Origin of the sequence: Shinella sp. 838 (assembly GCF_029623935.1) — a bacterium.
GTDB lineage: Bacteria > Pseudomonadota > Alphaproteobacteria > Rhizobiales > Rhizobiaceae > Shinella.
Genome location: NZ_JARSBQ010000001.1, coordinates 511,928 through 960,026, shown reverse-complemented (window position 1 = coordinate 960,026; position 448,099 = coordinate 511,928). Strand labels below are relative to the sequence as shown.

The following is a 448,099-nucleotide window of genomic DNA, read 5'->3' as shown; positions in this document are numbered from 1 at the left end:
TTCCGTCACGTGGTGGGCTGGAAAATGCCGCCTTTGGCGTCGATACGTCCTTCTGGCAAGCGAACGGGCAACCATCCTTCCGCACGCCCTTGCTGCAAGTCGCATTCGAAAATCCGGTCTCCCATGCTTGAAAAACTCCGCCCCGCCCTTCTCTGCCTCACGCTTGCCGGCCTCTTGCCGCCCGCCGCCGGCGCTGCCGACCTCATCGGCTTCTGGGACAGCCCGCAGAAGGGCGGCAACAGTTTCAACGCCGCGGCACCGGACCGGGCCTATTTCGACGCACTCGCAGCAACCGGCGCCAGCTGGGTAAGGCTCACCTTCAGCAAATGGCAAGGCGAAGGCAGGGACTTCCTGATCGGCGACGCAGACCGCTACAAGGGCCTGCCGCCCGGCGACCTCGCCAGGCTGCGCGAGACGCTCGACGCCGCCGGGGCCGCCGGGGCCGCCGGTCTCAAGGTCGTGATCACCCCGCTCAGCCTGCCCGGCGCACGCTGGAAGCAGCAGAACGGCGGAAAGTTCGACGACCGGCTATGGTCCGACCCGGCCTATGCCGGCCAGGCGGCCACGTTCTGGCGCGACCTCGCAGCGGCGCTCAAGGACCATCCGGCCGTCGCCGCCTACAACCTGCTCAACGAACCGGCCCCGGAAAAGACGACCGGGCTTGCGGAAAACGCCGCAATGGCGGAGATCTCCGCCTGGCAGGAGAAGAACACCGGCAGCACCCGCGACCTGCCAAACCTCTACACGCGCATGATCGCGGCAATCCGCACCGTCGATCCGGTAACGCCCGTGATGGTCGATGGCGGCTACTACGCCAATCCGCGTGCCCTCGCCGCCTGGCCGGAGCGCCTTGCCGATGAGCGGGTGCTCTATGCCTTCCACATGTACGAGCCCTATGACGCCACGAGCGCGCCGAACATGAAGCGCAAAACGCCGCTTTCCTATCCCGGTACCACGACGGACTATGCCGGCGGCAAGACGACCTGGGATCGGAAAGCCATCGGCGATCATATCGGCACGGCCTTCGACTGGGCAAAGGCCGCCGGCGTGCCACCGAGCCGTGTGGTTGCCGCCGAATTCGGCTGCATGCGCCTGTGGACCGACTGCGGCACCTATCTGACCGACGTCATGGACGCCGTGGACGCGCGAGGCGGCCACTGGGCCTTCTATTCCTTCCGCGAGGACGAGTGGGAGGGCATGGACTATGAACTGTCCGCCAAGGTGAAGCCCGGCCGGTTCTACTGGCTGAAGGAACAGGGCAAGGCCGGCACATTGCCGCGCGACGGCAAGCTTATGGAGCTTCTGAAGGCGCGCATGCAGAAATAGAGCATTTCCAGCCGAAGCGGGATCGCTTCGGCGTCGGACAATGCCGGAAAAACAAGGAGACAAGGCATTTCCGATGAACGCGCGTTCAGCGGAAATACCCTGGAAATAGGGCGGAGCAGCCTTCCGTGCCGCTCCGACCCGATGAACCGAAAGACTGCCTCAGGCCGCGCGGCTGTAGCCGGAGCCCTGCGCCGGGCGGGCCTCGCCGCTGGTGCGGAAGGCGCTGAGCTGGGCGGCGATGGAGGCGGCTTCCTGCGTCAAGGCCTGGCTGGCGGCATTCGCCTCCTCGACCATGGCGGCGTTCTGCTGGGTGATCTGGTCCATGGCGTTGATCGCCTGATTGACCGCCAGCAGGCCCGTCGCCTGTTCCGCCGTGCTGGCACGGATCGCATTGAACACGGCACTGACCTCGACGACCTGGGTGACGATCTGGCGCAGCGACTGGGCGACTTCGCCGACCGAACGCACGCCGTCCTCGACCTGGCTATGCGACTTGGCGATGAGGTTCTGGATGTCCTTCGCCGCATCGGCACAGCGCTGGGCAAGCGCCCGCACCTCGGAGGCAACGACGGCAAAGCCGCGCCCCGCCTCGCCCGCCCGCGCCGCCTCGATACCGGCATTGAGCGCAAGCAGGTTGGTCTGGAAGGCGATCTCGTCGATCACCTCGATGATGTTGGCGATGGCCGAGGAGGACGCCTGTATCTCTCCCATGGCGACGATCGCATGCTCCACGATCTCGCCGCCGTGCTGCGCATTGTCACGCGCCGCAATCACGAGGGCGTTCGCCTCGTTGGCGCTCTGGGCCGTCTGGCGCACGGTGGTGGTCACCTGTTCGACGGCGGCGGCCGTTTCCTCCAGATTCGCGGCCTGCCGTTCGGTGCGCTTGGCAAGGTCGTCGGACGCAACCGCGATCTCACGAGCGCTGAGATGAATGGAGCCGGCGCCTGCGCCAATACTGCCGATCGCCTGCGAGAGCGTGGAAATGGCGTGGTTGAAGTCATCGCGCAGCGCCTCGTAGGCTTGCGGCAGCGGGCCGGTGATGCGCGCGGTGAGATCGCCATCGGAGATGCGCTTCAACGCAGCACCGAAACTGTCGCTGACGATCTTGCGCTCCTCGGCGACGACCTGGGCCTGCACCGCCTGCTGCTTGGCGAGATCCGTCATGTCGTTGTAGACGGAGATGGAGAGGTCCATATCGAGGAACATCGCCTTGAGCAGGCTGGAGAAACGCGCCGCGAACTCTTCCGGCCCGATCTCCTGGCGCGCAAACAGGCCCTGCTTCGGCCAGAGTGATTTGACAGCTTCCGTCAGAAGATGCTCGACGATCAGCGCATAGCCACCGATATACCAGCGCGGCTCCAGGCCGATGCGCGCATGCACATGGCCGATCGTCTGGACCTTGGTGGCATAGTCGCCCGTGAAATCGCCGGTTGCGATGTTCGCCCAATGACCGAGCTGGGCATTCTTCGCCCGGTTGATATGCGCTTCGTTGGAGAAGAGGTGGTTCACCTCCGGGCTCTTGCGCACGATCGCGTAGAACTTGTCCAGCGCCGGGCCGAGCTCCTTCTCGATGAAGGGCTTCAGCGTACGCAGACGCTTCAGGGCTGCCTCGTCGAGGCCGAGGTAGTCCAGACGGCGCGCGATATCATGGTTCTGGCTGGCGGTCTGCGGGGCTGGCTTCATTCCGAGGGGTATCCTGGCAACTCGAGAAAACGGGGAAAGCGACAAACAATCGGGGCAGCGGTGCCGGGCGACACCGCATCTTGCCCGTAACCCTTCATGGGTCCCCGTGGCGGCGCAAGGCCGATGGGGTGGCTTTCTAACGCGATATCATTAGGTTAAGCGTAGTAAATTGTTCATTACCAGCTTTGCGTTGCGGCACGAAAAACGGCTGCGCCGTTCGTCGCAACCGTTCTTGGCATTCGTCAATTTGAAGCGGTCAGGCCGCCCGCTGAAGGGTGCGGAAGAAGCCGCGTTCGGTGGCGACACGCTTGCGCACCGGCAGGAGCCGCAGAACCTCGTCGGCAAAGAGGCGCGCATTCTCGCAGGCCTTGTCGAGGTTGCTCACCTTGGCCGCATCCATCGTATAGAGCGTGCCACCACAGTCGAAGATGTCGCGGAAGGCGGTACGTTCACCGATCGGCGTATCGAGCACGGCAACGCCGCGAGCGGCGAGCAGCGCCTTGATGGTGGTCATCGCCCGCGTCGTCACCAGCGCATTCATGCGGGTGAGCACGACGGAGTGGTTGATGCGGATGCCCGCCTTCTCGTCGAGCTGTTTCAGGAGCTCGAGGATATGCGCCGCGCCGCGCGCATCCATCGCACAGCCCTGCACGGGGATCATCACATGGTCGGAGAGACCGATGGCGGTGGCGACCAGCGCATCCCGTGCACCGGCAAGGTCGATGATGAAATAGTCGGTCGTATCCCGGTTCTCGCGGATATGGCCCTGGAGGGAGCCCATCGAAACCTCCGAGATGACGGCGATGTTGCGCTGGCGGCCGGAAACCTCGTGCCAGTGGCTGATCCAGCGCTGCGGGTCGGCATCGAGGATGGTGATGCGGTGCCCCCGGCTTGCAAGCTCGGTGGCAAGGATCAGGGCCGCTGTGGTCTTGCCCGCGCCACCCTTGGCATTGGCAAATGTGATGACTGGCATGTCTTTCCTCATGAATGCTGCGAGCTTCGCATCGCTCTCGTCAGGCGGCCCGATGAAAATGGCGCCCGCTTAATCAAACCTTTCAAAACATGGTTAACGAATTGGAAACAACCGGATGGCGAAGATTAACGAGAACGCCACCAAATTTGCGTTTCCTCAAGAAAAAGGCCCGGAAAACGGCGGTTTTCCGGGCCTCTATCATTTGTTAACGGCAAGAATTCAGATGCACTCGACGAAGAGGCGCTTGGCCGCGTCCAGCGTCAGCTCCACCGGATTGCCGCCAGCCGTCGGATCGACGATCGCCATGGCGGCCATTTCGTCGATCCTGTCGGTGCCAACACCAAGCGCGGAGAGCTTGTCCGGCACGCCGAGTTCCTCGCGCAGGCGCAACACGTAGTCGAAGAAGCCGTCGAAACCGCCGGCAATACCAAGGTAAGCGGCGGCGCTGGCGATCTTCGCCTCGATCGCCGGGCGGTTGAAGGTCAGCACCGGCGGCATCACGACGGCATTGGTCATGCCGTGGTGCGTGTTGTAGATGGCGCCGACCGGATGCGACAGCGAGTGGATCGCGCCGAGCCCCTTCTGGAAGGCGACGGCGCCCATGGCGGCCGCCGACATCATGTTGGCGCGCGCCTCGATATCGGTCCCGTCCTTGTAGGCGCGCGGCAGGAATTCCTTGACGAGGCGCATGCCCTCGAGCGCGATGCCCTGGCTCATCGGGTGGTAGAACGGCGAGCAATAGGCTTCGAGGCAATGGGCGAAGGCATCCATGCCGGTGCCCGACGTGATGACCTTCGGCATGCCGACCGTCAGCTCCGGATCGCAGATCGTCACCGAAGGCAGGAACTTCGGATGGAAGATCACCTTCTTGGTGTGCGTTTCGGAATTGGTGATGACCGAGGCGCGGCCAACCTCCGAACCGGTGCCGGCCGTCGTCGGCACGGCGACGATGGGCGCGATGCCGTCGGAATTGGCGCGGGTCCACCAGTCGCCGATATCCTCGAAATCCCAGACCGGGCGCGTCTGGCCCGACATGAAGGCGACAGCCTTGCCAAGGTCGAGGCCGGAGCCACCGCCAAAGGCGACGACGCCGTCATGCCCGCCGTCGCGGAACGCCTTGACACCGGCTTCGAGGTTCTTGTCGGTCGGGTTCGGATCGACCTCGGCGAACATCGCCCGGCCAAGACCAGCGGCCTCAAGAATGTCGAGGGCCTCTTTCGTGATCGCCATGGTCGAAAGACCACGATCGGTGACGAGCAGCGGCTTCTTCATGCCGACCGCCTTGCAGTGGTCGGCGAGTTCCTTGATGCGGCCGGCCCCGAACTTGATCGCGGTCGGGTAGCTCCAGTTGGCGGTGATGGTCATTATGCTTTCCTGAAATGGTAGGATTTCGGGCGGGTGAGATTATGGAAGCCGATGACGGAGAGCGAACCGCCGCGGCCCGTTTCCTTGACGCCCGTCCAGCACAAGGCCGGGTCGAGATAGTCGGCGCGGTTCTGGAACACGGTGCCGGTCTCAAGGTCGCGGGCGATCTTGGCAGCGCGATCGGAATCCTTCGTCCAGAGCGAGACGGTGAGACCGTATTTGCAGTCGTTCATCAGCGCGAGCGCTTCCGCGTCGCTCTTCACCTTCATGATGCCGACGGCCGGCCCAAAAGTCTCTTCCGTCATGAACTCCATCGAGTGGTCGACATCGACGAGGACCTGCGGGGCGACATAGGCACCGCCGTCATCCGCCGGGAAAAGTTTGGGATCGACCAGCGCCCTGGCGCCCTTCGAGACGGCGTCGGCGATCTGTGAACGCACCGTTGCGGCAAAACGCTTGTGCGCCATCGGGCCGAGCGTCGTTTCCGGGTCGAGCGGGTTGCCAAGCTTGTAGTTGGAGACCCAGGCAACCGACTTTTCGACGAAGGCGTCGTAGAGCTTCTCGTTCACATAGACACGCTCGATGCCGCAGCAGCACTGGCCGGAATTGTAGGTCGCGCCGTCCATCAGCGTATCGACGGCGGCATCAAGGTCGGCGTCTTCCATGACGTAGCCCGGGTCCTTGCCGCCGAGTTCGAGGCCGACCGGCGTGAAGGTGCCGGCCGCCGCGCGCTCGATGGAGCGGCCGCCTTCGACCGAACCGGTGAAGTTGACGAAATCAAAACTGTTGCCGGCGATGAGCGCCGAGGTCGTGTCATGGTCGAGGAAGACGTTCTGGAAGACATCCTCCGGCACGCCCGCCTCGTTGAAGGCGCGCACCAGCCGTTCGCCGACGAGCAGCGTCTGCGCGGCATGCTTGATGATGACGACGTTGCCGGCCATCAGCGCCGGGGCGATCGTGTTGATCGCGGTCATGTAGGGATAGTTCCACGGCGCGATGACGAAGACGACGCCATGCGGCTCGCGCTCGATGCGGCGCTCGAAACGCTCACTGTTCTCGATGACGATCGGCGCCAGCGACGAACCGGCGATCTCGGCGACATAGTTGGAACGCTCGTTGAAACCCTTGAACTCGCCGCCGTAGCGGACCGGGCGGCCCATCTGCCAGGCGATTTCCGGCACGATCTCGTCGGCCATCTCGTTGACGCGCGCGACGCCCTTGAGGACGAGCTGGATACGGTCTTCCAGCGGGCGCTTCGCCCAGGCCTTCTGGGCCTTCTTCGCACGGGCGACGGCCTCCTGCGCGGCGGCCAGCGGCATCGCCTCGCGCTCGGCATAGACCGAGCCGTCCACGGGGGATATGCATTTGATCACAGTCATGATCGACTTCCTGTTTCAGTTTAAATTCTGGCGTGGGACAATATCCGATCCTGCCGGCCGGAAAATATCCCCGAAGGGCTACTTTCCGCCGCAGCCGCCGCCGGTGTGCTGAGCCTTACGCTCTCTCGAAGCCGCGCGCCACCTCCCAGTCGGTGATGCGACGGTCGTATTCTTCCTGCTCCCATTCGGCCGCACGGACATAGTGGTCGACGACGTCGTCGCCGAAGGCCTCGCGCAGCATGTCGGAGTCCTTCAGTGCGGCGGTCGCCCCGCGCAGCGTCTTCGGGATCTCGCGGATGTCCTTGCCACCATAGGCGTCGCCTTCGAAGGGCGCTTCCAGTTCCAGCTTCTGCTCGATGCCGGCAATGCCGGCGGCAAGCAGCGCCGCCATGGCGAGATAGGGGTTGAGATCGGAACCACCGACGCGGCACTCGATGCGGATGCCCTTGGTGCCCTCGCCGCACAGGCGGTAGCCGGCCGTGCGGTTGTCCTTGCTCCAGATCGCCTTGGTCGGTGCGAAGGTGCCGGCAACGAAGCGCTTGTAGGAATTGATGTAGGGCGCGAGGAAATAGGTGATCTCGCTGGCATGGGCGAGCAGACCCGCCACATACATGCGCATCATCTCCGACATGCCGTATTTGCCGTCCCTGTCGAAGAACTTCGCTTCCTTGCCGTCAAGGCTCCACAGCGACTGGTGGATATGCGAGGAGGAGCCGGCCATGTTGTAGTTCCACTTGGCGAGGAACGTGACGGCCTTGCCGCGCTGCCAGGCGATTTCCTTGGTGGCGTTCTTGATGATCGAATGCCGGTCGGCCATGGTCACGGCTTCGGCGTATCGCACATTGATCTCCTCCTGGCCGGGCGAAGCCTCGCCCTTGGAGTTTTCCACCGGAATGCCGGCGCCCTGCAAGCCGTTGCGCAGCGCCCGCATGACGTCCTCTTCCTTGGTGGTCTGGAAGATGTGGTAATCCTCGTTGTAGCCGGAGGCCGTGCGCAGGTCGCGGTAGCCGCTTTCGCGCGCATCGTCGAAGGTCTGGTCGAACAGGTAGAATTCAAGCTCGCTCGCCATGAAGGGCTTCAACCCCAGCGCCTCGAGCCGCTTGACCTGCTTTTTCAGGACGGCGCGCGGCGAATGCGGAACCTCGGCATGGGTGTGGTGGTCCAGCACGTCGCAGAGAACCAGCGCCGTACCTTCCAGCCAAGGCAATTTGCGCAGCGTCGCAAGGTCCGGCTTCATCGTGTAGTCGCCGTAGCCGGCGGCCCAGCTCGTCGAGCGGTAACCGGGCACGGTCTCCATTTCCATGTCGGTCGCCAGCAGGTAGTTGCAGCTATGCGTCTCCTCATAGGCGCCATCGACGAAATACTGTGCGTGGAAACGTTTGCCCATCAGGCGCCCCTGCATGTCGACGAGACACGCCAGAACGGTATCGATGCGGCCCTCGGCCACATCCTTCTTCAGGTCATCAAAACTATAGGTCATGGTCATCGGGGGTGGTCCTGCGGGTTGGGGCGTCGTGCCGGACCGGGCCTTGCCGGCCCGGTCCGAAGGGTTTGGTCAATCAGCCGTTGACGTAGGGCGGTCCGGCCTTGTTGATGACGGCGTTGTAGTCCTCGAAGATCTTGACGACCTTGGCAGCCGTTTCGCTCTGGCCGGCGATCTCCTTCCAGAACACCTTTGCCGCATCTTCCACGGCCTTCCACTCGGCTGTGGGAATGCTGGTGAGCTTGAGCTTCGTGCCCTCGGCGCGCAGCTTCGCCTCACCGCCCCAGTACCACTGGTCGCGGTAGTTGTTGCCGGCCTCGATCGCCGTCATGACCAGCTTTTTCAGGTGATCGGGCAGTTCCGCCCACTTCTTCTCGTTGACGAAGAACGAGCCGATCCAGGCACCGGAGATGTTGTTGGTCAGGAAGTGATCCGTCACGTCGGCCCAGCCGACCGTGTAGTCCTCGGTGATACCCGACCAGGCCATGCCGTCGAGCTCACCGGTCTGCACGGCGACCTGCGCGTCTTCGTAGGGAATCGTCACCGGCACGACGCCGAACTGGCTGAGGAAACGGCCGGCCGTCGGGAAGGTGTAGAGGCGCAGGCCCTGAAGATCGGCCAGCGTGTTGATCGCCTTCTTGGTGTTGAAGTGGCACGGATCCTGCCCCGAGGAGGAGAGCCAGACGACGCCGCCAACCTTCTCGTAGGACGAGCGCCAGATGTCGGCGAGGCCGTACTGCTTGAAGAGCACGGGCACGTCGAGGATCTGCTTGGTGGCAAGCGGGAAATAGCCGCCGAAGGTGGCGACATCAGCCGGGGACGCCATGGAATCGTCGTCCGAATGCACGGCGTCGATCGTGCCGGCCTGGAGCGCACGGAACAGTTCGCCCGTCGGCACGATCTGGTCGGCAAAGTAAAGCTCGATCTCCAGCTCACCCTTGGCGGTGGCGTTGATGGCGTCGATGATCGGCTTGGTGACGTGCTCGCCGAGCGCGGCGCCGGCATAGGTCTGGAAGCGCCACTTGATGGCGGTCTGCGCCCGCACGATAGCGGGTGCCGAAAGCGTCGCTGCGCCGGCCGCACCGATCGTGACTGCCCCAGCCCGTGTCAGAAATTGCCGTCTGTTGGTCATATCTCTATCCCTCTGGTTAAACGTCTCGCTTTTGCCGGGAACGGCCGTTCATCCCGGACGATCAATCGTCTTTTCTTCTATCGGCCTCATTGCGCGTTGGTGCCGGCGGCCTTGCCGCCGGCAAAGTCCTCACTTGGCGTAGTAGTTGTTCGGCAGCCACGTCGCGATTTCCGGGAAGCAGCCGATGATGATCAGGCTCGCGATCATGATGCCGACGAAGGGCCAAATCGACTTGTAGATGTCGGTCATGCCGATGCCGGGCGGCGCCATGGCGCGCATCATGAACAGGTTGTAGCCGAAAGGCGGGGTGATGTAGGCGATCTGGCAGGTGATCGTGTAGAGCACGCCGTACCAGACGAGGTCGAAGCCGAGCTTCTGCACCAGCGGGATGTAGAGCGGCGCCACGATGACAAGCATCGCCGTGTCGTCGAGGAACATGCCCATGACGAGGAAGGACAGCTGCATCAGCACCAGCACCTGCCAGGGCTCGAGGCCGAGGTCACCCAGGAAGAAGCGCTCGATCGACTTGACCGCGCCGAGACCGTCGAAAACGGCGCCGAAGCAGAGCGAGGCGATAAGGATCCACATGAACATGCAGGTGATGCCGAGCGTCTTCTGCAGAACGTCGTTCCACAACTTGACGCTGAGGCGGCCGCGCTGCCAGGCAACGAGCGCCGAGGAGATCGCGCCGACCGCCGAGGCTTCCACGAGGCTGGCGATGCCGCTCAGGAACAGCCACATCATCAGCGTGAAGATGCCGAGCGGCAGGATGCCCGCGGTCAGGAGCTTCAGTTTCTCGGCCATCGGCACGTCGCGCTCTTCCGCCGGTAAGGCCGGGCCGAGCGACGGGTTGATGCGGCATCGCACATAGACGTAGATCGCCATCAGCAACGCCATCAGGAGACCCGGCAACACGCCGGCGAGCCAGAGCTGACCGACCGGAACGCGGGCGATCATGCCGTAAAGCACGAGCACGATGCTCGGCGGGATCAGGATGCCGAGCGTCGAGCCGCCCTGCACCACACCCGTCGTCATCACCTTGTCGTAGCCGCGACGCAGCAGCTCCGGCAGCGCGATCGTCGCGCCGATCGCCATGCCGGCGACCGAAAGGCCGTTCATGGCGGAAATAATGACCATGAGGCCGATCGTACCGAGCGCCAGGCCGCCGTTGATCGATCCCATCCAGACGTGGAACGCCTTGTAGAGGTCTTCGGCGATACCCGATTCCGAGAGCATGTAGCCCATGAAGACGAACATCGGCACCGTCAGCATCGGATACCATTTGACGAGCTTCATGGCCGAGGCGAAGCCCATTTCCGAGCCGCCCGTGCCCCACAGCAGGAAGGCTGCGACGACGCCGACGAAGCCGATGACGGCGAAGACCCGCTGCCCGGTGAGCAGCAGCACCATCATGCCGGCGAACATCGTGATTGCGATGAATTCATAGCTCATGCGATCGGCCTTCCCCGCAATTCAGCGATATCCTTGAAGAGCGAAGAACTGGCCTGTGCGAGCATCATCACGATGCCGAAGGTCATGATGATCTTGATCGGCGCCATATAGGGTGCCCAGGCCGAAAAACTCTTTTCCTTGAACTGGATGGCATAGGTCGTGCTGGTGATGCCACCGTAGAGCATGAAGCCGAGGAAGATGATCAGGGCGACCGCCGTGACCGTATCGAAGACCGCACGCTTGCGGACGGACCAATTGCTGTAGAAAAGGTCCATGCGCACATGGTCGCCGGTCTGCATGGCGAAGGCGCCGCCGAGCATATAGTAGGCGGCCATGGTGAATTGCGCCGATTCCAGCGTCCAGCTCGCGGGCAGGTGGAATGCCTTCGAGACAGAGGAATACAACAGGATCGCGAACATCGCGAAAATCAGATACATCGCAAAAAGGCCGACACGCCGGTTGAACGTGTCGACGAAGCGAACATAGCGCTTGATGAAATCAGGCATGGCCCCTGCCTCCGCCGACGGAGGCGGTTTTCTCAACCGGGCCATACCCCTTTTGTAGCAACACAAGCATCCGCTTGGCCTCTCCTGTTCGTGTTCTTCTCCGTCTCCACGGATGTCGTTCCCCGGGTCTTTTTATTGGATCACGGGAAGGCTCTTTTCGAGCAGTCCCGCCAGATAGTCGGCCACGACCCGTTGGCCGGCTTCGTCTTTTATGAGGTCGTTGCGGACCTCGATCATCACGTTGGCAAGGCCGTTGGAAAGGCCGTGCTCCTTGAGCGTATGCGTCACGCCGTCTTCCGGCCCATAGGGCTCGTTGCGGCGGATGTCGTAGGGGCCAGCGCTGCCGGCCGTGTTGAGCATGGCATCGGCAAGGCGCGTGTCAGCGTCGTGCAGGATGCCGATCTCGACCGCGCGCGGCTTGCCGAAATAGACCGGCGTGAAACTGTGCATGGTCACGATGACGGGCGCCCTGCCCTCCCCGATCCGGCTCTTCACCAGACCGGCGAGCTTTTCCCGGAATGGCAGGTAGAGCGCTTGCGTTCGGGCATCGCGCGCCGCCTGATCGAGGCCGGCATTGCCGGGAACGGCGAAAACCTCGCTCTTTTCGGGCATGGCGGCCGGCGATTCCGGCGGGCGGTTGCAATCGTAGACGAGGCGGGAGAACCGCTGGAAAACCAGGGCCGCATCGAGACGTTCGGCAATGAGGCGCGACACAGCAAGCGCACCGGGATCCCAGGCGATATGGCTTTCAAGCGCCTCCTCGGGCAGGCCGAGCGTGCCGAGCGCCTTCGGAAGCAGGCGGGAAGCATGCTCGCAGACCAGGATGACCGGGCCGCGGGCAATACTATTCTCCAGGGCGACGGGGTCGCCCTCTTCTCCAGTCAGAATTCCCATTAGCCTGATCCCCTCGACCGGCTCTTATCGTTAATGAAGAGAATTCTTCACAGTCTGGCCGCTGTCAACGGGGTATTGAAAAAATCTCTTCAAAAAAACATTTGACTCGAATTGTGACAGCGCGCTTTATTTCCGAAACTTCGGCAAAGACCGAAGCGCAGGGGAACAATTTGACGCTCAACCAAGCATCCATGACGGTGTCGGATGTGATCAGTGCCCATTTCGATGCGTTGACCCGCGCCGAAAAGCAGCTGGCCACGTCGCTGCTCGACAACTATCCCGTCTCCGGCCTCGGCAGCATCACCACGGTGGCGGAAAACGCCGGCGTGTCGACGCCGACCGTCGCCCGCATGGTGCAGAAGCTCGGTTTTCGCGGCTTCCCGGATTTCCAGGCACGCCTCCACCACGAGCTGGAAGCCACCCTGTCGAACCCGATCAGCAAACACGACCGCTGGGCGACCAAGGCACCGGGCACGCACATCCTCAACCGCTTCGCCGACGCGATCATGACCAACCTGCGCCAGACGCTCTCGCAGGTGGAAACCGCCGAATTCGACAGTGCCGCCGCCCTTCTCGCCGATCGCCAGCGCAGCATCTACATCATCGGCGGGCGCATCACGAAGGCGCTCGCCGACTACCTCTTCACCCATCTCCAGGTCATCCGCCCGAACGTCACGCAGATCGCCGCCAATCCCAGTTCCTGGCCGCATTATGTGCTGAACATGAAGGCCGGCGACGTGCTCGTCATCTTCGATATCCGCCGCTACGAGCAGGAGATGGAGACGCTCGGCCGCGCCGCCCGCGAGCGCGGCGTGGAAATCGTTCTCTTCACCGACCAGTGGGCTTCGCCCGTCGCCAAGGTCGCGGCGAAGGTCTTTCGCGTGCATATCGAGGTGCCTTCCGCCTGGGACTCGTCCGTCGTGACGCTGTTCATCGTGGAGGCGCTGATCGAAGCCGTCCAGAGTTCGGGCTGGGAGGAAACCAGCGGCCGAATGAAAACGCTGGAGGGCCTCTTCGAGGCTAGCCGGCTTTTTCGCAAACCCCGGTCGGAGGTTCCCGGCAAGACCTGATAGACATCAGAAAAAAACGAAATAAAACTGTCACATAAGCTTCATCTGCCGCCAGTATCAGCTTCGCCGAAGTTGACTGACTCACAAAAGGAGAACACCCGTGATGTCACATACGAAACGTCTGCTTTCGCTCTCCACCGCGCTGGCAATTGCCATTCCCTCGCTCGCCTTCGCCGAGCCGAGCGCCGAGCTCATCGAAGCGGCGAAGAAGGAAGGCATGCTGACGACGATCGCGCTGCCGCACGACTGGTGCGGTTATGGTGACGTCATCGCCTCCTTCAAGGCAAAGTATCCGGAAATCCAGGTCAACGAACTGAACCCGGATGCCGGTTCGGCTGACGAAATCGAAGCCATCAAGGCCAACAAGGACAACAAGGGCCCGCAGTCGCCCGACGTGATCGACGTCGGTCTCGCCTTCGGTCCGTCCGCCAAGGCCGAAGGCCTGCTGCAGCCCTACAAGGTCTCCACCTGGGACGAAATCCCGGACACCATCAAGGACGCCGAAGGCTACTGGTACGGCGACTACTACGGCGTGATGTCCCTTCTCGTGAACAAGGACCTCGTCGCCAACACGCCGAAGGACTGGGCCGACCTCCTGAAGCCGGAATATGCCGGTCAGGTCGCGCTCGCCGGCGACCCGCGTGCGTCCAACCAGGCCATTCTCGGCGTTCTCGCCGCCGGTCTCGGCAAGGGTGCAAAGTCCGGCAAGGAAGCCGGTGAGGCAGGCCTTGCCTACTTCGCCGAAATGAATAAAGCCGGCAACTTCGTCCCTGTTATCGGCAAGTCCGGCACGCTGGCACAGGGTTCCACCCCGATCGTGATTGCCTGGGACTACAACGCGCTCGGCTGGGCAAAGACCCTCAACGGCAACCCGCCGACCGAAGTCGTCGTTCCCGCGACGGGCGTTCTCGCCGGCGTCTACGTTCAGGGCATCTCGGCCTATGCGCCGCACCCGAACGCCGCCAAGCTGTGGATGGAGCACCTGTACTCCGACGAAGGTCAGCTCGGCTGGCTGAAGGGCTATTGCCATCCGGCACGCTTCAACGCCATGGTCAAGGCCGGCAAGGTTCCGCAGGACCTGATCGACGCCCTGCCGCCGGCAGAATCCTATGAAAAGGCCTACTTCCCGACGCTCGAGGAAGTCGATGCCAACAAGGCTGCCGTGACCGGCGCCTGGGACAGCGTCGTCGGCGCGAACGTGCAGTAAACGACATCCCCCGTCGCCCCGGCTGCAAGGCCGGGGCGACGATTGCGGTATGCCAATGACGGCAACCCCTTGAGGCCACCTTAATGTCATCAGACAGCTCAGCCGCACCGCCGCCCGCGCGGGCGCCCTTCCGCCTCCCGCTGCACTGGCTCGGCGCCGTGCCGTTCGCGATCTTCGTCCTGTTGTTCCTGATCATGCCGACGATGCGCATCGTCATCGGCGCCTTTCAGACGCCGGACGGCAGCTTCACCCTGGACAACATCCGGGGCCTGTTCACCACATCCATCCTCTCGGCCTACTGGATCTCGATCAAGATCTCCATCGCCTCCGCCCTGCTCGGCTGCCTGATCGGCTTTTCCGTCGCGGCCGCCGCGGTGCTCGGCGGCCTGCCGAAATGGATCCGCGGCCCGCTGCTGACCTTTTCCGGCGTCGCCTCCAACTTCGCCGGCGTGCCGCTCGCCTTCGCCTTCCTTGCGACGCTCGGCCCCGTCGGTCTCCTGACGGTGTTCCTGAAGACCCAGCTCGGCATCGACCTGCGTGCCCTCGGCTTCAACATCCTGTCCTTCTGGGGTCTCACGGTCACCTATCTCTTCTTCCAGATCCCGCTGATGATCCTCATCATCACGCCTGCGCTCGACGGTCTGAAGCGTGAATGGCGGGAAGCGGCGCAGATCCTCGGCGCGACGAACGCGCAGTACTGGCGCATGGTCGCCTTCCCGATCCTGCTGCCCTCCTTCCTCGGCACGCTGGCGCTGCTCTTCGCCAACGCCTTCGGGGCCGTGGCCACCGCCATCGCGCTCACGGGCTCCTCGCTCTCCATCGTGCCGATCCTGCTCTTCGCGCAGATCCGCGGCGACGTGCTCGGCAACCCGCATCTCGGTTACGCCCTCGCCTTCGGCATGATCGTCGTGACGGGCATCGCCAACACAATCTACATCTGGCTGCGCGCCCGCAGTGAAAGGTGGCTGAAATGAAGAAGTTCTGGGCCTGGGGCGCCCTCATCTTCGGGCTGCTCTATTTCATCCTGCCGCTCCTCGGCATGACCAACTTCTCGCTGAAGATGCGCCGCGGCGTCTATTCGCTGGATGCCTATGCCGTCGTGCTCGGCGATCCGCGCTTCCAGGAGACCTTCACCTATTCGATCCTAATGGCGCTCGCGACCATCGTCTTCGGCGTGCTGCTGGTGGTACCGACCGCCTACTGGGTGCGCCTGAAGCTGCCGGGCCTTCGTCCCTATATCGAGTTCATCACGCTCTTGCCGCTGGTCATCCCGGCCATCGTCATCGTCTTCGGCTATATCAGGCTCTACAACACCTCGAGCTGGCTGCCGCTGACGGGTTCAATCACCGGCACGAACATCCTCCTGATGTTCGGCTATGCGACGCTGGCGCTGCCCTACATGTATCGCTCCGTCGATACGGGCCTTCGCTCCATCGACATCGCCACGCTGACGGAGGCCGCGCAGAGCCTCGGCGCCGGCTGGACGACGATCCTCGCCAAGATCATCCTGCCGAACGTTCTGGTCGCCGTGCTGTCGGGCGCGTTCCTGACCTTCGCCATCGTCATCGGCGAGTTCACCATGGCCGCCCTGCTCAACCGCCCGGCTTTCGGCCCGTACATGCAGCTTCTCGGCGCCAATCGCGCCTACGAGCCGGCGGCGCTTGCGGTGATGTCCTTCGCGCTGACCTGGGGCTGCCTCGGCCTGATCCAGCTTGTTTCCCGTTTCCAGAAGGGCGCGCAGAGCGCGACTTAAGGATTTTCCATGAGCTTTCTCACTCTTACCAGCCTCCAGAAGTCCTTCGGCCCCGTTCAGGTCGTCAAGGATTTCAACATGTCGATCGAAAAGGGCGAGTTCGTCTCGTTCCTCGGCCCGTCGGGCTGCGGCAAGACCACCGTGCTGCGCATGATCGCCGGCTTCGAGACGCCGTCGGGCGGGGCGATCACCATCGATGGCAAGAGCCAGGTGAACCTGCGTCCCAACCAGCGCAACATCGGCATGGTGTTCCAGGCCTACGCCCTCTTCCCGAACATGAACGTCGCGGAAAACGTCGCCTTCGGCCTCAAGGTCGCCGGCCGGCCCAAGGCGGAGATCGACGCCCGCGTCAAGGAAATGCTCGGGCTGATCAAGCTCGACCATCTCGCCGACCGCTACCCCTACCAGATGTCCGGCGGCCAGCAGCAGCGTGTGGCGCTCGCCCGCGCGCTGGCGCCCAAGCCCCAGGTTCTCCTGCTCGACGAACCGCTCTCCGCCCTCGACGCCAAAATCCGCGTGTCGCTGCGCGAGGAAATCCGGCAGATCCAGCAGCAGCTCGGCATCACCACGGTCTTCGTCACCCATGACCAGGAAGAAGCCCTGTCGATCTCCGACCGCATCGTCGTGATGAATGCCGGCAAGGCGGACCAGATCGGCAAACCGGCCGATATCTACAACCGGCCGGCAACCCGCTTCGTCGCCAGTTTTGTCGGCACGCTGAACCTCATCGAGGCGAAAGTCGTCGACCCCACCGCCAACCGCGTCTCGATCGGCGATCAGGGCGTGACGCTGCGCGAGCCGCTCGGCAATGCGAAGGCCGGCGACACCGTCTCGCTGGCACTGCGCCCGGAAGCCGGCTCCATCGCGCCCGATGCGAAGGGCGACACGGCGCTGACGGGCGAGGTCGTCTCCTCGAACTTCCTCGGCTCGGTCATCCGCACCCGCATGAAGGTCGGCGGCAGCGTCATCTCCTTCGACATGTTCAACAGCCCGGGCCTTGTGCCGCCGACCGTCGGCGACACGGTCACGCTGCGCTTCACGGCCGGCGATCTCCTGGTCATCCGCGACTGAGCAGTCCGGCGCGGCCGTGAAGCACTTTTCCAAGCTTCGGCCACGCTTTGGAAAAATCTGTCGTGATTTGCGCCTTTTGCGTCGCCCGCGGATTTGATCTGCGGGCGCTCGCCGGTTAGTCTTCACCCGTTCTCAGGGCGGGGCGAAACTCCCCACCGGCGGTATCGGGCGTCAAAACCCGGAGCCCGCAAGCGCCTTCCGCAAAACGGAAGGGTCAGCAGATCCGGTGCGATGCCGGAGCCGACGGTCACAGTCCGGATGGAAGAGAGCAAGCAGGAGAAACCCGCCGTCACTGGTGGGCCGCGTCCTGCGTGTTCGCCCAAGGGGACCGTTGCAAAATGGCTCAACCCTTGAAAGGCCTAGACATGAATGTGAATGCCACCCCCTCCGCCCGCATCGCCGTCATCCGTGCCCGCTGGCACGCCGGCATCGTCGATCAGGCGGTCGATTCCTTCGTCGCCGAATGGACCGCGCTCGGCGGCCGCGCCGAAGAGGTCGATATCATCGACGTGCCCGGCGCCCTCGAAATCCCGCTGCATGCCCAGCTTCTCGCCCGCACGGGCCGTTACTCCGCCATTCTCGGCGTCGCCCTCGTCGTCGATGGCGGCATCTACCGCCACGATTTCGTCGCCGGCACCGTGGTGGACGCGATCGTGCGCGTCGGGCTCGACACCAACGTGCCGGTGCTCTCGGCCGTGCTGACGCCGCACAATTTCCAGGAATCGGACGCCCACATCGCCTTCTTCCGCGACCATTTCGTCATCAAGGGCAAGGAAGCCGCCAACGCGGCCCGGCAGATCATCGATGCCCGGGCGCAGGTGGCGCTGGCGACGGTCGCCTGAATCAAAGTTTGAAGGCGCGGAATCGATCTGTCAGGACGGGCCCGCAAACCGTTGAAAAGACTAGACGGGGCCCGGCAGCCATGCCGGGCCTTTTGCGTGGGCTACCCCCATCACGCCCTGCATGCCCGTCGCCCCCCTGAAAGCGCCACGGTCACGCCAGTCGCTATGTTTTCCTTCGCACGCCTGCGCCCTTCTCCCTAACCTCTTCGTCATGGTCGGGTTCGAACTGCAATCCACGCCCCACCCGCGGCATGGATCCCCAGGTCAAGCCCGAGGACGACGGAGGGAGGAGAACCGCCTCTGCTCTTTCCAGTCGACATGCCTGCCGCCCCGTCTACCCCTGAAGGTTCTTCAGATAGATCGACAGCAGCTGGATCTGCGAGGAGATGCCGAGTTTGCGGTAGACGTTGCGGCGATGGACTTTCACCGTGCCGGTGGAGATATCGAGCTTCAGGCCGATCGATTCCGACGAGTGCCCCTGCAGGACGAGTTCGATGATCGAGGCCTCGCGATCCGTCAGGTTCAGCTTGCGCCACACCCGGTCGGCCGCGCTCACGGGTTCGCTCCGGCGGCCCCGTCCCTGCCCCGTTTCCGCAAAGCGCTCGCCAAGGCCGCTCCAGGCGCGCCGCACGAGGGCGGCGACGAAGGGTTCGGTATCGCTGAGCAGCGCAAATTCCTGCGCCGGAAAGACACCGGTCTTCTCCCGCCGCATCAGCGAGACCACAACGGTCACGCCGCTTTCCACCGGAACGAAGAAGCCGAGCTCTTCGGCAAGCCGCGTCTGCGAATAATAGGTGCGGAAATACTCGCTCGAGAAGAACCGGTCCGGCGCCAGCTCCCGCATGCGGAAGATGCCGGCGCGACCGGCCCGCGTCGTGCGGTAGAACGGATCGAGCAGGTAGGGTCCGGCCTGGTAGAGCGTTACGAAGACGTGGTGGTCATCCGCATCGAAGGTGCTGAAGAGATCGATCGGCCGCGCCTTCTCGTGATAGGCGAAGATGACGATGTCGTCGAAACGCACCAGGGCCCGCATCATCGCAAGCAGGGTCTCGCCGGTCTGCCGGTCGCTGGTCTGCCGGTCGGCGTTTTCCGGCGCACCGGTCCAGTCCGCAAGCGTGTGAAAAAGTGCCGTGAAATCCACCCGCATGACGCCGCCGCTCCCCCGATCCTCCCGCGGCAACCGAAATGGGCTGTCGCTGGATATACTCCTTCCACAGCCGATTTACGGATAAAATACCTCTCTCGGGGTATATACCACCCATCGGCCGCTGACTAGCATTCCTCCCGACGGTGGCCAAGGCGACAGAGATCGCCAAGAGACCAACAACCGCAGGGAACAGACGTGACATCCGCCCCAACGAACGACATCGAGTTCCGTTCGGTGACCAAGCGCTATGGCGCAGTGACCGCGGTCTCCGACATCAATCTCTCCGTGCCGAAGGGCGCCTTCGTCGCGCTTCTCGGCCCGTCCGGCTGCGGCAAGACCACGTGCCTCAGGATGATCGGCGGCTTCGAACAGCCGAGCGAGGGCGAGGTGCTGATCGCCGGCAGCATTGCCAACGGCGTTCCGGCCTATCGCCGCCCGGTCAACATGGTTTTCCAGCAATATGCCCTCTTCCCGCATTTCGACGTGGAGAAGAACGTCGCCTACGGGCTGAAACAGCTGCGCCCGAGGCTACCGGCGGCAGAGATCGCCCGCCGTGTCGGCGAGGCGCTGGAGATGGTACGCCTTACCGGCTTTGCCAGGCGCCGCATCCATGAAATGTCCGGCGGCCAGCAGCAGCGCGTGGCGCTCGCCCGCGCGCTCGTCAACAAGCCCTCCGTCCTCCTTCTCGACGAGCCGCTCGCCGCACTCGACAAGAAGCTGCGCACCGCCATGCAGATCGAGTTGCAGACGTTGCAGCGCGATCTCGGCATCACCTTCGTGCTCGTCACGCACGACCAGGAGGAAGCGCTGTCGATGAGCGACCTCGTCTGTGTGATGAGCGCCGGCCGCATCCGTCAGCTCGCGACGCCCCAGGAGGTCTACGACCGGCCTGCCGATCTTTTCGTCGCCGACTTCGTCGGCAAGACGAACCGCTTTTCCGGCACGCTGGAGGCCGGCGGGACCGTGCGTCTCGGCAACGGCTCGGCGCTGCCCGCCGCACGCGACGACCTCGTGCCGGGTGCGGTTACGGTCGCGCTCCGCCCGGAGGCGATCCGCCTGTCGCGCGGAGCGGCCGGCACGACCACGCTGGAAGGCACGGTCACGCACCGCATCTTCCTTGGTTCGGCAGCCGAGTACTCCGTCGCCGTCGACGGGCTCGGCGACCTGCTCGTCACCGCCGAACGCCACAGCCAATCACAAAACGACCTCGTCGCGCCGGGCGAACGGGTCGCCATAAGCTTCGACCCCGGCCAGACGCATATCTTTCCGGCCTGAGGGAAACAGGCCCAACAGGGGAACAGTATCATGTCGAAATGGTTCAGAGAGAATGCCCCGATCAGTGCTCGGGATTTAACGGACGAGTTCATGCGGCTGAAGCGCGGATCCGTGTCGCGCCGCCACTTCCTTGCCGTCACCGGCCTTGGCCTTGCCGCCGCCGTACTGGCCCGCCAGCCCGAGCTCTTCACCTCCGAGGCCCATGCGCAGGAGGACCTCGGCTCCACCATGTCGCTGGCCACCTGGCCGAACTACCATGACCCGGCGACCTTCGAGGCCTTCACCGCCGCAACGGGCGTCGCCGTCGAGGTGAATGTCTTCGGCTCCAACGAGGAGATGCTGGCAAAACTCCAGGCCGGCGGGACCGGCTGGGATCTTTTCGTGCCCACCAACTACACGATCTCCACCTATGCCGGCCTCGGCCTGATCGACCCGCTCGACCTTGCCAAGGTGCCGAATTTCGACGCCAAGACCCAGAACACCCGCTTCACCAACGAAGGCACGGTCGACGGCAAGGTCTATGCGCTGCCGAAGAACTGGGGCACGACGGGCATCGCCGTCAATTCCGACAAGGTGAAATCGAAGGTGACGAGCTGGAAGGAGTTCTTCGAGGTCGCCATGACCGAGGCGGACGGCCGCGCCATGGTGCACGACTACCAGCTCACCACGATCGGCAACGCCCTCGTCTCGCTCGGCTTCTCGTTCAATTCGATCAAGCCCGAGGAACTCGCCAAGGCGGAGGAGCTGCTGATCAAGGTCAAGCCGCACCTCTACGCCATCAACAGCGACTATCAGCCCTCCATGCGCGCCTCCGATGCCTGGATGACCATGTGCTGGACGAATGACGGTGCCCAGCTCAACCGCGACATTCCGGAAATCCGGTTCGTCCTCGGCTCCGACGGCGGCGAGATCTGGTCGGATTTCTACGCGGTGCCGAAGAGCGCCACCAACAAGCCGGCCGGCTATGCCCTGCTCAACTTCCTGATGGACCCGCAGAACGCGGTGAAGGAGCACATCGCCAACGGTGCGCCGACGACGGACAGCCGCGTGCTTTCGCTGCTGCCGGCCGAAATCACCGGCAACAAGATCGTCTATCCCGACGAGGCCGCCCTGACCCCGCTCGAATTCGGCGCCGCCGTGACGCTGACGGACCCGGCTCGGGCGGAGCTGATGGCACGGTTCAAGTCGGCGTAGCCGTCTCGTCCCTCATCCGGCCTGCCGGCCACCTTCTCCCCGCAAGCGGGGAGAAGGAAATGTGTGGCTGCGTGCTGTTTCCTCTCGAACGGAACGACACGGCGCCGCATACCCCTTCGCCCCGCTTGCGGGGAGAAGGTGGCGGCAGCCGGATGAGGGGCAATCCACCGATACGCAACAGGACAACCGCAATGCCCCTGACGTTGACGACGAAAAGACGGCTGGTGACCGCGGCGCTGCTGGCGCCGGCTTCCGCCTGGCTGTTCGTCTTCCTCGTGCTGCCCTTCATCGCCATGATGGTCTTCTCCGTCGGCGAGCGGGGACCGGCGGGCGGCTACCAGGCGGCGTTCACCTTCGCGCAGTATGCCAACCTGCCGGCCCGTTCCGCCGCCTACTGGAACACTCTCCTGCTGGCGCCCGTCGGCGCCTTCCTCTGCCTCATCGTCGCCTATCCGACGGCCTACTACCTCGCCGTCAAGGCGAGCCCGCGCCACCGGTTGCTGCTCGTCTCGCTGGTCGTGGTGCCGTTCTGGACGAGCCTTCTCGTGCGCACCTATGCCTGGATGTACATCCTCGGCTCGCGCGGCATTCCCAATCTGCTCGACATGATCGGCATCGAAGACGTGCGCCTGCTCAACACCTCGGGCGCCGTCCTGCTCGGCATCGTCTATGGCTACCTGCCGCTGATGATCATGCCGATCTATGTCAGCCTGGAAAAACTCGACCGGCGCCTGCTCGAAGCCTCCGCCGACCTCGGCGCGAAACCCGTCTCGACCTTCTTCTCCGTGACCCTGCCGCTGTCGCTGCCGGGTGTCATGACGGGCGTCGCGCTCGTCACCATCCTCTTGCTCGGCGAATATCTCATCCCGCAGCTCCTCGGCGGCGGCAAGGTCTTCTTCATCGGCAATGCACTGGTCGATCTCTTCCTGCAATCGCGCAACTGGCCCTTCGGCTCGGCTATTGCCGTCACCCTCGTCGCCGTCGTCGTCGTGGTGCTGATGGTCGCCATGCGCATCGCCTGGCGGATATCAGGCACAAGACAGGTGGATCTCGTCTGATGCGCGCGCTGATCACCTGCGTCTATCTCTTCCTCTATGCGCCGATCGCGCTCGTCGTGCTGTTCTCCTTCAATGCGGGCCGCAATGCGAGCGAGTTCACCGGTTTCTCCGTCGCATGGTACGGCAAGGCGCTCGCCAATCCATTCCTCATCACGGCGCTGCAGAACAGCCTGGTCATCGCCCTCGTCAGCGCCACGCTCGCCGCCGTCTTCGGCACCATGGCCGCCCTCGGCCTCGAACGGCTCGGCGCGCGGACGCGCGCGGTCTTCGACGGCCTGCTCGCCGCCGCCATTGTCGTGCCGGGCGTCGTCATCGGCATCGCGACCCTCGTCGCCCTCGTCGCCGTCTTCGGCGCGATCAATCCGGCGATCGCCGCCATCTGGCCCGGCGAAAAGCCGCCGCAGCTCGGCCTCGGCTACGGCTCGATCATCGCCGCGCACGGCCTCTTCACCATGGCGCTCGTCACCATGATCGTGAAGGCCCGTATCGCGACGCTCGGGCGCGACATCGTCGAGGCTTCGGCCGATCTCTATGCGACACCGCTGACCACCTTCCGCGATATCGTGCTGCCGCAGATCCTGCCCTCGGTGCTCGCCGGGTTCCTGCTCGCCTTCACCTTCTCTTTCGACGATTTTATCGTGGCTTTCTTCGTCGCGGGCTCGAAAACGACGCTGCCGATCTACGTCTTCGCCTCGATCCGCCGCGGCGTGACGCCCGAAGTGAACGCCATCGCGACGATGGTGCTCGTCGCCTCGCTCATGCTGATCCTCATCGCCCGCCTTCTGATGCGGGAAAAAACCAGAAAATCGCCTGCCGGGGAGTGAGACCGATGATCCTGAAGAACCGTGTCGCCATCGTCACCGGAGCGGGCTCCGGCATCGGCCGGGCCGGCGCGCGCATCATGGCGCGCGAAGGCGCCACCGTCTGCGTCGCCGATCTCAACGAGACCCGCGCCGCCGAGACGGTGGACTTCATCCGCGCCGACGGCGGCAAGGCTGAAGCCGTCATCGTCGATGTCACCGACGACGTGGAACTGAAGATGGCCGTCGCCGCGGTGCTGTCGCGCCACGGCCGCATCGACATCCTGCACAACCATGCCGGCGCGCAGGTCGCCGGCGACCTCGAAAGCGTGCCGCTCGACGGGCTCGATCTCTCCTGGAACCTCAATGTGCGCGCCCACCTGATGGCCGCCCGGCTCGTCATGCCCGCCATGAAGGCGCAGGGAAAGGGCGTCATCCTCAACACCGCGTCCTCTTCGGGCGTGCTCTACGATCGCGAGATGATCGCCTATACGACGACGAAACACGCCGTCATCGCCATGACCAAGCAGATGGCCGGCGACTATGCCCGCCACGGCATCCGCGTCAACGCGCTCTGCCCCGGCTGGGTGGATACGCCCTTCAACGCCCCCTTCATCAGCCAGATGGGCGGGCGCGAAGCGATCGAAGGCTATATCAAGGAGAAAGTGCCGATGGGCCGGTGGGCCGATGTGGAGGAGATCGCCGAACCGATCCTCTTCCTCGTCTCCGACCGGTCAAGCTACATGACCGGCCAGATTCTCGTGGTCGACGGCGGCGAGACCGTGACCTAGGGCATTCCAGCGAAAACGGTGGAGCCCCTTATACCCCGACGGCTGCGCTCATCGGACCCTGATACACGACGATGCGCGCGTGATAGGGCACGCGCTTGTAGAGGTCGAGCACATCCTGGTTGATCAGCCTGACGCAGCCCGACGACGTCGCCTTGCCGATCGACTTCCAGTCCGGCGAGCCGTGCAGGCGGTAGAGCGTGTCCTTGCCGTTCTGGAAGATGTAGAGCGCCCGTGCGCCGAGCGGGTTCTTGATGCCCGGCTCCATGCCGCCGTTCTCGACGGAATATTTGGCAAGGCTCGGCGTGCGGGCGATCATGTCCGCCGGCACCTTCCAGCGCGGCCAGGGCTGGCGCCAGTGGATGATGCCCTCGCCCTGCCACGCGAAGCCCTCGCGGCCGATGCCGACGCCGTAGCGCATCGCCGTGCCGCCCTGCTCCACCACATAGAGGAAGCGGCCGGGCGTATCGACGACCACGGTGCCCGGCGCCTCGCCGGTCGGGTCCTTCACGCGCTGGCGGTAGTACTTCGGATCGATTTCCGTATAGGGAATGGCGGGAATGAGATGGCCGCCATCCTCGACGGCGGCATAGCGGGCCGCCAGTTCGTCGTTGGTCGCCGGCACGATCGGATAGCTGACCTTCTGCGGAATCGGGGCGTTCTTGACCGACGTTTCCGTGGTTGCGCATCCCGCAAGCGTCGCGGCGGCGCCCAGGAAAAAGGCTCTGCGCGACAATGTGCACACCGTAGGCATTCTCTTTACGATCTCCTTGGGAAGAAGGGGGAGGTTTATCAGATGGCTAGCCAAACCGCAGGTGGGCTGGCAAGAAACATCAGGATCACTTCTTCGGCATTAGTCCCTGCCCGGCTGCACGGCCAGTGCATGAAGGACACGCTCGCCGGAAAACGGGGGAAACACGATGGCGCCTGTGGAAATCAATCCCGCCCATGTCCGCGAGTTTCCCGGACAGGAGGATTTCTACCGCTGGCTGGCGGAAAACCACGCCACAGCGCCGGAAATCTGGATCAGGATCCACAAGCGCGCCTCCGGTCTTGCCTCCATCAACCCCGAACAGGCGATCGAGGTGGTGCTCTGCTGGGGTTGGATCGACGGCATCCGCAAAAGCCAAGACGAGAAGAGCTTCTTCCAGCGCTACTGCCCGCGCGGCAGGAAGAGCGTGTGGAGCAAGAAGAATGTGGAGACCGTCAGCCGGCTGATCGAGGACGGGCGCATGACGGAACACGGCCTGAAACAGGTCGAGGCCGCAAAGGCGGATGGCCGTTGGGACAAGGCCTATGGCAGCGGCAAGGACATGAAGATCCCGCCGGACCTGCAGGCGGCGATCGACGCCGAACCGGCGGCAAAGGCGATGCTCGGCAGACTGACGGAGCAGAACCGCTTCGCGCTCGCCTTCCGCGTCCACACCATGAAGACCGAGGCCGGCCGCAAGCGGAAGATCGAGACCTTCGTGGAGATGCTGGCGCGCGGCGAGACGATCTATCCGCAGAAGCAGAGATAGAGCATCTCCAGCCGAAGCGAGATCGCTTCGGCATCGGACAATGCGGAAAAACAAAGAGATAGAGCATTTCCGGCGGACACAGGTTCACAGGAAACGCTCTAGATCGCCGCCCCCCTCGCCATCGAGAAGGATCAGTCGCGGCTTGCCGACCGCTGGCCGGAAAGCCAGTTGTGCCAGTCGTTCACGCTGCCGTAGAAGACGTTGAGGTCGATCTTGCCGGTGACGCCATGCGACAAGCCCGAACCGGAATACTGCCAGAACACCCAGCGGCGGTTCGGATAGCGCTTCGACGGGTGGGCGGCGACCGAACGCAGCCAGAACGGATGGTTCGTCAGCTCGCCGGAGAGGTTGTCCTCATAGAAATCCGGCGCCGTGTAAATGATCGGCCGCTTGCCGTAATGGCGCTCCAGCATTTCCGAGAAGACCCGGATCTTCTCGACATATTGCGCCCGCGTGAGACGCTTCTTGCAGCTCGATTCGCCGTTGTATTCGGCGTCGATGACCGGCGGCAGCGCGTCCGGATCCTTCGGCACGTTGCGGATGAACCATTCGGCCTGCGAGCTTGCGACGCGGCACCAGTAGAAGAAGTGATAGGCGCCGCGCTTGATGCCGGCCTCCTTGGCCTTGCGCCAGTTCTTCTGGAACATCGGGTCGAGGTGATCGCCGCCGTCCGTCGCCTTGATGAAGGCGAAGTTGGCGCCCTGCGTGCGCAGCTTCACCCAGTCGATATCGCCCTGCCAGCGCGACACGTCGACGCCGTGCACCTGGTAATTTCTTGGCGCGCGCTTGCCGAAATTGATCGGATGGGCATCGCGGAACTGCTGGCCGTAGACGCGCGAGCGTTTTTTCGAAACGCCCTCCGACGGCTCTTCCGCGGTCACGGCCTCCGCCGGCCGCTCGGCGGGAATGGCCGACTGGTTGGTCACGCTTTCGAAGACGCGGGTTCCCGGAACCGGACCGGCCCAGGCGAGCATATCCGCCCCGTCAGCCGTCACCTTGCTTTCGCCGACAGCGACTTCGGGCACGGGGCCGCTCGCCTTCGAAACAGAGGCTGTCGTCTCCGCGGATGGCTTGATGGCAAGCGCCGACACGGGGTTGGAACTCGACGCACACCCCGTCATGGCGGCACAGGCAAGGAGGACCGTTGTAAGGACCGAAAGACGCATAGGCACTCGCACGCTAAACAAACCGAAGCCCCGCCCTTTCGACACACGGACGGAATTACTAACGGAAGATTACCGCGAAATGTTAAATGCAAGGTTTACGGCGACCGTGACATTTCAGGCAATTAGCCCGCCCGTCTTACGCTTGACGCCGGTTTGCGTTCACAAAAGCGTGTCCGCGCGGCGAAAGCCGGTACCCGACGGCAAGGCTTTCCGTCAGCCCGAGTTCCTTGAGCTGCCGGATCTTTCGCTTGAGCGCCAGCTTCTCCATGCCGAGCCGTTCCGCCATGGCAGCGGCGGTGCGCCCGTCCTCTTCCGCGATCATGGCAAGCACGGTGCGCGTCCACGGCGCGGCACGGTCGAACGCATCGAGCCGGGCGTTCAGCGTCGCGAAGTCGGCCGCATCGAGCGTCTCATTTTCACGCAGGCCCTTTCGCGGGTCCGCACCCGCGACACGGAAGGCGATCCGGTAGAGCACACCCTCCGGCCGGAGGTCCCGGAGCAGTTCGGCACGTGAAGCGTAGCCCGCCGCCTGCACATCCGCGTCCGAGACGGTGTCGATATCGACGGCCTCGACGCCCTCGATGGCAAGCACACCCGCGGCAGTGCGCAGCGAACCGCCAGCCTTTACGGTCGGTTTCGACCAGCGGCGAAAGGCGAGCGTCACCTCACCCCTGCCGATCTTCTTCAGCACGCCCGCCTTGAACAGCATCGCCCCTCGCCGACATTACCCCACCGTCACATAGCCGATGCCCTTCTTTTCGATCTCGTCAAGCGACTCGTCATAGCCGGCATCGGCATAGCGGATGACACCCAGCGATGTGTCGTTCGTCAAGGCATGCTCCAGCCGCTCCGCGCCGTCAGCCGTGCCATCGGCGACCAGCGTCACGCCGCAGCTCGTCATGTAGCCCGCATACCCGCCGCCGCCCGAGTGGATGACGACGAGGTCAGCCATGGAGGAGGAGAGCAGCATGGCATCGAGCAGCGGCCAGTCGGCGATGGCGTCCGAGCCGTCCTTCATGCGTTCGGTCATGATGTTCGGATGCGCCATGGCCCCGGCATCGAGGTGGTCGCGCGAAAAGGCGACCGGTCCCTTCAATTCGCCCGCCGCCACCAGCCGGTTGACCGCCAGCGCCAGTTCCGTGCGCTCGCCATGGCCGAGCCAGGCGATGCGCGCCGGCAGGCCCTCGAACGGCACGTTCTCGCGCGCCAGCCGGATCCAGTTGGTGACGATCCGGTTGTCCGGGAACATTTTCAGCACGAGATCGTCGATCCGCGCGATATCGCTCTCCTCGCCTGATAGCGCCATCCAGCGGAACGGGCCGATGGCCCGCGCGAAGAGCGGCCGAAGATAGGCTTCCGTGAAAATCGGAATGTCGAAGGCATTGGCGACGCCCCCCTCCCGCGCCTGCGTGCGGATGAGGTTGCCGTTATCGAACACTTCAGAGCCGCTTTTCTGGAACTCCAGCATGGCCGAGACATGCTCGACGATCGAGGCGCGGCTTGCCGCCATCAACTGCCCCTGCCCGTCGTCGCGCAGCCCCTTGACCTGGTGGAGGCTCATGCCCTTCGGCACATAGCCGTAGACGAGATCGTGCGCCGAGGTCTGGTCTGTGACGATGTCGGGCACGATGCCGCGCCGCGCGATGTCAGGATAAATCTCCGCCGCATTGCCGACGAGGCCGATCGAGGTCGCCCGCTTCTCGCGGACCGCCTCATCGATCATCGCAAGCGCCGTATCGAGATCCGGCGCGACATGTTCGAGATAACCGACGGCCTTGCGCGCCGCCGCGCGCGCCGGATCGATATCGACGCAGAGGATGGCCGCGCCCGCCATGCGGCCGGCAAGCGGCTGCGCGCCGCCCATGCCGCCGAGGCCGGCGGTGAGGATGAAGCGGCCGGCGAGGCTGCCGCCAAAGCGCTTTTCCGCGATGCGCATGAAGATTTCATAGGTGCCCTGGATGACGCCCTGGCTGCCGATATACTGCCAGGCCCCGGCCGTCAGGCCACCCCAGCAGATCAGCCCCTTGCGCTGAAGCTCATAGAACACCTCAGCCTTCGCCCATTGCCCGACGATGTTGCAGTTCGCCATGATGACAAGCGGCGCCTTCGCATGGGTCTTCAAGAGCCCGACCGGCTTGCCGGACTGGATGACCAGCGTCTGGTCCTCATTCATCTCCGTCAGCGCCTTGACGATCGCCCGGTGCGCCGCCCAGTTGCGCGCCGCCTTGCCGAGCGCGGCATAGACGATGAGATTGTCCGGATCCTCGCCGACCGACAGCACGTTTTCGAGGAGCCGCAGCAACCCCTCCTGCCGCCAGCCCTTGGCGCGCAACACGTCGCCGCCGGGGATCGGGTAGTTCGGATGGCGCGGATTGGGTTTGGGCATGGGTGTCTCCTACTCGTTCATGGGGCACTGCCCCTCATCCGCCTGCCGGCACCTTCTCCCCGCAAGCGGGGCGAAGGGATATGCTGCACCGTTTTCCCCTGAACCCGACACCTCGTATGGCACGTCCCCTCTCCACGCCTGCGGGGAGAGGGTTAGGGTGAGGGGCAGTTCGAGTCAGCCGCCAAGCGCATAGCTCACAAGATCGATCCCCATCGCCTTCTCGACGGAGGGATAGACGGTCGGATCGAGCACGCTGGAGGCGAGCGGGATGATGGTTTTCGGCACATGCAGCACAAAAACCCTCATGCCGACATCGAGCTGTCCGACGCTGAGCGGTTCGCCCTCCGGCGAAAGCGTGGTGATGACGTCAGGGAAGGTGGCGAGGCGTTTTCCCCCGGCCGATTCCACCGCCATATACTCGTTCATCACATGCAGCACCGAGGCGCTGTCGCCCTTGCCGATCGTCACCGTGCCGATGTCGAAGGCTTCCTTGGTGTAGACCACCGATTTGTCCGTGATCACCCCTTCGGAAAGGATCGAACCGCCCGTCGTCCTGACGATGGCATCGATGATCGCCGAACCGCCCTTGCCTTCCGCCGCGATGATCGCCTCGCCGAGTTCCAGCGCCAGCGAGATGCCGCGGAGTGCCGCATTCTTGCGCACGTAGGACGCGCGCAGCGGATTGCGGCAGGAGGCGATGAAGCCGCCGGACATGTCGGAAGCCGTGCGCAGGATCGGCGAGACTTTTGCCGTCGCGCCGCGCACGACGAGTTCGATATAGCGGTTCTCGTCGCGGTTGCCGCCGACAGCCGTCTGGATCATTTGCTCCGGCGAGCCGGCCATGCCGATCGAACCCATGTCGCCGGTCGGATGCGCGCGCATGTCGCCGACGGCATCCAGCACCTTGGTGCCGAGGATGGCGGAGGGCAGCCAGCCGTTCAGCGTCGAGGACTTGCCGTTCTGCCCGACCATCAGCGCGGAAACCTTTTCGCCGAGCGCCCCCTGCAAAAGCTCCACGGCCTTGACATAGTCGACGCCGCGCATTTCCCAGGGCGTGGTGGAGGCCGGCGCGCCGATGGCGGCGGCGGTCGCCACCCAGTCGTCATCGGAGAGTTCGTCGATGGAGACCAGCTCCGGCTTGCCGATCGATACCGCGGCATAACCGAGCATACGGCCATGATCCGCCCAGCCACCGCCGCCGGCGGCATAGACCGAGCCGCCCTTGACCGCCGCCTCGACGTCTTTTTCCTTTAAAATCCGGCCCATCAGACGTCCTCCTGACTCAATGTCTTATCCAGGTGAATCACCGCGTTAAAAAGCACCGCCGCGCCGAGCGCGATATCGTCGGTCTCGGCAAACTCCTCCGGCGCATGGCTGCGCCCGCCAAGGCACGGCACGAAGATCATCGCCGCGCGCGTCACCTTCGCCATGAAGGCCGTGTCGTGCCCCGCGCCCGACGCCATGCGGCGATGGCTGGCGCCGGCCGTTTCGCAGGCCGCGTCCAGCACGTCGAGCAGCAAGGGGTCGCCGGGCGTCGGCATGTTGTCGGAGATGCGGCGCGGCGGGGCGATGACGGTGCCCGTCTCCCGCGCGACCTGCTCGGCCAATTGATCGACGGAGGCGGCAAAGAGGTCCATCGCCGTCCGGTGCTCCGCCCGCGCATCGATCAGCAGGCGCGCCCGGGAGGGAATGACATTGGCGGCGTTCGGCTCGATGGAGAATTCGCCCACCGTCGCCGTGAAATGGCCCGGCCCCGCGGAAAGCGATTTCGCCAGCGCCTCGATATCCGTCACCAGCCGCGCGGCCGCGGCCAGCGCATCGGCGCGGCTGCCCATCGGCGTGGTGCCGGCGTGATCCGCCCGGCCCTCGACGACGATCTCGATGCGCGTGATGCCGGCGATTGCCGTCACCACGCCGATATCGAGTTTTTCGCTCTCCAGCACCGGCCCCTGCTCGATATGCAGTTCGAGGAAGGCCGCGATATCCTTGCGCGCTTCCGCCTGCAGGCGCGCCGGATCGCCGCCGGCATCGCGAATGCCCTCTTCCAGCGTCAGCCCGCCGCTCTCGCGCGAAAACCAGTCCTGCGGCAGCACGCCGGCCATGCCGCGGCTGCCGATGCAGGAGACGCCGAAGATCGAGACCTCCTCCGCAAGGAAATCGACGACCTCAAGATCATGGTCCAGTTCGATGCCCTGATCGGCGAGCGCGCGCGCCACTTCCAGCGCCACCGCCACGCCGGCAATGCCGTCATAGCGCCCGCCGTCCGGCACCGTGTCCGAATGCGAGCCGAGCATGATCGTGCCGAGGCCGGGTTTTCTGCCCGGCCGCCGGGCGATCAGGTTGCCCGCGGCATCGATGCGCGTTTCGAGCCCGGCCGCCCGAAACCTTTCGTCAAGAAAATCCCGCCCCGCCGGGAACAGAGCGGTAAAGGCACGCCGCGTATAGGGCCGGCCGGGCTCGGTGAGCCGGGCGAGCCCGTCGATCACATCCCCGATACGGGCGGGATCGACCGGCAGATTGGTGGCGCGGGCCATGGTCAGGCCCTCGCGGAGACGAGCGTCGGCAGCGGCCGCACGAAGGCGCCGGTGCCGGGCTCGGAAAGCACGGCCTTGCCGTCGAAGGCGAGCTTGCCGCGCAGCCAGGTGGCTGAGACGCGCCATGGCAGGCGGATGCCGTTATAGGGCGACCAGCCGACGACGTTGTGGCCGCTTGCCGCCGCGTCATAGCTGTAGGGTTCCGGGGTCAGCACGGTGATGTCGGCATCCTTACCGGCCTCCAGCGCACCCTTCACATGATCCAGCCGGAAATGCCGGGCCGGGTTCAGAGTCATCAGTTCGGCCGCGCGCGTCAGCGGAATGCCGCGCTCCAGCGCGCCCTTGACGAACAGCGGCACCATGACCTCCAGCCCCGGCACGCCCGACGCATTCGCCAGCATATCCGGATTGGTCTTGCGGTCCTCCGACCAGCTCACATGGTCGGTGGAGACCAGCGTGACATTGCCCTCGGCGACATGCCGCCAGAGCTTTTCCACCTCGGCGCGCGGGCGGATCGGCGGGTTGATCTTCGCCTTGCCGCCGAGACGGGCGACGTCGTTCTCCTCGTCGAGCGTCAGGTAGTGGATGCAGCACTCGATGGTCGCGCGAAAACCCTGCGCGCGGTAGGCGCTAGCGATCTCGTAGCCGCGGCCGAGCGAGCAATGCACCACATGGGCCGGGCAGCCGGTCTCGGCGCCGGTCTCGTAAATCTGGTTGGAGGCGAGCAGTTCCGTCAGCGGCGGGCGCGACAGGCCGTGGGCGCGGTAATCGGTGATGCCCATGGCCTTCACCTTGGCGATGGCCGCCCGCACCGCCTCGTCGTCCTCGTTGTGCACGCCGGCCGTCAGGCCGGTCGGGGCGATGGCGCGGAAACAATCTTCGAGAAGCGCGGCGGGAATGCGCGGAAAGCGTTTGGGATCCGTGCCGAAGGTCGAGAACTTGAAGGCAGCGACGCCTGCCTCGACCATTTCGGCGATGCGCGCCGGCCCCTCTTCCGGATCGACGGTGCCGTAAAGCGCGAAATCGACGCGCGCCTGTGGCGAGGCATGGTCGATCTTGATCTTCACCGCATCCGCCGAGCAGACGAGGTTGCCCTCGTCATAGGGCATGTCGACGATGGTGGTGACACCGCCGGCCGCCGCCGAGCGCGTCGACCAGACAAAATCCTCCTGGTTCTTCTGCGAGAGCGAATGCACCTGCGCGTCGATCGCCCCGGGCAGGATCAGCGCGCCGGAGAGGTCGTGCCGCTCTTTCGCCGCCGGCGTTGCGCCCTGGCCGACATGCATCACCTTGCCGCCCGCCACCGCGACATGGCCGCCCTCGACAATGCGGTCGGCGAGAACGACGGTGCCTTTGAGAACGAGATCGAAATCGGCCATAGCAAAAATCTCCGTCAGGGTTTGAGGGCGAAGAAGCCGTCGAACTGCGCCATGGGCGCCGCCTCGACGAAGGCGGCGAGCGCCTCGGGGCTGGCGAGATCGCGGTCGAGCGCTTCGATCTCGGCCGAAAGCGGCCGGTCCTTGCGATAGATCGGGCTGATCGCCCGCGTGCGCTGGTAGGCGATGGCGACGACGCCCTCGACATTGTCGCCGGCAAGGTCGATCGCCTGGGCGGACAGCATGGCTTCGAGCGCCGCGAGCTGGCGCAGATCCCGCACCTGGCTTTCCATGCGCTCGACGATCAGCGGCAGGAAGGTCGCCTCCTCCTCCAGCCCGCCGGCAACGACGATGGACTGCGCCGAGATCGGCACCGCCAGCGACTGAATGCGCATGTAGAGTTCGACGGCGAGTTTCAGGAGCGGGCCGAAGCCGGTCGCGGTCTCCCCGGGCGCCACGAGATTGACCGGCAGGTTGCGCCGCACGCCGTTGGCGAGCAGCACGCAGCGGTTCAGCACGTTGCGGGCGAGATGGGCGAACCCCGTCTGCGCCGCCTCGACATAGAGCGTCGTCGACAGCGGCAGCGAGCCGCCGGAGGCCATCACGACATTGTCGAGCACGACAGGATTGTCGTCGGACTGCGCCGTCGCCTCGACGATGCGCTCGGCGGCGTTCATCAGCGTATCGAGGCAGGCGCCGAACACCTGCGCGGTCATGCGCAGGCTGAGCGGATCATGGATCGCCGAGGGTTTTGGCCAATGGCCGGAGGAGGCCTGCGCCTCGAACCAGGTGCCGGCGAGCGCCTCGCCATGGGCGGACAACCGTGCGGCGACCCGCCACGGATCGGCCGAGGCGCCGAGCGCCAGCGACGACAGCAGGCCCGTCACCATGAGGTTGCGGATCGCCTTGGCCGCCTCGCGCACCACATTGGCGGCGGCGGCATGCGAGATCGCGTTGACGCTGAGGGCGGCCAGCGCATCGCGCGGCTGCATGCGATAGGGCGTCAGGCCGGCGCGCTTCAAGGCTTCGGCGGCTGGCAGGCGCACGCCGCCATACCAGGCCTCGCCCTCGCCCGTCAGCACCGCCGCGATCTGGCCCATCAGGCCGATATCGGCGCAACCCATCGAGCCATGCCGGCGCACGACGGGCACGACATCGCGTTCGAGCAGCGAAAGGAAGGCGTCGATCAGTTCCGGGCTGCAACCGGAATAGCCGCCGAGCGCCGTGTTGACGCGGATGCCCATCGCCTTGCGCACGATCGGCAGCGAGAAGGGTTCGCCCGTGCCGAAATGATGCGCCTTCACCAGATTGTTGTTGAACTCGACGAGGTCGTCGGCCGTCCACAGCTTGTCCTTCATCGAGCCGACGCCGGTATTGGCGCCGTAGATCGGCAGGCCGGTGGCAAGACGGTCGGTGACGATGCGGCGGGCGGTGCCGACGCGGCCCATACCGATCTCGCAGGCGACCGGCCGTCGCGCGCCGGTGCCGATCGCCTCGAGCGTTGCGAAGTCGAGCGGTTGGCCGGTGAGATAGAGCGTGTCGGCGGAAGCGAGCATTTTCAAAAAGCCTGTTTCAAAAGCAATCCCGGAAAACGTGCCTGTCCGGGACGCATAAAAACTGAATACGGATGTTATGCGGAACGCGGGCCGAACCCATATCCCAAAATCCGTACGGTTCATGCTATAGGTCGAACAGACGGAACAGACTGAAGGACCCGCCCGTGGATCTACCCACGCTTCGCCTTGTGCACAGCATTCTCGAAGAACGCGGCATCCGCAGGGCGGCCGCGGCAGAAGGGCGCCCCGCCTCCAGCGCCAGCGCGGCGCTGCGCCGGGTGGAGGCGGTGCTGTCCGTGCCGCTGGTGCGGCGCGACGGGCAGGCGCTGGTGCCGACGCTCGACGCCGAAGCCCGCCTGCCGCGCTTTGCCGAGATTGCCGCCGCCGCCGTAGCGCTCGCCGCCCTCGGCGGCGTAAAAACCATGCCGGCCGTCTCGCTTTCCGCCCTCGCCCGCTTCACGGCCACGGCTCGGGCCGGCAGCATCAACGCCGCCGCCAAAAACCTCGGCCTCGGCCAGCCGCAGCTCACCCGCCAGCTCAGCCATCTCGAAGCCGCGATCGGCTGCAAGCTCATCGACCGTTCGGCGACGGGCATAAGCTGCACGCCCGCCGGCCTTGAGGCGCTGGCGCTCGCCGAACGCATCGGCGCGGCCTGGGAACTGCTTTTTACCGCCTCGGCCGAACGGTTCCGCCGCAGCGCCGCCACCTGGCGGCTCGGCGCGGTCATTCCCTTTGGCCATGAAAGCGAGATCGCCGCCATGCTCGCCCGGCTCACCGTGGAATGGCGCGCGGCGCGGCCGCGCCAACCGCTCTTCCTCTCCTCGACGACGGCGGACGAACTGGTCTCGGGCCTGAAAAACCGCCGATTCGACCTGATCCTGCTCGACACCGACCGCTACCCCGCCGAATTCGAGGGCAGCCTGATCGGCCGCTCGCAACTGGCGCTCGCCGGCCCGCGCGGGCTTGATGGTTCCGTGGATTTTTCCACGCTGCTCGGCCGCTACCCCATCGCCGTGCCGAGCCCGCGCAGCGGCCTGCGCCAGATGACGGACCGCTTCCTCGAAGCGACGCTTTCCCCGGCCGAACGCGGCCGCCTGACGCTGGTCGAGGTGGATTCGATCCCCGTCATCATCAACCTCGTGCTCGACCACGGCCATCTCTCCGTGCTGCCGGAACACTCGGTCGCCAACATCAACCCGCCGCCGGTGCTGCTGCCGCTCGATGCCGCCTACCAGCAATCGCTGAGCCTCGTCTGGCCGCGCGACGCCCTCTCCCGCAAGGCCGCGGAGACGATGCTGGGACTTCTGACGAAACCCTAACCTTTCGCCCCGGCCCGCAGCCGCCGCCGCGTCTCCGTCGGGCTTTCATGGTAGTGCGCGCGGTAGCTGCGCGAGAAGGCGGAGGAGGAGTTGAAGCCGGTGAGCGCCGCGATGTCGGCGAACTCCGTCTTGGTCTCGATGACCTTGCGCCGGGCGGCATTGAGGCGCAGCGCCAGATAGTGCTGGTGCGGCGCGACGCCCATGGTTTCCTGAAAAAGATCCTGCAGATGGCGGGCGCTGATGCCGACGCGTTTTGCCAGCCGTGCCAGCGTCAGCGGCGCCTCCACCGTCTCCTCCATCAGCCGCACCGCCTGGCTGACGCGCTGGTCGGCGACGCGCATGTTGCCGAGCGCCGGCACCTGCAAAAGACCGCCGGTGCGCTCGTGCTCGTAGATGAACTGCCGGGACACTTCCAGCGCCAGCGAATAGCCCTGCCGGCGGCGGATGATCTCCAGCATCAGGTCGAGCGTCGGCAGCGAGCCGCCGGTTGTGATGCGCTTTCCGTCGATGACGTAGCGTTCGCGCACCACGCCGATCTGCGGATAGGCGGAGGCGAAATCCTCCATGTCCTCCCAGTGGGCCGTCGCGGAATGGCCGTCGAGCAGGCTCGCCTCGGCGAGCAGCCAGCTCCCCGATTCGATACCGGCCATCATGCTGCGGTGGCGCGCCGTCTGCGAAAGCTGGCGGCGCAACAGAGGCGTCGCACTCATCTGCCATTGATAGCTCGACAGCACGAAGAGCGGATGCGTCTCCTTCTCCGGCCGGAACAGGCCGTCGACCGGCACGGGAATGCGGCTGCGCGTCTCGACCGGCGCCCCATCCGGCGAAAAAATCCGCCAGCGGTAGAGCGCCTGGCCGGAAATGCGGTTGGCGGCGCGCAGCGGCTCGATGACCGAGGCGACGAGGATGAGGTTCGTCTCGGGCAGAACGAGGATGTCTATGTCGAGTGTGTCGGCGGAGGGATCGAGCATGGCGGAAGCTTGTCCGTTGATCTCTCAAATTGTCAAGGATGGATCCGAAAAGTGAAAGCGTTGCGTCTGCTTTTGGCTCGTAATGGCCCCAACGAGAATACTGGGAGAACGACAATGCCCCTTGCGATGAACCGCGACGTCTTCATCACCTGCGCCGTCACCGGCTCCGGCGACACCGCCGGCAAATCCCCCCATGTGCCGCGCTCGCCGAAACAGATCGCCGAATCGGCGATCGAGGCCGCCAAGGCCGGCGCCGCCGTGGTGCACTGCCATGTGCGCGATCCGGAAACCGGCGCGCCGAGCCGCCGCAACGACCTCTACCGCGAAGTGACCGAGCGCATCCGCGACGCGGAAGTCGACGTGGTCCTCAACCTCACCGCCGGCATGGGCGGCGACATGATTTTTGGCGGCACCGAGCAGCCGCTGCCGCTGAACCCCAACGGCACCGACATGGTCGGCGCCACCGAGCGCGTGTCCCACGTCGCCGAATGCCTGCCGGAAATCTGTACACTCGATTGCGGCACGATGAACTTTTCGCTCGGCGATTACGTGATGACCAACACGCCGTCCATGCTGCGCGCTATGGGCCGGATGATGACCGATCTCGGCGTGCGCCCGGAAATCGAGGCCTTCGACACCGGCCACCTCTGGTTCGCCAAGCAACTCGTCGAGGAAGGCGTCATCGAGGACCCGGTGCTCATCCAGCTCTGCATGGGCATTCCGTGGGGCGCGCCCGACGACCTCAACACCTTCATGGCGATGGTCAACAACGTGCCGCCGTCCTGGACCTTCTCCGCCTTCTCGATCGGCCGCAACGCCATGGCCTATCCGGCCGCGGCCGTGCTTGCCGGCGGCAATGTCCGCGTCGGCCTTGAGGACAATCTCTATGTCGGCAAGGGCCAGCTCGCCAACAATGCGCAGCTCGTCGACAAGGCGGTTAACATCATCGAAAGCATGGGCGCGCGGGTCATCGGCCCGGCCGAAGTGCGCGAGAAGCTGAAACTAACGAAGCGTGCGCCTCGGGGCTGACGGACCGGGCTGCCCCTCACCCTAGCCCTCTCCCCGCAAGCGGGGAGAGGGACCTGCCAAACCGAACGGTCGGGATGGAGGAAAACGGCGCGGCATTTCCCTTCTCCCCGCCTGCGGGGAGAAGGTGGCGGCAGCCGGATGAGGGGCAAGCAAACCGTGCACACGGAAAAGAACATGAGGGAACGGACAGCATGACCACCATCAACAAGGCAGCCTGCGTCGGCGGCGGTGTCATCGGCGGCGCCTGGGTCGCGCGCTTCGCGCTCGCCGGCATCGATGTGAAGATTTTCGATCCGCATCCGGAGGCCGAGCGCATCATCGGCGAAGTCATGGCCAATGCCGAGCGCGCCTACGGCATGCTCACCATGGCGCCGCTGCCGCCGAAGGGCAAAATCACCTTCTGCAAGAGCTTGGAAGAAGCCGTGGAAGACGCTGACTGGATTCAGGAAAGCGTGCCCGAGCGGCTGGAGCTGAAGCGCGGCGTGCTGACGAAGATCGACGCGGCGGCAAAACCCGACGCGCTGATCGGCTCCTCCACATCCGGCCTGATGCCGACCGATCTCCAGCGCGACATGAAGCACCCCGAACGCCTGTTCGTGGCGCATCCCTACAATCCCGTCTACCTGCTGCCCCTCGCCGAGCTGGTCGGCGGCGAGAAGACCTCGCGCGCAGTGCTCGAAGACGCCAAGGCCAAGCTTGCGCCGATCGGTATGAAGGGCGTCATCATCAACAAGGAGATCGAGGCTTTCGTCGGCGACCGTCTGCTGGAAGCCGTCTGGCGCGAGGGCCTCTGGCTGATCAAGGACGACATCTGCGACACCGAAACGCTCGATGACGTGATCCGCTATTCGTTCGGCATGCGCTGGGCGCAGATGGGCATGTTCGAGACCTATCGCATCGCCGGCGGCGAGGCGGGCATGCGCCACTTCCTCGCCCAGTTCGGCCCCTGCCTCTCCTGGCCCTGGACGAAGCTGACCGACGTCGTCGACCTCAACGACGAACTGGTGGAGAAGATCGCCGGCCAGTCCGACGCCCAATCCGGCGCCCGCGGCATCCGCGAGCTGGAGCGCATCCGCGACCAGAACCTCGTCGGCATCATGCACGCGCTGAAGGCCGGCGACGAAGGCCGCGGCTGGGGCTCGGGCAAACTGCTCGCCGAGTTCGAGGCACATCTGTGGGCCAAGGCCGGCAAGGCCGAGGTCGAGGTTTCCGCCAGCGCGCCGCTGCGCCTCGTCGACACCAAGGTCAACGCCGCCTGGGTCGATTACAACGGCCACATGACCGAGCACCGCTATCTCCAGCTCTTCGGCGACACGACCGACGCGCTGCTGCGGCTGGTCGGCGTCGATTTCGACTATGTCGAGGCCGGCCACAGCTACTACACCGTGGAGACCCACATCCGCCATCTCGGCGAAGCCAAGCTCGGCCAGGCGCTCTACACGACGCTGCAACTGCTCTCCTTCGACAACAAGCGCATGCACTACTTCACCCGCATCCGCGACGCGGCGACCGGCGACGTCATCGCGACCGCCGAGCAGATGGTGCTGCATGTCGATAGCAAGGCCGGCAAGAGCATCGACGCGCCGGCCGAAGTGCTGGCGAAGATCGCGCCGATCATGGAAGCGCATGCCGGGCTGCCGGCGCCGGAAGGGGTTGGACGGCACGTCGGGCAGAAGAAAGCGCAGTAAAGCTGCCCCTCACCCTAGCCCTCTCCCCGCAAGCGGGGAGAGGGGACCTGCCACAAGCGGGCTTGGGAACGGAGGAGAACGGCACGGCATATCCTTCTCCCGCTTGCGGGGAGAAGGTGGCGGCAGCCGGATGAGGGGCACACCAAGAAGAACGAGGGAACACCATGAATTTCGCACTCACCGACGAACAGCAGATGATCGTGGACACGGTCCGCGCCTTCGTCGAAACGGAAATCTATCCGCACGAAAACGAGGTAGAGCGCACCGGCCATGTGCCGCCGGAACTCGGCCAGGAGATCGCACGCAAGTGCAAGGAAATCGGCTTCTTCGGCTGTAACATGCCCGAAGAGGTCGGCGGCGCGGGCCTCGACCACACCTCCTTCACCCTCGTCGAGCGCGAGCTCGGCCGCGGCTCCATGGCGCTGACCGTCTTCTTCGGCCGCCCCTCCGGCATCCTGATGGCCTGCAACGACGAGCAGCGCGAAAAATACCTGCTGCCCGCCGTCAGCGGCGAAAAATTCGACGCGCTGGCCATGACCGAACCGGACGCCGGCTCGGACGTGCGCGGCATGAAATGTTTCGCCCGCAAGGACGGCGACGACTGGATCGTCAACGGCACGAAACACTTCATCAGCCACGCCAACATCGCCGATTTCGTCATCGTCTTCATCGCGACGGGCGAGGAAGACACGCCGCGCGGCAAGAAGAAGCTGATCACCTGCTTCCTTGTCGACCGCGGCACGCCCGGCTTCGAGATCCGCGACGGCTACACGTCCGTCTCGCACCGCGGCTACAAGAACTGCATCCTCAATTTCGACGAATGCCGCCTGCCCTCCGCCCAGATCCTCGGCGAAGTGCACAAGGGTTTCGACATCGCCAACGACTGGCTCTACGCGACACGCCTGACGGTCGCCGCCACCTCCGTCGGCCGTGCCCGCCGCGCCTTCGACTACGCGCTCAACTACGCCGCCGAGCGCAAGCAGTTCGGCAAGCCGATCGGCGCCAACCAGGGCGTCTCCTTCAAGCTCGCCGACATGATCACCGAGATCGACGCCGCCGACCTCCTGACGCTCTCGGCCGCCTGGCGGCTCGACCAGGGCCTGCCGTCCAACCGCGAGATCGCCTCGGCAAAGGTCTACGCCACGGAAATGCTCGCCCGCGTCACCGATGAGGCGATCCAGATCTTTGGCGGCATGGGCCTGATGGACGACCTGCCCCTCGCCCGCTTCTGGCGCGATGCCCGCGTGGAACGCATCTGGGACGGCACCTCGGAAATCCAGCGGCACATCATCAGCCGCGACCTGCTGCGGCCGCTGGGGGCGTGAGCATGGCTGGCATTGCCCGCAACACCCCTCTCGACCGCCTCATCCGCCCGAAATCCATCGCCGTCTTCGGCGGCAAAGAGGCGCGGCGGGTCATCTTCCAGTGCGACAAGATGGGCTTCTCAGGTGAAATCTGGCCCGTGCACCCGCGCGAGGACGAAATCCTCGGCCGCAAATGCTACCGCTCGGTCGCCGACCTGCCGGGCGCGCCGGACGCCTCCTTCGTCGGCGTCAACCGGGAACTCACCATCGGCATCATCCGCGACCTCTCGGCGCGCGGCGCGGGCGGCGCGGTCTGCTACGCCTCCGGTTTCCGCGAGGCCGTCAGCGAGCTTTCCGATGGCGACGACCTCCAGAAGGCGCTGGTGGCGGCGGCCGGCAACATGCCGGTCCTCGGGCCGAACTGCTACGGCTTCATCAACATGCTGGATGGCGCCCTGCTCTGGCCCGACCAGCACGGCATGCTGCGGACCGAAAAGGGCGTCGCGGTCCTCACGCAATCCTCCAACATCGCCTGCAACATCTCCATGCAGCAGCGTGGCCTGCCGCTCGCCTACATCCTGACCGCCGGCAACCAGGCGCAGACCGGCCTCGCCGACCTCGCCTGCGCGGTCCTCGAAGACCCGCGCGTCACCGCCGTCGGCCTGCATATCGAAGGTTTCGACAGCCTCGAAGCGCTGGAACGCCTCGGTCAGCGCGCACGCGACTTGAAAAAGCCCGTCGTCACGCTGAAGGTCGGCAAATCGGAACAGGCGCAGCTCGCCACCGTCTCGCACACCGCCTCGCTCGCCGGTAACGATGCGGTCTCCTCGGCCCTGCTCGCCCGCCTCGGCATCGGCCGCGTCGAGACCCTGCCGGAACTCCTGGAAACGCTGAAGCTGCTGCATGTCGCCGGTCCGCTGCCGAACTTCGACATCTCCTCGATGTCCTGCTCGGGCGGCGAAGCCTCGCTGATGGCTGACGCCGGCGTGAAGCGGAAGGTCAATTACCGTGCGCTGAAGGATGTCCAGCGCCAGCCGCTGCGCGAAACGCTCGGCCAGATGGTGACAATCTCCAACCCGCTCGACTACCACACCTTCGTCTGGGGCAACCGCGAAAAACAGACTGCTGCCTTCACCACCATGATGGAGGGGGGTTACGGCCTCAACCTCGTCGTTCTCGATTTCCCGCGTCTCGACCGCTGCGACGCGAGCGACTGGATCACCACCTGCCACGCCGTCATCGACGCCGCCAAGGCCACGGGCGCCCATGCCGGCATCGTCGCCAGCATGGGCGAAAACATGCCGGAGGAAACCGCCGAAATGCTGATGCAGAACGGCGTCGTGCCCTTCTACGGCATCGAGGAGGCGCTTGCCGCCGCCGACGCCGCCGCCGGCATCGGCGAAGCCTGGGCGCGGCCGCAATCCGCGCCGCTGCTCAAGACCGTAGGCGGCGAAGGAGAACCCGTCACGCTCACCGAACACGAGGCCAAGCAGGCGCTCGCCGCCCATGGCCTTGCCGTTCCAAAGGGCCTTACCGCAGAAACGGCAGAGGCCGCCGCCAATGCCGCGGAAAAACTCGGCTTCCCGGTCGTGCTGAAGGGCCTTGGCGTCGCGCACAAGACAGAGGCCGGCGCCGTCAAGCTGAACCTTGCGGACCGCGCAGCCGTTTTGGCCGCGGCAAAAACCATGGCGGACGTCGCCTCCGGTTTCCTCGTGGAAAAGATGGTGGGAAAACCCGTCGCCGAACTCATCGTCGGAGCGATGCGCGATCCGGTCGCCGGGCCAGTCCTCACCATCGGCGCCGGCGGTATCCTCGTCGAATTGCTCGAGGATTCCGCGATCCTGACCCTGCCGACCGACGAAAAGGCGATCCGGGAGGCGATCGCCAGCCTCAAGATCGCAAAACTGCTCGCCGGCTACCGCGGCGCGCCGAAGGGCGATATCGACGCCCTCGTCGCCGCCGTCGCATCAGCGGCATCCTATGTCGTTTCAAACGCTTCAATAATCGAAGAACTGGACGTTAATCCCATCATGGTGCTGCCGGAAGGCGACGGTGTCGTCGCAGCCGATGCCCTGATCCGTCTGAGGAAAAATCCATGACCGGACCGATAAGACAGCGCCGCGAGGGCGGCATCCTCGAAGTCACCATCGATCGCCCCAAGGCGAACGCCATCGATCTCGCGACCAGCCGCATCATGGGCAAGATCTTTGCGGATTTCCGCGACGACGAAAGCCTGCGTGTCGCCATCATCACCGGCGCGGGGGAGAAATTCTTCTGTCCGGGATGGGACCTGAAGGCTGCTGCCGGCGGCGATGCCGTCGATGGCGACTACGGCGTCGGCGGTTTCGGCGGCATGCAGGAACTGCGTGACCTCAACAAACCGATCATCGCGGCCGTCAACGGCATCTGCTGCGGCGGGGGCCTCGAAATCGCGCTCTCCACCGACCTCATCCTCGCCGCCGAACACGCGACCTTCGCGCTGCCGGAAATCCGCTCCGGCACCGTGGCGGATGCCGCCTCGATCAAGCTGCCGAAGCGCATCCCTTACCACATCGCCATGGACATGCTTTTGACCGGCCGATGGCTGGACGTGCAGGAGGCGCATCGCTGGGGGTTCGTCAACGAGATCCTGCCCGCAGACAGGTTGCTCGACCGCGCCTGGGAACTGGCGCGCCTGCTCGAAAGCGGCCCGCCGCTCGTCTATGCCGCCATCAAGGAAGTGGTGCGCGCCGCCGAGGGCGAGACCTTCCAGGCGACCATGAACAAGATCACCAAGCGGCAGTTCCGCACGGTCGATATTCTCTATTCCAGCGAAGATCAGCTCGAGGGCGCCCGCGCCTTCGCGGAAAAACGTGATCCCATCTGGAAGGGACGATGAGGAGTGCGCCCCTGCATCGGGCGCAATCCGCATCTTTCCATAAATCAGACTTATGGAAGGAATAGATAATTTAGGGCGTTACACGCGACGAATGCGTGGTTAAATTTATGGAACGACGAGCCGCATTGCGGCGCAGGGAGGAGGCTTTCGGAGGACGGAAATGCGCTTCTGTCGGCATAAAATGCCGGCCGTAAGGTTGCCTTAGAGGCGAAAAACAGAAATTCTGCCAATCATAACGACAAATGCCCACCTAATGGGCCAGCAAAAGGGAACAGGGGAATGACTGATTACACCAAATATCTCACCAGCCAGGTTTCGCTCGGCAAGATGAACCGCCGCGAGTTCATGGGCCGCGCCGCCGCTTTCGGCGTCACGCTCGCCGTCGCCGGCACGATGTTCGACACCGCGGCACGCGCGCAGGAGCCCAAGCGCGGCGGCAACCTGAAGCTCGGCCTTGAAGGCGCGGCCGCAACCGACTCGAAGGATCCCGCCAAGGCGCTCTCGCAGTTCATGTTCGTCGTCGGTCGCAACTGGGGCGACATGCTCGTCGAATCCGAACCGCTGACCGGCAAGCCCGTGCCGGCGCTCGCCGAATCCTGGGAGCCGTCCGCCGATGCCTCGACCTGGACGTTCACCATCCGCAAGGGCGTCAAATTCCACGACGGCAAGGAACTGACCGTCGACGACGTCATCAAGACCCTGCAGCGCCACACGGACGAGAAGTCGGAATCGGGCGCGCTCGGCGTCATGAAGTCGATCAAGGAAATCAAGGCCGACGGCGACAAGCTGGTGCTGGTGCTGACCGAAGGCAATGCCGACCTGCCGCTGCTGCTCACCGACTACCACCTCGTCATCCAGCCGAATGGCGGCCTTGACGATCCGAACGCCATGATCGGCACCGGCCCCTACAAGGTGACGAGCTTCGAAGCGGGCGTGCGCGCCACCTTCGAGCGCAACAAGGACGACTGGCGTCAGGACCGCGGCTTCGTCGACACGATCGAAATGATCGCGATGAACGACAAGACGGCCCGCATCGCCGCACTCTCCTCCGGCCAGGTGCACTATATCAACCGCGTCGATCCGAAGACCGTCGACCTCCTGAAGCGCGCACCGACCGTGGAAGTGCTCTCCACCTCCGGCCGCGGCCACTATGTCTTCATCATGCATTGCAACACGGCGCCGTTCGACAACAACGACCTGCGCCTTGCGCTGAAATACGCGATGGACCGCGAGACCATGCTGGAAAAGGTGCTCGGCGGCTATGGCAAGGTCGGCAACGACTTCCCGATCAACGAGACCTATGCCCTCTTCCCCGAGGGCATCGAACAGCGCGCCTACGATCCGGACAAGGCGGCCTTCCACTACAAGAAATCGGGCCACAGCGGCTCCGTCCTGCTGCGCACGTCGGATGTCGCCTTCCCGGGCGCCGTCGACGCAGCCGTGCTCTACCAGGAGAGCGCCAAGAAGGCCGGCATCGAGATCGAGGTGAAGCGCGAGCCCGGCGACGGCTACTGGTCGAACGTCTGGAACGTACAGCCCTTCTCGACCTCCTACTGGGGTGGCCGTCCGACGCAGGACCAGATGTATTCGACAGCCTACCTTTCGAAGGCCGACTGGAACGACACACGCTTCCTGCGCGAAGACTTCGACAAGATGGTGCTCCAGGCCCGCTCGGAACTCGACGAAGCCAAGCGCAAGGAAATGTACCGCGCCATGGCCATGATGGTGCGTGACGAAGGCGGCCTGATCCTGCCGATGTTCAACGACTTCGTGAACGCCTCCTCCAAGCAGGTGAAAGGCTACGTGCACGACATCGGCAACGACATGTCGAACGGCTATGTCGCAACCCGCGTGTGGCTCGACGCCTGATGACCGGCAACGGACCGGCGCACGGTCCGGAGCTGACAGCAACGGCGACTGCGGGCGAAGCCCCGCAGTCTGCCGGCGTTGCCGGGTCGGTTGCGTCCACGGGAGCCCCCATAGACGAAGGCACGCCTTCGTTCTGGGCGAAACTCAGCAAGAGCAGCCCCCTGGTGGCGCTCATCGCGCAACGCTTCGCGCTCAGCGTGGCCTTGCTCTTCGCCGTGTCCCTGATGATCTTCGGGGGCGTGGAAGCCTTGCCGGGCGATTTTGCGACGACCTATCTCGGCCAGTCCGCAACGCCGCAGGCCATCGAGAACATCCGCAAGGATCTCGGTCTCGACCAGCCCGCCACCACACGCTATTTCAACTGGCTCGGTGGCGCCATCCAGGGTGACTTCGGCAATTCCTGGGCCTCGAAAAACTCGGTCGGCGAGCAGATCGGCAAACGCCTTGGCAATTCGCTGTTCCTCGCCTTCTTCGCGGCGATCATCTCGGTGCCGCTCGCGGTCGGCCTCGGCATGCTCGCGGTGCAATACCGAAACCGCATGCCCGACAAGATCATCAACGTCATCTCGCTGGCGGCGATTTCCCTGCCGGAATTCTTCGTCGGCTACCTCCTGATCCTGTTCTTCGCCGTGCAGATGGGTGTCGCGACCTTCCCCGCAACCGTCTATGAATCGATGACGATCGGCGAGCGCCTCTCCGCCATCGCCCTACCCACGGCGACGCTCGTCCTCGTCGTGCTCGCCCACATGATGCGCATGACCCGGGCGGCGATCCTCAACGTCATGTCGTCTGCCTATGTCGAAACGGCGGAACTCAAGGGCCTTTCCGGCCTGCGCATCATCGCCAAGCACGCGGCGCCGAACGCCGTCGCGCCCGTCATCAACGTCATCGCGCTGAACCTTGCCTATCTCGTGGTCGGCGTCGTCGTCGTGGAGGTCGTCTTCGTCTATCCCGGCATGGGCCAGTACATGGTCGACGCCGTGACGGTGCGCGACATGCCCGTCGTGCAGGCCTGCGGCCTGATCTTCGCCGCCTTCTACATCTTCCTCAACATGTTCGCCGATATCCTTGCGATCGTCGCGAACCCCAGATTGAGGCATCCGCGATGAGACTTTCCACCATCCCCATCAGCGCCTGGGTCGGCATCATCGGCATCCTGCTCGCCGTCTTCTGCGCTCTCTTCGCCCCCCTCATCGCCCCCTATGGCGAAAGCGAGATCGTCGGCTCCGTCTGGCAGCCGATGGGCGGCGATTTCCTGCTCGGCACCGACAATCTCGGCCGCGATCTCTTTTCGCGGCTGATCTTCGGCGCGCGCACCACGATCTTCGTGGCGCTGGCGGCAACGATCCTCGCCTTCTCGCTCGGCATGCTGCTCTCCTTCACGGCGGCGGTGACGGGTGGGCTCGTCGACCAGGCGTTTTCCCGCTTCAACGACCTGATGATGGCGATCCCGACGCTGATCTTCGCGCTCGTCGTGCTCGCGGTTCTGCCGCAGCAGCTCTGGATCCTGATCCTCGTCATGGCGATCCTCGACTCAACCCGCGTCTACCGCATCGGCCGCGCCGTCGCGCTCGATGTGGCGGTCATGGAATTCGTGGAGGCGGCAAGGCTGCGCGGCGAAGGCACCGGCTGGATCATTTTTCGGGAAATCCTGCCCAACACGCTCTCGCCGCTGCTTGCCGAGTTCGGCCTGCGCTTCGCCTTCTCGATCCTGTTCCTCTCCACCCTCTCCTTCCTCGGCCTCGGCATCCAGCCGCCGGCGGCCGACTGGGGCGGCATGGTCAAGGACAACAAGGACGGCATCATCTTCGGCATTTCCGCCGCCCTCATTCCGGGCGGGGCGATCGCCGGGCTCGCCATCTGCGTCAACCTCGTGGTCGACTGGCTGATGAAACGTACCTCCAGCCTCAAGGGGGGCCGCGGCGATGCCTGACCTGCTTTCCGTCAGAAACCTCAAGATCGAGGCGACCAGCTATCCGCCGGGCGAACCGCCGAAAACCGTGACACTCGTCGAAGGCGTGAATTTCGACGTTGAGAAGGGCAAGGTGCTCGGCCTCATCGGCGAATCGGGCGCCGGCAAGTCGACCATCGGCCTCACTGCGCTGGCCTACGGGCGCGGCGGGGTGCGCATCACCGGCGGCGAGGTGAAGCTCAACGGCGAGGACCTCCTGAAACTCTCGCCGTCGGGCATCCGCAAGGTGCGCGGCTGCAAGGTCTGCTACGTCGCGCAATCGGCGGCCGCCGCCTTCAACCCTGCCCACCGGCTCGGCGAACAGGTGATCGAGGCTTCGCTGAAACACGGCATCATGAGCCGGGCGGAGGCGGAAAAGCGCGCGCTCTACCTGTTCAGGGTGCTTGGCCTGCCCAGCCCCGAAACCTTCGGCCAGCGCTATCCGCACCAGGTCTCCGGCGGCCAGCTCCAGCGCGCCATGACCGCCATGGCGCTCTGCCCCAACCCGGAACTCATCGTCTTCGACGAACCGACCACCGCGCTCGACGTGACGACGCAGATCGACGTGCTCGCCGCCATCAAGCACGCCATCGAGGAGACGCATACGGCCGCGCTCTACATCACCCACGACCTTGCGGTCGTGGCGCAGATCACGGACGACATCCTCGTTCTCCGTCACGGCAAGATGATCGAATACGGCTCGGTCAAGCAGATCATCGAGGCCCCGACGCAGGATTACACCCGCGCGCTGGTCAACGTGCGCGGCACCAAGCGGGACGAAGCGCCCGACCAGTCGAACACGCTTCTGAAAGTCGAAAACGTCACCGCCGGCTATTCCAACGGCTTCAAGGTGCTGCAAAACGTCTCGCTGCACCTGCCGAAGGGCCAGACCTTGGCGGTGGTGGGCGAATCCGGCTCGGGCAAATCCACCCTCGCCCGCGTCATCACCGGCCTCTTGCCGCCGCAGGACGGCACGATCAGTTTCGACGGCAAGGCTTTGCCGAAGGCGCTGAAGGGCCGGTCGAACGACGAGCTTCGCCGCATCCAGATGATCTACCAGATGGCCGACACCGCGATGAACCCGCGCCAGACGGTGCGCGACATCATCGGCCGCCCGCTCACCTTCTACTACGGCATGCGCGGCCAGCAGAAGACCGAGCGGGTGAAGGAACTGCTGGAACAGATCGAGATGGGCGGCCGCTTCGCCGACCGCTATCCGGCCGAACTCTCCGGCGGCCAGAAGCAGCGCGTCGCCATCGCAAGGGCGCTGGCGGCCCAGCCGGAACTCATCCTCTGCGACGAGCCGACATCCGCCCTCGACCCGCTGGTGGCCGAAGGCATCCTGAAACTGCTGCTGAAACTCCAGGACGAGACCCACGTCTCCTACATGTTCATCACCCACGACATCGCCATCGTGCGCGCCATCGCCGATTCGGTGGCCGTGATGCACCGGGGCAAACTCGTGCGCTTCGGCCCGAAATCGAAGGTGCTTTCTCCGCCCTTCGACGACTATACGGACCTACTGCTGAAATCCGTTCCCGAGATGGAGATCGGCTGGCTGGAGCGGGTGCTGACCACGCGGCGCATGGAAAGCGCCGGCAATTGACAAAAGCGGGCGGCGGAGGTCGCCCGTTTCCTTTTACGGCAACTCCAAGAGCCGCCCCTCATCCGGCCTGCCGGCCACCTTCTCCCCGCAAGCGGGGCGAAGGGATATGCCGCACCGTTCTCCTCAAGGAACAGCGTCGCGTCGGGCAAGTCCCGCTCTCCCTGCTTGCGGGGAGAGGGTTAGGGTGAGGGGCAAATCCTCCGAACATTCAATTCTGCGTGCAGGTCACATCCCCGAGACGGCTCGCCGATTCGCCCTCCACCGACACGGTCTCATCGCCCCGCGCGGTGCAATTGCCCTTCTCGCCGACGCCCGAGCGGAATTTCACCATCGGCTGGCCCTCGATCATGATGCTCGGCACGATCTCGTAAAGTTCCGGCGGGCAGTTCACCACGTCGGAAAGCCGAAGCGCCGGCGCGCCGCCGATGAAGACGCTCTTCGAGCCGGAGAGGGCGCAGGACGGAAGGGGCGCCGGCGCATCCTCCGCAAAGGAGACGGACGGCCCCCCCGCCAAAAGACTGAAGGCCAGAACCGCGCTAGCCAGCCGCAAAAATCGCATCACTTGTCTCCCTTTTCACGCGCCGTGCGGGACAGCGCCAGCAGCGTTTCGAGTGCCCGTTCGGCATCCCGCTCCGGCACGAATATATGGTCGTGATGGTAACCGGCAACCACGTTGGCGCTGATCCCTTCCGTCGTCAGCGCCGTCGCGAAGGCCGCCGTCAGTCCCACTGCCTCCAGCGAGGAATGCACCGTGAGCGTGATCATGCGCATCGGAGGGCTGACAGCCAGTCCGTCCGCCGCCTCGAAAGGCAGGATCAGCGTCACGCCCTCCGCCTCCCGGAAGACGCCGATCGGCGCACGCAGGAGGCACCGGGCGAACTCGTCGCCCGGCACAGAGGCATAGACGAAGCGGCCTTCGACCAGTGCCGGCTCCATCGTCGCGAGCAGTTCGTCGAGATCGGTAACACCGCTCATGGACGGGCCATCCGGCGCACGGCATCACACAGCGCCGCAAAACCGGCCCTCGCCCCCGCGCTCATGAAACGGGCACGCAGCCACGCATGGATCATCTGCTTTTCCTCGCGAAACTCCACCGGCACGCCGGCGAGCGCCAGCCGCGCGGCATAGGCTCGCGCATCGTCGCGCAGCGGATCGAAAAAAGCACCGGTAATGAAGGTGGACGGCAGGGCGGCAAGGTTTTCCGCCCGCAGCGGGAAGGCGTGCGCGGCCTCCTCCGGCGCCTTGTAGACCTCCCGGTAATAGGCGACATCGGCAGTCGAAAGGCCCGGCGCCTCGGCCATTTCCAGATAGGAACCGGAAGCAAGGTCACCGCCGAGACCCGGATAGACCAGCGCCTGCCCGGCAATGCCCTTCAGCTCCTCGTCGCGTGCCTTCAGCACGATGCCGGCCGCAAGGTTTCCCCCCGCGCTGTCGCCGATCACCACGACCGGGTGATTTTCCAACAGAAGCTCGATCAGCACGGCCCAGCAATCGTCGAAGGCGGCGGGCCAGACATGCTCCGGCGACAGGCGGTAATCCACGGACACAAGCTCGGCGCCCGCGGCCTCGCAAAGCTCGGCGCAGATCGCGTCATGGCTGTCGAGCGAGCCGACGACGAAGCCGCCGCCGTGAATGTAGAAAAGCCGCGTCGCGCTCGTCATCGCCGCCGGGCGGTAGCGGCGCACAGGAATGCGCCCGGCAATGACGCTGTCCTGCTTGGTCATGCCCGCAGGCGGCGGTGCGTCGAAGGCGGCGCAGAGCGCATCGTACCAGCCGCGCTGCTGCCCGATATCCGCATCGACGGCATCGGCGGGATAAAAACCCTCGCAGCGCTTGTGGAAGGCGAGAATGCCCTCCTCGGTCGGCATGGGGCGTTCGGTCATGGCGGCTCCTCGTTGCCGGCACCGTTTCGGCTCGGCGGAACGGCTGCAGGGGCTTGTCCGGTTGCAGCATCGGCCGGCACGACGATGCCGTGCCGGCTGAAAATGCTTGCGGCGGGGATCATAGCAGCACGCCTCCCGCACGCCTGTCCCATCCGCGGCTTTCCCAAGGAATTTTCGCGGCTTGCTTCGCCCGCGCCAGGCATATTAACTGCCGCCATGGCATTCACCTTCCGGCAACTGCAATATTTCGTCGCCGTCGCGGAACAAGGGTCCGTAACGCGCGCCGCGCAAATCCTCTCGATCTCGCAATCCTCGATCACCGAGGCCATCAAGGAGCTTGAATCCGACCTCGGCGTCGAACTCTTCGAGCGCCATCCGCGCGGGTTGACGACCACGCACAACGGCCACCAGTTCCTGCGTCACGCCACAAAAATCCTGTCGAACGTCTCGGACGCCCGCCGCTCCTTTTCCGACAACCGCACGGCGGAAAAGGGCCAGCTCAATCTCGGCGTCACGTCCCTCGTCGCCGGCTACGTGCTGTCGGACCTGCTCTCGCGCTATCGCCGCGCCTTTCCCGGCATCGAGGTGAGCGCCATCGAGGACAACGGCTCCTATCTCGAGCATCTCCTGGTCGGCGGCGAGCTCGACGTTGCCGTCATGGTCATCTCGAACCTGCGCGACCGCATGGCGTTGCAGGCGGAAATCCTGGAAACCTCGCCCTATCGCCTCTGGCTGCCGATCGGCCACCCGCTCGTCGCGGCCGACATCATCTCGGTCAGCGACATCGCGAAGGAACCGCTGATCATGCTGACGGTCGATGAAATCGAAGAGAACACCGGCAAGCTTCTGACCGCACTCGGCGCCCGCCCGCATGTCGCCTTCCGCACCCGCTCGGTGGAGGCGGTGCGCAGCCTTGTGGCCACCGGGGCAGGCATCGCGCTCCTGCCCGACCTTGTCTACCGTCCCTGGTCGCTGGAAGGCGACCGCATCGAAAGCCGCGACGTCTCCGGCGCGCTACCGGTCGTGCAGGTCGGCATGGTCTGGCGCAAGGGATCCAGCCTGCCGCAGGCGGCGCGGGATTTTGTGGGGCTGGCGGAGGCGCTGAGGAGCGGGCGGGGAAGATAACACCTACGATTTCGGAATTTCCGATAGCGACATTCTGATTAATGAATTTGCGAAAGCGGCGAAATCGCGGCACCTTTTCATCCGGGAACAATACCGCAGCAAAGCGGATCAAACCGGGAGACTGTCATGACGCGACTTCTGCATTCCTGCACCGCGCTTACCCTTTCGCTCGCCTTCACCACCGCAGCCATCGCCCAGGAACCGCTGAAGGCACTTGGCGCCGGCGAAGGCGAAGTCTCCATCGTCGCCTGGGCCGGCTATATCGAGCGCGGCGAGACGGACAAGAACTATGACTGGGTCACCGAGTTCGAGAAGAAGACGAGCTGCAAGGTCACCGTGAAGACTGCCGCCACCTCGGACGAAATGGTGGCGCTGATGAACGAGGGCGGCTTCGACCTCGTCACCGCCTCGGGCGACGCGTCGCTCCGCCTCGTCGCAGGCAAGCGCGTCCAGCCGATCAACACCGATCTCATCCCGAGCTGGAAGACCATCGACGAGCGCTTGCAGAACGCGCCCTGGCATACCGTGAACGGCGTGCACTACGGCACACCCTATCTCTGGGGGCCGAACGTCCTGATGTACAACACCGAGGCCTTCAAGGGCGAAGCCCCGAAAAGCTGGAACGTCGTCTTCGAGGAGATGACGCTGCCGGACGGCAAGTCGAACAAGGGGCGCGTACAGGCCTATGACGGCCCGATCCACATCGCCGACGCCGCGCAATACCTGATGAAGCACAAGCCGGAACTCGGCATCAAGGATCCCTACGAACTCAACGAAGACCAGTACAAGGCCGCGCTCGACCTGCTGCGCGTGCAGCGCACGTTGGTCGGCCGCTACTGGCATGACGCGATGATCCAGATCGACGACTTCAAGAACGAAGGCGTCGTCGCCTCCGGCTCCTGGCCGTTCCAGGTCAACCTGATGCAGGCCGAAAAGCAGCCGATCGCCTCGACCTTCCCGGAAGAGGGTGTGACGGGCTGGTCGGACACGACCATGCTGCATGCCGAAAGCCAGCATCCGAACTGCGCCTATATGTGGATGGAGCACTCGCTGTCCGCCAAGGTGCAGGGCGATGCCGCCGCCTGGTTCGGCGCAGTTCCCTCCGTTCCGGCCGCCTGCAAGGGCAATGCGCTGCTGACCGATGAAGGCTGCAAGACCAACGGGTTCGAGAACTTCGAGAAGATCGCCTTCTGGCGCACGCCGGTGACCAAGTGCGAAAGCCAGGGCGAGTGCGTGCCCTACCATCGCTGGGTCTCCGACTATATCGGCGTGATCGGCGGCCGATGAGGCCGCAATAGCCCCTCACCCTAACCCTCTCCCCGCAGGCGGGGAGAGGGAACGTGCCCCAAGATACTTCGTTCGCCCCGACGGTTGATCGGCAGCGGGAACGTGTCCTCATGCCTCCTTCGCCCCGCTTGCGGGGAGAAGGTGCCGGCAGGCGGATGAGGGGCAGAACACAAGACACCCGGAGCCCCCATGACCGCCGTCCTGTTCCAGCAAGTCTCCCGCCACTTCGGCGCCGTGCGTGCCGTCGACAGCGTGGACCTCGCAATAACCGAGGGTGAGTTCTTCGCCATGCTGGGCCCGTCCGGTTCCGGCAAGACGACGTGCCTGCGCCTGATGGCCGGTTTCGAGCAGCCGACCTCGGGCCATATCGAGATCTTTGGCGAGACGGCGGAGGGCGTGCCGCCCTACCGGCGCAACGTCAATACGGTCTTTCAGGACTACGCCCTCTTCCCGCATCTCTCGATCCTCGAGAACGTCGCCTACGGGCTGATGGTCAAGGGCGTCGGCAAGGCGGAGCGACTGAAGGCAGCCGAGGAAGCGCTCGCCATGGTAAAACTGCCGGGCTACGGCACACGCCGGCCCGGCCAGCTCTCCGGTGGCCAGCGCCAGCGCGTGGCACTGGCCCGCGCGCTCGTCAATCGCCCCCGCGTGCTCCTTCTCGACGAACCGCTCGGCGCGCTTGATCTCAAGCTGCGCGAGCAGATGCAGGAGGAACTGAAGAGCCTGCAAAAGTCGCTGGGCATCACCTTCGTCTTCGTCACCCACGACCAGGGCGAGGCCCTGTCGATGGCCGACCGCATCGCCGTCTTCAGCGAGGGCAAGATCCAGCAGCTCGGCACGCCGGAAGAGGTTTACAAGCGGCCGAAGACGCGTTTCGTCGCCGATTTCGTCGGTTCCTCTAATGTGCTGCCGCCCGATTTCGTGGCGACGCTCGGCTTCGGCCGGAACTATGCAAGCCTCAGGCCGGAGGCGATCGCGCTGGGGGACACCGGCCCGGGCCGCAAGCAGTTTTCCGGCCGCGTGACGGCGACGAGCTTCCTCGGCGCGGCAAACCGCGTGACGGTGGAGACCGCCGGCGCCCGCATCGCAGCGATGATCCCGGCATCCCTCACGGTCCCTGCACAGGGCGAGACGGTCACCCTCTCCTTCCTGCCGGAAGACCTGCACGCGATGGACGGTGCCCAATGAGCGTCGCCGCCGACACCTCCATCCTCGCGCGCCGCGAAGGCGCCTCCGGGCGGCTTTCGGATTTCTTCTGGCGCAACCCGAGGATCCTGCTGCTCCTGATGCTGACGCCACCGCTCCTCTGGCTCGGCGTTATCTATCTCGGCGCGCTCTTCGCGCTCCTCTTGCAGAGCTTCTTTTCGATCGACGACTTTTCCGGGCTGATCAACTACGAGTTCACGCTCGCCACCTACAAGCAGCTGCTCATCCCGTCGAATTTCGACATCATCCTGCGCACCGTGCTGATGGCCGTTCTGGTGACGCTCGCCTCCGCCGCCATCGCCTTTCCGATCGCCTATTACGCGGCGCGCTATGCCCGCGGAAAATGGAAGGTCGTCTTCTACCTCGGCGTCATGCTGCCGCTGTGGTCGAGCTATCTCGTGAAAGTCTATGCCTGGAAGCTCATCCTCGCCAAGGAAGGCATCGTCACCTGGGCCTTCGCCAAGCTGCATCTTTCCTGGCTGCTCGATGCCTGGCTGGCGCTGCCCGTCGTCGGCGGTTCGTCGCTGTCGATCAGCTATACCGGCACCTTCATCGTTTTCATCTATGTCTGGATGCCCTTCATGATCCTGCCGATCCAGGCGGCGCTGGAGCGCGTGCCGGGCAACCTGATCGAGGCTTCCGCCGATCTCGGCGGCAACCCGGCGCAGACCTTCCGCCATGTCCTCTTCCCCCTGGCGCTGCCCGGCATCATCGCCGGCTCGATCTTCACCTTCTCACTGACATTGGGCGACTACATCATCCCGCAGATCATCGGCTCGTCGCGGCTCTTCATCGGCCAGGCGGTCTATGCCCAGCAGGGCACGGCCGGCAACATCCCGCTCGCCGCCGCCTTCTCCGTCGTGCCGATCGTCATCATGGGCCTCTATCTCTGGATGGCCAAGCGACAGGGAGCCTTCGATGCGCTCTGACAAAAACACCTCGGCCCCGCTCGGCCTGAAGATCGCCGCTGGGCTCGGCCTTCTCTTCCTGCACCTGCCGATCCTGCTCATCTTCCTCTATGCCTTCACGACGGAGGAGAAGAGCTACCAGTTCCCGCCGCCGGGCTATACGCTGCAATGGTTCGCCGTTACCTGGAACCGGCCGGATGTCTGGGAGGCGATGGGGCTTTCCGTTCGCGTCGCGTCCATCTCGACCGCCGTCGCCCTGGTGCTCGGCACGCTGTGCGCCGCCGCCGTTTCCCGCACGAAATTCTTCGGCCGGGAGACGATCTCGCTGCTCGTCATCCTGCCGATCGCCCTGCCCGGCATCATCACCGGCATCGCACTGCGCTCGGCCTTCTCGTTTGCGGAAATCCCCTTCTCCTTCTGGACGATCGTGCTCGGCCACGCGACCTTCTGCGTCGTGGTCGTCTACAACAATGCCGTCGCCCGCTTCCGCCGCGTCTCGGGCTCGCTGATCGAGGCCTCGATGGACCTCGGCGCCGACAGTTTCCAGACCTTCCGCTACATCATCCTGCCGAACATCGGCACCGCCCTGCTCGCCGGCGGCATGCTCGCCTTCGCCCTCTCCTTCGACGAGGTGATCGTCACCACCTTCACCGCCGGCCAGCAATCGACCCTGCCGATCTGGATGCTGGAGGAACTGGTGCGCCCGCGCCAGCGGCCGGTGACCAACGTCGTCGCCATGGTCGTGGTGCTCGTCACCTTCCTGCCGATCCTCGGCGCCTACTACCTCACCCGCGACGGCGACCAGGTCGCCGGCGCCGGCAAATGAACCAACGATAAGGGAGAACCACGATGGACACCCAGATGCTGATCGGCTCGCGTTTCGAAGCCGGCACCGAGGCCGAGGAGCACATCCTGAACCCGAAGACGGGCGCGAAGATCGTCGACCTGCCGGAAGCCTCCTACGCCCAGATCGACGCTGCCGTCGACGCCGCCGAAAGGGCCTTCGTCTCCTGGGCGACCACCACGCCCGCCGAACGCTCCGGCTACCTCCTGAAGATCGCCGACGCGATCGAGAAGGACGCCGATGCCTTCGCGGCGCTGGAATCGCTCAATTGCGGCAAGCCGATCAATGCCGCGCGCAATGACGAACTGCCCGCCATCGTCGATTGCTGGCGCTTCTTTGCCGGCGCCATCCGCTCGCTGAGCGCCCCGGTCGCCGCCGAATACCTGCCCGGCTTCACCTCCATGGTGCGGCGCGACCCGATCGGCATCGTCGGCTCGATCGCGCCATGGAACTATCCGCTGATGATGATGGCCTGGAAGCTGGCCCCGGCCATTGCCGGCGGCAACACCGTCGTCTTCAAGCCCTCCGAGCAGACGCCGCTGACGGCGCTGAAGATGGCGAAGCTGCTTGCCGACATCCTGCCGGAAGGCGTGGTCAACATCGTGCTCGGCCGCGGCGAGACGGTTGGCAATGCGCTGATCAACCATCCGAAGATCAACATGGTATCGATCACCGGCGACGTGGCGACCGGCAAGAAGGTGCTCGCCGCCGCCGCCAAGACGGTCAAGCGCACCCATCTGGAACTCGGCGGCAAGGCCCCCGTCGTCGTCTTCGACGATGCGGACCTCGACGCCGTCGTCTCGGGCATCCGCGCCTTCGGCTACTACAATGCCGGCCAGGACTGCACGGCAGCCTGCCGCATCTACGCGCAGGACGGCATCTACGAAAAACTGGTCGCCGACCTCTCGGCCGCCGTCTCGACCATCAAATACAACGACCCCGACGACACGCAGAACGAGATCGGCCCGCTGATCTCCAAGCGCCAGCGCGACCGCGTCGCCAGCTTCGTCGAGCGCGCCGCCGAGGTGAAGCATATCGAGATCACCACGGGAGGCCGGGCCGGCAGCGACGACGGCTACTTCTTCCAGCCGACCGTGGTGGCCGGCGCGACCCAGGACGACGAGATCGTGCGCCGCGAGGTCTTCGGCCCCGTCGTCTCCGTCACCCGCTTCTCCGAGGCGGACCAGGCCGTCGCCTGGGCGAATGACAGCGACTACGGCCTCGCCTCCTCCGTCTGGACCAAGGACATCGGCAAGGCGATGAAAGCCGCCGCCCGCCTGCAATACGGCTGCACCTGGATCAACACCCACTTCATGCTGACCACCGAAATGCCCCATGGCGGCGTCAAGCAGTCGGGCTACGGCAAGGACATGTCGATCTATGCACTGGAGGACTACACCGCCGTGCGCCACGTGATGATCAGTCACGACTAATCCTCCCAGCCGCCCAAGAGCGCGGCCACCTTCCGGGGCGCTCCCGCTGCCCCGGAACTTTTTTGTCCGTCACGCGTCTTTACTCCGACACAATCGGAGGCTTCGCCGTGCTGAAATGGGCCCTTATCTTCCTCGTCGTCTCGCTGATCGCAGGCTTTCTGGGCTTCTCCGGCGTGTCGGCCGCCACGGCGACGATTGCCAAGGTGCTCTTCGCCATCGCCCTCATCATCTTCCTGATTTTCCTTGTGCTTGCAGTGATGGCCGGCAGCCTCGCCTTCTGAGTGCAGATCATCCACAACCTGCGTTGCATATCGGCAACATCGGCTAAATCATGAGCGCTTAAGTCATATAATTTCTTGCCGCGGAACAAATCCTGATAAAAACGGTCACATTATCGATCCGCTTCGTCAGAAAGTTTCCGCATGCACAAGCCCTCCCGCACGATGTCCCGCCTGGCGCTCGCCGGCACGTCTCTCCTCACGCTCGCCACGGTCGCCCTTGCACAGGACCAGGCGGCCACGGCAGCGGGCGGTGCGACCGTTCTCGAAGACATCGTCGTCAACGGCGGCAGCGGCGGCGTCATCACGGCGGACGGCTATGTGGGCAAAAGCAGCGCGACGGGCGCAAAGGTCGATACGCCCTTCATCCAGACACCGCAGTCGATCTCCTCGGTCACGCAGCAGCAGCTGGAAGACCGCAACCCGCAGACCCTGCTCGAAACGCTCGCCTACACGCCGGGCACACGCGTCGGCGGCTACGGTTTCGATCCGCGCTTCGACTCGTTCACCGTGCGCGGCTTCGACGTGACCTATACGGGCGTTTTCCGCGACAACCTGCGCCAGCCGGGCGCCGGCTCCTCGTTGTTCAAGACCGAGCCCTACGGCCTCGAAGGCGTCTCGATCCTGCGTGGCCCCTCTTCCGCACTCTACGGCGCATCCGGCGCCGGCGGCCTCTACAACCTCATCAGCAAGCGCCCGACGGAAGACGCGCTGCGCGAGATCCAGGTGCAGTATGGCAGCCACGACCGCTACCAGGGCCAGTTCGACCTCTCCGGCCCGATCAATGAGGAAGACCCGGTCTACTATCGCCTGACCGGCCTCCTGCGCAGCGCCGACACCGAACAGGTCGGCGTTCCCGACGACCGCGCCTATATCGCGCCGGCCTTCACCTGGAAGCCGGACGAGGATACCAAGCTGACGATCCTCGGCGAATATTCCCGCACCAAGACGGGCGGCACCGCGGCCTACTATTATGACGCCGCCACCGGCAAGGTCAGCGACATCTTCGCCGGCAACCCGGCCTACAACGACTCGATCCAGAACCAGGGCCGCATCGGCTACGAGTTCGAGCATCGCCTGAACGAGGTCTTCACCTTCCGCCAGAACACCCGCGCTTCCTGGCTGAACGTCGACGCCGACTGGGCCTTCGCCTACCAGCCGAACGCGGCCGACCCGACGCTGCTCGACAGCAGCGCCGGCACGTACGAAGAGTGGATGAACACCTACACGATCGACAACCAGCTGGAAGCCAAGTTCGACACCGGCGCACTGGAGCACACGCTGCTCACCGGCATCGACTTCACCAAGATCTACTGGAAATCGCTGAACGGCTACGGCGCAACGCCGCCGCTCGACACCAAGAACCCGACACGCGGTCGCCCAACGGACCCGATCGGCTTCCAGACGAAGAGCGTGCAGGACCAGTTCATCACTGGCCTCTACCTGCAGGACCAGATCCGCTACGACGCGCTGACCTTCACGCTCGGCGGCCGCTACGACTGGGTCTCCACCGACACCGACAACACGGACCTCGCCTCCGGCGCCCTCAGCACGATCAACCAGAGCGACCGTGCCTTCACCTGGCGCGCCGGCGTGACCTATGAGACCGAATGGGGCATTACCCCCTATGCCAGCTATTCGACCGCCTTCTCGCCGAATGCCGGCGTGAACCTTGCCACCGGCAACCCGTTCAAGCCGACCGAGAGCGAGCAGCAGGAAGTCGGCGTGAAGTACCTGCTTCCGGACAGCAACACCCTGCTGACGGCCGCACTCTTCAACATCGACCAGACGAACGGACTTTATTATGAAGTCGTCGACCTGCCAAGCGGTCCGGCCAACATCCAGGTACAGCGCGGCAAGCTGCGCTCGCGCGGCCTGGAACTGGAAGCCTCGACCAGCCTCGACAACGGCCTCTCGCTGATCGCCTCCTATACCTATACCCAGGCGAAGATCATCGATGGCCCGGCCGGCACCGTGAACAACGACGTCTCCTCCGTACCGCGCCACATGGCATCGCTCTGGGCGCATTACACCATGCCGGAAGACGGCGCGCTGGCCGGCCTCGGCTTCGGCGCAGGCGTTCGCTTCACCGGGGAAAGCTACGGCAACGACGCCAACAGCCTGAAGAACAAGGCGCGCGCCTTCGTCGATGCGTCGATCGACTACGATTTCGCCGCCATCGACAAGGACTTCGCCGGCCTGAAGCTGCAGGTCAACGCGACGAACCTCTTCGACCGCCAGGATGCCGTCTGCTCGGCCGGCTTCTGCTACCGCGACCAGGGCCGCACGATCATCGGCAGCCTGAAATACTCCTGGTAAGCGCTTGACGGCGCTTCCCTCCCAGGACGGCGAGACCGCTTTCCGGCCCGAAGGCCTGAAGGCGGTCTTCAGCGGTGAACATGCCTGGTGCGGCGAGAAGATGATGCTCTCGTCGGATCTCGATGGCGCCATGCCGCTCTGCGCGTTCCTGGAGGGAGACGGGTTTTCCCGGACGATCGACCGTTATGCGGAGAGCCATGACAAGGCGGACCGGCGTGCCGCCGCCTCCTTCTGGTCGCTCTACTATTTCTCCGCCCTCACCATCCCCTATGTCGTGGCGCGCCGCGCGGAGCGGACCCTGCCCGTCGCCCTCGATGCAATGACCATCGCCATCGGCGAGGACGGCCTGCCCCGGGCCTTCGGCCTGCCGCATGAAGGCGACTGGAGCGAGGGAGACGACCTCGTCGACTTCGTCACACCGCTGGTAGACTGCCACCTCTCCCGCGCGGTCGCCCTGTTCAAGGAAAAGACCGGCATTGCCCCGAAGCTCGCCTGGAACAATGCCGCCGTCTACATCGACTATGCCTTCAACGCGACGGACCATGCGCCGCCCGAAGACGGCGACCATTGGCCCTCGCGTCCCCTCTTCGATTGCCCGCTGCTGGCGAACGGCAGCCGCAACCCCTTCCACGGATGCCTGCGCCACGAGATGGAAGCAGGTGTCATCCACTGCCGTCGCAAGGTCTGCTGCCTGCGCTACATGCTGCCCGGCATTCCAGGCTGCGGCGAGCTGTGCGCCCTGCCGGAACTGAGAAAACAATGACCCAACGCCTTTCCGCCCTCATCGCTGTCGTCCTCCTGTTCCTCGCCATCCTGCCGGCCCGTGCAGAGGTGACGTATCCGCTGACGGTCAAGGACGCCTTCGACCGCGAGATCACCATTCCGGCCCAGCCCAAGGCGGTGCTGCTCGGCAGCGGCTTCGATCTCGTCGCACTCTCGCTGATCCATCCGAACCCGGTCAGCATCCTCGCCGGCTGGTCGAGCGACATGCAGGGCGACAATCCGGAGATCTATGCACGGTTCAAGGAAAAGTTCCCTGAAATCGTCGATGTCCCGGTCATCGGCGCAAACGGCGCGCTCTCCTTCGAGACCATGCTGTCGCTGAAGGCGGACCTTGCCATCCTCGCCAACTGGCAGGCCGATACCGAACTCGGCAAACAGGCGATCGACTACCTGGAAAAGATGGGCGTGCCCGTCGTCGTCGTCGACTTCAACAGCAACGCGCTGAAGAACACCGCCGGGACCATGCGCCTGCTCGGCAAGGTGCTGAACCGCGAGGAACAGGCCAACGCCTTCGCCGACTTCTATGACGCCCGCGTCAAGCGTATCCGCGACCGGGTCGCCCAGCACCCCGAGCCGGGTCCGACCGTGCTGATGGACGCCTTCCCCAACCCGGAAAAATGCTGCTACGCCTATGGCACGGGCGGTCTCGGCGCCTTCATCGCCATCACCGGCAGCCGCAACATCGCCGAAAGCCTGCCGGCGCAGGGCGGCATCGTCAGTTCGGAATTCATCATCGCGGCCAATCCCGACGTCTACATCGCGACCGCGTCGCCGGGCGGCACCTACAGCTCGTTCTCGGTCGGTCCCGGCGTCGCCGCTGAAGAGGCGCGCGAAACGCTCGCCCGCGCCGTCAAGGCGCCGATCCTCTCCGACCTGAAGGCGGTGAAGGACGGCCGCGTGCACGGCCTGTGGAACTTCTTCAACACCGTCCCGCTCAACGTGCTCGCCGCCGAGGCCTTCGCGCACTGGCTGCGCCCGGACATCTTTGCCGACATCGACCCGGATGCGACATTGAAGGAAATCAACGAACGCTTCGCCGCCGTGCCTTTCGACGGCGCCTATTGGATCAGCCTCAAGGCAAAGTGAGGGGACCGGCCTTTCGGTCCCTTCTCCCGCAGGCTATATCATGCCCAGGAGGACCTGAATGATCTGGGCATTCGCAGTCGCGGCAGCGGCCATACTCTATCTCGCACTGCGCTTCCGGCGCTTCCAAAGCTGGGTCGAACCCGTCCTCACCATCGTGGTGGCCATCGGCCTAGCAAGCGCGCTCCTCATCTGGTTCGTCGACGAACGCGCGCCCTCCGGCACCCCCGTCATCCCCAACGCAACGACGCCGGTGCTTTCGGAAGAGACGGTCGTGCTTGCCGAAATGCAGGCCAGCGCCGGCCAGACGAAGACGAGCTTTCGCGTGACCGGCAGCATCGCCAACAAGGGCCCCGTGCCGATGCAGTCTTTCCGCCTCGACGTGGTCCTCTCCGACTGCCCCGGCGGCACCTGCCGCGAGGTCGGCCGCGACAGCGCGCTGATCGTGCTGCGCGTCCAGCCGGGCGAAAGCGCCGCGTTCTCGACCTTCGCCGTCTTCCCCGGCATCGATCTCAACCCCGTCACCGCCCCCGAATGGGATTTTGGCGTGCGCGACGTCAGGGCCGTGACCCGCTGACACGTTTCCAGCCGAAGCGGTATCGCTTCGGCGTGGGAGAATGCGCCAAAGTCGAGAAATCAGAGCGCGGCGACGACATCGGCCGTACTGAGCACCGTCGCAAATTCATGGCGCAGCGTCGCGACATGGGCCCGGTGCACGTCGCGCGCGGCGATCGTCCCGCCCGCGCCGTCCGGCAGGTCGAAGCAGTCGCAGGCATCCTCGACGAGGATCACCCGGTAGCCCATGTTCGCCCCGACGCGCACGCTGGTCGATACGCACATATCCGTGGAAACGCCGAACAGCACGACCGTCTCCGCGCCGAGCCGGCGCAGGCGCAAGTCGAGATCCGTGCCGATGAAGGCGGCGTTGACGCTTTTCGTCACCAGCGGCTCGCCCGCCTGCGGCGCAAAGCCGGGGCGGTGCGCGTTGCCCGGCGCCTCCGGGCCCAGCGTGGAGCCCGGCTCCACGCTGTCGTGGCGCACATGGATGATCGGCCGCCCGGCGGCGCGCCAGGCAGCGAGCAGCGCCAGACCGTTGTCGTCCAGCTTCTCGTTCCAGCGCCGCGGCCAGGGCGCGGCGTCGAAGGCTTGCTGCATGTCGATCGGGATCAGGACGGCGTTGTCAGGTAGGGTCGGCATCAGTTTCTCCATGAGGCGATGACCGACGAATAGTTGCTTTTCCGTCCGGTTTCGCGCAGCAAGGAGCCGGAGCGCCGGACGATCGTCCGGCCGGATGGAGGTTTTTCCGGATGAACGAACTGGACGAGAAGGACAGGCTGCTGCTCGCGGCGCTGCGCGCCGACGCGCGCCAAAGCCTCGTGGAGCTTGCGCGCCACACGGGACTGTCGCGCAGCGCGGTGCACGAGCGCATCCGGCGGCTGGAGGCGAAGGGCGTCATCGCCGGCTATACCGTGAAGCTCGGCGTCGACCGGGAGCGGCCGGGCGTCGAGGCGCTGATCGCCGTCGGCTTCCAGCAGGGCCGCAACTGCGACCACATCGTACCGCATCTCACCGGCATTCCGAACGTCGTGACCTGCTGGTCGCTCGCCGGACCGACGGACCTGATGCTGCTTGTCGAATGCACTTCGAACGGCGAACTCGACACCGTGCGCCGCCAGATCGCGACGACGCCCGGCATCGCGACCGTGCAGACGCACGTCTCGCTGCGCACCCATTTCGATCGCAGAGTCTAGGCGTTTAATCCCAGCATTTAATGGACTTGCTTCAGAAGTAGATCTTGAACTTCTCCCGCACCGCCTGGTCCGTCGCAAAATCGAAGAGCGGGCCGCCGGCCTCCGAGAGAATGCGGTTCTTGCGCTCGATCGCCTTCTGCACAAGGTCCGGCCGGCCGATCTCGGCCCATTCCTTGGGGCTCGTGCGGTCGGCGACGGCGGGATAGATATATTCCGTCTGCATCAGCGACAGCGTCTGCGGATCGCCGAGATAGTGCCCGGGGCCTTCAAGGCAGACCGACCGCATCGTCTCCAGCGAGACGGAATCCTCCGTCACGTCGATGCCGCGCACGCAGCGCTGCACCTGGCCCAAAAGGTCGTCGCCGAGCACGAGGCTTTCAAGGCAGAAGCCGAGCAGCGAGGCATGCATGCCGACGGCCTCATAGACCATGTTGAGGCCGGAGAGGCCCGCCATGACGTTCGAGATCGCCTGTTCCCAACCCGCCTGCATATCCGGCAGCTTGGAATCGGCAATGCCCGCCGCCGCGCCGCCGGGAAGCCGGTAGAACTGGTGCATCTGCGCGCAGCCGGCCGTCAGCAATGCCTGCTCGCCGGAGCCGCCGGACATCGCGCCGGTGCGCAGGTCCGAAACGAAGGGCCATGTGCCGAAGATCGCCGGGTGGCCGGGGGCCATGGCATTGACGTAGACGACGCCGGCAAGGCACTCGGCGACCGCCTGCACGATGGCGGTGGCGAGCGGCGCGGGGGCCGTCGCGCCGGCCTGCCCGGCGGAGAGGAGAAGGATCGGCATGCCGGCCCGGATGCAGGCCTCCATGGTGATGCAACTCTCTTCCGCGAATTTCATCGGCGGCACGACGAAGCAGTTGGAATTCGACACGAAGGGCCGCGCCCGCCACTTGTCCTCGCCGCCCGCCATCATGTGGATGAGATCGAAGCAGCCGGCGACATGCGAGGGATCGGAAAAGCTGGTGCCGACATGTTTCGACGTGCCGGCGCAGCAGCCGTAGAGCGTGTTGATGTCCATCAGGAAATTGTCCGCGACATCGCGGCAGACCATCGCCCGCTGGAAGAAATGCACGTTGTCGAGGTGATGGACGAGCTGGGCGGCGTTGAAGAGGTCTTTCGCGGTCGATTCGCGGTATTCGCGCTTCTCCACATCGACGATATGCACCGCCGCGCCCGCCGTGCCGTAATAGACGCGGGTGCCCGACAGTTCGAGATCGTATTTCGGATCGCGGCCGTAGAGCGTGATGTCGCGCGCGGCGAGGGCCAGCATGTCCTCCACCAGCGCGCGCGGGAAGCGCAAACGCCCGTCCTCGCCGAGGATGGCGCCCGCGCCCGTCATGATCTCGATGCCGGATTTCGGCGCATTGGCGAGGCCGATATTTTCGAGCGCATCCAGCGCCGCCTCATGGATGCGGCGCACGCCGGCCTCCGTCAGCGGCTTGTACTGGCCGCCCGGAAAGCCCGGCCGCACCGGCCGGACATTTTCCGCAAGGGGTGCCGCGCGCATCGCGACGCGCGCTGCACGCCCACCGGACCGCCGGGACAAAACTGCCTGTTCACTCATGATCCGTCTCCCCCGCACCGGCGGCCAGCATTCTGTTGATAAGGTCCCCCGACGCGGCGGTGGACAATTTTGCAAAACTGCCATCCTTGACGATGGCGTCCATCTGCTCGGCGATGGCGGCATGGGTGACGCGGGCGATCATCGAGCCGAGCGAGATGCGGCGCACGCCGATAGCGGCGAGCTGCGGCACGGTGAGCTGGCGCAGCAGCCCGGCGGCAAGCGCATTGACCGGCTTTGAGACGGACTGCACGACACGGCGCAGTTCCGCCTCGCCCGGCGGTACGGGCACGTAGACGAGATCCGCGCCGGCCTTCTCGTAAGCCTGAATGCGGCGGATCGCCTCGTCGAGATCGTAGACACCGTTCATCACGCCGTCCGCCCGGGCGCAGAGGATGAAGGGCCGGCCGAGCGACCGGGCGGCATCCGCCGCGGCGCGGATACGGTCCACGGCGAGATCGAAGGCATAGGCAGGATTGCCGTCCACCATCTGCGTGTCTTCGATCGAGCAGCCGGAAAGCCCGACCTCGGCGGCAAGCCGGATCGTCTCGGCAACACCCTCTGGCGCATCGGCAAAGCCGTTCTCGAAATCACCGGAGACCGGCAGCGGCGTTGCCCGCACCAGGTCCTCCGCGTGCTTCAGCGCTTCCTCGCGCGTCACGCGGCCCATGTCGGGACGCCCGAGCGTGAAGGCGAAGCCGGCCGACGTGGTCGCGAGCGCCACGGCGCCGGAGGCGGCCATCATGCGGGCGGAGCCCATGTCCCAGGGATTGGGGATGACGAAGCAGCCCGACTGGTGCAGATCGAAAAATCGCTGGTGACGGTCGGCAAGGTTTTTCATGCGCGCACCCTTTCGGCTTTCGGATCGTACAGGGGTTGAAGCGAGGCTTCCGCCTTCACGCGGACGCCGGCGATTTCGATCTCGTAGTTCGATGCGAGCACATCCGCCTCGCTCTCGCCGGCTGAAGGCACATAGCCCATGCCGATCGCGCCCCCGAGATAGTGGCCGTAATTGCCCGAGGTGATGGTCGAAACGATCTTGCCGTCACGCACCAGCGCTTCGTTGTGGAAGAGCAGCGGCTCGGGATCGGTCAGCCTGAACTGCACCATGCGGCGCTTAAGGCCGGACTCCTGCCTGCGCAGCACCGCGTCGCGGCCGATGAACTCGCCCTTCCTCGTGCGCACGGCAAAACCCAGGCCGGCTTCCAGCACATGGTCCTCGTCCGTGATGTCATGGCCGAAATGGCGGAACGCCTTTTCGATGCGGCAACTGTCGAGCGTATGCAGCCCGCAGAGTTTCAGGCCGACATCGGCGCCGGCCGCCTCCAGCGCCTCGAAGACATGGGCGGTCTGGTCGGTGGAGACGTAAAGCTCCCAGCCGAGTTCGCCGACATAGGTAACACGATGCGCGCGGGCGAGGCCCATGCCGATCTCGATCTCCCGCGCCGTGGCGAAGGGATGCGCCGCATTGGAAAAGTCGTTCGGGCTGACCTTCTGCATGAGATCGCGCGCATTAGGCCCCATGACGCAGAGCACGCTTTCCGCCGCCGTCACATCGGTGATGACGACGAACTCGTCCTTCAGGTGCTTTCGCAGCCATGCGAGATCGCGCTGCAATGTCGCGCCGGGCACGACGAGGAAGAACGCCGTCTCCGAAAGGCGCGTCACCGTCAGGTCGCTCTCGATGCCGCCGCGTTCGTTGAGCATCTGCGTATAGACGATCCTGCCGGGGGCGACGTCCATCTGGTTGGCGCAGAGCTTTTGCAGGAAGGCCAGCGCATCGCGGCCCTCGACGCGGATTTTTCCGAAGGACGTCATGTCGAAAAGACCGACGCCGTTGCGCACGGCAAGGTGCTCGTCCTTCTGGTTCTCGAACCAGTTCTGCCGCTTCCAGCTATAGCGGTATTCCCGCTCCTGCCCCTCTTTGGCGAACCAGTTGGCGCGCTCCCAGCCCGCCACTTCGCCAAACACCGCGCCCCGCGCCTTCAGGTGCTCATGCAGCGGCGAGCGGCGCACGCCGCGGGCCGTCGCCATCTGGCGGTAGGGGAAATGGTCGGCATAAAGCAGGCCGAGCGTCTCGGAGACGCGGTCCTTCAGGTAGGCTCGATTGCGCTGGAAGGGCTGCGCACGGCGGATATCCACTTCCCAGAGATCGAAAGGCGCTTCGCCGTCGTTCATCCACTGGGCGAGCGCCATGCCCGCCCCGCCGGAGGAGACGATGCCGATGGAATTGTAGCCGGCGGCGACCCAGTAGCCCTTCAGTTGCGGGGCTTCGCCGAGATAGTAGCGGTCGTCGGGCGTAAAGCTTTCGGGGCCGTTGAAGAAGGTGTGGATGCCGGCGGTCTCCAGCATCGGCATGCGGTTGATGGCGTTTTCGAGGATCGGCTGGAAGTGGTCGAAATCCTCCGGAAGCTGGTCGAAGCAAAAATCTTCCGAGATGCCGTCCATGCCCCACGGCTTGGCCTTCAGCTCGAAGGCCCCGATCAGCATCTTGCCGGCATCTTCCTTGTAGTAGGTGCATTCATCCGGCACGCGCAGCACCGGCAGGCGCTGAAGGTTCGGGATCGGCTCCGTGACGATGTAGAAATGCTCGCAGGCGTGCAGCGGCAGGGTGACGCCCGACATATCGGCAAGCGTGCGCCCCCACATGCCGGCGGCGTTGACGACGTTTTCCGTTTCGATGGTGAAGGTTTCGCCGTTCTGCTCGCAGGTAACGCCCGTCACGCGGCCGTCCTTCGTGAGCACCGACGTCACCTTGACGCCCTCGATGACCGTCGCGCCGTTCTGCCGCGCGCCCTTCGCCAAGGCCATCGCAATGTTCGCCGGGTCGCACTGGCCGTCGAGCGGCAGGTGCACGGCGGCCTTCACATCCGCCGTGTTGAGGTGCGGATACATCGCCTTCACCTCGTCGACGGTGATTTCGCGCACGTCGATATCGAAGGCGCGGGCGAGCGACGCCTGACGGTAAATCTCTTCCTTGCGCTCCTCCGTCAGCGCCACCGTCATCGAGCCGCACTGGCGCATGCCGGTGCCGATGCCCGTCTCAGCTTCAAGCTTGACGTAAAGGTCGGCGGAATACTTTGCGAGGCGCGTCATGTTCTGCGAGGCGCGGAGCTGGCCGATCAGGCCCGCGGCATGCCATGTGGTGCCTGACGTGAGCTGCTTGCGCTCCAGCAGCACCACATCTGTCCAGCCGAGTTTTGCGAGGTGATAGGCGACCGAGCAGCCGGAAACGCCGCCGCCGATGATGACGGCTCTCGCCTTCTGAGGAATGGGTTTGCTCATGCGCGCAGTCTTTCATTGTTGGGGTCGAAGAGCGGCCCGTCCGGCTGAACAACCGCCTTGAAACGCTCGCCGTAGATTTCCACCTCGATTTCCGTGCCGGGTGTCGCGAGATCGGCCTTCAGCATGCCGAGCGCGATCGATTTGCCGGTGCGATAGCCCCAGTTGCCGGAGGTCGTCTCGCCGACGACCTTGCCGTCGTGCCAGAGCGTCGACATGTAGGGCGCATCGCAGTCGCCGGCGTCCACGGTCAGCGTCACGAAACGTTTCGTCACGCCCTCAAGCTTCTCGCGCTCCAGCGCGGCCTTGCCCTTGAAGGCCGGCTTCGTCCAGTCGACGAAGCGCTCGAGGCCGCCTTGCAGGATGGTGTAGTCGGTCGAAAGATCGCCCTTCCACGCGCGATAGCCCTTTTCGATGCGCAGGCTGTCGAGCGCCTCCATGCCGAAGGGTTTTAGCCCATGCTTCTGCCCCGCCGCCCAGACGGCGTCGAAGATGACGGCGGTGTCCTCGACCTTGGTGTGGATTTCCCAGCCGAGTTCGCCGGCGAAGGAGACGCGCACGAGCTGGCACCAGCGGCCGGCGATCTCCACCGGCTGGTGGGTGAGCCAGGGCATGGTGAGGTCCGCCTTGCAGACATCGGCGAGGATGGCGCGGGAGTTCGGGCCGGAGAGAATCTGGCACGAAAAGGTTTCCGTGACATCCTCCAGCGTGAAGACCGGATTTTTCGGCAGGTGCTTTTGCAGCCACTCGAAATCGTGCCACTGCGCGGTCGCGGCGGTGATGAGGAAGAAAAAGTCCTCCGCCAGCATCATGACGGACATTTCCGTGACGATGCGGCCCTTGTCGTCGGAGAAATAGGCAAGGCCGATACGGCCGGGTTTCGGCACGCGGCCGGTGATGAGCGATGAGAGCCACGCCGTCGCGCCCTCGCCCTTCACGCGGAAGCGCGAGAAGCCGGGAAGGTCGAGAATGCCGGCGGCCTCGGTGACGGCGCGGCATTCCGCCTCAATGCGCGCCCGCCAGGGGCCTTCGCGGTTCCAGGTCTGAGTCGAGGCTTCGGACGTATCGTCGCCGGGCTCCGCATACCAGTTGGCGCGCTCCCAGCCGTTGTAGGGCTTGAACTGAGCGCCGAGCGCCGCGATACGGTCGTGGATCGGCGAGAGCTTTTGGTTCCGCCCGGCCGGCCAGGCGTGTTTGGGGAAATGCATGGCATATTCGTGGCCGTAGATTTCCATGCCCTTGGCAACGCAATAGTCCTTGTCGGCGGCAAAGGCGGTGTAGCGGCGCGGATCGCAGGACCACATGTCCCACTCCGTCTCGCCTTCCGTCACCCATTCGGCAAGAACCTTGCCGGCGCCGCCGGCCTGGCAGATGCCGAAGGTGAAGACGCAGGCCTCAAAGGCATTCGGCACGCCGGGCATCGGGCCGAGCAGCGGGTTTCCGTCAGGCGCATAGGGGATCGGGCCGTTGATCATGCGCGACAGGCCGGCGGTGCCGAGGATCGGCACGCGCTCGACGGCGTCGTTGAGATACCATTCGAGGCGGTCGAGATCGTCCGGAAAGAGCTGGAAGGAAAAATCGTCCGGCATCGGATCGTCAGGCATCACCCAATGCGCCTTGCAATTGCGCTCGTAGGGGCCGAGGTTCATGCCCGTCTTTTCCTGGCGCAGATAGTAGGAACTGTCGACGTCACGCAGCAGCGGCAGCTTGTGGCCGGCTTCACGCGACCAGGCGGCCAGTTCCGGGATTTCCTCGAACAGCATGTATTGATGGCTCATCACCATCATCGGCACGTCGCGGCCGAACCATTTTCCGACTTCGCGGGCATAGTAACCGGCGGCGTTGACCACCTTCTCGCAGCGGATCTCGCCCTGCGGCGTCGAGATCACCCATTCGTCGCCCTCGCGGCGCGCGCCGGTCGCCGGACAGAAACGGAAGATTTTTGCGCCCATGTCGCGCGCGCCTTTCGCCAAGGCCTGCGTCAACTGCGCGGGGTCGATGTCGCCGTCATAGGGGTCGTAGAGCGCGCCGGAAAGCTCGTGCGTTTCGAGGAAGGGGTATTTGGAACGCATCTCGTCGGGCGAGAGGATATCGAGGTCCATGCCCTGGTAGCGCCCCATGCCGACGACGCGCTTGAACTCCTGCAAACGCTCCTTCGAATGGCCGAGACGGATCGAGCCCGTCACATGGTAGTTCATGGGATAATCGACCAGCGCGCCCAGCTCGCGGTAGAGCGAGGCGGAATAGCGCTGCATGTTCATGATCGACCAGGAGGAGGAAAAGGTCGGCACGTTGCCGGCGGCGTGCCAGGTGGAGCCGGCGGTCAGCTCGTTCTTTTCGAGCAGCACGCAATCCGTCCACCCGGCCTTCGCCAGGTGGTAAAGCGCCGACGCCCCGACGGCGCCTCCGCCGATGATGACGACCCGGGCATGGCTTGGCAGTGCGGACATTCTCGTTCCCCTTCTTTGCCCCGGATTTGTGGCAACCAAAGCGCCGGGCGGCAAGCGGATGAAGCGGGTTTATTAATCGATGATTTCGATTAGACTGCCGCAAAACATTTGGGAAATGCGGCGCATTCATGCAAATCATCCTGATCGAGACATTTCTGGACCTGATGGAAACCCGCAATTTCAACCGCACGGCGGAGCGGCTGAACATCACGCAATCGACGGTGACGCACCGCATCAACGCGCTCGAGGCGATGTTCGCTCGAAAACTCTTCGCGCGGAACAAGGGCGGCACGCAGCCGACGGCCGCCGGCCTGCGCTTCCTCGATCATGCAAAAGCTTTGCAACATCAATGGCATGAGGCGACGCGCGCGGTGGAGACGGCCGGCGCCTACGAGCGCTCCATGCGCATCGGCCTGCAACACGATCTTGCCGCCCACTATGCCGGCGACTGGCTGGCGGCGGTGCGCAGGGAATTGCCGGCCACCTCGATCTATCTGGAGGTCGATTATTCCGGCCAGATGAACCGCGACCTCGGCGCCGGCGACCTCGACCTCGCCATCCTCTTCACGCCGCATTACCTGCCGGACCTGCATTACGAGCGCATCGGCGAGGTGCATTACGAGATGGTGAGCAACAAGGTCAGCCGCATCGAGGACGTGAAGGCTGAAGACTATATCCAGGCCGTCTATTCCCCCGCCTTCGACCGGCTGCACCGGCAGGCCCATCCCGAGCTTTCGACCGCGCCGATCGCCAGCGGCGAGACGACCGCTATCCTCGCGCTGATGCAGAAACTCGGCGGCTCGGCCTTCGTGACGGAAGCCGATGCCAAGCGGCTGCTGCGCACCGGCGCGGTCAGCCGCGTGGCGGGGGCAGAACCGATCGCGCAGGCCGTCTATGCCGCCGTCAACGTGCGCACGCGCCACGCCCACCAGCACCGGCGCATCATCGCCACCCTTCAGGCGCTGCTTGAAACCGGGCGGTCACATGCCTATGAACGGCCGGACCGCATCTGACGAAGGGAATCGTTCATGGCCGCCCGCGACCGCTATTCGCGCAAACTCGAATGCGCCATGTGCGGCCATTCCGGCTATGCCGAGGTTTCCGAAGACGACATGCCGAGCCGGGCGCATCCGGATTTCACGGTCGATTCGCTGCCGCACGGCTTTGCCACGGAGCGCGCCTCGAAACATCCCGACAAACACATGATCCGCTGCCGTTGCGGCCATGTCTTCAAGTTCCGGCAGAAGACCGCCTATGCCGAAGGCGGCGAGCCGCGGCGGTAGGGGCCTACCCTCGCGCCGCCGCCTCTCGGACCGAATTATCCCCGCCCGACGAACGGCATCGCCGTCGCCATGACCGTCATGTTCAAGACATTGGCGTCGAGCGGCAGGCTGGCCATGTAGACCACGGCATCGGCGACGTGTTTGACCGACATGGTCGGCTCGCTGACGATGTCGCCGTTCGGCTGGAGGATGCCGGCGCTCATGCGGGCGGTCATGTCGGTCGCGGCATTGCCGATATCGATCTGGCCGCAGGCGATGTCGTATTTGCGCCCGTCGAGCGCCGTCGACTTGGTGAGGCCGGTGATGGCGTGTTTCGTCGCCGTATAGGGCGCGGAATTCGGACGCGGCGTGGTGGCGGAAATCGAGCCGTTGTTGATGATGCGCCCGCCGCGCGGGGTCTGGTCCTTCATCAGTTTGAAGGCCTGCTGGGTACAGAGGAAGGCACCCGTCAGGTTCGCTGCGAGAATGCTGCTCCACTCCTCGAAGGGAATGTCCTCCAGCAGCGCCGGGGAGACGTTGGAGCCGGCATTGTTGACGAGCACGTCGAGCCGGCCGAAATCACGCCTGACCGCCGCAAAAGCTGCAGCGACCTCGGCGGGATCGCCGACATTGCAGAGGATGGCGCGCACCGGGCTGCCCGTTTCGCCGGTAATGAGGGCGGCAGCCTCCTCCAGCACCGCGGCCCGGCGCCCGGTGATGACGACCGCATAGCCCTCGGCGCTGAGGCTCCTGGCGATGGCAAGGCCGATGCCCGTGCCGCCGCCCGTCACCAGTGCGATCTTGCCTGTGCCGGTCCGTCCCCATTCGGTCATGTCGTCCTCCTCTTTTGACGCGTCCCTTCGGTTTGCGCGAAAAGGACACCCGCTGCAAGGGATCATGAAAAAGTCCCCGGCATCAGCCGGGGACTTCGCCGCGTCCGTCTGCGGAGGATCTCAGAACAGCGCGGCGGTGCTCTTCAGCGTCACCCAGATGCCCCAGAGGAGCGGAAGGCCGACGATGGCCCAGGCGAGCACCGCCCTGGCATCGAGCCCACCCTTGCCGATGCCGAAGGACCCGGTCGGGCCGGCATTGGCCGCTGCCGTCTTCGCCTGCAGGGAGGCGACTTCCTCGTCCGACATGAACCACTTGTCTGCGAGCGGCCGGACGAACAGGTTGGCGATGAGGCCGAGAGCCAGCATGCCGGCAAGGATGTACATCGTGCCGGTATAGAGCGCCGGCCCCGGCTCGACACCCGCTGCGATCTGCGCCTCCCGGATATAGTTGACCACGACAGGACCGACGATGCCGGCGGTCGCCCAGGCCGTCAGCAGGCGGCCATGGATCGCGCCCACGAACTGCGTGCCGAAAATATCCGCAAGATAGGCAGGGACGGTGGCAAAGCCCCCGCCATACATCGACAGGATGATGCCGAAGGCGAGCACGAAGAGCGCCTTGCTGCCCATATCCGCCAGGGTCGGGGCGAGCGCGTAGAGCACGATGCCGAGGATGAAGAAGGTGTAGTAGGTGTTCTTGCGTCCGATCTTGTCGGAGAGCGAGGCCCAGACAAAGCGCCCGCCGATGTTGAACAGCGAGAGCAGGCCGGTAAAGCCGGCGGCAATCGCCGCGATGGCCGCCTTCTGCTCGGTGTCGAGCTGACCGAAGCTCAGCTCCGGCTGACCGATGAGGCGCCCGCCGAAGATCTCCTGCAGCATCGGCGAGGCCATGCCGATGACGCCGATGCCGGCCGAGACGTTGAGGCAGAGCACCAGCCAGATCAGCCAGAACTGCGTCGTCTTGTGCGCATCACGCAGGTGCACGTGTTTCGTGGTGATCATCGTCGACTTGGAGGCCGGTGGCGTCCAGCCTTCCGGGCGCCAGCCGGCCGGCGGAATGCGGTAGCCGAAAGCCCCACCCATCATGAAGCAGAAGTAGATAGCGGCCATCACGAGAAAGGTCTGCCAGACCCCGGCCGTCACATCGGTCTTGAAGGTGTTCATCAGGAGGTTCGCCAGAGGAGCGCCGATCATCGCGCCGCCGCCGAAGCCCATGATCGCCATGCCGGTCGCCATGCCGCGCCGGTCCGGGAACCATTTGATCAGGGTAGAGACCGGGGAGATGTAGCCAAGGCCGAGGCCGATGCCGCCGATGACGCCCGCCCCGAGCCACATCAGCCACAATTGATGGCTCATCACGCCAAGCGCCGCAACGACGATGCCGCCGCACCAGCAGCAGGCCGAAACGAAGCCCGCCTTGCGCGGGCCGACGCGCTCCAGCCAGCCGCCCCAGATGGCCGCCGAACAGCCGAGCAGCACGAAGAACAGCGTATAGATCCAGCCGAGATCGGCGACGCGCCAGTTGCAGCTCGTGGTAAAGAGCGCAGAGACGAGGTTGAGATCGGCGCAAGCCGGATCCGTTACCGGAATGGCCTTGGACAAAGGCAGCCAGAACACGCTGAAACCGTAGGCCATGCCGATGCAAAGGTGAATGGCAAGCGCAGCCGGCGGAACAAGCCAGCGGTTGAAGCCGGGTTTGGCGATGATACGCTCCCGGTCGAGGATGCTGCCGGAATAGTCGCCGGCATAGGTCTCGGTCGATGCAGTCATTGGGTCTCCTCCGCGACGCACCTCTCGGTGCGAAGATTTTCGTGATGGGGAGTCGGCGAACGCCGCCCTTCGACACCCGGATGCCTGCATCCCTCTTGCAGACGGCCGGAAGCCGAACCTCCCGCGCGGAGCTTTGCAAGGCGCATGCCAAAGCGGATTTCATTTGAAATCAAAAACTTGAAGAAGAGAGCGGATTCAAAATGGACAGTTTGTCCGTAAACGCCGGACAAACTGTCCGGTCAGGCTGCCTCGGGCAGCCAGATGGTGAAGGCGGCACCCTCGCCCGGGCGGCTCGTGACCGCGATGGCGCCCCCCTGCCGCGTCACCAGCGTCTGGCTGATGGAAAGGCCAAGGCCCGTACCCTCCTGCCGCTTGGTGGTGAAGAACGGGTCGAAGACCTTTGCGACGAGATCGGGCGCCATGCCGACGCCGGTATCGCTGACGACGATCTCCACGCCCGGGCGCCCGCCACGGTCGCTGTCCCGGGTGACGATGCTCAGCCTGCCGCCATCGGGCATGGCGTGAATGGCATTGACGACGAGATTGACGACGACCTGCTGGAGCTCGGTGCGGTTCATCAGCACCAGCCGTTCGGCCGTGTCCTCCAGCCGAACCTCGATCGCCGCCTTGGCAAGCAGGTGCTGGACGAGCGGCAGGCAATCGGCCACCGCCATGCCCGGCGCGTGGCGATCGACGAAACCGGCGAATTCCTCGGGCTTGGCGAACTGCAGGAGCTTCGTGACGATCTGGCTGACGCGCTGGATCTGCTCGTCGAGAAGCTGGAACTCCACCTTCGCCAGCTCCGCCCGGTCGCCGACCACGGAGCGGATGACCTCCAGGTTGCCCTGCATGACGGCGATGGGATTGTTGATCTCATGGGCGACACCGGCGGTGATTTCGCCGATCGCGGCAAGCTTTTCCGACAGGATGAGCTGTTTCGTCGTCGCCTCCAGTCGGCGATTGGCGAGCTGCAGCTCCCGGGTGCGCTCGTCGACGCGCGCGTTCAGCTCCTCGTTCCAGCGGCGCAGCTCCAGGTCGTTCTGTTCTAGCTTGTTCAGGAGATCATCGAGATGTACGGCGACGCGGCCGATCTCGTCCTGGCTGTCGACCGGGCCGGTGCGCGCGCCAAGATCGCCGCTTTCCACCCGCGCGATGGTGGCGTCCACCCGCTCCAGAGGCTCGAAGATGCCGCGCGCCCAGCGCAGGAAGATCGGCACGCTGGCCGCCGTGATGGCGAAGAAGGCGGCGACGATGGTGAGAACCGTCTGGTACTTTGCCGCCGTGAACGGCGCCTCGAGGAAACCGACATAGAGCATGCCGACGCGCTGGCCGTGACTGTCGGTGATCGGTTCATAGGCGGAAATGTACCAGTCATTGACGACGAAGGCGCTGTCGAGCCAGGTGCGCCCCTCGCCGAGCACGGCCGAGCGCACAGCGGCCGAAACGCGCGTGCCGAGCGCGCGGCGCCCTTCGAACAGGCGCACATTGGTGCTGATGCGCACATCGTCCAGGAACAGCGTCGCCGTTCCCTGGCTGCCCTCCGGCAGGCTCGCCTCGCGGTAGACGAGATCGTTGATCGTATCGATGAAGACGAGGTTCTGGTTGAGCAGGATGCCGCCGACGAGTACCGCATTGCGCCCGTCGCCGAGCGTGACGGGGCTCGCGCTCTGCACGACCATGCCGCGCGTCTCCTCCGTGCGTTCGGTCGGCACCGCATTCGTCGTCGAGACGAGCGGCAGGCGCGCGCGGGCGGCAAGATCGGGCGAGAGCCGCTCAAGGTCGGCGTTCTCGAAAATGTCCACGCCCGTCGCCGGTTTGCCGGCCAGCGCGTCGCGGATGACCGGCCAGTCGGTGCGCAGCGTCTCGGCGGTGGTCGCGGTCACGGAGACGACGAGCCTGCCGTCCGGCGTGACGACATAGAGGAAATCGAGCTCCAGCCGCGCCCGCGCCTCGTCAAGCAAGGTCTTCAGCGCGCCGTTGTCGCCGGCGCTGTCGCGGAACCGCACGGAGCCGCCGAGCGCGGTGACATGCTCGCCGGTATTGTCGAGGATATGGGCGAGATACTGGTGCGCGATGGTGAGGTCGCCGTTGACCTTGGAGATCAGCGTCGCGTCGAACTTCTCGTTCCAGCGGTAGACGGTGATGCCGAGCAGCAGCGGCAGGATCACCAGCATCGGCAGAAGCGCGATGGCCAGCAGCCGGTAGCGCACCGAGCGCGCCGGCCGGATGACGCCCTGCCTGCCGTCAGCCATCCCAGGCCGCCAGCTTGCGGTCGATCGTCTTGCGGGAAATGCCGAGCTGGCGCGCCGCCTCGTCGCGCCCGCCATGGCAGGCGGCAAGCACCGAGAGGATATGGCGCCGCTCGACATCGGCAAGCGACCCGCCCTCTCCGCCGGCCGGCGCCAGCACCGGCCCCTGCCCGAACCCATCCGGGAAACGGCCGAGGATCAGCGTGCGCTCGATGAGGTTGCGCAGCTCGCGGACATTGCCCGGCCAGCCGTAGGCCGACAATGCCCGCCGGGTCGCTTCGTCGATCGGCACGGCGGGCATGGCCAGCTGCGCCGAAAGCTTCTTCATGAAGAGAGCGGCCAGTTCCACCGCATCGCCGTCGCGGTCCTTCAGCGGCGGAAGATGGATCTGCATGACATTGATACGGAAGAACAGATCAGCCCGGAAGCGCCCCGTCTGCACCTCCTTTTCCAGTTCCGCATTGGTGGCGAAGACGAAGCGCAGGTCGACCGGCACCTCACGCTCGGAGCCGACGGGCCGCACCTTGCGGTCCTCCAGCACGCGCAACAGCTTGCTTTGCGTGGCCGGCGGCATCTCGCTGATCTCGTCGAGAAACAGCGTGCCACCCTGCGCATGCAGGAACAGGCCTTCGCGCGCCCGCTCGGCACCGGTGAAAGCGCCCTTCAGGTGGCCGAACAGCTCGCTTTCGATCATGTCGGGCGGGATCGCCCCGCAATTGACCGGCACGAAGGGTTTGGCCGCGCGGTCGGACAGCGTGTGCAGCGAGCGCGCCGCCACCTCCTTGCCGGTGCCGGACTGGCCGGTGAGCAGAACGGAGGTCGGCAGCGGCGCGACGCGGGCGATGGTGTCGCGCACGCGGGCGATGGCCGAGGATTCGCCGATCAGCCGGTCGCGCAGGAGGATATGGTCGGAGGTCGCCTTCAACTCGTAACGCAGCACGTAGTTTTCGCGCTGCAGGCGGATGCGGTCGAGGCAGCGTGCGACGGCGTTGAGCAACTGGTTGGAGCGGAAGGGTTTCAGGATGAAATCGACCGCGCCGGCCCGCAGCGCCTGGATGGCGGTTTCGAGATCGGCATAGGCGGTCATCAGAATGGCATCGGCGAAGAAGCCGATGGCGCGCTGTTCGGCAAGCCATTCCACGCCGTTCTTCTTCGGCATGATGTTGTCGAGAATGACCACGTCGAAATGATTCTGGTCGAGCTTGCGCGTGGCCTCGTCCGTATCGGCCGCCAGTTCCAGCTGACGGCAGCGCGGCCCGAGCGTGCGCATCAGGAAGTTGCGCATGCCCGGCTCGTCGTCGACGACGAGGATCGAGGCCTGCGCCAGCCACGGCCCGAATTCCGGGTCGGCGGACGTGTCGCGCAGCACGCGCACGGCTTCAGTCGGCACCGCATCTCCTCCCGATGGTCAGGCGCTTCAGCTTTGCCCGCCCGAATGCAGCAGCACTGCACGCTTTTGCCCGGACGGCTTGAACACCTACCATAGAAAGCCGCCGCCGCGAGCACAAGGCGAGCGCGGCGGCGGGCCGGGAGGAATTGTCAGGAATGGAGATGAATGCGCTCACGGCGCTCACGCATCGCCGCAAGTTCCTGTTCGATATGAATTTTCCGGGCATCCTCCATCGCCGCGGCGATGGTTTCGCTGATCACACGCACACTGTCTTCAGAGATGAGCGGCGATGCCCCCTGGCACTCCGCTGCATGCAGTTTGCAAAGCGCGCTGGCGAGCAGCCGCGCATAGTCTTCCGGTTTGCGACCCATGTTCCCCACCTTTTCTGATTAGAGCCACAGAAAACCACACAATGAGGCAAAAAGCCACAGTTTTCTCACATGCTAATGGAAAAAATTGTGGGCATATCCGCACGGCTCTCCACGCAGAAACGCCGGAAAACGAGACTGTTCAGAAATGAGGCAGGGAAAGTGCCGGGCGGGCGTCAGCGTGCGGGCGGAAACACGATGTCTGCCTGGAAACCGTCAACACGCCCGGCAATGGGCGATGTCAGAACGAGGCTGGCACGCATCTGCGCCAGCAACCGGTCCGCAATGGAAAGCCCGAGACCGGAGCCCGCGGCAAGCGTTCTGCCACGGGAAAAGCGCTTGCGCACTGCGACGAGCTCCGCCTCGCTCATGGCCGGAGCGCCGTTGCGGATGCTGACCGCGCCCGTTTCGGTGAGGAGGATCTCGATCGGCTCGTCCGCCCGCCCATGCAGCAACGCGTTTTCGACGAGGTTGCGCAGCACGATGGCGAAGGCGTCGGCCGTGCCTTCGCGCTGGGCCGGTCCTGCAAGATCGTTCCGGAAGCGGATGCGGCTGGCCTCATCCGATGCGCGCTGGAAATCCGTGACGACGACACCGAGCACATCAACGAGGTCGAAGGTGGTCTCGCTGACGCCGATCCCCGCTTCGGCGCGGGCAAGCTGGAGCAGCTTTTCGGTGAGCTTCGTCAGCTTCTGCAGGGAAGCTTCGATCTGCTGGGCGCGCGCGCGGGTCGGGGCATCCTTCAACTCGGCCATGAGCAGCTGCGTCTGCGCCAGCGCACCGGCGATCGGCGTGCGCAGTTCGTGGGCGCTGTTGGAGGTGAATTCCCGTTCCGCCGCCAGCACGGCGCGCAGCCGCGCAAGCAGGAGGTTGACGGAGCGCAGGATCGGCTGCAGCTCCTGCGGCAAATCCACCGCCGCGATTGCCGCAAGATTGCCGCCATCCTTCTCACCGATCGCCGCCCGGAGCGTCTCGACCGGGAGAAGCACGCGGCGCACGACGATCCAGACGGCCAGCACCGTGACCGGCACGATGAGCAGGACCGGCAGCAGCAGCGCCAGCGAGCCCTCGACCATGGCCTCCCGTCGCTCCTCGGCCGAATCCTGCACCTGTACGAAGATGGAGCCGTCCGCCGTCGCGGCGGTGTAGATCCGGCCCCGCTCGCCATCCCTAAAACCCACCTTCAACGGCCCGTCGAACGGCTCCGCCGAAGCTGTGTGCGAATGCAGCAGCACCCGGCCTTCGCGGTCGCGCACCTGATAGGTCAGGTACTCCTCGCCGGGCTGCGAGGGCGAGCGCTCGATCCGCCGGGGGACATTCAGGTCGTCGCTGCGGTTGAGGTCGTCAATGACGAGCGGCACGAGGCGCTCGGCGGTCTCCTGCAGGGAACTGTCGAAGATCTCGCCGAACTCATCCTGCATGACGAGCGCGCCGAACCCCACCGCGACGAGCCAGAGGCAGGTGGTGATCACGGTGATCCACAGCATGAGCTGGCCGGCAAGGCTCTTCGGCCGGAAGGCGCTTGCACGCGGTTCCCTGCTCTCCGGCGCGGTCTCCGTCATCGGCCAAGCCTGTAGCCGATACCGCGCAGGGTCTCAACGCAATCCTTACCGAGCTTCTTGCGCAACCGGCTGACATAGACCTCGACCGTGTTGCTCTCGATCTCCGCCCCGAAGGCATAGAGCGCCTCCTCGATCTCACCCTTGGAGACGACGGCGTTGGGCCGCGTGGCAAGGCGCGCCAGCACCGCCCATTCGCGGCCGGACAGGTCGATCGGCGCGCCATCGCGCAGGACCCGGCGGTCGGCCAGCTCGATCGCCAACGAGCCGGATTCCAGCACCGGCAGGGGCGACGCCGAATAGCGCCGCGCGACGGCGAGCATGCGAGCGCCGAGTTCACCGAGATTGAACGGTTTGACGAGATAGTCATCCGCCCCGCTATTCAGGCCCTCGATGCGGTCGGAAATCTGGTCATGCGCGGTGAGGATGATGACGGGCACAGTGGCACCGGAACGGCGAAGGTTCTTCAGCAGCGAGAGGCCGCTGCCGTCGGGCAGGCGCAGGTCCAGGAGAACCAGCTCGTAGCCGACCGCCTCGGCCGCCATGCGGCCGTCCTCGAGCGTCTGCATCCAATCGACCGCATGGCCGAGCCCGGCCACATAGTCGCGCACCGCCTCGCCCAGAACGGCATCATCCTCGATCAGCAGAACCCGCAAGTGCCCGTCTCTCCGCATACCGGCAGCAGCACGCCGACAGGCCTGCACGCCACCTTCCGAATCCGGAGAATACACGGGAGAAGCCGGGCTTGCCATCGCCCATCCCGGTCAGGAAACGGCGCCGAGCCGGCAGGATGACATGAGGTCGAGCGCGGGGTCGCGCACCTTCGTTTCCACGCGCATCATGCCCAGAACGGTATGGAAGAGCTTGTCATGCGATTGCGGCTTCAGCGTTTCCGCATCGAGACAGGCTTCGGAATAGGCGGCCTTGGCATCCTTGCCGAGCCAGAGCACGAAGGGCACATGGGTCTGCTCGCCCGGCGCGATCATGTAGGGCGCACCATGCAGATAGAGGCCGAGCTCGCCGAGCGATTCGCCGTGATCGGACATGTAGAGCATGGAGACGTCGAGGCTGCCCTCCGCCTTCTGCAGCCGGTCGATCACGCCGGCAAGGACATGGTCGGTATAGGCGATGGTGTTGTCATAGGCGTTGACGATCTCCTCGCGTGTGCAATCGGAAAACTCGGCGCTGCGGCAATCCGGCTTGAAGCGGCGGAATTCCCCGGGGTACCGCAGCCAATAGGACGGGCCGTGACTGCCGATCTGATGCAGCACGAGCACCGTGTCCTTCTTCACCGAGCCGATCCAGGCGTCGAGATTGTCGAGCAGCACCTGGTCCTGGCACTCGCCGCCCGAACAATAACGCGGGTTGCCGCCCGCGATCAGCGAACGCTCCTTCACGCGCGCGGCGATCTTCTTGCTGCCGGTATTGTTGTCCCACCATTCGACATCGACACCGGCACGGGAGAGCACGTCGAGCAGGTTCTCGGTCTCCAGCCCCTTGCGGTGCGAATAGTCGGCGCGGGTGTAGACGGAGAACATGCAGGGCAGCGAGACCGCGGTCGCCGTGCCGCAGCTCGCCGTATCGCCGAAGTAGCGGATGTCCTTCGTCTTCAGCTCGGGATTGGTCTCACGTTCATAGCCGCCGAGCGAGAAATTGGCGGCACGCGCCGTCTCGCCGGCAACGACGACCATCAGCCGCGGCTTGCGCTCGGTGAAGGGACCATCGACGACGCGGGCATCCGTCCCCAGCGGAGCGGCCACCACGTTGCGATCCGCCGATTGGCCGGCGGCGAACTGCACGGCAGTGACGAGCGGCACGATGGGGTTCAGCGTCTCGAACCAGTCGTGATGCGACCGGACGGTGGCGGCATAGACGCGGGCATGGGAAAGGCCGGCGACCAGCGCGATGACCAGCGCAGGCAGGATGATCGCGAGATTGGCCCGCAGCTTCCAGAAGAAGGTGTTGTGGCGGACCTTGACCCACACGAGGAGCGCCGAGGGCAGCACGCCATAGACCAGCATGTGCAGAACGAAACCTGGGGTGATGAGGTGCCCGGCCTCCGCGCTGTTCGTCTCGGCCGCATTGCGGATCATCTCCATGTCGATGATCACGCCATACCGGTCCATGAACCAGGCGCCCGCGGCGCTTGCCAGGATGAGCAGGATGAAGATCGGCTTCATCACATATTTCACGGAGACCGCGACACAGAGCGCAATGTAGAGGCAGGCGATGCCGACGGCGATGGAGAAGAACGTGGTCGGCCGGCCGTCGAGGTAGAGCCAGCCTTTCGACCAGAAGCTGCGGTTGGTCAAAGCGAGCAAGTAGAGCGCCGTCAGGATGCTGACGGCGATGCTGCCGAGTTGCGGCCGCCAGAAGGCGGGGAAGCCGGCCTTGCCGGTTGTTTCGCGCATCGGATGTCCTTTCGAAAGCGTCTCCGGCAGCCCGCGGGCCGCCATCCCGCGCCCTCCCTGCCCCGCGAAACTGACAGCCGCCTGAACGACGCCGGCGACCGCGTTCAGCGCAGCGTCAGCTTGGCAGCGGATAAGACGCACAGTCGTGTATGAGGTGATGCGTGAAATCGAGACTGCTGCACCCGGGCATGCTGTTCGTGACAGCCCTGGTTTTCATGGTTCTGGCGATCCCCCTCGCCCAGATGCAATTTTCAAGGCCGCACGGCCAGGACGTGCGTCAGGTGCTGCTGCTGCGCGCAGGCTGAAGGAGAAACCGATTGTGCTTTGCAATCGGATTTGCGACAACATCCGCAGCTGCGGAGGTTGCCATGAAACCCGTTCTCTATGCCCATCCCTTTTCCAGCTACTGCCAGAAGGCGCTGACGGCGCTTTATGAAAACGGCACCGACTTCGACTACCGCCTGCTCGACCACACCGATCCCGATAGGCTGGCCGATTTCGAGAGGCGCTGGCCGATAAAACGGTTCCCGATCCTCGTTGACGGCGACCGCACGATCCTCGAAGCGAGCATCATCATCGAATATCTCGGGCTCCATCACCCTGGCCCGGTCAAGCTCATCCCGGACGATCCGAAAGCGGCGATCGACGTGCGCATGCTCGACCGCTTCTTCGACAACTACGTCTCGACACCGCAGCAGACGATCGTCTTCAACGCCATCCGGTCGGAGGACGAGCGCGATCCCTACGGCGTAGCGCAGGCACGCGACATGCTGGAACGCGCCTATGCCTGGCTCGACACACATATGGACGGCCGGATCTGGGCTTCGGGCGACCGCTTCACACTGGCCGACTGCGCCGCCGCCCCCTTCCTGTTCTATGCGGACTGGACACACGCCATCGACCCGGCCTTCGCCCGTGTGCACGCCTATCGCCGGCGCCTGCTCGCCCGCCCCTCCTTCGCCCGCGCCGTGGACGAAGCCCGCCCCTTCCGGAAATTCTTTCCGCTCGGGGCACCCGATCGCGACTAGGGAAAATTCATGGGCTTCCGCCCAGCGACTAGCCGGCCCGGCAATGCCGTCGCTCATCGGCCGTGGCCTCGCCCTCGATGTCGGTGATGACGAGGATCGGCAGGGCCTGGCGCCTGCCGGCAATCTCGTGGTCACGGCCCTCGACATGGCCGCGCAGCACAAGCCGGCCGTAGTAAAGCGCGTCCGTCTCGCGGATGCGCTGCTGGTCCACCTCGGCAAGCCCGCCGATATCGGGAGAGACACCGCGGAACTCCTCGCCGCTGTCGACATTGCGGGCGGTCGAGGACGGGCAAGGCGCCTTCACGCAGCGAAGGCCGTTGTCGCAGACGACATAACGCCCCTCGGCGGCAGCGAGCGGAGAGGCGAACAGCGGAAAGGCAACAACCACAAGGGCACGAAGGCGCATGCATCATCCTCCCTCGGAATTACGGCCAAAGCGCGTTACTTGCGGCCATCCCGCTCGCGGCGCATTTCGGCGAGCGCACGAATGGCATCCTGCCGCCCGGTCTCGCCCAGCGCTTCAAACAGCCGCATGGCATCCACGCGCATGCCGAGGTTCTTGTAGGCATAGGCACGCAGCACCATCAGGTCCGCCGGCTCCGCATGGTACTGGCGGCGCTGGTCCAGGAACACCAGCGTTTCGCGATAGCGCTGCGCACGAAAGCTGCTGACGGCTCGATCGCCGAGGATCGCCGTCTGCAATTCGGCGACGCGGCCCTGTTCGAGCCTGGCCTTGGTGGCGGAGACCGCGGCATCGCTCGTCAATCCGGCCCGCAGATAGGCAAGGCTCTGGCCATAGGCGGCGTCGCTGCGCGTGCGCCCCTCGCCCGCCAGCGCCGCTTCGAAGGCCTGCGCGGCCTCCAGCGGCCGGTTGACTTCCATCAGGCACCAGCCGAGCGAAAGCGCGCCTGCTGCCGAAAGACCGCTGGGATCGCGCGTGCTGCGGCAATCCACGGCGCCCTCCATCCGGCGCACCGTGCGGGCGCCGCGCTGCGGCTTCAGCGCAACCTCCTCGACCACTTCGCGCAGCGGCACCCGGCGCTCGGTGCGGGCGATCCGTGCCTGCCGGTCGCGCAGCACCGGAGCAGCCTCTTCGCTCGTGTCGCGCTCGCCAAGCAGCGCGATGCGCTCGGACCGCTCCGCCCAGGCCTGCTTGACGGCGGCAAGACCGGCGCGGTCCTCCAATCTCAGCCGTGCGACGCCAAGGCCGTAGGCGGCAGGCTCATAGTCGGCCTTCCATTTCAGCACCTGCGAAAACCATTCCTCCGCCGTTTCCGGCTGATCCATGGCGAGCGCATACCAGCCGAACTGTTCGCCGGTCTCGGGATGTTTTTCCTCCAGCGTCACCTGCGCGATGCGACCGAGCACCTTGGCATCGAGCTTCGGCGGCGGATCGAGCGCCAGCAGGTTGGCGGTGGCCGCGAGATAGGTCTGCATCGCCTGGTCGGAGGTCGTGCGCCAGGCATACATCACATCCTCCGCCTCGACGGGCATCTTGCGCGCCAGGAGGATGAGGGCGAGGCCCTGGGAAGCCGAGGCGGAATCCTCGACGGCGCGTGCCTTGCGGAAGAAGGGTTCGGCCTGCGCATTCTGATCGCGCCGCAGATGATACCAGCCGAGGAGCAGCGCGTCGGAGGCGAGCCCCTCGTCCGTCACCAGCTTTTCGACGAGCTTCAGATAGGCCGGCGCCACGGTGATCGTCGCATCCTCGTCGCCCTCGCCGACGAAGCGACGGGCAAGATCGTTGCGGATCACGTCGAATTCCTTGACGCCATCGGCGCCGGTCCGCTCACGGGCGACGAGGTCCTGCATGTCCGCATAGCCGAGCAGGGTCGAGGCCTTCTGCACGGTCGCGATACGGATCGGCCCGTCAGAGCAATTGTCGAGCATGTAGCCGTAGGCATCCTTGGCGCGCTGCACGCGCTCGGTCTTCACGAAGGCTTCGGCAACGCGCCAGAGCACATCGGCATCCGAGCAGGTGAGCAGGCTGGGTGTTTCCGCCCCAAGACGCACGACATCCTCGCTGCGCCCGGCATTGGAAGCCGCCACCAGTTCGGCACGCTTTTCCGCCACGTCGAGACGATCGACAAGATCGGCGGGCGGCGTCCATTGCGGGTCGTCCTGCTGGCGCTTGGCGATCGCCGCGCGCACGTCGGCATACCGCGACTGGGCGTAGAGCGCCCACATCGCCTCGAGCTGGCGGTCTTCGTTGACCGGCACGGCAAGCGGATTTTCCGGCGGTATCCAGGTCGGATAGAGCGTGCGCAGACGGGCGATTTCCGCATTCAGCCGGGCCGTATCGCCGCGCGCCGCGAAATAGCGCAGCGCGCTTTCGTCGACCACCGGCTTGTTCTCGACGGGCTCCACGACGGCCGTCGGCTCCGTACCGGTCCCGGCCGTCTGCCCGGCCTGCTGCGCCTGCGCGATTTCCACGCGCGACTGCTTGGTCAGGGCGGAGGACGCTTCATCCAGGCTGTTCGTGGTAACCTCGTCGGTGCCCGCGCCGAGGTGCGGCAGGCCCTTCACCAGACCGGCGGGCACGCCAAAGGATACGCCTGCGACGCTGGCTGCGCCGGCGGAGACGAGGACGAACGCCACGAGGATCGACTTCATCCCGAATTTCCTTCGGTCCATCACTGCCACCACAGCGCCAAGCATCAGTCATGACGCACGAGGGACGCTGCAACACTTCAGTCGGCCCGGACGGTCCACAGCGACACCATGCGCCATGAACGATGGGACGTGTCGTTCTGTCCCCCGGATGAGCCAACCAATCGTGATAAAACCCCGATAGGGTTAACCGACGGTAAACACGCGCCCTCAGACTTCCCTACCGAAGCGGCGCAGAAGGCCGGATGTGGCAATGCCGAGCAGGATAGACAGCACGCAGAACACCACCGCATAGGCGAGGATATTGGAGGACAGCCAGTTCGCCGCGACCAGCCGCATGTTGGAGAAGGTCCAGGGCTGCGTCGCCACGAAGCGCGTTCGGCTGACCGGGCGTGTGTCGAGCGCGTCCACATCCTTGCTGTCCAGGCTGACATAGCCGTCAAGCTGCTGCCAGCGATCGTTCTGCGCGACCGCCACCATCCCTGCCTTGAGATCGGCCCCCGTCGGTGCGGAAAGCACGGTCCAGGTCGCGCTTTCATCGGGGCTGTTGCCTTGCGCCACCAGGAAGCGCGCCGTATCGCCGGGCGCCACGAGCGACTCCGCTCCCGGCAGCAGGCGAAGCGAGGAGAGCGGGATGTCGAAGGTCTCCTGCAGCCAGGCCTCGAACGCGGAAATCTGGCCGCGCCACGAACTGCCGCGCACGCGTGATTGCCATTCGTCGAAGGCCTCCTGCGTCGCGCCGTGCTGTCCGCCGCCATCGACCGGCCCGCCCCAGGCGGAGGCGCTTTCGGCTGCGATATGCGTCTGTCCGAGCACGAGCGGGGGAAGCTGCGAGATCGTGCCGACGAGGATGGCATTGCGCTCACCGATGGCGAGCGCCGAGGATTCCGGTCGCACCTGCAGCGCCCGCCCGCTCGAGACTGCCATCTTGCCGAGGAAGGTGGCACTCGTCGACAACGTGTCCGCATCCAGGCGATCAAGGTAGAGCGCCATCGGGTCGACCTGACCGTTATAGGGGAACCCCGTGCCCGAGAGCGCGGCAAGATTGGGCAGCTGCGCGACGCGGGCAAAACGCGGCATGCGGAACTCCGAGGAATCGAACAACGCAAAGCGCGGCTCGTCACTGGCGCTCGCGCCCGGGGCGCAGATCTTGTCCGCCTCCGTCAGGAGCGCGGTCTCGATGTCGATGCGGTTCGGCCCCGGCCGGAAATGCCGCATGGTGACGCGGATCGGCAGGTGGCGGAAGATACCGCCGTTGCGGTTGGTGATCGGCACGGTCGTTGCGATGTTGCCGTTCACATAGATGTCGATATGGCTGCCGGGCAGCACTTCCGGCGAATAGGCGGCATCGAGCAGCAACGTCGCCTCGCCGTAGGCATCCGCGTAGAAATCCGGGGGGATGCCGATGTCGAAGCCGGTACGATAGCGCCGGCCGCTGAACTCGCCGGTGCGCACGCCGAGCGCGGAAAAGCTGAGAGACGTCTCGCCGGACAGGAGCGGCATGTCGGTGCCGTTGCGCTGGCGCACGCTGAGCGCCTCGCGCGTCACGCCGAGCGGCCGGTCGATGGGCGAGACCATGCCTTCCACGGCCCCCTCGATCGACGGCCAGTCCGGACCGCTGACGACGAAGACCTTGCGATCGCCGGCCGGCGCATCGACGAAGGTGGCGACAGCCGAGGAGCGCGCCGTCGCCGGCAGGCCCGGCAACAGCGGCGCGAGATCGCCGGCCGTGCCGACCAGCACCGTCAGCTCACCGGCACCTGCCGTCGCCGGCAGCGTGTCCGTCAGATCGAATGTCTGGTTGGGCATCTTCGCCATCAGCGCAAGGCCCTGGCTGAGCCGCATCAGCGCATTGGTGGCAACGGGCTGGCCCATTTCCGGCACGACCATGACGAACTTCGTCTGCCCCGTCGGCCCGAGGCCGATGGCGGCGATGTCGTCGGTCGTCAGCAGGCGGCCACTCGTGTCGCGCGGCACCGTCAGATAGGTGCGGGACGGGTCGAGCGACGTCCAAAGGTCATAGGTCGAGCGGATCGTGCAATCCGTCCGGTGCCGGTGCACCGCGTTGAAGGTCACCCGGTTGATGCCGGGGCGAAGCAGGCCGGCCGGCAGGTCGAAGCGCACGTCCTTGACGCCCTCCGCCGACTGGACCGGAACCTCGCCGACGACCGCATCGTTGACGATGACGCTGAGCCGCGAGATTTCCGGGGCCACCACGACGGCATTGGAGTAGCCGAGATTGATCGTCGTCGCGCTGCCCGCTTGCTGCGGGGTCAGGAAAAGCGGGAAGGAATGGCTTGCGACCTCCCCTTCCAGAAGCAGCGATTTCGCGGAAATGATGTAGCGCCGGAGACCGAGATCCGGCGTCGCGGCCTTCTTCTCCGGCTGCTTCGTTTCCTGCGCGGTGGGCGTGCTGCCCTCCACCTTGGGCGTCTTTTCGATGGTCGGACCGCGTTCGCCGGACATGTCGAAAGGAACGGACGTATCCTGCGCCAGGGCGACGGATGCGGACAGGGCGAAGGCGAGGCCGGCAAAGACGGCCTTGACGGTGAGGACGTTCACGATGTCGTCTCCCCCTTGCGAGCGCCGCCGAGGCTGCGCGCGAAATAGAGAAGCCCGCGGCTCGTTTGGTAAAGGGCGATGCCGAGGAACCAGAGGGTCCCGCGGAAGAGGCCGGGATTGTAGCGGCGCGAGACCTGGAAGTCGCTCCACTGGTTGGAATTGGCGAAGATCAGGTCGGCGACGAGCGAATGGTGCCGCGCCACTTCCGGCATGAAGCGGCAGCCGACGGCGCTCACGCTGCCGAGGTTTTCGACATTGCGCACGTCGACCGGCAGGGCCTCCTCGTAGTGCGCGCCGTAAGGCGTGAAACGCAGTTGGCAGCGCGCCCCCGTCGCCAGATCCGGCTCCAGCCCGAAGACCTGCACCCGCGCGCCGTTGGCCGAGACATTTTCCAGCGTCGAGGGATATTCGCGGCCGTCGATGATGAACGTGCAGCGCCGCTTGACCGTCACACGCCGGCTCGCCGCCCGCTCGCTGCGTTCCGACACGACGCCGAGCGCGCAGCCCGCGATGATGAGGTTAAGCAGGTTCCAACCGCCGACGACGAAGGTGACGTCCGCCTTGTAGGGCTCCGAATAGAAGCGGTAGATGCTCATGAGGAAGGCGACGAACAGCACGGCGAAGATGACGAAGAACGGCCGGCTGATCTCCGAAAGCCGCGATTCGCGGATCGACTCGTCCTTTGCCGTCACCTTGAAGGTCGGCTTGGTCGGGTTGAGCATGACCGATACGACGGCGGGCAGGAGATGCACGCTCTGCACATATTCGTAGAGCTCGGAAATCCAGGGCCAGCGGAACGAACCGTAGAGATAGTTCTGCATCATCAGGTTCACGAGCATGTAGGCGAGCGTGTAGCCGAGGAATTCGCCGCCGGAGGCCGTGAAGATTTCCAGATCGAAGAACAGGTAGAAGAGCGGTGCGAAGAGGAAGATGGTTCGCGGGAACGGGAACAGCCAGAACAGCATGGACGACATGTAGCAGAGCCGCTGCGCCAGCGAGAGCCCGCGCTTGAACAGCGGGAAACGGAATCGCAGGATCTGCATCATGCCCTGCGCCCAGCGGCTGCGCTGGCCGATGAAGCTGGCGAAGGTGGCGGGCTGCAGCCCGGCGATCAGCGGCTTGTCGACATAGACGCTGTTCCAGCCGCGCGAATGCAGCGCCAGCGCCGTCTCGCAGTCCTCGGTGATGGAAAGGCCGGAGAAGCCGCCCGCCTCGTTGAGCGCTGTGCGCCGCAGCACGGCGGCCGAGCCGCAGAAGAAGGCGGCGTTCCACTTGTCGAGGCCGCGCTGGATGATGCCGTAGAACATCTCGTTCTCGCTCGGCATCGTCTCGAAGGTGCGCAGGTTCCGCTCCAGCGGATCCGGATTGAGGAAGAAGTGCGGGGTCTGGACGAGGAAGAGTTTCGGGTCGTCCGCAAAATAGCCGACGGTCTCGCGCAGAAAATCGCGGGCGGGTGCGTGGTCCGCATCGAAAACGGCGATCAGCTCGCCGGTCGAGTGCTGCATGCCGTTGTTCATGTTGCCGGCCTTGGCATGCTCGTTGCGGGCGCGGGTCAGATAGTTGACGCCGAGATCGCGGCAGAGCGTCTGAAGCTCGCGGTGGCGGGCCTCGGCCGTCTGCGCCTCGATCACCGCCGCGGCATTGCGCTTCTGCTCCGTGCCGCCATCGTCGAGCAGCCACACGGTGAGCTTGTCCGCCGGATAGTCCATCGCCTTGGCGGCGGCGAGCGTGTTGGCGAGAAGGCCGATATCCTCGTTATAACTCGGCACGAAGACGTCGACGGAGGGCAGCCTGCCCTCCTCCGCCAGCCGGCTCTTGCGCGGCGGCAGGGGCATCGCCACGACGAAGAGGCTGAGCGCCAGCATCATCACGCTGTACATTTCCGCCAGATAGAGCAGGAAGCCCGGAATGAAGTTTTCCAGCTGGTTCAGGGGCGGCAGCGTGCTTGTGGTGCGCCAGTAGACGTAGCGCAGCACCACAGCCGTGCCGAAGGCGAGCGCGATCAGCCGCCAGATGCCCTCGGCGCGCAGCACCTTGATAACCGCCATGAAGGTGACAACAGCGATGCTGGCGATAAGTTGCGTCTGCAGATTGATGGGCAGGGTGATAACGAGCATCACCAGGGCAGAGACCAGCGCCCACAGGAGAATCGTGCCGATATGTCTCATACGCCGTCCTTCGCCATCATAGCGCGCTCATTCGAGAAAACCTTACGCACCATTTTGTTAAGGAGAAATTAGGCAGCACAACCCTTCCATCAATTACAAGTTGCAGATCCTGAAGCCGACGTAACACAAACGGGCGACGGCACCACCACGGCCTCTCCCTCGGTTTCCGAGACGGCACCACCCGTTGGCGACGGCACGATGACGGTATCGCCCCTGTCGAGCGTATCCGTACGCCGCAGCACGGGCTTCCTTTCCGTCGTCTGGCGGCGGACCGCCGGCACGCGCGCATCGCTCTCCACGACAACCTTTGCCGGCGCCTTGCGCTCCTCGATCGCAACCCGCAGCGGCTCCCCGCCGCCGATCCCGCTGTCGACAGAAGGCGGTGTGCCGTAAGGGTTCCAGGTCGCCCCGGAAAAGCCGCCGACGACGGTATAGCCGTACATCATCTCGACCAGCTCCTTCTCGCCGGCGCCGGACTGGCAGACGCGCAGGCGGATCTGGATCGAACCGTTGCTGTTGAGCTTGCTGCGATCCGTCTCGTCCGCGCGGATCTGCTGCCAGCCATAGAGGCAGCCATCGTCGCCGGCACCCCGCCCGTAGGCGTAGCCGAACGGGCCATAGCCGTTGCGCACGAAATTCGACGAGATCGCGAGAGCACGGCCGGGCAGTGCCGCGCGCATCTCGCCGCGGATCGCCGAATGCTGCACCGGCTTGAAGGCGAGCGTGCCACCAGGCATCGCCACCGTCTCGGCCGGACCGAAGGCCTGGATGCTGATGAAATTCTGGCCGGATGTCGCCGCAGAGGTGGAAAGCGCGATCTGCTGTTCGATCGCATTGGTATATTGCCGCTGGATCACGCTGACGATCGAAAGCGTGCCGGGAGCCGGCAGCACCAGAGCGCTCGACGCCGGAACGGTCGTGGAAAGGGTCGCAACACCGGGACCCGGCCGCGCTGCGCAGCCGGCGGCCAGCACTGCTGCCGCGCAGGTCGCAAGCAGGACGCTCCCCTGGAACACCCCGCCGCCACGACCGGAAAAACGAATCGCCGCCGAATCATCCATGCAGCACTCATATTTCGCCCGGACGCGAATAGGAATCCCCATTTCCCGCCACATGCCCCCGGGATCCGCTTCAAGCAGGCGGAACCTGGAGGCATCCAGACGGCAAAAAGCCCCGGCATCCGCACGATGCCGGGGCTTTCCTGTCACTTAATATCTTACTTCAGCTTGGCGCTGACAGCCTCGATGCCGGCGCGGGCGCATTCGTCGTCGATGTCGCCGCTCGGAGCGCCGCCGACGCCGATGCCGCCGATCGTCTCTTCACCAGCCTTGACCGGCACGCCGCCGGCCAGCACCAGCAGGCCCTCGATCGAAACGAGCTGGGCAGCAGCCGGGTTCTTGCCGACATTTTCGGCGATCTTCTGGGTCGGCGTGCGCATCGAGGCGGCGGTGAAAGCCTTGCGGACGGCGCTGTCGAGGGTGTGCGGGCCGGCACGGTCGGCACGCAGGACGGCGCGGGTGACGCCGGCGCGATCGACGACGGCAACCGATACGTTGAATTTCTTGGCAGCGCAGGCCTTCACAGCGGCATCGGCGGCCTCAACGGCGATGTCGAGCGGCATGTTGCGCTCGGTGAGGATTTCCGCCTGGGCAGCGCCGGCAAGCGTGAGAGCGGCAAAAGCGGCAGCAACGAAGGTCTTCATGTCTATCTCCATCTGGGCCGCTCGGTCTTGCTGGCGGCGACGACCCTCTTTTCGGAGATTTCCGGCCCGGACGGTATCGGTGGACGGACGGAGCGGGGTCCGTAGGACTACGGAGTCTGCCCGATCAGGGAAAGGCGCGCGAACTCCGCGACCGAGGTCGTGCCGAGCTTCTGGGCGATGTTGGCCCGATGCGTATCGACCGTGCGGGGCGACAGCTGCAGGGCTTCGGCGATCTCCTTTGTCGACCAGCCGCGCCCGACCATGTCCAGCACCTCGCGCTCGCGGTCGGTGAGCTGCGCCACCAGTTTTACCGCCTCGGCCCGTTCGGCATGCACATCCAGTGCACCAGAGGCCTGTTGCAGCGCCTCGACCAGCACCTGCTCGTCGATCGGCTTGGTGAGAAAATCGACGACGCCGGCCTTGAAGGCGCGCCGGCAGGCATGCACGTCGCCATGGCCGGTGCAGATGATCGTCGGCCAGTCGCAGCCGATGGCCGCAAGCTTCTCGTGCAATTGCAGGCCCGTGATCGCTGGCATGCGCAGGTCGAGCAGCAGAACGCCGGGCCTGAGTTTCGGCGCGCGGGCGAGAAAGGCGGTAGGATCTCCGAAGGTCTCGATGCGGATGCCGTAGGTGCCGAGCAAAAGCGAGAGTGCGCTGCGCACGCCCTCGTCGTCATCGACCAGATAGACAGGCGCCATCGTCATTCCGCTGCCTCTTCCCGTTTCTGCACGTCCTCTGCCGCCGGGAGCCTTACGGTGAAGACAGCGCCGCCAGCCGCCCCGTTTTCCGCCGAAATGCTGCCGTCGAAACGCTCGACGATGCTTTCGCACAGGCTGAGCCCCAGCCCCATGCCGTCAGGCTTGCTCGAGAAGAACGGTTCGAACAGCCGGGGCTGGATATCCGGCGCGATGCCGGTGCCGTTGTCGAAGACGCGGATCGCGTAACCCGCCGCCTCCGGCATAAGCGCCACACGCACCCGTCCGTCCGACCGCCCTGCCTCGCCCACCGCATCGGCCGCGTTGCGGATGAGGTTGTGGATGACCTGCTCGATCTCCACCGGATCGACCCGCGCCAGCGCCGGGGCTTCCGGCAGATCGACATCGAGCGCGATGCCGCGCCGGTCGAGGTCGATGCGCGACAGGGCGACGATATCGGCGACGTGGCGGGAAAGATCGTGCAGGCCGGCCTCCAATGCACTCTTGCCGACATAGGCGCGCAGACGCACCAGAATATCGGCCGCACGCTTGGCCTGCAGCACATTGGCGGCAAGCACGCTGTCGATTGGCGTATCCGCGAGACCGGCGGCGGCGGCAATGCGCCGGCCTGCCTGGCTCTGGCTGAGCAGCGCCGTCAGCGGCTGGGTCAATTCATGGGCAATGCCCGAGGCCATTTCGCCCATGCTGTTGATGCGCAGGGCATGGGCGAGCTTCGTCTCGTGCTGGCGCAGCGCTTCGCGCCGCGCAGCCGCCTCCGCCGCCTCCCGTGCCAGCGCCGCCTCCTGCCGGTGGCGTAAAAGCGAGCGCACGAGCACGAGCCCGGCAAGCGAGAGGACAGCGAAGAGCGCGAGCGGCAGCGGCGGAAGCAGCGCCGCCAGCGTGACATGCCGCTGCAGCGAAAGCCTGAGAGGCTGCGTGGCACTGGCGATCGGCGCCTCGAAACGGATGGTGCGAGCCAGGAAACTCGAATCCGCGGGCTGCGCCACCCCCGTCTCCAGCACCGTGCCCTCGCCCATCGCCAGCCGGAGCGTGGCCCAGCGCGGCAGCTCCTCGCCCTCGACGAGCTTTGCCCCATCGATATCGAGGCTGACGGCCATGGTGTCGTTCATGCGCTTCATCAGGCGATAGTGGCCGGGCCGCGCATCCGCGCCGAAGGCAGCCTTCCCGGGGGTAAGCGCCTCCACGGCCTGCGAAACCGCTTCCGGACTTGCCGTCGCACCATCGGCGGATGTCGCCGAACTCACGATGCCCGCCCCCTCACCCGCCCTCAGATCGACGAGGTCGATCGCGACGATGCGCGGATAAAAGCGCAGGATGGATTTTGCGACGAGATCGAAATCCTCCGACGGCTGCGCCTGCGCAAGCCCGAGGGCACTGAGGCTCGTCAGGTGTGCGTCGTGCTGCGCGACGCGCTGCGAGATCACCCTTTGCAGCGCGCGGCCGCTCTCGGAAACTTCAAGTTCCAGCGCCTGCCGGTGGCTCCAAGCCGAATAGAGGCCGAAGGCGGCAAGCAACAGCAACCAGCCGCCGGCAAGGGCGGCCGAGGAACGAAGAAAGGTCAGGCGTGCACGCATCCGGAATGAAGCCGCGTCAGGGATCGGGAAGACCATCATAGGGCCTCCCCGGCGCCTTGGCGATCCGCAGCACCACGGATATCGGCCTGGAACCTGCCGGCGATCCAGGCCCGGCTTGCGTCAGGACAGGACCGGCAGCGACAGCGGCGCAAGCACCGCGGCGGGCCGGCCACGCGGATCGTTCGCCTGGAGGCGACGCACCGCAAAATCCTGCACCGCCTGTAGTTCCGCCAGCGCACCGTCGTAATCCACCAGTGTCGGGCGGTCGTCCCGCATGACGCAGGTGCCATCGACATAGACGCCGACGACGGCGCGCTCGGCGGCGCAGTGCAGGAGGTTGCGCAGGGGGTCGTAGAGCGGCTGCATGCCGGGATGCTTGAGGTCCACAAGCGAAAAATCCGCCTTCGCGCCACGGGCGATGCGGCCGATATCGCTGCGTCCCAGGGCCTTGGCGCCCGACAGCGTGGCCGCCTCGACGACCGCGGCCGTATCGACGTCGAACACCGAGCCGCCGGCGATGCGGGCGCAGATCATCGCCATGCGCATCTCTTCCAGCATGTTGAACGGATAGCTGTCCGTGCCGATCGCCACGTTGACACCCGCCTGCCGGTAGCGGCCGAGCGACTGCAGCACCATGCCGCTGCGCGAGAAGGTGACCGGGCAATGGGCGACGCTCGTCCTGCTGGCAGCGAGCCGCTCAAGATCCGCCGCCGTGCGCTGGCGCGTCCAGTCATGGCTGTCGACGAAGATGCAATGCCCGAGGATGAGGTCCGGCCCGAGAAGGTCGAGGCTTTCGAGATAGGCGACGGCGGTGAGGCCGTGGCGGCGCATCAGTTCCTCGTGCTCGGCCATGGTCTGCGCGGCATGGATGGTAATCGGCACGCCACGGCTGCGCGCTGCCTCCGCAGCCTCCTGCAGCAATGCCGCAGAGCAGGTCTCGACCTGTGCCGGGGCGACGATGCCGCCGAGCCGGCCCGAGGGATGCGCGCGGGCGGCATCGACCGTCTCCAGCGCCCGGGCGAAGGCCTCCCTGCCCCGCGCGCCGTCCCAGCGGAAATCCAGCCTGTGGCTGTCCTCGACATGCCAGGCCGCCTCGCGGAAGCCCGGGGCGACATAGGCGCGCGCACCGCTCTTGACCAATGTCGGCAGCCAGCAGGCATGCGGGCCGGCAATGTCGACGAAGGTGGTGACGCCGCTGCGCAGGAGATCGCCGAGCATGACGGTGAGCGCCGCCTCGACCGCGTCGTCGCCAATCTCGATCAGCGTCGAATATTCGTACATCGCCTGCCCCCAGAGGGCCGCCGTGCCGGCGTCCTCGAACAGGCTTTTCGAGACCGGTTCCTCGCCGGAATGGCAGTGCACATTGACGAGGCCCGGCATGACCATGCGGTCGCGGCCGGAAATCTCCTCCGCAAACGAGCCTTCGTAGCGCCCGCCGACATGAACGAAGCCGGCCGCGTCGAAGGCGACGTCCGCATCGTGCAGATAGGCATGGCCGCCGCACGCCGCATCGTAGGCGATAACGGTATGGGCGTTGCGGATGACGGTGACGGTATCAGGCATGGGTCGTCCGGAAATGCTTTTCGAGGAAACGGCTATAGGCGCCCATCAGGGCACTGAAGGTGAAGTAGACGGCGGCAGCGACGAGATAGCCTTCGAGAACGGCAATGCCCTGCCATTCCGGATCGCGGATGGCCGAACGCACCGTATCGAGAAAATCGACGAGGCCGACGATGGTGACGAGCGTCGTATCCTGGAAGAAGCCGATGAACAGGCTCACCATCGGCGGAATGACCTTCTTGAGCGCCTGCGGCAGCACGATCTTGCGCATGACCTGCCAGTAGTGCAGCCCGAGCGAGGATCCGGCCTCGTATTGCCCCGCGGGCACGTCCTGCAGGCCGCCGCGCACGATCTCGGCGATATAGGCGGAGGCGAAGAGGATGATCGCCACCTGCGCGCGCAGCAGTTTGTCGATGGTGACGCCCTCGGGCATGAACAGCGGCAGCATGACCGTCGCCATGAAGAGGATGCTGATCAGCGGCACGCCGCGCACGATCTCGATGAAGCCCACGGCGAGAATGCGGATCGCCGGCAGGTCGGAGGCACGCGCCAGCGCCAGCACGATGCCGAGCGGCATGGCGAGCGTCAGCCCGACGAAGGAGAGCATGAAGGAGAGCGGCAGGCCGCCCCAGCTCGTCGTCGCAACGGGCGTCAGACCGAAAATGCCGCCTGCCATCAGGATGTAGAGCACCGGCAGGACGACGAGGATCCAGGCAAGAAGCAGACCCCGGCTCCAGAAGCGTGGCATCATGGAAAAGAGGAAGGCGCCGAAGAGCAGCGCTAGCGCCAGCATCGGCCGCCACTGTTCGTCATAGGGATAGAAGCCGAACAGCATGTAGCGCAGTTTCTGCGCGACGAACGGCCAGCAGGCGCCGCTTGCCGCCTTGCAGGTCTCGCCACCGCCGGAAAACACCGCATCGGCCACCAGCCAGCCGAAGGCGAGCTTGGCGACGAAGAAGATGGCGGCAATAGACAAGATACTGACGAGCGTGTTGCCGGGCGTGCCGAAATAGGCGGAGAACCTGCCGAGGCGCGGGGCGCTCGGCGCCGGCTGCGGCGGCGCGAGGACAAGGGTCTGGACGTCGGCCATATCAACGCTCCTTCAGCGCGACATGCGCATTGTACCAGTTCATCACGAGCGAAATGGTGATCGAGAGGGCAAGGTAGACGCCCATGAAGATCGCAATCGTCTCGATCGCCTGACCCGTCTGGTTCATCACCGTGTTGGAGACCATGACAAGGTCCGGATAGCCGATGGCGATGGCGAGCGAGCTGTTCTTGAAGACGGTAAGGTAGGTGTTGGTGAGCGGCGGGATGATGATGCGTAGCGCCTGCGGCAGCACGACGAGCCGCATGGTCTTGCCACGCGCAAGGCCGAGCGCGGCGGCCGCCTCCCACTGCCCCTTGTCGACCGCCTGGATGCCGGCACGCACGATCTCCGCGACAGTCGCCGAGACGCTGAGCGCAAGGCCGAAGAGCAGCGCCACGAATTCCGGCCGGACATGCAACCCGCCCGTCAGGCGGAACTTTCCGGCCGTCGGGAAATCCCAGTCGATGCTGAAGCCGCCGGAAAGCCAGAGCAGCAGGGCCGGCAGCACGAAGGCAGCCGTGGCGATGAGCCCACCGTGGTTCGAGCGGCCGGTCGCAACGCGCTTCTGCGTGGAGACCCGGCGAATGACGAATGCAGCCGCTGCGCCGCCGAGGAGACAGGCGAAAAGCGCCGCACCGCCGCTTTCGATGAGGGCCGCCGGCACGACGAGGCCGCTGTTGGAGAGATAGACGCCCGGCAGGAGGTTCAGCGCCTGCTTGACCGGCGGCAGGATGAGGATGATCAGCGAATACCAGAGGAAGAGATAGAGCAGCAGCGGCACATTGCGCAGAAGCTCGACATAGACGAGCGCAAGGCGCGCCAGCAGCGGATTGCGCGACATGCGCGCAATGCCCACGGCAAGGCCGATGAGCGTGCCGAAGATGGCGGCCAGCAGCGACACCTTCACGGTGTTGGCGATGCCGACGAGGATGGCCCGTCCGACCGTATCGGTCGCCTCGAAGGCAATGGCGGATTCGGTGATGACGAAGCCGGCGGGCCGGTTCAGGAAATCGAAGCCGGTCGCGATGTTCTGTTTGGCGAGATTGCCGCTCGCGGTGGAAAACATCGTCCAGCCGACGAGGATCACGGCGCAGATCGCGACGACCTGGTAAAAGTAGGCGCGAAAGCGCATGTCATGCAGGAAAGCCATGTATCCCCACCGCAAAAGACCAAAAGGGGATGGGCGCGCGCACCGCCATGCGCGCGCCCGGACGATCGCTCGGAAGCGATCAGCGGATCGGCGGCGAGTAGATCATGCCGCCGGCGTTCCACAGCGCGTTGGGGCCACGCGTCAGGCCGAGCTTGGTGCCCTCACCGAGATTGCGCTCGAACACTTCGCCATAGTTGCCGACGCTCTTGATGATGTTGTAGCCCCACTTGTTGTCAAGGCCGAGCATCTTGCCGAGCTCTTCCGTGGCGCCGAGCATGCGCTGCACGTCCGGATCCTCGCTCTTCAGCTTCTCGTCGACATTCGCCTGGGTGATGCCCTTCTCCTCGGCGGCCATCAGCAGCCAGACCGACCAGGAAACGATGTCACCCCAGTTGGAATCGTTCTGGCGGAAGGCCGGCGCCAGCGGCTCCTTGGAGATGGTCTCCGGCAGAACGATATAGTCGTCCGGATTGTTGGCGACGGCGCGGATCGAGGCAAGGTCGGACCGGTCGGAGGTGATCGCCTCGCAACGGCCGGAATAGAAGGCCGCGCGATTCTCGTCCGGGCTTTCGAAGACGACGAGCTCGAACTTGCCGTTGATCGCGCGGAAGAAGTCGGAGATGTTCTGCGCCGTCGTGGTGCCCGGCAGGGTGCAGATCGCAGCTTCCGTCAGCTCCTTGGCGCTGGAAACGCCGAGCGACTTGGCCACCATCAGGCCCTGGCCGTCGTAAAAGACCGTCGGGCCGAAATCGAGGCCGAGCGAGGCATCGCGCGAGAAGGTGTGGGTCGTCTGGCGCGACAGGACGTCGATCTCGCCGGACTGCAGCGCCTGGAAGCGCGTGTTGATGTTGGTCGGAACGAAATCGACCTTGTCGCCGTCGCCGAAGACCGCGGCGGCGATCGACCGGCAGATATCGGCATCGAAGCCCTGCATGCGGCCCTTGTCGTCGGGCGCCGCAAAACCCGGCGTTGCCAGCGAGACGCCGCAGACCAGCTTGCCGCGCGCCTTGACGGTTTCGAGCGTGCCGGCTGCCGAGGCCTGACCGGCCATCGTGAGCCCGAGCGCGGCCGCGCAGATCGAAAGAAGTGCCTGCTTCATGCTTCCCCTCCCATTGGGTGTTGTTGGATAGAGCCGACGCACCGCCCTCCAGCGACACCGCTCCATCGCGATCTCTTAGATCGCAATTATTGTGTACAATGCAAAAAGCGCATCATCAACAGTTCCAGATATGGAATGTCGACAATCCCACAAAATCAGCCATGTACAATGGGCATGAAGCCATGTATATTAGACATTAACTGTTATTCTGCACACCTTCGAAGGCGCAACTGATGCGCTGGAAGGTTTATGCATATTGATAAATTTATCAGGCCATACAGTTTCCCGGATATTTGATTATACAATTGTCGTCGGACAGCCGAGGTGAGGTTTCCGGCCAGAATTTCTCCCAGGCGACGAGGCTGGAACGCGAATGCTCCGGCCTCGTCGCTGTCCCGCCCTTGGCATCGCAAATGCGCGGCCTTCCGTCGCGCAGGCGTGGCGGGACATCTGCCACGACTATCGGCAACCGCACGCGGCGGGTTTTCACCGGCATGGCACAGGCCCGTCCGCTGGCTGCAAAGCACCCGAATTTTTCCCGTATGCCTGCGGGAACAATCGGCACGGTTACCGGTTGAGGTCATGCCCTTGACAATGAGGCGTGATGCTCGATGCCGGACCAGTCCAAGCTCTTTCCCGACCACCGAAGGCTGTCGGGAGAACGCTACACGATAGAAACCTTTCGCACGGCCTACGATCTGCCGGCGCAAGAGGCCAAGCGCCTCTACGACAAGTTCGGCCCGTCCAAGCGGGAGCTGGACCTGTTGATGCGCGCCCGCCAGAACCCGGCGCAATTCCTGAATTTCTAAGGAGACGGACATGACGAGCCCGAAAGCACAAGGCGACCCGAAGCGCCCCTCCCCCGACGAACACAAGCCCCGGAACGATGTCGAGCCCGGCGATACCACCGCCGAGCCCGAGACCGAAGCCGAGAAGACCAGGCGCGAACAGGCGACGAAACCGGCGCTGATGCCGATCGGCGATCCCGCAGGCGCGGCCTGAAGACCGCTGCCTTCTCTCCAGAAACCCCGCCGCCCGAATGGACGGCGGGTCGATTGTTCGCGGTTATGCCGCCGCCAGCGCCTCGCGCGCCTTCGGCACCGGTCGGAAGGTCATGGCGATCAGGAAAGCGCCGAGGCCGATGCCCCACGAGCCGACATAGAGCCAGGTATAGCTGGCGAAGGTGTCGTAGATCAGCCCGCCCGCCACCGGCCCCAGCGCCATGCCGAGGCTGCCGGCCATGGCCGTTCCGCCGATGACGGTGCCCATCATGCGCAGCGGGAAGTTTTCCCGGGCGATCACCGCATAGAGCGGCATGACGCCGGCATAGATGAAGCCGAACAGGCCCGCCACGACATAGAAGGAGGCCAGCCCGCCGGTAAAGACATAGGCGAGCGCCCCGAAGGCCTGCGCGAAGAGGCCGAGCACCAGGATATGCTTGGCGCCGAACCGGTCGCCGAGCAGGCCGAAGGCGACCCGGCCGCCCATGCCGGCAAGGCCTTCGATGCTGTAGATCGAGACGGCGGCGATCATCGGAATGCCGCAGGTGATGGCATAGCTCACCGTGTGGAAGATCGGCCCGGAATGGGTGGCGCAGCAGAAGAAGTTCGTCAGGCACAGGATGATGAACTGCGGTGTCTTCAGGACATCGCGCGTTGTCATGCCGGCCTGCGGCTCGTCGGCCGCCGCAAGCTCATCGCCGCCCGCCTCCAGCCCCGGCGCACGCCGCACCAGAAGGGCGGCCGGGATCATCACGACGGCGACGAGAAGCGCGATGATCTGCATCGAGGCGCGCCAGTCGTTGAAGGTGACCAGCCAGGCGGCAAAGGGCGACATGGTCATCGGCGCCATGCCCATGCCGGCCGAGACGAGCGAGACGGCAAGGCTCCTGTGCGTGTCGAACCAGCCGGTGACGCAGGCCATCATCGGCGCGAAGACGGCAGCGACCGCCACACCGACGACCAGCCCGAAGACGAACTGGAAGGCGAGAAGCGAGGTGGCGACGCTCGCAGCCATCAGGCTTGCCGCCAGAAGCACCGAGCCCGCCAGCACGACGGGCCGCGGCCCCCAGCGATCCGAAAGGCTGCCCCAAAACATGCTCGCGAAGGCCATGGCGAGAAAGCCGATGGTCATGGCGGTGGAAATGCCGGTCACCGACCAGCCGGTGTCCTTGGCGATCGGCAGCAGGAAGACCGGCAGCGAGAACATCGCGCCGATGGCGATACAGCCGAGAAGGCCGCCTGCGGCGACGATCACCCAGCGATAATGCGTATGGATCATTGTCATCTCCTCTGCGGCCGCCAGCTTCTGGCCGGGGCCGCGCCCAAATCAGTATTGATCGTGCCGCCTTACCCATTCCATCGGATAGCGAAGGCCGTCCTCGTCGCGGCCTTTCGGCACGAGGTCGAGGAAGTGATAGGCACCGTTCACCATCTCGACGCCGCGCGCGTAGCAGGAGTAGGTGTGGTACACCTCGCCCGGCCCGCTCCTGTAAAAGACGCTGACGCCGACCATTTCCGACATGGTGTTCGAACAAATCTCGAAATTGTAATAGGCGCGCCCCGCCGCCTGTTCCTGCGGTGTCGCGGACGCCTGGTAGTCGAAGTTGAAGTCGCTGCCGCCCGAGGAGACCCACGGAAAGCTCCAGCCCATGCGCCGCCGGTAGGCATCGATCTTTTCCAGCGGCGCGCGCGAGATCGCCGTGAAAGTCACGTCGCGCTGGGCGAGATGAACCGGAATGCCGTTGAAATTGTCGGCCCAGAAGGAACAGGACTTGCAGCCCTCCTGCCAGTCCGGCCCCAGCATGAAGTGATAGACGAGGAGCTGCGAGCGCCCGGCGAAAAGGTCCTCCAGCGTCAGGACGCCCTCCGGCCCGTCGAAGCGGTAGGCCTTCCCCACCCGCTCCCAGGGCATCGCCATCCGTTGGCGGGTCAGCGCCTCGCGCTGGCGGGTGAATTCCTTTTCCGCGGCGAGCAGCGCCAGCCGGGCCTTCAGCCAGTCCTCATGTGAAACGACTTGATTGCGCATCGTGAAACGCCTTTCTTCTCTAGCGATGCACCAAACGTAAGGGGTGGTCGCCGCGAAGCGGGAGTTACAAGTGTGACGGGAATTGCATGGACTCGATGATCATCGCCGCCGCCCGGGCGCTCGCAACCGGCGATCCGCTCGGCGCGTTGAGCCGCGTCGCGCTGCGTGACGACGCACCGGCCATGGCCCTGCGCGGCATCGCCATGGCGCAGCTCGGCGATCTCGAGCGCGCGAAGGCGCTGCTGAAGAACGCCGCTCGCGCCTTCGGTCCGCGCGAGCCGGTGGCGCGGGCGCGCTGCGTCGTCGCGCAAGCCGAGATCGCCCTCGTCTCGCGCGATCTTGCCTGGCCGGTGAAGGCGCTCGCCGCTGCCGAGGCGACGCTTGCGGCCCATGGCGACCGGCCCAACGCCGCCCATGCCCGGACACTCGCCATCCGCCGCCTGCTCCTGATCGGCCGGCTCGACGACGCCGCAGCGCAGCTCGCCACGCTCGATCCCGCAGCATTGACCCCGCCGCTTCGGGCCGCGCATGCCCTCGCCGCTGCCGGCATCGCGACCCGCCGCCTGCGCACGGCAGCGGCCCGCGAGGCCTTTGCACGCGCCGCGGAGGCCGCCCGGCACGCCGGCATTCCCGCCCTTGTTCAGGAGGTGGAGGACGCGGCCGCGATCCTGCAAAGACCGACCGCCCGCGTGATCGCGGATGGCGAGGAACGCCTTCTGCTGCCCGCCGAGGTCGAAGCGCTGCTGGCAACCGACAGACTGGTGGTCGATGCCTGCCGCCATGTCGTGCGCTGCGGCGAGACCCGCATCTCGCTGGCCACGCGGCCGATCCTGTTTGCGCTGCTGCGCACGCTCGCCGAGGCCTTTCCCGCCGATGCCAGCCGGGAACACCTGTTGCTCCGCGCCTTCCGGGCCCGGCATGCCGACGAATCCCACCGGGTACGCCTGCGCGTCGAAATGGGCCGGCTGCGGGCCGAGCTCGAGCCGCTTGCCGGGGCCACCGCCACGAAGGACGGTTTCCGGCTGCTGCCCCGTGGCGGGCGGGCCGTTGCCGTGCTGGCGCCGCCGCATGACGAACCGCATGCCGATGTGCTGGCCCTCTTTGCCGATGGCGAGGCCTGGTCGAGTTCCGCACTCGCCATCGCGCTCGGCACGAGCGCCCGCACCGTGCAGCGCGCACTCGAAGAGCTTTTCGCCGCCGGCAAGGTGCAGGCTGTCGGCCGCGGCCGAAGCCGGCGCTGGCTGACGCCGGTGCCCGGCGCTTTCTCGACACTCTTGTTACTCCCGGGTCCGCTGCCCGGCAGCTAAAAACGGAACGCGCACCAGTTCGCGGCAGTCTTGCGGCGGCGACATGCGCAAGACCAGGGGCTGAAGCACACGGCGCCAATCCCGGCAATCGCCCCGACACGACGGGACCACCGCATCAACGGTTCAAAGGAGACAAGCATGACCACGTCCAAAGCAGACATTCTGCGCGAATACGGCCCCTTCCCCGGCGTGGACCAGGTCCACGGCGTCACCTTCGACGGCAAGGCCGTCTGGTTCGCCTCGGGCGACAAGGTCAACGCGCTCGATCCGGACGACGGCCGCGTGCTGCGCGCGATCGACCTTTCCGCCCATGCCGGCACCGCCTATGACGGCCGCCATCTCTTCCAGATCGCCGAGGACCGCATCCACAAGATCGACCCCGCCTCCGGCGCCATCGTCTCCACCATCCCCGCCCCCGGCAACGGCGGCGATTCCGGCCTCACCTGGGCGGAAGGCTCGCTCTGGGTCGGCGAGTACCGCAGCCGGCAGATCCACGAAATCGACCCGGAAACCGGCGCCGTGCGACGCACCATCGAGAGCAACCGCATGGTGACGGGCGTCACCTGGGTGGACGGCGAGCTCTGGCACGGCACCTGGGAGGGCGAGGAAAGCGGCCTGCGCCGCCTCGACCCAAAAACCGGCGCCGTGCTCGACACCATCACCATGCCCGCCGGCATCGGCGTCTCCGGCCTCGAATCCGACGGCGCCGACCGCTTCTTCTGCGGCGGCGGCAACAGCGGAAAGATCCGCGCCATCCGCCGCCCGCGCTGACGGATGCCGGACGCGGGTGGCAATGCAACGAACACGGGTGCCGCCATCCTTCTGAAGGCGTGGCGGCACCGATAGCCCGGCGCGGCGTGAAGCACAGGATACGCCCGTTGATCGAGCGGACAGCCGCCTCACGAGGCCAAAAAACACGGCCGGCATTTCCCGCCCCCGTGAAACCGGATAATTCTTTTCGCTACAACCCATCCGACACTTGCCATCGCGAGCTCAACCTCATACTCCTCTACTTTTAAGGGAATTCGACCAAAAATGGCCATCGTCCAAGATGCGCCACAAACAGGGAAGAACCGCCATGACTATCCTGGTAGGCACCGAAACCATGGTCAACACACACTTGCCGGGCCAGCAGCTGGAGCCATCCGTTGCAATGCTCAAGGACGGCGGCTGGGTGGTGACATGGCAATCCTGGGGACAGGACGGCTCGAACGACGGCGTCTACCAACAACGCTACAAACCGGATGGAACGCCAGACGGCGTCGAAGTGCTGGTAAACACGACGACCGCCGAATCGCAGTATCAACCTGCGATAACCGCCCTCAAGGACGGCGGCTGGCTTGTGACGTGGGTCGGCGATGAAGCAGGCGGCCCGGAAATCTACCAGCGGCGCTACGATGCAGACGGCACTGCGACGACCGCCGTGGGAGAGGTCGTCGTTACGGACGTGGGCAGCGTACAGGAAATGCCCACCGTGACCGCGTTGCCCAATGGTGGCTGGGTCGTCGTGTGGGCATCTCGGAACGATGGCGCCGGCAATGGCCACGGCATCTTCCAGCAACAGTATGATGCAAATGGCGATCCGACCACGCTCGCACAAGTTCGTGTCCACACCACACTTGCCGGAAACCAAACCAAGCCTTCCGTCGCCGTGCTGGAGGACGGCGGGTGGATCGTTACCTGGCAGTCACCCGACGCCGACGGAACCGGCATCTACCAGCAGCGTTTTAAGGCCGACGGCACCCAGGAAGGCGTGGAAACGCCTGTCAACAGCCTTACGGCGGGTGCACAGGCCAATGCCATCGTCACGGGGTTGAAGGACGGCGGCTGGGTCGTCGCCTGGCAATCACCCGATACAAATGGAACCGGCATCTACCAGCAAAGATACGACAAGGACGGCAACGCCCTGGGGTCTGGGGAAACGCAGGTCAACACGACCTCGACAGGCGATCAGAAAAATGCGTCCATCACCGCCCTGACCGATGGCGGATGGGTGGTCGCCTGGCAAAGCGCCAACGACATTTACCTACGCCACTATAATTCGAGCGGCACGGCAGTCGGAAGCGAGGTCCTCGTAAACGACATAACGGCGAGCGATCAGGAATTCCCGTCCGTAACGGCGCTACCGGGTGGCGGCTGGGTGGTCACCTGGCAGAGTTTCAAAATGGGTGTGCCTGGAGAATTCCAGAACATCGCCCAGAAGATCTACTTCGGCGTCAACGACGCCCCCACCGGGACCAATGCAACCCTCACGGCGAAGGAAAACACGGCCTATAGTTTCAAGGTCGCCGATTTCGGCTTTTCCGATACCAACGGCAACAGTCTGTCCGGTGTAAAAATAACGACGCTCCCGACGAAGGGCACTGTCCTTCTGAACGGCATTGCCATCACGGCGGGGCAGACGATCGCGGTTGCGGATATCACCGCCGGGAAATTGACCTGGGAGCCCCCGGCGGGCGAGGACGGCACCGCCCTGACGACGATCGGCTTCAAGGTCGTCGACGACGGGGGCACCGATCACAACGGCAAGGATATCGACCAGACCGAGCGCGTTATCACCTTCGACGTGACACCGACGCCGACGACACCCGACACGGATAAGGGCAAGATCCTCATCGGAGGCGATGGCGACGACCGGTTCACCGGAACGAACTGGGCGGACCTGCTCTCCGGCAAGGGCGGAGACGACCATCTCGACGGTGGCGCTGGCAACGATACATTGTGGGGCGGGGAAGACGACGACCTGCTGAAGGGCGGCAGCGGCAACGACATTCTCGGCGGCGGCCCGGGCGCCGACACGCTTTTCGGCGGTGGTGGCGACGACAAGCTCTATGGCGGAAAGGATAGCGGCGCCGACAGGCTCTACGGCGGCGACGGCAAGGACAAGCTCTGGGGCGGCGGCGGCAACGACAAGCTGTATGGCGGCGATGACGACGACACCCTGGGCGGCGGCGCCGGCGACGACCTTCTCGGTGGCGGCAGCGGCAACGACATCCTCTATGGCGGCGCGGGGAGCGACCAGATTTATGGCGGCACCGGCGATGACCGGATTCATGGCGGTCCCGGCAACGACGAGCTCTGGGGTGGAGCCGGCAACGACATCTTCATCTTCCGGGAGAACACCGGCAAGGACCGCATCATGGACTTCACCCGCGGTCAGGACAAGATCGACCTCTCGGCCTTCTCGACCCGCACGAATCCGCTGGATTTCAACGACATCAATATCCAGACAACCACGGCAGGCGTGGTCGTCTCGATCAATGGAATCCAGGTCACGCTGGAAGGCCAGAAAAGCCTCAACAGAGACGACTTCATTCTCTAGGGTCGAGCGGGCAGCCGGCGCAGCTGTTGTTCCACGATAGCGCCCGAGCCGAAGCGTCACCGCTTCGGCTCGGAAATCCCCTAGAGACCATGGCTACCATCGTAGCCGTTGACCGGCGGCGGCGCCCAGCCGGCCGGCAGGGTTTTCGGCTTGTAGATTTCGACGACCATGGGGTAACACGCCGCCGTGTCGGACGAGTGCTGCGCAGAGCAATCCCCACCCGGGCAGGCCGACATGCAGCCGAGAAGATCGATCTCGGCGAAAAACTCCAGATAGTCGTCCGGCCGCACCGGGCTCGCCTTCATGAAATACTGGCCGGTATCGCGCGTGAAGCCGGTGCACATGAAGACGTTCAGCACGTCGTGCACATAGGTTTCCGCCTCGCGCAGCGCCATGCCGGTCTTCGCCGCAAAGGCGCGGGTGAGGTTCGAGTGGCAGCAATGGTGATACTGCCCGCCGTGGCTGAGCAGGTTGTGCGTATAGGGGTCGCAGCGCGTGCCGATCACGTCATGCACTGCGCCGCCGAACGCGTCGAAGCCGTACCAGTCGAGCGTGTCGTGCGTGATCGTCGCGATGGGGCGCAGATAGGGAAAATTGGAAAAGAGCTGGTCGCCGAGGCCGACATGGGTGCCGGCGAGCGCGCGTGTCTTGCCCGTGTAGAGCCGTTCCTTCAGGTTCTGCGCATTGAAGAGGTTGAGGTCGCCCACCTGCGGCCCCTCGCTGCAGACAAGACGGCAGAAATGTCCGGCCGGCACCGACCAGGTGGCGGCCTCGCGCGGCGGTATGACAACCGTTTCGACAAGCGTCAGGTCGTCCCGGAGCGCGCGATAGGCCGCAAGGTCGGGACGCGGCAGGGTCTCGACCGGATAGCAGATCACCGGCTTGATCGCCTTGCGGGCGGCGGCGTCGCCGGGCGCCGCCGTGATGGGGGTGGGCTTCATCTTTCAGTCTCCATGTCGTGTCGCGCCGCCACCACAGGCATTGCGAGCCGCCGGCGACTATAGCCGGTTCCCGCCATCTGTCAGCCGTCCTTCGCCGACCCCGCGCGTCGCGATACAGGCGGATTTTTCCGGGAACCTTGCGGCACCGCCGGCATCCAATATGGTCCCGGAAGGAGAACAAGCATGCCCGTCTTGTCCAATGCCAATGCCACCCCCGCCGCCGCCATCGAGGACGAAGCTCGCCTCGTCGCGCGCGCGGCCGCTGGCGACGCCGATGCGGTCCGCCGCATCATCAAGCACCACAACCAGCGCCTCTACCGTCTCGTGCGGGCCGTCATCCGCAACAATGCAGATGCGGAGGATGTGCTGCAGGAGGCCTATCTGAGGGCCTTCGCCCATCTTCAGGGCTTCAACGGCGAGGCCTCGCTGTCGACCTGGCTGTCGCGCATCGCCCTCAACACCGCCCTGATGCGCCTTCGCGCCGAGAAACGGCTGAAGCGCGCCGCGCCCCCGGCCGGCCCGACACAGGCCGAGATCATCCCCTTCCCGCTTGCCTCCTCCATCGAGGACCCGGAGCGCCTCATGGCCCAGCGACAACTCCTGCACCTCGTCGAGGAGGCGACCGACGCGCTTCCCGAAGCTTTCCGCCTCGTCTTCGTCGCCCGTGTCATCGAGGGCCTCAGCGTCGAAGAGGCCGCCGCGCTGCTCGACCTGCCGCCGGCCACCGTCAAGACACGGCTTCACCGCGCCCGCAAGCAGATCCGGGCACGGCTCGAGGCGCAGATCGGCCCGGTGCTGATCGACGCCTTCCCCTTTGCCGGCGCGCGCTGCGACCGGTTGACGGAGGCCGTCATTGCAAAACTCGGCCTTGCGGGCTGACGGGAACCCCGGCGGCGATGCGGCATCCAATGCTGCGTTACCGAAACAGGGCCGGCACCGCCGGCCAAGGAGAAACCCGATGAAGACCCTCATGACCACGCTCGGCGCCGCCTGCCTTGCCCTTGCCGCCTCCTTCGCCGGCGCCGCCGACAAGCCGACCGATCCCGAGATCGCCCATATCGCCTATAGCGCCGGGCTCATCGACGTGGAGGCCGCCAAGCTCGCTTTGTCGAAGACGAAGAATGCCGATGTGCTCGCCTTCGCCCAGTCGATGCAGAAGGACCACGAGGCCGTCAACGACATGGCCCTTGCCCTCGTCAAGAAGCTGAACGTGACGCCGCAGGACAACGCCACCAGCCAGGCCCTTGCCAGGGCCGCCGAGGACAAGCGCGCCGAACTCGCCAAGCTCGACGGCGCGGCCTTCGACAAGGCCTATATCAACAACGAGGTCACCTATCACGGCGAGGTCAACAAGGCGCTGGAAGCCCTGCTCATCCCCTCCGCGGAAAATGCCGAGCTGAAGAGCCTGCTCGAAACCGGCCTGAAACTCTTCCAGGGCCACCAGCAGCACGCCGAACATGTCGCGGCCGCCCTGAAATGACCATGCCCTCCCTCAGCCGGCGGCAGCTCCTTGCGACAGGCACAGCCGTCCTCGCCAGCCATGCGCTTGCCCGCGCCCATAACGGCACCGTGCACGTCGCCATCGAAAAACTCGCCTTCCTGCCCGCCGACATAAAGGTCAAGGCCGGCGAGACCATCGAATGGACCAACCGGGATCCCTTTTCCCACACCGCCACCGTCAAGGGCGGCTGGGACATCCTGATCCCGCCCGGCAAGACGATCACGCACGTTGCCACCGCTGACGACAGCGTCGCCTACTACTGCCGCTTCCACCCCAACATGAAGGGAACGATCACCATCATTGCCTGACACCCTGCGCGCCGGGTGCGAACAAAAGGCGCACCCGGCCGACATTTGCAGCAGGGCAACGCTTTCCCCGGAAGGCGTTGCTTCCCCCCATCATCCGGCCTGCCTCCTGCAAACCTCAGCCGTCCGCGCGATGCAGTGTTCAGACGGCAATAATATTTACGCCTCCTAATGAAGCTGCTACTGTGACGCCTTCATTTCAGGCACTGCAGCACATTCACCGTTGGTCTTTCCCTCGAGGAACTGGTCATGCTCGTGAAAACTTTGCTCGCGTACGCAACGCTGGCGCTCGGCCTGTGCCTTTCATGCGCCTCCGCCAGCGCATCCACCACGACGCAGGCGATCCCCGCCGATACCTGTCAGGAGATGGCGGCCGGCGGCTCCCAACCTCTCGACAGCGCACCGGAAGGCAAGGCCGGCAGGCTGGCGCTGGTGATCGGCAACGCGGCCTATGGCGGCGGCATCGCACCGCTGCGCAATCCGGCCCGGGATGCCGCCGCGGTGACGGATGTGCTGCAAAAACTGAACTTCACCGTCTTCGTGGCGCTGGACGCCCGCGGTGCGACCATCCGCGACTGTGTGTTGCGCATGCAATCCGCCCTGTCGCCCGACGATATCGCCCTGGTCTACTATTCCGGACACGGCATACAGATCGATGACCGCAACTACATCGTCGCGACGGATGCCGAGGCCGGCGGCGCCCTTTCCGATGCCTTCGTCTATATCGACGAGATCATCGATGGCGTGAAGGCGAAGTCCGCCTCCATCCTCGTTTTCCTTGACGCCTGTCGCAACAATCCGTTCGCGCGCGAGGACGCCCAGGGCCTGTCGGCATCAACCGGCCGCAGCCTCGCGCGGGGGCTGGCAAAGGTGGATGCCAACACGCCGGGCGCGAGACAGGAGGCGCGCGGGATTTTCGTCGCCTACTCCACGTCGCCCAACGCAACGGCCTCGGATGGCGAGGGAGACCTGAGCCCGTTCACAACAGCCTTTGTCACGGCCGTCAAGACGCCCGGTTTTTCCGTCCAACGCGCCCTCAGCGAGGTCTCCCGAAGCGTCGGCGAAGCGACGGACTGGTCCCAGACACCATGGATAAAATCGTCGCTCACCGCCGAAATCCTGCTGAACGGCACGATGACATTCGAGGACGCGCAGTCGGCCTCCGAAAACCACGCGGGAGCATCGAAAAGGCTTCTCGGGAGGGGCGATGTCGAGGGCGCGATCGTGGAGGCTTTCCGGGGCCTTCCGCAGAGCATCGACGACAGGACCGCGGAACAGTTTCCCTTTGCCTATCAGGCGCTGACGGCGGCCACGCGCTCGAGCAGCATCGTCCTTCCCGTTCCCGCGAACAACATCCACGTCGTGGTCGCCAATGTGGGTGGCGACCGGGCCGTCGTCGCCTCCGTCGACCGCGAATATCGTGGCGTCGGAAAAGGCACGCTGGAGATCTGGGACACCGGCACGAAGACGGTGATCGGCATTCTGGGCGAGGTGGGAACCGCGGTCCCCAGCGTAAAATTCTCGGCGGACGGATCCCGCGTTGCCGCCTATCTCGGCAAGGGGATCACCAAGGTCGCCGATGCGGCGACGGGCAAGACCATCTCCACCATCAAGCTTTCCGCAGACCATCTGGGCCCGGCCTATGGTGGCCTCAATCCCCCCGTCCTGGTGTTCAGCCCGGATGGCGCCGTTCTTGTCGGAACGCTCCACAAACAGGGTCTCGCCCTGGTGCAGGGCTGGGACGTGAACAGCGGCGCCAAGCGGTTTGAGTTCGACCTTGGAACGAAATGCAACGGACTGGCCAATACGGCGGGTTGGGCATTGACCCGGGGCTTTGCGGTCCTGAGTGCCGACGGCGCCTCCCTTTCGTTCGTCTGCACGAACACCTCTACCAATGTGCCCAAGCTGCTCGTCTTCGGGCACTGGTCGCTCGTGCAGGACAGCCTGGTCGGTTCTGGGGTCGTTCCGGTTTCGAAGGAGCTCTATCCGATAGCCTTCGGCTTCAGTGCGGATGGAACGCGGATGGTCGCCACGCAACTCGACAACGGCGGATCCTATGAAATCCTCCTGTTCGATACACAGACCGGACAACAGATCGGAAAGGTGGAGAAGGGTCTCTACGCCTCCTTCTCCCCGGCGGGCGATCTTTATTCCGTCGTCGGCCAGACAGGCGCCGCCATCTTTTCGGCAAAGGACGGCAGGCGCATCCGGGAGATGGCCGACTATGCCTACACCGTACCGGCGGCGTTTCGCGAACATGGGGAGAAGTTTGCCGACTACATCCTCCTCGACAACGACATGTCGACGCTGACGCATGACGTGTGGTGGCAGCCGCCGAATGGCCTTACCGTCGCGGACGCCGCACGCGCGCGGCTGACGGCCGAACAAAAGAACGAGGCCAAAGCCGGCGCCCTCGCCTACACCGAAATTCCATGAGGCCACGCACGCATACATTCCGAGGCAAAAACGCCTCTTCGAAAACAGGCGATCGGGACCGCGGCTGAACCGTTTTCGGATCGCTTGTTCCTGCCGGCGGGCAACATCCCCATCGGCCGACGGGGGGGATACCACGACCGTCAGCACGCCCCGCCCGAGCAGCCACTGGACGACCACATGGCATGGCAACCATCTCTTCCACGCCGTGGTCGCTTCCCGGCCGATACCGTCAAAGCTGATACCGCAACGTCTAGAGGATGAAATCGCTGGCTTTGAGGTCGATCACCCTGTCGAGAACGATGGTGAAATCGGCCTTGCCGTCTCCGTTGACGTCACCATGGATATACGTGTTGCCCGCCTTCGTCTCGTAGCGCAGTTCCCCGGCCTTCTTGTGGAATTTTTCATCGCCGATGAAATCGAAGGGCTGGTTCGCAGAACTCTTCGTGCTGGCATCGATAGCCTTCAGGTCGATCTTGTCGCCCTGGCTGCGGCTGAAATCGAGGATCGTGTCGCGGCCCGAGGAGGCAACCGTTGTTTCCTTGATGGACTTGAAGACGAACGTATCCGCACCGGAGCCCCCCGATAGTCTGTCCGCGCCCTGCCCGCCACAGAGCCTGTCGTTTCCAGCGCCGCCGTTCAGCTTGTCGTTGCCCGCCCCGCCATCGAGCGTGTTCCGGCCGGCATTGCCGGTCAGCGTGTTGGCAAGGCTGTTGCCGGTTCCGTTGATGTTGTCCCTGCCCTCCAGCGTCAGGTTCTCGATATGGCTGGACAGCGCGTGGCTGACGACGGACTTGACGAGGTCGATACCCTCATCCGCCTTCTCGACGACGACATCGCCCTTTCCGACGATATAGGTGTCGTTGCCCTCGCCGCCGACCAGGCGGTCCACGCCGCCCTTGCCGTCAAGCACGTCCTTGCCGGCATAGCCATAGAGAACATCGGCGCCCTTGCTGCCGTCCAGCCTGTCGTTGCCGTCCGTGCCCTTGACCACATCGGGCGAGACGCCACGGACGGTGACCTTGAGGTCGGCCTTGGCCGTGCCGCCGTGGCCGTCAGACACGGTGTAGCGGATGACGACCGTACGGCTCTCCCCTTCGGCAAGGTTCTGGTTCGGCGCGCTCGTCGGGTCGTAGACCAGGCGGCCGTTCTCGATCGAGACGGAACCGAAGCCCGAGCGCACGGAGGCGGAAACAAGGCTCAGCGCGTCGCCCTCCTCGTCCCGTGCGGCGGCCAGCACATCGACGGTCAGTTTCTTGTCTTCGGCCGTCGCGGCCGTGCCGTTGGAGGGCAGCTCCGGATCGTCGTTGACAGCGGTGACGGTAAGCGTGAAATCGACGAAGGCGGTTCTGGCGCTCCCGTCCGTCGCAGTCACGCGCACGGTGATGCCGCTCGCATCGCCCGTCGGCGGCGTTCCGGAAAAGGTCCGCGTCGCCGGATTGAACACCAGCCAGCTCGGCAGGGCGTTGCCGTTGGAGAGCTTTGCCGAATAGCTGAGCGTGTCGCCGGCATCGGCATCCGCGAACGTGTTGGCCGGCACGGTGTAGCTGAAGGCCCGGTCCTCCGTCGCCTGCTGCGCCGCGATCGTGCCCACCACCGTCGGCGCATCGTTGACGTTCTGCACCGTCAGGGTGAAATCGATGAAACCGACCGTCCGGTCTTCGTCGATCGCAAACAGGCGAATGGTGACCTCCCCGACATCGTCATTGTCGGGCGTGCCGGAAAAGGTCCGTGTCGCGGGATCGAAGGTGAGCCAGGCCGGAAGCGGGTCATGGTTCGTCAGAGACGCGGCATAGGTCATCGTGTCGCCGGCATCGACATCGATGAACGTATTGGCGGGAAGGGTAAGACTGAACGCCGTATCCTCGCTCGCCACCTGAGCAGCGATCGTCCCGTTCGGCTCCGGCGGATCGTTGACATTGTCGACCGTCAGCGTGAAATCGACGGAAACGCTTTCGCCGCCCCCATCGGTCGCGATGACGCGGATGCTGATCTCCCCGACATCGCCGTTCTCGGGCGTGCCGGAGAAGGTTCGGGTCTCGGGATCGAATTCCAGCCAGGCCGGCAGGTCGTCGCCATTGGCGAGCGTTGCCGTAAAGGTCAGCCGATCGAGCGCGTCGGCATCGGAGAAGGTGTTTGCGGCGAAGGTGAAGCTGAAGGCGCTGTCCTCCGTCGCCTGCTGCGCCGCGATCGTGTTGCCGACGGTCGGCGCATCGTTGCCGACCCAGAAGGTGCGCTGGTAGAGGCCGAGCCCGTCGCCGTCCTGCCCGGCGGATTGCCAGGTCACGACCCAGCCGCCGTCCGGCAGGGCGGTGACCTTGATGACCTTCTGGTCGCCCTCCGTTTCGCCGTTGACCCGCGTCTCGCCGCCAACCGGCTGCCCGTTGGCACCATAGACCTGCTGGTAGACACCCAAGCCGCTGCCATCCTGATTGGTCGACTCCCAGGTCACGACCCAGCCGCCGCCCGTCAGCGCGACGACGGAGTGAACATATTGCCAGCCCTCGACGGTCGTATTGACCATCGTTTCCGGGCCAAGCGCATCGCCGTTGGCGTCGTAGACCCTCTGGAAAAGGCCGTTGCTCGTCCCCGCGCTGGTGTCGTCGTCGCCGACCCACGACACGACCCAACCACCGCCTTCCAGAAGCGCCATCTGCACGAAGTTCTGCGGACCGTCACTGCCACGATTGATCTGCGTGACGGTGCCAGCGTTGCCATTTTCGTCATAGACCCGCTGATAGACCTCGCTGTTGAGCCCGCTTCCCGCGCTCCAGGCGACAATCCAGCCTCCGCCGGGGCGGACGATGACTTCATAGTACGGACCGTTGAGTGTCGACCCGCCCGTGTTCACGCCCTCGTTGGAACCGACCAGCGCACCATGCTCGTCAAAGACCTGCTGGTAGAGATTGTAGTCGCTTGCCACCCATGTCGCGACGAAGCCGCCGTTTGCGAGTGGTGTGACCTTGGCGTTCTCCCAGAAAAGGCTCGACGTCTGGGTATCGACGCGCATTGCCGGCATGACCGGGTTGCCGTCGGCGTCGAATGTCGCGACGTGAACGCCTTCCGAGATAAAATAATCGGTCGACCAGATAGCCGCCCAGCCGCCATCCGGCAGGGCGACGATCTGCGCATCCTGCGGCCTGCCGAATTGAACGGCAATCACCAGGCTGGGGCCTGCCGTTCCATCAGCCTGAAAGATTTGCGCCTGGAGGCTTTGATAGGAGATACCCCACATCGTCACCCAGCCGCCGTCGGTGAGCGCAACGACCTGCGGCGCCTCGAAATTTACGGCCGACCCGAGATCCGGACTGACCCGCGTCTCGGACCCGGCCGGCTCACCACGGGCGTCATAGGCCTGCTGGTAGATGTCATGGCCCTGCTGCCAGGTCACCACCCAGCCGCCATTGGAGAGTGCCGTGACGCTCTGCGCGGTCTGGTTCCCGCCGGTCGTGGTGTTGATCCGGCTTTCCGTCGTACTTCCAAACATAACGTTCCCCAAAATGTCATTCCCCTGCACAACGGGCGGCGCCAGTCCCGATGCCGGAAATCGTGTCCCCGCTGCCGTGGCGTCGTGTTGGCAACCAAAGCGTCCCGCGGGCGGGCGCTCGAAACCACGCTGTCGCTATCGACATTCGTCGGCCGCCGCCCTCGGCCAAGGCACGAATGCCGTTCCCCATTCCCGTGCGCGACATAGATAATCCCGCCGCCAGCGAAGGTCCTGATACGGCCGCCCCAGCTTTCTGAAATTTTCTGATTTTTTCTGAAACGACAGGCGAAGCGCTGAACTGGTCCCGCAAGTGCCCTCCTCCGGAGCCACGCTTCGGTGGTTTGCGGCCACGGCGGGTTCTCTTTGTTTGCGCTACAGCGCGGCGGACCGCTGCCTCCGTCAAGCAAACGGGCCGGCAGGATTTCGCCACGGCCCGCGCCATTCCTGACAAACACCGCGCCGGTAAGCCCGGCGATGGCGATGCGTCGGTTGCGCGCGCAAGGCTACCCCCGTGCGCAATCCAAATGCCATGGTGCGTCTTGATGAGGCCCTGGGAGCACTCGCTTGCGGAGTGTTATAATCGGACTGGGTGTGCTCGCAGGCCTCTTCACACACGAAGCCAGCATAGATGGAAAGAAAATATCGCTTAATTTTTCTAAAAGGAAAAAATGTGTTGCTATTTTTTTCTTAATTCCTATTCTCCCCTCATCGAGCCAGCCATACAAGAAGGACAGAATGCGCGCTGTATTGGACCGGATAGACAGGCACCTCACGAAACTGCTGTCGGACGACGGTCGTGACGGGGTCAATGATTTGGCGGAGCGTCTGGGCCTCAGTCCCCCGACCGTGCGGGCGCGCCTGAAATCCTTGATCGAGCGGAACCTGCTGAAGATCGTCGGCGTGCTGAACATATCGGAGCGGCCCGAACTCGTGTGCGCGATGGTTGGCATCCGCGCAAATGGCCATGGCCGGCTGAACGAGATTGCCAAAAAGATTTCCGAATTGCCCTATGTGGCCTCCGTCAGCCTCGTGACCGGCCGCTACGACATCATTGCCGAAGTGCTGTTCGAAGGGGACATGGACGAACTCTACCGGGTTACCAGCGAGCTGCTGCCCGGCCTGGAGGAACCAGGCGTGATCCGCAGCAGCGAAACCTTCGTGGTGATGAAATCACACAACAAATGGCTCAGCTTGCCGAAAGGCGTCTGGGACGACGAAATCGGCAGAGACGACCTCGCTGCAGATCCGGGCCGGGAGTGATGGGCGGCCTGTAGGAAGCAAAGGCCGGGAGGTCCGGTATTTCAATAAATGGGAGAGGATGAATGAGCAAACTCAATGCGTTTGTTCTGACGGCGACGCTTGCCGTCATGACACAGGCCGCAGGTGCAACTTCGGTCAATGCCGGCACGCTGGACGACATCATTGCACGCGGCGAATTGCGCGTCGCAGTGCAAACCCAGGGGCCTCCCTTCTCGTTCATGGACAAGAGCGGCAACAGGACCGGCAGCGCCATCGATCTGACAACGCTGATGGCAAAGGAGATGGGCGTCAAGGTCGTTTATCTCGACTTCGACTGGGACGGCCTGCTGCCGGCGCTGATGTCCGGCAAGGCAGACATGCTCGCTGCAGACATGACGCCGACGCTGGCGCGCGCAACCAAAGTCGGTTTTACCAAGCCTTTCATGTATGTTGGCGCTGTCGCCTTCAGCAAGGGCGACGGTGCGTTCAAGACCGTCGAGGATTGCAGGGCGCCCGGCACGACGATCGCGGTGCTCCTCGGTTCGACCGGCGAGAAACTCGCTCCGGTGGCATTCCCGCAAGGCCGGGTCAAATCGTTCAAGGGCTCGGGTACCCTGCTCCTGGACGCGGTCGCTTCAGGCCAGGCTGATTGCGGACTGAACGACAGCTCGGCCGTCGCGGCGCAAACGGCCACATACGGTGCCGGCACGTTCACGGTTTTTCCGGACCTCCTTTCCAAGGAACCGCTGGCCTATGCCGTGCGATATGACTCGATGGATCTCCTTACCTGGGCAAACCTGTTCATCGACAACACCACGCTCGACGGGCGGCTTCAGGAGAACCTCAACTATTGGGTAAACTCGGACAAGTGGAAAGCCGAGCACTAGAGTCCGTCAGCGTCGTACTGAATCTGACAGCTTCAGCGTTCTTTGTTTTCGTTTGTCTTCTCGGGCAAGCCGGATTCCACTTTTCCCTGACAAACTCTCGTTCCGAGCGCCGACATCACGGGCGGATGACTGCCCGTGATCGCGCGCCGCATCCTGCCTTGAAAATCGGTGCCATGTTTGGAAACCTGAATACGCGTGTGATGCTGGAATATCTGCCGGACATCTGGCAGGGTTTTCTCGCGACGCTCCTGTTGTCGGCTGCCGGTTTTGCCGGGGCCATTGTTCTCGGCATCATTGCCTGCACTCTCAGCATCCAGCCGCTGCGCTGGCTCAAATGGCCTGCCGTGGCCTATGTCGATGCAATTCGCGCGACACCGTTGTTGGCGCAGCTCTACTTTCTGTACTTCGGATTGCCCCGCCTCGGCATTCTGGTGCCGGAAATCGTGATCGGGGTCATCGCACTGTCCTTGAACTCCGGTGCCTACGTCGCCGAAATTGTCCGCTCGGGGATTCTCTCGATCCAGCGCGGGCAGATCGAGGCGGCGATGAGCACCGGGCTGACCTATCTGCAGCGCATGCGGTTGATTGTGCTTCCGCAAGCCGTGCGGCCCACGGTGTCGCCACTGATCGGCCAGGCCATCGTGCTGGTCAAGGACTCGTCCCTGCTGTCGCTCATCTCGGTGGTGGAGTTGACGCGCGCCGGGCAGATGATCGCCATCGATCGCTTCATGCCGGTCGAAGGCCTCGTTGCAACGGCACTTGCCTATCTCGTTTTGTACTACACCCTGAAAGCACTGGCGGGCCTTTGGGCACACCAGAGCCAGCATCCCGGCAAGGCCTGAGGGAGGAGCGGAGATGGTATGGTTCCAGATTGACCAGGCAATCGGCTACTGGCCCGTTTTGCTGAAGGGCATCGGCATGACGGTGTCGCTATCCGCGCTGAGCCTTGTCATAGGCGTTGCCGTCGGCTTCGCATTCGGCATCGTTCGCGCGGGATCGCAACGCTGGCTTTCGCAGCTGGTGGGTCTCTATGTGGATTTCTTTAGAGGCACGCCGTTCCTCGTCCAGGTGTTCCTCGTCTTTTTCATTCTGCCCGAAACGGGAATAGAATTGAGCGCCTTCTGGGCGGGCGTGGTCGCCCTGTCGAATGCCGCCGCCTGCTTCATCGGAGAGATCGTCGCATCAGGCATCAAAGCCGTACCGCCGGGGCAATCGGAAGCGGCGGCGGCCTCGGGTCTGACCCGCACCCAGCAGATGCGCCACGTCATCCTGCCGCAGGCCACCCGGATCGTGACCCCGTCCCTCGTCGGGCAGTTCGTGCTGTTGATCAAGGATTCGTCCGTCGTCTCCGCCATCGGCCTGCTGGATCTGACGCGGGCGGGCTGGGTGATGGTGCAGTCGATCCCCAACGGCCTTCTCGTCTTCGCGATCGTGGGCCTGTCGTACTTCGTGATCTGCTACCCGCTGATCTATCTGGCGCGCCGTATGGAAGGCCAGGACCAGCCCACGGCCCTGTGACGGGAATGCCATGACTGTCACGACCTTGTTCCCACTGGATATCACCCCATGATCGAGTTTCAATCTCTCAACAAATGGTATGGCCCCCTGCACGTCCTGAACGATGTCAATCTCAGCATTGGCAAGGGGGAGGTCGTCGTGGTCTGTGGCCCGTCCGGTTCGGGTAAAAGCACGCTGATCAGATGCGTCAATGGCCTGGAGACGTTTCAAAAAGGCGGCCTGACCGTCGATGGCGCAAGGCTCGGCACCCCTGAAACGCGGTTGCGCAATCTGCGGATGGAGGTCGGTTTCGTGTTCCAGCAGTTCAACCTGTATCCGCACAAAACTGCCCTGGAGAATGTGGTCCTCGCGCCGATCCACGTGCGCAAGCTTCCCAGAGCCGAGGCTGAGGCGCGCGGCCGGGCCCTGCTGGAAAAGGTCGGCCTCGGCGACAAGATGGGCAACTATCCCCATCAGCTCTCCGGCGGCCAGCAGCAACGGGTCGCTATCGTCAGGTCGCTGGCGATGCAGCCCAAAATCATGCTGTTCGATGAGCCGACCTCTGCGCTGGACCCCGAGATGATCAATGAAGTGCTGGATGTGATGGTGTCGCTCGCGCGGGAAGGCATGACGATGATGGTCGTGACTCACGAAATGGGTTTCGCCCGGCGGGTGGCCGATCGGGTCATCTTCATGGATCGCGGCGCCATCGTCGAAGCTGCGAAACCAGAGATATTCTTCACCGCGCCGCAAAACGACCGGACGCGGGATTTCCTCGGCAAGATCCTGCAGCACTAGGGTCGAAACCCTGTCAATTCGGGTGGGATGTTCCATGCAAACGCGTGTGAATGAAACTGCGCCTTTGGCGATTGCCATCGTTGGCGCGGGCATCGTTGGATGCGCGACCGCTTTCGCCCTGGCCCTCGACGGCCACAGGGTGACAGTGTTCGATCCTGACCTGCCGGGAGCCGGCACCTCCTCCGGCAATGCAGGCGGCATTGTTACCGGCTCCGTGACGCCGACTGCGACGCCGGATGTCCTGCGTGCCCTTCCGTCCTATCTGCTGGATCGGTCTTCCCCCGCGGTCCTTCGCATGCGCCATTCGATTCGCGTGCTGCCTTGGCTTGTGCGCTTCATCCGCGCCGCCAGGCCGGCCGAGGTCGATCGGATCTCGGCGGCACTCCATCCGCTCGTCTCGCAGTCCCTTGCCGCGCATCAAACCCTCGCATCGCGATGCGGTGCCCAGTCGTTGATTGGCCAGGAGGGTTGGTTGAAGGTCTATGGCTCGCAACAGGAGTTCGAGACCACCGCGCTGGATCGCCGTCTGATGGATCGTTTTGGGGTTCGCTACACGATTCTCGACCGCAAGGCCCTGACCGATCTGGAGCCAAACCTCGACCCCTCCCTTTGCCTGGTCGGGCTTCATCAATTCGAGAGCGGCTTCGTGCGCAACCCCGGGGCCCTGGCCAACGCCTATCTTGAAGGCGCGTCGCGATTGGGTGCCGTGCATTTGCGCCGGCATGTCAAAGGCGTTGCACGCGGACCTCAAGCGGGCACCACAGTCCATGCCGAGGACGGGGTGCGCAGTTTCGATCGTTTGGTCATTGCGGCAGGGGCCTGGTCGGCCAATTTGGTGCGGCAGGTCGGCGACCGCGTAAGCCTGGATACCGAGCGCGGATACCACATCGCATTCGGAGAAGAGACGGGCCGGCTGTTGCGCGGTCCGGTGGTAATCCCACGCTTGTCGCTGGTGCTTTCGCCGATGCACGACGGGGTTCGCCTGGTAAGCGGCGATGAACTCGCCGGGCTGAAGGCGCCGCCGAACTATTCCCGGATACGGGCACTCATCCCGTCGGCCAGGAGCGCTCTTCCCGCCTTGAAAGACAGAATGCCCGTGACCGAGTGGATGGGTTTCCGGCCATCCACACCAGACTCGCTGCCCGTAATCGGCCCGTCACCTCGCAACCCCGATGTTTTCTATGCATTCGGCCATGGCCATCTCGGATTGACGATGGCCGCACGCACGGCGGAACTGGTGCGCGACGGCATGACGGACCGTCGTTCGAAGCCGCAACTGGCGCCCTATCTGATCGACCGCTTTGGCTGAGTGCCGATTTGTGCCCGAAGCCGGTTCGCAGGCCAGTTCCCTCCATGGGTTTGCGCCCGCGGCCGGCAGCAGGAAACGGATCTCGCAGGGTGCCGCCGGTGGAGGCCGACTGCCTTCGTCTACATTTCGGAAAAAATGTGCTTCAGGTTCCGCCCCAGCGTCACGGTCCGCGCGACCATCAGCACGATCATCCCCATCCAAAGACCGTGGTTGCCCCAGATCTGCTGGAGGCCATAGGCCGACACGAGGAAGATGGCTGTCGAAATGAACATGCTGTTGCGCAGGTCCCGCGTGCGGATCGCACCGATGAACACGCCGTCGAGCATGTAGCCGAAAACCGAGATGAGAGGCAGGGCGATGACGTAGGGCAGGAACTGGATAGCTGTGGCGCGCACGTCCTCCTGATTGGTCAGAAGTGCGATGATCTGCGAACCCGCCACGGCATAACAAAGCGAAAACAGGAGGGCGACCAGCCCCGACCAAAGGAATGCGGCCCTGATCACCCGGCGCAGCGCTTCCCGGCGACGTGCGCCGATCGCCGAGCCGACGAGCGTTTCCGTGGCATGCGCAAAGCCGTCGAGACCGTAGGACGTGATGCCGTGGAGGTTCAGGAGAACCGCGTTGGCGGCCAGGATGGCATCGCCTTCCGCAGCGCCGCTGCGGGCGAACCAGCCGAAGCAGATCAGGAGAAGCAGACTGCGCAGGAATATGTCGCGATTGACCGCGACCAGCCGGCGAAAGGCGGCTCCATCCAGCAGGTCCCGCCACGCCAGCGCAGGATTTGCCCTGAATGGCCGAACGATGGCCAGACCGATGATGAAGGCTGCCCACTCGGCAAGAGCGGTGCCGGCGCCGATACCGGCAACGCCCCAGTCGAAGACGAGGACGAGCGCCAGCGTCGCGGCCAGGTTGATCACGTTGAGGGCGATCTGAAGGGCAAGCGAAATCATCACGCGCTGGCGACCGAGGAGATAACCGAGCAGGACGAAGTTCCCAAGAGATGCAGGCGCCGACCAGATTCGGGCAAAGGCATATGCGGCGGCACTCTCGTAGACCGCCTCGCTTCCACCGAGAAGGGCAAGCCCGGTCTCGATGATCGGCTTCTGCAACAGGACGATGGCCCCGCCACCGGCCGCGGCGACGAGAAGGGCCCGCAGCAGGTGCTTGCGCACGAGGGCGCTGTCATCCGCGCCCCAGGCCTGGGCGACCAGACCGGTCGTCGCCATCCGCAGGAAGCTGAAGCTCCAGAAGAGGAAATTGAACAGCACGCCGCCCAGCGCCACGCCGCCCAGGAACCACGGCCCGGGAAGATGCCCCGCCACCATCGTATCGACCAGCGACAATACCGGCTGCGCCAGATTGGCCAGAATGATGGGAAGCGCCAGGGTGAGCATCCGGCGGTTCCAGTTTTCGTGTTGGTCGACAGGTAACGGAATGTTCATTGTTCGAAGGCCCCGGCGGAAACCAAACAGCGGCCGCGTCCGCCTGACCTGATGTCATCGCAATTTCGTGTGCCGGCGTTTCCGATCCGGCCCGCCGGCACGGTTTTCCGCGCTTACCAATCCATGACGACCTTGCCCGAACTGCCCGTGCGCATCGCCTCGAACCCTGCCTGATAGTCGTCGATGGCAATCCGGTGGGTGATCAGGCCGGAAACATCCAGGGGACCCTGAACCAGGGCGATCATCTTGTACCAGGTCTCGTACATCTCGCGGCCGTAGATGCCTTTGAGGTGCAGCATCTTGAAGATGACCTTGTTCCAGTCGATCTCGAATCCGGTCGGGGCGATGCCGAGAATGGCGATCTTGCCGCCATTGTTCATCGTGTCGATCATGTCGCGGAAGGCCGGTGCCGCGCCCGACATCTCGAGGCCGACGTCGAAACCTTCCGTCATGCCGATGGTCGGCATCACGTCCTTGAGCTTTTCCCGCGACGCATCGACGACGTAGCGCACGCCCATCTTGCGGGCGAGTTCCAGGCGGACCGGATTGATATCGGTGATGACGACCTTCCGCGCACCGGCACATTGGGCGACCAACGCCCCCATGATGCCGATCGGCCCTGCACCGGTGACGAGCACGTCCTCGCCGACGAGATCGAAGGACAGCGCGGTGTGCACGGCATTGCCGAGCGGATCGAAGATCGCGGCGATCTCATCCGGAACGTCATCCGGGATCGGCACGACATTCTCCTGCGGTATCGCAAGATATTCGGCAAAGGCGCCCGGCCGGTTGACGCCGACGCCCAGCGTGTTGCGGCACAGGTGCCCGCGGCCCGCACGGCAGTTGCGGCAATGGCCGCAGACGATGTGCCCCTCGCCCGAAACCCGTTGCCCGACCTTGTACTGGGTGACAGCCGACCCGAAATCCGCGATCGTGCCGACGAATTCGTGGCCCGTCACCATCTGGACCGGAACGGTCTTCTGCGCCCACTGGTCCCAGTTGTAGATGTGGACATCGGTCCCGCAGATCGCGGTCTTCCGGATCTTGATCAGGACGTCGTTCGGGCCGATGTCCGGAACGGGAACCTCCTCCATCCAGATTCCCGGCTCGGACTTCGCCTTCACCAGCGCTCGCATTGTGTTCGACATGTGTTCGTCTCAGCCCTTCGTGGCTCACGCCGCCCCGCAAACGGGGCCGTATCTGTTTCAGAATGGGCCGGCAGCACCGCCGCTTCCGGAAGGCGGCTGCCGGCAACCTGCCGTTTATCCGATCACGCCGAGCTCACGCCCGACCTCCGCGAAGACGTCGATGGCCTTGCGGACATCCGCCTCGCCGTGCGCCGCCGACATCTGGGTGCGGATGCGTGCCTGGCCGCGCGGCACGACCGGGAAGGAAAAGCCGATCACATAGACGCCCCGCGCCAGCATGCGCGAGGCCATCTCCTGCGCCAGCGCCGCATCCCCCAGCATGACCGGGATGATCGGATGCCCCTCGCCCGCAAGCGTGAAACCGAGCCTGGTCATCTCCGTGCGGAACAGATCCGCATTGGCATAGAGCCGCCGCCGCAGCGCATCGCCATTGTCGATCAGGTCGAACACCTTCAGCGAGGCCGCCGCGATGACAGGGGCCAGCGTGTTGGAAAAGAGATAGGGCCGCGAGCGCTGGCGCAGCCACTCCACCACTTCCCTGCGGCCCGACGTATAGCCGCCGGACGCCCCGCCCAGCGCCTTGCCCAGCGTGCCGGTGATGATGTCGATGCGCCCTTCCACGCCGCAATGTTCGGCCGAGCCGCGGCCGTGCCTGCCGACGAAACCCACCGCATGGCTGTCGTCCACCATGACCATGGCGCCGTATCTTTCCGCAAGGTCGCAGACGCCGCCGAGATTGGCGATGATGCCGTCCATGGAAAAGACGCCGTCGGTGGCGATCATCTTGAAGCGGCTGCCTTCCGCCTTCTTCAGTTCCTCCTCCAGCGCCGCCATGTCGTTGTTGGCATAGCGGAAGCGCTTCGCCTTGGAGAGGCGCACGCCGTCGATGATCGAGGCATGGTTCAAGGCATCGGAGATGATGGCGTCCTCTTCGCCGAGCAGGGTCTCGAAGAGACCGCCATTGGCATCGAAGCAGGAGGAATAGAGGATGGTGTCCTCCAGCCCGAGGAAGGACGAGATGCGGGCCTCGAGTTCCTTGTGCTCCTCCTGCGTGCCGCAGATGAAGCGCACCGAGGCCATGCCGTAGCCGTAGCGGTCGAGCGCCTTCTTGCCGGCCTCGGCCAGTTCCGCGTTGTCGGCAAGGCCGAGATAGTTGTTGGCGCAGAAGTTCAGCACGCGCTCACCCGAGGCAACGGCGATCTCGGCGGCCTGCCTGGAGGTGATCACCCGCTCGGCCTTGTAAAGGCCCGCGGTTTTGAGAGCATCAATTTCCTGGGAGAGATGGGACAAAAAGGCGGTGTTCATGGGGAGTAAAGACCTCGTTCCAGCATCGGCCCCTTGCGGCACGGCATCGGATATCATGGTGGCAAGCGGAAGGGAGCACGGTGCCGTTCGCCGGCATCATGCTCCCTTTGTCCGCCACGGACGCATGGCCGTGGCGGGCAGATGAAGGCGGCCGTCAGGCGGCTGCCGGGAACCCGTCGCGGCACAGACCCTTGAGCTCGTCCAGCGACATCGCATCGAGATCGAGGGCGTTGAGAAGGTCGTTCTCTGCGGTGAAATCTCGGCCGTACATCGACGAGAAAATACGAACGCCGGCTTCATGCAGGTCCGCGGGATGGCCCGCGAGACGCCCGATCTTCGCCGTCATGACGAGACCGAAGGGAACGTCCTCCGTCACATAGCGGCTGTCGGCGGTGGTGGGACCGCTGCCGCCATTGCCGGCCGCGTGCATCTCCTGGTTCATCTGGGAGATGGAGTTGACCGGCACATGGAACGACAGGTGGAAATGCTGGAAGATATCGCGCACTTCCAGGCCGAGCTTCGTGGCGATGGCGATGCGCTCCTTGTCGAGGTCTTCGAGGAGACGACCGACATTCGGCGTGACATTCTGCCCCTGGCTCCACGTCTCGCCGCGCTCCATGCGGGTCATGTTGCCGAGCGCAATGCCCATATGGTTCTGCGGATTGAGGTTGGAGAGCGCAATCGCCAGCAGACTGCCCCGGTCGCGGAAACGATCGCCGAACAGGGACCGGCAGACGGAGAGCCCCACGTCGCTGGCAGAGGCCGGCACCGTCGCGAGATCGACCTGCTTGCGGATCGTGTTCACATTGACGGAGGTCTGGCTCAACTGCCGGCCCGAGACGGCGGTGGTGCCCCATGCGACAATCGGGATGACGATGCCGCGCGCGGCCAGCAGGCGGGAGAGATACAGCGCGCCGAACGACGCATGCGAGCTGAAGATGACGATCTGCGAGGAGGTGATGTGCGGGGCAATGGCGTCCAGCACGGTCTTGTGGCCATAGGCAGGCAGGGCGATGACGAGCGCTTCTGCCCCCGCGACCAGCTCCGCTGCGCTGGTTGCGACAGCAGGGTGGAAGGTGCCCTGGATCGCACCTTCCGCGACAAGCGCTTCACCGCTGGCAAGCGCGCGCGTGCGTTCGCCGGAAGGCGACCACAGCGTCACCTCGTGTCCCTGCTGCTCGACGAGTGCCGCCGTGCCAAAAGCGATCGAACCCGCTCCGACAATTCCTGTCCGCATCGATAATTCCTTTCTGCTTAATCATGGTTTCGGCCGTGGGGCCGATCGTTACTTCGGGCGTGTCGATGCCCTCGGCGTGTGCGGCCCGACATCACCGGACGCCACGACGAGAAACGCACCGGCTCCCACAGCGCCGACGCTTGTCAGTGAATGCGGCACGTCGGCGGCATAGCGCGCCGTCTCGCCGGCGCGCACGATCATGGTGTTTCCAGCGCTGCGCACGATAATCTCGCCCTTGGTGCAGTGCAGATGCTCGACGGTTCCGGTTTCGTGCGGGTCGCTCACCAGCTCCCCCTCGGCCTCGAAACTCAGGAGATACCACTCGATCAGCGACACCATGCTGGCCGGCGACAGGATCTGCAGCGTGCACGTTCCGTCCGCGCTGCGGATGGTCGGCGTCAGATTGCCCGGCTGCAGGTCGATGACGGAGCCGCTGCGCTCCTCGCTTGCGCCGCTGACCAGACTGTTGAGGTCGATCTTGAGCGCGCGTGTCAGGTGCCACAGGGTGCCGTAGGTCGGGTTGGCATTGCCGCGTTCTATTTCCGACAGCATCGAGCGCGAAACGCCCGACAGGGCCGCCAGTTCGGCAAGGGTCAGATTCAGCTCCTTGCGATAGGCCTGCAGGCGCGGTCCGATTTCGGGCGGATTGATCGAAAGCATGCACTGTCCCCCTCTGGCTGCCTCATGGGCATCTCGAACAATCATTCCCCGACCGGCTCGCCGAGCGTGTGCATCAGCCGGTTGGCCCAGCCGAACAAGGCGGTCGACAGGATGAGGTCGAGGATTTCGTCCTTGTTCAAACCGGCTGCGACCAAAGCCGCCATGTCGTCGGCGGTCGCATCGGATGGGCATTTCGAAAGCTTGACCGCAAAATTCAGGATCGCCTTGAGCCTGGGCTCGATCTGCGCATCGACGCCATCGGCGAAGATCGCCGCGATGACATCGGCCTCCTTGGTCAGCTGGTTGTAGCGGCTGGCATGCACCGCCGCGCAATAGATGCAGCGGTTGACGATCGATGCGCCGACAGCGCCAAGCTCGCGTTCGGCGCGCGAAAGCCCGCCGCGATTGTACATGACGGCGTTGAACAGCGGCGAGCGGTGCTTCAACGTCTCGACGTCATGCGCCAGCACCAGCACATAGTCGGAAACCTTGGTGTTGGACGGCGTGATCTTCAGCGCGTCGAGCTGCTCGTTCGTCGCTTCGGCTAGATCCAGCGGAACCACATAGGGGTTCCACTGCGGAACATCGGTCGTAAATTCGTGTATCGTCTTGCTCATGCCAGCCCCCGCATCAATTGCAGGCCAACCGCGACCCGGATCTGATAGCTGACGAAGGCGACGAGCTCCGAGAGCCTGACGATGTCGGCATCGCCGATCCCGGCTTCCCGGAGCAGTTCGATATCGCGGCGCGTCGCATCCTTTGGCGAATGTGCCACCAGATCGACATGGCGGATCAACGCCCGGGCCCGCGCATCGCTGCCGCCGTCGAACCAGATGTCGGCCATGCGTGCGGCGTCTTCCGGCATTCCGGCTTTCTCCAGCATGGCCTCGAAGTGATCCTCGAACGTCTTCTGGTCGTTGATCTTCGCAATCCGCAAGGCGAGCGCGGCCCGCTCTGCGTGCGACAGTCCGCCAGGGTCCGCCGGTGTGAGCGCGCCATCATGCGTCTGCTGGGTCAGTGCCATGATGTCGGCGCGGCCGGCCACCGTTTCGGCCAGGGCGCTGCCCGGCTCGATCCCGACGATTGCGGCAATCACGTCCTCGTTCTCAGCCATTCCGTCCTCCTATGCCTGCTTGCGGTCGTCAAGGGTTTCGCCGTCCGGCAAGGGCGACGCGGTCCATTCGTCGCCGCGCAGTTCGGGCGTGTCGTAGTCGAGCAACCGCTGCCAGTACTGGCCGAAGTTTTCCTCATAGAGCTTGGCGGCAATCTCGCGCGCCAGCCAGGACGCGCCTTCGCTGATGCCCGGAATGTCCCCGCTCACCTTGCCGAGGCTGGCCGCTGCACCCGAATTGAAGCTGTGGATGTTGGCAAGCCAGGGCGCCTCACCGGGCACACGCTCGAGGAAAGTGAAATCCTCGGCGAGATAAGGGAACTTGCCGAGCTGCTCGTTCTCCTGCCCCGGCGGCGGCGTGAAGCGATCCTGCCACAACAGGATCTTGTCGGCATAGCCGTCGAGTTCCTTGCGGGCCAGCGGATCAACCCCGAAACCCGTCCCCAGAATAAGGAAGTCGGCGCGCACGGGCTTGCCCTGCGACGTGCCGACAACGATCTCGTCGCCGTCGAGCTCCACCGTCTCGACCGCGGCGTCGAAATGGAAATAGGCGTTCGGATGGCGGCTGACCCGCATCGTCGAGCCGCGCGGCGCCGGTGTCTGGGTCCGCAAGGAGTAATTCATGATCTGCCAGCGCCGGGCGTCGCCGAGCTGCGGGAATGCGGCGGTGAAACCGAACGAGCCGATGCCCATCAGTTTGTTGATGCATGGCATTTCCTTGCGCCGGATGAGATGGCGAACCTCGGCTGCGCCGGCCTCCAGGGCTTCGGCGGCATTGTCGACCGCCGAAGCCCCGACACCGACAACGACGACGCGTTTGCCGCGCAGGGCAGCAAAATCGATGTCATGCGAGGAATGCGCCCAGTATGTCTCCGGCAAGCCGTTGACGAAATCCGGAATGCTGGGGTGCCCCATGCCGTCACGGCCGGTCGCCATGACGACCTTGCGGGCGAGCACGGAGGTCTCCCGGGCGCCCTTGCCCGAGGTCATCAGCCGCATCAGCGCCCCCTCGGGCCGGATCGCGGTCACCTCGACATTGTTCTCGACCGGCAGCTCGAGCACCTTGCGATACCAGCGCAGATACTCCATCCACATTGGACGCGGGATCTTGTCGAGCGCAGACCAGGCGTCGTTGCCGAACTGGGCGACGTACCAGGCACGGAATGTGAGCGATGCCATGCCGTAGGCCGGACCGGTCAGCTGCTTGGGCGAGCGCAACGTTTCCATGCGCGCATAGGTCAGCCACGGCCCTTCGAGACCCGGCTCGCTGCGGTCGAAGATGCGGATGTTGCGAATGCCGGCGCCGATCAGCGCAAAGCCGGTAACGAGGCCGCACATGCCGCCACCGATGACGACGACATCGTGAACCGGTTCTGCGAGAGGCGTCGGCACGACCCAGTTTGCCGGGGGATAACAAAGGCAGGCGAGATCGTCGCGGACACGCCGTTCCAGCTCCGGCAGGCTCGTAGCTGCAGATTGAATCGGCATATCAACGTCATAGGCCATGGTGTACCTCCCTCGCCCGGTGGAGCTTTTCGCTCGCATCGGCCGCCTTGCTTCCGGACGCCCCGCACCGTTCGGGTGCGGGGCGCTGTTCGTCTAGGTGTTCGCACGCCGGTCGGGGATGACCGTCGCAGTCTCGGGCTTCCAGCCGAGCCAGACGTCCTCGCCGTCGAGCTGCTCGACCTCGCTCGGGTGAACCAGGGTGTTCAGCAGGGCGCCATCGCCGACCTGGACCAACATCGAGGTGTGATTGCCCTTGAACACCCGCTGGCGGATCTTGCCCTTGATGCGGTTGGCAGTTGCCGGCTCGCTCGCAGAGCAATGAATGGCCTCGGGACGCAGGACGACGTAGAGATTGTCGCCGACCTTCGGCGCCAGCCCGCCGGGATTCGCCTTGATGGTGACGCCGTTCCAGTTCAGCGCGGCCACGCCGTCCTCAAAGCCGAGAACGGCACTGCGCAACAGATTGGTCTCGCCGATGAAGTTGGCGACGAAGACCGAGCCGGGACGCCCGTACAGCGTGTTGGGATCGCCCATCTGTTCGATGCGGCCCTTGTTCATGACCACGATCGTGTCCGACATCGTCAGCGCCTCCTCCTGATCGTGGGTCACGAACATGAAGGTCTTGCCGGTCTTCTCCTGAATGGCCTTGAGCTCGATCTGCATCTGCTGGCGCAGCTTGGCGTCGAGCGCCGACAGCGGCTCGTCGAGCAGCAGCACGTCCGGATCCGGCGCCAGTGCCCGCATGAGCGCCACGCGCTGGCGCTGGCCGCCGGACAATTCCGCCGGCAGGCGCTTGGCATAGTCCTGAAGCTGAACCAGCTCCAGCAGTTCGCAGACCCGGCGATGGATCCTCGCGTTGTCAAGCCCTTTCAGCTCGAGGCCGAAGGCGATGTTCTTGGCAACGGTCATGTGCGGGAAGAGGGCATAGTCCTGGAAGACGATGTTGACGTTGCGCTTGTTCGGCGGCACCCGCGTGACGTCCTTGCCGCTGAGCAGGATGCGTCCGGATGTCGGCGTCTCGAAACCGCCGAGCATGCGCAGCGACGTGGATTTGCCGCATCCGGAGGGGCCAAGAAGCGTGACGAACTTGCCCGGCTCGATGCTCAGGTTCAGGTTCTCGACGGCGACATAGCCGCCATAGCTCTTGGTGACATTGTCGAATTGAACAACGGGTTCCATCAGCGGGTCCTCGCGCGGCGGGTGAAGTATTCGGCGTACAGTCCGACGGCAGCCGTAACCACGAGAACGAGCGTCGCCATTGCGTTGATCTCGGGAGACATGCCGCCCTGCACCTTGGCGAAGATCAGCATGGGCAAGGTCGGGCGATAACCGCCGAGGAAGAAGGTGCGGACGAAGTCGTCGATCGACAGCAGCACGCAGAAGATCATGCCGCCGACAAGCGCCGGCTTGAGGTACGGCAGCGTCACGCGGAAGAAGGCGACGATGCTGTCGGCGCCAAGGTCGCGGGCCGCATCGACGAGATTGCCCGGCATCGAGCGCAGGCGGGTCAGCGCCATGACGACCACGAAGGGCACGGCATGAACGGTATGGCCGAGGATGATGGCAGCCGTTCCCGTCGGCAGGTCGATGGTCGAGATGAAGATGCGAAGCGAGATCGCCGAGATCATGCCCGGCACGACCGCCGGCAGGCAGGCGAGCGCGAAGAGCACGACCTGACCGCGAATGCCGTCGGCAACGATGAGCATGGCGATCCAGACGCCGAGGGTGGTCGCCGCAAGCGTCGCCGCCGCCGCGATCATGATCGAATAGAGGCAGGCTTCCAGGAACTGCTTGTCCTGCATCACCTTGATGTACCAGTCGAACGTCCATTCGCCGATCGGGAAGGCGACGAAGTTCGCATCCTTGAAGCTCATTGCCATCATCAGCGTGAGCGGCAGAAGCAGGTAGAGAATGAAGGCCCAGTAGAACGCCGTGAGCGTTGTACGCGGGACATCGGAAAACAGGGTGCGCATCAGATTGCCCTCCGTTTGCGCCCGCCGACCAGCCGCATGAAGATGGCGGCGGCGATAAGTGCGGTCACCAGCATGATCAGCGCGAAGGCGGCGCCGACCGGCCACTTGTCGCTGGCACCATGGAAGAAGCCGCTGATCGTTTCAGGAAAGAGTACGGTGTTGGGGCCGCCGAGCAGCATGGGCGTCGCAAAGACCCCGATGCAGGTCAGGAAGACCAGGCAGCAGCCGGACACGATGCCGTCGCGCGACAGCGGCAGAATGATCCGGCGGAAGCGCGTGAAGGGGCCCGCGCCGAGATCCGCAGCCGCGTCGAGCAGCGGCGACGGGATCTTTTCGATCGCCGAGTAGAGCGGCAGCAGCATGTAGAGGCAGATCAGGTAGACGAGGCCGAAGCCCAGCGAGAACGACGTATAGAGCATCGGGATCGGCCGGTCGATCAGGCCGATGTCACGCAGCAGCACGTTGAGCGCACCACGATTGGCGAGCAGCATGATCACGGAGAATGTCCGGATGAGCTCGCCGGCCCAAAACGGCACCAGAAGCAGCAGAAGCGCCTTGGAACGGCCCTCCGGCCTGACGATCTTGGCAACGTAGTAGGCCACGGGATAGACCACGACGAGGGTCAGCGCCGTTGCACCCGTCGCAAAGACGAAGCTTCGGATCAGGGGCGTGAAGTAGATCGCCTCACGGAAGAAAATGGCGTAGTTTTCGAGCGTGAAGTGCGACTCCCTGCCCGGCTGGACGGGGTATTGCGACAGAAGGCTGATCTTCAGCATCTGATAGATCGGCCCGACATGCAGCATGACCAGCCAGATCAGCGGCACGCCGGCCAGAAGCAGGACGCGGCCGATCCGTGATTCCACCGCCGCCCCGAGCGTGTGTCGATAGAGCGCGGAATTGACCACCTTCGCTATGCCGGTGGAGTATTTCGGTACGGCCGTGTCGTGCGCCGTGCCGTATCCGGCTGTCGTGTTGCTACTCACCATTGGACAATCTCGGTTGGCGCAGAGCGACCGTGACCGCGCGGCAAGGCCGGCGGACAGTCATCGCGCACTGTTTGGTGAAATGGACGAGCCGCCTGCCCGGCTCCTGGAGCGTCGAAGCACTCCGGAGACCGGGCAGGCAGGGCCGAAACCCAGCGCGTCAGGCCGCCTTGACCTCTGCGGTCGCGCGGTCGATCATCTCGTTCTTCATGTCGCGGTTGACCGAGGAGAAGAAGATGATGCGTTCGATTTCTTCCTGCGGCAGCGTCGAAGCGAGTTTCTCGCGTTCGTTCAGCAGATCGCCAACGCCGTTTATGGTCGAGCTGTAGCCCGACTGACGGGTCATCGCCGCGCCCACTTCCGGGGTTGCGAGGATCGCGTCGAGCAGCTTGTAGGCGTTCTCGGCGTTCGGAGCGTTGTTGACCACGTTCAACGTGTAGCAGAAGCCGAACGTACCTTCCTTCGGCACGGAAAGCTTGATCGGGTGGCCGTCGATGATGAGCTTTGCCGCCGGGCCGGACCAGGAATGCGCGAGGTAGATGTCCTCGTTGATGAACATCTGCTGCACTTCCGAGCCTGCGTCATAGTACTTGCGCACCATGTCCTTGTGCTTGATCAGGAAGTCGCGCGCTTCATTGGTCGCCTTCTGGGCGATATCGGGCTTGTCGACATAGGTGGTGAAGTCACCGTCGTGGCCGAGATACTGCATGACGATCGTCATGAAGTCGCTGACGATGTAGGAGGTCTGCCCCTTGTACTGCGGATCGAACATGATCTCCCAGCTCGGCGCGTCCTTCACATAGTCGACATTGCGGGCAAGCCCTTCGTAGCCGGCGAGGATCGGCAGCCCCCACAGATTGCCGTTGACGCGCGCCCAGGTGGCGTCCTGATAGGCGGTGTTGAGGTTCTTCCAGTTCGCGATCTTGCCGGTGTCGAGCGGCTGGAGCAGCTTGGAATCAATGAACTGCGAATAGCGATGGCCAGCGACGGTGACGATGTCCGTCGACGGATTGGCACCCTCGGCGGTGAGCAGGTTGTACTGCTTGCCCTGGTCGTCCGTCAGGCGGATGCGAACCTCGATACCCGTGTCGCGCTGAAACTTGTCGATGAATTCCTGCGGCAGGAACTTGTCATAGGTCGTAACGTTGAGCACGCCGTTTGCCGCCCAGGCAGGACGCGGACGGATGATGTACGGCATCGTCAAAACAGCGGCACCCGCACCGAACAGCTTCAATGCAGTTCTACGGTTGGTCATCAGCTTCTCGCTCATTCTAGTTCCCCTCTTGTTGAGCCCATGCCGAACAGTCGTTGCGGAACGACGAGCGTCTCCTTCGCACGGTGATTATCCGTACGGTGCGCAGGCCCCGAGCAACTGAAATCTATTGAAACAAGGCCTCCTCGCCCCGTCCGACATACCGAACGATATTTCCGGTAAACAGGAATTGACCTCTATATTGGACGAATGTCAAGCAGGACTGTTCAAAGAAATGACACATTTCATTGTGCACCGCACCAACACCGGGAGCGTCGCCTCATCCCGAAGACGGCGTTGAAATCGCGCTCGCTGGCAGCGGACCGGGCTCCAAAGGCGGGACCGGAAGAACCGTCATGGCCTCTCTCCGGGGCGATCCGGCACCACGATCCACAACCGAAGGCCCGCAGGATCACGGCAGGAAGCCCGCCGGACCTCGAATGTCGTTCGCCGCCGCAGTGTTCGCCGCGAACCCGGCGTGCGGCAGCGAACCAGACCGCCCCTTTTCGAAGGCGCCGCTAGATCGTCTCCAGCGCCAAAAGCTCGTCCAGCGTCTGGCGGCGGCGGATCAGATGGGCGCCCGTCTCGTCGACGAGCACTTCCGGCACATAGAGCCGGCTGTTGTAGTTCGACGACATCGTCGCGCCATAGGCCCCCGCGCCATGGAAGACCAGGTGCTCGCCGACCGCGACGTCGGGCAGGTCGCGGGGCAGCACCGTTCCGGTCTCCGTCTGGGTGAAGACGTCGCCGGATTCGCACAAGGGGCCGGCGACGATGGTCGGCCGGGTCGTCGTCCGTTCCGGGATGGCGGTGATATGGTGGTAGCTGCCGTACATGGCGGGCCGGGCCAGTTCGCTGAAGCCGGCGTCGACCAGCACGAAGCGGTTCCGCCCCATGGTCTTGACCGCGCGGACCTCCGAGACGAGCACGCCGGAATCGGCGGCGAGGTAACGGCCGGGCTCGATTTCGAGCCTGACGGCATGGCCGACATGAGCCTCGATCTCGCGGCGCGCCGCATCCCAGAGGGAGAAATAATGCGCGGGCTCGATCTCCTCCTCCCCCTCCCTGTAGGGCACGGAGAGGCCGCCGCCGGCCGAGATGGCTTCAAGATCGGCCCCGAGATTGCGGCAAAGCGCCACCATGGCCCCGCAGACCCTCTCCAGATGACCGTAATCGACGCCGGAGCCGATATGCATGTGCAGGCCGACAAGTGTCAGGGAATATTGGCGCACCAGCGCCATGGCGTCCTGCAACTGCTCGAACCAGATGCCGTGCTTGCTGTTTTCGCCGCCGGTGTTGGTCTTGTTGCTGTGGCCGTGCCCGAAGCCGGGATTGAGGCGCAACCAGACGCGATGGCCCGGCGAACGCTCGCCGAGTTGCCGCAGCATATCGATGGAACCGGCATTGACCTCGATCCCGTCGGCGACGACGCGCTCCAGCGTCGGGCGGTCGAAGAGATCGGCGGTGAAGACGACATCGGCCGCGCCCGAGGCGTTGCCGGTGGCATAACCCGCCCGCTTCGCCCGCTCGATCTCCCCGAGCGAGACGGCGTCGACCCGCACGCCGGCCTTGCGCATCTCGCCGAGGATATGGATGTTCGAACAGGCTTTTTGCGCATAGCGCACGACGTCGAAGGCGGAGAGCTGTTCGATGCGGCGGCGGATGGCGGCGGCGTCGTAGATCCAGAGCGGCGTTCCGTGTTCGCCGGCAAGCGCGATCAGGGTTTCGTTGGAGAGGGGCATGGTGTCTCTATGTGTCCGGGGAATGTCAAAGAGCGGAGCGGCAAGGCCGCTCCGCTCCGGGCATGATGCGGGGATCATGATACCATTCTAGCGCTTCGCCGCCAGCAAGGCTTGCGCCAGATCGGCAATGACGCTCTCCGCCTCATGCAGCCCGACATTCAGCCGGATCGTGCGGTCGCTGACGCCGAAGCGCGCAAAGACGTTGGTTTCCGGCGAGATGCTGAGCGCGGCCTTGGCCGGCACGACGAGGCTTTCCGGCCCGCCCCAGCTCACCCCGATGCGCACCAGGCGCAGCGCGTCGACGAAGGCGGCGACGTCGATGCGGTCCGAGACCGCGAAGGAGAACAGGCCGCCGAAGCCGCGGAAGGTGGCCTTGCCGGGATGGTCGTAGAAGGCGGGGTGCATGATATCGGTGACGTCCTCATGCGCCTGAAGCCAGGAGGCGACGGCAAGGCCGGCCTCGTGGTGGTGGCGCAGGCGCAACGGCAGGGTTTCGAGGTTGCGCAGCACCAGCCATGCCTCGAAGGGCGCGAGTTTTGCGCCGGTATAGGGGTAGATCTCGCTGTTGATCCTGTCGATATGCACCTTGGAACCCGCGACGAGGCCGGCGACCGTATCGCTCTGCCCGCCGAGATATTTCGAGGCCGCATGGATGACGAGATCGATGCCGAGTTCCAGCGGGTTCTGGTAGAGCGGCGTCGCCCAGGAATTGTCGACGATGGTCACCACGCCGTGGCGGCGGGCGGCCTCGCCGATCGCCTTCAGGTCCTGCAACTCGAAGACCATGGAGGTCGGGTTTTCCAGATAGGCGAGCCGCGCGCCGGACAGCGCGGCCAGCATCGCCTCGGTGTCCGTGCCGTCGACATAATCGACGAGGATGCCGAAGCGTTTCAGCACCTTTTCGAAGAAACGGAAGGCGTCGCTGTAGACGTGCCGCACGGTGACGATGCGGTCGCCCGGGCCGACGAAGGCGAGCACCGCTGCGGCGATGGCAGCCATGCCGCTGGAAAAGGCGCGGGCTTCTTCCGCGCCTTCCATATCGGCGATGCGGCACTCCAACAGGCGCACGGTGGGATTGTCGCCGCGCGAATAGATCGGCTTTTTCGAACGGCCGGCGAAGACGTCCTCAAGCTCCTTGTAGCTTTCGGAGAGGAAGAGCGACGTCTGGTAGATCGGCGGCACGGCGGCGTCGAACGGGTCGTCGCGCAGCGGCGGCAGCGCTTCGGCATGGCGGTAGGCGTCGAATCTCGGGGTCTCGTTCATGGTGTTCCTCATAAATCAGGAAGGACGGATCGATGGATTGGCAAGCTGCGGCGCGATCCGGGGGATGGTGGACCATTCGTGCCGCGCGACGAAGAGGCCGAGCACGGCCGCCAGCAGGGCCGCGAGCGCAGGCGCGGCGGAAACGCCGGCAAACCCCGCCCATAGCGGCAGGAGAAGCAGCAGCGGGATGAGCAGGTAGCCCTGCGGCGCGAGCCCGACCAGGGCCGAAAGCCCCGCCCGGCCCCGCGATTGCAGCAGCACGAGCAGCACGGACTGGAAGGCGGCCAGCGGAAAGACCGGAAAGAGCGCGCGCAGCCAGGCTCCGGCCTCGCGAACGACGGCGGGGTCGTCGGTGAAGAGGCGCGCGACCGGCTCGGCGGCGACGAACAGCAGCGCGGCATAGAAAAGCGCCGCCGGCACCGTTACGGCCAGCATGAAGCGGATGACGCGCTTCAGCCGCGCCGCATCGCCCGCGCCGAAGGCATGGCTGACGACGCTTTGCGCGCCGAGGCAGAAGCCGAGCACGGGAAGCTGGCCGAGCGTCATCAGCCGCACGGCGATGGCGGTCGCGGCGACGCCGGCATCGCCGCCGTGGACGGCGGCCTCCCGCATCAGCAGGAGAAGGCCGATGCCGGTCACCAGCGTCGTGGCGGCGGCGGGCACGCCGATTTTCCCGATCGGCCCCAGCAGGGACCAGCGGATGTTTCCGTTAAGAACGTCCACCGCGCCCCATCGGCGGAGGAAATAGACCGCATAGCAGCAGAGCGCCGCCGCAGCCGAAAGCACAGTGGCGAGGGCCGCGCCGGCGGCCCCGAGGCCGAAGGCGAAGATGAAGATCGGGTCGAGCACGATGTTGAGCGCAAAGCTCGCGATCAGCACGATCATCGAGAAGCGCGAATTGCCCTCGGCGATGGCGATGAAATCGCAGACCACCTGCAACAGCCCGAGCGTCAGGCCGACGGCGAGCAGCCGGCCGTAATCGAGACCGGGCGCAAGCAGCGCTTCGCCCGCCCCGAGCGCGCCGGCAAAGGCCGGCAGGCCGAGATAGATCGGCACGGAGAGCGCGACGCCGAGCGGCACCGTGGCCGCGAGCGCCGTCATCGCGACGGAAGCGGCCCCGGCGCGGTCCCCCTCACCGAGACGGCGCGCCAGAAGCGTCGCAAGGCCGATGCCAAGCCCCTGGCCCGTGGCCCCCACCAGCAAGAAAAGCGGCATGACGAGCCCGACGCCGCCGAGCACCTCCGGCCCGAGCGCGCCGAGAAAGAGCGCATTGACCGCATGGTGCCCGGCATTGGCGGCAAGGCCCGCCACCGCCGGCAGCGCGACGGTCAGAACGAGCCGCACGATGCGCGGATCGTTCATGTCCACGGCGGTCTTCATCACGCGGCGTCTCGCGCCAGCGAGCCCGCAACGGGCAGGCCATCCGGGCCGGACAGGTCGGAGAGATCGGGAGACAGCAGCCGGTCCATGAAGAAGCGCTCGCGCAGGAGCATGACGAGCAGCGCCTTCTTGTGCGGGAACTGGATGTGCTTGACCTTGGCGAAGCCGGAGCGGTCGAGGTTGCGGATCTGCTGGCGATGATGGTGGATCGGCTCGCCGACGATGCGGCGGGTGCGCGCATCGGCGAGGAACATGTAGTGCATCAGCGAGGGCAGCCAGGCGCTGACGAACGCCTTGCCACGGAAGTCGTCCTCGCCGATGGCCACATGCCAGCCGCGGTCGTAACCGTCCGCCTCGTAATGCGGGCCGATGCGGTCTTCCTTGGCCCAGTAGAGCTCGAAATAGCCGAAGGGCACGCCGCCGAAGGTGCCGATCAGCGGCAGGGTGCGCGGATCGGCAAGACGGCCGGCGATGAAATCGCGATGGTAGGAAAGGTCGCCGGCGTCCTCCCAGATCGCCGCCACACGCGGATCGTTCATCCAGCGATGGAAATGCGGCAGATCCGCCTCGACATCGGCGACGTGGAAGCCAAGCTCCGTGTTCAGCCAGGGAATGAAGCGGCTGTAGACGCGGCCGACCGGCTTCGGCGGGCGCTGCGGATGCAGCGCGCCGTTCGTCAGCGTCGAAACTTCCGGATAGGCGGCGGGAACGCCGCCGAGCCAGGGTTTCTGCAACTGAAAGAAGGATTCCGGCCGCGCGACCAGCCGCTCGCCGTGCCGTTCGAGCGCACCGGTACCCAGAAGGCGCTGCGCGAGCCCCTCGTCGGCAAGCGCGACATCCACCGCGCCGAGCGCCGGATTGCCGGCAAGCACCGCCTCCAGCACGGCGTTGACGATATCGTCGGTCGCAACGGGCGAGGCCGGCAGAGCCTCGAAGGTCAGCAGGCGGGAGGACGGGCCGGCGAGATGGCCGGAGGCCACCTCCTCCCCCTCGTGCTCGACCCGAAAGCCACCGGCGGCCTTGCCCGGCAGCACGCGCAGCGGCTGGCCGCAGGCCAGCGTGTGGCTGAGCGCCCCCGTCGCCGGCAAGCGCAGGCCATCGGGCGTTTCCCGCATCGTTTCGCTGACGGCGACATAGGCGTTCATGGTGCTTCTCCACTCTCGAAACCGGGGCGCGACCGGCGATTCATGCGCGGTCACTGGTTTGGCAATGACGAATGAGGCCATGTCGAATTCAGAATATTTTTTGATTTTTCTCTGAATTCACGCAGCGCTCATTCGTCATTGGGTCGCATCGATGTAACGGCGGAGAGAATCCCAATCGATCTATGCATGCATGGCGCGAATATCGCTCATATAAGCTCTATGATTACAGAAATCCCCGGGAGAATTGTATGATTATATTCGTCATGTCCATAATATATTACGATTCCATCGAGAGAACGGCGAAGAAATGACAATTCATGATCGGAACGCCAAGGCGGCAAACGACTTCGCTCCGGTGGCGAGATGTTCGCTATCGCCGGCACAGTCGCGAATCTGGCTCTTGTCGGAGACGGGCAACGAGGCCGTCTACGGACGGCAAATTCTTGCCGTTACCTTCCCGCCTGTCGCCCTTGCGACGGCGCACGCAGCCCTCGCCCTCCTGTCGCGCCGGCACCCCCTCGTCACCACGCATTTCGAGGCGCGGGCCGGCGGCGCGGTGCAGCAGGTCCTGACGAACAGCCAGACCGTCGCCGTCGTGGAAGCGGCCAGCGCCGGCAATGCCGAGGACGCGCTGTCCGCGGCCGTCGCGGCGGAACGGAACCGCCCGGTCGATCTGGCGAGCGACAATCCGGCCCGCTTCATCCTCGTCACGGAAAACGGCGAGGCCCACGGCGTGGTGTTTTCGCTGCATGCCGTGCTGGCCGATGCCGCAACGCTCGACCTTCTCGCAAGGGATTTTTTGCGCATCCTCGGCGGGGATGCCCCCGCAGCGGTCAGTGGCAGCGCCGTCGCGGCCTGGATGGCCGGCAACGGCGCGCCGCGCGTTCCCGCGCAGCCGCTGGTCGATTTCTGGTTCCGGCGGCTGACGGCGCAGGACAGCGTCGCCGCGCTCGTCCCGCAGGCCGTCGGGCGCGACCTCGTCGACGAGGTCTGGGCGGAGCACCGGCTGGATGTGCCCGTCTCACCGACACAATCGACCGAGGAGACGGCGCGCGACATGCTCGCGGCGCTCGGCATCGCGCTTCGCCGGCATTCCGGCCACGGCGCGCAGCGCATCGGCCTCGTCACCCGGCCGTCCACGCCGGAAATCGCCGCCCGCAGCGAGGATGTGCTGGTGCTGACGACGGCGCTCATCGGGGCCATGACGCTCGCCGACGCCCGCGCCGCCTTCGAGGTGGAGATCGCCATGGCGGCCGGGCAGTCCGTGCCGTTCGAAGCGCTTGCCGACGCGCTGCTGCGCCGCGACGAAAGTTTCGACACGACCAGCCTCGCCAGGACGATCCTCGACGTGCGCCCGCCCTTCCGCTTTGCCGAATTGGCCGGCGTGCGCACCCTCGCCGAACCGCCGGCCCGCCGCGATGCGGAGCTGGTGGTGACCGTCTCACGCCTTTCCGCCGAGCGGCTGGCCATCGGCTTCGGCTTCGATCCGCAAAAGCTCGACCGCAAACAGGTCGCCCGCTTCGCCGACGATCTGGCGATTGCGCTGGCGCGCCTCGCCAGCCATCCGGACGAGCCGATTAAACATATCCCCTTCGTCTCGCGTGAAGAACTGGACCGGCTCTCCGCACCCTACCCGGATACGCCCGCGGCCGACGACGGTACGCCCATCCACGAGGTCATCGCCGCGCAGGCCCGCCGCCGGCCGCATGCCTTCGCCGTTGCGCAGGGTGAGCGTTCCGTCAACCACGGCGACCTCGAAACCGCCGCCAACCGGCTGGCGCACCGCCTGATCGCGCTCGGCGTCGGCCCGGAAAAGCGCGTCGCCATCGCGCTCGAAAAATCGGTCGACGCCATCGTCGCCATTCTCGCCGTGCTGAAATCGGGCGGCGCGTTCACGCCGGTCGAGCCCGACCATCCCGAGGCGCGCAACCGGCATATCCTCACCGCGCCCGGCCTGTCGCTGGTCATCTCCCGCACGAAGCACATCGCCAACCTGCCGGGCGATATCGCCACGCCGATGCTCAACCTCGACACGGCGGACCTTTCGGGCGAGGCCGAGACCGCGCCCGCCACCGTCATCGCGCCGGACCAGCTCGCCTATGTGATCTACACCTCGGGCTCGACCGGCGTGCCGAAGGGCGTCGCGGTCGAACACGGGCCGCTGGCGCACCATTGCAAGGCGACGCTGCGCATCTACGAGATGAGCGAGGACTCCTGCGAATACCCGGTGCTGCCCTTCACCTCCGACGGCGGCCACGAGCGCTGGATGGTGCCGCTGATGGCCGGCGGCGGCGTGGTTCTCGCGCCCGACAAGCTGGCGACGCCCGAGGACGCCTTCGCCATGATGGTGCGGCACGGCGTCAACAACGCCAGCCTGCCGACCAGCTATGTGCGCGGCCTTGCCGAATATGCCGGCGAGAACGCCGACATTCCCCGGCTGCGGCTCTATTCCTTCGGCGGCGAGGCACTGTCGCAGGCCGTCTTCGACATGATTACGGAAAACCTCAAGGCCAGGCTGCTGATCAACGGCTACGGCCCGACCGAGACGATCATGACGCCGATGATCTGGAAAATCCCGGCCGGCACGCGCTTCGAGGGCGCGGTCGCGCCCATCGGCCGCGGCGTCGGCGACCGGCGCATCTATGTGCTGGATGCCGATCTTGCGCCCGTCCCCGTCGGCGTCATCGGCGAGATCTATATCGGCGGCAGCGGCGTTGCGCGCGGCTATCTCGGCCAGCCCGAGCTGACGGCCGACCGCTTCATCCCCGATCCGTTCTCCGGCGGCGGCCGGCTCTACAAATCCGGCGATCTCGGCCGCTGGCGCGAGGACGGCATCGTCGAATTCGCCGGGCGCGTCGACCACCAGATCAAGCTGCGCGGCTTCCGCATCGAGCCGGGCGAGATCGAGGCCGTGCTGCGCGCCGATCCGCGCGTCGCCGAGGCCGTGGTGCTGCTGCACAACGAGGGCGGGCGCAGCTTCCTCGTCGCCTATGTGGTGCCGCGCGAGGGCGAGGCGCTGAGCGTGACGGACCTGCGCCGCGCCGCTGTCGCCGCCCTGCCCGATTACATGGTGCCGCAGACCATCATGCTGATCGACGCCCTGCCCATGGGCCCGAACAGCAAGCTGGACCGCGCCGCCCTGCCCGCCCCGCGCATCGAGCGGGCGCTGGTTCCGCCGGTGGGCGAGAAGGAGACGGCGATCCTCTCGGTCTGGCAGGATATTCTCGATATCGGCGAGATCGGCGTCACCGAAAACTTCTTCGAGATCGGCGGGCAATCGCTGGCGGCGGTGCGCATCGTCTCGCGCCTGAAGATGCGCCATCCCGAATGGCCGCTGTCGATCGCCGACATGTTCAACCACCCGACCATCCGCGACCTTGCGCTCGCCATCGAGGGCGGCCGCGACGAGGCGGGCGTCGATGTGGTCTATCTCCGGCGCAACGGCGAGAAGCCGGTGCTCTACTGCTTTCCGGGCCTGCTCGTCAGCACCCGCGAATATATGCGGCTGGTGGATTATCTCGGCCCCGACCAGCCGGCGACCGGCTTCATTTGCTACTCGCTGACCGAGACCAAGACGCTGAGCACCCGCGTCGAGGACATCACGGCGCGCTATGCGGAGGCCGTGCGGCGTCAGGCCAAGGGCCGGCCCTGCGCCTTCCTCGGCTGGTCCTGGGGCGGCCTGCTCGCCTACGAGGCCGCGCGCCAGCTCGGCAACGACATCGATCTTAGGATGATCGGCATGGTCGACGTCTGCGACATGGACGAGGAGTTCACCGTCGGCATCCTGCCGCGCTTCGCCGAGGGCGTTCGCGCGCGGACCCATGCGGCCGTGCAGCAATGGCTTGCGACAACGCCGATGCGCGAGGACTGGAAACGCCTCTTCGCCGCCATGGATGCGGAGGTCTACGAGCAGTTCCTGTCGCATATCGTCAAGAACAACGTGACCCTGCCAACGGACGGGCCGGATATCGGCTCGGAGGAGCACACGTTCTGGATCCTCGTCGACAACGCGATGATCTTCCGCAACTACCGCCTCACCCCCACGGATTTCCGCATCCACGCCTTCGCCGCGGAAGATTCCCTCACCCGCGCACTCAACGTCATCGATTGGCGTCGCTATTCACCGAACGCCACCGCATCGGAGATCGTCACCGGCACCAACCACCTGACGATCATCGGCAAGACGCCGTTCCACCAGCGTTTCGCCCGGCGGCTGGACCAGGTTTTTACCTCTTCCCTCCTCTAACTGCCCTCATTCTGGAGTTCCATCATGACATCCCATGTGCTCGACCTCGTCGGGGCCGGTATCGGACCGTTCAACCTCAGCCTCGCCGCCCAGCTCGATTCGATCCCGGAGCTTTCGGTGCGCTTCTTCGAGCGCCGCGCCGCCTTCGCCTGGCATCCCGGCATGATGCTGCCCGGCGCGGAAATGCAGACCTCCATCCTGAAGGACCTGGTGACCGCCACCAACCCGACCAGCCCCTGGAGTTTCCTGGCCTATCTCGTGGCGCACAAGCGCTTCTACCAGTTCATCAACGCCGAGTATGAAGCCGTGCCGCGCAAGGAATTCGCCGATTATCTCGGCTGGGTGGCGCGCGGCCTCCCCTCGCTGCGCTTCGGCACCAGCCTGCGCGACGTGCACCTTGCCGGCGACCGCTTCGCCATCGCCACCGACAACGAGGCCGTGCATGCGAAAAACCTCGCTGTCGGCGTCGGCAAGCTGCCGTCGCGGCCGGTCTGGGCCGAGGCACTGTCGAAATCCACGACCTTTCACAGCAGCGAGGCCGTCGCGCGGCTCGGCGAGGTGAAGGCCGGGCGGGTCGCCGTCATCGGCGGCGGGCAGAGCGGGGCGGAGATCGTCGATGCGCTGCTGGAGCGCGACGGCATTTCGGCCGTGCACTGGATCAGCCGCCGGCCGAATTTCGAGCCGCTCGACGCCACGCCCTTCACCAACGAACTGTTCACGCCGAGCTACATGGAGCGCTTCCATGGCCTTCCGGAAGAGTTGCGGCTGATCCACACGCGCCGGCAGGTGCTCGCCAGCGACGGCGTTTCCGCCTCGACCCTAAAAAAACTCTATCGCCGGCTCTATGAGCGGCAGTTCGAGGCGGGCGAAGGCGTCGATCACGGCGTTTCGCTGCGTCCCTTCCGCGACGTCATCGCCGCCGAGCAGGAAGGCTCCGAAATCACGCTGACCATGCGCAACGGTTTTGACGAGAGCATCGAGACGGTCACCGTCGACAAGGTGGTGTTCGCCACCGGCTACCGCTTCGTGCTGCCCGAATTCCTGCAATCGCTGGAAAGCCGCATCGCCTTCAACTCGCTCGGCGAGCCGGTGCTGGAAAGCGATTTTTCGCTCGCTTGGGACGGCCCGCGCGAAAACCGCATCTTCGTGCTCAATGCCGGACGCCACAGCCACGGCATCGCCGAACCGCAGCTCAGCCTCGCCGCCTGGCGCAGCGCCGTCATCGCCAATGCCCTGGTCGGGCGGGACCATTTCGATCTGGTACAGGTCGATCCCGTCGTGCAGTGGGAGAGCGAAGGCGGCTCGGCGCGGCTCCCCGCGCATCTGGGCCAGGCTGCGGAATAGGTGCTCGCACCATCATTGGAAGACGCACGCGCGCAGATCGAGCTTTACAGCCTGCATCTGCGCGCGGGGCATTCCGTTCCCGACACGACGCTGAGCCCGGCCGAACGGCAGCGCGCAGCCACTTTCCGTTCGCGTGAAGCTGCCCGCTCGTTCGTCGCGGGCCGCCTGCTTTGCCGTAGCGTTCTCTCCCGGGCCACCGGCTGCGCACCGCGGTCCGTCGCCATCGCGCTCTCGCCCGAGGGGCGGCCCTATCTGCCCGATCACCCCGATATCGATTTCAATCTCTCCCGCACGGCGGACATCGTTGCACTTGCGGTAAGCCGCAACGGTCGCGTGGGCCTCGATATCGAGCAGCCGGGAAGGCTGGACGAAGCGGAGATCCGCCATCTTGCGCCACTGGTACTTTCGCATGAAGAGGCCGATTGGCTCCGGCAGTTTTCCACGTCGCAACGCCCCGCGGTATTTTTGGCTCTCTGGGCCGGCAAGGAGGCGGTCCTCAAATGTCACGGGCGCGGTCTTCTGGTTGATCCGCGGCCTATCGCGACCGGCATGCCGCGCACAATTCAAGGTATACAGTCCCATACCCACAACCTTCGCGACGGCAGCCAGATCCATCGCGGTCTGGAGCCCCGGTTCATATGGGCCGTCACCATCGAAAATCCGGTGGCGGTCCCAGCCTGGCAACATCAAGATGATATCGCCTGTCTCATAAGAACACATGAATAAAAATTCAAAATCAATTAATTAACTCCCCAAAAAGAGAGTTTCCACAATTCAGCCGATATCTTGACTACAAGAATCATGTTTTATAACCTCCAGAAAAAATGAGGGGACGTTGAAATACAGCCTTGAGTTTCAAAGAGAGCCCGACATGATCGCGATCAGCAGCCCCCAGTCGACTTGCAATGAACAACTCCAATCAGCTCTTCAGGCCTATCCCAAGCTCCTCTCCGTCGCCCGCCGAATCACCGGCTGCGTCACGCTCGCGGAGGACGTCGTGCAGGACGTCCTGCTGCAACTCGTCTCCAAGCCGCTCAGCCAGGACATAGCGGTGCCAACCTCCTATGTGATGCGCATGGTGCGCAATCTCGCGACCGACCATATGCGGCGGCTGCGTTATGAAAGAGGCCTGTTTCTCGAGGAAGAGATCGGCGACAACACGTCCGCCTATGGCAGCCCCGAAGAACGGCTGCGCGAAACCGAGGCCTACCAGGCCTTCCGCTGCGCGGTCGAGGCCATGCCGACGCGCACGCGCAAGTTCTATGAAGACTACTATTTCGAGGATGTCCCGCAGAAGACGATCGCCCGGGAGGCCGGCGTTTCCTGCGCGCTGGTCTGCGGCCTGCTGCGGGAGGCGCATACAAGATGCCTCGCCGCCCTGTCGCTCGAAACGGACCAGCGCCCCGCCGCCAGGCGTTCCTATCGGCAGGCCCGCACGCCGCATGGCCCGGAGATGCGCGCCTGACAGGCAAAATCCGCCGTCCCGGCAATCCCGAGGCGGCGGACACTCTCACGGAGACGGCTGACCGCGATGGCGGCATCATGCGATTCGCCGCCCGGCAAGCGCCGCAGCCCATCGCTTCGGCTTGATCACAGGGCGGAAAGCAAGCCTCGCCCCGTCGAAATCGGCTCCTGCACACGTCTTCGCAACAACGGGATAAAAAAGATGACTAAACAAGTCATGTATTCTTGACGCCAGCGACGCCTGCTATATAGGGTACGCCATCTTTGTCGAAGCTGACCGGATGGGACGTCACATGAAGCATAATTCAAATAGTAATATCAATTACTTGAAGAGACACAAGCTTCATGCTTGGCGCGCTGCCACAGCGTTGGCGACCGTGCTGGCCCTGACTGGAAACGCCACCGCGCAAGAGGCAACCGTCAGCCAGGACGCTGGCGGCGCGACGGAGCTCAGCGCGATTGTCATCGACGGCGCCACCAAGATTCCGACCGCGCTGATCGAGACGCCGCGAACCGTTTCGCTCATCAGCCGCGACGAGCTCGACAAACGCGGCGTGCAGGACATCATCGAAGCCGTGCGCTACTCTGCCGGTGTCTCGACGGGCGGCTACGGTTTCGATCCGCGTTTCGACCAGATCGTTCTTCGCGGCAATGACATCACGACCACGGGCGATTACCGCGACGGCCTCCGGCAGCCCTATCTCAGCTACGGCATGCTCCGCAACGAGCCCTATGCCCTCGAGCAGGTCGAAGTCATCAAGGGTCCCATCTCCGTACTCTACGGTGCAGGCTCTCCGGGCGGCATCGTAAACAAGACCTCGAAAATGCCGACGGAAGAGACGATCCGCGAGGTCGGCATCCTCTACGGCACCGAGGATCGCGTTCAGGCGATGTTTGATTTCGGAGGCCCGCTGAGCGAGGAAGACAACAGCGTGCTCTACCGCATCATCGGCCTGGCAAGACGGGGCGACACCAATTTCGACATCGCCGACGACCGTTACCTCTTCCAGCCGGCCGTCACCTGGAAGCCGGACGAGGCGACCTCCCTTACCGTCTACGGCGCGGTACAGGCGGACGAGACCGACGTGGATGTCGGTGCGCTCATCGGTCCCGACGGCAAGATCCACGAGCTGCGCGGCAGCGATCCGGACTACGATTATCAGAAAGTCCGCCAGCAGCAGGTCGGCTACCAGTTCGAGCATCATTTCGACAACGGCCTCACCTTCCGCCAGAAGCTGCGCTACTCCCATCTGAAGCTCTGGGGACGTTATCTCGGCGTCACCGACTGGACGGGCACGGTCGCCCATCGCACGCCCTATTCGCTGGGCGACGATCTCGACGTCTTCCAGGTCGACAACCAGCTGGAATACAAGTTCGACACCGGTCCGGCGACGCACACCGCCATGCTCGGCCTCGACTACAGCAATGTGAAATCGTCCTTCGGTTTCGGCTCCGGCCCAAGCGACCCGGACTACGATTTCGACCTCGCAAACCCGACCCGCGGCGTCTCCGGGCCGACGCCGGCCTATACCAGCCTCAGCGACAGCTCGATGCGGCAGCTGGGGGTCTATGTCCTCGACCAGATCGAGCTCGACAGATGGCGCTTCACGCTGGGTGGCCGGCAGACCTGGGTCCAGCAGGACAAGGATTCGACGGATGTCGCTTCAGGGACGAAGACGTCCCAGAGCCTCAACAAGAACGGCTTTTCCGTTCAGCTCGGCGCCGTCTATCTCTTCGACAACGGCCTAGCGCCCTTCGCCAACTACGCGACCTCCTTCGACCCCGTGACCGAGAAGTCGAGAAGCGGCAGCATCCTGCAACCGACCGAGGGCGAGCAGTACGAGCTGGGCCTGAAGTATCAGCCGCCGGGCACGGATATCCTTCTTTCGGCAGCGCTCTACCACCTCGTCGAGAAGAACAAGCCCGTTGCCGTCGACCCGCTGAACGGTATCTACGAATCGCTGGGTGAGGTCACCAACAAGGGCCTCGAGCTGGAAGCACGGGCCAATGTCGCCGAAGGCTTCGACGTGATCGCCGCCTACACCTACAACCATGCCGAGGTCACCGCCGGCGAGAATGTCGGCAATACACCGGCCGTGATGCCGCGCCACAGCGCCAGCCTGTGGGCGAACTACACCTTCCAGGAGGACACGTTCGCAAACGGCCTGACCGTCGGCGCCGGTCTTCGCTTCACGGGCGAGAACTATGCCGAAATCGAAAACACCAGCAAGAACAAGCCTGCGGTCTATGTCGATGCGTCCCTCACCTACGATTTCAGCGCCATCGACAAGGAATTCAATGGCCTGACGGGCAATGTCGCCGTCCGCAACATCGCCGACCGGCGCGAGACGGTCTGCAACAGCGGCTATTGCTATCTCGGCCAAGGCCGCAACATCACCGCGTCCTTGAAGTATCGCTGGTAAGTCAGAACGAGCCGCCGGCCCCCGCTCTGCCGGGTTCAGCGGGTTTCGACCGAATGATCGTGACGGGTATGGCGGTTGCGCCATACCCGAACGTGCGGCCGCCGTGCCACGTATTTTCGCTTCGCTGCCACCCTTTCCCACTGAATAGCCTGAAGAGACCAGCAGCCGCCATCTGGCGGCGACAACAAGCGCGCTCAGCTGTCTCGTCCCTGCCCCAAGCGCATCCAAGGCCATCCAGCCTGTTCCAATTTCCAAAATCCGGAAGAGGTTTTTGGAGCCCAACACAGGCATCCCATGCCGGCACGGCACATCCGGAAAGGAGGGTATCGGACGGTCCGAAATGGCCCTTCCTCCACGCCAGGGTTGCAACCGGATTGCGGAACACCCCAAACAAGGCTAGAGCCGGCGGAAGACATCCAGACATCTGAGCGCTTCCGGAGACCACGCCTTTGTCAAAGCCGAAAATCCTTCTCGCCTGCGACTTCACCGACCGTTTCAAACATCTCCTGTCCGAACGCTATACCCTTGTCGGGCCGTTGAGCAGCTCCTCGCCGGAGGCCTTGCCGCCCGAGGCCGGAGAGGTGCGCGCCCTCGTCACCAAGGGCGGCCTTGCCACCAGCCGGGGCATGATCGACGCCTTGCCAGCGCTCGGCGTGGTCGCGTTCTTCGGGACGGGCTACGAAGGTATCGACCTTGCGGCCGCCGGCGAGCGCAAGCTGGTCGTCACCAACAGTCCGGGCGCGAACGCCTCCAGCGTCGCCGATTTCGCCATGGGCCTCGTTCTGGCCTCGACACGCAACATTCTTGGCGCCGACCGGTTCGTGCGTGCCGGACAATGGCGCGGCAACAGCCTGGTGAGCCTGCCGGCAGTGCCGGGCCTCACGGGCACGAAACTCGGCATCTTCGGCTTCGGCGCCATCGGCAGGAAAGTCGCCTTGCGGGCAGCCGGTTTCGAAATGGAGATCGGCTATCACAACCGGTCACGCAAGCCCGATATCGGCCATGCCTATTTCGAGAGCCTGACGGCGCTCGCGGAATGGTCGGATATCCTCGTCGTCGCTGCCCGCGCCGACGCATCGACCTACCACATCGTCGACGGCGCGATCCTCAACGCCCTCGGCCGCAACGGGCATGTCGTCAATGTCGCCCGCGGCTCCCTCGTCGACAGGGAGGCGCTCGCCGCCGCGCTGGAAGAAGGCAGGATCGCCGGGGCGGCGCTCGATGTCGTCGAGAACGAGCCTGACATTCCCGCCCGCTTGCTCGCCGCCCCCAACCTCATCCTCTCGCCGCACATCGCCTTTGCGAGCCACTCGGCGCGCGATGCGCAGGAAGATATGGTTCTGGCCAATCTGGACGGCTTTTTCCGGGGCGACCTGGCGGCGCTCAACACGATCCCACAGGCACGGCAGGACTGAAACGACCGCCCGGCAGGCGGAAATACTTACCGGACAGACTGAAACAGCGCCGTTCACGAGACGGCGCTGTTTGTTTTTGGCATCGCAATCCGCTTCAGAGCAGCCTTGCAGCCGTCTCAAAATTTCCCGACCGCTTGACAAAAAACGATACAGATGTACCGTATAAAAGTACAGGCGCTCTGGGAGGAGCAAGCCCAATCTGGATCGAATGCTACGCCGCGCAACCGCGCCGGCGAGGAGGATTTCTGCATGTCCATCACTGTCCGCGGAATCGAATTTCAGGATAACCTCGACAACCCGATGGGGATCGAGTTCTACAATCTCTCTCACCGCTTCGGTTACCAGTGCCCGAACTGGCCCTATTTCCGGGACGTCCGTATCGAGCGCATGCACTACATGGCCAAGTCCGGCGTGCTGTCGCAGACAATCACCACCACCATGCACGTAACGACCCATATCGATGCGCCGGCACATGTGGTGCAGGGCACACCCTTCATCGATGAAGTGCCACTGCCGCACTTCTTCGGCTCGGGCATCGTTGTCTCTATCCCGAAGAAAAAGTGGGAGCCGATCACCTATGACGATCTCGAACAGGCCTGTGGTCACGCTATCCGCAAGGGCGATGTGCTGATCATCAACACGGGCTGGCACAAGCAATACGAGGACGGCGACTACTTCGCCTATTGCCCCGGCTTCGTGCCGTCGGCAGCCGACTGGATGATCGAGAAGGGCGTCAAGGTCGTCGGTCACGATACCCAGGCGAACGACCATCCGCTGGCCACCGCCATCGGCCCGCAGCGCAACGGCCCGCTGCTGCCGCATCTCGCCGAGGAATACAAGGCGTGGTCCGGCGGCCGCGACTGGAAGGACGACTTCCCCGAATGGGAACCGGTGCACCAGAAGATCTTCAAGGCAGGCATTCTTGGCATCGAGAATGTCGGCGGCGATCTCGACGCCGTCACCGGCAAGCGCTGCACCTTCGCGTTCTTCCCGATCAACTGGGACCGCGGCGACGGCTGCATCATCCGCCTCGTCGCGATGATCGACAAGGACCAGGGCTACCGCATCGAAAAGGGCGCAGCTTTCTGACCCTTTCCGGCATCCACGCGACATATCAAGCCCGACATGCCGGGGCGCCGAGCCTCGGCATGGCCGGACCGTAAGCCAGGGGCCGCAATGGCATTTGGAGTAGACAGCATGCTCACGAAGCGTTTCAGCGCAGCGAAATCCTACGAGGCGCCCAACCATCGCGGCGTGGTGGGTTTGCGCCTGCAGGGATTCGAGGAAGGCGGGCCGGCCAACCAGTGGGTCGGGCTATCGCAGTTCCTTCCCGGCGGCGGCGCGGGCCCGGATTCCACCCCGTTCGAAAAGGTCTATGTCGTGCTCGAAGGCGAGATGACGGTAACAGTCGACGGCAGCGAGACGGTGCTCGGCCGATACGACAGTTGCACGATCCCTCCGGGGGAAGTGCGGGAGCTCGAAAACCGCTCCAACCACGTCTGCAAGATGCTGGTCGTCATCCCCTACGCATCGGGAATTCAGCCATGAGCCATGAAAGCTTCCTGAAAAATCCGGCTTCCCTGTTCGATATCCGGGGAAAGGTGGCGATCGTCACGGGTGCATCCGGCGCTTTTGGCGCACTCGCGGCGAAAATACTGGCAGGGGCCGGCGCCAGGCTGGCGCTGGTTGCCGGCAATGCCGCGGCACTCGCCGATACCGCCTCCGCCTGCCAGGAACTGGGGGCCGACGTCCTTGCCCTGAACCGCCGCCCGAGCGACGAGACCGCCTGCGATGCGATCGTTGCCGACACCGTCGCCCGCTTAGGGCGCATCGACATCCTGGTCATCGCCTCCGGCAAGAACGACGTCGCCAAGATCGGCGACATGACGCCGGAACGTTTCGCCGATGTCATGGACGCCAATGTCATGCAGAGCTGGCTGATGGCGCGAGCTGCCGGCAGGCAGATGCTGCAACAAGGCGAAGGCGGCAAGATCGTGCTGATGTCATCGGCCCGGGGCCTGCTCGGCCATCCCGCCGGCTACACGGCCTACTGTGCCTCCAAATCGGCCGTCGACGGCATCACCAAGGCGCTCGGCTGCGAATGGGGGCCGACCGGAATCACCGTCAACGCCATCGCCCCCACCGTCTTCCGCTCGCCCCTCACCGCCTGGATGTTCGAGGATACGGAAAAGGCGCAGGAGGTACGAAGGGGCTTCCTCGCCCGTGTTCCAAAGGGCCGGCTCGGGGAGCCGGAGGATCTTGCAGGTCCCCTCCTCTTCCTCGCCTCGCGGGCTTCCGATTTCTACACCGGGCATATCCTCTATGCCGACGGCGGCTATACGGCAGGATGACCATGGCAAGAGAACGTATCGCGGTTATTGGTGCCGGCCTGATGGGTCACGGCATTGCCCAGGTCTTTGCGGTGGCCGGCCACGACGTCGCCGTTCATGATGCACAGGCAGGCGCCCTCGACGGCCTGAGAAGCCGGATCGCCGCCAATCTCGACAATCTCGACCTGCCGCGCGGACCGGAGGAGCGCGTCACCGGCTTTGCCGATGTCGCCGAATGCGTCGCCGATGCCGCGATCGTGATCGAAGCCGCGCCCGAAAAGCTGGCGCTCAAGCAGGCGATCTTTGCCGACCTCGTCAGATATGCGCCGCGTCACGCGATCCTCGCCTCGAACACCTCGGTCATCCCGATAACCGATATCGCCGGAGACCTCGACACGGCGGACCGTATCCTCGGAACCCATTGGTGGAACCCGCCCTTCCTCGTGCCGCTGGTCGAGGTGGTGGGCACGGCGAGAACGGCCCCGCAGAACATCGAGGCGATGATCGCCCTGCTGACGAGCGTCGGCAAAACGCCCGTGCATGTGCGCAAGGATGTCGCCGGGTTTGTCGGCAACCGCCTGCAGCATGCGCTCTGGCGCGAGGCGATCGCAATCGTCGCCGAGGGCATCGCCGATGCCCGCACGGTCGATACGGTGGTCAAGGCAAGTTTCGGCCGTCGGCTCGCCGTGCTGGGACCGATCGAGAACGCCGACCTCGTCGGCACGGACCTTACACTCGATATCCACACTGTCGTGCTTCAGCACCTGAACCCCGCCGCCGAACCGTCTCCCTATCTTCGCGCGCTCGTCGAGGACGGTCGTCTGGGTATGAAATCCGGGGAGGGATTTCGAACCTGGACGGATGAGGAGGCCGACACCCTCAGGAAGGACGTCTACCGCTACCTGAAGAATTTCCGGCTGCCGTGACGCCCCGAGGCGATGCGACGCCAGCGCATTCGAATTGAGCCAATCTGGGAGGAGAACCATGCGCTCGATGAATGGAATTAGCCGCAGAACATTGATGAAATCCGGCGTGATGCTGCTCGCGACACCGGCCGTGCTGCGCTTTACCCGCGCCTATGCCGACGAACCGGTCCTGAAAATCGGCCATGTCAGTCCGCGTACCGGGTCACTTGCGGGCTTCGCCGAGGCTGACGACTACATTCTCGACGGCATCGCCAAAAGCCTGGCCAATGGCATTGAGAACAACGGCAGGGCCTGGAAGATCGAGATCGTTTCCAAGGACAGCCAGTCCAACCCGAACCGCGCTGCAGAAGTGGCGGCCGATCTGATCCTCAAGGACGAGGTCGACATCATCGTGGCTGCATCCACGCCGGATACGGTCAATCCGGTCTCCGATCAGGCGGAAGCCAACGGCACGCCCTGCATTACGACCGATTGCCCCTGGCAGCCCTACTTCTTCGGCCGCAACGGCAATCCCGAAGACGGCTTCGAGAGCACCTACCACTTCTTCTGGGGTCTGGAGGACGTCGTCGGCGCGTTTCTGGCGCTCTGGGACAATCCGAACGTCGCGAGGAACGTCGGCGGCCTGTTTCCGAACGATGCCGACGGCAATGCCTGGGGCGACCCGGAGCGCGGCTTTCCCAAGCCCCTGGCCGCGGCTGGCTACGAACTCGCCGATCCCGGCCGCTACCAGCCCACGAACGACGACTTCAGCGCTCAGATCTCCGCCTTCAAGGCCGCAGGCGCCGAGATCATCGCCGGAAACATGATCCCCCCGGATTTCGCCACGTTCTGGAGCCAGGCAGGCCAGCAGGGTCTGAAGCCGAAGATCGTCACCATCGGCAAGGCGCTTCTGTTTCCCTCGGTCATCCGGTCGCTGGGCGAGCGCGGCTTCGGGCTATCCTCGGAAATCTGGTGGTCACCCAATCATCCCTTCTCCTCGAGCCTGACCGGCGAAAGCGCCAGAGCGCTCGCCGAAGGCTATGTGACGGCGACCTCGCGGCCCTGGACCCAGCCGATCGGCTTCAAGCACGCGCTGTTCGAAGTCGTGGCCGACGTGGCCAAGCGCGCAGCCGATCTCGAGGACAGCGCCGCGATCATCGAGGCGATCAAGGCCACCAAGATGCGGACGATCGTCGGGCCTGTCGATTGGTCGAAGGGCCCGGTGAAGAACGTCACCAAGACGCCGCTGGTCGCTGGCCAATGGCAGAAATCCTCCACCGGCGAACCTGAACTCGTTGTTACCACCAACAAGACGGCGCCGGAAATCCCGGTCGGCGGCGAGCTCCAGTTGCTTGCATGATCGATCCGTCCCGTCCGCAAGGGCGGGACGCCCCTCCTCGGACCGGAGCGAACCATGGCAATTCTGGTACTGGATACCGTCAGCAAGCGTTTTGGACATCTGCAGGTCACCGACAGGGTGTCACTGTCGCTCGCCCCCGGCGAAGCGCTCGGCATCATCGGCCCCAACGGTGCCGGCAAGACGACGATCTTCAATCTGATCGCCGGGACGATCCTGCCGAATTCCGGAAAGATCATTTTCGACGGAAGGGATGTCTCGCGATTGCCGGCGCGGATGCGCTGCCATATGGGCGTCGGCCGCTCTTTCCAGATCCCCCATCCCTTCATCGGCATAACGACCTATGAGAATGTGCTGATCGGCGCAGCCTTCGGCCGCCAGCGCTCCGAGCGCGACAGCGAGCAAAAGGCGATCGAGATTCTCGAACTGACAGCGCTCAAGCACAAAGCCAACGTGCTTGCAGGTCAGCTCACGCTTCTTGAACGCAAGCGGCTGGAGATGGCACGCGCGCTCGCCAGCGACCCCAAGCTTCTCCTGCTCGATGAGATCGCGGGCGGGCTGACGGAACCCGAATGCCGAGAACTGGTCGCTGCCATCAGAGAGGTGCGGAGCGCGGGCGTCTCGATCATCTGGATCGAGCATGTTGTGCATGCCCTCATGGCTGTGGTCGATCGCATCGCGGTCATCGATTTCGGCAAGAAGATCGCCGAGGGCGAGCCGCAGGCGGTGATGTCGAGCAAGGCGGTGCAGGAAATCTATATGGGCGTGGAGGAGGAACATGGCTGAACCGCTCCTCAAGATCCGCGGATTGAAGGCGGGTTATGGCGATTTCCAGGCGTTGTTCGGCCTCGACGTGGATGTTTTCGAGGGAGAAGTCCTGGCGCTGATCGGCGCGAACGGAGCGGGAAAATCGACGCTGATCCGCACGATAACGGGTCTGACGCCCACCGCCCGCAACATGATCACCTTCAAGGGCGAACCGATCGGCGGCATGCGGCCGGACCGCATTGCCGCGCGAGGAATCGCGCTGGTGCCCGAGGGTCGCCGGTTGTTCCGCTCGCTTTCGGTCGAGGAGAACCTGGTGATCGGCGGCGAACGCGGCAAGGCAGGCCCCTGGAATCTTGAGGCCGTCTACAGCCTGTTTCCCGCCCTCAAGGAAAAGCGCAGGAATGCGGGCACGGCCCTGTCGGGCGGCCAGCAACAGATGGTGGCGATCGGCCGCGCACTGATGGCAAATCCGGAATTGATCCTGTTCGACGAGATTTCCCTCGGGCTGGCGCCCATCGTCATCAAGGACATCTACGCCGCCTTTCCCGCCATAACCGACACCGGCGTTTCCGTCCTGCTGGTCGAGCAGGACGTGAGCCGGGCGCTCTCCTTCGCCAGCCGCTTCATCTGCATGCAAAAAGGCAAGGTCTCGCTGACGGGCGAGCCGACATCATTCACCCGTGCGCAAATCACTGCTGCCTACTTCGGAACCTGACGATGGACTGGATCAACGCCCTTCTCCAAGGTGTCATGCTCGGCGGGCTTTATGCGCTGTTTGCAGCCGGGCTGTCGCTCATCTTCGGCGTCATGCGCCTCGTCAACATCGCCCATGGCGACCTGATCGTGCTTGCGGCCTATCTCGCGATGGTCGTGGTCGACCTCACCGGGTTTCATCCCCTGCTCTCCGCCATTCTCGTCGTGCCGCTCATGGCGGCGATTGGGTACGGCCTGCAACGCTTCCTGTTGAACCCGACCATCGGCAAGGATCTTCTGTCGCCCCTCCTGGTCACCTTCGGCATTTCGGTCATCCTCCAGAACGGCCTGCTTTCGGGTTTTACCGCCGATAGCCGCCGTCTTGCGGCCGGGTCCATCGAGACCGCGAGCCTCGAACTCCTGCCGGGCCTCAGCATCGGCGTGCTGCCGCTCCTGATGTTCTGCGTGTCGGTGGCGATCATCTTCGGGCTGGAATGGGTCTTCTTTCGCACCTCGCTCGGCCGTGCCTTCCGCGCCACCTCCGACGACGCCGAGATGGCCCAGGTCATGGTGCTCGATCGGGGCCACCTCTTTGGAATGGCCATGGCGCTGTCTGCAGCCGTTGTGGCAATTGCCGGCATCTTTCTCGCAATCCGCACGAATTTCGATCCGGCTTCCGGTCCGGCACGGCTGATCTTCGGGTTCGAAGCGGTCATCATCGGCGGGCTCGGCAATCTCTGGGGCACGCTGGCTGGCGGCATCGTGCTCGGCGTCGCGCAGGCGATCGGCGCGCAAATCTCGCCCGGCTGGCAGATCCTCGCCGGGCATCTGGTCTTTTTCGCGGTTCTTGCGATCCGCCCGCGTGGTCTCTTTCCGAGGATGGATTGATGGAACAGCAGTTTGAAATCCGGCGATCCACGCCCGCAAGCCGCTTTGGCATGGTGCTGTTCGTCATTACCATCGCGGTGCTCGCCCTGGCACCCTGGTGGGCCGGCCGCGCCAATATGCGCCTGCTTGGCGAAATCTATTCCTTCATGGCGCTGGCTTGCCTGTGGAACCTTCTGGCCGGCTATACGGGACTTGTCTCCGTGGGCCAGCAGGCCTGGGTCGGTTTTGGTGGCTATGCGCTGTTTGCGCTGGCGATGTTCCTCGGCGTGCATCCGCTTCTCGCCATCGTGACCGCAGGCGTTGCCGCCGCAATCCTCGCGCTGCCGATCGCGCCGCTGCTGTTCCGGCTCAACGGCGCCTATTTCGCAATCGGCACCTGGGTTCTGGCAGAGGTCTTCCGCCTCTCCTTCGCGCAGGTCTCCACGCTCGGCGGGGGCTCGGGCTCGAGCCTGCCGACATCGGTGATCACCCAGATGACGAAGAACCGCGACCTGCGTGAAATGATGATCTACTGGACCGGGCTTGCGCTTGCCGTCGGCACGCTGCTTTTCGTCGTCCTGCTGCTCCGCTCGAAGATCGGCCTTGCGCTGACGGCGCTGCGGGACAGCGAGGTCGCCTCCGACAGCCTTGGCATCAGCGGCCAGCGCACCAAGCTCGGGGTCTACGTCACCGTCTCCGGCATCACCGCCATGATCGGCGCCTTCATCTTCCTCCAGAAGCTGCGCATCTCTCCGGATGCAGCCTTCAGCGTCAACGACTGGACGGCCTATGTCATCTTCATCGCCGTCATTGGCGGAATCGGCACGATCGAAGGGCCCATCATCGGCACGATCCTGTTCTTCCTGCTGCGGGAGACGCTCGCCGATCTCGGCACCGCCTACCTCATGATCCTCGGCGCCGTAGCCATCGTCATCATGCTCAAGGCGCCGAAGGGGATCTGGGGAATCTTCGCCGAAAAAACGGGCTTGAGCCTTGCACCGATCCGCCGTCACGTCGTCTTCCACGGCAAGTGACGGCCAGACTTTGAAAGGAACCACACATGAGCGACCTGTCGAAGAAAGTCATCATCACCTGCGCGGTAACCGGCGGCATCCATACGCCGACCATGTCGGACGCACTCCCCTTCACCCCCGACGACATTGCCCGGCAATCGATCGAGGCGGCAGAGGCAGGCGCATCGATCCTGCACCTGCACGCGCGCGATCCGCAGGACGGGCGGCCGACGCCCGACCCCGACGTCTTCCTGCAATTCCTGCCGCGCATCAAGCAGGCAACCGACGCCGTCATCAACATCACAACAGGTGGCGGCCTCAACATGACAGTCGAGCAACGGCTTGCAGCGCCCCTCATCGCCAAGCCCGAAATGTGCTCATTGAACATGGGGTCGATGAATTTTGGGATCTACCCGCTCGCGGACCGCTACTCGAGCTGGAAATATGCATGGGAGGAGCCGTACCTGCGCGGTACGGACGATTTCATTTTCCGCAACACGTTTCGGGATATCGAGCGCATCCTGAAAATTCTCGGTGAGGAGCACGGCACGAAGTTCGAACACGAATGCTACGATGTCGGTCATCTCTACAATCTGGCCCATTTCGTCGACCGGGGGCTCGTGAAAGGGCCGTTCTTCGTTCAGATGATTTTCGGCATCCTGGGCGGTATCGGTCCCGACCTGGAGAACCTCATGTTCATGAAGCGGACCGCCGACAAGCTTTTCGGCGATCAATATCGCTGGTCGGTTCTGGCGGCCGGGCGATTCCAGATGCCGTTTGCAACGCAGTCGGCAATGCTTGGCGGCTCGGTTCGCGTGGGCCTGGAAGACTCCCTCTACATCGGGCGCGGCAAGCTCGCGAAATCCAATGCGGAGCAGGTTGGCAAGATCAAGACAATCCTGCAAGAACTTGGTCACGAGGTCGCGACCCCGGCCGAGGCACGCCAGATCCTGGGCCTCAAAGGCGGCGATCAGGTAGGGTTCTGACCAGGGCGCAGGCCAAGACAGACGAGGTTTGATACATGACGGATGCAGTGAAGGGCAATGACGACAGCCGGTCAGGGATCCAGGTCATCGCACGGGCGGCGGCGATCCTCAGGAGCCTGAAGAATGAGAATGACGGCCTCAGTCTCGGTCAGATCGCCGAGCGCGTGGATTTGCCGCGATCCACCGTCCAGCGCATCGTCGGCGCGCTTCAGGCGGAACGCTTCGTTATCGCGGCAAGTCCGGACCGGGGCATTCGCCTCGGTCCGGAAATAGGCGCATTGGCAGAGTCGGCACGCATCGATGTCCTCGAAATGTTGAGGCCGTATCTGGTCGACCTGGCGCGGCGGACAAAGGAAACGGTCGATCTGGCCATATTCAGATCGAAGCGGCTTGTGTTCGTGGACCAGATTTCCGGCACGCACCGGCTGCGCACGGTCTCGTTCGTCGGGGAGAGCTTCCCGCTCTGCAACACCGCCAACGGCAAGGCATGCCTTGCCAAGCTCAGCGACAAGCAGGTTCTCGCCCGCCTGGCAGACGAGAAACCTTCCATCGCGGAAGATCCCGCATCGCTCCAGGCCTATCTCGCCGAGATCGAAACGGTCCGGTCTACCGGGGTCGCATTTGACCGGGATCAGCACACGGTCGGCATTTCCGCAGTCGGCGCAGCCTTCTACGACCTGCAGGGGGATCTTTACGCGATGTCCGTGCCGACGCCGAGTTCAAGATTCCAAACCCATGAAAAGCTGCTTGTCGACGAACTCGCCCGCACGCTGGCCCAGATCGTCGCGCTGGAGATTTTCCAGGCAAAATAACCGCCGGACGGAAGTGGGAAAGCAACGACCTGCCTTGGCAGGCGCGGGAAGAGTTTCCGCACGCACCGGCTCCATCACACCGGTATCGGCCCATATGTCTTCACGTTCTCCATGGACACGCAGGTGCGAAAGCTCCGTACATTTCCGCCCTCGAAAAAGAGTGCCCGCGTGAGCTCGTTGTATTCGGCCATGTCCCGAACGTTGACGATCAGGACGAAGTCGATTTCTCCGGTCACATAGTAGCATTGCTGGACTTGCGGGCACCTGTTGAACCGATCCTTCATCCCGTCCAGGAGGTCCAGCCTCTCGTTGTCGGCTGCCACGTGGACGATGATCGTGAGCGGTCGCCCGATGGCGGCCTCGTCCAGCACCGATATGTCGCTGCGTATAACCCTGGCATCCCGGAGATGCTGCAGCCGCCTGGCGACGGCGGGAGGTGAAAGACCGATCCTTTCCGCAATCACACGCTGCGGTGTCTGGTTGTTCTGCTGGACCAGCTGCAGGATTTTGAGGTCGAACGCATCAAGGCCGGTTGCGAGAGTTCGAGCCACGAAAGCCTCCATTGATGAAATTTTCATGCAACGATAGTGGAAAAATAGAGCGCAAACAAAGCGTGTGTCGCACTATTCTCTCGGCACCACCGAACCGAGGCCGCCATGATCCACCTTCACGCTCCGCAATATGCGTCCCTGAGTGCCGCCGACAAGGCGCTTCTCGGCGGCGGGGCTCCCGATCTCGTGCGCCCGTATCTCGCCCTTTGGCGGGACGAAAGCGCGACACCTCTGGTATCGCTGCCCGAGATCGCCGCTGCCACCGGGATTGGGCACGTCTTCCTGAAGGACGAAGGCCAGCGTCTCGGCCTCGGCAGTTTCAAGGCGCTTGGCGGCGCCTACGCCGTCATGACGCTGTTCAAGCGGATGCTAGAAGCGCATCTCGACGGCGAGGTCTCCATAGCCCGGCTCGTTTCCCCGGCAGCGCGCGCGCTTGCCGCCGGCGTGACGTTCTGCTGCGCCACCGACGGAAACCACGGCAAGTCGGTGGCGGCCGGCGCACGCATCCTCGGGTGCAAGTCCGTCGTTTTCGTCCATGAAGGCGTGACAGCCGCCAGGGCCGAGGCGATCGGAGCCGACGAGGTGGTGCGCGTCGACGGCAACTACGACATGTCCGTCGATGAAGCGGAGCGGATCGCCAGGGAGCGCGGCTGGCAGCTGGTATCCGATACGTCCTGGGAAGGCTACGAGGAGATACCGTCCCTGGTGGCGCAAGGCTATACGGTCCTTGCGAACGAAGCTCTTGCTCAGATCGCCGCGCTGAAGCGCAATCCTCCCACGCATGTCTTCCTGCAGGCCGGCGTCGGCGGCTTCGCCAGCAGCATCTCGGTTCACCTGAACGAGGCGCTCGGGCAGGATGCGGTTCGATCGATCATCGTCGAGCCCGACCGGGCGGCGTGCCTCTACGCCTCAGCAGAAGCGGGCCGCCTCACCTCGTTCACGCCAACCGAGCCGACCATCATGGCGATGCTCGAATGCTACACGCCGTCCCTTGTGGCCTGGCGGATCCTGGCCGCGACCGCGAGTGCCTTCGTCACCGTGACCGAGGACGAAGCCGAAAACGCGATGCACCGGCTGGCATTCCGCGAACACCCGGTGATCGCAGGCGAAAGCGGCGCCGCCGGATTGGCCGGCCTTCTCGCCGTGGCAAACGATCCGCAGGCCCGGCAGGCGCTGGGTTTGAACGAAGACAGCAGGGTCCTGCTCATCAACACCGAAGGCGCAACCGATCCGGCTTCCTACGAAAACATCGTCGGATCGAGGCCCGAGGACGTGCTGCGCAATGCGGCGAAGGCCACAAGCTGACGGCGGCAAAGCGACGGCGCTGCACCGAGCTGGCCCGTCATAGATTTTGCGGCGAAACGGGTACCCGTTCACCCGGTTCATCCTGCATCCCCTCGCCCAATCTGGACTTCGCTGGACGAAGGGGAATGGTGGCCCGGAGGGACTCGAACCCCCAACCAAGCGGTTATGAGCCGTTAATCATGGCATAACATCGCGTCGCATACCACTTGCTTTAATCACATAAAAGACAGTTATATCAATATATCACCAAAATACCTCCTCTCATTGCATCTCATTGGGCAGCATGGTATCACGCGCCAAATGCTGCCCACACGCTGCCCAAGGGGATGCACTATGGAAAAACGGACCTACTCGACGGACCGCGAAATTAAGGCACTCAAGCCCGCCGCCGAAAAAGGTAAGAGCTATGATGTTAAGGATGCCAAGGCCCAAAACCTGTTCGTCCGCGTCCGTCCAGCCGACAGCGCCGGCCAGTTTCGCCGTACCTTTGTACTGATGACGCGCCTGCCCGGCGCGAAGAACACCACCCGCTTTTCATTGGGTGACTACGGCGACATAACGCTTGAGGAAGCCCGCGACCGTGCCGCCGAATGGCGCAAGAAAATCCGCGACGGCATCAATCCTCGCGAGGAAGCAGAAGAGGAAGCCCGCCGAAAGGAGGAAATGAGGAGCCACGCCGCCGCCGAAGCAGCGACCAAGGACAAGCTGCGCTTTGGCGTCGTCATTGAGGAATACCTGTCCCGCCATGTGAAAGGCCAGCGCCGAGGCGGTCCCGCCGAACGTGAAATCCGCAATGAACTTATTCCTGTATGGAAAGACAAGCTCATTACTGAAATCGCCCGCCGTGACGTGGTGACGTTAATCGACACCATCACGGACCGGGGCGCGAAGTACCAAGCTCACAATGTTTTGGGTCATGCTCGAACCTTCTTCAATTGGGCAATCGACCGGAGCAAGTACGGACTTGAGACCTCTCCCTGTGATCGTTTACGCCCTGCCCGCGTCATCGGCGCGAAGAAGCCTCGGCAGCGCGTTCTCAACGACGCCGAGCTTGTGGCCCTATGGGAAGCAGCCGACGATATGGAGCGCCCCAAGCTGACCGCCGAAGGGAAGGACGCAACAGTGCCTGCCGGCTATCCCTACGGCTCCATCTTTAAGTTGTTGGTCGCCACCGGGCAGCGCAAGAGCGAAGTGGCCGAAGCCAGGTGGCGCGAATTCCACCCCGAACTTGTCCGCCTGCTGCGGAATCGTAAGACCGGCAGCCCGCCGATTGATTGGGACAAGGTCGAAAATACGTGGAAAATGTGGATCATCCCCTCGGAGCGATTCAAGTCCGACGCAACACATACAGTGCCACTATCAAATGAGGCCTTGGCGATCCTCGCGGCGTTGCCGCACTTTGTGGGTGGCGATCATCTGTTTTCAACTACGGGCGGTAAGCTACCTGTGGGGAATTTCGGCAACGCGAAGACCCGCCTTGACGGACACATGCTCGCTATCCTGCGAAAGAAAGCGGAAGAAAGTGGCGACGATCCAGCTACGGCCGACCTCCCCCCGTTCGTCCTGCACGACATACGGCGCACGGTGCGGACGCGGCTTTCGGCTCTACGTGTGCCGGAAGAGACAGCGGAAATGGTCATCGGCCACGCGAAGCAAGGACTTGCCCGCACCTACAACCAAAACACCTTTGACGACGAGAAGCGCGAGGCGCTGAATCTATGGGCCGCACGTCTGCGGAGCATTGTTTCGCCACCGCCGACCAACGTCGTCGATATAAGGACGGTTCAGAATGCTTAAATCGGCGCTCGACGTAAAAACGGTTCTCGACGTTGAACTTGAACAAAATAGCGGTCTCAATAGCGAAGCAGAGAAGAAGCTGCTAGAGCTTGCCGGCGTCGGGCCCACAGATGTGAGTGCTGCCAGGAAATTACGGGATCGCTATCGAGAAGCACGAACGATAGCCCATCCTAAAGCAATTCTTCGGCCAAGCCAGAACGACCACAACCATCCACTTGACCGTGTAAACAAGGCCGCGAAGGAATTACTTTCTGCGCTGGAAGCTCTTGAAGAAGCTCACCCACATGCAAACGCCGCTCTTTGGCTCAATGAGTTGTGGGCATCGCCGCTATTTCGGCCTTGCTTTGAATTGCCGGACACGATTGACACAAAAGAAATGCTATCTATGACGGAAACTCGCGACGATGCGCGGTACGGCGCTAGGGTACTCTTGCACCGTCTAATGACTTCGGCAGAAGCAGGGAAAATCCAAAAGAACAACCGTAGTCGCGAGGTTCCGGCAAAGATTATCGAGTGCGCGTTTGACTTCTACGTCCGCGCAGCAAAGCGCAAGCCTGCAAAAAGCGCGGCCGGACCTTTCGTTGAGTTCGCCCGAGAGTTCTATTTCAGTGTTACGGGTGAACGCGACGGGCCCGACATAGGCAAGGCCGCCGAGCGCATCGTCAAGAAGCGTCATAGCACGGTTGAGTACTATTGGCCGAATGACAACGCAAACGACTGAAAACGGTTCCTAACCTGAGGTTAGAGAGGGGAATTCTAGCGATAGCTTATAATAGCAGCTCTATCTATTTCGCTGGCTAAAACCAGCTTATAGTGACGCTCTTCGACGATTTTTACCATATCGCCTTCGACAGTTAGTTCGAACATCGCTACACGCTCATTGCTCATGAATTGAGCGGAGATTGCCCGTGCGCGCATACCAGGAAATTTCTGGGCACACCATGCAAGGTCTTGCTTCGTCTGGACGACAGAAATCTGGTCGGTGCCACCCTTGGCTTGGACCGGGATGGAGTAATGGCAGCCGTGTCGATCAATCCCCATGTAAAGCTCATCGATCTCGATTTGCCCTATTCCCTGGACCGTTGTGCGCAGGTGATTTTGAAGCGAATAGGTCGTAAGGCCAAGGAAGATATCGATCAAACGATTGTATCGGACGATGGCCAGAAGCGCTTGCTCATCGTCAAGAGCGTATTTCCTTATGACTTCAGGGGTGCCATCGGGAATATTGATTGTGACCAAATCTTCCCTAGGCAAAATGCGATTAAGCCGAACCAACACAAATCGATACAGTGCCCTCCCAGCACCTTCGATGATCCATTCCATGCCTTGAGGCTGAGTTGAAAGTATCGCTTGCGGAAGGGAAGTCCGGTAGCGAAGAGAGTAGATGAGGTCGCCAAGGTTTTTCGGCGCAGGAAGCCCCATTGCGATTGCGGCCGCGTCAATATCCGCTCTTTCAAAATCGATGACGGTCAAGCCGAGGCTATATCTATCGAGAAAAATTTTCTCGATAATGTCCTGATAGACCGTGCCTCGTACCGATTTAGCCATCTGACGATGCGCTAAGCGCTGCCAATCGCGCGGCCTCAGTCTCGTGCTGCTTCCGCTTCTTTGCCCCGGAACGTTGATCACGCCGCGAATTGGGGGCCTCTACGCCCAACTTAGCTGCCGCTTCAGATAGCGTCATGTAGAGCAATGCAGGATCGCCGAGATCGATGGAGTGAGTCGGACGCGATGGCGTAAAGCCAATAGCGCTCATGATCCTACCCGCAATTGCTCGCGCAAACGGTGGTGGTACAGCGTTGCCGATTTGCCGTGCTCCATGCCATTTAGTCGAATGCAGGCGGAACCAATCGGGAAAGCCATGCAATCGAGCCATCTCGCGCACGGTGACGCAGCGATTGTATTCGTAGTGTATTGGGCGGGGACTAGTGAATGCACCCCGCGTACCGTCAGTTCCAGCGCGTAAGGTATTGGAAAGCCCATCTGCCGACAGTTTGTAGAAGCGGCTAATCGGCTCATTCTGGCCGGGTTTGGTCTCGGCAAATCTCATGCGAGAAATTTCCGTGTGATCCGTTTGCCATGAGGAGGTCAGGCTGCCCGTTGGCCAGTTGCGAGGATAACCAAAATGCCAAGCATCGTTATCCAGGCAACGCATTTCAGAAGCATAAGCACTCGGCTTGCCATAGGTTGCGTTCGCCACAATATCGGTGTCGGCTAGCTTCCCGAATCTGTCTGCATCAGGCAGATCAGCCAGAGCATCCCGCGCTGTCGGTCCCTTCGGCAAATCTGTATGAATTTTCGCATCAGCGGGTGCGGTCAACGGCACAGGGTATTCCGGCACGGGAAGTCCACGCTTTGCGCCAATCAGGATCAATCGCTGCCTATGCTGCGGCACGCCGAATTGTGCGGCGTCGAAAACCTGCCACGGGGTACGTACTTGGTAGCCCGCCTTTTCAAATGCCACCACCAATTCCTCTAAGAATGCGCGATGACGCCCTACGGTGAGCCCCTTTACGTTCTCAAACACGAAATAGTTGGCATCTAATTCTGCGACTATTCGGACAAATTCGTGAACCAGACGATTACGGGGGTCTTCCATCGAGCGATGGCCGATCATCGAAAAGCCCTGACAAGGAGGCCCGCCGAAAACCACCTCAACCTTCTCATCTGGTGAAAGACTAGCGGCGTCCCGTATCTCCTGGGCGGACAACCCGACGACGCTTCTGGCGAGGACGGCACAGTCCGGGAAATTGAATTTATGGATAGCAGCGTGGATCGGATCAATCTCTACGGCAGCACGAACATCAAAGCCTGCTTGTTCAAAGCCAAGGCTTAGCCCACCTGCGCCGGAAAAAAGATCGATCCCAATCGGTCGGACCATCAGTCGCCCTCGTTCTGTTCGTTTTCGGAAAGGGTATCGCAAACAGCGACGCCCGGCTTCCCCAGAAAATCCACCATATTCTCAACCGCAACCGTCAACGACAGGGTCTGGCACTGCCAAACCACTTTCGTATCCCAGCCAGCCTTCTTTAACTCATCAATCACTCTCTCGTCTCTAGCTTTGTTCGCCTCGATCTTAGGTATCCAATATTCCGGTCGTGATTTTGGGAGTTTGCCCTTGGGACAATCGTGTCCGTGCCAAAAGCAGCCGTGGACGAATATGACCTTCTTTTTCCCAGGGAACACCATATCGGGCCGTCCCGGCAGGTCCTTTGCGTGAAGACGGTATCGATACCCAAGTTTATGAAGCGCGCGGCGGACCAGCATTTCCGGCCCGGTGTCTTTTTGGCCTACTGACTGCATAATTCGGCGGCGTTGAATCGCTGTGCGGGTATCCATGGGCGTTCCATGCGCTGTGTCGAGGGAATCAGATACCAGACACTTGCGGCGACAGTGAGTACCCAACGGATTTTGAAATCACGAGCGGCAATTCGTGGCTACTTTTGCCGTCATGCGCCGCGATACCATCGGCAACGGACATAGGCTCCATCTCGAAGATCGACACTACCGTTTTGCCATCGCGCTTCAATGTATTCGCCGCTACAGGGACAATAAACTCCACGTCTTTCAGTCCGGCACGCTTTCGAGTTTGCTTCGCCATGAAGGCGACCTGTCCCCTAATCTGATCGGGAAGAATGGGGTCACCTCTTTTCGCTTCCAGCGTGACAAGCGCCTTTTTTTCGGTGCCAGCAACGTCGAATACAAGCAGAAATACGGCATCGATTTCCGGCGTGCCCTTCAAGCTATTCTGCAAGTGGAAAAGGTCGATAACTTCGATATCAGAAAACAAGGCAAAATGCGTCTGAAGAAGTCGCTGATGAACACAAACCTGGATAAGCCATGCTTCGTCGCCTCGTCCTAGTGCACGCGCTGCGGAAGGTAATGACACGGCCTCGATTGGATGGATCGAAGCGTTTTCGGGCAAAGCAAAATCGTCTGGAAACGGGACTTCTTGCTCGTCGGCATATGGTACGAACTCAAAAACGCGACCGTCGCCATAAGCTTGCCTCGCCGTATACCGCGCATCTGCAATCTCTTCGGGCCAATGTGCATTACGCGAATGACTACGTAGGAAATCCTTTAGGAAGTTCGCCGGATTGCCGGGCTTGAGGGAAATCCCTTCCTCCTGCTGAAGCAAAATGATCGCCTCTTGAATGTCGTGCTGAGTAACCGTGCCCTCGCTCACGGTACCGCTAGCAGGGTCGAACACCCGCTGAAACAAATGGCTGAAAACAACCGGCTTCTCACTGTCGCGCGACATTCACTTTCCCTGACGAACGAATCGTTTTGTTGTTCGCTCATCGTGAGGTCAGAAGAAAACCTTTGGAAGCTGCCAGCTGACTAAACCACAGTGAAACGCTCCCACAGGTTGGCAAGCCGGCACCGGCGACATTGGGTGTTTCTACATTTCATTATCGATTGTCGATCAAGCCAAGGTCAGCAAGGCAGCGCCGTAGGGTATTGGTCGCAGCGGTGAATGAATTGATATCGACGCTGATCCCTGAAGCCATTTCGGTTTCGGCAGTTTCGCACCACAGCGAAAGGAGGGCTGCACGGCGGGCAACCAATTCTTCCTGCGGAGTGGGCTGGCGAGAAAGGCGCGTCACCTCTGCGAGTAGCGCAGTATAGACCTCTCGATACCGGCGCGCACCTGCCGTGCGCTGGTCGATGCCGGCAAGAAGCGTATTACCGTTGCCCGTGCGTGTCCCTGCCTGGGGCAGAGGCGGGGCGAGGCGCATTCTATTGCGGGGCATGGGGGCAGACATGGGCCAGCTTCCTTATCGCTATTTGGCGGTAATATAATACCTCAATGCCCACGCACTCAAGGCTTTGGACAAATTTGGCGGGCGGATATTTTTTCCGGCTCCTGCAAGTCGCCATGGCGAGGGAGGTCGCGTGATCCCCACAGGATAACCGCCTCTACCGCCACTGGACCTCATTAGCCGATTAGCCGGTTTAGCAAGGGTGTCTATGCCCAAATCCGAATAAAAGAAGAGAAGAAGAAGAACTTCAAAAATCCATTTTTTCAGATGGCTACCCTGGCTAGAGTGGCTAATCAGCTAATCGTCCCTGACCGCTATGGGTGGCTAATTCGGCTAATCCGCCGTCAGTTTCCACGCTTCTTTCCTTTGCTTGCCGTCGAGAACTGTACCTGCCGGCAGTCGTTCAACATGGCCGTGATCTTCCAGCACCTCAACAATACGTTTCGCCGTTTTAGCGTCACGTATTGAGCGCGGCCCGAATTGATAGACCGTCGATAGATGCAACTCAGGTGAAGGAAGAGCACGCCACCACTGAAGGAGTGTTTCAGCAAGCCGTAGATCAGGCGAAATAGAAGCATGGCCGCGAAGGCGTAACGCTTCGGCACCGTAATAGTAGGCTAGCCGAATGCCACATTGCATCGCCCATAGCGGCACCTCCGTCGCGTCGGGATTGTCGTAGACTGTAAGGACGGCCGCAATTCGTCCTGCATGCTCGGCCAACTTCGCACCAAACCCCTTCACCGTAACAAGGGCTCCTTTCGGACCGATTTCCCGTTCGCATTCATTGTAGAAAACAACCCACGTAGCCCTTGCATCAGCCGACAATGGTAGTGGCATCGGGTCCAATGCACCCGTGTCGCCGTCCATACGAAACGGCCGTAAGAGCAAGTCCCGAATATGATTGGTATATTTCAACAAGGACAGATTGACGCCCGGGGATGGTTCGCGGTGCTCGCGGGTGCCAGCCGTAGAGGTAGGCGCGACAATAAGCATTCGAGCCGTAAGGCCCATTCCGTCATGTAAGGTTGAACCAAGCAGCTTCTCGGCGACAACAGGCTGCATCATGATATGGGACGTGCAACGGCGGCCGGGTAGAAATGTTGAACCCGTGGTGACGCGGGCGCGACGGATGGGGTCAGCGTCCCATAGCTTGTTTAGGATACCGCCCGTTTTCATGCTGTTTTCGTCGTTAAACGAAACACCACCGATCAATGAACCGCCTTCGTCGGTAAAAATGCCGGCAACAGGCGTGCCCTCAAGATGCATGATCAAACCTTCGGGCGTCGGATCGCCCACAAGCATCATAGGATGCTCAGGCTTCTTCGGTTCAGGGCCGATTGCATTTAACTCCGCTTCGAGCTTCTTCCGGTCATCACCGTAATTCCTCTCCGCATGGCGACGGGCCACATCCCAAGCCTTTTTGCTGTTTTGGTAAGCCGCCATGGCCGCGACATATTCGCGTTTCCGGTAATCTTCGACATCGGCCACGCCTTGAAGGGCGAGGCGATCCACCGTCGATTTCCGTTCGCCGCTCTCAGCAATCGTGATGAAGATCGCCGCCAGAGGACGGCGGCCAGGACCAGGCAGCGTCACGTCCCTATGCCCTTGGGTCGCGAGCGTTGCAGCCGCAAGCACGGATTGTGCGACGATGGTGATTGGTGCCTGGGTCGTCTCCTGTATCGCCCGCACGGGCTCTTGTAGCGGGCCGAGCGCTTCAACGGGAAAGGCGTGCGCTGACGGCGGCTCGCGGTAGAGCGGACGCTTATCCTGCGGCGTTCTGGCAGATTGAGCAACGGCGGCACCGAAATGTGCAGCGTCGGCGGGGGTCCAATTGGCGGGATTATCCATAGCGCAAGCCGCTCTGAATTGTTGCGCTCGCTTCACGTCGGGGCAGGCCAATGATTTGCGCTATTTCCATAAGAAGCACAAATGCTTGCTGTTGTCCCAAGCAACCGCCGCGCACCATTTCACCGCACCGGCAAGCCCCCCAATGCAGCATTTTGTTTCGTTCACCCGGAGTGGCCGTAGCAACCGCTTGCGCTATTCCCTCTAACCGCCGCATAGTTTCCCCCGGCGAAGGGCGAGGCGCGAAGAAAATTGGCCCATGCTTGTGCGCGGGCTTAATAAGCAGCTCGACTATAGCCGCTGGTAGCTCCGGCAACGTTCTGGCTTGAATAGCTTCCGCCAACAATTTTGGCGTGCCACTTCGGAGCCGATATTGGCGTTTGTCCATGAAAACCGCTCCGGCCGCGATCACGTAACCGTTGTCGCGAACGTCGATACCGGGAGCGAGCTTCGCCGCAACCGGGCCAAGCCCTTCCGGCCGGCGGAAATAATAGTGCTCCCCGTTATTGGGCGTTGCGACAATCGGAACAGAAAAGCGGTTGAAGCCGATTTCCTCGAAAAATCCACGCAATGCCGCTACGCCGTTAACACCGTCGCCGTGTCGGTCGGCATCAAGGATGATTAGTCCGTTTAGCTGGCAAGGAAGGCCGGGAACGGCACCCTGCCGCCAAAGCGCCCCCCATGCTGTGATGTTCTTCCTATCGGCCGACGCTTTGCGAAAACCACCGGCAATCATAGGAGCCTTGAGGCTTGGACCTACTCCGAAACATGGGTGTACCTTTATGCCGGAACGCGCATACATGAGAGCGAGGCCGATCATGGGGCAATCTCCCCGTTGCCGAGGAAATAGACAATTCGACCACTTTTACCGTCGGCATCTACCGTCGTTTCGGCAACGAAATACGCCGCATATTTTGCCGCCTTCCGATGATGGCGGCATACTGAAATGAAGGCTTCAAGATCGGTGTTGTTTTCGGGCAAATCCACCGTGCCGCGAAAGAAGGGAAGGACGACACCCTCCGTCGGCGACGTATGAACGACCAAAACCCATAGCGTCGGCTGGTTTGGCTCTCGTCCCTCAGCCCAAAGAGCTTCGCGAACTTGAAATCGACGCCGGCCACCCTGCTTGCGGAACCACTTTTCATCGCGAGGTGGCAGGGTTATGGGCCTTATCCCAAGTGGGGGCACCTCTTGCACCACGTAACCGATGCCGTCATATCTCATCTTGGATTTCCCGCCCGGATATCCATTGCTTCGGGAGCCTGCACCACCACGCGCAGGCTTTCGTTTTCTAGGGCTTCTCATTGGCTTAACTCGCCTTCTGATCGCGTTCGGCGACCTTACGGGCAAGGTAGTCGTCAATCTCGCTCTGAACGAAGAGGTTACGACCACCGCCGCCGATCTTTACCGGCTTCGGAAAATCCCCGGCCTTAATGAGCCGCCAGATATGCTGGCTGCTAAAATTGATGCCCCTCGCTTTCAGACCTGCGCGATCTATAAGTTGCATAGCATGTTACCTCATGTCTTTAGTTGCGATGACATGAAGCTAAGGCAGGCGTTGGCTGGCGGATACGACATAACCCCTATGATTCTGCCGGGGGTTTTGTCGAGCGGGAGAGCAAGCCTATACCGAGCAAAACGCTGCCCAAATGCTGCCCAACACCAAGCATCATCGGCGCAAGCAACACAGGCCGCCCAATAAATAAATGATTTTGCTGTGATTTTTGGTGGGCCCGGAGGGACTCGAACCCCCAACCAAGCGGTTATGAGCCGCCGGCTCTAACCATTGAGCTACAGGCCCGGCCCGGCGCGGGGCCGGGGGCGTCGGTCAATGGCGGCCGACGTGTAGAGATCGTCTAGACGAATTCGGCGGGCCTCACAAGCGCCGCCGTATTCTCTACACAATCACGGGCGAAGAACGGCGCAAGGGACGCAACCATCAGGAGATTTTCTTTATGTTCTACGGAACTCTGGGCCGCCGCACGGGCGCCAGCATCGTCGCGCTTTCGCTGGCTCTCGCCGCTGCCCTTCCCCTGGCCGCGCAGGCGCAGGACAGTGCAAAGCCGCGCGAGGCGACCATCGTCGTGACCGGCGAAGGCAGCGCGGAAATGGCGCCCGACATGGCCCTGATCGACCTCGGCGTCGTCAAGGACGCCAAGACCGCCCGCGAGGCGCTCGACGCCAACAACAAGGCCATGGCCGACGTCCTGGCCGCCCTGAAGGAAGCCGGTATTGCCGAGCGCGACCTGCAGACCTCCGGCTTCATGATCAACCCGCAGTACCAGTACCCGCAGAGCTCGACCGGCGAGAACCCGCCGCCGGTGCTGATCGGCTTCCAGGTCACCAACACGGTAACGCTGCGCGTGCGCGACCTTTCCAAGCTCGGCGAGATCCTCGACAAGGCCGTGACGCTCGGCGCCAACCAGGGCAACGGCATCCGCTTCGTCAACGACAAGCCGGACACCGCCGTCAGCGCGGCACGCAAGAAGGCCGTCGAGAACGCCATGGCCAAGGCCAAGGAACTGACGGATGCCGCCGGCGTCGGCCTCGGCCGCGTGCTTGAAATCTCCGAAACCACCTATCGCGCAGAACCCATGCCGATGATGCGCGCCATGGCCAAGGACTATGCCGAAGGCGGCGCCGTGCCGCTCGCCACCGGCGAGAACAGCTACTCCGTCACCGTCAACGTGACCTTCGCACTCGGCAACTGAGCCGAACGACGGGAATGAAAGAAAGGGCTGGCGTCGTGCCGGCCCTTTTTGCGTTGCGCAACAGCGCGAATGGCAAGGCCGCCTCTCCCTGCGCCACCGGGCATGGAAAACCGGCGCCGCGACCGGCACTTGGGGAAAATCCTTCAGTTCGATGCGTTTCCCGGCGCAGGATGTGTCGCAGCACTATGTGCGGCATGCGTCATGCATCGCCGCAAAACACGAAAACCCTCCCGGCAGGACCGGGAGGGTGGCCGTTCGCCGGCCGGGGGTGACGTGACGAACGGCGTTCCGGAGAACGGGCCGGCGTGCCGGCCCCCGTCATCAGCGCCAGAGGATCGGGCAATGGCGGTCGTTGGCAAAGACGATGCGGCTGTAGCCATCGCGGCGGAAACCGTCGACGACGACCTTGCGCGGCGTCACGTCCGCGATGCGGGCGCGGCGCAGGCCATGGTCACGGGCCTTGGCGACGGCAAAGCCGAGGTCGCAGCGGCCGCGGCGGCCCCATTCGCCCTGACGGCGGTCATGACGGCGATCCCAGCGGTCGCGGCGCCAGTCCTGGTCGTGCACCTCGTAGAAGCCGTTGCGGTATCCCGCCGGCTCGATCGACAGCTCGATATTGGCAGCGGACGCCGCCGGCATGGCAGCCGTCAGCGAACCGAGGCCGAGAACGACGGCAAGAAGGGATTTTTTCAGAAAGCTGGTCATCGAGGGATCTCCTGTTCACACCGGCCGGGTCGTTTCGTCCGGCGATTGAGGAGACCTTAGAGGGGCGAGGCTGAATGCAGGCCGAAGCCGTCGTTCAGCCTCCGTTCAACTTCATGAACCGGTGAAGAAGGCGATGCGGGTGATGGTCCCCTCCTCGAGTTCGAGCAGCAGGATCTTCTCCTTCGAATAGGCATCGCCCGCCGCAGACTTGCCGCGCGCCGTCAGGCGGATCGCGACATTGCTGCCGAGCGCGTCGCTCATCACCAGAGCGTCGCCATACCTTTCGTCAAAGGCCTCGAAATGCCGGGCGAGACGATCGCGCAGCGCGTCGCGGCCGTTGTCCATGCCCTCGCCGATGCCGGAAATCGCGACATCCTCGTGAACCTTGCCGGCAAGCGCGGCAAAGTCGCGGGCGTTCAGGGCCTCGATGACGGCGTGGTTGATGCTTTCGGTATTGACCATGAACTTCTCCTTCGGAGCCGGCGATGCGCAAGCCCATTGGCCCCGTTGGTGTCGGGCGGGAACCAGGGCCCAAGAACGCGGTCCATGGACGGGACTGGCCATGCCACGCTTCAGAGGGACCGGTACAGGAACGTTCCATCCTGCGGGCCGGTTCCGTCAAGGCCCGAGATGCAGCACGATTTCGCGCCGATGCGGCCTGTCGCGGTGTTCGAAGAGATAGAGGCCCTGCCAGGTGCCGAGCACAAGCCGGCCGCCGGAAACCGGTATGCCGATCGAAACGGATGTCAGCGCTGCCTTGATATGGGCCGGCATGTCGTCGGGCCCCTCCAGCGTATGCACGATCCAGCGCATCGCCGGATCGTCCGAGGGCGGCACGAGGCGGCGGAAGAACTGGTCAAGATCGCGCCGGACATCCGGATCGGCATTTTCCTGAATGAGCAGCGAACAGGAGGTGTGGCGGACGAAGACCGTCAGCAACCCCTCCTCCACGCCGGCGCCCCGCACGAAGGCCGTCGCCTCGTCGGTGAATTCGTAGAGCCCCTGTCCGCGGGTCGGAACCGTCACGCTCTTTTGCGGCATGGCGTCAGCCGCCGATGGCCCAGAACAGGGTGCCGACGACCACGATGAAGGCAAGGATGCCCCCCATGAAGCGCGCCAGCCCCATGTTCGTGTCGGTCGTGGATCCGACGATCGCATAGTAGAGGTTCGTCATGGCGCTTCCTTTCTTCCGGTTCCGACCGGTTTAGCGCAGCCCCCTCCACCTCACAACTCGACGACCGCCTCGAAGCCGCCATAGATCATGCGCTTGCCGTCGAAGACGTCCTTCCAGTCGTCGCCCTTCAGGCGCTCGTCCGCCATCACCTTGGCAAGGATCTCGTCACGTGACGCCCGCGACGCGTAGGTGACCCAGGAGAAGATCACCACCTCGTCGTCCTTCGCCAGCACGGCGCGGGGAAACGAGGTGAGCTCGCCATAGGGCACATCATCGCCGATGCATTCGACATAGTCGATTGCGCCGTGTTCCTTCCAGACATCGCCCGCCGTGCGCGCCATGTCCTTGTACCGTTCCAGATTGGCCTTCGGCACGGCCAGCAGGAATCCATCGACATAGGTCATGATCGTCTCCTCCTTTGGTTTGGACATGACAAGGACGTGTGTCGCGCAACCGATCCGACAAGGGGGAGAAAATTTTATGCTACCGACTGAGGGACTGAGACCGGAGCCTATCGGCCTGACGGCGTCGAGATACCGATCGCCGCCTCGATGAAACTCCGCTTTGCTGCGGTGTAGGCATCTCCGTCCAGGGGCAACTGTGCGGAAAGCCGCAGCTTCAATGCACCATAGGCGGCGCGAAGCGCACCGTCCTGACGAAGCCGATCCCGAAAGACCACGCGCCTTCGGTGCGTTTCGTTTTCCGGCGGGCACAGATAGACGCGGCAGGCGGGTTCCCCGCTCGACAGGAAGGCCCACATGTCGTCCTCGTAGCGGTTTCCCCGGGCATCGTACCCCGCATCCGCCATGCACCGGCAGGCGGCCTCGATGCGTTTCCGGCTGCAAAGCGTCACATCGACATCGATGACCGGCTTTGCCGCAAGACCCGGCACCGCAGTGCTTCCGACATGATCCACCGCATAAACGGCATCGCCAAGCAGCGCCCGAAGAGATTGTGAAACCTCCACGAACCAATCCGGCCATGCCGTATCATAACCGACAACGATCACGGGCGTGGGCAGAGACGGCCTCCTGTCCCAGCGAGAATTTGCGCGCGGAGACACCAGTGTACACGGCCGAGGGGCGGACCGTCATCCAGACCGATCGCACGGATCGGCCGGTTGACGGCTACGCCCTCGGCCGTCCCTTACCACGCACCGCAATTCTTCAGCTGGCGCGAATAGCTGGCCGCCATGTTGGCTGCGCGCTTTGCGCCGGCCTTGGAGGTGCCGCTCCAGTTGCCGCGCGAATAGCCGGCATGGCCGTGATAGTAGGCGATGTAGAGGCGGTAGGTATCGGTAAGGGCGATGCCGTTCTTGCGGTTGCTCTCGGCGTGATACCAGGCGATGAAACGAACCGCGTCGGAGAAGTCCGTACGGTTGGCGGTCCAGCGGCCGGTCACGCGCTTGTACTGCGCCCAGGTGCCGTCCAGCGCCTGCGAGAAGCCGAGCGCGGTTGACTGGCGTTTCCATGGAATGAAACCCAGGAGCTTCGTGCGCGGCGGGCGCGCATTGTGCCGGAAGCCGGACTCCGTGTAGATCGTCGCCATGAGCACGGGAACGGGCACGCCATATTCGCGCTCGGCGCGGTAGGCGGCTCGCCGCCAGTTGTCGAACAGGCCGTCACGTTGCTCGAAGATGGCACAGGCGTTCTGCGTCTGCCTTGGAACAGACGCACATCCGGCGAGCAACAAGAGGACGACGATCAAGACGCAACGCATCGCAGATCCTCAAAATTTCCGGATATTTATAAATCGTAAATCTTAACAATCCGTTTTGATTCAAATGCCCAATACCGCCTTCCATTCACGCAAGTGATCCGCCCATCAAATATGCAAATGCATTATTTTGTTGCGCTTTTTCCCCTTCCGGCCTAATCAATCTGCAGCACACCGGCCCTTCGCGAACGATTGTTCCGGACCGTGAAAGAACCCGCTCCGCATCGGAATCCGGCCTGCGCCGTCCGGGCGCGTGAGCATCTGCGACCGGGCCACTCCATGGCCCCAGTTGAGGAGAATTCCATGAAGAAGCAGATTTTTGCCGGCGCCCTGCTCGCCGCATCCGTCGCCTTTGCCCCGCTCGCCCATGCGGACATCGTCATCGGCCTTGTTGCCCCGCTGACCGGCCCGGTCGCCGCCTATGGCGACCAGGTGAAGAACGGCGCGCAGGCGGCTGTCGACCAGATCAACAAGAACGGCGGCATTCTGGGCGAACAAGTCGTACTGAAGCTGGCCGACGATGCGGGCGAGCCCAAGCAGGGCGTTTCGGCCGCCAACCAGATCGTCGGTGAAGGCATCCGCTTCGTCGTCGGCCCGGTGACCTCGGGCGTCGCCATCCCGGCCTCCGACGTCTTTGCCGAAAACGGCGTGCTGATGGTCACCCCGACGGCGACGGCGCCGGACCTGACGGCCCGCAGCCTCACCAACGTGCTGCGCACCTGCGGCCGCGACGACCAGCAGGCGGAAGTTGCCGCCGCCTATGTGCTGGCAAACCTGAAGGACAAGAAGGTCGCCGTGGTTCACGACAAGGGCGCCTATGGCAAAGGCCTGGCCGATTCCTTCAAGGCCGCGCTGAACAAGGGCGGCGTCACCGAGGCTCTTTACGATTCTGTCACCCCGGGCGACAAGGATTTCAGCGCACTGATCACCCGCCTCAAGGCCGACGGCGTCGAAGTCATCTATTTCGGCGGCTACCATCCGGAAGGCGGCCTGCTTGCCCGCCAGCTGAAGGACCTGTCGGTCAACGCCACGATCATCGGCGGTGAAGGCCTCTCGAACAGCGAATACTGGGCAATCGGCAACGAAGCAGCCGCCGGCACGCTCTTCACCAACGCCTCCGACGCGCTGAAGAGCCCCGACTCGCAGGCTGCCGTCGCCGTGCTGAAGGAAAAGGGCATCCCGCCGGAAGCCTTCACGCTCAACGCCTACGCCGCCGTCGAAGTTCTGAAGGCCGGCATCGAGAAGGCCGGCAGTGCAGAAGACTCCGCCGCCGTTGCAACCGCCCTGAAGTCCGGTGAAGCCATCCCAACCGCCATCGGCAAGCTGACCTATGGCGAGAACGGCGACCTCACCTCGCAGAGCTTCTCGCTCTTCAAGTGGGAAGACGGCAAGATCGTCGCCGCCGAATAAGGCGAAGCATATCCGAAACGGAAAACGCCGGGGTCCTGCCCCGGCGTTTCTGTTTGGCCATCTATCGCAGTCACGCGTCGCCGTTGGAATGCGCCCAGTCGAAATAGAGGTCGCGCGCCTTGGCGGTGATCGGGCCGCGCTGGAGATCGCGGTCGTCGAGCCGCGTCACCGGAACCACCTTGGAGTAGTTGCCCGAGGTGAAGATCTCGTCGGCGGCCGCAAAATCGGCGACCGTCAGCGTCGTTTCGACTACCTCGAAACCGGCTTCGTTCAGGAGGCCGATGACGCGGGTGCGCGTGATGCCGGCAAGGAAGGTGCGGTTGGCAGCGGGCGTGAAGACGACGCCGTCCTTCACCATGAAGATGTTGGACGAGGCGGTTTCGGCGACGTTGCCCAGCATGTCGCGCACCAGCGCGTTGTCGAAGCCGCGCTTGCGGGCCTCCACCAGCATGCGGGCATTGTTCGGATAGAGGCAGCCTGCCTTGGCATCCGTCGGCATGCATTCCACCGTCGGACGGCGGAAAGGCGAGACGGTCAGCGAGGACGCGGCGTTCGGGTCGCCCATCGGCGCCTCAAAGAGGCAAAGCGCGAAGCGCGTCGATTCCGCATCCGGCGCAACCACGCTGAACGAGCCATGCTCGGCCCAGTACATGGGCTTGATGTAGATCGCCGTCTTGCCGTCGAACTTCTTGACGCCTTCCCAGGACAGCGCCTCGATCTCCTCGGCCGTCACCACCGCCTTGAGGCCGAGGGCCTCGGCGGAACGGTTGACGCGCTGGCAATGCAGGTCGAGGTCCGGCGCGATACCGTCGAACCAGCGCGCGCCGTCGAAGACGGTCGAGCCGAGCCACATGGCGTGCGAGGTGGGGCCGATGAGCGGCGGATTGCCTGAAACCCATTCGCCATCCACGAAGGTCCAGGTCGTCGAGCGTGGTGCGGTATCGACTGGCATTTTGTAAAACTCCTTTTCGCCCATCAACGCCCGGTGGGCCGGGCCGGTCAAGTCACAAATGCCTTCCGACAGCCAGCCCCGCTTGTCCATTCAAGATGTTGAATGGGTGCATCAGGCCTTATCATGGGTGATGTTCTGGCGGGGCGCCGCAGGCCATGCGATAGAAAGGCATGACCGCAGAAGACATTGCCCCGCCGCCGATCCGCCGCCTCACCGCCGAGGATGCCGAGGCCTTTCGCGCGCTCCGGCGCGAGGCCCTGCTGCAGGCCCCCGCCGCCTTCGCCAGCACCGCGGAGGATCTGGAGAAGCTGTCCGACGAGGCGATCCGCAAGCTTCTCGCCGATCTTGCCCTCTTTGCCGCCTTTCGTGGCAAAGAGCCTGTCGGGATGATGGGCCTGATGCGGTTCAATACGAGCAAGATGGCCCATCGCGCCAATCTCGTCATGGTCTACCTGCGCACCCCCGAACGCGGCCGAGGCGTTGCCGGCGCCCTCCTCGCTGCCGTCACGGCCCATGCCCGGGACGGTGGCTTCAGGCAGATCGAGCTTGCCGTCACCGCCGAGAATGCGCCTGCCCTCGCCTTCTACCGCCGCGAAGGCTTTGCGGAGATCGGGTACATCCCCGCGGGCTTCCTGCATGAAGGCCGCGAGATCGATGAAATCCTCATGATGCGCCGGGTCGTCTGACCGGAAGGGAGCCAATATGCGCGCGATGTATTACGAAGCCTTCGAGGCGACACCTGAAGTCCGCACCCTGCCGGACCCGACGCCGACGCCCGGCGGCGTGGTGATCAAGGTGGAGGCGACGGGGCTCTGCCGCTCCGACTGGCACGGCTGGATGGGCCACGACCCGGATATAAGCCTGCCGCATGTGCCGGGCCACGAGCTCGCCGGCAAGGTGGTGGCCGTCGGCAAGAATGTGCGCCGGTTCCGCGAGGGCGAGCGGGTGACCGTGCCCTTCGTCTCGGGCTGCGGCCACTGCGGCGAATGCCGCTCGGGCAACCAACAGGTTTGCGAAGAACAGTTCCAGCCCGGCTTCACCCATTGGGGCTCCTTCGCCGAACTCGTCGCCATCGATTTTGCCGACCACAATCTCGTGCACCTGCCGGATGCCATCGACTACGCGACGGCCGCCAGCCTCGGCTGCCGCTTCGCCACCTCCTTCCGTGCCGTCGTCGACCAGGCGCGGGTGACGGGCGGCGAATGGGTGGCCGTGCACGGCTGCGGCGGGGTGGGCCTCTCCGCGATCATGATCGCCGCCGCGCTCGGCGCCAATCCCATCGCCATCGACATATCCGTGGAGAAACTGGACTTTGCCCGGAAGATGGGTGCCGTCGCCGCCATCAACGCCCGCGAGGTCGCCGATGTCGCGGAGGCCGTGCGCGAGATCACCGGCGGCGGGGCGCATGCCTCGATCGATGCGCTCGGCTCTCCCGCGACTTGCTTCAACTCGATACAGAACCTGCGTCGACGCGGGCGGCATGTGCAGGTCGGCCTGATGCTCGCCGACCATGCGACGCCGAAGATTCCCATGGCGCAGGTCATTGGCCACGAGCTGGAAATCTACGGCAGCCACGGCATGCAGGCCTGGCGCTACGACGCCATGCTGGCGATGATCGAAAGCGGCAGGCTCGCCCCGCAACGGTTGATCGGCCGCCATATCAGCCTTGATGAGGCCGTGCCGGCGCTGATGGCGATGGACAAGGCGACGGACCTCGGCATCAGTGTCATCACGCGGTTCTGAGACAGCGGCTCCGCGCGTCTGACCGATTGACATTCCCACGTCGATGGCGACCAATCGCCATCGACAATGCCAGAAGGAATCGCCGCCCATGTCCCATGCCGCCTATGTCTTTGACGCCTACGGCACGCTGTTCGACGTGCACGCGGCTGTGCGCCGCCATGCGGGGGATGTCGGGCCGAACTACCAGATCTTTTCCGAGATCTGGCGCGCCAAGCAGCTCGAATATTCCTGGACGCGCGCGCTGATGGGCGCCTATGCGGATTTCTGGCAACTCACCGAGCAGGCGCTCGACTATACGTTCAAGCGCATCGGCGGCGTCGATCCGGCACTGCGCCAGAAGCTGCTCGACGCCTACTGGAAGCTTGACTGCTATCCGGAAGTGCCAGCCGTCTTGAAAGCGCTAAAGCAGCGCGGCGCGCATATCGCCATCCTCTCCAACGGCTCGCCCGCCATGCTGGCCTCGGCGGTGAAGAATGCCGCACTCGACACCGTCATCGACGACATCTTCTCGGTCGACGCACTGAAGACCTACAAGACCGCCCCCGCCGTCTACGATCTCGTGACGACGAACTACAGGCTCTATCCCAACGCCGTCTCCTTCCAGTCCTCCAACCGCTGGGACATTGCCGGCGCGACGAAATTCGGCTTCCGCACCGTCTGGATCAACCGCAGCGACATGCCGGACGAATATTTCGACCTCGGCCCCGCTCTCATCCTGCCCACGCTCGAAAGCCTCTGAACGGAGCCCGCATGGCCTGGTCCGCCGCGCAATACCTGAAATTCGAGGACGAACGCACCCGCCCTGCCCGCGACCTGCTCGCGCAGGTGCCGGCCGACCTTGTCGCCGGCACAGTCTACGACCTCGGCTGCGGGCCGGGAAACTCGACGGAGCTGCTGGTGGAGCGTTTTCCCGGCCGGGGCGTGCGCGGCGTTGACAATGCCGGCGACATGCTGAAGGCCGCACGCCAGCGCCTGCCGGGCGTCGATTTCGTCGAATGCGATCTTGCCAGATGGCGCCCGCACGAGCCGGCTGCCCTGCTCTTCGCCAATGCCGTCTTTCAGTGGCTGCCCGATCCGGTGGCGCTGATGGCCCGACTGATGGACCGCCTGCGTCCCGGCGGCGTGCTGGCGGTGCAGATGCCGGACAACCGCAATGAGCCCTCCCATCTCCTGATGGAAGAAAGCGCTCTTGCCGGCCCTTGGCAGGGCGCCTTCGCCGAGGGTACGCCGCGCCGCGGCCCGATGCCCGCTCCAGCGGCCTGTTTCGACGCACTCGGCCCGAAGGCGGCCCGCGTCGATGTCTGGCACACCGTCTACAACCATCCCATGGCGAATGCGGCCGCCATCGTCGACTGGGTGAAGGCGACGGGCCTGCGTCCCTATCTCGACCGCCTGCCGCCCGGTGAACGCGACGGCTTCCTTGCAGATTACGAGCACCGTATCGCGAACGCTTATCCGCCGATGGCCGACGGTCGCCGGCTGCTGCGCTTCCCTCGGCTCTTCATCATTGCCGTCAAAAGCTGATCACCGCCCCGCGCGAAACTTTTCCTTCAGTCTTGCGATATCCGCCGCGCTCCAGTCCGTCACATCGGTCACCGCGATCCATGGATCGATATAGTGCTCGCCGGCATAGACATGGCCAAGCCCCATCGGCGTCGTGGTCGCCATGGCCATGTCGAGCGTTAGCTGCAGGAAAGTGACGACAGGATACCATTCGAAATCCGGCGAGACATCCGGCCCGCGCGGCACAACCATCCAGGCCGGTTGGCGGTAGAAGGCATAGGGATCGTAGAAGGTGATCGGGTCGCTGGCATATTGCAGGTAGACGATGCGCATCGGCCCCCAATGGTCGCCCGCCTCGGGCAGCGCATTCTTCTGGCTGGTAAAGCGCACATAGGAGCCGTCGCGGAAGCGCGGCAGCCAGGCGGGCGTTCCGGGATTGCGGTCCGCCGTCATCTTGCGCCAGATGCGGCTCGGAAACGGCGGACCGGCCCAGAGCGCACCCTGATAGGGATCGCCGATCACCTCGAAGAGTTCAGCGGATTGCTCCGACGACAAGGCGCCGAGGCTGAGACCATAGAGATAGAGTTTTGGCCGCTTGTCCTTCGGCAGGCTCGTCCAGTGACCGTAGATCGCGCGGAAGAGCGCCCGGGCGGCCTCTGCACCGTAGTCCGGCTCGGCAAGCAGAGAGAGCCAGCTGGCGAGGTAGGAATACTGGATGGCAACGCTGGCGATGTCGCCATGGTGCAGGTACTCGACCGTATCGATGCCCTCCGGATCGATCCAGCCGGTGCCCGTCGGCATGGTGATGACGAGCGTCGAGCGTTCGAAGCCGCCGACTCGGATCAGCTCGTCGAGCGCAACCTTCGCCCGCGCCTCGGGCGTCTCGGCAGCGTTGAGGCCGGCATAGACGCGCAGGGGCTCCATCGCCGGCTTGCCCGTAAAGGCGGCGATATCCCCTGCCGTCGGTCCGCTCGCCACGAAGGAGCGCCCCATGCGGCCAAGCGCGTCCCAGCGCACCAGCGAGGCGGCGCTGCCGGATTTTCTGGCATCCGTGGGCTCGGCCGTATCCGGTTCGATCACCTGGTCGAGCCGGCGGAAGGAGGAATCGGCCGTGTGCAGCACGAACCGCGCCAGGACACCGTCCGCCAGCGTCCAGAACAGCGTCGCGGCCAGCGCCGTGCCGATGACATAGGAGAGCCTTCGCGGCGCCGCCCGGCGCGAGGTCCGGGCAAACAGCCGGGCAAGGAAGGCAAAGAGCCGCCCAAGGCCGAAAAGCACGAGGAAGACGGCAAGCCCGATAAGGCCGACATAGAAGGGATGCGCGGTGTCGATCGGCGGCAGGCGCATCAACGTTCGGATGGAGTTCTGCCACTCCGCCGTGCGCCAGAGAAAGACCAGCACCACGATGCCGCAAATGCCACCCGCCCCCGCAGCGAGCCAGAGACGCGCCCGGTCCTTCGGTTCCGGCAGTTCGAGCCAGAACCACAGCGCTGCAAGAGCCACACCAAGCCCATAGCCGCAGGCCATGGCGACGCCCGAAAGCACACCCTGCGTGACATAGGTGCGCGGCAGGAGGCTCGGCGTCAGCGAGGCGGCAAAACACAGCGTGCCCAGGATCAGCCCCGTCGCGGAAAAGGACAGGACAAAGCGCCAGAACCAATCCCGCATGACAACCCTTCCGCCGTTCCATTCCCTTGCCCGGCGAGCCTTGCACGGCAGGAGGAAGGAGGCAAGCCATCGTATCCCCTTCCCCGAACAGAGGGCCGCAGGACACGGTTACGCGTCCTCCCGCAGACGCCTCATGACAGAAACGCGCCGCTGGCGGCAGCTCACCCGCTGGGTAAATTCCTGGTTAGGCACGCTCCAAACCTGTCCGGTTCCGGGATTTCTGTCCTGTTTCCTGTCAAGTTTTGTACACTTATAAAGTGTATATGGAGAATCAAGAAAGCAAAAATAAATGAACTTCCCGCAATGGTTGAATTTAAAATTCAAAAGCACATCCTTTTATTCACGGGCCAACGCCTTGGCTCGGTGAACGCAATGATTGCGAGGAGTAAATCATATGAGCGACACCTATTTTCTTACGGCCGGTGACGACACCTTCGTCTTCGAAAACCGGCAAGGAAGTGTCTTTGCACAGGGTGGCAACGACAGTGTTCTCGGCAACGACGGCGCCAACAGGATCGGCCTCGGAACCGGAAACGACGTCGCCCAGGCAGGAGGGGGAAACGACGTCATATGGGGCAACGCCGGCAATGACGAGATCGACGGCGGGGCTGGCAACGATACACTCTTCCATGGTGCTGGCGACGACATCGTGCGTGGCGGAAGCGGCAACGACATCGTCTATGGCGGACCTGGCATTTCACCGAACTCGGGGCGCGACGATATCGACGGCGGGGCCGGTAACGACACGATCTATGCTGGAGACATGAACGACACGCTGCGGGGCGGCGAAGGCGACGATTTGATCGGCGGCGGGGACGGCGATGACGTCATCTACATGGATGGCAACGACACCGTCTATGGCGGGAACGGAGAGGATACGGCCTATCTCGACGGGAATGCCGGCGACTATCTTCTGACGCTGAATGGCAGTGGCTTGTTCGAAATTTCAGGCAATGGCGACAAACAGGCGGTCTTCGGCGTCGAAAAGATCGTCACGGCCAATGGCGTGATCAATCTCGATCTGGACCTCAGCAATCTTGTGGGAGCCGGACTGGGCGATGTGCTCAACGAGGTCGGCCTGAACGGTCTCCTCGACACGCTTCTTGGCGAGAACATCGGCGACGGAGGCCTCCACCTCGACGACCTCGTCGATGGTGTCGTCGATCTTGCCGATCTCGGTCTCACGCAGTCGTTGCTGGACGACCTGCTTGGCCCGGGCGGAGTGCTGGACGATCTGCTCGGCATCCTTTGATACCGGGAGCCCCAACACAGTACTGCCGAACACACAAAAGCCCCCGTGACCAACCGGCCGCGGGGGCTTTGCTTTGAACAGTCTCCAAGGCTGCCGGAAAGACCCGGCAGCGCAGGGCTTCCCCAGCCGTCGAGGAACGAGCGGAGCTTGCGCGTTTTAGCTATCCAGGAAGCTTCTCAGCTTCCTGGAGCGGCTCGGGTGCTTCAGCTTGCGCAGCGCCTTCGCCTCGATCTGGCGGATACGTTCGCGCGTCACCGAGAACTGCTGGCCGACTTCTTCCAGCGTGTGGTCGGTGTTCATGCCGATGCCGAAGCGCATGCGCAGCACGCGCTCTTCGCGCGGCGTCAGCGAGGCGAGTACGCGGGTGGTCGTCTCGCGCAGGTTCGCCTGGATGGCGGCGTCGATCGGCAGCAGCGCGTTCTTGTCCTCGATGAAATCGCCGAGGTGGCTGTCTTCTTCGTCACCCACCGGGGTTTCGAGCGAAATCGGCTCCTTGGCGATCTTCAGCACCTTGCGCACCTTTTCGAGCGGCATGGCGAGCTTTTCGGCCAGTTCTTCCGGGGTCGGCTCGCGGCCGATCTCGTGCAGCATCTGGCGCGAGGTGCGGACGATCTTGTTGATCGTCTCGATCATGTGCACCGGAATGCGGATCGTGCGGGCCTGGTCGGCGATCGAACGGGTGATCGCCTGCCGGATCCACCAGGTCGCGTAGGTGGAGAACTTGTAGCCGCGGCGATACTCGAACTTGTCGACCGCCTTCATCAGGCCGATATTGCCTTCCTGGATGAGGTCGAGGAACTGCAGGCCGCGGTTCGTGTACTTCTTGGCGATCGAGATCACGAGACGGAGGTTGGCTTCCACCATCTCCTTCTTGGCGATGCGCGCCTCGCGCTCGCCCTTCTGCACCATGTGCACGATGCGGCGGAATTCCGAGATGGAAATGCCGGTCTCGGTGGCGAGATTCTGGATCTCCTGGCGGATGTCGCGGATCGTCGTGTTTTCGCTTTTGGCGAATTCCTTCCAGCCGCGGGCGGCCAGATTGGCGATCGACTTCATCCAGTTCGGATCGAGTTCCGCACCGGAATACTGTTCGAGGAACGAATCGCGCTTGACGCCGTAGCTTTCGGCCAGACGCAGCAGGCGGCCCTCGTTCTGCACGAGGCGCTTGTTGATGTCGTAGAGCTGCTCGACGAGGCTGTCGACGCGGTTCTGGTTCAGCGACAGCGACTTGACGGCCGTGATCAGCTCGTCCTTGAGCTCCTTGTAGCGGCGCTCCTGGGCGGGCGAGAGCGTGCCGGTCGCCTGCAGGCGGGCTTCCACCTGCTGGTCCTGCAGCTTGCGCAGCTTCTTGTAGGTCTCGGCGATCGTGTCGAGCGTTTCCATGACCTGCGGGCGCAGTTCCGCTTCCATGGCGGCGAGCGAAAGGTTCGACTCGTCGTCGTCCTCTTCCTCCTCCTCCGGCGGCATGGCGTCGCCGCCGACATTGGTGATGTCGTCGTCGTTGGCCGCACGCGGCTTGCGGGTCTTTTCCTTCTCCTCGGCCGCCTTGCGGTCGGCCTCGATCTTTTCCGGCGACTGGAACTGGGGGGCAGCCTTCGCCTCGGGACCGGAATAGGTCGTCTCGAGGTCGATGATCTCGCGCAGCAGCGTCTGGCCTTCGTTGAGTTCATCCCGCCAGATGATGATGGCCTGGAACGTCAGCGGGCTCTCACAGAGGCCGGCGATCATCGTCTCGCGGCCGGCTTCGATGCGCTTGGCGATGGCGATTTCGCCCTCGCGCGACAAAAGCTCGACGGAGCCCATCTCGCGCAGGTACATGCGCACCGGGTCGTCCGTGCGGTCGGTCGGCTCTTTCTTCTTGGCGGTGGCAAGCGCGGTGCCGCTGGAGGTGGCAAGTTCGCCGCCCTCGCTGTCGCCGTCGTCGTCGCCGCCCTCTTCCTCGCCGCCCTGGGTCGCCTCTTCGGCGTCCTCGTCCTCGATGACGTTGATGCCCATGTCGGACAGCATGGCCATCGTGTCCTCGATCTGCTCCGAGGTGACTTCCTCGGACGGCAGAACAGAATTCAGCTCGTCCATGGTGACATAGCCGCGCTTCTTGGCGGCCTTGATCATCTTCTTGACGGCATCATCGGAAAGATCGAGAAGTGGGCCGTCGGATGCGCCTTCGCGTTCGTTTTCGACTTCCTCGTTCTCTTTGACCTTTGTCGCCATTTATTTCGTCGCTTTCCTGAGCATCAGTTTCCAAGCGGTTAGGGGTTCCGCGACCGATCGCCTTTCGGCATCGTCACCGCGAATCAGCATCCCTGACCTAACGGATTGACAATTAAATCCCGATTAACCACAGCCCGGCCCCCGGACCTGTGGCGATGTTGCCGAAGCAACACGATTGACATGACTTCCCGATCCGCCGTACCCATTCCTTCACAGCCAACAATGGTGATTCCCAGAATTTTCGGTTACGTCAAGCTTTTCCGGCAAAAAAGCTGGAAAAGGTTCCGATTCGGGTTCGCGGACAGGAAAGTCGGCGGATCCGGGCGATAGAGCCCACATGTAGGAGCCTTTCCTAAAAAGACAAGGCCCCCGTTCCCCCGAAAACCCGCGCCTCGGCCGAACCGATTCGCAGCCGACACGATCAGAACGAACGACCATCGACCTTGGTGATGGTCAGGGCCTCCAGATCGATGGCCGGAATGCAGCGCAGGTTGACCGCCGCCATCCTGTTCCCTTTCGGATCGCTTCCCTCACCATAGGGCGCAATGCCGCATTTGGCGCAGAAATGGTGTTCGATGACGTGGCGGTTGAACATGTAGGTCGAAACGTTCTCCTCCTTACTCGTCAGCACGAATTTCTCGCGTGGCACGAAGGCGAGCAGTGCGCCGCGGCGCCGGCACATGGAGCAGTTGCAGTCGAGCCCCGTGTCGAACTCGCCCTCCACCTCGAAGGCGACCGCGCCGCAATGACAGCTTCCCTCATACTTCATTTCCAGACCTCCTCTCACGTTCTCGCGCCTGTCGTTGTCACAAACCGCTGGACAGGTTTGCGCGGCAGGCGTCAATGCCAGTCCATGACGACCTTGCCGGAATTGCCCGAGCGCATCGCCTCGAAGCCATCCCGAAAATCGTTGATCCCGATGCGATGGGTAATGATCGGCGAAAGATCGAGCCCGCCCTGCACGAAGGCGATCATCTTGTACCAGGTCTCGAACATCTCACGGCCGTAGATGCCCTTCAGCGTCAGCATCTTGAAGATCACCTTGTTCCAGTCGATGCCGAAACCATCGGGCGCGATGCCGAGAATGGCAATCTTGCCGCCATTGTTCATCGCATCGATCATCGAGCGGAAGGCCGGCGGGGCGCCGGACATTTCAAGGCCGACGTCAAAACCCTCGGTCATGCCGATCTCGGCCATCACCTCGGCAAGGTCCTGGCTGGAGGCATCGACGACATAGTCGATACCGACCTTGCGTGCGAGATCGAGGCGCACGGGGTTGATGTCGGTGATGACGACCTTGCGGGCACCGGAACGTTTTGCCACCATCGCGCCCATGATGCCGATCGGCCCCGCGCCGGTGACGAGCACGTCCTCGCCGACGAGGTCGAAGGACAGCGCCGTATGCACGGCATTGCCGAACGGATCGAAAATCGCCGCGACCTCATCGGGCACATCGTCGGGGATCGGCACGACATTGTATTCGGGGATCGAGACGAATTCGCCGAAGGAACCCGGCCGGTTGACGCCGACGCCTTTCGTGTAGTGGCAGAGATGGCCGCGGCCGGCCCGGCAGTTGCGGCACTTGCCGCAGACGATATGCCCCTCGCCCGAGACCCGCTCGCCGACATGGTACTTGGTGACGGCCGAGCCGACCTCGGCGATCTCGCCGACGAATTCGTGGCCGACGACCATCGGTACGGGGATGGTCTTCTGCGCCCAGTGGTCCCAGTTCCAGATATGCACGTCCGTGCCGCAGATCGCCGACTTCTTCACCCGGATCAGCACGTCGTTGGGGCCGACCTCGGGGACCGGCACGCTCTCCATCCAGAGGCCGACTTCAGGTTTTGCTTTAACCAGCGCGCGCATCATGTTCGACATGACGAAATCTCCGCAAGGGATTCAGACGATTCTCTAAATGACGCCGAGCTCACGCCCGACCTCCGCGAAGACGTCGATGGCCTTGCGGACATCCGCCTCGCCGTGCGCCGCCGACATCTGGGTGCGGATGCGTGCCTGGCCGCGCGGCACGACCGGGAAGGAAAAGCCGATCACATAGACGCCCCGCGCCAGCATGCGCGAGGCCATCTCCTGCGCCAGCGCCGCATCCCCCAGCATGACCGGGATGATCGGATGCCCCTCGCCCGCAAGCGTGAAACCGAGCCTGGTCATCTCCGTGCGGAACAGATCCGCATTGGCATAGAGCCGCCGCCGCAGCGCATCGCCATTGTCGATCAGGTCGAACACCTTCAGCGAGGCCGCCGCGATGACAGGGGCCAGCGTGTTGGAAAAGAGATAGGGCCGCGAGCGCTGGCGCAGCCACTCCACCACTTCCCTGCGGCCCGACGTATAGCCGCCGGACGCCCCGCCCAGCGCCTTGCCCAGCGTGCCGGTGATGATGTCGATGCGCCCTTCCACGCCGCAATGTTCGGCCGAGCCGCGGCCGTGCCTGCCGACGAAACCCACCGCATGGCTGTCGTCCACCATGACCATGGCGCCGTATCTTTCCGCAAGGTCGCAGACGCCGCCGAGATTGGCGATGATGCCGTCCATGGAAAAGACGCCGTCGGTGGCGATCATCTTGAAGCGGCTGCCTTCCGCCTTCTTCAGTTCCTCCTCCAGCGCCGCCATGTCGTTGTTGGCATAGCGGAAGCGCTTCGCCTTGGAGAGGCGCACGCCGTCGATGATCGAGGCATGGTTCAAGGCATCGGAGATGATGGCGTCCTCTTCGCCGAGCAGGGTCTCGAAGAGACCGCCATTGGCATCGAAGCAGGAGGAATAGAGGATGGTGTCCTCCAGCCCGAGGAAGGACGAGATGCGGGCCTCGAGTTCCTTGTGCTCCTCCTGCGTGCCGCAGATGAAGCGCACCGAGGCCATGCCGTAGCCGTAGCGGTCGAGCGCCTTCTTGCCGGCCTCGGCCAGTTCCGCGTTGTCGGCAAGGCCGAGATAGTTGTTGGCGCAGAAGTTCAGCACGCGCTCACCCGAGGCAACGGCGATCTCGGCGGCCTGCCTGGAGGTGATCACCCGCTCGGCCTTGTAAAGGCCCGCGGTTTTGAGAGCGCCGAGCTCGGACTGCAGATGGGCGATGAAGGCGGAGGTCATGGATAGGCACCCACGGAAATGACGGAAAGGCTTTAACGGCAACGGCTCAGGCCGCGCTTGCCGCATAGGCGCCGATCAGTTTTTCGTAATCCTCCATCGGCGGATATTTTTCATAGCTGTGCTCGGCGGGCGTCTGCGCCCAGGCAAGCTTTTCGCTCGTATAGGTCTCGATGAACGGGCTGTACCAGCCGGTCTCGTCCAGCAGGGTCGGACGCACATTGACGAAGAAGTCGAAGCCGGCGGGCCGGGTGAACATCCAGGTCATGCAATCCGGGCAGAAATGATGGCCGGCCTCGGCATTCGCCCCCGCGACGACGGGCGCGCCCGCAATGACGGCAAACCCCTCCGTCGGGATCGCCGCACTCAGCGAATAGGCGCTGCCCGACATGCGCTGGCAGCCGGTGCAATGGCAGGCCATGGTCAGCATCGGCGGCGCGCTGATGCGGATTTTCACGCGCCCGCAACGGCAGGCGCCGTCGAGCGGCAGGTTCAGTCTTTTCATGGGCACGGCTCCCGTTCCGGTAAACGCCGGCTTGTCGTTTTGATCGTAGTGCCGGCGAATTGCTCCACTGCGATAGTTCTAGCGCAGCGGGAGGCGACGTAAAGGGTTCCGGTCATTCTTTTCGCTGTTTCAGCGCCGGTCGCAGGCGATCAGCAGGAACATCGGCCGGTTGAGTTCCACCTGCCATTCCGGATGCGCCGCAAGCTGCGCTTCGCTCGGCCGCCACTCCTCGACATGGCGAATGGCAAAACCGGTCGCGATCAACACGTTGAGGGTCGTACCGAGCGTGCGGTGGTGCTTGACGACACCCTTGGCGAGCCAGTCCGTCGTGCGCGGGCCTTCGACGAGATAGCCATCGACCGGCCACACCGTCCGGCCGTCGATCTGCGCCCAATCCGGCCGGGACGGCGCCATATAGAGCGGGTGCTCGATGGTAAAGACGAAGGGCGAGCCCGGCCGCAGCGCGGCGTGGAGCGTGCGCAGCATCCGGTCGAAATCCGCGATATAGTGGAAGGCAAGCGAACTGTAGGCGAAATCGAAAGTGCCGGCGGGCAGTTCCAGCCGGTCGAGGTCGGCGATCTCGTAGCAGACGGCCGGAGATACGGTTTCCGCCCGGGCGCGGGCGATCATGTTCTGCGAAAGATCGAGGCCAAGCACGCTTTCCGCACCCGCTTCTGCCGCATGGCGCGCGAACCAGCCGAAGCCACAACCGAGATCGACGATGCGCCGGCCCGCAAGATCCGGCAACAGGGCGCGGACCGAATCCCATTCCGCTGCGCCCGCAAGGCCGTGCACCGAGCGGGGGAGACCGGAATACCCCTCGAAGAAGGCGGGCTGGTCGTAGATGTTCTGGGCCATGGCTGAAATCCTTTCGCGCCGGAGATAGCGCCTTTTTTGCAAAAGGACAAAGTCGTGCATTCCCGCGACCCGGACGGCAGCGGGGTTGACAGGACAGCGCCTGCCCTGTCCGGTGACGGCGCGAAAGGATTTGCGCCATGACGATACTGGAAAGATTCTCCCAGCAGGGCCGCGTGGCGCTGGTCACCGGCGGCGGCCGCGGGCTGGGCTTCGAGATCGCCAGGGCGCTGGCCGAGGCCGGCGCCCATGTGATCGTGACGGGCCGCACGGCCGCGACGCTCGACGCGGCCGTCGAAAGGATCACCGCTGCCGGCGGAAGCGCCACAGCGGCCGCCTTCGACATCGCCGACCGGGCCGCCCAGCGCGCCACGCTCGCCGGGATCGAAGAGAGCCATGGCCGCCTCGACGTGCTCGTCAACAATGTCGGCGCCCGTGATCGCCGGCCGCTCGCCGAGATGGACGATGCGGCGATCGACGAGCTGATCCGCACCGACCTGTCCGCCGCCGCGAGCCTCTCGCGCGATGCCGCCGCGCTGATGAAGCGCAACGGCCACGGACGGCTGATCGCCATCACCTCGATCGGCGGCCACGTGGCCATGCCGAACGACGGCATCTACCCTGCGGCCAAACACGGCCTCACCGGCCTCATGCGCAGCATGGCCGTCGAATACGCCCCGCACGGCATCACCAGCAATGCCATCGCGCCCGGCTGGTTCGCGACGGAAACCAACGCGGCGCTCGCCGCCGACGAGGGCTTGATGCCCTTCGTTCGCCAGCGCATCCCCGCGCAGCGCTGGGCCCGCGCCGACGAAATCGCCGGCGCCGCCCTGTTCCTCGCCAGCGACGCGGCCTCCTTCGTCAACGGCCATGTGCTGGTGGTCGACGGCGGCATGACCGTCCGGATGTGACGGCGGGCCTCCGCCGCACCCCGCCTACCCCGCCGCCGCGGCCTCCAGCGGCGCGATGTCGAGCTTGACCATCTGGAGCATCGCCTCGGTGACACGCTTGACCTTCGCCTGGTCCGGGTCGCTCATCAATTCGCCGAGCCGCGTCGGCGCGATCTGCCAGGAAAGGCCCCAGCGATCCCGCAACCAGCCGCACTGTTCGACCGAACCACCCTCGCGCAGCGCATCCCACAGCCGGTCGAGATCGCCCTGCGTCTCGCATTCGACCATGATGGAAAAGCTGTGGTTGAACGGATCGAGCGGGCCGGCCTCGATCGCCATGTAGCGCTGGTCGCCGAGCGTGAAGCTCGCGATCTTCACGCTGCCCGGCGGGCCGCTCGGCGTTTCGGCCGGAAGCGACGACACCCAATGGACCGAGGAACCGGGAACAAGCGACGTGTAGAAGCCGATGGCGGCCTCCATGTCCGCCGCGAACCAGAGATGCTGCGTAACCTTCATCGGACAGTCCTCCTTGTTTGAACACGCTCAAGGACGAAGGAGACCGGAACGTTCCGACATCGACTTCAAAAAAAGTCAGCCGCTGAAATCGTCGATCACGGCGAGGAAGGCATCGCCGAAGCGGTCGCGCTTGGAAACGCCGATGCCGGGGATGTCGAGCAGCTCCTCCCGGTCACGCGGTCGTTCCTTGGCAAGCGCGATCAGCGTCGTGTCCGGGAAGACGACATAGGGCGGCACGTCGAGGTCCTTGGCGATGGACAACCGCTCGGCGCGCAGCAGCTCGAAGAGCTCGCGATCGGAACCGGCAAGGTTGGAGCGCTCGCGAGCGGCGGGCGAGCCGCCGGCCTTGCCCTTGCGTCCTCCCGCCTGCGGACGATCCTTGCGCAACAGCACCTGCCGCTCGTGGCGGAAGACCGCACGCGCCTCGGGCTCCAGCTTCAGCGCGCCGAAGGCGGCATGATCGACGCTGATGAGGCCTGCGGCCAGAAGCTGCCGGAAGATCGACTGCCAGACACGCCCGGCAATGTCCTTGCCCGCACCGAAGACCGGCATCTCCGTATGCCCGAAGCGCTCGGTCTTCTCGTTGACAGAGCCCAGCAGGACGTCGATGACATGGGCGGCGCCGAAACGTTCGCCGGTGCGGTAGACCGCAGCGAGCGCCTTGATCGCCGCTTCCGTGCCGTCCCAGGTCTCGACCGGGTTGCGGCAGGTATCGCAATTGCCGCAATGGCCGGAATATGCCTCGCCGAAATGCGCCAGGATGGCCTTGCGCCGGCAACCGGCCGTCTCGCAGATGGCAAGCAGCGCCATCAGCTTGGCGCGCTCGATGCGCTTGATCTCGTCGGCCGCCCCGCCCTCGTCGATCATCTTGCGGCGCTGCACGACGTCGGCCATGCCGTAGGCCATCCAGACCTCGGAGGGCAGGCCGTCGCGGCCCGCGCGACCCGTCTCCTGGTAATAGGCCTCCACCGAGCCCGGCAGGTCGAGATGGGCGACATAGCGCACATCCGGCTTGTCGATGCCCATCCCGAAGGCGACCGTCGCGACCAGGCAGAGGTTTTCTTCCTTCAGGAAGGCATCCTGGTTGGCGTCGCGCACCGCACGCTCGAAGCCGGCATGGTAGGGCAGCGCGCGAACGCCTTGCGCGTTCAGCCAGTCGGCCGTGTCCTCCACCTTGGCGCGCGACAGGCAGTAGACGATGCCGCTCTCGCCCTGATGGCGCGACAGGAAGCGCAGCAATTGCTGGCGCGCCTGGTCGCGTTCGGCAATTTCGTAGGAAATGTTCGGCCGGTCGAAGCTGGTGGTGAAGACCGCCGCATCCTGAAGGCCGAGGCGCTCGATGATATCACCACGGGTGTGCGGGTCCGCTGTCGCCGTCAGCGCAATGCGCGGCACGCCGGGATACCGCTCGCCGAGAACGCCGAGCGCCCGGTATTCCGGCCGGAAATCATGGCCCCATTGCGAAACGCAATGCGCCTCGTCGATGGCGAAGAGCGCGATGCGCGCATCGGCGACGAGCTCGGCAAAGCCTTCCGTGACGATCCGCTCGGGCGTCACGTAGAGAAGATCGAGCGCGCCCGCGCGCATGGCATCGCGCACGGCGAAGAATTCGTCGCGCGTCAGCGAAGAATTGAGCGCGGCGGCCCGGACGCCAAGCTGCTTCAGCGCCTCCACCTGGTCGCGCATCAGCGCGATCAGCGGCGAGATGACGATGCCGACGCCCTCGCGGCAGAGCGCCGGGATCTGGAAGCAGAGCGACTTGCCGGCGCCGGTCGGGAACAGGACGACGGCATCGCCGCCGCCCACCACATGCTCGACGACGGCCTGCTGCTTGCCGCGGAAGGCATCGTAGCCGTAGACGCGCTTGAGCACGTCCAGCGGATCGTCCGGCGGCGCATCGAACAGGGCGGCAAGGGAGGTGGAGGGGCGGGCGTCAATCATCATGTGCACTTTCGTTCCCCTCCATTCTGACCAAGCCGGCACGGTTGGGCAACCGCCCGCGGCCAACGTCCACCGCTCAATAATGTTCTTGATTTGTTCTCATTTCAAGATAAGGTTGCAAACAAATCGACACGGGAGACGCAGAATGGATGCCTACACAACCCTCGGCACGCCGAATGCCGCAGCAACCACGCCGTTTTACGACGCCGTCCTCGCGACGATCGGCTGGGCCGTCCGGGCGGACTATCCGGGATTGCGCGGCTACACAAAAGGTGGCGGCCCTGATGGCTTCACGCTCTGGCTGTGCACGCCCTTCGACGGCGCGGCGGCAAGTGTCGGCAACGGCACCATGGTCGGCTTTCCCGCCGCCTCCCACGAGGAGGTCGAGGCGTTCCATGCGGCCGCCCTCGCCCATGGCGGATCAGACGAAGGCGCCCCCGGCCCGCGCCCGCACTACGGCCCGCACTGGTACTCCGCCTATGTGCGCGACCCCGTCGGCAACAAGCTCTCCATCGTCTTCGACGAATAGGAAGGATCGGCGGTCTATTTGCCCGCCGGCCCCTTCACACGGCCGGAAAGCACGCCGAAACCCTCGATGATGGCTTCCTGGTTCTCCAGGCGCATGGTTTCCATCTGCACCTCCTGCAGCGCGCGCAGGATCTGGGGGACGCGTTCTCCGTCGCCCTCCTCGGTCGCCACGGCAAGCTCACGTTCCAGTTCGCGGCGCTGCCAGAGCAGGGCGCGGGTGCGCTTGTGCAGGGCGAGCGCCTGAAGGTAGCCTTCGCGGGCATCTTCGGGCGCGGCCTCCGCCGTCGCGGTCCACAGGCGCGAATTGCGGATCTGCTGGTCGAGCCCGCGCAGCAAAGCGTCGAAGCCGGCCGCTTCCAGCTCCTCGATCAGCCGGTCGCGCTCCAGCCTGGTGCCGACGGAACCGGCAATGCCGAGCAGCGCCGACCAGAGCCGCTGCAGGTCGCGGTTCTCATATTCGATGATGGCGATTTCGTCGTAGTCGCTGAAGAGCAGGCCGGGATGGTTGGCGACGGTGAGCGCCAGCACGCTTTCGCGCAGCGCCGGCAGCTCCTGTGCACCGCGCACCAGCGCCGAGCGCGCCAGCCGGTCGGAAATGCCGGAGGAAACAGGTGTGCCCTGCACAGCGCCGCGCCCGCCGCCCCTCGTCTGCCGGTTGCCGGAAAAGCCGCCGCCTCCCTGCCGCGGCGCCGGGCGGAAGAAAGCGTTCAGCCGGTCGCGCATGTTCTGCTGGTAGTGGCGGCGCACGTCCTCGTCGGCGATCGCGCCGGTGATCTGGCGCAGGCGCGCCTCCAGCGCCGCCCGGCTTTCCGGCGTCTCGAAATTCGCGCCCTGCACCTCGCGGCTCCAGATCATCTCGGCAAGCGGCCGGGCGCCGGCCATCACCTTGTCGAAGGGCGCACGACCCTCGTGGCGTACGAGGTCGTCAGGGTCCTTGCCATCGGGCAGCAGCGCAAAGCGCACCGTGCGTTCCGGTTTGATATAGGGCAGCGCGAGATCGGCCGCCCGGTTCGCCGCGCGAATGCCCGCGCCGTCGCCGTCGAAGCAGAGCACCGGCTCCGGCGTCATCTTCCAGAGGAGTTCAAGCTGGTTCTCGGTGAGCGCGGTGCCGAGCGGCGCGACGGCATTCTCGATGCCGGCCTGGTGGAGGGCGATCACATCCATATAGCCTTCGACGGCGATGATCGTGCCCGCACCATCCGCACCCTGGGCGGCCTTTCGGGCCCGCGCGTGGTTGTAGAGCACATTGCCCTTGTGGAAGAGCTCGGTCTCGTTGGAGTTCAGATATTTCGCCGGCGCATCCGGCGACATGGCGCGTCCACCGAAAGCGATGACCTTGTCGCGCACCGAAAGGATCGGGAACATGATGCGGTCCCGGAAACGGTCGTAGGAAACCGGGATATCGGGCCCGTACACGACGAGGCCGCAGGCCTCGATCGCCTCCTTCGGAACGCCTTTGCCGGCAAGGAAGCCCTTCAATGCGTTGCGGCTTTCCGGCGCGTAGCCGAGCCGGAAGGTCTCGATGGTGCGGCCCGTCAGTCCGCGGTCGCGCAGGTAGGCGCGCGCCTTCGCACCGGCCGGCGTCTGGAGCTGGTCCTCGAAGAAGCGCGCAGCCATGTCCATGACCTCGACAAGGCCCATGCGTTCCTTCTCGCGCTGCTCGGCCTCGCGGTCCGGCTGCGGCATGGCGACGCCCGCCATGTCGGCGACCTGCTGCACGGCTTCCGGGAAGGACAGGCCGTCGAGATCGGTGAGAAAGCGGAAGTGGTCGCCGGAGACGCCGCAGCCGAAACAATGGTATCGGCCCTTGCGGTCCTCGCAGTGAAAGCTTGGCGACTTTTCGCCGTGGAACGGGCAGCAGGCCCAATAGTCGCCGCGCGACACATTGGTCTTGCGGCGATCCCAGGTCACGCGTTTGCCGATCACCTCCGAAATGGAGACGCGGTCGCGGATCTCGTCTAGGAAGGCATTGGAAAAGCGCATGGGTCCCCCGGTCGGGGTCCATATAACCATGCGCGGCGCTCACCGCCAGCGATAGTCGCCTGCCCACAGCAATTCACAGGCACCGTCAGAACCCCATGTCCGGCGCGTAGAAGCAGCGCGGCGTGTCCTCGGTCGGGTAGAGACAGAGATGGTACTCGCCGTCCTGCGAGCGGCGCGTCGTATCCTGCGGCAGAAGGAAGATGTGAGCACGGGTGGCAAGGCGATGGTCGCCCGGCGCCAGCATCACACGGTAGCCGCCCGCGATGACGCGCACGGACCGCGCGGGGATCATCTGGCAGTCGCCGGTCTCGCTGTTGCCGTTGCAGCAGAAGGCCTCGTATTGCCAGCCGCTCGCCGCATCATGGGCGGAAACCGGTCCCGCAAGAAGGAGCGGCGCAAGGGAAAGAAGGAACATCACGCGCATCGGCTTGGCCTCCTTGAGACGGCCACCGGGCATCAACGCAAGAACACATCCGGCGGCATCGCATGCACTTCGCCGGGGCGAGCCGATGGACGCTCATCGCCGCATCGTCGGGCTCCTGGCGGCCATCATAACAGGATTCGGCACCTTTGGCTTCCGGAGATTGCACGGAATACGTGCGGTCCGGGATAGTTCCCCAACAAAAAGGGCGGCCGAAGCCGCCCCGCATCCGAAAAATTCGTCACCGGCCTATTTCAGAAGGTCCTTCACCACGCCGGAGGCCTTGGCGAAATCCATCTGGCCGGGATAACGCTCCTTGAGCACGGCCATCACCTTGCCCATGTCGCGCAGGCCCTGCGCGCCGATTTCGGCGATGGCGGCGGCGATGATGTCCTTCATCTTGTCCTCGGAGATCTGCTCGGGCAGGAAGCTCTCGATGACCTTGATTTCCTCGCGTTCCTGCGCGGCAAGCTCCGGGCGGCCGTTCTCGGAAAAGATCTTGGCCGATTCCTCGCGCTGCTTGATCATCTTGGCGAGGATCTGCAGCAGTTCGTCGTTCTCGACCGGCCCCTTGCCGACACCGCGGTTGGCGATGTCGCAGTCCTTCAGCTTGGCCTGGATCAGGCGCAGCGTGGAGACACGGCAGGCATCCTTGGCCTTGAGTGCATCCTTGAGGGCGTTTGCGATCGTATCGCGCATCATTTTCTCCATTGGAAGCCGCCGGCGCCGGATGCGCGGCTTGGGCTTCAATCATCGTTCGATTGTGCATGCTCATAGACCGGCAGAGGGCCTGCCGGCAAACGGATTGCGCAAGCAATTGAATTTCAACGCTTTATAATTCTACGCAATCCACAGGCAACGGTTGACCCCGCCATCCGCTTTGTCTATTTTCCGGCACCTGCACGAAAATCGGCAATCAGGGCGAACCAACGCGGGCTTCCGCGCGCCTTTGCCTGCGATCTTAAATGGTGCCCGGTCCATCGGCTTTCAAGCCCGGGGCCAGGCGCCGGAAACGGGATACTCATGACCTCGACCCCCGCATGGACCACTGAAAAGCCGACCGCCCTGCTCGTTCTTGCCGACGGCACCGTCATCGAAGGCAAGGGCATCGGCGCCACCGGCAAGGTAACCGCCGAAGTCTGCTTCAACACGGCGCTGACCGGCTACCAGGAAATCCTCACCGACCCGTCCTATCTCGGCCAGATCGTCACCTTCACCTTCCCGCATATCGGCAATATCGGCGCCAACGACGAGGACATCGAGGACCTGACCCCCGCCGCGCGCCACGGCGCCGTCGGCACGATCTTCAAGGCCGACATCACGGACCCGTCCAACTACCGCGCCGCAAAGCACCTCGACGGCTGGCTGAAGGCCCGTGGCATCATCGGCCTTTCCGGCATCGACACGCGCGCGCTGACCGCCTGGATCCGCGAGAACGGTGCACCGAACGCCGTCATCGCCCACGACCCGAACGGTGTCTTCGACATCGAGACGCTGAAGGCCGAAGCGAAGGCCTGGAGCGGTCTTGTCGGTCTCGACCTCGCCAAGGTCGCCTCCTCCGGCCAGTCCTCGCGCTGGAGCGAGAAGCCCTGGGTATGGAACGAAGGCTACGAGGATCTCGCCGAGAGCGACGTGAAGTACCACATCGTCGCGCTCGACTACGGCGTCAAGCGCAACATCCTGCGTCTCTTCACCGGCCTCGGCTGCAAGGTCACCGTCATGCCGGCGACCTCGAGCGCCGACGACGTGCTGGCGCTGAAGCCGGACGGCATCTTCCTCTCCAACGGCCCGGGCGACCCGGCGGCAACCGGCGAATATGCCGTGCCGGTCATCAAGACGCTGATCGACAGCGGCATTCCGATCTTCGGCATCTGCCTCGGCCACCAGATGCTGGGCCTTGCCGTCGGCGCCACGACCGAGAAGATGCACCAGGGTCATCATGGCGCAAACCATCCGGTCAAGGACCACACGACGGGCAAGGTCGAAATCGTCTCGATGAACCACGGCTTCGCAGTCGCCTCCTCCTCCCTGCCGGACGGCGTGGAAGAAACCCACATCTCGCTGTTCGACGGCACGAACTGCGGCCTGCGCCTCGTCGGCAAGCCGGTCTTCTCCGTGCAGCACCATCCGGAAGCCTCCCCCGGCCCGCAGGACAGCCACTACCTCTTCCGTCGCTTCATCAATCTGGTGCGCGAGAAGAAGGGCGAGGCGGCCATCCCGGAACGGGCCTGAGCCATTCCGACAGATCAAAGCCCCGGACGATGTCCGGGGCTTTTTTTCGTTTTGGCGCTCAGGACAGCGAGACCGGCACCACGGTTCCCTGGTGGAAGGCCATCTGCCAGCGCTCCCCCACCCGCTTCCAGATCGAGGCGCGCAGGACATGGCGCTCCGATCCGTCCGCCGCCCGGCGGCAGGTGCGATAGGTGAGCAGCACGGCGCCTTCGGCAATCGCCGTCAGGGCATAGTCGCTGGCCTCCAGCGTTCCGTCGCTGGGCTCGTCCGCCTCCTCCGACAGGAGGTCGAGCATCTCCGCCCGATGGTAGATGGTACCGGAACTGCCGAATTCGACGAAGCCTTCCGCCAAAAGCGCCTCGACGGCCGGACGTGAACCGCGGACCTCCGGGCGATGCAGCGCCTCCTCCAGCATGCGGATCTCCTCGATGCTGGCGGCGGGGCCGGTCATTGCCGGCCTCTCAAATCGGCCGGGCCGCCGGCACGCCCCGCGTCACCAGGCGGTAGAAACGCCAGTTGAGCAGGATGGAGGCCGCCGAGAGACCGCAAAGGAACCCGAACCAGACCCCGATGCCGCCGAAGCCGGCCGGAAAGGCGAAGAACCATGCGGCGAGGAAGCCTATCGGCCAGTAGGAGATCAGCGCGAGGATCATCGGGATGCGCGTGTCCTTCAACCCGCGCAGCAGGCCAGCGGCGATCGCCTGCAGGCCGTCGACGAGCTGGAAGACGCCGGCGATCACCACGAAGGGGCCGGCAATCGCCAGCACAGCCACCGAATCCTTGCCCGCCTTGTTGAGGAAGATCGAGGCGAGCGTGGTGGGGATGAGCGCGAAGAGCACGCCGCCGCCAACGGCGATGACCGCCGCGACCGCCAGCACCGCCCAGGAGGCACGCACCACGCCGAGGTGATCGCCCTGGCCATGCGCCACGCCGACGCGCACCGTGCCGGCCTGGGCAAGGCCGAGCGGCACCATGAAGGCAATGGAAGCGAGCTGCAGGGCGATACCGTGCGCCGCCAGTTCCAGCGTGCCGATATTGCCCATCAGCAGCGAGGCGCCGCTGAAGAGGCTGACCTCTGCCAGCATGGTAAGGCCGATCGGCAGGCCGAGATGGACGACCTCGCGGAAGGCCAGCCAGTCCGGCCGCCAGAACCGCACGAAGAGCTCGTAGCGGCGCATGTCGGCACGCGACTGGATATAGGCCGTCAGCAGCACGAAGCTCAAGAGGTTGACGCCGAACGAGACGATGGCCGCCCCCTCGATGCCCATGGCCGGAAAACCGAAATGGCCAAGCACCAGCGCATAGGCGAAGAACGCGTTGACCGACAGGATGATGATCGTGACATAGAGCACGATGCCGGCCCGACCATGCGCACTGACGAGACCGCGCAGCGTCATGAAGAGCAGCCCCGGCGCCATGCCCCACTGGGCGATCTTCAGATAGCTGCCGGCCAGCGCCGCCACGTCCGGCTTCTGGCCGGCGAGCAGCAGGAGGTTCTCCGCATTGTAGAAGAGCGGGATCATCAGCACGGAATAGAGCAGCACCACCCACATGCCCATGCGCACCGCGCGCCGCACGGAGACCGGGTCGCCACGGCCATAGGCCTGCGCCACCATCGGCATGACGGCATTGGCAAAACCGGAGCCGAGGATGAAGATGGTGAAGAAAAAGGAGCTCGCCAGCACGATGGCTGCGAGATGCGCAGCGCCGAGGCGGCCGAGAATGACCACGTCCGTCGTGTGAATGCCGAGCTGGGCGAGCTGCGCGCCGATCAACGGTACGCCGAGGGCGAAAGTCGCGCGAAAATGCGCGCCCCAGCCGTTGTTCTCGCGATGCGGTGCCATGTGCATGATAGTTCTCACTTTCGCATCGCTTCGGATCACAACTTCCAGCCGCGATCAATCGAATTGATTTGATGCTTTCATCAAAAATGCCGGAATGCGGTGCCGCGCGATGCCTGCACGCGGAAATTTCGTCAAAATGTCACGTTTGAAAGCGCTTCAGGCGCCTTCCGTTGCCAGATTTCCGCTCGGGCCGGTCCCCGCGCCGCGCAACTTCACCACGAAGATCACAAGGCCAACGAAGAGCATCAGCGCCGCAAGCGCAAATGGTGCCCCGGCGAAGGCCACCGGCGCCGTCGGTCCGGTGAAGTGGCTGAACACCTGGGTGAAGATCAACGGGCCGATGATCGTGGTGATGCTGGAAACGCTGGTCAGCGCGCCCTGCAATTCGCCCTGGGCGGAGGGCGGCACGCGGGCGGAAGCTATCGAGCGCAGCGGCGGATCGGCGAGGCTTTCAAGCGCCGTCAGAAGGATGACCGCATAGACCATCCAGCCCTGGTACGAGGCGGCATAGCCGGACAGGCCGAGCACGGCGAAGGAAAGGCCGATGACCGCCGTGCGGAACTCGCCGATCCTCGGCACCACGCGCGGCAGCACGAACGCCATGACGATGGCGCCGCCGACCCCGAAAATGCCGAGCGACAGGCCGATCTGCCCCTCGCTCCAGCCGTAGCGCAGCGCCGAAACGAAGGACCAGACGGAGGGATAGACGGCGTGCGCCAGCCAGTAACAGAAGAAGACCAGACCGATCCACAGCACGCCCGGATAGTTGCGCATCTGCAGGAGCGCACCGAGCGGGTTGGCGCGGGCAAGCTCGAACCGGCGGCGATGGGCCGTCCCCAGGCTTTCCGGCAGGAGGAAATAGGCCGCGGCGAAGTTGAGGAAGGCGAGCACCGCCGCCCCGTAGAACGGAATGCGCGGGCCGAACTCGCCGAGAAGCCCGCCGATGACCGGCCCAAGCGCGAAGCCGGTGCCGAAAGCGATGCCCATCAGCCCGAAGTTCTTCGCCCGCGTCTCGTCCGTCGAGACATCAGCGATATAGGCGGCAGCCGTGCCGAAGCTCGCGCCGCTGATGCCCGCCAGCACGCGGCCGACGAACAGCATCCAATAGCTGGTCGCCAGCGCACAGATGAGGTTGTCGATGGCGAAAGTGAGGATGCAGGCGAGCAGCACCGGCCGCCGGCCGAAGCGATCGGAGAGATTGCCGATGAACGGCGCGAAGAGGAACTGCATGCCGGCATAGACCAGCAGCAGCCAGCCGCCGTCAATCGCCGCCTGGCTGATATCGTCGCCCGTCAACTCGCGCAGGTATGTCGGCAGTACCGGCATGATGATGGCGATGCCGATCACGTCGAGAAACATGATCATGAAGACGAGAAAGAGCCCGCGCCGGGTGGACCTGGCATCGATCATGGTTTCACCCCAGGAAGGATAGCGGCCTGCCGATGCAGGCAAAAATGTCAGGCAACGACTTCTATTTCACTTTTTGCCGCGAAACAATCCGTGAACATCGCAAACTTTTTGATGAATTGGTCGCGATCCGCTGATGAAAGGCCTTATTGCGGCGGGGGATGCGCCTTCACGAAATCAACGAAGGCGCGCAGCGGCGCGGGCATCAGGGTACGGCTCGGATAGTAGAGGAAGGGGCCGGAGAAGGTCTGGATCCAGTCGGGCATGACGACCTGCAAAGCGCCGGAGGAAAGGGCCGGCGCCAGGAACTCCTCGAAGGTGCAGACGATGCCGAGGCCGGCGAGGGCGGCGTGCTGCTCCACCTCGTTCGATTCGGAGATCAGGCAGGCCGGCGGCATCAGCGAGATCTTCTCCTCGCCCCGCTCGAAGGCCCAGTGCAGCACGCGACCGCTGGCGAAGCGGTGCAGGATGCAGCGATGCTGCATCAGGTCGCGCGGATGTTCCGGCACCCCGTGCACCTCGATGTAGGACGGCGCGGCGGCCACGACGAAACGCTGGCGGCGCGGGCCGATCGGCACCGCGATCATGTCCTGGTGCAGCGCCTCTTCATAGCGAATGCCGGCATCGAAACCTTCCGCCAGCACATCCACCAGCGCGTCGTTGGAGGCAACCTCCAATGTGATGCCGGGATAGGCCTTGAGAAAGGGCGTGGCGATCGGCGGCAGGACGAAGCGGGCGACGATGCCGGGCACGTTCAACCGGAGGCGGCCGACCGGCCGGTCGCGCAGGCTGTTCACCCCGTCAATCGCCGCCTCGACCTCGGCCAGCGCCGGCGCGAGCCGCTCCAGGAGGCGCGCACCCGCATCCGTCAGCGTCACGCTGCGTGTCGTGCGGTTGAAGAGGCGAAGATCAAGCCGCCCCTCCAGCCGCCGCATCGCCTCCGAGAGCGCCGAGGCGGAAACACCGCGCAGCTTGGCGGCCGCGCGAAAGCTCTTCACCCGGGCGATGGCGACGAAGGCATCGAGATCGGCAAGCGGGATCTGGCTCATTGTTCGGAAAACCGCACGACCTGTTCAGAGTGGATCGAATTATCGCACAAAGCCCATCGCGGTAAAAGAGCGTCGATCGAAAAGCACGCACAGGAGAGGCACCATGAAGACCATCAATCTCGGCAAGGCCGGCCCCGTCGTTTCCACCATCGGCCTCGGCTGCATGGGCATGTCGGGCATGTATGGCCCGGCCAACCGGGCGGAAAGCATCGCCACCATCCATGCCGCGCTCGACGCCGGCATCACCCTTCTCGACACCGGCGACTTCTACGGCATGGGCCACAACGAGATGCTGATATCAGAGGCGCTGAAAGACCGCCGCCGCGAGGATGTGGTGCTCAGCGTGAAGTTCGGCGCGCTGCGCGGGCCGGATGGCGTCTGGAGCGGCTATGATTCCCGCCCCGCGGCGATCCGCAACTTCCTCGCCTATTCCCTGCAACGGCTCGGCACCGACCATATCGACATCTACCGCCCGTCCCGCCTCGATCCGGCGGTGCCGATCGAGGAGACGATGGGGGCGCTCGCCGACCTCGTGAAGGCCGGCTACATCCGCCATATCGGGCTGTCCGAGGTGGGATCCGAAACGATCTGCCGCGCCGCGGCGGTGCATCCGATCGTGGATCTGCAGATCGAGTATTCGCTGATCTCGCGCGGCATCGAGGACGACATCCTGCCGACCTGCCGGGCGCTGGGCATTCCCGTGACCGCCTATGGCGTGCTGTCGCGCGGCCTGATCAGCGGCCATTGGCGAAAAGGTGCGGCGAATGGCGGTGATTTCCGCGCCTTCAGCCCACGCTTCCAGGACGGCAATGTCGACACGAACCTGACGCTCGTCGAAGCCCTGCGCCGCGTCGCGGACGAAAAGGGGGCAACCGTCGCCCAGCTCGCCATTGCCTGGGTCGCCGCACAGGGCGTCGATATCGTCCCCCTCATCGGTGCCCGCCGGCGCGATCGCCTCGCCGAGGCGCTTGGCGCGCAGAAGATCGTGCTCAGTGCAGCCGACCTTGCCGCAATCGAAGCCGCGCTGCCGAAGGACGCCGCCGCAGGCGAGCGCTATCCGGTCGCCATGCTAGCGCATATGGACAGCGAGAAGCGGACCTGAGGCCGCAGGGCGGACCGCACCGCACGGCGCGGCCCGTCTCCCGCCGCGGCGGCCGGAGCCGTCAGCGACCTGTCAGCTTGGCCGTGGGAGAAGTGATCGCAAAGAGGCACGATTGTCATTCGCCGGTAACGAAGGGCGGCAAGATGGGCCCTTGCGTATCCGTTTCCGAGGACCGGCAATGTCACGTCGCCCAACCGCAGGCTTTCGCTTCCCCAGACCCGCTTTCGGCAGCCTGACGGTCAGCCTGGTGACCAGCCTCTACCTCTTCCTCGTCACCAGCCGCGACTTCTGGACGGAGAGCTGGGCGCTGCTCGGCGCCCGCCCCGGCACGCTCGCGCTGGTGACGGGCGGGGTCTTCTGCCTTTTCATCGCGACCTGTGTCGCCGCGTCCTGGAAACAGGTGATGAAGCCGCTCTTCGTGGCGCTGCTTCTCGTTGCGGCAGCCGCTGCCTGGCTCATGGACGAGGACGGCGTCTTCCGCGCAGAAGCGTCCTTCCAGCCACTGCAGCTTGCCGTTCACATGCTTGTCTTCGGTATGCTTCCGGCTGCCCTTCTCGTCTGGGTGAGGGTGGTACACCGGCCGTTCTTCTGGCAGCTGCGCGGCAATCTGGCGATCGCCGTGCCGATGTTTGCGGTCGCGCTCGCCGTCGCCCTGACGCACACGACCAAATATGCCCTGATCGTCGAAGAAGACCTGAAGGTCGCCGACAGCGGCAATGCGGCCGGCGCTTCCGTCATACATCGCCCTTGAACGTGTCGCAGGCATCAACCCGGCCGGTGTCGAAGCCGCGCTTGAACCAGCGGCGGCGCTGCTCGGACGTGCCATGGTTGAAGCTTTCCGGCACGACATAGCCCTGCATGCGCTTCTGCAGCGTGTCGTCTCCGATCTGCGTGGCGGCGTTCAGCGCCTCTTCCAGGTCGCCCCGCTCCAGCAGGCCCTTCTGCTCGGTATACTTGCCCCAGATGCCGGCATAGCAATCCGCCTGAAGCTCGACACGGATCGACATCTGGTTGGCCTCCACCTCGCTCATGCGCTGGCGCTGCTGGTTGAAGCGCGGCAGCACGCCGGTGAGATTCTGCACGTGGTGACCGACTTCATGGGCGACGACATAGGCCTGCGCGAAGTCGCCGGACGCATCGAACTTGCCGGCGAGCTCGTCGAAGAAGCTCATGTCGAGATAGACCTTGCGGTCGCCCGGGCAGTAGAACGGGCCGGAAGCCGCCGAGGCGAAGCCGCAGGCCGACTGCACGGAGCCCGAGAAGAGCACCATCTTCGGCTCCTCATACCGCTCGCCGGCCGCCTGGAAGATGCCGTTCCAGGTGTCTTCCGTCTCGGCGAGAACCGTCGCCATGAAGGCCTTGGTCTCTTCTTCCTGCGGCGAGGCGCGACGGCTGGCGCTTTCCGTCTGCTCGAAGCCCGGCATGCTGACCTGCCCGCCGCCCTGGCCCATCACCTGCAACAGGTCGATGCCCATCGCCTTGAAGACGAAATAGATGACGACGAGGAAGATGATGGTGCCGATGCTCATGCCACCGCCGGCACGGCGCCCGCCACCCATCGGAATGCGAAAACCGCCATTGCCGCGGCCGAACGGATTGCTCCCTCCCGCCGAAGGACCGGCTCCGCGCTGGTCCTCGATATTGCCCGACTGGCGACGACCTTTCCATTCCATGGCGCATTTCCCCGAATTGATTGCCGACGAACGCTCATCGCATGAATTCGTTCCTCAGCAACGACTTATAGGGCCTGCCGCGCCACCATGCAAAACGAAAAGCAGGCCTCAGCGCCGACGGAAAACCGCCTCGAAACGCTCCACCCAGCCGGCCTGGCGCGCCGCAAGAGCCCCCGCAGCAACGAGGAGCGCGCTGACGACCGCAGCCGCGAGCACGCTCGTGAAGCCGGAGGCGCCGTCGAAGATCATCGCACCCATCACCCGGTCGGGTGCGAGGGTGAACAGCCCGGCGACGACGATGCCGCCGAAATACATGCCGGCGACATGACCGCGATGCGCGCGGATATCCCGACGGCGGGCGGCGCGGATCGCAGGGACGCTGCCGACGATGACATAGACCGAGAGCAGATGGATCGGGCTGAAATCGCCGACCGTCTTCAGATCGTGGATGAAGAAGGTCGAAAAACTCGTCAGCACCATCAGGAGCAGCCAGACCTTGCCGAGACGGCGATGCAAGGCTGTGCCCTTCGGGCGGGCGAGCAGGACGGCGCCCAGCACCGCAGCAGGCAGGACGGTGGCGACATGAAACTGCACGGCAGGCGGGGCTGCAAGAAGCGGCTCGAGAGTCATAGCGGGCTCCGGAATGGTTGAATTCGCCGCCGTCTTCCGCCATTGATCGGGCCGCCTCAAACGCTTTGGCCCGAACGGACGGTAAACTTCGTGGAACGCCCTCTCCTGCAATCCGCGCTTCGTGAACTGCAGGTCTTCCTCAGCGCCCCGCGCTTCTGGGCGACCTTTGGCGCCGTCGTGCTGATCTTCTGGGTGACCGGCCCCTATGGCACGGGCGAGCGGCTGGCGACCGTGCCGAGGCTCGGCTTCTGGCTCGTGCTGCACGCTGTCGCCTGGGGCATTGCGGTGGTCGCCATCGTCGCCGTCAACACGCTTTTCCGGCGGAAGGTGCCAGGCCTCCTGCCCCGCATGGCGCTCGGCACGGTGGTGGCCAGCGTGCCTGTCGGATTGGCCACGGAGGCGATCAGCCTGATGACCTTCGGCGGCACGCTGACCCCGGAAAGGATCGCCGAAAGCATCGCAACGGGGCTTCTCCTCTCGGCGCTGTTCTGCGCGCTCTCCTTCATGACGATGAGCAGCAAGCAGACCGAGGCGTTGGCCGCCGCGTCCCCACCGGCGACAGCTCCGGAGGACCGGACCGAAATTCCCCTCATGCGCCGGCTGAAGCCGGAGAGCCGCGGGCCTATCCTGCACATGACCGTCGCCGACCACTATACGCAGGTCACGACAAGTCGCGGCCGCGAGCTGATCCTGCTGCGCTTTTCTGACGCGCTGGCGGAATGCGGCGACACGCCGGGCCTCAAGGTACATCGCTCGCATTTCGTGGCCGATGCCCATGTCGACAGGCTGCTGCGGACGGAGGGCCGGCTGGCGATCCTTCTGAGGGATGGGCAGGAAATCCCGGTCAGCCGCAGCTGCGCCGAAGCGGTGCGTGCCCGCTGGGGCTGAATTTTTGCACGCCTGTCGGATCGACGCTCTTTCCTGCGTCTCTAGATATCGGACCATCAAACCATCGGGAGAAGATCCATGAGAAAGATTGTTGTCAGCGCCTTCGTCAGCCTCGACGGCGTCATGCAGGCGCCGGGCGGGCCGGAGGAGGACCCGATCGGCGGCTTCCGGTTCGGCGGCTGGGTCGCCCCGTTCTTCGACGAAACGGCGGGCGCGACGATCGGCGAACTCTTCGCAAAACCCTTCGACCTGCTGCTCGGCCGCAAGACCTACGATATCTTTGCCGCACACTGGCCCTATGCCGGCGCCGATGATCCGATCGGCCCGCTGTTCGACCGCATCAACAAGTATGTCGCCACCCGAAATCCGGCCTTCAAGGCCACCTGGCAGAACAGCCATGTGCTTGGCCCGGACGCGCTTGCCGCCGTCAAGGCGTTGAAGAGCGAGGACGGGCCGGACCTCCTGACGCAGGGATCGACCGGCTTTCTCAAGGCCTTGTTCGAGAACGATCTCGTCGACGAGATCAACGTCTTCACCTTCCCGGTCATTCTCGGCAAGGGCAAGCGGCTGTTTGGCGACGCCTCCTTCCCCCGGACCCTGACGCTCGTGAGTTCGCGCAGTAGCGAGAACGGCATCGTCATCAGCAAATATGCCCGCGCCGGCGAGGTGACGACAGGCTCCTTCGAGTTCGACACGCCGACGGATGCCGAGCTGGAGCGCCGCCGCAACCTGACGTGAAGACGGAGCGGCCTTGACCGGCCGCGCCGTTGCAGGTCCTATCTCCTTGAGGAAAGCGGGAGGACGGGATGAAAGCGGCGCGGCTGGAAGCGATCGGCGGGTTCTTCGTGCGCATGGTGGAAAAGCCGGTGCCCGGCCCGGACGATCTTCTCGTCCGCATCGAGGCCGCCGGCATCTGCGGCACGGATCGCCACCTCTTCCACGGCGAGTTCCCCTGCCGGCCGCCGGTGACGCTCGGCCATGAATTCTCCGGCATCGTCGAAGTCACCGGCAAGGACGTCATCGGTTTCCGCCCCGGCATGCGCATCACCGGCGACCCGAACATCCATTGCGGCCGCTGTTCACAATGCCGGCGCGGCCGCGTCAATCTGTGCGAGTCCCTGCAGGCGATCGGCATCCACCGCGACGGCGGCTTTGCCGACTATGTGCTGGTGCCGCAAAAGCAGGCCTATCAACTGCCGCTCTCGCTGCCGCCGGAACACGGCGCGTTCTGCGAGCCACTCGCCTGCTGCCTGCATGGCACCGACATGGCCGACATCAAGCCCGGCAGCACCGTCGTGGTTCTGGGCGGCGGGGTGATCGGCATGCTGGCCGTACAGCTCGCCCGCCTCGCCGGAGCAACCACGGTCGTCCTCGTCACCCGCCAGGCCGTGCGCCGGAAACTCGCCGGGGAGATCGGCGCCGCCCAAACCTTCGACCCGGCTGCGGGAAACACCATCGAGGGCATAGCCGGCAAGGACGGCCTGCTGCCCGGCGGCGCAGACGTCGTCATCGAATGCGCGGGCGTGGCCGAGACCATCGCCGAAGCGCCGAAGCTTGCCCGCAACGGCGGCACGGTCGTCATCCTCGGCGTGCTGCCGCAGGGCGAAAAGGTGGAATTCGAGCCCTTCGACCTGCTGTTCCGCGAGGTCAGGATCCTCACCTCCTTCCTCAATCCCTTCACCCATGGCCGCGCCGCGGCCCTGATCGCCTCCGGCACGATAAAGGTCGACTGCCTCGTCTCCCGCCGCATCGGCCTCGATGAGCTGCCGGACGCCATCGCCAACCCGCCGCGGCCGGGCGAGGTGAAGGTGCTGGTCATGCCGGGCCTGCAAGCCTAGCTCAGCCCCTCCTCGGCCACCGTCGCGGCCAGCCAGGCGGAAAAGGCGGCCATGGCGGGGCTGAGGCTGCGCGATTGCAGTCGGGTGAGCCAGTAGCTGCCGAGCGCAAGGCTGGTCTCGAACGGCTGGACGACGGCGCCGGCCGCCAGAAGGCGTGAGAACATCAGCGGCGGGGCAAGACCGACGCCGGCCCCCTGCAGTACGGCCTCCATCATGGCAAGCGACGTGTCGAAGACGATCGCATTCTGCGGCGGCGGCGTACGCGGCAGGCCGGCAGCCTCGAACCAGCGGGTCCACTCGTCGCGGCGGTAGGAGCGCAGCAGCGTCAGACCGAGAAGATCGGCAGGCTCCCTGAGAGCGCGGGCGACGGCCGGAATGGCAAGCACAGAGAGCGGCGCATCGAAGAGGCGCACCGCATCCGTGCCGTGCCAGGCGCCGGTACCGAAGCGGATGGCGAAGTCGAGCCCTTCGGCGGCAAGGTCGACCCGGTTGTTGTTGGTGGACAGCCGCACCTCCACGAAGGGATGGCGCTCGCGGAACGCCGCAAGGCGCGGCAGGAGCCAGCCGACAGCGAAGGTGCCGACGGCCCCGACCGTCAGGATTTCGCGCACATGGCCGCCGCGAAACCGCTCCACCGCATCGGCCATTCGGTCGAAACTGTCACGCAGCACCGGCAGCAGGCTCTCCCCCTCCGCCGTGATCATCAGCCCGCGCGGAAGGCGCTTGAAGAGCACGACGTTCAGCTGCTCCTCCAGGCTCTTGACCTGGTGGCTGACGGCGGCCTGCGTGACATTCAGCTCGATCGCGGCCCGTGTGAACGAGAGATGGCGGGCAGAAGCCTCGAAGGCGCGGAAGGCGTTCAACGGCAGATATGGCCGAACCATGGCGAAGCCCCAGTTTTCCTAATGGCTGAGACCAGTATTGATCTTTTGCAAGCCCATCAAGACATTGCTATCCAGAATGCACAAGCCCTTCAAAATTCGAGGAAAACGTGATGGACATGCGTCTTTTCGCGGCCGGCATCCTGCTGGCCGCAGGCTTCGGCGCGCCGGCCGAGGCCCGCATTATTTGTACAATCGTCGCCGATGCGGTGAATGATGAGGTCATCCTGGAAAAAGGGGACTGCGAGAGCCGCGTGACACCCGCCTCCACCTTCAAGATACCGCTCGCCGTGATGGGCTACGATTCCGGCTTCCTGGAGGATGCGAACGAGCCGGTCCTGCCCTTCATGAAGGGTTATCCGGACTGGGGCGGCGATGCCTGGCGCCAGCCGGCGACGCCCAAGCGCTGGATGGAATTTTCCATCGTCTGGTTTTCGCAGCGCATCACCGAGTTCCTCGGCCACGAGCAACTGCGCGACTATGCCGATGCCTTCGGCTACGGCAATGCCGACATGACGGGCGACCCGGGCAAGGACAACGGGCTGGAACGCGCCTGGATCGCCTCCTCGCTGAAGATCTCGCCGCGCGAGCAGGTGGCGTTCCTGAAGAAGCTGGTGAACCATGAACTGCCGGTCTCCGCCGATGCCATGGACCGGGCGATGGAAGTCCTGGAGCGGCGCGACCTTGCGGACGGCTGGGGCGCGCAGGGCAAGACGGGCATGGCCTATCCCCGCAAGGCCGACGGCAATCTCGACTATGCCCGGCCGTGGGGCTGGTATGTCGGCTGGGCTCGCCGCGACGACCGCACCGTCGTCTTCGCCCGGCTGATACAGGACGAAAAGAAGCTGGAACCACGCACGAGCCTGCGTGCGCGGGACAGCGTCCTCAAGGAGTTGCCGGGACTTCTTGTAGCGGAGTGAATGGGCAGGTGGGGACGGCACGCCACTCAGCGTGGGGGAACCATCCCGAGCCCCTTGCGGGCGAGGCCGGAGAGGTTGAGCACCAGCTTGCGGCGGAACACCGGCGAGGCCCCCACGACGCGCAGTACAAGATTGCGCAGAATACGGCCGGCGAGGCTGCGCACGGTCGCGATCCGCGTCAATCGGCCGGCAAGCTCCAGGACCTCCACCGCGGCCGGGCGGCGCTTTTCTTCATAAAGGTCGAGCGTCGCTTCCGGCGCCTTGCCGAGAAGGACGTCGGCAAGCAGGCGGCCGAGCACGACGGCATCGACAAGCCCCGTGTTCATGCCCTGCCCGCCGGCCGGGCTGTGCACATGGGCGGCATCGCCCATGACGAAGAACGGGCCGGACCGGTACCGCGCGGCGACGCGGTGGTGCACGCGGAAGCGCGAACTCCACAGAACATCCCGCACAAGGCCCGGAACCTTGCGCGGGCCGCGGGCATCGAGCAGCGCCTGCACGAAAGCCGCATCCGGCGCTTCGGGCGCGTCCCCGACAGGCGCCACGATGCGATAACGGTGTCCCGGCAGCGGCACGACCACGCCCATGCCCTCCGGCGAGAAGAACAGCGTCACCTCCGCACTGAGAGGCCAGTCCATATGGACATCGGCAAGCACGAAGGAACCGGCGTAGCTCTCGCCGTCGAAGGCGATGCCCGCAGCTTCGCGCACGACGCTGTGCATACCGTCGCCGCCGACGACATAGCGGGCGCGGATGGTCCGCGGCCCCTCTGGCGTATCGACGTGAGCCACCGCCCCGGTCGCATCGCGCTCGATACGCGTCGCCGCAATGCCACGCAGAACGGTGCCGCCGAGGCTCGCCAGCCGGTCGGCAAGGATCGCCTCGGTCTCGTCCTGCGGGATCATCAGGATCTGGGCGTAGCGCGACGGCAACGTGGAGAAGTCGAGCTCCAGCAGCGCCTTGTCGTGGTCGCGCAGGGCGAAGCGGGTGAGCTGCAGGCCACGGCGCTCCAGCGCGTCCGTGACACCGAGCTGCTCCAGAACCTCCAGCGTGTGGGCATGGATGACAGCGGCACGCGAGGTATTCTGACCGGCGGCAAGACGGTCGATGATGACAGGCCGCAGGCCTGCCTGTTGCAGGGTAGCGGCCAGCACAAGACCGGTCGGCCCTGCCCCGACAATCAGCACATCAGTTTCCTGCGGCACCATGGTTTGCGCTCCATAAAAATCAACATACGTTGACTTTTATGTCGGGCGCTTGAATTTGTCAACATGCGTTGGCATTTTCACACCATGACCGATTCTCCCGTGAAGAAAACGAAGTCCGACCGTACGCGCGAGGCCATTCTGGAGGCCGCGCGCCTGCTCTTCGCGCAAAAGGGCTACGACGGCACGACCGTACGCGACATCGCCGCCGCCGCCGCGATCGACCCGGCCATGGTGATCCGCTACTTCGGCGGAAAAGACGCCCTGTTTGCGCGCGCGGCCGATCTCGATCTCCGGTTGCCCGATCTCTCCGCCCTTCCCCGCAACGCGGTAGGCGAGGCGCTGGTCCGACACTTCCTCACCGTATGGGAAGGCGACGGAGGCACCACCGCCCTGCCGATCGCTCTGCGCTCGGCCGCATCGAACGAGCTGGCCGCCGCGCGGCTGCACGAGATTTTCGCAACCCAGGTCGCCCCCGCCATCGCACGGCTGGCCGGACCGGACACGCCCGCCGTCGCCGGTCTGGTGGCAACCCAGATCCTCGGCCTCGCCTTCACCCGCTACGTGCTGAAGCTCCCCCCCGTCGTGGCGCTGCCGCACACGCGGCTGGTCGCGGAGGTTGGCCGCTCGATCCAGGCCTATATCGACGGCGCGCGCGCCTGAGGCTGCCCGTGCGGCGGGCCAGCATATTTCCTGTCGATTGCTCCATTTTCGGGGTTCCGCTCGCCCGCGCATTTGCCTATAAGCCGCTTCTAGCCTTGAAAGACCATTTTTGCGCGCCCGGCCCGGTGAACCCATCGCCATGCCGGTTTTTCGCGCACGCGGCCGAAGCGAAGAGAACGGATAAAGAGATGCCCAAGCGCCAAGATTTGAAATCGATCCTCATCATCGGCGCGGGGCCGATCGTCATCGGTCAGGCCTGCGAATTCGACTATTCCGGCACCCAGGCCTGCAAGGCGCTGAAGGAGGAAGGCTACCGCGTCATCCTCGTCAACTCCAATCCGGCGACGATCATGACCGACCCGGGTCTTGCCGACGCCACCTATGTCGAGCCGATCACCCCCGAGGTCGTCGCCAAGATCATCGCCAAGGAGCGTCCGGACGCGCTTCTGCCGACGATGGGCGGCCAGACGGCGCTCAACACCGCCCTCTCGCTCAAGCGCATGGGCGTGCTCGACCGCTATAATGTGGAGATGATCGGCGCCAAGCCCGCCGCCATCGACATGGCCGAGGACCGCGCCCTCTTCCGCGAAGCCATGGCCCGCATCGGCCTCGAAACCCCGCGCTCGCTGCTCGCCAACGCCACCGAGATCAAGGATCAGGACCGCAAGGTTCACGAGGCCGAGCGCGCCAAGCTGAAAGCCGAGCTTTCCGGCGACGCCCTCGACAAGGCGCTGGACGAGCTGGAAAACCAGTGGAACCTCGGCGAAACCGACCGCAAGCAGCGCTACATGAGCCACGCCATGGCGATCGGCGCGCAAGCGCTCGACGTCATCGGCCTGCCCGCCATCATCCGCCCGTCCTTCACGCTCGGCGGCACCGGCGGCGGCATCGCCTACAACCGCTCGGAATTCTTCGAGATCGTCAATTCCGGCCTCGACGCCTCGCCGACGACGGAAGTGCTGATCGAAGAGTCCGTTCTCGGCTGGAAGGAATATGAGATGGAGGTCGTCCGCGACAAGGCGGACAACTGCATCATCATCTGCTCCATCGAGAACATCGACCCGATGGGCGTGCATACGGGTGATTCGATTACGGTCGCCCCTGCCCTGACCCTGACGGACAAGGAATACCAGATCATGCGCAACGCCTCGATCGCGGTGCTGCGCGAGATCGGGGTGGAGACCGGCGGCTCGAATGTGCAGTTCGCCGTCAACCCGGCCAATGGCCGCCTCGTCGTCATCGAGATGAACCCGCGCGTCTCGCGCTCTTCCGCCCTGGCATCGAAGGCGACCGGCTTCCCGATCGCGAAAATCGCCGCAAAGCTCGCCATCGGCTACACGCTGGACGAACTGGAGAACGACATTACCGGCGGCGCGACCCCGGCCTCGTTCGAGCCGTCGATCGATTACGTGGTGACGAAGATCCCGCGTTTCGCCTTCGAGAAATTCCCCGGCGCCGAGCCGACGCTGACGACCGCGATGAAGTCGGTCGGTGAAGTCATGGCGATCGGCCGCACCTTCGCCGAATCGCTGCAGAAGGCGCTGCGCGGCCTCGAAACCGGCCTCACCGGCCTCGACGAGATCGAGATCCCCGGCCTTGGCGACGGCAACGACAAGAACGCCATCCGCGCAGCCATCTCCACGCCGACGCCGGACCGCCTGCGCATGGTGGCCCAGGCGCTGCGTCTCGGTCTGACGCTGGAAGAGGTGCACGAAGGCTCGAAGATCGACCCGTGGTTCCTCGAGCAGTTCAAGGCCATCGTCGACATGGAGACCCGCATCCGCGAGCACGGCCTGCCTGAGGACGCCGAAAACCTGCGCATGCTCAAAGCCATGGGCTTCTCCGACGCGCGCCTCGCCACGCTCTCCGGCAAGCGCCCGAAGGAAGTCGCGGAACTGCGCAACGGCCTCAATGTGCGCCCGGTCTTCAAGCGCATCGACACCTGCGCCGCCGAATTCGCCTCGCCCACCGCCTACATGTACTCGACCTACGAGACGCCGTTCGCAGGCGCGACGCGCTCGGAAGCCGGCATTTCGGATCGCAAAAAGGTGGTCATCCTCGGCGGCGGCCCGAACCGCATCGGCCAGGGCATCGAGTTCGACTATTGCTGCTGCCACGCCGCCTTCGCGCTGAAGGATGCCGGCTATGAAGCGATCATGGTCAACTGCAACCCGGAAACCGTCTCGACCGACTACGACACGTCCGATCGCCTCTATTTCGAGCCGCTGACGGCCGAAGACGTCATCGAGATCCTGAAGGCCGAGCAGACCAACGGCGAAGTCGTCGGCGTCATCGTGCAGTTCGGCGGCCAGACGCCGCTGAAACTTGCCGAAGCCCTGGAAAAGAACGGCATCCCGATCCTCGGCACCGCGCCTGACATGATCGACCTTGCCGAGGACCGCGACCGCTTCCAGAAGCTGCTGCAGAAGCTGGACCTCACCCAGCCGAACAACGGCATTGCCTATTCCGTCGAACAGGCGCGCCTGATCGCCGGCGAGATCGGCTTCCCGCTGGTCGTGCGCCCGTCCTACGTGCTCGGCGGCCGCGCCATGCAGATCATCCATTCGGAGTCGATGCTGCAGACCTACCTGCTCGACACGGTTCCGGAACTGGTGCCTGAGGACATCAAGCAGCGCTATCCGAACGACAAGACCGGCCAGATCAACACGCTGCTCGGCAAGAACCCGCTGCTCTTCGACAGCTACCTGTCGAACGCGGTGGAAGTGGATGTGGACGCGCTCTGCGACGGCAAGGACGTCTTCGTCTCCGGCATCATGGAGCATATCGAGGAAGCCGGCATCCATTCGGGCGACTCGGCCTGCTCGCTGCCGGTGCACACGCTCTCCAACGAGATCGTCGACGAGCTGGAGCGCCAGACGAAGGCGCTGGCCAAGGCGCTGAATGTCGGCGGTCTGATGAACGTGCAATACGCCATCAAGGACGGCACGATCTACGTTCTCGAAGTGAACCCGCGTGCCTCGCGCACCGTGCCCTTCGTCGCCAAGACCATCGGCGCACCGATCGCCAAGATCGCTGCCCGCGTCATGGCCGGCGAAACGCTCGACGCCGCCATCGCCGCCTATGGCGAGAAGCCGGATCCGCGCAACCTGAAGCACATCGCCGTCAAGGAAGCCGTCTTCCCCTTCGCCCGCTTCCCGGGCGTCGATACGCTGCTCGGCCCGGAAATGCGCTCGACCGGCGAGGTCATCGGCCTCGACACGGATTTCGCGCTGGCCTTCGCCAAGTCACAGCTCGGCGCCGGCGTCGACCTGCCGCGTGAAGGCACGGTCTTCGTATCGGTGCGGGACGGCGACAAGGAGCGCGTGCTCGGCACCGTGCGCCTTCTGACGGAGATCGGCTTCAAGGTGATGGCGACCTCGGGCACCGCCCGCTTCCTCCGCGAAAACGGCATCGAGGCGGTCAAGGTCAACAAGGTGCAGGAAGGCCGTCCGCATGTCGAAGACGCCATCCGCAACCGCCAGGTCCAGCTCGTCATCAACACGACGGACAGCAACAAGGCGATCTCGGATTCGAAGTCGCTGCGCCGCGCTGCGCTGATGCAGAAGGTGCCCTACTACACCACCATGGCCGGCGCCGACGCCGCCGCCAAGGCGATCAAGGCCCTGAAGCAGGGCCAGCTGGAAGTGCGGCCGCTTCAGGCCTATTTCTGAGAAAGACCCCTTCTCCACAGGATCGCAGAAGCCGGGCGCCCGTCGCCCGGCTTTTGTTTTCCGCCTGTCCTCCCTATCTCGGGCCCACACGTCATCCGAGAGATCGACGACACACCTGCAACGGATGTTTGCTCGACCAATTGTGGGCGGAGGCCGGCCTGCGGCGAAAAAACTGGCTTTCGGACGACTCAATCTGTTATAAGGGTCGTTCAATTGCTTTCGACGGTTCCGGAGAATCTTCTCTGGAGACCGTTTTCTTTTTGCGTTCGCGCAGGCGATAGCTTGGGCGGCGCGGGCTGAAGGACAAGATAAAATGGTTGAAAAGGTACCGATGACTCAGGGCGGTTTCGTCAAGCTGCAGGAAGAACTGCGCTGGCGTCAGCAGGAAGAGCGTCCGCGAATCATCGAGGCGATTGCCGAAGCACGCGCCCATGGCGACCTGTCGGAAAATGCCGAGTACCACGCTGCCAAGGAAGCCCAGAGCCACAATGAAGGCCGCATCACGGAGCTCGAAGACTTCGTCGCGCGCGCCGAGGTGATCGACCTCTCCAAGATGTCCGGCTCCAAGATCAAGTTCGGCGCCAAGGTGAAGCTTGTCGACGAGGACACCGAGGAAGAGAAGGTCTACCAGATCGTCGGCGACCAGGAAGCCGACGTGAAGCAGGGCCGCATCTCCATCTCCTCGCCGATCGCCCGTGCGCTGATCGGCAAGGAAGTCGGCGATTCGATCGAGGTGAACGCGCCGGGCGGCTCCAAGGCCTACGAGATCCTCGCCGTCACCTGGGGGTGATGGACAAGGGAGCCCCATGCTTTCCACAGGCAAGAACGGCACCGGCCCGACGGTGGTCAAGGTCATGGATCGGGTCAACCGGACCCATGGCATAAGTCCCCTCGCCCGGCAGGTGCCGTCCGGTTTCTCCGCATCGCGCGGCCTCGTCTTCACCTTCGATCCCGAGGCGCGCGACTACGACTGGCTGGCGGTCTACGAGAACCTGCCGTCGGCCGGCAACGAGCGTCGCTCGATGCGGGTGGAAGATCTCGCCTGCGCACCCGAAAACACCATCCTCTTCACCACCGAGCCGTCGGGCATCAAGATCTACGGCCGCGCTTTCACGCGGCAGTTCGGCCATGTGGTAACGAGCCAGGAACCCTTTGCGCTCCGCCATCCCGGCCGCATCTGGAGCCAGGCGGGCCTGCGCTGGTTCTATGGCGAAGGCAGCCGTCATCTGGTGACCGCCGACGAGATTGCCGGCCATTTTCCGGAAAAGACCAAGGTCATCGGCACGGTCTGTTCGACCAAGCGGCAGGGTCATACGCTGCACCGGCTGCGTTATGATTTCACGCAGGCCATGGCCGCCCGCATGCCCGATCTCGACGTCTTCGGCCGCGGCCATAGGCCGGTCGACGACAAGGCGGAATCGATCGATCCCTACAAGTACCACATCGCCATCGAGAACCACCTCGCCCCGCACCATTTCACGGAAAAGCTGGCCGACCCCTTTCTGGGCCTGTCGCTGCCTTTCTATTTCGGTGCACCGAACGCCGCCGACTATTTTCCGGCCGAGAGCTTCATCGCCATCGACATCCGCAAGCCGGACGAGGCCTGGCGCATCATGCGCGAGGCGATCGACAACAACGAATATGAAAAGCGGCTGCCCGCCATCCGCGAAGCGCGGCGGCGTGTGCTGGAAGACCACAACCTCGTCGCATTGATCGCCGATGTGGTGGAGAAGAACGGCACCCGTCCGAAAGGCGAAGGCAAGGCCGTACTGAAAAGCCAGCGGGCCGCGCGGCAGGGTCATCCGTTGCTGACGGCCGGCGATTTCGTCTTCCGCGAGGCGCTGCACCTGAAAAATCGCATTGCCGGGCTGCTGGCGCGCTAGAGTAGCTTCCAGCATTTCCGGACGCATAACCGCTAGACACTTTTGCCGGAATTGCTTCAAAACCCGCATTCATCGTGGAGAACAGACGTGTCCAAGAAACCGGTGGCTTTGATAACGGGTGTGACGGGCCAGGACGGCGCCTATCTGGCGCAGCTACTGCTCGACAAGGGCTACACCGTGCATGGCATCAAGCGGCGGTCCTCCTCGTTCAACACGGGCCGCATCGAGCACATCTACGAGGATCCGCACGAGCCGGACCCGCAGCTTTTCCTGCACTACGGCGACATGACGGACGCGACGAATCTCGTGCGGATCGTCCAGCAGACCCAGCCGGACGAGATCTACAACCTTGCCGCCCAGAGCCATGTGCAGGTGAGCTTCGAGACGCCGGAATATACCGCCAATGCCGACGCCATCGGCACGCTGCGCATGCTGGAAGCGATCCGCATCCTCGGCCTCGAGAAGAAGACGCGCTTCTACCAGGCGTCCACGTCGGAACTCTACGGCAAGGTGCAGGAGGTTCCCCAGAGCGAGACGACACCCTTCTATCCCCGCTCACCCTATGCCGCGGCAAAGCTCTACGCCTACTGGATCGTCGTCAACTATCGCGAAGCCTACGGCATGCATGCCTCGAACGGTATCCTTTTCAACCATGAAAGCCCACTGCGCGGCGAGACCTTCGTGACACGCAAGATCACCCGCGCCGTCGCCGCCATCACGCTCGGCCAGCAGGACCAGCTCTTCCTCGGCAATCTCGACGCCAAGCGCGACTGGGGGCATGCGAAGGAATATGTGCGCGGCATGTGGTTGATGCTGCAGCAGGCGAAGGCCGACGATTATGTGCTGGCGACGGGCGAGACGACCACCGTGCGCCAGTTTGCCGAATGGTCCTTCGCCGAAGCCGGCATCGCCGTCCGCTGGGAGGGCGTAGGCGTCGACGAGAAGGGTTATGATGCGGCGACGGGCAAGCAGCTCGTCTCCATCGACCCGCGCTACTTCCGCCCGACGGAAGTCGATCTCCTGCTCGGCGATCCCTCGAAGGCCGAGCGGGTGCTCGGCTGGCGTCATGAAACGGGCGCGCACGAGCTTGCCCGGGAAATGGTGCGGGAAGACCTGAAGCTCATGCAGAGAAACTATGCGGAAAAGGGCCGTCTCTGAATGTACGACCTTGCAGGAAAACGCGTCTTCGTCGCCGGTCATCGCGGCATGGTCGGCAGCGCCATCGCCAAGCGGCTGGCAGCGGAGAACTGCACGGTGCTGACCGCGCCGCGCGACACGGTGGACCTCGAGCGGCAGGCGGATGTCGAGCGCTTCTTCGCGACGGAGCGGCCGCAGGCGGTGGTGATGGCGGCGGCGAAGGTCGGCGGCATCCTTGCCAATGACCGCGAGCCCGTGGAGTTCCTCCAGCGCAATCTCGCGATGGAGATGAACGTCATCAAGTCGGCGCATGAGGCCGGGGTCGAGAAGCTGCTCTTCCTCGGCTCAAGCTGCATCTATCCGAAATTCGCCGACCAGCCGATCACCGAGAGCGCACTTTTGACCGGCGCGCTGGAGCCGACCAACGAATGGTATGCCATCGCCAAGATCGCCGGCATCAAGCTCTGCCAGGCCTATATGAAGCAGCACGGCGCCCGCTTCATCTCGGCCATGCCCACCAACCTCTACGGCCCGAACGACAATTTCGACCTCAAGACCAGCCATGTGCTGCCGGCGCTGATCCGCAAGGCGCATGAGGCGAAACTGGCCGGCCTGGACCATGTGACGATCTGGGGCACCGGATCGCCGCGCCGCGAGTTCCTGTTCAGCGAGGACTGCGCCGATGCGCTGGTCTTCCTGCTCAAGAATTACGAGGACTACGAACACGTTAATGTCGGTTCTGGCGAGGACATCGCCATTCTCGACCTCATGCGGCTCGTCGCCGAGGTCGTCGGTTTCGAGGGGCGGATCGAGGCCGATCCCTCCAAACCGGATGGGACGCCGCGCAAGCTGATGTCGAACGCCAAGCTGGCGGCGATGGGTTGGAAGCCCGCCACGGAACTTCGCGACGGAATTGCCCGCGCCTACCGCTGGTACCTCGATACCCTCAAGCAATAGAAAGGCACGGCATCAGAAATCGGGAACGTCGTGCGTCTCAGCGCCAGTTCTCGTCGATCCAGCGCGTCGGCCGGACATGCTTGTAGGCCTTCTTCCACCAGGCCGAGACCGGCCATTGCCCGATTACGGCCTCGTCGGGATCGGGCTTGCCGGTGAAGGCAACGATGCGCGTGCCTGAGGGAAGCGGCACGTCCTTGAAGAAGTTCAGCGGCCAGCGCGGCAAGAGCGTGTGTTTGAAACTGACGCACCACCCGGCCGGCCAGTAGGTCATGTTTTCGGCGGCGGCGGAAACGTAGCGCTGCGAAATCGTGTGCTTGTTGACCTTGGCGTCGGGGTCGCGGATGAAGTCGTCATACACATGCGTGTTGGTGCCGACCGTCCAGCGGTAGACCGAAGTGTTGCCGATGCCCTGGCCGAGCTGCGTCCAGTTTTCCGCAATGCAGAATTTGCCGGGCGCATAATCGAAGAAATCGTCGAGCGGCCCGGTGATGACCACGTCGAGATCGACGAACAGCACGTCGCCCTCAAGGTCGGCCAGCGGCGCCTGCCACAGCGAAATCTTGCGCCACGGCTTCCAGGCGACGCGCTCGGGAATGGTGATCGGCGGCAGCGGGAAGACGGAGACCGCGGGATCGATGCCTTCGGCATCTTCCGTGAAGCAGACGAGCCGCGTCGGACGAACCGTATTGCGCTTGATCATGGACCACAGGCGGTTGACGTAATCCGCCGGATAGCGCGTGCCCCATTTCATGCATACGATCGTCTGCATCCGCATCATCTCCACTGGAACGCGCCGATTGCGCGCCGGCGCCTCCATAGACCATATCGGTCGGCGGTGATAGGAGTTCCGCGACCGCGCCGCATTTTCGAGCCCCAGCACCCCATGAACATTCTCATCCTCACGCAATGCTTTCCCCCTGTCGTCGGCGGGATCGAGAACATGATGGGCTCGATGGCGCTTGCCTTGCAGGAGGGCGGCCATGCCGTCACCGTGCTGGCCGACGGCAAGCCCGATGTTTCCGACAAGGAACGTCCCTACGGAATTGCCCGATTCTCCGGATGGAAACCGCTGCGGCGCTGGCGCAAGGCGCGGGAGGCTGCGCGCCTCGTGCGCGCCGGCGCCTATGACCGGATTATCGCCGATACCTGGAAAAGCGTGGAAAACCTGGGTGTGGACACCGTTCCGGTCACCGTGCTCGCCCATGGCATGGAATTTCCTGCCGCCCCCACCCCGCGCAAGGCGCAGCGCATCCAGGCGGCGATGGCCAAGGCGAAGGACGTCATCGCCAATTCCAGCTTCACCGCCGGCCTTGCCGCGCCCTATGTGGCGGCTGGCCGGCTGCGCACCGTCACCCCCACCGTGCCGGCACAGGCTCCGGCCGATCCCGACCGGCTGGCGGCACTACGGACAGCCCATGGCGATGGACTGCAGGTCGTGACGCTCTGCCGGCTGGAGCCGCGCAAGGGCGTGGACCGGCTCATCGAGGCCGTCGCGGCGCTGCACCCGGCCTATCCCGGCCTGACCCTGCACGTCGCCGGTGACGGCGCGGACCGCGCCCGGCTCGAAGCCCTCGCCAGGGACGCCGGCATCGCCGGCGCCGTCATCTTCCACGGCCGCGTATCGGATACGGAAAAGGCGGCTCTTCTGGAACTCGCCGACGTCTTCGCCATGCCGGCGCGCCGCGAGGGCAATTCCGTCGAGGGATTCGGCCTCGTCTATCTGGAAGCCGCCTGGTACGGCGCCCCCGGCCTTGCCGGCCGCGAGGGTGGCGCGGCGGATGCCGTGCTCGACGGCAAGACAGGCCTTCTGTGCGACGGCGCCGATACGGCATCCGTGACGGCAACGCTGGACAGGCTCCTCGGTGACCGCGACCTCCGGCTCCGGCTCGGCGAAAGCGCCCGTCGGCACGCCCGTGAGCAGACCTGGCAGCACAAGATCGGGGACTTCCTGACGCCCCCGCAGCAGGGCACGGCGGCCGCCGGACCGCGCATCCTCCAGCTCCTTCCCGCGCTTGGCGACGGTGGCGTGGAGCGCAGCGCCGTGGAGATGGCCGGCCATCTCGGCGAACTCGGCCTGCCGAACTGGATCGCCAGCGCGGGTGGCCCGCTCGTCGCCGCGGCAGAAGCCGCAGGCGCCCGGCACGTCACGCTGCCGGTCGGAAAGAAATCACTCTTTTCCGCCGTTTCCGCCGCACGGGCCGTCGCGCGGCTGGTCGATGCCGAGGGCATCGACATCATCCATGCCCGCAGCCGCGTACCGGCCTGGGTCGGTCTTCTCGCCTGCCGCCTGGCACGGCGGCCGGTGCGTTTCCTGACGACCTTCCACGGTGTCTACAGCCACGGCAACGCCCTCAAGCGTTTCTACAACAGCGCCATGTTGCGCGCGCCGCTGGTCATCGCGAATTCGCAGTTCATCCGCGACCACATCGTCGCCGTCTACGGCTTCCCGCTGGAGCGCGTGATCGTCGCCCCGCGCGGCGTCGAGCCCGATCTCTTCGATCCCGCACGCATTCCGGCCGAAACACGCAGCGCCCTGCGCCGTGAACTCGGCGCCACGGAGCATGGCCCGCTGGTGGTGATGGTCGGCCGCGTGACGCGGTGGAAGGGCCATGCCGTGCTGCTGGAGGCCGCCGCACGCCTCGACCGTCCCGACCTTCGCCTCGCCTTCGTCGGCGGCGGCTCGGAGGCGCTCGTTGCCGAGCTTCAGCGCGACATGGCACGCCTCGGCCTTGACGGCCGCGTCACCTTCACCGGCAGCCGACGGGATATTCCCGCCATCCTCGCCGCCGCCGATCTCGCGGTTTCGGCTTCGACCGACCCGGAAGCCTTCGGCCGTGCCGCGATCGAGGCGCAGGCGATGGGCACGCCCGTCATCGCGACCGATCACGGCGGCAGCCGGGAGACGGTTCTGCCCGGCAGGACCGGCTGGCTGGTGCCGCCCGGCGACGTCGCCGCACTTGCCGCCGCGCTGGACGAGGCGCTTGCCGATCCGGATCGCCTGAAAACCATGGGCGCGAACGGCCGGGCACATGTGCTCGCCAACTTCACCACCCGGCAGATGCTCGAAAAGGAATATTCTGCCTATGAGCGGCTGATGGCGGTGGAGCCACGGCGCTGACATGGCGAAGAGCGCCCCTCCCGTCGTCTGGGTCCTGACGGACGGCAAGGCCGGCGACGAACAGCCGCTGATCGGCCTCGCTGAGGCCATGGAGACGGAACCTCTCCTGCGGCGGGTGGCACCGCGGCGTGCCTATACCTGGCTGATGCCCTGGGGACCGATCGACCCGAAGGATGCACCGGCCAAGGCCGGCTCGCCGCTCGCTCCGCCCTTTCCGGATATCTGCCTTGCCACGGGCCGGCGGGCGGTGCCCTATCTGCGCCGGCTGAAGGCGCTTTCGCCTTCGACCTTCTGTGTGCTCTTCAAGGATCCCCGGACCCGGCGGCATGGCGCGGACCTGCTCATCGTGCAGCAGCACGACGCGCCACGCGGCAGCAATGTCCTCGTGGTCACCACCGCCCCCAACAGGCTTCTGCCGGAGCGGCTGGCAGAGGCGCATGCCGCCTTTGCGGACATCCTCGCCCCCCTGCCCGTGCCACGGATCGCGGTGCTCGTCGGCGGCAACGGCCGGCATCATCGTTTCACCGACGCCGATATCAACCGCTTCCTTCGTGGCCTTCATGCAAAACTGGAAGACGGCTGTGGACTGATGATAACCACTTCGCGTCGCACGCCAGCCCCGCTCGCCAAGGCCTTGGCGGGACTCGGCAATCGCCCCGGCGTGCATCTCTGGGACGGAACGGGGAAAAACCCGCTGCTCGCCTATCTCGCCTGGGCCGACGAGATCGTCGTCACGGCCGATTCGACCAACATGATCGGGGAAGCAGCCGCGCTCGGCGTGCCCGTACAACTCTTCTACCCGTCCGGCGGCCATCCGAAGATCGACAGCCTGATCGCCGCGTTGTCGCAGGAAACCGTCATCGGCCGGTTTCCGGAGGCGCCCGCCCACGGCCGTGGCAACCCGGTCAATTCGACATCGGGGCTGGCGGAAGAGATCCTGAAACGGTGGAGACTGTCTAAAGCTCGACCAACCCGACCTTCTTGACCTGGCGGATCGTCAGCATGGTGCGCACGGTATCGACCTGCGCATTGGCGGTCAGTTCCTCGATGACGAAGTCCTGGAAGCGCGTGAGGTTTTCGGCAACGCAGTGCAGAAGGAAATCGCTGTCGCCGGAGACCATCCAGGCCTGGCGTACCATCGGCCATTCGCCGGTGGCGGCCGCAAAGGCCTTGAGATTCGCCTCCGACTGGTGCTTGAGCCCGACCATGCAGAAGGCGACAAGATCATAACCGAGCGCGGGAGCATTCAGCATCGCGGTGTAACCCTCGATGATGCCCGCCTCCTCCAGCTTGCGCACGCGGCGTAGACAGGGCGGCGCGGAGATGCCGGCACGGGCGGCAAGCTCCACATTGGTCATCCGGCCATCGGCCTGAAGCTCCTTCAGGATACGGATGTCGATGGCGTCGAGTTCTGCACGAAACATGGGAATTATTGAAACCTTTCAGGGAGGCGACCGGAAGTGATCCGAATCGCCGTATCAGCGCAACATTGTTACCGCAAACGGCACAAATATGTCACGCGCCTTCGCTTGTCTGTTGGCAAAGCCCTGCATGCTCTTGAAACTCATGGCGCTCCCTTCATAAATGAAGGTCGAACAACGACACGCCGGCCGGACCCGAGCGCGCCATTCGCGCGGGAAATGGCCCATTGGGGTTAAAACCCCGGAAGGAACGACCATGTCCACCCGCCACGTCAAGGTACTGATCATCGGCTCCGGCCCCGCCGGCTACACCGCCGCCATCTATACCGCCCGCGCCATGCTGGAGCCGGTGCTGATCGCCGGCATGGAACAGGGTGGCCAGCTGATGATCACCACGGATGTGGAAAACTATCCGGGTTATGCCGATCCGGTACAGGGCCCGTGGATGATGGAGCAGATGCTCAAGCAGGCCCAGCATGTCGGCGCCGAGATCGTCAACGACCTCGTCACGAACGTCGATCTCGACGTGCGCCCCTTCCGCATCTCCACCGACAGCGGCACCGAATGGACCGCCGACGCGCTGATCATCGCGACGGGCGCCAAGGCCAAGTGGCTCGGCATCGATACCGAACACAAGTTCATGGGTTTCGGCGTCTCGGCCTGCGCCACCTGCGACGGGTTCTTCTATCGCAACAAGGACGTCATCGTGGTCGGCGGCGGCAATTCGGCGGTGGAGGAAGCGCTCTATCTCTCCAACCTCGCCAAGACCGTGACGGTCGTGCACCGCCGCGACAGTTTCCGCGCGGAAAAGATTCTCCAGGAGCGGCTGTTCGCCAAGGAGAATGTCAAGATCGTCTGGGACCACGAGGTCGTCGAATATCTCGGTGCCGATCCGAAGCCGCCGATGCCCGCTTCCGTCAACGGCGTGAAGCTGCGCAACGTCAAGACCGGCGAAACGCGCGACATGGTGACGGACGGCGTGTTCGTGGCGATCGGCCACGCGCCGGCGGTCGAGCTCTTCAAGGGCAAGCTGCGCCAGAAGCCGAACGGCTATCTGTGGACGGCGTCCGATTCCACGGCGACGGACGTGCCGGGCGTTTTTGCCGCAGGCGACGTCACCGACGACATCTATCGCCAGGCGGTTACGGCTGCCGGCATGGGTTGCATGGCAGCCCTCGAAACCGAAAAATACCTTGCAGGTCATATGCCTGTCGCAATTGCGGCCGAGTAGAAGCCGCCAACAAAGGGCGGCGGGATAGCCCGACCGCCCGCGTGGGAACAGTTGAATCAGCGACCGGGCGGGAAGCACGCGCTCCCCGCCACAAAGACATATGGGGGATAGAATGCCACTCGATTGGGACAAGCTGCGGATTTTCCACGCCGCAGCCGAGGCCGGCTCGTTTACGCACGCCGCAGACAAGCTGCACCTTTCTCAATCGGCCATCAGCCGTCAGGTGAGCGCGCTGGAGCAGGATGTCGGCATCAAGCTCTTCCACCGCCACGCCCGCGGCCTTATCCTCACCGAGCAGGGCGAGATCCTCTATCGCACCGCGCACGACGTGCTGATGAAGCTCGAAAGCGTGCGCGTACAGCTGACGGAAAACACGGAAAAGCCAAGCGGCAAGCTGCGCATCACCACCACGGTCGGCCTCGGCCAGGGATGGCTGACCGACAAGGTGCAGGAATTCCTCGCGCTCTATCCCGACATGCAGGTGCAGCTCATCCTCGACAATGAGGAGCTGGACGTGAACATGCGCCATGCCGACTGCGCCATCCGCCTTCGCGAACCGCAGCAGTCCGACCTCATCCGGCGCCGGCTCTTCACCGTGCACATGCACATTTACGCCGCCCCCTCCTACATCAACCGCTATGGCGAACCGCAGTCGATCGACGATCTCGACAACCACAAGATCATCACCTTCGGCGAGCCCGCGCCCAGCTACCTGCTCGACGTCAACTGGCTGGAGATCGCCGGCCGCGATTCCGACAATCCCCGCCCCTCCATCCTGCAGATCAACAGCCAGACCTCGATCAAGCGCGCCTGCCTGCTCGGCATCGGGGTCGCGATGCTGCCGGACTATATTGTCGGGCGCGATCCGGGCCTCATCCAGTTGCCGGTCAGCGCCGACATCCCGTCCTTCGACACTTACTTCTGCTATCCGAGCGAGATGAAGAACTCCGCAAAGCTCAAGGTTTTCAGGGATTTCATCGTCGCGAAGGCACGCAACTGGAACTTCTGAGCGAACGGATTTGCAAGGCCTGCGCCACCTGCATGGCTGGCATGCACATTAAATGATTGATGTATGCCCACAAAACCATCATATCGCACGCAGCTGATGCACTTTGGTGGCTTTTTCCTCCCAGTGCCACCGCACCAGCTGTTCCCCTCTGGAGGTTTTATTACCTTCAAAACTATAAAGGGCCCAAGTTGATCTTGCGGCCCTCTTTTTTTGCCTTCCGATAAGAGACAGCCCGCTGTTCCGGGCAGGACCGCACGCGTCTCCATGCACAGACGCCAGTGACCCGACGGCTCGAAGCAATCGTATCGAGCAGAGCAGGCCCGCCCAAGCCGTCAAAGGGCCCCTAAGCCCTCCCGACATTCCGACGATTGCAAAATCTCGCTGCCCCTACCGGCGCCGGTAATTGCGCTGGCTGCGCGCTTAAAAATAGCATGCAATCTGGATTCTGATTGTGTGCGATTATTGCAATCATGTTTTCCCTTTTCGTTGGAAAACTTTCCATCACCCGCAATGAAAGCAATGCTAGACATGGAAGCGGCGCCAAAGGAGCTGGCGCCGCCAATGGTGTTTTTCCGTATATCCCTGGAAATCCTCATGTATTTCCAGATTAAATGGCAGACTTTGGCGAATATACGACAAATCCCAACCGGATTAATCAGAATTCCGGAGGGTAAAATGAGTCCGGAGGAGACAATCGTGGATTCTACACCATCATCTTCAACACAGCGCTTGGGGTCTTCGCCCCTGCCGGTCAGCGATAACCTATTCAATGAAGACATTGCCCCGATAAAGGAGCAGACATGGGGCGTATACAATCTATCCGCAATGTGGATGTCGAACGTCCATAGTGTGGCAGGGTATGTATTTGCAGCAAGCCTCTTTACCCTCGGCCTTGGTGGCTTTCAGGTTTTCGCGGCGCTCATCACCGGCATCTTGCTGATCTACGTCTTTACCAACCTCGCCGGCCGCGCCGGCCAGAAATACGGCATCGCCTTTGCAGCATTCTGCCGCCCCGCATTCGGCGTCTTCGGCGCCAACATACCGAGCATGATCAAGGCATCGACAGCGACATGCTGGTACGGCATCCAGACCTGGGTTGCCTCGACCGCACTGGTCGTGGTCACGCTGCGGCTGGCCCCCGGTGCCGCCGTGCTCAACAACGATTCCATTCTCGGAATGACCACGCTGGGATGGATCTGCTTCCTCGTCATGTGGTTCTCGCAGCTCGCCGTCTTCTACTACGGCTGGGAAGCCATCCGTAAGTTCACGGACTGGGCCGGCCCCGCGATCTACCTCGTGATGTTCGCCATGGCCGGCTGGGTCGTCTGGAAGGCAGGCGGACTGGAACATATCGACTTAAATCTCGGCTCGGAGAGCCTGAGCGGTGGGGATGCTCTCTCGGCCTGGCTGACCGCCGTCGCCCTGACGGTTGCCTGGTTTGCCGGCACCACGCTGAACTTTGCCGATTTCTCGCGCTTCATGAAATCGCGCGAGGCGATGAACCGCGCCAACTTCCTCGGCCTGCCGATCAATTTTGCCCTCTTCGCCCTCGTCACCGTCGTCACGACATCAGGCGCACTGAAGGTTTTCGGCGAGCTCATCACCGACCCCGTTCACCTGGTCGCCCGGCTCGACAGCGTGACCGCGATCGTGCTCGGCGCCCTCACCTTCATGACTGCAACCATCGCGACAAACATCGTGGCGAACTTCGTCTCGGCCGCCATGGACCTGACGAATCTTGCACCGAAATACCTGACCTTCCGGCGTGCAGGCGTTCTCGCCTCGCTCATCTCCGTCATGGTCATGCCGTGGAAGCTCTACGCCAACGCGGTCATGGTGCAGTACACGCTCGGTACGCTCGGTGCGTTTATCGGCCCGATCTTCGGCATCATCATCTGCGACTATTTCATCATCCGCAAACAATCGATCGACCTGGACAGCCTCTATACGGAAGATCCGCGCGGCAAGTACTGGTACCGGAACGGCTTCAATCCGAATGCCATCCTTGCCCTGGTGCTCGCCGGCATCTTCGCCCTCTCGATCTCCCAGCTCGCCCTCTTCGCGAGCGTGGCCGCCTACTCCTGGTTCTTCGGTGCCTTTGCCGGCGGCATTCTCCACTATGCCTTCTCCGGCCGGAAGGAGCGGACGGCGTGAGCGACGATCCCCATTCCACCCATCGACTGTGGATGGAGGCGGCCCTTGCGGAGGCGCGCGACGGTGTCGCTTCCGGCGGTATGCCCTTCGGTTCGGTCCTGGTCGTCGGCGGACAGATCGTTGCGAGGGGCCACAACCGACAGATCCAGGACCGCAGGTTCCTGGCCCACGCGGAAATGGTCTGCCTGGAGAGCTTTCTCGCCGGCCATGACGGCCCGCTGGACAATGCGACGCTCGTTGCCACCGAAGCGCCCTGCCCGATGTGCGCCGGAGCGGCGATCGTGGCCGGCGTCTCCCGGATCGTGGTTGGTGAAGCCCACCACTATCCGGGCGCCTGCGACTGGCTTGCGACACAGGACGTCGAACTCACCGTGCTGAACGAGCCCGGCTGCATCGATCTCGTCTCGGACTTCAAGGCCCGGCATCCGGATCGCTGGAACCGGTTCAGCGCAGGCTGAGGCTTCCCATCACCCGGCGCCGGATATCCCGGCGCCGGGTGACAGTTTTCTCCAGGCGCGCTTCGGCACCAGGGATGGGAAATCACCCGCGCCTTTGGCTGGCGCCCCGCAAGCACAGCGCGGCACCTTGCGGTATTTCGGCACGCCTGCCGTCCTGTCCCGCCTAGCGATCACCACATATTCAAGCAAGGCGTGCTGCGCCGTCGGCATTCCGTGCGTCGGCACCCGGGAAACATCTGTTTCGTTTTGGGCTTTTATTGCTCGCAAAGCGCTGCGCTTTCCACCTGACCTTGCAGCCTTCTCTTTTGCCTTCGGGCAGACGAAACAGATTTTCAACCCTTGTGAAAAACTTGGGATGTGCTTCTCTTGAAGAACCCCGGTCCCTCCCCCATATTCAGGTTAGCCAACGCACTTGCGGTCTTTCTCCTCCCAGTGCCGCGCGTTGGCTGTTCCCCTCTGGAGGTTTTATACCTTCACACCTGCAGGGCCCAAGCTTCGCTTGCGGCCCTCTTTTTTTGCCGTGGCCTCTTGTATCGAACATTCGCGAATCCAATATCGAACATACCCGATATAAACATCGCTGGACCACGATAGATATGACCCCGCCCGACACCGACGAAATCCTCAAGGCTCTCGCGCATCCCAAGCGGCTGGAGATCCTTGCCTGGCTGAAGGAGCCGCAGACCCATTTTTCCGGCCAGGAGCATCCGCTGGAGTTTGGCGTCTGCGCCGGCCAGATCGAAAGGCGCTGCGACCTGTCGCAGTCCACCGTCTCCGCCCATCTTGCCACCCTGCAGCGCGCCGGCCTCGTGACGACGCGCAAGATCGGCCAATGGGTGTTCTTCAAACGCGACGAAGACAAGATCGCGGCCTTTCTCCACCACATCAACGGCTCGCTTTGAGCATCTACCCTCCCCCAAGCCAGAAGAAGGACTACCCATGACTTCGCTCTTCGACCCTCTCAAGATCGGTGACATCCAGCTTGCCAACCGCATCGTCATGGCGCCGCTGACGCGCAACCGTTCGCCGGGCGCCGTGCCGAACACGCTGAACGCCGCCTACTACGAGCAGCGCGCCAGCGCCGGCCTGCTGATCACCGAAGCGACCGCCATCAGCCACCAGGGCCAGGGCTACGCCGACGTGCCGGGCCTCTACAAGGCCGAGGCGCTGGACGGCTGGAAGCAGGTCACCGACGGCGTGCACAAGGCAGGCGGCAAGATCGTCGTGCAGATGTGGCATGTCGGCCGCATCTCCCATGACACGCTCCAGCCGAACGGCGGCAAGCCGATTGCCCCTTCGGCGATCCGTGCCAAGTCGAAGACCTACCTCATCAATGCCGACGGCAGCGGGAGTTTCGCCGAAACCTCAGAGCCCCGAGCGCTGGAGAAGGCCGAGCTTCCCGGCATCGTCGAGGACTACCGCCGCGCCGCCCGTGCCGCGATCGATGCGGGCTTTGACGGCGTCGAGATCCACGCCGCCAACGGGTACCTGATCGACCAGTTCCTGCGCTCGGGCAGCAACGCACGCACGGACGAGTATGGCGGCTCGATCGAAAACCGCGCGCGCCTGCTATTCGAGGTCGTCGATACGATCACCAAGGAGATCGGCGCCGGTCGCACCGCGATCCGCATCTCGCCGGTGACCCCCGCCAACGACGCCTTCGACCCGGACCCGCAGCCGCTCTTCACCTATGTGGTCGAAGGTCTCGCCAAGTATGATCTGGCCTACATCCATATCATCGAAGGCGCGACGGGCGGCTCGCGTGACCACCAGCAGGGCGACACGCCCTTCGATTACGCGGCACTGCGCGCCGCCTACAAGGCCGCCGGCGGCAAGGCGGCCTGGATGGTCAACAACGGCTACAACCGCGAACTCGCCATCGATGCCGTCGAAAGCGGCAAGGCCGACCTTGTCGCCTTCGGCAAGCTGTTCATCGCCAACCCGGACCTCGTCGAGCGGCTGAAAGACAAGACCGCGCTGAATGCCCCGGACCAGGGCACCTTCTACGGCGGCGGCGCCAAGGGCTACACGGACTATCCGTCCCTCGACAACGTCGCGTGACACCCTTGCATCGGAGCGTTGCGCAATCCAGCGCTCCGATGCCTCCTCCCCGAGGGAGGACAGAAACGCCCGCGGTCTCCTCCCCGCGGGCGTTTTCTTTTAGATGGCGATAGGCGCAAGGACATTCCCGGAACAATCCGGTTCACGGCACAGGCTGTTGGCTCGCTCCTCCGGCTGCAGCCCCCCGAACCGGGAAAGGCCCGTTACGGCCGGTCGTATTCGCGGGTCAGGCCCTTGTAGTACTCGCCGGGATCATAGCGCAGGGTGCGGGACTTGCCCGGATTGTTGAAGAAATAATCGTAGAACGACATGTATTGCGCCCGCTCGCTGACGACGATGCTGCCGCGCGGCGCCCGCTCGTCGCCATTCTTGTAACCGTCCGCGGCCATGGCGGGCGCGGCAAGGGCTGCCAGGGCGGCAACGGCGAATGACTTCATGTTCATGGTACTGCTCCGGGATTCGCTTTTCCCCAATATCGGCACCGAGAGTGGAAATTTCATGGGGGCGGCAACAAAAAACCCGCCGTTGCCGGCGGGTTTTGCATCACATTGCAAAGAGCCGTGTTACTTGCAGGCTGCGCAGAAGCGCTGGATGCGCTTGCAGGCTTCCTCGAGCTGGGCCTCGGACGTCGCATAGGAGATGCGGAAGTTCGGGCCGAGGCCGAAGGCCGAGCCATGCACGACGGCGACGCCTTCTGATTCCAACAGTTCCGAAACGAAGTCCTCGTCCGTCTCGATGACCTTGCCCGACGGCGCGGTCTTGCCGATCAGCCCCTTGCAGGACGGATAGACATAGAAAGCGCCTTCCGGCGACGGGCACTCGATGCCCTTGGCCTGATTGAGCATGGAAACGACGAGGTCGCGGCGACCTTCGAAGATCTTCTTGTTTTCCGGAATGAAGTCCTGCGTGCCGTTCAGCGCCTCGACGGCGGCCCACTGGGCGACCGAGCAGGCGCCCGAGGTCTGCTGGCCCTGGATCATGTCCATCGCCTTGATGAGGGCGAGCGGGCCGGCCGCATAGCCGATACGCCAGCCGGTCATCGCATAGGCCTTGGAAACGCCGTTCATCGTCAGCGTACGATCGTAGAGACCGGGCTCGACCTCGACCGGGGTCGCGAACTTGAAGTCGCCATAGGTCAGGTGCTCGTACATGTCGTCCGTCAGCACCCAGACATGCGGGTGGCGCATCAGGACGTCCGTCAGCGCCTTCAGCTCGTCATGGCTGTAGGCGGCGCCCGACGGGTTGGACGGGGAGTTGAAGATGAACCACTTGGTCTTCGGCGTGATCGCCTTCTCCAGGTCTTCCGCCTTCAGCTTGAACTTGTTTTCCTGCGTCGTCGCGACGAAGACCGGCGTGCCGCCGCACAGCGACACCATTTCCGGATAGGACACCCAGTAAGGTGTCGGGATAACGACTTCATCGCCCGGATTCATCGTCGCCATGAAGGCGTTGAAAAGAATCTGCTTTCCGCCCGTGCCGACGATCGTCTGCGCGGCGGTGTAGTCGAGGCCGTTCTCACGCTTGAATTTCTTGACGATCGCTTCGCGCAGTTCCGGGATACCGGCAACGGGCGTGTACTTCGTCTCGCCGCGGTTGATCGCGTCGATGGCGGCTTTCTTGATATTGTCGGGCGTGTCGAAATCCGGTTCGCCAGCACCAAGCCCGATGACGTCACGGCCTTTCGCTTTCAGTTCACGCGCTTTCTGGGAAACGGCGATGGTGGCGGAAGGCTTCACACGGGAAAGGGCGTCGGCAAGAAAGGCCATGATGGAGATGTCCTCATCGGGTTCAAAGACGGCTTGACGCCATGGACCCGGAGCGCCGGGCTCCATAGCGGTTAGGTCTATGTCGAATGTGGGCGGGTCTTGCAAGCGCGAAGGACGAAAAAAGCGGGAAATGCAGGCTATACCGAAAAAATTCATGAGCCCCATCAGCGAACGGAATGGATCGCCGCCCTTGCAAAAACGAGCCACACCAATTGGTTGAGGCAAGCTGCAACATCGAAGATTTTTACGCGAAGGATTAAACCGGCATTAACGGGTGCCCTCTATAATCGCGCCGTCGGGACGTTCCAGCGGATGGTGCGCTGCATGAGCGAAAGAAGCATCTTCTCCAATCTCGTCCGGCAGCCGGGCGGCGCCTTCGGCGCAGCCTACGGCCCCTTCTTCCTGCAATCCGCCCTTCAACCGATCTTTTCCGAGCGCGCGGACGGCCGACCGCAGATCGCCGCATTCAAGGGATTGATCCGCGCCAGCGCGGGCGACATGCCCTGCTCCCCGGCAGAATTCTTCGAACGCGTTCCGGAAGACGAACGCATGGCGGTGGACGGCCTTTGCCGCAGCCTGCACATCCTCAATACCGGTGCGCTCGGCCGGCGCGAGGCCGCGCTCATCATCAATTTCCAGGCCGGGCTCTACACCACGCCTCAGGCCATCCGCCAGGAAGTGGAATGGCTGCGCCTTGCCGCGCACGAGGCAGGCCTGCCGCCGGCGCGCATCGCCTGCGAGATCCGCGAGCACCCGCGGGACGATCTCGACACGCTGGTTTCCTTCGCCGCACGCCTGCATGACAGCGGCTTTGCCATCGCCATCGACAACTACACCGGCGAGGACCACGACCTTGAGCGCCTGGAACGACTGAAGCCGCAATTCGTGACCTTCGATACCGCCTGGCTGCGCAGCTTCGTGGAAAACTCCGCCGGGCTCGCTTTGTTGCGCGTCGTCGTCGGCCAGTTCGCAGCGAAAGGTATTCGCGCCATTGTCGGCGGCATCGAGGAACCGGAAATGATCGCGCTGTGCCGCGACATGGGCGGGCCGCTGATGCAGGGCTACCTGCTTGCCCGGCCGGAGACGGCTCCCACGAGCTTCAACATCACCTTCCCGGAAGGCGACGACGAGCCGGCACAGTCACCTGCCGCAACGCTTGCGGCAACAGGTTTCGCGCCCTTGGAAAACCGAGCCGCGCGACCGGTCCGCCAGTTCGGCCGCAGAGGCATGTAAGACGGCGCAGGCGCGCCGTCTATTCGGTCGAACGCACTGGAAATCCAGCTTTTTTACCCCGCCTTCTTTTCGCCACAATAAATGTCGGGCCTTGCCGCAATTCGGTCGTTCTCGCGCCGATTTCGGCGAGCTTTTTCGGTGCCAAGGCAAGCGAAGGACAGGAGGGGAATACGATGTTTCTGGATGAAGACAAGGTCGGCAGGAAGCCGAAGGCACGCGAATCCCGCGCCATGTTCATGATCGCCATGACGGCGCTCGCTGCCTGCGTCGCCATGGTCGTCAGCCTGATGTCGCCACCCGCCGTCGCGCTCGACACGATCAAGACCTCCGGCATCGAAAAGACGACGTCTCACATCGAGCCCACGCAAAAGTGAGCCGCCCGCCCCGGCGCCGCTCTTGAAAGCCGCTCGCCTCTGGGCCAGTTAACGGCAGAAGACAGGAGACGGCGATGCGACAGGATATTCGGCCCTTGAAAGGCATATTGGCGGGCGCCGCCGCGATGCTCCTCCTGACCGCGACGCTTCTGGTCTCTCCCGCATCCGCCGAAACCCGCGAAATCCCCAGCAAGAAAGCCGCCCTGCTCGTCGAGACGCTGGCGACGGGGCTGAACCAGCCGTGGTCCGTCGAGGTCCTGCCCGATGGCGCCTATCTCGTTTCCGAAAAAGGCGGCACGCTCCGCCTGATCCGCGGCGGCAAGGTCTCCGCGCCCCTTCGCGGCGTGCCCGAAGTCTCCACCACCGGCCAGGGCGGCTTGCTTGACATTGCGCTCGCCCCCGATTTTGCGACCAGCCGCATACTGTACCTGACCTACAGTGCCCGCGGAGACGGCGGTTCCGGCACGGCCGTGGCCAAGGCAAGGCTTGCCGCGGACGACACGGCGCTGGAGGACACGACCCGCATCTTCCTGATGAACCGCCTTACCTCGCGCGGCCAGCATTTCGGCTCGCGCATCGCCATCGCCAAGGACGGCAGCCTGTTCTTCGGCATCGGCGACCGGGGCGAAGGCCCGCGCGCGCAGGATCCGCGCGACCATGCCGGCGCCATCCTGCACATCAACCCGGACGGCAGCCCGCATGCCGACAATCCCTTCCTCGGCAGCGCCGAGGGGCTGGCGGAGATCTGGTCGAAGGGGCACCGCAATCCGCAGGGCCTCGTCATCGACCCGAAGGACGGCACGCTGCTGACCGTCGAGCACGGCGCACGCGGCGGCGACGAGATCAATGTGCCGCAGCCCGGCCACAACTACGGCTGGCCCCTCGTCTCCTTCGGCCGCCATTATTCCGGCGCGGAATTCGACCTCGGCTCGGCGGCGAAAGGCTATGAACAGCCACTCTATTATTGGGACCCGTCCATCGCACCCGGCGCCATCGCCGTCTATCACGGCGCCATGTTCCCGGAATGGGAGGGCAACCTGATCGTCGCCGCTCTCAAATATCAGCTCGTCAGCCGACTGGAGCGCGACGAAAGCGGCGCCGTCGTTTCGGAGGAGCGGATGTTCGACGGCGAATTCGGCCGTATCCGCGATGTCATCGTTGCACCAGACGGTGCGTTGCTGCTCTTGACGGACGATCCGAACGGCGCGCTGCTGCGCGTTTCCCGCTCGACCACGACGGATTGATACCACCCGGCCGACATGCCGCCGCACAACAAAGTATGATTGTCTTCCGTCTACAGCCCCTTCCTTCGGCAGCGCAATATAGATCGCACGAAGACTGCAAAGCCCCGTAAAACCTGCGGGTTTTTTCGGCAATCGCCCGGAATTTGACCAAAGTGAGGCGCGTCAAACACGCGCTAAAACTTTTGCTTGCCAATTTAACGCAAACGCATCACTCTTGCGCCGTTCGGGCAATTTGCGAACACGGGAAGACCTTGAATAAAAGCGCGCCGGAGACGCGAAATAATTCCGGGCAGCCAAGATCTGGACAGTCCACGAGACTAGCTGGCTGGCTGGCTGCGGTGAAAACAGGACCCTTTCCTCAACCTCGAGAACTGCCTGCCTAACGCCCCTCGGGGCAAAACTGATGTGCTGCCCGCCGCCAATATACGGGCAGAGAGAAAAGGACCTGACGTATGGCCGAGACTGGCATCGTAAAATTCTTCAACACCGAGAAGGGCTTTGGCTTTATCAAGCCCGACAACGGTGGTGCGGATATCTTCGTACACATTTCCGCTGTGCAGGCTTCCGGCCTGAACGGCCTTTCCGAAAACCAGAAGGTAAGCTTCGACACGGAACCCGATCGCCGCGGCAAAGGCCCGAAGGCGGTCAACCTGCAGATCGCCGGCTGAACCGGCGCCTTTCAGGATTTTCAGTTGAAGCCCGGCAGAGATGCCGGGTTTTTTTGTTCAGCCACGGTTCAGCCTCTTTCCTCTAGTTTCCTCGCCATCAGCCGGCGTTGGGCCGGAGCCTAGGGAAAGACGTCATGAACAAGTTCCTCAAGACCCTTGTGTTGTCCGCAGCCGTCGCCGCGACGACCCTCACCGCAACGGCCGGCGTCGTTGAAGCGCGTGACCGCAACCGCGATGGCTACTGGCGCGAAGGCGATACCTACGAGTACCGCAAGCCGCGACGCCACAACCGCGACCGCGACAATGGCCGCGATGCCGTCGTTGGCGGCGCGCTGGGCCTTGCCACCGGCCTCATCATCGGCGGCGCCATCGCCAACCAGCCGCGCTACGAAGAGCGCCGCGTCTATGTGGAGCCGGACTACTATCCGGAACCCGAGCCGCGCGTGATCTACCGCCAGCCGGTCGTCGTGCCGAGCTACGAGCCCTGGACCCAGTCCTGGTACGACTACTGCGCACGGCGCTATCGCTCGTTCAACCCGAACAGCGGTACCTTCGTCGGCTATGATGGCCGTGAACACTTCTGCACCGCCGGCTGAAACCGGACCGGGCCGACATCGAGAGGCGGGCGCCAGGCGGCGCTCGCCTCTTTTGCGTTTACAGGCCGCGCAGGAACGGGTTCGTGCGCCGCTCCTCGCCGATCTTGCCGCCCGGCCCATGCCCGCAAAGGAATCCGACCTCGTCGCCAAGCGGGAATACCTTGTCGCGGATGGAATCCAAGAGCTGCTGATGGTTGCCGCCCGGCAGGTCCGTTCGGCCGATCGATCCCTGGAAGAGCACGTCGCCGAGATGGGCGAAGCCCTGACCGCGGTGGAAATAGATGACGTGCCCCGGCGCATGGCCGGGCGTGTGGTAGACTTCGAAGGTGTGGTCGCCGAAGGATACCGTATCGCCATCCTCTAGCCAGCGGTCGGGCAGCACATTGCTCACCTTCATCGGCACGCCGAACATCGAGGCCTGCGCTTCCAGCCGCTGCAACAGCGACAGGTCGTCCTTGTGCGGGCCGATGATGTCGATGCCGAGCGCCTCCTTCAGCTCCTTGGCGCCGCCGGCATGATCGATATGGCCATGCGTCAGCCAGATCGCCTTCACCGTGATGCCGTTCTCCTCCAGAGTCTTGAGGATCACCTCGACATCGCCGCCGGGATCGACGACGACGCCCTCCTTCGTCTCGCTGTCGAAGAGAATGGTGCAGTTCTGCTGGAAGGGGGTGACGGGAATGATGCCCGCCTGAAGCATGCCCATGGGGTCCTCGCTCAAAGTGCCGCGTTGCGCCTGATATAGCCATTACCGCGCCGCAGGCAAAGGACGCTGCAAGACATCAGGTTTTTCGCGTAAGCCCTTCAAGAGACTCCCGGATCGGGCAACAGGCGCCAAGAACCCTATGCCGGCTCAGCGCAGGCTGGCGATCTCCTGTGCCGGGCCGGTGGCCAGCGTCGGCGAGACGGTGGAGAAGAGCAGCGCCACGACGGCGATGTTGACGGCGGCATAGAGATAAACGACCGGGCGAAGGCGGCTCGCAACCGGGTTTTCCTGCTTCTGGGTGTTCGTCCGCATGGTCCTGTTTCCTGGCTGTCGGCCGCGTTCGGCTCTGTCTCATCCGTTGTGATCGGTTTCTACAACGGCGGCAGAGTCGAACCTGTTCCTGCGGGAACAGGGCAAGGCGGACGGCTGTTGCCCGTCCGCAACATCGCTCAGAGCGGCAAGGCCATCGTCTCCTTCAGCGTATCGAGAACGATGGCCGTCTTCACATGCGAAACGGATTCGTGCGGCAGAAGCACATCGTTGACGAAGGCCGACAGCGCCTTGAGGTTCGGCACGACGACCTTGATGATGTAGTCCATCTCCCCCGTCAGCGAGAAAGCCTCCAACACCTCCGGCAGATTGGAAATCAGCCGTGCGAACCGTACGGCATTGTCGCGATTGTGCGTCGAAAGCGTCACCGTAACGACGATGACGATGCCAAGATCGAGCTTTTCCCGGTCGAGTTCCGCCCGATAGGCGCGGATGATGCCCTCCTCCTCCAGCCGGATACGCCGGCGGGAACATTGCGAGGGGGAAAGATGGATGCGCTCGGACAGTTCGTTGTTGGTCAGACGCGCGTCCTGCTGCAGATGCGCGAGCAGTTTACGGTCGAATTCGTCCAGTTGCACGGATTGCCCTCCAAACCTGCATTTCACGCACGAATATCGCGGAGAATTATCAAAACGCAAGCACTATGCACACACATTGCATGGAGTACGCGTCATACTTCCCGTCATAACCATCGAGGAGGACGACGGATGGGCCCTTTCCCGCATGACGCGCCGCCGGCGCTGATCACCGCCGATAACCCGGCCGGGACCGACGGGTTCGAGTTCGTCGAATTCGCCCATCCCGAACCGGAAAAGCTGGAAGAGCTGTTTGCCCGCATGGGATACAGCAAGGTCGCGACTCACCGCACGAAGGCGATCTCCGTCTGGCGCCAGGGCGACATCAACTATGTGATCAACGCCGAGCCCGGCTCGCATGCCATGACATTCGCCGGCTTGCACGGGCCCTGCGCCGCCTCCATGGCCTGGCGCGTGGTCGATGCGAAACACGCCTTCGCCCATGCCGTCTCCAAGGGCGCGACGCCCTACGAAGGGAACGACAAGGCACTCGACGTGCCCGCCATCGTCGGAATCGGCGGCTCACTGCTCTATTTCGTCGAAAAATACGGCGCCAAGGGCTCGGCCTATGACGCGGAATTCGACTGGACCGGCGAACGCGACCCCAAACCGCAGGGCGTCGGCTTCTACTATCTCGATCACCTCACCCACAATGTCTATCGCGGCAACATGGACAAGTGGTGGGACTTCTATCGCGAGTTGTTCGGCTTCAAGCAGATCCATTTCTTCGACATTGACGGCCGCATTACCGGCCTCGTGTCGCGCGCCATCACCTCGCCCTGCGGCAAGATCCGCATTCCCCTGAACGAATCGAAGGACGAGACGAGCCAGATCGTCGAGTACCTGAAGAAGTACAAGGGCGAAGGCATCCAGCACATCGCCGTCGGTACGGACGGAATCTACGACGCCACCGACAGGCTCGCCGACAATGGCGTGAAGTTCATGCCCGGTCCGCCGGACAATTATTACGACCGCTCCTATGTGCGCGTCGTGGGCCATGAAGAGCCGGTCGAGCGTATGAAGACGCACGGCATCCTGATCGACGGCGAAGGCGTCGTCGATGGCGGCATGACGAAGATCCTGCTCCAGATCTTCTCGAAGACCGTGATCGGCCCGATCTTCTTCGAATTCATCCAGCGCAAAGGCGACGAAGGCTTTGGCGAGGGCAATTTCCGGGCGCTCTTCGAATCGATCGAGGAAGATCAAATCCGCCGGGGCGTCATCGCAGCAGAATAACAACCGCGGCAACCAAGCCACTGCGGGGAAGGAAGAGGCGGCCGCCCAGCGGCCGCCTCTTTACGTTTCAAAACTCCGGTGCAGGACGCACATGGACAAATTGACTTATCCCAATTTTATCCGCACGTTGCAGGTGTCGAGTCTTTCGGCAACGGGCGCGCGGGCTCCAGGCCGCGCCCCGGTAGCGAGGCAAGTGTCCGGCTCGGATCACTCTCTATTCCGGGCGGACCTTTCGGAGGGGAAGTCATGGAAGCATTGATGCCCATCATCACGCAGCTCATCGCCGGGGCCGTTGGCGGCAACGTGGCCGGCGCCGCCCTGAAACAGGCGGCCGTGAGCGCGATCGTCCGCACCATCGTCGGCGCCATCGGCGGTGTCGGTGGCGGCTTTCTCCTGCAGATGCTGGGCGGTGAAGCCGGCCTCTCGGGCCTCGTTGCCAACGGCATCGGCGGCCTTGTCGGCGGCGGCGTGCTGACGGCGATCGTCGGCGCGGTGCTCGGCAAGAAGCCAGCCTGAAACGAAGAAAGGCGGCCCGAAAGGGCCGCCCGGTTCTTCATCCCGATTTACCCGAAGCCACCATCGTCATCCTCGCGTTTAACCCGGGGACGGCTCATGGCGGAGCGATACGAGCGTGCCGCTTACTCCGCCGCAGCGGCGACGGGATACACTTCCTTCATGTAGTCGTTCATCAGCGTTTCGCAGATCGTGCCCGGCGTGAAGCGGTAGGGGCCGATTTCCGAGACCGGCGTCACTTCCGCCGCAGAGCCCGTCAGGAAGCATTCGGAAAAGTCCGACAGCTCTTCCGGCAGGATCGCCCGCTCGATGACCTGGTAGCCGCGGCGCTTGGCAAGCTCGATAACCGTGCGACGCGTGATGCCGTCGAGGAAGCAATCCGGCACCGGAGTGTGGATGACGCCGTCCTTGACGAAGAAGATATTTGCACCCGTGGCTTCCGCCACCTGGCCGCGATAGTCGAGCATCATCGCATCCGCATAGCCCTTGGCTTCGGCGGCGTGCTTGGAGATCGTGCAGATCATGTAGAGGCCGGCGGCCTTCGATTTCGAGGGCGCGGTCTTCGGGTCGGGGCGGCGGTACTCGGCGATGTCGAGGCGGATGCCCTTCAGCTTTTCGGCCGGATTGAAGTAGCTGCCCCACTGCCAGATGGCGATGGCAACGTTGATGCGGTTGTTCTGCGCCGAAACGCCCATCATCTCCGAACCGCGCCAGGCGATCGGCCGCGCATAGGCTTCGGAAAAGCCCTGGCGCCTCAGGAGCTCGATCGTCGCCGCATCCAGCTCTTCCACGGAATAGGGAATCTTGAAGCCGAGGATTTCGGCGGACGTGTGCAGGCGCTGGTTGTGCTCGGTGAGCTTGAAGATGCGCCCGCCATAGGCGCGCTCGCCTTCGAACACGGCGCTGGCATAGTGCAGGCCGTGGGTCAGCACGTGGATTTTCGCGTCCTTCCAGTCGACGAACTCGCCGTTGAACCAGATTTGCCCATCCAGCTGATCGAAAGGAACTGCCATCGTCTCATCCTCCGGCGCATCCGCGCCATTCTTTCAAGTTGATTGTTTTGCCTGTAACGGTCTAACCAGAAACAGGCCCGGATTACCTGATCATGAGCGTAATCCGGATTGGGGATCGGAAAAACACCGGATTTCTTCGGCGTCCGGGAACCGCAATATAGGCGGGACCCTAACAAGGGCGGCAAAATATGTCAACAAAGCTGACATATTTTGCTATAAATTACGCGGGGACGGCAAGGCATGAAAGGAAATGACAACGTGGCGCGACAGATGCCGGACAAGAACGGCGTGAGCGAGCTGCACCACGACGCCATGACAGGCGACGATCGCATCGATTTCGAGATCATCGAAGGCTTCTTCTTCGCCTATCGCGACTTCATTTCCGATCCCGACGCGATCCTGGAAAAGAGCGGCTTCGGCCGTGCCCATCACCGGGTCGTGCACTTCGTCAACCGCGAGCCGGGCATGACGGTCGCCGACCTGCTCGATACGCTGAAGATCACCAAGCAGAGCCTGGCGCGCGTCTTGAAGCAGCTCATCGATTCCGGCTATATCCAGCAGGTTGCCGGCCCCGAAGACCGCCGCCAGCGGAAGCTTTATCCGACGCGGACAGGACGGGAACTGGCGCTGGCGCTCGCCGAGCCGCAATCCCGCCGCATCGCCCGTGCATTTGAGGCGATGAGCGCGGACGAGCGCCGGGTGGTGATCCAGTTCCTCACCGGCATGCAGAACGCCAAGAGCGAATGAACGGCTGACAAGCAGAAAAGGGAGGACAGACGATGACCGCTGCCGGCACGCCCTCCGACGACGCGTCCCATCTCCTCGTCGTCGACGACGACACGCGCATCCGCGATCTCCTCAATCGCTACCTGATGGGCGAGGGCTTTCGTGTCACCGTCGCTGCAGATGCCGACGAGGCGCGGCGCAAGCTGCGCGGCCTCGATTTCGACCTCATCATCATGGACGTGATGATGCCCGGTGAAAGCGGCCTGTCGCTGACGAAGAGCCTGCGGGAAATCCGCCCGGTGCCGATCCTCATGCTGACGGCGCTTGCCGAATCGAAGGCCCGCATCGAGGGCCTGGAGGCCGGCGCCGACGACTATCTTTCGAAACCCTTCGAGCCGCGCGAGCTGGTGCTGCGCATCAACAACATCCTGAAACGCAACGCCGCGCCGGCGACGCCGAAGATCGAGCAGGTCATGTTCGGTCCCTACACCTTCTCCATCGTGCGCAAGGAACTCAAACGCGGCAGCGACGCCATCCGGCTTACGGATCGCGAACAGGAGATCATGCTGCTCTTCTCGCTGCGCGCGGGCGAAACCATTCCACGCCACGAACTGATCGGCGAAGAAACAGAAGTGGGTGAACGCACAATCGACGTGCAGATCAATCGCTTGAGGCGTAAGATCGAGGACGATCCGTCCAACCCGGTGTGGCTGCAGACCGTGCGCGGCATCGGTTACCGACTGAGCGTGGAGCAAGGCTGATCGTGCGCCGCACAGTGCAATTCAAGCAAAGGTTTAACGCGGTTTTCCGTACGCATCCGCATGAACATCTTGCGGCAAGCTCTTGGCGCGACTCACACAATCGCAGCCGCCCCATCTTGGAAAATCCGGTCCGATGACCACCTTCGAGACCTTCAAACGGGATATCGAGCGCGCACCGGCCGCCGGCTGGAAGCGCCTTGCCCGCTGGCTGCGCCGCCAGATGCCGACGGGCCTTTATGCCCGCTCGCTGCTGATCATCATCATCCCCATGGTGCTGCTCCAGTCGGTCGTCGCCTTCGTCTTCATGGAGCGCCACTGGCAGCTCGTCACGCAGCGCCTCTCCACTGCCGTCACCCGTGACATCGCCGCCATCATCGATCTCATCGACACCTACCCGCAGGATTCCAACTACTCCGAGATCACGCGTATCGCGCGCGAGCGGCTGGAGCTCAACATCGCCATCGAGCCGGGCACGGAACTGCCCGCCCCGCGCACCAAGCCGTTCTTCAATATTCTCGACGAGATCCTGAGCGAGGAGATCGTGCGGCAGATCCGCCGCCCGTTCTGGATCGACACGGTCGGCGAAAGCAATCTCGTCGAAATCCGCATCCTGCTCGACAACAAGATCCTGCGCGTCTATGCGCGGCGCAATCAGGCCTATGCCTCGAACACGCACATCTTCCTGCTCTGGATGGTCGGCACCTCGCTGGTGCTGATCACCATCTCCATCCTCTTCCTGCGCGGTCAGATCCGGCCGATCCTGGCGCTGGCGCAGGCGGCGGAGAGTTTCGGCAAGGGCCAGAAGATGCCAGAGGACTTCGCCCCACGCGGGGCGGACGAGGTACGCCGTGCCGGCCTTGCCTTCATCCTCATGCGCGAGCGCATCGAACGGCAGATGGAACAGCGAACGGCCATGCTGACCGGCGTCAGCCACGACCTGCGCACGATCCTCACGCGCTTCAAGCTGCAACTGGCGCTCGCCGGCGACAATCCCGACCTGCAGGGCCTCAACAAGGACGTCGCGGACATGCAGACCATGCTCGAAGGATACCTTTCCTTCGCGCGTGGCGATGTCGAGGAAGACGTCGGCGAGCTGCGGCTTTCCACCCTCTTCGACAAGTTCGCCATGGAGGCGGAGCTGCACGAGCGCACTTTCTCCAGCGAGATCGACGGCGAGGACGAGGTCATGGTGCGTCCGAACGCCTTCAGCCGCCTCGTGGGCAACCTCGTCTCCAACTCCATGCGCTACGCCAAGACGGTGCATGTCGAGGCGCGGCACCGCTCCAAATGGCTGACCATCACCGTCGACGACGACGGCCCGGGCATTCCCGAACGCTCGCGTGACGACGTCTTCAAGCCTTTCTTCCGGCTCGATGAAGCACGCAATCTCGACGCGTCGGGCACCGGTCTCGGCCTTGCCATCGCCCGCGACATCGCCCGCAGCCACGGCGGCAACGTCACCCTGTCGGATAGCCCGATGGGCGGCCTGCGCGCAACGATCCGTATTCCCGCATAGTGGTCAGGCGGAACCGATGAGCACATCTTCCTTCGACGGCCTGACCTGGCTCAACCCACCGGCGGAAAGCGCGATCCGCGACGGCCGCCTCCATGTCCGCACCGGCCTTAGAAGCGATTTCTGGCAGCGCACCTATTACGGCTTCCAGCCGGACAGCGGCCATTTCCTGCACCGCCCCCGGGCTGGCGACTTCACGCTGGAGACGACCTTTTCCGGCCGCTATGAAACGCTCTACGACCAGGCCGGCCTGATGGTCCGTCACGACGAAACGACCTGGATGAAATGCGGCATCGAATTCACCGACGGTGCGAAACACTTCAGCGTGGTGGTGACGCGCGGCTATTCCGACTGGTCCGCCTTCCGCATCGACCGCGATTTCGAGGCGATATCCGTGCGTGTGACACGCAACGGCGATGCGCTCTTCGTCCAGTACCGGACGGATGCCATGTCCGAATGGCGCATGGCACGCCTCGCCTATTTTCCGCCGGAGCTTCCGGACCTTTTGGTCGGCCTGATGGCCTGCTCGCCCCAGCGTGGGGGTTTCGAGGCGGAGTTCTCGGAGTTCCGGCTGGGGCCGCCCCTGTCGCGGGATATCCACTAGGCCGGAGGCTTTCTGTTCAGCGTCACCGGCTGTCCTACGCCCGGTCTCCGAAGGCCGTGAATCAGCACATCTTCTTGCCGTTCGGCACCGGCCGCTCGACGCCGGCAAGCACGATGGCGCCCGCCTCGTCCTCGAAGCCGAGTGTCAGCACTTCCGAGCGCACCGGGCCGATCTGGCGCGGCGGGAAGTTGACGACGGCGAGCACCTGACGGCCGACGAGATCTTCCAGCGTGTAGTGCACGGTGATCTGCGCCGACGACTTCTTGATGCCGATCTCGGGGCCGAAATCGATCGTCAGCTTGTAGGCGGGCTTGCGTGCTTCCGGGAACGGCAGCGCTTCGATGATGGTGCCGGCGCGAATGTCGACCCGTTCGAAATCGGCATAGGTAATGGTGTCGGTCATGGAAAATCCTTGGTCTGTTCCGGCCCCTCACCCGGTCTGCCGGTTACCTTTTCCCCGCAAGCAGGGGGCGAAGGGGAGATGCCGCCCCGTTTTCCTCAAACAATGACCGGTTCGTGGGCCACGTCCCCTCTCCCCGCTTGCAGGGAAAAGGGTCGGCTGAGGGGAAAACTCGAAAACGGGCGCCCGAAAAATCAGCCCGCCAATTCCTCGGCCCGCGTGCGCGCGGCGGCGATCGCCTTGTCGAAGAGCGGCTGCATGCCATCTTCGGCCATGAGAACGGCGAGCGCCGCAGCGGTGGTGCCGCCGGGCGAGGTAACGTTCTGGCGCAGGCGGGCGGCGTCGTCGGGGGACTGATGAAGCAGTTCACCAGCCCCCGCGACAGTTTCCCGTGCGAGCCGCATGGCGAGGTCCGCCGGCAGACCCGCTTTGCGTCCTGCCTCCGCCATGCACTCGACGAGATAAAAGACATAGGCCGGTCCGCTGCCGGAGACGGCCGTGACGGCGTCGATATCCCCCTCGGATGCGACCCATTCGACCGGGCCGCTCACCTTGAGAAGGGCGTGAACGAAATCGCGCTGGCCCGCAGAGACTCGGGCATTGGCATAGGCACCCGTCACGCCGCGACCGATCATGGCCGGCGTGTTCGGCATGGCGCGCACGGTGGCGGCAGCGCCGAGATGGTTTTCAAGATTGGCGATGGTCTTGCCGGCGGCGACCGAAACGATCACCGTTTCCGGACCGACGAGACCCTTCAGGGGCGGCAGCACCTGGTCCATCACCTGCGGCTTGACCGCAACGAAAAGCACGCCGGCCTTGACACCCTCGGGTGCCGAGGTTTCGTGGCGCACGCCATCGTCGGCAATCAGCTTCGCCATGGCCGGTTGCGGGCCGGGATCGATGACGATGACCGAAGAACCGGAAATGCCGCTCTTCAGCCAACCCGCCAGCATCGCGCCGCCCATATTACCGGCACCGATGAGAACGATAGGCCCCGAACCTGCAACTGCCATCCTCAAGCTTCCCCGACCGTCTCGAACAGGACGGCATCGACGGCGGACTGGGCGTCCATGCCGGACCAGACGACAAACTGGAAGGCCTGGAAATAAGCCTCGCAGGCTTCGAGCGCGCTCGACAGCAGCACCTCGACCTGCTTGTTGGTGGGCTCCGCCCCGCCGGCAAGCAACAGCGACTGGCGGAAGATCACCACGTCCTCGCGGCGCCACAGGTCGAAATGGCCCATCAGCACCTGGCCGTTCACGTGCGAGAGCAGGCAATGCACCTCGTTGACGCGACTTTCGGGAACCTTGATGTCGAAGGCGCAGGCAAGGTGCAGCGCCTCGAACTCTTCCATCCAGGAGAAGGAGACGTGGTAATCCGTCCACTTGCCTTCGACCGTCATCGCGATCTCGTCTTCGCCGGACCGCTCGAACGTCCAGTCATTGTTGGCTGCGACGAACTCGATCATGTCGACCGGGTTGGACTGACGCCCGATATCCAATTCCATAAGGCTCATGCATCACCTTCAAGGCCGGAAGGCATGCGACATCGTGCTCACACACACGACGCGGCAAACCGTACTCCGGATACAACACTGAATGATTGCTCGGCACCCTGCGCAATCTGGACGACTTACCCTGCCCGAAGCTTGCGCTGCCTGTTTCGAATCATCATTTAAAATCAGTGTATAACGGCGGAGTCACGACGCCAGCCCCTGGCCCGCCATTTTCTCCGCCCGGTTGTGGACAGAGGCTGTGAAAAAGATTCAGGTCGGAGGCTTAAGAGACTCTTCGAAAAGGGCTTTTCGCAAGTGTCCACAGGGGTAAAAATTTTATTAAAAAAAACGGTTGGCGCGGGGTGAATCACGCCAACCGAGTCCTGTCGGTGAAAACCTGTGCCGGAACGGCTCAGCTGCCTGCGTTGAGGCGGGCTTCCAGCGCCTCGATGCGCTTCAAAAGCGCGTCGTTTTCATCCCGCGCCTTGATCGCCATTTCACGCACCACCTCGAATTCCTCGCGCTTGACGAGGTCCATGCCGTTGATGAAGCGCTCGGCCTGGGCGCGGAACACCGTCTCGGCCTCCTTGCGCACGCCCTGGGCGGCACCGGCGGCGTCGGTCATCAACTTGGCGAAGTCGTCGAGAATACGGTTTGCGCCTGATGTCGTCATGGTCTGACCTCCCTGAGGTGTCGATGGTCGCTCCGGGCGCCAGCGCCCGCGTGTTGCCCTGAGGTAGGGTCTGATGTCGCTGCTTGCAAGCGGATTCCGGTGGATCGCCGCCGCTTCACGCCGCCGCACCGCCCCCGATCACGATTTATCGCCTTGACCCTGCCCCAAGGCGCCTCCATCTTCCGCCCGAAAACGCAAAAGAGCCTCATCTTGACGAACCTTGCCCAATTCCTCGCCATCATGCCCTATCCCGAGATCGATCCGATCGCCTTCTCCATCGGCCCGGTCGCCGTGCACTGGTACGGCATCGCCTATGTCGTGGGCATCCTCCTGGGCTGGGTCTATGCGCGCCGGCTGATCGAGACACCACGCCTGTGGGCGGGCGAGGCGCCGATAAGCCGTCCCCAGCTCGACGACTTCCTCGTCTGGGCAGCCGTCGGCATCATTCTCGGCGGTCGCGTCGGCTATATCCTTTTCTACGATTTCCCGAACGTCGCGGCCGATCCGCTGCGCGCCCTGCAGGTGTGGAACGGCGGCATGTCCTTCCACGGCGGCCTTGCCGGCACCACGCTCGCCATGATCCTCTTCGCCCGGCGCAACGCCATCCCGGTCTGGAGCCTCTTCGACATCGTCGCCGCCGTCGTGCCGATCGGCCTGTTCTTCGGCCGCATCGCCAACTTCGTCAACGGCGAACTCTGGGGCCGCCTCTCCGACGCGCCCTGGGCCGTGATCTTCCCCGAGGCAGGCCCCTTCGCCCGCCACCCGAGCCAGCTCTACGAAGCGGGGCTCGAAGGCATCGTGCTGGTCATCGTGCTCGCCCTTGCCATCTATCGTTTCGCCGCGCTGAAGCGCCCCGGCCTCGTGACCGGCCTCTTCGTGGCGGGCTATGCCCTGTCGCGCATCACGGTCGAGTTCTTCCGCGAGCCGGACCCGCAGCTCGGCTACCTTCTCGGCGGCTGGCTCACCATGGGCATGCTGCTCTCGCTGCCGATGCTCGCACTCGGCCTCTGGGCGATCGTCCGCGCCCGGCCGGCCACTGCGGCCAGTGCCTGAGCGAACGCGCCAATGCCGACGCCCCTCGCCCGCAAGATCAAGGCGCTGATCCGAACCAACGGCCCGATCAGCGTCACCGACTATTTCGCCTTGTGCCTTGCCGATCCGGAGCACGGCTACTACCGCACCCGCGACCCCTTCGGCGTCGCCGGCGACTTCGTCACCGCACCGGAGGTCAGCCAGCTCTTCGGCGAGATGCTCGGCATCTTCCTCGTGCATGCCTGGCAGAAACACGGCGGACCGGCAGACGTGCGCATTGCCGAGATCGGCCCCGGCCGGGGCACGATGATGGCAGACATGCTGCGCGTGATCGCAAGGATCGCCCCGCAGCTCTATGAGAGCGCGACGATCCACCTGATCGAGACAAGCCCGAAGCTGCGCACCGTCCAGCACGAAACGCTCGGCACCCATGCCGCGCGCGTCACCTGGCACGACAGTTTCGAGGAACTGCCCGACGGTTTCGTGCTGCTTGCCGCCAACGAGCTCTTCGATGCCATCCCGATCCGCCAGTTCATCAAGACACCGTCCGGTTTTCGCGAGCGGCTTGTCGGCCTCGATGCGGACGACGCCCTGACCTTTGCCGCCGGCGTCGCCGGCCTCGATCCCGCACTTCTGCCGGAAAACCACAAGGCGGTGCCAAACGGCACGATCTTCGAGATCGCCCCGGCCCGCGAGGCCGTCTTGGCGACGATCGGCGAGCGCATAGCCCGTTTCGGCGGAACCGCGCTCATCATCGACTACGGCCATTTCGTCACCGGCTTCGGCGATACGCTGCAGGCGGTGCTGAAACACGACTTCGACCCGCCGCTCGCCCATCCCGGCGAGGCGGATCTGACGAGCCATGTGGATTTCGAGCGTCTCGCCGGCACGGCGGCAAGCGTGGGCCTTCATGTGCACGGCATGCTGCACCAGGGCGACTTTCTCGTCGGCCTTGGCATCGGTGAGCGGGCCTCTGCCCTCGGCCGAAACCGCGACGCAGCGACGCAGCAATCGATTCTTGCCGATGTCGACCGGCTCGCCGGCGCAGGTGCTGGGAAAATGGGCGATCTTTTCAAGGTGTTGGCCGTCGGCAGCACGCCACTTGCCCTCTTTCCCTTCCGCCAGCCGGATTGACACAGGCCGTCAGGCCGGACAACATCCGGCCCGATTTGCACCCCGCATGCCCCGGCCGAAACCTTGGCCCGACGGGCCGCCCCAAGCCCAGCCGAGAGACCATGAAGGACGACGCGCTCCCCTCCCCGATCGAAAGCCCGCTCCTGACGGAGCGCGCCGGAAAGGCCGCGCAGCACGGCTTCTTCACCCGCGCCGGCGGGGTTTCCGACGGCATCTACCGCGGCCTCAATGTCGGCCTCGGCTCGAAGGACCAGCGTGAAAAGGTCGACGAGAATCGCGCCCGTGTCGCCCGCTGGTTCTCCGCCACGCCAGACCGGCTCGCCACCGTGCATCAGGTCCATTCACCCGATGTCGTCGTGGTCGATGGCGATTATGACGGCGCGCGGCCGCAGGCCGATGCGCTGGTCAGCGCGACACCCGGCATGGTGCTGGGCGTGCTTGCCGCCGATTGCGGGCCGATCCTCTTTTGCGACCCCGAGGCGCGCGTCGTCGGAGCGGCCCATGCCGGCTGGAAGGGCGCCCTCTACGGCGTGCTCGAAAGCACCATCGCGGCGATGGAAAGGCTCGGCGCCCGCAGGCAGGCCATCGTCGCCAGTCTCGGCCCCTCGATCAGCCGGAAGAGCTACGAGGTCGGGCCGGAATTCGTGGAACGCTTCCTCGGCGTCGACACGGCATATGCGCGCTATTTCACGCCCTCGGAAAAACCCGGCCACGCCATGTTCGACCTGCCGGGTCTGACCACGCAGCGATTGACCGACGCCGGGGTGACGGCGGAAAATCTCGACATCTGCACCTATCCGGACGAAGAGCGCTTCTTCTCCTACCGGCGCACCACGCACCGCCAGGAACCCGACTACGGCCGCCAGATATCGGCGATCATGCTAAGGGGCTGAGGCCCCCAACGACACAGGACGAGGGAGACACCGCCATGGCACTTCACTTCGACAGCGAGGAATACGCCAACCGGCTCCAGCGCCTCACCGCCCGCATGCGGGAGGAGAAGATCGACGCCATGCTGCTCTTCGCGCAGGAGAGCATGTACTGGCTGACCGGCTACGACACCTTCGGCTACTGCTTCTTCCAGACGCTCGTCGTGAAGGCGACCGGCGAGATGGTGCTGCTGACCCGTTCGGCAGACCTGCGCCAGGCCCGCCACACCTCCAACATCGAGAAGATCGAGATCTGGATCGACCGCATCACGGCCGATCCGACGATGGACCTGAAGAACCTGCTCTCCGACCTCGACCTGCTCGGTTGCCGCATCGGCGTCGAATATGACACGCATGGCCTTACCGGCCGCAACGCCCGCCTTCTCGACAACCAGCTCCAGAGTTTCGGCCAGATCATCGACGCCTCTAGCCTCGTCAGCCGGCTGCGCCTCATCAAGAGCCCGGCCGAGATCGCCTATGTCGAGCGTGCCGCCGCGCTGTCCGACGATGCGCTGGCCGCTGCCCTTCCGCTCATCGTGCCCGGCGGCGACGAGGCGGCGATCCTCGCGGCGCTGCAGAATGCGGTGCTGGCCGCCGGCGGCGACTATGCCGCCAACGAATTCGTCATCGGCTCGGGCGCCGACGCCCTGCTCTGCCGCTCCAAGTCCGGCCGGCGCAAGCTCGATGCGGAGGACCAGCTCACGCTGGAATGGTCAGGCGTCAGCGCGCGCTACCATGCGCCGATGATGCGCACGGCCATCATCGGCGAGCCGTCCAACCGCCACCGCGAGCTCTACAGCGCCTGCCGCGAGGCCATGCAGGCGATGGAAATGGTGCTGCGCCCCGGCAATACCTTCGGCACCGTCTTCGAGACCTTCGCCCGCATCATCGACGAGCGCGGCCTTGCCCGCCACAGGCTCAACACCTGCGGCTATTCCGTCGGCGCGCGCTTTGCGCCATCCTGGATGGAGCAGCAGATGTTCCTGGTCGGAAACCCCCAGGAGATCCAGCCGAACATGACGCTTTTCGTGCACACGATCGTGCTCGATTCCGACAGCGGCACGGCCATGACGCTCGGCCAGACCTACCTGACGACGACAGACACGCCGAAGGCGCTTTCGCGCTACGGGCTCGACTTCATCGAGGTCTGAGGGATCCACCCGCAGACCCCGCACGATCCCGCGATTGACAGGCCTTGAGGCCGCACCCATAAATCGTTGCGGGGAACGGAGGAGGCGAAAAGCCTTCCGCAGGACACGGACGACAATGATGCAAGAGCTGATGAAGCGGCTGGCACTGATCGGCCTCATTGCCACCCTTGCCGGCTGCAACAGCACGGACGCGCTGACGCCGCAGGTCGATGTCGGCGGCGGCACCTTCAATTCGCCGCCCGTCACTCAGAACGACCTCGACCAGATGAGCGCACAGACGACACCCGTCACGCGCACGACCCAGGAGACGGCCTTCACCCCGTCATCCGGCACCACGACGGGCGCGGACACCGCCGGCACGCTGCAGGGCCAGGCCGACGCGCTTGCCCGCAATGCGGGGGGCCAGCAGGACGCGGAGCTTGCCCGCACCACCGCCCAGCGCTCGCTCGCGGCCGAAACGTCGACCGGCGCGGAAGAGGTCGCCACCGTCCCGCCGGCCGCGGAAGCAGGCGAGACCGTGCGCTTCCTGCCGATCATCGGCGCCCCGGTCGAAGCCGTGACACCGCTCTCCAAGCGGCTCGGCGCGGAAGCCCGTTCCAACGGGCTGACGATCCGTAGCGCCTCCGACAGTTCGAGCAAATACATCCTGAAGGGCTACTTCTCCGCCATGAACGACAACGGCAAGACCACCGTCGTCTATGTCTGGGACGTGCTCGACGGCAGTGGCGCACGGCTGCATCGCATCCAGGGCCAGGAAAGCGTCTCGGGCACAGCCTCCGATCCCTGGGCCGCCGTACCGGCGCGCACGATGGAGGGCATCGCCCAGAAGACGATCCGCCAGTATCTCGACTGGCGCGGCGCCACACGCGGTTAAGCACGTCGCAGGGTTAATCACAGCGAAATGCGAAGAAACGCTTTTCGGATATCGCAAAGCCCTTGCATTCACGGATTTTGCCGCTTAAAGCCCCCCCATCAGCATAATCCACAGGCGGACCATAGATGAAGGTTTTCGCGGGCAATTCGAACCGGCTCCTGGCCGAAGCGATCTGCAATTATCTGAATGTTCCGCTCGGCCGGGCCACGGTCAGACGCTTCGCAGACCAGGAAATCTTCGTTGAAATCCAGGAGAACGTGCGCGGCGAGGACGTTTTCGTCGTGCAGTCGACCTCGTTCCCGACCAACGATCACCTGATGGAAATGCTCATCATGATCGATGCGATGCGCCGTTCCTCGGCACGCCGCATCACGGCCGTGATCCCCTATTTCGGCTACGCCCGCCAGGACCGCAAACCCGGCCCGCGTACGCCGATCTCGGCAAAGCTTGTCGCCAACCTCATCACCGAGGCCGGTGCCGACCGCGTACTGACGCTGGACCTGCATGCCGGCCAGATCCAGGGCTTCTTCGACATTCCCACGGACAACCTCTACGCCGTGCCGATCCTGGCGCGCGACGTGAAGGAAAACTACAACCTCGAAAACGTCATGGTCGTCTCGCCCGACGTCGGCGGCGTGGTGCGCGCCCGGGCGCTCGCCAAGCGCCTCGACTGTCTGCTCGCCATCGTCGACAAGCGCCGTGACCGTCCGGGTGAATCCGAGGTGATGAACGTCATCGGCGACGTTTCGGGCAAGGACTGCCTGCTGATCGACGATATCGTCGACTCGGGCGGCACGCTCTGCAACGCGGCCGAGGCGCTGCTGAAGAACGGCGCGACCAGTGTCACCGCCTATATCACGCATGGCGTTCTGTCGGGCGGCGCCGTCGCGCGCGTCACCTCGTCCAAGCTCAAGGAGCTTGTCATCACCGACTCGATCCAGCCCACAACGGCCGTCCAGTCGGCGCACAACATCCGCGTCATCTCGACGGCCAACCTGCTCGGCGAAGCGATCAACCGCACCAGCGCCGAGGAATCGGTATCGAGCCTCTTCGACTGACGGATTTTTGCCAGGGCCGATATCGGCCCTGGCATTTCTGCGCTAAGTTCCCCTCAGATTCGTCAGGGGAAAACCATGATCTCACTACCATTTCTATCCCGGCTCGCGGGGCCTGCCGTCCTCCTTCTCGCCGCCGGCACTCTGGCGGCCTGCTCGGTCGAGGTCGATGAAGGCCCCGGCGGCTACAATCCCCGCCCGCCGCAATTCTGCACCCGCGAATATGCGCCGGTCTGCGGCGAGCGCGGCCGCGACCGCCAGACCTTCGCCAATGCCTGCGAAGCGCGCTCCAGCGGCTACGGCATCATCGGCCGCGGTGAATGCCAGTTCCGCCGCCCGGATCGCGACCAGACCGGCTGGCAGGACGAGGATCGCGACGGCTGGAACAATGACGGCCGCGACCGTGACAGGGACCGCAATCGCAACGATCGGGACCGCCGGGAGCGGGAGCGTGACCGCAACGACCGGGGCGACCGTGAACGCCCGCGTGACCAGCGCGCCTGCACGATGGACTACAATCCGGTCTGCGGGCGCCGCGGCCCGGATTTCAAGGAGTTCGGCAATGCCTGCTCGGCGGAGGCGGCCGGCTTCACGGTCTATCGGCGCGGCCAGTGCCCGATTGGCTGAGCCCATCCCGATCGGTAGGCTGCACGCTCAACGCCTCCGTCATCATGGCCGGGTTTGACCCGGCCACCTAAGCCCATTGAAAAATATGGATCCTCGGGTCCAGCCCGAGGATGAAGTCGAGCGCGGGCGGATTTTCATAAAAGTCGGGCGATTGCCTCGAACCTGGTCAGCGCCCCGGCAGTGGACAGGCCTCGCCGCCGCCAAAGAGGCGCGAGCGGGTGAGAAACCGTTTTTCCCGGCCATTGTCGAGCGAGAACATACCGCCCCGACCCGGCACCACGTCGATGATCAGCTGCGTGTGCTTCCACACATCGAACTGGCTCTCGCTGATATAGACCGGCACACCGCCGATCTCGCCGAGCTTCACATCCCGGTCGCCGACAATGTAGTCGTCCGCCGGATAGCACATCGGTGAGGAGCCGTCGCAGCAGCCGCCGGACTGGTGGAACAGGATCTCGGGATGATCGGCCTGGATCTCCCGGATGAGCGACAGCGCGGCGTCTGTCGCCACCACACGCGGCTCGGTCGTGACTTCGGTCATGGCAGCTCTCCTCCAAACGGTTTTCCCTCTCCCCGGCTACGGGGAGAGGGATGGAGCGAGGAGCGACGGCGGACAGCGCTCCCACGCCCGTTGCACGCCTTCTCCGGGGGGTGGAGAAGGAGAGCGGTCGCTCAGAAGAAACCGAGCGCCTTGGGAGAGTAGCTGACCAGCATGTTCTTGGTCTGCTGGTAGTGGTCGAGCATCATCTTGTGGTTCTCGCGGCCGATGCCCGACTGCTTGTAACCGCCGAAGGCCGCATGGGCCGGATAGGCGTGGTAGCAGTTGGTCCAGACACGGCCGGCCTGGATGTCGCGGCCGAAATGGTAGCAACGGTTCGCTTCGCGGCTCCACACGCCGGCACCGAGGCCGTAGAGCGTGTCGTTGGCGATGGCGAGCGCTTCCGCATCGTCCTTGAAGGTCGTGACCGAGACCACCGGCCCGAAGATCTCCTCCTGGAAGATGCGCATCTTGTTGTGACCGCGGAAGACGGTCGGCTTGACATAGTAACCGCCCGAGAGATCACCGCCGAGATCGTTGCGCGCACCGCCCGTCAACAGTTCCGCACCCTCCTGCCGGCCGATGTCGATATAGGAGAGAATCTTTTCAAGCTGCTCGGACGACGCCTGCGCGCCGATCATCGTCGCGGTATCGAGCGGGTTGCCCTGCACGATCTTCTCGACACGCTTGACGGCCTTCTCCATGAAGCGGTCGTAGATCTTCTCATGTACCAGCGCGCGGCTCGGGCAGGTGCAGACCTCGCCCTGGTTCAGCGCGAACATCGCAAAGCCCTCGAGCGCCTTGTCGAGATAGTCGTCATCCTCGCGCATGACGTCTTCGAAGAAGATGTTCGGCGACTTGCCGCCAAGCTCCAGCGTGACCGGAATGAGGTTCTGGCTGGCATATTGCATGATCAGGCGACCGGTCGTCGTCTCGCCGGTGAAGGCGATCTTGGCGATGCGCGGATTGGAGGCGAGCGGCTTGCCGGCTTCCAGGCCGAAGCCGTTGACGATGTTGAGCACGCCGGCAGGCAAGAGATCGCCGATCAGCTCGGCCCAGACGAGGATCGAGGACGGCGTCTGTTCGGCCGGCTTCAGCACCACGCAGTTGCCGGCGGCGAGAGCAGGCGCCAGCTTCCAGGCAGCCATCAGGATCGGGAAGTTCCAGGGGATGATCTGGCCGACGACACCGAGCGGCTCGTGGAAGTGATAGGCGATCGTATTGTGGTCGACCTCGCTGATGCCGCCCTCCTGCGCACGAACGCAGGATGCAAAATAGCGGAAGTGGTCGATGGCGAGCGGGATGTCGGCGGCCAGCGTCTCGCGCAGCGGCTTGCCGTTGTCCCAGGTTTCCGCACGGGCGAGAAGGTCGAGATTGTCCTCCATGCGCTGGGCGATCTTCATCAGGATGTTGGAGCGCTCGGTGGTCGAGGTGCGGCCCCATTTGTCCTTGGCGGCATGGGCTGCGTCGAGGGCGAGCTCGATATCGGCAGCGTCAGAACGGGCGATCTCGCACAGCTTGCCGCCGGTGACCGGCGTGATGTTGTCGAAGTAGCGGCCGGCGACCGGCTCCTTCCACTCACCGCCGATGAAGTTGCCGTACTTTGCCTTGTACGGGTTTTCGACGATCTTCTGGTGCAGCATGTCATTCCTCCCATGTAGGGCCCGGACGGGCCGTCGGAGAGGATGGTGCTGCGCTTCGGCCGATCGCGGTAGAGGGGGCAGGACGATGGCGGCGGCGACTGTTTCAGAATTGAGACAGGCCGGCGCGACAGCCTGTGCTGCATTGCAACATCAATTGATCGAGAGCTTCTTCATCTTGCGGTACAGCGTCGCCCGGCTGATGCCGAGCAGATCGGCCGCCTGGCTGACATTGCCCCCGGCGCGCGTCAGCACGCGGCGCAGCGCCGCACGTTCCGCATCGTCGAGGTCGCGCCCGTCCTCCGCCCTATCCTCCTGCAGGAGGTCGGAGGCGGCGACGCCCGTGGCGATGCGCCGGTCGTCGAGACCGAGCACCTGGCGCGCGGCACGGGTTGCGCCCAGAACCAGGTCGTCGCGATCGACGGCGAGCAGCGCCGGCGCGCTACGCCCATCGACGGGCACAAGCAGGATGCGCGCGGCGGAGAAGGCGCGGCGGAAAAGCCCCGCCTCGATGCGCGCGGCGGCATCGCGGATCGCCTGCGAGAGGATCGACATGGTCATCTCGCCCGCATCGTCACGGCAGGTGGAAATGTCGATGGCGGCGGCAATGCGCCCCGTATGATCGCGGATCGGCGCAGTGGTGCAGGAAAGGCCGGTGTTCTGCGAGAGGAAATGCTGGTCGCGCAGGATGAGCACGGGCCGCTCGTCGGCCAACGCGGTGCCGATACCGTTGGTGCCGACGCTCGCCTCGCTCCACACCGTGCCGGACCAGAGCCCGACACCGCGAAAATCGCGGTCATCGCCCGCCGCCCCGCGCCGTTCGAGCGCAATGCCGTTCTCATCCGTCAGGAGCAGGCAGCAGCCGGCCTTGCCGACCGTGGCGAAGAGCCGGTCGATCTCGCCGCGCGCCTCCTCGATCAGCACGCTGGAGCGCGCCCGCGCCTGCCGGAATTCCGGCTCGGTCAGGCGCCAGGGGTGACGTGCCTCTTCGGGGGAAAGCCCGTGCAGCGTGAGGCAGCGGCGCCAGGAAGCAGCCACCGGCGAACTGGCCGCGGCCGAGGTGTGGGCCGCAACACTCTGCACATGATCTGCGTGATCGAAACGCATGGGCATCCACTCTCCTCCCCGAAAGCTTCGACCGATCGTCGCGCCAGAATACAACGCTTAACGACTATAGCCATGTTTGCGCCTGCCGGTCCAGCAGGACAAAGGTACAAGACTGGGGCGAACAGGGCTCCGTCGAGGCAATGGCCTCCTGTCCGTCCCGCCGGGTCCTGCCCTTGCCGAAACCCTGTTTCCAAGCCGCCCGGCGCCTGTTACCAGTGCACATTCCTGTCCAGCATCGATCCTTGCCATGTTTCGTGATTTTTCCGCCCAAGCCCTGTTCATGGGCCTGCTCACCGCCTTCGTCGGTTTTGCGAGTTCCTTCGCCGTCGTGCTGCACGGGCTGACCGGCGTCGGCGCCACGGAGGCGCAGGCGGCTTCCGGCCTGATGGCGCTGTCCGTGTCGATGGGCGTCTGCGCGATCGTGCTCAGCGCCACAACGCGGCTCCCCGTCTCTATTGCCTGGTCGACACCGGGCGCCGCGCTGCTGGCAAGTTCCGGCGCCGTGGAGGGCGGCTTTGCGACGGCCGTCGGCGGGTTCCTCGTCTGCGCGGTGCTGATCGTCATCGCCGGCCTGTGGAAGCCGCTTGGCCGCATGGTCGCTGCAATCCCGGCGACCCTCGCCAATGCCATGCTGTCGGGCGTCCTTATCGGCCTCTGCTTCGCTCCGGTGAAGGCCATCGCCTTCGATCCGCTGCTCGGCCTGCCGATCGTCCTTGCCTGGGTGGTCGTCGGCAGCATCAACAGGCTTTACGCCGTACCGGCGGCGCTTGCCGCCTTCGTCGCCGTGCTTGCCTTCGGCATCGACATTCCCGAAGGTGCCCTTTCAGGCCTCGCCGACTCGCTGCTGCCGCGGCCGGAGATCGTCGCGCCCGTCTTCACCGTCGCCGGGCTCGTCGGCATCGCGCTGCCACTCTTCATTGTCACCATGGCCTCACAGAACATTCCGGGCATCGCCGTTCTGAAGGTCAACCACTACGAGCCCAATCCGGGCCCGCTTTTTGCCGTCACCGGTCTCTTCTCGCTGCTGTCGGCGCCCTTCGGCGGCCATGCGGTCAACCTTGCCGCCATCACCGCCGCCATGTGCGCTGGAAGCGACGCGCATCCCGACTCGGCCAAGCGTTACTGGGCGGCGATCAATGCCGGCGTCTTCTACGTGATCTTCGGGCTTGCCGCAGGCGCCGTCACGGCCTTTGTCAGCCTCGCCCCGCCGATCCTCATACAGGCCGTCGCCGGCCTCGCGCTGATCAGCGCCTTTGCCGGCTCGGCGCTCAACGCCTTCAAGGAGCCGGAGGGCCGCGAGGCTGCGGCGGTGACCTTCCTCGTCACCGCCTCGGGTGTTTCCTTCGCCGGCATTTCCGGCGCCTTCTGGGGGCTGATCGCCGGAGGGCTGATGCTGGCGCTTGCCCGCCTCACGGCAAGGCGTCGCGCCAGGTCCTGACCCTTACTGCTGGAAGGGCAGCGGCTGGCCGTTGACCAGCACCTTGCCGTCCTTGTCGACCGTCAGGTCCCAGGCCTGCGCGCCGCCGCCGGCATCGCGGGCGAGGCCCTTCATCATCAGGAGGCCGAAGGCGGCCTGGCCGAATTCCGGCACCGTGGCGGCGTTCTTCTGGAGATAGGCGATCGTCTTGTCGAAGTTGCGCATAGTCACCGTCACTTCCGCACTATGGCGATCCTGCTGCTCGGGATAGACCAGCATCTTGCCGGCGAGATGCACGTCGTAGATCGGCGAGACGGCGGAAATGTCCTCGAATTCCATGGTCATCGCGCCATCCGGCAGGATGATGCGGCCGATCTCCTGGTTCTGCGCCTCCGTCAACGGCTCGGGCTTTGTGAAATCGGCATGGTCGATGAGATAGTTGACCGCGCCGGCAAGATCGAGATTGGTCACCGCCGCCTTGAAGGTCGCGCGCTCCGGCAGCGCCTCCGCGAAAGCCGCCGGCAGGATGCCGGCCGGCGGCTTGGGCTTCTCCACGCCGAAACCGAAGCCGACACGGGTGGAATGGGCAATGCCGTTCATGTCGATGACATAGCTGACGCTCTCGGCACCGAACGTACCCTGCTCCGTACCGACGCTCACGTTGGAGGCCTTGATCGTTTCGGTGAGGTTGTCGAAGACCGGCAGGGCGGAGCGCAGCATCTCCTTCAGCCGCGCCGCATCCGCCGCCTCCAGCTTGTCCTTGTGCATGTTGTCGAGCACGAAGAAGACGAGGTCCTGCACCACCTTGTTGCGCGCACCATCCATGCTGACATCGATGTCGACCGTGTCGGCGCTGATATCCACCCGGCCGTTCGCACCGCCGGTGATCGTCTCGGCAAAGGCCTTCATCACGCCCGTGCTGGAAATGTCGAGAATGCCCTCGCCCTTCTTCTCCGCGGCAAGACGCATCACCGTCTCGCCGAAGCTTGCCGTGATGCTCTCCTGCGGCGAGGTGCTGGTGAAGGCGATCTTCTCGGCCTTCCAGTCGGCGGAGGTAAAGTAGAGGATATCAGGATCGTAGATGCCTTCGAGTTTCATCGAGGCAATGATGTAGGAGAAGGAGTTCTTGCCGGGCGCGACGTCGACAGACCCCTTGATGTCGAGATTGTCGTTCGCCTCGATACGATAGGTGCCTTCCGGCATGGGCCTCAGATAGGCCGTCATCGGCTTCAACCCTTCGACCGTCACTGCGCCGGACTTGTGCTTCTCAAGCAGCACGGCCGGATTGAAGCGCAGCTCGTAGAACGAGGTCGCTGCCTTGACGCTGACGAGGCCCGCCTCGATCATGTCCTGCGGCAGGTAGCGCGTGAGCTTCTGCTGAATACTTTCGGCCTCGGCTGGCGAAACCTCCTGGGCAAGGACCGGGCTTGCGGATACAAGCGCGAATGCGGCCGAGGCCATCAGGATCTGTCTTCTCATCGTGGTTTCCTTCGCCGAACTGATTTGCAAGCGAACATCCAATCATGACCGCATCGTGTCAATCCGGCTGCGGGCCTTGCATTTCCGGGCGTTCTCGTTTATCGAGCCCCCGTCCGCGTAGACACCCTTGGAGGCAACGTGGATGAGGCTTTCACGAAATCCTCAAGCTTTTTGCGGCGGCAGGGCGATCCCTGCCTGCGAAGGGCTCTCCAGTAACACACGAAAGGTAAAGCCATGAGCCACGACACTTACGAGCTCAAGGCCGAGACGCGCGAACGGGTTGGTAAGGGGTCCTCCCGTGAACTTCGCCGCAACGGCCTTATTCCCGCAGTCATTTACGGCGACAAGCAGGCCCCGCTCTCCATCGCCCTGTCGACCAAGGACGTCACGCAGCGTATCCACGCCGGCGGTTTCAAGACGACCGTTGCGACGATCGATGTCAACGGCGAGAAGATCAAGGTCCTGCCGAAGGACTACCAGCTTGATCCGGTCCGCGACTTCACGATGCATGTCGACTTCCTGCGCGTTTCGGGCAACACCCACGTCGTCGTCGAAGTTCCGGTTCACTTCGTCAACGAAGAGAAGTCCCCGGGCATCAAGGCCGGCGGCGTCCTGAACATCGTTCGCCACGCTGTCGAACTGCATGCTCTGGCCGGCGATATTCCGGAATTCATCACGGCTGACCTGGCCGGCCTGAAGGTCGGCGACGGCATCCACATCTCGCATGTCAAGCTGCCGAAGGGCACGAGCCCGGTCATCGCCGACCGCGACTTCACGATCGCCACGATCGCTGTCCCGGCTGCCGGCGTGAAGGAAGAAGAAGCAACGGAAGCATCCGAGTAATCGGTTCCGTTCTGACGGCTTCGAAAGCCCCGCATCCCGACGGATGCGGGGCTTTTCTTTGCCCGCTTTCCGCCACTACCGTGGCGTGAGGCCTGAATTTTCAGCACTTTTCCGGACGGCGATTTCAGCAACATTTAAGACTTTGATGAAAATCTAAGCCTCACAGATGGCGAAAGCCAAAGAGGGGCGTTATGGGCGGGCTTGGCATCATGGCATGGGGGCAACCGGCATGAAAATGCATTCGGTGGAAAGCCGCTTCATTGCCATCGTCATCGGCGCCCTGTTCATCTTCGTCGCCCCGCTCTTCGCACTTTTCCTGATCCTTTCCTCCGACCGCGTCGCGCGGGAGCGCCTGGAGAACACAGAAGTGCTGCTTGAGGCCAACGTCCAGGCACTCGGCAAGCCATTGTGGGATTTCGACAAGGACAGCATCGACCAGATCGTCAGCGCGTTGCAGGCAGATGCCGACATCTCCTTCGTCCATGTGCGCGACACCTCGGATGTCATCGACATCAGCAAGCCCGCGACGCGTCCCGACCCGGACGACGCCCGCTCGATCGTCAAGACCGACATCCTCTACAAGGCGAACGACGGCATCAAGAAGGTCGGTACGGCGGAAATCTGGATCCGTAAGGAGGGCCTGCTCTCGCGATTCTCGACGGACGAGATGAGCATCTTCGCCATCTTCTTCTTTGCCGTGGCGACACTCTTTACCGCCGCCATCATCGGCAACCGCATCACCGTCATCCGCCCGCTGATGCGGCTGACGGCCGCCATCGAGGCGACACGCCGGCTCGGCTCGCGCCATCATGTCGACTGGACATCGAGCGACGAGATGGGCGCCCTCGCCCACAATTTCAACGAGATGCAGAGCCAGCTGGAGCGCGAGGAGAAGGAGCTGAAGCTCGCTCATGCCCGCGCCACCGACATCTACAATCTCACGCCGGCCATGCTCTTCTCCATCGACGCGGAGAACCGCATCACCGCGGTCAGCGACTACTGGCTGACCGCGACCGGCTATCGCCGCGCCGCGGTGATCGGCCAGAAGTTCACCGACTTCGTTGCCGAGGACTGGCGCGAGACCTATCGCAGGCGCCATGACGAGAACAACGCCAATGGCGGCATCTGCGAGGCGACCGTCCGCTTCCGCTGCGCCGATGGCAGCATGATCGACGTGTTGATCCTGGAAACCGGCGCCGCTGCCAGCAGCCACCGCCAGGCGCTGTCGCTCTCCGTGATGACCGACGTCACCGACCTCAAGGAGGCGGAGAACCGCAACCATCACCAGGCGATCACCGACCACCTGACGGGCCTGCTCAACCGGCAGGGCTTCGAATCGGTGCTCGACGAGCTGATCGGCACCGCCGACAGGCTCGGCCAACAGCTCGCCTGCCTCTTCGTCGATCTCGACCGCTTCAAGTGGATCAACGACAATCTCGGCCATGCCGCCGGCGACGACGTGCTTTGCCAGGTGGCGACACGCCTGCGCCGGCAGCTGCGTGCGGGCGACCGCATCGCCCGGCTCGGCGGCGACGAATTCGCCATCCTGCTCGCCGCCCCGAACGCGCGGCAGCTCGCCATGGATGTCAGCGAACGGTTGGTCGCGAGCCTACGCACGCCCCTCACCATCAACGGCGCTGACTTGCAAGTCAGCGCCAGCATCGGCGTCGCCGTCTATCCTGATCACGCCTCGACGGCGGCCTGCCTGCTGCAGAAGTCGGACATGGCGATGTATGCGCGCAAGCGCAGCGGCAAGAACGGCGTGCAGCTCTTCGACAACAATATGGTGGACATCGCCCGCAAGCGGCTGGAAACCGAGCAGTTCATCGACCAGGGCCTGCGCGACGACTGGTTCGTCGCCCATCTCCAGCCGATCGTTTCGCTCGCTGACGGACGCGTCGCCGGCTTCGAGGCCCTGATGCGTCTCAGCCACCCCGAGCGCGGCCTGCTGCCGCCGGCCGAGATCATCGGCATTGCGGAGGAGAACGGTTCGATCAGCCGCATCGGGGACACCATCCTCTCGAAGTCGATCGCCAGCCTCGCCGTCATTTCAAAGCTCGATGGGCTTGCCGACAGCTATCTTGCCGTGAACTTCTCGCCCCTGCAGTTCGAGCCCGCTTTGCCCGCCCGCCTTGCCGCCCTGCTCCTGGAACACGGCGTCACACCGTCGCGCATCGTGGTGGAAATCACCGAGGCCGTACTGATGCTCGACAATCCCATCGTGCGCGAGGTGCTCGACGCACTCTCCGATCTCGGTTGCCGCATCGCGCTCGACGATTTCGGCACCGGCTATTCCTCGCTGTCCTATCTCAACCGTTTTCCCGTCGATATCGTCAAGGTCGACCAGTCCTTCACCCGCTCGCTCTCTTCCGACCAGCCGGACGTGCGCCGCAAGAGCCGCATGCTGATCGAGGGTATCCGCACGATCTCGCACCAGATGGGCTGTGCGGTCGTGGCGGAGGGCATCGAGACGACGGAACAGTGGGATATCCTCCAGTCCATGCAGATCGAGTTCGGCCAAGGCTATCTCCTGAGTCGTCCTCTTCCGCTTGACGCGCTCCTGGAGAAACTGGACGAATTCACGATGACGGAAAGGCCGGAGCGCCGCGCCGCTGCCTCCTGATGAAAGACTGAGGACGAGACGATGAAGACGCTGCTTTTGACGCTTTGCCTGTCGCTCGCCCCCTTTTCAGCGCCGCTCGCCGAAACGCTGCATTTCGTGACGGAGGAATACGCACCCTTCAACTATTCAAAGGACGGCAAGATCACCGGCATCGCGGTCGAGCAGGTCGAGGCAATGGCAAAGGCCGCCGGCGTCGACTACACGATCGAGATCATGCCCTGGGCTCGTGCCTTCGCGATGGCCGAAAGCCAGCCGATGAACTGCGTCTTCACGACTGGCTACAACCGGGAGCGCGCCGATCGCTTCGCCTGGGTCAATCCGCTGCTGAAAGACGAAATGGTGCTGCTGAAGCGCAAGGATGGCAGCAAGGGGCCGGCAAACCTGCAGGACGCGCTTACCATGAAGGTCGGCTCGCAGCGTGGCGATTTTGCCGTCGAAGCGCTGGAGGGCCTCGGTTTTAAAGAGATCGACCTTGCAGCGGACATCGACATTTCGGTGCGCAAGCTGCTCTCCGGCCGCATCGACCTGATGCCGACCTCGATCAAGACCTATGAGAACCTCATCAGCCAGGGCCAGCCGGTTGAAAAGGCCATGCTGATGGCCGGCCAGATTTATGGCCTCGCCTGCCACAAGCAGACCCCACCGGCGCTTATCAAGCGGCTGCAGGCGGCGCTCGACCAGCTCATCGTCAGCGGTGAGCAGGACCGCATCTACACAGCCTACGGCCTGCCGCCGAACCCGCGCACGGCCGATGGCGGCGCGAAGAATTGAATGCGGACGGTTGACTTCCGGTCGCTTTCGCGGTGGTGAAGGCCGGACAGATCCATTTTGCGGACCATTCCATGCAGATCATCGCGGGGCTCGGCAATCCGGGCACAAAATATGCGGGCAACCGCCACAATATCGGTTTCATGGCGCTGGATGCGATCCACCGCAAGAACCCCTTCTCGCCCTGGTCGAAGAAGTTCAAGGCAGAAATCTCCGAAGGCGAGCTTGCCGGCGAGAAGGTGCTGCTCGTCAAGCCGCAGACCTTCATGAACCTGTCGGGCGAATCCGTCGGTGAGGCCATGCGCTTCTACAAGCTGGCGCCGAAGGACATCGTCGCGATCTACGACGAGCTGGATCTTGCGCCGGGCAAGGCGCGCATCAAGGTCGCCGGCGGCCATGGCGGGCACAACGGCATCAAGTCGATCGACGCCCATTGCGGCAAGGACTATCGGCGCCTGCGCCTCGGCATCGGTCATCCGGGCGCCAAGGAACTCGTCACCAACCATGTGCTCGGCGATTTCGCCAAGGTCGACCATAGCTGGCTCGACCCGCTGCTCGACGAGCTCGCCCTCAATGCCGACATGCTGGTGCGGGGAGAGGATTCGCAGCTGATGAACAAGCTGGCGCTCGCCACCGGCAGCAAGCCGGAAGCGGAAAAGACCCCCGCACAGAAACCGGCCGGCCAGTCCCATATCCGCCAGGCGCGCAACCACGCCCAGCCGAAGATCCTGCCGACGACCGGGCCGATGGCGGAGATGCTGAAGAAACTGCTCGGCAACAAGGGCGACTAGGATGGCTGCGGACGTGGACCTGCGCCCCGCAGAACCGGGCGATCTTCCGGGGCTGCTCGCGCTCTATGCCGAACTCAATCCTGCCGATCCGCCGCTGGATGCGGCAACGGCGCATGATCGCTTCGCCGCAATCCTCGCCCAGCCCGGCATGACGATCTTCGTCGCCGCGGACAAGCAAAAGCCGCTCGCCTCCTGCACGCTCGTCATCGTGCCGAACCTCACCCGGGGCGGCGCCCCCTATGCGCTGATCGAGAACGTCGTCACCCACCACACCGCCCGCCGGCGGGGCCTCGGCCGTGCCGTCATCCGGCATGCGATCGATACGGCCTGGGCGGCCGGCTGCTACAAGGTCATGCTGCTGACGGGCCGGGGCGACAGCGAAGCCCATGCCTTCTACACGAGCTGCGGCTTCCGGCAGGACAAGACCGGCTTCCAGATCCGCCGTCCCACACCGAATTGACTACTCCTCCGGCTCGGTCTGGAAGAGCAGCGGGAAGCCTGCCTCCTTGGCAAGGTCCGTCGCTTCCTTCGCCTTGGTCTCGGCAATGTCGCGGGCGCAGACGACCACCACCGCCGTGCCCATCTTGTGTGCGGTCATCATGACGCGATAGCTCGTCTCCTCCGCCATGCGGAAGACGGCCTTCAGCACCAGCGTCACGAATTCGCGCGGCGTGTAGTCGTCGTTGACGAGAATGACCTTGTAGAGCTTCGGGCGCTCCAGCTTCGGCTCCGTCACGGTTTTCGGGGTGAGGGTCGTGTCACCATTGCTCATGGGAAGCTCCTCGTATTCCGGCTCCGAGCGGTGTGAGCCCCATTGTGCACCGCAGGAGAGGCGACTTCAAGGCCCTGCATGGCCGAAGGCCTTGACCCTGCCCCCGCCATCCCCCATAGCGAGGGCAACGATTTTCTTAAGACGAATGGACCACTTCCATGGGTTTCAAATGCGGTATCGTCGGTCTGCCGAATGTCGGCAAGTCGACCCTCTTCAACGCGCTGACCAAGACGGCCGCCGCCCAGGCGGCAAACTACCCCTTCTGCACCATCGAGCCGAACACCGGCGAAGTGGCTGTTCCCGATCCGCGCATGAAGGCGCTCGCCACCATCGCCGGTTCCAAGGAAATCATCCCCACCCGCATCTCCTTCGTCGACATCGCCGGCCTCGTGCGCGGCGCCTCGAAGGGTGAAGGCCTCGGCAACAAGTTTCTCGCCAACATCCGTGAAGTCGATGCCGTCGTGCATGTGCTGCGCTGCTTCGAGGATGACGACATCACCCACGTCGAGGGCCGCATCAACCCGGTCGGCGATGCCGACACGATCGAGACCGAGCTGATGCTCGCCGACCTCGAAAGCCTGGAGCGCCGCGTCGAACAGACCCGCAAGCGCGCCACCGGCAAGGACAAGGAGTCCCTTGCGCAGCTGCCGATCATGGAAGCCGTGGTGAAGCTGCTCAACGAAGGCAAACCGGCCCGCCTGCTCCTCAAGACGCTGGCACCCGAGGAAATCGAGGTTCTGAAAGGTCTCAACCTCCTCACCTCCCACCCGGTTCTCTATGTCTGCAACGTCGCGGAGGCCGATGCCTCGACCGGCAACACGCACACCGAAGCCGTCGCCGCCATGGCGAAGGAACAGGGCGCCGAATGCGTCATCATCTCGGCAGCGATCGAATCCGAGGTCGCCCAGCTTCCGGAAGAGGAGGCCGCCGAATTCCTCTCGGCGCTCGGCCTTGAGGAAGCGGGTCTCGACCGGCTGATCCGCGCCGGCTACCACCTGCTCGACCTTATCACCTATTTCACCGTCGGCCCCAAGGAAACCCGCGCCTGGACCATCGTGCGCGGCACCAAGGCCCCGCAGGCGGCCGGCGTCATCCATACGGATTTCGAACGCGGCTTCATCCGTGCCTTCACCATCTCCTATGACGACTACATCGCCTACAAGGGCGAAGTCGGCGCAAAGGAGGCCGGCAAGGGCCGCGACGAAGGCAAGGAATACGTGGTGCAGGACGGCGACGTCATCCACTTCCGCTTCAACACGTAAGACGACCCGACAGCCTCCATTCGAGACCGCCGTCCCCGGCTGGGGCGGCGGTTTTTCTTTGCGCTTGAAGGACATGGCGTCCCGCCAATTCCGCCGGCGCTTGCAAAAGCCGGACACCCTCGCCATTGTCCCCCCGCAACAGAACGGATCGCGACGTGGCCAACTACACCTTTGAAGACTTCACGCCGGGCCGGCGCTTCGACTTCACGAAGCGCACGCTCACGGCAACCGAGATCGTCGCCTTCGCGACGGAATTCGATCCCCAGCCGATGCACATGGACGAGGCCGCCGGTCGCGCAAGCATTCTCGGCGGCCTTGCCGCCTCCGGCTGGCACACCAGCGCCGTGATGATGCGCATGCTCTTCGAAGCCTATATCGACGGCTCCACCTCGGAAGGCTCGCCCGGCGTCGACCTGATGGAATGGAAGCGCCCGGTGCTGGCAGGCGATACGCTCGGCGGCCACTGCGAAGTGCTCGATGCCCGCACCTCACGCTCGCGTCCCGAAATCGGCATCGTGCGCATGCGCGCCACGGTGACGAACCAGCGCGGCGAAACGGTCGCCCTTTGCGAATACATCAACATGATGCGCCTTGCCGAAAAGGAAGCCGACCATGCGCATGGCTGAGCTCTATGCCTTCGGCGAGGCCGTCGAAATCGGCAACCTCACCTTCACGGCGGAAGACATCATCCGCTTCGCAGGGGATTTCGACCCGCAACCCTTCCATCTCGACGCGGAGTTGGCCAAGCAGGCTCTTTTCGGTGGCCTCTGCGCTTCCGGCTGGCATTCCTCCGCCGGCTGGATGAAATGCTTCGTGCCGTTCTGGGCGGGCGAATGCAAACGCCTCGCCCGCGAGGGCATCACGCCCCCGAACCTCGGCCCCTCCCCCGGCTTCACGAACCTGCGCTGGCTGAAGCCGGTCTTCGCCGGTGACACGATCACCTATTCTGTGACCCTGACCGCCTCGCGCGAACTCGCCTCACGGCCGGGCCGGCTGATCAATACGATCCTGTGCGCGGGAAGGAACCAGAACGGCGAACCGGTCATTCGCTTCGAGAGCACGGTTCTGGAATTCGTCTGAACCGCCCGTTCGCTTTGCCCTCACCCTGACCCTCTCCCCGCAGCGGGGAGAGGGGATGTGCTCCACAAACAGCGTCAGTTGGGAAACCGGCACGGCCTATCCCTTCGCCCGGCGTGCGGGGAGAAGGTGGCCGGCAGGCCGGATAAGGAGCGACACGCCACCTCAGACAGCCGGCAGCTGCCTTCAATGCCCGTCGAACGCCACCAGCGTGCGCACTTCCACGCCGAGCGCTTCGAGCTTCTTGCGCCCGCCGAGTTCCGGCAGGTCGATGACGAAACAGGCCGCGACGATATCCGCGCCGATCTGGCGCAGCAGCTTCACCGCAGCCTCCGCCGTGCCGCCGGTCGCGATCAGGTCGTCGATGAGGATGACCTTCTCCCCCGGCTTGATGGCGTCCTTGTGCATCTCCATCTCGTCCACGCCATATTCCAGGCTGTAGGCAATGCGCACGGTCTCGTGCGGCAGCTTGCCCTTCTTGCGGATCGGCACGAAGCCTGTCGACAGCTGGTGCGCCATCGCGCCACCGAGGATGAAACCGCGCGCCTCGATGCCGGCGACCTTGGCGACGCCGATGCCCGCATAGGGGTGCACCAGCTCATCCACCGCACGGCGGAAGGCGCGCGGATTGCCGAGGAGCGTGGTGATGTCGCGGAACATCACGCCGGGCTTGGGATAGTCCGGGATGTTGCGGATCGCGGCGACGAGTTCGTTTTCGAGTGTAGACATGGGAATTCCGACTGCGGAGGGCTTTCTCCGGTTATTGCAGGTGCCGCAGTCCCTCACAACAAAAAAGGCGGCCCGAAGGCCGCCTTTCGACAGAGCGACGGAGCCGCTCAGCTTTCCTTGTTCGCGTAGACCGACTTCTTCGTCAGGTAGATCAGGCCGGTGAAGATCACCAGGAAGACCATGACCATGAAGCCGGTACGCTTGCGCTCTTCCAGGTGCGGCTCTGCGGCCCACATCAGGAAGGCGGAGACGTCATGCGCATACTGGTCGACCGTCTGCGGCGAACCGTCGTCATAGGTGACCTGGTCGTCGGAGATCGGCTTTGCCATGGCGAGCGCTGCAGCGTTTGCGAAGTACGGGTTGTAGTGCGTGCCTTCGCCGACTTCGATATGCGCCGGCTTCTCTTCATCGTACCCCGTCAGCAGCGAGTAGATGTAGTCCGGGCCGCCTTCCTGATACTGGGTGAAGATGTCGAAGACGAACTGCGGGAAGCCGCGGGTGATGCCGCGTGCCTTGGCGATCAGCGAGAAGTCCGGCGGAGCGGCGCCGTTGTTCGAAGCGGCAGCCGCCTCGTGGTTGGCGTAGGGCGACGGGAAGTAGTCGGCCGGCACAGCCTTGCGGGTGAACATCTCACCGTCGCTGTTCGGGCCGTCCTGCACTTCGTAGTTCGCTGCAAAAGCCTTCACCTGGGCTTCCGAGTAGCCGAGGCCTTCCAGCGTGCGGAAGGAGACGAGGCTCATCGAATGGCAGGCAGAACAGACTTCGGTATAGACCTTCAGGCCGCGCTGGAGCTGGCCCTTGTCATACTTGCCGAATGGGCCGGCGAAGGACCATTCCTGCTGCTTGGGCTTGTGGATCGGGTAGTGGGGTGTGGCACTGGCGGCGTGTTCCGCTTCGGCACCACCGGCGGACGCCGCCTCTTCCGCCGTGGCGAAGGAGACGCCGAGACCGGCGACGAGTGCGAGCGACAGAATGCCTGCAACAAGCTTTTTCATTGTCATGGTTCCTTTCGTCGCTCGCTATCAGGCCTTGGCCGCCTTGGCGTTCTTCTTTTCCAGAACCGCTTCCGTGATCGAATTCGGAATGCGCTTCGGGGTCTCGATCAGGCCGAGGATCGGCATGAGGACGAGGAAGAAGCCAAAGTAGTAGAGCGTACCGAGCTGCGAGAGGATGACGTAGATGCCTTCCGCCGGCATGGCGCCAAGCCAACCGAGCAGGATGGCATTCGCCACGAAGATCCAGAAGAACAGCTTGTACCACGGGCGGTAGACAGCCGAACGGACCTTGGACGTATCGAGCCAGGGCAGGAAGAACAGCACGATGATCGCGCCGAACATCACGAGGACGCCGCCAAGCTTGGAGTCGATCGGGCCGATGTTGAAGGTGATGGCGCGCAGCATCGCGTAGAACGGCAGGTAATACCATTCCGGAACGATGTGGGGCGGGGTCTTCAGCGGGTCGGCCGGGATATAGTTGTCCGGGTGGCCGAGATAGTTCGGCATGTAGAAGATGAACCAGGCGAAGACGATCAGGAAGACCGAAACGCCAAGGGCGTCCTTCAGCGTCGCATAGGGCGTGAAGGCGACCGTGTCGGTCTTGGACTTCACTTCGACGCCGGTCGGGTTCGTCTGGCCGGTGACGTGCAGCGCCCAGACGTGCAGGACGACGACGCCGGCGATCATGAACGGCAGCAGGTAGTGCAGCGCGAAGAAGCGGTTCAGCGTCGGGTTGTCGACCGCGAAGCCGCCGAGCAGGAACTGCTGGATCCACTCGCCGACCCACGGGAAGGCCGAGAAGAAGCCGGTGATAACGGTCGCGCCCCAGAAGGACATCTGACCCCAGGGCAGAACGTAGCCCATGAAGCCGGTCGCCATCATCAGGAGATAGATGACCACGCCGAGGATCCAGAGGATTTCGCGCGGCGCCTTGTAGGAGCCATAGTAGAGGCCGCGGGCGATGTGGAGATAGACCGCGATGAAGAAGAAGGACGCGCCGTTGGCGTGCATGTAGCGCAGCAGCCAGCCGTGGTTCACGTCGCGCATGATCTTCTCGACCGAGTTGAACGCGACGGAGGTTTCGGCGGCATAGTGCATGGCCAGCACGATACCGGTCAGGATCTGCACGATGAGCATCACCGACAGCATGGCGCCGAAGGTGTAGGCATAGTTCAGGTTGCGCGGAACCGGGTAGGACACGAAGCTGTCATGGATCATGCGCGGCAGAGGCAGGCGCGAATCGACCCATTTTTCGATGCCAGTCGTCGGCTGGTAGGTGGAATGTTCAGCACTCATTATCAGGTGTCCCCTCAACCGATCTTGATGACTGTGTCGGATACGAACGAGAAGGTCGGCACAGCAAGGTTCTCAGGGGCCGGACCCTTACGAATACGACCAGCGGTATCGTAGTGAGAACCATGGCAGGGACAGAACCAGCCGCCGAAATCGCCGGCCTGGCCGAGCGGAATACAGCCGAGGTGGGTACAGACACCAACCATGATGATCCAATTTTCCTTGCCCACGCCCGCCGAGCGGTCGAGGTCCGTCGCCTGGGCGTCGGCAGCAATGTTGGCGTTACGGGCAACAGCGTCCTTGAGGTCGGAAAGCTGAACGGCCTTGGCCTCTTCGACTTCCTTGTCCGTGCGGTTGCGGATGAAGACCGGCTTGCCGCGCCATTTGACGGTCAAGGACATGCCAGGGGTCACGCTGGAGACATCGACATCGATGGCGCCAAGCGCCAGCGTCGACGCATCCGGACGCATCTGGTCGATAAACGGCCAGGCAACCGCAACGCCGCCCACGACGCCAGCCATCCCGGTGGTCAGGTAAAGGAAATCGCGGCGAGTGGGCTCGCCCAGGGATTCGCTTGATGTCTCGTGTTCGCTCACGGCTAAACCATCCTCTCACGCAAAGTCTGCGGAAACCCGCCACGCCCCTTGGAAACCGGTCAAATCCGGACACAATACGGCCATAGATTCCCCGTCAATCCGGCGCGTTCTATGCTTGATCGCAAATTATGTCCAGCCTTGGCAAGGGGAGGTGGGCACATTGTCGCGGGAAAAACGGAGCATCTTGACAAGGCGCAGGCATCGCCTTGAACCTCCAGCGCTTCCCGGCTCAAAAAGCATGTGAAGGACGACGCCCTTCGGCTTTATTGCGCCGCTTCCTCATGGCCGAGAAAACCGCCCGACTGGCGCGACCAGAGATCCGCATAGAGACCACCGCGCGCGACGAGTTCCGCATGGGTCCCCTCCTCCACGATATGGCCGCGATCCATGACGATCAGCCGGTCGAGCGCGGCGATGGTGGAGAGGCGGTGCGCGATGGCGAGCACGGTCTTGCCGCGCATCAGCCGCTCGAGGTTCGACTGGATCGCCGCCTCGACTTCGCTATCGAGCGCCGAGGTCGCCTCGTCGAGCACGAGGATCGGTGCATCCTTCAGCATGACGCGGGCAATGGCGATGCGCTGGCGCTGACCACCTGAAAGCTTGACGCCGCGCTCGCCGACATGGGCATCGTACCCCTTGCGCCCACGCTGGTCTTCCAGCGAGAGGATGAAATCATGCGCCTCGGCCTTTCGCGCCGCCTCGATCATCTCGTCCTCGCTGGCGTCGGGATTGCCGAAGAGGATGTTGTCGCGGATCGAGCGGTGCAAGAGCGCGGTATCCTGGCTGACCATGCCGATATTGGCGCGCAGGCTCTCCTGCGTGACGGTGGCGATATCCTGCCCACCGACGAGAATGCGCCCGCCCTCAAGATCGTAGAAGCGCAATAGAAGATTGACCAGCGTCGACTTGCCGGCACCGGACCGGCCGACGATGCCGACCTTCTCGCCGGGCCGGATCGACAGCGTCAGGTCGTCGATGACGCCGGACTTGCGGCCATAGTGGAAGCGGATGGCCTCGAAGCGGATGTCCGGGCGCGCGACCTTCATTTCCATCGCATCCGACTTGTCGACAAGGCCGATCGGCTGGGAGATGAGATCGGCCGAGTTCTGGATCGTGCCGATATTGCGCATGATGCTGTTGAGCTGCGTCATCAGGCGATTGAGCAGGAAATTCAGCCGCAGCACCAGCGCCATGGTAAAGGCGACGGCCCCGGAACTGGCAACGCCGCCAAGCCAAAGATGGATGGAGAGCACGGCCATGGCGACGATCATCAGGCCGGAGACGAAGGCCATCGAGGCACGCACGCCCGTCAGGAAGCGCGTGAAATCGAGCGTCGTCGTCTGGAAAGTATCGAAACCGCTGCGCATATAGCGGTCGTTCGCCTCGTCGCGGCCGAACAATTTGAGCGTCTGGATGTTGGAATAGGCATCCACCATACGGCCGCTCAGCATCGACGCGGCCTCGGCGGTCTGGCGCGAATGCTCGCGGATGCGCGGCACGAAATAGCGTGCCAGCACGGAAAATACCACGAGCCACACGCCGAGCACGGCGGCAAGCCGCCAGTCGAGCCCGCCGAGCAGCACCAGCGTCGAGGCCGTGTAGATCGTCACGAACCAGACACTTTCCATGAAGGAGGTGATGACGTCGCCGGTCGCCTGCCCCGCCGACCAGACCTTCGTGACGATGCGCCCGGAAAAATCGTTCTGGAAGAAGGACAGCGACTGTCGCGCGACATGCACATAGGACTGCCAGCGCACGAGATTGTAAAAGCCGGGCGTGATGACCTGCTGGTCGACGAGCGCGGTGAGAAAGGTGATCACGAAGCGAAGGAGGCCGATGAGGCCGAGCATCAGCAGAAGCTCCGGCCCGTGCGCGGCCATAAGCCCGCCCCACCCGTCTCCCGGCTTCACCGTCGCCAGGATATCGACCAGCCGCCCGACGAACCAGAAGGTCGCCGCCTCGATGCCCGCGGTCACGCCGCCGAGCACCAGCATCGCCGCAAACGGCGCCCTGGCCTGGCCAACATAGAACCAGATGAAGGCGAGAAGCCCCTGCGGCGGACGAAGATCATCCCGCCGCGCGAAGGGCTGAATCCAGTTCTCGAACCAGGAGAAGAGCGGGCGGAAGATCATGCCATCGATATAGGCGGTTTTTGACGGGCGACAAATTAAAGATTGGAAAGGTGGAAGGGCATCGCGTGCGAAGATTGCTCGCTTGAGGAAGGCACCCCTTCTGCTGGAAAGGGGTGCCTTCTGCCCGACTATTCCGCCGCCGCTTCCGCCTCGGCGTCGTCGGCGATGAAGCCGCCGGACTGGCGGGTCCAGAGGTCGGCATAGATGCCGCCCATGGCGACGAGTTCGGCATGGGTGCCGGTCTCGTGGAGACGGCCCTTGTCGAGCACGATGAGGCGGTCCATCTCCGTCAGCGTCGACAGGCGATGGGCGATCGCGATCACCGTCTTGCCCTGCATGAGAGCGAAGAGGTTTTCCTGGATCGCCGCCTCGACTTCCGAATCGAGCGCCGAGGTCGCCTCGTCCAGCACCAGGATCGGCGCGTCCTTCAGGAAGACGCGGGCGATCGCGATACGCTGGCGCTGGCCGCCGGAGAGCTTGACACCGCGCTCGCCGACCTGGGCATCGAGGCCCGTGCGCCCCTGCTGGTCGGTGAGACCTTCGATGAAGTCCCAGGCATTGGCGCGCTTGGCTGCCTCGATGATCTCGGCGTCGTCAGCGTCCGGCTTGCCGTAGGCGATGTTGTCACGGATCGAGCGGTGCAACAGGGAGGTGTCCTGCGTGACCACGCCGATCTGCGAACGCAGGCTGTCCTGCGTCACCGTGGCGACATCCTTGCCATCGATGGTGATCCTGCCGGATTCGAGGTCGTAGAACCGCAGCAGCACGTTCATCAGCGTCGTCTTGCCTGCGCCAGAGCGGCCGACAAGGCCGACTTTCTCCCCCGCCCCGATCGACAGCGACAGATCCTCGATCACACCCTTGTTCTTGCCGTAGTGGAAGCGGACATGGTCGAAGTTGATCGCGCCCTTGGCGGCAGGCAAAGCGGGCGCCTGCGGCGCATCCTTGATGTCGTGCGGACGCGTCATCATGCCCATGCCATCATAGACCGTGCCGATGTTCTCGAAGAGCGCGGTCACTTCCCACATCACCCACTGCGACATGCCGTTGATGCGCATGACGAGACCGATGGCGACTGCCACCGCGCCGACGGAGACATCGCCCGTCATCCAGAAGTAGATGCCGATGCCCGCCGTAAAGAACATCGTGACGACATTGTTGATGTCGATCAGGATGTTGAACAGGGTGATCAGCCGCATCTGCTTGTGAACGGTCTGCAGGAACTCGTCCATGCCTTCACGGGCATAGCTCTCCTCCCGCCCGGCATGCGAGAACAGCTTGACCGTCGCGATGTTGGTGTAACTGTCGACGATCCGGCCCGTCATCATCGAACGCGCGTCGGCCTGCTCGCGCGAGATCACCATCAGCTTCGGCACGAAATAGCGCAGGATACTGACATAGGCGACGAACCACACGAGCAGCGGCACGACCAGACGCAGGTCCGCCGCGGCGATGATCGCGATCATCGAGATGAAGTAGCTCACCACGTAGATGAAGACGTCGATGATCTTCATGACGGCTTCACGCACCGCAAGCGCCGTCTGCATCACCTTCGTCGACACGCGGCCGGCAAACTCGTTGGAGAAGAAGGTCATGCTCTGGCGGATCAGGTAGCGATGCATCTGCCAGCGGGCGATCATCGGGAAATTGCCCGCGAGCGCCTGGTGCATGGTCATGGTGTGCAGCGCGCCAAACCCCGGGATGACGACGAGCAGCAGGACCGCCATCCAGACCAGCGTGTCGCCCTCGCGGGCAAGGAACGTCGTCTTGTCACCGGCCGAAAGCCAGTCGACGATACTGCCGAGGAACTGGAACAGCACGACTTCCGCAATGCCGAGCACCATGGAGCAGAAGCCGAGCAGCGCAAGCCACGGCGCAGCCGGGCGCGTATAGTGCCAAAGGAAGGCGAAAAGGCCCTTCGGAGGCAGCGAGGGCGCCTCGGAAGGATAGGGATTCAAACGTCTTTCGAACCAGCCGAACATGGCTTTCTCCGTAATAGAAAGACGGAACCGGCGCGGACGGCGCAAAATGAGCGCGGTCAGGAACGGGGTTCCGGTAGGATTGCCGTGGGGCGACGAAAAGCGTCACACGACGAAGTAAAAAGAAGAAACGAAGGGAATCTTGGTGGCGAAACGCCTACGCGAGAAGAGGCGTGATTCCAGCCGGGAGGCGTGGTCGATACATGGTATCCATAGTGGTCCTCCCTTTTCTCGCGTTGAAGATGGCTCTGGTTAACCCGAAACGCCGCAATTTGCCAGCCACTTTGTCGCAATTTCGTCTTTCCGGCCAATTCTGTTGCCGTGTCGCCACATCCGGGCGCCCCCTCTGCCGCTTTTCGCCGCGAGGCGGGATGGCACGCCCTTCTTGTCTTTTCGCAATTTTGAAGACAAACCGCTTCGCACCCCGGCCGGAATTGCTGTAGGCGAAACCGCATGTCTACACTCCGCATCGCCCTTTACCAGCCCGACATTGCCGGCAATACCGGCACGATCCTGCGGTTCGCCGCCTGCCTTGGCCTTTCGGTCGACCTCATCGAGCCGGCCGGCTTCGATATTTCCGACCGCAGCCTCAAGCGTGCGGGCATGGACTATCTTGCCGCCGTGACGCTGACACGACATGTCAACTGGGAGCGATACGAGGCGTGGCGGGCAGAGAGCGGCCGCCGCCTGGTGCTCGCCTCCACCAAGGCCGCCGGGCGCTATACGGACTTCGCCTACCAGCCGACGGACATCCTGCTGTTCGGCCGCGAAAGCGCCGGCGTTCCCGATCACGTCCATGACAGGGCGGATGGACGCGTGCTCATTCCCATGGTCGAGGGGCAACGCTCCATCAATGTCGCGCTCTCGGCCGCAATGATCTGTGGCGAGGCGCTGCGCCAGACGGGCTTCGCCTGACCGAACGTACCCCCTTTCCAGGGGTCTCCAAAACGCCTTAGCCATCGCCCGGCCACACCCAGCGCAGGGCGAAGGCCACGATGCCGAAGACCAGCACGACGGCACCGACAAGGGCATAGGCGCCAGCGTAACCCGATGCGGCAATCAGCGGCTGCGAGACGATGGGTGACAGGAACTGGCCGGCAAAGATGCTGGAAACCAGGAGACCGGAGACGCGGCCGCGGCGGGCCGGAGGGGCAAGCAGCATCGCCGCGGCCGCGAAGTTCGGCATGATCGTGCCCATGCAGACACCGGAGACGGCCATGGCGACGAGCACGCTGACATAACTTTCCGCCGTCGAGAGCAGGAGGAAGGAAAGACCGGCCGAAACGAAGCCGAGGCCGAAGACGCCCATGATGCCGAGCTGGCGCCGGAGGGGCGCGAAGGCGAGCGCGCTCACCACGCCGACGAGCTGCCCCGCGCCGATCGCCGCACCGGCAAGGCTCGGTGCGGCAAAGCCGAGCGATTCGAGGTAGAAGGGTAGCTGCGTCGGGACCATGTAGAAGGCGATCATGTTGACGGCCGCTGCCAGGAACAAAAGGGCGAGCAGCGCTATCGCCCGCCCGTCGAGCCGGCCCTCCCCCACCGCGGCACCCGCCGGCCGTGCACGTCGCGGCTCCGGCAGGAAGGCAAGCGCCGCCGGCACCAGCAGGATCGCCACCGTGTAGATCAGAAACGGCCCGCGCCAGTGGACCTCCGCAAGGAACCCGCCGCCCGTCAGGAAAATCGTGCCACCGACACCGACAAAGGCCTGTTGCAGGCCCATATAGCGATCGCGCGCCGCCCCCTGAAAGAAATCGCCGACCAGCGCCGTCGTCGCCGTCATGATGCCGCCGACGGCGATACCCAGCACGGCGCGTCCGGCGAGGAGCCCCGGCAGCGTATCGAGGAAAAGCCCGGAGGCGCCGGCACCGGCAAACAGCGCAAGCGAGGCGACGAGCAGCGGCTTGCGACCGAAACGATCCACCAGGAAGCCGGCCGCCGGAGAGAAGAGCGCGATGAACACGGCCGGCAACGTCAGCACCAGCCTGCTGAGCAGCGCGACATTCTCCACATCGGCAAACCGCGCCGCGATGCCCGGCAGCGACGCGGAAATCGTCGCGCCGGACATGATGGTGAGCGTGCTGATGAAGAGCAGCGTCGCATTGCGCCGGGTCTCGGCGGGGGACCGCGCGACCTCCGCTGCCGCATAGTGTTCTGGCTTCATGCGGCCACCTCGTCGTAGCGGGTTGCGATGCGTGCCGCCTTCAGCGCGTTGGCCCACCAGATCAGGCGTTTCATCAGGACGGCGAGCTGGCCGTTGAGCTGGCCGGGGCGGAAGGGATTGCCGACCGGGTCGAACTGCGTCCAGGCATGGGCAAGGCTTACCGTCTCGCGGATCGCCACCGCATGCAGCTCGGCAAAGACCAGCCGAAGCTGCTCGACGGCGCGCAGGCCGCCGGAGACGCCGCCATAAGAGACGAAGGCGATCGGCTTGGCATGCCAGGGGCGGAAGCAGCTGTCGATGATCGCCTTCAGCGCGGCCGGGTAGGCGTGGTTGTATTCCGGCGTGACGATCAGGAAAGCGTCCGCCCGCGAGATACGGCTTTCGACCAGCTGGGCCGATGCCTCGTCGAGACCGCCCGGCGTGAAGGTCAGCTCCACCGGATCGATACGGATGATGTCGTGATAGCCAAGCGCGGAGAGTTCAGGCTCCAGCCATCCCGCGATCGTATCGGCAAAGCGCCCTTCGCGGCCGCTGCCATAGATGAGGGCGATGGTCAGTCTTTCAGTCATGCGTCGGCTCCGTCTTGGAAAAGTTAGGAGCCGCTGGTATAAAACCTCAACTTAAGTTGAGGTCAACAGCGATGACGGAAAAATGTCCGAAGAGCGGAATGCCCCGGGAACTCAGCGTCGGCGAGGTCGCCGAGCGCAGCGGGATCGCAGTGTCCACCCTGCATTTTTATGAGGCAAAGGGGCTGATCCACAGCCAGCGCAACCGTGGCAACCAGCGGCGCTATCCACGCGGCATCCTGCGCCGCGTGGCGGTGATCAAGGTGGCGCAGCGCACCGGCATTCCGCTTTCGGAGATTGCTGAGGCCCTGTCGGTGCTGCCGCACGACCGGCCATTGACGGGTCTCGACTGGCGCAGGCTTTCGGAAAACTGGCGTGGCCAACTCGACGAGCGCATCGCCCGCCTCACCAAGCTGCGCAACCAGCTGGACGGCTGCATCGGCTGTGGTTGCCTGTCATTGCAGGAATGCCCGTTGCGCAACCCGCTGGACGAACTGGCGGCCGAAGGCCCGGGCCCGAGACTGCTCGAGCCCTGATCTTCAGCGGGACACAACCGCATTTGTGGTGTCGGATTAATCCAGCCGCGTGGCGAGCAGCTTGTCGACGCGGCGACCATCCATGTCGACGACCTCGAAACGCCAGCCTTGGGTTTCCGTGATCTCGCCGGTCTTCGGCAGCTTCTGCAGCGATTCGATGACGAGGCCGGCCGCGGTCTGGTAGCTGCGGCGGGCCGGCAGCTGCAGGCCGAGACGGTCGGCCATCTCGTCGATCGGCATGGAGCCGGAGATCAGCCAGGAGCCATCCTCGCGCTGCACCGCATAATCGTCGTCGCCTTCCTCGATATCGGCGCGGAACACGCCGGCAATCGCCTCCAGCACGTCGGCAGGCGTGATGATGCCTTCGAAGTGGCCGTATTCGTCATGGATGAGCAGGATCGGCACTTCGGAATTGCGCAGCGTTTCGAGCACACGCATGGCATCCATCGTATCGGGCACGATCGGCGCGGGGCGCACGAAGCTGCGGATGTCGAGCGGCTGGCCGTTCAACAGGGCCGAAAGCAACTCACGCTTCTGCACGATGCCGACGATCGTCTCCGGCCCGCCATCGGCGACCGGCAGGCGGGAATGCGGGCTGTCGGTCAGGGTCTTGTGGATCTCCTCCACCGTGTCGCCGAGATCGATCCAGTCGACATCGTTGCGCGGGGTCATGAGACCGCGCGCCTCACGGTCGGAGAAGCGCATGACGCCAGCGATCATCAGCTTTTCGCCGCCCTCGATGACACCGGCAGCTTCCGCCTCGGCGACGATGGTCTTGATTTCCTCGTCGGTGACGATGCTTTCGGCGACCTGATGCTGGCCAAGCAGACGGAAGATCAACCGCGTCGAGGCATCGAGGATCCAGACCGCCGGGGCACCGATCTTCGAGAGCAGCGACATGGCGGGCGCGACGAGCGCGGCAAAACGCTCCGGGTTCTTCAATGCGATCTGCTTGGGCACCAGTTCGCCGACCACCACCGACAGATAGGTGATGATGAAGATGACGATACCGTAGCCGAGCGGATCGGCCAGCCAGTCCGGCACGCCCTCGGCATAGAGGATGTCACGCAGGCGTCCGCCGAGCGCGGCACCCGAGAAGGCACCGGCGAGAATGCCGATGAGGGTGATGCCGATCTGGACGGTGGAGAGGAATTTTCCGGGGTGGTCCGCCAGCTTCAGCGCTGCCGCAGCGCCACGCGAGCCCTGCGCAGCCATGGTCTTCAGGCGCGGCTTTCGGGCAGAAACGATGGAAAGTTCGGAAAGGGCAAAGACCCCATTGAAGAGGATAAGGAAGACAGCAATCGCGAGTTCGAACAAGGACTGTGAGCCGTGCTTCTGAACCGCAACGGCGCCTTTCTGTTGATGACGATGGCCGCAAGATAGGGGCGCGGCGGGTCGCCGTCAATCGAACTTGCCGATCACGGTCGTGTCAGGTGGGGATCACGAGCATTTCGAGGAGGATGTCACGCAGCCGTCCGACCGGCGCGGGCGGCTGTGCTTCGGCCGTGTGCAGCATCAGGTCGATACTGCCGAGCAACGGTAGCCCCGCCTGTTGTGGGTCGAGCACACGCAGATGGGACGGCATGCCCGTGGTCGTGCGGATTGTCACGCCGAGCCCGGCCGTCACCGCCGCCCAGAGCCCCGCAAGCCCGGGGCTGGAAAAGACCTGGCGCCATTCCCGTCCGGTCGCAGAAAGCGCCTCGACGGCGGCCGCCCGGAACGTACAGGGTGGATCGAACGCAATGAGCGGCACCGGCGCGCCGGCGGAGATGTCATGGTCGACGGCCGCGATCCAGACGACCGGGTGGGTGGCGATGTGCCGGCAATGGGCGCTCTTCTGGCCGCCCCAGGTGACGGCCATGTCGAGATCGCCGCGCTCGACCGCCGCCACCAGCTTGGCCCCGCGATCGACCCGCGCTTCGACGCGCAGCTTCGGGTGCGCCCGCGAAAAGCGGCCGAGCACCGGCGGCAGCGAGGTCTCCGCAAAGTCCTGCGGGATACCGAGCCGCAGCCAGCCGTCGAGCGCCCGGCTGGAGCCCAGCATCATCATCGCCTCGTCGTTCAGGTCGAGAATGCGCACCGCATAGTCGTGCAAGGCTTCGCCGGCATCGGTGAGTACGAGGCCCCGGCCCTGCTTGACGAAAAGCGTCTGACCGCTGAGTTCAGACAGTTTCTTCAGTTGCAGGCTGACGGCCGGCGGCGTCCGCCCCAGCGCCTCCGCGGCTTTCGCAAAGCTGCCGAGGCGCACGCCCGTAACAAACGTGCGCAGCACGTCCATGTCGAAGTTGCGCGGAGAGACCATTTAGTTTTCCAAAACCATATAAGCAATACTTCTCAATTTTAAAAACAATAGTCGCGCAATAGGCTCCTTCCGTCAACACGAGACAGGAGACGACCATGCCCTTCCTCCACATCCGCCTCGCCGGCAAGAACCTGACGGACGGCGAGCGCCTGCACCTTCAGGACGAGGCGACCCGCCTTGCCGTCACGCTGCTCGGCAAGCGCGCCGAAGCGACCGCCGTCCTCGTCGAGGGAACGCCGATCGCCAACTGGACCATCGGCGCGCGACGGCAGAAGGTGGCCGGCCATTTCGAAATCCTGATCAGCGAGGGCACCAACACGGCAGAGGAAAAGGCCCGCTTCATCGCCGCCGCCTATGCCCTGCTTGCGGAGACGCTGGGCGCACACCTCGATCCCGTGACCTATGTGGTCATCCGCGATATCGCGATGGACAGCTGGGGTTACGGTGGCCGGACACAGGAAAGCCGGCGCGTCGCCCTTGCGGCGTGACGCATCAATCGGCGCTCGGCAGGCGGCGCATCGTGAATTCGATGCGGTCGCCCTCCATGGCGCGCCAGCTTTCGACCTCGGTCCAGTAGGCGGCCTTCGGCCAGAGGTCGAACCATTCACGCGCCTTCTCCCGCGCCGCCTGCCGGTCGAGGCAGAAGGTCTCGCGGACGAAATGGCCTTCGCGGGCGGGTTTTTCGCGACGGCGACGCTCGATATGGCGCCGGAGCCCTTCAAGCGGGGGCGGACCGGGAACACGCGCCATGCAGATTTCCTCCTGGCAGCACATTCAACGGAGGAAAGATAAGCCGCCCCCGCGCGTTTTGCGAGTCCCGTCGTCCCCAGCCGATGCCCCGCCCGCGGTTGCCAAATGGCGCAAAGTTTTGGACTGTGGCGAAAATACGATTCGGCGGGCTGCCCGCCAGCGGGAAGCACCATGGAACGACCAGACCTGCCGAAAGGCCTGCCCGAGGACATCGAAGAGAAGAAGACCGCCGCGCAGGCCTGGTTCGGGCAGCTGCGCGACGCGATCTGCGCCAGCTTCGAGGCGCTTGAGGACGACCTGCAAGGGCCGCTCTCCGACATGCAGCCCGGCCGTTTCGTCGCCAAGGACTGGCTGCGCGAGGGCGGCGCAGGTGGCGGCGGACGCATGTCGATGATGGAAGGCCGCGTCTTCGAGAAGGTCGGCGTGCACACCTCGACCGTCTATGGCGAATTCTCGCCGGAGTTCCGCGGCCAGATTCCCGGCGCGAGCGAGGACCCGCGTTTCTGGGCCTCCGGCATCTCGCTCATCGCCCATCCGGTGAACCCCAACGTACCCGCCGTGCACATGAACACGCGTATGGTCGTCACCACCAGCCGCTGGTTCGGCGGGGGTGCGGACCTGACGCCGGTGCTCGACCGCCGCCGCATGATGGACGATCCGGACACCACGCTCTTCCACAAGGCGATGGAGATCACCTGCAACCGCCATCCCGTCGCCGATCACCAGAAATTCAAAGCCTGGTGCGACGACTACTTCTTCCTGAAGCACCGCAATGAACCGCGCGGCACCGGCGGCATTTTTTACGACTGGCTGCATTCGTCGGAAGAGCTTGGCGGCTGGGATGCCGATTTTGCCTTCACCCAGGATGTCGGGCGCGCCTTCGCCATGGTCTATCCGAAGATCGTGCGGTCGAACTTCAACAAGGGCTGGACGGAAGAAGACCGCGACGAACAGCTCGTGCGGCGCGGCCGCTATGTCGAGTTCAACCTGCTCTACGACCGCGGCACGATCTTCGGCCTCAAGACGGGCGGCAATGTCGAGTCGATCCTCTCCTCGCTTCCCCCGGTGGTGCGCTGGCCCTGAAGGCCGGCCCTCCCTGCCTTGTGATTACAGACCTACGCCTTCCGTGGTATAATGCCTGCTGCATGAGTCCATGGAGGAAGCAGTCATGAAGATTGCAGCACAAGAGGCAATGCAGACGGGTTCCGACCCGAAATCTCCCGAATTTCTCGATCGTTTCGCCGAAACCATACGTGCCGAGAGCGGGCTGGACCTGCCGCACGCCTATTTCGTCGAAGAAGCCCGGCTGCGGCTTGCCAGCGGCGTGGTGCATCATCTCGTCGATCACCACACCACCCCGGCGCAATTCCAGTCGTCCTGCTGCTTCGACGCCTGGGCGAAGGACGACGCGGCCTGACAACAGCCGGCTGGAAATGCAGCAACGAAATCGCGCCCGGGGCGGAACCTCGGGCGGCTTTTGCCGTTTGATGGGACGGCTTCCTGATGCCGCAGGCCCGGCTGCAATTTGGCTGATCGGGCCTCATCTGCTACACTGGTTCCGCTGAAACGACAGGAGATAGGTCATGAGACTTTTTGAATGCGGTTCACTCGTCCCCGGATGCGACTGGCATACGCGGGCCAATGACGACGCCGAAGTCGTCCGCCGTGCGGTCGAGCATATGCGCACCGCCCATGGCGAGGCGATCATCCGGGAAAGCATGGTCGATCACATCAAGGAACGCATCGTCGACGAGAAGGCGGCCGACGCCGCCTGACAGGCATTTCCGATAAATTCACACCGCCTGCTCACCTTCTCCCCGCCGGGGAGAAGGTCAAATAGCCTATGGCGCGAAATGAACCGTTTGCGGTAGCACCCGGAAAATCAAAAGCCTGACGTCAGACGCGAACCTCAAGGATCGTGATGCGCTCAGGGCGTGGAAGGTTCCCCCTCCTCCTTTGCCATCGCCGCCAGACGGGCAAGCAGCTTTGCGCGGCCGTCATGGAAGTTGCCCGCCACCCATGCCTCTTCGATCGCCCCCAGAACCGCACCGACCTTCGGGCCGGCGGGAATACCTGCGGCAAGCACGTCCGCGCCGTTCAGCGGGAAGGTCGGCCGGTGCCATTTCTCGGCCCGGGCAAGAAGCCGCTGGCAAAGGCCGGCAAAGGCGAGCGCCTCCGGGTCACCAAGGCCCCGCGCCCGGGCGGACGCCAGTGCCAGCTTCAGCCGCATCGTCAGCCCCTGCACACCGCTGCGATAAAGCAGCCGCTCGAATGCCGTCTCGGCAAGTTTCGGCGCGATTTCCGGCGCGGCCGCCCAATGGTCGAGAACGGACGCCTCCGCCTTGGAAAGGCGCAGGCGCTCGGCGAGTGCTTTCAGCCGGTCGCGATCCGCCGGCACCATGGCGGCAAGGCGCAGCATCGGGTCGGGCTTCCAGCCGAACGCCTTTTCGGCATGGATCAGGCCGGGGATCGCATCGATGCCCCACTTTTCCGTCTCAGGCAGGATTTCGGTGAGCACGCCCGCCTGCCGCATCCACAGCAGCGCGCGGCCGGGATCGGGCGCTACGAGCAATTTCTTCGTCTCGGACCAGACGCGCTCGGCTGAAAGTTTTCCAAGGCTGCCCTTCGCCCGTGCGCAGGCCTTCAGCCCGTCCGCATCGGGCCGGCCGCTGCCGTAGAGCGCAAAGAAGCGGAAAAAGCGCAGGATGCGCAGGTGATCCTCCGCGATGCGCGTTCCCGCATCGCCGATGAAACGCACGGTGCGGCTTTCGATATCCGGCAGGCCGCCCACGAGATCGATGACCGCACCGCCGGCATCGGCGTAGAGCGCATTGATCGTCAGGTCGCGCCGTTCGGCGTCCGCCCGCCAGTCCGTGCCGAAGGCGACTTCGGCGTGGCGGCCGTCGGTGGAAATGTCGCGGCGCAACGTCGTCACCTCGAAGGGTTTGCCCTCGATGACGAGCGTCACCGTGCCATGCTCGATGCCCGTCGGCACCGCCTTGATGCCGGCTTCCTTCGCTCGCTCGACAACCACCTCGGGCCGCAGCGTCGTCGCGATATCGACATCGGCGACCGGCAGGCCCATCAGGCTGTTGCGCACGGCCCCGCCGGCGACGCGCGCCTCCCCGCCGTCACTGTTCAAGAGCGCCAGCACGCGAACGAGCGCCGGATCGGCAAACCACGCCTCGCCCGAAACAGACGTCATGCATAAAGCCTTTCATAGATCACCCGCACGATGCCGGCGGTGATGCCCCAGATATTATGCCCCTCATAGGGCATGCGATAATAATGCCGCTCGCCGCCGAGCCAGACGCCGCTGCCCCGTTCGTGGTTGCGCGGGTCCATCAGGAAGGAGAGCGGTACGTCGAAAACCGTCTCGACTTCCGCCGGATTGGGCGTGAGCTCGAAACCCGGCTGCACCACAGCAAGGACCGGCGTGATGGAAAAGCCCGATAGCGCCTTGTATTGCGGCAGCCGCCCAACGGGCTCGACGAAGCGGCGGTCGAGGCTGATCTCCTCCTCCGCCTCGCGCATCGCCGCCGTCTCGACATCGGTGTCCTCGTCATCGACCGCGCCGCCCGGAAAGGCGACCTGGCCGGAATGTTTGCGCATCGTCGCGGTGCGCTGCGTGAAGATGACGCGCGCCTCCTCGCCATCATCGACGACGGGGATCAGCACCGCGGCATCGCGCAGCTTCATGCCTTCGATATGGGGGATGACGCCGGGGTTCAGCAGGCTGTCGCCATGTTCGCGCCAGCTCTCCTCGCCGAGCGTCAGCGTCTGTTCCATCGCCCGGCGGCGAAATTCCGCGGCACTAAAAGGGGGAAAGCTCATCGCGACAGCGCGTCCAGCTCTGCCGCCGGCATGACGGGAAAAACCTTGCCGCCCGAGCGCACCGCAAACATTTTTACACCGTCGATCTCAATCGTCTCGCCGAGGCCGACCAGCTCGTACATCATCGCCCGCGAGACCAGCGCCTCCAGCCGCCCGCGCACGAGGAGATACGGCTTCAGCTCGCTGTTCTCACCCTCGATGACGAAACGCAGCGGGTGCTCCCGCCCGGCCTCGACGACATCGCCGACATTGGTGCGGAAAGTGAGTTTTTGCCCCTCGCCCTCGCCCGACGCATTCATTTCAACCGCCAGGAACGGCGCATCCACGACGCGGATGCCGACCTTCTCGACCGGCGTCACCAGATAGACCTTACCGTCCTCGTCCTTGCGCAGCACGGTCGAGAAAAGCCGCACCAGCGGCGCGCGGCCGATCGGCGTTCCCAGATAGAACCAGGTACCGTCGGCGCGGATCTCCATATCGATATCGCCGCAGAACGGCGGGTTCCAGCGCTCGACCGGCGGCAGGCCGCGCCCGCCGGTTTCAGCGCCCGCGCGGGAAATCAGCGCGGCCAGTCCCGCCGCATCGCCGCTTTCGCGAATTTCGCCCGTTGCCATTGTTCCGTCCCGGTTGAACCCTATCTCCGCGAGAGGCCCTTCCTCCCCAGAGGAAAGGGTGGATACACTCACGAGATAGTCATTTCGTGGCCGCTTGTCAGCCACGGGTGAGCTAATAAGCTTTCTATGTATGAAGCGAACGCGGCAAGACCACGATTCGCCTCAAAATTTGAGATCGGTAGCGGAGACGACCATGGGCGTTCAGAATTCCCCCGAGGCAGGCCTGGACGAAAAAGCGGTGATCGCCGCCGCGGAACGGGCGCTCTCCGACATCGCCGCCATCAAGCAGGAGGTCGGCAAGGTCATCTTCGGTCAGGAAAGCGTGGTCGAACAGACCATGCTCGCCGTACTGTCAGGCGGCCACGCCCTGCTCGTCGGCGTACCGGGCCTTGCCAAGACCAAGCTGGTCGCAACGCTCGGCACCGTGCTCGGCCTCTCCTCCAGCCGCATCCAGTTCACGCCCGACCTGATGCCCTCCGATATCCTCGGCTCCGAAGTGATGGATCAGGACGAGAACGGCAAGCGCTCCTTCCGCTTCGTGCCCGGCCCGATCTTCACCCAGCTCCTGATGGCCGACGAGATCAACCGTGCCTCGCCGCGCACCCAGTCCGCCCTGCTCCAGGCGATGCAGGAATACCATGTGACGGTCGCCGGCCGGGCGAACGACCTGCCAAAACCCTTCCATGTGCTGGCGACGCAGAACCCGCTGGAGCAGGAAGGCACCTATCCGCTGCCCGAAGCCCAGCTCGACCGCTTCCTCTTGCAGGTCGACGTGCACTATCCGGAACTCGCCGCCGAACGGCAGATCCTGCTCGAAACGACCGGCGTGCACGAGGCACAGGCGAGCGCCGCCATCGCCGCCGATCGCCTCATCGAGATCCAGACCCTCATCCGCCAGATGCCGGTGAGCGAGAAGGTGCTCGACGCGATCCTCTCGCTGGTGCGCTCCGCCCGCCCCGGCAACGGCGTCGCCTCGACAGACAAACACGTCGCCTGGGGCCCGGGCCCGCGCGCCGGCCAGGCGATGATGCTCTGCGCCCGCGCTCGCGCGCTCTACGAAGGCCGCCTCGCGCCCTCCGTTGACGACGTGCTGGCGCTCGCCGAACCGATCCTCCAGCACCGCATGGCGCTGACCTTCGGCGCCCGCGCGGAAGGCATGTCGGTGCGGGACGTCATCGCGGGCCTCGTCCGGCAGGCCGGCGGCTGAGCGGGGAGAGCGCATGGCGTCCGTCGGCCAGATCGTCGAGCCAACACCGACCCGCGAGGTGCTTTCGCGGGCGCAGGCGCGCGCTGCCCTCATCCCCGATTGCATGGTGGAAGCCCAGCGCCTTGCCAACACCGTGATCGCCGGCTGGCACGGCCGCCGCAAGCGCGGCATCGGTGAAAATTTCTGGCAGTTCCGCCCCTATGTCGACGGCGAGAGCCTTGCCCGCATCGACTGGCGGCGCTCGGCCCGCGACGACCACACCTATGTGCGCGACCGCGAATGGGAGGCCGCCCACACCGTCTGGATCTGGGCCGACCTTTCGCCGTCTATGATGTACAAATCCACCTTCGGCAGCGTCTCGAAGGAGAGCCGCGCGCTGGTCCTCATGCTGGCGCTCGCCGAAATCCTCGCGCGCTCCGGCGAGCGCATCGGCTGCCCCGGCGTGATGGAGCCGATCGCCGCGCGCAACGCCGCCGAACGCCTCGCCACCGCCCTGATGCACAACGCCTCCGTCAGCGGCCTGCCGGACACGGGCATGATCCGCGGCAACAGCGATATCGTGCTGATCGGCGATTTTCTGGATCCCGTCGAGGACGTCATGGAGCGCCTCGGCCCGCTTGCGCGCCGGGGCCTTAGAGGCCATGTGGTCGAAATCGCCGACCCCGCGGAAGAAACCTTCCCCTATGTCGGCCGCACCGAATTTACCGATCCCGAAAGCGGCCAAAAACTTACCGCCGGCCGCGCCGAGACGCTGAAGGAAGACTACGCCCGCGCCTATAGCGCGCGCCGCGACACGCTCGCCGACAATCTGCGCCATCTCGGCTGGAGTTTCGTGCCCCACCGCACCGACCGGCTCGCGTCGGAGGCGCTGGTCGCCGTGCACATGTATCTCTCCGGCATGCCGGCCATGAAGACGGAGGGCCGCGGCCGATGAGCGCCTTCGCCTTCGCATTCCCCGCCGTGCTGACGACGCTGGTGCTGCTGCCGGTTATCTGGTGGCTGCTGCGTCTGACCCCGCCAAAACCGCTCACCGAGGTCTTCCCGCCCTTTGCCATCCTCGCCTCGATCACGAAGCGCGAGGAGACGCCGGCGCAAAGCCCCTGGTGGCTGACGCTGCTGCGCATGCTCATGGCCGCCGCGATCATTTTTGCGATCGCCGATCCGGTCTTCAACCCGCGCACCAACACGCTCGCGTCGAGCGGCCCCCTCGCCCTCGTCGTCGACAATAGCTGGGCCAGCGCCACCGACTGGCAACAGCGCATCGACACGGCATCGACGCTGATCGACGATGCCGAAAGCCGCGACGTCCCGATCTCGCTGGTGCTGACCGCCGACCGACAGCACGACGCCGTGCCCGTCGATGCCGCGACCGCACGCACCCGTCTTGCCGCGGCGGAAGTCCGCCCGCTGCCGGCCGACCGCGCCGGTGCCGTCGCGTCGCTCCGCACCGCGCTCGACGGCACCGCGCCGGGCACCATCGCCTTCCTCAGCGACGGCATGGCGGGCGGCGAGACCGACGAGACGGTCTCCGCGCTGCAAGCTCTCTCGCCCGCCGACTTCCGCCTGATCGCCGGGGACGGATCGCCGGCGGTCGCCATCACGGCGGCGAACAACGGTTCGGATGCGCTCTCGGTGACCCTCACCCGCCTCGACGGCGGCGCAGCGCGCAGCCTGCCGCTGACGGCGCACGACTCCCGCGGCCGGCCGATCGCGACCGGAACCGCCGATTTCGCCGCCGGCAGCACGACGACGACGGGCACGATTACCGCCCCCTTCGAACTGCGCAACGATTTTGCCCGCATCGCCATCGACGGGCTGGCAAACGCCGGCGGCACCTATCTTCTCGACGACGGTTTCCGCCGCCGCCGCGTCGCCTTCCTCTCCGGCGAGGTGGTCGATGCCAGCCAGCCGCTGCTCTCGCCGCTGCACTATATCAACCGCGCGCTCGCGCCCTATGCCGACCTGATCGAGCCGAGCGTCGCCGACCTCTCGGTCGCCATTCCCGAGCTTCTGGAGCAACACCCCTCCGTGCTGATCATGGCCGATATCGGCCGCCTGCCGGAGGATGTGCAGGGCGCGGTGCAGCGCTGGATCGAGGCCGGCGGCATGCTCATCCGCTTCGCCGGCCCGCGCCTCGCCGCCGCCCCCGCGGACGATCCTCTGGTGCCGGTCATGCTGCGCAAGGGCGAACGGGCACTGGGCGGCGCGCTGTCGTGGTCCGAGCCGCAACCGCTGTCCGCCTATCCGCAAAACAGCCCGTTCTTCGGCATGCGCGCACCGGAAGGCATCCTCATCAAGCGCCAGGTGCTCGCCGAACCGACGCCCGACCTTGCCGAGCGTACCTGGGCAAACCTTGCCGACGGCACGCCGCTGGTGACGACCGGCCCGCTCGGCTCCGGCCGCATCGTGCTCTTCCACATCAGCGCGGAAACCGGCTGGTCCAACCTGCCGCTGTCAGGCGATTTCGTCGAAATGCTCCGCCGCACCGTGCAGCTTTCGCGCGGCGGCGGCGTTTCGACCGGCGATGCCGCAGAGACGCAGGGCCTGCCGCCCTACCGGCTGATGACCGCGAACGGCACGCTTGCCGCCGCGACCGGCGAAGCAAAGCCGCTCGCCACGGGCAATGCCACGAAGGCGATCGCAAGCTTCGACAACCCGCCCGGCCTTTACGGCACGGAGGACGGCTATGTCGCCCACAACCTCTTCCCGCCCGGCCACGAGATCCGCCCGCTCGCCATCGCTGACGGCGCGAGCGTCACGCGCGAGCCGCTTGCCGGCAAGGAGACCTGGTCGCTGAAACCGCATCTCTTCACCCTCGCCGCCCTCCTGCTGCTTGCCGATTGCGCCATCGTGCTCTTCATGGGCGGCGCCTTCGCTGCCGCCACCCGCAGCGTGCCGAAACGCGGCGCGACCGCCGCCGTGCTTCTGGCACTCGTCGCCGGCGCGCTGATCGTCGCGCCGTCGGAAAGCCGCGCGGCCGACAACAAACCGGGCGACGAGACGATCATGTCGCGGCTCGACACGACGCATATCGCCTATGTCGTCACCGGCGAGGGCGAAGTGGACCGCATCTCCGAACGCGGCCTTGCCGGCCTCACGGAATTCCTCACCTACCGCACCACGCTGGAGCCCGGCGAACCTGTCGGCGTCGATATTTCCAGGGACGAGCTGTCGCTTTACCCGATCATCTACTGGCCGGTGAGCGCCAGCGCAGAAATGCCCTCCAGCGCCGCGATCAGCCGCATCGACGCCTATATGCGCAATGGCGGTACGGTTCTGTTCGACACCCGCGATCAATATGTCTCGCTCGACGGCAACTCCACGAGCCCGAACACCGAACGCCTTCAGGCGATCCTCGCCAATCTCGACATTCCCCCGCTCGAACCCGTTCCGGCCGACCACGTCCTGACCAAGGCGTTCTACCTGCTCGCGAACTTCCCCGGCCGCTATGCCGGCAGCCCGCTCTGGATCGAGGCCGAGCTTGACCGCGCAGAGGACCCGAGCCGCCCGGCCCGCGCAGGCGACGGCGTCTCGCCGATCATGATCACCGGCAACGATTTCGCCGGCGCCTGGGCGGTCGATGCCAACGGCATGGCGCTGCTGCCGACCGTGCCGCCGGATGAAATCCAGCGCGACCACGCCTTCCGCGCCGGCGTCAACATCATGATGTACATGCTGACCGGCAACTACAAGGCGGACCAGGTGCACGTTCCCGCCCTCCTCGAACGGCTGGGACAATGACATGACCCTCCAGTTCTCGCCCTTCCTGCCTTGGCTCGCCATCGGCGCAATCGCCCTCGTCGGCATCGCGCTTGCCGCCCTCGGCTTCTGGCGTGGCCTGCGCGGCGCCTTCATCCGCGCGCTGGCGCTCGCTCTTCTCGTCTTCGCCCTCGCCAACCCGGTGTTTTTGCAGGAGGATCGCGAGGCGCTGTCGACGGTCGTGCCCGTCATCGTCGACCGCAGCCAGAGCCAGGACAACGAACAGCGCACCGCGCAGACCGACGCCGCGCTCGAAGGCCTCAAGGAACGGTTTTCGCGCTATCCCCGCATCGAGCCGCGCATCGTGGAGGCCGGCGACGACGGCACGTCTGACACGCCCTCCACCCGCCTCTTCGACGCGCTCAACGCCGCGATCGCCGATGTGCCGCGCTCACGCGTCGGCGGTGCGATCCTCATCACCGACGGCCAGGTGCACGACATTCCGGAGGCATCGGCCTTCTCCAGTTTCGAAGCGCCGGTACATGCCCTCGTCACCGGCCGGCCGGATGAATTCGACCGCCGCATCGAGATCGTCAGCGCGCCGCGCTTCGGCATTGTCGGCGAGCCGCAGGAGCTGAAATTCCGCGTGGTGGACGACGGCACAGGCCCCGGCGGCACCGCCCGCGTGACCGTGCGCCTCAACGGCAACGAGATCGCCTCGGAAATCGCCCAGCCGGGCACCGAACACCCGCTCGGCTTCACCGTCCCGCGCGGCGGCAACAATATCCTGGAGTTCGAGGTCGAGCCGGTCGCGGGCGAGATCACCACGGCGAACAACCGCGCCGTCCATGTCATCGAGGGCATCCGCGAGAACCTGCGCGTGCTGCTGGTCTCGGGCGAGCCGCATGCCGGCGAGCGCGCCTGGCGCAACCTCCTGAAGTCCGACACGGCCATCGACCTCGTGCACTTCACCATCCTGCGTCCGCCGGAAAAGCAGGACGGCACGCCGATCAACGAACTGTCGCTGATCGCCTTCCCGACGCGCGAGCTCTTCGTCGACAAGATCAACGAATTCGATCTCATCATTTTCGACCGCTACCAGCACCGCGGCGTGCTGCCGATCCTCTACTACGACAACATCGCCCAGTACGTGGAAAACGGCGGCGCGCTGCTGATCGCAGCCGGGCCGGAGCATGCAGGCAACGATTCCATCGCAGGCACCCCGCTCTCGGTCGTGCTGCCGGCGAACCCGACGGGCGCGATGAACGAGGCACCCTTCTATCCGCGTCTTTCGGACCAGGGCAAAAAGCACCCCGTCACGCGCGGCCTCGAAGGCGCGGGCGAGGAGCCCCCGCGCTGGGGCCGCTGGTTCCGCACCGTCGACGTCCAGCGCCCGGACGGCAATGTCGTGATGGAGGCCAACGACGGCAAGCCGCTCTTGGTGCTGAACCGCGCCGGCAAGGGCCGCGTCGCCATGCTGCTTTCCGACCAGGGCTGGCTCTGGGCGCGCGGTTTCGAAGGGGGCGGCCCGCATGTCTCGCTCTATCGCCGCACGGCGCACTGGCTGATGCAGGAGCCGGCGCTGGAGGAGGAGGCGCTGACCGCCCGCACATTCGGCCGCACGCTCCAGATCAACCGCCAGACGATCGGCGACGCGCCAGGCGAGGCGACGCTGAAACTGCCCTCCGGCGCAACGCAGCAGGTGGTACTCACCGAGGCCGAACCCGGCCTCTACCGCGCCGAAGTGCCGACGGCGGAAACCGGCCTCTACGAGATCACCAACGATGCTCTTTCCGCCCTCGTCCATGTTGGCGCGGTCGACGCGCCGGAATTCAAGGCGACGATCTCGACCACCGAGAGCCTGAAGCCGCTCGCCGAGGCCACGAGGGGGACGGTGCGCCGGCTGGTCGATGCGGAGGGCGAGGCCGTGTCCCTGCCGCCGCTGCTGCCGGTGTCGGGCCAGGTGCGCACCGTCGACGAGAACCGTCTGTCGCTGCGAATGACGGACGAGACGGTGCTGAAGGGCATCAACTCGCTGCCGCTCTTTGCCGGTTTTGCCGGCGTCGGCCTGCTGCTGCTCGCCTTCTCGGCCATGTGGTATCGCGAAGGGCGGTAATCGCCTCTGGCGCCACGCCAAACGTTCGGCTAGTGTCGCCGCACGGCCGGAGGCGGCCGGCAGACCCGCGCCTTTCCAACGGCATGGCGAACGCCTCCCCAAAAACCTTTCTCCACCGTTCATCGTGGCGAAGGCGTCGGCAATGCGGGCACTGACGAAGACTTCGCCTGATATGAGGAACGGACATGCGCGACTTTCGCGACGCAAAAACCATGGCGAAAACCCTGCGGGACACCCTCGCCGCCCGGGATATCGATATTCCCCACAGCCAGGCCCTCGAAATCGTCGCCCGCCAGTTCGGCGTCGAGACGTGGAATATCCTGTCGGCGAAAATCGAGGCCAAGCCGCCGGCCGGTATCGCGTTCGAGCAGGCGGTGCCGATCGTCCGCATCTTCGATGTGGCGAAGGCGCACGAATTCTATCTCGGCTTCCTCGGCTTCTCCATCGATTGGGAACACCGCTACGGCGAGAATTTTCCGCTCTATACCCAGGTCTCGCGCGGCGGCCTCCGGCTGCACCTGTCCGAACATGCGGGCGACGCGACGCCAGGCGGCAACATGGTCGTCTACATGACGGGCATCCGCGCCTTCCAGAAGGAGCTGATCGGCAAGGACTACCGCTACATGAAGCCGGGGCTGGAGGATGAGGGCTCGCGGCTGGAGGTGACGGTGACGGATCCGTTCAACAATCACATTCGCTTCATGGAGTTGAAGGACTGAGTTTGCCCCTCATCCGGCTGCCGCCACCTTCTCCCCGCAAGCGGGGAGAAGGAAGATGCTGCACCGTTTTCCCGGCAGGACGGTCCGATGGATGGAGGGCCTTGCCAATTTCCACCTTCTCCCCGCTCGCGGGGAGAAGGTGCCGGCAGGCGGATGAGGGGCGCGCCTTAAACGCCGGGCTTGGCCGCCTCGTTGCACCGCCAGCAGATGATGCCCTTCAGCCGCGCATGCGTATCCTCGGCAAAAGGCATCACCAGCACCCGGGCCGGATCGACCGGACCGGGGAAGGCGAGCGCATTCCACGCGACCTTTTCGAAACCGAGCGGGCCGTAGTAGGGCGGATCGCCGACGAGGACCACCGCTTCCGAACCCTTGCGCTTGGCCGCCGCGCAGGCGATCCGCAGCAGTTCCCGGCCGATGCCCTTGTTCTTGTGCGACGGCCGCACGGCGAGCGGGCCGAGCAGGTGTGCCTTCACGCCGCCCGCCAGCACCGGCGTCATGCGCACGGAGGCGATCGTCTCGCCGTCATCGGTACAGACGAAGGAGAGCGACAGGTCGTGCGGCCCCTGCTCGCGGATGCGCGCAGCCGCACGCACATGCCGGCCGGGACCGAAGGCCTCTTCGTTGATGTGTTCGATGGCCGCGTCGTGGGAGACATCTTCCGTGAGGTAGACGAGGTCGTGCTTGAGCATGTTCATGGATCAGGGAACCGGATACGAAACGAGGGATGCGGGTGATCGCGCCGCCGCCAGGGGGCGCAGCAGGAGCATCAGCGTCGTCGTGGGGTTCCGGTGTAGAACATGCGGGGTTCGTCTTCCTTGCCGGCTTGAGCGCCGGTACTGACCTGCGCCGATAGCAGAAATTTCGCGTCTGTCAAAGAGCAAAACGCACTGTTCATCAAAATGCCCCTATCCACGCTTCGTCCACATGCGCACTATGGCTGCACATTTTGGCCGCGAAAGGCGGCAGAAGGAGAATATCATGGGCATGCTCGTGGACGGCGTCTGGCACGACGTCTGGTATGACACGGAATCGACGAAGGGCCATTTCAAGCGCGCCGCCTCGCAGTTCCGCAACTGGATCATGCCGGACGGCGCGCCGGGACCGACCGGCGAAGGCGGCTTTGCCGCGGAGGCCGGACGCTACCATCTCTATGTCTCCTATGCCTGTCCCTGGGCGCACCGCACGCTGATCTTCCGCAAGCTGAAGAAGCTGGAAGAACTCATCACGGTCTCCGTCGTCGATCCGCTGATGCTGACCCGAGGCTGGGAGTTCAAGGGCGAGAACGGCGGCACGCTCGATCCGCTGTTCGGTGCCACCGCACTCTACGAAATCTACCAGAAGGCCGATCCGCACTATTCCGGCCGCGTCACCGTGCCGGTTCTCTGGGACAAGAAACAGAACCGCCTGGTCTCGAACGAATCGGCTGAGATCATCCGCATGTTCAACGCGGCTTTCGACGGTATCACCGGTTCGCGCGAGGACTATTATCCCGAACCGCTGCGTGCGGAGATCGACGTGCTCAACGAGGCGATCTACGACACCGTCAACAACGGCGTCTACAAGGCCGGTTTCGCGACGGCACAGGACGCCTACGAAGGCGCCGTGCAAAAGCTCTTCGAGATGCTGGACCGTCTCGATGACCGGCTTTCCACGAAACGCTATCTCACCGGCGACCGGTTGACGGAGGCCGATTGGCGGCTCTTCACCACGCTAGTGCGCTTCGATCCGGTCTATGTCGGCCACTTCAAGTGCAACATCCGCCGCATCGCCGATTACCCCAATCTTTCCGGCTATCTGCGCGAACTCTACCAGGTGCCGGGTATCGCCGGAACGGTGAACATGCGCCACATTAAGGAGCACTACTACCGCAGCCACACGACGATCAATCCGACGGGGATCGTGCCCGTTGGCCCCGAACTCGACCTGACCCTGCCCCATGGCCGCGAGCGGCTGAAGGCGGCCTGAACCTACCACACATCGGCAAACGGCGCCCGGCCGGCAAGCTCCTCCAGTCGCCGCCGGGTGGCGGCGGTCGTTGCGGCCGGCAGGGCGTCGAGCCCGAAGAAGCCGGCCTCGACGATCTCCCGATCCTTCAGGCGCGGCGCGGACTGGGTGACGCCTTCGCAGCAGTAGAGGAGAACGTGGTCGCGCTTGCTGGTCTGCCGGTTGAAATAGACGTGCACGAGCCGGGGCGCCGCACCCGCAACGAGATTACCCTCCTCGCGCATCTCCTTGGCCAGCGCCTCCAGCGCCGTCTCGCCGCGCTCGATGCCGCCGCCCGGCAGGTGCCAGCCGGGCACATAGCTGTGACGCACCAGGAAGAGCCGGCCGGCCTCGTCGAAGCAGGCGGCGCGCACGCCCATCGTCATGCCGCGGGAAAGCGCGAAGTAGCCGTGCAGCACACGCGTCGCAAGCCGCCTGAGGCGGCTGCGGGTCGGTGGTGCGGCGGCGGGCTTGTCCTGGTCCATGGCGGCACTTCGCCGGAAGCTTTTGGCCAAATCAAGTCTCACCGCGCCAAAGACCGAGGAATATCCACGCCTTGCGTTCCCCTTGCGCATCTTATGCACTAAGGAAGGATATGTTCAGACTTGCCCATATATCGGACGTCCATCTCGGGCCGCTCCCTGCCCTCACCTTCCTGGAGCTTTTTTCCAAGCGCATCACCGGCTTCGTCAACTGGCACCGCAACCGGCGCCGGCACCTCTTCGCCAACACGCTGGACATCGTTCTGGACGATCTCGAGCGGCGCGACCCGGATCATCTCGCGATCACCGGCGACCTCGTGAACCTTGCCTCCTCACTCGAGATCGCCGCCGTCAAAAGCTGGCTGGCGGAGGCCGGCACGCCGGAGAACGTCTCGGTCGTGCCGGGCAACCACGACGCCTATGTGCGGGGCGCCTACGAAAAATCGACCAGGGCCTGGTATCCCTACATGCGTGGCGACAACGCACCGGCCGAATGGGACGAGGACTTTCACGTCTTTCCCTACATGCGGGTTCGCGGCCAGGTGGCGATCATCGGCTGCTCGACGGCGGTCGCAACGCCGCCCTTCGCCGCCTCGGGCTATTTCGGCAGGCGGCAGGCGCGCGAAACCGTCAATCTCCTGCGAGCGGCAGAGAAGCACGGCCTCTTCCGTGTCGTGCTGATCCACCACCCGCCGATCCGCGGCGCAACCTCGCTCCACAAGCGCATGATCGGCATCCGCCGCTTCGCCGCCACGGTCTCGACGGGTGGCGCCGACCTCGTGCTGCACGGCCACACCCACCTCAATACGGTGCATTGGCTGCCCGGGCAGACGAAGCAGATTCCCGTCGTCGGCATTGCCTCGGCCTCGCAGGGGCCGGGCGGCCACAAGCCGCCGGCGGGCTACAACCTGTTCTCCATTTCCGGCGCCCCCGGGAACTGGAACGTCATGCGCGAGCGCTACGCGCTGACGACGGACGGCCTTGCGCTGGCACTGGCGGAAACCACGCGTTTCTAGCATCCCCGGCCGAATAAAACCCTCTATTCCCCCGTCATATCCTCTCAGAACGGTCGGCCCGCAAGAGCACCGAAAGAGCCGGCCGCTCGAACGGCCAGCGCCGGGCAGACGACAAGAACGAGAGGGAACCCATGACCATGCTCCGCCACACCATGCTGCTTTCATTCTGCGCCGCCGTTTCGCTGACGGCGCTGTCGGCCGCGCGCGCAGCCGATTCCGATACCACCACCCCGCCGGTCGCGACCGAAACGACGACGACCTGCACGGACGGCAAGATCTGGAACGAGGAAAAGAAGGAATGCGTCGCGCCCGAGGACCTGAAGCCGGCCGAAGGCACGCCCGCCGAGGGCACGACGCCCGAGGACAAGGCGAAGACGGAGGAGCAGAAGAAGACCGAACGCAAGATCGACGATAAGCTCTATGAGGCCGCACGCGAATTCGCCTATGCCGGCCAGCATGAGAATGCGCTTCGGGCGCTGCGCGCCGCCTACGACCAGGAGGATCCGCGCATCCTCAACTACATGGGCTACAACACCCGCAAGCTCGGCGACATGGCGCGAGGCATGGCCTATTACAAGCGGGCGCTGCAGAAGGACGAGAACTATATCCTCGCCCGCTCCTATATGGGCCAGGCGCTGATCGAGCAGGGCGATATCGAAGGCGCCCGTGTCCAGCTCGTCGAAATCCGCGATCGCGGCGGCGAGAACACCTGGGCCTATCGCGCGCTGCTCCAGTCGCTCGGCGGCGAGCGCACCACTTACTGACAGAATGCCGGCGGCGCCGTCCGGAAACGGCACGGCGCCGGCCGACAAGGGATCAATCGTTGAGGGAACGCGGGAAACTGCGCTCCGGGTTGCCGTTCATGCTTGCAGACCCTAGGAAGAATGTTTCATATCAGACGGTCGTTGCCCGCCCGGCAGCGAATAGAGTTTTGATCCCGAACGTTTCCTTGGAAAAGCAATGCGTCCGACGGCAGAATCGAATGAGTTCCGGCGAGAATTGGTCAATTTGCTGCCGAAGTTGCGCCGTTTTGCGATGACGCTGACGCGCAACGGCAGCGATGCCGACGACCTCGTGCAGGAGGCATGCGAGCGGGCCATCACGCGGAGCCATCTATGGAACGGGGAAGGCCGGCTGGAAAGCTGGGTTTATGCCATGACGCGCAATCTCTGGGTGGACGAGATCCGCAAGCGAAAGGTCCGCACAGGGTCCGGCACGGTAGATGTCGCCGAGCAGGATAGCCTGCATATCGAAGCGTCGGCCGACAAGGCGGTCTATGCCAAGCAGTTGCACAAGTTGATCATGACCATGCCGGAAGGTCTCTCGAGTGTCTTTCTCCTCGTCAATGTCGAAGGTCACAGCTATCGGGAGGCGGCGGATATTCTGGGCATACCGATCGGCACCGTGATGAGCCGGCTTTCGGCGGCCCGCATCCGGCTTGCGGCCATGATCTCGGAACAGATGGAAAGGAGGGCCTGATGGTGGAGAGCACACAGGGTCTTCCGCTCGAAGTACGCTTGTCGGCCTATCTCGATGGCCAGCTGCCGGAAGCGGAAATGGACGAGATCAACGCGATCCTCGCCGAGGACGACGACGCGCGCATTGTCTTCGAGAAGTTGAAGCTCGGCAGCGATTTCGGCGCGCGCGCCTTCGACAAGCTGCTGCAGGAGCCCATTCCGCTCGATCTGGTGCGCAACATCAAGGAGGCGGGCAAAAAGGACGAAGAGCCGCCGAAGGCGGGCTTTGCCGCCATCCCCGTCGCCGTGGCCGCGCCGCGCCGCCCGTCCGCCGTCTGGCCAAAGGCGCTTGCCGCCTCGCTCGTGCTGTTCCTCGCCGGCGGCGCCGCCGGTTATCTCGTCGGCGAACGGCAGGACGGCACGTCTGAGCTTGCCTCCACCCAGTTCGCCCCCGCCCGCACCTGGCTGGACGATATCGCCGACTATCACCGCATCTACGCCCGCCAGACACGCCATCTCGTGGAGGTGCCGGCGAGCGACAAGGAACATATCGTCGAATGGCTGTCCGCCAGCACGGGCGTGCCCTTCAAGCTGCCTGACCTTTCCGACCAGAACCTGACCTTCGAAGGCGCGCGCCTGTTGGTCGCCGGCGGCAAGCCGGCCGCACAGCTGCTCTATCGCAATGCCCAGAACGAGGTCTTCGCCATCTGTTTCGTCCAGAGCGACCCGGTCGAAACCGTCACGGCCCTCACCGAAAGCATGCGCAACGATATCGGCCTCGTCTCCTGGCAGAAAGGCAGCGCGTCCTATGTCGTGGTCGGCCCCTCGGCCGATCCGGCGCTGGAGCGCATCGCCGAAGCGGTTTCCTCGACGATCTGAGCATTCCCGCAGCGGGTGCACCCACGGTTTTCCGGCATCGAAAAAGCCCGACAGCGTCGCTGTCGGGCTTTTTCCGTTCCAGAATTGCCAACGCTTAGCCGCGAACGGCGAGCACGCGGTTGGCGGCCGAGACGATGGCTTCGAGCGAGGCCGTCACGATGTTCGTGTTGATGCCGACGCCGAACAGCTTGCCGCCGGGATGCTCGACCTCGACATAGGCGATGGCCGCCGCGTTCGAGCCGTGCTGGAGCGAGTGCTCGGAATAGTCGGCCACCGACATCGGGATGCCCAGATAGATCGAGAGGGCATTGATGAACCCGTCGATCGGGCCGGTGCCCTTGCCTTCGATGCGCTTCGTCTCGCCGCCATCGGTGATCTCGGCGGCAACGATGCGCGTGCCCTTCTGGCCGGCATCATCGGGATAGGTGTGGTGATCGACGAAGCGCAGGCGCGTGCCCGGCTGCGTGACATAGCGCTGCATGAAGCTCTCGTGGATGCGCTTCGACGGCAACTCCACGCCCTCTTCGTCGGTAATGCGCTGGATCTCCTCGCGGAACTCCACCTGCAGGTTGCGCGGCAGGTTGATGCCGTAGTCTTCCTGCAGGATGTAGGCGATGCCACCCTTGCCGGACTGCGAGTTGATGCGGATGATCGCCTCGTAGGAGCGGCCGACGTCCTGCGGGTCGATCGGCAGATAGGGCACTTCCCAGATCGGCTTGTTGGCCTTCTTGATGGCCTTCATGCCCTTGTTGATAGCGTCCTGGTGCGAGCCAGAGAAGGCCGTATAGACCAGTTCGCCGACATAGGGATGGCGCTCGGGAATGGCCATCTCGTTGGAATATTCGTAGACGGCCTTGATGCGCTCGATGTCGGAGCAGTCGAGCTTGGGATCGACGCCCTGCGTGTACATGTTCAAGGCCAGCGTGACGACGTCGACATTGCCCGTGCGCTCGCCATTGCCGAACAGCGTGCCTTCGACGCGGTCGGCGCCGGCCATCAGCGCCAGTTCCGTCGCGGCGATGCCGGTGCCGCGGTCATTGTGCGGGTGCAGCGAGATGATGACATTCTCGCGGTTGTCGATGTTGCGGCACATCCATTCGATCTGGTCGGCATAGATATTCGGCGTCGCCATCTCGACCGTGGACGGCAGGTTGAGGATCAGCTTGTTGTCCGCCGTCGGCTTGACGATCTCGACGACCGCGTTGCAGATCTCCAGCGCCACTTCCAGCTCGGTGCCGGTAAAACTCTCCGGGGAATATTCGAAACGGTAGCCGCCGCCGGCCTTGGCGGCCATATCGGTGATCATCTTGGCGGCATCGGTGGCGATCTGCTTGATGCCGGGAACGTCCTTGGCGAACACGACGCGGCGCTGCAATTCACTCGTCGAATTGTAGAAATGGATGATCGGCTTGTGGGCGCCTTCCAGGGCTTCAAAGGTGCGGGTGATCAGCTCCGGGCGGCACTGCACCAGCACCTGGAGGGAGACATCCTGCGGCACGTTGCCCTCTTCGACACACCAGCGGGCGAAGTCGAAATCGGTCTGCGAAGCGGAGGGGAAACCAATCTCGATTTCCTTGAAACCCATATCCAGCAGCAGCTGGAACATGCGGGCCTTGCGGTCGTGGCCCATCGGGTTGACCAGCGACTGGTTCCCGTCGCGCAGGTCCACCGAACACCAGATCGGCGCCTCGGTAATGGTCTTGCCGGGCCAGGTGCGGTCCGCAATGTTGATCGTCGGGTAGGCCTGATACTTGGTTACGGCCTCGGGCATGCCCTGCTTGGGGGAATGGGTCTTCAAAATCATCGTCTTCGTCTCTTCGTCGTCCCGGCATTCGCGAGAACGTCTTAGCGCAAGCACACGGGCTTGGCGACGGCGAATGCAGCGGAATTCATGCATTGGGGGTGAAACGAGGAGCTATTGCCGGACGGGCTTTTCGGCCGCCGGGCGCTCCTCAGCGAACCCGGCAACCGCGCGTAAGGCCGAGAAGAAGAAGCGAGGAGAAGCCGCGCGAACGCTCACGGACAGCTGCGCTGCCGCGAGAAACCCGTTCGATGATCTGTGCGCTGGTCTTCAACATGAGGCGGCTTATAGCGGGGGAGAGACGAAAGGGCAAGCGGGGCGCAGGATTTTTGCCGAAACGCCCCTCACCTGCCTGCCGGCATCCTCTCCCCGCAAGCGGGGAGAAGAGCGATGGGCTCTCCGTTCTACCCCTTCTCCCCGCTTGCGGGGAGAAGGTCCCGGCAGGGGGATGAGGGGCAAGGGCGGATCAGATATCCGCCTGCGACGTCACGATGCGCGAGACGAGGCCATAACCCTTGGCTTCTTCGGCCGAGAGCCAGTAGTCGCGGTCCGTGTCCTTGGCGATCTTCTCGATCGGCTGGCCGGTCGCTTCGGCGAAGATCTTGTTGAGGCGCTCGTTCATCTTGATGATCTCGCGCGCCTGGATCTCGATGTCAGACGCCATGCCGCGGGTGCCGCCCGACGGTTGGTGCAGGAGGAAGCGGGTGTTCGGCAGGCAAAGGCGCTGTTCCTTCGGTGCGGCGACATAGATCAGTGCACCGGCGGAAGCGACCCAGCCCGTGCCGATCATCCAGACCTTCGGCTTGATGAACTTGATCATGTCATGGATCGAATCGCCCGATTCGACGTGACCGCCCGGCGAATTCACATAGATGCGGATGTCTTCGTCGCTGGCGGCGGCAAGCGCCACGAGCTGCGAGCAGACCTTCTGCGCCAGTTCCTGGTTGATCGGCCCATAGATGAAGATCGAACGCGACTTGAAAAGGTTCGCCTCCGTTTCCTTGCCCAGGGGCAGTTCCGTCTTCTTGTCGTCTTCGTCGCTCATCCAAAGTCTCCGGATTGCTCGTCAATAGTCCTGTCGCTGTCAGATAATGCGACTCACTGGCCAAGACAATGCAACAAAACCAATAGGTGGCGATAGAGCCTCACCGCACCACCGGAAAACAGGGTAAATACGCCCGGCAAGGTGCGCACTTTGCGTATGGACCCGGCGCCGGCACTGCTCCTACGATCCTCGCCTTACCGACACAGGCGCCGGTCATTCCCCAGACCGGCGGAGCAGGGGACACCATGATCAGACGCATCCCGCTGGCGCTGGCCGCGCTCGCCGTCACGGCCGTACCGGCCTTCGCTCATCTCAATCCGGAGGAGCACGGCTCCTTCATGGCCGGCTTCTCGCATCCGCTCTTCGGCCTCGACCATATCCTCGTCATGGTCGCCGTCGGCCTCTGGGCGGCACAGATCGGCGGCAAGGCGCTCTGGGGCGTGCCGGCGGCCTTCGTTACAACGATGGCGGTCGGCTTCGGCCTTGCACTGGCAGGTATCGATCTGCCCTTCGTCGAGCCGGCGATCCTTGCCTCGGTCGTCGCCCTCGGCCTGCTCGTGGCCATGGCGGTAAAACTCGACACGGCGGCCTCGGCCGCGATCGTCGCCACCTTCGCGCTCTTCCACGGCCATGCCCATGGCGGCGAGCTCGGCAGCGCCGGCGCCTTCGAATTCGGCGTCGGCTTCGTCGTCGCAACCGCGCTGCTCCACATTGCCGGCATCGGTTTCGGCCTCGGCATCGTGCGCCTTTCGGGTGGCGCCATCGCGGCCCGCATCCTCGGTGCCATCACGGCGCTCACCGGCCTGGTTCTCGCCTTCGGCTGATGCCTGACGGGCGGCGGGACAAACCGCCGCCACCTTCACCCCCTGCCGCGATAGGGCTGCACGCCCTGATCCGGGATCCACACACCCTTCGGCGCGTCGCCCGTCTGCCAGAACACATCGATCGGAATGCCGCCGCGCGGATACCAGTAGGCGCCGATACGCAGCCATTTCGGCTCCAGCAGACCGACGAGGCGCTTGGCGATGTCGATGGTGCAGTCCTCGTGGAAGGCACCGTGGTTGCGGAAGGAGTGCAGATAGAGCTTCAGCGATTTCGATTCGACCAGCCAGCCGTCCGGTATGTAGTCGATGACGATATGCGCGAAATCCGGCTGGCCGGTCATCGGGCAGAGCGAGGTGAATTCCGGCGCGGTGAAACGCACCACGAAATCCGTGCCGGCGTGGCTGCTCGGCACCTTTTCCAGAACGGCGGTGTCCGGGTTGGACGGCAGATCGACCGGCTGGCCGAGCTGCGACAGTCCCGATACGTCAGTCTTGCTCATTGTGAACCTCTTCGATCTTCACTCTGATCCCATGCGCCTTTTCCGTCTCCGGCTCGACATGGATGGCGATCTGCGCGCCCGGCTGCACGGCGCGGATGGCGTCCTCCAGCCGGTCGCAGATGTCGTGCGCCTCGCCGACGGGCATCCGCGCCGGCACGACGAGGTGGAAATCAACGAAGGTCGCCGCCCCTGCCCTGCGCGTCTTCAGGTCATGCACGCCGAGCGAGCCCGCGCCGTGCGCGGCAATCGCCACCTGGATGGCCTCCGCTTCCTCCGGCTCCACCGCATGATCCATCAGGCCATCGACCGAATGGGCGATGACCTTCCAGCCCTGGTAAAGGATGTTCAGCGCCACAAGCACGGCCAGCAGCGGATCCAGCACCGCATAGCCGGTGGCGATGGCGAGAACGAGGCCGACGAGCACGCCGATCGAAGTCACGACGTCGGAGAGGATGTGCTGTCCGTCCGCCGACAGGGCCGGCGAGCGATAGCGTTTCCCTGCACGGATGAGCGTGTAGGCCCAGATCACATTGATGACGCCCGCAAGGAAGTTGATGGCAAGGCCCAGCGCCGGCGCCTCCATCTGTGTGGGTGCAAGCACCGCCGGCAACGCCTCGGCAACGATCAGCAACGCCGCCACGACGATCAGCACGCCCTCCAGGACCGCCGACAGATACTCCGCCTTGTGGTGGCCGAAGGGATGCGTCTTGTCCGCCGGTTTCGCCGCATAGGTGATCGCGGCGAAAGCGACGATGGCCGCCACCACATTGACGCTCGATTCCAGCCCGTCCGACAGGAGCGCCACGGACCCCGTCACCCACCAGGCGACGAGCTTCAGCCCCATGACGAAAAGCGAAAGCGGGATGCCCCAGAGCGCCAGCCGCTTGACCCTGTCAGAATTTTCCATGCCACTCTCCATGCGCATGCAACCGAGTTGCAAAAAGCCTGGTCCATCAACGCAAAACCGCGCGCACGGGGTCGTGCACGCGGTTTTCTCTTGGGGTCGATATCGGCCAGTTCGGCCGTTTTGTCAAAGCCTCAGGCGGCTTTTACCTTCGCTTTTTTCGAAAGGTGCGCCACCACGTTCTCGATCATGCGCATACCGGCATCCTGGCCGAGCGTCATGATCGATTCCGGGTGGAACTGCACCGCCGCCACCGGCTCGCTGGCATGCTCGATACCCATGATCGTGCCGTCCTCGCTTTCCGCCGTGATGATGAAATCACGCGGCAGCGTGGCCGGATCGGCGAAGATCGAATGGTAGCGGCCGACCGTCACCTCGCGGCCGAGACCGGAGAAGACAACGCCCGGCTCCAGCACGCGGATGCGCGACGGCTTGCCGTGCATGGGGATGGCGAGCTGGCGCAGTTCACCGCCATAGGCCTCGGCAAGCGCCTGCAGGCCGAGGCAGACCCCGAAGATCGGCAGGTTGCGCGCCCGCGCCTTCTTGATCGTCGCCTTGCAGTCGAAATCCTTCGGCGTGCCCGGTCCAGGCGAAAGCACGACGAGGTCGGGCTTGATGCGATCGAACACCTCCTCGGGAACCGGCGTGCGCACGGTCGTCACCGTCGCACCCGTCTGGCGGAAGTAGTTGGCGAGCGTGTGGACGAAACTGTCCTCGTGGTCGACGAGCAGGATATTGACCCCAGCGCCGACGGCCGCAACGTCACGCTGGACTTTTGCGGAATTGCCGGACCTGGCGTCGCGGATGGCGGAGATCATGGCGGAGGCCTTCAGTTCGGTTTCGGCTTCTTCTTCCTCGGGGTTGGAATCGTAGAGCAGCGTGGCACCGGCACGCACCTCCGCGATGCCATCCTTGATGCGGATGGTGCGCAGCGTCAGGCCCGTGTTCATGTCACCGTTGAAGCCGACCATACCGATCGCCCCACCATACCACGCCCGCGGGCTCTTCTCATGCGCCTCGATGAAGCGCATCGCCCAGAGTTTCGGCGCTCCCGTGACCGTGACGGCCCAGGCATGCGAGAGGAAGCCGTCGAAGGCATCCATGTCGTCGCGCAGGCGCCCCTCGATATGGTCGACCGTGTGGATGAGGCGCGAATACATCTCGATCTGCCGACGGCCGATGACCTTGACCGAACCCGGCTCGCAGACGCGGCTCTTGTCGTTGCGGTCGACGTCCGAGCACATGGTCAGTTCGGATTCGTCCTTTTTGGAATTGAGCAGTTTCAGGATCTGTTCCGAATCGGCAATCGGATCGTCGCCGCGCTTGATCGTGCCCGAGATCGGGCAGGTCTCGATGCGGCGGCCGGACACGCGCACGAACATTTCCGGCGAGGCGCCGACGAGATATTCCTGGTTGCCGAGATTGATGAAGAAGGAATAGGGCGACGGGTTGATCGCCTTGAGCCGGCGGGAAATTTCCGACGGCTTGCTTTCGCAGCGCTCGAAGAATTTCTGGCCCGGAACCACTTCGAAGAGGTCGCCGCGCCGAAAACTTTCCTTCGCCTTGACGACGAGCTCAGCATATTCGCCGGGGCGATGATCACCATGCGGCGGAATCACGTCAACGGTCTGGAATGGCTCGGGTGCGATCGCCTCGCCCTTGCCTTCCGTCGAAGTGCCGTCCTTGGAAAAATCATAGCGGTCGATCCAGGCCTTGGCGGCGTAGTGGTCGACGACGAGGATCTCGTCGGGCAGGAAGAGCACCATGTCACGCTGGTCGTCCGGCCGCTTGAGCTTCAGGTCGATCGCATCGAACTGGAAGGCGAGATCGTAGCCGAAGGCGCCGTAAAGGCCGAGGCTGGCATCCTGGTCCGAATGGAAGAGATCGGTGACGGCGCGTAGCACGGTGAAGACCGTCGGCATCTTGGAACGCTCTTCCTCGGTGAAGACCCGGTCGGGCAGCTTCACCTCGAGATCGAGGCGGTTTTCCGTACGGGCGCCGAGCGCCAGTTCCGGCACCTCCGCCAGACGGTCGGCGATGAAGGCGAGCAGTACGGTACCGCGGGCGTTGTAGGCCTCGATCCAGACCGCGCGGCCGAAAGAGGAGATGCCGAGCGGCGGATCGACGACGGCGGTGTCCCAGCGGGTATAGCGACCGGGATATTCGTAGTTCGACGAGAAAACCGCGCCGCGCCGTTCGTCAAGCTTGTCGACATAGGCGGAAATCGCATGGGCATAGTCGGCGGCGCGGCGACGACGTGTGACGGTAACCCCGCCCCTCGTCTCGTAGGCTTCGGCACCATCTTCCAGAATTTTCGTGGCCATTCCCCAACTCCGTTTCAGGCCCGGTCCCGTGACGGCGGCCCAAAAAGAAAAAGCCGCCTCGAAGGTTCCGGGCGGCTTGTCGTCTCAATCACGCATGACTGGTCAAGGCCGCCTCAGCGAGCCCACCACCAACCAGCGATGTTGATCATCTTTTCCATGAGCGGAGTGTTAGCGTGAAGTGCAGGCGCACGCAAGGCCGATTGCGGCCCGCGCGACACGGTATTCCGGATGTTGCGCCCTCGCATCACCCGGCATCGCGCTTGCTGCGCATCGGACCAGGGCGGCGAAACAATCCGTCAATATGGCGAGAATTCGCCATGCCTGGAGGTTTGCCCCTTCCGTGAGCATATGCTAATGGCGCACGATAAACCATCGACATCAAGGCAAGAACCCATGGTCTCCATCATGGTGGAACAGTTCCGCGAAATGCAGATCCTGCTTGCGGAAACGATCGCGGACTATGAAACACCGGAGTTCACAAGGCTGGACGGCAGGATCGCCCGTGCCTTCGACACCCTCTACCGGTACGAACCACGCAATGCCGACGAGGCCCACACCCTGGTCGGCCTTTTCCTCGACCTCATCGAAGACAATGACGGCGGCGACAGCGTTCACCTCATTCAGCGGGTGCGCACGATCATCGGCGACTATACCGCCCAGTCCCGTCCGCTGATGGAAATCACAAACGGCGCGGGCATCTGACCGCTCCGCCGGCAACCAAATCCGGTTTCCGGCGTTTCCCCGCTGATCTTGTCAGCCGGGAGACGGAACCATCGTCACACTCCACCGACCAGCCATGCTCGCCGCCCTCCTCATTCTGGCCGGCGCCGCCGACCTGCCGAAGGACGGCCCCCTGCCCATAGCAAGGCCGCAACAGGAATCCGAAGAAGGCTCCGGAAAGGCTTCGGCAGAAGCCGAGCGCAAGGCGGAAGACAATGCGGAGAAGGCAAAGGAGCGCCCGCGGGAGGACGACACAGAGGAAGCCGCCTGCCTGGCGGCACTGAAGACCGTCGGGGCCGGTTTCAAGGCGGCGCCCGCCGTCAACCACGGCAAGGCCTGCGGCATCGACAGGCCCGTCCTGCTCGAGACCCTGCCGGGCGGCATCAAGGTCGAGCCCGCAGCGACGATCCGCTGCGAAACTGCGCTACAGCTCGCCCGCTGGATGGAGGGATCGGTGAAACCGTCCCTCCAAGCCGCCATGCCCGGCGAAACCGTCACCATGCTCTCCCAGGCCTCGGCTTATGTCTGCCGCAACCGCAACAACGCCGAGGACGGCAAGATCTCCGAACACGCCTTCGGCAACGCCGTGGACATTGCCGGCTTTACGCTGAAAAGCGGCAAGACCGTCACGATCCGCCCGGCGGACAAGGAGCCGACCCTCGAAGGCGCGTTCCAGCGCACCATCACGGAGGCAGCCTGCCTCTACTTCACCACGGTGCTCGACCCCGGCAGCGACGCGGCACACCAGAACCACCTGCATCTCGACGTGAAGGACCGGCGCGGCGGCTACCGCTATTGCTGGTAGGAGGATTATATTTCAGCCGGCTCCTGAAAAGCCCGGGTGGCAGCCCTATTTCAGGCGGGGCCTTCCGGCCTTTCGTCCTTTCTGCCCAACAAGGTTCCCGCCATGTCCATCACCCCCTACGATCTCTCCATCCCGGCCTTCCAGCGTGGCTTTACCGTGCTCGCCAAGCTGCTCGACAAGGCCGAGGCCTTCGCTGAAGACAACAAGATCAAACCGGAAATTCTGGTCAATGCCCGCCTAGCACCGGACATGCTTTCGCTTGCCGGCCAGATCCAGCGCATGAGCGACACCGCAAAGGGCGCCGCCGCGCGCCTGACCGGCACGGCGGCACCGAGCTTTGCCGATGACGAAACCACAATGGCTGATCTGCGCGCCCGCATCGAGAAGACCACGGCCTATCTCGCCAGCGTGCCGGAAGCCGCCTTCGAAGGCGCGGAGGACCGCACCGTCGTGGTAAAGACACGCGGCGGAGAGCTGAGCTCCTCCGGCAGGGACTATCTCCTCACCTTCGCCCTGCCGAACTTCTACTTCCACCTGACGACCGCCTACGCGATCCTGCGCCACAATGGCGTCGCAGTGGGCAAGCTGGACTATCTTGGGCGGGCGTAAGGCCTTCCCAAAGCGCGGTGGGCGCCCGGCTTAGACTCTGTTTTTCAATGCCCCCCACCCTCCTCCGTCATCCTTGGCTCGACCCGAGGATGACGGAGAAAGAGGGTGGCGTGATATACGCGAGCAATGGCGGCCAGACCTTGGTCCCGCCTCAGAACAGCCCCTCGATAAAACCTTCCTCGTTGAGGAAGATCTTTTCCGACGACGGCACCTTCGGCAGGCCCGGCATGGTCATGATCTCGCCGGTGATGACGACGACGAAACCGGCACCGGCCGAAAGGCGCACTTCGCGCACCGGCACCGTATGGCCCGAGGGCGCGCCACGCAGGTTCGGGTCGGTCGAGAAGGAATATTGCGTCTTGGCCATGCAGACCGGCAGGTTGCCGTAGCCCTGCTCCTCCCAGATACGCAACTGGTCGCGCACCGACTTGTCCGCGATCACCTCGCCGGCATGGTAGATGTCCTTGGCGATGGTCTCGATCTTCTGGAACAGCGGCATCTCGTCGGGATAGAGCGGCGAGAACTGCGACAATCCGGATTCGGCCAGCTCCACCACCTTGCGCGCAAGGTTCTCGATGCCGGCCGAGCCGAGCGCCCAGTGCCGGCAGAGGATCGCCTCGGCGCCGAGCGTCGCGACATAGTCCTTCACCGCCTGGATTTCCGCATCCGTGTCCGAGATGAAATGGTTGATGGCGACGACGACGGGCACGCCGAATTTCTTGACGTTCTGCACATGACGACCGAGATTCGCGCAGCCCTTTTTCACCGCATCGATGTTTTCCCGGCCAAGATCGTCTTTCTTCACGCCCCCGTTCATCTTCATGGCGCGCACGGTGGCGACGATCACCGCCGCGTCCGGCTTCAGCCCGGCCTTGCGGCACTTGATGTCGAAGAATTTTTCCGCCCCGAGATCGGCGCCGAAACCGGCTTCCGTCACCACATAGTCGGCGAGTTTCAGCGCCGTCGTGGTTGCGACAACCGAATTGCAGCCGTGCGCGATGTTGGCGAAGGGGCCGCCATGCACGAAAGCCGGATTGTTCTCCAGCGTCTGCACGAGGTTCGGCTGCATGGCATCTTTCAGCAGCACCGTCATCGCGCCGTCCGCCTTGATGTCCCGGGCAAAGACCGGCGACTTGTCTCGGCGATAGCCGACGATGATGCTGCCCAGACGTTTTTCGAGATCCTTCAGGTCCGTCGCAAGGCAGAGGATCGCCATGACCTCCGAGGCAACCGTGATGTCGAAACCCGTCTCGCGCGGATAACCGTTGGCAACCCCGCCGAGCGAGGCGACGATGTGGCGCAGCGCCCGGTCGTTCATGTCCATGACACGCCGCCAGGCGATGCGGCGGATGTCGATGTTCTGCTCGTTGCCCCAGTAGATGTGGTTGTCGATGAGCGCGGAAAGCAGGTTGTGTGCCGAGGTGATGGCGTGGAAGTCACCCGTGAAGTGAAGGTTCATGTCCTCCATCGGCACGACCTGCGCGTAACCGCCACCAGCCGCTCCGCCCTTCACGCCGAAGCACGGCCCGAGCGAGGCCTCGCGGATACAGGTGATCGCCTTTTTGCCGATACGGTTGAGGCCGTCGCCAAGGCCGACCGTCGTCGTCGTCTTGCCCTCGCCGGCCGGCGTGGGATTGATCGCGGTGACGAGGATCAGCTTGCCGTTCTTCTTGCCCTTCTGCCCGGCAATGAACTCGGCGCTGATCTTCGCCTTGTCATGGCCATAGGGCAACAGATGCTCGGCGGGAATGCCGAGCTTTTCGCCGATCTCCAGGATCGGCCTCTTCTTTGCGGCGCGGGCTATTTCGATATCGGATTTCACGTCGGCCATGCGGTGTCGCTCCCTTTCGGCACTGCTACCGCAACCGGGCTCCTCCCCCGAAGGCGGTGCTTCCTTCCTTGTCTGGCGCGCCATTTCACCGTGAAGCCCGTGGCGATGCCACACCGGGTTTTGCCGCCCGCTAGACCAGAAGCGACACACGGAGATAAATTTGCGCCTGAAACGAAAGCGGCGCGCGTTATCCGACGCGCGCCACTTTAAAAGCTCTGTCTTATTTATCGCGCCAGCACATCGCGCATTTCGACGAGATTTGAGCGCACGCGCAGAATGTAGAAGCCCATCGTGGCTAGATGCGTCGGCATGATCCACCCGTCTTCGCGGCCGTTCGAAATGATTGCCGGCTGGATGTTCAGCGCGGACCGCAGCTGCTTGATGCTCTCCACCCAGAGCGGCTCGATGCCGCGTGCCTTGATGACGGCGTCGAAATCCGCACCGGCAGCGGCGAGGATGCCGTAGTAACCGTAGAGCTGGCCATAGGCGAACCAGAAACGGTCGTCGGCACGCGTATCGAACCAGCCGCCATTGTGGAACTCCGACCGCTCGCGAATGATGGCCGAAGTCGAGCCGATATCGTTGGCGATGCGGTCGAGGAATTCGATCAGGTTGTCCGAGCGGCCGTCGAAGATCGCGTCACAGGCTTCGAGCGAGGCGTTGAACTTGCGCAGGTCCGCCATGGCCGTGCGATAGTAGTTCGGCGTCGGGGTCTTCGGCAGCAGCGAATCCGAGCCGAAATACCAGGTTTCCTCATCGAACTGGATATTGCCGCGGGCGCGCTGGAGATCGGCATTGATGCCCGAAGTGCCGCGCACGCGGCCAAGCGAATCGACGAGCTCCACCGCCGTGCGGCGGACCGCCTGGTTGATGCCGCGCTGGAACGAGGCCTTGTTGTCGAACCAGGGCGTCTTGTCCCAGTCGAGGCCGAAGAGCCCAAGCTTGTAGAGCAGCATGGAGGAGATCCAGGCATTCTGGTCGACATTGTAGTCGATGAGATCGGCCGTGACGTCGACGATCGCCGAGCGCACGCAGGTCTTCGGCTCCGGCTCGGCAACCTCGCCCGTTGCCGGCGTTGTCGCCTGGGCGCCCGAGGCGGCCGTACCGGCATCCTGTTTGCGCTGGGCAAGGTTGTAGCTGTTGACGTAGTCGGGGTTGAAGCCGCTCCACATCTGGGTCTGCCAGATGAAATAGGCGTAGAAGCCGATGAGCACGAGAAGGCCGATGCCGATCGGCCCCTTGATGATCCAGCCGCGTGCCCGATACCAGTTCGTCACCGTCATGAACGGCCAGAGGATCCAGGCGATCACGAGGCCGATGCCCCGGCCGATGGCCGCGAAGATGCGTTGGAAAAACGCGACGATCGGGTCAAGCATGGGCGTCGTCCTCTTTGATACCGAATAGTTTCCTGCGGAAGGCAGCCTTGTCCTGCAGATAGGTCCGCGTCAACGTCGTCACAACATAGGCGCGGAACTTTTCGCTGTATTGTTCGTAGGCGGCGTAGAATCCCTGCTTGTCGAAGACGAAGCGGGAGACGAAATCGTAGGGAACCATCTGCGAAATCAGGCGGTTGACCAGCCACTGGTCCGGGTGCGCCGGTGCGGCGCGCACCAGCATGAAGCGCCGCTCCGGCGATACCTCGTTGATCTTGATCTCGCCCGTCGACGCGACGGTACGGATCGCCTCCTGCAGGAAGGGGTAGGTCCCGTCGCGCGCCACGAGCTCGGCGTTGCGGTGCATCCAGGTCTGCAGCCAGATGCGGTCGGCCTTTTCGAGATCGGCGGTCGGATCGCCCCGGTTGACGAGGCCGACGACCGTCATCTCCGCGCGATGCTGGAAAAGGCCGGACGGCTCCACCCACGAGGCGCGCGGCAGCTCCAGCCGTTTGGTGGAAGCCAGGAAATCGAAGATGCGCTTGTGATCGTCGAGCGCGATATAGCTCACCTGCCAGGGCCGCGAGCGGCGGAAGCCAGGCACGGAGGGATCGCAGATGACCGTCGTCGTCTTGTCGTCGAGGAAGACATAGACGCCGCCGAAATGGTTCGCCCAATAGGCTTCGTGGCGGAAGACGAGCTGGTCCGGCACCAGCGCGTTCTGGCGGATGTCGCCGGTCTGCTTGGCAAGCTCCACCATGCGATTGAGCATGGTGTCATCCGACCAGGCATTCGGTACGGTCTTCAGCCGATCGACCAGCCCGCGCAGCTCCGCCGCCTTGCCCAGCATGTCCTCGGCGGAGAGCACCTTGAAGCGCACCTCGTTGATCGACAGCAGGTCGTCGATGTCGTTGACGACGGAAACGGAATCCTCGATCTCGCCATAGAGCGCATCGCGGATGGTGATGGCGTTGATCGCCCGCGCATTGGCCGAGAAGAACTCGTGCATCAGGGCGGCGGTGTTGGAAAAGCTCGTATGCACCACCGGCAGGTTCACCTGCTCCGGCGTCATGATGACGAAGCGGCGGTTGACGCGGTTCGGATCGAGGTAGTCCCGATCACCGAGTTCGTCGGCGATTTCAGGCGAAAACCCGGTCATGTCGATGCGGAAGCTGGTCAGAGCGGTGCGCTTGATGCCGAACCCGTCGAGCGCCTTGTTGTAGCGCTCGACGAGATGCGGCTCATCGACCGGCAGCAGCCGGCCATAGATCAATTCGGCTTCGAGGAGGCGTTTCATGGGCGCTCCGCTGCAGGCAGATATGTAAAGTCCGCTGCCGATACGCGCTCGGAAAGACGCCCTTCACACGCTGCCAAAATCGTTTCCAACACAGCCTCGCGCTCTCCTATTACATCAACGTTCCAGAAGCGGGCAACTGACCAGCCATTTATGCGCATGAATTCATTTCGTTTCTGGTCATACTCACTACCGACATGCTGGCTCCCGTCAACCTCGACCACCAGCATTTTCTCCCGGCACGCAAAGTCAGCATAGTATGGCCCGATCGCGAATTGCCGCACAAACTTGAGACCGTTCAGACGACGGCCACGCAAGTCGGACCAAAGCAATGCCTCTGCATCATTGTCGACTTGGCGCAGTCGGCGGGCCTTGACGGTCTTTCGCTCGTTTGCGCCGCGCATTTGCCCCTCACCCTAACCCTCTCCCCACAAGCGGGGAGAGGGAACATATCCCGCAAAAGGCTGTTGATCGGGGGAACCCATTACCGCAAATCCCTTCTCCCCGCTTGCGGGGAGAAGGTGGCCGGCAGGCCGGATGAGGGGCACTCCCGCGATCACCACCGCCCCTCCGCCTTCATCGTCTCGATCTCGTGGATCGCCTTTTCACGCTGGCGTTCGCGGCGGATGATGTCCGAAACGGCAGCGTCGTCGGATTTGTCGGTGTAGCGGAATTCGCTGTCGGCGTAGCGGTTGATCTCCTGGAGCACCATCTCCATGGTGATCGGCCCGCGCAGCTCCTCGATCATCGCCTTCTTCTCGTCGTAGCCCTTGTGCATGAAAGCGCCGGCCGTCGCGAACCAGTCGTCCGGTAGCTCCACGTCCATGGCGCGCATCTTGATGGCATCGGTGATGTTCTTGACGGCGCGGCCGGTAAAACGCGGTTCGGCAATCTTGATGCGGTGCAGATAGGCGCCGATATCGGCGAGCGTCTTGATCGCGCCGTGCTCCTTCTCGTGCATCTCCCAGACGGCAAGCAGGCCGTCTTCCTGCGGTTTGGCATGCTGCCCATAGGAGGTGGAGACCGCACGCTTGATCTCCTGTCCCTCGAAAAGCGTGTGCCCGCCGAGCGGGATCGCATGGTTTTTGCCGACCAGCATGGCGAAGATGTCGATATAGTCGTCCTCGGTCTGCGGCCCGTCGACAAGCCACCGCGCGCCGGCGCGCTGGCGGAGCGCGTCATCGACATTTTCCGGGTAGTTGGAGAACATGCCGAAGGTGCAGTTGCCGCGCACCACGGTCGAGGCGCCGGCAAAGCTCTCCATCAAAACGGCGGTGACTTCGTGCTGGCCGGCGGAGGCGCGGTCGTCGGACCGTTTCGCGGCCACCTGGTCGACATCATCGATCGTGCCGAACCCGATCGCCTTGGGATTAATGACGTTGTTGACGAATTCCTTGCAGTTCTGGCCGGATTTGCCCTGGTAGGACGAGATCTGGTCGACGCCGAAATTCTCGTAGTGGAAGGCATAGCCGGCGGTCTGGCAGTAGCCGTTGACGAGGCCGGCGAGCATCTGGATGAGGATCGTCTTGCCGGTGCCCGGCATGCCGTCGCCAATGAAAGTGAAGAGGAAGCCGCCGAGTTCGACAAAGGGGTTGAGCTGGCGCTCGAAATCATAGGCGACCAGCATCTTGGCAAGCTTCATCGCCTGGTATTTGGCGATGTGGTTGCCGATGATCTCCTCCGGTTTCTTGAAGGTCATCGTGAGCGGCTTGCGCTTCTGTCCGGGCGCAACGTCGAAACCGGAAAGCGTGAAATCGTCCTGCTCGATGCGGATATGGGCGTTCTCGAAGCCGGCAAGGCCGGTGAAGCGCGCGCGACGCCCGATCAGCCCCTCGATGGCAACGCGCGAAAAGGCGCGGGCACGGCTGATGAGCGCCGCATCGTCAGGCGCCCCGGCAAGCGTGCGGTCAAGACCGGCGACCATGCTTTTCAAGGCATCCTGCGGCGTATCGAAGAGATAATCCGGCTCGCCGCCGTCCTCCACCGGCTCCCCCTCGCCCGGCAGCGTCGCGCCGAGATAGGCGGCGAAGGTAAAGGCGGCAATGTAGGCGGAGGCGGAAAGCAGCGCCTTGAACTGGTTGGCCTCGTCGCCCGCCAGCGGCGAAGCGAGATTGCGCGCCTGCAGGCCCTCCAGATTGGTCTGGCGGGAAAACGCATCCGTCACCGCCAGCGCCACCTGCAGCCCACGGCGGGAGCGGAAGAGCACGGCATGCTGCTGCGGCGTCAGCAGCGGATCGGCTGCATGCACGGACTGGATGGTTTTTGCGAGTTCCACCTCACGCGTGCGTCTTGTGCCGGCGGTCGAGACGGTGGAGACGAAACGCCGGCCGGTGCCGGCGAGCGCCGTGCCGCTCTTGCCGTCTTCGCTTTCGAGGATGACGAGCTTTGTGACGAGGCTCTGCGCCGTCACCTGGTGCTTGGTGATATCGTCTTCGTGGATCGTCGTCAGTCCGGCATTGAGGCTCATCGGTCTCAGTCCTTCCGAAAATTCGGCGACGAAGAGCCACCGAGAGATTTTAGGCTCCGCGGAGCCGTTTGCAGCCGGTGTTCAACAAGGCCGACGAGGCGAGAGGAGAGCCTAGCCTTCGCTGATCACCTGGTTGCCCGAGATCACGTGCACCTTGTAAGCGCCGAAAATGCCGGCGGTCTCGCCGGCGGCATAGAGCGCCTGATAGGCATCGTGCGGCACCAGCGCGTGTTTCTCGTAGGCGCTGACACCCATGCGGGCGGCCTCGAGATCGTTGGTCTCGATGTGGAACTCCTCCTGCGCCGGGGTGGAACTCCAGAACCCCTTTTGCGCCGGCCGCTCGGCCTTGGAAAAGACCTCCTGCACCGTCCAGGTCAAAAGCCAGGCATTTTCCGGCTTCCTCACCTTGGAAAGGATCTCGTTGACCCGTTCGTTGTTCTCGGTGATTCCGGCCGAATAGAACGGGCCCAGCACGATGCGGCGCAACTGCTTGGGGTGCAGCGTCGGGAAATCCTTGTCGAGATTGGTGGCGATGGTCGCCGGTGTCAGCGAGTAAGCGCTGTTCTTCAGCGCAAAATCGTCGAAGCGGCTGGCAAGCTCGGGATTGAGCAGGCCGCCGACCGGCAGCGGAATGTCCACGTCCGGATTGAGCTTGCCGTCTTTCGTCACCAGCATGTTGATGACGTTTTCGCCCGAATCCTCGATGGTCGCCATATAGACCATCGGCAATGTCGCCGTGCCGTCGAAAGCGCCCCAGCACACGACATAGTAGGGTCGCATGGTCTTTGGATTGACCGCCACGCGGATCGTTTCCGGCAGCACGAAGGGCGAGAAGATGTCGCCCTTGCCGATCTGCTCCAGATAGAGCCGTTCGGCCATGCGTGCCTGGAGGTCGCTCGGAAAGGCCTTCTGGCGCAGGATGAAATCCGCCATCTCGCCGCGCAGCTGGTCGGCGTTCGGGATCGCAGCAAGCCGTTTTTCCGCGCTCTGCCGGTCGTTTTCCAGCTCCAGCACATTCTGAAACACCGGAAAGCCGCTCTCGGCGCGCGACACGCGGAACTGCTGGACGAAGCCGATGCGGTTTTCCCAGCAGGCGAAGGAGGCCTTCAGCCTGGCAAGATAGGGCACGACGATCTCGCCCACCACGGAGTTGCGGTAGAGTGGCGAGTTGCGGTCGGCAAGGAAGATTTCCAGCCCGCCAAGGGCGGCGCGGATGGTGGAGAAATATTGCGCGACGGCGCTGTCGGCAGAGGCGTTCATGGCGCAGCATCCTCGCGGGCGGTCCGCAGTCGCCCCTCATCCGGCCTGCCGGCCACCTTCGCCCCGTAAACGGGGCGAAGGAGATATGCCGCACGCCTTTCCCCATCCAACAGCCGTTCATGGGGCAAGTCCCCTCTCCCCGCTCGCGGGGAGAGGGTTAGGGTGAGGGGCCATGGCATGCCTGCAACCATCACTGCTTCACGTAATTGGCGGTGTTGTGCTTGTCCATCACGGCCTGGAAGCGCCGCGCGAAAGCATCGTCGGCGAGCTTCTTGCGGCGCTGGATGTCCTGGGTCGACAGCATGTTCTTCTCGTGCATTTCGAGAAGGTCGCCGATATGGCGCTGGGCGGCCGAGCCGATGCCGGCCATGGTCTCTTCCGCTGCGGTATCGACCTGCGAACCGAGCGTGTTGATCTTGTGCGCCACATCCTGCTGGGCGGCCGTCTTCAACGAATCTTCCAGCGCCTTGTAGAGCACGATGCGCTGCTCGGTATCGATGGTCAGCTTGTTGATCAGCGTGTTCTGCGCGGCGATCTGGTTGTTGAGCGAATCGACGAAGGTCTGGAACATCGAGGTGTAGCGCTCCAGCGTCTGGCTTTCAGCGAGCAGCTCCTGCTCCTTCGCCTGCATCATGTTGTATTCGGTCGCAAGCGCAGAACGCTCGCCTTCGAGTTCCGTGCGGCTCTTCTGGTCGGTCGAGGCGGCGATGCGGTTTTCGAGGTCCATCAGCATCGGGTTCAGCTCCTCGATGCGCTTCTGGGTCGCCTCAAGGTTCACCATCGTTCCCTTGCGCCGCTCGATCACCTGCACGAGGCTCGCCTCAGAGGTCTTGTAGCGCTGGTCGAGGATCGACTTCTGCTCCTTGAGGATGCCGACGATCGTGTCGGACTTGGAGAGCAGTTCCTGGAGGTTGCCGGCGAGCGACATGTTGCGGACACGGTCGGTGCGCATGCGCTGCATCTTCTGCTTGGAGAAGATGCCGATGAACTTTTCGTAGCCCGTATAGCTCTTCATGCTCTCGAATTCGGTGCCGAAGATGTTCGTCGCATCCTCCAGCCCGATGATGAGATCGGCGATATTGCCCTCCATCACCTTCTGCTGGTTGATGACATCGGAAATGCGGGCGTTCTCAATGTCGAAATTGACGTCACCGAGCTTGGTATCCGCCTTGGCGAACTGGTCGAGCACGGCACTCGACTGCTCCATCTTGCTGCGCATCTGGTTGACGACGCTGCGGGTCTTCTCGATTTCCGCATCGAAGTTCTGAAGTGTGGCCATGCTTGTCCCCTTGAAACTCTCCACGGCAGACGTCTGCGCCGCCCGATTTATTCCATCGCGGCAACACTATACGAATTCAGGCAGATAGGAACCTGCCCACCGCTTTTACCGAACAACATGTGGGACAGCGCAGACGGCCCGCAAGACCGGTGCCGAAAAATTTCGGTTCGCGCCTAGTAGCCTGCCGGCGCCTTCAGATAGGCGATGAGGTTGGCAATGTCCTCGATCTTCTTGAGGCCTGCGAAGGTCATGCGGGTGCCCGGCACCATCGCCTTGGGCGACAGCAGATATTCGGCGATCAAGGCCTCGTTCCACACCCTGCCGCCCTCGGCGAAGGCTCGCATCCTTGCAGAATATTCATAGTCCGCAACGGAGGCGACCGGCCGCCCGACGATACCGGCGAGCGTTGGCCCGACGCGGTTGACCGGCTCGACGGAATGGCAGGGTGCACATTTCTTGAAGACCATCTTCCCCGCAACCGCATCGCCCTCCGCAGACGCGGGGGCGGCAAGACAGAGGAAGGCGGCCGTCAGGGCAAAAAGATGCTTCATCGTTTATCCCCTCGCCGTCCCTTTCGCCGTCAATCGGCGTTCATGATGTCGTCCCAGTGGCGGCGGCAATAGGAAACGTACTTGTCATTGCCGCCGATTTCCACCTGTGCGCCTTCCCGCGCCACCTTGCCGTCGGCGCCGAGCCGGACGACCATTGTCGCCTTGCGTCCGCAATGGCAGATGGTGCGCACCTCGCGCAACTCGTCGGCGATGGCGAGCAGCGCCTGCGAACCGGGGAAAAGCTTGCCCTGGAAATCGGTGCGCAGACCATAGGCCATGACGGGTATGTGCAGCCGGTCGGCGACGCGGGCAAGCTGCCAGACCTGCTCTTCGGAAAGGAACTGCGCCTCGTCGACGAAGACGCAGGCGATCTCGCCCCCGCCATCGCCGTTCAGGTCCTCGACATGTTTGTAGAGGTCGTCGGCATGGTCGAAGGCGATGGCTTCCGAGGTCAGGCCGATGCGCGAGGAGATCCGCCCCTGGCCGGCGCGGTCGTCGAAGGAGGCGATCAGGATCGCCGTGCGCATGCCGCGTTCGCGGTAGTTGTAGGACGCCTGCAGGAGCAGCGTCGACTTGCCCGCGTTCATCGTCGCGTAACTGAAATAGAGCTTGGCCATGATTTTCTCCGTCCTTGCCTCATGACCCGGCAGGACACGATTTTCCAGTCGAAAAGGCCGGAAAACCACAGAAAACCGCGCGGCCCGCCTTCTGCGACATCCATGTGCAAAATTGCGAACAGGCCCGAAATTTATTGGACCTTTCAGGGGCTTCCAGCTACGCCAAGGTGCTTGAAAGCATGTCGTTTTGATGATTGGCTAAACCACCAGTTATAAGGGGAGCAATAAAATGAAGTCTGCATCACCATTCAAGACCCTTCTTGCCGCAGCGGTCTCCGTCCTCGCGCTTGGCGCCGCCAATGTCTCGGCCGCCGAAGCCGAAAGCTGTGGCAAGGTTCGTTTCTCGGACGTGGGCTGGACGGACGTCACCGCCACGACCGCAACCGCAAGCGTCATCCTGAAGGGTCTCGGCTACGAGACGGAAGTAACGGTCCTTTCCGTTCCCGTCACCTATACCTCGCTCAGCAACAAGGACATCGACGTCTTCCTCGGCAACTGGATGCCGACCCAGGAAGCCGACATCAAGCCGTTCCGCGAGAACGGCACGGTCGAGACCGTGCGCGAGAACCTGGAGGGCGCGAAGTACACGCTCGCGACCAACGCCAAGGGCGCCGAACTCGGCATCAAGGATTTCGCCGACATCGCCAAGCAGAAGGATGCGCTGGGCTCGAAGATCTACGGCATCGAGCCGGGCAATGACGGCAACCGCCTGATCATCGACATGGTCTCGGCCAACAAGTTCGAGCTGACCGGCTTCGAAGTCGTCGAATCCTCCGAACAGGGCATGCTGGCGGAAGTCGCCCGCGCCGAGCAGGAAGGTACACCGGTCGTCTTCCTCGGCTGGGAACCGCACCCGATGAACGCCAACTTCAAGCTGACCTACCTCACCGGCGGCGACGACATCTTCGGCCCGAACTTCGGCGGTGCGACGGTCTACACCAACGTGCGCAAGGGCTACGTCGCCGAATGCCCGAATGTCGGCAAATTCCTGCAGAACCTCAAGTTCTCGCTGGAAATGGAAAACCAGATCATGGGCAAGATCCTGAACGACGGACAGGATCCGGAAACGGCCGCCACCGAGTGGCTGAAGGCCAACCCGGCCGCCATCGAGCCGTGGCTTGCCGGCGTGACGACCAAGGACGGCAGCGGCGAGGCTCTGCCGGCCGCAAAAACGGCACTCGGTCTCTAACGGACCAGAATAGGGCGGGAAGGAAACTTTCCCGCCCTTCTTGCCTCCGGATACTGCAATTCCCGTAAAGGCGCGCGAGCGGTTTTGCGTTGCGGATTGCGCAGGCGTTCCGGCTGCGCATCGTCAACCTCAAGACGAAGGCTTACTGCCGTGGATTGGCTCACCGTCTCAAAAATTCCGATCGGCCCGATCGCCAAGGATGCCGTCAGCTGGCTGACGACGAATGGCAAGGGACTGTTCGACTTCCTGAAAGTCTTCCTGCAAGCCGGCATCGATGCGGTGCTCTTCCTGTTGCAGGGGCCGTTCTCCAGCGCCGGCGGCAAGTTCGGCTATGCGCTGTTCCTCATCGCACTCGTGACAGGTCTCAGCTGGTGGTTCCGCCGTTCGATCGGCGTCGCCGCCTTCACCTTCCTTGGCCTGCTTCTCATCGTGAACCAGGGCTACTGGAAGGAGACGACGGAGACGCTGGCGCTCGTTCTGGCGGCAACCGGCGTCAGCATGGTGGTCGGCGTGCCGCTCGGCATCGCGGCGGCGCGGCGGCCGTGGTTCTATTCGATCCTCCGGCCGATCCTCGACCTCATGCAGACGATCCCGACCTTCGTCTACCTCATCCCGGCGCTGATCCTCTTCGGCCTCGGCATGGTGCCGGGCCTCATCGCCACCGTGATCTTCGCGATCCCGGCGCCGATCCGCCTCACCCGCCTCGGCATCATCTCGACGCCGCCCTCACTGGTGGAGGCCGCCCAGGCCTTCGGCGCAACGCCGGGCCAGGTGCTGCGCAAGGTGGAGCTGCCTTATGCCACGCCGCAGATCATGGCCGGTCTTACCCAGACCATCATGCTGTCGCTGTCGATGGTGGTCATCGCCGCGCTCGTCGGCGCCAAGGGGCTCGGCGTTCCCGTGGTGCGCGCACTCAACACCGTGAACATCTCCATGGGCTTCGAGGCGGGCCTGTGCATCGTGATCCTTGCGATCATCCTCGACCGTCTCTTCCGCGCCGCCGATGATGGAGACGCCAAATGACCGATTCCGTCGTCTTCAAGAACGTTTCCATCATCTTCGGCGACAGCCCGCAGAAGGCGCTCGCCATGGTCGATGCGGGCAAGACCCGCGACGAGATCGGCGCGGAGACCGGCCTGGTGCTCGGCGTAGCGGATGCCACGCTTTCGATCACCGAGGGCGAGATCCTGGTGCTGATGGGCCTTTCCGGCTCCGGCAAGTCGACGCTGCTGCGCGCCGTCAACGGGCTTGCGCCCGTGGTGCGCGGCGATGTGCAGGTGAAGGCCGGGAATGGCGCGGTGAACCCCTACACCGCAACCCCGAAGGCGCTGCGCGATTTCCGCATGCACACCGTCTCGATGGTGTTCCAGCAGTTCGCGCTCTTGCCCTGGCGCACGGTCGCGGACAATGTCGGCTTCGGCCTCGAGCTTGCCGGCGTGCCGGATCGGGAGCGCAAGGCACGCGTCGCCGAGCAGCTTGAACTCGTCAACCTCGCCAAATGGGCGGGCCGCAAGGTCAACGAGCTGTCGGGCGGCATGCAGCAGCGCGTCGGACTGGCCCGCGCCTTCGCCACCGGCGCGCCGATCCTGCTCATGGACGAGCCCTTCTCCGCACTCGACCCGCTGATCCGCACGCGCCTTCAGGACGAATTGCTGGAGTTCCAGCGCCGGCTGAAGAAAACCATCCTCTTCGTCAGCCACGACCTCGACGAGGCCTTCCGCATCGGCAACCGCATTGCCATCATGGAAGGCGGGCGCATCATCCAGTGCGGCACACCGCAGGACATCGTCAAGAACCCGGCGAACCAGTATGTCGCGGACTTCGTGCAGAACATGAACCCGATCAACATGCTGACGGCCGGCGACGTGATGCAGCAGGGCGCCTCCAGCGATGCCGGCGTGACGGCAACCGCCACGCCGCAGACCCCGCTTGTCGATATCCTCGATGCCATGGCCCGCACGCCCGGCAATGTCGGCGTCGTCGACAACGGCACGGTCGTCGGCACGATCAACGCGCAGGACATCGTGAACGGATTGACGCGGCACCGCCGGCGCGGCTGACAGGCCTTCGTGAAAGGATTAGATAGAGCAGCGCCCCCCGCGGGCGCTGCTTTTTTCTTGGAAGGACGGGAGCGAGATCATGACCGAGAAGGACAAGCCGAGCGTTCTGCGCGAGACGGACGACGACGCCCGCCGCCTTGCCCGCACGCTCCTGCGCTCCGCCCGCAGTTGCGCACTCGCCGTGAACGAGCCGGAAAGCGGCGCGCCCTTCGCCAGCCGCACGCTCACAGGCACCGACACCGACGGCACACCCGTCATCCTCGTCTCGGCCCTTTCCGTCCACACCCAGGCGCTCCGACGCGACCCCCGCGCCTCGCTCCTGGCGGGCGAGCCCGGCAAGGGCGATCCCCTCGCCCATCCCCGTCTGACGGTTCTCTGCATGGCGGAGGAGGTCGCCCGAGACAGCGCCGCCCATGCGGCGCTGCGCGAACGCTTCATCCGTCGCCATCCCAAGGCGAAACTCTATGTCGATTTCCCCGATTTCGCCTTCTTCCGCCTCGTGCCGCTGCGCGCCCATCTCAACGGCGGCTTCGGCAAGGCCTTCGTGCTGACGGCGGACGACCTTCTGATTCGCTCTCCCGCCCGCGGCGCGCTTGCAGATATGGAGACCGGCGCCGTGGAACACATGAACAGCGACCATGCCGAAGCGGCCGGCATCTACGCCCGCCATTTCTGCGGTGAAAAGGACGGCGACTGGGTCATTGTGGGGCTCGACGCCGCCGGGATCGACCTTGCGAGCGGCGACAAACTGAAGCGCCTGGAATTCTCACGGGAACTTGATCACGCGACGGAACTTCGCAGCGAGCTTGCGCGTTTGCTTCACGAAGCAAGGGCAGCGGGCTGAACTGCCTGTATTTGCGTGAAATTCGCTTGGCGCACCGTGTTCCGGCCGGAAAAGCGTCTATCGCTATGCGTGCAGGATACCCCCATTTCTGGCTCTTGCTGAGGGGTATTTTGTTTATATGCTAACAAGCGGATTCAAATAAAATCACATAATTTGAAGCGGAAACGCCCAAAGGAGTTTCAGATGGACAAGATTTCAGACGCAGAACATGCGCAGGCCGAGGTTGCATCCGACTTTCTGTCTGCCATGGCAAACCCGAAACGCCTGCTCATCCTGAAGGTCCTGGTCGAGGGCGAAATCGCCGTGGGTACCCTCGCAAACCAGGTCGGCCTCAGCCAGTCGGCGCTGTCGCAGCATCTGTCGAAGCTGCGCGCACAGAACCTCGTGACGACCCGTCGCGATGCCCAGACGATCTACTATTCGAGCAAGTCGGACGCCGTTCTCACGATTCTCGACGCGCTTGACCGCATCTACAGGGTCAATGGCAACGGCGTGACGGAAAAGAAGCTCCGCATCGCCTGACGGACCCAGACGGACCCCGCTTGCAACGCCCCGGCCGAAAGCCGGGGCGTTTTGCTTGGAATCACCCGCTTGACGCCCGGAAGCGCCTTGATAATTTGACCACCGGGTAAAAAATCCATCCGCACCGCCCATCGGGACGGCCCCCGCTTTCAAAGGCCCGAGCATTTCAAGGATCACGGAGAGACCGCATGTCCAACCGCCTCAACACCCCCAACGATCTGCGTGCCTTCTGGATGCCGTTCACGGCAAACCGGCAGTTCAAGAAGGAACCGCGCCTCTTCGTCGGCGCCAAGGACATGTATTACACCACCCATGACGGCCGCCAGGTGCTGGACGGCACGGCCGGCCTGTGGTGTGTCAATGCCGGCCACTGTCGCCCGAAGATCACCGAGGCGATCCGCGAACAGGCCGGCGAACTCGACTATGCGCCCGCCTTCCAGCTCGGCCATCCGAAGGCCTTCGAGCTTGCCAACCGCCTCGTCGACATCGCGCCCGAGGGCATGGACCACGTCCTCTACACCAATTCCGGCTCCGAATCGGTCGAGACCGCGCTGAAGGTGGCGCTCGCCTATCATCGCGCCAAGGGCGACGGTGCGCGCTCCCGCCTGATCGGCCGCGAACGCGGTTATCACGGCGTCAATTTCGGCGGCATCTCCGTCGGCGGCATCGTCTCCAACCGCAAGATGTTCGGCAGCCTGCTGACCGGCGTCGACCACATGCCACACACCCATTTCCCCGACAAGAACGCGTTCTCGCGCGGCGAGCCGGAACATGGCGGCGACATCGCCAGCGAACTGCAGCGCATCATCACCCTGCACGACGCCTCCACCATCGCCGCCGTCATCGTCGAGCCGGTTGCCGGCTCGACCGGCGTGCTCATCCCGCCGAAGGGCTATCTCCAGAAGCTGCGCGAGATCTGCACGCAGCACGGCATCCTGCTGATCTTCGACGAGGTCATCACCGGTTTCGGCCGCCTCGGTGCGCCCTTTGCTGCGCAGTATTTCGACGTGAAGCCGGACATCATCACCACCGCCAAGGGCCTCACCAACGGCGTGATCCCGATGGGCGCCGTCTTCGTGACCTCCGAGATCCATGATGCCTTCATGAACGGCCCGGAGCACATGATCGAGTTCTTCCACGGCTATACCTATTCCGGCAACCCGATCGCCTGCGCCGCCGCGCTCGGCACGCTCGACACCTACAAGGAAGAAGGCCTGCTGACCCGTGCCGCCGAACTCGCCTCCTATTGGGAGGACGGCCTGCACTCGCTGAAGGACTGCCCTAATGTCATCGACATCAGGAATGTCGGCCTGATCGGCGCCATCGAGCTCGCCTCCATTCCGGGCGAGCCCACCAAACGGGCCTTCAACGCCTTCCTCAAGGCGTACGAAAAAGGCCTGCTCATCCGCACGACGGGCGACATCATCGCACTCTCCCCGCCCCTCATCATCGAGAAGCGGGAGATCGACGAGCTGTTCGGCAAGCTGCGCGAGGTGTTGCAGAACAACATCTGATCCGGGAAACCGATGGGCAGGATGGGATGGCGGCTACGGCCGCCATTTCCGTTTTGATCACAGCCGTCGCAGCCGGCCGGAATAGTGCACGACTTCGCCGATGCCCGGCAGCGCGATCGGCACGTCGAAGCAGAAATCCTCCCCGTCGGCCCATTCGCGTGCCACGCTGCGCGGCGCCAGAACCAGCGGCATCGGAAGGCCGAAGACGGACCAGCCGCGCATCACCATGGTGAGGCCGGCGGCATCCACCGGCAGGTCGAACGAAAACCGCATCGGCCCGAACCGCTCGACGAGCCGCGTCCCCTTCTCGCTGAGTTCGCTTGAAAAGGCACGGCCGGCAAAATCCCGGGTCCAGCGCTCGACGCCGTCCCGCTCCTCGAAGGAGACATGCAGTTCGTGCTCGCCCTCAGGCGGAAAGCGCATGACGTTGCAGACAAGCCGCGCCGGCAGGGAACGACCCCGGCGCACGCGCGCCCGGCCGGCGGCACCGGCATCGCCGATCACGTCATGCATCTCCCGCACCGGCTGTGGCATTGCATCATAGGCCGGGCCGATGACACGGCGGTAGAGCGGCACATAAGACCGGCTGTCGATCGCCCGGTGGACCGCAAGCCTTTCGAAATGCGGAGCGAAGTCTTCAAGACGCACCGTGCCGGCCGCCGGCCGTGCACCAGGCGCAAGGCACCCTGCCGCAATGGCATTGGCCAGAACATGGGCCGCGATGGTCGGGATTTCGGGGCCGTCGCCGTTTTCCGCAATCAGCGTGCAGCGGCGCTTCGTCGGCACATCACCCACGATCCCTTTCACCTCCACCGCCATCGCCGAGCGGTCTGTGCCGAAGCGGGCGCTCAGCTTCTGCAGCGGCAGCAGCCAGCGGGAGAGGGGCGAAAGCGAGCGCAGCCATCCCCATTTTACCGGCCAGCTCAGGAGCCAGAGCGTCAGGAGCTGAAAGGAGAATTCAGGGCCCGCACGAAAAATGCCCGCCGGCCGGCCGGGGAGCGATGCCGGGACGATATCGTGGTCCGGCACGTCCGCAAGCGCCACCCGCCGCCGGATGGATGGACGGCCGGGAACCACGTAGTCCTGCCGGTGCAGCCGGTGCCAGCCCGTCTCCTGCCGCCAGCGTCCGCCGCGCCAGAGACGCACCGGCTTTCCGACATAGCTGAGGATTGCCGCCGCCACGGACGCACCGGCCGTCGCCCGGTTCGAAGCGCTGATCGACATTTCGACCGAACACACCCGGCGCATATCTGTCGCAAGCCCTGCGATGATCGCTCCCGAAAGCGCCGGCACGCTGGAACCGCCGGAGATCACCACGACGCCCGCCGCCCGCGCCGCGGCATCCAGCCGGCCGATGCCGCAGACGAAATCCCGCGCATCGGCAAGATCGACATAGTGCACGCCCCGCGCGATGCACGCCTCCGCAACGTGGTCGCCGCTGCCCTGAAAAGGGCCTGCCGCATCGATCAGCAAAATCGGATGGTGGTCTTCGAGGAGGGAACCGAGATCGCCATTGCGATCGGCCACCAGCCCCACGGCATTCGGCAAATCCGCGGCGAGACGCGCGGCAGCACCGCCGTCACGGCCGGCGATCAGCACTTCCCAACCATCCGCCGCCAGCCGCCGCGAGAGCCGGGCGCCGAAGCCGCCATAACCGCCGAGAACGATGACGCGCCTCACAACACCCGGTCCGCATCCTCCGGCGCGGGTATCCAGCAGGCATCCCGCCGCCCGAACAGCCTGTAACGGTTGCGCGCCAGCCAGCGGTAGACCGGGTCCCGCAGGGCGCGCGGGATGAACCGCAGCAAGGACAGAGCCTTCCAGGGCCAGCCGAGCCCGGCATAGATCGCCAGCACCGCATCGCTGTCCTTCAGCAACCGGTCGCCGTCCACGATGATCATCGATTCGGGATTGGCGGGATCGATGCCGAAGTGACGATAGAGCGCCGCACCGACCGCATTCTGCATGGAGGCAAGGCGGAACCGCCGGGCACGATCATGCCGCAGCACGAACTGCGCATTGGCCGAGCAGAGAATGCACTCCGCATCGAAGACGATGATCGGTCCTGCCGCGTCGTTCCGGGTCATACCCTCAACATAGGATGGCGGCGACGCGCCATCAATCCGCAACCGCTGCAGAAAGCTGCTTTTCATAGCGCCAGACCTCCAGGTCAAAAGGTCCTTCGGTCGTGCCCAGCCGATGGACGACGGTCGCGGCAAGGTGCCAGCCGCATTTCTCGTAAAACCGCGCGGCACGGTGGTTGCCGATCGCGCAAGCGAGCCAGGCGGTCGTCATACCGTGGGCGGCAAGGCGCCGTTCTGCATCCGCCACGAGCGCCGCAGCAACCCCGCTGCCGCGCCCCGTCGCCGCCACGAAGAGCTGGTCGAGTTCGTCATGCCGGATGGTGCAGAAGCCGAGCACGGCGCCGGGCTCCCCGATGACGCGTGTATCCGCAAGCATGGCTGGCAGGCGGTCGGCAAAGCTCTGCTGCGTGCGCAGGCGGGCCAGCGCGGCCGGAAGCACCGCCGCATGTGCGTCCTGCCACCCCTCGAACCAAAGCTGCGCCAGCGCCCCGATTTCAGAAGATCCCGGTACCCTCGTGGTCCATGCCGGCTGCATCTGTTTCCTCCTCGCTGGCGCAGGCGCACCCAAACCACATTGCGATCGCCCAGGGGCCCGATGCCGGTCACAGAGCCAGCGCACCCTCTTTCCGGCATGCTTTAGCCATGGCCGGATAGTCCTTGCAAGTCCGGGTGCTTTTGGGGCTATTGTGCGCGCCGGAAACCGAGAGGACGAGCCGATGCCGACCACGACCCGCATAGAGAACGACCATCTGTCGGTCGATGTGTCATCGCTCGGCGCAGAAATGCAGTCGATTACGACCCGAGACGCGGCGGAATGGCTATGGAACGGCGACGCCGCCTTCTGGACGGGCCGCTCGCCCGTGCTCTTCCCGATCGTCGGCAAGGCACCCGACGACACGATCCTCATTGACGGCAATCCCCATGCGATGACGCAGCACGGTTTTGCAAGGCGCCGGGAGTTTTCGCTGACCACGGCAAGCGACACGCTCTGCCGCTACAGCCTGGAGGCTTCTGACGAAACCCGCGCCGTCTATCCGTTCGATTTCCTGCTCACCGTCGAGCACAGCCTCGACGGCCCGACCCTTACCGTGGCCGCAGAGGTCGAGAACCGCGGCACGTCCGCCATGCCCTTCGGCTTCGGCTTTCATCCCGCCTTCATCTGGCCCCTGCCCGGTGCAGCGGGAAAGCCGCATGTCGTCACACTCGACAATGGCGGAGAGCCGCAGCGCCAGCCACTGGAAAAAGGCCTGCTGTCGCAAGGCCGCACCGCCTCGCCCTTCTCAGCGGGCCGGCTCGTGCTCTCCCCTGATCTCTTCATCGACGACGCCCTGGTTTTCCCCGAAGGCGCGGGCAGCAGCCTGACCTTCCAGGCCGAAGGCGGCCCCGCACTGGCCTTCCGCTTCGAGAACCTGCCGAACCTCGCGCTGTGGACCAAGCCCGGCGCACCGTTCCTCTGCGTCGAGCCCTGGCATGGCACGGCGGCGGAATATGGCGGATCGCGCGAATTGAAAGACAGGCCCTCTACGACAATGCTTGCAGCGGGCGCGCAGGCGCACTTCGCCTTCACCGTCACCTTCCCGGTCTGAGCCGACACACGCACAATTCGAAGCAACGGCCCTTTTTTCTTGCCGCTACCCCGCTAGAGTCTTCCCGCAATGGAATCGGGAGACTTCGCCATGACCGACTTGGAACACTTCATCGATCAGGGGACAGGCCGGGAGCCCGCCGATATCGTGCTGAAGGGCGGGCGGTTCTTCGATCTCGTGACAGGCGACCTCGTCGCCTCCGATATCGCCATTTCGGGCGACCGCATCGTCGGCACCTGCGGCGGCTATGAAGGCCGCGAGGAAATCGACATTTCAGGCCGCATCGTCGTGCCCGGTTTCATCGACACGCATCTGCACATCGAATCCTCGCTCGTCACCCCGCACGAATTCGACCGTTGCGTGTTGCCCTATGGCGTGACGACCGTGATCTGCGACCCGCACGAGATCGCCAACGTGCTCGGCACGGAAGGCATCGAGTTCTTCCTCGACAGCGCTCTGGAAACAATCATGGACATCCGCGTGCAGCTATCGAGCTGCGTGCCGGCGACGCATCTGGAGACATCGGGCGCCGACCTTCCGATCGAACGCCTGTTGCCCTTCCGCGACCATCCGAAGGTCATCGGCCTTGCAGAGTTCATGAATTTCCCCGGCGTCATCCACAAGGATCCCGTCTGTCTCGCCAAGCTGGAGGCCTTCCAGGGCGGTCATATCGACGGACATGCGCCGCTGCTCTCCGGCAAGGATCTCAACGGCTATCTTGCCGCCGGCATCCGCACGGAGCACGAGTGCACGACCGCCGAGGAGGCGCTGGAGAAAATCCGCAAGGGCATGCATATCCTCGTGCGCGAGGGCTCGGTCTCCAAGGACCTTCTGGCGCTGCTGCCCGTCATCACCGAGCGTCTCTCACCTTTCATCGCACTGTGCACGGACGACCGCAACCCGCTCGACATCGCCGAACAGGGCCATCTCGACTACATGATCCGCACCGCCATCGGCCATGGGCGCGCGCCGCTCGCCGTCTACCGCGCTGCCTCGATCTCGGCGGCCAAAGCCTTCGGGCTGCGTGACCGCGGCCTCGTCGCGCCCGGCTGGCGCGCCGACCTCGTCGTCATCGACACGCTTGAGAACTGCAAGGCCGAGATGGTCCTTTCCGCCGGCCGCAGGGTGGACGATACGCTCTTTGCGACACGCCGGCCCGTCGCGCCGGTCGGGCTCGACAGCGTCAAGGCCCGCCCGGTCAACGCCGCCCATTTCGCCGTACCCGTCACCGACGGCGAGACGCCCGTGATCGGCGTCCTGCCGGGCAAGATCATCACCGAACATCGCCGCTATCGGTTGCCCGCCAGGGGCAACCAGACGACCGTCGATCTCGCGCAGGACATCATCAAGGTCGCCGTCATCGAGCGCCACGGCAAGAACGGCAACCACGCCAATGGCTTCGTACAGGGCTTCGGGCTGAAGAAGGGCGCCATCGCGTCGACGGTCGGCCACGACAGCCACAATATCTGCGTCGTCGGCGTCGACGAGGACGACATGGCGCTCGCCGCCAACCGTCTCGGCGAGATCAAGGGCGGCTTCGTGGTCGTGGAGAACGGCAAGGTAACGGGCGAGATCGCACTGCCCGTCGCCGGTCTGATGAGCCTGGAACCCTACGAAACCGTCCGCGACACGCTGCACCACCTGCGCCAGGCCGCCTTCGCGCTGGGCGCCACACTGGAGGAGCCCTTCCTCCAGCTGGCCTTCCTGCCGCTGCCCGTGATCCCGCATCTCAAGATTTCGGACCGTGGAATGGTGGACGTGGACCGGTTCATGCTGATGGATTGAACTGCAGCTCTCGACTTTCCGGGAGACACTCCTTCGCCCAAAAGCGGCCGTTGCGACAAGGCCAGCCGAATAACGGATTGCGCTGAAGACGACTGCGCGGAACTCGGTAAATTCTGCGGCAAAACCGATCCGGAAGGCCGGAATGCCGACCGTATTTACTTACAAGGACCTCAAGTTCTTCTTCTGTTCGAACGAAGCGATCCGAGGGACCCCTTGCACATACATGTCAGGGGCGGCGGCGCCATTGCGAAAGTATGGTTGGAGCCGTCGATCGGCGTCACGGAAAGCCATGGCTTCAACAGCGAGGAGCTTTCTTCCATCCTGCGCCTTGTCATCGACAACAGACAGCTTATCGAGACGACGTGGCGTGAATATTTCAGCAACTGAGATTCACCTCAACGATGATACGATGTGGGTATCGCTGGATGATGGCCGGACGCTTGGTATTCCCCTTGCCTGGTTGCCTCGCCTTCTCGCTGCAAACAAAGCCGCACGTCTAAGCTACGAACTCAGCGCGGGCGGCATTCACTGGGATAGCCTGGACGAAGACATCTCGATTGCCGGGCTCCTTGCCGGCCGCGGCGACCGGACGCTGAAACGCCCGGCCGCCCGATCTTCACAGCCGCACGCATGCCATATCGAGCCCGTCCAGCTCGATCGCCCCGTCCTTCAGCTTTGCACCGAAGCCCGGCGCCGAAAGCGGTGCGCCAAGCTTCAGCGACTTGGCCGGCACGAATTCGGCCTTTTCATGCGTCAGGTTGAAGACGAAGAGCAGTTTCTCGCCGCCCTTCTCGCGGGTGAAGGCAAGGATGTCGTGGTTGGAGTGCAGGAAGGCCATGTCGCCGTCGTGCAGAACCTCGTGCTCCCTGCGGAAGGCGAGTGTGGCGCGGTAGTGGTTGAGCACCGAACCGGCGGTCTTCTCCTGCAGGTCGACGGCAAGCCGCGCATGGTCCTCCGGCACCGGCAGCCAGGGTTTTCCGGCGCTGAAGCCGGCATGGGCCTCGCCATGTTGCCAGGGCATCGGCGTGCGGCATCCGTCGCGGCCCTTGAAGGCCGGCCAGAAGCGGATGCCATAGGGATCACGCAGGTCCTCGAAGGCGAGGTCGGCTTCGGTGAGGCCGAGTTCCTCGCCCTGGTAGAGGCAGATCGAACCACGCAAGGTCGACAGCAGGGTAATGGCGAGCTTGGCGACGCGTTCGCGCTCTTCCGGCGCCCGGATGAAGCGGCTGACATGGCGGTTGACGTCGTGATTGGAAAAAGCCCAGCAGACCCAGCCATCCGTTACCGCGCGCTGAAAGCCCTGGACGCATTTGCGGACGTGATCGGCGGTGAAATCGGGCCCGAGAAGATCGAACGTGTAGCACATGTGCAGCTTGTCGCCACCGCTCGTGTAATCGGCGACGGTCTTCAGCGAGCGCGCACCATCGCCCACCTCGCCCACCGTCGCACGGCCTTCGTATTCGTCGAGCAGCGCGCGAAAACGCTTCAGGAAATCGACGTTCTCCGGCTGCGTCTTGTCATAGCGATGGGTCTGCATTCCATAGGGATTGACATCAGGCGCATCGAGGCCGGTCGCATCCGGGTCGGGCTCGTGCGGCGGGTTGTCGCGCAACTTCCTGTCGTGGAAGTAGAAATTCACCGTGTCGAGGCGGAAGCCGTCCACGCCGCGATCCAGCCAGAAGCGCACGGTCTTCAAAAGCGCGTCCTGCACATCCGGATTGTGGAAGTTGAGATCGGGCTGCGAGGTCAGGAAGTTGTGCATGTAGTATTGCTTGCGCACGCCGTCCCATTCCCAGCCCGGCCCGCCGAAGATCGACAGCCAGTTGTTGGGCGCCGTGCCGTCCGGCTTGGGATCGGCCCAGACATACCAGTCCGCCTTTGGATTGCCCCGGCTGGAGCGGCTTTCGACGAACCAGGGATGCTGGTCCGATGTGTGCGAGATCACCTGGTCGATGATGACCTTGAGGCCGAGGCGATGGGCCTCCGCCAGCATCGCGTCGAAATCGGCGAGTGTGCCGAACATCGGGTCGACGTCGCAATAGTCGGAGACGTCATAGCCCATGTCCGCCATCGGCGACTTGAAGAAAGGCGAGAGCCAGATCGCATCAACGCCGAGCGAGGCGATGTGCCCGAGCCGTTTCGTGATGCCCCGGAGATCTCCCATGCCGTCGCCGGTCGTATCCTGGAAGGAACGGGGATAGACCTGATAGATCACCGCGCCGCGCCACCAATCGTCGACCGTCCTACGGGGCTTCGCCATGCCTTTTCGCTCCGGTTGCCAGTTGCCTTCGGCAAGATGTAACGCGGCCCCCGCGGGCCGTAAACGGCAGCCCCCCGATTTTTCGAAGGTTGACGCAAGCCGGGTCGATCGGGATGATGCCGGCAAATTCCAGAGAGAAGGTTGACCCCATGACCGATGCCGTCACCCTTTCCCCGCAGGACGCACGCGACCTTGCCCGAACGGCGCTGATACGCGTCGGCATGGTGGAGACCGCAGCCACGGCCCTTGCCGATGCCACCGTGGATGCCGAAATGGCGGGCAAGAGCGCGATCGGCTTTGCACATCTGACGGATTACCTGCGCGGCCTTGTCGATGGACGGATTACCGGACGGGCGGAACCGCTCCTCACCTCCCCGGTTCCCGCCATCGTGAAATGCGACGCGATGGGCGGCGTGGCCCAGCATGGCTTTTCGATCGCCCACGAGGAACTGGTAACGAAGGCGAAGGCGTTCGGCGTCGCCGTCTTCACCGTCCAGAACAGTTACACCACCGGTGAACTCGGCTGGTATGCCGCGCAGCTTGCCCGGGAAGGTCTTGTCGCGATCGCGGCAACCAACGGGCCGGCGTTGCTGGCCGGCGCAGGCAGCCGCCTGCCCGTCTTTTGCACCAACCCGCTGGCCTTCGCCGCCCCACTCGCCGACGGGCGCTTCCTGCTGGTCGACCAGGCTTCCAGCGCCACCGCCTATGTGAAGATCCGTGAGGCGGCCGCCCGGGGCGAAACCATTCCCGCGGGGTGGGCGCTCGACCAGGAGGGGGAGCCGACCACCGATCCCTTCGCCGCAATGAAGGGGGCCCTGCTCGCCTTCGGCGGAACGCGCGGCGCCAATGTCGCCCTCATGGTGGAGGTGCTCGCCGCCGGCCTCACCGGCGCAAACTGGTCGCTGGATGCCCCGGACTTCCAGGCGGGCGAGGCTTCCCCCGGCGTCGGCCTCTTCATCCTCGCGCTCGCCCCGCAGCTTCTCGCCGACGGTTTTTCCACCCGCTTCGCCGACCAGGTGGAACGGCTTTCCAGCATCTATGGCGTGCACATCCCCGGCCTCGACCGCGTGGAGCGGCAACGGCAGGCGGAAAGCGGCGGTATCGTCTTGCCCCGCCAACTCTTTGACAGTATTTCCTCTTTCCGGCGCAACTAGAGCGTTTTGTATTGACCGTATTTTCCAGGACAGAAGCAACGCCGCTTCATCCGGAAATGCGCGGGTCGGGAGGACTTTCGGATATGGCGGCACGCCTGCTGACGATCGGCGAATGCATGGTGGAACTGATGCAGGCCGAAGGTGGCCTCATGCGCAAGAGCTTTGCCGGCGACACGTTCAACACCGCCTACTATGCCCGCCAGTACCTGCCGGCTGACTGGAGCGTCGATTATTTCTCGGCCGTCGGCACCGACATGATCTCCGACGAAATGCTGGCCTTCATGGATGGACACCACATCGGCACGCAGCATATGGCTCGCATCGAGGGCCGCTCGCCCGGCCTTTACATGATCCACCTGAAGGACGGCGAACGCAGCTTCTCCTACTGGCGCTCCGTCTCGGCAGCAAAGCTTCTGGCGCGCGACGGCGACCGGTTGCGCGCCGCCGTCGACGCCTCGGACATCGTCGTGTTTTCCGGCATCACGCTGGCGATCCTGCCGGAGGAAGATGTCGAAACGCTGCTCGCCGAACTCAGGCGTGCCAAGGCCGCAGGAAAACGCGTCGCCTTCGACCCGAACATCCGCCCGCGTCTTTGGGACGATGCCGAGCGCATGCGCGCGACGATCACCGCGGGCGCGCGCGCCGCAACGCTGGTCATGCCAAGCCTCGACGACGAGACGACGCATTTCGGCGATTCCGGCCTCGAGGAGACCATCGCGCGCTACCGGGCGCTCGGCGTCGCCGGGCTGGTCGTGAAGGACGGCGCAGAGGGCGCAACCCTTGTCTTCGGCGAAAAGCGCAGCCATGCCCCCTCCGCCCGGGTGGAAAAGATCGTCGATACGACCAGTGCCGGCGACAGCTTCAACGGCGCCTTCCTCGCCCGCCTTGCGACGGGGGCATCGCCGGAAGAGGCCGCCCGCTTCGCCGCGGATGTCGCAGCTGCCGTCATCCAGCATCACGGTGCCCTGGTGGCAAGGGACAAGCTACCGAACGGCTGATTGATCGGATCGGTGCCAAAATCGATCGGTCGGGCGCCGACACGGGCGCAAATCCGCCCTAGTCTTTTCCTGTCTCTCATCAAGGACAGGATCGATCCATGACGACACCACGCTTCGTCGCGGCGCTTGCCGCCACGCTTTCCCTTTGCTCACCGGCAGCACAAGCGGCCGATTTTACCGTTACCAGCAAGGCCTTCGCCTCCGGAACCGTCCAGCCGCCCCAATTCGCCGACATCATGGGCTGTACCGGCGAAAATCTCTCGCCGGACATCCAGTGGTCGAACGCACCGGAGGGCACCCGCAGCTTTGTCGTGACGATCTACGACAAGGATGCACCAACCGGCTCGGGCTGGTGGCACTGGGTCGTGGTGGACCTGCCTGCCGGCGCCACGTCGCTTGCCGCCGGTGCGGGAAGCGGAAAGGCCGCACTGCCCGCAGGCGCGCGCATGACACCGACGGACATGGGCACACCGGGCTTTCTTGGCGCCTGCCCGCCGCAAGGGCCGGAACACGACTATACGATAACGGTGAAGGCGCTTGGCATCGACAAGCTGCCCGTACCGGACAATGCCACGCCCGCCATGGTCGGTTTCGTCAGCACCATGAACGCACTCGCCACCGCCACCCTCTCGGCGAAGGGCAGACGCTGACGGCAGGCGTCTTGTCCGGGCCCGCCGAGGCGCGATAGGCTCGGACACGAGACTGGATGGACCAGATGAAGATCGCCATACGCCCCGATATCGGCGCCTCGGCCCGCATCGTGCAGTACAACCGGCTGCGATACGCCAATATCCTGATCAATCGCCCCCTCCTCATCCTCGTCGAGCACGGGACAAAAATCCTGCGCAGCGGCGCGGAGGAATGGGTGGTGCCGGCGGGCGGCTGCATTGCGCTTGCGCAGGGCGAGACCTTCGACGTGGTGAATGCCGCCGATGGCGAGCGCGCCTACGAGGCCCGCTGGATCGCCTTCGAGCCCGACACCGTCGCGGCCTTTGCCGGAAAGCCCGGCAAAGGCCAACCCTTCCCGCGCGCCTTCCCTGTCCTGAGCATGCACACGGGCTTTCGCGGCGCCTTTGCCGATTGCGCACGGGCAATCGGGGACCCCGACAGCACCCCCGCCGAGATCGTCCGCCACCGTATCGATGAACTCCTGCTCTGGCTCGATCTTTCAGGGGCGCGATTTGCGGTGCCAAGGCCGGTTCTCTTCAGCGATCGCGTGCGCGACCTCATCTCCAGCGATCCGCAGGGCGACTGGACGAGTGCCCGCATCTGCACGTCCACCGGCGTCAGCGAGGCAACGCTGCGGCGCAGGCTTGCAGCAGAAAAATGGTCGTTCCAGACGCTCCTGATCGACGTGCGCATGTCGATCGCCATGCAGCTCCTGCAATCGACCGAACTCTCGGTCCTGCGCATCGCGGACGCAGTCGGCTATGAATCGCAATCCCGCTTTGCGGCGCGGTTTCGCGCGCGCTTCGGCTTCGCACCGAGCGCAATCCGCGGGCACATCAGGCCAGGTCCGGACGTCAGCGCTTCTTCTTCGCCTTTGACGCGAACGGATTGTCCGTCGCCCTGAAATGGATGCGGATCGGCACGCCCGGCAGATTGAAGTCGTTGCGCAGGCCGTTCGTCAGGTAGCGGATATAGGATTCCGGCAGCGCATCAGGGCGCGTGCAGGAGATCATGAAGCCCGGCGGACGAGCCTTCACCTGCGTCATATATTTCAGCTTCAGGCGGCGGCCGGAAACGGCCGGCGGCGGATGTTGCGTCTGCTGCGCATCCAGCCAGCGGTTGAGCTTGGCGGTGGAGATGCGGCGGTTCCAGGTGCGGTCCGTGTCGATGACGGCCTGCATCAGCTTGTCGAGACCACGGCCGGTCTGGCCGGACACCGGCACGGCGCGGATGCCGCGTGCCTGCGGCAAGAGGCGGTCGGTCTTCTCACGCAGCTCCGCAAGCACGGCCTGCGGGTCGTCGATCAGGTCCCACTTGTTGAAGGCGAGCACGGCGGCGCGGCCCTCGCGCAACACGAGATCGACGATCTGGAGATCCTGCTTCTCGAAGGGAATGGTCGCATCGAAGACGATGACGACGGTCTCGGCAAAGCGGATGGCGCGCAGGCCATCGGCGACGGAAAGCTTCTCCAGCTTTTCCTGCACCTTCGCCTTGCGCCGCATGCCGGCCGTGTCGAACATCTTGATCGTCCGGCCTTTCCAGTCCCATTCGACGGAAATCGAATCGCGCGTGATGCCGGCCTCCGGGCCGGTCAGCAGCCGGTCCTCGCCGAGGAAGCGGTTGATCAGCGTGGACTTGCCGGCATTCGGGCGGCCGACGATGGCGACGCGCAGCGGCTTCGTCTCGTCATATTCCGGTTCGAAATCCTCGTCCTGCTCGGCGCCTTCGGCGGCAGCTTCCGCACGCACGTCAACATCGGTGACGGCCTCGTCGTCTTCGGGATAGGCGCGCTCCTCGCCAATCGCCGCGACGATGGCGTCGCGCAGGTCGAGCATGCCCTGACCGTGCTCGGCGGAAATCGCCGTCGGTTCGCCAAGGCCGAGCGTATAGGAATCGTAGAAGCCCCCGTCGGAGCCACGCGCTTCCGACTTGTTGGCGACGAGCACGACGGGCTTGCCCTTGCGGCGCAGCATGTCGGCGAGCGCCGTATCGACGGGGGTCAGGCCCGTCTTGGCATCGACGACGAAGAGCGAGAGGTCGGCCTCGTCGATCGCCGCCTCCGTCTGGGCACGCATGCGGCCCTGCAGCGTCTCGGGCGCAGCCTCTTCGAGGCCGGCGGTGTCGATAATGCGGAATTTCAGGTCGATGAGGCGCGCATCGCCCGGGCGGCGGTCCCGCGTGACGCCGGGCGTGTCGTCGACAAGCGCGAGCTTCTTGCCCACGAGCCTGTTGAACAGGGTGGACTTGCCGACATTGGGGCGTCCGACAATGGCGACGGTGAAGCTCATGGATGTGTTCCGTTTCGGTGGCCGGCTAAAGCAATTCCGGTAAAAGGGCGAAGCGGTCTTTCATCCGGAACTGCATAAAAACGATACGAGATCAGGAGGACAGCTTGCCGCTTGCGGCGATCAGGTCAAGCAGCATCTGCGCCCGGTTGGCGACATTGCGCGGGCTTTCGCTGTCGGCGATGATTGCGTCGAACCATTCCTTGGCCCGCGCATAGTCCTCATGTTTGAAGGCGGACAGGCCGAGAACCTCGCGTGCGGAGTGGCGCAGCGCGCTCTGGGGCGTCGCAAGCTGCTCGGCTTCGGCGGAAACCTGATCATAGGTGCCGCTATCGACGAGAAGGTAGGCGGCACGAAGACGCGCGGCATCGCGCAGCGCCTGCGGTACGGAGCTGTCCTTTGCGATTGCCGTGAAGGCATTGACGGCACCCTGCGCGTCCGTCGTCGCCAGCAGCGAGGCGGAGCGCATGCGTGCCAGCACCGGATAGGAGCCGAAGCCGTCCTTTTCCAGCGCGGTCAGCGCGGCGAGCGCCTCTTCGTTCTTGCCGTCGCGGGCGAGCGTCAGGGCAGCCAGGAAGCTGTCGCCGGCGGCAGAAGCCTCGCTGTCGCGCCAGTAATCGTAGCTCACCTTGCCGATCGTGCCGAGGACCACGAGGACGGCGGCGCCGATGAGGATGCGACCGAAACGCTTCCACACCAGACGCATCTGGTCGGAGCGCAGTTCCTCGTTCACCTCACGGATAAAGCTGTCGTCCTGATTTGCCATGTTCTGCCCGGCTCGAATTCACGCTTAAAGTTAGCGCCTTCTACCCCATTTTGACGGCGTTGTAAGGGGGCAGGCGCGAAAAGCCGGGGATCAGGCGATGATCACGGCAGGGGTGGAACGCCGATCACCCATTCGTGAAGCTTGAAGACGATCGCGACATAGAGCGCGAGGCCGACGACGATGGAGATCAGGTCATATTTCGCCGAGACGAAAACCGGCAGCTTCGTCTCCCCGGCGGCGATGCGCTTCTTCAGCGTGATGCGCAGGATGACCGCCCAGGCGAGGATCGTCACGAAGAGCAGTACCGAATAGCTCTCGCCGTTCGCCAGAAGATGCGCCAGCGCCCAGGTCTTGATGGCGATGAGCAGCGGGAACTTCAGCTTCGTGCGGATATGCCCCGCCGGCAGCAAGCCGGCGACGAGACAGATCGAGGCGATCAGCATCAGCGTCAGCGCGATATGCGACAGGAAGGTCGGCGGGAAATAAAGCATCTCGCCGCCGTTCTCGCGCGCGTCGACGAAGCCATAGGCGATGAGCACGAGGCTGAGCAGCGAGACGATGCCATGCAGGGCCATCCAGCCCGGCTTGCCGAGGACGGCGATGCCGGCATTGCGCAGGCCCGGCGCAAAGGGCCGCAGAAGATGGGTGGCGATGAAAAGAACAAGACCGGCGATGAGCAACGTCATGAAAATGCCCCTTGAAGAAAGCGCGGCCCGCGGCCGTTTCTTCTGGAATAGCTTCCGCAAGGCGACAATTCCAGCCCGATCAAAGGATTGCCGCATTCGCAAACCATGAAAACCCCTTTGCAAATTGTCGCGGGTAGCCATGTCGTCCTCAGTTTCGTCCCGAATTGTCCTCCTTCCCCTCGCCGCCGCGCTCGCCGCCGGCCCGGCCCTTGCCAAGGACGACGCAGTCGAGACCGCAAAGCCCAAGCAGCTCGTCATCGTCTCCTTCGACGGGGCACACGACAATCTCCTGTGGGAGAAGAGCCGCGCCATGGCGAAACGCACCGGCGCGCATTTCACCTACTTCCTCTCCTGCACCTTCCTGTTCCCGAAGGACGAGCGCGCGACCTACCAGGCGCCGCATGAAAAGCGCGGGCGCTCCAATGTCGGCTTCTCCCAGGACCGGGAGGAGACGATCCTGCGCCTCGGCGAGATCTGGCTGGCAAAGCTCGAGGGCCACGATATCGGCAGCCACGCCTGCGGCCATTTCGATGGCGGCAAGTGGAGCACGGAGGACTGGAAGAGCGAATTCACCTTCTTCCACGAGACACTGAAGAACGCCTGGCAGAATGCCGGCGTCGGCGAACGGGAGCCGGCGGACTGGCAGCGTTTCGTCACGGAGGACATCAAGGGCTTTCGCGCGCCCTATCTTTCGGCCGGCAGCGGACTGGTCAAGGCGCTGGAGGCACATGGCTTCACCTACGATGCCAGCCTCGTCTCGAAGGGGCCTGCCATGCCGGTCGCTAGCGGCGCGATCGCCCGCTTCGCCCTGCCCCTCGTGCCGGAAGGCGCGGCACGGCGCCCGGTCATCGCCATGGACTACAATCTCTATGTCCGCCACTCCAAGGGCAAGGAAGCGCCGGAAAAGAGCGCCGCCTTCGAGGAAAGCACGCTTCAGGCCTACCGCGACGCCTTCACGAAGCAATATGACGGCGGGCGCATCCCCCTCCAGCTCGGCTTCCATTTCGTGGAGATGAATGCCGGCGCCTACTGGCGCGCGCTCGACCGTTTCCTGACGGAGACCTGCGGCAAACAGGACGTCGCCTGCGTCAGCTATGTTGAGGCGATGGACATTCTCGCAAACGAGAAGAAGGCGGCCGGAGCCGCCCTCTGATCGTCGACCTTACTTCGCCAGCTCCTCATTGCCGCCGACGTCAATGAACTGCCGGTCAATGCTCGGCAACTTCTGCCCCTCAATCGCCGCTTCGAAGGCGCGGAGGCGCTTGTGGATCGACTGCAACTCGATGATCGTCGACCACGAATTCACAAGATACTGGAACGAGCTGGAGACCTGGCCGAAGGCCGTCAGGATCTGTTGCAGGATACCATAGGTGATCTTGCCGCCAACGATGGTGGGCACAAGGATGAAATAGACGAAGAGATTATCCGCCTGAATGTAGAACATGCGGGCGACGTTGAAATAGAGATAGTGGAAATAGAGCCGGAAATAGTTCGTCCGGACATTGTCGAACAGCTCCCGCACGGTGGGCGGCTGGGCCCGCGCTTCGTCGTCCTCGCCGTAGACCAGCTCCTTACGATAGGCCGCCTCGACACGCTGGTTGCGGAATTCGAGGCCCGGCAACTTGATGCCGACAAAGGCAAGCAGGAAGGTGCCGAAGGCCGACCAGAGGATCGCGGCCCAGAACAGGGCATGCGGGATTTCGCCGATGAACGGCATCGGCCCGATATGGACGGAAAGCGCAAAGAGCACCGGCAGGAACGCGACCAGCGTCATGACGGCGTCAATCAGGCTGACACCGAGGCCTTCCGTGATTGACGCGAAGCGCATCGTGTCTTCCTGCACACGCTGCGAGGCGCCTTCGATGTGACGTACCCGCGTCCAGAGCGACATGTAGTAATTGTTCATCGCCGTGCGCCAGCGGAAGACGTAGTGGCTGACGAAGAAGCGCGTGATGACGTAGACGAAGACGCTGATGAAGGCGATCTGGCAGAAGATCAGCATCAGGTCGAAGAAATTCGCGACTGTGACGGTGCTGTTCGGCTGGAAAGCGCCCATCAGCGTATCGCCGAAGGGGCGGCGCCAGTTATTGATGGCGAGCGAGACCTGCACGCTGAAATAGGTCGAGAAGATGATGAAGGCCGAACCCCAGATCGACCAGTTGGTCCAGGGATGATCCTTCGCCCGGATCTGCCAGAACAGGCCGAAGAGGCCGGTGCAGATCATGAAATAGAGATAGAACCAGATATTGTCCGTCGTCACGAAGTAGCCGAGGCCCACCGGAGGCTCCGTACCGGCCGGCAGAGGCGGAAGGCCGATCAAGGCACCGAAATCGGCACCGACCGTGTACCAGACCGCAATCGAAAGCAGCGTCCAGACGACGAGGGAGGAAAAGAACAGCTTCGGCTGCGGGAAGAAGGAATGGAACAAGGTGCGAAACTCTCGTTTGCATGGGGCGGCAGTGCCGCCGGTTCGGGCAGAACCTAGAGGAGTTTACGCATCGCAACAATCGCCAAGCGCCCGGATTACCGAGATTTAATGGAAGGCGCTCCACCGGGAACGGTGGCGCCGAAGACGGCATTCCGCCGACGCGGCCGGCTTGCCGGCAAGGAAAATGTCCCTTGCTGCCAGCCAGTTCCTGCACGCACCCGGTCGGCAGTGTGCCGGTGGGATGCACGCGGCCAAGGCCGACTGTTGCAGCGACAAGGCCGGAAAAAGCCGGCCTTTGATCCCCGGATCAACCCGGCAGCGTCACCACGAGCGGCCCGTTGCGGGTGGCAACGACGGTGTGTTCGAACTGCACCGTCGGTGCGCTCGGCTCGCTGTAGAGCGTCCATTCGTCGTTGCTGCCGCCCTCCGCCCAGTTGGCGCCCAGCGAGAGGAACGGCTCGACGGTGAAGACGAGACCTTCCGTCATGCGGCGCTTTTCCTGCGGGTCCGGCCAGGTGGCGATTTCCGTCGGCTCCTCGTGCAGCGAGCGGCCGACGCCGTGGCTGGCGAGATTGGCGATCAGCGTGTAGCGGTTCTTGCGGGCGAATTCGCCGATGGCATTGCCGACCTCAGCAAGCGGCCGGCCGGCCTTCACCGACTTCAGCCCGACCCAGAGCGCCCGCTTGCCATCACGGCAGAGGCGCTCGACGGCCGGCGTCGACCGCCCCACGGTAAAGGACGCACCGGTATCGGCGAAGTAGCCGTCGAGCGCGGCGGAAACGTCGATATTGACGAGATCGCCGTCGCGGATCACCCGGTCGCCCGGAATACCGTGCGCCACCTCTTCATTGACGCTGATGCAGGTCGCGCCCGGAAAGGCATAGCAGCTTTCCGGCGCCGAACGCGCGCCCGCCGCCTCCAGCATTCGCCGGCCGATCAGATCGAGTTCGGCCGTCGTCATGCCCGGCCGGATGGCCGTCGACATGTGCTGCAGCACATTGGCGCAGATCCGGCCGATGGCCTTCAGGCCGTTGAGGTCTTCGTCGTTTTCCAGGGTCATCGCATCTCTCTTTCGCGGGCCTCTTATCACGCCCGCGCGCCGCTGTCAGGCAGAAGCGGCCACGGCGTCCTTTGCTGCATCCGCCAGCATCTCGCGCACCAGCGGGGCGACCTTCGTGCCGTAGAGCTCGATGCCGCGCAGCACCGCGTCATGCGGCATCGGGCCGATCGCCATCTGCAGCAGGAACCGGTCGTTGCGGAAGATCCGGTGGTGATCGGCGATCTTCTTTGCCACCGTCTCGGGATCGCCGAGGAAGAGATGGCCGGCCGGCCCGGTCGACTGGTCGAATTGCGCCCGGCTCGTCGGCCCCCAGCCGCGCTCGCGGCCGATGCGGTTCATCACCTCGGCCTGCGGACCGTAGAAAGTGTCTGCCGCAGCGGCTGTCGTGTCGGCGATGAAGCCGTGCACGTTGATGCTGGTCTTCAGCTTGCCCGCATCCTGACCCGCACGGCGGGCAGCCTCGCGGTAAAGATCGAAGAGCGGTGCATAGCGTGACGGCGTACCGCCGATAATGGCAAGCGCCAGTGGCAACCCATAGGCCCCCGCCCGGGCCACCGATTGCGGCGTGCCGCCGACGGCGATCCAGACCGGCATGCGGCCATGCACGGGGCGCGGATAGACGCCGAGCCCCGGCAAGGGCGGACGCATCGTCCCGTTCCACGACACCGTTTCGCTCTCGTTGAGCGCCAAAAGCAGGTCCAGCTTCTCCTCGAAGAGCCGGTCATAGTCATCGAGCGCATAGCCGAAGAGCGGGAAGGATTCGACGAAGGAGCCCCGTCCCGCCATGATCTCCGCCCTACCGCCGGAGATGAGGTCGACCGTCGAAAACTGCTGGAAGACGCGCACCGGATCATCCGAGGAGAGCACCGTCACCGCGCTCGTCAGCCGGATGCTCTTGGTTCGCGCGGCCGCGGCGGCCAGAACGACGGCCGGCGCGGAGGCGGCGTAGTCCGCCCGGTGGTGTTCGCCGAGCCCGAAGACGTCGAGCCCGACCTGGTCGGCAAGCTCGATCTCTTCCAGGAGATGCTTCAGCCGCCGCTCCCCTTCCCGCCCCTTGTCGGCAGCATTCGGATCGACGTCGGCAAATGTATAGAGGCCAAGTTCCATGGGATGTTCCAGGCAAGAGGGATTTGCCCAGAGATATGGCCGGCGCAAGCGGCTTAAAAGGGCCGTTCGGGAAACAGTGTGTTCACGAAGATGAAGAGGACGGATGCAGCGCGCCCGTCCCCGCACATCTGTCAGAGCCGCGCGGCCACCGCCTCCAGCTGCGTCGCCACCTGGCCCCAACCCTCGTGGAAACCCATCTTCTCGTGCATCTCGCAATCCTCGACGGACCAGTGACGGGCGATCGCGGTGTAGCGGGTCTTGCCGTCGCCGGCGTCGTCGAACAGGATCTCGGCGCTGAAGAAGGCCTTTTCGGTGGGCTTCCAGTCGGGGCCGAAGGCATCGGTCGTAATGATGCGCCTGTCCTTCTCCACCTTCAGGAAGATGCCGGTGCTGTCCATATGGAAGCCGTCCGGGCCGGTCATCACCGTGCGGAACTTGCCGCCGTCGCGCGGCTCGATCTCGATGACCGGCGTCTCGTAGGGTTTTGGCGCGAACCACTCCTTCATCAGCTCCGGCGTCGTCCAGGCCTTGAAGAGCTGTGCGGGCGTGGCGTTCAAAACGCGGGTGAGCACCAGTTCGCGGGTGTTGGCGGGCTTGATCTCGACGTCGGTCATGTCTGTCTCCTCGTTGGGTATGTTCTCTGGTTCGTCTCAAGGACGCCTGTCAGGCGACCAATCCGACATCGAAAGCGGATTATTTTTCGGCCGCGGCCCTTTCCCGCTGCATGCTGTCGAGATGCTGGCGGATATGGGCGGCCTCGGCCGAGGAGGTGGCGAGCGCGATGGCGCGGTCGAAGGCCTCATGCGCTTCGCCATAACGGCCGAGCTGTTTCAGAAGGCCGCCGCGCAGGCCGTGGAAATAGAAGTAGCCGTTCAGTTTTTCGGCAAGCGGCTCGATCAGCGCCAGCGCCGCCTCCGGCCCTTCCCGCTTGGAAACGGCGACGGCGCGGTTGAGCCGCACCACCGGCGAAGGCTGCAGGCGCTCCAGCGTCTGATAGAGCAGGTCGATCTCGAACCAGTCCGTCTCACCGGCCGTCTTCGCACGGGCATGCAACGCGGCGATCGCCGCCTGGATCTGGAAGGCGCCAGGTGCCCGGTGGCGGATCGCCTTGTCGATCAGCACCAGCGCCTCGTCGATCAGGCCCCGGTCCCACAGCGCGCGGTCCTGGTCCTCCAGCAGGACGATCTGCCCGTCCCCGTCGAAACGGGCCGCAAGCCGCGAGTGCTGGAGCAGGAGCAGCGCCGTCAGGCCCATGATCTCCGGTTCGGCGGGAAAGAGCTTCAGGAGCAGGCGTGCCAGCCGGATCGCCTCGGCGCAGAAGGGCGTGTCCGCCTTGTCCGGCGCGCCGGCCGAATAGCCCTCGTTGAAGACGAGATAGATCATCGCGGCGACAAGGCCGAGCCGCTCGGCCCGCGCCACCGCATCCGGCGTCTCGAAGGGAATGCCGGCGGCTCCCACCTTTGCCTTCGCGCGGGTGATGCGCTGCTCCATCGCCGCCTCCGAGACGAGGAACGCACGGGCGATCTGCCGGACGGACAGGCCCGAGACGATGCGCAGCGCCAGCGCGATCTGCTGCGTCGCCGGCAGGTCCTTGTGGCAGCAGACGAAGAGCAGACGGAGAATGTCGTCGCGGTAATGCGCACCGTCCAGCCGGTCCGCGAGATCGCTTTCCGTATCCTCCAGATCGGACAGCACCTCCTCGGGCGGCAGCGGCTGGTGTTTGGCACGCTTGCGCACCTGATCGATACCGCTGTTGCGGCCGACGAAGATGAGCCAGGCAGCCGGATCGCGCGGCGGGCCCTTGTCGGGCCAGGTCTTCAGCGCGCGAAGACACGCCTCCTGATAGGCCTCCTCCGCCATGTCGAGGTCACGGAAATAGCGCAACAGCGCCCCCATGGCCTGCGGCCGTGCCGAGGTCAGCGCCAGATCGATCCAGGCAAGCTCTGTCATGTGATGGGTACTCCCGGATTGAAATACTGCAACGGCCGGACCTCATAGGTGCCGTTCGCCGGATTGACCGCGGAAAGCTCCCGGGCGAAGGTGATCGCCTCCTCCAGCGTCTCCACGTCGAGCACGAAGAAGCCGAGGAACTGCTCCTTGGTTTCGGCAAAGGGGCCGTCCATGACGATATCGTCCGTCGCGCCCTTGCGCACGGTGACGGCCGCCGTCGTCGGCATCAGCCGTGCGACGGGACCGAGCTTGCCGGCCTCGGCATACCGCTGGTTGACCGCACCGAGATCGGCCATGACCTGCGCATCGAGTTCCTTCGACCAGGCGTTGACTTCACTTTCGGCATCGTAACAAAGAACGGCATACAGCATGGTGATCTCCCATTGGTTGATAGACGTAGGAGTAGCTGCTCCGCCGACAGGGCGCACCGGAATATTTTTGACCATCGGCAAGAAACGGACCGGCAATGCCGGTCTCGCGCGCCGGTTCCGTCAAATTTGCGCAATCGGGCCGGGAATATCTTAATTCACAAATGCTAGGAAAGGTCGAAACGGAGGCCCTTTCCATGGTGGCGGAGAACGAACGTGCAAGGCTCATCGATGAGTTCCGCGCTTGGAAATCCGGGATTTTCTCCCTCACCAGAGAGATCGTGGATCGCCGTGCCTTTGCAAACGGCAGGGACCAGCTGACCGCACTCCTGAAGGACCTGCCCGCCCGGAATTTCGATCCCGTCTTCACCCTTCGCATCAGCGACGAGGCCGGCGAGATTCAGCGGGCGACGCATGCCGCCTTCCGCCATGCCGGCCACCAGCCGGGAATGCCCGAAACCTTCAGCGGTCTCGGTTTCGATCTCTCGGCGCATGAACGCGCCGTCGACGCGACGAAGCGTTTCCACCAGGGCATCGAGATCAGCCTCTACAATCGCGGGGTCTACGATTTCCTGGCGAAGTCCGATGCCGAGATCACAAGCGAATGCAATGCCGTCGGCAGCGCCTGGCAGGGCGCCTTCGACACGCTCGAATCCGCTCCGATCGACGGCATGCATGATGTGCTGGCGCTGGCGGCGGCAATCCCACGCGGCGATCACTACCACTATGGATTTTCGACTGGCGTCACGGCCTCGGGCGGGAGAACGGCGACGAGTGACCCGGTGGCCTATGCTGAGGTGGTTTTCAACGCGTTGATCGCCGTCGAGTTTCATCGTTTCATGCATGATCACCTGCCGACACTCGCGCTGCCGCACGGCATGGTCGCGATCGTCGCGGAGCACGATCTTCTCTTCGTGCCGCACACGCATTATCGCCTGCCCGGGCCGACGGCATGCAGGCAGGAGCCGTCGCCGCCTCCAATCCGTCAGGCCGCCCGCACACCCGGGAAAACCAACGTCTTCGGGCGCCGGACCCAAAGGCCATAGCGCGCCGTCACCAAGGGCGAACAACCGGACGCGGCTGCCGATCAGATCTTGAACACGTCGTCGCGCCAGAAGACGATGACATAGCCGCCCGAGCGCTCGGCCTCACGCGCCCATTGACGCAATTGCGTGTGGTAGGGTTCGCTTCGCCAGATGTCCGGATGATCCACTTCGACGAGGACCGTCATCTGCGGTCCCTGCCGATAGATCATCATGTGCGCGCGGGCTGGCTCCCACTCGTCCCCAAGCGTTTCGTCGACCATCCAGAGACAGAGAAAGTCCCGGCAGACCGAGGGGCGGTCGGCATAGATGGAACAGCCCGCCCCTTCGACGCAATGCGTGCACCAGGCGTTGGCCGGTTTGTCGAACAGGTCGATCTCGGGCAAACGACAACAGAGCGTGCACGAACCGCAGGATCGGCCTTCGACGGTGAGAGAGGATAGTTGCATGCCATGGCCATAGCATCTGGAGGCGCCGCACCGAAAGGCCGCCCGTATCGAGAGCATGCCAGCTTCGGCAGGAATGCCTACCTGTCGCTCAGCGTTCGCCGAACCGCATCCTTCCAACCCTTGATCTTCACCGCGCGGGTCTTCTCGTCCATTTCCGGCTCGAAACGCGTGTCCCGCGCCCAGGACTTGGCGAACCCCCTGCGGTCCGGCCACACGCCCGCGCGCTGGCCGGCGAGCCACGCGGCGCCGAGGGCCGTGGTCTCCAGAATGGTCGGGCGATCGACGGGTGCATCGAGGATGTCCGCGAGGCGCTGCATGGTCCAGTCGGATGCGACCATGCCGCCATCGACGCGCAGCACCGTTTCCTTGCCGTTCGCCTTCCAGTCCTTGTGCATGGCGTCGAGCAGGTCGCGCGTCTGGTAGCAGACGGCCTCGAGCGCGGCGCGGGCGAATTCCGCCGGCCCCGTGTTGCGTGTCATGCCGTAGATGGCAGCGCGGGCATCCGGATCCCAGTGCGGCGCGCCGAGGCCGGTAAAGGCGGGCACGAGATAGACGTTCTGCGTCGGATCGGCCTTGGCGGCAAGCTCACCGGTGTCGGACGCGGCCTTGATGACCTTCAGCCCGTCGCGCAGCCATTGCACGGCCGCACCGGCGATGAAGATCGAGCCTTCCAGCGCATAGGTCGTCTCGCCGTCGAGCCGGTAGGCGATGGTGGTGAGCAGGCGGTTCTTCGAGCGCACCATGTCCGTGCCGGTGTTGAGCAGCGCGAAGCATCCGGTACCGTAGGTCGACTTCATCATGCCCGGCTCGAAGCAGGCCTGACCGATGGTGGCCGCCTGCTGGTCGCCGGCAACGCCGAGGATCGGGATTTCCGCGCCGAACAGGCTCTTCTCCGTCACGCCGAAATCGGCGGCGCAGTCCAGCACGTCGGGCAGCATGGCCTTGGGCACGCGCAGAATGTCGAGCAATTCCTCGTCCCAGGCGTTCGTGCCGATGTTGTACATCAGCGTACGGCTGGCATTGGTGGCGTCGGTCACATGGGACTTGCCGCCGGTCAGCCGCCAGATCAGGAACGTGTCGATCGTGCCGAAGCAGAGATCGCCCTTGGCGCCCCGCGCCCGCGCGCCCTTCACGTTGGAGAGCATCCAGGAAAGCTTCGTGCCGGAAAAATAGGGATCGAGCAGCAGGCCTGTCTTCCGGGTGAAGGTCTTTTCGAGATCCTGCTTCTTCAGCTTCTCGCAATAGGAGGCGGTGCGGCGGTCCTGCCAGACGATGGCGTTGTGGATCGGCTTGCCGCTCTCGCGCTCCCACACGACGACAGTCTCGCGCTGGTTGGTGATGCCGATGGCGGAAATATCGGAAGCGGCAAGGCCCGCCTTCTTCAACGCGGCCTTGACGGACCAGACGACGCTGTCCCAGATTTCCTCCGGATCATGCTCGACCCAGCCGGATTGCGGAAAATGCTGCGTGAATTCCTTCTGGCCGGAACCGACGACCTTCTGGCTACCGTCGAAGACGATCGCCCGGCTCGATGTCGTGCCCTGATCGATCGCGAGAACATATCCGCCCATCATTTCCTCCCAGCTGCGGGTCGCTCCCAGACCCTTCGGAATCTTCAATACGATACTAAAACGAATGTCAAAGGAAAACAAAACGCAAGTCATGTTCTGCTTTCAGCGGGACTGTACCGCGCGGAAAACGCAATTGTCATCGCGCGAGTTTTAGGCGTAGGCTACCGCAACGCAGCATGATCGGGAGACAGCAAGCATGAAAAGCGTCGTCGTAACGGGCTCCACCAGCGGCATCGGCCTTGCCATTGCCACCGCCTTCGCCGAAAGCGGCGCCAATGTCGTCATCAACGGTTTCGGCGCAAAGGACGAGATCGAGGCAACCCGCGCAAAGCTCGACGACCTCGGCAAGGGGCGCGTGCTCTACCACCCCGCCGACATGACGAAGCCGCACGAGATCTCCGACCTCATCCAGACGGCCGTGGAAGAGTTCGACGGCGTCGATGTCCTCGTCAACAATGCCGGCATCCAGCACGTCGAGAAGATCGAGGATTTTCCGGTGGAGAAATGGGACCAGATCATCGCGATCAACCTTTCCAGCTCCTTCCACACGATCCGCGCCGCCATTCCGCACATGAAGCGCAAGGGCTGGGGCCGCGTCATCAATGTCGCCTCGGCGCACGGCCTCGTCGCCTCGCCCTTCAAATCCGCCTATGTGGCGGCCAAACACGGCATCATGGGCCTGACGAAGACCGTCGCGCTGGAAGTCGCCGAGAACCGCATCACCGTCAACGCCATCTGCCCCGGCTATGTGCTGACACCGCTCGTCGAAAAGCAGATCCCCGACACGGCCAAGGCCCGCGGCATCAGCGAAGCCCAGGTGAAGTCCGATGTCATGTTGAAGTTCCAGCCGACCAAGGAATTCGTCGGGGTCGACGAAGTCGCGGCCATCGCGCTCTTCCTCGCCTCCGATGCGGCAAAATCGATCAACGGCACCCATATATCGGTGGATGGCGGCTGGACCGCCCAATAGAAACGGACATGCTGGGCACCCGCTATGCCCGCATATCCCCGGCGGCGGAGCGCCTTGCTCCGCCAGAGGCCACACACGCCCGAAACGCGTGTATCGGCCATCGGACGGCCAGGGGCCGTCGAAGAAGGATGACATGAACTTTCTGCAGGACAGTCTGGAGGGCTTTCTCGCCCGGGAGCACCGCATCGTCATCGTCGAGATCACGGCGGCGAGCGGGTCGACCCCACGCGACGAAGGCACGTTCATGCTGGTGGCGCCGACCGAAATTCACGGCACAGTCGGCGGTGGCCAGCTTGAATATGACGCGATCGAGAATGCCCGCAAAATGCTGGCGGGTGCCGGCGGTGAGGCAAGACTCGATATCCCGCTCGGGCCCGAGATCGGCCAGTGTTGCGGCGGGCGTGTCGAACTCGCCTTCACCATCGCCGACGAGGCGGCCCGCCGGACCCTCGACGCGCGCCTTGCGGAAGAGGAGCGGCGGAAGCCGCAGGTCTGGATCTTCGGTGCCGGTCACGTCGGCCGGGCACTGTCGGATGCACTGACCATGCTGCCGCTCAACGTCTTCGTCGTGGAGGCACGCCAGAGCGAGCTCGACCAGCTCACCTCCGAGGTGCACCATCGCCTCGCCGCCCTGCCGGAAGCGCTTGTCGCCGATATTCCGCCGGGTTCGGCCATCGTCATCGTCACCCATGACCATGCGCTGGATTTCCTGATCGGGCAGGAAGCGCTTGCCCGCACCGACCTTGCCTATGTCGGCATGGTCGGATCGAAGTCGAAGCGCGCCTCCTTCCTGCACCATCTGGAACGACAGGGCATCGACCGCAGCGCGGCCGACCGGCTGGTTCTGCCGATCGGCGGCACGGCAGTGGACGACAAGCGCCCGGAGGTCATCGCCGCCATGACCACTTCGGAAGTGCTGCTTGCCTTTGCCGCGTGGCGGCATAGGGACAGCGCACCCACGGCGGACTAGCCACGACCGTCGAGAAAACCGAGATCGCGCTTCATGTAGTCGGAAAGCTCGCACGGATCGAGGCGGGGGCGGCGTCTGCGCTGCCGCCAATGAAAGACACGGGAGAGCTTATGCCAAAGGCCTTCCTTGCGAAACGGCAGATGTGCCACCGGGGCCTCGTTGACGATGCATGCCATGGTAAAACCTCATAAATTCCAATCCATTGCTTGCAGGATGCGCGCAAAAATGATGGAATTCCAATCGAAGCTTCGTCTGTACCCATAAAGAGAGCTCAGCCTTGAAGATGTCGCGCAACTTCCCGCTCAATGCGCTCCGCGTCTTCGAGGCGGCCGCCCGGCATGCCAGCTTCACCCGCGCCGGCGACGAACTGGGCATGACGCAGACCGCGGTCAGCTACCAGATCAAGCTTCTTGAGGAGACGCTCGGCGAGACGCTGTTCCTGCGCCAGCCAAGGCAGGTCATCCTGAGCGAGGCCGGCGAGCGACTGGCGCCGAAAGTAGCCGAGGGGCTGACGAAACTCGCCGAAGCGGTGGCGGACCTGCGCGGCGCGGCCGAGCAGAAGCTGCACATCCACTCGACGCCCACCTTCGCCACGCAATGGCTGAGCCGCACGCTCGGCGACTTCCAGCTCAAGCATCCGACCATCGCCGTCCGGCTTTCCACGTCACAGGACCTGATCGACTTTGCCCGGGAAGAGGCGGATGTCTCGATCCGCTGGGGCAAGGGCGACTGGCCGGGCCTCACCTGCCACCGCGTCATGCGCATGGACTTCGCCCCCATGCTGAGCCCGGCACTGGCCGAGACGATCGGCGGCATAAATGAGCCGGCCGACCTCCTGAAGCTACCGATCATCAGCCCGCTGGACATCTGGTGGCGCACCTGGTTTTCCGCGGCTGGCATCGACAACCCGGGCCTCGAACGGTTCCCACCGAACGAGCTCGGCGTGCAGACGATCGACGCGCAGGTGGCGATGGCCGGCCAAGGCGTCGCAATCCTCAATCCCGGCCACTTCCGGGCGGAGGTCGCCGCCGGCCAGCTCTATCAACCCTTCACGCTGACCTGCAACGACGGCCGCGACTATTGGCTCGCCTATCCGGAAAACCGCCGCAACATCCTGAAGATTCGCGCCTTCCGCGACTGGATCCTGGCGACAATGCCGACGGCGGTGTGAGCACTACACCCTGAAACCCGGCTCGGGACGGGCATGGAAACCGCCGGTAGGCCGCCCCCTTTCCTCGCCCGCGATTCTTGCGCAATGTGCGCCTTGCAAAACGACGATGAGGGAGCGCACCGATGTATGAATACGCCATCGCCTGGGAATGGCTGACCTTCGCGGTTCGATGGCTGCATGTCATCACCGCCATCGCCTGGATCGGTTCGTCCTTCTACTTCATCGCGCTCGATCTCGGCCTCGTGAAGCGGCCGCATCTGCCGGCCGGCGCCTATGGCGAGGAATGGCAGGTGCACGGCGGCGGCTTCTATCACATCCAGAAATATCTGGTCGCGCCGGCCCAGATGCCCGAGCACCTCACCTGGTTCAAATGGGAAAGCTACGCGACCTGGCTTTCCGGTTTCGCGTTGCTCTGTCTGGTCTACTACGGCGGCGCCGACCTCTTCCTCGTCGATCGCTCGGTGCTCGACGTCTCGACGCCGGTCGCCATCCTCATCTCGCTCGCCTCGCTGGCGCTCGGCTGGATCCTCTACGACCTTCTCTGCAAGTCCCCGCTCGGCAGGAACACCTGGGGTCTGATGCTCGTTCTCTACGGCATCCTCGTCGCCATGGCCTGGGGTTACACGCAGGTCTTCACCGGCCGGGCCGCCTTCCTCCATCTCGGTGCCTTCACGGCGACGATCATGTCGGCCAACGTGTTCTTCATCATCATGCCGAACCAGCGCGTCGTCGTCGCCGACCTCATCGCCGGACGCACGCCTGATCCGAAATACGGCGTCATCGCCAAGCAGCGCTCCACGCACAACAACTACCTGACGCTGCCCGTCATATTCTTCATGCTGTCGAACCACTATCCGCTCGCCTTCGCGACGGCCTTCAACTGGATCATCGCCGCGCTGGTCTTCCTGATGGGTGTGACGATCCGGCATTGGTTCAACACGACCCATGCCCGCAAGGGCAAACCCACCTGGACCTGGCTCGTCACCGCGCTCCTCTTCCTCCTCATCATGTGGCTTTCCACCGTGCCGAAGGTGCTTACCGGCGAAAGCGCCGAGGCCGGCCTGCCCTCCTCCGTAGAGCGTTTCGCATCGAACGGGCATTTCCCGGCGGTGCGCGATCTCGTCTCCACCCGCTGTTCGATGTGCCATGCCGCCGAACCCGTCTGGGAAGGTCTGCGCGCGGCGCCGAAAGATGTCGTGCTCGAAAGCGAAACGGCGATTGCCCTCCACGCCCGCGAGATCTATCTGCAGGCGGGGCGCAGCCACGCCATGCCGCCGGGCAACGTCACCGGCATGACGGCGGAAGAGCGGGCCCTCATCGCCGCCTGGTTCGAAACCGCAGCAGAAGGAAGCTGACCGCCATGACGAAAACCCTCATCCGCGGGCGCCTGCTCTCCTTCCACCGCCGCCCGGTCGCGATCGACGATGCCGCAAGCTATCGTTACGAGGAAGACGGCGGCCTGCTGGTGGAGGACGGGAAGATCACCGCCGTCGGCCCCTACGCGGACCTGCGCGCCAGCACGCCCGCCGACGTGGAGGAGATCGATCATCGCCCGCACCTCATCCTGCCGGGCCTCATCGACACGCACCTGCATTTCCCGCAGATGCAGGTGATCGGCTCCTATGCCGCGAACCTGCTGGAATGGCTGAACACCTATACCTTCCCGGAAGAGTGCCGTTTTGTCGAAAGCACGCATGCCGCCCGCATCGCCCGCCACTTCTACGACGAGATGATCCGCCACGGCACGACGACAGCTGTCGCCTATTGCTCCGTGCACAAGGCCTCCGCCGACGCCTATTTCGCCGAAGCACTCAAGCGCGGCATGCGCATGGTGGGCGGCAAGGTGATGATGGACCGCAACGCGCCGCAGGGCCTGCTCGACACACCCGAAATGGGCTATGACGAGACGCGCGCCGTGATCGCCGAATGGCACGGCAAGGGCCGCAACCATGTCGCCATCACCCCGCGCTTCGCGATCACCTCGACGCCGGCACAGATGGAGATGGCGGCGGCTCTGGCCCGCGAGTTCCCGGACCTCCATATCCAGACGCACCTTTCCGAGAACCACGACGAGATCCGCTTCACCAGCGAACTCTATCCGGACGCGATCGACTATACGGATGTCTATGCGAAATACGGTCTGCTCGGCCCGAAAAGCCTGTTCGGCCACTGCATCCATCTCTCCGAACGCGAGGCGGACGCGATGAGCGAGGCGGGCGCCGTCGCGGTGCATTGCCCCACCTCCAACCTCTTCCTCGGCTCCGGCCTCTTTCCCCTCAAGGCGCTGTCGCGCCGGGAAAAGCCGGTACGCATCGGCGTCGCGACGGATGTCGGCGGCGGCACGAGCTATTCCATGCTGAAGACGATGGACGAAGCCTACAAGATCCAGCAATTGCTCGGCGAGCGGCTGAACCCGTTCGAGAGCTTCTACCATATGACGCTCGGCAATGCCGAGGCGCTGTCGCTGGAAGACCGCATCGGTACGCTGGACGCCGGCACGGACGCCGACTTCGTGGTGCTGGACGCCGCCGCGACGCCCGCCATGGCGCTGAAGATGGAAGTGGTGCGCTCGCTGACGGACGAACTCTTCCTGCTCCAGACGCTCGGCGACGACCGGGCAGTGCGCGAGACCTACGTGGCCGGCAAACCCATGAAGGCGACGCTCTAACGCATTGTCCGACGCCGAAGCGATCCCGCTTCGGCCGAAAATTGCTCTAGCTGCCGCGATAGGTCGAGTAGCTGTAGGCCGAGAGCAGCAGCGGGACGTGATAGTGGCTCGACGGATCGGCGACGCCGAAGCGGAGCGGGATGCGGTCAAGGAAGGCAGGTTCGCTGACATCCGCCCCCGTCGCGCGCAGATAGTCACCGGCGCGGAACACCAGCTCGTAGGTGCCAGCCATGAAGCCGACGCCCTCGACCAGCGGGGCATCGACGCGGCCGTCGCTGTTCGTCACCGCACGCACGATGTGCTGGTGCTCGCCGTTCTCTATCCAGAACAGATCGATCGCGAGACCCGCGGCGGGCTTGCCGAGTGCGGTGTCGAGGACATGGGTCGTGAGGCGGCCGGGCTTGCTCATGGTTCCCTCAAGGGTGCTCGATGATGAAGGGCTCGTCGAAGAAGAACTCTTCCAGATTGACGCCGCCGCCGAGGCGATCGACGACGAGGAAATCGCTCACCGCATCCAGGGTCATCAGCGGGTGATGCCAGACGTTGCGGCGATAGTTGATGCCCTGCCGCCCGTCGGCGCGGAAGACCTGCGGCCGGCCCGGCTTGCCACCCTCGTCCTCCGCCACCACCACCAGCCAGGGCCGGTTGTCGATCGGCGAGAAGCTCTGGCTACCGAAAGGGTGGCGCTCCATCATGTCGACGGCGTAGGGGAAGCTCCGCGGGCTGCCGCGGAAAAGGTTGATGATGACCTTCGCATCTTCGCCGACGGCCTCAGCCTCGGCAAGCGCATGGTAGCGCTCCGTGTTGCCGCCGTTGATATGGCGCATCGTGGCGGGATCAGCCTCGATCACCGTGCCGAAGGGGGCGAAGGCTTCCTGGGTCAACGGCCGGATCGTCAGTTTCTCAGCCATGAGACAGCCCTCCCGGGGAGAGGAAGGGCGGTCTTTGGTGGTCGGGCATGTTCATTCTCCGGGGAGGGCAGCGGTCAGTCTGAGAAGCGCGATGCGCTCCACCTGTTTCTTCGCGGTTTCGAATTCCACCGTCGCCACATTGCCGATACGGGCTTCGAAGGCGGCAAGGATGTCGTCCTTGGTAAGCCCTTTCACCGCGATGATGAAGGGGAAGCCGAACTTTTCCATATAGGCGGTGTTGAGTTCAGTAAAGCGGACGTGTTCGGCCGGGGAAAGCCGGTCGAGGCCGGCGCCGGCCTGCTCGCTGCGGCTGTCCTCCGTCAACTCGCCCGCAATCGCCAGCTTGCCCGCAAGATCCGGATGGGCGCGCAGCACGCCGAGCTGCTCGGCCTCGCTCGCCCTGCGGAATGCCGCCGCCAGCGCGGCATGCACGCCCTCTGCCGTCAGCGGCAGGGCAACGGTGCCGGCATCCAGCGCACGCTCGGCGATGAAAGGCGAGTGCTCGAAGACGCCGCCGAAGCGGGCGAGGAAATCGGCGCGGTCGATCATGCGCCCTTCGCCTTCGACGGGTGGTGATTCTCGATCCAGTGGCGCGCGATGTCGATGCGGCGCGGGATCCAGACCTTCTCGTGGCCGAGCACGTAGTCGACGAAGCGGGCAAGCGCCGCGGCACGGCCCGGACGGCCGACCAGCCGGCAATGAAGGCCGATGTTCAGCATCTTCGGGCTGCCTTCCGCACCTTCCTGGTAGAGCACGTCAAAGGCGTCCTTCAGGTAGTTGAAGAACTGGTCGCCAGCATTGAAGCCCTGCGGCGTCGCAAAGCGCATGTCATTGGTTTCGAGCGTATAGGGGATGATCAGGAAGGGTTCGCCATCGAGACCCGGCACGAAATACGGCAGGTCGTCGGCGTAGGAATCGGAGGAATAGACGAAACCGCCCTCCTCCATGACGAGACGCAGCGTGTTGTCGGAGGGCTTGCCCTGGTACATGCCGAGCGGGTGGGAGCCGGTCAGCTCCTTGTGCAGGCGCACGGCCTCGCGAATGTGCTCGCGTTCCTTCTCTTCGGAAAAGTCCTTGTATTCCAGCCAGCGATAGCCGTGGCTGGCAATTTCCCAGCCGGCTTCCTTCATGGCGGCGACGGCTTCCGGATTGCGCGCCATGGCAAGCGTCACCCCATAGACGGTGGTCGTGACGTTGCGGCTGGTGAACAGGCGATGCAGGCGCCAGAAGCCGGCGCGCGAGCCATATTCGTAGATCGATTCCATGTTGAGGTTACGCTGCCCCGGCCAGGGCTGCGCGCCGACGATTTCCGAGAGCAGGTTCTCCGATGCCGGGTCGCCGTCCAGCAGGCAGCTTTCGCCACCCTCCTCGTAGTTGATGACGAATTGCACGGCGATGTTGGCACCACCCGGCCAGCGAACCTTGGGAGGCGTGCGGCCGTAGCCGATCAGGTCGCGCGGATAGGTCTTCTCAGTCATTCGATCACCTCAACAATGGACGGCACCGGTGCAGCGGCCGGCCCGAAGCCGAATTGAATCCGATGCATACCCTCATAAGGAACCATTACCGCCTTGGCCCGTTTCCTGTCCATCACAAGCAAGGAGAAACACCTATGGCCATGCAGGATGCAAACATTCGCGAAACCCAGGATCTGATCGCCAGCGACAAGGTGGAGGGAACGAGTGTCTACGGGGCCGACGGCAAGCATATCGGCTCGGTAGAGCGCCTGATCCTCGACAAGCGCAGCGGTCACGTCTCCTACGCGGTACTCAGCTTCGGCGGTTTCCTCGGCCTCGGCCAGGACCACTATCCCCTGCCCTGGGCGAAGCTGAACTATGACGAAGGCCTCGGCGGCTACCGCGTCGATGTGACGAAGGACCAAGTCGAGCGCGCGCCGCACTATGAAAGCGATGCCGAATACGACTGGAACCGCCGCAACGGCAAGGTGATCCACGACTATTACGGCGTGCCGCCCTACTGGATGTAAGGTGCGTTCACGTCCGTCCGGCTTCCTCGAAGTGGGCCGCGACGGTGAAGGAGGGCGGTACGCGAAGCGTGCCACCCTCAATTTCGTCCACCACAGTGCGCGCCAGTTCATGCGCCAGGCCGAAGCTCACCTTGAAGCCCCCGGCCATCAGGCTGACATTCGGATGATCGGGATGCCGCCCCACCATAGGCTCGCGGCCGATCGCCTTTGGCCGCAGCCCTGCCCAGCGCTCCACGACCGGCGCCTCTGCCAGAACCGGGGCCGTCTGCCGCGCCTTGGCGATCAGCGCGTCCAGAAGGCCGTCGGTGCCTGAAGGATCGGAAAAGCTGTTCTCGCTGGTGCTGCCGATCGCGACCAGGCCATCTTCATGCGGCACGATATAGAGCCCGTCAGCAAAGATCACCGGCAGCGCCGGATCGACAGAAGCCCGAAGCAGCGCCGCCTGCCCCTTCACCGCGCTCCCCATCGGCCTTGCCAACGGAAGAGCAAGAGGGGCAAGCAAGGCAAAGGTCTCGACGCCAGCTGCCAGCACGCAATGGCCGAAGGCAAGGCTGGTTCCGTCCTCGAAACGGGCGACGCCGGTGGCAGGATCCAGTGCCTGAAGTCCAGCGCCTTCGCAGATCGTCACCTTCGGCAGGCGCGCAAGAGCAGCCCGCAATACGGCGAGCAGTGCACGCGGCGCCAGGCGACCAGCAAGATGATCATGAACGAGCCCCGAGGCCATCGCGACCTCGGCCGGCCATCCGGCGACGAGGGGCGCGTCCAGCACCTCGAAGGCGAAGGTTCGATCAGGCATAGCCCAGGCGGACAATGCGTCCTGCGCATGGCCGATTGCAATGGCACGATTGTGCGGCTTCGAAAGAGGAATGAGGCGGCCCGAGCGGCGGTAACCGGCGGAAAGCCCGGTCTCAGCCTCCAGCGCCGCGATCTCCGCTTCGAGCGAGACCAGAGCGGCAAACTGGAAGGCCTTCTTGGCGTTCCAGCGATCCGGCAGGTGCGGCATCAGCGCGCCGAGCACGCCGCCACTCGCACCGGCCCCGATCGTCCGGCGCTCGGCAAGGTGCACCGAGAGGCCCTGCCTGGCGGCAAAAAGCGCGGTCCACAGGCCCATCACCCCGCCGCCGACGACGATGAGGTCAACGGCCGGTTGACCGGCGGCCTTCCCGCGATTATCGGCATTCGACATGGCTGACCACAATCCTGAAAACGCGCCGCAGACCGAAGCCGCCCTCGACTGGCACGACGGCGATATGCCCTATTCCCGGGCCTTTGACGACCACTTTTATTGCCGCAGCGACGGCCGGCTGGAATGTGGCCACGTCTTCCTTGCCGGCAATGGCCTGCCGGACCGCTGGCGGCGGACGGAACCGTTCCGCATTGCCGAACTCGGCTTCGGCACCGGCCTCAACCTCTGCGAGACCTGGCGGCAATGGCGCGGGACCGCGCCGGAAGGCGCAAGTCTCCACTTCACCTCCTTCGAGCGGTTTCCGATGGCGAGCGCGGATATCGCCCGGGCGCTCGCGCATTGGCCGGAAATCGAACACGAACGTAAAATCCTTGCCGAGAAATGGCCGGAAGCGCCGGACGGACGTGTCGAGATCGACCTTGCCCCCGGCGTCTGCCTCACCGTGGTCTGCGGCGCGGCCATCGAAAGCCTCGAGAGCGAGACGACGCCGTTTGACGCCTGGTTTCTCGACGGCTTCGCGCCTGCACGCAATCCCGACATGTGGTCGGCCGAGTTGATGGCCGCGGTTTTCCGCCTGACCGTTCCGGGCGGTCGCTTCGGCACCTATGCGGCGGCCGGTTTCGTACGGCGCAACCTTGCTGCCGCCGGCTTCGTCGTGGAGCGCCGCTCGGGTTTCGCCGGAAAGCGTGAAATGCTGTGTGGGGAAAGGCCGGCAACCTGAGCCGTCAGGACAGCGTGCCCGTCACGGCTTCCCTGCCGCTGCGCTTCAGCCAGCGGTCGAGCTTTTCTTCCAGCTTCTCGATGCTGATCGGCTTCGTCAGATAATCGTCCATACCCGCCGCAAGGCATTCCTCGCGGTCGCCATCGAGCACATGGGCGGTGACGGCGACGATCGGCACGCGGCGGCCGGAGCCGCTTTCGATCGCACGGATCGCGCGGCTTGCCTGCAACCCGTCCATGACAGGCATGGAGATATCCATCAGGATCATGCCGGGGTGCGACGCGCGGAAAACATCCACCGCCTCCTGCCCGTTCTCCACCAGCCGGAAGCGCAGGCCGCAGGCCATCAGCATCTGGGTGAAGAGGATCTGGTTGACCTCGTTGTCCTCGGCCACGAGGACATCGATGACTTCATCATCAGCAGCCGTGACCTCGGGAGAGGCCGCAAGCGGGCGTAGCGGCAGGACCTTGCCTTCGGTCACGCCTTGCGTCGGCGCCTTCATTCCCCGTGTCGCCCGCAGCACCTCGGATACCGTCTCCCGCAGCAGATCGGCCCGCACGGGCTTCATGAGATGGGCCTGGATATCCGGCGAGGAGAGCAACTTGTCCTCGGCCGAAAGGTTCATCGAGGTGAGCACGATCACTGCGGTGCCGGCGGTCGGGGCGCCTTCCCGCAGTGTTTGCACGAAATCGGGCGCACGGTCGGGGTGGTAGTCGAGCAGGATCGCATCGACCGACACGCCCATGTCGCCAGCGGCCGCAAGAACGGCAAGCGCTTCCGTCTCGGAGCCGACGGCGGTCGCGTCGAAACCCCAATCGAGCAGCATGTCGTGCGAAGCCTTGCGGGAGAGATCGTGCCCATCGACGACAAGAATGCGCGCACCGGGCGCCTTGGCCGGCACGATGCGGGCCGGCAGGGCGGCAACAGCAAGCGTCATCGGCAGGCGCACCGTAAAGGCCGACCCGTTGCCGACCTCGCTGGTCGCCGTCAGCGTACCGCCGAAGAGACGCGTCAGTCCGTCGGTAATGGCAAGGCCGAGGCCGGTGCCCTCATGGCGACGGGTCGAAGACGCATCGACCTGCGAGAACTTCTCGAAGATCGATTCCATCTTCTCGGCCGGAATGCCTGCCCCCGTATCTTCGACACGGATGATGATCTCCACCTTGCCGTCGTCCCCCATCTGCGAGGAGAGGTCGATGAGAACGTGGCCGCGATCGGTGAACTTGACGGCATTGCCGACGAGGTTGGTGACGATCTGGCGGAAGCGGCCGGCGTCCCCCATCACCACCGCCGGCATGCTGGCCGCGCCGCGCACGACGAGCTCGATATCCTTCTCCGCTGCCTTCGTCGACAGCAGCGTCGCCACGTCCTCGATCGCCTCCACCGGGTTGAAGCTGACGGCGCGCAGCGTCATCTGGCCGGCATCGATCTTCGAGAAATCGAGGATGTCATTGATGATGGTGAGAAGCGCATTGCCGGACTTCACCATGATATCGATGAAGGTCTTCTGCCGCGTGTCGAGGTTCGATTTCGCAAGCAGTTCCGCCATGCCGAGCACGCCGTTCATCGGCGTGCGGATTTCATGGCTCATATTGGCAAGGAATTCCGACTTCGCCTTGTCGGCCATCTCGGCGCGCGTGACGAGGCGGCGCAGTTCGTCTTCGCGGCTCTTGAGATCCGTGATGTCCGAAAAGACCATGACGTCGCGGCCGCGGCTGGTCGGGGTCACGTCGAGACGCAGCCAGCGCTGGTAGCCGCTGAAGATCGTCAGCGAAGCAGGCTTGCCGGTGAAGAGGATCGTCCCGAACTGGCTGGCATCGACCGGTTCTTCGCCGAGGAAGCCGGTAATGTTGCGATCGATGTTGCTTTGCAGCACATCCTTGACGAGCGCACCCGGCTGCAGGAGTTCGTTCGGCATGGCGATCATCTTCGACAGCGCCTCGTTGGAGAGAACCACCACACCATCTTCAATGATGAGGAGGCCCTGGCTCATCGAGGAGACCGCATCCTTGACGAGGCTGCCGACCTCTTCAAGGGCACTGCGGGTTTCCAGTACCTCGCGCTCGCGCTCGCGCCGCTCCGTAATGTCGATATAGGTCAGAAGGCAGCGGCCGCCGGAAATTGCGCAGCCGGCCTCGATCACCGTCCGGCCATTGGCATAGGCGACCTCGCGCACCGGCGTCTCGCCGGCGCGGATGCCTGAAATGCAGGCCGCATACCCCTCGGCATGCGGGCCGTCCTCCCCGCTGATACCGCCCTGTGCCTGCTGGAAGCGCAGGAGATCATCCAGCGGGCGCCCCTTCACCGGCGGCAGCGCGCCGCCCCACAACTCCTCGAAGGCACCGTTCACCAGTTCGATATTGCCGGTCTCGTCGACGACGACGATGCCGACCGGCAGCGATTCGACGATACTCTCGATGTCCGCCCTGGCGGCTTCCGCCTGCCGCTGGGCCTCGATGAGCTGGCTTTCACGCTTCTTCAGCACCGTGGTGTCGGTGATCGAGCCGATGAGATAGCTCTTCTCGTCGAGCGTGGTGACCCGGTAGAGCCGCGAGATCGTCGGCAGCACCGAGCCGTCCGGCCGGATGTATTCGATCTCAGTCTCAAGCAGTTCGCCGGTATCGAGCACCTTCTGGTTCTGCGCGTGGAATTCCTCACCCTGCTCCGGATACATATCGAGCGTGGTGAGGCCGAGCAGTTCTTCCGGCTGCCGGCCCGTCAAGGCGACATAGGCGCGGTTGGCGAAGATCATGCGCTGGTTTTCGTCGCGCATGAAGCTTGCGACCGGTAGCTCGTCGAGCAGCGCCCGATAGAGACTGATCTCCTGCGAATGCTGCTTGAGGCGTCCTTCGCTTTCCTTCAGCGCCGTCACGTCGATGCGCAGCGCAACGAGCGTGCCATCGGGCCGACGCTGGGTGACGAGACGCGTCCAGCCACCAGCGAGGCGGACGACACATTCATGCAGTGGCAGATCATAGCTGGCGAGCCGCGCCGCCACCCAGCGCTCGCACTCCGCCTCCGATGTGCGTCCCACCTCGATGTCGTGCAGCGCACGCGTGAGCGCGGCAAGACTGACGGGTCCATCGGCAAATTCACCAACGAGCACATGGTAGAATTCCCGCATGCTGCGGTTGGCATAACGCAGCCGGTTGTCGGCACCGAAGACGGCGACCCCGGCGCCGAGCGCGTCGAGCGCGTGCTCCACATGATCGGTGGCGGTCTCGCCCCGATCCGGGGCCAGGTCATCCACCGACACCCCTCCGGCACAATTCGCATTGGCGACCACGCCGACCGTGGCGGCCAGCGCTTCGACCGACGGCGTAAAGAGGCCGACAAGCACCGAGAGGGTCGCAGAGATCCGCTCGCGTTTCATGGCGATATCGAAACTGCCGCCGCCGAACGGATGCAGATAGCGGGCCCGCTCGGGATTTCCGAAGATCAGGCAGCGGCGCTCCGGATCGTCCCGGTCGCCATGCCCCGGCGTCTCGCCGATTTCCTCGCTGGTCAGCCCGATCATCTCCGCAGCGCTATGGCCGAACAGGCGGGCATAGGCCTCGTTCACCGCCAGATAACGCAATTCGCTGCTTTTGACGTATGCCGGGTGCAGGTGTTCGCGAACGCGCGCACAGGCCGCCACCAGCAATTCGTCTTGAGATTCAGCCACGCCAGTTGCTCCCCAAAGCGGCACGGAGGGAGAGATTCATACCCCTCGGGGAGTATCATCAATCCTTGAACGGATGGTTAACCGTTCGTTGCCGGAAGTCATGCATCCGGGCAGGCGTGTTCCGAAAATGCGCTTCGACACGACTGCATATCCACCAGGGCATTTCGCTGTCGCAAATGGCGGAGGCACGCGCGTGCAAGATGTGCAACAAGGGCAAGAGGCAAACCAGACCGGGGCTGCGCTGCACATGGGCGACGTGATCAAACTCGAAAATCACCTCGAACAACCGGAGGCATCCGAGGCGCCCGTCGAGCGCCGGCGCCGCAGCGGCGGGCGCAGTGCAGAGCGCACCCGCCGGCCGCAGACCACATCGAAATATCTCAATCTCGTCAACACGACGGCCCCCTCCGCGGTGCTTTCCGAGGATGCGCTGGAGGCCGTCCATCAGGCCTCGCTCGCCATCCTAGAAGAGATCGGCATGGACATCATCCTGCCGGAGGCCCGCGAGCGCATGAAGGCGGCCGGCGCGGACGTGACGCCCGGTACGGACCGCGTGCGCTTCGACCGCGGCCTCATCCTGGACATGATGTCTTCCGTCCCGCCGGCCTTCACGATGCATGCGCGCAACCCCCTGCGCAATGTGGAGATCGGCGGCAACAATCTCGTCTTTGCGCAGATCGCTTCTGCCCCCTTCGTCGCCGACCGCGACGGCGGCCGGCGCGCCGGCAATCAGGAGGATTTCCGCAAGCTGGTGAAGCTCGCCCAGTCCTACGACATCATCCATACAACGGGCGGCTATCCCGTCGAGCCGGTCGACATCCACGCCTCCGTTCGCCATCTCGACTGCCTGTCGGATCTGGTGACGCTGACCGACAAGGTCTTCCACGTCTATTCGCTCGGCCGGCAGCGCAATCTCGATGGCATCGAGATCGCCCGCATCGGCCGCGGCATCTCGATGGAGCAGATGGAGCGCGAGCCCTCGCTCTTCACCATCATCAACACATCTTCGCCGCTGCGCCTCGACGGACCGATGCTGCAGGGCATCATCGAGATGTCGGCGCGGGGGCAGGTCGTGGTGGTGACGCCCTTCACCCTCGCCGGCGCCATGGCACCGGTGACGATATCAGGCGCAGTCGTACAGCAGAATGCCGAGGCGCTGGCCGGCATCGCCTTCACGCAGATGGTGCGGCGCGGCGCGCCGGTCATGTATGGCGGCTTCACCTCCAACGTGGACATGAAAACGGGCGCGCCGGCCTTTGGCACGCCGGAATACATGAAGGCGGTGGTTGCGGGCGGGCAGCTCGCACGCAAATACAACATCCCCTATCGCACCTCGAACACCAACGCCTCGAACACGCTGGATGCGCAGGCCGCCTACGAATCCGCCTTCTCCCTCTGGGCGCTCACACAGGGCGGCGGCAATTTCATCATGCATTCGGCCGGCTGGAGCGAGGGCGGCCTGACGGCCTCCTTCGAAAAGTTCATCCTCGATGTCGACATGCTGCAGATGGTGGCGGAATATCTGGCACCACTCGATGTCAGCCCCGATGCCCTCGGCCTGGAGGCCGTGCGCGACGTCGGGCCGGGCGGCCACTTCTTCGGCACACCCCATACGCTCGCCCGTTACGAGACGGCATTCTATTCGCCGATCCTCTCGGACTGGCGCAACTTCGAGACCTGGACGGAAGCCGGCCGGCCGACCACCTACGACCATGCCAACCGGGTCTTCAAGGAAAAGCTCAACGCCTACGAGAAGCCGCCGCTCGACCCGGCGATCGAGGACGAACTGGAAGCGTTCGTCGCCAGGCGCAAGGAAGAGGGCGGCGTTCCCACCGATTTCTAAGACGCTTTTCGCACAGAATCAGGCGTTGAACATGATGGACCGCACGGAGGAGATCAGCTTCTCCGTCGGCAGGTTGGAAAAGTTCTTGTCGATTTCGGCCATGGTCAAGGTGCGCGTCTTGTCGGAGAGCTTGTTGCGCAGGTCCCCGAGTGTCTGCGGCGCGGCGCAGACGACAAGCCGGTCGAAGGCGCCTTCCGCGGCATAGTCATCGATGCGGCCGGCGACTTCGGCGGTGAACTTCTGCTGTTCCTCCCGCACCGGATCGCTCGAATATTCCATTGCGGAACGGCCGGGACCGACGGAGGAGTGGCTGCGGCCGGGCTTGTCGGCCATGATGTCCTGCGCCTTCTTCGGCTCCCAGCGAAAAACCTCCTGCTCCGGGCTCTGCTGGCCATCCTTCAACAGGTTCACCCCCTTGAGCAGGCGAGCCTGATTGCCATCAGCGGCGAGAATCCAAGTCGTAGCGGTCATATTTCACTCCCGTAGCGAGATTCATGGACAGGCGGACGAATCCGCCCCGCGCAGCATCCGACAGGATTGTGGCAGGATGCGCGTTGATCCAACGCAAGGAGGAGGCACATGTTCCTGATCGCGCGGGTCACGAAGCTGTTGGAAAGCCGCGCCCGCCCCTATCCCCACCCCGTGTTGGCTCGCTAGGGTACCCGAAAGGACAGGAGAGCCCCGTGGCCGAACCGCTCAAGAACCTGCTGCATCCCGGACTGGTGAAGGAGATGGCGGATCACATTTCCCGCGTCGCACCGGATTTCGATGCGGCGCGCTTCACGCAGCTTGCAAGCGACGACATGGATGCACTGGAGCTGATGCAGCGTGCCGAACGGATCAAGGACGCGCTGGTAGAGACGCTGCCCGCCGACTATGCCGCCGCCGCGGAGATTCTCCGAAGGGCACTGCCCCAGGCAGATGGGCCGGGGGTTTCCGGTTGGGCCCTTCTGCCGGTCAACCAGTTCGTCTCGCAACAGGGCCTCTCGCATTTCGACCTGTCGCTTTCCCTCCTCAAGGCGCTGACACCGCATTTCACAGCGGAATTCGGCATCCGCCGCTTCGTCCATGCCGAGCAGGACCGGGCGCTTGCGGAAATCGCGCACTGGACGGCCGATACCAATCATCACGTCCGCCGGCTTGCCAGTGAGGGCACCCGGCCGCGGCTGCCCTGGGCGATGCGCCTGCCGGCGCTCGTCAGGGACCCGGCACCGATCCTGCCGATCCTCGTCGCCCTCCTCGACGATCCCGAAGACTATGTGCGCCGCTCCGTCGCCAACAGCCTCAACGACATCGCCAAGGATCATCCCGCCCTCGTCACCGGTTTCGTCGAGCGGCATATCGAGGACGCCTCCGCCGAGCGCCGGCAATTGCTGCGCCATGCTTCGCGTACGCTGCTGAAGAAGGGCGATGCTAAGGCGCTCGCCAATTTCGGCTTTGCGGAAGCCAGGGGCATCGGCGCGATCCTCACGCTCACAACGCCGAACGTCGTCTTTGGCGACAAGCTCGGCTTCTCCATCGTCGTGACGAACGGGGATGTGGCGCCGCAACGGCTGATGATCGACTATGCGATCCACCATGTGAAGGCAAACGGCACGCTGGCGCCGAAGGTCTTCAAGTGGAGGCAGCTCGATCTGCCGGCCGGCAGCAGCCAGACGATCGACAAGGAACACGCCATCCGGGCGATTACCACGCGGCGCTACTATCCTGGAGCGCACCGCATCGAGATCCTGATCAATGGCTCGATCTGTGCGTCGGCTGACTTCGACCTGCGCATGACGTGAAGCCTCCCCTTCGCATCTGCGAAAACTAGGACTTGACTTTTCACCGCAAAACAACGACATGAGCCGCAGCGTCGCCCTTCGGCCGCCGCGTGAGCGAGCCTGAGATGTCCCTGCAACGGGACGCTAAGAAGGACAAGCGCAAGAGAACGATCCGCCTCCCATTTGCGGATGACTGCGCAGACGATTGCAAACCAACCCACAAGTTCCCAATTCACGCGGGGTTCTTGACGCCAGACGAAACCGGAAGCGCATGGTGCGGTTCCGGTCCGAGGCAGTTCGAGCGAAAGCGGGACGCGATCCCGCGTCCGGAACTGCGGTCGGGAAAGTCGCCTGGCGCCCCGAAAGGTATTTGACTTGACCACTTTCCACGACCTCGGCCTCTCGAAGACCATCGTCGCAACGCTCTCCGCCCTCGGCTTTGAAAAAGCAACGCCGATCCAGGAAAAGGCTATCCCGCTCGTCCTCGAAGGCAGCGACCTGATCGGCCTTGCCCAGACCGGCACCGGCAAGACGGCCGCCTTCGGCCTGCCGATGATCGAAAAGCTTCTCGCCGACGCCCGCCGCCCTGATCCGCGCAACATCCGCGCCCTCATCCTCGCCCCGACCCGCGAGCTGGTGAACCAGATCGCCGACAACCTGCGCGACTTCGTCAAGAAGACGCCGCTGCGCGTCGTCACCGTCGTCGGTGGCGCATCGATCAACAAGCAGTCGGAAATGCTCTCGCGCGGCACCGACATCCTCGTCGCCACCCCCGGCCGCCTGCTCGATCTCGTCAACCGCAAGTCCGTGACGCTGACCCAGGCCCGCTACCTCGTGCTCGACGAAGCCGACCAGATGCTGGACCTCGGCTTCATCCACGATCTGCGCAAGATCTCCAAGATGGTGCCGAAGAACCGCCAGACGCTGCTCTTCTCGGCCACCATGCCGAAGCTGATCGGCGAACTTGCCGGCGAGTACCTCGTCAACCCGAAGAAGGTCGAAGTCACGCCCCCCGGCAAGGCTGCCGACAAGGTGGAGCAGTATGTCCACCACGTTCCCGGCAAGGACCAGAAGGCGCAGATCCTGCGCAAGACGCTGTCAGACAATCCGGACGGCCTGTCGCTCGTCTTCTCGCGCACCAAGCATGGCGCCGAGAAGCTGATGAAGCACCTCGACCATATCGGCTTCAAGGCCGCCTCCATCCACGGCAACAAGAGCCAGGGCCAGCGCGAGCGCGCCCTCAAGGCCTTCCGTGACGGCGAAATTCGCGTTCTCGTCGCCACCGACGTCGCCGCCCGCGGCATCGACATTCCGGGCGTCACCCATGTCTACAACTACGACCTGCCGGAAGTGCCGGACGCCTATGTGCACCGGATCGGCCGCACGGCCCGCAACGGCCGCGACGGCATCGCCATCGCCTTCTGCACGCCGGACGAAGCGCACCTGCTGCGCGATATCGAAAAGCTGATGGGCATCCAGATCACCGTCGCAAGCGGTGTAGCGCCTGCCGTCATCACCGCAGGCCCCGGCGGCAAGTCGCGCAAGCCCCGCTCGGGCAGCGGCCATCGCGCCAGCCAGGGTCGCGCAGGCCAGCGTCCGGCGCGCAAGCCGTTCGGCGAAGGTGGGCAGGCCGATGGCGGCGCACCGGCGGCCGGCAAGCGCGCGCATGGCAACCGCCCGCCGCAGAAGCAGGGCGAGCGCCAGAACCGCAACCACGGCGGCGGCAACGGCCAGGGCCGCCCGAACCAGAACGGCAAGCCGCGCCGTTCGGAAGGCCAGCGCCGCGAACAGGCATAAGCGTATCTTTATAGAATGAGGAAACGGCGGGCTTCGGCCCGCCGTTTTCGTTTGTTCATTCCGCCGGCGCAGGGTCCTTGCGGTTGGTGAGGTAGACGCCGACAACGACGATCAGCGTGCCCAGGATCATCGGGATCGTCAGTTCCTCGCCGAAGATGGCAGCAGCCTGGAGGGCAGCGATCGGCGGCACGAGGTAGATGAGGGAGGCCGCACGGGACACCTGTCCACGGCGCAGCAGGTAGAGCAGCAGCAGGATCGCCCCCATGGAGATGCCGAGAACCGACCAGGCGAGCAACGCGAAGAAAGCCCAGCCGAAATCGACATGCAGGTTTTCCAGACTGAGCGCGAGGGGCACGGTGACGATCAGCGCGCCGATATATTGCAGGGTCGCGATCGCCCTGATGTCCCCCGTCGGCAGATATTGCTTCTGGTAGATCGTGCCGTAGGTGACGGCTGCCATGCCGAGCATGTTGACGACGATGGCGAAGGCCGGGATTTCTGCCGCCCCTTGGCCGAAGAATTTCGGCAGTACGGCCAACAGCACCCCGAGGAAGCCGAGACAGAGGCCGGCCTTCTGTGCCGGGCTCAACCGCTCACCGATAAAGAACGGTGCGGCCAGCGCCGTCATCAACGGCTGCAGCGCCGCTATGATGGAGGAAAGCGCCGCCGGAACGCCCTCGCCGATCGCCCACCAGACCGCCCCGAGATAAAGGCCGTGCAGGAAAGCGCCGGAGACGACGGCGTGCACGACAGTGCGCCGGTCACGCGGCCAGACAGCACCGGTCACGACGCAGAAACCGGCAAAGAGCAGCGCCGCGGTCAGGTAGCGGATGCCGAGAAAGGTCAGCGGCTCGGAAACGAAGGTCGCGTATTTCGCGACGACCCAGCCGGTGGACCAGAGCAGGACGAAAATGGCAGGAGCCAGGCGATCGAGGGACATGGGACTTTCGGCAGGGAAACAATCAGTGCGCGAGCGATAGGCGCCGCTTCCACGACGGTCAAAGGAATTTCCTTGATGTTTAGGTTCAGCGAAAGAGCGGGCAAAATCGCTTTTTCAGCATCTGCCCATGTTTTCGGCAGATCCGTCCCGCCCGCTCCCCGCAAACCAGCCCGGGGTAAACACGCGCATGGACCACGCATCGGGAAAACCGTCCTTCCGGCCGGTTTGACTGCTCCCAAAGCGGTGTGAGAATTCTTTCCTGCTAATTGAGCATGGTTCTTGCATTGCCCCTGATGTTGTACTCAAATGGCGAAAAATGGGGAACACGCCTTTGGCATTTGATGAAATGATGAATGCGGACCGAGGCCCGCGGCAGCCATACGAAAGCTACCATGACTGGTACGAAGGACAGGATCGGGCTCGCCTGATCGCCAAATCAAGAGACGCCGAGAACCTCTTTCGAAAGACCGGCATCACCTTCGCGGTCTACGGACACGAAGACAGCTCCGAAAAGCTCATCCCCTTCGACATCATCCCCCGTATCATTTCCGGCCGAGAGTGGCGCAGGCTCGCCCAGGGCATCGAACAGCGGGTCATCGCCCTCAACGCCTTCCTTGACGACATCTACCACAAGCAGGAAATCATCAAGGCGGGCCGCATTCCCCGCGAGCTGATCGAGCGCAACGTCGCCTTCCTGCCGCAGATGATCGGCTTCAAGCCGCCGGGCGGCGTCTATACGCACATCGTCGGCACCGACATCGTACGTACGGGCGAAGACCAGTTCTACGTGCTGGAAGACAATGCCCGCACCCCTTCCGGCGTCAGCTATATGCTGGAAAACCGGGAAACCATGATGCAGATGTTCCCGGAACTGTTCCACCTCAACAAGGTGCGGCCGGTCGAGGATTATCCCAAGACGCTGCGCCAAAGCCTTGCCTCGCTGGCCCCGCCCGGCTGTTCGGGAAAACCGCGCGTCGCCGTGCTCACGCCGGGCATCTTCAATTCCGCCTATTACGAACATTCCTTCCTCGCCGACATGATGGGCGTGGAGCTGGTCGAGGGCTCGGACCTGCGCGTCGTCGACGGCAAGGTGAAGATGCGCACGACCCGCGGCTACGAGGCGATCGACGTGCTCTACCGCCGCGTCGACGACGACTTCCTCGACCCGATGACCTTCCGGCCGGATTCGGCGCTCGGCATTCCCGGCATCATGGATGTCTACAAGGCCGGCAACATCACCATCGCCAATGCGCCCGGCACCGGCATTTCCGACGACAAGGCGATCTATTCCTACATGCCGGAGATCGTCGAGTTCTATACCGGCCGCAAGGCGCTGCTCGAAAACGTGCCGACCTGGCGCTGCTCGGAAGAGGACAGCCTGAAATACGTGCTGGAACACCTCAGCGAACTGGTCGTCAAGGAAGTGCACGGTTCGGGCGGCTACGGCATGCTGGTCGGCCCAACCGCCTCGAAGAAGGAATGCGCGGCCTTCGCCGAAAAGCTCAAAGCCCGGCCGGCGAACTACATCGCCCAACCGACGCTGTCGCTCTCCACCGTCCCGATCCTCGTCAACAAGGGCATCGCGCCCCGGCACGTCGATCTCAGGCCCTATGTGCTCGTTTCCGACAAGGTGCAGATCATTCCCGGCGGGCTCACCCGCGTGGCGCTGAAGGAAGGCTCGCTGGTGGTCAACTCCAGCCAGGGCGGCGGCACGAAGGACACCTGGGTTCTGGAGGACTGAGCCGATGCTGGGAAGAACTGCAAACGGCCTCTACTGGATGTTCCGCTATATCGAGCGCGGCGAGAACATCGCCCGCCTCGTCGATGCGGGCCTGCGCATGGCGCTGACGCGCTCCGGTTCCTCCGACGAGGACTGGGACGGCGTCTTGCAAAGCGCCGGCGTACGCGAAGACTTCGACACCGTGCACACCAAGCTGACGAGCGCGGATGCCATCGACTATCTCCTGCGCGACCACGCCAACCCGTCGAGTGTGATGTCCTGCATCGAATCGGCGCGCAACAATGCCCGTATGGTGCGCACGGCGCTGACGCGGGAGACCTGGGAAGCGACCAACGAGTGCTGGATCGAGCTGAAGCTGGCACTCTCCAAACGCGTGAAGCCCGCCGACATGCCGGAGGTGATCGGGACGATCAAGCGTTGCACCGCCCTCATTCGTGGCGCGTTCCACGGCACCATGCTGCGCGACGACATCTACAATTTCTCGCGCATCGGCACCTTCATCGAACGGGCGGACAACACGGCCCGCATCCTCGACGTGAAATATTACGTGCTGCTGCCGGCGATCGCCAAGGTCGGCTCCTCGCTCGACAACATGCAATGGGAATCGATCCTGCGCTCGGTCTCGGCGCACCGCTCCTATAGCTGGGTCTATGACGGCGACTATTCCTCGACCAACATCTCCGACTTCCTGATCCTCAACGACCGCATGCCGCGCTCGCTCGCCTATAGCTACGACAAGATCGTCAGCAATCTCGGCTATCTGGCAAAGCTTTACGGCGACAATCACGCGGCGCACGAGACGGCTTCCGCCACGCTGATGCTGCTGCGCAGCCGCACCATCGACGACATCATGGAACAGGGGCTCCATGAGTTCATCGAGGAGTTCATCGTACACAACAACCGCCTCGGGGAAGAGATCTCCGACGGCTACCGCTTCTATCGCTAGCGGGGGCGAGCCATGCGACTGAAGATCAGCCACACGACAGAATATCACTACGACGACCCGGTGCAGTATTCGCTGCAACGCCTCCGCCTGACACCGAAAACCCAGCCCGGCCAGATCGTGCGCGACTGGAAGACCACCGTGCATGGCGCGCGGCTGGAGGCCGGCTACACCGATCATTTCGGCAATCATGTCGATCTCGTCAGCACCAATGCCGAGCAGGTGGCGATCCGTATCGTCGCCGAGGGCGAGGTGGAGACGGAAGACCGGGCCGGTGTCTTCGGCCCGCACCAGGGCTTCGTGCCGCTCTGGCTTTACCTGCGCGAAACGCCGCTGACCAAGCCCGGCAAGCTGATACGCGACCTTGCCAAATCCGCGAGCGGCGACAATGAACTGGCACGCATGCACGCGCTGATGGCCGCCATCCACGAGACCGTCGCCTACAAGCCGGGAGAAACCGCCCCCGACACGACGGCAGAGCAGGCACTGGAGAAGAAGCAAGGGGTCTGCCAGGACCACGCCCATGTCTTCCTTTCTGCCGCGCGCCATCTCGGGCTGCCGGCCCGCTATGTCTCGGGCTACCTGCTGATGGAAACGCCCGAACAGACGGCGAGCCACGCCTGGGCAGAAGTGCATCTGCAGGGCCTCGGCTGGGTCGGCTTCGATGCGGCCAACAAGATTTGCCCGGATGCGCGCTATGTGCGCCTGTCGACCGGCCTCGACTACAAGGACGCCGCCCCTGTTTCCGGCATGGTGCTCGGGCACTCGGCCGAGACGATGAGTGTCGCCATCACGGTGGAGCCGGCCGGCCAGAGCCAGTCGCAAAGCCAGAGCTGACCAGCCGAACCTGAATCAACATGCGCAAGGCGCGCCGTAAGCCTCTGAATCGATTCACAGGCCCTTACGTCGAAATCGCTTTAAGGGCCTGTGCAACTGCTTCAACGCGATGCCGCTTCGAGCAGACGGAAAAAAGACGGGCGTGATCCGAAGAGCGCGCCCGAAAAGTTCAGTGGCTGTCCTTGCCGACCGCACTGCCCCGACAACCCTTGAGGAAATCGAGATCGGCGCCGGTATCGGCGCCCTGGACGTGCTGCTGGTGCAGCCAGGCGTAACCGGATGTGGGCAGGTCGTGGTGCGGCTTCCATTCGGCGAGCCGACGGGCCAATTCCTCCTCGGGAATGTCGAGATGCAGGCGGCGGTTCGGCACGTCGAGCTCGATCATGTCGCCGTTCCTGACGACGGCCAGCGGCCCGCCGACGGCCGCTTCCGGCGAGGTGTGTAGGACGACGGTGCCATAGGCCGTGCCGGACATGCGCGCATCGGAGATGCGCACCATGTCGGTGATGCCCTTCTTCAAAACTTTCGGCGGGAGGCCCATATTGCCCACCTCGGCCATGCCCGGATAACCCTTCGGCCCACAGTTCTTCATGACCATGACGCAGGTCTCGTCGATGTCGAGAGCGTCGTCGTTGATCTTGGCCTTGTAGTCGTCGATATCCTCGAAGACGACGGCCCTGCCCCGGTGCGTCAGGAGATGCGGCGAGGCGGCCGAGGGTTTCAGCACCGCCCCCTTCGGTGCAAGATTGCCACGCAGCACGACGATGCCGCCCGACTGGGTCAGCGCCTTCTCGGCCGGCAGAATCACATCGTCATTCCAGTTGACGACATCCTTGACCTCATCCCACATCGTCTCGCCGGAGACCGTCAGCGCATCCTTGTGCAAGAGGCCGGCCTCGCCGAGACGCTTCAGCACCACCGGCAGGCCGCCGGCATAGAAGAACTCTTCCATCAGGTATTTGCCCGACGGCATCAGGTTGACGACGGTCGGCACGTCGCGGCCGCAGCGGTCCCAATCGTCCAGCGTCAGATCGACGCCGACCCGACCGGCGACGGCGAGCAGGTGGATCACCGCATTGGTCGAGCCGCCGATGGCCGCATTGGTGCGGATGGCGTTCTCGAAGGCTTCCTTCGTCATGACCTCTGATGGCTTCAGGTCGTCCTTGACCATCTGCACGATGCGCCGGCCGGTGAGCTGCGCCATGACCTTGCGGCGGGAATCGACGGCCGGGATCGCGGCATTGCCTGACAGCGCCATGCCAAGCGCCTCGGCCATCGAGGCCATCGTTGAGGCGGTGCCCATCGTGTTGCAGGTGCCCGACGAACGGCTCATCGACGCCTCGGCCTCGAGGAACTCGGCCTGCGTCATCTCGCCGGCCTTCACCATTTCGGAGAACTTCCAAAGATGCGTGCCCGAACCGACCCGCTCGCCGCGGAAGTAACCGTTCAGCATGGGACCACCGGTGACGAAAATCGACGGCAGGTCGACCGAGGCCGCCCCCATCAGCAGGGACGGCGTGGTCTTGTCGCAGCCGACCATCAGCACACAGCCATCCATCGGCTGGCCGCGGATCGCCTCCTCCACCGCGAGCGCGGCAAGATTGCGGTACATCATCGCGGTCGGGCGGAAGGTGTTTTCCGAGGCCGAGAACACGGGCACTTCGAGCGGGAAGCCGCCCGCCTCCCAGACACCGGCCTTTACCTTCTCGGCGAGCTCCCGCAGGTGCCCGTTGCACGGCGTCATGTCCGACCAGGTGTTGAGGATGCCGATGACCGGGCGACCGTCGAACAGGTCGTGCGGATAGCCCTGGTTCTTCATCCAGCCGCGGTGGTAGATCACGTCGCGGCTGGTGCCGCCGTACCACTCCTGCGATCTCAGCCTGCGCGGCCACTCAGCTTTCTTTTTCATGTCCTCAGTCCTTGAAGGGACCACCCGGCATGGGGTCGCCGAGCGGCCTTTGTCTCACGCCAGGGTGTAGGCGGTCTTGACGGTTGTGTAGAATTCGCTGGCGTATCGGCCCTGCTCACGCGGGCCATGCGACGAGCCCTTGCGCCCGCCGAAGGGCACATGGAAGTCGACGCCCGCTGTCGGCAGGTTGACCATGACCATGCCGGCCTCCGCATTGCGCTTGAAATGCGTCGCATGCTTGAGACTGGTCGTGGCGATGCCGGAGGAGAGGCCGAAGGGCGTGTCGTTGGCGACAGCCAGCGCCTCCTCGTAATCCTTGACGCGGATGACGGCGGCGACGGGGCCGAAGATCTCTTCCCGCGAGATGCGCATGTCGTTCGTCGCCTCGGTGAAGAGCGCAGGCGAAAGATAGAAGCCGGGCGTGTCCCGCTTCAGAAGCTCGCCGCCGAAAGCGAGTTTTGCGCCTTCCTTCCGGCCGATCTCGATATAATCGGTGTCCTGCTTCAACTGGCTTTCATCGACGACCGGGCCGATATGCGTGCCGGCCTTCAGTGCATCGTCGACGACCACACCTTTCAAACGCTCACCAACGGCCGCGACGAACTTGTCGTGGATGCCCTCGGTGACGATGACGCGCGAGGAGGCGGTGCAGCGCTGGCCGGTCGAGAAGAAGGCCGAGTTGACGGTGGCTTCCACAGCGACAGAAAGGTCCGCATCGTCGAGAACGACGAAGGGGTTCTTGCCGCCCATTTCGAGCTGATACTTGCGGTTATGCTCGACGGAGGCGAGCGCCACGCGTTTTCCGGTGCCGGTGGAGCCGGTGAAGGTGACGGCGTTGACATCGGGGCTGTCGAGCATGGTCTGCCCGACGACGGAACCCTTGCCCATGACGAGGTTCAGGACACCCCTCGGCAGGCCGGCGCGCACGAGAATGTCGACGATCGCCCAGGAACAGCCGGGCACCAGTTCGGCCGGCTTGAAGACGACGGTGTTGCCATAGGCGAGCGCCGGGGCGATCTTCCAGGCGGGGATGGCGATCGGGAAATTCCAGGGCGTAATGATGCCGACGACGCCAACCGGCTCGCGGGTAATCTCGACGCCGATGTTCGGACGCACGGACGGCAGCGTCTCCCCGGCAAGCCGCAGGCATTCCCCGGCGAAGAAATCAAAGATCTGGCCGGCGCGCACCGTCTCGCCGATGCCTTCGGCTAGCGTCTTGCCCTCCTCGCGCGACAGTAGCCGACCGAGTTCGTCCTTGCGGGCCAGAATCTCGTCGGCGGTTTTCCGCAGGATCGCGTGGCGCTCAAGAATGCCCGAACGCGACCAGCCCCGAAAAGCAGCCTTCGCCGCCGCGATCGCTGCCCTGGTATCCTCGACGGAGGCGCGGGCATACTCCCCCACCACGTCGCCGGTATTCGACGGGTTGATGTTCTTGATCGCATCCGAGCCGACCCACTCGCCGGCAATCAGGTTCTGGTGGATGGTCATGGGCAAGGCCTCCTGTCTGTCCCGCGCCGCGCCAAGGCGGCACATCCCTTACAATTGGCGGATTTCGATCCGTTCTTCCCGGGCAATGGCCAGCGGATTGCGCAGCGGCAAGCCGAAACCATCCGCCCCGATCTCGAACACATCCCCAGTCTCGGTGCGGATGCCGTCACCGAAGGAGAGCGTCGCCGTGCCGAACATGTGGACGTGGATGTCGCCCGGCGCGCGGAACAGGCCGTATTTGAAATGGTGGTATTCGAGATTGGCGAAGGTATGGGACATGTTCGCCTCGCCGGAGACGAAGGGCTTTTCCCACAGCACCGCGCCATTGCGCACGATACGCGAGAAACCGCGGATATCATCCGGCGCGGCGCCGATGCGGATTTCCGGACCGAAACTCGCCTGACGGAGCTTCGAATGGGCAAGGTAGAGATAGTTGATGCGCTCCGTCACATGGTCGGAGAACTCGTTCGCAACGGCAAACCCGAGGCGGAAGGGCGAACCATCGGCGGCGATCACATAGATGCCGGCCATCTCCGGCTCCTCGCCGCCATCGAGCGCGAAGGCTGGGGAGATGAGCGGGCCGCCGGGCGCCACGGCCTGCGTGCCGTTGCCCTTGTAGAACCATTCGGGCTGCACACCCTTCTCGCCCGGCTTCGGCTTGCCATTTTCGAGACCCATGCGGAACATCTTCATGGAATCCGTCAAGGTTTCCTCGGCCGCCTCCGTCGTCTTCTTGTGCATGGAATCGCGCGTGGCGGCCGAGCCGAGATGGGTGAGACCCGTGCCGGTCAGATGGAGATGGGCGGCGTCCGGATGGGTGATCGGCGACAGCAGCCGGCCCGCGGCATAGGCCGCCTCCAGGTCGACGGTCTCGCCGAACCCCTTTTCGTCGATGACGGCTTTCAGAGACTGCCCGCTGTTGGCGGCTTCCATGGCCAGCGCGTAGACGCTGCCCGCGCCCTTCACCGCACGGCCCGCGCCGCCTTCCTCGCGCACGACCACCGTGATCGAACCGTCGGCATTCGCTACCTGTGACATCAGCATTTTCGTTTCCTTCCTGAAGCCTGGACCAAGTCAAAGCTTCGCACCTGCGGCGGACAGACGTCACCGCACTGGCTGCATCCGCAGCCGGTCAAACACGTTGGCAACCCATGGGCGGACCAGTCCCCGGTCAGCCCTTGTTCTTGTTGTAGACGTCGAAGAACACGGCCGCGAGCAGCACCAGCCCCTTGATGAGCTGCTGGTAGTCGATGCCGATGCCCATGATCGACATGCCGTTGTTCATGACGCCCATGATGAAGGCGCCGATGACCGCGCCGGTGATCTTGCCGACACCACCAGACGCGGAGGCACCGCCGATGAAGCAGGCCGCGATGACGTCGAGCTCGAAGCCGACCCCGGCCTTCGGCGTCGCCGAGTTGAGGCGGGCCGCGATGATCATGCCGGCGAGCGCCGCAAGCGCGCCCATGTTGACGAAGGTGTAGAAGGTCAGCCGCTCGGTGTTGATACCCGAGAGTTTCGCCGCCTTCTCGTTGCCGCCCATGGCGTAGATGCGCCGGCCGATCGTCGTGCGGGTCGTGACGAACGTGTAGAGCGCGATGAGCAGGCCCATGACGACAAGAACGTTCGGCAGGCCGCGATAGGTCGAGAGCTGGAAGCCAAGGAAGATCGCCACGGCGCTGATGATCGCCATCTGCACGGCGAAGAAGGCGAAGGGCTCGTTCTCCGTCTCGTGCAGCGCGTTCATGCGGCGCTCGCGAAGCCCGGCATAGATGGCATAGCCGACGAGCAGGATGACGACGAGAAGGGCGAAATAGTTCTTGATGAGGCTGGTCGCGGGATCCGTGAGCGACAGGAAGTCCGGCACGAAGCCCGTGGAAAGGATCTGGAAGTCCTTCGGGAACGGGCCAACCGGGCGGCCGCCGAGCACGACATAGGTCATGCCGCGGAAGACGAGCATGCCGGCGAGCGTGACGATGAAGGACGGGATTTTCTGGTAGGCGACCCAATAGCCCTGCGCTGCGCCCATCAGCGCGCCGACGAAGATGCAGAGCGGCACGACGATGATCGCCGGCATCCCCCATTTCACCAGCATGATCGCCGAGATCGCGCCGATGAAGGCGACGATCGAGCCGACCGAGAGATCGATATGCCCCGCCACGATGATCAGGAGCATGCCCAGCGCCATGATGACGATGAACGAGTTCTGCAGCACGAGGTTGGTGATGTTGACCGGGCGGAAGAGCACGCCGTTGGTGATGACCTGGAAGAAGATCATGATGACGACGAGCGCGACGAGCAGGCCGTACTCGCGGATGTTCTTGCGCAGGTAGTCTCCCACCGAGGGCTGGGTCGTCTTGGTCGCGGTATCGGTGGACATTAGTGTTTCTCCCCGGAGCGCATGATGGCGCGCATGATGGATTCCTGGCTTGCTTCCGCCCTTGAAAGCTCGGCCACGATGCGTCCTTCGTTCATGACATAGATGCGATCGCAGGTGCCGAGCAGCTCCGGCATCTCCGAAGAGATCATCAGGATGCCTTTGCCCTCGGCGGCAAGCTGGTTGATGATGGTGTAGATTTCGAACTTCGCGCCGACATCGATGCCACGCGTGGGTTCATCGAGGATCAGAACCTCGGGATTGGTGAAGAGCCATTTCGACAGCACCACCTTCTGCTGGTTGCCGCCCGAAAGATTGACCGCTTCCTGGTAGATCGAGTGCGAGCGGATGCGCAGCTTCTGACGATAGCCGGAGGCGACCTTGGCTTCCTGGTGATTGTCGATGATCGTCGCCTTGGAAACGCCGTTGAGATTGGCGAGCGTCGTGTTGTGCATAATGTTGTCGATCAGCACGAGACCAAGCTGCTTGCGGTCCTCAGTCACATAGGCAAGGCCGGCCTCGATCGCCTTGGGGATCGTGCTCACATCCACCGGCTTGCCGCGCATGAAGACGTCGCCGGTGATCTTGTGGCCCCAGCTCTTGCCGAAGAGACTCATCGCCGTCTCGGTGCGCCCCGCCCCCATCAGGCCCGCAATGCCGACGACCTCGCCGGCGCGCACGGTGAAGCCGATATCGTGCAGGAACTGCCGGTCGCGGTGGTGCTGGTGGAAGACGTTCCAGTTCTTCACCTCCAGCAGCGTCTCGCCGATCTTTGGCTCGCGCGGCGGGTAGCGGTCTTCCATCTCGCGGCCGACCATGCCCTTGATGATGCGGTCTTCTGAAATGTCCTCGTGATGACAGTCCAGCGTCTCGACCGTGCCGCCGTCGCGCAGGATGGTGATCTGGTCGGCGACCTTTTTGATCTCGTTCAGCTTGTGCGAGATGATGATCGAGGTCATGCCCTGCGTGCGGAACTCCATCAGCAGCTTCAAAAGCGCATCGGAATCCTTTTCATTGAGCGAGGCGGTCGGCTCGTCGAGGATGAGCAGGCGCACCTTCTTGGAGAGCGCCTTGGCGATCTCGACGAGCTGCTGCTTGCCGACGCCGATATCGGTGATCAGCGTGCCCGGCGGCTCCTTGAGGCCGACCTTGTTCAGAAGTTCCTGCGTACGCCGGAAGGCGAGCTTCCAGTCGATGATGCCGTTCGTCGCGACTTCGTTGCCCAGAAAAATGTTTTCGGCGATCGACAGCAGCGGCACCAGCGCCAGCTCCTGGTGGATGATGATGATGCCCAGATGCTCGCTGTCCGAGATCGTGGAGAAACGGCGGACTTCGCCGTCGAAATGGATTTCGCCCTCGTAGGAGCCGGCCGGATAGACGCCGCTCAACACTTTCATGAGGGTGGATTTGCCGGCGCCGTTCTCGCCGACAAGGGCGTGGATCTCGCCTTCGCGGACCTTCAGGTTGACGTTGTCCAGGGCCTTCACACCCGGAAACGTCTTCGTGATGCCGCGCATTTCGAGAAGGGTCTTGCTCATGTACCAGTTTCCAGCGGCCGGCCATCACCCATCGATGGGGAAGCCGAGCCTATTCGCTCTGCGATCCGGAGAAAAGAGGGTTCGCGCGTCGCAGCGCGAACCCCGGAGAAGGAAGAAACGATCAGTTCTTCAGCTGGTCGGCCGTGTAGTAGGCCGAGTCCGTCACGAGGATCTTTTCCGCGTTGGACTTGTCGACAGCAACGGGCTTCAAGAGGTAGGACGGGACGACCTTGACGCCATTGTCGTAGGTCTTGGTGTCGTTCACTTCCGGCTCCTTGCCTTCCAGGAGCGCGTTGACCATGCCGACGGTGACCTTGGCAAGCTCGCGCGTGTCCTTGAAGACCGTCGAATACTGCTCGTCGGCGAGGATCGACTTGACGGACGGCAGTTCCGCGTCCTGGCCGGTGACGACAGCCATCGGCTGGTCGCCCGAGCCGTAGCCGACGCCCTTCAGGGCCGACAGGATGCCAATGGAGAGACCGTCATAGGGCGACAGGACGCCATCGACGCGGCCATCGGTGTAGGTCGAGGACAGCAGGTTTTCCATGCGGGCCTGCGCGACCGCGCCGTCCCAGCGCAGCGTGCCAACTGTTTCCATGCCGGTCTGGCCCGACTTGATGACGATGTCACCCTTGTCGACCAGCGGCTGGATGACGGACATCGCACCATCGTAGAAGAAGAAGGCGTTGTTGTCGTCAGGCGAACCGCCGAACAGTTCGACGTTCCATGGCTTGGTGTCCGGGAACTTCGCCTTCAGGCCATCAACAAGGCTGGTGGCCTGGAGAACGCCGACCTGGAAGTTGTCGAAGGTGGCGTAATAGTCGACATTGCCGGAATCGCGGATGAGGCGGTCATAGGCGATAACCTTCACACCAGCGTCGGCGGCCTTCTGCAGGATGTCGGAAAGCGTCGTGCCGTCGATGGCACCGATGACGAGGACCTTGGCACCCTTCGTCACCATGTTCTCGATCTGGGCGAGCTGGTTCGGAATATCGTCGTCAGCAAACTGCAGGTCCGGCGTGTAGCCGGCGTCCTTGAAGAGCTTTTCCATCGTCTCGCCGTCGGAAATCCAGCGGGTCGAGGTCTTGGTGGGCATGGAGATGCCGACCATGCCCTTGTCCTGGGCGAAGGCCGGCGCCACGAACGACGCGACGCTGATGGCGGCGGCGGCGAGGAGCGAAGTGATCATTTTCATTGAAAGGTCTCTCCCTGGTGCGCACTGGCCGAAATTGTGGCCAGGCATTGTTCTGTGCACGGGCGGGGTCGCATTCAGACGACGGCCTGGACTGGAAGGCATGGAGCCCGCCGGTCCCCACTCCCAAGGACCCCAGCGCACATTGGCGCAACGTCTACCGAATTGCCATAACTGTCAAATGCAATGAACTTCTATTTCGATATCAAAACTGGTATATGGAGGCAGATATATACTATTTTTATCGATCGAGATAACCATGCGTTTAGACGATGATATCGACGAACAGCTCTTCCCCGGCGAGGGCGGTGGGGATCTCAAGGACGTCGGCCTCCTGCGCAGCGGCCTGAAGCTCAGTCACCTGCGCATGATCGTCGCCATCGAGGAGCACAAGCAGGTCAGCGCCGCTGCCGATGCGTTGAACATATCCCAGCCCGCCGCCTCCCGCATGCTGACGGAAATGGAAACCATCCTCAAGGCGCAGCTGTGCGAGCGTGTCTCGCGGGGCGTGGCGCTCACCGCCTTCGGCCGGGCCTTCGCGCGGCGCGCGCGCACCATCCTTCTCGAACTGCGCGAAGTCGACCGCGAGCTTTCCGCCCTGAAATCCGGCACCGGCGGCTCGGTCTTCCTCGGCTCGGTGACGGCGCCGGCGATCAGCCTCGCCGTCCCGGCGATCCAGCAGGTCAGCGCCGCCTATCCCGGCATCGAGGTGAATGTGCGCGTGGAGACGAGCAACGTGCTCGCCCGGGAGCTTCTGGCGGCACGGCAGGACTTCATCATCGCCCGCGTGCCCGACGATCTCAATCCGCGGCTCTTCAACGTCACCGAGATCGGCATCGAAAAGGCCTGCCTCATCGTGCGCAAGGGCCATCCGCTGCTCGAAAAACCCGCCGCCAGCCTTGCCGACCTGCCGCACTACGACTGGGTCTTCCAGCCGGCCGGCACACTGCTTCGCCGGCGCATCGAGGAACTGTTCCTCGCTGCCGGCGTGCCGCTGCCCTCCAACGTGGTCAACACCTCATCCATTCTGCTGACGACCGCCATCGTCTGCGGCTCGAACGCCATCGCCCCCGTCGCGCGCGACATGGCCGTCTTCATCGCCGATGTCGGCGCGCAGGCGGGTGAAATCAGCATCCTCAACACCGATTTCGAGATCGACATCAAGCCGTACAGCCTTATCTCCGTCAAAGGCAGGGCGCTGCCGCCGAGCGCCAAACTGCTCTATGATCTGATCCTGCAACGCAGCCGGATGCTTTCGCCGGATTGAGGAGGTCCTTCATGTTCGGCATGACCGTATTCGAATCCGTGCTGGAGCGGCTGAAGGCCGAAGCACGCCACGCGGCTGAGGAAGAGGCGGCCGATGAAGGGCACGATGATGGGGGGCCGGCCGAAGTGCGCGGATTGCCCTCCGGCTTCGCCGGCCTCGGCACGGGCGGCGCCTTCATGTCCGGCTCGCAGGCTGCAGCCGCCTATCTCGATCTCTACGAGGAACCTGCCCCTGTGGAGCCGGAGCAACCGGCTGTTGTCGAGCTCCCGCCACCGCCACCGCATCTCCTGCGCATCGCGCCGGAGGAGGTGGCGAGCGACCTTTGTCTCAATGGCAAGGAAAGCGTGGACGAACTGCTCGCCCGCCGGCGTGCCTTTGCCCGGGAAAACCACCCCGACCGCGCGCCGGAAGAGCTGCGCGCCAATGCGACCTTGCGCATGAAGATCGCCAACATGCTGATCGACGAGACCATCCGGCGGATCAATGTCGAAAAAAGCCTCGGCCTGGCGCGCTGAGACGATGCGCCTCCGAGCACTTCCGCTTTTCTCCGAAAAGCTAAAACGCTCTAATTCCGGTTTCAACGCACTTCCGAACGCAAAACCGCTTCGCACTTTTGCTGGAATTGCGTTAGCCCTTCGGCTCCTGCTCCGGCGGTTTTGCGGCCGGATCAGACGGCTTGAAGAAGAGGATGAGCTGCGCGAAGGCATAGGCCGAGACGACGAGGAAGATGGTGCCCCAGGTCTGCTCGCCATTGTAGAATTCCACCGCCGTCCAGGCAGCACAGATCCCAACCAAAAGCAGCCGCCGCCAGAGCGGACGGTAGAACGGATGGTCGGGATCGATGAACTTCATGAACGTCTCCTCACGCTTCAGCGCCTACATAGGCGGTTTTCCCGTGCGAGGGAACCGGCTTTCAGGCATCGAGCCGATCGAGGAACGCTGCAAGCTCGGCTGGCGCGATATCGACGAGATGCCCCTTTTCCGGATAAGCGCCCGAGCGCACGTCGTCGGCATATTCGCGGAAGGCCGCGATGCGCTCCAGCTGCAGCCGGTCATATTCGGCAGCGAAGTTGCGGTAGACCTTCGCATGGCGCGGATAGTGCCCGCGATTCTGGCCGAGCACATCCTCGGCAAAGAGGTATTGCGCATCACAGCCCGTGCCCGCCCCCATTGAGAGCATGACGAGCCCTGTCCTCGCGCTGATCGCCGTGGCGATCTCGCCCGGCACCACCTCGATCTCCGCCGCGAAGGCGCCTGCCTCCTCCAGTGCCTTCACCTGCCGGAAGATCTCCAGCGCACTCTCGGCCGTCTTGCCGACGGCGCGGAAGCCGCCCGTCCAGGTGGCCTTGGAGGGGATGAGCCCGACATGGCCGCAGACCGGGATGCCCTCCTCCCGCAGGCGCCGGACGGTGGAAAGCCCGGCGGCGCAATAGACCGCATCGCCCCCGGCCTTCATCGCCTGGAAGGCGCTGCGCAGATAGTCGTCCGTCGTGACGAGATCGCCGTATTCCAGCCCCGGAAAGGCAAAGACAGTCGGCGCCGCCTCCCGGAAGGCCGGGCCCAGCAGCGCTGGCGGCACGGAAACGAGATCGACACCCGCCTTCTCGGCGGCCTCCGCCTCCTCCAGTGTCACGACGCGCAGCATGGTGAGCTGCCGCTTGCCCTTCACCGCCTTGAGGTCGGCAACGGTTGGTCTTCTGATCTTCATCTGTCCTCCGGACCGCCCTTCAGGCAGCAAGCAACGTCTTCAGTTTGGTTTCCGGCGCGGCAAGCGCGACGGGATCGGGATGGCGGCGGGCGGCGATCAGCATTTCCGCAAGGCGGATGTCCCGGGCGACCGCATTGCCCTTGCCGATGCCGCTTGCCGCGATCAGCCGGCCCGCGGCATCCAGATGGAAGAGGATGAAGGCCCCCTCGCCGAGGTCGCGCCGCACGGTCGTCGCCGCGTCGTCGGCCAGCCCGGCGATCTGCAGCGTCATGTCGTACTGGTCCGACCAGAACCACGGCACGGCGCTATGCGCCTCGCCGCCGCCGAGCATGTTGGCCGCCGCAAGCTGACCCTGCTCCTGCGCATTGCGCCAGGATTCGAGCCGGACGCGCCGGTCGCCGTAGAGCGGCAGCGGATAGGAGGTGCAGTCGCCGGCTGCAAGGATATCCGGATCGGAGGTGCGCAACAGGCCGTCGACAGCGATGCCATTGTCCACGGCAAGCCCTGCCATCCCCGCCAGTTCCGTGTTCGGCACCGCGCCGATGCCGACGACCAGCAGGCTGGCCGCAACGACGCGGCCGTCTTCCAGCGTGAGGCGAACCTCGCCCGGCCGCTCTTCGATGCCAGCGACCTTCGCAGCGCACAGCACCTCGACGCCTTCTTCCGCATGGCGGCTTGCGACGATCGCGGCGATCTCCGCCGGCACGCCGCGGCTGAGGATGCGCGGCAGGCCCTCGATGAGGGTCACGCTCGCGCCGAGCTTGCGGGCGCTCGTCGCCAGCTCCAGGCCGATGAAGCCGCCGCCGAGAATGGCGATATGGCTTCCCTCCACCAGATAGGCGCGGATGCGTGCGGCATCGTCATGGCTGCGAAGGGCGGCGATGCGCCCGCCGCAAACCGTGCCCGGCAGGCTGCGCGGGCGCGCACCGGTCGCCAGCAGCAATTTGTCATAGGGGACCGCCGTACCGTCGCCGAGCAGCACCCGCCGTGCGGTCCGGTCGATCTCGATGACCGGACGGCCGCAAAGCACCGCGATACCGGCGGCGGCATAGCGCTCCGCGTCCGCGACAAGCTTCGGGCCGTCGCCGGCGACCAGCGCCTCCTTGGAGAGGGGCGGACGCTCATAGGGCAGATGGTCCTCATTCCCGATCAGGGTGATCGTGCCATCAAAACCCTTTTCCCTCAGCGCAAAGGCTGCGCGCGCGCCGCATTCGCCGGCGCCGACGATGACGAAATCCGCCATGACGAGATCCTCCCGGCAGTTCCGGCAGCCGGAACCGCGAAAACAAAGAAAGCTAGAGCCCGATGAAGACCGTGCCGCCCTCGACCTTGACCGGATAGGTCTTGAGGTCGACACAGACCGGGGCGCCCTTTGCCTCGCCGGTCTTGTAATCGAAGCGGCCGTTATGCTTGGGACATTCGATGATGTGATCCATCACCAGCCCGTCGGCGAGGTGGATCTTCTCGTGGGTGCAGAGCCCGTCCGTCGCGTGATAGGTGTCTTCCGGGCTGCGGTAGATCGCGAAGGTGCGGCCCGCATGGTCGAAGCGGACGACGTCCTCCTCGTCGATCTCGTCCGCTGCGCAGACTTCTACCCAGGTGTCGCTCATGGTCTCTCCTCCGGTGGCGTGCTGGTTATTCGGCGGCCGCGACGGCCGCCTCGCTGTGAAATTCTTCCTTGTAGGGCCGCGCCGTCGCGGGCAGATCACGCTTGAGGAAATAGTCCTCGTTGCGAAGCTGGCGCAGGAAGGCGGGGATCATTTCCCGATAGCCGTGCCACATGGACGGGTTCGGCGCCGGCAAGTCGTGCTTGATCATGGCGTGCAGCCGCGGCAGCGCATGGTAAGGCACCATCGGGAACATGTGGTGCTCCACATGGTAATTCATGTTCCAATAGATGAAGCGGCTGACCGGATTCATGTAGACCGTTCGGCTGTTCAGCCGGTGGTCGATGACGTTGTCGGCAAGGCCGCCATGCTGCAGGAGACCCGTCAGCACATGGTGCCAGGCGCCATAAAGCCGCGGCAGGCCGATCAGCATCGCCGGCAGGATGGAGCCGAGCGCGAAACAGAGCGCGATGGTCGCGGCATAGATGGCAAGCCAGATACGGGCGATACGGATCGCCTTCGGCTGCTCGGAGGCGGGAATAAAGGTCTTTTCCGCCGCGCTCATCATGCCCGCCGCGTTGCGCAGCATGTCGATGACGGCATGCCACGCATCGAGCAGGCCGAAGAAATTGAGCACGAGGCGCGCGAGATCCGGCGGGCGCATCACGGCGATCTCGGGATCGCGGCCGACGATGACCGTATCCGTGTGGTGGCGCGTGTGACTCCAGCGCCAGGTCACCGGATTGCGCATGATCATGAAACAGGCGATCTGGTAGACGGCATCGTTCATCCACATCGTCTTGAAGGCCGTGCCGTGGCCGCATTCGTGCCAGCGGCTGTCGGAGGCCGATCCATAGAGTACGCCATAAACGAGGAAGAACGGTACCGCCCACCAGCTGCCCCACAACCAGATGCCGGCAGCGCCGGTGACCAGCATGGTGCCGAGCCAGATGGCGGTGTCGCGGATCGCCGGCCCGTCGCCGCGTTGCATCAGCGCCTTCATCTCCTTGCGGGCGATCTCGGTGTGATACCACTCGGCAGCGGCCAGGCCGTTGGCCACGGCGGCCTCGGCGTCACGGCCAAGAAGGCTGTAGTCCCGCTTCGTCGGCTTCATCCCTCATATCCTCCCTTGCGGCGTCACCTGCACGCCCCGCCTTGTCTGATGCACAAACGATACCGTCCTTGCCTGCATCCCTCAATCCTGCCATGATAGAATGCATCAAAACACATCATTCAACATCATCCAGTTATGATGGAAAGATTTCAGGGAGGGGACATGGCATCGCGGCCCACCATTACGGATCTGGCGAAAGCCGCCGGCGTCAGCGTGGCGACAGTCGACCGCGTGCTGAACGGGCGCCACAAGGTGCGCGAGGAAACGGCGCGGCGCGTCTACGATGCTGCAAATACGATCGGCTATCACGCGATCGGGCTGATCCGGCAGCGGGTTTTTGAGGACCTGCCACAATACAGGCTGGGCTTCAGCTTCCAGCGCCCGGGCCAGGCCTTCTACCAGAATTTCGCACGCGAGATCGAAATCGCCTGCAATGCCTGCACCACGGCGCGCATCGTGCCGCAGATCGATTTTATCAATGCGCAGACACCGGCGGCGATGACAGAAATGCTGCGGCAGCTATCGGCCCGCAACCAGGCGCTTGCCGTCGTCGCCCCTGATTATCCGGCGACGACCACAATGGTGGAGGACCTGAAGAACCGGGGCATTCCCCTCTTCTGCCTGCTCTCCGACTTCGCCATGGACGTGCGCCAGGGCTATATCGGCCTCAACAACATGAAGGTTGGCCGCACCGCGGCCTGGATGATCGCCCGCGGCGCCCGTCGGCCCGGCAAAGTGGCGATCTTCGTCGGCAGCCACCGCTTCCATGGCCACGAACTGCGCGAGATGGGCTTCCGCTCCTTCTTCCGCGAGAAGGGCGAGGGCTTCGAGGTGCTGGACACGCTCGTCAATCTCGACACCAGCGAGATCACCCACGAGGCGACCGCCAACCTGCTCGCCCAGCACCCGGATCTCGTCGGCCTCTATGTTGCCGGCGGCGGCATGGAAGGCGCGATTTCCGCCATCCGCGAAGAGGGTTTGGGCGGAAAGATCCAGCTCATCGTCAACGAGCTGACGCCCGAATCGAAGGCCGGCCTTGCGGACGACGTCGTCACCATGGCGATCAGCACGCCGTTGCCCACCCTCTGCCGCGAGCTCGTCTCGCTGATGGTGACGGCCATCGAGAAGGGCGATGCCGCCGTACCCGGGCAGACCTTCCTGCCCTTCGACATTTTCCTTCCGGAGAATATCTGACACAGGAAATGATGGTTTCCCATCATCCTCCCGATGAATTCTGTCAGCGATGAGGGCGTGGCCGGCACCTTCGGCTTTGACGCCCGCCAAGCGCTTCCCGATCCTCATGCGTGCATGCGAGGCGGCCCTGTCGGCAGCCTCGAAAGACCGGAGGACCCCCATTCCATGCCGCCCCTTGACTTCGCTCTCAACCACATGACGGCGCCCGCGCTGACACTCGACGCCTTCTTCGCCCTCGCCGTCTCGCTCGGCATGACGAAGGTCGAGATCCGCAACGACCTCAATGGCAACGCCATCCTGGACGGCACCGCGCCGGCCGAGGTGAAAGCGCTCGCCGAACGTCACGGCGTCACGATCATCTCGATCAACGCACTCCAGCGCTTCAACGAATGGACGCCCGCCCGCGCCGCCGAGGCCAAGGAGCTGATCGACTACACAGCGGCGGCAGGTGCCCGCGCGCTCGTGCTCGTGCCGAAGAACGACGGCACCGGGCAGGCCGACGGCGAACGGCAGGCCAACCTCGCCGAGGCGCTCATCGCCCTGAAACCGATGCTGGCTGCGGCCGGAATCATCGGCCTCGTCGAGCCGCTCGGCTTCGAAATCTGCTCGCTGCGCTCCAAGCGCGAGGCGGTCGAAGCGATCAGGGCCATTGGCGGGGAACAGATATTCCGTCTCGTGCACGACACGTTCCATCATCACCTTGCCGGCGAACCGGACCTCTTCGCAGAGCTCACCGGCCTCGTCCACATCTCCGGCGTCGAGGACGCCGACATCGCGGTCCCGGCCATGCGGGATGGTCATCGCGTCCTCGTCGGCCCGCAAGACCGGCTTGGAAATATAAGACAGATCAAAGCCTTGCTCGCTTCCGGTTATACCGGACCGCTCTCCTTCGAGCCCTTCTCCCCGGACGTGCACGGTGTCCCCGACCCCAGGGCGGCCGTGGCACAGAGCGTCGGCTTCCTGCGCGAAAACATCTAGACCAGGCGGTGCCGGCGACCTATCCACCGGCCCTTTTCCCCAGGGCCCTGCGGGATTCCCGATCCTGAAAATGGAACGGGCTTGACGTCCCTGACAGAAAATGGAATAAACATTCCGCAATACGGAATTCGCGGTTTGTTTATTCTGTTTTGGCCTTTTGCCTCCCGGGAGGAGCAAGGGGCCGGCTGCCCCGCAAGGGCCAGCTGTCCGGACAATCGGGTGGCGCTGCCGGACGCCACGTTGAGGAGGAAAACGACATGAAAAAATTCATTCTGAGCACGGCGCTTGCCGCAATGATGTCCACCGCCGCCCATGCCGAAACGATCGGCGTGACCATGGCGCAGTTCGACGACAACTTCCTGACCGTTCTGCGCAACGGCATGTCCGATTATGCCAAGACGCTCGACGGCGTTGATCTTCAGATCGAAGACGCCCAGAACGACGTTGCAAAGCAGCAGAGCCAGATCCAGAACTTCATCGCGTCAGGCGTCAGCGCCATCATCGTGAACCCCGTCGATACCGACGCGACCGCCGCCATGTCCAAGGCCGCCGCAGAGGCCGGCATTCCGCTCGTCTACGTCAACCGCGAGCCGGTCAACGTCAACGAACTGCCGGAAAAGCAGGCTTTCGTCGCCTCCGACGAAAAGGAATCCGGCACGCTGGAAACCAAGGAAGTCTGCCGCCTGCTCAACGGCAAGGGCAAGGTCGTCGTCATGATGGGCGAACTGTCCAACCAGGCGGCGCGCATGCGCACCCAGGACGTCAAGGACGTCATCGCCACCGACGAGTGCAAGGGCCTCGAAATCGTCGAGGAGCAGACCGCCAACTGGTCGCGCACGCAAGGGTCGGACCTCATGACCAACTGGCTCTCCGCCGGTCTCGAGTTCGACGCGGTCATCTCCAACAATGACGAAATGGCAATCGGTGCCATCCAGGCGCTGAAGGCCGCCGGCCGTTCGATGGACAGCGTCGTCGTCGCCGGTGTCGACGCAACGCAGGACGCCCTCGCCGCCATGGCGGCCGGCGACCTCGACGTGACGGTGTTCCAGGATGCCGCCGGCCAGGGCAAGGGTTCGGTCGACGCCGCGCTGAAGCTGGCAAAGGGCGAGAAGGTGGAAACCAAGGTCTACATTCCCTTCCAGCTCGTGACCCCGGCCAACATCGCCGACTACCAGGCGAAGAACTAACCGGCTCCGCCGGTCGCTGAAAACCTTCAGACTGCTCTGGACGCGGGCACGCAAGCGTGCGCGCGTCCGACCCGTTTCTGGTTGCTCCGGGAGGGAGGGGACGATGGTCAGTCCGACCACCATGGCCGCGGTTCGTGCAAGCGGCGCCATTCCGAATGCTGAATATCTCCTGTCTGCGGAAGGTGTCCGCAAGGAATTTCCGGGCGTCGTTGCGCTCGACGATGTTGAGTTCAAGCTGAAGCGCGGCACCGTGCACGCCCTGATGGGCGAGAACGGCGCCGGCAAATCCACACTGATGAAGATCCTTGCCGGCATCTATACGCCCGACCAGGGTGAAATACTGCTCAAGGGCCAGAAGATCCGCCTGCAATCGCCGCTCGACGCGCTGGAAAACGGCATCGCCATGATCCACCAGGAGCTCAACCTGATGCCGTTCATGACGGTGGCGGAGAACATCTGGATCCGCCGCGAGCCGAAGAACCGCTTCGGCTTCGTCGACCACGGCGAGATGAACCGCAAGACCGCCGCCCTCTTCAAGCGCCTCAACATCGCGATGGACCCGGAAGTGCAGGTGCGCGACCTCTCCGTCGCCAACCGCCAGATGGTCGAGATCGCAAAAGCCGTGTCCTATGAGAGCGACGTGCTCATCATGGACGAGCCGACCTCGGCACTGACCGAGCGCGAGGTAGAGCACCTCTTCACCATCATCCGGGACCTCCGCTCGCAAGGCATCGGCATCGTCTACATCACCCACAAGATGAACGAGCTGTTCGAGATCGCCGACGAGTTCTCGGTGTTCCGCGACGGCAAGTACATCGGCACGCACGCCTCCTCGGACGTGACGCGCGACGACATCATCCGCATGATGGTCGGCCGCGAGATCACCCAGATGTTCCCGAAGGAGGAGGTGCCGATCGGCGACGTCGTCCTCTCGGTCAAGAACCTCACCCTCAAGGGCGTGTTCCACGACGTCTCCTTCGATGTGCGCGCCGGTGAAATCCTCGGCCTTGCCGGCCTCGTCGGCTCGGGCCGCTCGAACGTCGCCGAAACGATCTTCGGCGTGACGCCGGCGACCTCGGGCACGATCTCGATCAACGGCAAGCAGGTGAACATCGACAGCCCGAACACGGCGATCAAGCACCGCATGGCGTTCCTGACAGAAGACCGCAAGGACACCGGCTGTCTGCTGATCCTCGATATCCTGGAAAACATGCAGATCGCCGTGCTTCAGGACAAGTTCGTCAAGAACGGTTTTGTCGCCGAGGGCGAACTGACCAAGGTCTGCGAGGAGATGAGCCGGAAGCTGCGCGTCAAGACGCCGAACCTGTCCGAGCGCATCGAGAACCTCTCGGGCGGCAACCAGCAGAAGGTGCTGATCGGCCGCTGGCTGCTCACCAATCCGCGCATCCTGATCCTCGACGAGCCGACGCGCGGCATCGATGTCGGCGCCAAGGCGGAAATCCACCGCTTCGTGACGGAGCTCGCCCGCGACGGCGTCGCCGTCATCATGATCTCGTCGGAAATGCCCGAGGTCCTCGGCATGAGCGACCGCGTCATGGTCATGCACGAGGGGCGGGTCACCGGCATTCTCGACCGGGCGGAAGCGACGCAGGTCAAGGTCATGGAACTGGCTGCCCAGTAAATTTACGGCGGCCGTGGCGCCGCAAGGGAGGTAATCATGAGCACGAATTCCGCCGCGCAGGCTCAAGGCTCCGCGCAGAAATCTGCCCGCCGGCTCCCGCCGGAACTCAACATCTTTCTCGTCCTCATCGGCATCGCGCTGGTCTACGAAATCCTCGGCTGGATCTTCGTCGGTCAGAGCTTCCTGATGAACCCGCAGCGCCTGACGATCATCATCCTGCAGGTCTCCGTCATAGGCATCATCGCCGTCGGCGTCACACAGGTCATCATCACGGGGGGCATCGATCTCTCCTCCGGCTCGGTGGTCGGGATGACGGCGATGTTCACCGCCTCGCTGGCACAGGCCTCGACCTGGCCGCGCGCGCTCTATCCCTCGCTGACCGACCTGCCGGTCATCGTGCCGGTCGCGCTCGGCATCGGCGTCGGCCTGCTCGCCGGCTTCATCAACGGCCAGCTCATCGCCAAGACGAAAATCCCGCCCTTCATCGCCACGCTCGGCATGATGGTGTCCGCCCGCGGCATCTCCAAGTGGTACACCAAGGGCCAGCCGGTTTCGGGCCTCACCGAACAGTTCAACTTCATCGGCACCGGCATCTGGCCCGTCGTGATCTTCCTCGTCGTCGCGGTCATCTTCCACATCGCGCTGCGCTATACCCGCTACGGCAAGTTCACTTATGCGATCGGCGCGAATGTGCAGGCCGCCCGCGTCTCCGGCATCAACGTCGAATCCCACCTGGTGAAGGTCTATGCCATCGCCGGCGCACTCGCAGGCCTTGCCGGCGTCGTCACCGCGGCACGTGCCCAGACAGCCCAGGCCGGCATGGGCGTGATGTACGAACTCGACGCCATCGCCGCGACCGTCATCGGCGGCACCTCTCTTGCCGGCGGCGTGGGGCGCATCACCGGCACGGTCATCGGCACCGTCATCCTCGGCGTCATGACTTCGGGCTTTACCTTCCTGCGCGTCGATGCTTTCTACCAGGAGATCGTCAAGGGCGTGATCATCGTCGCCGCCGTCGTCGTCGACGTCTACCGGCAGAAGAAGCGCAAGACATAGTTCCTATTCCGCGGGTTTTCCCGCGGCGCCGTTGCGGGGCGAGCGCATCGCCCCGCCCCTCCCGCCGGCAAGGCCGGTACACCAGAGAGAATGAAGATGACTGTGAGATTTGGTCTTCTCGGCGCAGGCCGCATCGGCAAGGTCCACGCCAAGGCCGTAACCGGCAATCCGGATGCCGTGCTCGTCGCCGTTGCCGATGCCTTCCCCGCCGCCGCCGACGCGATCGCCAAGCAGTATGGCTGCGAAGTCCGCACCATCGAGGCGATCGAGGTCGCCAAGGATATCGACGCCGTCGTGATCTGCACCCCGACCGACACCCATGCCGACCTCATCGAGCGTTTTTCACGCGCGGGGAAGGCCATCTTCTGCGAGAAGCCGATCGATCTCGACGTCGAGCGCGTCAAGGCCTGCATGAAGGTGGTCGACGAGACCAAGGGCAAGTTGATGGTCGGTTTCAACCGCCGCTTCGACCCGCATTTCATGGCCGTGCGCAAGGCGATCGATGACGGCCGCATCGGCGATGTCGAGATGGTCACCATCACCTCGCGCGACCCCGGCGCCCCGCCGGTCGACTACATCAAGCGCTCCGGCGGTATCTTCCGCGACATGACGATCCACGACTTCGACATGGCCCGCTTCCTGCTCGGCGAAGAGGTCGTCTCGGTCTCGGCCACCGCCGCCGTGCTGGTCGATCCCGACATCGGCAAGGCCGGCGACTACGACAGCGTTTCGGTCATCCTGCAGACGAAATCCGGTAAGCAGGCCGTCATCTCCAACTCGCGCCGCGCCACCTACGGTTATGACCAGCGCATCGAGGTGCACGGCTCGAAGGGCATGGTGTCAGCCGAAAACCAGCGTCCGGTCGCCATCGAGATCGCCAACGGCGACGGCTACACCCGCCCGCCGCTGCACGATTTCTTCATGACCCGCTACACCGAAGCCTATGCCAACGAGATCGCGAGCTTCATCGCCGCCATCGAGAAGGGCGCGACCATCTCGCCCTCCGGCGCCGATGGCCTCGCAGCCCTCGCACTCGCCGACGCAGCCGTTAAATCGGTCGAGGAAAAGCGCCAGATCTCCGTCGCCTGACGGGCACCTCCTCCCAAGGCAACTGGCCGGGCGATTTTTCGCCCGGTCTTTTTGTTGGGCCTCCGCCCCACTCTCCTCCGTCAGTCTCCAACCGTCCGCGCCACGATGACATCATGGTCCATCTCCGCCAGCGCGCGGTCGAGATGGCCTTCCAGCACCAGCGTGGCCTCCTCCGGCACGACGGAGATCGGCGGGGCGCCGAAAAGGCGGACCTGCTGCGATTGTGCAAGCCCCTCTTCGAGCCCCCGCTGGAGGAGATCGAAATAGCGGGTGCCGGGACCGGTGATGGCGATCGGCATGTTCTCGTAGAGGCTGACGACACGCGAAAGCCCCTGCCCCAGCGCAAGGCCCGCCTGGCGGAAGGCATATTCCGACATGCGGTGGCCCTGCCGGGCGCGCAGCGCGATCTTGTCCATCTCGGCCAGCGGCACGAATTTCGCCGGGATCGTATCCGGCGGCACTTCGAAGGCGGTGCGCAGGATGCCGTAGAAGCCCGCGGACGCCTCGATGCAGCCCTGCGCACCGCAGCGACACAGTTTTCCATCCGACGAGTTCAGCATGTGCCCGAAATTCGGCGCCGTCACCGAGAGTTCCCCCGACCGGTCGAACCGCGCGATGCCGAGGCCGATGCTGTGGCCGAGCGAGAGCGCGGCAACCGCTTGCAGATCCCGCACGCCTGCCTTCTCCATGCGCAGCGCCATGGCATGAGCGACGAGCAACGTCTCGTTGCTGAGGAGGATCTTCGCCCGCCAGGGCGGCTGCAACAGCGCCGCAAAATCCACCTGCTGCGCGCCGAAGACCGGCGACCAGACGAGCCGTGCCGTCTGGGGATCGACGAGGCCCTTGCTGCTGATCGACACGACCAGCAGCTGTCCACGGTCGATCCGGGACCGGTCCGCCAGCTTGTCGAGCGCGGCCACGAAGGCTTCGGTAAAAGGCCGCGTCGCGGTATCGGCATGGTTGCGTGGCTCCTCGAACCGGTCGAGCAGCGTGCCGCCATAGTCGGCGAGTGAATATTGCACCATGTCGGAAGAGATGCGCACGGTCGCAAGGTAGCCGGCATCGCGCCGCTGGCCGAAGATGACGCGCGGCCGCCCGCGCGAGGCCGACGCCAGCTGTTCGCGCCGTTCCAGCACCTCGGCCTTTTCCAGCTCCGCCGTGATCACCGATACGGTCGCCGAAGCGAGGCCCGTATGATGGGAAATATCGGTATGGGCAAGCGGACCATGCCGGCGCAGCGAGGCGAGCACCAAGGCACTGTTCTGCTGACGCACAAGCTCCGTGCTCGATTTGGTCAGCATCGTCGGTTTCCGCTCGCTTTCACAGGATGCAACACATGCCCCTCCCAAAGCATCTGTCACGCCGTCGTTCAAGGCCTTTCAAGCCGTGTTGACAGCCTTCGAAACTTCTGACATTTATTTTCTCGACTGTCGAGAAAAAAGTCCCGAGGCCATCGGGAGGGGTATCGAGACAGTAGATCGTGGCCGGTCGTTGATTGGGCGGGAGGTTCGCCCAGGCGGTCGGTGTTCACTTGGGAGGATATTATGAAGTTCGTTCTGAAGCTGATGGCAGGGGCTGCCATCATCGTTTCCCTGCATTCCGTAGCGCACGCCAAGGACCTCGTGGTCGGCGTTTCCTGGTCGAACTTCCAGGAAGAGCGCTGGAAAACCGACGAAGCCGCCATCAAGGCAGCGCTCGAAGCCTCCGGCGACAAATACATTTCGGCTGACGCCCAGTCGTCTGCCGCAAAGCAGCTGACGGACGTCGAATCGCTGATCGCCCAGGGCGCCAATGCCATCATCGTTCTCGCCCAGGACTCTGAAGCGATCGGCCCGGCCATCGAAAAGGCTGCCGCGGAAGGCATCCCGGTCGTCGGCTACGACCGCCTGATCGAAAACCCGGCCGCCTTCTACATCACCTTCGACAACAAGGAAGTCGGCCGCATGCAGGCCCGCGAAGTGTTCAAGGTGAAGCCGGAAGGCAACTACGTCTTCATCAAGGGCTCCTCGTCCGACCCGAACGCCGACTTCCTCTTCGCTGGCCAGCAGGAAGTGCTGAAGGAAGCGATCGACGCCGGCAAGATCAAGACCGTCGGCGAAGCCTATACCGATGGCTGGAAGCCGGAAAATGCCCAGAAGAACATGGAGCAGTTCCTGACGGCGAACGACAACAAGGTCGACGCGGTCGTCGCCTCGAACGACGGCACGGCCGGCGGTGCGATCGCGGCACTGGCCGCCCAGGGCCTTGCCGGCTCCGTCCCGGTCTCCGGCCAGGATGCCGACCACGCTGCGCTGAACCGCGTCGCGCTCGGCACACAGACCGTTTCCGTCTGGAAGGACTCGCGTGAACTCGGCAAGCGCGCGGCGGAAATCGCTGCCTCGCTCGCCAGCGGCAAGACCATGGACGAGATCGAAGGCGTCACCACCTTCAACGGCGGCCCGAAGGGCGTCGAAATGAAGTCGGTCTTCCTCGCCCCGCTGCCGATCACCAAGGACAACCTGAACGTCGTCATCGACGCCGGCTGGATCCCGAAGGAAACCGCGTGCCAGGGCGTCGCCGCCGGCTCGGTCGCAGCCTGCAACTGACAGGCAATGATCCGGTACTCACCTGACCATCCCAGGCGCCGCAGCGGCTTCCGTTGCGGCGCTTGCGCAAGATGGACAGCGGGCAGAGGATGAGGCGGCGAAAATCCTCGAAGCGGAATGAGGGAGGTGGGAAACGGGTTTCCGTCCGTGCCGCCGGAACCTCGGACCACGCCCGAACGACACGTTCAACAAAAGTGGGGGGACGGCAAAGCCATGGCCGACATCACGAATACCACGCATGCCAATCGCGCGCGATCGGCGGGCGAGAACCCGGTCAAGCGCTTCTTCCGCGCGACCGAGATCGACACGCGCCTGCTCGGCATGGTCGGCGCCATGCTGATCATCTGGATCGGCTTCAACATCCTGTCCGGCGGCCTGTTCCTGACGCCGCGCAACCTGTGGAACCTTTCGGTCCAGACCGCCTCCGTCGCCGTGATGGCGACCGGCATGGTGCTCGTCATCGTCACGCGCAACATCGACCTCTCCGTCGGTTCGATCCTCGGATTCGTCGGCATGATCATGGGCGTGCTGCAGGCGGAACTGCTGCCGCAACTGCTCGGCTTCAACCATCCCGCCACCTGGATCATCACCCTCCTCGCCGGCCTCCTGCTCGGCGCGGGCATCGGCGCGCTGCACGGCGCCATCATCGCCTTCCTCAACGTGCCCTCCTTCATCGTCACGCTCGGCGGCTTGCTCGTCTGGCGCGGTGCCACCTGGTTCGTGACGAGCGGCCGCACCGTCGCCCCGATGGACGCGACCTTCCGCCTGATGGGCGGCGGTACGGAAGGCTCGATCGGCGCCACCGCCAGCTGGATCGTCGGCATCCTCGCCTGTATCGCCATCGTCGCCACTATCATCAATTCCCGCAAGCAGCGCCAGCGCTTCGGTTTCCCGCAGCGCCCGATGTGGGCCGAGTACTTCCTCACCGCCGTCGGCTGCACCCTGGTGCTCGGCGCCGTCGCTGTCGTCAACAGCTATCCCTGGCCGGTCGCCATCGCCCGTAAATATGCCGACGCCAACGGCATCGCCTGGCCGGAAGGCGGCCTGTTCATCCCGCACGGCATCGCCGTACCGGTGCTGATCGCCATCCTCGTCGGCATCGTCATGACCTTCATCTCGACGCGCCTGCGCTTCGGCCGCTACGTCTTCGCGATCGGCGGCAACCAGGAAGCCGCCGAGCTTGCCGGCATCAAGACGCGCTGGGTAACGGTGAAGATCTTCGCACTGATGGGCATGCTCTGCGCCATCGCCGCCGCCATCTCCACCGCCCGCCTCAATGCCGCAACCAACGCGCAGGGCGAGCTCGACGAACTCTACACCATCGCCGCAGCCGTTATCGGCGGCACCTCGCTTGCCGGCGGCATGGGCACAATCGCAGGCGCCATGCTCGGCGCCCTCGTCATGCAATCGCTGCAGTCGGGCATGGTGCTGGTCGGCATCGACACCCCGTTCCAGCGCATCGTGGTCGGCATGGTTCTTGTCGTCGCCGTCTGGCTCGACACGGTCTACCGCGCCCGCGCCAAGTAAGAGGAGCCCATCCAATGACGGACACAAGTACGCCCCTCGTGGAGCTGAAGAACATCTCCATCTCCTTCGGCGGCATCCATGCCGTCGACAACGCCTCGGTCGATCTCTTTCCCGGCGAGGTCGTCGCCCTGCTCGGCCACAACGGTGCCGGCAAGTCGACGCTGATCAAGATCCTCTCCGGCGCCTACAGGCGCGACGCGGGCGAGATCCTGATCAACGGCGAGCCCGCCGACATCAACAACCCGCGCGACGCTAAGAAATACGGCATCGAGACGATCTACCAGACGCTCGCCGTCGCCGACAATGTCGACGCCGCCGCCAACCTCTATCTCGGCCGCGAACTGAGAACCCCCTGGGGCACCCTCGACGACGTTGCGATGGAGGCGAAGACCCGCGAAGTGATGGGCCGCCTCAACCCCAACTTCCAGCGCTTCAAGGAACCGGTGAAGGCCCTTTCCGGCGGCCAGCGCCAGTCGGTGGCGATCGCCCGCGCGATCCTCTTCAACGCCCGCATCCTGATCATGGACGAGCCCACCGCAGCGCTCGGGCCCCAGGAGACGGCTCAGGTCGGCGAACTGATCAAGCAGCTGAAGAAGGAAGGCATCGGCATCTTCCTGATCAGCCACGACATCCACGACGTCTTCGACCTCGCCGACCGCGTCTCGGTGATGAAGAACGGCCAAGTCGTCGGCCATGCGCGCACCGAGGATGTCACCAAGGACGAGGTGCTCGGCATGATCATCCTCGGCAAGGTCCCGGAAAAGGCCATCCCCGGCCCCGGCGCCATGCAGACCACCTGACCGACCCCACCGGAAGCCGCCGGCCACCCGGCGGCTTCCATCCCCAGGCCATGCCAGAGCGCGCGATCTGCGGAACAGATTGCCCATTCTGCATTTTCCCGATTGAAGCCCGCCCCCAGCTAGGCTAAGAACCCTCTCATCGGACAGGCGAGTCATCGCCAAGGCAGGCACCCGTAGCTCAGCTGGATAGAGTGTTGGATTCCGATTCCAAAGGTCACAGGTTCGAATCCTGTCGGGTGCGCCAAATTCCGCCGATTGCCCTCTACAATACGCTATGGTCGCCAAACATCCGCCTTTGCGTATGGCACTGAGGTCACCTAGGCAGAAAAGCGCTCAAACGGCGGTATTCGGCGGCAAAAAGCTCGTATCGTCTGCGGTCGATCGCGATCCCGATAGAAACGTGTCGTAATTAGATTTGCATGGCCGCAATGCGCCTCCAGTTCGGCCATCGGCTCATTCGTCAAGCCTACCCAAAGCAGCTATTCGATTTGGGTTGGAAAGAATGGCGATCCTAGGGTGCGGAGCAGTCGGAAAGCTTTCCAGGCCGCCTCTACTCGGGCCTTCTTGATGTTCTCAGGCGCAATACTTAGAGTTGCTGTTTGCTGGCGCACAACAAGAACTCACTGCGGTCGCCTGCTCCGCCAACCATCGATCGCGCGGTTTGCAGCTCGACGGCCGGGCGGCGAGCACCACCTCGAACCGACCTCCGACCAGACGCGGGGAGGATGCACAATAGAGGGCCATCGGCCGGCTCCCGTCGCTGACCTCGAAGGTGAGTTTGGCGGCCGGGTCAAGCCGAACGTGGTCCGAAACCTTGCGAATAATCGCGGAGAACCTGCCCGCCGGCATGTGGCTCTTGCCGTCCTCGTCGATATCCCAGAGTTGGACGAAGATCTCTGACCAGGCTTCCGGATTGGCGCCGCAGTCGAGTGCCGAGAAGGCGCCCGCCTTGACCTCGGTGACGTGATAGCCCGCCTTCACCGGCTGCTCTTCGTAGAGAAACACCAGCGGCGCCTCTGGCGCGGCCGCCAGCTCATCAAGAAGCTGGCCAAGCGTAATGTCGGACGAAACGGCCTTGTCGATCGCGTTCATGTGCGCTACTCCTATCATTCAATAATTCAAGGATTATTGAAATATGGATGAGCGTCAAGCCCTCACGTCATTCGCGGCCCTGTCGCAGGAAACCCGTCTCGCCGTTGTCCGAACGCTGGTCGTCGCTGGCGCGGACGGACTTGCCGCCGGCCTGATCGCCGAGCGCATGGGCGTGTCGCCGTCGAATGTGTCCTTCCATCTGAAAGAACTGGAACGGTCGGGTCTTGTCACGCAGCAGCGCCAATCCCGCTCGATCGTCTATAGCGCCAGCTACGATGCGCTGGCCGATCTCGTGAAATTCCTGATGGAGGACTGCTGTGCCGGTCATCCCATCATCCGCGAGGGTGTCGAGCGGTCCGATGGCTGCTGCAAGACGGGCGCTGCCCTGAACGAGGACGACGCCGTTGCGTAACGCGAATGTTCCCGTCGGCTTCGTCGCCGCGCTCGGCCTGACCCAGATCATCGGCTACGGCACCCTCTATTACAGCTTCAGCATTCTGGCGCCCGGCATGGCCGCGGATCTCGGCATCACGGTCCCGCAGGTCTTTGCCGTCTTCTCGGCCTCGCTGTTCGTTGGCGGCCTGTCAGCACCGTATATCGGCCGGCAGATGGATCGCATTGGCGCGGCATCGGTAATGGCGATCGGCTCGGCGTTGTCCGCACTGACCTTGATCCTGTGCGCCTGGTCGCCATCTGTGGCGATCTTTGCACTGGCCATCGTCCTGTTGGAGATATCGTCCGGCATGGTCCAGTACCAGGCGGCCTTCGCGGCACTGGTGGAAGCCGATCCCCGGTCTGCATCGCGGAGCATCACCTATCTCACGCTGATTGCGGGATTTGCCTCCACGATTTTTTGGCCGATTGCCACGGCACTGCTCGGTTATCTGTCCTGGCGGGAAATCTACCTTGTCTATGCCGGGCTGAATCTCCTCGTTTGCATGCCGTTCCACGTCTGGATCATGCGGAAGGGAAAGGTAGCCGCGACCGGCGGGCAAAGACCCATACGCGAACCTGTCATCGGGGCCATTCCTCGCGAGCGCCGCCGCGGCGCTGTCCTTGCCGTCTCGTCAGCATTCGCGCTGCTCGGCTTCACGCTTGGAGCCATGCTCGCCCATATGGTCCCGATGCTCGGTGCGCTTGGATTCGGAAGCGCCGCCGTCGTCATCGGCTCGCTGTTCGGCCCGGCGCAGGTTCTCAGCCGCCTGATCAACATGATCTTCGGCACACGCCTCGCGCCGCCGGGCCTTGCGGTTCTCTCCGCAGCCTTCATGGTGCTGAGCGTTGTCATTCTGGCGCTATCCGGCAACTGGCTCCCCGGTGCGGTTGCCTTCTCGATTTGCCTCGGCCTCGGATCGGGTATCAACAGCATCGCCCAGGGCAGCTTACCGCTCTACCTGTTCGGCTCGGACGGATACGGTGCGCTCACCGGCAAGATGGCCGCATCACGACTAGCCGCCGGCGCGGCTGCGCCGTTTGCCTTCGCGGCGACGATGGAGCAGTTCGGCATAGGCGCGTCGCTCGTCTTGAGCGCCGCGCTCGGCTCGATCGGCGTTGCGGCGTTTGTCGCGGTGGCGATGGCGACGAAGCGGAGCCTCGTCGCCTCGCCGAGCCCGTCAAATTGACCGCAACCAACGGGTATCGTCGATGCCTGGGCGCTTCACGGCTTTTGTCGAGCAATCCTCCTCTTGTCGACCTCAGATGCTTGTTTCCGAGTCAGTCCGATATCATCAAGTTGGTGTTCGTCGAGCATCGACACTGGTTGGGATCGTTGCGAGGTACCCATGCTTTGGGCTGACACGATAGGAAGTTCGTCCGCGTCCCGCCGCAGAACCGCCATCGCCACGCCGATGATCAGTGCGGCTCCCAACCATTGCAGGGTGGTGAGACGCTCGCCCAGGAAGAGGAACGACCCGATGACCCCGAACACTGGAATGAGGTTGAAGAAGCTACCAGCAACGCTCGCCCGCATAGACCGGAGCGCGTACAGATAGAGCCAATAGGCAAGCGCATAGTAGAGCAGCCCCGAGAGAATGATCGTCGCGATGTCCTGGACCGGTACGGTGGCTGTGCTCGATAGATCGACCCGGGACAGTTCAAGCGGCCAGATCGCGAGCATCCAGCCGAGAGCCACGGTTTGCTGGATGGCGACCGTGAAGAGCGGATCGGCGATGATATTGCGCGCCAGGACCGTGTAGATCGCATAGCACAGAACGCCCGCGAGAATCAGAGCTGCCCCCAGCTTCACGGTTGAAGACGGCTCGCCACTCCAGACGCCGCTGACCAGCAAAATCCCGCTTGTCGCGAGAGCCACGAGGCCGACGAGTTGGTGATCAATTCGCTCTTTGAGAAACATCCAGGCAAGGCCGAGGATGAGAATGGGCTCGAAGGCCCAGAGCAAGGCCGTGACACTCGCGCTGGTCTGGGAGAGGCCGAACATGCTGAATGTGTAGGCCCATCCGGGATTGAGAAGGCCGAGCAAGCCGATAGGCAACAACAAGCGGACGGCTGGAATATCCGGCTTGGTGAAAGCAACCGCCAGCCAAAGTGCGATGACGCTCGGCACGAGCTGAAAAACAAGAATTGTGACAGGTGGAAACGACGAGAGGAGTGTCTTGCTGAGGATCGTACCAAGAGCCCAGCACAAACACGCCCCTACAATCGCCACGCGAGGCGAAAGCGAGGACATGACTATCTCCAAAGAAGGTTCAGACGAAGGTTGCGGGACGCCGAGAGCTAGGCGTCGTCGTCACACCGATCGTACGAAGGCAGTCTTTGGGGACGTTCGCTCATATTACCTTGGATACCCGTTGCTGTGGCATACCAGCGGGTCGAATTTGGTCGACCCGGATTCCTCTTATATCACGCTGCCCTGTGAGCGAAAACCACACGGCGATGGCTGCGTTGACGTTTCCCTTATCCCGGAAAGCGCACCATCACTGTCGTTGGCGACCAGACGGCTGGAGGCCATGCTAAATCGACCTCAACGATACACGCTTCTCAAGCTCGGCCGCCTGTTCCTTCCGCTCGCTGTAACGGTCGGTGAGATAGGCGGACGCGTCGCGCGTGAGGATAGTGAACTTCACAAGCTCCTCGCAGACGTCCGCTACCCGGTCGTAGTAGGACGAGGGCTTCATCCGACCATCGGCGTCGAATTCCTGATAGGCCTTGGCGACAGAGGACTGGTTGGGGATGGTGATCATCCGCATCCAGCGACCGAGGATGCGCATCTGGTTCACGGCATTGAAGGACTGGCTACCGCCCGAGACCTCCATGACGGCGAGCGTCTTGCCCTGTGTCGGCCGAACCGACCCGACCGAGAGTGGAATCCAGTCGATCTGGGACTTCATGATGCCGGTCATCGCGCCATGGCGTTCCGGGCTCACCCAGACCTGCCCCTCCGACCATTGCGAAAGCTCGCGCAGCTCTTGCACCTTTGGGTGACTCACCGGCGCCTCATCGGGAAGCGGCAGCCCCTTCGGGTCGAAAATACGGACTTCGCATCCGAGCCGTTCGAGCAGCCGGCGGGCCTCAAATGCGAGAAGGCGACTATACGAGACTTCGCGAAGCGAGCCATAGAGGATCAGGATGCGCGGCTTATGCGTCGAGAATGCTGGACGCAAGGCATCGAGATCGGTCGAATACAGGTGATCGCCCTGCAATGCTGGGAACGTGTCAGGCAATGCGCTTTCCTTCCTGGTCGAGGATCTGTTCACCGTCCTCCTTGAAGAACGGTCCCTTGAAGGTGTCGGGCAGGATGTCGAGGGCGACCTCGGACGGGCGGGCGAGCCGGGTGCCCAGCGGTGTCACGACGAAGGGGCGATTGATCAGGATCGGCGTTGCAATCATCGCGTCGAGCAACTGGTCGTCGGTCAGCGCGGGGTTGCCGAGACCAAGTTCAGCATAGGGAGTGCCCTTCTCGCGGATGGCCTCCCGGACCGTTAGTCCGGCGTCAGCGATAATGGTCACGAGCTGCTCACGCGTCGGCGGCTCCTGAAGATACTCGACAACAGTTGGTTCGATCCCGGCTGCGCGGATGAGCTCAAGCGTGTTGCGGGACGTCCCGCAGGCCGGATTGTGGTAGATGGTGGCATCCATGGTCAGTGCCTTTCGGTGACAGTGGTTCGGGAAACGGCGGGGGCGGTCTCGTACCAATCTTTTGAGCGGTTCACGATCCAGACGACCGAGAGCATGACAGGAACCTCGATGAGCACGCCGACGACGGTGGCGAGCGCCGCGCCGGACTGGAAGCCGAACAGGCTGATGGCGGCGGCGACCGCAAGTTCGAAGAAGTTGCTGGCGCCGATCAGAGCCGACGGGCCGGCAACGCAATGCCGCTCGCCGGTCATCCGGTTGAGCAGATAGGCGAGCCCGGAGTTGAAATAGACCTGGATCAGGATCGGGATGGCGAGCAAGCCGATGACGGCGGGCTGGGCGATGATCTGTTCGCCCTGGAAGGCGAAGAGCAGGACGAGCGTTGCCAGAAGCGCCACCAGCGAGACGGGTTGCAGCTTCGCGAGCATTCCATCCAGCGCCCGCGTTGTTCCGTCAGCCGCAAGCCGGCGGCGGATGACCTGCGCGATGATGACGGGCACGACGATGTAGAGGGCAACCGACAGGACAAGCGTGTCCCACGGCACGGTAATGGCGGAAAGGCCGAGCAGTAGGCCGACGATCGGCGCGAAGGCGACGACCATGATCGCGTCATTCAGTGCGACCTGCGACAGCGTGAACAACGGCTCCCCACGCGTCAGGTTGCTCCAGACGAACACCATGGCCGTACAGGGGGCCGCCGCGAGAATGATTAGTCCGGCGATGTAGGAGTCGATCTGGTCGGCAGGCAGATAGGGACGGAACAGCCAGCCGACGAACAGCCAGCCGAGCAGCGCCATGGAAAACGGCTTGACCGCCCAATTGATGAACAGGGTGACGCCGATGCCACGCCAGTAAGTGCCGACCTGCACCAGCGACCGAAAATCGATCTTCAGCAGCATCGGGACAATCATCAGCCAGATAAGGATCGCGACGGGGATGTTCACCTTGGCGATCTCGGCTGCGCCGACGACCTGGAAGAGACCGGGCATGAGATGGCCAAGGGCCACGCCGACGATGATGCAGAGGAAGACCCAGATGGTGAGATAGCGTTCGAATGTGGACATCAGGCGAACTTTCCTGCGGGGCTGGTTGTGCCCTCCATCGCACCGATCTGCCGCAGCCTGGTCTCCAGCGCCATGCGATCGATCGAGGCAAGCGGGAGATTGATGAAGGCCATGATCCCGTTCTTGAGGAAGCGGGCGGCCTGGGCGAAGGCACGTTGGATCTCCACGTCGGAGCCGACGACGGAGGCCGGATCCTCGACGCCCCAATGGGCTGTCATCGGATGGCCGATCCAGACCGGGCAGGGTTCGCCGGCGGCGCTGTCGCAGACCGTGAAGATGAAGTCCATTTGCGGCGCGCCTGGCTCAGCGAAGACGTCCCAGCTTTTCGACGAAAAGCCCATCGATGGATAGCCGAGCGCTTCGAGTTCCGTCAGGGCGTGCGGGTTGACTTCGCCCTTCGGCTGGCTGCCGGCGGAGAAGGCTTTGAACCGTCCGCCACCCTCGTTGTTGAGGATGGATTCGGCGAGAATAGAACGAGCGGAATTGCCCGTGCAGAGGAACAGCACGTTGTAGGTCTTGTCGGTCATGGTCGTGGTCCATGGTTAGGTCGGCGGCCTGGTGAGCCTCATGATGGTCGCCGATGATGGGCAAATGGAGGACAGCTGGCGGGTCGCCAGCACCGCAGCAGGGACGCTGTCCCGCCGGACTTCAGAAAATCCGAGGCGCGCGAAGAACGGCGCCGCGCTCGTCGTTGCGAGGAAGACGCCGCTGCCAGGGTCGAGACTGGCAACCGTCGCCTCGACGACGGCTTTCCCTAGGCCGGTTCCGCGCCGATCCGGATGCACGACGACCGAACGGAGGAGGTAATCACCATCGCAGCGCTCAACGCCGGAGAAGCCAACGATCCGGCCATCCGCTGACAGCGCCTTAAAGAAGGTGCAGCCGCCATCCTCAATGTCGTCGGTGGGCAGACGGGCGTCCGTCAACGCCATCTTGAGGTCAGCATCGCTGCCTGTGATCTGCTCCAGCCTGATGGTGCTCATGACACCTTCGCCTCCGTGCCGCAGCACGGCGTCAGCTCGGCGATCAGCGGGGCGCAAAGCTCCGTCGATCCACCGCAGCAGTCCTTCAGGAGGAACAGCGTCAGTTCACGCAAGCCGTTGAGATCGGCGCGGTAAATGATCGACCGGCTCTGCCGCTCGCTCGTGACCAGGCCTGCCCGCGACAGTGTCGCAAGATGCGCAGACATGGTGTTCTGCGGCACATCGATGAGGCGGGCCAGCTCGCCGGCCGGAATGCCGTCAGGCTCGTGTCGCACCAGAAGCCGGAAAGTCTCCAGTCGCGTGGTCTGGGCCAAGGCGCCGAGCACCGCTATAGCTGAGTTGTTATCCATACATCCAGAATAGCGGATATTATTGGACTGTCAATTGAAGGCGGCGATTAAGGCCCCGTAGGCGATAGCAAGGAAAGCTAATAATACACCGCCCAATGAATGTCAGAGCGGAGGGGTGGCCGTTTCTTACGATTTCACCGCACGACCAGACTGTCGAAACCGGCCCCAATTCGGACCTCGTTTATGGCGTGCTCGCCTGGAACTTACATCCTTCCAGGCTGCGGTGCTCCCTTGTGGCGTAAAGCTGATTTAGTGGCACGAGGAGTTGGTGCGAACGGGCTTAAAGGAGGGCTATAGCGTAGACATAGTTCTCATCATCGCCCAGCGCGGCGCGCCATTTCTTTTCTCTAAATTGCTGACCGAATTGTGCTTTTTTGGCGACGGTCGAGAATGGTTACGAGGCACTCCAGTTGTTGTAGTCGATCTTTCAGATAGCCTGCGATGAGGCCATCCAGCTTGTCTATCAGGATCGTCCGGCCGCGCAGCCTGTCTCGCCCTGCCGCGCCTTGATCGAGCAAGTGGAACAACAATAGCCTGCAACACCCCTCGGCGGCCCGCAACGGAAAAAGCCTTTCGCGAGAGAGTCACGGCGGCGGGGCACGGTCAGATGCGGCCGGGCCCGCAAGGCCGAGGGCCGTGCGGAGCGTTGCCTCGCTCTGCCCGGCGAAACGGCTGGCGGCGATGCGGCCGCGGGCTTCGTCCCTTGGGGGGAGCGGGCCGGCCAGCTGCTCGGCAATGCCATCCGGCGTTGCCGCCACATGCGGGATGTTTTCGACAATGCAAAGGCGATGCGCGACCGAACCATAGCGCACGACAGCCGGGATGCCGAGCTGCGCCGCCCGCCCGAGAACCCCCGAGGCGTGATCGCCGAAGGGCGGGTAGAAGCACCAGACCGCATCGCTCGCCGCATAGGCCCCGAGCAGTTCGGCATCCGTAACACTGCGGTTCACGCAAACCCCGCCCGCCTCGCGGAAGACCGCTGCATAGGCGTCGATCCTAGGCTCGATTCTGCCGCAGGAAATGAACTGGAAACGTTCCCGGAGGGCGGTGCTGCGCACATAGCTGTCGGTGAAGAGGTCGAACCCCTTGCGGCGGTTCTGCGTGCCGATCGCCGTCAGGACCAGGCGCTCGCCCGGTTGTCGCTCGCTGCGCAGCAGCTCCACCGCCTCCCGCTCTTCATCCGTCAGGTCCCAAAGCTGGAAATCGTAGATCCAGCCCTTCGCGATCGTGGAAAAGGCCGGGAACACGCTGAAGGGAAGGATGGTCAAAGTGTGAATGGAGCGAAAGCGCTTCAGCCAGCCGAGGATGCTCCGTTTCCAGCGGCAGGAGCAACGGGCGGAGGCCGAAAGCGGCATCGGCCGCAGCAGCAGTCCAGCCGTCCGCCGCCCAAGGAGCGCACGCAGGAGGCCGACCGCGACATAGAGCAGGAAAGCCTCCTCCACCATCAGGAACAGGATGGGCGCACGGGAAAAAATCACCTCGCGCAAGCTGGCCCGGCGCGCGCCGAACAGGCGCTCCAGGACACGCAGATAACAGGCCCTGCGGCCGGCCTCCCTTTTGGAATAGACGAGCGGCCCATCCACTCGCCCCCTGGGCCGCATGCGCCGCGTCCGCCACAGCCAGCCGCGCGCCTGTGCACCAAGATTTTGAGGCTGCAGATCCAATCGCGCAGACGAACCCGCCGCAGCCGGCAAGTCCGCCTGCATGACATTCCCCCGGAAATCATCACCAGATATGGTCCAGGCCGTACCCACCTGGGAGGAAACGCAGCGGAGACGGCCCGTTGCCGGCCACCACGTCGGAAACATCGAATCAACGGGCGCGATATGCGATCCCGGCACAACCTTATCGTTAATATTCTTACCTTAGCGTGTTATTTGTGGATTTCAAGTCGGATATTGCAACCAGAACAGACGGTCTCCGGTACCGCTCGCCTTCCGAAGATTGCCCCCTGCCCCACCGCGCGCGCCACCGGCTTGCCGCCCCGGATCGGACGGTTCATAAAGGGCCGCACCAGACCGGCCGCGCCAGGGACGCAGGATGAACCTCAAGGAATTTGCAGCCCGCATCGGCCTTTCACAGACCACCGTCAGCCGGGCGATGAGCGGCTATCCGGAAGTGCGGCCCGAAACACGCCGGCGCGTGCTGGATGCGGCGGAGAGGCTCGGCTATCGGCCGAACATCAGCGCCCAGCGGCTAGCGACCGGCCGGGCCGGTGCGATCGGCATCGTCTTCCAGGGCGGCGGGCGCTTCGGGCCGCATTCCAGCGAATTCATGGGCGGGCTCTCCACGCGGCTGCAGGAGGACGGCATCGACATTCTGGTCGCGACCGTCGAAACGGAAGCGGACGAGGCGGCCGCCTACCGAAGGCTCGCCGCCAGCAAGCGGGTGGATGCGGTGGTCGTGCACACGCCGGGCCGCACGGACGCCCGTATCGCGCTCCTCCAGGCGCTGGACCTGCCCTTCATCGTGCATGGGCGCAGCACGGCGGACAGGCCCTTCGCCTTTCTCGACATCGACAATTTCGGGGCGATCGAGATGGCGACGGGCTATCTTGCCGACCTCGGCCATCGGCGCATCGCGCTCATCAATGGCGACACGGTCAGCACCTTTGCCGCGGACCGCGATAGTGGCTACCACACGATGCTCAAAGCCCGCGGGCTGGCCGCCGATCCCGCCCTCATCGGCCGGGGCGCGTTCACGGACGAAACCGGTTTCCGGCTGATGCAGGCCTTCCTCGCTCTTCCTGCCCCGCCGACCGCGGTCATTGCCGGCTCCATGATGTCGGCGCTCGGCGCCATGCGGGCCATCCGCATCGCGGGGCTTGCCGTGGGAGAAGACGTCTCGCTCATCGCGCATGACGACGTCTTCCCCTATCTCAGCCCCGACAATCTCGTTCCTTCGGTCACCACGACGCAATCACCGATCCGCGCAGCGGGCGAACGGATCGGCGACATGGTCCTGCGGCGGCTGCAGGGCGAGCCGCCGGAGGCGCTGCAGGAGGTCTGGCCCGTCGATTTCCGCATTCGCGGCTCCACAGGTCCTGCGCCCGTCTGAACTCAGACCTTCAGCTCACAGCGCTCCTTTTCGGTCTCGATCGCGAGATCGAGAACCTTCTGCAGCTCCGCGGCATGGCGGAAGCCGGGCTCGACGGGCTCTCCCCTCGTCACCGCAGCAGCAAAACGCTCGTAGTTGGTCGGCACCGTGCCGGCATCGAGCTCGCGCCAGACCGCCTGCTCGACATCCTCGCCGAGACAACCGCGCAGGCGAGACCCCTCGGTCGTGTGGATGACCTCGACCGCGCCGCGGTCGCCATGCATGCGCAGGCGCAGTTCGTTGAGATGGCCGGTCGCCCAGCGGCTTGCGTGGATGACGCCGAGCGCGCCGTTGGAAAAGTCCACGGTCATGGTGAAACTGTCGTTGGCGTCGAGGTCATACTCGCCGATGCGGTTGTCCGGCGCCTTGTCGAAGGCCCGCAGCCGCGCAAAGACATGCTCCACCTCGCTCGCCGCGCCATAGCTGGCAAAATCGAGGATATGGATGCCGACGTCGCCGAGCACGCCGTTCGAGCCATGCCGGGTGGAAAGCCGCCAGAGCCACTGGCTTTCCGTCGCCCAGTTGCCCCAGGCCTTGGAGACGAGCCAGCTCTGCAGATAGGAGGCCTCGACATGGCGCACGTGACCGAGTTCGCCGGCCAGCACCATTGCCCGCGCCTTCTGTAGCGGCGCCACGTTGCGATAGGTGAGGTTCACCATGGTAACGAGGCCAGACGCCTCGGCGGCCCGCGCCATCTCGTCCGCCTTGACGTAGTTTTCTGCAAGCGGCTTTTCGCACATCACATGCTTGCCCGCGGCAAGCAGCGCCAGGGTGGTCGGGTGGTGAGCGCGGTCGGGCGTCACGTTGGTGGCGGCGTCGAAGCCATTCCAGGCGATGGCGTCCTCCAGCGAGGTGAAGACGTTGGGAATGCCGTGCGTATCGGCAAAGGCCTTGGCGCGCGAAGGGTCCACATCGACGGCGCCGACAAGGTCGACGCCGTCGATCGCGGCAAAGTGCTGGGCATGGGTGTTGGCCATGCCGCCGGTTCCAAGAACAAGCAGGCGCATGGTGTCCTCAGCGATATCCGGCTTCGCCGGCTTCATGCAGTTTCGGGCCGCGCTCGACAATCGGCTCCAGGGCCGCTTCGACCGGCACGTTCGGCGCGTCGTGGATCGCGCCATAGGTGCCCTGCGGGTTGAAAGCCCACTTCACGCCATTGGCGAGCACCTTCTGCACGATGGCGTCGTGATAGGTGGGGTAGGTCTCGTGGCCCGGGCGGAAATAGAAGATGTTGCCGGCGCCGCGGCGCCAGGTCATGCCGGAGCGAAAAACCTCGCCGCCCGCGAACCAAGAGATGAACACCGTTTCCAGCGGCTCCGGCACGGAAAACTGCTCGCCATACATCTCCTCGTGCTCCAGCACGAAGTTCTCGCCGAGCCCCTCGGCGATCGGATGGCGCGGGTTGATCACCCACAGCCGCTCACGCTCACCGGCCTCGCGCCATTTCAAGGCGCAGGGCGTCCCCATCAGCCGCTTGAAGATCTTCGAGAAATGGCCGGAATGGAGAACCAGCAGCCCCATACCCTCCCAGACACGCCTTGCCACGCGCTCGACGACCTCGTCGCTGACGGCGCCATGGTCCTTGTGACCCCACCAGACGAGCACGTCCGTCTCGGCAAGCCGCGCTTCGGTGAGGCCGTGATCAGCCTCCTGCAGGGTCGCGGTGGTGGCGCTGATCGCCGGATCCCGGTTCAACGCCTCGGCGATGGTGGTGTGCATGCCGTCCGGATAGATCGAGCGCACGATCTCGTTCGTCTGCTCGTGGATGTTCTCACCCCATACGATGGTGCGTATTGCCATGTAGCGTTCCTCTGAGGCCGAAAATTGAAACCGCTTTCAATTTGTCGGAATCGATAGAGGCAGACCCGATTCTTGGCAAGCGGGGGCCTCCAGGATTCCGGTCGTTTTTCAGTGGAATGTCGATTTGGAGAAAAGGTTCAGCACGAGCACGCCGGCAATGATGAGGCCGAGGCCGACAAGGGCCGCAAGATCAAGTTTCTGGCCGAAGACGAAATAGCCGACGGCCGAGATCAGCACGATGCCGAGCCCGCTCCAGATGGCATAAGCGATGCCAACGGGTACGTAGCGCAGGCTCCAGGAGAGGAAGAAGAAGGCAATGGCATAACAGACCACCATCATGGCGGTCGGCACGAGCCGGGTAAAGTGCTGCGCGGCCTGCATGGCCGATGTGCCCAGCACTTCGAAGACGATGGCGACGACGAGGACGGCGTAGACGACGGTGAGGTTCATGGTGTTTCTCTGGCGCCTTCTGGCGCAAATCATCATCAGGGATCAGGCACGCGTCAGCGCCAGCAACCGGTCCAGCATGGCGGCACGGGTTTGCGCATCCATGGTCGGCGAGCCGAGAAGATCGGCAAGCCAAAGCCCATCGACGGCGTAGCGCACCAGCATGGCGTCGAGCGCGGAATCCGTGCCGACATTCTCCGCAAGGTACCGCTCCACCCATTGTCGCCAGCGCTCGCGCAGATGCGGCTCGGAAATGAGGGCGACGGTCAGCACCTTCCACTTTTCGCCGTCGGCAATCCCTTCCGGCAGGAAGAAGACCGAGATATAGGCCCGGGTAAAGCGCCCCTTCGGCTCCGGGTCGTCACGCATCCTGTCGGCGAGCGCCCGGTCGAATTTCTCCGTAAGGTCGGCAAACAGCCCGTCGAGCAGCGACAGCTTGTTCGGGAAATGATGCAGGAGGCCGCCCTTGCTGACACCCGCCGCCTGCGAGACCGCGTCGAGCGTCACGCTCGCAGGGCCTTTCTCCAGCGACAGCTTTGCCGCGACCTCCAGCAATTGCTGGCGGACGGCTTCGGGATGTTTCTTGCGGTGGTGGGCTTTGCTCATAAATGAACATACCGTCTGGACGGTTTCTTGTCAATTCGACCAAAACTCCGACATGGCGGCGCGCTTCGTCGCAGGCAAATGGCCGGCATTGCCTGCCGCCGATGCGGGCGCTAAGACCGGGGAAACGGGAAAGAGCCCATGACGGACACGACCGACAACGGGAACGGCCAAAGCGAGACGATCACGCTTTACGAGGCGATCGGCGGCGATGCCGCCGTCAGGACGCTGACGCACCGCTTCTATGTGCTGATGGATACATTGCCGGAAGCCGCGCGCTGCCGCGCGATCCACCCGCCGGATCTCTCCGGCAGCGAGGAAAAGCTCTACGAATACCTGACAGGCTGGCTCGGCGGGCCACCGCTCTACACGGAAAAACGCGGCCACCCCATGCTGCGGCGTCGCCATTTCGTCGCCCCGATCGGCCCGGCCGAGCGTGACGAATGGCTGCTCTGCTTCATCCGCGCACTGGAGGAGACCGTACCGAGCGAGGGCCTGCGCGCCATTGTCCTGGAGCCCGTCACGCGGCTCGCCCACCATATGCAGAACCAGGAATAACCCGATGTCGTTTTCGCTCCGCTCCGCAAGCCTCCTCGTTGCCGGCCTGATGGGGGTGACGGGCGTCGTCACTGCCGCCGCGGCATCGCACGGCAGCGATCCGCGCCTGATGGCCGGCGCCTCCGCCATGTGCCTTGCCCATGCGCCGGCGCTGGTGGCGCTTTATGCAGCCTGGCCGAGCCTGCGTACGGCGGCGCTCGCCTTCCTGCTGCTTGCGCTCGGCACCGCACTCTTTGCCGGCGACCTCGTCCTGCGCCACTTCGCCGGACACGGGCTCTTTCCGATGTCGGCCCCGATGGGCGGCATCACCATGATGGCTGGCTGGCTGGCCGTGGCGCTCGGGGCTTTCCTGCCGCGCCGGGAAGGCTGAGATCAGCGCTGCGGAATACGAGCGAAACGCAAGAGATTGCCGTGCGGATCATGGATATAGAACTCCTCCATGTTCCACGGCCGCACCTCCATCGGTGACAGCGTCGGCACAGCCCTGTCGCTGAACTCGCGGTGGAGGTCGCCGATGCCGCCGCCGCGCAGATACACGGAGGTACGCTCGCAGAGCGTCCGGTCGTCGGTGAGCCGGAAATGCAGCTCCATGCCCTGGCAGCGACGGAGGATCAGATAATCATCCGCCCGGTAGACGACCTCGCTGAAGCCGAGCTGCGTGGCGTAGAAATCCTGCGTCTCGCCGATGTCGAGCGACGGCAGGACCGGCAACACTTCGATACGATCAGGATCGTCGTACACGCTCATGCACCCTCGACGACGCTGAAGCCCTCGAATTTCGGCGGGCCGAGATAGATGCCCTTGTCGGCCGCGGCATTCTTGTGCGCCTGCCGGAAGTTCTCCGACTTGGTCCAGGCGATGAAATCGTCCTTGCTCGCCCAGATCGAATGAGAGGCGAAGAGGGTAAAGCCCTCCTCGGCATTTGTGTCGCCCCTGAGCAGATGAAAGGACTGGAAGCCCGGCATCTCGCTGAGGCTGGAATCACGTCCTTTCCAGATCGCCTCGAAGGCCTCTTCGTGGCCGATGGCGATCCGGAAACGGTTCATGGCGAAGAACATCGAAGACCTGTCCTGTCAGAGCGAATCCCGCCGCAGGCGACGCGGCTGCGGGAAGGCTACGACATTGTCGTTGCGCGCTTCAAGAGCTTGCATGCCCTCGAAGCTTGCAGCGCGCGCCGGTGGACGGGCGCTCGCCAGCGGGAACTCCGTGACATTCTCACTTTCCAGCATGTCGGCACGGCGCGTCAGAAGGGCATAGAGTTCCGGCACGAGGCCCTCGCCGTTCTGGGCAGCCAGCTTGTGCAGTCCGATCATCATGAAGGCATCGGGTCTTTCGTCATTCACTGGGTGGTGTCTCCCTGGCTCATGCTCTGCAGGGCGCGCTCGAAGGAGGATTTGCTGCCGTTGCGCAGCGGCACGAAGGCCTTCTCCCACTTCTTGCAGCCCGTCTTCACGCGGATGCAGGCATCATGGCTGATACAGTCGATGGGGCAGAAGACGCAGTCGACCGAGGGCAGGACGTTGTCAATGCGGGAAACCGCCTCGCGCAGGCCGCCGTCATGGTGAATGAGATTGGCGCCGTAGGAGCTGGCGATCTGACGCAGATGCGCCACCTGGCAGTCCCGGCCGCCGACATAGAGGAAGCTGCGGCCCTCGAGGCCTGCCTTGCCATCCGCCTTGTCCGCCGTTTCCGTCTGCTGGCGGGCCTGCTGCTGCCTGTGCTTCTCGCGCATCGCCTTCCTCTCCGCTTCGCCCGTCCGGCGCTTGACCTTGGTGACTTCCACGCTGCGGGGCGCCTGCGGCGCCCTTACCTCGACCCGCGGGGCAACGGCCGGCGCCGCTGCTGCCGCGACCGTCTCCTGCGGGGCTGCGATCTGCTTCCTGAGTGCGGCGAGCTGGCGCTCCAGATCCGCAATGCGCCGGTCGCGTTCGGCGATCATCGATTTCAAGACCGCTTCCGCGCGGCCTGCAGTCACGTAGTTCATGCACGCTTCCCCTTTGGCACTCCGCATGGGCGGAGCCTCAGTTCGGGGGCAACCTACAAAACTTGAGTTTCAGAGTAAAGTATAAACATGACTAGTAAAGTCATATTTTCGCGCAAAAAATTCCCGCCGGCGGAAGCACGGCGGGAAAACACGTCTCAGTTGAAGACGATCGGCACGTTGAAGGCCCAGGACGATTTGCCGGCGCCCTCCGGAATCTTCGCAAAGGGCGCCGCCCGCTGCACCGAATCGACGGCTGCCTTGTCGAGCGCGGCAACCCCGGAACTGCGCGCGATGCGAATGCCGCTCGCCGCACCGCTGGCGCTGATGGTGAAGCTCACCACCACGCTGCCGCGATCCCCACCCGAAACCCGTCGCTTCGCGCGGTTGATCTTGTTGCGCACCTTGCCCGGGTAGTTGGTGACGGCCGCGTTGCCGGCGGTCGAGGAATTGCCCTTCTTCTGGCCGCCCACCGCCGCGGTCTTCACATCCGCCGAGCCATCGACCTCGCCGCGCGTCGCGTTCTGCTTGGCCTTGCCCTTCTCGCCCGCCTTCCGGACCGGCTTTTCCTTCGGCTTCTTGCGCTCAACCTTCTTGACCGGCTCTTCCTTCTTCACCTCGGGAACCGGCTTGATCTCTTCTTCCGGCCGGATCTCCGGCTTGATCTCGGGAACCGGAACCGCGGCGATCTCCACCTCTGCGGAAGGCACGACGAGCTCCTCGACCGGCTCGGAGACGATCGGATCCGTCGGCGTCATCACCTCGGTCACCTCGGGCTCGATTTCGGTCGGCTGGATTTCCGCCACTTCCTGCGGCACCGGCTCGGTAACGTCAGGCTGGATGGTTTCGGGCGTGATCGTGTCTTCGGGATTGCCGGACTCCACGGCCTCGAAAGCACCGTTTCCAAGCATCGCCACCTCGGCGACGACGCCGCCGGCAACCAGCGCCTGCTCTTCTTCCGGCGCCGGCGCCATGGTGAGAATGGCGGCTGCGGTGGCATGCGCCAGCAGGGAAAGGGTGCCCGCGCCGAGCCAGAGCCACTTGCTTCCAGACATGATATCACCCGTCATTGCGTTTCATGCATCGCGGCGCCTCATGTGCCGCTCACCCGATACTCAGCCTTCCAGGCCTGCCGCCGCCTTGCTGCGCGTCACGATGCCGTCCATGCAGCGGCCCTTGGCGAGGCCCTCGCCTTCGCAGACCGGCGCGTCGTTGATCAGAAGGTTCTTCACCGTCTCGCACTTGATGCCCGGCACGTCGAACTGGCGCACCTTGGACTTGCCCGCCGGCAGGTCGCGGAAATCGAGCAGTGCCAGGCGCTCGACCGTTCCCTTGTCGTTGAAGATGACGAATTCGAAGGAGACCTTGGAGACGTTCTGCTCAAAACCATTGGCCGCAACGAAGGTGAAGACGCAGCCCTTCTGCGAGCCGGCAAGCGCATTCAGCTCCACATCCAGCCCCTTGGGCGCTGTGGCCTCCTGGGCAGCGGCACCGGTGATGGTGGCAGCAGAAAGCATCGCGGAAAGAAGAAGGGTGCGTACGGTCATGGGCTCGCCTGTCTCGCTGTCGGTTTTCCGTCGGCCGAGAGCGACGGCCGCGGTCAGTCTATCCGGTGAACGCCAGAATTAACATGACTTTATCGCACCGGTATTGCGTGCATAGATAAATATGAGTAATGAAGTCAAGATAGTAAACGCAAAATCCGCGTCAAACCCCTGTTCCGCCAACAAAATTTACCGGGACGGGACTGGACGACAGGAAATTCGATCAAGGCCGCGCCCATGAGCAACACGACCCGCCCGACCCCCGCCGAAATCCGCGCCTTTCGCGCAGAGAACCCGAAGATGCGCGAGCGCGACATTGCCGCACAGCTCGGCATTTCGGAAGCCGCGCTCGTCGCGGCCGAGGTGGGCTTGACGGCGGTGCGCATCGACGGCGATGCCAATCGCTTCCTCGAGCGCTCGGAAGCCCTCGGCGAGGTCATGGCGCTGACCCGCAACGAGAGCGTGGTCCACGAGAAGATCGGCGTCTTCGAGAAAATCAATACCGGCAAGCACGCCTCGATCGTGCTCGGCGAGAACATCGACCTGCGGATCTTCCCCGGCACCTGGGCGCACGGTTTTGCCGTGACCAAGACGGATGGGGAGCAGGTTCGCCGCAGCCTGCAGTTCTTCGACAAGGCAGGTATTGCCGTGCACAAGGTGCACCTGCGCCCCGCGTCCAATCTCGAAGCCTACGAGGCCATCATCGCCGACTTCCGCCTGGACGACCAGTCGCAGGACTTCATCGAGGTCGTATCGGAAAAGGTCGAGGAAACCGGTCCCGTCGATGTCGCGGCACTGCGCGAAAACTGGGCGGCGATGACCGACACCCACCAGTTCTTCGGTTTGCTGCGCAAGCTGAAGATCGGCCGCCAAGACGCCGTGCGCAGCGTCGGCGAGGACTTCGCCCATCAGGTTGCCGCCGACGCCGTCGGCCACCTGATGCGGGCCGCCGCCGAGCGCGAGAGCGACATCATGTGCTTCGTCGGCAACCACGGCACAATCCAGATCCATACCGGCCCGGTGAAGAACATCCAGCCGATGGGGCCCTGGCTCAACGTGATGGACCCGACCTTCCACATGCACCTGCGCATGGACCACATCGCCGAATGCTGGGTGGTGCGCAAGCCGACCGTCGACGGCCATGTCACCTCGCTGGAAGCCTATGACGGCAGCGGCGAGATGATCATCCAGTTCTTCGGCAAGCGGAAGGAAGGCATGACGGAGCGCACCGACTGGCGCGAGATCCTCGACAGCCTGCCGCGCCCCGACAGCGTTGCGGCCTGAACCGCCGTACCGAAAGACGAATAGCGCGTTTTCACATTTGGGCAGCGCGCCGGTTACCTGCGAAGGACCACGATCATGAACAAGAGCTTCGATTTCCGCCGCGCCCGCCCGTGGGAAGTGGCCCTCACCGTCTTCGCCCTCTCCGCCCCGCTGCTCCTGCCGCTTGCGGCCACGGGCCAGGGCGGCTTCATCCGCAAGGCCGTCGCACAGGAGATGCAGCAGGTCGACAGCTCGAAGCTGGTGGCGATCGGCGGCGCTGTGACGGAGATCGTCTATGCGCTCGGCGAAGGCAGCCGTCTCGTCGCCCGCGATTCGACCAGCACCTTCCCCGAGGAGGCTCTGAAGCTTCCCGATGTCGGCTATATGCGCCAGCTGTCGCCAGAGGGCGTGATCGCCGTGAACCCGACCGCGATCCTCGCTGTCGAGGGCAGCGGCCCGCCCGATGCGCTCGCGGTTCTCAAAAGCGCCGGCATCCCCTTCGAGACCGTACCGGAAGGTTTTGATCGCGCCGCCATCCTCAAGAAGATCGACGTCGTCGGCACGTTCCTCGGCGTGCCGGACAAGGCAAAGGAGCTGGAGACGACGGTCGCGGCCGATCTCGATGCGGCCATTGCCGACGCCGCCAAGCGGCCGGAAAGCGAGCGCAAGCGCGTGCTGTTCATCCTCTCCTTCCAGAACGGAAAGGTCATGGCGGCCGGCGGCCACACCGCAGCCGACGGCATTATCGGGCTTGCCGGCGCGATCAACGCGACGGAGGGGGCTTTCGCAGGCTACAAGCCACTCACCGACGAGGCGATCATCAAGGCCAAGCCGGACGTCATCATGGTCATGAGCCGCCCCGGCGCCGGCAGCAGCGACGCGGAAATCCTCGCCCATCCGGCGATCTCGGTGACACCCGCTGCCGCCAGCAAGGCGATCCTGCGCATGAACAGCCTGCACCTGCTCGGCTTCGGCCCGCGCACTGCCTCGGCCATCCGCGACCTGAACAAAGAACTCTACGGCAATGTCTCTCAATGATGCCGTGCGCGGCGATGGCGCACGCGGTTCCTTCCTGATGCGCTCCGCCCAGTCCCGGGCGGCGGGCGACCGGACGGCGATCGCACGCCTGACGCTCGCTGCCCTCGTCGCCATCTCGGCCGTCGCACTCGCCCTGTCGATCGCGACCGGTGCCTCGGACGCCTCCGCCCTCAATGTCATCGGCGCGCTCTTCAGCGGCGCGGAGGACACCGCGCTCAGCATGCGCGATCGCATCATCGTCTTCGACATCCGCATGCCACGCGCCCTGCTCGGCTTCCTGATCGGCGCAGCGCTCGCCATGTCCGGTGCGGTCATGCAGGGCCTCTTCCGCAATCCGCTCGCCGATCCCGCCCTCGTCGGCATTTCCTCCGGCTCCGCCCTCGGCGCGGTGCTGATGATCGTGCTGGGTGCAAGCCTCCCGGCGGGCGTGATGATCGCGCTCGGCGCCTTCGCCCTGCCGCTCGCCGCGTTCATCGGCGGCCTCCTGACGACGCTGCTGCTCTATCGTATCGCCACGCGCGGGGGGCAGACCTCCGTTGCCACCATGCTGCTCGCCGGCATCGCGATTTCCGCGCTCGCCGCTGCCATCACCGGCATCCTCATCTACATGGCCGACGACAAGCAGCTGCGCGACATCACCTTCTGGAGCCTCGGCTCGCTCTCCGGCATGACCTGGGCAAAGCTCTTCGCCGCCGGGCCGATCATCCTGCTCGCGCTTGTCGTCGTTCCCTTCCTGTCACGCGGCCTCAACGCGATCACCCTCGGCGAGGCCGCAGCCTTCCACATGGGCGTCAAGGTACAGCGGCTGAAATACATCGCCGTCGTTTCCGTCGCCGGCGCGGTCGGCGCCTCGGTCGCCGTCAGCGGCGGCATCGGCTTCGTCGGCATCGTCGTGCCACACCTCCTGCGCATCGTCATCGGCCCGGACCACCGCTACCTGCTGCCGGCCTCGGCGCTCTTCGGCGGCGTGCTGATGCTCGGCGCCGACATGCTGGCCCGTACCATCGTGGCGCCCGCGGAGTTGCCCATCGGCATCATCACGGCGCTCGCCGGCGCCCCGTTCTTCCTCTGGGTGCTGCTGCGCGACCGCACACGCAACGGCTGGTAAGAGACTATGATCACCGCGAGAAACCTCTCGGTCAGCCTTTCCGGCAAGACCATCGTGCACGGCGTGTCGCTGGAGGCCAAGGCCGGCCAGCTGACCGCCATCGTCGGCCCGAACGGCTCCGGCAAGACGACCATGATGAAAGCGGTCGCAGGCGAACTGCCCAGCAAGGGCGAGATCACCATCAACGGCCATGCGCTTGCCGCACTTGAACCCTGGCAGCTTGCCGTCAAGCGCGCCGTGCTGCCTCAGGCCGCCACCATCGCCTTCCCCTTCACCGTGCGTGAGATCGTCCGCCTCGGCCTCACCGTCGGCCCGAACCGCCACGCCGAGCGCATCGATGCGATCACCGCGGAAGCGCTCGCCGCCGTCGACCTCGCGGGCTTTGCCGGCCGTTTCTACCAGGAGCTTTCCGGCGGCGAGCAACAGCGCGTGCAGCTTGCCCGCGTGCTCTCGCAGATCTGGGAACCGGTGCTCGACGGCGAACCATGCTTCCTGATGCTGGACGAGCCGGTCTCCGCACTCGACATCCGCCACCAGCTGACCATCATGACGCTGGCGCGCCGCTACTGTGAAAGCGGCGGTGGCGTGATCGCCGTCATGCACGACCTCAACCTCACCGCCATGTTCGCCGACCACATGGTGATGATGCGGAGCGGCCGCATCGAGCGCGCCGGTCCACCCGCCGATGTGATGACCGACGATGCGATGGAGGCGGTGTTCGGCTGCCGCATGCGCGTCAATGGTGTGCCTGCAACCGGCGTTCCCTTCGTGCTGCCGCACACCGCTTCGGCCTGATTTTCCAGCACCTTACGGAACCTTTTGCCCCCATACCCGTTGTCTGACCGGAAAAACCGTTCTGCCAGGAAGGTGGAGCGCTGTTCGGCCCGCAGGTTTGCGGGCGACCGAAAAAGGAGAAACGGCATGGCCAACGGACTGTTTTCATCGCGCAGCAAGAGCCTTCGCAACGGGATTCACGACGAAGCCCAGGCCGTCGAAGAACAGATCGCGGACCTGCGCGCGGAGATCGCCTCTCTCGCCAAGCTGCTTGCGGACGATGCTTCCAGCGGCGCGAGTGGCATTCGCAAGAAGGCCCGTGCAGCAAGGGTGCAGGCAAGCGAAGCTGCGCATGACCTGAAGGATCGCGCCGAAGGCGATATCCGCGACATGATTGCGGCAGGCGAAGACATTCTTGCCGATTTCCAGGAGCGCTACCGCGATTCCGGCCGCCGCGCCCGCAAGGCCGTGAAGGACCATCCGCTTGCGACCCTCGGCGTCGCCGCCGCCGCCGGCTTCCTGATCGCCGCCCTCCTGCGGCGCTAATCCCTTCCTCGCACGATCCGGGACGCCAACCGGCGTCCCTCCTATGCGGAGCGTCAAAGGCATGCTTTCACTGGGAGCCATTCTCCTGCAAAATCTCGTGACCCGCGTCAGCGACCGGGTGGACGAGACGATGGACGTCGCCAAGCGCAATGCGATCGCCGGCGCCGTGATCGGGCTTCTGCTGGTCACGGCCTACGGTCTCGGCATCATTGCGACCGCCGTGCTGCTGTCGCAGCACTACGGCACCGTGCCGGCGCTCTTCGGCCTTGCCGGGGGGTTCCTGCTGCTTGCTCTCATCGTGTTGGCCGTTGTCGCCATGCGCAACAGGCGGGAGCGGGAACGGCGCCGCATCCGCCGCCGGCAACTGGCCGCACGCCGTGACCTGATGGCCGCAGCCGCCACCGCCGCGGTGAAAAAGCCGTTCGCGGCAACCGCTGTCGCGCTCGCCCTCGGCTTCCTGCTCGCGCCGAAATCCCGTCGCGACGACGACTGATTTTCCGATGTCCGCCGACGGCACGCCGCTCAGAGCGGCATGCGAATGACCGCCGTCACGCCCTTGGGCAGATATTCGACATGCACGCTGCTGCCGAGGATCTTGTCGAGACTGCGCTCGATCAACACCGAGCCGAAACCGCGCCGGCCGTCCGGGTTGACCGGCGGCCCGCCGACCTCGTGCCAGGTCATGTTGAGCACGTTTTGATCGTCTTCCTTCACCACGCGGGCGGTGATCACCACCTTGCCCGAACGTACCGACAGCGCTCCGTATTTGCGGGCATTGGTGGCAAGCTCGTGCAGCACGAGACCGAGGCCGACCGCCTGGTCCGGCCCCAGCTCCACCTCGTCCTTGTGGATCTCGATCTGGCTGTCGAAGTCGATCGCATAGGGCATGATCTGCTTCTGCAGCAGCATCTTCAGGTGGATCACACCCCATTCGTGATCGCTGAGCAGGCCATGCGCCTCGGACAGCGATTGCAGACGGCCGGCGAACGCGTCCATGAATTCGACTGGATCGCTCGTCTGGCGAAGGGTCTGCCGGGCAAGCGACTGCAGCATGGCCAGCGTGTTCTTGACCCGGTGATTGAGCTCGCGCAGGAGGAGCCGCGTGCGCTCGGAGGCGAGTTGCCCGTCGGTGACATCGACATTGATACCGAGGAAGACCGTCGGCCTCCCTTCCGCATCCCATTCGTGCACGCGCCCGCGCCCGAGCAACCAGCGGCCGGATTTCGCCGCCCGGAAGAGGCCGTCATATTCCTTGCCGGAGGCGAGCGCATCCCGCAGGCGCCCGATGGTGACCTTGCGGTCCGCCGGATGGACCGAAGTGAAGAACTTGCGCGCCCGCATGGGCTTGGCCGGCTTGACGCCGAGCATGCGATAGAAGGTCTCGTTGCCGGAAACCATGCCCGTCGACAGGTCCCACAACCAGCTTGCAACATTGGCGGCATCAAGCGCCAGGGCATGGCGCTTCTCGTCGCGGGAAAGTACCTCGGCAGCCAGCATGCGCCGCCGGGCCTCGTCCTTCAGCTTGATGAGCGAGGCGGCGAGCGAAGCAAGCTGTCGCAGCCGCGGAACAAGGTCCGGCACCGTGCGCGCATGCGGTTTGACGTCGAAGACGCAGACCGTGCCGATCGGCTGACCGTCCACCATGATCGGCGCCCCGGCATAGAAGCGAAGGTGCGGTTGTGCAGTGACGCTTGGCAGGCCGGCAAAACGCTCATCCTTGCAGGCATCAGGAATGATCAACGGCTCAACGCCGCTTTCGGCGATCATCCGCACGCAGAAGGAATCTGCCGACGGCGCCCGGATTTCCGGCGTCCCCTGCCGAGCAAGAAACCATTGATCCGTGCGGCCGAGAATGGTCACAAGGGCAATCGGCGCGGAGAAGAGTCCAGCCGCAAGGCCCGCAATATCGTCGAAATCAGGATCTGGACCGAGAAACACCGGCATCGCGGCGTCAAGCGCCGCCAGACGGTCTGGCGCATCCAGAACCGCTGCAATATCGGACGATACTGTCAGAACATTGTCCTTCATACGCCTCTGGTATGCGATTCCGCGCCCGGTTTCACCCTTGGCTTTCGCCTGACGACGCTCTTCGCCCCGCTCCCCCTAAATTATCCGCCGCCCGCAGCGCGCGGGCGGCGCTTGTTGCTTTTCCCTACGATGCAAAGGCGCGCGACGTAATCGGCGCAGAAACCGCATCCGGGCCATAGTCGCTTTCGCCACTGACCTGCAAGAGTTCCTGCAGGCGCTGGCGGGCGCGGTTGACGCGGCTCTTGATGGTGCCGAGCGCACAGCCGCAGATTTCGGCCGCCTCCTCATAGGAAAAGCCCGAGGCGCCGACAAGGATGATCGCCTCGCGCTGCTCGTCCGGCAGCTTTTCCAGCGCCTTCTTGAAGTCCTGCATGTCGAGCGAACCGTATTGCGAGGGATGCTGCGCCATGTTCTCCGTGAAGAGACCGTCGGAATCCTGCACCTCGCGGCCGCGCTTGCGCATCTTGCTGTAGAGTTCGTTGCGCAGGATCGTGAAGAGCCAGGCCTTCATGTTCGTGCCCATCTCGAACTGCTCCTGCTTGGCCCAGGCCTTCATGATCGTGTCCTGCACGAGATCGTCGGCCTGGTCGTGCCGGCCGATCAGCGAGATGGCGAAAGCGCGCAGGCTCGGAAGAACGGCCAGCAGTTCCCGCTTGAACGTCGTCTGTTCCTGATCCATCCTACCCTCACTCGGCCCGTTGGATGCGGCTTTCCACGGCATCCAGTTTCTCGAGAAGATCCAGGAATCTTTGGGGAAGCGCCTCGTCCTGTACCTGATGGTAGAAGGCGCGAAGCTTCATCGCAATCTGCGCATTAGGGTCTTCGCTCGCGGGTGATCGTTGCCCGCTTCTTTTCTTGTCCACGCTTTTCACAGTGCCACTCTCATCTTTCATCTGCGCCTTGTGACGAATTCGGCGTGGAAATGCCCGGCATCAAAAAAAGTTCCCTTCGCCGGAACCTTAATTTGGCTTCCGCGTTCAAACCGTCAACTGCGATTGCAGCAATTTGAGAACAGGGGACCATCATGCCGATTTCCGACCGCATCGGGCCGCACCTTCCCGCGCTCCGCCGTTACGCACGCGCCCTCACCGGAACGCAGCCCTCGGGCGATGCCTATGTGGCAGCGACCCTTGAGACCATCCTCATCGATCCCTCCGTGATGCCCGAAGGCGAGGACGACAAAGCCAGGCTTTTCGGCCTGCTCAGCCGTATCATCTCGTCCCTCCCCGTATCCGTGAGCCGTGGCGCCGGCGCCATTTCGCCCGGCGCAGAGGCCCCGTTCGACCTTTCCGGCGTTCCCCCGCTCGGCCGGCAGGCACTGCTGCTGGCGACGGTCGAAGGCTTTACCGTCGAGAAGACGGCCGACATCCTCGATGCCGAGACCAGCAGCATCCGCACCCTTCTGGACGCCGCCTTCGCGGAGATCGCTGCGCAGGCCGAAACGGGCATCATGATCATCGAGGACGAGCCGCTGATCGCGCTCGACCTTGCGCATATGGTCAACGGCATGGGCCATCGCGTCACCGGGATCGCCCGCACGCAGGCCGAGGCCGAAATGCTCTGGAGCGACAGCCGGCCCGGCCTCGTCCTTGCCGACGTGCGGCTCGCCGATGGAAGCTCGGGCATCGATGCGGTGAATTCCATTCTCGCCCGCACGGACATCCCCGTGATCTTCATCACCGCCTATCCGGAGCGGCTGCTTACCGGTGAGCGTCCCGAGCCGGCCTTCCTCGTGTCCAAACCGTTCAATCCGGAACAGGTGAAGGTGCTCATCAACCAGGCCCTTCTCTTCACCCCGCAAGCGCGCGCCGCGGCCTGATCTCGCTCCCGGACGGCCGCAGCGGCGGCGCGGCTGGCGGCGGTGGGAGGCACGCCCACCGCCGCCTTTATTTTGTCCGCAATCCGAGTGGCAGGAGGCTATCCACGGCCATTCTCAATATTCCGGCAATGCCACAAAGGAAAACAGCCAGCGTCTGGGAGACACTGGCTGCTTGAGTATCCACGGACCGGAGGGGGACACGGTATCGTGGTCGATCACCGGTCGAGGGCCTCGCATTTGGGGGACATGCGCTGACCAGTGACGCCAGAGAAACCCCCGACACAGGATTTGGTTCCAGCCCCCTGAAGATTTTTTTCAACCGTCAGTCGATTGCTTCCAGCTCGGCCCGGTGCCGGTAAAGCGCGAGGAAGCGACGGTAGTCCCGGTCGTAGGCGGCCTTGCGGGCGGGGTCGGGAAGGAAAACCCGGCTTCCCGGGTACATCTCACGGCCTGCAGCCGCCAGATCCGCGTGCAGCCCGCCGGCAACCGCCGCCATCATCGCCGTCCCGAGCAGCACCGCATCGCCGGTCTCCGGCACGACGACGCGGCAACCAGTGACGTCCCGGTAGAGCTCCATCAGCAGCGCGTTGCGGACATGGCCGCCGGCGACATGCAGCGTGTCGAGCGGATAACCGCCCGCGCCAAGCTTTTCGAGGATATGGCGAATGCCAAGCGCAATGGCGACGGAGGTCCGCCAATAGAGGCGGCAGAGCCCGTCGAAGGAGGCATCCAGCGAGAGGCCGCTGATCACGCCGAGTGCGTGAGGATCGGCCAGCGGCGAGCGATTGCCGTGAAAATCCGGCAGCACATGCAGCCGCGCGGCAAAAGCCTCGCCCTCCTCCGCCTGCATCTCGCGGATGCGCGCGGCGATGCGGGCATGGTTCGCCGCCGAAGGTTCGCCGCCGGCGCTGTGCGCACGCACGATATGGTCGAGCAGCGCGCCCGTCGCCGACTGGCCGCCCTCGACCAGCCACCACCCCGGCAGCACCACCTCGTAGTAGGGACCCCACATCCCGAAACCGAACCGCTTGTCGCTGGAAAAGGCGACGATACAGCTCGAGGTCCCGCCGATCAGGGCAAGTTGCCGCTCCAGCATCTCCGGCGTGCCGGCGAAAGGCCCGAGCACGCCGAGCGCGCCGGCATAGGCATCGATGAGGCCGGTCGCAGCGACACAGCCTGTGTCGAGGCCGAGCTCCGTGGCCGCTTCCGGCGCAAGAGGGCCGACAGCCGTGCCGACTGCCAGCGTCTCCTGCGGCAGCGCACCGCGTTCACGCAGATCCTCAAGGCCGATCGCCGTCAGGAAGCCGGCATTCCAAGGCTGTTTCTCATGGGAAAGGTAGTTCCATTTCGCCGTCATCGTGCAGCGCGACCGGGCATTCGCCCCCGTCGCCCGCCAAGTCATGAAATCGGCGAGGTCGAAGACATGGCCCGTCTTCGCCCACTGTTCCGGATGGTGACGCTTCAGCCACATCAGCTTGGGCATTTCCATTTCCGGCGACATGACCCGGCCGGAATGAGCGAGGACCGGATGATCCGTCGCCGTGCAGAGGTCGGCCTCCTCCAGGGCACGGTGATCGAACCAGGCGATCGTGTCCCAGCGCGCCTCCGCGCCGCCGGAGACCGCCAGCGGTCGTCCTTCCGTGTCCCGGACCACAAGCGAGCAGGTCGCATCGATACCGAGCGCGGCGATACGGTCCGCCGCGACGCCCGCAAGCGCACGCGCCGCCCTGACGGCCACACAGGCCGCCTGCCAGATGTTCTCCGAATCGTGCTCGGCGTGGTTCACGCTGGGTCGGCGCAGGGCGATCGGGTGCTCGGAGCGTCCCAGCAGAGCGCCGTTCCGGTCGAATACACCGGCCCGGGCACTGCCCGTGCCGATGTCCACCGCAACGATCAGATCGCGCATCAATGCTCTTTCCCGCCGTCCTCTTCCTTGCGGACAAACTGTAACAATTCCCGCATGTCGTCAAACAGGGCATCGGGGTTGAGGCTGAGCAGCGCCTCGCGATGGCGCGGCGAGCGCGCATGGGAGCCACCGGTGAAGGCGACCACCCGCATGCCCGCCGATTTCGCCGCCGTGATGCCGGCCGGGCTATCCTCCACGACCACGCAATGCCGGGGCGCGACACCCATGACGGCGCTGGCATGGAGGAAAAGATCGGGCGCTGGCTTGCCGCGCGCGACCATGCTCGCGCTGAAGATGTTCGGCTCGAACCGGTCGATGAGGCCCGTGACGGAAAGCGACAGGCGGATGCGTTCGAGCTGGCTGGAAGAAGCCACGCAATGGGCGATGCCGAGCCGGTCCACCGTTTCGGCAATACCGTTGATGGGCTGCAACTCGGCACGAAAGCGCTCATAGAGCACCTTGCGCATCGCTTCCAGGAAGGCGGCGTCGATTGCGAGCCCATAGTCGGCATGCAGGATTTCCGACATGCTTTTCAGGCTGCGGCCGAGAAACCGCTCATGCGCCTCCTCCGCGCTCATGGCCACACCCGCCGTCGCCAGGGCCTCGACGAGAACCGCAAGCGAGATCGGCTCGCTGTCGACGAGCACACCATCGCAATCGAAGATCACCAGTTCTGTCTGTTTGGCGGCCATGACGTCCCGTTCCATTGTCAGGCCCCCGTGGTACTGTCTGCTCCCCTCGTTGGAAAGCCCCGGATTTGTAAGGATTTCCTCAATTCGCGAGCCTGTCGCCCAGATAGTCCTTCAGCGTTGCGCGTGTCCCCTTCTGCTGGAGGGACGCAAGCGCATTGGCAAACCGCCGGGTGAAGCGGTCGGACACAGCGACCGTGCCAAAGATATCCTTCAGGGCGAGGAAGGCGTTCGGATCGTTCTTGGCCGACGTCGCCGCGGCACGGATGCGGTCGATATTGGGGTCGTTGAAGGCGATGTCCTTGCCGCTGTCCGTCTTGCCGGCGAGGTAGTGGCACCAGAGCGCCGAGACGAGCGACAGGCCGATGACGTCCTCGCCGCGCGCCAGCCGATCGGCAGTGGACGGCAGGATGAATTTCGGCTGGCGGTTGGAGCCGTCCTGCGCAAGGCGCGGGATCGTATCGGCGATCTTCGGATTGGAGAAGCGCCGCTCGATCAGCGCATAATAGTCGTTGAGGTCGGTATCCGGCACGGGCGGGATGACGGGGATGATTTCCTCCCGCTCCAGCTTGGCGAGAAAGGCGCGGATGTCGACATCCTCCATCGCCTCATGGACGAAATGGATGTCGAGCAGCGCGGCCGGATAGGCGATCGCCGCATGGCCGCCGTTAAGGATGCGGATCTTCATGTGTTCGTAGGGCGCGACATCAGGCACGAACTGCACGCCGGCCTTCTCCAGCGCCGGGCGCCCCTCCGGGAAGTGATCCTCCAACACCCATTGCTTGAACTCTTCGCAGAAGACCGGCCAGGCATCATCGATATCGTACTCGTCGGCGACGATACCGATCTCGCGTGGCCCCGTCGCCGGCGTGATGCGGTCGACCATGCCATTCGGGAAGGCGACGTTGGTGTCGATCCAGTCGGCAAGCGCGGGATCGGAGAGGCGCGCGAGGCCGGAAATGGCGGCGTGCGTGACTTCGCCGTTGCCGGGAATGTTGTCGCAGGACATGACGGTGTAAGGCGCGAGGCCGGCATCCTTGCGCGCCTTGAGACCGGCGAGGATGAGCCCGAACACGGTTTTGGGATCGCCGGGATTGGCGGCGTCGGCGGCGATCGCCGGATGGCCGGGATCGAAGACGCCGGAGGCCGGATTGATGAAATAGCCGCCCTCGGTGATGGTCAGCGAGACGATGCGGATGGCGGGATTGGCAAGCTGTGCGATGGTCGCCGCAGCATTGCCGGGCTCGAGATAGCCGATCATGGCGCCGGTGACACGCGCGCCGGAACGGTTGTTGTCCTGCTCGACGACCGTCGTCAAAAAATCCTGCCCGGCGAGTTTTTCGCGCATGGCGGCGTCGGACGGCAGCACACCGGCCCCGATGATCGCCCAGTCATGGTCATGGCCGAGGTTGAACAGGTCGTCGAGATAGATCGCCTGGTGCGCCCGGTGGAAATTACCGACGCCGAAATGCACGATGCCCGCCTTGAGGGCCGAGCGCTCATAGGCCGGAACGGCAGCCGTCCTGGCAACCTCTTTGAGGGTGGCGAGCGACAGTTTCGTGGTCATGGTCCGTTCCTTCCGGTCTCGTCTGCTGGCAAGGTCCGCGCGGTGCGGGCCTCAGCTCATCCAGTTGCCGCCGTCGACATTGTAGGTTTGCGCGACGATGTAGTTGCTCTCCTGGGAGGCCAGGAAGACCGCCATGCCCGTCAGATCCTCGGCGGTGCCCATACGGCCGAAGGGCACTTCCGCACCGACCAGGCGCTTCTTCTCGCCGCGCGGCCGGTTCTCGTATTTGGCGAACAGCGCATCGACACCGTCCCAGTGCTCGCCATCGACCACACCGGGCGCGATGGCATTGACGTTGATGCCGTGTTTGATGAGGTTCAGCCCCGCAGACTGGGTGAGGCTGATCACCGCCGCCTTGGTGGCGCAATAGACACCGACCAGCGCTTCGCCGCGCCGCCCGGCCTGACTTGCCATATTGATGATCTTGCCGCCGCGCCCCTGCGCGATCATCTGCTTTGCCGCCGCCTGAAGGGTGAAGAGCGTGCCGGCGACATTGATCGAGAACAGCTTTTCGTAGCTTTCACGCGTGATCTCGACGATCGGCGCCAGATCGAACAGCGCGGCATTGTTGACGAGGATGTCGAGGCCACCGGCCTCCTTCACGCAGGCCGCGATGGCAGCGTCGATGGAAGCCTGCCGCGTCACGTCCATCTCCACGGCATAGGCCGCCGGTCCGATTTCGTCGGCCGTCGCCCGCGCCCGCTCGATAGCGATGTCGGCGATGGCGACGCGCGCACCCTCCCGCACATAGGCTTCCGCGAAACTGCGGCCGATGCCACGCGCCGATCCCGTGATCAGCGCGCTTTTGCCCTCCAGCCGTTTCATCGGATCGCCTTCCCGGCGTCGTCAAAGCGATGGAGGCGCGTTGTGTCGGGCGTGAGAAAGACGGTATCGCCGTGGGTGACGGGAAAGTCGCCACCGGCGCGCACGGTCATCATGCCGATGCCGTCGGTATTGACATGCAGGAACGTGTCCGAGCCGAGATGTTCGGCAACGCCGACCACGCCTTTCCACGTCCCGCTCTCCTTGGAGAGGCGGATATGCTCGGGTCGGATGCCGACGGTGGGCGCATTGTACGGCTTGGCCGCCTCGCCCTTGACGAAATTCATGCGCGGCGAGCCGATGAAGCCGGCAACGAAGAGATTGTCGGGCTTGTTGTAGAGATCGAGCGGCGAGCCGACCTGCTCGATATTGCCGGCGTTCAGCACGACGATCTTGTCGGCCATGGTCATGGCTTCCACCTGGTCGTGCGTGACATAGATCATCGTCGTCTTCAGCTGATGATGCAGTTCGCTGATTTCGAGCCGCATCGTGCCGCGCAGCGCCGCATCGAGGTTCGACAGCGGCTCGTCGAAGAGAAAGGCCGACGGCTCGCGCACGATCGCCCGGCCGATGGCCACGCGCTGGCGCTGACCGCCGGACAGTTGCCCGGGCCGCCGCTCCAGGTAGTTGGTGAGGTTGAGCACGCGTGCGGCTTCCGTCACCTTCTTGTCGATGATGGCAGGATCGGTCTTCGCCATCTTCAAGGGGAAGGCGATGTTGTTGCGCACCGTCATATGCGGATAGAGCGCATAGGACTGGAACACCATGGCAAGCCCGCGCTTGGCAGGCGCCGCCGACGTCACGTCCTTGCCGTCGATCTCGATGGTGCCGCTGGTGGTATCCTCAAGGCCCGCGATGAGGCGCAGCAGCGTGGACTTGCCGCAGCCCGACGGGCCGACGAAGACGACGAACTCGCCGTCTTCGATGGCAAGGTCGATGCCCGGGATGACCTGCGTCGTGCCGAAGGACTTGTTGACTTTCTTCAGGATGATCTTGCCCATGATGGTCCCTCCCCGAGGTCTGTTCGTTACTTCACGGCGCCGAAGGTGAGGCCGCGGACAAGCTGTTTCTGGCTGAACCAGCCCATGATCAGGATCGGGGCGATGGCGAGCGTCGAAGCTGCCGAGAGCTTGGCCCAGAAAAGACCCTGAGGGCTCGAGAACGAGGCGATGAAGGCGGTCAGCGGCGCGGCGTTCGTCGTCGTCAGCCGGATCGTCCAAAAGGCTTCGTTCCAGGCGAGGATGATGTTGAGCAGCATGGTCGAGGCTATGCCCGGCACCGCCATCGGGGTGAGCACGTAGACGATCTCGCCCCAGAGCGAGGCTCCATCCATGCGCGCGGCCTCCAGGATCTCGCCGGGGATTTCCCGGAAATAGGTGTAGAGCATCCAGATGACGATCGGCAGGTTGATCATCGTCAGCATCACGGTGAGGCCGATACGGCTGTCGAGCAGGCCCGTGTCGCGGAAGATCAGGTAGATCGGCACTAGCACGGCAACGGCAGGCATCATCTTGGTCGAGAGCATCCACATCAGGATGTCCTTGGTCTTCGCCGTCGGCGAGAAAGCCATCGACCAGGCGGCCGGTACGGCGATCAACAGCGCCAGGAGCGTCGAGCCGAGCGACAGAATGACCGAGTTCAGGAAGAACTTGAAATAGTTGCTCTGCGCCTGCACCGCCGCATAGCTCTCGACCGTACCCGAAGGCAGAAGGTTGAAGCCCTGGATTGCCTCGGTCTCGGACTTGAAGGAAGTGATGATCGTATAGAGGATCGGGAAGAAGATGATCAGCGCGATGATCCAGGCGGCGATGGTGAAGACGACGGTTCTTCTTGTTGAGACGGCTCTAGCCATGGTCTTGTCCCTCTCTCACTTGTCCAGGTTCTTGCCGACGGCGCGCATCAGGAAGAAGGCGACGATGTTGGCGAGGATGACGGCGATGATGCCACCGGCCGAGGCGCCGCCGACGTCGTAGCCGAGGAGCGCGGTGCGGTAGATCAGGAACGGCAGGTTGGTCGAGGCATAACCCGGACCGCCATTGGTGGTGACGAGGATTTCCGCGTAGACGCCGAGCAGGAAGATCGTCTGGATCAGGATGACGACGGTGATCGAGCGGGCGAGATGCGGCAGCGTCAGGTAGACGAAGCGCGACACGAAACCCGCGCCGTCCATTTCCGCCGCCTCCTTCTGCTCGCCGTCGAGCGATTGCAGCGCGGTGAGCAGGATGAGGGTCGCAAAGGGCAGCCACTGCCAGGCGACGATGATGATGATCGAGAACAGCGGATATTGCGCGAACCAGTCGACAGGCTGCAGGCCGACGGCGCGGTTGATATCCGCCAGCACCCCGTAGCCCGGATGCATGATCATGTTCTTCCACACGAGCGCTGCCACCGGCGGCATGACGAAGAAGGGCGAGATGATCATGATGCGCACGATGCCCTGCCCCCACATCGGCTGGTCGAGCAGAAGCGCGATGGCAATGCCGCCGATGACGGTGATGAAGAGCACGCCGACGACGATCACGAGCGTATTCCAGATCGACTGGAAGAAGGCCGGGTCGGTGTAGAAGTACTGATAGTTGAACAGCCCCGCCCAGCTGACATTGGCCGGGTTCAGGAGGTTGTAGTTCTGGAACGAGAACCACAGCGTCATCGCCAGCGGCACGATCATCCAGACCAAAAGCAGCCCCACAGAGGGCGCCAACATCAGACGCGCCAGCCCGCGCGTGTTCTCCGTCGCCATGATTTCCTCCCGAGAGCCGGTCCGGCCGGCCTGTGCAGTCACGACATCATTCCAGGGCGGAGCCGCCCCTCATCCCCCTACCCGGACCTTCTCCCCGCAAACACGGAGAAGGGGCAGAAAGGAGCGCCCATCGTTCCTCTCCCCACTTGCGGGGAGAGGATGCCGGCAGGCAAGTGAGGGGCAAGCGCCGGAAACAACACCCCGTCTATCGGCTGCCCGGAGCACGTCCGGGCAGCCTGTCCTTGGGGAGGAGGTATTACTTGATGTAGCCGGCGCGGGTCATTTCGCGGGTGGTGACCTGCTGGGCCTGGGCGAGCGCGTCGTCAACCGACATCTGGCCGGCGAGCGCCGCCGAGAAGAGCTGGCCGACCGTCGTGCCGAGACCCTGGAATTCCGGGATGGCGACGAACTGCACGCCGACATAGGGCACCGGCTTGACGGCCGGGTTCTTCGGATCGGCAGCATTGATCGAGTCGAGCGTCATCTTGGCGAAGGGTGCCGCCTTCTCATACTCGGCATTTGCATAGAGCGAGGAGCGCGTGCCCGGAGGAACGTTCGCCCAGCCTTCCTTTTCGGCGACGAGCTTGGTGTAGTCCTTGCTGGTCGCCCAGGCGATGAACTTTTCCGCCGCCGCGGTCTTCTGCGAGCCGGCCGGAATGGCGAGGTTCCAGGCCCAGAGCCAGTTGCCGCGCTTGCCGAGACCCGTATCGGGAGCGAGCGCATAACCGACCTTGTCGGCGACCGTCGATTCCTTGGGGTTAGAGACGAAGGAGGCGGCAACCGTGGCGTCGATCCACATGCCGCAATTGCCCTGCTGGAACAGCGCCAGGTTCTCGTTGAAGCCGTTCGACGATGCGCCCTGCGGGCCGGCGTCGGCCATCAGCTTGACGTACATGTCGAGCGTGTTCTTCCATTCCGGCTGGTCGAACTGGGGCTTCCAGTTTTCATCGAACCAGCGGGCACCGAAGGCGTTGGACGTGGCGGTCAGGAACGCCATGTTCTCGCCCCAGCCGGCCTTGCCGCGCAGGCAGATGCCGTTGATGCCGGCATTGCGGTCCGTCATCTTGCGGGCAGCTTCCCCGATGAACTCCCAGGTCGGCGCGTCGGGCATGGTCAGCCCGGCCTTCTCCATCAGGTCCTTGCGGTACATGACGAAGGAGCTCTCGCCGTAGAACGGCGCGGCGTAGAGCTTGCCGTCCTCGCCCGTCAGACCCGAGCGGATGGCCGGAAGCAGGTCGTCGGCGTCGTAGTCGGCGCCGAGATTGTCGAGCGGCACGAGCCAGCCCTGCTTGGTCCAGATCGGCACTTCGTAGGTGCCGATCGTCATGATGTCGTACTGGCCGCCCTTGGTCGCGATGTCGGTCGTGACGCGCTCGCGCAGCACGTTCTCTTCGAGCGTAACCCAGTTCAGTTCAATGTCGGGGTTCTTGGTGGTGAAATCTTCCGTCAGCCCCTGCATGCGGATCATGTCGCCATTGTTGACGGTGGCGATGGTCAGGGTTTCGGCATTGGCGAAACCGCACAGGAGAGCGGCCGAGCTGACGCCCAGCAGAAGGGTTCTCAAATTCATCATCTTCCTCCCAGAAGGGTTTTGAGCATTTGCTTTGCTCATGGGCAATTACTCGCATATTGCCGCAACAAGTCAACGACCAATCGTTGCTGCACCGCACAAGGCAGGGCAGCACCTGTTGAATCTCATGGGAAATTTCTGCGTGGGAGACGGCTCTCGATCAGGCCGAAAGCAGGTGGCGGGCGGTCGATTCGTCGGTGATGACGCCGTTGATCATGCGCCCGCGCAGCGCCGCAAGCAGCGCCGTATATTTGCGCTTGCCCTTGGCAAGGCCGATGACGGTGGTCGTCTCGCGCGGCGGCAGCGGCACGGAGGCAACGCGTTCGTTGATGCTGCCGTCGAGCAGTTTGCCGTCGCGGTCGAACATCCAGCCGCAGATCTCGCCGGCGGCCCCCTCCTCCATCAGCCGCGCCATTTCCTCCGGGTCGAGGAAGCCGTCGAGGCAGAGCGGTGCATCCGCGCCGAGTTCTCCGATCCCGACGAAGGCGACGTCGGCCTGTCGGCCGAGCTGGAGGGTCGACTGCACGAGGCTCTGCTTGTGCAGGAGGTCACGCTCCTCCGTGGAGGAGACGAGAACCGGCAACGGCATCGGATAGTGCCGCGCCTTCACCGCGTCGGCCATCGAGAAGATGACGTTGTAGTATGCCGCCGAACCATCCGGCCCGATATTGCCGGTCAGCGACATGATGCGGTGCTGCGGACATTCCATCGCCGGAAGCTGGTCGATCGCCGCCTTCAGCGTGCGCCCCGTGCCGACGGCGAGCACGATCGGCTCGGCCTTCTTCAGCCAGCGCTCGATTTCCGCCGCACCGGCTTCCGCAATGCCGATCGTCGTCGAGGTCGAGCCCGGATCGCTCGGCACGATATCGACATGCACGAGCCCGAATTTCTTCCGTAGCTCCTCGCCGAGTTCCAGGCATTCAGCGATCGGGTGATCGAGCCGCACCTTGATCAGCCGCTCGGCGACGGCGAGCGAAACAAGCCGCTGCGCCGACTGACGGGAGATGCCCATGGCGGAGGCGATTTCGTCCTGCGTGCGGCCCGCGACATAGTAGAGCCAACCGGCCCTTGCCGCATCGTCCAGCCGCCCGGCTGTTTCCGTCCGCTTCGCCATGGTTTTCCCCAGATGTTCCAAAGGATTTGCTGCATCTTTTCCGGCGACCTGTCAAACGCCATGTAACGGCGCAGCTGGAACAGTATCCCGCAATGCAACACAAAAACATAACCGGATTTCTCATATTTATTTCCGCTGCAAGCACTGAAAAACCAGCATTTCTTTTGAAATTTTACCGTTTGATAAAAAAATAAACCTGAGTTACCGTTCTCTCATTCAAAAAGCCCACGCGAATGGGAGATAACTATGGGAACGACGCAATCTGGGATCCATCGGGGGCGTCTTGCGCCTGCCGAATACGACACGAACTTTTCCGACCTGCATCCACGCCTCGACGATCACGAGGCCCTGGTCGCCGCCGACCGCTGTTACTTCTGTCACGACGCGCCGTGCATGACGGCCTGTCCCACCTCCATCGACATTCCGCTGTTCATCCGCCAGATCTCGACGGGCAACCCGATCGGTTCGGCGAACACCATTTTCGACCAGAACATTCTGGGCGGTATGTGCGCCCGCGTCTGTCCCACCGAGACGCTCTGCGAACAGGCCTGCGTGCGCAACACCGCCGAGCACCGCCCGGTGGAAATCGGCCGCCTGCAGCGCTACGCGACCGACGTGGCGATGACGGAGAACAAACACTTTTACGAACGCGCCGCCCGCACCGGCAAGGCCGTGGCGGTCGTCGGGGCCGGCCCGGCGGGACTTGCCTGCGCCCACCGCCTCGCCATGGATGGCCATGACGTCGTGATCTTCGAAGCACGCGAAAAGGCCGGCGGCCTCAACGAATACGGCATCGCCACCTACAAGGCGGTCGACGATTTCGCCCAGCGCGAAGTCGACTATGTGCTGGCGATCGGCGGCATCGAGGTGAAGAACGGCCTGAAACTCGGCCGCGACTTCACCCTTGCCGATCTCACCGGCAATTTCGACGCCGTCTTCCTCGGCATGGGCCTTTCCGGTGTCAACGCGCTCGGCGCGGAGGGCGAAAACCTGCCCGGCGTCGTCGATGCGGTCGATTTCATCGCGGAACTGCGCCAGGCGACGGACAAGGCGACGATCCCCGTCGGCCGGCGCGTCGTCGTCATCGGTGGCGGCATGACGGCGATCGACGCCGCCGTACAGGCAAAGCTGCTCGGCGCCGAGGAGGTGACGATCTGCTACCGCCGCGGCAAGGAGCAGATGAACGCCTCGGAATTCGAGCAGGATCTCGCCGCCTCCAAGGGCGTGATGATCCGCCACTGGCTCCAGCCGAAACGCGTCATCGCAAGAGACGGCCATGTCGCCGGCATCGAGGTGGAATATACCGAGATGCGCGACGGCAAGCTCGAAGGCACCGGCGAAATCGGCGCGCTCGCCGCCGACCAGATCTTCAAGGCCATCGGCCAGACGTTCGAGGCCGCCGGCCTCGGTTCGCTCGCCATGGCCGGCAACCGCATCGCCATCGATGCGGAAGGCCGTACGTCCGTCGCCAATGTCTGGGCGGGGGGAGACTGCGTGAAGGCCGGCGAGGACCTGACGGTCACATCCGTCGCACAGGGCCGCGATGCGGCCGATTCGATCAACCGCATGCTGGCTGCCGGTGTGCAGCCTTCCGTTGCCGTCGCTTGAGGGAGATGAGACATGGCTGATCTTCGCAACACCTTTGTCGGCATCAAATCGCCCAACCCCTTCTGGCTCGCCTCCGCGCCGCCGACGGACAAGGCCTACAATGTCGAGCGCGCCTTCAAGGCCGGCTGGGGCGGCGTGGTCTGGAAGACGCTCGGCGAAGAAGGCCCGCCGGTCGTCAACGTCAACGGCCCGCGCTACGGCGCGATCTGGGGCGCCGACCGACGACTTCTCGGCCTCAACAATATCGAGCTGATCACCGACCGTGACCTCTACACGAACCTGCGCGAGATGAAGCAGGTGAAGATGAACTGGCCGGACCGGGCGCTGATCGCCTCGATCATGGTGCCCTGCGAAGAGGAGAGCTGGAAGGCGATCCTGCCGCTGGTGGAAGAGACCGGCGCCGACGGTATCGAGCTCAACTTCGGCTGTCCGCACGGCATGTCCGAACGCGGCATGGGCGCGGCAGTCGGCCAGGTGCCGGAATATATCGAGATGGTGGTGCGCTGGTGCAAGCAGTACACCCGCATGCCCGTCATCACCAAGCTGACGCCCAACATCACCGATATCCGCAAGCCGGCGCGCGCGGCCAAGGCCGGCGGCACCGATGCGGTGTCGCTGATCAACACGATCAACTCGATCGTGTCCGTCGACCTCGACAGCTTCGCGCCCAACCCGACGGTCGGCGGCAAGGGCACCCATGGCGGCTATTGCGGCCCGGCGGTGAAACCCATCGCGCTCAACATGGTGGCCGAGATCGCCCGCGATCCGGAAACCTACGGCCTGCCGATTTCAGGCATCGGCGGCATCACCACCTGGCGCGATGCGGCCGAGTTCCTGGCGCTCGGCGCCGGCAACGTGCAGGTCTGCACGGCCGCGATGACCTACGGCTTCAAGATCGTGCAGGAGATGATCACCGGGCTTTCAAGCTGGATGGACGCCAAGGGCCACCGCAGCCTCGACGACGTCATCGCCCGCGCGGTGCCCAACGTCACGGACTGGCAGTACCTCAACCTCAACTACATCGCAAAGGCCCACATCGACCAGGATGCCTGCATCAAGTGCGGACGCTGCCACATCGCCTGCGAGGACACCTCGCACCAGGCGATCACCCAGTTCGTCGATGGCGTCAGGCATTTCGAAGTGATGGAGGACGAGTGCGTCGGCTGCAATCTCTGCGTCAACGTCTGCCCGGTGGAGAACTGCATCACCATGGTGGAACTGGAACCCGGCGTGCTCGACCAGCGCACCGGAAAACCGGTGGATCCGAACTACGCCAACTGGACGACGCATCCGAACAACCCGATGGCCAGGCAGGCTGCGGAGTAGAAAAAGCCTCGTCGCGGGAAGTTCAGGCTTTCCGCGACGCCTCGTAGAGTGCAACGAGATCATCAAGGGGTATGCCGTTCAGAGTGGCGCCGGCGAGCCTGCAATTCGTGAACTCGACCCCAGAAAGATTGACGTTTTGGAATTGGGACCCCGACAGGTTCACGTCGTTGACACGCCACCCGGACATGTTGCTGTCATTGAAGCGAGCGCCGGAGAAGTTGATCTGGTTGAAGGTGACACCTGACAAGTTCGCGTCATTGAAAACCGAACCCGAGAGATTGGTATCGTTGACATCCAGGACATGCGTCACGCGATGAAGCTTCATTCCCTGCTTCCTTGATAGAACCCAGTGATCGTCGACTTGGGAGTCTATCGTAAACGTCACGCATGCAAACTCAAGCCGGGGCTATGCGACACACCCGTTGCAGCGAGGCTTCGGATCAAATGCGAAGCCGCTCTCACCCAAAGAAATTGAAGCTCTGCCCGGCGCTGTAGGCCAGCAGCGCCAGCCCGGCAAAATAGACGATCGTCATCACCACCATGCCATAGCCGGCCAGCACCACCAGCCCGTCGCGCTGCGAAATGCCGGCGGCCAGCAGCAGGATGGCGACGCCCGGCAGCGTGTTGGAGAAGGGAATGAGCCCGAGCGGCGCCATGAGAAGAACCCCCGCCCCCATCAGCACCAGGCCGTTGACGCGGTTCATCACCGCGCCTGACGTCAGCCCCGTCATGCGCGGCTTGAAGAACCGGTCGAACTTGCGCAGGAATTTCACGCCGCGCTCCAGCACCGGCCGCAGCTTGCCGCTTTCCAGCCGCCGGTCGGCGACCTTTTGCGGCAGCCAGGGCAACCGGTTGAGCGTGATCGCCGCGCTGATCAGGACGATACCGGCACCAAAGACAGTGGAAACGCCAGGGATCGAGACCGGGAACAGAAAGGGCAGCGACAGAAAGGCGCAGAGCAGGAGCAGGCCGCTTTCGCCCATCATCGCGAGCAGATCGCGCAGCGTGATGTGCTCGCCCTTGATCGAGTGGATGATGTCCTCGAGCAGTTCGCTCGTCTTGCGGTCCGTGTCCTTGAAGCCGATGGCCGTCGTCATGCAATGTCCTCTCGCGTGCCGCCGCCTATGGGCGGCGATTGCGGCTTTCCTGTGGGAGTGGCGCGCCCCGAATTTTCGCTGTTGCGGATGCAAAACAGCTACGCACACATGCCGGATTTGCTCTATGAGCATGCCGCACCGCAGACAATAGGGTGATTTTCTTGACGAAGCGTATGCCGGCCCCGGCGGGCCTCTCCATCCATGCAAAAGGCCGCGAAAAGCTGAAGGGGCATCTCGCCATGCTGCTCTTTGCGGTGCTGATCGCCGGCTCCTTCTCCTTCGGGGGCCTTGCGGCGCGCTACATGGAGGCCGAGCCGCTCATGCTCTGGCGCTACATCCTGACCGTCGTCGTCATGGCGGCGCTCGCCTTCGGCGCCTTCAGGGTTCCGCTGACGCTGCCGAAGCAGGCCTGGCGCTTCCTGCTGCTCGGCGGGCTGATCGCCATCTACATGCTCACCATGTTCATGGCGCTGGAGTTCACCAGCCCCGTCGCCACCGGCGCGGTTTTCACGCTGATGCCGCTCCTGAGTGCCGGCTTCGCTTTGCCGGTGCTCGGCCAGAGGACGCGGCCCGGCGTACTCGCCGGTCTCCTCATCGCCGCGGCCGGCGCCGTGTGGGTGATTTTCCGGGGCAATATCGATGCCATCCTCGCCTTCGATGTCGGCACCGGCGAGATGATCTTCTTCGTCGGCGTCGTCTGCCATGCGCTCTACGTGCCACTGATCCGCCGCTTCGACCGGGGCGAATCGGCCGTCGGCTTCGGCTTCTGGGTAACGGTGGGCGCAACGCTCTGGTTGATCCCGCCAGGTATCCGAAGCTTGATCGCAACGGATTTCTCCGCCCTGCCCGTCGCTGTCTACGCTGCCGTCACCTATCTGGCCGTCGTCACCACGGCCGGCACGTTCCTGCTCCTGCAATATGCCTCGATGCGCCTGCCGGCCTCCAAGCTGCTGGGCTACGGCTATCTGACGCCGAGCTTCATCATCCTGCTCGAAGGCATTCTGGGTCACGGCTGGGCGAGCCTGCCAGTCCTGGCCGGCGCCCTCGTCACCGCCTGCGGCCTGGCGCTGATGGCGCTTCTGCCGGACTGATCCGGCTCGGAAAAGGCGTCAGACCGGCTCTTCGCTGACATTGAGACCGCCGATGAAGAGTTGTTCGAGGAAGCGCGCCGCATCCTCGAACCGGCCCTCGCCGGCCTGATCCTGCCCGAGCACGGCGCGCACCTGCACGTCGAAGTCGGCATAGTGCTGGGTGGTCGACCAGATCGAGAAGATCAGGTGATACGGGTCGCATTTGGCGATCTTGCCCGCCTTCGCCCAGGTGCGGATGACTTCCGCCTTCTCGTCGACGAGAGACTTCAGCGGCCCCTTCAGTTCGTCCTCGATGTTCGGCGCGCCCTGCAGGATTTCATTGGCGAACAACCGGCTTTCGCGCGGAAAATCGCGCGCCATCTCCAGTTTGCGCCTGATGTAACTGCGGATTTCCGACACCGGGTTGCCTTCCGCATCGAATTCGCGCAGCGGATCGAGCCAGGTATCGAGCACCCGGTTGATCAGCGCCCGGTGCATCGCCTCCTTGGTACGGAAATAGTAGAGCAGGTTCGGCTTCGACATGCCGGCCACCTCGGCGATCTGGTCGACGGTGGCACCGCGAAAGCCGTGCAGCGAGAAAACCTCCAGCGCCGCCTCGAGGATCTGCTCCTCCTTCGCCTCCTGGATGCGCGTGCGCCGCTGTGTCCTCGCCGCCCTTGGTAATGCCATCGTGCCCCCTCGGCCTTGCCCG

The 448,099-nt window shown here is 64.1% G+C and carries 429 protein-coding genes, 2 tRNA genes, 1 pseudogene and 1 riboswitch; of the genes and pseudogenes, 208 read left to right on the top strand and 224 right to left on the bottom strand.

Annotated features, from left to right (window positions below; genetic code table 11):
- Positions 1 to 123 precede the first annotated feature (123 nt).
- On the top strand, positions 124 to 1,326 hold the full coding sequence (locus tag P9A16_RS04535) for a glycoside hydrolase family 5 protein (RefSeq protein WP_023516165.1): 1,203 nt from the start codon (positions 124 to 126) through the stop codon (positions 1,324 to 1,326).
- 159 nt (positions 1,327 to 1,485) lie between these two features.
- Here the strand turns inward: P9A16_RS04535 and P9A16_RS04530 are convergent, their stop codons facing one another.
- The 9 genes from P9A16_RS04530 to P9A16_RS04490 all read right to left on the bottom strand — a co-directional run bounded on the left by P9A16_RS04530 (position 1,486) and on the right by P9A16_RS04490 (position 12,193).
- Entirely contained in the window at positions 1,486 to 3,009 is a 1,524-nt protein-coding gene (locus P9A16_RS04530; protein ID WP_023516166.1) for a globin-coupled sensor protein, read from the bottom strand.
- A gap of 256 nt (positions 3,010 to 3,265) precedes the next feature.
- Entirely contained in the window at positions 3,266 to 3,982 is a 717-nt protein-coding gene (locus tag P9A16_RS04525; RefSeq protein WP_024271540.1) for a ParA family protein, read from the bottom strand.
- 219 nt (positions 3,983 to 4,201) lie between these two features.
- Positions 4,202 to 5,347 carry an iron-containing alcohol dehydrogenase gene (locus P9A16_RS04520; protein WP_023513458.1) on the bottom strand — a complete coding sequence of 382 codons (1,146 nt, stop codon included), beginning with the start codon at positions 5,345 to 5,347 and terminating at the stop codon, positions 4,202 to 4,204.
- The gene (locus tag P9A16_RS04515) at positions 5,347 to 6,726 is read right to left on the bottom strand and encodes an aldehyde dehydrogenase family protein (RefSeq protein WP_023513459.1); all 1,380 of its coding nucleotides are present in this window, start codon (positions 6,724 to 6,726) and stop codon (positions 5,347 to 5,349) included. The genes P9A16_RS04520 and P9A16_RS04515 overlap by 1 nt, the downstream gene beginning before the upstream one ends.
- A gap of 115 nt (positions 6,727 to 6,841) precedes the next feature.
- Positions 6,842 to 8,206: a glutamine synthetase family protein gene (locus P9A16_RS04510; protein WP_130515666.1), complete on the bottom strand. Its 1,365-nt coding sequence runs from the start codon at positions 8,204 to 8,206 to the stop codon at positions 6,842 to 6,844.
- 79 nt (positions 8,207 to 8,285) lie between these two features.
- Entirely contained in the window at positions 8,286 to 9,341 is a 1,056-nt protein-coding gene (locus P9A16_RS04505; RefSeq protein WP_023516594.1) for a TRAP transporter substrate-binding protein, read from the bottom strand.
- A 129-nt stretch (positions 9,342 to 9,470) separates the two neighbouring features.
- Positions 9,471 to 10,793, bottom strand: coding sequence for a TRAP transporter large permease (locus P9A16_RS04500; RefSeq protein ID WP_023516593.1), 1,323 nt, complete (start codon positions 10,791 to 10,793; stop codon positions 9,471 to 9,473).
- Positions 10,790 to 11,299 carry a TRAP transporter small permease subunit gene (locus P9A16_RS04495; protein ID WP_024271538.1) on the bottom strand — a complete coding sequence of 170 codons (510 nt, stop codon included), beginning with the start codon at positions 11,297 to 11,299 and terminating at the stop codon, positions 10,790 to 10,792. Before P9A16_RS04495 ends, P9A16_RS04500 begins: the two co-directional genes overlap by 4 nt.
- Before the next feature lie 132 nt (positions 11,300 to 11,431).
- Entirely contained in the window at positions 11,432 to 12,193 is a 762-nt protein-coding gene (locus P9A16_RS04490) for an N-formylglutamate amidohydrolase (protein ID WP_024271537.1), read from the bottom strand.
- Between the two features lie 191 nt (positions 12,194 to 12,384).
- Here P9A16_RS04490 and P9A16_RS04485 point away from each other — a divergent pair, with 191 nt between their 5' ends.
- From P9A16_RS04485 to P9A16_RS04460, 6 genes are all read left to right on the top strand, one after another.
- Entirely contained in the window at positions 12,385 to 13,263 is an 879-nt protein-coding gene (locus P9A16_RS04485) for a MurR/RpiR family transcriptional regulator (RefSeq protein ID WP_024271536.1), read from the top strand.
- A 100-nt stretch (positions 13,264 to 13,363) separates the two neighbouring features.
- Positions 13,364 to 14,470: an ABC transporter substrate-binding protein gene (locus tag P9A16_RS04480; RefSeq protein ID WP_037409453.1), complete on the top strand. Its 1,107-nt coding sequence runs from the start codon at positions 13,364 to 13,366 to the stop codon at positions 14,468 to 14,470.
- Between the two features lie 83 nt (positions 14,471 to 14,553).
- Positions 14,554 to 15,444 (top strand): ABC transporter permease, encoded by an 891-nt coding sequence (locus P9A16_RS04475; protein WP_023516612.1) that lies wholly within the window; start codon positions 14,554 to 14,556, stop codon positions 15,442 to 15,444.
- Positions 15,441 to 16,223: an ABC transporter permease gene (locus P9A16_RS04470; RefSeq protein WP_023516611.1), complete on the top strand. Its 783-nt coding sequence runs from the start codon at positions 15,441 to 15,443 to the stop codon at positions 16,221 to 16,223. Before P9A16_RS04475 ends, P9A16_RS04470 begins: the two co-directional genes overlap by 4 nt.
- Positions 16,224 to 16,232: 9 nt before the next feature.
- Positions 16,233 to 17,294, top strand: a complete 1,062-nt coding sequence (locus P9A16_RS04465) for an ABC transporter ATP-binding protein (RefSeq protein ID WP_023516610.1) — start codon at positions 16,233 to 16,235, stop codon at positions 17,292 to 17,294.
- A 124-nt stretch (positions 17,295 to 17,418) separates the two neighbouring features.
- A riboswitch (FMN riboswitch) is annotated at positions 17,419 to 17,568 on the top strand.
- A 91-nt stretch (positions 17,569 to 17,659) separates the two neighbouring features.
- Positions 17,660 to 18,136 carry a 6,7-dimethyl-8-ribityllumazine synthase gene (locus P9A16_RS04460; RefSeq protein WP_023516609.1) on the top strand — a complete coding sequence of 159 codons (477 nt, stop codon included), beginning with the start codon at positions 17,660 to 17,662 and terminating at the stop codon, positions 18,134 to 18,136.
- 334 nt (positions 18,137 to 18,470) lie between these two features.
- Here the strand turns inward: P9A16_RS04460 and P9A16_RS04455 are convergent, their stop codons facing one another.
- On the bottom strand, positions 18,471 to 19,283 hold the full coding sequence (locus P9A16_RS04455; protein WP_023514159.1) for a helix-turn-helix transcriptional regulator: 813 nt from the start codon (positions 19,281 to 19,283) through the stop codon (positions 18,471 to 18,473).
- Positions 19,284 to 19,478: 195 nt separating this feature from the next.
- Between P9A16_RS04455 and P9A16_RS04450 the strand changes: the two genes are divergently transcribed.
- The 5 genes from P9A16_RS04450 to P9A16_RS04430 all read left to right on the top strand — a co-directional run bounded on the left by P9A16_RS04450 (position 19,479) and on the right by P9A16_RS04430 (position 24,401).
- Positions 19,479 to 20,558, top strand: a complete 1,080-nt coding sequence (locus P9A16_RS04450) for an ABC transporter ATP-binding protein (RefSeq protein ID WP_023514158.1) — start codon at positions 19,479 to 19,481, stop codon at positions 20,556 to 20,558.
- 30 nt (positions 20,559 to 20,588) lie between these two features.
- Positions 20,589 to 21,752: a polyamine ABC transporter substrate-binding protein gene (locus P9A16_RS04445; protein WP_278025559.1), complete on the top strand. Its 1,164-nt coding sequence runs from the start codon at positions 20,589 to 20,591 to the stop codon at positions 21,750 to 21,752.
- 191 nt (positions 21,753 to 21,943) lie between these two features.
- The gene (locus P9A16_RS04440; RefSeq protein WP_023514156.1) at positions 21,944 to 22,810 is read left to right on the top strand and encodes an ABC transporter permease; all 867 of its coding nucleotides are present in this window, start codon (positions 21,944 to 21,946) and stop codon (positions 22,808 to 22,810) included.
- The gene (locus P9A16_RS04435) at positions 22,810 to 23,634 is read left to right on the top strand and encodes an ABC transporter permease (protein WP_023514155.1); all 825 of its coding nucleotides are present in this window, start codon (positions 22,810 to 22,812) and stop codon (positions 23,632 to 23,634) included. The genes P9A16_RS04440 and P9A16_RS04435 overlap by 1 nt, the downstream gene beginning before the upstream one ends.
- 5 nt (positions 23,635 to 23,639) lie before the next feature.
- Positions 23,640 to 24,401 carry an SDR family NAD(P)-dependent oxidoreductase gene (locus tag P9A16_RS04430; protein WP_023514154.1) on the top strand — a complete coding sequence of 254 codons (762 nt, stop codon included), beginning with the start codon at positions 23,640 to 23,642 and terminating at the stop codon, positions 24,399 to 24,401.
- 28 nt (positions 24,402 to 24,429) lie between these two features.
- Here the strand turns inward: P9A16_RS04430 and P9A16_RS04425 are convergent, their stop codons facing one another.
- Positions 24,430 to 25,152, bottom strand: a complete 723-nt coding sequence (locus P9A16_RS04425; RefSeq protein ID WP_023514153.1) for a L,D-transpeptidase — start codon at positions 25,150 to 25,152, stop codon at positions 24,430 to 24,432.
- 166 nt (positions 25,153 to 25,318) lie between these two features.
- Here P9A16_RS04425 and P9A16_RS04420 point away from each other — a divergent pair, with 166 nt between their 5' ends.
- On the top strand, positions 25,319 to 25,918 hold the full coding sequence (locus tag P9A16_RS04420; RefSeq protein WP_023515549.1) for a YdeI/OmpD-associated family protein: 600 nt from the start codon (positions 25,319 to 25,321) through the stop codon (positions 25,916 to 25,918).
- Positions 25,919 to 26,049: 131 nt separating this feature from the next.
- Here the strand turns inward: P9A16_RS04420 and P9A16_RS04415 are convergent, their stop codons facing one another.
- The 7 genes from P9A16_RS04415 to P9A16_RS04385 all read right to left on the bottom strand — a co-directional run bounded on the left by P9A16_RS04415 (position 26,050) and on the right by P9A16_RS04385 (position 34,936).
- On the bottom strand, positions 26,050 to 27,084 hold the full coding sequence (locus P9A16_RS04415; protein ID WP_023515548.1) for a glycoside hydrolase family 25 protein: 1,035 nt from the start codon (positions 27,082 to 27,084) through the stop codon (positions 26,050 to 26,052).
- 136 nt (positions 27,085 to 27,220) lie between these two features.
- On the bottom strand, positions 27,221 to 27,793 hold the full coding sequence (locus P9A16_RS04410; RefSeq protein WP_023515547.1) for a hypothetical protein: 573 nt from the start codon (positions 27,791 to 27,793) through the stop codon (positions 27,221 to 27,223).
- A 15-nt stretch (positions 27,794 to 27,808) separates the two neighbouring features.
- A complete protein-coding gene (locus tag P9A16_RS04405) occupies positions 27,809 to 29,470 on the bottom strand; it encodes a urocanate hydratase (RefSeq protein ID WP_023515546.1) in 1,662 nt (553 codons plus the stop codon).
- Positions 29,471 to 29,644: 174 nt separating this feature from the next.
- Positions 29,645 to 30,736 carry a DUF917 domain-containing protein gene (locus P9A16_RS04400; protein WP_023515545.1) on the bottom strand — a complete coding sequence of 364 codons (1,092 nt, stop codon included), beginning with the start codon at positions 30,734 to 30,736 and terminating at the stop codon, positions 29,645 to 29,647.
- Positions 30,736 to 32,004 (bottom strand): Zn-dependent hydrolase, encoded by a 1,269-nt coding sequence (locus P9A16_RS04395; RefSeq protein WP_024270483.1) that lies wholly within the window; start codon positions 32,002 to 32,004, stop codon positions 30,736 to 30,738. The genes P9A16_RS04400 and P9A16_RS04395 overlap by 1 nt, the downstream gene beginning before the upstream one ends.
- A gap of 2 nt (positions 32,005 to 32,006) precedes the next feature.
- Positions 32,007 to 33,383 carry a dihydroorotase gene (locus P9A16_RS04390; RefSeq protein WP_023514195.1) on the bottom strand — a complete coding sequence of 459 codons (1,377 nt, stop codon included), beginning with the start codon at positions 33,381 to 33,383 and terminating at the stop codon, positions 32,007 to 32,009.
- A 14-nt stretch (positions 33,384 to 33,397) separates the two neighbouring features.
- On the bottom strand, positions 33,398 to 34,936 hold the full coding sequence (locus P9A16_RS04385) for an aromatic amino acid lyase (RefSeq protein ID WP_023514196.1): 1,539 nt from the start codon (positions 34,934 to 34,936) through the stop codon (positions 33,398 to 33,400).
- Positions 34,937 to 35,100: 164 nt separating this feature from the next.
- On the opposite strand from P9A16_RS04385, the gene P9A16_RS04380 reads away from it, so the two are divergent.
- The gene (locus P9A16_RS04380) at positions 35,101 to 36,255 is read left to right on the top strand and encodes a LysR family transcriptional regulator (RefSeq protein WP_023514197.1); all 1,155 of its coding nucleotides are present in this window, start codon (positions 35,101 to 35,103) and stop codon (positions 36,253 to 36,255) included.
- Here P9A16_RS04380 and P9A16_RS04375 read toward each other — a convergent pair.
- Positions 36,252 to 37,226, bottom strand: a complete 975-nt coding sequence (locus P9A16_RS04375; RefSeq protein ID WP_023514198.1) for a GlxA family transcriptional regulator — start codon at positions 37,224 to 37,226, stop codon at positions 36,252 to 36,254. The genes P9A16_RS04380 and P9A16_RS04375 overlap by 4 nt on opposite strands.
- Before the next feature lie 114 nt (positions 37,227 to 37,340).
- Here P9A16_RS04375 and P9A16_RS04370 point away from each other — a divergent pair, with 114 nt between their 5' ends.
- The 9 genes from P9A16_RS04370 to P9A16_RS04330 all read left to right on the top strand — a co-directional run bounded on the left by P9A16_RS04370 (position 37,341) and on the right by P9A16_RS04330 (position 49,551).
- Positions 37,341 to 38,255: a 3-keto-5-aminohexanoate cleavage protein gene (locus tag P9A16_RS04370; RefSeq protein ID WP_023514199.1), complete on the top strand. Its 915-nt coding sequence runs from the start codon at positions 37,341 to 37,343 to the stop codon at positions 38,253 to 38,255.
- Positions 38,256 to 38,446: 191 nt separating this feature from the next.
- Positions 38,447 to 39,943 (top strand): carnitine 3-dehydrogenase, encoded by a 1,497-nt coding sequence (locus P9A16_RS04365; RefSeq protein ID WP_278025558.1) that lies wholly within the window; start codon positions 38,447 to 38,449, stop codon positions 39,941 to 39,943.
- 164 nt (positions 39,944 to 40,107) lie between these two features.
- Positions 40,108 to 41,268: an acyl-CoA dehydrogenase family protein gene (locus P9A16_RS04360; protein ID WP_023513348.1), complete on the top strand. Its 1,161-nt coding sequence runs from the start codon at positions 40,108 to 40,110 to the stop codon at positions 41,266 to 41,268.
- A gap of 2 nt (positions 41,269 to 41,270) precedes the next feature.
- Entirely contained in the window at positions 41,271 to 43,346 is a 2,076-nt protein-coding gene (locus P9A16_RS04355; protein ID WP_023513347.1) for an acetate--CoA ligase family protein, read from the top strand.
- The gene (locus P9A16_RS04350; RefSeq protein ID WP_023513346.1) at positions 43,343 to 44,125 is read left to right on the top strand and encodes a carnitinyl-CoA dehydratase; all 783 of its coding nucleotides are present in this window, start codon (positions 43,343 to 43,345) and stop codon (positions 44,123 to 44,125) included. Before P9A16_RS04355 ends, P9A16_RS04350 begins: the two co-directional genes overlap by 4 nt.
- A 279-nt stretch (positions 44,126 to 44,404) precedes the next feature.
- Complete coding sequence (locus P9A16_RS04345) at positions 44,405 to 45,994, top strand: ABC transporter substrate-binding protein (RefSeq protein WP_023515825.1); 1,590 nt, start codon at positions 44,405 to 44,407, stop codon at positions 45,992 to 45,994.
- A complete protein-coding gene (locus P9A16_RS04340; RefSeq protein WP_023515824.1) occupies positions 45,994 to 47,103 on the top strand; it encodes an ABC transporter permease in 1,110 nt (369 codons plus the stop codon). The genes P9A16_RS04345 and P9A16_RS04340 overlap by 1 nt, the downstream gene beginning before the upstream one ends.
- Positions 47,100 to 47,927 carry an ABC transporter permease gene (locus P9A16_RS04335; protein WP_023515823.1) on the top strand — a complete coding sequence of 276 codons (828 nt, stop codon included), beginning with the start codon at positions 47,100 to 47,102 and terminating at the stop codon, positions 47,925 to 47,927. Before P9A16_RS04340 ends, P9A16_RS04335 begins: the two co-directional genes overlap by 4 nt.
- Positions 47,920 to 49,551, top strand: coding sequence for an ABC transporter ATP-binding protein (locus P9A16_RS04330; RefSeq protein ID WP_023515822.1), 1,632 nt, complete (start codon positions 47,920 to 47,922; stop codon positions 49,549 to 49,551). The genes P9A16_RS04335 and P9A16_RS04330 overlap by 8 nt, the downstream gene beginning before the upstream one ends.
- Positions 49,552 to 49,759: 208 nt before the next feature.
- On the opposite strand, the gene P9A16_RS04325 is transcribed toward P9A16_RS04330, so the two are convergent.
- The 3 genes from P9A16_RS04325 to P9A16_RS04315 are packed head-to-tail and all read right to left on the bottom strand — an operon-like array spanning position 49,760 to position 51,434.
- Positions 49,760 to 50,110, bottom strand: a complete 351-nt coding sequence (locus tag P9A16_RS04325; protein ID WP_023515821.1) for a PAAR domain-containing protein — start codon at positions 50,108 to 50,110, stop codon at positions 49,760 to 49,762.
- Entirely contained in the window at positions 50,110 to 50,526 is a 417-nt protein-coding gene (locus tag P9A16_RS04320; RefSeq protein WP_023515820.1) for an ACT domain-containing protein, read from the bottom strand. The genes P9A16_RS04325 and P9A16_RS04320 overlap by 1 nt, the downstream gene beginning before the upstream one ends.
- The gene (locus P9A16_RS04315) at positions 50,523 to 51,434 is read right to left on the bottom strand and encodes an alpha/beta hydrolase (protein WP_023515819.1); all 912 of its coding nucleotides are present in this window, start codon (positions 51,432 to 51,434) and stop codon (positions 50,523 to 50,525) included. Before P9A16_RS04315 ends, P9A16_RS04320 begins: the two co-directional genes overlap by 4 nt.
- Before the next feature lie 216 nt (positions 51,435 to 51,650).
- Here P9A16_RS04315 and P9A16_RS04310 point away from each other — a divergent pair, with 216 nt between their 5' ends.
- The 11 genes from P9A16_RS04310 (at position 51,651) to P9A16_RS04260 (ending at position 63,277) form a co-directional block, all read left to right on the top strand.
- Positions 51,651 to 52,559 (top strand): LysR family transcriptional regulator, encoded by a 909-nt coding sequence (locus P9A16_RS04310; RefSeq protein ID WP_023515818.1) that lies wholly within the window; start codon positions 51,651 to 51,653, stop codon positions 52,557 to 52,559.
- A 126-nt stretch (positions 52,560 to 52,685) separates the two neighbouring features.
- Positions 52,686 to 53,846 carry an ABC transporter substrate-binding protein gene (locus P9A16_RS04305; protein WP_023515817.1) on the top strand — a complete coding sequence of 387 codons (1,161 nt, stop codon included), beginning with the start codon at positions 52,686 to 52,688 and terminating at the stop codon, positions 53,844 to 53,846.
- Positions 53,847 to 54,035: 189 nt separating this feature from the next.
- A complete protein-coding gene (locus tag P9A16_RS04300; protein ID WP_023515816.1) occupies positions 54,036 to 55,034 on the top strand; it encodes an ABC transporter ATP-binding protein in 999 nt (332 codons plus the stop codon).
- Positions 55,031 to 55,981: an ABC transporter permease gene (locus P9A16_RS04295; protein WP_023515815.1), complete on the top strand. Its 951-nt coding sequence runs from the start codon at positions 55,031 to 55,033 to the stop codon at positions 55,979 to 55,981. The genes P9A16_RS04300 and P9A16_RS04295 overlap by 4 nt, the downstream gene beginning before the upstream one ends.
- A complete protein-coding gene (locus tag P9A16_RS04290; protein ID WP_023515814.1) occupies positions 55,971 to 56,786 on the top strand; it encodes an ABC transporter permease in 816 nt (271 codons plus the stop codon). The genes P9A16_RS04295 and P9A16_RS04290 overlap by 11 nt, the downstream gene beginning before the upstream one ends.
- Before the next feature lie 23 nt (positions 56,787 to 56,809).
- Positions 56,810 to 58,237: a gamma-aminobutyraldehyde dehydrogenase gene (locus P9A16_RS04285; protein WP_023515813.1), complete on the top strand. Its 1,428-nt coding sequence runs from the start codon at positions 56,810 to 56,812 to the stop codon at positions 58,235 to 58,237.
- A gap of 107 nt (positions 58,238 to 58,344) precedes the next feature.
- Entirely contained in the window at positions 58,345 to 58,518 is a 174-nt protein-coding gene (locus P9A16_RS04280; protein ID WP_023515812.1) for a DUF1328 domain-containing protein, read from the top strand.
- Between the two features lie 141 nt (positions 58,519 to 58,659).
- Positions 58,660 to 60,834 carry a TonB-dependent siderophore receptor gene (locus P9A16_RS04275; RefSeq protein WP_023512359.1) on the top strand — a complete coding sequence of 725 codons (2,175 nt, stop codon included), beginning with the start codon at positions 58,660 to 58,662 and terminating at the stop codon, positions 60,832 to 60,834.
- Between the two features lie 100 nt (positions 60,835 to 60,934).
- Positions 60,935 to 61,597, top strand: coding sequence for a siderophore-iron reductase FhuF (gene fhuF, locus P9A16_RS04270; RefSeq protein ID WP_081870585.1), 663 nt, complete (start codon positions 60,935 to 60,937; stop codon positions 61,595 to 61,597).
- Positions 61,594 to 62,703 (top strand): ABC transporter substrate-binding protein, encoded by a 1,110-nt coding sequence (locus tag P9A16_RS04265; RefSeq protein WP_023512357.1) that lies wholly within the window; start codon positions 61,594 to 61,596, stop codon positions 62,701 to 62,703. Before fhuF ends, P9A16_RS04265 begins: the two co-directional genes overlap by 4 nt.
- Before the next feature lie 58 nt (positions 62,704 to 62,761).
- Positions 62,762 to 63,277 carry a hypothetical protein gene (locus P9A16_RS04260; protein WP_023512356.1) on the top strand — a complete coding sequence of 172 codons (516 nt, stop codon included), beginning with the start codon at positions 62,762 to 62,764 and terminating at the stop codon, positions 63,275 to 63,277.
- A 59-nt stretch (positions 63,278 to 63,336) separates the two neighbouring features.
- Here P9A16_RS04260 and P9A16_RS04255 read toward each other — a convergent pair whose 3' ends face one another.
- Complete coding sequence (locus tag P9A16_RS04255; RefSeq protein WP_023512355.1) at positions 63,337 to 63,897, bottom strand: isochorismatase family protein; 561 nt, start codon at positions 63,895 to 63,897, stop codon at positions 63,337 to 63,339.
- 110 nt (positions 63,898 to 64,007) lie between these two features.
- Between P9A16_RS04255 and P9A16_RS04250 the strand changes: the two genes are divergently transcribed.
- Positions 64,008 to 64,451 carry an Lrp/AsnC family transcriptional regulator gene (locus P9A16_RS04250; RefSeq protein ID WP_023512354.1) on the top strand — a complete coding sequence of 148 codons (444 nt, stop codon included), beginning with the start codon at positions 64,008 to 64,010 and terminating at the stop codon, positions 64,449 to 64,451.
- 31 nt (positions 64,452 to 64,482) lie between these two features.
- Here the strand turns inward: P9A16_RS04250 and P9A16_RS04245 are convergent, their stop codons facing one another.
- From P9A16_RS04245 to P9A16_RS04230, 4 genes are read right to left on the bottom strand one after another with little or no spacing between them, the layout of a single operon-like run.
- Positions 64,483 to 66,021: a trimethylamine methyltransferase family protein gene (locus tag P9A16_RS04245; RefSeq protein WP_278025557.1), complete on the bottom strand. Its 1,539-nt coding sequence runs from the start codon at positions 66,019 to 66,021 to the stop codon at positions 64,483 to 64,485.
- Positions 66,014 to 66,859, bottom strand: a complete 846-nt coding sequence (locus P9A16_RS04240; protein ID WP_023512352.1) for an isocitrate lyase/PEP mutase family protein — start codon at positions 66,857 to 66,859, stop codon at positions 66,014 to 66,016. Before P9A16_RS04240 ends, P9A16_RS04245 begins: the two co-directional genes overlap by 8 nt.
- On the bottom strand, positions 66,856 to 69,303 hold the full coding sequence (locus P9A16_RS04235) for a GcvT family protein (RefSeq protein ID WP_023512351.1): 2,448 nt from the start codon (positions 69,301 to 69,303) through the stop codon (positions 66,856 to 66,858). The genes P9A16_RS04240 and P9A16_RS04235 overlap by 4 nt, the downstream gene beginning before the upstream one ends.
- On the bottom strand, positions 69,300 to 71,750 hold the full coding sequence (locus P9A16_RS04230; RefSeq protein ID WP_023512350.1) for a GcvT family protein: 2,451 nt from the start codon (positions 71,748 to 71,750) through the stop codon (positions 69,300 to 69,302). The genes P9A16_RS04235 and P9A16_RS04230 overlap by 4 nt, the downstream gene beginning before the upstream one ends.
- A gap of 128 nt (positions 71,751 to 71,878) precedes the next feature.
- Here P9A16_RS04230 and P9A16_RS04225 point away from each other — a divergent pair, with 128 nt between their 5' ends.
- Together P9A16_RS04225 and P9A16_RS04220 are read left to right on the top strand one after the other, a co-directional pair.
- Positions 71,879 to 72,763, top strand: coding sequence for a LysR family transcriptional regulator (locus P9A16_RS04225; protein WP_023512349.1), 885 nt, complete (start codon positions 71,879 to 71,881; stop codon positions 72,761 to 72,763).
- A gap of 15 nt (positions 72,764 to 72,778) precedes the next feature.
- Positions 72,779 to 73,033, top strand: coding sequence for a hypothetical protein (locus P9A16_RS04220; RefSeq protein WP_023512348.1), 255 nt, complete (start codon positions 72,779 to 72,781; stop codon positions 73,031 to 73,033).
- Between the two features lie 35 nt (positions 73,034 to 73,068).
- Here the strand turns inward: P9A16_RS04220 and P9A16_RS04215 are convergent, their stop codons facing one another.
- From P9A16_RS04215 to P9A16_RS04180, 8 genes are all read right to left on the bottom strand, one after another.
- The gene (locus P9A16_RS04215; RefSeq protein ID WP_023512347.1) at positions 73,069 to 73,845 is read right to left on the bottom strand and encodes an SDR family oxidoreductase; all 777 of its coding nucleotides are present in this window, start codon (positions 73,843 to 73,845) and stop codon (positions 73,069 to 73,071) included.
- 120 nt (positions 73,846 to 73,965) lie between these two features.
- Positions 73,966 to 75,615: an OFA family MFS transporter gene (locus P9A16_RS04210; protein WP_023512346.1), complete on the bottom strand. Its 1,650-nt coding sequence runs from the start codon at positions 75,613 to 75,615 to the stop codon at positions 73,966 to 73,968.
- A 239-nt stretch (positions 75,616 to 75,854) separates the two neighbouring features.
- Complete coding sequence (locus P9A16_RS04205) at positions 75,855 to 77,867, bottom strand: sensor histidine kinase (RefSeq protein WP_023512345.1); 2,013 nt, start codon at positions 77,865 to 77,867, stop codon at positions 75,855 to 75,857.
- Entirely contained in the window at positions 77,860 to 79,254 is a 1,395-nt protein-coding gene (locus tag P9A16_RS04200; RefSeq protein WP_023512344.1) for a sigma-54-dependent transcriptional regulator, read from the bottom strand. The genes P9A16_RS04205 and P9A16_RS04200 overlap by 8 nt, the downstream gene beginning before the upstream one ends.
- 149 nt (positions 79,255 to 79,403) lie before the next feature.
- Entirely contained in the window at positions 79,404 to 79,625 is a 222-nt protein-coding gene (locus tag P9A16_RS04195; protein ID WP_024270484.1) for a hypothetical protein, read from the bottom strand.
- Positions 79,626 to 79,798: 173 nt separating this feature from the next.
- Positions 79,799 to 81,184, bottom strand: coding sequence for a sensor histidine kinase (locus P9A16_RS04190; RefSeq protein WP_023513324.1), 1,386 nt, complete (start codon positions 81,182 to 81,184; stop codon positions 79,799 to 79,801).
- Positions 81,181 to 81,837, bottom strand: a complete 657-nt coding sequence (locus tag P9A16_RS04185; protein WP_023513323.1) for a response regulator transcription factor — start codon at positions 81,835 to 81,837, stop codon at positions 81,181 to 81,183. Before P9A16_RS04185 ends, P9A16_RS04190 begins: the two co-directional genes overlap by 4 nt.
- Positions 81,838 to 81,945: 108 nt before the next feature.
- Positions 81,946 to 83,592 (bottom strand): phosphoethanolamine transferase, encoded by a 1,647-nt coding sequence (locus P9A16_RS04180; protein WP_037406938.1) that lies wholly within the window; start codon positions 83,590 to 83,592, stop codon positions 81,946 to 81,948.
- Between the two features lie 161 nt (positions 83,593 to 83,753).
- On the opposite strand from P9A16_RS04180, the gene P9A16_RS04175 reads away from it, so the two are divergent.
- Both P9A16_RS04175 and P9A16_RS04170 read left to right on the top strand, forming a co-directional pair.
- The gene (locus P9A16_RS04175) at positions 83,754 to 83,897 is read left to right on the top strand and encodes a hypothetical protein (RefSeq protein WP_023513321.1); all 144 of its coding nucleotides are present in this window, start codon (positions 83,754 to 83,756) and stop codon (positions 83,895 to 83,897) included.
- Positions 83,898 to 83,960: 63 nt separating this feature from the next.
- Positions 83,961 to 84,620 (top strand): glutathione S-transferase family protein, encoded by a 660-nt coding sequence (locus tag P9A16_RS04170; RefSeq protein ID WP_023513320.1) that lies wholly within the window; start codon positions 83,961 to 83,963, stop codon positions 84,618 to 84,620.
- A gap of 28 nt (positions 84,621 to 84,648) precedes the next feature.
- On the opposite strand, the gene P9A16_RS04165 is transcribed toward P9A16_RS04170, so the two are convergent.
- The 12 genes from P9A16_RS04165 to P9A16_RS04110 form a co-directional block, all read right to left on the bottom strand.
- Entirely contained in the window at positions 84,649 to 85,026 is a 378-nt protein-coding gene (locus tag P9A16_RS04165; RefSeq protein ID WP_023513319.1) for a hypothetical protein, read from the bottom strand.
- 35 nt (positions 85,027 to 85,061) lie between these two features.
- A complete protein-coding gene (locus P9A16_RS04160) occupies positions 85,062 to 87,233 on the bottom strand; it encodes a hypothetical protein (RefSeq protein ID WP_023513318.1) in 2,172 nt (723 codons plus the stop codon).
- 207 nt (positions 87,234 to 87,440) lie between these two features.
- The gene (locus tag P9A16_RS04155) at positions 87,441 to 89,792 is read right to left on the bottom strand and encodes a cellulose biosynthesis cyclic di-GMP-binding regulatory protein BcsB (RefSeq protein WP_278025556.1); all 2,352 of its coding nucleotides are present in this window, start codon (positions 89,790 to 89,792) and stop codon (positions 87,441 to 87,443) included.
- Positions 89,789 to 91,960, bottom strand: coding sequence for a UDP-forming cellulose synthase catalytic subunit (bcsA, locus tag P9A16_RS04150; protein ID WP_024270485.1), 2,172 nt, complete (start codon positions 91,958 to 91,960; stop codon positions 89,789 to 89,791). Before bcsA ends, P9A16_RS04155 begins: the two co-directional genes overlap by 4 nt.
- Before the next feature lie 89 nt (positions 91,961 to 92,049).
- The gene (gene bcsN, locus P9A16_RS04145; protein WP_051758642.1) at positions 92,050 to 93,021 is read right to left on the bottom strand and encodes a cellulose biosynthesis protein BcsN; all 972 of its coding nucleotides are present in this window, start codon (positions 93,019 to 93,021) and stop codon (positions 92,050 to 92,052) included.
- A 155-nt stretch (positions 93,022 to 93,176) separates the two neighbouring features.
- A complete protein-coding gene (locus tag P9A16_RS04140; protein ID WP_023514348.1) occupies positions 93,177 to 93,662 on the bottom strand; it encodes a GlcG/HbpS family heme-binding protein in 486 nt (161 codons plus the stop codon).
- A 107-nt stretch (positions 93,663 to 93,769) separates the two neighbouring features.
- Positions 93,770 to 94,366 carry a response regulator transcription factor gene (locus tag P9A16_RS04135; protein WP_023514347.1) on the bottom strand — a complete coding sequence of 199 codons (597 nt, stop codon included), beginning with the start codon at positions 94,364 to 94,366 and terminating at the stop codon, positions 93,770 to 93,772.
- Entirely contained in the window at positions 94,363 to 95,991 is a 1,629-nt protein-coding gene (locus P9A16_RS04130; RefSeq protein ID WP_037406919.1) for a sensor histidine kinase, read from the bottom strand. The genes P9A16_RS04135 and P9A16_RS04130 overlap by 4 nt, the downstream gene beginning before the upstream one ends.
- Positions 95,992 to 96,072: 81 nt before the next feature.
- Positions 96,073 to 97,515 (bottom strand): amidohydrolase family protein, encoded by a 1,443-nt coding sequence (locus P9A16_RS04125; protein WP_023517069.1) that lies wholly within the window; start codon positions 97,513 to 97,515, stop codon positions 96,073 to 96,075.
- On the bottom strand, positions 97,508 to 98,602 hold the full coding sequence (locus P9A16_RS04120; RefSeq protein ID WP_023517070.1) for an amino acid ABC transporter permease: 1,095 nt from the start codon (positions 98,600 to 98,602) through the stop codon (positions 97,508 to 97,510). The genes P9A16_RS04125 and P9A16_RS04120 overlap by 8 nt, the downstream gene beginning before the upstream one ends.
- A gap of 1 nt (position 98,603) precedes the next feature.
- Positions 98,604 to 99,752 carry an amino acid ABC transporter permease gene (locus P9A16_RS04115; RefSeq protein WP_023517071.1) on the bottom strand — a complete coding sequence of 383 codons (1,149 nt, stop codon included), beginning with the start codon at positions 99,750 to 99,752 and terminating at the stop codon, positions 98,604 to 98,606.
- A 79-nt stretch (positions 99,753 to 99,831) separates the two neighbouring features.
- Complete coding sequence (locus P9A16_RS04110; RefSeq protein WP_023517072.1) at positions 99,832 to 100,851, bottom strand: amino acid ABC transporter substrate-binding protein; 1,020 nt, start codon at positions 100,849 to 100,851, stop codon at positions 99,832 to 99,834.
- Positions 100,852 to 101,462: 611 nt separating this feature from the next.
- On the opposite strand from P9A16_RS04110, the gene P9A16_RS04105 reads away from it, so the two are divergent.
- Positions 101,463 to 101,660 (top strand): hypothetical protein, encoded by a 198-nt coding sequence (locus P9A16_RS04105; protein ID WP_023516174.1) that lies wholly within the window; start codon positions 101,463 to 101,465, stop codon positions 101,658 to 101,660.
- Positions 101,661 to 101,670: 10 nt separating this feature from the next.
- A complete protein-coding gene (locus P9A16_RS04100) occupies positions 101,671 to 101,853 on the top strand; it encodes a hypothetical protein (protein ID WP_023516175.1) in 183 nt (60 codons plus the stop codon).
- 63 nt (positions 101,854 to 101,916) lie between these two features.
- Here P9A16_RS04100 and P9A16_RS04095 read toward each other — a convergent pair whose 3' ends face one another.
- Together P9A16_RS04095 and P9A16_RS04090 are read right to left on the bottom strand one after the other, a co-directional pair.
- Entirely contained in the window at positions 101,917 to 103,131 is a 1,215-nt protein-coding gene (locus P9A16_RS04095; protein ID WP_023516176.1) for an MFS transporter, read from the bottom strand.
- Between the two features lie 48 nt (positions 103,132 to 103,179).
- Positions 103,180 to 103,878, bottom strand: a complete 699-nt coding sequence (locus P9A16_RS04090) for a DUF899 domain-containing protein (RefSeq protein ID WP_023516177.1) — start codon at positions 103,876 to 103,878, stop codon at positions 103,180 to 103,182.
- 86 nt (positions 103,879 to 103,964) lie between these two features.
- On the opposite strand from P9A16_RS04090, the gene P9A16_RS04085 reads away from it, so the two are divergent.
- From P9A16_RS04085 to P9A16_RS04075, 3 genes are all read left to right on the top strand, one after another.
- Entirely contained in the window at positions 103,965 to 105,185 is a 1,221-nt protein-coding gene (locus P9A16_RS04085; RefSeq protein ID WP_024270487.1) for a hypothetical protein, read from the top strand.
- Positions 105,186 to 105,323: 138 nt separating this feature from the next.
- Positions 105,324 to 105,956, top strand: a complete 633-nt coding sequence (locus tag P9A16_RS04080; RefSeq protein ID WP_023516679.1) for a Vgb family protein — start codon at positions 105,324 to 105,326, stop codon at positions 105,954 to 105,956.
- A gap of 307 nt (positions 105,957 to 106,263) precedes the next feature.
- Positions 106,264 to 108,507, top strand: a complete 2,244-nt coding sequence (locus P9A16_RS04075) for a calcium-binding protein (protein ID WP_024270488.1) — start codon at positions 106,264 to 106,266, stop codon at positions 108,505 to 108,507.
- Positions 108,508 to 108,587: 80 nt separating this feature from the next.
- Here the strand turns inward: P9A16_RS04075 and P9A16_RS04070 are convergent, their stop codons facing one another.
- On the bottom strand, positions 108,588 to 109,448 hold the full coding sequence (locus tag P9A16_RS04070; protein WP_023513155.1) for an urea carboxylase-associated family protein: 861 nt from the start codon (positions 109,446 to 109,448) through the stop codon (positions 108,588 to 108,590).
- A gap of 183 nt (positions 109,449 to 109,631) precedes the next feature.
- Here P9A16_RS04070 and P9A16_RS04065 point away from each other — a divergent pair, with 183 nt between their 5' ends.
- From P9A16_RS04065 to P9A16_RS04050, 4 genes are all read left to right on the top strand, one after another.
- Positions 109,632 to 110,327, top strand: coding sequence for an RNA polymerase sigma factor (locus P9A16_RS04065; RefSeq protein WP_023513154.1), 696 nt, complete (start codon positions 109,632 to 109,634; stop codon positions 110,325 to 110,327).
- 79 nt (positions 110,328 to 110,406) lie between these two features.
- Positions 110,407 to 110,928: a DUF4142 domain-containing protein gene (locus P9A16_RS04060; protein WP_023513153.1), complete on the top strand. Its 522-nt coding sequence runs from the start codon at positions 110,407 to 110,409 to the stop codon at positions 110,926 to 110,928.
- 2 nt (positions 110,929 to 110,930) lie between these two features.
- Positions 110,931 to 111,257 carry a cupredoxin domain-containing protein gene (locus P9A16_RS04055; protein ID WP_037406927.1) on the top strand — a complete coding sequence of 109 codons (327 nt, stop codon included), beginning with the start codon at positions 110,931 to 110,933 and terminating at the stop codon, positions 111,255 to 111,257.
- A 246-nt stretch (positions 111,258 to 111,503) separates the two neighbouring features.
- On the top strand, positions 111,504 to 113,690 hold the full coding sequence (locus tag P9A16_RS04050; protein WP_023516115.1) for a caspase family protein: 2,187 nt from the start codon (positions 111,504 to 111,506) through the stop codon (positions 113,688 to 113,690).
- A gap of 250 nt (positions 113,691 to 113,940) precedes the next feature.
- Here P9A16_RS04050 and P9A16_RS04045 read toward each other — a convergent pair whose 3' ends face one another.
- The gene (locus P9A16_RS04045) at positions 113,941 to 117,174 is read right to left on the bottom strand and encodes a putative Ig domain-containing protein (RefSeq protein WP_023512379.1); all 3,234 of its coding nucleotides are present in this window, start codon (positions 117,172 to 117,174) and stop codon (positions 113,941 to 113,943) included.
- Between the two features lie 735 nt (positions 117,175 to 117,909).
- On the opposite strand from P9A16_RS04045, the gene P9A16_RS04040 reads away from it, so the two are divergent.
- The 6 genes from P9A16_RS04040 (at position 117,910) to P9A16_RS04015 (ending at position 122,904) form a co-directional block, all read left to right on the top strand.
- Positions 117,910 to 118,434, top strand: a complete 525-nt coding sequence (locus tag P9A16_RS04040) for an Lrp/AsnC family transcriptional regulator (protein ID WP_023516600.1) — start codon at positions 117,910 to 117,912, stop codon at positions 118,432 to 118,434.
- A 62-nt stretch (positions 118,435 to 118,496) separates the two neighbouring features.
- Positions 118,497 to 119,300, top strand: a complete 804-nt coding sequence (locus P9A16_RS04035; protein WP_024270489.1) for an ABC transporter substrate-binding protein — start codon at positions 118,497 to 118,499, stop codon at positions 119,298 to 119,300.
- 125 nt (positions 119,301 to 119,425) lie between these two features.
- Positions 119,426 to 120,142, top strand: coding sequence for an amino acid ABC transporter permease (locus P9A16_RS04030; protein WP_245290220.1), 717 nt, complete (start codon positions 119,426 to 119,428; stop codon positions 120,140 to 120,142).
- Between the two features lie 13 nt (positions 120,143 to 120,155).
- Positions 120,156 to 120,818, top strand: coding sequence for an amino acid ABC transporter permease (locus P9A16_RS04025; protein ID WP_024270491.1), 663 nt, complete (start codon positions 120,156 to 120,158; stop codon positions 120,816 to 120,818).
- A 48-nt stretch (positions 120,819 to 120,866) separates the two neighbouring features.
- A complete protein-coding gene (locus P9A16_RS04020; RefSeq protein ID WP_024270492.1) occupies positions 120,867 to 121,595 on the top strand; it encodes an amino acid ABC transporter ATP-binding protein in 729 nt (242 codons plus the stop codon).
- A gap of 34 nt (positions 121,596 to 121,629) precedes the next feature.
- Positions 121,630 to 122,904: an NAD(P)/FAD-dependent oxidoreductase gene (locus P9A16_RS04015; protein ID WP_024270493.1), complete on the top strand. Its 1,275-nt coding sequence runs from the start codon at positions 121,630 to 121,632 to the stop codon at positions 122,902 to 122,904.
- Between the two features lie 119 nt (positions 122,905 to 123,023).
- Here the strand turns inward: P9A16_RS04015 and P9A16_RS04010 are convergent, their stop codons facing one another.
- The 16 genes from P9A16_RS04010 to P9A16_RS03935 form a co-directional block, all read right to left on the bottom strand.
- Positions 123,024 to 124,298, bottom strand: coding sequence for an MATE family efflux transporter (locus tag P9A16_RS04010; RefSeq protein ID WP_024270494.1), 1,275 nt, complete (start codon positions 124,296 to 124,298; stop codon positions 123,024 to 123,026).
- A gap of 161 nt (positions 124,299 to 124,459) precedes the next feature.
- Positions 124,460 to 125,494: an L-threonine 3-dehydrogenase gene (tdh, locus tag P9A16_RS04005; protein ID WP_024270495.1), complete on the bottom strand. Its 1,035-nt coding sequence runs from the start codon at positions 125,492 to 125,494 to the stop codon at positions 124,460 to 124,462.
- A gap of 114 nt (positions 125,495 to 125,608) precedes the next feature.
- Positions 125,609 to 126,799, bottom strand: coding sequence for a glycine C-acetyltransferase (locus P9A16_RS04000; protein WP_278025555.1), 1,191 nt, complete (start codon positions 126,797 to 126,799; stop codon positions 125,609 to 125,611).
- Positions 126,800 to 126,953: 154 nt separating this feature from the next.
- Positions 126,954 to 128,036 (bottom strand): NAD/NADP octopine/nopaline dehydrogenase family protein, encoded by a 1,083-nt coding sequence (locus P9A16_RS03995; protein WP_023516847.1) that lies wholly within the window; start codon positions 128,034 to 128,036, stop codon positions 126,954 to 126,956.
- Between the two features lie 48 nt (positions 128,037 to 128,084).
- Positions 128,085 to 128,696 (bottom strand): helix-turn-helix domain-containing protein, encoded by a 612-nt coding sequence (locus tag P9A16_RS03990; RefSeq protein WP_023516848.1) that lies wholly within the window; start codon positions 128,694 to 128,696, stop codon positions 128,085 to 128,087.
- Positions 128,697 to 128,737: 41 nt separating this feature from the next.
- Positions 128,738 to 129,313, bottom strand: a complete 576-nt coding sequence (locus P9A16_RS03985) for a peroxidase-related enzyme (protein ID WP_024270248.1) — start codon at positions 129,311 to 129,313, stop codon at positions 128,738 to 128,740.
- Positions 129,310 to 129,810 (bottom strand): CMD domain-containing protein, encoded by a 501-nt coding sequence (locus P9A16_RS03980; protein WP_023515473.1) that lies wholly within the window; start codon positions 129,808 to 129,810, stop codon positions 129,310 to 129,312. The genes P9A16_RS03985 and P9A16_RS03980 overlap by 4 nt, the downstream gene beginning before the upstream one ends.
- Before the next feature lie 9 nt (positions 129,811 to 129,819).
- Positions 129,820 to 131,313 carry an NAD(P)-binding domain-containing protein gene (locus tag P9A16_RS03975; RefSeq protein WP_023515472.1) on the bottom strand — a complete coding sequence of 498 codons (1,494 nt, stop codon included), beginning with the start codon at positions 131,311 to 131,313 and terminating at the stop codon, positions 129,820 to 129,822.
- Between the two features lie 93 nt (positions 131,314 to 131,406).
- Positions 131,407 to 132,492: an ABC transporter ATP-binding protein gene (locus P9A16_RS03970; RefSeq protein WP_023515471.1), complete on the bottom strand. Its 1,086-nt coding sequence runs from the start codon at positions 132,490 to 132,492 to the stop codon at positions 131,407 to 131,409.
- Positions 132,492 to 133,286 carry an ABC transporter permease gene (locus tag P9A16_RS03965; RefSeq protein ID WP_023515470.1) on the bottom strand — a complete coding sequence of 265 codons (795 nt, stop codon included), beginning with the start codon at positions 133,284 to 133,286 and terminating at the stop codon, positions 132,492 to 132,494. The genes P9A16_RS03970 and P9A16_RS03965 overlap by 1 nt, the downstream gene beginning before the upstream one ends.
- Entirely contained in the window at positions 133,286 to 134,272 is a 987-nt protein-coding gene (locus P9A16_RS03960) for an ABC transporter permease (protein ID WP_024270247.1), read from the bottom strand. The genes P9A16_RS03965 and P9A16_RS03960 overlap by 1 nt, the downstream gene beginning before the upstream one ends.
- A 157-nt stretch (positions 134,273 to 134,429) precedes the next feature.
- On the bottom strand, positions 134,430 to 135,539 hold the full coding sequence (locus P9A16_RS03955) for an extracellular solute-binding protein (RefSeq protein WP_024270246.1): 1,110 nt from the start codon (positions 135,537 to 135,539) through the stop codon (positions 134,430 to 134,432).
- Positions 135,540 to 136,039: 500 nt separating this feature from the next.
- Positions 136,040 to 137,263, bottom strand: coding sequence for a diaminopimelate decarboxylase (gene lysA / locus P9A16_RS03950; protein WP_278025554.1), 1,224 nt, complete (start codon positions 137,261 to 137,263; stop codon positions 136,040 to 136,042).
- An 87-nt stretch (positions 137,264 to 137,350) separates the two neighbouring features.
- Entirely contained in the window at positions 137,351 to 138,526 is a 1,176-nt protein-coding gene (locus P9A16_RS03945; protein ID WP_278025553.1) for an aminotransferase class I/II-fold pyridoxal phosphate-dependent enzyme, read from the bottom strand.
- A gap of 15 nt (positions 138,527 to 138,541) precedes the next feature.
- Positions 138,542 to 139,906, bottom strand: coding sequence for an MATE family efflux transporter (locus P9A16_RS03940; RefSeq protein WP_278025617.1), 1,365 nt, complete (start codon positions 139,904 to 139,906; stop codon positions 138,542 to 138,544).
- Complete coding sequence (locus P9A16_RS03935; protein ID WP_130519472.1) at positions 139,906 to 141,051, bottom strand: GNAT family N-acetyltransferase; 1,146 nt, start codon at positions 141,049 to 141,051, stop codon at positions 139,906 to 139,908. The genes P9A16_RS03940 and P9A16_RS03935 overlap by 1 nt, the downstream gene beginning before the upstream one ends.
- Positions 141,052 to 141,358: 307 nt before the next feature.
- Between P9A16_RS03935 and P9A16_RS03930 the strand changes: the two genes are divergently transcribed.
- From P9A16_RS03930 to P9A16_RS03850, 17 genes are all read left to right on the top strand, one after another.
- A complete protein-coding gene (locus P9A16_RS03930) occupies positions 141,359 to 145,297 on the top strand; it encodes an amino acid adenylation domain-containing protein (protein WP_278025552.1) in 3,939 nt (1,312 codons plus the stop codon).
- Between the two features lie 24 nt (positions 145,298 to 145,321).
- On the top strand, positions 145,322 to 146,641 hold the full coding sequence (locus tag P9A16_RS03925) for a lysine N(6)-hydroxylase/L-ornithine N(5)-oxygenase family protein (protein WP_023515512.1): 1,320 nt from the start codon (positions 145,322 to 145,324) through the stop codon (positions 146,639 to 146,641).
- Positions 146,642 to 146,656: 15 nt separating this feature from the next.
- Positions 146,657 to 147,367, top strand: coding sequence for a 4'-phosphopantetheinyl transferase family protein (locus P9A16_RS03920; protein ID WP_051758605.1), 711 nt, complete (start codon positions 146,657 to 146,659; stop codon positions 147,365 to 147,367).
- Positions 147,368 to 147,512: 145 nt separating this feature from the next.
- Entirely contained in the window at positions 147,513 to 148,106 is a 594-nt protein-coding gene (locus tag P9A16_RS03915; RefSeq protein WP_197032884.1) for a sigma-70 family RNA polymerase sigma factor, read from the top strand.
- Positions 148,107 to 148,398: 292 nt separating this feature from the next.
- Complete coding sequence (locus P9A16_RS03910; RefSeq protein ID WP_443021621.1) at positions 148,399 to 150,528, top strand: TonB-dependent siderophore receptor; 2,130 nt, start codon at positions 148,399 to 148,401, stop codon at positions 150,526 to 150,528.
- Positions 150,529 to 150,977: 449 nt separating this feature from the next.
- The gene (locus P9A16_RS03905; protein WP_278025550.1) at positions 150,978 to 151,943 is read left to right on the top strand and encodes a 2-hydroxyacid dehydrogenase; all 966 of its coding nucleotides are present in this window, start codon (positions 150,978 to 150,980) and stop codon (positions 151,941 to 151,943) included.
- Between the two features lie 249 nt (positions 151,944 to 152,192).
- Entirely contained in the window at positions 152,193 to 153,032 is an 840-nt protein-coding gene (locus tag P9A16_RS03900; RefSeq protein ID WP_024270242.1) for a cyclase family protein, read from the top strand.
- Between the two features lie 108 nt (positions 153,033 to 153,140).
- On the top strand, positions 153,141 to 153,491 hold the full coding sequence (locus P9A16_RS03895; protein ID WP_023512880.1) for a cupin domain-containing protein: 351 nt from the start codon (positions 153,141 to 153,143) through the stop codon (positions 153,489 to 153,491).
- A complete protein-coding gene (locus tag P9A16_RS03890; protein ID WP_023512881.1) occupies positions 153,488 to 154,294 on the top strand; it encodes an SDR family NAD(P)-dependent oxidoreductase in 807 nt (268 codons plus the stop codon). The genes P9A16_RS03895 and P9A16_RS03890 overlap by 4 nt, the downstream gene beginning before the upstream one ends.
- Positions 154,295 to 154,296: 2 nt before the next feature.
- Positions 154,297 to 155,199 (top strand): 3-hydroxyacyl-CoA dehydrogenase family protein, encoded by a 903-nt coding sequence (locus tag P9A16_RS03885; RefSeq protein ID WP_023512882.1) that lies wholly within the window; start codon positions 154,297 to 154,299, stop codon positions 155,197 to 155,199.
- Positions 155,200 to 155,257: 58 nt separating this feature from the next.
- Positions 155,258 to 156,538 (top strand): ABC transporter substrate-binding protein, encoded by a 1,281-nt coding sequence (locus tag P9A16_RS03880; RefSeq protein ID WP_278025549.1) that lies wholly within the window; start codon positions 155,258 to 155,260, stop codon positions 156,536 to 156,538.
- Positions 156,539 to 156,592: 54 nt separating this feature from the next.
- Positions 156,593 to 157,321, top strand: a complete 729-nt coding sequence (locus tag P9A16_RS03875; RefSeq protein WP_278025548.1) for an ABC transporter ATP-binding protein — start codon at positions 156,593 to 156,595, stop codon at positions 157,319 to 157,321.
- Positions 157,314 to 158,018 carry an ABC transporter ATP-binding protein gene (locus P9A16_RS03870; RefSeq protein ID WP_023517527.1) on the top strand — a complete coding sequence of 235 codons (705 nt, stop codon included), beginning with the start codon at positions 157,314 to 157,316 and terminating at the stop codon, positions 158,016 to 158,018. The genes P9A16_RS03875 and P9A16_RS03870 overlap by 8 nt, the downstream gene beginning before the upstream one ends.
- A 2-nt stretch (positions 158,019 to 158,020) precedes the next feature.
- The gene (locus P9A16_RS03865; protein WP_278025547.1) at positions 158,021 to 158,884 is read left to right on the top strand and encodes a branched-chain amino acid ABC transporter permease; all 864 of its coding nucleotides are present in this window, start codon (positions 158,021 to 158,023) and stop codon (positions 158,882 to 158,884) included.
- On the top strand, positions 158,884 to 159,897 hold the full coding sequence (locus P9A16_RS03860) for a branched-chain amino acid ABC transporter permease (RefSeq protein ID WP_023517303.1): 1,014 nt from the start codon (positions 158,884 to 158,886) through the stop codon (positions 159,895 to 159,897). The genes P9A16_RS03865 and P9A16_RS03860 overlap by 1 nt, the downstream gene beginning before the upstream one ends.
- A 26-nt stretch (positions 159,898 to 159,923) precedes the next feature.
- Positions 159,924 to 160,862 (top strand): 3-keto-5-aminohexanoate cleavage protein, encoded by a 939-nt coding sequence (locus P9A16_RS03855; RefSeq protein ID WP_024270239.1) that lies wholly within the window; start codon positions 159,924 to 159,926, stop codon positions 160,860 to 160,862.
- Between the two features lie 35 nt (positions 160,863 to 160,897).
- Positions 160,898 to 161,674 (top strand): IclR family transcriptional regulator, encoded by a 777-nt coding sequence (locus P9A16_RS03850; RefSeq protein WP_023513089.1) that lies wholly within the window; start codon positions 160,898 to 160,900, stop codon positions 161,672 to 161,674.
- 74 nt (positions 161,675 to 161,748) lie between these two features.
- Here P9A16_RS03850 and P9A16_RS03845 read toward each other — a convergent pair whose 3' ends face one another.
- Entirely contained in the window at positions 161,749 to 162,225 is a 477-nt protein-coding gene (locus tag P9A16_RS03845) for an Lrp/AsnC family transcriptional regulator (RefSeq protein WP_024270238.1), read from the bottom strand.
- A gap of 105 nt (positions 162,226 to 162,330) precedes the next feature.
- Here P9A16_RS03845 and P9A16_RS03840 point away from each other — a divergent pair, with 105 nt between their 5' ends.
- The 3 genes from P9A16_RS03840 to P9A16_RS03830 all read left to right on the top strand — a co-directional run bounded on the left by P9A16_RS03840 (position 162,331) and on the right by P9A16_RS03830 (position 166,048).
- Positions 162,331 to 163,530: a diaminopropionate ammonia-lyase gene (locus tag P9A16_RS03840; protein WP_278025546.1), complete on the top strand. Its 1,200-nt coding sequence runs from the start codon at positions 162,331 to 162,333 to the stop codon at positions 163,528 to 163,530.
- A gap of 333 nt (positions 163,531 to 163,863) precedes the next feature.
- Positions 163,864 to 165,327 carry a tyrosine-type recombinase/integrase gene (locus P9A16_RS03835; RefSeq protein WP_278025545.1) on the top strand — a complete coding sequence of 488 codons (1,464 nt, stop codon included), beginning with the start codon at positions 163,864 to 163,866 and terminating at the stop codon, positions 165,325 to 165,327.
- Positions 165,320 to 166,048: a hypothetical protein gene (locus P9A16_RS03830; RefSeq protein ID WP_278025544.1), complete on the top strand. Its 729-nt coding sequence runs from the start codon at positions 165,320 to 165,322 to the stop codon at positions 166,046 to 166,048. The genes P9A16_RS03835 and P9A16_RS03830 overlap by 8 nt, the downstream gene beginning before the upstream one ends.
- A gap of 35 nt (positions 166,049 to 166,083) precedes the next feature.
- On the opposite strand, the gene P9A16_RS03825 is transcribed toward P9A16_RS03830, so the two are convergent.
- The 10 genes from P9A16_RS03825 to P9A16_RS03780 form a co-directional block, all read right to left on the bottom strand.
- A complete protein-coding gene (locus P9A16_RS03825; protein ID WP_278025543.1) occupies positions 166,084 to 166,875 on the bottom strand; it encodes an endonuclease in 792 nt (263 codons plus the stop codon).
- Entirely contained in the window at positions 166,868 to 168,208 is a 1,341-nt protein-coding gene (locus tag P9A16_RS03820; RefSeq protein ID WP_278025542.1) for a DNA cytosine methyltransferase, read from the bottom strand. Before P9A16_RS03820 ends, P9A16_RS03825 begins: the two co-directional genes overlap by 8 nt.
- Entirely contained in the window at positions 168,208 to 168,666 is a 459-nt protein-coding gene (locus P9A16_RS03815) for a very short patch repair endonuclease (protein WP_278025541.1), read from the bottom strand. The genes P9A16_RS03820 and P9A16_RS03815 overlap by 1 nt, the downstream gene beginning before the upstream one ends.
- A gap of 28 nt (positions 168,667 to 168,694) precedes the next feature.
- Positions 168,695 to 169,588 (bottom strand): hypothetical protein, encoded by an 894-nt coding sequence (locus P9A16_RS03810; protein WP_278025540.1) that lies wholly within the window; start codon positions 169,586 to 169,588, stop codon positions 168,695 to 168,697.
- Positions 169,589 to 169,739: 151 nt separating this feature from the next.
- Complete coding sequence (locus P9A16_RS03805) at positions 169,740 to 170,093, bottom strand: hypothetical protein (protein ID WP_278025539.1); 354 nt, start codon at positions 170,091 to 170,093, stop codon at positions 169,740 to 169,742.
- A 330-nt stretch (positions 170,094 to 170,423) separates the two neighbouring features.
- On the bottom strand, positions 170,424 to 171,938 hold the full coding sequence (locus P9A16_RS03800) for a YfjI family protein (protein WP_278025538.1): 1,515 nt from the start codon (positions 171,936 to 171,938) through the stop codon (positions 170,424 to 170,426).
- Positions 171,931 to 172,755 (bottom strand): bifunctional DNA primase/polymerase, encoded by an 825-nt coding sequence (locus tag P9A16_RS03795; RefSeq protein WP_278025537.1) that lies wholly within the window; start codon positions 172,753 to 172,755, stop codon positions 171,931 to 171,933. The genes P9A16_RS03800 and P9A16_RS03795 overlap by 8 nt, the downstream gene beginning before the upstream one ends.
- Positions 172,752 to 173,159, bottom strand: a complete 408-nt coding sequence (locus P9A16_RS03790) for a hypothetical protein (protein ID WP_278025536.1) — start codon at positions 173,157 to 173,159, stop codon at positions 172,752 to 172,754. The genes P9A16_RS03795 and P9A16_RS03790 overlap by 4 nt, the downstream gene beginning before the upstream one ends.
- A gap of 85 nt (positions 173,160 to 173,244) precedes the next feature.
- Positions 173,245 to 173,442: a helix-turn-helix transcriptional regulator gene (locus P9A16_RS03785; RefSeq protein WP_278025535.1), complete on the bottom strand. Its 198-nt coding sequence runs from the start codon at positions 173,440 to 173,442 to the stop codon at positions 173,245 to 173,247.
- Positions 173,443 to 173,660: 218 nt separating this feature from the next.
- Positions 173,661 to 173,736: transfer RNA gene (locus P9A16_RS03780), tRNA-Ile, on the bottom strand.
- Positions 173,737 to 173,890: 154 nt separating this feature from the next.
- Here P9A16_RS03780 and P9A16_RS03775 point away from each other — a divergent pair.
- Positions 173,891 to 174,646 carry an SIMPL domain-containing protein gene (locus P9A16_RS03775; protein ID WP_023515859.1) on the top strand — a complete coding sequence of 252 codons (756 nt, stop codon included), beginning with the start codon at positions 173,891 to 173,893 and terminating at the stop codon, positions 174,644 to 174,646.
- Positions 174,647 to 174,967: 321 nt separating this feature from the next.
- Here P9A16_RS03775 and P9A16_RS03770 read toward each other — a convergent pair whose 3' ends face one another.
- From P9A16_RS03770 to P9A16_RS03740, 7 genes are all read right to left on the bottom strand, one after another.
- Positions 174,968 to 175,351, bottom strand: a complete 384-nt coding sequence (locus P9A16_RS03770; protein ID WP_023515860.1) for a hypothetical protein — start codon at positions 175,349 to 175,351, stop codon at positions 174,968 to 174,970.
- Between the two features lie 111 nt (positions 175,352 to 175,462).
- Positions 175,463 to 175,813 (bottom strand): nuclear transport factor 2 family protein, encoded by a 351-nt coding sequence (locus P9A16_RS03765; RefSeq protein WP_023515861.1) that lies wholly within the window; start codon positions 175,811 to 175,813, stop codon positions 175,463 to 175,465.
- A gap of 156 nt (positions 175,814 to 175,969) precedes the next feature.
- A complete protein-coding gene (locus tag P9A16_RS03760; RefSeq protein ID WP_023515862.1) occupies positions 175,970 to 176,392 on the bottom strand; it encodes a secondary thiamine-phosphate synthase enzyme YjbQ in 423 nt (140 codons plus the stop codon).
- A gap of 4 nt (positions 176,393 to 176,396) precedes the next feature.
- Positions 176,397 to 176,525: a hypothetical protein gene (locus tag P9A16_RS03755; RefSeq protein WP_023515863.1), complete on the bottom strand. Its 129-nt coding sequence runs from the start codon at positions 176,523 to 176,525 to the stop codon at positions 176,397 to 176,399.
- A gap of 50 nt (positions 176,526 to 176,575) precedes the next feature.
- Positions 176,576 to 176,929 (bottom strand): DUF1428 domain-containing protein, encoded by a 354-nt coding sequence (locus P9A16_RS03750; protein WP_023515864.1) that lies wholly within the window; start codon positions 176,927 to 176,929, stop codon positions 176,576 to 176,578.
- A 107-nt stretch (positions 176,930 to 177,036) separates the two neighbouring features.
- Positions 177,037 to 177,534, bottom strand: coding sequence for a GrpB family protein (locus P9A16_RS03745; RefSeq protein ID WP_256363704.1), 498 nt, complete (start codon positions 177,532 to 177,534; stop codon positions 177,037 to 177,039).
- Positions 177,535 to 177,671: 137 nt separating this feature from the next.
- Complete coding sequence (locus P9A16_RS03740; RefSeq protein WP_024271103.1) at positions 177,672 to 178,244, bottom strand: transglycosylase SLT domain-containing protein; 573 nt, start codon at positions 178,242 to 178,244, stop codon at positions 177,672 to 177,674.
- A 300-nt stretch (positions 178,245 to 178,544) separates the two neighbouring features.
- On the opposite strand from P9A16_RS03740, the gene P9A16_RS03735 reads away from it, so the two are divergent.
- Positions 178,545 to 179,651: a branched-chain amino acid ABC transporter substrate-binding protein gene (locus P9A16_RS03735; protein ID WP_023513119.1), complete on the top strand. Its 1,107-nt coding sequence runs from the start codon at positions 178,545 to 178,547 to the stop codon at positions 179,649 to 179,651.
- Between the two features lie 70 nt (positions 179,652 to 179,721).
- Here the strand turns inward: P9A16_RS03735 and P9A16_RS03730 are convergent, their stop codons facing one another.
- On the bottom strand, positions 179,722 to 180,603 hold the full coding sequence (locus P9A16_RS03730; protein WP_037408515.1) for a branched-chain amino acid aminotransferase: 882 nt from the start codon (positions 180,601 to 180,603) through the stop codon (positions 179,722 to 179,724).
- A gap of 170 nt (positions 180,604 to 180,773) precedes the next feature.
- Between P9A16_RS03730 and P9A16_RS03725 the strand changes: the two genes are divergently transcribed.
- From P9A16_RS03725 to tam, 4 genes are all read left to right on the top strand, one after another.
- Positions 180,774 to 181,289, top strand: coding sequence for a GNAT family N-acetyltransferase (locus P9A16_RS03725; RefSeq protein WP_023513117.1), 516 nt, complete (start codon positions 180,774 to 180,776; stop codon positions 181,287 to 181,289).
- 16 nt (positions 181,290 to 181,305) lie between these two features.
- On the top strand, positions 181,306 to 182,346 hold the full coding sequence (locus tag P9A16_RS03720) for a zinc-dependent alcohol dehydrogenase family protein (protein ID WP_023513116.1): 1,041 nt from the start codon (positions 181,306 to 181,308) through the stop codon (positions 182,344 to 182,346).
- Positions 182,347 to 182,434: 88 nt separating this feature from the next.
- On the top strand, positions 182,435 to 183,085 hold the full coding sequence (locus P9A16_RS03715; RefSeq protein WP_023513115.1) for a haloacid dehalogenase type II: 651 nt from the start codon (positions 182,435 to 182,437) through the stop codon (positions 183,083 to 183,085).
- 11 nt (positions 183,086 to 183,096) lie between these two features.
- The gene (tam, locus tag P9A16_RS03710; RefSeq protein WP_023513114.1) at positions 183,097 to 183,870 is read left to right on the top strand and encodes a trans-aconitate 2-methyltransferase; all 774 of its coding nucleotides are present in this window, start codon (positions 183,097 to 183,099) and stop codon (positions 183,868 to 183,870) included.
- Here the strand turns inward: tam and P9A16_RS03705 are convergent, their stop codons facing one another.
- Complete coding sequence (locus P9A16_RS03705) at positions 183,871 to 185,517, bottom strand: alpha/beta hydrolase (protein WP_023513113.1); 1,647 nt, start codon at positions 185,515 to 185,517, stop codon at positions 183,871 to 183,873. It abuts the gene before it with no gap.
- A 394-nt stretch (positions 185,518 to 185,911) separates the two neighbouring features.
- On the opposite strand from P9A16_RS03705, the gene P9A16_RS03700 reads away from it, so the two are divergent.
- Positions 185,912 to 186,769 (top strand): calcium-binding protein, encoded by an 858-nt coding sequence (locus P9A16_RS03700; RefSeq protein WP_024271102.1) that lies wholly within the window; start codon positions 185,912 to 185,914, stop codon positions 186,767 to 186,769.
- Between the two features lie 156 nt (positions 186,770 to 186,925).
- Here P9A16_RS03700 and rpoD read toward each other — a convergent pair whose 3' ends face one another.
- The 6 genes from rpoD to P9A16_RS03670 all read right to left on the bottom strand — a co-directional run bounded on the left by rpoD (position 186,926) and on the right by P9A16_RS03670 (position 193,439).
- Positions 186,926 to 188,980: an RNA polymerase sigma factor RpoD gene (rpoD, locus tag P9A16_RS03695; RefSeq protein ID WP_023516862.1), complete on the bottom strand. Its 2,055-nt coding sequence runs from the start codon at positions 188,978 to 188,980 to the stop codon at positions 186,926 to 186,928.
- 421 nt (positions 188,981 to 189,401) lie between these two features.
- A complete protein-coding gene (locus P9A16_RS03690; RefSeq protein WP_024271101.1) occupies positions 189,402 to 189,749 on the bottom strand; it encodes a GFA family protein in 348 nt (115 codons plus the stop codon).
- A gap of 71 nt (positions 189,750 to 189,820) precedes the next feature.
- The gene (tdh, locus tag P9A16_RS03685) at positions 189,821 to 190,858 is read right to left on the bottom strand and encodes an L-threonine 3-dehydrogenase (RefSeq protein WP_024271100.1); all 1,038 of its coding nucleotides are present in this window, start codon (positions 190,856 to 190,858) and stop codon (positions 189,821 to 189,823) included.
- 33 nt (positions 190,859 to 190,891) lie between these two features.
- Positions 190,892 to 192,079: a glycine C-acetyltransferase gene (locus tag P9A16_RS03680; RefSeq protein ID WP_278025534.1), complete on the bottom strand. Its 1,188-nt coding sequence runs from the start codon at positions 192,077 to 192,079 to the stop codon at positions 190,892 to 190,894.
- A 46-nt stretch (positions 192,080 to 192,125) separates the two neighbouring features.
- Complete coding sequence (locus tag P9A16_RS03675) at positions 192,126 to 192,581, bottom strand: GFA family protein (RefSeq protein ID WP_023516539.1); 456 nt, start codon at positions 192,579 to 192,581, stop codon at positions 192,126 to 192,128.
- 129 nt (positions 192,582 to 192,710) lie between these two features.
- Positions 192,711 to 193,439, bottom strand: a complete 729-nt coding sequence (locus tag P9A16_RS03670) for a class I SAM-dependent methyltransferase (RefSeq protein WP_023516540.1) — start codon at positions 193,437 to 193,439, stop codon at positions 192,711 to 192,713.
- 137 nt (positions 193,440 to 193,576) lie between these two features.
- Here P9A16_RS03670 and P9A16_RS03665 point away from each other — a divergent pair, with 137 nt between their 5' ends.
- On the top strand, positions 193,577 to 194,347 hold the full coding sequence (locus tag P9A16_RS03665) for an SDR family oxidoreductase (RefSeq protein ID WP_024271253.1): 771 nt from the start codon (positions 193,577 to 193,579) through the stop codon (positions 194,345 to 194,347).
- Between the two features lie 24 nt (positions 194,348 to 194,371).
- Here the strand turns inward: P9A16_RS03665 and P9A16_RS03660 are convergent, their stop codons facing one another.
- A complete protein-coding gene (locus tag P9A16_RS03660) occupies positions 194,372 to 194,842 on the bottom strand; it encodes a VOC family protein (RefSeq protein ID WP_023514173.1) in 471 nt (156 codons plus the stop codon).
- A 75-nt stretch (positions 194,843 to 194,917) separates the two neighbouring features.
- The gene (gene recQ, locus P9A16_RS03655; protein ID WP_156032068.1) at positions 194,918 to 196,786 is read right to left on the bottom strand and encodes a DNA helicase RecQ; all 1,869 of its coding nucleotides are present in this window, start codon (positions 196,784 to 196,786) and stop codon (positions 194,918 to 194,920) included.
- Between the two features lie 142 nt (positions 196,787 to 196,928).
- On the opposite strand from recQ, the gene P9A16_RS03650 reads away from it, so the two are divergent.
- Positions 196,929 to 197,312, top strand: a complete 384-nt coding sequence (locus tag P9A16_RS03650; protein ID WP_023514175.1) for a VOC family protein — start codon at positions 196,929 to 196,931, stop codon at positions 197,310 to 197,312.
- A 14-nt stretch (positions 197,313 to 197,326) separates the two neighbouring features.
- Here P9A16_RS03650 and dnaG read toward each other — a convergent pair whose 3' ends face one another.
- The 3 genes from dnaG to P9A16_RS03635 all read right to left on the bottom strand — a co-directional run bounded on the left by dnaG (position 197,327) and on the right by P9A16_RS03635 (position 200,414).
- Positions 197,327 to 199,294, bottom strand: coding sequence for a DNA primase (gene dnaG, locus P9A16_RS03645; RefSeq protein WP_037408726.1), 1,968 nt, complete (start codon positions 199,292 to 199,294; stop codon positions 197,327 to 197,329).
- Positions 199,295 to 199,379: 85 nt separating this feature from the next.
- Positions 199,380 to 199,709 carry a hypothetical protein gene (locus P9A16_RS03640; protein ID WP_156032069.1) on the bottom strand — a complete coding sequence of 110 codons (330 nt, stop codon included), beginning with the start codon at positions 199,707 to 199,709 and terminating at the stop codon, positions 199,380 to 199,382.
- 255 nt (positions 199,710 to 199,964) lie between these two features.
- Positions 199,965 to 200,414, bottom strand: coding sequence for a GatB/YqeY domain-containing protein (locus tag P9A16_RS03635; RefSeq protein WP_023515714.1), 450 nt, complete (start codon positions 200,412 to 200,414; stop codon positions 199,965 to 199,967).
- A 324-nt stretch (positions 200,415 to 200,738) separates the two neighbouring features.
- Here P9A16_RS03635 and carA point away from each other — a divergent pair, with 324 nt between their 5' ends.
- A complete protein-coding gene (gene carA, locus P9A16_RS03630; protein WP_023515715.1) occupies positions 200,739 to 201,947 on the top strand; it encodes a glutamine-hydrolyzing carbamoyl-phosphate synthase small subunit in 1,209 nt (402 codons plus the stop codon).
- Positions 201,948 to 202,005: 58 nt separating this feature from the next.
- On the opposite strand, the gene P9A16_RS03625 is transcribed toward carA, so the two are convergent.
- The 4 genes from P9A16_RS03625 to P9A16_RS03610 form a co-directional block, all read right to left on the bottom strand.
- Positions 202,006 to 202,398 carry a nuclear transport factor 2 family protein gene (locus tag P9A16_RS03625; protein ID WP_023515716.1) on the bottom strand — a complete coding sequence of 131 codons (393 nt, stop codon included), beginning with the start codon at positions 202,396 to 202,398 and terminating at the stop codon, positions 202,006 to 202,008.
- A 10-nt stretch (positions 202,399 to 202,408) separates the two neighbouring features.
- Positions 202,409 to 203,797, bottom strand: coding sequence for an MATE family efflux transporter (locus P9A16_RS03620; protein WP_023515717.1), 1,389 nt, complete (start codon positions 203,795 to 203,797; stop codon positions 202,409 to 202,411).
- A gap of 150 nt (positions 203,798 to 203,947) precedes the next feature.
- Entirely contained in the window at positions 203,948 to 205,201 is a 1,254-nt protein-coding gene (locus P9A16_RS03615; protein WP_023515718.1) for a TCR/Tet family MFS transporter, read from the bottom strand.
- Positions 205,202 to 205,344: 143 nt separating this feature from the next.
- Positions 205,345 to 206,247, bottom strand: coding sequence for a LysR family transcriptional regulator (locus P9A16_RS03610; protein WP_023515719.1), 903 nt, complete (start codon positions 206,245 to 206,247; stop codon positions 205,345 to 205,347).
- Between the two features lie 103 nt (positions 206,248 to 206,350).
- On the opposite strand from P9A16_RS03610, the gene P9A16_RS03605 reads away from it, so the two are divergent.
- On the top strand, positions 206,351 to 207,349 hold the full coding sequence (locus P9A16_RS03605; RefSeq protein ID WP_023515720.1) for an aldo/keto reductase: 999 nt from the start codon (positions 206,351 to 206,353) through the stop codon (positions 207,347 to 207,349).
- 178 nt (positions 207,350 to 207,527) lie between these two features.
- Positions 207,528 to 208,100: a phosphoethanolamine transferase domain-containing protein gene (locus P9A16_RS03600; protein WP_023515721.1), complete on the top strand. Its 573-nt coding sequence runs from the start codon at positions 207,528 to 207,530 to the stop codon at positions 208,098 to 208,100.
- Here the strand turns inward: P9A16_RS03600 and ypfJ are convergent.
- Both ypfJ and P9A16_RS03590 read right to left on the bottom strand, forming a co-directional pair.
- Entirely contained in the window at positions 208,084 to 209,022 is a 939-nt protein-coding gene (gene ypfJ / locus P9A16_RS03595; RefSeq protein ID WP_023515722.1) for a KPN_02809 family neutral zinc metallopeptidase, read from the bottom strand. The two genes, P9A16_RS03600 and ypfJ, sit on opposite strands and share 17 nt — an antisense overlap.
- A 108-nt stretch (positions 209,023 to 209,130) precedes the next feature.
- Complete coding sequence (locus P9A16_RS03590; protein ID WP_024271252.1) at positions 209,131 to 209,652, bottom strand: DUF2306 domain-containing protein; 522 nt, start codon at positions 209,650 to 209,652, stop codon at positions 209,131 to 209,133.
- A gap of 90 nt (positions 209,653 to 209,742) precedes the next feature.
- Here P9A16_RS03590 and P9A16_RS03585 point away from each other — a divergent pair, with 90 nt between their 5' ends.
- From P9A16_RS03585 to P9A16_RS03575, 3 genes are all read left to right on the top strand, one after another.
- Entirely contained in the window at positions 209,743 to 210,540 is a 798-nt protein-coding gene (locus P9A16_RS03585) for a LytTR family DNA-binding domain-containing protein (RefSeq protein WP_023515106.1), read from the top strand.
- A 78-nt stretch (positions 210,541 to 210,618) separates the two neighbouring features.
- A complete protein-coding gene (locus tag P9A16_RS03580; RefSeq protein ID WP_023515105.1) occupies positions 210,619 to 211,278 on the top strand; it encodes a dihydrofolate reductase family protein in 660 nt (219 codons plus the stop codon).
- Between the two features lie 68 nt (positions 211,279 to 211,346).
- Entirely contained in the window at positions 211,347 to 212,378 is a 1,032-nt protein-coding gene (locus tag P9A16_RS03575) for a zinc-dependent alcohol dehydrogenase family protein (protein WP_023515104.1), read from the top strand.
- On the opposite strand, the gene P9A16_RS03570 is transcribed toward P9A16_RS03575, so the two are convergent.
- A complete protein-coding gene (locus tag P9A16_RS03570) occupies positions 212,375 to 213,262 on the bottom strand; it encodes a LysR family transcriptional regulator (RefSeq protein WP_023515103.1) in 888 nt (295 codons plus the stop codon). The genes P9A16_RS03575 and P9A16_RS03570 overlap by 4 nt on opposite strands.
- Positions 213,263 to 213,372: 110 nt before the next feature.
- Between P9A16_RS03570 and blaOXA the strand changes: the two genes are divergently transcribed.
- Positions 213,373 to 214,179, top strand: coding sequence for a class D beta-lactamase (gene blaOXA, locus P9A16_RS03565; protein ID WP_023515102.1), 807 nt, complete (start codon positions 213,373 to 213,375; stop codon positions 214,177 to 214,179).
- A 26-nt stretch (positions 214,180 to 214,205) separates the two neighbouring features.
- Here the strand turns inward: blaOXA and P9A16_RS03560 are convergent, their stop codons facing one another.
- A complete protein-coding gene (locus tag P9A16_RS03560) occupies positions 214,206 to 215,387 on the bottom strand; it encodes an FAD-dependent monooxygenase (protein ID WP_278025533.1) in 1,182 nt (393 codons plus the stop codon).
- An 84-nt stretch (positions 215,388 to 215,471) separates the two neighbouring features.
- Between P9A16_RS03560 and P9A16_RS03555 the strand changes: the two genes are divergently transcribed.
- The 6 genes from P9A16_RS03555 (at position 215,472) to fcl (ending at position 223,695) form a co-directional block, all read left to right on the top strand.
- Entirely contained in the window at positions 215,472 to 216,047 is a 576-nt protein-coding gene (locus P9A16_RS03555; protein ID WP_023515100.1) for a TetR/AcrR family transcriptional regulator, read from the top strand.
- Positions 216,048 to 216,235: 188 nt separating this feature from the next.
- A complete protein-coding gene (gene carB, locus P9A16_RS03550) occupies positions 216,236 to 219,718 on the top strand; it encodes a carbamoyl-phosphate synthase large subunit (RefSeq protein ID WP_023515099.1) in 3,483 nt (1,160 codons plus the stop codon).
- A gap of 313 nt (positions 219,719 to 220,031) precedes the next feature.
- Positions 220,032 to 220,508 carry a transcription elongation factor GreA gene (greA, locus tag P9A16_RS03545; RefSeq protein WP_024271251.1) on the top strand — a complete coding sequence of 159 codons (477 nt, stop codon included), beginning with the start codon at positions 220,032 to 220,034 and terminating at the stop codon, positions 220,506 to 220,508.
- Positions 220,509 to 220,524: 16 nt separating this feature from the next.
- Complete coding sequence (locus P9A16_RS03540; protein ID WP_023515865.1) at positions 220,525 to 221,601, top strand: glycosyltransferase family 10 domain-containing protein; 1,077 nt, start codon at positions 220,525 to 220,527, stop codon at positions 221,599 to 221,601.
- An 87-nt stretch (positions 221,602 to 221,688) separates the two neighbouring features.
- Positions 221,689 to 222,759, top strand: a complete 1,071-nt coding sequence (gene gmd, locus P9A16_RS03535) for a GDP-mannose 4,6-dehydratase (protein WP_024271250.1) — start codon at positions 221,689 to 221,691, stop codon at positions 222,757 to 222,759.
- Entirely contained in the window at positions 222,760 to 223,695 is a 936-nt protein-coding gene (gene fcl / locus P9A16_RS03530; RefSeq protein ID WP_023516341.1) for a GDP-L-fucose synthase, read from the top strand.
- A 37-nt stretch (positions 223,696 to 223,732) separates the two neighbouring features.
- Here fcl and P9A16_RS03525 read toward each other — a convergent pair whose 3' ends face one another.
- On the bottom strand, positions 223,733 to 224,464 hold the full coding sequence (locus tag P9A16_RS03525) for a hypothetical protein (protein WP_023516340.1): 732 nt from the start codon (positions 224,462 to 224,464) through the stop codon (positions 223,733 to 223,735).
- A 114-nt stretch (positions 224,465 to 224,578) separates the two neighbouring features.
- Here P9A16_RS03525 and P9A16_RS03520 point away from each other — a divergent pair, with 114 nt between their 5' ends.
- Both P9A16_RS03520 and P9A16_RS03515 read left to right on the top strand, forming a co-directional pair.
- Positions 224,579 to 226,813, top strand: a complete 2,235-nt coding sequence (locus P9A16_RS03520) for a glycosyltransferase (protein ID WP_023516339.1) — start codon at positions 224,579 to 224,581, stop codon at positions 226,811 to 226,813.
- 1 nt (position 226,814) lies between these two features.
- Positions 226,815 to 227,798: a mitochondrial fission ELM1 family protein gene (locus P9A16_RS03515; RefSeq protein WP_023516338.1), complete on the top strand. Its 984-nt coding sequence runs from the start codon at positions 226,815 to 226,817 to the stop codon at positions 227,796 to 227,798.
- Here P9A16_RS03515 and P9A16_RS03510 read toward each other — a convergent pair.
- Positions 227,770 to 228,237: an Lrp/AsnC family transcriptional regulator gene (locus tag P9A16_RS03510; RefSeq protein ID WP_023516337.1), complete on the bottom strand. Its 468-nt coding sequence runs from the start codon at positions 228,235 to 228,237 to the stop codon at positions 227,770 to 227,772. The two genes, P9A16_RS03515 and P9A16_RS03510, sit on opposite strands and share 29 nt — an antisense overlap.
- Before the next feature lie 253 nt (positions 228,238 to 228,490).
- On the opposite strand from P9A16_RS03510, the gene trxB reads away from it, so the two are divergent.
- Entirely contained in the window at positions 228,491 to 229,465 is a 975-nt protein-coding gene (gene trxB / locus P9A16_RS03505; protein WP_023515044.1) for a thioredoxin-disulfide reductase, read from the top strand.
- 112 nt (positions 229,466 to 229,577) lie between these two features.
- A complete protein-coding gene (locus P9A16_RS03500) occupies positions 229,578 to 230,474 on the top strand; it encodes a LysR family transcriptional regulator VtlR (protein ID WP_023515043.1) in 897 nt (298 codons plus the stop codon).
- Positions 230,475 to 230,806: 332 nt separating this feature from the next.
- Here P9A16_RS03500 and P9A16_RS03495 read toward each other — a convergent pair whose 3' ends face one another.
- Positions 230,807 to 231,289, bottom strand: a complete 483-nt coding sequence (locus tag P9A16_RS03495; protein ID WP_197032947.1) for a hypothetical protein — start codon at positions 231,287 to 231,289, stop codon at positions 230,807 to 230,809.
- A gap of 16 nt (positions 231,290 to 231,305) precedes the next feature.
- Here P9A16_RS03495 and P9A16_RS03490 point away from each other — a divergent pair, with 16 nt between their 5' ends.
- The 5 genes from P9A16_RS03490 (at position 231,306) to P9A16_RS03470 (ending at position 235,147) form a co-directional block, all read left to right on the top strand.
- A complete protein-coding gene (locus P9A16_RS03490) occupies positions 231,306 to 232,628 on the top strand; it encodes an NCS1 family nucleobase:cation symporter-1 (RefSeq protein WP_278025532.1) in 1,323 nt (440 codons plus the stop codon).
- Entirely contained in the window at positions 232,625 to 233,086 is a 462-nt protein-coding gene (locus P9A16_RS03485; protein ID WP_023513587.1) for a nucleoside deaminase, read from the top strand. Before P9A16_RS03490 ends, P9A16_RS03485 begins: the two co-directional genes overlap by 4 nt.
- Before the next feature lie 94 nt (positions 233,087 to 233,180).
- The gene (locus P9A16_RS03480; RefSeq protein WP_156032067.1) at positions 233,181 to 233,456 is read left to right on the top strand and encodes a hypothetical protein; all 276 of its coding nucleotides are present in this window, start codon (positions 233,181 to 233,183) and stop codon (positions 233,454 to 233,456) included.
- Positions 233,457 to 233,682: 226 nt separating this feature from the next.
- Positions 233,683 to 233,988 carry an ArsR/SmtB family transcription factor gene (locus P9A16_RS03475; protein ID WP_023516180.1) on the top strand — a complete coding sequence of 102 codons (306 nt, stop codon included), beginning with the start codon at positions 233,683 to 233,685 and terminating at the stop codon, positions 233,986 to 233,988.
- A 37-nt stretch (positions 233,989 to 234,025) separates the two neighbouring features.
- Positions 234,026 to 235,147 carry an alkene reductase gene (locus tag P9A16_RS03470; RefSeq protein WP_023516181.1) on the top strand — a complete coding sequence of 374 codons (1,122 nt, stop codon included), beginning with the start codon at positions 234,026 to 234,028 and terminating at the stop codon, positions 235,145 to 235,147.
- A gap of 203 nt (positions 235,148 to 235,350) precedes the next feature.
- Here the strand turns inward: P9A16_RS03470 and P9A16_RS03465 are convergent, their stop codons facing one another.
- On the bottom strand, positions 235,351 to 235,590 hold the full coding sequence (locus tag P9A16_RS03465; RefSeq protein WP_023516182.1) for a hypothetical protein: 240 nt from the start codon (positions 235,588 to 235,590) through the stop codon (positions 235,351 to 235,353).
- Positions 235,591 to 235,710: 120 nt separating this feature from the next.
- Positions 235,711 to 236,913, bottom strand: coding sequence for a pyridoxal phosphate-dependent aminotransferase (locus P9A16_RS03460; RefSeq protein WP_024271248.1), 1,203 nt, complete (start codon positions 236,911 to 236,913; stop codon positions 235,711 to 235,713).
- 324 nt (positions 236,914 to 237,237) lie between these two features.
- Here P9A16_RS03460 and P9A16_RS03455 point away from each other — a divergent pair, with 324 nt between their 5' ends.
- The 5 genes from P9A16_RS03455 (at position 237,238) to P9A16_RS03435 (ending at position 241,028) form a co-directional block, all read left to right on the top strand.
- Entirely contained in the window at positions 237,238 to 238,146 is a 909-nt protein-coding gene (locus P9A16_RS03455; RefSeq protein WP_037408721.1) for an EAL domain-containing protein, read from the top strand.
- A gap of 173 nt (positions 238,147 to 238,319) precedes the next feature.
- Positions 238,320 to 238,520 carry a hypothetical protein gene (locus P9A16_RS03450; RefSeq protein WP_023517239.1) on the top strand — a complete coding sequence of 67 codons (201 nt, stop codon included), beginning with the start codon at positions 238,320 to 238,322 and terminating at the stop codon, positions 238,518 to 238,520.
- Positions 238,521 to 238,594: 74 nt separating this feature from the next.
- Entirely contained in the window at positions 238,595 to 239,764 is a 1,170-nt protein-coding gene (locus P9A16_RS03445; RefSeq protein ID WP_024271247.1) for a PQQ-dependent sugar dehydrogenase, read from the top strand.
- A 452-nt stretch (positions 239,765 to 240,216) separates the two neighbouring features.
- Entirely contained in the window at positions 240,217 to 240,432 is a 216-nt protein-coding gene (locus tag P9A16_RS03440) for a cold-shock protein (RefSeq protein WP_023515606.1), read from the top strand.
- 134 nt (positions 240,433 to 240,566) lie between these two features.
- Positions 240,567 to 241,028 carry a BA14K family protein gene (locus P9A16_RS03435; protein ID WP_023515605.1) on the top strand — a complete coding sequence of 154 codons (462 nt, stop codon included), beginning with the start codon at positions 240,567 to 240,569 and terminating at the stop codon, positions 241,026 to 241,028.
- A gap of 58 nt (positions 241,029 to 241,086) precedes the next feature.
- Here the strand turns inward: P9A16_RS03435 and P9A16_RS03430 are convergent, their stop codons facing one another.
- From P9A16_RS03430 to P9A16_RS03420, 3 genes are all read right to left on the bottom strand, one after another.
- Complete coding sequence (locus P9A16_RS03430; protein ID WP_023515604.1) at positions 241,087 to 241,728, bottom strand: MBL fold metallo-hydrolase; 642 nt, start codon at positions 241,726 to 241,728, stop codon at positions 241,087 to 241,089.
- 153 nt (positions 241,729 to 241,881) lie between these two features.
- The gene (locus P9A16_RS03425; RefSeq protein WP_023515603.1) at positions 241,882 to 242,046 is read right to left on the bottom strand and encodes a hypothetical protein; all 165 of its coding nucleotides are present in this window, start codon (positions 242,044 to 242,046) and stop codon (positions 241,882 to 241,884) included.
- Between the two features lie 137 nt (positions 242,047 to 242,183).
- On the bottom strand, positions 242,184 to 242,642 hold the full coding sequence (locus P9A16_RS03420) for an Lrp/AsnC family transcriptional regulator (protein WP_024271246.1): 459 nt from the start codon (positions 242,640 to 242,642) through the stop codon (positions 242,184 to 242,186).
- A gap of 129 nt (positions 242,643 to 242,771) precedes the next feature.
- Between P9A16_RS03420 and hppD the strand changes: the two genes are divergently transcribed.
- Both hppD and P9A16_RS03410 read left to right on the top strand, forming a co-directional pair.
- Entirely contained in the window at positions 242,772 to 243,875 is a 1,104-nt protein-coding gene (hppD, locus tag P9A16_RS03415) for a 4-hydroxyphenylpyruvate dioxygenase (protein ID WP_024271245.1), read from the top strand.
- A gap of 246 nt (positions 243,876 to 244,121) precedes the next feature.
- Positions 244,122 to 244,391 (top strand): hypothetical protein, encoded by a 270-nt coding sequence (locus P9A16_RS03410; protein ID WP_023515615.1) that lies wholly within the window; start codon positions 244,122 to 244,124, stop codon positions 244,389 to 244,391.
- A gap of 122 nt (positions 244,392 to 244,513) precedes the next feature.
- On the opposite strand, the gene P9A16_RS03405 is transcribed toward P9A16_RS03410, so the two are convergent.
- Positions 244,514 to 245,401, bottom strand: a complete 888-nt coding sequence (locus P9A16_RS03405; protein ID WP_023515614.1) for a branched-chain amino acid aminotransferase — start codon at positions 245,399 to 245,401, stop codon at positions 244,514 to 244,516.
- Positions 245,402 to 245,671: 270 nt separating this feature from the next.
- Here P9A16_RS03405 and P9A16_RS03400 point away from each other — a divergent pair, with 270 nt between their 5' ends.
- The 4 genes from P9A16_RS03400 (at position 245,672) to P9A16_RS03385 (ending at position 249,005) form a co-directional block, all read left to right on the top strand.
- Entirely contained in the window at positions 245,672 to 246,148 is a 477-nt protein-coding gene (locus tag P9A16_RS03400) for a MarR family winged helix-turn-helix transcriptional regulator (RefSeq protein ID WP_088016405.1), read from the top strand.
- Between the two features lie 32 nt (positions 246,149 to 246,180).
- The gene (locus tag P9A16_RS03395) at positions 246,181 to 246,888 is read left to right on the top strand and encodes a response regulator (RefSeq protein WP_024271244.1); all 708 of its coding nucleotides are present in this window, start codon (positions 246,181 to 246,183) and stop codon (positions 246,886 to 246,888) included.
- Between the two features lie 133 nt (positions 246,889 to 247,021).
- The gene (locus P9A16_RS03390) at positions 247,022 to 248,404 is read left to right on the top strand and encodes an ATP-binding protein (protein WP_023515646.1); all 1,383 of its coding nucleotides are present in this window, start codon (positions 247,022 to 247,024) and stop codon (positions 248,402 to 248,404) included.
- Between the two features lie 16 nt (positions 248,405 to 248,420).
- Positions 248,421 to 249,005: a DUF1349 domain-containing protein gene (locus tag P9A16_RS03385; protein ID WP_023515647.1), complete on the top strand. Its 585-nt coding sequence runs from the start codon at positions 248,421 to 248,423 to the stop codon at positions 249,003 to 249,005.
- A gap of 61 nt (positions 249,006 to 249,066) precedes the next feature.
- Here P9A16_RS03385 and P9A16_RS03380 read toward each other — a convergent pair whose 3' ends face one another.
- The 4 genes from P9A16_RS03380 to P9A16_RS03365 all read right to left on the bottom strand — a co-directional run bounded on the left by P9A16_RS03380 (position 249,067) and on the right by P9A16_RS03365 (position 251,573).
- The gene (locus tag P9A16_RS03380) at positions 249,067 to 249,408 is read right to left on the bottom strand and encodes a tRNA-binding protein (protein ID WP_023515648.1); all 342 of its coding nucleotides are present in this window, start codon (positions 249,406 to 249,408) and stop codon (positions 249,067 to 249,069) included.
- 191 nt (positions 249,409 to 249,599) lie between these two features.
- Positions 249,600 to 250,418 carry a pyrroline-5-carboxylate reductase gene (gene proC / locus P9A16_RS03375; RefSeq protein ID WP_023515649.1) on the bottom strand — a complete coding sequence of 273 codons (819 nt, stop codon included), beginning with the start codon at positions 250,416 to 250,418 and terminating at the stop codon, positions 249,600 to 249,602.
- A 2-nt stretch (positions 250,419 to 250,420) separates the two neighbouring features.
- Complete coding sequence (locus tag P9A16_RS03370) at positions 250,421 to 250,921, bottom strand: YbjN domain-containing protein (RefSeq protein WP_024271243.1); 501 nt, start codon at positions 250,919 to 250,921, stop codon at positions 250,421 to 250,423.
- Positions 250,922 to 251,312: 391 nt separating this feature from the next.
- Complete coding sequence (locus P9A16_RS03365; RefSeq protein WP_023513263.1) at positions 251,313 to 251,573, bottom strand: accessory factor UbiK family protein; 261 nt, start codon at positions 251,571 to 251,573, stop codon at positions 251,313 to 251,315.
- Positions 251,574 to 251,813: 240 nt separating this feature from the next.
- On the opposite strand from P9A16_RS03365, the gene lgt reads away from it, so the two are divergent.
- The 7 genes from lgt to P9A16_RS03330 all read left to right on the top strand — a co-directional run bounded on the left by lgt (position 251,814) and on the right by P9A16_RS03330 (position 258,375).
- Positions 251,814 to 252,626 (top strand): prolipoprotein diacylglyceryl transferase, encoded by an 813-nt coding sequence (lgt, locus tag P9A16_RS03360; RefSeq protein WP_037408731.1) that lies wholly within the window; start codon positions 251,814 to 251,816, stop codon positions 252,624 to 252,626.
- Between the two features lie 12 nt (positions 252,627 to 252,638).
- Positions 252,639 to 253,739 (top strand): class I SAM-dependent methyltransferase, encoded by a 1,101-nt coding sequence (locus P9A16_RS03355; RefSeq protein WP_023513265.1) that lies wholly within the window; start codon positions 252,639 to 252,641, stop codon positions 253,737 to 253,739.
- Between the two features lie 101 nt (positions 253,740 to 253,840).
- Positions 253,841 to 254,632 carry a peptidoglycan editing factor PgeF gene (pgeF, locus tag P9A16_RS03350; protein ID WP_023513266.1) on the top strand — a complete coding sequence of 264 codons (792 nt, stop codon included), beginning with the start codon at positions 253,841 to 253,843 and terminating at the stop codon, positions 254,630 to 254,632.
- Between the two features lie 35 nt (positions 254,633 to 254,667).
- Positions 254,668 to 255,819 (top strand): M24 family metallopeptidase, encoded by a 1,152-nt coding sequence (locus P9A16_RS03345; RefSeq protein ID WP_023513267.1) that lies wholly within the window; start codon positions 254,668 to 254,670, stop codon positions 255,817 to 255,819.
- A 118-nt stretch (positions 255,820 to 255,937) separates the two neighbouring features.
- Complete coding sequence (locus P9A16_RS03340; RefSeq protein ID WP_037408730.1) at positions 255,938 to 256,693, top strand: hypothetical protein; 756 nt, start codon at positions 255,938 to 255,940, stop codon at positions 256,691 to 256,693.
- Positions 256,694 to 256,818: 125 nt separating this feature from the next.
- Positions 256,819 to 257,751, top strand: a complete 933-nt coding sequence (locus P9A16_RS03335) for a ribose-phosphate pyrophosphokinase (RefSeq protein WP_023514571.1) — start codon at positions 256,819 to 256,821, stop codon at positions 257,749 to 257,751.
- A gap of 75 nt (positions 257,752 to 257,826) precedes the next feature.
- The gene (locus P9A16_RS03330) at positions 257,827 to 258,375 is read left to right on the top strand and encodes a Kazal-type serine protease inhibitor domain-containing protein (RefSeq protein WP_023514572.1); all 549 of its coding nucleotides are present in this window, start codon (positions 257,827 to 257,829) and stop codon (positions 258,373 to 258,375) included.
- Positions 258,376 to 258,541: 166 nt separating this feature from the next.
- Here P9A16_RS03330 and P9A16_RS03325 read toward each other — a convergent pair whose 3' ends face one another.
- The 3 genes from P9A16_RS03325 to P9A16_RS03315 form a co-directional block, all read right to left on the bottom strand.
- Complete coding sequence (locus P9A16_RS03325; protein ID WP_023514573.1) at positions 258,542 to 258,916, bottom strand: DUF779 domain-containing protein; 375 nt, start codon at positions 258,914 to 258,916, stop codon at positions 258,542 to 258,544.
- 131 nt (positions 258,917 to 259,047) lie between these two features.
- Entirely contained in the window at positions 259,048 to 260,556 is a 1,509-nt protein-coding gene (gene adh / locus P9A16_RS03320) for an aldehyde dehydrogenase (RefSeq protein ID WP_023514574.1), read from the bottom strand.
- A 150-nt stretch (positions 260,557 to 260,706) separates the two neighbouring features.
- A complete protein-coding gene (locus P9A16_RS03315; RefSeq protein ID WP_023514575.1) occupies positions 260,707 to 261,666 on the bottom strand; it encodes a helix-turn-helix domain-containing protein in 960 nt (319 codons plus the stop codon).
- Between the two features lie 241 nt (positions 261,667 to 261,907).
- On the opposite strand from P9A16_RS03315, the gene P9A16_RS03310 reads away from it, so the two are divergent.
- Positions 261,908 to 263,098, top strand: coding sequence for a benzoate/H(+) symporter BenE family transporter (locus P9A16_RS03310; protein WP_024271242.1), 1,191 nt, complete (start codon positions 261,908 to 261,910; stop codon positions 263,096 to 263,098).
- 3 nt (positions 263,099 to 263,101) lie between these two features.
- Here the strand turns inward: P9A16_RS03310 and P9A16_RS03305 are convergent, their stop codons facing one another.
- Positions 263,102 to 264,556 carry a hypothetical protein gene (locus P9A16_RS03305; RefSeq protein WP_024271241.1) on the bottom strand — a complete coding sequence of 485 codons (1,455 nt, stop codon included), beginning with the start codon at positions 264,554 to 264,556 and terminating at the stop codon, positions 263,102 to 263,104.
- A gap of 234 nt (positions 264,557 to 264,790) precedes the next feature.
- On the opposite strand from P9A16_RS03305, the gene P9A16_RS03300 reads away from it, so the two are divergent.
- The 5 genes from P9A16_RS03300 (at position 264,791) to P9A16_RS03280 (ending at position 270,041) form a co-directional block, all read left to right on the top strand.
- A complete protein-coding gene (locus P9A16_RS03300; protein WP_023513613.1) occupies positions 264,791 to 265,399 on the top strand; it encodes a 50S ribosomal protein L25/general stress protein Ctc in 609 nt (202 codons plus the stop codon).
- A gap of 229 nt (positions 265,400 to 265,628) precedes the next feature.
- The gene (locus tag P9A16_RS03295) at positions 265,629 to 268,022 is read left to right on the top strand and encodes an EAL domain-containing protein (RefSeq protein ID WP_023513612.1); all 2,394 of its coding nucleotides are present in this window, start codon (positions 265,629 to 265,631) and stop codon (positions 268,020 to 268,022) included.
- A gap of 21 nt (positions 268,023 to 268,043) precedes the next feature.
- Positions 268,044 to 268,793, top strand: a complete 750-nt coding sequence (locus P9A16_RS03290) for a substrate-binding periplasmic protein (RefSeq protein WP_023513611.1) — start codon at positions 268,044 to 268,046, stop codon at positions 268,791 to 268,793.
- Between the two features lie 71 nt (positions 268,794 to 268,864).
- The gene (pth, locus tag P9A16_RS03285) at positions 268,865 to 269,581 is read left to right on the top strand and encodes an aminoacyl-tRNA hydrolase (protein ID WP_023513610.1); all 717 of its coding nucleotides are present in this window, start codon (positions 268,865 to 268,867) and stop codon (positions 269,579 to 269,581) included.
- Position 269,582: 1 nt separating this feature from the next.
- Positions 269,583 to 270,041 (top strand): GNAT family N-acetyltransferase, encoded by a 459-nt coding sequence (locus tag P9A16_RS03280; protein ID WP_023513609.1) that lies wholly within the window; start codon positions 269,583 to 269,585, stop codon positions 270,039 to 270,041.
- On the opposite strand, the gene clpS is transcribed toward P9A16_RS03280, so the two are convergent.
- Entirely contained in the window at positions 270,042 to 270,353 is a 312-nt protein-coding gene (gene clpS / locus P9A16_RS03275) for an ATP-dependent Clp protease adapter ClpS (RefSeq protein ID WP_023513608.1), read from the bottom strand.
- 158 nt (positions 270,354 to 270,511) lie between these two features.
- Here clpS and ychF point away from each other — a divergent pair, with 158 nt between their 5' ends.
- The 3 genes from ychF to P9A16_RS03260 all read left to right on the top strand — a co-directional run bounded on the left by ychF (position 270,512) and on the right by P9A16_RS03260 (position 272,695).
- A complete protein-coding gene (gene ychF, locus P9A16_RS03270) occupies positions 270,512 to 271,615 on the top strand; it encodes a redox-regulated ATPase YchF (protein ID WP_023513607.1) in 1,104 nt (367 codons plus the stop codon).
- Positions 271,616 to 271,770: 155 nt separating this feature from the next.
- The gene (locus tag P9A16_RS03265) at positions 271,771 to 272,241 is read left to right on the top strand and encodes a MaoC family dehydratase (RefSeq protein ID WP_023513606.1); all 471 of its coding nucleotides are present in this window, start codon (positions 271,771 to 271,773) and stop codon (positions 272,239 to 272,241) included.
- A complete protein-coding gene (locus P9A16_RS03260; RefSeq protein ID WP_023513605.1) occupies positions 272,228 to 272,695 on the top strand; it encodes a MaoC family dehydratase in 468 nt (155 codons plus the stop codon). The genes P9A16_RS03265 and P9A16_RS03260 overlap by 14 nt, the downstream gene beginning before the upstream one ends.
- Positions 272,696 to 272,878: 183 nt before the next feature.
- On the opposite strand, the gene P9A16_RS03255 is transcribed toward P9A16_RS03260, so the two are convergent.
- The 6 genes from P9A16_RS03255 to P9A16_RS03230 all read right to left on the bottom strand — a co-directional run bounded on the left by P9A16_RS03255 (position 272,879) and on the right by P9A16_RS03230 (position 280,419).
- Positions 272,879 to 273,421 carry an adenine phosphoribosyltransferase gene (locus P9A16_RS03255; protein WP_023513604.1) on the bottom strand — a complete coding sequence of 181 codons (543 nt, stop codon included), beginning with the start codon at positions 273,419 to 273,421 and terminating at the stop codon, positions 272,879 to 272,881.
- A gap of 107 nt (positions 273,422 to 273,528) precedes the next feature.
- On the bottom strand, positions 273,529 to 274,416 hold the full coding sequence (locus tag P9A16_RS03250; RefSeq protein WP_024271240.1) for a cytochrome c1: 888 nt from the start codon (positions 274,414 to 274,416) through the stop codon (positions 273,529 to 273,531).
- 27 nt (positions 274,417 to 274,443) lie between these two features.
- Entirely contained in the window at positions 274,444 to 275,712 is a 1,269-nt protein-coding gene (locus P9A16_RS03245) for a cytochrome b (protein WP_024271239.1), read from the bottom strand.
- Positions 275,713 to 275,726: 14 nt separating this feature from the next.
- A complete protein-coding gene (gene petA, locus P9A16_RS03240; RefSeq protein WP_023515767.1) occupies positions 275,727 to 276,305 on the bottom strand; it encodes a ubiquinol-cytochrome c reductase iron-sulfur subunit in 579 nt (192 codons plus the stop codon).
- 263 nt (positions 276,306 to 276,568) lie between these two features.
- Positions 276,569 to 278,437: an ABC transporter ATP-binding protein gene (locus P9A16_RS03235; RefSeq protein WP_023515768.1), complete on the bottom strand. Its 1,869-nt coding sequence runs from the start codon at positions 278,435 to 278,437 to the stop codon at positions 276,569 to 276,571.
- A 128-nt stretch (positions 278,438 to 278,565) separates the two neighbouring features.
- Positions 278,566 to 280,419: an ABC transporter ATP-binding protein gene (locus P9A16_RS03230; RefSeq protein WP_024271238.1), complete on the bottom strand. Its 1,854-nt coding sequence runs from the start codon at positions 280,417 to 280,419 to the stop codon at positions 278,566 to 278,568.
- Positions 280,420 to 280,869: 450 nt separating this feature from the next.
- On the opposite strand from P9A16_RS03230, the gene P9A16_RS03225 reads away from it, so the two are divergent.
- Positions 280,870 to 281,331, top strand: coding sequence for a tRNA (cytidine(34)-2'-O)-methyltransferase (locus tag P9A16_RS03225; protein ID WP_024271237.1), 462 nt, complete (start codon positions 280,870 to 280,872; stop codon positions 281,329 to 281,331).
- Between the two features lie 37 nt (positions 281,332 to 281,368).
- Here the strand turns inward: P9A16_RS03225 and P9A16_RS03220 are convergent, their stop codons facing one another.
- Positions 281,369 to 282,577 carry an MFS transporter gene (locus P9A16_RS03220; RefSeq protein ID WP_023516300.1) on the bottom strand — a complete coding sequence of 403 codons (1,209 nt, stop codon included), beginning with the start codon at positions 282,575 to 282,577 and terminating at the stop codon, positions 281,369 to 281,371.
- Positions 282,574 to 283,146 carry an NADPH-dependent FMN reductase gene (locus tag P9A16_RS03215; RefSeq protein WP_023516299.1) on the bottom strand — a complete coding sequence of 191 codons (573 nt, stop codon included), beginning with the start codon at positions 283,144 to 283,146 and terminating at the stop codon, positions 282,574 to 282,576. Before P9A16_RS03215 ends, P9A16_RS03220 begins: the two co-directional genes overlap by 4 nt.
- Positions 283,147 to 283,244: 98 nt before the next feature.
- On the opposite strand from P9A16_RS03215, the gene soxR reads away from it, so the two are divergent.
- On the top strand, positions 283,245 to 283,679 hold the full coding sequence (gene soxR, locus P9A16_RS03210; protein ID WP_272789817.1) for a redox-sensitive transcriptional activator SoxR: 435 nt from the start codon (positions 283,245 to 283,247) through the stop codon (positions 283,677 to 283,679).
- A 36-nt stretch (positions 283,680 to 283,715) separates the two neighbouring features.
- Here soxR and P9A16_RS03205 read toward each other — a convergent pair whose 3' ends face one another.
- Entirely contained in the window at positions 283,716 to 284,996 is a 1,281-nt protein-coding gene (locus tag P9A16_RS03205) for a hemolysin family protein (protein WP_023516297.1), read from the bottom strand.
- A gap of 112 nt (positions 284,997 to 285,108) precedes the next feature.
- Entirely contained in the window at positions 285,109 to 285,981 is an 873-nt protein-coding gene (locus P9A16_RS03200; protein ID WP_023516296.1) for a LysR substrate-binding domain-containing protein, read from the bottom strand.
- Between the two features lie 95 nt (positions 285,982 to 286,076).
- On the opposite strand from P9A16_RS03200, the gene P9A16_RS03195 reads away from it, so the two are divergent.
- On the top strand, positions 286,077 to 286,469 hold the full coding sequence (locus P9A16_RS03195; RefSeq protein ID WP_023516295.1) for a tautomerase family protein: 393 nt from the start codon (positions 286,077 to 286,079) through the stop codon (positions 286,467 to 286,469).
- 4 nt (positions 286,470 to 286,473) lie between these two features.
- Here P9A16_RS03195 and P9A16_RS03190 read toward each other — a convergent pair whose 3' ends face one another.
- A complete protein-coding gene (locus P9A16_RS03190; RefSeq protein WP_023516294.1) occupies positions 286,474 to 286,731 on the bottom strand; it encodes a hypothetical protein in 258 nt (85 codons plus the stop codon).
- A gap of 171 nt (positions 286,732 to 286,902) precedes the next feature.
- Between P9A16_RS03190 and hemF the strand changes: the two genes are divergently transcribed.
- The 3 genes from hemF to P9A16_RS03175 all read left to right on the top strand — a co-directional run bounded on the left by hemF (position 286,903) and on the right by P9A16_RS03175 (position 288,506).
- Positions 286,903 to 287,814: an oxygen-dependent coproporphyrinogen oxidase gene (gene hemF / locus P9A16_RS03185; protein ID WP_024271236.1), complete on the top strand. Its 912-nt coding sequence runs from the start codon at positions 286,903 to 286,905 to the stop codon at positions 287,812 to 287,814.
- An 85-nt stretch (positions 287,815 to 287,899) separates the two neighbouring features.
- Positions 287,900 to 288,148 (top strand): hypothetical protein, encoded by a 249-nt coding sequence (locus tag P9A16_RS03180; RefSeq protein WP_024271235.1) that lies wholly within the window; start codon positions 287,900 to 287,902, stop codon positions 288,146 to 288,148.
- A 166-nt stretch (positions 288,149 to 288,314) separates the two neighbouring features.
- Positions 288,315 to 288,506 (top strand): DUF1059 domain-containing protein, encoded by a 192-nt coding sequence (locus tag P9A16_RS03175; protein WP_023516291.1) that lies wholly within the window; start codon positions 288,315 to 288,317, stop codon positions 288,504 to 288,506.
- Between the two features lie 152 nt (positions 288,507 to 288,658).
- Here P9A16_RS03175 and P9A16_RS03170 read toward each other — a convergent pair whose 3' ends face one another.
- The 3 genes from P9A16_RS03170 to P9A16_RS03160 are packed head-to-tail and all read right to left on the bottom strand — an operon-like array spanning position 288,659 to position 291,179.
- Positions 288,659 to 289,936 (bottom strand): CCA tRNA nucleotidyltransferase, encoded by a 1,278-nt coding sequence (locus P9A16_RS03170; RefSeq protein WP_023516290.1) that lies wholly within the window; start codon positions 289,934 to 289,936, stop codon positions 288,659 to 288,661.
- A complete protein-coding gene (locus P9A16_RS03165) occupies positions 289,933 to 290,565 on the bottom strand; it encodes a CoA pyrophosphatase (RefSeq protein WP_023516289.1) in 633 nt (210 codons plus the stop codon). Before P9A16_RS03165 ends, P9A16_RS03170 begins: the two co-directional genes overlap by 4 nt.
- Positions 290,562 to 291,179 (bottom strand): DUF1285 domain-containing protein, encoded by a 618-nt coding sequence (locus P9A16_RS03160; protein ID WP_278025531.1) that lies wholly within the window; start codon positions 291,177 to 291,179, stop codon positions 290,562 to 290,564. Before P9A16_RS03160 ends, P9A16_RS03165 begins: the two co-directional genes overlap by 4 nt.
- A 193-nt stretch (positions 291,180 to 291,372) precedes the next feature.
- On the opposite strand from P9A16_RS03160, the gene P9A16_RS03155 reads away from it, so the two are divergent.
- The 5 genes from P9A16_RS03155 (at position 291,373) to P9A16_RS03135 (ending at position 298,920) form a co-directional block, all read left to right on the top strand.
- A complete protein-coding gene (locus P9A16_RS03155; RefSeq protein ID WP_023516896.1) occupies positions 291,373 to 292,386 on the top strand; it encodes an AAA family ATPase in 1,014 nt (337 codons plus the stop codon).
- Positions 292,387 to 292,399: 13 nt separating this feature from the next.
- Positions 292,400 to 293,320 carry a DUF58 domain-containing protein gene (locus P9A16_RS03150; protein WP_023516895.1) on the top strand — a complete coding sequence of 307 codons (921 nt, stop codon included), beginning with the start codon at positions 292,400 to 292,402 and terminating at the stop codon, positions 293,318 to 293,320.
- Positions 293,317 to 296,127 (top strand): DUF4159 domain-containing protein, encoded by a 2,811-nt coding sequence (locus tag P9A16_RS03145; protein WP_278025530.1) that lies wholly within the window; start codon positions 293,317 to 293,319, stop codon positions 296,125 to 296,127. The genes P9A16_RS03150 and P9A16_RS03145 overlap by 4 nt, the downstream gene beginning before the upstream one ends.
- Before the next feature lies 1 nt (position 296,128).
- A complete protein-coding gene (locus P9A16_RS03140) occupies positions 296,129 to 298,201 on the top strand; it encodes a hypothetical protein (protein ID WP_024270472.1) in 2,073 nt (690 codons plus the stop codon).
- Between the two features lie 185 nt (positions 298,202 to 298,386).
- Positions 298,387 to 298,920, top strand: a complete 534-nt coding sequence (locus P9A16_RS03135; protein ID WP_023514213.1) for a glyoxalase superfamily protein — start codon at positions 298,387 to 298,389, stop codon at positions 298,918 to 298,920.
- A gap of 167 nt (positions 298,921 to 299,087) precedes the next feature.
- On the opposite strand, the gene P9A16_RS03130 is transcribed toward P9A16_RS03135, so the two are convergent.
- Entirely contained in the window at positions 299,088 to 299,618 is a 531-nt protein-coding gene (locus P9A16_RS03130; RefSeq protein WP_023514214.1) for a GNAT family N-acetyltransferase, read from the bottom strand.
- A gap of 283 nt (positions 299,619 to 299,901) precedes the next feature.
- On the opposite strand from P9A16_RS03130, the gene P9A16_RS03125 reads away from it, so the two are divergent.
- Positions 299,902 to 300,888 (top strand): glutathione S-transferase family protein, encoded by a 987-nt coding sequence (locus tag P9A16_RS03125; RefSeq protein WP_024270473.1) that lies wholly within the window; start codon positions 299,902 to 299,904, stop codon positions 300,886 to 300,888.
- Positions 300,889 to 300,890: 2 nt separating this feature from the next.
- On the opposite strand, the gene P9A16_RS03120 is transcribed toward P9A16_RS03125, so the two are convergent.
- Positions 300,891 to 301,391, bottom strand: a complete 501-nt coding sequence (locus P9A16_RS03120; RefSeq protein ID WP_023516635.1) for an NUDIX domain-containing protein — start codon at positions 301,389 to 301,391, stop codon at positions 300,891 to 300,893.
- A 110-nt stretch (positions 301,392 to 301,501) separates the two neighbouring features.
- On the opposite strand from P9A16_RS03120, the gene P9A16_RS03115 reads away from it, so the two are divergent.
- The 4 genes from P9A16_RS03115 to P9A16_RS03100 all read left to right on the top strand — a co-directional run bounded on the left by P9A16_RS03115 (position 301,502) and on the right by P9A16_RS03100 (position 304,740).
- A complete protein-coding gene (locus tag P9A16_RS03115) occupies positions 301,502 to 302,404 on the top strand; it encodes a metallophosphoesterase family protein (RefSeq protein ID WP_024270474.1) in 903 nt (300 codons plus the stop codon).
- A 131-nt stretch (positions 302,405 to 302,535) separates the two neighbouring features.
- Complete coding sequence (locus P9A16_RS03110; protein WP_024270475.1) at positions 302,536 to 303,168, top strand: tetratricopeptide repeat protein; 633 nt, start codon at positions 302,536 to 302,538, stop codon at positions 303,166 to 303,168.
- A 196-nt stretch (positions 303,169 to 303,364) separates the two neighbouring features.
- Positions 303,365 to 303,883, top strand: coding sequence for an RNA polymerase sigma factor (locus P9A16_RS03105; protein WP_024270476.1), 519 nt, complete (start codon positions 303,365 to 303,367; stop codon positions 303,881 to 303,883).
- Complete coding sequence (locus tag P9A16_RS03100; protein WP_023517262.1) at positions 303,883 to 304,740, top strand: anti-sigma factor family protein; 858 nt, start codon at positions 303,883 to 303,885, stop codon at positions 304,738 to 304,740. The genes P9A16_RS03105 and P9A16_RS03100 overlap by 1 nt, the downstream gene beginning before the upstream one ends.
- Before the next feature lie 94 nt (positions 304,741 to 304,834).
- Here the strand turns inward: P9A16_RS03100 and leuA are convergent, their stop codons facing one another.
- Both leuA and P9A16_RS03090 read right to left on the bottom strand, forming a co-directional pair.
- Positions 304,835 to 306,544, bottom strand: coding sequence for a 2-isopropylmalate synthase (gene leuA, locus P9A16_RS03095; RefSeq protein ID WP_024270160.1), 1,710 nt, complete (start codon positions 306,542 to 306,544; stop codon positions 304,835 to 304,837).
- A 463-nt stretch (positions 306,545 to 307,007) separates the two neighbouring features.
- Positions 307,008 to 307,586, bottom strand: coding sequence for an ATP-dependent Clp protease proteolytic subunit (locus P9A16_RS03090; protein ID WP_024270161.1), 579 nt, complete (start codon positions 307,584 to 307,586; stop codon positions 307,008 to 307,010).
- Between the two features lie 245 nt (positions 307,587 to 307,831).
- Here P9A16_RS03090 and P9A16_RS03085 point away from each other — a divergent pair, with 245 nt between their 5' ends.
- Positions 307,832 to 308,410, top strand: a complete 579-nt coding sequence (locus tag P9A16_RS03085) for a HupE/UreJ family protein (protein WP_023514854.1) — start codon at positions 307,832 to 307,834, stop codon at positions 308,408 to 308,410.
- 35 nt (positions 308,411 to 308,445) lie between these two features.
- Here P9A16_RS03085 and queF read toward each other — a convergent pair whose 3' ends face one another.
- The 3 genes from queF to P9A16_RS03070 all read right to left on the bottom strand — a co-directional run bounded on the left by queF (position 308,446) and on the right by P9A16_RS03070 (position 312,138).
- On the bottom strand, positions 308,446 to 308,910 hold the full coding sequence (queF, locus tag P9A16_RS03080) for a preQ(1) synthase (RefSeq protein WP_023514855.1): 465 nt from the start codon (positions 308,908 to 308,910) through the stop codon (positions 308,446 to 308,448).
- Positions 308,897 to 309,817: a cation diffusion facilitator family transporter gene (locus P9A16_RS03075; RefSeq protein WP_023514856.1), complete on the bottom strand. Its 921-nt coding sequence runs from the start codon at positions 309,815 to 309,817 to the stop codon at positions 308,897 to 308,899. Before P9A16_RS03075 ends, queF begins: the two co-directional genes overlap by 14 nt.
- Before the next feature lie 131 nt (positions 309,818 to 309,948).
- Positions 309,949 to 312,138 carry an anthranilate synthase gene (locus P9A16_RS03070; RefSeq protein ID WP_023514857.1) on the bottom strand — a complete coding sequence of 730 codons (2,190 nt, stop codon included), beginning with the start codon at positions 312,136 to 312,138 and terminating at the stop codon, positions 309,949 to 309,951.
- A 393-nt stretch (positions 312,139 to 312,531) separates the two neighbouring features.
- On the opposite strand from P9A16_RS03070, the gene P9A16_RS03065 reads away from it, so the two are divergent.
- From P9A16_RS03065 to P9A16_RS03055, 3 genes are all read left to right on the top strand, one after another.
- Positions 312,532 to 312,840, top strand: a complete 309-nt coding sequence (locus tag P9A16_RS03065) for a hypothetical protein (RefSeq protein ID WP_024270162.1) — start codon at positions 312,532 to 312,534, stop codon at positions 312,838 to 312,840.
- 94 nt (positions 312,841 to 312,934) lie between these two features.
- Positions 312,935 to 313,663, top strand: coding sequence for an extensin-like domain-containing protein (locus P9A16_RS03060; protein WP_023514039.1), 729 nt, complete (start codon positions 312,935 to 312,937; stop codon positions 313,661 to 313,663).
- 102 nt (positions 313,664 to 313,765) lie between these two features.
- Positions 313,766 to 314,272, top strand: a complete 507-nt coding sequence (locus tag P9A16_RS03055; protein ID WP_023514038.1) for a DUF1993 domain-containing protein — start codon at positions 313,766 to 313,768, stop codon at positions 314,270 to 314,272.
- Positions 314,273 to 314,423: 151 nt separating this feature from the next.
- Here P9A16_RS03055 and P9A16_RS03050 read toward each other — a convergent pair whose 3' ends face one another.
- From P9A16_RS03050 to P9A16_RS03010, 9 genes are all read right to left on the bottom strand, one after another.
- Positions 314,424 to 316,103 (bottom strand): formate--tetrahydrofolate ligase, encoded by a 1,680-nt coding sequence (locus tag P9A16_RS03050; protein WP_023514037.1) that lies wholly within the window; start codon positions 316,101 to 316,103, stop codon positions 314,424 to 314,426.
- Between the two features lie 224 nt (positions 316,104 to 316,327).
- On the bottom strand, positions 316,328 to 317,479 hold the full coding sequence (locus P9A16_RS03045; RefSeq protein WP_023514036.1) for a DUF2333 family protein: 1,152 nt from the start codon (positions 317,477 to 317,479) through the stop codon (positions 316,328 to 316,330).
- Positions 317,472 to 318,773: a DUF6638 family protein gene (locus P9A16_RS03040; protein ID WP_024270163.1), complete on the bottom strand. Its 1,302-nt coding sequence runs from the start codon at positions 318,771 to 318,773 to the stop codon at positions 317,472 to 317,474. Before P9A16_RS03040 ends, P9A16_RS03045 begins: the two co-directional genes overlap by 8 nt.
- Positions 318,770 to 319,174, bottom strand: coding sequence for an endonuclease domain-containing protein (locus P9A16_RS03035; protein ID WP_023516032.1), 405 nt, complete (start codon positions 319,172 to 319,174; stop codon positions 318,770 to 318,772). Before P9A16_RS03035 ends, P9A16_RS03040 begins: the two co-directional genes overlap by 4 nt.
- A 152-nt stretch (positions 319,175 to 319,326) precedes the next feature.
- Positions 319,327 to 321,237, bottom strand: a complete 1,911-nt coding sequence (locus P9A16_RS03030; protein WP_023516033.1) for an AAA family ATPase — start codon at positions 321,235 to 321,237, stop codon at positions 319,327 to 319,329.
- A 111-nt stretch (positions 321,238 to 321,348) separates the two neighbouring features.
- Positions 321,349 to 322,497, bottom strand: a complete 1,149-nt coding sequence (locus P9A16_RS03025) for a hypothetical protein (protein WP_023516034.1) — start codon at positions 322,495 to 322,497, stop codon at positions 321,349 to 321,351.
- Between the two features lie 190 nt (positions 322,498 to 322,687).
- Complete coding sequence (locus tag P9A16_RS03020) at positions 322,688 to 323,776, bottom strand: hypothetical protein (RefSeq protein WP_024270164.1); 1,089 nt, start codon at positions 323,774 to 323,776, stop codon at positions 322,688 to 322,690.
- Positions 323,777 to 323,949: 173 nt separating this feature from the next.
- The gene (locus P9A16_RS03015; protein ID WP_023515620.1) at positions 323,950 to 324,327 is read right to left on the bottom strand and encodes a c-type cytochrome; all 378 of its coding nucleotides are present in this window, start codon (positions 324,325 to 324,327) and stop codon (positions 323,950 to 323,952) included.
- A 29-nt stretch (positions 324,328 to 324,356) separates the two neighbouring features.
- A complete protein-coding gene (locus tag P9A16_RS03010) occupies positions 324,357 to 324,944 on the bottom strand; it encodes a thymidine kinase (protein WP_023515621.1) in 588 nt (195 codons plus the stop codon).
- A gap of 229 nt (positions 324,945 to 325,173) precedes the next feature.
- On the opposite strand from P9A16_RS03010, the gene P9A16_RS03005 reads away from it, so the two are divergent.
- The 6 genes from P9A16_RS03005 to P9A16_RS02980 all read left to right on the top strand — a co-directional run bounded on the left by P9A16_RS03005 (position 325,174) and on the right by P9A16_RS02980 (position 331,073).
- Positions 325,174 to 326,133 carry a choline ABC transporter substrate-binding protein gene (locus tag P9A16_RS03005; protein ID WP_023515622.1) on the top strand — a complete coding sequence of 320 codons (960 nt, stop codon included), beginning with the start codon at positions 325,174 to 325,176 and terminating at the stop codon, positions 326,131 to 326,133.
- Positions 326,134 to 326,283: 150 nt separating this feature from the next.
- A complete protein-coding gene (gene choW / locus P9A16_RS03000) occupies positions 326,284 to 327,156 on the top strand; it encodes a choline ABC transporter permease subunit (RefSeq protein WP_023515623.1) in 873 nt (290 codons plus the stop codon).
- A complete protein-coding gene (gene choV, locus P9A16_RS02995; protein ID WP_023515624.1) occupies positions 327,153 to 328,193 on the top strand; it encodes a choline ABC transporter ATP-binding protein in 1,041 nt (346 codons plus the stop codon). Before choW ends, choV begins: the two co-directional genes overlap by 4 nt.
- 79 nt (positions 328,194 to 328,272) lie before the next feature.
- Positions 328,273 to 329,037, top strand: a complete 765-nt coding sequence (locus P9A16_RS02990; RefSeq protein ID WP_023515625.1) for a HugZ family pyridoxamine 5'-phosphate oxidase — start codon at positions 328,273 to 328,275, stop codon at positions 329,035 to 329,037.
- A gap of 183 nt (positions 329,038 to 329,220) precedes the next feature.
- Positions 329,221 to 329,559 carry an ArsR/SmtB family transcription factor gene (locus P9A16_RS02985; protein ID WP_024270165.1) on the top strand — a complete coding sequence of 113 codons (339 nt, stop codon included), beginning with the start codon at positions 329,221 to 329,223 and terminating at the stop codon, positions 329,557 to 329,559.
- A 188-nt stretch (positions 329,560 to 329,747) separates the two neighbouring features.
- The gene (locus P9A16_RS02980) at positions 329,748 to 331,073 is read left to right on the top strand and encodes an aspartate aminotransferase family protein (protein WP_023515353.1); all 1,326 of its coding nucleotides are present in this window, start codon (positions 329,748 to 329,750) and stop codon (positions 331,071 to 331,073) included.
- Between the two features lie 57 nt (positions 331,074 to 331,130).
- On the opposite strand, the gene P9A16_RS02975 is transcribed toward P9A16_RS02980, so the two are convergent.
- The 3 genes from P9A16_RS02975 to P9A16_RS02965 are packed head-to-tail and all read right to left on the bottom strand — an operon-like array spanning position 331,131 to position 333,692.
- Positions 331,131 to 332,753, bottom strand: coding sequence for an SDR family oxidoreductase (locus P9A16_RS02975; RefSeq protein WP_023515352.1), 1,623 nt, complete (start codon positions 332,751 to 332,753; stop codon positions 331,131 to 331,133).
- Entirely contained in the window at positions 332,750 to 333,160 is a 411-nt protein-coding gene (locus P9A16_RS02970) for a thiol-disulfide oxidoreductase DCC family protein (RefSeq protein WP_037405741.1), read from the bottom strand. The genes P9A16_RS02975 and P9A16_RS02970 overlap by 4 nt, the downstream gene beginning before the upstream one ends.
- A 31-nt stretch (positions 333,161 to 333,191) precedes the next feature.
- A complete protein-coding gene (locus P9A16_RS02965) occupies positions 333,192 to 333,692 on the bottom strand; it encodes a GNAT family N-acetyltransferase (protein WP_023515350.1) in 501 nt (166 codons plus the stop codon).
- Positions 333,693 to 333,873: 181 nt separating this feature from the next.
- Between P9A16_RS02965 and P9A16_RS02960 the strand changes: the two genes are divergently transcribed.
- The 4 genes and pseudogenes from P9A16_RS02960 to P9A16_RS02945 form a co-directional block, all read left to right on the top strand.
- Positions 333,874 to 334,743 (top strand): aldose 1-epimerase family protein, encoded by an 870-nt coding sequence (locus P9A16_RS02960; protein WP_023515349.1) that lies wholly within the window; start codon positions 333,874 to 333,876, stop codon positions 334,741 to 334,743.
- 90 nt (positions 334,744 to 334,833) lie between these two features.
- Positions 334,834 to 336,528, top strand: a complete 1,695-nt coding sequence (ade, locus tag P9A16_RS02955; RefSeq protein ID WP_023515348.1) for an adenine deaminase — start codon at positions 334,834 to 334,836, stop codon at positions 336,526 to 336,528.
- A gap of 69 nt (positions 336,529 to 336,597) precedes the next feature.
- Positions 336,598 to 336,915 (top strand): DUF4160 domain-containing protein, encoded by a 318-nt coding sequence (locus tag P9A16_RS35770; protein WP_443021630.1) that lies wholly within the window; start codon positions 336,598 to 336,600, stop codon positions 336,913 to 336,915.
- Positions 336,896 to 337,120 (top strand): annotated as a pseudogene (locus P9A16_RS02945) (DUF2442 domain-containing protein); the annotation flags it as partial. The gene P9A16_RS35770 and the pseudogene P9A16_RS02945, both read left to right, overlap by 20 nt.
- A 24-nt stretch (positions 337,121 to 337,144) precedes the next feature.
- Here P9A16_RS02945 and bglA read toward each other — a convergent pair.
- Positions 337,145 to 338,788 carry a beta-galactosidase BglA gene (gene bglA, locus P9A16_RS02940; protein WP_023515070.1) on the bottom strand — a complete coding sequence of 548 codons (1,644 nt, stop codon included), beginning with the start codon at positions 338,786 to 338,788 and terminating at the stop codon, positions 337,145 to 337,147.
- Between the two features lie 149 nt (positions 338,789 to 338,937).
- Here bglA and P9A16_RS02935 point away from each other — a divergent pair, with 149 nt between their 5' ends.
- The 4 genes from P9A16_RS02935 (at position 338,938) to P9A16_RS02920 (ending at position 342,513) form a co-directional block, all read left to right on the top strand.
- Positions 338,938 to 339,942: an Ldh family oxidoreductase gene (locus P9A16_RS02935; protein WP_023515069.1), complete on the top strand. Its 1,005-nt coding sequence runs from the start codon at positions 338,938 to 338,940 to the stop codon at positions 339,940 to 339,942.
- A gap of 83 nt (positions 339,943 to 340,025) precedes the next feature.
- The gene (locus tag P9A16_RS02930) at positions 340,026 to 340,940 is read left to right on the top strand and encodes a sugar kinase (RefSeq protein WP_023515068.1); all 915 of its coding nucleotides are present in this window, start codon (positions 340,026 to 340,028) and stop codon (positions 340,938 to 340,940) included.
- A gap of 98 nt (positions 340,941 to 341,038) precedes the next feature.
- Complete coding sequence (locus P9A16_RS02925) at positions 341,039 to 341,590, top strand: YbhB/YbcL family Raf kinase inhibitor-like protein (protein ID WP_023515067.1); 552 nt, start codon at positions 341,039 to 341,041, stop codon at positions 341,588 to 341,590.
- 56 nt (positions 341,591 to 341,646) lie between these two features.
- The gene (locus P9A16_RS02920; protein WP_023515066.1) at positions 341,647 to 342,513 is read left to right on the top strand and encodes an AraC family transcriptional regulator; all 867 of its coding nucleotides are present in this window, start codon (positions 341,647 to 341,649) and stop codon (positions 342,511 to 342,513) included.
- Here the strand turns inward: P9A16_RS02920 and der are convergent.
- The 3 genes from der to P9A16_RS02905 form a co-directional block, all read right to left on the bottom strand.
- The gene (gene der / locus P9A16_RS02915) at positions 342,464 to 343,897 is read right to left on the bottom strand and encodes a ribosome biogenesis GTPase Der (protein WP_023515065.1); all 1,434 of its coding nucleotides are present in this window, start codon (positions 343,895 to 343,897) and stop codon (positions 342,464 to 342,466) included. The genes P9A16_RS02920 and der overlap by 50 nt on opposite strands.
- Positions 343,898 to 343,988: 91 nt before the next feature.
- Positions 343,989 to 344,660 (bottom strand): tetratricopeptide repeat protein, encoded by a 672-nt coding sequence (locus P9A16_RS02910; protein WP_023515064.1) that lies wholly within the window; start codon positions 344,658 to 344,660, stop codon positions 343,989 to 343,991.
- Between the two features lie 101 nt (positions 344,661 to 344,761).
- Positions 344,762 to 345,346, bottom strand: coding sequence for an NnrU family protein (locus P9A16_RS02905; protein ID WP_023515063.1), 585 nt, complete (start codon positions 345,344 to 345,346; stop codon positions 344,762 to 344,764).
- 139 nt (positions 345,347 to 345,485) lie between these two features.
- On the opposite strand from P9A16_RS02905, the gene P9A16_RS02900 reads away from it, so the two are divergent.
- Positions 345,486 to 346,499: a hypothetical protein gene (locus P9A16_RS02900; protein WP_023515062.1), complete on the top strand. Its 1,014-nt coding sequence runs from the start codon at positions 345,486 to 345,488 to the stop codon at positions 346,497 to 346,499.
- A gap of 9 nt (positions 346,500 to 346,508) precedes the next feature.
- Here P9A16_RS02900 and sbmA read toward each other — a convergent pair whose 3' ends face one another.
- The 6 genes from sbmA to P9A16_RS02870 form a co-directional block, all read right to left on the bottom strand.
- On the bottom strand, positions 346,509 to 347,774 hold the full coding sequence (sbmA, locus tag P9A16_RS02895) for a peptide antibiotic transporter SbmA (protein ID WP_278025529.1): 1,266 nt from the start codon (positions 347,772 to 347,774) through the stop codon (positions 346,509 to 346,511).
- Between the two features lie 307 nt (positions 347,775 to 348,081).
- Positions 348,082 to 348,834 (bottom strand): type I methionyl aminopeptidase, encoded by a 753-nt coding sequence (gene map / locus P9A16_RS02890; RefSeq protein WP_023512074.1) that lies wholly within the window; start codon positions 348,832 to 348,834, stop codon positions 348,082 to 348,084.
- 45 nt (positions 348,835 to 348,879) lie between these two features.
- Positions 348,880 to 349,941 (bottom strand): LLM class flavin-dependent oxidoreductase, encoded by a 1,062-nt coding sequence (locus P9A16_RS02885; protein ID WP_023512073.1) that lies wholly within the window; start codon positions 349,939 to 349,941, stop codon positions 348,880 to 348,882.
- 131 nt (positions 349,942 to 350,072) lie between these two features.
- Positions 350,073 to 350,555 carry an SRPBCC family protein gene (locus P9A16_RS02880; RefSeq protein ID WP_023512072.1) on the bottom strand — a complete coding sequence of 161 codons (483 nt, stop codon included), beginning with the start codon at positions 350,553 to 350,555 and terminating at the stop codon, positions 350,073 to 350,075.
- Positions 350,556 to 350,634: 79 nt separating this feature from the next.
- Positions 350,635 to 351,891, bottom strand: a complete 1,257-nt coding sequence (locus P9A16_RS02875) for an RNA polymerase sigma factor (RefSeq protein ID WP_023512071.1) — start codon at positions 351,889 to 351,891, stop codon at positions 350,635 to 350,637.
- Positions 351,888 to 352,262: a YciI family protein gene (locus P9A16_RS02870; protein ID WP_024270168.1), complete on the bottom strand. Its 375-nt coding sequence runs from the start codon at positions 352,260 to 352,262 to the stop codon at positions 351,888 to 351,890. The genes P9A16_RS02875 and P9A16_RS02870 overlap by 4 nt, the downstream gene beginning before the upstream one ends.
- Before the next feature lie 194 nt (positions 352,263 to 352,456).
- Here P9A16_RS02870 and P9A16_RS02865 point away from each other — a divergent pair, with 194 nt between their 5' ends.
- Complete coding sequence (locus P9A16_RS02865) at positions 352,457 to 353,305, top strand: hypothetical protein (RefSeq protein WP_023512325.1); 849 nt, start codon at positions 352,457 to 352,459, stop codon at positions 353,303 to 353,305.
- Positions 353,306 to 353,346: 41 nt separating this feature from the next.
- Here the strand turns inward: P9A16_RS02865 and P9A16_RS02860 are convergent, their stop codons facing one another.
- Positions 353,347 to 353,688 carry a YkgJ family cysteine cluster protein gene (locus P9A16_RS02860; protein WP_278025528.1) on the bottom strand — a complete coding sequence of 114 codons (342 nt, stop codon included), beginning with the start codon at positions 353,686 to 353,688 and terminating at the stop codon, positions 353,347 to 353,349.
- A gap of 140 nt (positions 353,689 to 353,828) precedes the next feature.
- Positions 353,829 to 355,322: a glycerol kinase GlpK gene (glpK, locus tag P9A16_RS02855; protein ID WP_024270170.1), complete on the bottom strand. Its 1,494-nt coding sequence runs from the start codon at positions 355,320 to 355,322 to the stop codon at positions 353,829 to 353,831.
- A 196-nt stretch (positions 355,323 to 355,518) separates the two neighbouring features.
- Between glpK and P9A16_RS02850 the strand changes: the two genes are divergently transcribed.
- Positions 355,519 to 356,292, top strand: a complete 774-nt coding sequence (locus tag P9A16_RS02850; RefSeq protein ID WP_023513854.1) for a 3-hydroxybutyrate dehydrogenase — start codon at positions 355,519 to 355,521, stop codon at positions 356,290 to 356,292.
- Between the two features lie 133 nt (positions 356,293 to 356,425).
- Positions 356,426 to 357,262 (top strand): xanthine dehydrogenase accessory protein XdhC, encoded by an 837-nt coding sequence (gene xdhC, locus P9A16_RS02845; protein WP_023513853.1) that lies wholly within the window; start codon positions 356,426 to 356,428, stop codon positions 357,260 to 357,262.
- Here xdhC and P9A16_RS02840 read toward each other — a convergent pair.
- Entirely contained in the window at positions 357,259 to 357,438 is a 180-nt protein-coding gene (locus P9A16_RS02840; RefSeq protein ID WP_023513852.1) for a hypothetical protein, read from the bottom strand. The two genes, xdhC and P9A16_RS02840, sit on opposite strands and share 4 nt — an antisense overlap.
- Before the next feature lie 101 nt (positions 357,439 to 357,539).
- Between P9A16_RS02840 and P9A16_RS02835 the strand changes: the two genes are divergently transcribed.
- The 3 genes from P9A16_RS02835 to guaD all read left to right on the top strand — a co-directional run bounded on the left by P9A16_RS02835 (position 357,540) and on the right by guaD (position 361,101).
- A complete protein-coding gene (locus P9A16_RS02835) occupies positions 357,540 to 358,433 on the top strand; it encodes a LysR substrate-binding domain-containing protein (RefSeq protein ID WP_037405748.1) in 894 nt (297 codons plus the stop codon).
- 122 nt (positions 358,434 to 358,555) lie between these two features.
- Complete coding sequence (locus P9A16_RS02830; RefSeq protein WP_023513850.1) at positions 358,556 to 359,788, top strand: urate hydroxylase PuuD; 1,233 nt, start codon at positions 358,556 to 358,558, stop codon at positions 359,786 to 359,788.
- 5 nt (positions 359,789 to 359,793) lie between these two features.
- Complete coding sequence (guaD, locus tag P9A16_RS02825) at positions 359,794 to 361,101, top strand: guanine deaminase (RefSeq protein WP_023513849.1); 1,308 nt, start codon at positions 359,794 to 359,796, stop codon at positions 361,099 to 361,101.
- A 46-nt stretch (positions 361,102 to 361,147) separates the two neighbouring features.
- Here guaD and uraH read toward each other — a convergent pair whose 3' ends face one another.
- From uraH to puuE, 4 genes are read right to left on the bottom strand one after another with little or no spacing between them, the layout of a single operon-like run.
- Positions 361,148 to 361,510, bottom strand: a complete 363-nt coding sequence (gene uraH, locus P9A16_RS02820) for a hydroxyisourate hydrolase (protein WP_023513848.1) — start codon at positions 361,508 to 361,510, stop codon at positions 361,148 to 361,150.
- A 7-nt stretch (positions 361,511 to 361,517) separates the two neighbouring features.
- Complete coding sequence (locus P9A16_RS02815; RefSeq protein ID WP_023513847.1) at positions 361,518 to 362,012, bottom strand: ureidoglycolate lyase; 495 nt, start codon at positions 362,010 to 362,012, stop codon at positions 361,518 to 361,520.
- Between the two features lie 51 nt (positions 362,013 to 362,063).
- Positions 362,064 to 362,561, bottom strand: a complete 498-nt coding sequence (gene uraD, locus P9A16_RS02810) for a 2-oxo-4-hydroxy-4-carboxy-5-ureidoimidazoline decarboxylase (RefSeq protein ID WP_023513846.1) — start codon at positions 362,559 to 362,561, stop codon at positions 362,064 to 362,066.
- Positions 362,558 to 363,490, bottom strand: a complete 933-nt coding sequence (gene puuE / locus P9A16_RS02805) for an allantoinase PuuE (RefSeq protein ID WP_023513845.1) — start codon at positions 363,488 to 363,490, stop codon at positions 362,558 to 362,560. Before puuE ends, uraD begins: the two co-directional genes overlap by 4 nt.
- Positions 363,491 to 363,624: 134 nt before the next feature.
- Between puuE and P9A16_RS02800 the strand changes: the two genes are divergently transcribed.
- The gene (locus P9A16_RS02800) at positions 363,625 to 363,999 is read left to right on the top strand and encodes a PRC-barrel domain-containing protein (RefSeq protein WP_023512048.1); all 375 of its coding nucleotides are present in this window, start codon (positions 363,625 to 363,627) and stop codon (positions 363,997 to 363,999) included.
- Positions 364,000 to 364,006: 7 nt separating this feature from the next.
- Here P9A16_RS02800 and P9A16_RS02795 read toward each other — a convergent pair whose 3' ends face one another.
- Entirely contained in the window at positions 364,007 to 365,185 is a 1,179-nt protein-coding gene (locus tag P9A16_RS02795) for an NAD(P)/FAD-dependent oxidoreductase (protein ID WP_037405751.1), read from the bottom strand.
- Between P9A16_RS02795 and mnmD the strand changes: the two genes are divergently transcribed.
- Positions 365,184 to 365,906: a tRNA (5-methylaminomethyl-2-thiouridine)(34)-methyltransferase MnmD gene (gene mnmD, locus P9A16_RS02790; RefSeq protein ID WP_023512046.1), complete on the top strand. Its 723-nt coding sequence runs from the start codon at positions 365,184 to 365,186 to the stop codon at positions 365,904 to 365,906. The genes P9A16_RS02795 and mnmD overlap by 2 nt on opposite strands.
- Positions 365,907 to 365,910: 4 nt before the next feature.
- On the opposite strand, the gene P9A16_RS02785 is transcribed toward mnmD, so the two are convergent.
- Positions 365,911 to 369,570 (bottom strand): PAS-domain containing protein, encoded by a 3,660-nt coding sequence (locus P9A16_RS02785; protein WP_023512045.1) that lies wholly within the window; start codon positions 369,568 to 369,570, stop codon positions 365,911 to 365,913.
- A gap of 247 nt (positions 369,571 to 369,817) precedes the next feature.
- On the opposite strand from P9A16_RS02785, the gene P9A16_RS02780 reads away from it, so the two are divergent.
- Positions 369,818 to 371,413 (top strand): trimethylamine methyltransferase family protein, encoded by a 1,596-nt coding sequence (locus P9A16_RS02780; RefSeq protein WP_037405753.1) that lies wholly within the window; start codon positions 369,818 to 369,820, stop codon positions 371,411 to 371,413.
- Between the two features lie 18 nt (positions 371,414 to 371,431).
- On the opposite strand, the gene P9A16_RS02775 is transcribed toward P9A16_RS02780, so the two are convergent.
- Positions 371,432 to 371,884 carry a host attachment protein gene (locus P9A16_RS02775; protein WP_023512043.1) on the bottom strand — a complete coding sequence of 151 codons (453 nt, stop codon included), beginning with the start codon at positions 371,882 to 371,884 and terminating at the stop codon, positions 371,432 to 371,434.
- A gap of 212 nt (positions 371,885 to 372,096) precedes the next feature.
- Between P9A16_RS02775 and P9A16_RS02770 the strand changes: the two genes are divergently transcribed.
- The gene (locus P9A16_RS02770; protein WP_278025527.1) at positions 372,097 to 373,197 is read left to right on the top strand and encodes a DNA alkylation repair protein; all 1,101 of its coding nucleotides are present in this window, start codon (positions 372,097 to 372,099) and stop codon (positions 373,195 to 373,197) included.
- A gap of 354 nt (positions 373,198 to 373,551) precedes the next feature.
- Entirely contained in the window at positions 373,552 to 374,973 is a 1,422-nt protein-coding gene (locus P9A16_RS02765) for a DEAD/DEAH box helicase (protein WP_278025526.1), read from the top strand.
- 55 nt (positions 374,974 to 375,028) lie between these two features.
- Here P9A16_RS02765 and P9A16_RS02760 read toward each other — a convergent pair whose 3' ends face one another.
- Positions 375,029 to 375,913 (bottom strand): DMT family transporter, encoded by an 885-nt coding sequence (locus P9A16_RS02760; RefSeq protein WP_023517151.1) that lies wholly within the window; start codon positions 375,911 to 375,913, stop codon positions 375,029 to 375,031.
- Positions 375,914 to 376,229: 316 nt separating this feature from the next.
- On the opposite strand from P9A16_RS02760, the gene P9A16_RS02755 reads away from it, so the two are divergent.
- From P9A16_RS02755 to P9A16_RS02745, 3 genes are read left to right on the top strand one after another with little or no spacing between them, the layout of a single operon-like run.
- Positions 376,230 to 377,654, top strand: coding sequence for a circularly permuted type 2 ATP-grasp protein (locus tag P9A16_RS02755; RefSeq protein ID WP_023513795.1), 1,425 nt, complete (start codon positions 376,230 to 376,232; stop codon positions 377,652 to 377,654).
- Between the two features lie 4 nt (positions 377,655 to 377,658).
- Entirely contained in the window at positions 377,659 to 378,600 is a 942-nt protein-coding gene (locus P9A16_RS02750) for an alpha-E domain-containing protein (RefSeq protein ID WP_023513794.1), read from the top strand.
- A 12-nt stretch (positions 378,601 to 378,612) separates the two neighbouring features.
- Positions 378,613 to 379,434, top strand: coding sequence for a transglutaminase family protein (locus P9A16_RS02745; RefSeq protein WP_023513793.1), 822 nt, complete (start codon positions 378,613 to 378,615; stop codon positions 379,432 to 379,434).
- 169 nt (positions 379,435 to 379,603) lie between these two features.
- On the opposite strand, the gene araD is transcribed toward P9A16_RS02745, so the two are convergent.
- The 6 genes from araD to chvE form a co-directional block, all read right to left on the bottom strand.
- Positions 379,604 to 381,343: an L-arabinonate dehydratase gene (gene araD / locus P9A16_RS02740; RefSeq protein WP_023513792.1), complete on the bottom strand. Its 1,740-nt coding sequence runs from the start codon at positions 381,341 to 381,343 to the stop codon at positions 379,604 to 379,606.
- 54 nt (positions 381,344 to 381,397) lie between these two features.
- On the bottom strand, positions 381,398 to 382,831 hold the full coding sequence (locus tag P9A16_RS02735) for an aldehyde dehydrogenase family protein (protein WP_023513791.1): 1,434 nt from the start codon (positions 382,829 to 382,831) through the stop codon (positions 381,398 to 381,400).
- Positions 382,832 to 382,879: 48 nt separating this feature from the next.
- Positions 382,880 to 383,875 (bottom strand): AraD1 family protein, encoded by a 996-nt coding sequence (araD1, locus tag P9A16_RS02730; RefSeq protein ID WP_023513790.1) that lies wholly within the window; start codon positions 383,873 to 383,875, stop codon positions 382,880 to 382,882.
- A 127-nt stretch (positions 383,876 to 384,002) separates the two neighbouring features.
- Positions 384,003 to 385,211: a multiple monosaccharide ABC transporter permease gene (gene mmsB, locus P9A16_RS02725; RefSeq protein ID WP_024270172.1), complete on the bottom strand. Its 1,209-nt coding sequence runs from the start codon at positions 385,209 to 385,211 to the stop codon at positions 384,003 to 384,005.
- On the bottom strand, positions 385,211 to 386,746 hold the full coding sequence (gene mmsA / locus P9A16_RS02720; RefSeq protein WP_024270173.1) for a multiple monosaccharide ABC transporter ATP-binding protein: 1,536 nt from the start codon (positions 386,744 to 386,746) through the stop codon (positions 385,211 to 385,213). The genes mmsB and mmsA overlap by 1 nt, the downstream gene beginning before the upstream one ends.
- Positions 386,747 to 386,867: 121 nt before the next feature.
- Positions 386,868 to 387,941, bottom strand: coding sequence for a multiple monosaccharide ABC transporter substrate-binding protein (gene chvE, locus P9A16_RS02715; RefSeq protein ID WP_024270174.1), 1,074 nt, complete (start codon positions 387,939 to 387,941; stop codon positions 386,868 to 386,870).
- Between the two features lie 256 nt (positions 387,942 to 388,197).
- On the opposite strand from chvE, the gene P9A16_RS02710 reads away from it, so the two are divergent.
- Both P9A16_RS02710 and P9A16_RS02705 read left to right on the top strand, forming a co-directional pair.
- Positions 388,198 to 389,205, top strand: a complete 1,008-nt coding sequence (locus tag P9A16_RS02710) for a LysR family transcriptional regulator (protein ID WP_023513190.1) — start codon at positions 388,198 to 388,200, stop codon at positions 389,203 to 389,205.
- An 11-nt stretch (positions 389,206 to 389,216) separates the two neighbouring features.
- Positions 389,217 to 389,720, top strand: a complete 504-nt coding sequence (locus tag P9A16_RS02705; protein WP_023513189.1) for a hypothetical protein — start codon at positions 389,217 to 389,219, stop codon at positions 389,718 to 389,720.
- 112 nt (positions 389,721 to 389,832) lie between these two features.
- Here the strand turns inward: P9A16_RS02705 and P9A16_RS02700 are convergent, their stop codons facing one another.
- From P9A16_RS02700 to P9A16_RS02680, 5 genes are all read right to left on the bottom strand, one after another.
- A complete protein-coding gene (locus P9A16_RS02700) occupies positions 389,833 to 390,057 on the bottom strand; it encodes a hypothetical protein (RefSeq protein WP_023513188.1) in 225 nt (74 codons plus the stop codon).
- A 61-nt stretch (positions 390,058 to 390,118) separates the two neighbouring features.
- Positions 390,119 to 390,913 (bottom strand): 3-methyl-2-oxobutanoate hydroxymethyltransferase, encoded by a 795-nt coding sequence (locus P9A16_RS02695; protein WP_023513187.1) that lies wholly within the window; start codon positions 390,911 to 390,913, stop codon positions 390,119 to 390,121.
- Between the two features lie 19 nt (positions 390,914 to 390,932).
- Positions 390,933 to 392,156 (bottom strand): NAD(P)/FAD-dependent oxidoreductase, encoded by a 1,224-nt coding sequence (locus tag P9A16_RS02690; RefSeq protein ID WP_024270175.1) that lies wholly within the window; start codon positions 392,154 to 392,156, stop codon positions 390,933 to 390,935.
- Positions 392,157 to 392,208: 52 nt separating this feature from the next.
- Positions 392,209 to 392,523 (bottom strand): MocE family 2Fe-2S type ferredoxin, encoded by a 315-nt coding sequence (locus tag P9A16_RS02685; protein ID WP_024270176.1) that lies wholly within the window; start codon positions 392,521 to 392,523, stop codon positions 392,209 to 392,211.
- A gap of 25 nt (positions 392,524 to 392,548) precedes the next feature.
- On the bottom strand, positions 392,549 to 393,634 hold the full coding sequence (locus tag P9A16_RS02680) for a fatty acid desaturase family protein (protein ID WP_023511950.1): 1,086 nt from the start codon (positions 393,632 to 393,634) through the stop codon (positions 392,549 to 392,551).
- A 162-nt stretch (positions 393,635 to 393,796) separates the two neighbouring features.
- Here P9A16_RS02680 and P9A16_RS02675 point away from each other — a divergent pair, with 162 nt between their 5' ends.
- The 6 genes from P9A16_RS02675 to iolG all read left to right on the top strand — a co-directional run bounded on the left by P9A16_RS02675 (position 393,797) and on the right by iolG (position 400,780).
- Entirely contained in the window at positions 393,797 to 394,828 is a 1,032-nt protein-coding gene (locus tag P9A16_RS02675) for a LacI family DNA-binding transcriptional regulator (RefSeq protein ID WP_024270177.1), read from the top strand.
- A gap of 165 nt (positions 394,829 to 394,993) precedes the next feature.
- Positions 394,994 to 395,806, top strand: coding sequence for a TIM barrel protein (locus tag P9A16_RS02670; protein ID WP_024270178.1), 813 nt, complete (start codon positions 394,994 to 394,996; stop codon positions 395,804 to 395,806).
- Positions 395,807 to 396,063: 257 nt separating this feature from the next.
- Positions 396,064 to 396,993, top strand: a complete 930-nt coding sequence (locus tag P9A16_RS02665) for a sugar ABC transporter substrate-binding protein (RefSeq protein WP_023511953.1) — start codon at positions 396,064 to 396,066, stop codon at positions 396,991 to 396,993.
- 103 nt (positions 396,994 to 397,096) lie between these two features.
- On the top strand, positions 397,097 to 398,635 hold the full coding sequence (locus tag P9A16_RS02660; protein WP_024270853.1) for a sugar ABC transporter ATP-binding protein: 1,539 nt from the start codon (positions 397,097 to 397,099) through the stop codon (positions 398,633 to 398,635).
- A 36-nt stretch (positions 398,636 to 398,671) separates the two neighbouring features.
- Positions 398,672 to 399,691 (top strand): ABC transporter permease, encoded by a 1,020-nt coding sequence (locus P9A16_RS02655; protein WP_023513838.1) that lies wholly within the window; start codon positions 398,672 to 398,674, stop codon positions 399,689 to 399,691.
- Positions 399,692 to 399,787: 96 nt separating this feature from the next.
- Positions 399,788 to 400,780, top strand: coding sequence for an inositol 2-dehydrogenase (gene iolG, locus P9A16_RS02650; protein WP_023513839.1), 993 nt, complete (start codon positions 399,788 to 399,790; stop codon positions 400,778 to 400,780).
- An 80-nt stretch (positions 400,781 to 400,860) separates the two neighbouring features.
- Here the strand turns inward: iolG and P9A16_RS02645 are convergent, their stop codons facing one another.
- Positions 400,861 to 402,081 carry an ROK family transcriptional regulator gene (locus P9A16_RS02645; RefSeq protein WP_024270852.1) on the bottom strand — a complete coding sequence of 407 codons (1,221 nt, stop codon included), beginning with the start codon at positions 402,079 to 402,081 and terminating at the stop codon, positions 400,861 to 400,863.
- 243 nt (positions 402,082 to 402,324) lie between these two features.
- On the opposite strand from P9A16_RS02645, the gene xylF reads away from it, so the two are divergent.
- The 4 genes from xylF (at position 402,325) to P9A16_RS02625 (ending at position 405,936) form a co-directional block, all read left to right on the top strand.
- The gene (gene xylF, locus P9A16_RS02640; protein WP_024270851.1) at positions 402,325 to 403,365 is read left to right on the top strand and encodes a D-xylose ABC transporter substrate-binding protein; all 1,041 of its coding nucleotides are present in this window, start codon (positions 402,325 to 402,327) and stop codon (positions 403,363 to 403,365) included.
- A gap of 213 nt (positions 403,366 to 403,578) precedes the next feature.
- Positions 403,579 to 404,892: a sugar ABC transporter permease gene (locus P9A16_RS02635; RefSeq protein ID WP_023515278.1), complete on the top strand. Its 1,314-nt coding sequence runs from the start codon at positions 403,579 to 403,581 to the stop codon at positions 404,890 to 404,892.
- 14 nt (positions 404,893 to 404,906) lie between these two features.
- Positions 404,907 to 405,692 carry an ATP-binding cassette domain-containing protein gene (locus P9A16_RS02630; protein ID WP_023515279.1) on the top strand — a complete coding sequence of 262 codons (786 nt, stop codon included), beginning with the start codon at positions 404,907 to 404,909 and terminating at the stop codon, positions 405,690 to 405,692.
- 167 nt (positions 405,693 to 405,859) lie between these two features.
- Positions 405,860 to 405,936, top strand: a tRNA-Arg gene (locus tag P9A16_RS02625).
- 329 nt (positions 405,937 to 406,265) lie between these two features.
- Here the strand turns inward: P9A16_RS02625 and P9A16_RS02620 are convergent.
- Positions 406,266 to 406,784, bottom strand: a complete 519-nt coding sequence (locus P9A16_RS02620; protein WP_050744115.1) for a DUF6428 family protein — start codon at positions 406,782 to 406,784, stop codon at positions 406,266 to 406,268.
- A 43-nt stretch (positions 406,785 to 406,827) separates the two neighbouring features.
- Here P9A16_RS02620 and P9A16_RS02615 point away from each other — a divergent pair, with 43 nt between their 5' ends.
- Both P9A16_RS02615 and arsK read left to right on the top strand, forming a co-directional pair.
- Positions 406,828 to 407,196 carry an ArsR/SmtB family transcription factor gene (locus tag P9A16_RS02615; protein ID WP_050744114.1) on the top strand — a complete coding sequence of 123 codons (369 nt, stop codon included), beginning with the start codon at positions 406,828 to 406,830 and terminating at the stop codon, positions 407,194 to 407,196.
- Positions 407,189 to 408,406: an arsenite efflux MFS transporter ArsK gene (arsK, locus tag P9A16_RS02610; RefSeq protein ID WP_278025525.1), complete on the top strand. Its 1,218-nt coding sequence runs from the start codon at positions 407,189 to 407,191 to the stop codon at positions 408,404 to 408,406. Before P9A16_RS02615 ends, arsK begins: the two co-directional genes overlap by 8 nt.
- Before the next feature lie 35 nt (positions 408,407 to 408,441).
- Here the strand turns inward: arsK and P9A16_RS02605 are convergent, their stop codons facing one another.
- The 8 genes from P9A16_RS02605 to P9A16_RS02570 all read right to left on the bottom strand — a co-directional run bounded on the left by P9A16_RS02605 (position 408,442) and on the right by P9A16_RS02570 (position 414,874).
- On the bottom strand, positions 408,442 to 409,470 hold the full coding sequence (locus P9A16_RS02605) for an EamA family transporter (protein WP_278025524.1): 1,029 nt from the start codon (positions 409,468 to 409,470) through the stop codon (positions 408,442 to 408,444).
- A gap of 283 nt (positions 409,471 to 409,753) precedes the next feature.
- A complete protein-coding gene (arsH, locus tag P9A16_RS02600) occupies positions 409,754 to 410,464 on the bottom strand; it encodes an arsenical resistance protein ArsH (RefSeq protein WP_278025523.1) in 711 nt (236 codons plus the stop codon).
- Entirely contained in the window at positions 410,457 to 410,879 is a 423-nt protein-coding gene (arsC, locus tag P9A16_RS02595) for an arsenate reductase (glutaredoxin) (RefSeq protein WP_278025522.1), read from the bottom strand. The genes arsH and arsC overlap by 8 nt, the downstream gene beginning before the upstream one ends.
- Positions 410,880 to 410,881: 2 nt before the next feature.
- On the bottom strand, positions 410,882 to 411,940 hold the full coding sequence (gene arsB, locus P9A16_RS02590; protein ID WP_278025521.1) for an ACR3 family arsenite efflux transporter: 1,059 nt from the start codon (positions 411,938 to 411,940) through the stop codon (positions 410,882 to 410,884).
- Positions 411,940 to 412,467 carry an arsenate reductase ArsC gene (locus tag P9A16_RS02585; RefSeq protein WP_278025520.1) on the bottom strand — a complete coding sequence of 176 codons (528 nt, stop codon included), beginning with the start codon at positions 412,465 to 412,467 and terminating at the stop codon, positions 411,940 to 411,942. Before P9A16_RS02585 ends, arsB begins: the two co-directional genes overlap by 1 nt.
- 15 nt (positions 412,468 to 412,482) lie before the next feature.
- Positions 412,483 to 412,923 carry an arsenic resistance N-acetyltransferase ArsN2 gene (arsN2, locus tag P9A16_RS02580; protein WP_278025519.1) on the bottom strand — a complete coding sequence of 147 codons (441 nt, stop codon included), beginning with the start codon at positions 412,921 to 412,923 and terminating at the stop codon, positions 412,483 to 412,485.
- Positions 412,920 to 413,273, bottom strand: a complete 354-nt coding sequence (locus P9A16_RS02575) for an ArsR/SmtB family transcription factor (RefSeq protein WP_050744105.1) — start codon at positions 413,271 to 413,273, stop codon at positions 412,920 to 412,922. The genes arsN2 and P9A16_RS02575 overlap by 4 nt, the downstream gene beginning before the upstream one ends.
- 584 nt (positions 413,274 to 413,857) lie before the next feature.
- Entirely contained in the window at positions 413,858 to 414,874 is a 1,017-nt protein-coding gene (locus tag P9A16_RS02570; protein WP_023515280.1) for a hypothetical protein, read from the bottom strand.
- 439 nt (positions 414,875 to 415,313) lie between these two features.
- Here P9A16_RS02570 and P9A16_RS02565 point away from each other — a divergent pair, with 439 nt between their 5' ends.
- Entirely contained in the window at positions 415,314 to 416,330 is a 1,017-nt protein-coding gene (locus P9A16_RS02565; RefSeq protein ID WP_024270849.1) for a LacI family DNA-binding transcriptional regulator, read from the top strand.
- Positions 416,331 to 416,332: 2 nt separating this feature from the next.
- On the opposite strand, the gene P9A16_RS02560 is transcribed toward P9A16_RS02565, so the two are convergent.
- From P9A16_RS02560 to P9A16_RS02545, 4 genes are all read right to left on the bottom strand, one after another.
- Positions 416,333 to 417,376, bottom strand: coding sequence for a Gfo/Idh/MocA family protein (locus P9A16_RS02560; RefSeq protein WP_023517335.1), 1,044 nt, complete (start codon positions 417,374 to 417,376; stop codon positions 416,333 to 416,335).
- A 7-nt stretch (positions 417,377 to 417,383) separates the two neighbouring features.
- Complete coding sequence (locus P9A16_RS02555) at positions 417,384 to 418,169, bottom strand: ThuA domain-containing protein (RefSeq protein WP_050744103.1); 786 nt, start codon at positions 418,167 to 418,169, stop codon at positions 417,384 to 417,386.
- 108 nt (positions 418,170 to 418,277) lie between these two features.
- Complete coding sequence (locus P9A16_RS02550; protein ID WP_024270847.1) at positions 418,278 to 418,619, bottom strand: DMT family transporter; 342 nt, start codon at positions 418,617 to 418,619, stop codon at positions 418,278 to 418,280.
- Positions 418,620 to 418,661: 42 nt separating this feature from the next.
- The gene (locus tag P9A16_RS02545; protein WP_023515059.1) at positions 418,662 to 419,222 is read right to left on the bottom strand and encodes a TetR/AcrR family transcriptional regulator; all 561 of its coding nucleotides are present in this window, start codon (positions 419,220 to 419,222) and stop codon (positions 418,662 to 418,664) included.
- 138 nt (positions 419,223 to 419,360) lie between these two features.
- Here P9A16_RS02545 and P9A16_RS02540 point away from each other — a divergent pair, with 138 nt between their 5' ends.
- Together P9A16_RS02540 and P9A16_RS02535 are read left to right on the top strand one after the other, a co-directional pair.
- Positions 419,361 to 419,777: a group II truncated hemoglobin gene (locus tag P9A16_RS02540; RefSeq protein WP_023515058.1), complete on the top strand. Its 417-nt coding sequence runs from the start codon at positions 419,361 to 419,363 to the stop codon at positions 419,775 to 419,777.
- A 4-nt stretch (positions 419,778 to 419,781) separates the two neighbouring features.
- The gene (locus P9A16_RS02535) at positions 419,782 to 420,147 is read left to right on the top strand and encodes a DUF423 domain-containing protein (RefSeq protein WP_023515057.1); all 366 of its coding nucleotides are present in this window, start codon (positions 419,782 to 419,784) and stop codon (positions 420,145 to 420,147) included.
- 2 nt (positions 420,148 to 420,149) lie between these two features.
- Here P9A16_RS02535 and P9A16_RS02530 read toward each other — a convergent pair whose 3' ends face one another.
- The 6 genes from P9A16_RS02530 to P9A16_RS02505 form a co-directional block, all read right to left on the bottom strand.
- Entirely contained in the window at positions 420,150 to 420,524 is a 375-nt protein-coding gene (locus P9A16_RS02530; RefSeq protein ID WP_023515056.1) for a glyoxalase superfamily protein, read from the bottom strand.
- On the bottom strand, positions 420,521 to 420,835 hold the full coding sequence (locus tag P9A16_RS02525; protein WP_024270846.1) for an antibiotic biosynthesis monooxygenase family protein: 315 nt from the start codon (positions 420,833 to 420,835) through the stop codon (positions 420,521 to 420,523). The genes P9A16_RS02530 and P9A16_RS02525 overlap by 4 nt, the downstream gene beginning before the upstream one ends.
- 15 nt (positions 420,836 to 420,850) lie before the next feature.
- Positions 420,851 to 421,120: a hypothetical protein gene (locus P9A16_RS02520; RefSeq protein ID WP_023512960.1), complete on the bottom strand. Its 270-nt coding sequence runs from the start codon at positions 421,118 to 421,120 to the stop codon at positions 420,851 to 420,853.
- Positions 421,117 to 421,509, bottom strand: a complete 393-nt coding sequence (locus tag P9A16_RS02515; protein ID WP_037407951.1) for a DUF2325 domain-containing protein — start codon at positions 421,507 to 421,509, stop codon at positions 421,117 to 421,119. The genes P9A16_RS02520 and P9A16_RS02515 overlap by 4 nt, the downstream gene beginning before the upstream one ends.
- 407 nt (positions 421,510 to 421,916) lie before the next feature.
- Entirely contained in the window at positions 421,917 to 422,813 is an 897-nt protein-coding gene (locus P9A16_RS02510) for an energy transducer TonB family protein (RefSeq protein ID WP_037407949.1), read from the bottom strand.
- A 60-nt stretch (positions 422,814 to 422,873) separates the two neighbouring features.
- Positions 422,874 to 423,305: a hypothetical protein gene (locus tag P9A16_RS02505; protein ID WP_023512963.1), complete on the bottom strand. Its 432-nt coding sequence runs from the start codon at positions 423,303 to 423,305 to the stop codon at positions 422,874 to 422,876.
- Between the two features lie 234 nt (positions 423,306 to 423,539).
- On the opposite strand from P9A16_RS02505, the gene P9A16_RS02500 reads away from it, so the two are divergent.
- The 6 genes from P9A16_RS02500 to P9A16_RS02475 all read left to right on the top strand — a co-directional run bounded on the left by P9A16_RS02500 (position 423,540) and on the right by P9A16_RS02475 (position 428,524).
- Entirely contained in the window at positions 423,540 to 424,586 is a 1,047-nt protein-coding gene (locus tag P9A16_RS02500; protein ID WP_023512964.1) for a hemin-degrading factor, read from the top strand.
- Positions 424,587 to 424,661: 75 nt separating this feature from the next.
- Complete coding sequence (locus tag P9A16_RS02495; protein WP_278025518.1) at positions 424,662 to 425,603, top strand: heme/hemin ABC transporter substrate-binding protein; 942 nt, start codon at positions 424,662 to 424,664, stop codon at positions 425,601 to 425,603.
- Positions 425,590 to 426,711, top strand: coding sequence for a FecCD family ABC transporter permease (locus tag P9A16_RS02490; RefSeq protein ID WP_023512966.1), 1,122 nt, complete (start codon positions 425,590 to 425,592; stop codon positions 426,709 to 426,711). Before P9A16_RS02495 ends, P9A16_RS02490 begins: the two co-directional genes overlap by 14 nt.
- Before the next feature lie 6 nt (positions 426,712 to 426,717).
- Complete coding sequence (locus tag P9A16_RS02485; protein WP_023512967.1) at positions 426,718 to 427,506, top strand: heme ABC transporter ATP-binding protein; 789 nt, start codon at positions 426,718 to 426,720, stop codon at positions 427,504 to 427,506.
- 126 nt (positions 427,507 to 427,632) lie between these two features.
- Positions 427,633 to 428,031 (top strand): glycine zipper domain-containing protein, encoded by a 399-nt coding sequence (locus tag P9A16_RS02480; RefSeq protein WP_023512968.1) that lies wholly within the window; start codon positions 427,633 to 427,635, stop codon positions 428,029 to 428,031.
- A gap of 61 nt (positions 428,032 to 428,092) precedes the next feature.
- A complete protein-coding gene (locus P9A16_RS02475; protein ID WP_024270844.1) occupies positions 428,093 to 428,524 on the top strand; it encodes a hypothetical protein in 432 nt (143 codons plus the stop codon).
- 29 nt (positions 428,525 to 428,553) lie between these two features.
- Here P9A16_RS02475 and P9A16_RS02470 read toward each other — a convergent pair whose 3' ends face one another.
- From P9A16_RS02470 to P9A16_RS02460, 3 genes are all read right to left on the bottom strand, one after another.
- Positions 428,554 to 430,059, bottom strand: a complete 1,506-nt coding sequence (locus P9A16_RS02470; protein ID WP_023512970.1) for a sensor histidine kinase — start codon at positions 430,057 to 430,059, stop codon at positions 428,554 to 428,556.
- Between the two features lie 124 nt (positions 430,060 to 430,183).
- A complete protein-coding gene (locus P9A16_RS02465) occupies positions 430,184 to 430,738 on the bottom strand; it encodes an RNA polymerase sigma factor (protein ID WP_024270843.1) in 555 nt (184 codons plus the stop codon).
- A 7-nt stretch (positions 430,739 to 430,745) separates the two neighbouring features.
- Positions 430,746 to 430,931: a NepR family anti-sigma factor gene (locus P9A16_RS02460; protein ID WP_371260075.1), complete on the bottom strand. Its 186-nt coding sequence runs from the start codon at positions 430,929 to 430,931 to the stop codon at positions 430,746 to 430,748.
- A gap of 152 nt (positions 430,932 to 431,083) precedes the next feature.
- Here P9A16_RS02460 and P9A16_RS02455 point away from each other — a divergent pair, with 152 nt between their 5' ends.
- Positions 431,084 to 431,878 carry a response regulator gene (locus P9A16_RS02455; RefSeq protein ID WP_023516523.1) on the top strand — a complete coding sequence of 265 codons (795 nt, stop codon included), beginning with the start codon at positions 431,084 to 431,086 and terminating at the stop codon, positions 431,876 to 431,878.
- 322 nt (positions 431,879 to 432,200) lie between these two features.
- On the opposite strand, the gene P9A16_RS02450 is transcribed toward P9A16_RS02455, so the two are convergent.
- From P9A16_RS02450 to P9A16_RS02410, 9 genes are all read right to left on the bottom strand, one after another.
- A complete protein-coding gene (locus P9A16_RS02450) occupies positions 432,201 to 433,784 on the bottom strand; it encodes an FGGY-family carbohydrate kinase (RefSeq protein ID WP_023516522.1) in 1,584 nt (527 codons plus the stop codon).
- On the bottom strand, positions 433,784 to 434,476 hold the full coding sequence (locus P9A16_RS02445; protein ID WP_023516521.1) for an HAD family hydrolase: 693 nt from the start codon (positions 434,474 to 434,476) through the stop codon (positions 433,784 to 433,786). The genes P9A16_RS02450 and P9A16_RS02445 overlap by 1 nt, the downstream gene beginning before the upstream one ends.
- Positions 434,477 to 434,555: 79 nt before the next feature.
- Entirely contained in the window at positions 434,556 to 436,040 is a 1,485-nt protein-coding gene (locus P9A16_RS02440; protein WP_023516520.1) for a mannitol dehydrogenase family protein, read from the bottom strand.
- A gap of 51 nt (positions 436,041 to 436,091) precedes the next feature.
- On the bottom strand, positions 436,092 to 436,865 hold the full coding sequence (locus P9A16_RS02435) for an L-iditol 2-dehydrogenase (RefSeq protein ID WP_023516519.1): 774 nt from the start codon (positions 436,863 to 436,865) through the stop codon (positions 436,092 to 436,094).
- Positions 436,862 to 437,863 (bottom strand): ABC transporter ATP-binding protein, encoded by a 1,002-nt coding sequence (locus tag P9A16_RS02430; RefSeq protein WP_023516518.1) that lies wholly within the window; start codon positions 437,861 to 437,863, stop codon positions 436,862 to 436,864. Before P9A16_RS02430 ends, P9A16_RS02435 begins: the two co-directional genes overlap by 4 nt.
- A gap of 26 nt (positions 437,864 to 437,889) precedes the next feature.
- Positions 437,890 to 438,714 carry a carbohydrate ABC transporter permease gene (locus P9A16_RS02425; RefSeq protein WP_024270841.1) on the bottom strand — a complete coding sequence of 275 codons (825 nt, stop codon included), beginning with the start codon at positions 438,712 to 438,714 and terminating at the stop codon, positions 437,890 to 437,892.
- Between the two features lie 15 nt (positions 438,715 to 438,729).
- Entirely contained in the window at positions 438,730 to 439,602 is an 873-nt protein-coding gene (locus P9A16_RS02420; protein WP_023512974.1) for a carbohydrate ABC transporter permease, read from the bottom strand.
- A 256-nt stretch (positions 439,603 to 439,858) separates the two neighbouring features.
- On the bottom strand, positions 439,859 to 441,172 hold the full coding sequence (locus tag P9A16_RS02415) for an ABC transporter substrate-binding protein (RefSeq protein ID WP_023512975.1): 1,314 nt from the start codon (positions 441,170 to 441,172) through the stop codon (positions 439,859 to 439,861).
- Positions 441,173 to 441,332: 160 nt separating this feature from the next.
- Positions 441,333 to 442,286 (bottom strand): sugar-binding transcriptional regulator, encoded by a 954-nt coding sequence (locus tag P9A16_RS02410; RefSeq protein ID WP_023514930.1) that lies wholly within the window; start codon positions 442,284 to 442,286, stop codon positions 441,333 to 441,335.
- 246 nt (positions 442,287 to 442,532) lie between these two features.
- Between P9A16_RS02410 and P9A16_RS02405 the strand changes: the two genes are divergently transcribed.
- The gene (locus P9A16_RS02405) at positions 442,533 to 443,894 is read left to right on the top strand and encodes an NAD(P)-dependent oxidoreductase (protein ID WP_023515010.1); all 1,362 of its coding nucleotides are present in this window, start codon (positions 442,533 to 442,535) and stop codon (positions 443,892 to 443,894) included.
- A 12-nt stretch (positions 443,895 to 443,906) separates the two neighbouring features.
- Entirely contained in the window at positions 443,907 to 445,220 is a 1,314-nt protein-coding gene (gene preA, locus P9A16_RS02400) for an NAD-dependent dihydropyrimidine dehydrogenase subunit PreA (RefSeq protein ID WP_023515009.1), read from the top strand.
- Positions 445,221 to 445,242: 22 nt separating this feature from the next.
- On the opposite strand, the gene P9A16_RS02395 is transcribed toward preA, so the two are convergent.
- Both P9A16_RS02395 and P9A16_RS02390 read right to left on the bottom strand, forming a co-directional pair.
- Positions 445,243 to 445,545 carry a pentapeptide repeat-containing protein gene (locus tag P9A16_RS02395; RefSeq protein ID WP_024270840.1) on the bottom strand — a complete coding sequence of 101 codons (303 nt, stop codon included), beginning with the start codon at positions 445,543 to 445,545 and terminating at the stop codon, positions 445,243 to 445,245.
- Positions 445,546 to 445,678: 133 nt separating this feature from the next.
- Positions 445,679 to 446,317, bottom strand: a complete 639-nt coding sequence (locus P9A16_RS02390; RefSeq protein WP_023515510.1) for an exopolysaccharide biosynthesis protein — start codon at positions 446,315 to 446,317, stop codon at positions 445,679 to 445,681.
- 161 nt (positions 446,318 to 446,478) lie between these two features.
- On the opposite strand from P9A16_RS02390, the gene P9A16_RS02385 reads away from it, so the two are divergent.
- Positions 446,479 to 447,408 (top strand): DMT family transporter, encoded by a 930-nt coding sequence (locus P9A16_RS02385; RefSeq protein ID WP_245290399.1) that lies wholly within the window; start codon positions 446,479 to 446,481, stop codon positions 447,406 to 447,408.
- Positions 447,409 to 447,426: 18 nt separating this feature from the next.
- On the opposite strand, the gene P9A16_RS02380 is transcribed toward P9A16_RS02385, so the two are convergent.
- Positions 447,427 to 448,077 carry a TetR family transcriptional regulator C-terminal domain-containing protein gene (locus tag P9A16_RS02380; protein ID WP_023515508.1) on the bottom strand — a complete coding sequence of 217 codons (651 nt, stop codon included), beginning with the start codon at positions 448,075 to 448,077 and terminating at the stop codon, positions 447,427 to 447,429.
- Between the last annotated feature and the right edge of the window lie 22 nt (positions 448,078 to 448,099).

What these genes read in the sequence shown, in the direction of transcription:
- P9A16_RS04535 (WP_023516165.1), top strand. Translation starts at nt 124, where the DNA reads ATGCTTGAAAAACTCCGCCCCGCCCTTCTCTGCCTCACGCTTGCCGGC.
- P9A16_RS04530 (WP_023516166.1), bottom strand. Translation starts at nt 3,009, where the DNA reads ATGAAGCCAGCCCCGCAGACCGCCAGCCAGAACCATGATATCGCGCGC.
- P9A16_RS04525 (WP_024271540.1), bottom strand. Translation starts at nt 3,982, where the DNA reads ATGCCAGTCATCACATTTGCCAATGCCAAGGGTGGCGCGGGCAAGACC.
- P9A16_RS04520 (WP_023513458.1), bottom strand. Translation starts at nt 5,347, where the DNA reads ATGACCATCACCGCCAACTGGAGCTACCCGACCGCGATCAAGTTCGGG.
- P9A16_RS04515 (WP_023513459.1), bottom strand. Translation starts at nt 6,726, where the DNA reads ATGACTGTGATCAAATGCATATCCCCCGTGGACGGCTCGGTCTATGCC.
- P9A16_RS04510 (WP_130515666.1), bottom strand. Translation starts at nt 8,206, where the DNA reads ATGACCTATAGTTTTGATGACCTGAAGAAGGATGTGGCCGAGGGCCGC.
- P9A16_RS04505 (WP_023516594.1), bottom strand. Translation starts at nt 9,341, where the DNA reads ATGACCAACAGACGGCAATTTCTGACACGGGCTGGGGCAGTCACGATC.
- P9A16_RS04500 (WP_023516593.1), bottom strand. Translation starts at nt 10,793, where the DNA reads ATGAGCTATGAATTCATCGCAATCACGATGTTCGCCGGCATGATGGTG.
- P9A16_RS04495 (WP_024271538.1), bottom strand. Translation starts at nt 11,299, where the DNA reads ATGCCTGATTTCATCAAGCGCTATGTTCGCTTCGTCGACACGTTCAAC.
- P9A16_RS04490 (WP_024271537.1), bottom strand. Translation starts at nt 12,193, where the DNA reads ATGGGAATTCTGACTGGAGAAGAGGGCGACCCCGTCGCCCTGGAGAAT.
- P9A16_RS04485 (WP_024271536.1), top strand. Translation starts at nt 12,385, where the DNA reads ATGACGGTGTCGGATGTGATCAGTGCCCATTTCGATGCGTTGACCCGC.
- P9A16_RS04475 (WP_023516612.1), top strand. Translation starts at nt 14,554, where the DNA reads ATGTCATCAGACAGCTCAGCCGCACCGCCGCCCGCGCGGGCGCCCTTC.
- P9A16_RS04470 (WP_023516611.1), top strand. Translation starts at nt 15,441, where the DNA reads ATGAAGAAGTTCTGGGCCTGGGGCGCCCTCATCTTCGGGCTGCTCTAT.
- P9A16_RS04465 (WP_023516610.1), top strand. Translation starts at nt 16,233, where the DNA reads ATGAGCTTTCTCACTCTTACCAGCCTCCAGAAGTCCTTCGGCCCCGTT.
- P9A16_RS04460 (WP_023516609.1), top strand. Translation starts at nt 17,660, where the DNA reads ATGAATGTGAATGCCACCCCCTCCGCCCGCATCGCCGTCATCCGTGCC.
- P9A16_RS04455 (WP_023514159.1), bottom strand. Translation starts at nt 19,283, where the DNA reads ATGCGGGTGGATTTCACGGCACTTTTTCACACGCTTGCGGACTGGACC.
- P9A16_RS04445 (WP_278025559.1), top strand. Translation starts at nt 20,589, where the DNA reads ATGTCGAAATGGTTCAGAGAGAATGCCCCGATCAGTGCTCGGGATTTA.
- P9A16_RS04440 (WP_023514156.1), top strand. Translation starts at nt 21,944, where the DNA reads ATGCCCCTGACGTTGACGACGAAAAGACGGCTGGTGACCGCGGCGCTG.
- P9A16_RS04435 (WP_023514155.1), top strand. Translation starts at nt 22,810, where the DNA reads ATGCGCGCGCTGATCACCTGCGTCTATCTCTTCCTCTATGCGCCGATC.
- P9A16_RS04430 (WP_023514154.1), top strand. Translation starts at nt 23,640, where the DNA reads ATGATCCTGAAGAACCGTGTCGCCATCGTCACCGGAGCGGGCTCCGGC.
- P9A16_RS04425 (WP_023514153.1), bottom strand. Translation starts at nt 25,152, where the DNA reads ATGCCTACGGTGTGCACATTGTCGCGCAGAGCCTTTTTCCTGGGCGCC.
- P9A16_RS04420 (WP_023515549.1), top strand. Translation starts at nt 25,319, where the DNA reads ATGGCGCCTGTGGAAATCAATCCCGCCCATGTCCGCGAGTTTCCCGGA.
- P9A16_RS04415 (WP_023515548.1), bottom strand. Translation starts at nt 27,084, where the DNA reads ATGCGTCTTTCGGTCCTTACAACGGTCCTCCTTGCCTGTGCCGCCATG.
- P9A16_RS04410 (WP_023515547.1), bottom strand. Translation starts at nt 27,793, where the DNA reads ATGCTGTTCAAGGCGGGCGTGCTGAAGAAGATCGGCAGGGGTGAGGTG.
- P9A16_RS04405 (WP_023515546.1), bottom strand. Translation starts at nt 29,470, where the DNA reads ATGCCCAAACCCAATCCGCGCCATCCGAACTACCCGATCCCCGGCGGC.
- P9A16_RS04400 (WP_023515545.1), bottom strand. Translation starts at nt 30,736, where the DNA reads ATGGGCCGGATTTTAAAGGAAAAAGACGTCGAGGCGGCGGTCAAGGGC.
- P9A16_RS04395 (WP_024270483.1), bottom strand. Translation starts at nt 32,004, where the DNA reads ATGGCCCGCGCCACCAATCTGCCGGTCGATCCCGCCCGTATCGGGGAT.
- P9A16_RS04390 (WP_023514195.1), bottom strand. Translation starts at nt 33,383, where the DNA reads ATGGCCGATTTCGATCTCGTTCTCAAAGGCACCGTCGTTCTCGCCGAC.
- P9A16_RS04385 (WP_023514196.1), bottom strand. Translation starts at nt 34,936, where the DNA reads ATGCTCGCTTCCGCCGACACGCTCTATCTCACCGGCCAACCGCTCGAC.
- P9A16_RS04375 (WP_023514198.1), bottom strand. Translation starts at nt 37,226, where the DNA reads ATGCTCGATCCCTCCGCCGACACACTCGACATAGACATCCTCGTTCTG.
- P9A16_RS04370 (WP_023514199.1), top strand. Translation starts at nt 37,341, where the DNA reads ATGCCCCTTGCGATGAACCGCGACGTCTTCATCACCTGCGCCGTCACC.
- P9A16_RS04365 (WP_278025558.1), top strand. Translation starts at nt 38,447, where the DNA reads ATGACCACCATCAACAAGGCAGCCTGCGTCGGCGGCGGTGTCATCGGC.
- P9A16_RS04360 (WP_023513348.1), top strand. Translation starts at nt 40,108, where the DNA reads ATGAATTTCGCACTCACCGACGAACAGCAGATGATCGTGGACACGGTC.
- P9A16_RS04355 (WP_023513347.1), top strand. Translation starts at nt 41,271, where the DNA reads ATGGCTGGCATTGCCCGCAACACCCCTCTCGACCGCCTCATCCGCCCG.
- P9A16_RS04350 (WP_023513346.1), top strand. Translation starts at nt 43,343, where the DNA reads ATGACCGGACCGATAAGACAGCGCCGCGAGGGCGGCATCCTCGAAGTC.
- P9A16_RS04345 (WP_023515825.1), top strand. Translation starts at nt 44,405, where the DNA reads ATGACTGATTACACCAAATATCTCACCAGCCAGGTTTCGCTCGGCAAG.
- P9A16_RS04340 (WP_023515824.1), top strand. Translation starts at nt 45,994, where the DNA reads ATGACCGGCAACGGACCGGCGCACGGTCCGGAGCTGACAGCAACGGCG.
- P9A16_RS04335 (WP_023515823.1), top strand. Translation starts at nt 47,100, where the DNA reads ATGAGACTTTCCACCATCCCCATCAGCGCCTGGGTCGGCATCATCGGC.
- P9A16_RS04330 (WP_023515822.1), top strand. Translation starts at nt 47,920, where the DNA reads ATGCCTGACCTGCTTTCCGTCAGAAACCTCAAGATCGAGGCGACCAGC.
- P9A16_RS04325 (WP_023515821.1), bottom strand. Translation starts at nt 50,110, where the DNA reads ATGCGATTTTTGCGGCTGGCTAGCGCGGTTCTGGCCTTCAGTCTTTTG.
- P9A16_RS04320 (WP_023515820.1), bottom strand. Translation starts at nt 50,526, where the DNA reads ATGAGCGGTGTTACCGATCTCGACGAACTGCTCGCGACGATGGAGCCG.
- P9A16_RS04315 (WP_023515819.1), bottom strand. Translation starts at nt 51,434, where the DNA reads ATGACCGAACGCCCCATGCCGACCGAGGAGGGCATTCTCGCCTTCCAC.
- P9A16_RS04310 (WP_023515818.1), top strand. Translation starts at nt 51,651, where the DNA reads ATGGCATTCACCTTCCGGCAACTGCAATATTTCGTCGCCGTCGCGGAA.
- P9A16_RS04305 (WP_023515817.1), top strand. Translation starts at nt 52,686, where the DNA reads ATGACGCGACTTCTGCATTCCTGCACCGCGCTTACCCTTTCGCTCGCC.
- P9A16_RS04300 (WP_023515816.1), top strand. Translation starts at nt 54,036, where the DNA reads ATGACCGCCGTCCTGTTCCAGCAAGTCTCCCGCCACTTCGGCGCCGTG.
- P9A16_RS04295 (WP_023515815.1), top strand. Translation starts at nt 55,031, where the DNA reads ATGAGCGTCGCCGCCGACACCTCCATCCTCGCGCGCCGCGAAGGCGCC.
- P9A16_RS04290 (WP_023515814.1), top strand. Translation starts at nt 55,971, where the DNA reads ATGCGCTCTGACAAAAACACCTCGGCCCCGCTCGGCCTGAAGATCGCC.
- P9A16_RS04285 (WP_023515813.1), top strand. Translation starts at nt 56,810, where the DNA reads ATGGACACCCAGATGCTGATCGGCTCGCGTTTCGAAGCCGGCACCGAG.
- P9A16_RS04275 (WP_023512359.1), top strand. Translation starts at nt 58,660, where the DNA reads ATGCACAAGCCCTCCCGCACGATGTCCCGCCTGGCGCTCGCCGGCACG.
- fhuF (WP_081870585.1), top strand. Translation starts at nt 60,935, where the DNA reads ATGATGCTCTCGTCGGATCTCGATGGCGCCATGCCGCTCTGCGCGTTC.
- P9A16_RS04265 (WP_023512357.1), top strand. Translation starts at nt 61,594, where the DNA reads ATGACCCAACGCCTTTCCGCCCTCATCGCTGTCGTCCTCCTGTTCCTC.
- P9A16_RS04260 (WP_023512356.1), top strand. Translation starts at nt 62,762, where the DNA reads ATGATCTGGGCATTCGCAGTCGCGGCAGCGGCCATACTCTATCTCGCA.
- P9A16_RS04255 (WP_023512355.1), bottom strand. Translation starts at nt 63,897, where the DNA reads ATGCCGACCCTACCTGACAACGCCGTCCTGATCCCGATCGACATGCAG.
- P9A16_RS04250 (WP_023512354.1), top strand. Translation starts at nt 64,008, where the DNA reads ATGAACGAACTGGACGAGAAGGACAGGCTGCTGCTCGCGGCGCTGCGC.
- P9A16_RS04245 (WP_278025557.1), bottom strand. Translation starts at nt 66,021, where the DNA reads ATGAGTGAACAGGCAGTTTTGTCCCGGCGGTCCGGTGGGCGTGCAGCG.
- P9A16_RS04240 (WP_023512352.1), bottom strand. Translation starts at nt 66,859, where the DNA reads ATGAAAAACCTTGCCGACCGTCACCAGCGATTTTTCGATCTGCACCAG.
- P9A16_RS04235 (WP_023512351.1), bottom strand. Translation starts at nt 69,303, where the DNA reads ATGAGCAAACCCATTCCTCAGAAGGCGAGAGCCGTCATCATCGGCGGC.
- P9A16_RS04230 (WP_023512350.1), bottom strand. Translation starts at nt 71,750, where the DNA reads ATGTCCGCACTGCCAAGCCATGCCCGGGTCGTCATCATCGGCGGAGGC.
- P9A16_RS04225 (WP_023512349.1), top strand. Translation starts at nt 71,879, where the DNA reads ATGCAAATCATCCTGATCGAGACATTTCTGGACCTGATGGAAACCCGC.
- P9A16_RS04220 (WP_023512348.1), top strand. Translation starts at nt 72,779, where the DNA reads ATGGCCGCCCGCGACCGCTATTCGCGCAAACTCGAATGCGCCATGTGC.
- P9A16_RS04215 (WP_023512347.1), bottom strand. Translation starts at nt 73,845, where the DNA reads ATGACCGAATGGGGACGGACCGGCACAGGCAAGATCGCACTGGTGACG.
- P9A16_RS04210 (WP_023512346.1), bottom strand. Translation starts at nt 75,615, where the DNA reads ATGACTGCATCGACCGAGACCTATGCCGGCGACTATTCCGGCAGCATC.
- P9A16_RS04205 (WP_023512345.1), bottom strand. Translation starts at nt 77,867, where the DNA reads ATGGCTGACGGCAGGCAGGGCGTCATCCGGCCGGCGCGCTCGGTGCGC.
- P9A16_RS04195 (WP_024270484.1), bottom strand. Translation starts at nt 79,625, where the DNA reads ATGGGTCGCAAACCGGAAGACTATGCGCGGCTGCTCGCCAGCGCGCTT.
- P9A16_RS04190 (WP_023513324.1), bottom strand. Translation starts at nt 81,184, where the DNA reads ATGACGGAGACCGCGCCGGAGAGCAGGGAACCGCGTGCAAGCGCCTTC.
- P9A16_RS04180 (WP_037406938.1), bottom strand. Translation starts at nt 83,592, where the DNA reads ATGCGCGAAACAACCGGCAAGGCCGGCTTCCCCGCCTTCTGGCGGCCG.
- P9A16_RS04170 (WP_023513320.1), top strand. Translation starts at nt 83,961, where the DNA reads ATGAAACCCGTTCTCTATGCCCATCCCTTTTCCAGCTACTGCCAGAAG.
- P9A16_RS04165 (WP_023513319.1), bottom strand. Translation starts at nt 85,026, where the DNA reads ATGCGCCTTCGTGCCCTTGTGGTTGTTGCCTTTCCGCTGTTCGCCTCT.
- P9A16_RS04160 (WP_023513318.1), bottom strand. Translation starts at nt 87,233, where the DNA reads ATGAAGTCGATCCTCGTGGCGTTCGTCCTCGTCTCCGCCGGCGCAGCC.
- bcsA (WP_024270485.1), bottom strand. Translation starts at nt 91,960, where the DNA reads ATGAGACATATCGGCACGATTCTCCTGTGGGCGCTGGTCTCTGCCCTG.
- bcsN (WP_051758642.1), bottom strand. Translation starts at nt 93,021, where the DNA reads ATGGATGATTCGGCGGCGATTCGTTTTTCCGGTCGTGGCGGCGGGGTG.
- P9A16_RS04140 (WP_023514348.1), bottom strand. Translation starts at nt 93,662, where the DNA reads ATGAAGACCTTCGTTGCTGCCGCTTTTGCCGCTCTCACGCTTGCCGGC.
- P9A16_RS04135 (WP_023514347.1), bottom strand. Translation starts at nt 94,366, where the DNA reads ATGACGATGGCGCCTGTCTATCTGGTCGATGACGACGAGGGCGTGCGC.
- P9A16_RS04130 (WP_037406919.1), bottom strand. Translation starts at nt 95,991, where the DNA reads ATGATGGTCTTCCCGATCCCTGACGCGGCTTCATTCCGGATGCGTGCA.
- P9A16_RS04125 (WP_023517069.1), bottom strand. Translation starts at nt 97,515, where the DNA reads ATGCCTGATACCGTCACCGTCATCCGCAACGCCCATACCGTTATCGCC.
- P9A16_RS04120 (WP_023517070.1), bottom strand. Translation starts at nt 98,602, where the DNA reads ATGGCCGACGTCCAGACCCTTGTCCTCGCGCCGCCGCAGCCGGCGCCG.
- P9A16_RS04115 (WP_023517071.1), bottom strand. Translation starts at nt 99,752, where the DNA reads ATGGCTTTCCTGCATGACATGCGCTTTCGCGCCTACTTTTACCAGGTC.
- P9A16_RS04110 (WP_023517072.1), bottom strand. Translation starts at nt 100,851, where the DNA reads ATGAAGCAGGCACTTCTTTCGATCTGCGCGGCCGCGCTCGGGCTCACG.
- P9A16_RS04105 (WP_023516174.1), top strand. Translation starts at nt 101,463, where the DNA reads ATGCCGGACCAGTCCAAGCTCTTTCCCGACCACCGAAGGCTGTCGGGA.
- P9A16_RS04100 (WP_023516175.1), top strand. Translation starts at nt 101,671, where the DNA reads ATGACGAGCCCGAAAGCACAAGGCGACCCGAAGCGCCCCTCCCCCGAC.
- P9A16_RS04095 (WP_023516176.1), bottom strand. Translation starts at nt 103,131, where the DNA reads ATGATCCATACGCATTATCGCTGGGTGATCGTCGCCGCAGGCGGCCTT.
- P9A16_RS04090 (WP_023516177.1), bottom strand. Translation starts at nt 103,878, where the DNA reads ATGCGCAATCAAGTCGTTTCACATGAGGACTGGCTGAAGGCCCGGCTG.
- P9A16_RS04085 (WP_024270487.1), top strand. Translation starts at nt 103,965, where the DNA reads ATGGACTCGATGATCATCGCCGCCGCCCGGGCGCTCGCAACCGGCGAT.
- P9A16_RS04080 (WP_023516679.1), top strand. Translation starts at nt 105,324, where the DNA reads ATGACCACGTCCAAAGCAGACATTCTGCGCGAATACGGCCCCTTCCCC.
- P9A16_RS04075 (WP_024270488.1), top strand. Translation starts at nt 106,264, where the DNA reads ATGACTATCCTGGTAGGCACCGAAACCATGGTCAACACACACTTGCCG.
- P9A16_RS04070 (WP_023513155.1), bottom strand. Translation starts at nt 109,448, where the DNA reads ATGAAGCCCACCCCCATCACGGCGGCGCCCGGCGACGCCGCCGCCCGC.
- P9A16_RS04065 (WP_023513154.1), top strand. Translation starts at nt 109,632, where the DNA reads ATGCCCGTCTTGTCCAATGCCAATGCCACCCCCGCCGCCGCCATCGAG.
- P9A16_RS04060 (WP_023513153.1), top strand. Translation starts at nt 110,407, where the DNA reads ATGAAGACCCTCATGACCACGCTCGGCGCCGCCTGCCTTGCCCTTGCC.
- P9A16_RS04055 (WP_037406927.1), top strand. Translation starts at nt 110,931, where the DNA reads ATGCCCTCCCTCAGCCGGCGGCAGCTCCTTGCGACAGGCACAGCCGTC.
- P9A16_RS04050 (WP_023516115.1), top strand. Translation starts at nt 111,504, where the DNA reads ATGCTCGTGAAAACTTTGCTCGCGTACGCAACGCTGGCGCTCGGCCTG.
- P9A16_RS04045 (WP_023512379.1), bottom strand. Translation starts at nt 117,174, where the DNA reads ATGTTTGGAAGTACGACGGAAAGCCGGATCAACACCACGACCGGCGGG.
- P9A16_RS04040 (WP_023516600.1), top strand. Translation starts at nt 117,910, where the DNA reads ATGCGCGCTGTATTGGACCGGATAGACAGGCACCTCACGAAACTGCTG.
- P9A16_RS04035 (WP_024270489.1), top strand. Translation starts at nt 118,497, where the DNA reads ATGAGCAAACTCAATGCGTTTGTTCTGACGGCGACGCTTGCCGTCATG.
- P9A16_RS04030 (WP_245290220.1), top strand. Translation starts at nt 119,426, where the DNA reads ATGACTGCCCGTGATCGCGCGCCGCATCCTGCCTTGAAAATCGGTGCC.
- P9A16_RS04025 (WP_024270491.1), top strand. Translation starts at nt 120,156, where the DNA reads ATGGTATGGTTCCAGATTGACCAGGCAATCGGCTACTGGCCCGTTTTG.
- P9A16_RS04020 (WP_024270492.1), top strand. Translation starts at nt 120,867, where the DNA reads ATGATCGAGTTTCAATCTCTCAACAAATGGTATGGCCCCCTGCACGTC.
- P9A16_RS04015 (WP_024270493.1), top strand. Translation starts at nt 121,630, where the DNA reads ATGCAAACGCGTGTGAATGAAACTGCGCCTTTGGCGATTGCCATCGTT.
- P9A16_RS04010 (WP_024270494.1), bottom strand. Translation starts at nt 124,298, where the DNA reads ATGCTCACCCTGGCGCTTCCCATCATTCTGGCCAATCTGGCGCAGCCG.
- tdh (WP_024270495.1), bottom strand. Translation starts at nt 125,494, where the DNA reads ATGTCGAACACAATGCGAGCGCTGGTGAAGGCGAAGTCCGAGCCGGGA.
- P9A16_RS04000 (WP_278025555.1), bottom strand. Translation starts at nt 126,799, where the DNA reads ATGAACACCGCCTTTTTGTCCCATCTCTCCCAGGAAATTGATGCTCTC.
- P9A16_RS03995 (WP_023516847.1), bottom strand. Translation starts at nt 128,036, where the DNA reads ATGCGGACAGGAATTGTCGGAGCGGGTTCGATCGCTTTTGGCACGGCG.
- P9A16_RS03990 (WP_023516848.1), bottom strand. Translation starts at nt 128,696, where the DNA reads ATGCTTTCGATCAATCCGCCCGAAATCGGACCGCGCCTGCAGGCCTAT.
- P9A16_RS03985 (WP_024270248.1), bottom strand. Translation starts at nt 129,313, where the DNA reads ATGAGCAAGACGATACACGAATTTACGACCGATGTTCCGCAGTGGAAC.
- P9A16_RS03980 (WP_023515473.1), bottom strand. Translation starts at nt 129,810, where the DNA reads ATGGCTGAGAACGAGGACGTGATTGCCGCAATCGTCGGGATCGAGCCG.
- P9A16_RS03975 (WP_023515472.1), bottom strand. Translation starts at nt 131,313, where the DNA reads ATGGCCTATGACGTTGATATGCCGATTCAATCTGCAGCTACGAGCCTG.
- P9A16_RS03970 (WP_023515471.1), bottom strand. Translation starts at nt 132,492, where the DNA reads ATGGAACCCGTTGTTCAATTCGACAATGTCACCAAGAGCTATGGCGGC.
- P9A16_RS03965 (WP_023515470.1), bottom strand. Translation starts at nt 133,286, where the DNA reads ATGCGCACCCTGTTTTCCGATGTCCCGCGTACAACGCTCACGGCGTTC.
- P9A16_RS03960 (WP_024270247.1), bottom strand. Translation starts at nt 134,272, where the DNA reads ATGGTGAGTAGCAACACGACAGCCGGATACGGCACGGCGCACGACACG.
- P9A16_RS03955 (WP_024270246.1), bottom strand. Translation starts at nt 135,539, where the DNA reads ATGAGCGAGAAGCTGATGACCAACCGTAGAACTGCATTGAAGCTGTTC.
- lysA (WP_278025554.1), bottom strand. Translation starts at nt 137,263, where the DNA reads ATGCCCCTCTCCAACGAAACCCTGATCGCGCTTGCCGGCGAACACGGA.
- P9A16_RS03945 (WP_278025553.1), bottom strand. Translation starts at nt 138,526, where the DNA reads ATGAACGAGACCCCGAGATTCGACGCCTACCGCCATGCCGAAGCGCTG.
- P9A16_RS03940 (WP_278025617.1), bottom strand. Translation starts at nt 139,906, where the DNA reads ATGAAGACCGCCGTGGACATGAACGATCCGCGCATCGTGCGGCTCGTT.
- P9A16_RS03935 (WP_130519472.1), bottom strand. Translation starts at nt 141,051, where the DNA reads ATGAACGCCTATGTCGCCGTCAGCGAAACGATGCGGGAAACGCCCGAT.
- P9A16_RS03930 (WP_278025552.1), top strand. Translation starts at nt 141,359, where the DNA reads ATGACAATTCATGATCGGAACGCCAAGGCGGCAAACGACTTCGCTCCG.
- P9A16_RS03925 (WP_023515512.1), top strand. Translation starts at nt 145,322, where the DNA reads ATGACATCCCATGTGCTCGACCTCGTCGGGGCCGGTATCGGACCGTTC.
- P9A16_RS03915 (WP_197032884.1), top strand. Translation starts at nt 147,513, where the DNA reads ATGATCGCGATCAGCAGCCCCCAGTCGACTTGCAATGAACAACTCCAA.
- P9A16_RS03910 (WP_443021621.1), top strand. Translation starts at nt 148,399, where the DNA reads ATGAAGCATAATTCAAATAGTAATATCAATTACTTGAAGAGACACAAG.
- P9A16_RS03900 (WP_024270242.1), top strand. Translation starts at nt 152,193, where the DNA reads ATGTCCATCACTGTCCGCGGAATCGAATTTCAGGATAACCTCGACAAC.
- P9A16_RS03895 (WP_023512880.1), top strand. Translation starts at nt 153,141, where the DNA reads ATGCTCACGAAGCGTTTCAGCGCAGCGAAATCCTACGAGGCGCCCAAC.
- P9A16_RS03890 (WP_023512881.1), top strand. Translation starts at nt 153,488, where the DNA reads ATGAGCCATGAAAGCTTCCTGAAAAATCCGGCTTCCCTGTTCGATATC.
- P9A16_RS03885 (WP_023512882.1), top strand. Translation starts at nt 154,297, where the DNA reads ATGGCAAGAGAACGTATCGCGGTTATTGGTGCCGGCCTGATGGGTCAC.
- P9A16_RS03880 (WP_278025549.1), top strand. Translation starts at nt 155,258, where the DNA reads ATGCGCTCGATGAATGGAATTAGCCGCAGAACATTGATGAAATCCGGC.
- P9A16_RS03875 (WP_278025548.1), top strand. Translation starts at nt 156,593, where the DNA reads ATGGCAATTCTGGTACTGGATACCGTCAGCAAGCGTTTTGGACATCTG.
- P9A16_RS03870 (WP_023517527.1), top strand. Translation starts at nt 157,314, where the DNA reads ATGGCTGAACCGCTCCTCAAGATCCGCGGATTGAAGGCGGGTTATGGC.
- P9A16_RS03865 (WP_278025547.1), top strand. Translation starts at nt 158,021, where the DNA reads ATGGACTGGATCAACGCCCTTCTCCAAGGTGTCATGCTCGGCGGGCTT.
- P9A16_RS03860 (WP_023517303.1), top strand. Translation starts at nt 158,884, where the DNA reads ATGGAACAGCAGTTTGAAATCCGGCGATCCACGCCCGCAAGCCGCTTT.
- P9A16_RS03855 (WP_024270239.1), top strand. Translation starts at nt 159,924, where the DNA reads ATGAGCGACCTGTCGAAGAAAGTCATCATCACCTGCGCGGTAACCGGC.
- P9A16_RS03850 (WP_023513089.1), top strand. Translation starts at nt 160,898, where the DNA reads ATGACGGATGCAGTGAAGGGCAATGACGACAGCCGGTCAGGGATCCAG.
- P9A16_RS03840 (WP_278025546.1), top strand. Translation starts at nt 162,331, where the DNA reads ATGATCCACCTTCACGCTCCGCAATATGCGTCCCTGAGTGCCGCCGAC.
- P9A16_RS03835 (WP_278025545.1), top strand. Translation starts at nt 163,864, where the DNA reads ATGGAAAAACGGACCTACTCGACGGACCGCGAAATTAAGGCACTCAAG.
- P9A16_RS03830 (WP_278025544.1), top strand. Translation starts at nt 165,320, where the DNA reads ATGCTTAAATCGGCGCTCGACGTAAAAACGGTTCTCGACGTTGAACTT.
- P9A16_RS03825 (WP_278025543.1), bottom strand. Translation starts at nt 166,875, where the DNA reads ATGGCTAAATCGGTACGAGGCACGGTCTATCAGGACATTATCGAGAAA.
- P9A16_RS03820 (WP_278025542.1), bottom strand. Translation starts at nt 168,208, where the DNA reads ATGGTCCGACCGATTGGGATCGATCTTTTTTCCGGCGCAGGTGGGCTA.
- P9A16_RS03815 (WP_278025541.1), bottom strand. Translation starts at nt 168,666, where the DNA reads ATGGATACCCGCACAGCGATTCAACGCCGCCGAATTATGCAGTCAGTA.
- P9A16_RS03810 (WP_278025540.1), bottom strand. Translation starts at nt 169,588, where the DNA reads ATGTCGCGCGACAGTGAGAAGCCGGTTGTTTTCAGCCATTTGTTTCAG.
- P9A16_RS03805 (WP_278025539.1), bottom strand. Translation starts at nt 170,093, where the DNA reads ATGTCTGCCCCCATGCCCCGCAATAGAATGCGCCTCGCCCCGCCTCTG.
- P9A16_RS03800 (WP_278025538.1), bottom strand. Translation starts at nt 171,938, where the DNA reads ATGGATAATCCCGCCAATTGGACCCCCGCCGACGCTGCACATTTCGGT.
- P9A16_RS03795 (WP_278025537.1), bottom strand. Translation starts at nt 172,755, where the DNA reads ATGATCGGCCTCGCTCTCATGTATGCGCGTTCCGGCATAAAGGTACAC.
- P9A16_RS03790 (WP_278025536.1), bottom strand. Translation starts at nt 173,159, where the DNA reads ATGAGATATGACGGCATCGGTTACGTGGTGCAAGAGGTGCCCCCACTT.
- P9A16_RS03785 (WP_278025535.1), bottom strand. Translation starts at nt 173,442, where the DNA reads ATGCAACTTATAGATCGCGCAGGTCTGAAAGCGAGGGGCATCAATTTT.
- P9A16_RS03775 (WP_023515859.1), top strand. Translation starts at nt 173,891, where the DNA reads ATGTTCTACGGAACTCTGGGCCGCCGCACGGGCGCCAGCATCGTCGCG.
- P9A16_RS03770 (WP_023515860.1), bottom strand. Translation starts at nt 175,351, where the DNA reads ATGACCAGCTTTCTGAAAAAATCCCTTCTTGCCGTCGTTCTCGGCCTC.
- P9A16_RS03765 (WP_023515861.1), bottom strand. Translation starts at nt 175,813, where the DNA reads ATGGTCAATACCGAAAGCATCAACCACGCCGTCATCGAGGCCCTGAAC.
- P9A16_RS03760 (WP_023515862.1), bottom strand. Translation starts at nt 176,392, where the DNA reads ATGCCGCAAAAGAGCGTGACGGTTCCGACCCGCGGACAGGGGCTCTAC.
- P9A16_RS03755 (WP_023515863.1), bottom strand. Translation starts at nt 176,525, where the DNA reads ATGACGAACCTCTACTATGCGATCGTCGGATCCACGACCGACACGAAC.
- P9A16_RS03750 (WP_023515864.1), bottom strand. Translation starts at nt 176,929, where the DNA reads ATGACCTATGTCGATGGATTCCTGCTGGCCGTGCCGAAGGCCAATCTG.
- P9A16_RS03740 (WP_024271103.1), bottom strand. Translation starts at nt 178,244, where the DNA reads ATGCGTTGCGTCTTGATCGTCGTCCTCTTGTTGCTCGCCGGATGTGCG.
- P9A16_RS03735 (WP_023513119.1), top strand. Translation starts at nt 178,545, where the DNA reads ATGAAGAAGCAGATTTTTGCCGGCGCCCTGCTCGCCGCATCCGTCGCC.
- P9A16_RS03730 (WP_037408515.1), bottom strand. Translation starts at nt 180,603, where the DNA reads ATGCCAGTCGATACCGCACCACGCTCGACGACCTGGACCTTCGTGGAT.
- P9A16_RS03725 (WP_023513117.1), top strand. Translation starts at nt 180,774, where the DNA reads ATGACCGCAGAAGACATTGCCCCGCCGCCGATCCGCCGCCTCACCGCC.
- P9A16_RS03720 (WP_023513116.1), top strand. Translation starts at nt 181,306, where the DNA reads ATGCGCGCGATGTATTACGAAGCCTTCGAGGCGACACCTGAAGTCCGC.
- P9A16_RS03715 (WP_023513115.1), top strand. Translation starts at nt 182,435, where the DNA reads ATGTCCCATGCCGCCTATGTCTTTGACGCCTACGGCACGCTGTTCGAC.
- tam (WP_023513114.1), top strand. Translation starts at nt 183,097, where the DNA reads ATGGCCTGGTCCGCCGCGCAATACCTGAAATTCGAGGACGAACGCACC.
- P9A16_RS03705 (WP_023513113.1), bottom strand. Translation starts at nt 185,517, where the DNA reads ATGCGGGATTGGTTCTGGCGCTTTGTCCTGTCCTTTTCCGCGACGGGG.
- P9A16_RS03700 (WP_024271102.1), top strand. Translation starts at nt 185,912, where the DNA reads ATGAGCGACACCTATTTTCTTACGGCCGGTGACGACACCTTCGTCTTC.
- rpoD (WP_023516862.1), bottom strand. Translation starts at nt 188,980, where the DNA reads ATGGCGACAAAGGTCAAAGAGAACGAGGAAGTCGAAAACGAACGCGAA.
- P9A16_RS03690 (WP_024271101.1), bottom strand. Translation starts at nt 189,749, where the DNA reads ATGAAGTATGAGGGAAGCTGTCATTGCGGCGCGGTCGCCTTCGAGGTG.
- tdh (WP_024271100.1), bottom strand. Translation starts at nt 190,858, where the DNA reads ATGTCGAACATGATGCGCGCGCTGGTTAAAGCAAAACCTGAAGTCGGC.
- P9A16_RS03680 (WP_278025534.1), bottom strand. Translation starts at nt 192,079, where the DNA reads ATGACCTCCGCCTTCATCGCCCATCTGCAGTCCGAGCTCGGCGCTCTC.
- P9A16_RS03675 (WP_023516539.1), bottom strand. Translation starts at nt 192,581, where the DNA reads ATGAAAAGACTGAACCTGCCGCTCGACGGCGCCTGCCGTTGCGGGCGC.
- P9A16_RS03670 (WP_023516540.1), bottom strand. Translation starts at nt 193,439, where the DNA reads ATGGCCCAGAACATCTACGACCAGCCCGCCTTCTTCGAGGGGTATTCC.
- P9A16_RS03665 (WP_024271253.1), top strand. Translation starts at nt 193,577, where the DNA reads ATGACGATACTGGAAAGATTCTCCCAGCAGGGCCGCGTGGCGCTGGTC.
- P9A16_RS03660 (WP_023514173.1), bottom strand. Translation starts at nt 194,842, where the DNA reads ATGAAGGTTACGCAGCATCTCTGGTTCGCGGCGGACATGGAGGCCGCC.
- recQ (WP_156032068.1), bottom strand. Translation starts at nt 196,786, where the DNA reads ATGATGATTGACGCCCGCCCCTCCACCTCCCTTGCCGCCCTGTTCGAT.
- P9A16_RS03650 (WP_023514175.1), top strand. Translation starts at nt 196,929, where the DNA reads ATGGATGCCTACACAACCCTCGGCACGCCGAATGCCGCAGCAACCACG.
- dnaG (WP_037408726.1), bottom strand. Translation starts at nt 199,294, where the DNA reads ATGCGCTTTTCCAATGCCTTCCTAGACGAGATCCGCGACCGCGTCTCC.
- P9A16_RS03640 (WP_156032069.1), bottom strand. Translation starts at nt 199,709, where the DNA reads ATGTTCCTTCTTTCCCTTGCGCCGCTCCTTCTTGCGGGACCGGTTTCC.
- P9A16_RS03635 (WP_023515714.1), bottom strand. Translation starts at nt 200,414, where the DNA reads ATGCGCGATACGATCGCAAACGCCCTCAAGGATGCACTCAAGGCCAAG.
- carA (WP_023515715.1), top strand. Translation starts at nt 200,739, where the DNA reads ATGACCTCGACCCCCGCATGGACCACTGAAAAGCCGACCGCCCTGCTC.
- P9A16_RS03625 (WP_023515716.1), bottom strand. Translation starts at nt 202,398, where the DNA reads ATGACCGGCCCCGCCGCCAGCATCGAGGAGATCCGCATGCTGGAGGAG.
- P9A16_RS03620 (WP_023515717.1), bottom strand. Translation starts at nt 203,797, where the DNA reads ATGCACATGGCACCGCATCGCGAGAACAACGGCTGGGGCGCGCATTTT.
- P9A16_RS03615 (WP_023515718.1), bottom strand. Translation starts at nt 205,201, where the DNA reads ATGATCGATGCCAGGTCCACCCGGCGCGGGCTCTTTCTCGTCTTCATG.
- P9A16_RS03610 (WP_023515719.1), bottom strand. Translation starts at nt 206,247, where the DNA reads ATGAGCCAGATCCCGCTTGCCGATCTCGATGCCTTCGTCGCCATCGCC.
- P9A16_RS03605 (WP_023515720.1), top strand. Translation starts at nt 206,351, where the DNA reads ATGAAGACCATCAATCTCGGCAAGGCCGGCCCCGTCGTTTCCACCATC.
- P9A16_RS03600 (WP_023515721.1), top strand. Translation starts at nt 207,528, where the DNA reads ATGTCACGTCGCCCAACCGCAGGCTTTCGCTTCCCCAGACCCGCTTTC.
- ypfJ (WP_023515722.1), bottom strand. Translation starts at nt 209,022, where the DNA reads ATGGAATGGAAAGGTCGTCGCCAGTCGGGCAATATCGAGGACCAGCGC.
- P9A16_RS03590 (WP_024271252.1), bottom strand. Translation starts at nt 209,652, where the DNA reads ATGACTCTCGAGCCGCTTCTTGCAGCCCCGCCTGCCGTGCAGTTTCAT.
- P9A16_RS03580 (WP_023515105.1), top strand. Translation starts at nt 210,619, where the DNA reads ATGAGAAAGATTGTTGTCAGCGCCTTCGTCAGCCTCGACGGCGTCATG.
- P9A16_RS03575 (WP_023515104.1), top strand. Translation starts at nt 211,347, where the DNA reads ATGAAAGCGGCGCGGCTGGAAGCGATCGGCGGGTTCTTCGTGCGCATG.
- P9A16_RS03570 (WP_023515103.1), bottom strand. Translation starts at nt 213,262, where the DNA reads ATGGTTCGGCCATATCTGCCGTTGAACGCCTTCCGCGCCTTCGAGGCT.
- blaOXA (WP_023515102.1), top strand. Translation starts at nt 213,373, where the DNA reads ATGGACATGCGTCTTTTCGCGGCCGGCATCCTGCTGGCCGCAGGCTTC.
- P9A16_RS03560 (WP_278025533.1), bottom strand. Translation starts at nt 215,387, where the DNA reads ATGGTGCCGCAGGAAACTGATGTGCTGATTGTCGGGGCAGGGCCGACC.
- P9A16_RS03555 (WP_023515100.1), top strand. Translation starts at nt 215,472, where the DNA reads ATGACCGATTCTCCCGTGAAGAAAACGAAGTCCGACCGTACGCGCGAG.
- carB (WP_023515099.1), top strand. Translation starts at nt 216,236, where the DNA reads ATGCCCAAGCGCCAAGATTTGAAATCGATCCTCATCATCGGCGCGGGG.
- greA (WP_024271251.1), top strand. Translation starts at nt 220,032, where the DNA reads ATGGTTGAAAAGGTACCGATGACTCAGGGCGGTTTCGTCAAGCTGCAG.
- P9A16_RS03540 (WP_023515865.1), top strand. Translation starts at nt 220,525, where the DNA reads ATGCTTTCCACAGGCAAGAACGGCACCGGCCCGACGGTGGTCAAGGTC.
- fcl (WP_023516341.1), top strand. Translation starts at nt 222,760, where the DNA reads ATGTACGACCTTGCAGGAAAACGCGTCTTCGTCGCCGGTCATCGCGGC.
- P9A16_RS03525 (WP_023516340.1), bottom strand. Translation starts at nt 224,464, where the DNA reads ATGCAGACGATCGTATGCATGAAATGGGGCACGCGCTATCCGGCGGAT.
- P9A16_RS03520 (WP_023516339.1), top strand. Translation starts at nt 224,579, where the DNA reads ATGAACATTCTCATCCTCACGCAATGCTTTCCCCCTGTCGTCGGCGGG.
- P9A16_RS03515 (WP_023516338.1), top strand. Translation starts at nt 226,815, where the DNA reads ATGGCGAAGAGCGCCCCTCCCGTCGTCTGGGTCCTGACGGACGGCAAG.
- P9A16_RS03510 (WP_023516337.1), bottom strand. Translation starts at nt 228,237, where the DNA reads ATGTTTCGTGCAGAACTCGACGCCATCGACATCCGTATCCTGAAGGAG.
- trxB (WP_023515044.1), top strand. Translation starts at nt 228,491, where the DNA reads ATGTCCACCCGCCACGTCAAGGTACTGATCATCGGCTCCGGCCCCGCC.
- P9A16_RS03500 (WP_023515043.1), top strand. Translation starts at nt 229,578, where the DNA reads ATGCCACTCGATTGGGACAAGCTGCGGATTTTCCACGCCGCAGCCGAG.
- P9A16_RS03490 (WP_278025532.1), top strand. Translation starts at nt 231,306, where the DNA reads ATGTCGAACGTCCATAGTGTGGCAGGGTATGTATTTGCAGCAAGCCTC.
- P9A16_RS03475 (WP_023516180.1), top strand. Translation starts at nt 233,683, where the DNA reads ATGACCCCGCCCGACACCGACGAAATCCTCAAGGCTCTCGCGCATCCC.
- P9A16_RS03470 (WP_023516181.1), top strand. Translation starts at nt 234,026, where the DNA reads ATGACTTCGCTCTTCGACCCTCTCAAGATCGGTGACATCCAGCTTGCC.
- P9A16_RS03465 (WP_023516182.1), bottom strand. Translation starts at nt 235,590, where the DNA reads ATGAACATGAAGTCATTCGCCGTTGCCGCCCTGGCAGCCCTTGCCGCG.
- P9A16_RS03460 (WP_024271248.1), bottom strand. Translation starts at nt 236,913, where the DNA reads ATGGCCTTTCTTGCCGACGCCCTTTCCCGTGTGAAGCCTTCCGCCACC.
- P9A16_RS03455 (WP_037408721.1), top strand. Translation starts at nt 237,238, where the DNA reads ATGAGCGAAAGAAGCATCTTCTCCAATCTCGTCCGGCAGCCGGGCGGC.
- P9A16_RS03450 (WP_023517239.1), top strand. Translation starts at nt 238,320, where the DNA reads ATGTTTCTGGATGAAGACAAGGTCGGCAGGAAGCCGAAGGCACGCGAA.
- P9A16_RS03445 (WP_024271247.1), top strand. Translation starts at nt 238,595, where the DNA reads ATGCGACAGGATATTCGGCCCTTGAAAGGCATATTGGCGGGCGCCGCC.
- P9A16_RS03440 (WP_023515606.1), top strand. Translation starts at nt 240,217, where the DNA reads ATGGCCGAGACTGGCATCGTAAAATTCTTCAACACCGAGAAGGGCTTT.
- P9A16_RS03435 (WP_023515605.1), top strand. Translation starts at nt 240,567, where the DNA reads ATGAACAAGTTCCTCAAGACCCTTGTGTTGTCCGCAGCCGTCGCCGCG.
- P9A16_RS03430 (WP_023515604.1), bottom strand. Translation starts at nt 241,728, where the DNA reads ATGCTTCAGGCGGGCATCATTCCCGTCACCCCCTTCCAGCAGAACTGC.
- P9A16_RS03425 (WP_023515603.1), bottom strand. Translation starts at nt 242,046, where the DNA reads ATGCGGACGAACACCCAGAAGCAGGAAAACCCGGTTGCGAGCCGCCTT.
- hppD (WP_024271245.1), top strand. Translation starts at nt 242,772, where the DNA reads ATGGGCCCTTTCCCGCATGACGCGCCGCCGGCGCTGATCACCGCCGAT.
- P9A16_RS03410 (WP_023515615.1), top strand. Translation starts at nt 244,122, where the DNA reads ATGGAAGCATTGATGCCCATCATCACGCAGCTCATCGCCGGGGCCGTT.
- P9A16_RS03405 (WP_023515614.1), bottom strand. Translation starts at nt 245,401, where the DNA reads ATGGCAGTTCCTTTCGATCAGCTGGATGGGCAAATCTGGTTCAACGGC.
- P9A16_RS03400 (WP_088016405.1), top strand. Translation starts at nt 245,672, where the DNA reads ATGCCGGACAAGAACGGCGTGAGCGAGCTGCACCACGACGCCATGACA.
- P9A16_RS03395 (WP_024271244.1), top strand. Translation starts at nt 246,181, where the DNA reads ATGACCGCTGCCGGCACGCCCTCCGACGACGCGTCCCATCTCCTCGTC.
- P9A16_RS03390 (WP_023515646.1), top strand. Translation starts at nt 247,022, where the DNA reads ATGACCACCTTCGAGACCTTCAAACGGGATATCGAGCGCGCACCGGCC.
- P9A16_RS03385 (WP_023515647.1), top strand. Translation starts at nt 248,421, where the DNA reads ATGAGCACATCTTCCTTCGACGGCCTGACCTGGCTCAACCCACCGGCG.
- P9A16_RS03380 (WP_023515648.1), bottom strand. Translation starts at nt 249,408, where the DNA reads ATGACCGACACCATTACCTATGCCGATTTCGAACGGGTCGACATTCGC.
- proC (WP_023515649.1), bottom strand. Translation starts at nt 250,418, where the DNA reads ATGGCAGTTGCAGGTTCGGGGCCTATCGTTCTCATCGGTGCCGGTAAT.
- P9A16_RS03370 (WP_024271243.1), bottom strand. Translation starts at nt 250,921, where the DNA reads ATGAGCCTTATGGAATTGGATATCGGGCGTCAGTCCAACCCGGTCGAC.
- P9A16_RS03365 (WP_023513263.1), bottom strand. Translation starts at nt 251,573, where the DNA reads ATGACGACATCAGGCGCAAACCGTATTCTCGACGACTTCGCCAAGTTG.
- lgt (WP_037408731.1), top strand. Translation starts at nt 251,814, where the DNA reads ATGCCCTATCCCGAGATCGATCCGATCGCCTTCTCCATCGGCCCGGTC.
- P9A16_RS03355 (WP_023513265.1), top strand. Translation starts at nt 252,639, where the DNA reads ATGCCGACGCCCCTCGCCCGCAAGATCAAGGCGCTGATCCGAACCAAC.
- pgeF (WP_023513266.1), top strand. Translation starts at nt 253,841, where the DNA reads ATGAAGGACGACGCGCTCCCCTCCCCGATCGAAAGCCCGCTCCTGACG.
- P9A16_RS03345 (WP_023513267.1), top strand. Translation starts at nt 254,668, where the DNA reads ATGGCACTTCACTTCGACAGCGAGGAATACGCCAACCGGCTCCAGCGC.
- P9A16_RS03340 (WP_037408730.1), top strand. Translation starts at nt 255,938, where the DNA reads ATGCAAGAGCTGATGAAGCGGCTGGCACTGATCGGCCTCATTGCCACC.
- P9A16_RS03335 (WP_023514571.1), top strand. Translation starts at nt 256,819, where the DNA reads ATGAAGGTTTTCGCGGGCAATTCGAACCGGCTCCTGGCCGAAGCGATC.
- P9A16_RS03330 (WP_023514572.1), top strand. Translation starts at nt 257,827, where the DNA reads ATGATCTCACTACCATTTCTATCCCGGCTCGCGGGGCCTGCCGTCCTC.
- P9A16_RS03325 (WP_023514573.1), bottom strand. Translation starts at nt 258,916, where the DNA reads ATGACCGAAGTCACGACCGAGCCGCGTGTGGTGGCGACAGACGCCGCG.
- adh (WP_023514574.1), bottom strand. Translation starts at nt 260,556, where the DNA reads ATGCTGCACCAGAAGATCGTCGAAAACCCGTACAAGGCAAAGTACGGC.
- P9A16_RS03315 (WP_023514575.1), bottom strand. Translation starts at nt 261,666, where the DNA reads ATGCCCATGCGTTTCGATCACGCAGATCATGTGCAGAGTGTTGCGGCC.
- P9A16_RS03310 (WP_024271242.1), top strand. Translation starts at nt 261,908, where the DNA reads ATGTTTCGTGATTTTTCCGCCCAAGCCCTGTTCATGGGCCTGCTCACC.
- P9A16_RS03305 (WP_024271241.1), bottom strand. Translation starts at nt 264,556, where the DNA reads ATGAGAAGACAGATCCTGATGGCCTCGGCCGCATTCGCGCTTGTATCC.
- P9A16_RS03300 (WP_023513613.1), top strand. Translation starts at nt 264,791, where the DNA reads ATGAGCCACGACACTTACGAGCTCAAGGCCGAGACGCGCGAACGGGTT.
- P9A16_RS03295 (WP_023513612.1), top strand. Translation starts at nt 265,629, where the DNA reads ATGAAAATGCATTCGGTGGAAAGCCGCTTCATTGCCATCGTCATCGGC.
- P9A16_RS03290 (WP_023513611.1), top strand. Translation starts at nt 268,044, where the DNA reads ATGAAGACGCTGCTTTTGACGCTTTGCCTGTCGCTCGCCCCCTTTTCA.
- pth (WP_023513610.1), top strand. Translation starts at nt 268,865, where the DNA reads ATGCAGATCATCGCGGGGCTCGGCAATCCGGGCACAAAATATGCGGGC.
- P9A16_RS03280 (WP_023513609.1), top strand. Translation starts at nt 269,583, where the DNA reads ATGGCTGCGGACGTGGACCTGCGCCCCGCAGAACCGGGCGATCTTCCG.
- clpS (WP_023513608.1), bottom strand. Translation starts at nt 270,353, where the DNA reads ATGAGCAATGGTGACACGACCCTCACCCCGAAAACCGTGACGGAGCCG.
- ychF (WP_023513607.1), top strand. Translation starts at nt 270,512, where the DNA reads ATGGGTTTCAAATGCGGTATCGTCGGTCTGCCGAATGTCGGCAAGTCG.
- P9A16_RS03260 (WP_023513605.1), top strand. Translation starts at nt 272,228, where the DNA reads ATGCGCATGGCTGAGCTCTATGCCTTCGGCGAGGCCGTCGAAATCGGC.
- P9A16_RS03255 (WP_023513604.1), bottom strand. Translation starts at nt 273,421, where the DNA reads ATGTCTACACTCGAAAACGAACTCGTCGCCGCGATCCGCAACATCCCG.
- P9A16_RS03250 (WP_024271240.1), bottom strand. Translation starts at nt 274,416, where the DNA reads ATGAAAAAGCTTGTTGCAGGCATTCTGTCGCTCGCACTCGTCGCCGGT.
- P9A16_RS03245 (WP_024271239.1), bottom strand. Translation starts at nt 275,712, where the DNA reads ATGAGTGCTGAACATTCCACCTACCAGCCGACGACTGGCATCGAAAAA.
- P9A16_RS03235 (WP_023515768.1), bottom strand. Translation starts at nt 278,437, where the DNA reads ATGATCTTCCGCCCGCTCTTCTCCTGGTTCGAGAACTGGATTCAGCCC.
- P9A16_RS03230 (WP_024271238.1), bottom strand. Translation starts at nt 280,419, where the DNA reads ATGTTCGGCTGGTTCGAAAGACGTTTGAATCCCTATCCTTCCGAGGCG.
- P9A16_RS03225 (WP_024271237.1), top strand. Translation starts at nt 280,870, where the DNA reads ATGTCTACACTCCGCATCGCCCTTTACCAGCCCGACATTGCCGGCAAT.
- P9A16_RS03220 (WP_023516300.1), bottom strand. Translation starts at nt 282,577, where the DNA reads ATGAAGCCAGAACACTATGCGGCAGCGGAGGTCGCGCGGTCCCCCGCC.
- P9A16_RS03215 (WP_023516299.1), bottom strand. Translation starts at nt 283,146, where the DNA reads ATGACTGAAAGACTGACCATCGCCCTCATCTATGGCAGCGGCCGCGAA.
- soxR (WP_272789817.1), top strand. Translation starts at nt 283,245, where the DNA reads ATGCCCCGGGAACTCAGCGTCGGCGAGGTCGCCGAGCGCAGCGGGATC.
- P9A16_RS03200 (WP_023516296.1), bottom strand. Translation starts at nt 285,981, where the DNA reads ATGGTCTCTCCGCGCAACTTCGACATGGACGTGCTGCGCACGTTTGTT.
- P9A16_RS03195 (WP_023516295.1), top strand. Translation starts at nt 286,077, where the DNA reads ATGCCCTTCCTCCACATCCGCCTCGCCGGCAAGAACCTGACGGACGGC.
- P9A16_RS03190 (WP_023516294.1), bottom strand. Translation starts at nt 286,731, where the DNA reads ATGGCGCGTGTTCCCGGTCCGCCCCCGCTTGAAGGGCTCCGGCGCCAT.
- hemF (WP_024271236.1), top strand. Translation starts at nt 286,903, where the DNA reads ATGGAACGACCAGACCTGCCGAAAGGCCTGCCCGAGGACATCGAAGAG.
- P9A16_RS03180 (WP_024271235.1), top strand. Translation starts at nt 287,900, where the DNA reads ATGAAGATTGCAGCACAAGAGGCAATGCAGACGGGTTCCGACCCGAAA.
- P9A16_RS03175 (WP_023516291.1), top strand. Translation starts at nt 288,315, where the DNA reads ATGAGACTTTTTGAATGCGGTTCACTCGTCCCCGGATGCGACTGGCAT.
- P9A16_RS03170 (WP_023516290.1), bottom strand. Translation starts at nt 289,936, where the DNA reads ATGACGTCTGTTTCGGGCGAGGCGTGGTTTGCCGATCCGGCGCTCGTT.
- P9A16_RS03165 (WP_023516289.1), bottom strand. Translation starts at nt 290,565, where the DNA reads ATGAGCTTTCCCCCTTTTAGTGCCGCGGAATTTCGCCGCCGGGCGATG.
- P9A16_RS03160 (WP_278025531.1), bottom strand. Translation starts at nt 291,179, where the DNA reads ATGGCAACGGGCGAAATTCGCGAAAGCGGCGATGCGGCGGGACTGGCC.
- P9A16_RS03155 (WP_023516896.1), top strand. Translation starts at nt 291,373, where the DNA reads ATGGGCGTTCAGAATTCCCCCGAGGCAGGCCTGGACGAAAAAGCGGTG.
- P9A16_RS03150 (WP_023516895.1), top strand. Translation starts at nt 292,400, where the DNA reads ATGGCGTCCGTCGGCCAGATCGTCGAGCCAACACCGACCCGCGAGGTG.
- P9A16_RS03145 (WP_278025530.1), top strand. Translation starts at nt 293,317, where the DNA reads ATGAGCGCCTTCGCCTTCGCATTCCCCGCCGTGCTGACGACGCTGGTG.
- P9A16_RS03140 (WP_024270472.1), top strand. Translation starts at nt 296,129, where the DNA reads ATGACCCTCCAGTTCTCGCCCTTCCTGCCTTGGCTCGCCATCGGCGCA.
- P9A16_RS03135 (WP_023514213.1), top strand. Translation starts at nt 298,387, where the DNA reads ATGCGCGACTTTCGCGACGCAAAAACCATGGCGAAAACCCTGCGGGAC.
- P9A16_RS03130 (WP_023514214.1), bottom strand. Translation starts at nt 299,618, where the DNA reads ATGAACATGCTCAAGCACGACCTCGTCTACCTCACGGAAGATGTCTCC.
- P9A16_RS03125 (WP_024270473.1), top strand. Translation starts at nt 299,902, where the DNA reads ATGGGCATGCTCGTGGACGGCGTCTGGCACGACGTCTGGTATGACACG.
- P9A16_RS03120 (WP_023516635.1), bottom strand. Translation starts at nt 301,391, where the DNA reads ATGGACCAGGACAAGCCCGCCGCCGCACCACCGACCCGCAGCCGCCTC.
- P9A16_RS03115 (WP_024270474.1), top strand. Translation starts at nt 301,502, where the DNA reads ATGTTCAGACTTGCCCATATATCGGACGTCCATCTCGGGCCGCTCCCT.
- P9A16_RS03110 (WP_024270475.1), top strand. Translation starts at nt 302,536, where the DNA reads ATGACCATGCTCCGCCACACCATGCTGCTTTCATTCTGCGCCGCCGTT.
- P9A16_RS03105 (WP_024270476.1), top strand. Translation starts at nt 303,365, where the DNA reads ATGCGTCCGACGGCAGAATCGAATGAGTTCCGGCGAGAATTGGTCAAT.
- P9A16_RS03100 (WP_023517262.1), top strand. Translation starts at nt 303,883, where the DNA reads ATGGTGGAGAGCACACAGGGTCTTCCGCTCGAAGTACGCTTGTCGGCC.
- leuA (WP_024270160.1), bottom strand. Translation starts at nt 306,544, where the DNA reads ATGATTTTGAAGACCCATTCCCCCAAGCAGGGCATGCCCGAGGCCGTA.
- P9A16_RS03090 (WP_024270161.1), bottom strand. Translation starts at nt 307,586, where the DNA reads ATGAGCGACGAAGACGACAAGAAGACGGAACTGCCCCTGGGCAAGGAA.
- P9A16_RS03085 (WP_023514854.1), top strand. Translation starts at nt 307,832, where the DNA reads ATGATCAGACGCATCCCGCTGGCGCTGGCCGCGCTCGCCGTCACGGCC.
- queF (WP_023514855.1), bottom strand. Translation starts at nt 308,910, where the DNA reads ATGAGCAAGACTGACGTATCGGGACTGTCGCAGCTCGGCCAGCCGGTC.
- P9A16_RS03075 (WP_023514856.1), bottom strand. Translation starts at nt 309,817, where the DNA reads ATGGAAAATTCTGACAGGGTCAAGCGGCTGGCGCTCTGGGGCATCCCG.
- P9A16_RS03070 (WP_023514857.1), bottom strand. Translation starts at nt 312,138, where the DNA reads ATGGCCACGAAAATTCTGGAAGATGGTGCCGAAGCCTACGAGACGAGG.
- P9A16_RS03065 (WP_024270162.1), top strand. Translation starts at nt 312,532, where the DNA reads ATGGTCTCCATCATGGTGGAACAGTTCCGCGAAATGCAGATCCTGCTT.
- P9A16_RS03060 (WP_023514039.1), top strand. Translation starts at nt 312,935, where the DNA reads ATGCTCGCCGCCCTCCTCATTCTGGCCGGCGCCGCCGACCTGCCGAAG.
- P9A16_RS03055 (WP_023514038.1), top strand. Translation starts at nt 313,766, where the DNA reads ATGTCCATCACCCCCTACGATCTCTCCATCCCGGCCTTCCAGCGTGGC.
- P9A16_RS03050 (WP_023514037.1), bottom strand. Translation starts at nt 316,103, where the DNA reads ATGGCCGACGTGAAATCCGATATCGAAATAGCCCGCGCCGCAAAGAAG.
- P9A16_RS03045 (WP_023514036.1), bottom strand. Translation starts at nt 317,479, where the DNA reads ATGCTTGACCCGATCGTCGCGTTTTTCCAACGCATCTTCGCGGCCATC.
- P9A16_RS03040 (WP_024270163.1), bottom strand. Translation starts at nt 318,773, where the DNA reads ATGAAACGCCTCCTCGAAGCCGAATTGATCTATGGCCGGCTGCTGCCG.
- P9A16_RS03035 (WP_023516032.1), bottom strand. Translation starts at nt 319,174, where the DNA reads ATGCGCGGCGCAAACGAGCGAAAGACCGTCAAGGCCCGCCGACTGCGC.
- P9A16_RS03030 (WP_023516033.1), bottom strand. Translation starts at nt 321,237, where the DNA reads ATGAGCCTCAATGCCGGACTGACGACGATCCACGAAGACGATATCACC.
- P9A16_RS03025 (WP_023516034.1), bottom strand. Translation starts at nt 322,497, where the DNA reads ATGAACGCCTCTGCCGACAGCGCCGTCGCGCAATATTTCTCCACCATC.
- P9A16_RS03020 (WP_024270164.1), bottom strand. Translation starts at nt 323,776, where the DNA reads ATGGCCACACTTCAGAACTTCGATGCGGAAATCGAGAAGACCCGCAGC.
- P9A16_RS03015 (WP_023515620.1), bottom strand. Translation starts at nt 324,327, where the DNA reads ATGAAGCATCTTTTTGCCCTGACGGCCGCCTTCCTCTGTCTTGCCGCC.
- P9A16_RS03010 (WP_023515621.1), bottom strand. Translation starts at nt 324,944, where the DNA reads ATGGCCAAGCTCTATTTCAGTTACGCGACGATGAACGCGGGCAAGTCG.
- P9A16_RS03005 (WP_023515622.1), top strand. Translation starts at nt 325,174, where the DNA reads ATGAAGTCTGCATCACCATTCAAGACCCTTCTTGCCGCAGCGGTCTCC.
- choV (WP_023515624.1), top strand. Translation starts at nt 327,153, where the DNA reads ATGACCGATTCCGTCGTCTTCAAGAACGTTTCCATCATCTTCGGCGAC.
- P9A16_RS02990 (WP_023515625.1), top strand. Translation starts at nt 328,273, where the DNA reads ATGACCGAGAAGGACAAGCCGAGCGTTCTGCGCGAGACGGACGACGAC.
- P9A16_RS02985 (WP_024270165.1), top strand. Translation starts at nt 329,221, where the DNA reads ATGGACAAGATTTCAGACGCAGAACATGCGCAGGCCGAGGTTGCATCC.
- P9A16_RS02980 (WP_023515353.1), top strand. Translation starts at nt 329,748, where the DNA reads ATGTCCAACCGCCTCAACACCCCCAACGATCTGCGTGCCTTCTGGATG.
- P9A16_RS02970 (WP_037405741.1), bottom strand. Translation starts at nt 333,160, where the DNA reads ATGACCCGGAACGACGCGGCAGGACCGATCATCGTCTTCGATGCGGAG.
- P9A16_RS02965 (WP_023515350.1), bottom strand. Translation starts at nt 333,692, where the DNA reads ATGCAGCCGGCATGGACCACGAGGGTACCGGGATCTTCTGAAATCGGG.
- P9A16_RS02960 (WP_023515349.1), top strand. Translation starts at nt 333,874, where the DNA reads ATGCCGACCACGACCCGCATAGAGAACGACCATCTGTCGGTCGATGTG.
- ade (WP_023515348.1), top strand. Translation starts at nt 334,834, where the DNA reads ATGACCGACTTGGAACACTTCATCGATCAGGGGACAGGCCGGGAGCCC.
- bglA (WP_023515070.1), bottom strand. Translation starts at nt 338,788, where the DNA reads ATGGCGAAGCCCCGTAGGACGGTCGACGATTGGTGGCGCGGCGCGGTG.
- P9A16_RS02935 (WP_023515069.1), top strand. Translation starts at nt 338,938, where the DNA reads ATGACCGATGCCGTCACCCTTTCCCCGCAGGACGCACGCGACCTTGCC.
- P9A16_RS02930 (WP_023515068.1), top strand. Translation starts at nt 340,026, where the DNA reads ATGGCGGCACGCCTGCTGACGATCGGCGAATGCATGGTGGAACTGATG.
- P9A16_RS02925 (WP_023515067.1), top strand. Translation starts at nt 341,039, where the DNA reads ATGACGACACCACGCTTCGTCGCGGCGCTTGCCGCCACGCTTTCCCTT.
- P9A16_RS02920 (WP_023515066.1), top strand. Translation starts at nt 341,647, where the DNA reads ATGGACCAGATGAAGATCGCCATACGCCCCGATATCGGCGCCTCGGCC.
- der (WP_023515065.1), bottom strand. Translation starts at nt 343,897, where the DNA reads ATGAGCTTCACCGTCGCCATTGTCGGACGCCCCAATGTCGGCAAGTCC.
- P9A16_RS02910 (WP_023515064.1), bottom strand. Translation starts at nt 344,660, where the DNA reads ATGGCAAATCAGGACGACAGCTTTATCCGTGAGGTGAACGAGGAACTG.
- P9A16_RS02905 (WP_023515063.1), bottom strand. Translation starts at nt 345,346, where the DNA reads ATGACGTTGCTCATCGCCGGTCTTGTTCTTTTCATCGCCACCCATCTT.
- P9A16_RS02900 (WP_023515062.1), top strand. Translation starts at nt 345,486, where the DNA reads ATGTCGTCCTCAGTTTCGTCCCGAATTGTCCTCCTTCCCCTCGCCGCC.
- map (WP_023512074.1), bottom strand. Translation starts at nt 348,834, where the DNA reads ATGACCCTGGAAAACGACGAAGACCTCAACGGCCTGAAGGCCATCGGC.
- P9A16_RS02885 (WP_023512073.1), bottom strand. Translation starts at nt 349,941, where the DNA reads ATGGAACTTGGCCTCTATACATTTGCCGACGTCGATCCGAATGCTGCC.
- P9A16_RS02880 (WP_023512072.1), bottom strand. Translation starts at nt 350,555, where the DNA reads ATGACCGACGTCGAGATCAAGCCCGCCAACACCCGCGAACTGGTGCTC.
- P9A16_RS02875 (WP_023512071.1), bottom strand. Translation starts at nt 351,891, where the DNA reads ATGACAGAGCTTGCCTGGATCGATCTGGCGCTGACCTCGGCACGGCCG.
- P9A16_RS02870 (WP_024270168.1), bottom strand. Translation starts at nt 352,262, where the DNA reads ATGCTGTATGCCGTTCTTTGTTACGATGCCGAAAGTGAAGTCAACGCC.
- P9A16_RS02865 (WP_023512325.1), top strand. Translation starts at nt 352,457, where the DNA reads ATGGTGGCGGAGAACGAACGTGCAAGGCTCATCGATGAGTTCCGCGCT.
- glpK (WP_024270170.1), bottom strand. Translation starts at nt 355,322, where the DNA reads ATGGGCGGATATGTTCTCGCGATCGATCAGGGCACGACATCGAGCCGG.
- P9A16_RS02850 (WP_023513854.1), top strand. Translation starts at nt 355,519, where the DNA reads ATGAAAAGCGTCGTCGTAACGGGCTCCACCAGCGGCATCGGCCTTGCC.
- xdhC (WP_023513853.1), top strand. Translation starts at nt 356,426, where the DNA reads ATGAACTTTCTGCAGGACAGTCTGGAGGGCTTTCTCGCCCGGGAGCAC.
- P9A16_RS02840 (WP_023513852.1), bottom strand. Translation starts at nt 357,438, where the DNA reads ATGGCATGCATCGTCAACGAGGCCCCGGTGGCACATCTGCCGTTTCGC.
- P9A16_RS02830 (WP_023513850.1), top strand. Translation starts at nt 358,556, where the DNA reads ATGTATGAATACGCCATCGCCTGGGAATGGCTGACCTTCGCGGTTCGA.
- guaD (WP_023513849.1), top strand. Translation starts at nt 359,794, where the DNA reads ATGACGAAAACCCTCATCCGCGGGCGCCTGCTCTCCTTCCACCGCCGC.
- uraH (WP_023513848.1), bottom strand. Translation starts at nt 361,510, where the DNA reads ATGAGCAAGCCCGGCCGCCTCACGACCCATGTCCTCGACACCGCACTC.
- P9A16_RS02815 (WP_023513847.1), bottom strand. Translation starts at nt 362,012, where the DNA reads ATGGCTGAGAAACTGACGATCCGGCCGTTGACCCAGGAAGCCTTCGCC.
- uraD (WP_023513846.1), bottom strand. Translation starts at nt 362,561, where the DNA reads ATGATCGACCGCGCCGATTTCCTCGCCCGCTTCGGCGGCGTCTTCGAG.
- puuE (WP_023513845.1), bottom strand. Translation starts at nt 363,490, where the DNA reads ATGACTGAGAAGACCTATCCGCGCGACCTGATCGGCTACGGCCGCACG.
- P9A16_RS02800 (WP_023512048.1), top strand. Translation starts at nt 363,625, where the DNA reads ATGGCCATGCAGGATGCAAACATTCGCGAAACCCAGGATCTGATCGCC.
- mnmD (WP_023512046.1), top strand. Translation starts at nt 365,184, where the DNA reads ATGGCTGACCACAATCCTGAAAACGCGCCGCAGACCGAAGCCGCCCTC.
- P9A16_RS02795 (WP_037405751.1), bottom strand. Translation starts at nt 365,185, where the DNA reads ATGTCGAATGCCGATAATCGCGGGAAGGCCGCCGGTCAACCGGCCGTT.
- P9A16_RS02780 (WP_037405753.1), top strand. Translation starts at nt 369,818, where the DNA reads ATGGGCGACGTGATCAAACTCGAAAATCACCTCGAACAACCGGAGGCA.
- P9A16_RS02775 (WP_023512043.1), bottom strand. Translation starts at nt 371,884, where the DNA reads ATGACCGCTACGACTTGGATTCTCGCCGCTGATGGCAATCAGGCTCGC.
- P9A16_RS02760 (WP_023517151.1), bottom strand. Translation starts at nt 375,913, where the DNA reads ATGTCCCTCGATCGCCTGGCTCCTGCCATTTTCGTCCTGCTCTGGTCC.
- P9A16_RS02755 (WP_023513795.1), top strand. Translation starts at nt 376,230, where the DNA reads ATGGGGAACACGCCTTTGGCATTTGATGAAATGATGAATGCGGACCGA.
- P9A16_RS02750 (WP_023513794.1), top strand. Translation starts at nt 377,659, where the DNA reads ATGCTGGGAAGAACTGCAAACGGCCTCTACTGGATGTTCCGCTATATC.
- P9A16_RS02745 (WP_023513793.1), top strand. Translation starts at nt 378,613, where the DNA reads ATGCGACTGAAGATCAGCCACACGACAGAATATCACTACGACGACCCG.
- araD (WP_023513792.1), bottom strand. Translation starts at nt 381,343, where the DNA reads ATGAAAAAGAAAGCTGAGTGGCCGCGCAGGCTGAGATCGCAGGAGTGG.
- P9A16_RS02735 (WP_023513791.1), bottom strand. Translation starts at nt 382,831, where the DNA reads ATGACCATCCACCAGAACCTGATTGCCGGCGAGTGGGTCGGCTCGGAT.
- araD1 (WP_023513790.1), bottom strand. Translation starts at nt 383,875, where the DNA reads ATGCTGATGTCACAGGTAGCGAATGCCGACGGTTCGATCACGGTGGTC.
- mmsB (WP_024270172.1), bottom strand. Translation starts at nt 385,211, where the DNA reads ATGTCCACCGATACCGCGACCAAGACGACCCAGCCCTCGGTGGGAGAC.
- mmsA (WP_024270173.1), bottom strand. Translation starts at nt 386,746, where the DNA reads ATGAGCAAGACCCTTCTCGAAATGCGCGGCATCACGAAGACGTTTCCG.
- chvE (WP_024270174.1), bottom strand. Translation starts at nt 387,941, where the DNA reads ATGAAAATGATCACTTCGCTCCTCGCCGCCGCCGCCATCAGCGTCGCG.
- P9A16_RS02710 (WP_023513190.1), top strand. Translation starts at nt 388,198, where the DNA reads ATGCGTTTAGACGATGATATCGACGAACAGCTCTTCCCCGGCGAGGGC.
- P9A16_RS02705 (WP_023513189.1), top strand. Translation starts at nt 389,217, where the DNA reads ATGTTCGGCATGACCGTATTCGAATCCGTGCTGGAGCGGCTGAAGGCC.
- P9A16_RS02700 (WP_023513188.1), bottom strand. Translation starts at nt 390,057, where the DNA reads ATGAAGTTCATCGATCCCGACCATCCGTTCTACCGTCCGCTCTGGCGG.
- P9A16_RS02695 (WP_023513187.1), bottom strand. Translation starts at nt 390,913, where the DNA reads ATGAAGATCAGAAGACCAACCGTTGCCGACCTCAAGGCGGTGAAGGGC.
- P9A16_RS02690 (WP_024270175.1), bottom strand. Translation starts at nt 392,156, where the DNA reads ATGGCGGATTTCGTCATCGTCGGCGCCGGCGAATGCGGCGCGCGCGCA.
- P9A16_RS02685 (WP_024270176.1), bottom strand. Translation starts at nt 392,523, where the DNA reads ATGAGCGACACCTGGGTAGAAGTCTGCGCAGCGGACGAGATCGACGAG.
- P9A16_RS02680 (WP_023511950.1), bottom strand. Translation starts at nt 393,634, where the DNA reads ATGAAGCCGACGAAGCGGGACTACAGCCTTCTTGGCCGTGACGCCGAG.
- P9A16_RS02675 (WP_024270177.1), top strand. Translation starts at nt 393,797, where the DNA reads ATGGCATCGCGGCCCACCATTACGGATCTGGCGAAAGCCGCCGGCGTC.
- P9A16_RS02670 (WP_024270178.1), top strand. Translation starts at nt 394,994, where the DNA reads ATGCCGCCCCTTGACTTCGCTCTCAACCACATGACGGCGCCCGCGCTG.
- P9A16_RS02665 (WP_023511953.1), top strand. Translation starts at nt 396,064, where the DNA reads ATGAAAAAATTCATTCTGAGCACGGCGCTTGCCGCAATGATGTCCACC.
- P9A16_RS02660 (WP_024270853.1), top strand. Translation starts at nt 397,097, where the DNA reads ATGGTCAGTCCGACCACCATGGCCGCGGTTCGTGCAAGCGGCGCCATT.
- P9A16_RS02655 (WP_023513838.1), top strand. Translation starts at nt 398,672, where the DNA reads ATGAGCACGAATTCCGCCGCGCAGGCTCAAGGCTCCGCGCAGAAATCT.
- iolG (WP_023513839.1), top strand. Translation starts at nt 399,788, where the DNA reads ATGACTGTGAGATTTGGTCTTCTCGGCGCAGGCCGCATCGGCAAGGTC.
- P9A16_RS02645 (WP_024270852.1), bottom strand. Translation starts at nt 402,081, where the DNA reads ATGCTGACCAAATCGAGCACGGAGCTTGTGCGTCAGCAGAACAGTGCC.
- xylF (WP_024270851.1), top strand. Translation starts at nt 402,325, where the DNA reads ATGAAGTTCGTTCTGAAGCTGATGGCAGGGGCTGCCATCATCGTTTCC.
- P9A16_RS02635 (WP_023515278.1), top strand. Translation starts at nt 403,579, where the DNA reads ATGGCCGACATCACGAATACCACGCATGCCAATCGCGCGCGATCGGCG.
- P9A16_RS02630 (WP_023515279.1), top strand. Translation starts at nt 404,907, where the DNA reads ATGACGGACACAAGTACGCCCCTCGTGGAGCTGAAGAACATCTCCATC.
- P9A16_RS02620 (WP_050744115.1), bottom strand. Translation starts at nt 406,784, where the DNA reads ATGAACGCGATCGACAAGGCCGTTTCGTCCGACATTACGCTTGGCCAG.
- P9A16_RS02615 (WP_050744114.1), top strand. Translation starts at nt 406,828, where the DNA reads ATGGATGAGCGTCAAGCCCTCACGTCATTCGCGGCCCTGTCGCAGGAA.
- P9A16_RS02605 (WP_278025524.1), bottom strand. Translation starts at nt 409,470, where the DNA reads ATGTCCTCGCTTTCGCCTCGCGTGGCGATTGTAGGGGCGTGTTTGTGC.
- arsC (WP_278025522.1), bottom strand. Translation starts at nt 410,879, where the DNA reads ATGGATGCCACCATCTACCACAATCCGGCCTGCGGGACGTCCCGCAAC.
- arsB (WP_278025521.1), bottom strand. Translation starts at nt 411,940, where the DNA reads ATGTCCACATTCGAACGCTATCTCACCATCTGGGTCTTCCTCTGCATC.
- P9A16_RS02585 (WP_278025520.1), bottom strand. Translation starts at nt 412,467, where the DNA reads ATGACCGACAAGACCTACAACGTGCTGTTCCTCTGCACGGGCAATTCC.
- arsN2 (WP_278025519.1), bottom strand. Translation starts at nt 412,923, where the DNA reads ATGAGCACCATCAGGCTGGAGCAGATCACAGGCAGCGATGCTGACCTC.
- P9A16_RS02575 (WP_050744105.1), bottom strand. Translation starts at nt 413,273, where the DNA reads ATGGATAACAACTCAGCTATAGCGGTGCTCGGCGCCTTGGCCCAGACC.
- P9A16_RS02570 (WP_023515280.1), bottom strand. Translation starts at nt 414,874, where the DNA reads ATGCGGCCCAGGGGGCGAGTGGATGGGCCGCTCGTCTATTCCAAAAGG.
- P9A16_RS02565 (WP_024270849.1), top strand. Translation starts at nt 415,314, where the DNA reads ATGAACCTCAAGGAATTTGCAGCCCGCATCGGCCTTTCACAGACCACC.
- P9A16_RS02560 (WP_023517335.1), bottom strand. Translation starts at nt 417,376, where the DNA reads ATGCGCCTGCTTGTTCTTGGAACCGGCGGCATGGCCAACACCCATGCC.
- P9A16_RS02555 (WP_050744103.1), bottom strand. Translation starts at nt 418,169, where the DNA reads ATGGCAATACGCACCATCGTATGGGGTGAGAACATCCACGAGCAGACG.
- P9A16_RS02550 (WP_024270847.1), bottom strand. Translation starts at nt 418,619, where the DNA reads ATGAACCTCACCGTCGTCTACGCCGTCCTCGTCGTCGCCATCGTCTTC.
- P9A16_RS02545 (WP_023515059.1), bottom strand. Translation starts at nt 419,222, where the DNA reads ATGAGCAAAGCCCACCACCGCAAGAAACATCCCGAAGCCGTCCGCCAG.
- P9A16_RS02540 (WP_023515058.1), top strand. Translation starts at nt 419,361, where the DNA reads ATGACGGACACGACCGACAACGGGAACGGCCAAAGCGAGACGATCACG.
- P9A16_RS02535 (WP_023515057.1), top strand. Translation starts at nt 419,782, where the DNA reads ATGTCGTTTTCGCTCCGCTCCGCAAGCCTCCTCGTTGCCGGCCTGATG.
- P9A16_RS02530 (WP_023515056.1), bottom strand. Translation starts at nt 420,524, where the DNA reads ATGAGCGTGTACGACGATCCTGATCGTATCGAAGTGTTGCCGGTCCTG.
- P9A16_RS02525 (WP_024270846.1), bottom strand. Translation starts at nt 420,835, where the DNA reads ATGTTCTTCGCCATGAACCGTTTCCGGATCGCCATCGGCCACGAAGAG.
- P9A16_RS02515 (WP_037407951.1), bottom strand. Translation starts at nt 421,509, where the DNA reads ATGCGCGAGAAGCACAGGCAGCAGCAGGCCCGCCAGCAGACGGAAACG.
- P9A16_RS02510 (WP_037407949.1), bottom strand. Translation starts at nt 422,813, where the DNA reads ATGTCTGGAAGCAAGTGGCTCTGGCTCGGCGCGGGCACCCTTTCCCTG.
- P9A16_RS02505 (WP_023512963.1), bottom strand. Translation starts at nt 423,305, where the DNA reads ATGACCGTACGCACCCTTCTTCTTTCCGCGATGCTTTCTGCTGCCACC.
- P9A16_RS02500 (WP_023512964.1), top strand. Translation starts at nt 423,540, where the DNA reads ATGAGCAACACGACCCGCCCGACCCCCGCCGAAATCCGCGCCTTTCGC.
- P9A16_RS02495 (WP_278025518.1), top strand. Translation starts at nt 424,662, where the DNA reads ATGAACAAGAGCTTCGATTTCCGCCGCGCCCGCCCGTGGGAAGTGGCC.
- P9A16_RS02490 (WP_023512966.1), top strand. Translation starts at nt 425,590, where the DNA reads ATGTCTCTCAATGATGCCGTGCGCGGCGATGGCGCACGCGGTTCCTTC.
- P9A16_RS02485 (WP_023512967.1), top strand. Translation starts at nt 426,718, where the DNA reads ATGATCACCGCGAGAAACCTCTCGGTCAGCCTTTCCGGCAAGACCATC.
- P9A16_RS02480 (WP_023512968.1), top strand. Translation starts at nt 427,633, where the DNA reads ATGGCCAACGGACTGTTTTCATCGCGCAGCAAGAGCCTTCGCAACGGG.
- P9A16_RS02475 (WP_024270844.1), top strand. Translation starts at nt 428,093, where the DNA reads ATGCTTTCACTGGGAGCCATTCTCCTGCAAAATCTCGTGACCCGCGTC.
- P9A16_RS02470 (WP_023512970.1), bottom strand. Translation starts at nt 430,059, where the DNA reads ATGAAGGACAATGTTCTGACAGTATCGTCCGATATTGCAGCGGTTCTG.
- P9A16_RS02465 (WP_024270843.1), bottom strand. Translation starts at nt 430,738, where the DNA reads ATGGATCAGGAACAGACGACGTTCAAGCGGGAACTGCTGGCCGTTCTT.
- P9A16_RS02455 (WP_023516523.1), top strand. Translation starts at nt 431,084, where the DNA reads ATGCCGATTTCCGACCGCATCGGGCCGCACCTTCCCGCGCTCCGCCGT.
- P9A16_RS02450 (WP_023516522.1), bottom strand. Translation starts at nt 433,784, where the DNA reads ATGCGCGATCTGATCGTTGCGGTGGACATCGGCACGGGCAGTGCCCGG.
- P9A16_RS02445 (WP_023516521.1), bottom strand. Translation starts at nt 434,476, where the DNA reads ATGGCCGCCAAACAGACAGAACTGGTGATCTTCGATTGCGATGGTGTG.
- P9A16_RS02440 (WP_023516520.1), bottom strand. Translation starts at nt 436,040, where the DNA reads ATGACCACGAAACTGTCGCTCGCCACCCTCAAAGAGGTTGCCAGGACG.
- P9A16_RS02435 (WP_023516519.1), bottom strand. Translation starts at nt 436,865, where the DNA reads ATGAAACGGCTGGAGGGCAAAAGCGCGCTGATCACGGGATCGGCGCGT.
- P9A16_RS02430 (WP_023516518.1), bottom strand. Translation starts at nt 437,863, where the DNA reads ATGGGCAAGATCATCCTGAAGAAAGTCAACAAGTCCTTCGGCACGACG.
- P9A16_RS02425 (WP_024270841.1), bottom strand. Translation starts at nt 438,714, where the DNA reads ATGGCTAGAGCCGTCTCAACAAGAAGAACCGTCGTCTTCACCATCGCC.
- P9A16_RS02420 (WP_023512974.1), bottom strand. Translation starts at nt 439,602, where the DNA reads ATGGCGACGGAGAACACGCGCGGGCTGGCGCGTCTGATGTTGGCGCCC.
- P9A16_RS02415 (WP_023512975.1), bottom strand. Translation starts at nt 441,172, where the DNA reads ATGAATTTGAGAACCCTTCTGCTGGGCGTCAGCTCGGCCGCTCTCCTG.
- P9A16_RS02410 (WP_023514930.1), bottom strand. Translation starts at nt 442,286, where the DNA reads ATGGCGAAGCGGACGGAAACAGCCGGGCGGCTGGACGATGCGGCAAGG.
- P9A16_RS02405 (WP_023515010.1), top strand. Translation starts at nt 442,533, where the DNA reads ATGGGAACGACGCAATCTGGGATCCATCGGGGGCGTCTTGCGCCTGCC.
- preA (WP_023515009.1), top strand. Translation starts at nt 443,907, where the DNA reads ATGGCTGATCTTCGCAACACCTTTGTCGGCATCAAATCGCCCAACCCC.
- P9A16_RS02395 (WP_024270840.1), bottom strand. Translation starts at nt 445,545, where the DNA reads ATGAAGCTTCATCGCGTGACGCATGTCCTGGATGTCAACGATACCAAT.
- P9A16_RS02390 (WP_023515510.1), bottom strand. Translation starts at nt 446,317, where the DNA reads ATGACGACGGCCATCGGCTTCAAGGACACGGACCGCAAGACGAGCGAA.
- P9A16_RS02380 (WP_023515508.1), bottom strand. Translation starts at nt 448,077, where the DNA reads ATGGCATTACCAAGGGCGGCGAGGACACAGCGGCGCACGCGCATCCAG.